Source organism: Bradyrhizobium sp. PSBB068 (assembly GCA_016839165.1).
Taxonomy (GTDB): Bacteria; Pseudomonadota; Alphaproteobacteria; order Rhizobiales; family Xanthobacteraceae; genus Bradyrhizobium.
Genome location: CP069300.1, coordinates 1,936,097 through 2,395,490 on the forward strand (window position 1 = coordinate 1,936,097; position 459,394 = coordinate 2,395,490).

406 protein-coding genes, 7 pseudogenes and 1 riboswitch (2 of these 414 cut by a window edge) are annotated in these 459,394 nt (G+C 65.0%); of the genes and pseudogenes, 243 read left to right on the forward strand and 170 right to left on the reverse strand.

The genetic code is table 11. The features are described from left to right. The 5 genes in view from JQ507_09025 to JQ507_09045 are tightly spaced (at most 14 nt apart) and all read left to right on the forward strand, a layout consistent with a single transcriptional unit that may run on beyond the window. Nucleotides 1-563, forward strand: partial view of an ABC transporter ATP-binding protein gene (locus JQ507_09025; GenBank protein QRI71593.1) — the 3' portion only. The gene continues 283 nt to the left of window position 1, outside the view; only the last 563 of its 846 coding nucleotides appear in the window; its start codon lies beyond the left edge, outside the window; its stop codon occupies nt 561-563. Nucleotides 564-577: 14 nt separating this feature from the next. Further along, nucleotides 578-1,984 (forward strand): hypothetical protein, encoded by a 1,407-nt coding sequence (locus tag JQ507_09030; protein QRI71594.1) that lies wholly within the window; start codon nt 578-580, stop codon nt 1,982-1,984. Then, nucleotides 1,981-3,132, forward strand: coding sequence for a Gfo/Idh/MocA family oxidoreductase (locus tag JQ507_09035; GenBank protein ID QRI71595.1), 1,152 nt, complete (start codon nt 1,981-1,983; stop codon nt 3,130-3,132). The genes JQ507_09030 and JQ507_09035 overlap by 4 nt, the downstream gene beginning before the upstream one ends. 13 nt (nt 3,133-3,145) lie before the next feature. Beyond that, a complete protein-coding gene (locus tag JQ507_09040) occupies nt 3,146-4,339 on the forward strand; it encodes a dihydrodipicolinate synthase family protein (GenBank protein ID QRI71596.1) in 1,194 nt (397 codons plus the stop codon). Beyond that, nucleotides 4,339-5,202 (forward strand): sugar phosphate isomerase/epimerase, encoded by an 864-nt coding sequence (locus JQ507_09045; protein ID QRI71597.1) that lies wholly within the window; start codon nt 4,339-4,341, stop codon nt 5,200-5,202. Before JQ507_09040 ends, JQ507_09045 begins: the two co-directional genes overlap by 1 nt. Before the next feature lie 22 nt (nt 5,203-5,224). On the opposite strand, the gene JQ507_09050 is transcribed toward JQ507_09045, so the two are convergent. From JQ507_09050 to JQ507_09060, 3 genes are all read right to left on the reverse strand, one after another. Continuing rightward, entirely contained in the window at nt 5,225-6,439 is a 1,215-nt protein-coding gene (locus JQ507_09050; protein QRI71598.1) for an ornithine--oxo-acid transaminase, read from the reverse strand. A gap of 137 nt (nt 6,440-6,576) precedes the next feature. Continuing rightward, a complete protein-coding gene (locus JQ507_09055) occupies nt 6,577-7,254 on the reverse strand; it encodes a two pore domain potassium channel family protein (protein ID QRI71599.1) in 678 nt (225 codons plus the stop codon). Nucleotides 7,255-7,258: 4 nt separating this feature from the next. Next, complete coding sequence (locus tag JQ507_09060) at nt 7,259-8,482, reverse strand: cytochrome P450 (GenBank protein ID QRI71600.1); 1,224 nt, start codon at nt 8,480-8,482, stop codon at nt 7,259-7,261. Between the two features lie 205 nt (nt 8,483-8,687). Between JQ507_09060 and JQ507_09065 the strand changes: the two genes are divergently transcribed. The 6 genes from JQ507_09065 (at nt 8,688) to JQ507_09090 (ending at nt 15,840) form a co-directional block, all read left to right on the forward strand. After that, nucleotides 8,688-9,221 carry a phosphonopyruvate decarboxylase gene (locus JQ507_09065; protein QRI71601.1) on the forward strand — a complete coding sequence of 178 codons (534 nt, stop codon included), beginning with the start codon at nt 8,688-8,690 and terminating at the stop codon, nt 9,219-9,221. Continuing rightward, nucleotides 9,218-9,808: an aldehyde dehydrogenase gene (locus JQ507_09070; GenBank protein ID QRI71602.1), complete on the forward strand. Its 591-nt coding sequence runs from the start codon at nt 9,218-9,220 to the stop codon at nt 9,806-9,808. The genes JQ507_09065 and JQ507_09070 overlap by 4 nt, the downstream gene beginning before the upstream one ends. A gap of 64 nt (nt 9,809-9,872) precedes the next feature. After that, the gene (locus JQ507_09075; GenBank protein ID QRI71603.1) at nt 9,873-10,574 is read left to right on the forward strand and encodes a TetR/AcrR family transcriptional regulator; all 702 of its coding nucleotides are present in this window, start codon (nt 9,873-9,875) and stop codon (nt 10,572-10,574) included. A gap of 1 nt (nt 10,575) precedes the next feature. After that, the gene (locus tag JQ507_09080) at nt 10,576-11,769 is read left to right on the forward strand and encodes an efflux RND transporter periplasmic adaptor subunit (GenBank protein QRI71604.1); all 1,194 of its coding nucleotides are present in this window, start codon (nt 10,576-10,578) and stop codon (nt 11,767-11,769) included. A gap of 84 nt (nt 11,770-11,853) precedes the next feature. Then, nucleotides 11,854-14,955: a multidrug efflux RND transporter permease subunit gene (locus JQ507_09085; GenBank protein QRI71605.1), complete on the forward strand. Its 3,102-nt coding sequence runs from the start codon at nt 11,854-11,856 to the stop codon at nt 14,953-14,955. A gap of 141 nt (nt 14,956-15,096) precedes the next feature. Further along, nucleotides 15,097-15,840: a hypothetical protein gene (locus JQ507_09090; GenBank protein ID QRI71606.1), complete on the forward strand. Its 744-nt coding sequence runs from the start codon at nt 15,097-15,099 to the stop codon at nt 15,838-15,840. Between the two features lie 104 nt (nt 15,841-15,944). On the opposite strand, the gene JQ507_09095 is transcribed toward JQ507_09090, so the two are convergent. The 12 genes from JQ507_09095 to JQ507_09150 all read right to left on the reverse strand — a co-directional run bounded on the left by JQ507_09095 (nt 15,945) and on the right by JQ507_09150 (nt 29,680). Next, nucleotides 15,945-16,835 (reverse strand): ABC transporter permease, encoded by an 891-nt coding sequence (locus tag JQ507_09095; protein ID QRI71607.1) that lies wholly within the window; start codon nt 16,833-16,835, stop codon nt 15,945-15,947. 4 nt (nt 16,836-16,839) lie between these two features. Continuing rightward, nucleotides 16,840-17,781 carry an ABC transporter permease gene (locus tag JQ507_09100; GenBank protein ID QRI71608.1) on the reverse strand — a complete coding sequence of 314 codons (942 nt, stop codon included), beginning with the start codon at nt 17,779-17,781 and terminating at the stop codon, nt 16,840-16,842. Nucleotides 17,782-17,812: 31 nt separating this feature from the next. Beyond that, entirely contained in the window at nt 17,813-19,324 is a 1,512-nt protein-coding gene (locus JQ507_09105) for an ABC transporter substrate-binding protein (protein QRI71609.1), read from the reverse strand. A 33-nt stretch (nt 19,325-19,357) separates the two neighbouring features. Further along, on the reverse strand, nt 19,358-20,440 hold the full coding sequence (locus tag JQ507_09110; GenBank protein QRI71610.1) for a dipeptide ABC transporter ATP-binding protein: 1,083 nt from the start codon (nt 20,438-20,440) through the stop codon (nt 19,358-19,360). Next, nucleotides 20,437-21,426 carry an ABC transporter ATP-binding protein gene (locus JQ507_09115; GenBank protein ID QRI71611.1) on the reverse strand — a complete coding sequence of 330 codons (990 nt, stop codon included), beginning with the start codon at nt 21,424-21,426 and terminating at the stop codon, nt 20,437-20,439. The genes JQ507_09110 and JQ507_09115 overlap by 4 nt, the downstream gene beginning before the upstream one ends. Beyond that, entirely contained in the window at nt 21,423-22,133 is a 711-nt protein-coding gene (locus JQ507_09120; protein QRI71612.1) for a DUF1028 domain-containing protein, read from the reverse strand. Before JQ507_09120 ends, JQ507_09115 begins: the two co-directional genes overlap by 4 nt. Before the next feature lie 9 nt (nt 22,134-22,142). After that, nucleotides 22,143-23,948: a gamma-glutamyltransferase family protein gene (locus JQ507_09125; GenBank protein ID QRI71613.1), complete on the reverse strand. Its 1,806-nt coding sequence runs from the start codon at nt 23,946-23,948 to the stop codon at nt 22,143-22,145. A 106-nt stretch (nt 23,949-24,054) separates the two neighbouring features. Then, nucleotides 24,055-25,050, reverse strand: coding sequence for an ABC transporter ATP-binding protein (locus JQ507_09130; protein ID QRI71614.1), 996 nt, complete (start codon nt 25,048-25,050; stop codon nt 24,055-24,057). Next, a complete protein-coding gene (locus JQ507_09135) occupies nt 25,047-26,030 on the reverse strand; it encodes an ABC transporter ATP-binding protein (protein QRI71615.1) in 984 nt (327 codons plus the stop codon). Before JQ507_09135 ends, JQ507_09130 begins: the two co-directional genes overlap by 4 nt. Next, entirely contained in the window at nt 26,027-26,986 is a 960-nt protein-coding gene (locus JQ507_09140) for an ABC transporter permease (protein QRI71616.1), read from the reverse strand. Before JQ507_09140 ends, JQ507_09135 begins: the two co-directional genes overlap by 4 nt. An 11-nt stretch (nt 26,987-26,997) precedes the next feature. Further along, nucleotides 26,998-27,978: an ABC transporter permease gene (locus tag JQ507_09145; protein QRI71617.1), complete on the reverse strand. Its 981-nt coding sequence runs from the start codon at nt 27,976-27,978 to the stop codon at nt 26,998-27,000. A gap of 103 nt (nt 27,979-28,081) precedes the next feature. Further along, the gene (locus JQ507_09150) at nt 28,082-29,680 is read right to left on the reverse strand and encodes an ABC transporter substrate-binding protein (protein ID QRI71618.1); all 1,599 of its coding nucleotides are present in this window, start codon (nt 29,678-29,680) and stop codon (nt 28,082-28,084) included. A 351-nt stretch (nt 29,681-30,031) separates the two neighbouring features. On the opposite strand from JQ507_09150, the gene JQ507_09155 reads away from it, so the two are divergent. From JQ507_09155 to JQ507_09225, 15 genes are all read left to right on the forward strand, one after another. Further along, nucleotides 30,032-30,280, forward strand: coding sequence for a hypothetical protein (locus JQ507_09155; GenBank protein ID QRI71619.1), 249 nt, complete (start codon nt 30,032-30,034; stop codon nt 30,278-30,280). Between the two features lie 8 nt (nt 30,281-30,288). Beyond that, entirely contained in the window at nt 30,289-31,080 is a 792-nt protein-coding gene (locus JQ507_09160; GenBank protein ID QRI71620.1) for an alpha/beta hydrolase, read from the forward strand. A gap of 53 nt (nt 31,081-31,133) precedes the next feature. Continuing rightward, nucleotides 31,134-32,684 carry a wax ester/triacylglycerol synthase family O-acyltransferase gene (locus tag JQ507_09165; GenBank protein QRI71621.1) on the forward strand — a complete coding sequence of 517 codons (1,551 nt, stop codon included), beginning with the start codon at nt 31,134-31,136 and terminating at the stop codon, nt 32,682-32,684. A gap of 11 nt (nt 32,685-32,695) precedes the next feature. Further along, nucleotides 32,696-33,691, forward strand: coding sequence for an alpha/beta hydrolase (locus JQ507_09170; protein QRI71622.1), 996 nt, complete (start codon nt 32,696-32,698; stop codon nt 33,689-33,691). 122 nt (nt 33,692-33,813) lie between these two features. Continuing rightward, nucleotides 33,814-37,047: a cytochrome P450 gene (locus JQ507_09175; protein QRI71623.1), complete on the forward strand. Its 3,234-nt coding sequence runs from the start codon at nt 33,814-33,816 to the stop codon at nt 37,045-37,047. Between the two features lie 38 nt (nt 37,048-37,085). Further along, nucleotides 37,086-37,760 (forward strand): spermidine synthase, encoded by a 675-nt coding sequence (locus JQ507_09180; protein ID QRI71624.1) that lies wholly within the window; start codon nt 37,086-37,088, stop codon nt 37,758-37,760. A 125-nt stretch (nt 37,761-37,885) separates the two neighbouring features. Continuing rightward, nucleotides 37,886-38,773: a helix-turn-helix transcriptional regulator gene (locus JQ507_09185; GenBank protein ID QRI71625.1), complete on the forward strand. Its 888-nt coding sequence runs from the start codon at nt 37,886-37,888 to the stop codon at nt 38,771-38,773. A gap of 134 nt (nt 38,774-38,907) precedes the next feature. Next, nucleotides 38,908-40,032, forward strand: a complete 1,125-nt coding sequence (locus JQ507_09190) for a maleylacetate reductase (protein QRI71626.1) — start codon at nt 38,908-38,910, stop codon at nt 40,030-40,032. 25 nt (nt 40,033-40,057) lie between these two features. After that, entirely contained in the window at nt 40,058-40,960 is a 903-nt protein-coding gene (locus JQ507_09195; GenBank protein ID QRI71627.1) for an intradiol ring-cleavage dioxygenase, read from the forward strand. 35 nt (nt 40,961-40,995) lie between these two features. Beyond that, entirely contained in the window at nt 40,996-42,780 is a 1,785-nt protein-coding gene (locus tag JQ507_09200; protein QRI71628.1) for an FAD-dependent monooxygenase, read from the forward strand. A 106-nt stretch (nt 42,781-42,886) separates the two neighbouring features. Continuing rightward, on the forward strand, nt 42,887-44,188 hold the full coding sequence (locus tag JQ507_09205; GenBank protein ID QRI73265.1) for an ABC transporter substrate-binding protein: 1,302 nt from the start codon (nt 42,887-42,889) through the stop codon (nt 44,186-44,188). An 85-nt stretch (nt 44,189-44,273) separates the two neighbouring features. After that, nucleotides 44,274-44,987, forward strand: coding sequence for an ABC transporter ATP-binding protein (locus JQ507_09210; GenBank protein ID QRI71629.1), 714 nt, complete (start codon nt 44,274-44,276; stop codon nt 44,985-44,987). Continuing rightward, complete coding sequence (locus tag JQ507_09215) at nt 44,984-45,688, forward strand: ABC transporter ATP-binding protein (protein QRI71630.1); 705 nt, start codon at nt 44,984-44,986, stop codon at nt 45,686-45,688. The genes JQ507_09210 and JQ507_09215 overlap by 4 nt, the downstream gene beginning before the upstream one ends. A 7-nt stretch (nt 45,689-45,695) precedes the next feature. Continuing rightward, on the forward strand, nt 45,696-46,562 hold the full coding sequence (locus JQ507_09220) for a branched-chain amino acid ABC transporter permease (protein ID QRI71631.1): 867 nt from the start codon (nt 45,696-45,698) through the stop codon (nt 46,560-46,562). Between the two features lie 17 nt (nt 46,563-46,579). Further along, nucleotides 46,580-47,653: a branched-chain amino acid ABC transporter permease gene (locus JQ507_09225; GenBank protein QRI73266.1), complete on the forward strand. Its 1,074-nt coding sequence runs from the start codon at nt 46,580-46,582 to the stop codon at nt 47,651-47,653. 116 nt (nt 47,654-47,769) lie between these two features. On the opposite strand, the gene JQ507_09230 is transcribed toward JQ507_09225, so the two are convergent. Both JQ507_09230 and JQ507_09235 read right to left on the reverse strand, forming a co-directional pair. Then, on the reverse strand, nt 47,770-48,234 hold the full coding sequence (locus JQ507_09230; protein ID QRI71632.1) for a nuclear transport factor 2 family protein: 465 nt from the start codon (nt 48,232-48,234) through the stop codon (nt 47,770-47,772). A 105-nt stretch (nt 48,235-48,339) separates the two neighbouring features. Continuing rightward, nucleotides 48,340-49,266: an alpha/beta hydrolase gene (locus tag JQ507_09235; GenBank protein ID QRI71633.1), complete on the reverse strand. Its 927-nt coding sequence runs from the start codon at nt 49,264-49,266 to the stop codon at nt 48,340-48,342. A 172-nt stretch (nt 49,267-49,438) separates the two neighbouring features. Between JQ507_09235 and JQ507_09240 the strand changes: the two genes are divergently transcribed. The 17 genes from JQ507_09240 (at nt 49,439) to JQ507_09320 (ending at nt 65,442) form a co-directional block, all read left to right on the forward strand. Then, nucleotides 49,439-49,822: a hypothetical protein gene (locus JQ507_09240; protein ID QRI71634.1), complete on the forward strand. Its 384-nt coding sequence runs from the start codon at nt 49,439-49,441 to the stop codon at nt 49,820-49,822. Beyond that, complete coding sequence (locus JQ507_09245) at nt 49,819-50,901, forward strand: alpha/beta fold hydrolase (protein ID QRI71635.1); 1,083 nt, start codon at nt 49,819-49,821, stop codon at nt 50,899-50,901. Before JQ507_09240 ends, JQ507_09245 begins: the two co-directional genes overlap by 4 nt. Next, complete coding sequence (locus tag JQ507_09250; protein ID QRI71636.1) at nt 50,898-51,494, forward strand: GNAT family N-acetyltransferase; 597 nt, start codon at nt 50,898-50,900, stop codon at nt 51,492-51,494. Before JQ507_09245 ends, JQ507_09250 begins: the two co-directional genes overlap by 4 nt. Before the next feature lie 181 nt (nt 51,495-51,675). Beyond that, entirely contained in the window at nt 51,676-52,152 is a 477-nt protein-coding gene (locus JQ507_09255; GenBank protein QRI71637.1) for a phasin, read from the forward strand. Between the two features lie 274 nt (nt 52,153-52,426). Then, complete coding sequence (locus tag JQ507_09260; GenBank protein QRI71638.1) at nt 52,427-53,710, forward strand: DUF445 family protein; 1,284 nt, start codon at nt 52,427-52,429, stop codon at nt 53,708-53,710. 210 nt (nt 53,711-53,920) lie between these two features. Then, nucleotides 53,921-54,691, forward strand: a complete 771-nt coding sequence (locus JQ507_09265; protein ID QRI71639.1) for an alpha/beta hydrolase — start codon at nt 53,921-53,923, stop codon at nt 54,689-54,691. A 221-nt stretch (nt 54,692-54,912) separates the two neighbouring features. After that, entirely contained in the window at nt 54,913-55,782 is an 870-nt protein-coding gene (gene paaX / locus JQ507_09270; protein ID QRI71640.1) for a phenylacetic acid degradation operon negative regulatory protein PaaX, read from the forward strand. Nucleotides 55,783-55,858: 76 nt separating this feature from the next. Continuing rightward, nucleotides 55,859-56,851: a 1,2-phenylacetyl-CoA epoxidase subunit A gene (gene paaA / locus JQ507_09275; GenBank protein QRI71641.1), complete on the forward strand. Its 993-nt coding sequence runs from the start codon at nt 55,859-55,861 to the stop codon at nt 56,849-56,851. Between the two features lie 11 nt (nt 56,852-56,862). Further along, nucleotides 56,863-57,150: a 1,2-phenylacetyl-CoA epoxidase subunit B gene (gene paaB, locus JQ507_09280; protein QRI71642.1), complete on the forward strand. Its 288-nt coding sequence runs from the start codon at nt 56,863-56,865 to the stop codon at nt 57,148-57,150. Between the two features lie 144 nt (nt 57,151-57,294). Continuing rightward, nucleotides 57,295-58,071 (forward strand): phenylacetate-CoA oxygenase subunit PaaC, encoded by a 777-nt coding sequence (gene paaC, locus JQ507_09285; GenBank protein QRI71643.1) that lies wholly within the window; start codon nt 57,295-57,297, stop codon nt 58,069-58,071. Next, complete coding sequence (gene paaJ / locus JQ507_09290) at nt 58,065-58,568, forward strand: phenylacetate-CoA oxygenase subunit PaaJ (protein ID QRI71644.1); 504 nt, start codon at nt 58,065-58,067, stop codon at nt 58,566-58,568. Before paaC ends, paaJ begins: the two co-directional genes overlap by 7 nt. Before the next feature lie 2 nt (nt 58,569-58,570). Continuing rightward, the gene (paaK, locus tag JQ507_09295; protein QRI71645.1) at nt 58,571-59,647 is read left to right on the forward strand and encodes a phenylacetate-CoA oxygenase/reductase subunit PaaK; all 1,077 of its coding nucleotides are present in this window, start codon (nt 58,571-58,573) and stop codon (nt 59,645-59,647) included. Nucleotides 59,648-59,736: 89 nt separating this feature from the next. Then, entirely contained in the window at nt 59,737-60,192 is a 456-nt protein-coding gene (paaI, locus tag JQ507_09300) for a hydroxyphenylacetyl-CoA thioesterase PaaI (GenBank protein ID QRI71646.1), read from the forward strand. Nucleotides 60,193-60,211: 19 nt separating this feature from the next. Continuing rightward, complete coding sequence (paaF, locus tag JQ507_09305; protein QRI71647.1) at nt 60,212-61,540, forward strand: phenylacetate--CoA ligase; 1,329 nt, start codon at nt 60,212-60,214, stop codon at nt 61,538-61,540. A gap of 36 nt (nt 61,541-61,576) precedes the next feature. Next, a complete protein-coding gene (gene iaaH / locus JQ507_09310; GenBank protein ID QRI71648.1) occupies nt 61,577-63,007 on the forward strand; it encodes an indoleacetamide hydrolase in 1,431 nt (476 codons plus the stop codon). 123 nt (nt 63,008-63,130) lie between these two features. Next, nucleotides 63,131-64,144, forward strand: a complete 1,014-nt coding sequence (locus JQ507_09315; GenBank protein QRI73267.1) for a zinc-binding alcohol dehydrogenase family protein — start codon at nt 63,131-63,133, stop codon at nt 64,142-64,144. Between the two features lie 242 nt (nt 64,145-64,386). Continuing rightward, on the forward strand, nt 64,387-65,442 hold the full coding sequence (locus tag JQ507_09320; GenBank protein ID QRI71649.1) for a YeeE/YedE family protein: 1,056 nt from the start codon (nt 64,387-64,389) through the stop codon (nt 65,440-65,442). A 229-nt stretch (nt 65,443-65,671) separates the two neighbouring features. On the opposite strand, the gene JQ507_09325 is transcribed toward JQ507_09320, so the two are convergent. From JQ507_09325 to JQ507_09335, 3 genes are all read right to left on the reverse strand, one after another. Then, nucleotides 65,672-66,694, reverse strand: coding sequence for a DUF1254 domain-containing protein (locus JQ507_09325; GenBank protein QRI71650.1), 1,023 nt, complete (start codon nt 66,692-66,694; stop codon nt 65,672-65,674). A 12-nt stretch (nt 66,695-66,706) separates the two neighbouring features. After that, on the reverse strand, nt 66,707-67,663 hold the full coding sequence (gene bla, locus JQ507_09330; GenBank protein ID QRI71651.1) for a subclass B3 metallo-beta-lactamase: 957 nt from the start codon (nt 67,661-67,663) through the stop codon (nt 66,707-66,709). Between the two features lie 244 nt (nt 67,664-67,907). After that, nucleotides 67,908-68,153: a hypothetical protein gene (locus JQ507_09335; protein ID QRI71652.1), complete on the reverse strand. Its 246-nt coding sequence runs from the start codon at nt 68,151-68,153 to the stop codon at nt 67,908-67,910. 377 nt (nt 68,154-68,530) lie between these two features. Here JQ507_09335 and JQ507_09340 point away from each other — a divergent pair, with 377 nt between their 5' ends. The 3 genes from JQ507_09340 to JQ507_09350 all read left to right on the forward strand — a co-directional run bounded on the left by JQ507_09340 (nt 68,531) and on the right by JQ507_09350 (nt 70,791). Next, nucleotides 68,531-68,773: a hypothetical protein gene (locus JQ507_09340; protein ID QRI71653.1), complete on the forward strand. Its 243-nt coding sequence runs from the start codon at nt 68,531-68,533 to the stop codon at nt 68,771-68,773. A gap of 1,067 nt (nt 68,774-69,840) precedes the next feature. Further along, nucleotides 69,841-70,053, forward strand: a complete 213-nt coding sequence (locus JQ507_09345) for a cold-shock protein (protein QRI71654.1) — start codon at nt 69,841-69,843, stop codon at nt 70,051-70,053. Nucleotides 70,054-70,551: 498 nt separating this feature from the next. Beyond that, the gene (locus JQ507_09350; protein QRI71655.1) at nt 70,552-70,791 is read left to right on the forward strand and encodes a hypothetical protein; all 240 of its coding nucleotides are present in this window, start codon (nt 70,552-70,554) and stop codon (nt 70,789-70,791) included. 296 nt (nt 70,792-71,087) lie between these two features. On the opposite strand, the gene JQ507_09355 is transcribed toward JQ507_09350, so the two are convergent. Next, on the reverse strand, nt 71,088-71,987 hold the full coding sequence (locus JQ507_09355; protein ID QRI71656.1) for a DMT family transporter: 900 nt from the start codon (nt 71,985-71,987) through the stop codon (nt 71,088-71,090). Between the two features lie 92 nt (nt 71,988-72,079). On the opposite strand from JQ507_09355, the gene JQ507_09360 reads away from it, so the two are divergent. Further along, nucleotides 72,080-73,534, forward strand: coding sequence for a PLP-dependent aminotransferase family protein (locus tag JQ507_09360; protein QRI73268.1), 1,455 nt, complete (start codon nt 72,080-72,082; stop codon nt 73,532-73,534). A 147-nt stretch (nt 73,535-73,681) separates the two neighbouring features. Here the strand turns inward: JQ507_09360 and JQ507_09365 are convergent, their stop codons facing one another. The 5 genes from JQ507_09365 to JQ507_09385 form a co-directional block, all read right to left on the reverse strand. Continuing rightward, nucleotides 73,682-74,902, reverse strand: coding sequence for an OsmC family protein (locus tag JQ507_09365; protein QRI71657.1), 1,221 nt, complete (start codon nt 74,900-74,902; stop codon nt 73,682-73,684). 28 nt (nt 74,903-74,930) lie between these two features. Next, complete coding sequence (locus JQ507_09370) at nt 74,931-75,593, reverse strand: sulfite oxidase-like oxidoreductase (protein ID QRI71658.1); 663 nt, start codon at nt 75,591-75,593, stop codon at nt 74,931-74,933. 12 nt (nt 75,594-75,605) lie between these two features. Further along, nucleotides 75,606-76,928 (reverse strand): MFS transporter, encoded by a 1,323-nt coding sequence (locus JQ507_09375; GenBank protein ID QRI71659.1) that lies wholly within the window; start codon nt 76,926-76,928, stop codon nt 75,606-75,608. Between the two features lie 85 nt (nt 76,929-77,013). Then, the gene (locus JQ507_09380; GenBank protein ID QRI71660.1) at nt 77,014-78,240 is read right to left on the reverse strand and encodes a cytochrome P450; all 1,227 of its coding nucleotides are present in this window, start codon (nt 78,238-78,240) and stop codon (nt 77,014-77,016) included. Between the two features lie 73 nt (nt 78,241-78,313). Further along, the gene (locus JQ507_09385; GenBank protein ID QRI71661.1) at nt 78,314-78,520 is read right to left on the reverse strand and encodes a ferredoxin; all 207 of its coding nucleotides are present in this window, start codon (nt 78,518-78,520) and stop codon (nt 78,314-78,316) included. A gap of 203 nt (nt 78,521-78,723) precedes the next feature. On the opposite strand from JQ507_09385, the gene JQ507_09390 reads away from it, so the two are divergent. Both JQ507_09390 and JQ507_09395 read left to right on the forward strand, forming a co-directional pair. Next, nucleotides 78,724-79,167, forward strand: coding sequence for an SDR family oxidoreductase (locus JQ507_09390; GenBank protein ID QRI71662.1), 444 nt, complete (start codon nt 78,724-78,726; stop codon nt 79,165-79,167). A 30-nt stretch (nt 79,168-79,197) separates the two neighbouring features. Continuing rightward, nucleotides 79,198-79,647: a cytochrome c gene (locus tag JQ507_09395; GenBank protein QRI71663.1), complete on the forward strand. Its 450-nt coding sequence runs from the start codon at nt 79,198-79,200 to the stop codon at nt 79,645-79,647. A 212-nt stretch (nt 79,648-79,859) separates the two neighbouring features. Here the strand turns inward: JQ507_09395 and JQ507_09400 are convergent, their stop codons facing one another. After that, entirely contained in the window at nt 79,860-80,597 is a 738-nt protein-coding gene (locus JQ507_09400) for a CBS domain-containing protein (protein ID QRI73269.1), read from the reverse strand. Between the two features lie 183 nt (nt 80,598-80,780). Here JQ507_09400 and opgC point away from each other — a divergent pair. Both opgC and JQ507_09410 read left to right on the forward strand, forming a co-directional pair. Beyond that, nucleotides 80,781-81,625, forward strand: a pseudogene (gene opgC / locus JQ507_09405) (OpgC domain-containing protein). Nucleotides 81,626-81,694: 69 nt separating this feature from the next. Beyond that, nucleotides 81,695-82,327, forward strand: coding sequence for a TetR/AcrR family transcriptional regulator (locus tag JQ507_09410; GenBank protein QRI71664.1), 633 nt, complete (start codon nt 81,695-81,697; stop codon nt 82,325-82,327). 6 nt (nt 82,328-82,333) lie between these two features. Here JQ507_09410 and JQ507_09415 read toward each other — a convergent pair whose 3' ends face one another. After that, complete coding sequence (locus tag JQ507_09415; protein QRI71665.1) at nt 82,334-83,755, reverse strand: amidase; 1,422 nt, start codon at nt 83,753-83,755, stop codon at nt 82,334-82,336. Between the two features lie 244 nt (nt 83,756-83,999). Then, nucleotides 84,000-84,776, reverse strand: coding sequence for an SDR family oxidoreductase (locus tag JQ507_09420; GenBank protein ID QRI71666.1), 777 nt, complete (start codon nt 84,774-84,776; stop codon nt 84,000-84,002). Nucleotides 84,777-84,944: 168 nt separating this feature from the next. On the opposite strand from JQ507_09420, the gene JQ507_09425 reads away from it, so the two are divergent. Then, nucleotides 84,945-86,021 (forward strand): tartrate dehydrogenase, encoded by a 1,077-nt coding sequence (locus JQ507_09425; GenBank protein ID QRI71667.1) that lies wholly within the window; start codon nt 84,945-84,947, stop codon nt 86,019-86,021. Between the two features lie 150 nt (nt 86,022-86,171). Here JQ507_09425 and JQ507_09430 read toward each other — a convergent pair whose 3' ends face one another. The 3 genes from JQ507_09430 to JQ507_09440 all read right to left on the reverse strand — a co-directional run bounded on the left by JQ507_09430 (nt 86,172) and on the right by JQ507_09440 (nt 89,404). Further along, nucleotides 86,172-87,083, reverse strand: a complete 912-nt coding sequence (locus tag JQ507_09430) for a 3-phosphoglycerate dehydrogenase (GenBank protein ID QRI71668.1) — start codon at nt 87,081-87,083, stop codon at nt 86,172-86,174. A gap of 29 nt (nt 87,084-87,112) precedes the next feature. Beyond that, nucleotides 87,113-88,363, reverse strand: a complete 1,251-nt coding sequence (locus tag JQ507_09435; GenBank protein ID QRI71669.1) for a Zn-dependent hydrolase — start codon at nt 88,361-88,363, stop codon at nt 87,113-87,115. 123 nt (nt 88,364-88,486) lie between these two features. After that, nucleotides 88,487-89,404, reverse strand: a complete 918-nt coding sequence (locus JQ507_09440) for a LysR family transcriptional regulator (protein ID QRI71670.1) — start codon at nt 89,402-89,404, stop codon at nt 88,487-88,489. A 119-nt stretch (nt 89,405-89,523) separates the two neighbouring features. Between JQ507_09440 and JQ507_09445 the strand changes: the two genes are divergently transcribed. The 6 genes from JQ507_09445 to JQ507_09470 all read left to right on the forward strand — a co-directional run bounded on the left by JQ507_09445 (nt 89,524) and on the right by JQ507_09470 (nt 95,186). Further along, on the forward strand, nt 89,524-90,336 hold the full coding sequence (locus tag JQ507_09445; GenBank protein ID QRI71671.1) for a putative hydro-lyase: 813 nt from the start codon (nt 89,524-89,526) through the stop codon (nt 90,334-90,336). Between the two features lie 85 nt (nt 90,337-90,421). Continuing rightward, nucleotides 90,422-91,669: an ABC transporter substrate-binding protein gene (locus JQ507_09450; protein QRI71672.1), complete on the forward strand. Its 1,248-nt coding sequence runs from the start codon at nt 90,422-90,424 to the stop codon at nt 91,667-91,669. A 236-nt stretch (nt 91,670-91,905) separates the two neighbouring features. Beyond that, a complete protein-coding gene (locus JQ507_09455; GenBank protein ID QRI71673.1) occupies nt 91,906-92,784 on the forward strand; it encodes a branched-chain amino acid ABC transporter permease in 879 nt (292 codons plus the stop codon). After that, complete coding sequence (locus tag JQ507_09460) at nt 92,784-93,770, forward strand: branched-chain amino acid ABC transporter permease (GenBank protein QRI71674.1); 987 nt, start codon at nt 92,784-92,786, stop codon at nt 93,768-93,770. The genes JQ507_09455 and JQ507_09460 overlap by 1 nt, the downstream gene beginning before the upstream one ends. Beyond that, a complete protein-coding gene (locus tag JQ507_09465) occupies nt 93,767-94,498 on the forward strand; it encodes an ABC transporter ATP-binding protein (GenBank protein ID QRI71675.1) in 732 nt (243 codons plus the stop codon). Before JQ507_09460 ends, JQ507_09465 begins: the two co-directional genes overlap by 4 nt. Continuing rightward, a complete protein-coding gene (locus JQ507_09470) occupies nt 94,482-95,186 on the forward strand; it encodes an ABC transporter ATP-binding protein (GenBank protein ID QRI71676.1) in 705 nt (234 codons plus the stop codon). Before JQ507_09465 ends, JQ507_09470 begins: the two co-directional genes overlap by 17 nt. Before the next feature lie 151 nt (nt 95,187-95,337). Here JQ507_09470 and JQ507_09475 read toward each other — a convergent pair whose 3' ends face one another. After that, nucleotides 95,338-95,994, reverse strand: a complete 657-nt coding sequence (locus tag JQ507_09475; protein ID QRI71677.1) for an aldolase — start codon at nt 95,992-95,994, stop codon at nt 95,338-95,340. 171 nt (nt 95,995-96,165) lie between these two features. Here JQ507_09475 and JQ507_09480 point away from each other — a divergent pair, with 171 nt between their 5' ends. From JQ507_09480 to JQ507_09505, 6 genes are all read left to right on the forward strand, one after another. Continuing rightward, on the forward strand, nt 96,166-97,077 hold the full coding sequence (locus JQ507_09480; protein QRI71678.1) for an NAD-binding protein: 912 nt from the start codon (nt 96,166-96,168) through the stop codon (nt 97,075-97,077). A 12-nt stretch (nt 97,078-97,089) separates the two neighbouring features. Further along, nucleotides 97,090-97,872, forward strand: a complete 783-nt coding sequence (locus JQ507_09485; protein ID QRI71679.1) for a hydroxypyruvate isomerase family protein — start codon at nt 97,090-97,092, stop codon at nt 97,870-97,872. Continuing rightward, nucleotides 97,869-99,146, forward strand: coding sequence for a four-carbon acid sugar kinase family protein (locus JQ507_09490; protein ID QRI71680.1), 1,278 nt, complete (start codon nt 97,869-97,871; stop codon nt 99,144-99,146). Before JQ507_09485 ends, JQ507_09490 begins: the two co-directional genes overlap by 4 nt. Nucleotides 99,147-99,345: 199 nt before the next feature. Then, nucleotides 99,346-101,037, forward strand: coding sequence for an MCP four helix bundle domain-containing protein (locus tag JQ507_09495; protein ID QRI71681.1), 1,692 nt, complete (start codon nt 99,346-99,348; stop codon nt 101,035-101,037). A 361-nt stretch (nt 101,038-101,398) separates the two neighbouring features. Then, nucleotides 101,399-104,578: an efflux RND transporter permease subunit gene (locus JQ507_09500; protein ID QRI71682.1), complete on the forward strand. Its 3,180-nt coding sequence runs from the start codon at nt 101,399-101,401 to the stop codon at nt 104,576-104,578. Continuing rightward, nucleotides 104,565-105,767 carry an efflux RND transporter periplasmic adaptor subunit gene (locus JQ507_09505; protein ID QRI71683.1) on the forward strand — a complete coding sequence of 401 codons (1,203 nt, stop codon included), beginning with the start codon at nt 104,565-104,567 and terminating at the stop codon, nt 105,765-105,767. Before JQ507_09500 ends, JQ507_09505 begins: the two co-directional genes overlap by 14 nt. Nucleotides 105,768-105,930: 163 nt before the next feature. Here JQ507_09505 and JQ507_09510 read toward each other — a convergent pair whose 3' ends face one another. Both JQ507_09510 and JQ507_09515 read right to left on the reverse strand, forming a co-directional pair. Further along, nucleotides 105,931-107,442 carry an acetyl-CoA acetyltransferase gene (locus JQ507_09510; GenBank protein QRI71684.1) on the reverse strand — a complete coding sequence of 504 codons (1,512 nt, stop codon included), beginning with the start codon at nt 107,440-107,442 and terminating at the stop codon, nt 105,931-105,933. 143 nt (nt 107,443-107,585) lie between these two features. Beyond that, nucleotides 107,586-108,719, reverse strand: a complete 1,134-nt coding sequence (locus tag JQ507_09515) for a nitronate monooxygenase (protein ID QRI71685.1) — start codon at nt 108,717-108,719, stop codon at nt 107,586-107,588. A gap of 274 nt (nt 108,720-108,993) precedes the next feature. Between JQ507_09515 and yghU the strand changes: the two genes are divergently transcribed. Then, nucleotides 108,994-109,872 carry a glutathione-dependent disulfide-bond oxidoreductase gene (yghU, locus tag JQ507_09520; protein QRI71686.1) on the forward strand — a complete coding sequence of 293 codons (879 nt, stop codon included), beginning with the start codon at nt 108,994-108,996 and terminating at the stop codon, nt 109,870-109,872. A 218-nt stretch (nt 109,873-110,090) separates the two neighbouring features. Here yghU and JQ507_09525 read toward each other — a convergent pair whose 3' ends face one another. The 5 genes and pseudogenes from JQ507_09525 to JQ507_09545 all read right to left on the reverse strand — a co-directional run bounded on the left by JQ507_09525 (nt 110,091) and on the right by JQ507_09545 (nt 114,061). Then, nucleotides 110,091-110,366, reverse strand: coding sequence for an N-acetyltransferase (locus JQ507_09525; protein QRI71687.1), 276 nt, complete (start codon nt 110,364-110,366; stop codon nt 110,091-110,093). Nucleotides 110,367-110,377: 11 nt separating this feature from the next. Then, nucleotides 110,378-110,995: a flavin reductase family protein gene (locus JQ507_09530; protein QRI71688.1), complete on the reverse strand. Its 618-nt coding sequence runs from the start codon at nt 110,993-110,995 to the stop codon at nt 110,378-110,380. Nucleotides 110,996-111,167: 172 nt separating this feature from the next. After that, the gene (locus tag JQ507_09535; GenBank protein ID QRI71689.1) at nt 111,168-112,442 is read right to left on the reverse strand and encodes an acyl-CoA dehydrogenase family protein; all 1,275 of its coding nucleotides are present in this window, start codon (nt 112,440-112,442) and stop codon (nt 111,168-111,170) included. Nucleotides 112,443-112,605: 163 nt separating this feature from the next. Beyond that, nucleotides 112,606-112,983 (reverse strand): VOC family protein, encoded by a 378-nt coding sequence (locus tag JQ507_09540; protein QRI71690.1) that lies wholly within the window; start codon nt 112,981-112,983, stop codon nt 112,606-112,608. Between the two features lie 294 nt (nt 112,984-113,277). After that, a pseudogene (locus tag JQ507_09545) lies at nt 113,278-114,061 on the reverse strand (SDR family oxidoreductase). A gap of 151 nt (nt 114,062-114,212) precedes the next feature. Between JQ507_09545 and JQ507_09550 the strand changes: the two are divergent. Genes JQ507_09550 through JQ507_09560 form a run of 3 tightly spaced genes read left to right on the forward strand, consistent with a single transcriptional unit; the run spans nt 114,213 to nt 116,363 of the window. Beyond that, complete coding sequence (locus tag JQ507_09550; GenBank protein QRI71691.1) at nt 114,213-115,007, forward strand: enoyl-CoA hydratase/isomerase; 795 nt, start codon at nt 114,213-114,215, stop codon at nt 115,005-115,007. Then, nucleotides 115,004-115,990, forward strand: a complete 987-nt coding sequence (locus JQ507_09555; protein ID QRI71692.1) for a phosphotransferase family protein — start codon at nt 115,004-115,006, stop codon at nt 115,988-115,990. The genes JQ507_09550 and JQ507_09555 overlap by 4 nt, the downstream gene beginning before the upstream one ends. A 1-nt stretch (nt 115,991) precedes the next feature. Then, nucleotides 115,992-116,363 (forward strand): hypothetical protein, encoded by a 372-nt coding sequence (locus JQ507_09560; protein QRI71693.1) that lies wholly within the window; start codon nt 115,992-115,994, stop codon nt 116,361-116,363. 177 nt (nt 116,364-116,540) lie between these two features. On the opposite strand, the gene JQ507_09565 is transcribed toward JQ507_09560, so the two are convergent. After that, nucleotides 116,541-117,320, reverse strand: a complete 780-nt coding sequence (locus JQ507_09565; GenBank protein QRI71694.1) for an enoyl-CoA hydratase/isomerase family protein — start codon at nt 117,318-117,320, stop codon at nt 116,541-116,543. A gap of 220 nt (nt 117,321-117,540) precedes the next feature. Here JQ507_09565 and JQ507_09570 point away from each other — a divergent pair, with 220 nt between their 5' ends. Next, nucleotides 117,541-118,815, forward strand: coding sequence for an acyl-CoA dehydrogenase family protein (locus tag JQ507_09570; protein QRI71695.1), 1,275 nt, complete (start codon nt 117,541-117,543; stop codon nt 118,813-118,815). A 218-nt stretch (nt 118,816-119,033) separates the two neighbouring features. On the opposite strand, the gene JQ507_09575 is transcribed toward JQ507_09570, so the two are convergent. Further along, entirely contained in the window at nt 119,034-120,614 is a 1,581-nt protein-coding gene (locus JQ507_09575) for a fatty acid--CoA ligase (protein ID QRI71696.1), read from the reverse strand. A 239-nt stretch (nt 120,615-120,853) separates the two neighbouring features. After that, complete coding sequence (locus JQ507_09580) at nt 120,854-121,729, reverse strand: SDR family oxidoreductase (GenBank protein ID QRI71697.1); 876 nt, start codon at nt 121,727-121,729, stop codon at nt 120,854-120,856. Nucleotides 121,730-121,829: 100 nt separating this feature from the next. On the opposite strand from JQ507_09580, the gene JQ507_09585 reads away from it, so the two are divergent. From JQ507_09585 to ppc, 4 genes are all read left to right on the forward strand, one after another. After that, nucleotides 121,830-122,639 (forward strand): crotonase/enoyl-CoA hydratase family protein, encoded by an 810-nt coding sequence (locus tag JQ507_09585; protein ID QRI71698.1) that lies wholly within the window; start codon nt 121,830-121,832, stop codon nt 122,637-122,639. Between the two features lie 85 nt (nt 122,640-122,724). Continuing rightward, nucleotides 122,725-124,272: an AMP-binding protein gene (locus tag JQ507_09590; GenBank protein QRI71699.1), complete on the forward strand. Its 1,548-nt coding sequence runs from the start codon at nt 122,725-122,727 to the stop codon at nt 124,270-124,272. Nucleotides 124,273-124,481: 209 nt separating this feature from the next. Next, nucleotides 124,482-125,774 (forward strand): IS4 family transposase, encoded by a 1,293-nt coding sequence (locus tag JQ507_09595; GenBank protein QRI71700.1) that lies wholly within the window; start codon nt 124,482-124,484, stop codon nt 125,772-125,774. Between the two features lie 215 nt (nt 125,775-125,989). Beyond that, on the forward strand, nt 125,990-128,797 hold the full coding sequence (gene ppc / locus JQ507_09600) for a phosphoenolpyruvate carboxylase (protein ID QRI73270.1): 2,808 nt from the start codon (nt 125,990-125,992) through the stop codon (nt 128,795-128,797). Nucleotides 128,798-128,953: 156 nt separating this feature from the next. On the opposite strand, the gene JQ507_09605 is transcribed toward ppc, so the two are convergent. From JQ507_09605 to JQ507_09620, 4 genes are all read right to left on the reverse strand, one after another. Next, entirely contained in the window at nt 128,954-130,066 is a 1,113-nt protein-coding gene (locus JQ507_09605) for an SMP-30/gluconolactonase/LRE family protein (protein QRI71701.1), read from the reverse strand. Between the two features lie 162 nt (nt 130,067-130,228). Continuing rightward, nucleotides 130,229-131,143: an SDR family oxidoreductase gene (locus JQ507_09610; GenBank protein QRI71702.1), complete on the reverse strand. Its 915-nt coding sequence runs from the start codon at nt 131,141-131,143 to the stop codon at nt 130,229-130,231. A 153-nt stretch (nt 131,144-131,296) separates the two neighbouring features. Then, nucleotides 131,297-132,436, reverse strand: coding sequence for a thiolase (locus tag JQ507_09615; protein ID QRI71703.1), 1,140 nt, complete (start codon nt 132,434-132,436; stop codon nt 131,297-131,299). 4 nt (nt 132,437-132,440) lie between these two features. Further along, nucleotides 132,441-132,854 carry a Zn-ribbon domain-containing OB-fold protein gene (locus JQ507_09620; protein QRI71704.1) on the reverse strand — a complete coding sequence of 138 codons (414 nt, stop codon included), beginning with the start codon at nt 132,852-132,854 and terminating at the stop codon, nt 132,441-132,443. Nucleotides 132,855-133,097: 243 nt separating this feature from the next. Between JQ507_09620 and JQ507_09625 the strand changes: the two genes are divergently transcribed. The 10 genes from JQ507_09625 to JQ507_09670 all read left to right on the forward strand — a co-directional run bounded on the left by JQ507_09625 (nt 133,098) and on the right by JQ507_09670 (nt 142,831). Next, nucleotides 133,098-134,345 carry an amino acid ABC transporter substrate-binding protein gene (locus JQ507_09625; protein QRI71705.1) on the forward strand — a complete coding sequence of 416 codons (1,248 nt, stop codon included), beginning with the start codon at nt 133,098-133,100 and terminating at the stop codon, nt 134,343-134,345. A 45-nt stretch (nt 134,346-134,390) separates the two neighbouring features. Further along, on the forward strand, nt 134,391-135,314 hold the full coding sequence (locus JQ507_09630) for a branched-chain amino acid ABC transporter permease (protein ID QRI71706.1): 924 nt from the start codon (nt 134,391-134,393) through the stop codon (nt 135,312-135,314). Next, the gene (locus tag JQ507_09635; protein ID QRI71707.1) at nt 135,307-136,227 is read left to right on the forward strand and encodes a branched-chain amino acid ABC transporter permease; all 921 of its coding nucleotides are present in this window, start codon (nt 135,307-135,309) and stop codon (nt 136,225-136,227) included. Before JQ507_09630 ends, JQ507_09635 begins: the two co-directional genes overlap by 8 nt. After that, nucleotides 136,217-136,945, forward strand: a complete 729-nt coding sequence (locus tag JQ507_09640) for an ABC transporter ATP-binding protein (protein ID QRI71708.1) — start codon at nt 136,217-136,219, stop codon at nt 136,943-136,945. Before JQ507_09635 ends, JQ507_09640 begins: the two co-directional genes overlap by 11 nt. Next, nucleotides 136,935-137,654 (forward strand): ABC transporter ATP-binding protein, encoded by a 720-nt coding sequence (locus tag JQ507_09645; GenBank protein QRI71709.1) that lies wholly within the window; start codon nt 136,935-136,937, stop codon nt 137,652-137,654. The genes JQ507_09640 and JQ507_09645 overlap by 11 nt, the downstream gene beginning before the upstream one ends. A gap of 57 nt (nt 137,655-137,711) precedes the next feature. Then, nucleotides 137,712-139,061, forward strand: a complete 1,350-nt coding sequence (locus JQ507_09650) for an amidase (GenBank protein QRI71710.1) — start codon at nt 137,712-137,714, stop codon at nt 139,059-139,061. Next, nucleotides 139,054-139,740, forward strand: coding sequence for a DUF2848 domain-containing protein (locus tag JQ507_09655; protein QRI71711.1), 687 nt, complete (start codon nt 139,054-139,056; stop codon nt 139,738-139,740). Before JQ507_09650 ends, JQ507_09655 begins: the two co-directional genes overlap by 8 nt. A 252-nt stretch (nt 139,741-139,992) precedes the next feature. Continuing rightward, a complete protein-coding gene (locus JQ507_09660; protein QRI71712.1) occupies nt 139,993-140,736 on the forward strand; it encodes a 2OG-Fe(II) oxygenase in 744 nt (247 codons plus the stop codon). 10 nt (nt 140,737-140,746) lie between these two features. Further along, entirely contained in the window at nt 140,747-141,400 is a 654-nt protein-coding gene (gene alkB / locus JQ507_09665) for a DNA oxidative demethylase AlkB (GenBank protein QRI71713.1), read from the forward strand. 216 nt (nt 141,401-141,616) lie between these two features. Next, the gene (locus tag JQ507_09670) at nt 141,617-142,831 is read left to right on the forward strand and encodes an MFS transporter (GenBank protein QRI71714.1); all 1,215 of its coding nucleotides are present in this window, start codon (nt 141,617-141,619) and stop codon (nt 142,829-142,831) included. Here the strand turns inward: JQ507_09670 and JQ507_09675 are convergent. The 6 genes from JQ507_09675 to hpaH all read right to left on the reverse strand — a co-directional run bounded on the left by JQ507_09675 (nt 142,828) and on the right by hpaH (nt 149,328). After that, on the reverse strand, nt 142,828-144,456 hold the full coding sequence (locus JQ507_09675) for a hypothetical protein (GenBank protein ID QRI71715.1): 1,629 nt from the start codon (nt 144,454-144,456) through the stop codon (nt 142,828-142,830). The genes JQ507_09670 and JQ507_09675 overlap by 4 nt on opposite strands. 24 nt (nt 144,457-144,480) lie before the next feature. Further along, complete coding sequence (locus tag JQ507_09680; protein ID QRI71716.1) at nt 144,481-145,353, reverse strand: fumarylacetoacetate hydrolase family protein; 873 nt, start codon at nt 145,351-145,353, stop codon at nt 144,481-144,483. 154 nt (nt 145,354-145,507) lie between these two features. Next, nucleotides 145,508-146,491 carry a 3,4-dihydroxyphenylacetate 2,3-dioxygenase gene (gene hpaD / locus JQ507_09685; protein ID QRI71717.1) on the reverse strand — a complete coding sequence of 328 codons (984 nt, stop codon included), beginning with the start codon at nt 146,489-146,491 and terminating at the stop codon, nt 145,508-145,510. A gap of 73 nt (nt 146,492-146,564) precedes the next feature. Next, nucleotides 146,565-148,109, reverse strand: a complete 1,545-nt coding sequence (hpaE, locus tag JQ507_09690) for a 5-carboxymethyl-2-hydroxymuconate semialdehyde dehydrogenase (protein ID QRI71718.1) — start codon at nt 148,107-148,109, stop codon at nt 146,565-146,567. Beyond that, nucleotides 148,102-148,500 carry a 5-carboxymethyl-2-hydroxymuconate Delta-isomerase gene (locus JQ507_09695; protein QRI71719.1) on the reverse strand — a complete coding sequence of 133 codons (399 nt, stop codon included), beginning with the start codon at nt 148,498-148,500 and terminating at the stop codon, nt 148,102-148,104. The genes hpaE and JQ507_09695 overlap by 8 nt, the downstream gene beginning before the upstream one ends. Before the next feature lie 21 nt (nt 148,501-148,521). Next, nucleotides 148,522-149,328, reverse strand: coding sequence for a 2-oxo-hepta-3-ene-1,7-dioic acid hydratase (gene hpaH, locus JQ507_09700; protein ID QRI71720.1), 807 nt, complete (start codon nt 149,326-149,328; stop codon nt 148,522-148,524). A gap of 110 nt (nt 149,329-149,438) precedes the next feature. Here hpaH and hpaR point away from each other — a divergent pair, with 110 nt between their 5' ends. Next, nucleotides 149,439-149,975 carry a homoprotocatechuate degradation operon regulator HpaR gene (gene hpaR, locus JQ507_09705; GenBank protein QRI71721.1) on the forward strand — a complete coding sequence of 179 codons (537 nt, stop codon included), beginning with the start codon at nt 149,439-149,441 and terminating at the stop codon, nt 149,973-149,975. Nucleotides 149,976-150,003: 28 nt separating this feature from the next. Here the strand turns inward: hpaR and JQ507_09710 are convergent, their stop codons facing one another. Further along, the gene (locus tag JQ507_09710) at nt 150,004-150,999 is read right to left on the reverse strand and encodes a GntR family transcriptional regulator (GenBank protein ID QRI71722.1); all 996 of its coding nucleotides are present in this window, start codon (nt 150,997-150,999) and stop codon (nt 150,004-150,006) included. 287 nt (nt 151,000-151,286) lie between these two features. Here JQ507_09710 and JQ507_09715 point away from each other — a divergent pair, with 287 nt between their 5' ends. The 7 genes from JQ507_09715 to JQ507_09745 all read left to right on the forward strand — a co-directional run bounded on the left by JQ507_09715 (nt 151,287) and on the right by JQ507_09745 (nt 159,620). Continuing rightward, entirely contained in the window at nt 151,287-152,432 is a 1,146-nt protein-coding gene (locus JQ507_09715) for an ABC transporter substrate-binding protein (GenBank protein QRI71723.1), read from the forward strand. Nucleotides 152,433-152,724: 292 nt separating this feature from the next. Then, nucleotides 152,725-153,597, forward strand: coding sequence for a branched-chain amino acid ABC transporter permease (locus JQ507_09720; protein ID QRI71724.1), 873 nt, complete (start codon nt 152,725-152,727; stop codon nt 153,595-153,597). Beyond that, nucleotides 153,594-155,366, forward strand: coding sequence for a branched-chain amino acid ABC transporter ATP-binding protein/permease (locus JQ507_09725; protein QRI71725.1), 1,773 nt, complete (start codon nt 153,594-153,596; stop codon nt 155,364-155,366). The genes JQ507_09720 and JQ507_09725 overlap by 4 nt, the downstream gene beginning before the upstream one ends. Then, nucleotides 155,366-156,094: an ABC transporter ATP-binding protein gene (locus JQ507_09730; GenBank protein QRI71726.1), complete on the forward strand. Its 729-nt coding sequence runs from the start codon at nt 155,366-155,368 to the stop codon at nt 156,092-156,094. The genes JQ507_09725 and JQ507_09730 overlap by 1 nt, the downstream gene beginning before the upstream one ends. Nucleotides 156,095-156,113: 19 nt before the next feature. Further along, entirely contained in the window at nt 156,114-157,199 is a 1,086-nt protein-coding gene (locus tag JQ507_09735) for a malate/lactate/ureidoglycolate dehydrogenase (protein QRI71727.1), read from the forward strand. A gap of 37 nt (nt 157,200-157,236) precedes the next feature. Next, on the forward strand, nt 157,237-158,013 hold the full coding sequence (locus JQ507_09740; protein ID QRI71728.1) for a 2,4-dihydroxyhept-2-ene-1,7-dioic acid aldolase: 777 nt from the start codon (nt 157,237-157,239) through the stop codon (nt 158,011-158,013). A gap of 83 nt (nt 158,014-158,096) precedes the next feature. Further along, complete coding sequence (locus JQ507_09745) at nt 158,097-159,620, forward strand: altronate dehydratase (protein QRI71729.1); 1,524 nt, start codon at nt 158,097-158,099, stop codon at nt 159,618-159,620. A gap of 119 nt (nt 159,621-159,739) precedes the next feature. On the opposite strand, the gene JQ507_09750 is transcribed toward JQ507_09745, so the two are convergent. Continuing rightward, on the reverse strand, nt 159,740-160,204 hold the full coding sequence (locus JQ507_09750; GenBank protein QRI71730.1) for a DUF2147 domain-containing protein: 465 nt from the start codon (nt 160,202-160,204) through the stop codon (nt 159,740-159,742). 186 nt (nt 160,205-160,390) lie between these two features. Between JQ507_09750 and JQ507_09755 the strand changes: the two genes are divergently transcribed. From JQ507_09755 to JQ507_09765, 3 genes are read left to right on the forward strand one after another with little or no spacing between them, the layout of a single operon-like run. Further along, complete coding sequence (locus tag JQ507_09755) at nt 160,391-163,657, forward strand: transglutaminase family protein (GenBank protein QRI71731.1); 3,267 nt, start codon at nt 160,391-160,393, stop codon at nt 163,655-163,657. A 20-nt stretch (nt 163,658-163,677) separates the two neighbouring features. Then, nucleotides 163,678-166,212, forward strand: coding sequence for a circularly permuted type 2 ATP-grasp protein (locus JQ507_09760; protein QRI71732.1), 2,535 nt, complete (start codon nt 163,678-163,680; stop codon nt 166,210-166,212). Next, nucleotides 166,209-167,087, forward strand: a complete 879-nt coding sequence (locus JQ507_09765) for a transglutaminase family protein (protein QRI71733.1) — start codon at nt 166,209-166,211, stop codon at nt 167,085-167,087. Before JQ507_09760 ends, JQ507_09765 begins: the two co-directional genes overlap by 4 nt. A 28-nt stretch (nt 167,088-167,115) precedes the next feature. Here JQ507_09765 and JQ507_09770 read toward each other — a convergent pair whose 3' ends face one another. Next, nucleotides 167,116-168,657: a putative DNA binding domain-containing protein gene (locus JQ507_09770; GenBank protein QRI71734.1), complete on the reverse strand. Its 1,542-nt coding sequence runs from the start codon at nt 168,655-168,657 to the stop codon at nt 167,116-167,118. A 402-nt stretch (nt 168,658-169,059) separates the two neighbouring features. Here JQ507_09770 and JQ507_09775 point away from each other — a divergent pair. After that, nucleotides 169,060-169,161 (forward strand): annotated as a pseudogene (locus JQ507_09775) (transglutaminase family protein). 23 nt (nt 169,162-169,184) lie between these two features. Here JQ507_09775 and JQ507_09780 read toward each other — a convergent pair. Both JQ507_09780 and JQ507_09785 read right to left on the reverse strand, forming a co-directional pair. Next, complete coding sequence (locus JQ507_09780; GenBank protein ID QRI71735.1) at nt 169,185-170,687, reverse strand: GGDEF domain-containing protein; 1,503 nt, start codon at nt 170,685-170,687, stop codon at nt 169,185-169,187. A 172-nt stretch (nt 170,688-170,859) separates the two neighbouring features. Further along, nucleotides 170,860-172,566 (reverse strand): HAMP domain-containing protein, encoded by a 1,707-nt coding sequence (locus JQ507_09785; protein QRI71736.1) that lies wholly within the window; start codon nt 172,564-172,566, stop codon nt 170,860-170,862. 344 nt (nt 172,567-172,910) lie between these two features. Between JQ507_09785 and JQ507_09790 the strand changes: the two genes are divergently transcribed. The 4 genes from JQ507_09790 (at nt 172,911) to JQ507_09805 (ending at nt 179,389) form a co-directional block, all read left to right on the forward strand. Continuing rightward, nucleotides 172,911-174,293, forward strand: a complete 1,383-nt coding sequence (locus JQ507_09790) for an ethanolamine ammonia-lyase subunit EutB (protein ID QRI71737.1) — start codon at nt 172,911-172,913, stop codon at nt 174,291-174,293. 128 nt (nt 174,294-174,421) lie between these two features. After that, on the forward strand, nt 174,422-176,008 hold the full coding sequence (locus JQ507_09795) for a B12-binding domain-containing radical SAM protein (protein QRI71738.1): 1,587 nt from the start codon (nt 174,422-174,424) through the stop codon (nt 176,006-176,008). 4 nt (nt 176,009-176,012) lie between these two features. Further along, entirely contained in the window at nt 176,013-176,807 is a 795-nt protein-coding gene (eutC, locus tag JQ507_09800; GenBank protein ID QRI71739.1) for an ethanolamine ammonia-lyase subunit EutC, read from the forward strand. Between the two features lie 197 nt (nt 176,808-177,004). After that, nucleotides 177,005-179,389, forward strand: coding sequence for an MMPL family transporter (locus JQ507_09805; GenBank protein QRI71740.1), 2,385 nt, complete (start codon nt 177,005-177,007; stop codon nt 179,387-179,389). Between the two features lie 81 nt (nt 179,390-179,470). On the opposite strand, the gene JQ507_09810 is transcribed toward JQ507_09805, so the two are convergent. Next, on the reverse strand, nt 179,471-179,974 hold the full coding sequence (locus JQ507_09810) for a hypothetical protein (GenBank protein QRI71741.1): 504 nt from the start codon (nt 179,972-179,974) through the stop codon (nt 179,471-179,473). Nucleotides 179,975-180,377: 403 nt separating this feature from the next. Here JQ507_09810 and JQ507_09815 point away from each other — a divergent pair, with 403 nt between their 5' ends. The 10 genes from JQ507_09815 to JQ507_09860 all read left to right on the forward strand — a co-directional run bounded on the left by JQ507_09815 (nt 180,378) and on the right by JQ507_09860 (nt 191,085). Continuing rightward, nucleotides 180,378-180,617 (forward strand): hypothetical protein, encoded by a 240-nt coding sequence (locus JQ507_09815; GenBank protein ID QRI71742.1) that lies wholly within the window; start codon nt 180,378-180,380, stop codon nt 180,615-180,617. A gap of 195 nt (nt 180,618-180,812) precedes the next feature. Further along, on the forward strand, nt 180,813-181,691 hold the full coding sequence (hpnC, locus tag JQ507_09820; protein QRI71743.1) for a squalene synthase HpnC: 879 nt from the start codon (nt 180,813-180,815) through the stop codon (nt 181,689-181,691). Next, on the forward strand, nt 181,688-182,524 hold the full coding sequence (gene hpnD, locus JQ507_09825) for a presqualene diphosphate synthase HpnD (GenBank protein QRI71744.1): 837 nt from the start codon (nt 181,688-181,690) through the stop codon (nt 182,522-182,524). Before hpnC ends, hpnD begins: the two co-directional genes overlap by 4 nt. After that, nucleotides 182,524-183,774: an FAD-dependent oxidoreductase gene (locus JQ507_09830; GenBank protein ID QRI71745.1), complete on the forward strand. Its 1,251-nt coding sequence runs from the start codon at nt 182,524-182,526 to the stop codon at nt 183,772-183,774. Before hpnD ends, JQ507_09830 begins: the two co-directional genes overlap by 1 nt. 163 nt (nt 183,775-183,937) lie before the next feature. Further along, nucleotides 183,938-185,899, forward strand: coding sequence for a squalene--hopene cyclase (shc, locus tag JQ507_09835; GenBank protein QRI71746.1), 1,962 nt, complete (start codon nt 183,938-183,940; stop codon nt 185,897-185,899). A 26-nt stretch (nt 185,900-185,925) separates the two neighbouring features. Beyond that, nucleotides 185,926-186,654, forward strand: coding sequence for a phosphorylase (locus tag JQ507_09840; GenBank protein ID QRI73271.1), 729 nt, complete (start codon nt 185,926-185,928; stop codon nt 186,652-186,654). 346 nt (nt 186,655-187,000) lie between these two features. After that, on the forward strand, nt 187,001-187,645 hold the full coding sequence (locus JQ507_09845) for a TetR/AcrR family transcriptional regulator (protein ID QRI71747.1): 645 nt from the start codon (nt 187,001-187,003) through the stop codon (nt 187,643-187,645). After that, nucleotides 187,642-189,342, forward strand: a complete 1,701-nt coding sequence (locus tag JQ507_09850) for an acyl-CoA dehydrogenase family protein (GenBank protein ID QRI71748.1) — start codon at nt 187,642-187,644, stop codon at nt 189,340-189,342. Before JQ507_09845 ends, JQ507_09850 begins: the two co-directional genes overlap by 4 nt. 1 nt (nt 189,343) lies before the next feature. Continuing rightward, entirely contained in the window at nt 189,344-190,186 is an 843-nt protein-coding gene (locus tag JQ507_09855) for a class II aldolase/adducin family protein (GenBank protein ID QRI71749.1), read from the forward strand. Beyond that, nucleotides 190,183-191,085, forward strand: a complete 903-nt coding sequence (locus JQ507_09860) for a DUF2520 domain-containing protein (GenBank protein QRI71750.1) — start codon at nt 190,183-190,185, stop codon at nt 191,083-191,085. The genes JQ507_09855 and JQ507_09860 overlap by 4 nt, the downstream gene beginning before the upstream one ends. Nucleotides 191,086-191,152: 67 nt before the next feature. Here JQ507_09860 and hpnH read toward each other — a convergent pair whose 3' ends face one another. Both hpnH and ispH read right to left on the reverse strand, forming a co-directional pair. After that, nucleotides 191,153-192,313, reverse strand: a complete 1,161-nt coding sequence (gene hpnH / locus JQ507_09865; protein ID QRI71751.1) for an adenosyl-hopene transferase HpnH — start codon at nt 192,311-192,313, stop codon at nt 191,153-191,155. Between the two features lie 46 nt (nt 192,314-192,359). Then, nucleotides 192,360-193,286, reverse strand: coding sequence for a 4-hydroxy-3-methylbut-2-enyl diphosphate reductase (ispH, locus tag JQ507_09870; protein ID QRI71752.1), 927 nt, complete (start codon nt 193,284-193,286; stop codon nt 192,360-192,362). Between the two features lie 453 nt (nt 193,287-193,739). Here ispH and JQ507_09875 point away from each other — a divergent pair, with 453 nt between their 5' ends. Beyond that, nucleotides 193,740-196,355, forward strand: a complete 2,616-nt coding sequence (locus tag JQ507_09875; GenBank protein QRI71753.1) for an MMPL family transporter — start codon at nt 193,740-193,742, stop codon at nt 196,353-196,355. Nucleotides 196,356-196,446: 91 nt separating this feature from the next. On the opposite strand, the gene JQ507_09880 is transcribed toward JQ507_09875, so the two are convergent. Continuing rightward, nucleotides 196,447-197,103 (reverse strand): DUF2147 domain-containing protein, encoded by a 657-nt coding sequence (locus JQ507_09880; GenBank protein ID QRI71754.1) that lies wholly within the window; start codon nt 197,101-197,103, stop codon nt 196,447-196,449. A 102-nt stretch (nt 197,104-197,205) separates the two neighbouring features. On the opposite strand from JQ507_09880, the gene hpnO reads away from it, so the two are divergent. After that, nucleotides 197,206-198,597: an aminobacteriohopanetriol synthase HpnO gene (hpnO, locus tag JQ507_09885; GenBank protein QRI71755.1), complete on the forward strand. Its 1,392-nt coding sequence runs from the start codon at nt 197,206-197,208 to the stop codon at nt 198,595-198,597. A gap of 210 nt (nt 198,598-198,807) precedes the next feature. Here the strand turns inward: hpnO and JQ507_09890 are convergent, their stop codons facing one another. The 4 genes from JQ507_09890 to JQ507_09905 all read right to left on the reverse strand — a co-directional run bounded on the left by JQ507_09890 (nt 198,808) and on the right by JQ507_09905 (nt 201,519). Then, nucleotides 198,808-199,572, reverse strand: coding sequence for an anti-sigma factor (locus JQ507_09890; protein ID QRI71756.1), 765 nt, complete (start codon nt 199,570-199,572; stop codon nt 198,808-198,810). Beyond that, a complete protein-coding gene (locus JQ507_09895; GenBank protein QRI71757.1) occupies nt 199,569-200,126 on the reverse strand; it encodes a sigma-70 family RNA polymerase sigma factor in 558 nt (185 codons plus the stop codon). The genes JQ507_09890 and JQ507_09895 overlap by 4 nt, the downstream gene beginning before the upstream one ends. A 94-nt stretch (nt 200,127-200,220) precedes the next feature. Further along, the gene (locus JQ507_09900; protein QRI71758.1) at nt 200,221-200,544 is read right to left on the reverse strand and encodes a cupredoxin family copper-binding protein; all 324 of its coding nucleotides are present in this window, start codon (nt 200,542-200,544) and stop codon (nt 200,221-200,223) included. A 24-nt stretch (nt 200,545-200,568) separates the two neighbouring features. Then, a complete protein-coding gene (locus JQ507_09905) occupies nt 200,569-201,519 on the reverse strand; it encodes a metallophosphoesterase (GenBank protein ID QRI71759.1) in 951 nt (316 codons plus the stop codon). 248 nt (nt 201,520-201,767) lie between these two features. Between JQ507_09905 and JQ507_09910 the strand changes: the two genes are divergently transcribed. Then, nucleotides 201,768-201,980, forward strand: coding sequence for a GFA family protein (locus JQ507_09910; GenBank protein QRI73272.1), 213 nt, complete (start codon nt 201,768-201,770; stop codon nt 201,978-201,980). Between the two features lie 40 nt (nt 201,981-202,020). Here JQ507_09910 and JQ507_09915 read toward each other — a convergent pair whose 3' ends face one another. The 3 genes from JQ507_09915 to JQ507_09925 all read right to left on the reverse strand — a co-directional run bounded on the left by JQ507_09915 (nt 202,021) and on the right by JQ507_09925 (nt 205,002). Continuing rightward, nucleotides 202,021-202,377, reverse strand: coding sequence for a hypothetical protein (locus JQ507_09915; GenBank protein ID QRI71760.1), 357 nt, complete (start codon nt 202,375-202,377; stop codon nt 202,021-202,023). Between the two features lie 96 nt (nt 202,378-202,473). After that, nucleotides 202,474-203,376, reverse strand: coding sequence for an alpha/beta hydrolase (locus JQ507_09920; GenBank protein ID QRI71761.1), 903 nt, complete (start codon nt 203,374-203,376; stop codon nt 202,474-202,476). Nucleotides 203,377-203,382: 6 nt separating this feature from the next. Then, the gene (locus JQ507_09925) at nt 203,383-205,002 is read right to left on the reverse strand and encodes a GMC family oxidoreductase N-terminal domain-containing protein (GenBank protein ID QRI71762.1); all 1,620 of its coding nucleotides are present in this window, start codon (nt 205,000-205,002) and stop codon (nt 203,383-203,385) included. Nucleotides 205,003-205,318: 316 nt separating this feature from the next. Here JQ507_09925 and JQ507_09930 point away from each other — a divergent pair, with 316 nt between their 5' ends. Continuing rightward, nucleotides 205,319-205,939, forward strand: a complete 621-nt coding sequence (locus tag JQ507_09930; GenBank protein QRI71763.1) for a pyridoxamine 5'-phosphate oxidase family protein — start codon at nt 205,319-205,321, stop codon at nt 205,937-205,939. A gap of 3 nt (nt 205,940-205,942) precedes the next feature. Here JQ507_09930 and JQ507_09935 read toward each other — a convergent pair whose 3' ends face one another. After that, complete coding sequence (locus tag JQ507_09935; protein QRI71764.1) at nt 205,943-206,368, reverse strand: hypothetical protein; 426 nt, start codon at nt 206,366-206,368, stop codon at nt 205,943-205,945. Nucleotides 206,369-206,649: 281 nt separating this feature from the next. Here JQ507_09935 and JQ507_09940 point away from each other — a divergent pair, with 281 nt between their 5' ends. Further along, nucleotides 206,650-207,822, forward strand: coding sequence for an amidohydrolase (locus JQ507_09940; protein ID QRI71765.1), 1,173 nt, complete (start codon nt 206,650-206,652; stop codon nt 207,820-207,822). Nucleotides 207,823-207,825: 3 nt separating this feature from the next. Here the strand turns inward: JQ507_09940 and JQ507_09945 are convergent, their stop codons facing one another. Then, nucleotides 207,826-209,007 carry a cytochrome P450 gene (locus JQ507_09945; GenBank protein QRI71766.1) on the reverse strand — a complete coding sequence of 394 codons (1,182 nt, stop codon included), beginning with the start codon at nt 209,005-209,007 and terminating at the stop codon, nt 207,826-207,828. 136 nt (nt 209,008-209,143) lie between these two features. Between JQ507_09945 and JQ507_09950 the strand changes: the two genes are divergently transcribed. Then, nucleotides 209,144-210,052, forward strand: coding sequence for a LysR family transcriptional regulator (locus tag JQ507_09950; GenBank protein QRI71767.1), 909 nt, complete (start codon nt 209,144-209,146; stop codon nt 210,050-210,052). Between the two features lie 84 nt (nt 210,053-210,136). Here the strand turns inward: JQ507_09950 and JQ507_09955 are convergent, their stop codons facing one another. From JQ507_09955 to JQ507_09965, 3 genes are all read right to left on the reverse strand, one after another. Continuing rightward, nucleotides 210,137-211,759 carry an inorganic phosphate transporter gene (locus JQ507_09955; protein ID QRI71768.1) on the reverse strand — a complete coding sequence of 541 codons (1,623 nt, stop codon included), beginning with the start codon at nt 211,757-211,759 and terminating at the stop codon, nt 210,137-210,139. Between the two features lie 584 nt (nt 211,760-212,343). Further along, on the reverse strand, nt 212,344-213,786 hold the full coding sequence (locus tag JQ507_09960) for a UdgX family uracil-DNA binding protein (protein ID QRI71769.1): 1,443 nt from the start codon (nt 213,784-213,786) through the stop codon (nt 212,344-212,346). Then, nucleotides 213,786-215,021, reverse strand: coding sequence for a putative DNA modification/repair radical SAM protein (locus JQ507_09965; protein QRI73273.1), 1,236 nt, complete (start codon nt 215,019-215,021; stop codon nt 213,786-213,788). The genes JQ507_09960 and JQ507_09965 overlap by 1 nt, the downstream gene beginning before the upstream one ends. 168 nt (nt 215,022-215,189) lie before the next feature. Here JQ507_09965 and JQ507_09970 point away from each other — a divergent pair, with 168 nt between their 5' ends. From JQ507_09970 to JQ507_09990, 5 genes are all read left to right on the forward strand, one after another. Further along, nucleotides 215,190-215,984: a DNA repair protein gene (locus JQ507_09970; GenBank protein ID QRI71770.1), complete on the forward strand. Its 795-nt coding sequence runs from the start codon at nt 215,190-215,192 to the stop codon at nt 215,982-215,984. Nucleotides 215,985-216,171: 187 nt separating this feature from the next. Next, entirely contained in the window at nt 216,172-217,665 is a 1,494-nt protein-coding gene (locus JQ507_09975; protein ID QRI71771.1) for a DNA polymerase Y family protein, read from the forward strand. Continuing rightward, nucleotides 217,662-221,246, forward strand: coding sequence for an error-prone DNA polymerase (locus JQ507_09980; protein QRI71772.1), 3,585 nt, complete (start codon nt 217,662-217,664; stop codon nt 221,244-221,246). The genes JQ507_09975 and JQ507_09980 overlap by 4 nt, the downstream gene beginning before the upstream one ends. Nucleotides 221,247-221,309: 63 nt before the next feature. Next, complete coding sequence (locus JQ507_09985) at nt 221,310-221,525, forward strand: hypothetical protein (GenBank protein QRI71773.1); 216 nt, start codon at nt 221,310-221,312, stop codon at nt 221,523-221,525. A gap of 153 nt (nt 221,526-221,678) precedes the next feature. After that, nucleotides 221,679-222,215 carry a heme-binding protein gene (locus JQ507_09990; protein QRI71774.1) on the forward strand — a complete coding sequence of 179 codons (537 nt, stop codon included), beginning with the start codon at nt 221,679-221,681 and terminating at the stop codon, nt 222,213-222,215. A gap of 691 nt (nt 222,216-222,906) precedes the next feature. Here the strand turns inward: JQ507_09990 and JQ507_09995 are convergent. Continuing rightward, entirely contained in the window at nt 222,907-223,194 is a 288-nt protein-coding gene (locus tag JQ507_09995; GenBank protein QRI71775.1) for a hypothetical protein, read from the reverse strand. Between the two features lie 236 nt (nt 223,195-223,430). On the opposite strand from JQ507_09995, the gene JQ507_10000 reads away from it, so the two are divergent. The 3 genes from JQ507_10000 to JQ507_10010 all read left to right on the forward strand — a co-directional run bounded on the left by JQ507_10000 (nt 223,431) and on the right by JQ507_10010 (nt 229,522). Further along, the gene (locus JQ507_10000) at nt 223,431-224,852 is read left to right on the forward strand and encodes a CoA transferase (GenBank protein ID QRI71776.1); all 1,422 of its coding nucleotides are present in this window, start codon (nt 223,431-223,433) and stop codon (nt 224,850-224,852) included. 151 nt (nt 224,853-225,003) lie between these two features. After that, nucleotides 225,004-226,251 (forward strand): efflux RND transporter periplasmic adaptor subunit, encoded by a 1,248-nt coding sequence (locus tag JQ507_10005; protein QRI71777.1) that lies wholly within the window; start codon nt 225,004-225,006, stop codon nt 226,249-226,251. A gap of 136 nt (nt 226,252-226,387) precedes the next feature. After that, nucleotides 226,388-229,522, forward strand: coding sequence for an efflux RND transporter permease subunit (locus JQ507_10010; protein QRI71778.1), 3,135 nt, complete (start codon nt 226,388-226,390; stop codon nt 229,520-229,522). Here the strand turns inward: JQ507_10010 and JQ507_10015 are convergent. Together JQ507_10015 and JQ507_10020 are read right to left on the reverse strand one after the other, a co-directional pair. Beyond that, nucleotides 229,515-230,432: an amidohydrolase family protein gene (locus JQ507_10015; protein QRI71779.1), complete on the reverse strand. Its 918-nt coding sequence runs from the start codon at nt 230,430-230,432 to the stop codon at nt 229,515-229,517. The genes JQ507_10010 and JQ507_10015 overlap by 8 nt on opposite strands. Before the next feature lie 189 nt (nt 230,433-230,621). After that, nucleotides 230,622-231,992: a TolC family outer membrane protein gene (locus tag JQ507_10020; GenBank protein ID QRI71780.1), complete on the reverse strand. Its 1,371-nt coding sequence runs from the start codon at nt 231,990-231,992 to the stop codon at nt 230,622-230,624. Nucleotides 231,993-232,279: 287 nt separating this feature from the next. Between JQ507_10020 and JQ507_10025 the strand changes: the two genes are divergently transcribed. Continuing rightward, nucleotides 232,280-234,142, forward strand: a complete 1,863-nt coding sequence (locus JQ507_10025) for an acetyl-CoA hydrolase (GenBank protein ID QRI71781.1) — start codon at nt 232,280-232,282, stop codon at nt 234,140-234,142. Here the strand turns inward: JQ507_10025 and JQ507_10030 are convergent. Beyond that, on the reverse strand, nt 234,139-234,918 hold the full coding sequence (locus JQ507_10030; GenBank protein ID QRI71782.1) for an enoyl-CoA hydratase: 780 nt from the start codon (nt 234,916-234,918) through the stop codon (nt 234,139-234,141). The two genes, JQ507_10025 and JQ507_10030, sit on opposite strands and share 4 nt — an antisense overlap. A gap of 113 nt (nt 234,919-235,031) precedes the next feature. Further along, a complete protein-coding gene (locus JQ507_10035) occupies nt 235,032-235,703 on the reverse strand; it encodes a hypothetical protein (protein ID QRI71783.1) in 672 nt (223 codons plus the stop codon). A 326-nt stretch (nt 235,704-236,029) separates the two neighbouring features. Here JQ507_10035 and JQ507_10040 point away from each other — a divergent pair, with 326 nt between their 5' ends. Beyond that, nucleotides 236,030-236,575, forward strand: coding sequence for a sigma-70 family RNA polymerase sigma factor (locus JQ507_10040; GenBank protein ID QRI73274.1), 546 nt, complete (start codon nt 236,030-236,032; stop codon nt 236,573-236,575). Between the two features lie 2 nt (nt 236,576-236,577). Further along, nucleotides 236,578-237,216, forward strand: coding sequence for a DUF1109 domain-containing protein (locus JQ507_10045; protein QRI71784.1), 639 nt, complete (start codon nt 236,578-236,580; stop codon nt 237,214-237,216). A 16-nt stretch (nt 237,217-237,232) separates the two neighbouring features. On the opposite strand, the gene JQ507_10050 is transcribed toward JQ507_10045, so the two are convergent. Beyond that, nucleotides 237,233-238,339, reverse strand: coding sequence for a DUF2336 domain-containing protein (locus JQ507_10050; protein QRI71785.1), 1,107 nt, complete (start codon nt 238,337-238,339; stop codon nt 237,233-237,235). 61 nt (nt 238,340-238,400) lie between these two features. Then, nucleotides 238,401-239,549: a GGDEF domain-containing protein gene (locus JQ507_10055; GenBank protein ID QRI73275.1), complete on the reverse strand. Its 1,149-nt coding sequence runs from the start codon at nt 239,547-239,549 to the stop codon at nt 238,401-238,403. 418 nt (nt 239,550-239,967) lie between these two features. Here JQ507_10055 and JQ507_10060 point away from each other — a divergent pair, with 418 nt between their 5' ends. The 4 genes from JQ507_10060 (at nt 239,968) to JQ507_10075 (ending at nt 244,011) form a co-directional block, all read left to right on the forward strand. Further along, nucleotides 239,968-240,537 (forward strand): sigma-70 family RNA polymerase sigma factor, encoded by a 570-nt coding sequence (locus JQ507_10060; GenBank protein ID QRI71786.1) that lies wholly within the window; start codon nt 239,968-239,970, stop codon nt 240,535-240,537. After that, nucleotides 240,537-241,289, forward strand: a complete 753-nt coding sequence (locus JQ507_10065; protein QRI73276.1) for a hypothetical protein — start codon at nt 240,537-240,539, stop codon at nt 241,287-241,289. The genes JQ507_10060 and JQ507_10065 overlap by 1 nt, the downstream gene beginning before the upstream one ends. Before the next feature lie 38 nt (nt 241,290-241,327). Further along, a complete protein-coding gene (locus tag JQ507_10070; protein QRI71787.1) occupies nt 241,328-242,986 on the forward strand; it encodes a S8 family serine peptidase in 1,659 nt (552 codons plus the stop codon). Nucleotides 242,987-243,516: 530 nt separating this feature from the next. Beyond that, on the forward strand, nt 243,517-244,011 hold the full coding sequence (locus JQ507_10075; GenBank protein ID QRI71788.1) for a TIGR03809 family protein: 495 nt from the start codon (nt 243,517-243,519) through the stop codon (nt 244,009-244,011). Between the two features lie 80 nt (nt 244,012-244,091). Here the strand turns inward: JQ507_10075 and JQ507_10080 are convergent, their stop codons facing one another. Then, on the reverse strand, nt 244,092-245,462 hold the full coding sequence (locus tag JQ507_10080; GenBank protein QRI71789.1) for a TIGR03808 family TAT-translocated repetitive protein: 1,371 nt from the start codon (nt 245,460-245,462) through the stop codon (nt 244,092-244,094). Nucleotides 245,463-245,803: 341 nt separating this feature from the next. On the opposite strand from JQ507_10080, the gene JQ507_10085 reads away from it, so the two are divergent. Further along, nucleotides 245,804-247,468, forward strand: coding sequence for a thiamine pyrophosphate-binding protein (locus JQ507_10085; GenBank protein QRI71790.1), 1,665 nt, complete (start codon nt 245,804-245,806; stop codon nt 247,466-247,468). An 11-nt stretch (nt 247,469-247,479) separates the two neighbouring features. After that, nucleotides 247,480-248,250: a glucose 1-dehydrogenase gene (locus tag JQ507_10090; GenBank protein ID QRI71791.1), complete on the forward strand. Its 771-nt coding sequence runs from the start codon at nt 247,480-247,482 to the stop codon at nt 248,248-248,250. On the opposite strand, the gene JQ507_10095 is transcribed toward JQ507_10090, so the two are convergent. Further along, nucleotides 248,235-248,924 (reverse strand): pyroglutamyl-peptidase I, encoded by a 690-nt coding sequence (locus JQ507_10095; protein ID QRI71792.1) that lies wholly within the window; start codon nt 248,922-248,924, stop codon nt 248,235-248,237. The two genes, JQ507_10090 and JQ507_10095, sit on opposite strands and share 16 nt — an antisense overlap. After that, nucleotides 248,921-249,913 carry a methylmalonyl Co-A mutase-associated GTPase MeaB gene (gene meaB / locus JQ507_10100; protein ID QRI71793.1) on the reverse strand — a complete coding sequence of 331 codons (993 nt, stop codon included), beginning with the start codon at nt 249,911-249,913 and terminating at the stop codon, nt 248,921-248,923. The genes JQ507_10095 and meaB overlap by 4 nt, the downstream gene beginning before the upstream one ends. 165 nt (nt 249,914-250,078) lie before the next feature. Between meaB and JQ507_10105 the strand changes: the two genes are divergently transcribed. Continuing rightward, complete coding sequence (locus tag JQ507_10105) at nt 250,079-250,558, forward strand: SRPBCC family protein (GenBank protein QRI71794.1); 480 nt, start codon at nt 250,079-250,081, stop codon at nt 250,556-250,558. 6 nt (nt 250,559-250,564) lie between these two features. On the opposite strand, the gene JQ507_10110 is transcribed toward JQ507_10105, so the two are convergent. From JQ507_10110 to JQ507_10155, 10 genes are all read right to left on the reverse strand, one after another. Further along, nucleotides 250,565-251,365, reverse strand: coding sequence for a DUF3298 domain-containing protein (locus JQ507_10110; GenBank protein QRI71795.1), 801 nt, complete (start codon nt 251,363-251,365; stop codon nt 250,565-250,567). A 37-nt stretch (nt 251,366-251,402) separates the two neighbouring features. Continuing rightward, entirely contained in the window at nt 251,403-253,559 is a 2,157-nt protein-coding gene (scpA, locus tag JQ507_10115; protein ID QRI71796.1) for a methylmalonyl-CoA mutase, read from the reverse strand. Continuing rightward, entirely contained in the window at nt 253,556-253,705 is a 150-nt protein-coding gene (locus JQ507_10120; GenBank protein ID QRI71797.1) for a hypothetical protein, read from the reverse strand. The genes scpA and JQ507_10120 overlap by 4 nt, the downstream gene beginning before the upstream one ends. 49 nt (nt 253,706-253,754) lie before the next feature. Beyond that, entirely contained in the window at nt 253,755-254,225 is a 471-nt protein-coding gene (locus tag JQ507_10125) for a GFA family protein (GenBank protein QRI71798.1), read from the reverse strand. Continuing rightward, a complete protein-coding gene (locus JQ507_10130) occupies nt 254,222-256,096 on the reverse strand; it encodes a methylmalonyl-CoA mutase small subunit (GenBank protein ID QRI71799.1) in 1,875 nt (624 codons plus the stop codon). The genes JQ507_10125 and JQ507_10130 overlap by 4 nt, the downstream gene beginning before the upstream one ends. A gap of 107 nt (nt 256,097-256,203) precedes the next feature. Next, entirely contained in the window at nt 256,204-256,695 is a 492-nt protein-coding gene (gene folK, locus JQ507_10135) for a 2-amino-4-hydroxy-6-hydroxymethyldihydropteridine diphosphokinase (protein ID QRI71800.1), read from the reverse strand. A 4-nt stretch (nt 256,696-256,699) separates the two neighbouring features. Then, a complete protein-coding gene (gene folB / locus JQ507_10140) occupies nt 256,700-257,080 on the reverse strand; it encodes a dihydroneopterin aldolase (protein ID QRI71801.1) in 381 nt (126 codons plus the stop codon). Further along, a complete protein-coding gene (gene folP / locus JQ507_10145) occupies nt 257,077-257,934 on the reverse strand; it encodes a dihydropteroate synthase (GenBank protein QRI71802.1) in 858 nt (285 codons plus the stop codon). The genes folB (JQ507_10140) and folP overlap by 4 nt, the downstream gene beginning before the upstream one ends. Nucleotides 257,935-258,033: 99 nt before the next feature. After that, the gene (locus JQ507_10150; GenBank protein ID QRI71803.1) at nt 258,034-258,441 is read right to left on the reverse strand and encodes a DUF4332 domain-containing protein; all 408 of its coding nucleotides are present in this window, start codon (nt 258,439-258,441) and stop codon (nt 258,034-258,036) included. Between the two features lie 55 nt (nt 258,442-258,496). Beyond that, complete coding sequence (locus JQ507_10155) at nt 258,497-258,862, reverse strand: DUF2267 domain-containing protein (GenBank protein ID QRI71804.1); 366 nt, start codon at nt 258,860-258,862, stop codon at nt 258,497-258,499. A 373-nt stretch (nt 258,863-259,235) separates the two neighbouring features. Here JQ507_10155 and JQ507_10160 point away from each other — a divergent pair, with 373 nt between their 5' ends. Together JQ507_10160 and JQ507_10165 are read left to right on the forward strand one after the other, a co-directional pair. Next, nucleotides 259,236-260,840, forward strand: coding sequence for a DUF853 family protein (locus JQ507_10160; protein ID QRI71805.1), 1,605 nt, complete (start codon nt 259,236-259,238; stop codon nt 260,838-260,840). 98 nt (nt 260,841-260,938) lie between these two features. Beyond that, complete coding sequence (locus tag JQ507_10165) at nt 260,939-262,339, forward strand: M20/M25/M40 family metallo-hydrolase (GenBank protein QRI71806.1); 1,401 nt, start codon at nt 260,939-260,941, stop codon at nt 262,337-262,339. 104 nt (nt 262,340-262,443) lie between these two features. On the opposite strand, the gene JQ507_10170 is transcribed toward JQ507_10165, so the two are convergent. Together JQ507_10170 and JQ507_10175 are read right to left on the reverse strand one after the other, a co-directional pair. Beyond that, nucleotides 262,444-263,223 carry a class II aldolase/adducin family protein gene (locus JQ507_10170; GenBank protein ID QRI71807.1) on the reverse strand — a complete coding sequence of 260 codons (780 nt, stop codon included), beginning with the start codon at nt 263,221-263,223 and terminating at the stop codon, nt 262,444-262,446. Nucleotides 263,224-263,389: 166 nt separating this feature from the next. Continuing rightward, the gene (locus JQ507_10175) at nt 263,390-265,039 is read right to left on the reverse strand and encodes a glycosyltransferase family 39 protein (GenBank protein ID QRI71808.1); all 1,650 of its coding nucleotides are present in this window, start codon (nt 265,037-265,039) and stop codon (nt 263,390-263,392) included. A gap of 337 nt (nt 265,040-265,376) precedes the next feature. On the opposite strand from JQ507_10175, the gene JQ507_10180 reads away from it, so the two are divergent. Both JQ507_10180 and JQ507_10185 read left to right on the forward strand, forming a co-directional pair. Next, on the forward strand, nt 265,377-266,264 hold the full coding sequence (locus JQ507_10180) for a DUF308 domain-containing protein (GenBank protein ID QRI71809.1): 888 nt from the start codon (nt 265,377-265,379) through the stop codon (nt 266,262-266,264). 187 nt (nt 266,265-266,451) lie between these two features. Beyond that, the gene (locus JQ507_10185; GenBank protein QRI71810.1) at nt 266,452-266,865 is read left to right on the forward strand and encodes a MucR family transcriptional regulator; all 414 of its coding nucleotides are present in this window, start codon (nt 266,452-266,454) and stop codon (nt 266,863-266,865) included. A 51-nt stretch (nt 266,866-266,916) separates the two neighbouring features. On the opposite strand, the gene JQ507_10190 is transcribed toward JQ507_10185, so the two are convergent. Both JQ507_10190 and JQ507_10195 read right to left on the reverse strand, forming a co-directional pair. Then, the gene (locus JQ507_10190; protein QRI71811.1) at nt 266,917-267,348 is read right to left on the reverse strand and encodes a SufE family protein; all 432 of its coding nucleotides are present in this window, start codon (nt 267,346-267,348) and stop codon (nt 266,917-266,919) included. A 143-nt stretch (nt 267,349-267,491) separates the two neighbouring features. After that, entirely contained in the window at nt 267,492-267,872 is a 381-nt protein-coding gene (locus tag JQ507_10195; protein QRI71812.1) for a DUF5330 domain-containing protein, read from the reverse strand. Nucleotides 267,873-268,303: 431 nt separating this feature from the next. Here JQ507_10195 and JQ507_10200 point away from each other — a divergent pair, with 431 nt between their 5' ends. Next, entirely contained in the window at nt 268,304-270,112 is a 1,809-nt protein-coding gene (locus JQ507_10200; GenBank protein QRI71813.1) for a PAS domain S-box protein, read from the forward strand. A 7-nt stretch (nt 270,113-270,119) separates the two neighbouring features. Then, complete coding sequence (locus JQ507_10205; protein ID QRI73277.1) at nt 270,120-270,878, forward strand: peptidoglycan-binding protein; 759 nt, start codon at nt 270,120-270,122, stop codon at nt 270,876-270,878. 58 nt (nt 270,879-270,936) lie between these two features. Here the strand turns inward: JQ507_10205 and JQ507_10210 are convergent, their stop codons facing one another. Then, the gene (locus tag JQ507_10210) at nt 270,937-272,580 is read right to left on the reverse strand and encodes an ankyrin repeat domain-containing protein (protein QRI71814.1); all 1,644 of its coding nucleotides are present in this window, start codon (nt 272,578-272,580) and stop codon (nt 270,937-270,939) included. A gap of 225 nt (nt 272,581-272,805) precedes the next feature. Here JQ507_10210 and JQ507_10215 point away from each other — a divergent pair, with 225 nt between their 5' ends. Then, nucleotides 272,806-273,150: a DUF1491 family protein gene (locus JQ507_10215; protein ID QRI71815.1), complete on the forward strand. Its 345-nt coding sequence runs from the start codon at nt 272,806-272,808 to the stop codon at nt 273,148-273,150. Between the two features lie 80 nt (nt 273,151-273,230). Here JQ507_10215 and JQ507_10220 read toward each other — a convergent pair whose 3' ends face one another. Then, nucleotides 273,231-274,202 (reverse strand): DUF2336 domain-containing protein, encoded by a 972-nt coding sequence (locus JQ507_10220; GenBank protein QRI71816.1) that lies wholly within the window; start codon nt 274,200-274,202, stop codon nt 273,231-273,233. Nucleotides 274,203-274,458: 256 nt separating this feature from the next. Between JQ507_10220 and JQ507_10225 the strand changes: the two genes are divergently transcribed. Both JQ507_10225 and JQ507_10230 read left to right on the forward strand, forming a co-directional pair. Continuing rightward, nucleotides 274,459-274,668, forward strand: coding sequence for a hypothetical protein (locus JQ507_10225; GenBank protein ID QRI71817.1), 210 nt, complete (start codon nt 274,459-274,461; stop codon nt 274,666-274,668). A gap of 16 nt (nt 274,669-274,684) precedes the next feature. After that, nucleotides 274,685-275,452 carry a hypothetical protein gene (locus JQ507_10230; GenBank protein QRI71818.1) on the forward strand — a complete coding sequence of 256 codons (768 nt, stop codon included), beginning with the start codon at nt 274,685-274,687 and terminating at the stop codon, nt 275,450-275,452. Here the strand turns inward: JQ507_10230 and JQ507_10235 are convergent. Further along, the gene (locus tag JQ507_10235) at nt 275,449-276,309 is read right to left on the reverse strand and encodes a LysR family transcriptional regulator (protein QRI71819.1); all 861 of its coding nucleotides are present in this window, start codon (nt 276,307-276,309) and stop codon (nt 275,449-275,451) included. The genes JQ507_10230 and JQ507_10235 overlap by 4 nt on opposite strands. Before the next feature lie 89 nt (nt 276,310-276,398). On the opposite strand from JQ507_10235, the gene JQ507_10240 reads away from it, so the two are divergent. After that, nucleotides 276,399-277,241, forward strand: a complete 843-nt coding sequence (locus JQ507_10240; GenBank protein QRI71820.1) for an MBL fold metallo-hydrolase — start codon at nt 276,399-276,401, stop codon at nt 277,239-277,241. Here JQ507_10240 and JQ507_10245 read toward each other — a convergent pair. From JQ507_10245 to JQ507_10255, 3 genes are read right to left on the reverse strand one after another with little or no spacing between them, the layout of a single operon-like run. Beyond that, on the reverse strand, nt 277,238-277,858 hold the full coding sequence (locus JQ507_10245; GenBank protein ID QRI71821.1) for a DUF1254 domain-containing protein: 621 nt from the start codon (nt 277,856-277,858) through the stop codon (nt 277,238-277,240). The two genes, JQ507_10240 and JQ507_10245, sit on opposite strands and share 4 nt — an antisense overlap. Continuing rightward, nucleotides 277,855-278,433 (reverse strand): DUF1214 domain-containing protein, encoded by a 579-nt coding sequence (locus JQ507_10250; protein QRI71822.1) that lies wholly within the window; start codon nt 278,431-278,433, stop codon nt 277,855-277,857. Before JQ507_10250 ends, JQ507_10245 begins: the two co-directional genes overlap by 4 nt. A 1-nt stretch (nt 278,434) precedes the next feature. Beyond that, nucleotides 278,435-280,720 carry a PBP1A family penicillin-binding protein gene (locus JQ507_10255; GenBank protein QRI71823.1) on the reverse strand — a complete coding sequence of 762 codons (2,286 nt, stop codon included), beginning with the start codon at nt 280,718-280,720 and terminating at the stop codon, nt 278,435-278,437. 277 nt (nt 280,721-280,997) lie between these two features. Here JQ507_10255 and JQ507_10260 point away from each other — a divergent pair, with 277 nt between their 5' ends. The 7 genes from JQ507_10260 to JQ507_10290 all read left to right on the forward strand — a co-directional run bounded on the left by JQ507_10260 (nt 280,998) and on the right by JQ507_10290 (nt 289,657). Next, on the forward strand, nt 280,998-281,519 hold the full coding sequence (locus tag JQ507_10260; protein QRI71824.1) for a YcgN family cysteine cluster protein: 522 nt from the start codon (nt 280,998-281,000) through the stop codon (nt 281,517-281,519). A 192-nt stretch (nt 281,520-281,711) separates the two neighbouring features. Continuing rightward, complete coding sequence (locus tag JQ507_10265; protein QRI71825.1) at nt 281,712-283,304, forward strand: MFS transporter; 1,593 nt, start codon at nt 281,712-281,714, stop codon at nt 283,302-283,304. A gap of 469 nt (nt 283,305-283,773) precedes the next feature. Further along, the gene (locus tag JQ507_10270; protein ID QRI73278.1) at nt 283,774-284,997 is read left to right on the forward strand and encodes an ABC transporter substrate-binding protein; all 1,224 of its coding nucleotides are present in this window, start codon (nt 283,774-283,776) and stop codon (nt 284,995-284,997) included. 94 nt (nt 284,998-285,091) lie between these two features. Beyond that, entirely contained in the window at nt 285,092-285,967 is an 876-nt protein-coding gene (locus JQ507_10275) for a branched-chain amino acid ABC transporter permease (GenBank protein QRI71826.1), read from the forward strand. A 1-nt stretch (nt 285,968) separates the two neighbouring features. Further along, entirely contained in the window at nt 285,969-286,895 is a 927-nt protein-coding gene (locus JQ507_10280) for a branched-chain amino acid ABC transporter permease (GenBank protein ID QRI71827.1), read from the forward strand. Further along, nucleotides 286,896-288,374 (forward strand): ATP-binding cassette domain-containing protein, encoded by a 1,479-nt coding sequence (locus JQ507_10285; GenBank protein ID QRI71828.1) that lies wholly within the window; start codon nt 286,896-286,898, stop codon nt 288,372-288,374. It begins immediately after the preceding gene. Nucleotides 288,375-288,415: 41 nt separating this feature from the next. After that, nucleotides 288,416-289,657, forward strand: a complete 1,242-nt coding sequence (locus tag JQ507_10290; GenBank protein ID QRI71829.1) for an ABC transporter substrate-binding protein — start codon at nt 288,416-288,418, stop codon at nt 289,655-289,657. 60 nt (nt 289,658-289,717) lie between these two features. Here JQ507_10290 and JQ507_10295 read toward each other — a convergent pair whose 3' ends face one another. Both JQ507_10295 and JQ507_10300 read right to left on the reverse strand, forming a co-directional pair. After that, complete coding sequence (locus JQ507_10295) at nt 289,718-290,932, reverse strand: FAD-dependent oxidoreductase (protein ID QRI71830.1); 1,215 nt, start codon at nt 290,930-290,932, stop codon at nt 289,718-289,720. Nucleotides 290,933-291,020: 88 nt separating this feature from the next. Beyond that, complete coding sequence (locus tag JQ507_10300) at nt 291,021-292,655, reverse strand: thiamine pyrophosphate-requiring protein (GenBank protein QRI71831.1); 1,635 nt, start codon at nt 292,653-292,655, stop codon at nt 291,021-291,023. Between the two features lie 323 nt (nt 292,656-292,978). On the opposite strand from JQ507_10300, the gene JQ507_10305 reads away from it, so the two are divergent. Continuing rightward, nucleotides 292,979-293,143, forward strand: a complete 165-nt coding sequence (locus JQ507_10305) for a Flp family type IVb pilin (GenBank protein QRI71832.1) — start codon at nt 292,979-292,981, stop codon at nt 293,141-293,143. A 323-nt stretch (nt 293,144-293,466) separates the two neighbouring features. Here the strand turns inward: JQ507_10305 and JQ507_10310 are convergent, their stop codons facing one another. Further along, nucleotides 293,467-294,444 (reverse strand): Ku protein, encoded by a 978-nt coding sequence (locus JQ507_10310; GenBank protein QRI71833.1) that lies wholly within the window; start codon nt 294,442-294,444, stop codon nt 293,467-293,469. Nucleotides 294,445-294,687: 243 nt separating this feature from the next. Between JQ507_10310 and JQ507_10315 the strand changes: the two genes are divergently transcribed. The 7 genes from JQ507_10315 (at nt 294,688) to JQ507_10345 (ending at nt 298,136) form a co-directional block, all read left to right on the forward strand. Beyond that, complete coding sequence (locus tag JQ507_10315) at nt 294,688-294,840, forward strand: hypothetical protein (protein QRI71834.1); 153 nt, start codon at nt 294,688-294,690, stop codon at nt 294,838-294,840. Between the two features lie 393 nt (nt 294,841-295,233). Continuing rightward, on the forward strand, nt 295,234-295,392 hold the full coding sequence (locus JQ507_10320; GenBank protein QRI71835.1) for a hypothetical protein: 159 nt from the start codon (nt 295,234-295,236) through the stop codon (nt 295,390-295,392). 162 nt (nt 295,393-295,554) lie between these two features. Continuing rightward, nucleotides 295,555-295,752, forward strand: a complete 198-nt coding sequence (locus JQ507_10325) for a hypothetical protein (GenBank protein ID QRI71836.1) — start codon at nt 295,555-295,557, stop codon at nt 295,750-295,752. Between the two features lie 179 nt (nt 295,753-295,931). Beyond that, on the forward strand, nt 295,932-296,222 hold the full coding sequence (locus JQ507_10330) for a hypothetical protein (protein QRI71837.1): 291 nt from the start codon (nt 295,932-295,934) through the stop codon (nt 296,220-296,222). 54 nt (nt 296,223-296,276) lie between these two features. After that, nucleotides 296,277-296,693, forward strand: coding sequence for a hypothetical protein (locus JQ507_10335; protein ID QRI71838.1), 417 nt, complete (start codon nt 296,277-296,279; stop codon nt 296,691-296,693). 103 nt (nt 296,694-296,796) lie between these two features. Next, nucleotides 296,797-297,819, forward strand: a complete 1,023-nt coding sequence (locus tag JQ507_10340; GenBank protein QRI73279.1) for an NAD-dependent epimerase — start codon at nt 296,797-296,799, stop codon at nt 297,817-297,819. Nucleotides 297,820-297,881: 62 nt separating this feature from the next. Beyond that, entirely contained in the window at nt 297,882-298,136 is a 255-nt protein-coding gene (locus JQ507_10345) for a hypothetical protein (GenBank protein QRI71839.1), read from the forward strand. Between the two features lie 407 nt (nt 298,137-298,543). Here the strand turns inward: JQ507_10345 and JQ507_10350 are convergent, their stop codons facing one another. Next, entirely contained in the window at nt 298,544-298,945 is a 402-nt protein-coding gene (locus tag JQ507_10350) for a hypothetical protein (GenBank protein QRI71840.1), read from the reverse strand. A gap of 28 nt (nt 298,946-298,973) precedes the next feature. Between JQ507_10350 and JQ507_10355 the strand changes: the two are divergent. Continuing rightward, nucleotides 298,974-299,180 (forward strand): annotated as a pseudogene (locus JQ507_10355) (hypothetical protein). A 175-nt stretch (nt 299,181-299,355) separates the two neighbouring features. Here the strand turns inward: JQ507_10355 and JQ507_10360 are convergent. Beyond that, complete coding sequence (locus JQ507_10360; GenBank protein QRI71841.1) at nt 299,356-299,544, reverse strand: hypothetical protein; 189 nt, start codon at nt 299,542-299,544, stop codon at nt 299,356-299,358. A gap of 662 nt (nt 299,545-300,206) precedes the next feature. On the opposite strand from JQ507_10360, the gene JQ507_10365 reads away from it, so the two are divergent. Next, the gene (locus JQ507_10365) at nt 300,207-300,581 is read left to right on the forward strand and encodes a helix-turn-helix domain-containing protein (protein QRI71842.1); all 375 of its coding nucleotides are present in this window, start codon (nt 300,207-300,209) and stop codon (nt 300,579-300,581) included. 14 nt (nt 300,582-300,595) lie between these two features. Here the strand turns inward: JQ507_10365 and JQ507_10370 are convergent, their stop codons facing one another. Next, a complete protein-coding gene (locus JQ507_10370) occupies nt 300,596-300,901 on the reverse strand; it encodes a hypothetical protein (GenBank protein ID QRI71843.1) in 306 nt (101 codons plus the stop codon). Nucleotides 300,902-301,098: 197 nt separating this feature from the next. Between JQ507_10370 and JQ507_10375 the strand changes: the two genes are divergently transcribed. After that, the gene (locus tag JQ507_10375) at nt 301,099-302,439 is read left to right on the forward strand and encodes an undecaprenyl-phosphate glucose phosphotransferase (protein QRI73280.1); all 1,341 of its coding nucleotides are present in this window, start codon (nt 301,099-301,101) and stop codon (nt 302,437-302,439) included. A gap of 53 nt (nt 302,440-302,492) precedes the next feature. Here JQ507_10375 and JQ507_10380 read toward each other — a convergent pair whose 3' ends face one another. The 4 genes from JQ507_10380 to JQ507_10395 all read right to left on the reverse strand — a co-directional run bounded on the left by JQ507_10380 (nt 302,493) and on the right by JQ507_10395 (nt 305,551). After that, nucleotides 302,493-303,077 carry a hypothetical protein gene (locus JQ507_10380; GenBank protein ID QRI71844.1) on the reverse strand — a complete coding sequence of 195 codons (585 nt, stop codon included), beginning with the start codon at nt 303,075-303,077 and terminating at the stop codon, nt 302,493-302,495. 4 nt (nt 303,078-303,081) lie between these two features. Then, nucleotides 303,082-303,861, reverse strand: coding sequence for a serine/threonine protein phosphatase (locus tag JQ507_10385; GenBank protein ID QRI71845.1), 780 nt, complete (start codon nt 303,859-303,861; stop codon nt 303,082-303,084). A 7-nt stretch (nt 303,862-303,868) separates the two neighbouring features. Continuing rightward, a complete protein-coding gene (locus tag JQ507_10390; GenBank protein QRI71846.1) occupies nt 303,869-305,161 on the reverse strand; it encodes a hypothetical protein in 1,293 nt (430 codons plus the stop codon). Nucleotides 305,162-305,287: 126 nt separating this feature from the next. Further along, nucleotides 305,288-305,551 carry a hypothetical protein gene (locus JQ507_10395; protein QRI71847.1) on the reverse strand — a complete coding sequence of 88 codons (264 nt, stop codon included), beginning with the start codon at nt 305,549-305,551 and terminating at the stop codon, nt 305,288-305,290. 784 nt (nt 305,552-306,335) lie between these two features. On the opposite strand from JQ507_10395, the gene JQ507_10400 reads away from it, so the two are divergent. Together JQ507_10400 and rfbD are read left to right on the forward strand one after the other, a co-directional pair. Further along, entirely contained in the window at nt 306,336-306,530 is a 195-nt protein-coding gene (locus JQ507_10400; protein ID QRI73281.1) for a dTDP-4-dehydrorhamnose 3,5-epimerase family protein, read from the forward strand. Beyond that, nucleotides 306,530-307,442, forward strand: a pseudogene (gene rfbD, locus JQ507_10405) (dTDP-4-dehydrorhamnose reductase). Before JQ507_10400 ends, rfbD begins: the two are co-directional and overlap by 1 nt. 91 nt (nt 307,443-307,533) lie before the next feature. On the opposite strand, the gene JQ507_10410 reads toward rfbD, so the two are convergent. Further along, complete coding sequence (locus JQ507_10410; protein QRI71848.1) at nt 307,534-308,841, reverse strand: UDP-glucose/GDP-mannose dehydrogenase family protein; 1,308 nt, start codon at nt 308,839-308,841, stop codon at nt 307,534-307,536. 227 nt (nt 308,842-309,068) lie between these two features. Here JQ507_10410 and JQ507_10415 point away from each other — a divergent pair. Further along, nucleotides 309,069-310,784, forward strand: a pseudogene (locus JQ507_10415) (glycosyltransferase). Between the two features lie 630 nt (nt 310,785-311,414). After that, nucleotides 311,415-312,410 carry a UDP-glucose 4-epimerase GalE gene (gene galE, locus JQ507_10420; protein QRI71849.1) on the forward strand — a complete coding sequence of 332 codons (996 nt, stop codon included), beginning with the start codon at nt 311,415-311,417 and terminating at the stop codon, nt 312,408-312,410. Nucleotides 312,411-312,445: 35 nt separating this feature from the next. On the opposite strand, the gene JQ507_10425 is transcribed toward galE, so the two are convergent. Beyond that, on the reverse strand, nt 312,446-312,805 hold the full coding sequence (locus JQ507_10425; GenBank protein ID QRI71850.1) for a VanZ family protein: 360 nt from the start codon (nt 312,803-312,805) through the stop codon (nt 312,446-312,448). Nucleotides 312,806-313,205: 400 nt separating this feature from the next. Here JQ507_10425 and JQ507_10430 point away from each other — a divergent pair, with 400 nt between their 5' ends. Together JQ507_10430 and JQ507_10435 are read left to right on the forward strand one after the other, a co-directional pair. After that, nucleotides 313,206-313,868: a response regulator transcription factor gene (locus JQ507_10430; GenBank protein QRI71851.1), complete on the forward strand. Its 663-nt coding sequence runs from the start codon at nt 313,206-313,208 to the stop codon at nt 313,866-313,868. Nucleotides 313,869-314,164: 296 nt separating this feature from the next. Continuing rightward, nucleotides 314,165-315,541: a sensor histidine kinase gene (locus tag JQ507_10435; GenBank protein ID QRI73282.1), complete on the forward strand. Its 1,377-nt coding sequence runs from the start codon at nt 314,165-314,167 to the stop codon at nt 315,539-315,541. A gap of 118 nt (nt 315,542-315,659) precedes the next feature. On the opposite strand, the gene JQ507_10440 is transcribed toward JQ507_10435, so the two are convergent. The 6 genes from JQ507_10440 to JQ507_10465 form a co-directional block, all read right to left on the reverse strand. Continuing rightward, complete coding sequence (locus JQ507_10440) at nt 315,660-316,892, reverse strand: MFS transporter (protein QRI71852.1); 1,233 nt, start codon at nt 316,890-316,892, stop codon at nt 315,660-315,662. Continuing rightward, entirely contained in the window at nt 316,892-317,638 is a 747-nt protein-coding gene (locus tag JQ507_10445; GenBank protein QRI71853.1) for a glucose 1-dehydrogenase, read from the reverse strand. Before JQ507_10445 ends, JQ507_10440 begins: the two co-directional genes overlap by 1 nt. Before the next feature lie 25 nt (nt 317,639-317,663). Further along, nucleotides 317,664-318,044, reverse strand: a complete 381-nt coding sequence (locus JQ507_10450; GenBank protein QRI71854.1) for a DUF427 domain-containing protein — start codon at nt 318,042-318,044, stop codon at nt 317,664-317,666. A gap of 28 nt (nt 318,045-318,072) precedes the next feature. Then, on the reverse strand, nt 318,073-318,819 hold the full coding sequence (locus JQ507_10455) for an SDR family oxidoreductase (protein ID QRI71855.1): 747 nt from the start codon (nt 318,817-318,819) through the stop codon (nt 318,073-318,075). A gap of 83 nt (nt 318,820-318,902) precedes the next feature. Next, nucleotides 318,903-319,739: an alpha/beta hydrolase gene (locus JQ507_10460; protein QRI71856.1), complete on the reverse strand. Its 837-nt coding sequence runs from the start codon at nt 319,737-319,739 to the stop codon at nt 318,903-318,905. Nucleotides 319,740-319,780: 41 nt separating this feature from the next. Further along, on the reverse strand, nt 319,781-320,527 hold the full coding sequence (locus JQ507_10465; GenBank protein QRI71857.1) for an SDR family oxidoreductase: 747 nt from the start codon (nt 320,525-320,527) through the stop codon (nt 319,781-319,783). 157 nt (nt 320,528-320,684) lie between these two features. On the opposite strand from JQ507_10465, the gene JQ507_10470 reads away from it, so the two are divergent. The 10 genes from JQ507_10470 to JQ507_10515 all read left to right on the forward strand — a co-directional run bounded on the left by JQ507_10470 (nt 320,685) and on the right by JQ507_10515 (nt 334,895). After that, nucleotides 320,685-321,566 carry a LysR family transcriptional regulator gene (locus tag JQ507_10470; GenBank protein QRI71858.1) on the forward strand — a complete coding sequence of 294 codons (882 nt, stop codon included), beginning with the start codon at nt 320,685-320,687 and terminating at the stop codon, nt 321,564-321,566. Nucleotides 321,567-321,845: 279 nt separating this feature from the next. Next, on the forward strand, nt 321,846-323,240 hold the full coding sequence (locus JQ507_10475) for a hypothetical protein (protein QRI71859.1): 1,395 nt from the start codon (nt 321,846-321,848) through the stop codon (nt 323,238-323,240). Between the two features lie 318 nt (nt 323,241-323,558). Then, nucleotides 323,559-324,689 (forward strand): c-type cytochrome biogenesis protein CcmI, encoded by a 1,131-nt coding sequence (gene ccmI / locus JQ507_10480; GenBank protein QRI71860.1) that lies wholly within the window; start codon nt 323,559-323,561, stop codon nt 324,687-324,689. A gap of 59 nt (nt 324,690-324,748) precedes the next feature. Beyond that, nucleotides 324,749-325,258, forward strand: coding sequence for a cytochrome c maturation protein CcmE (ccmE, locus tag JQ507_10485; protein QRI71861.1), 510 nt, complete (start codon nt 324,749-324,751; stop codon nt 325,256-325,258). Further along, nucleotides 325,255-327,240 carry a heme lyase CcmF/NrfE family subunit gene (locus tag JQ507_10490; GenBank protein ID QRI71862.1) on the forward strand — a complete coding sequence of 662 codons (1,986 nt, stop codon included), beginning with the start codon at nt 325,255-325,257 and terminating at the stop codon, nt 327,238-327,240. Before ccmE ends, JQ507_10490 begins: the two co-directional genes overlap by 4 nt. Further along, the gene (locus JQ507_10495) at nt 327,240-327,746 is read left to right on the forward strand and encodes a cytochrome c-type biogenesis protein CcmH (protein QRI71863.1); all 507 of its coding nucleotides are present in this window, start codon (nt 327,240-327,242) and stop codon (nt 327,744-327,746) included. Before JQ507_10490 ends, JQ507_10495 begins: the two co-directional genes overlap by 1 nt. Nucleotides 327,747-327,916: 170 nt before the next feature. Next, nucleotides 327,917-329,503: a Do family serine endopeptidase gene (locus tag JQ507_10500; GenBank protein QRI71864.1), complete on the forward strand. Its 1,587-nt coding sequence runs from the start codon at nt 327,917-327,919 to the stop codon at nt 329,501-329,503. Between the two features lie 319 nt (nt 329,504-329,822). Then, a complete protein-coding gene (locus JQ507_10505) occupies nt 329,823-330,503 on the forward strand; it encodes a response regulator transcription factor (GenBank protein ID QRI73283.1) in 681 nt (226 codons plus the stop codon). Then, a complete protein-coding gene (locus JQ507_10510) occupies nt 330,487-331,941 on the forward strand; it encodes a HAMP domain-containing protein (GenBank protein ID QRI71865.1) in 1,455 nt (484 codons plus the stop codon). The genes JQ507_10505 and JQ507_10510 overlap by 17 nt, the downstream gene beginning before the upstream one ends. Further along, nucleotides 331,938-334,895, forward strand: coding sequence for a bifunctional [glutamine synthetase] adenylyltransferase/[glutamine synthetase]-adenylyl-L-tyrosine phosphorylase (locus tag JQ507_10515; protein ID QRI71866.1), 2,958 nt, complete (start codon nt 331,938-331,940; stop codon nt 334,893-334,895). Before JQ507_10510 ends, JQ507_10515 begins: the two co-directional genes overlap by 4 nt. Nucleotides 334,896-335,101: 206 nt before the next feature. Here JQ507_10515 and JQ507_10520 read toward each other — a convergent pair whose 3' ends face one another. Genes JQ507_10520 through JQ507_10540 form a run of 5 tightly spaced genes read right to left on the reverse strand, consistent with a single transcriptional unit; the run spans nt 335,102 to nt 341,065 of the window. Then, a complete protein-coding gene (locus JQ507_10520; GenBank protein ID QRI71867.1) occupies nt 335,102-335,323 on the reverse strand; it encodes a formate dehydrogenase subunit delta in 222 nt (73 codons plus the stop codon). Continuing rightward, nucleotides 335,307-336,143, reverse strand: a complete 837-nt coding sequence (fdhD, locus tag JQ507_10525) for a formate dehydrogenase accessory sulfurtransferase FdhD (GenBank protein ID QRI71868.1) — start codon at nt 336,141-336,143, stop codon at nt 335,307-335,309. Before fdhD ends, JQ507_10520 begins: the two co-directional genes overlap by 17 nt. Nucleotides 336,144-336,145: 2 nt before the next feature. Beyond that, a complete protein-coding gene (gene fdhF, locus JQ507_10530) occupies nt 336,146-339,022 on the reverse strand; it encodes a formate dehydrogenase subunit alpha (protein QRI71869.1) in 2,877 nt (958 codons plus the stop codon). A 13-nt stretch (nt 339,023-339,035) separates the two neighbouring features. Further along, on the reverse strand, nt 339,036-340,592 hold the full coding sequence (locus tag JQ507_10535) for an NADH-quinone oxidoreductase subunit NuoF (GenBank protein QRI71870.1): 1,557 nt from the start codon (nt 340,590-340,592) through the stop codon (nt 339,036-339,038). Further along, nucleotides 340,589-341,065: a formate dehydrogenase subunit gamma gene (locus JQ507_10540; protein ID QRI71871.1), complete on the reverse strand. Its 477-nt coding sequence runs from the start codon at nt 341,063-341,065 to the stop codon at nt 340,589-340,591. Before JQ507_10540 ends, JQ507_10535 begins: the two co-directional genes overlap by 4 nt. A gap of 257 nt (nt 341,066-341,322) precedes the next feature. On the opposite strand from JQ507_10540, the gene JQ507_10545 reads away from it, so the two are divergent. After that, a complete protein-coding gene (locus JQ507_10545; GenBank protein QRI71872.1) occupies nt 341,323-342,219 on the forward strand; it encodes a LysR family transcriptional regulator in 897 nt (298 codons plus the stop codon). Between the two features lie 27 nt (nt 342,220-342,246). Here JQ507_10545 and JQ507_10550 read toward each other — a convergent pair whose 3' ends face one another. The 4 genes from JQ507_10550 to JQ507_10565 form a co-directional block, all read right to left on the reverse strand. After that, complete coding sequence (locus JQ507_10550) at nt 342,247-342,753, reverse strand: GNAT family N-acetyltransferase (GenBank protein QRI71873.1); 507 nt, start codon at nt 342,751-342,753, stop codon at nt 342,247-342,249. Between the two features lie 12 nt (nt 342,754-342,765). Continuing rightward, nucleotides 342,766-343,320 (reverse strand): dihydroneopterin aldolase, encoded by a 555-nt coding sequence (folB, locus tag JQ507_10555; protein ID QRI71874.1) that lies wholly within the window; start codon nt 343,318-343,320, stop codon nt 342,766-342,768. 44 nt (nt 343,321-343,364) lie between these two features. Continuing rightward, complete coding sequence (locus JQ507_10560; protein ID QRI71875.1) at nt 343,365-345,686, reverse strand: PAS-domain containing protein; 2,322 nt, start codon at nt 345,684-345,686, stop codon at nt 343,365-343,367. A gap of 192 nt (nt 345,687-345,878) precedes the next feature. Next, nucleotides 345,879-347,267 carry a cation-efflux pump gene (locus tag JQ507_10565; protein ID QRI71876.1) on the reverse strand — a complete coding sequence of 463 codons (1,389 nt, stop codon included), beginning with the start codon at nt 347,265-347,267 and terminating at the stop codon, nt 345,879-345,881. A gap of 794 nt (nt 347,268-348,061) precedes the next feature. Here JQ507_10565 and JQ507_10570 point away from each other — a divergent pair. After that, nucleotides 348,062-348,640 (forward strand): hypothetical protein, encoded by a 579-nt coding sequence (locus tag JQ507_10570; GenBank protein QRI71877.1) that lies wholly within the window; start codon nt 348,062-348,064, stop codon nt 348,638-348,640. An 89-nt stretch (nt 348,641-348,729) separates the two neighbouring features. Here the strand turns inward: JQ507_10570 and JQ507_10575 are convergent, their stop codons facing one another. After that, complete coding sequence (locus JQ507_10575) at nt 348,730-349,548, reverse strand: L,D-transpeptidase (GenBank protein QRI71878.1); 819 nt, start codon at nt 349,546-349,548, stop codon at nt 348,730-348,732. A gap of 397 nt (nt 349,549-349,945) precedes the next feature. On the opposite strand from JQ507_10575, the gene JQ507_10580 reads away from it, so the two are divergent. Beyond that, nucleotides 349,946-350,440, forward strand: coding sequence for a hypothetical protein (locus JQ507_10580; protein QRI71879.1), 495 nt, complete (start codon nt 349,946-349,948; stop codon nt 350,438-350,440). Between the two features lie 87 nt (nt 350,441-350,527). Here the strand turns inward: JQ507_10580 and JQ507_10585 are convergent, their stop codons facing one another. From JQ507_10585 to JQ507_10625, 9 genes are all read right to left on the reverse strand, one after another. Then, nucleotides 350,528-351,496, reverse strand: coding sequence for a zinc-binding dehydrogenase (locus JQ507_10585; GenBank protein QRI71880.1), 969 nt, complete (start codon nt 351,494-351,496; stop codon nt 350,528-350,530). Nucleotides 351,497-351,560: 64 nt separating this feature from the next. Continuing rightward, a complete protein-coding gene (locus tag JQ507_10590) occupies nt 351,561-352,553 on the reverse strand; it encodes a dienelactone hydrolase family protein (protein ID QRI71881.1) in 993 nt (330 codons plus the stop codon). A gap of 96 nt (nt 352,554-352,649) precedes the next feature. After that, nucleotides 352,650-353,645: a nitronate monooxygenase gene (locus JQ507_10595; protein ID QRI71882.1), complete on the reverse strand. Its 996-nt coding sequence runs from the start codon at nt 353,643-353,645 to the stop codon at nt 352,650-352,652. Between the two features lie 235 nt (nt 353,646-353,880). Further along, nucleotides 353,881-354,315: a CBS domain-containing protein gene (locus JQ507_10600; protein ID QRI71883.1), complete on the reverse strand. Its 435-nt coding sequence runs from the start codon at nt 354,313-354,315 to the stop codon at nt 353,881-353,883. Nucleotides 354,316-354,614: 299 nt separating this feature from the next. Then, nucleotides 354,615-355,931 (reverse strand): oxalate/formate MFS antiporter, encoded by a 1,317-nt coding sequence (gene oxlT, locus JQ507_10605; protein QRI71884.1) that lies wholly within the window; start codon nt 355,929-355,931, stop codon nt 354,615-354,617. Between the two features lie 247 nt (nt 355,932-356,178). Continuing rightward, nucleotides 356,179-357,474: an oxalate/formate MFS antiporter gene (gene oxlT / locus JQ507_10610; GenBank protein QRI71885.1), complete on the reverse strand. Its 1,296-nt coding sequence runs from the start codon at nt 357,472-357,474 to the stop codon at nt 356,179-356,181. A 23-nt stretch (nt 357,475-357,497) separates the two neighbouring features. Then, the gene (locus JQ507_10615) at nt 357,498-357,653 is read right to left on the reverse strand and encodes a hypothetical protein (GenBank protein QRI71886.1); all 156 of its coding nucleotides are present in this window, start codon (nt 357,651-357,653) and stop codon (nt 357,498-357,500) included. A gap of 77 nt (nt 357,654-357,730) precedes the next feature. Then, nucleotides 357,731-357,883, reverse strand: coding sequence for a hypothetical protein (locus JQ507_10620; GenBank protein ID QRI71887.1), 153 nt, complete (start codon nt 357,881-357,883; stop codon nt 357,731-357,733). A gap of 271 nt (nt 357,884-358,154) precedes the next feature. Further along, nucleotides 358,155-358,661 (reverse strand): DUF2147 domain-containing protein, encoded by a 507-nt coding sequence (locus JQ507_10625; GenBank protein ID QRI71888.1) that lies wholly within the window; start codon nt 358,659-358,661, stop codon nt 358,155-358,157. Between the two features lie 134 nt (nt 358,662-358,795). Between JQ507_10625 and JQ507_10630 the strand changes: the two genes are divergently transcribed. After that, complete coding sequence (locus tag JQ507_10630) at nt 358,796-359,353, forward strand: DUF2975 domain-containing protein (protein ID QRI71889.1); 558 nt, start codon at nt 358,796-358,798, stop codon at nt 359,351-359,353. A 4-nt stretch (nt 359,354-359,357) separates the two neighbouring features. After that, nucleotides 359,358-359,606 carry a helix-turn-helix transcriptional regulator gene (locus JQ507_10635; GenBank protein QRI71890.1) on the forward strand — a complete coding sequence of 83 codons (249 nt, stop codon included), beginning with the start codon at nt 359,358-359,360 and terminating at the stop codon, nt 359,604-359,606. A gap of 33 nt (nt 359,607-359,639) precedes the next feature. Here JQ507_10635 and JQ507_10640 read toward each other — a convergent pair whose 3' ends face one another. The 4 genes from JQ507_10640 to JQ507_10655 all read right to left on the reverse strand — a co-directional run bounded on the left by JQ507_10640 (nt 359,640) and on the right by JQ507_10655 (nt 364,715). After that, nucleotides 359,640-360,623: a cysteine synthase A gene (locus JQ507_10640; GenBank protein ID QRI71891.1), complete on the reverse strand. Its 984-nt coding sequence runs from the start codon at nt 360,621-360,623 to the stop codon at nt 359,640-359,642. A 234-nt stretch (nt 360,624-360,857) separates the two neighbouring features. Next, complete coding sequence (gene frc, locus JQ507_10645) at nt 360,858-362,135, reverse strand: formyl-CoA transferase (protein QRI71892.1); 1,278 nt, start codon at nt 362,133-362,135, stop codon at nt 360,858-360,860. Nucleotides 362,136-362,198: 63 nt separating this feature from the next. After that, nucleotides 362,199-363,929 (reverse strand): oxalyl-CoA decarboxylase, encoded by a 1,731-nt coding sequence (oxc, locus tag JQ507_10650; GenBank protein QRI71893.1) that lies wholly within the window; start codon nt 363,927-363,929, stop codon nt 362,199-362,201. Between the two features lie 90 nt (nt 363,930-364,019). Further along, nucleotides 364,020-364,715 carry a GntR family transcriptional regulator gene (locus tag JQ507_10655; protein ID QRI71894.1) on the reverse strand — a complete coding sequence of 232 codons (696 nt, stop codon included), beginning with the start codon at nt 364,713-364,715 and terminating at the stop codon, nt 364,020-364,022. A gap of 217 nt (nt 364,716-364,932) precedes the next feature. Here JQ507_10655 and JQ507_10660 point away from each other — a divergent pair, with 217 nt between their 5' ends. The 6 genes from JQ507_10660 (at nt 364,933) to JQ507_10685 (ending at nt 370,048) form a co-directional block, all read left to right on the forward strand. After that, on the forward strand, nt 364,933-367,062 hold the full coding sequence (locus JQ507_10660) for an acetate--CoA ligase family protein (protein ID QRI71895.1): 2,130 nt from the start codon (nt 364,933-364,935) through the stop codon (nt 367,060-367,062). 139 nt (nt 367,063-367,201) lie between these two features. Then, nucleotides 367,202-367,999, forward strand: coding sequence for a sterol desaturase family protein (locus JQ507_10665; protein QRI71896.1), 798 nt, complete (start codon nt 367,202-367,204; stop codon nt 367,997-367,999). Then, the gene (locus JQ507_10670) at nt 367,986-368,360 is read left to right on the forward strand and encodes a hypothetical protein (protein QRI71897.1); all 375 of its coding nucleotides are present in this window, start codon (nt 367,986-367,988) and stop codon (nt 368,358-368,360) included. Before JQ507_10665 ends, JQ507_10670 begins: the two co-directional genes overlap by 14 nt. 12 nt (nt 368,361-368,372) lie before the next feature. Further along, the gene (locus JQ507_10675) at nt 368,373-368,570 is read left to right on the forward strand and encodes a hypothetical protein (GenBank protein ID QRI71898.1); all 198 of its coding nucleotides are present in this window, start codon (nt 368,373-368,375) and stop codon (nt 368,568-368,570) included. Nucleotides 368,571-368,598: 28 nt separating this feature from the next. Then, nucleotides 368,599-368,907, forward strand: a complete 309-nt coding sequence (locus JQ507_10680; protein ID QRI71899.1) for a hypothetical protein — start codon at nt 368,599-368,601, stop codon at nt 368,905-368,907. Nucleotides 368,908-368,938: 31 nt separating this feature from the next. Next, complete coding sequence (locus JQ507_10685; protein QRI71900.1) at nt 368,939-370,048, forward strand: Zn-dependent alcohol dehydrogenase; 1,110 nt, start codon at nt 368,939-368,941, stop codon at nt 370,046-370,048. Nucleotides 370,049-370,113: 65 nt separating this feature from the next. On the opposite strand, the gene JQ507_10690 is transcribed toward JQ507_10685, so the two are convergent. Further along, nucleotides 370,114-370,869, reverse strand: coding sequence for a GntR family transcriptional regulator (locus JQ507_10690; GenBank protein ID QRI71901.1), 756 nt, complete (start codon nt 370,867-370,869; stop codon nt 370,114-370,116). A 116-nt stretch (nt 370,870-370,985) separates the two neighbouring features. After that, nucleotides 370,986-372,398: an MFS transporter gene (locus JQ507_10695; GenBank protein ID QRI71902.1), complete on the reverse strand. Its 1,413-nt coding sequence runs from the start codon at nt 372,396-372,398 to the stop codon at nt 370,986-370,988. A 332-nt stretch (nt 372,399-372,730) separates the two neighbouring features. Between JQ507_10695 and JQ507_10700 the strand changes: the two genes are divergently transcribed. From JQ507_10700 to JQ507_10715, 4 genes are all read left to right on the forward strand, one after another. Beyond that, the gene (locus JQ507_10700) at nt 372,731-373,138 is read left to right on the forward strand and encodes a hypothetical protein (GenBank protein ID QRI71903.1); all 408 of its coding nucleotides are present in this window, start codon (nt 372,731-372,733) and stop codon (nt 373,136-373,138) included. Nucleotides 373,139-373,257: 119 nt separating this feature from the next. Beyond that, complete coding sequence (locus JQ507_10705) at nt 373,258-374,055, forward strand: NYN domain-containing protein (protein ID QRI71904.1); 798 nt, start codon at nt 373,258-373,260, stop codon at nt 374,053-374,055. A gap of 216 nt (nt 374,056-374,271) precedes the next feature. After that, nucleotides 374,272-374,661 (forward strand): DUF1236 domain-containing protein, encoded by a 390-nt coding sequence (locus tag JQ507_10710; protein QRI73284.1) that lies wholly within the window; start codon nt 374,272-374,274, stop codon nt 374,659-374,661. 207 nt (nt 374,662-374,868) lie between these two features. After that, on the forward strand, nt 374,869-375,930 hold the full coding sequence (locus JQ507_10715) for a 2-dehydropantoate 2-reductase (protein QRI71905.1): 1,062 nt from the start codon (nt 374,869-374,871) through the stop codon (nt 375,928-375,930). 62 nt (nt 375,931-375,992) lie between these two features. Here JQ507_10715 and JQ507_10720 read toward each other — a convergent pair whose 3' ends face one another. Together JQ507_10720 and JQ507_10725 are read right to left on the reverse strand one after the other, a co-directional pair. After that, on the reverse strand, nt 375,993-376,592 hold the full coding sequence (locus JQ507_10720; GenBank protein QRI71906.1) for a hypothetical protein: 600 nt from the start codon (nt 376,590-376,592) through the stop codon (nt 375,993-375,995). Nucleotides 376,593-376,600: 8 nt separating this feature from the next. After that, nucleotides 376,601-377,152 carry a decarboxylase gene (locus JQ507_10725; protein QRI71907.1) on the reverse strand — a complete coding sequence of 184 codons (552 nt, stop codon included), beginning with the start codon at nt 377,150-377,152 and terminating at the stop codon, nt 376,601-376,603. Nucleotides 377,153-377,339: 187 nt separating this feature from the next. Here JQ507_10725 and JQ507_10730 point away from each other — a divergent pair, with 187 nt between their 5' ends. The 5 genes from JQ507_10730 (at nt 377,340) to JQ507_10750 (ending at nt 384,023) form a co-directional block, all read left to right on the forward strand. Continuing rightward, a complete protein-coding gene (locus JQ507_10730; protein QRI71908.1) occupies nt 377,340-378,305 on the forward strand; it encodes a tripartite tricarboxylate transporter substrate binding protein in 966 nt (321 codons plus the stop codon). A gap of 2 nt (nt 378,306-378,307) precedes the next feature. Further along, nucleotides 378,308-379,204 (forward strand): amidohydrolase family protein, encoded by an 897-nt coding sequence (locus JQ507_10735; GenBank protein ID QRI71909.1) that lies wholly within the window; start codon nt 378,308-378,310, stop codon nt 379,202-379,204. A 15-nt stretch (nt 379,205-379,219) separates the two neighbouring features. Continuing rightward, nucleotides 379,220-380,269 carry a hydroxyacid dehydrogenase gene (locus JQ507_10740; protein ID QRI71910.1) on the forward strand — a complete coding sequence of 350 codons (1,050 nt, stop codon included), beginning with the start codon at nt 379,220-379,222 and terminating at the stop codon, nt 380,267-380,269. Nucleotides 380,270-380,797: 528 nt separating this feature from the next. Beyond that, a complete protein-coding gene (locus JQ507_10745) occupies nt 380,798-383,398 on the forward strand; it encodes an autotransporter domain-containing protein (protein QRI73285.1) in 2,601 nt (866 codons plus the stop codon). 409 nt (nt 383,399-383,807) lie between these two features. Then, nucleotides 383,808-384,023: a hypothetical protein gene (locus JQ507_10750; protein ID QRI71911.1), complete on the forward strand. Its 216-nt coding sequence runs from the start codon at nt 383,808-383,810 to the stop codon at nt 384,021-384,023. Nucleotides 384,024-384,042: 19 nt separating this feature from the next. On the opposite strand, the gene ilvD is transcribed toward JQ507_10750, so the two are convergent. Beyond that, on the reverse strand, nt 384,043-385,887 hold the full coding sequence (ilvD, locus tag JQ507_10755; protein ID QRI71912.1) for a dihydroxy-acid dehydratase: 1,845 nt from the start codon (nt 385,885-385,887) through the stop codon (nt 384,043-384,045). Between the two features lie 217 nt (nt 385,888-386,104). Between ilvD and JQ507_10760 the strand changes: the two genes are divergently transcribed. Continuing rightward, nucleotides 386,105-386,662: a carboxymuconolactone decarboxylase family protein gene (locus tag JQ507_10760; protein ID QRI71913.1), complete on the forward strand. Its 558-nt coding sequence runs from the start codon at nt 386,105-386,107 to the stop codon at nt 386,660-386,662. A 4-nt stretch (nt 386,663-386,666) separates the two neighbouring features. Further along, nucleotides 386,667-387,518, forward strand: a complete 852-nt coding sequence (locus tag JQ507_10765; protein QRI71914.1) for an SDR family oxidoreductase — start codon at nt 386,667-386,669, stop codon at nt 387,516-387,518. Between the two features lie 224 nt (nt 387,519-387,742). Here JQ507_10765 and JQ507_10770 read toward each other — a convergent pair whose 3' ends face one another. Then, on the reverse strand, nt 387,743-388,738 hold the full coding sequence (locus tag JQ507_10770) for a LysR family transcriptional regulator (GenBank protein ID QRI73286.1): 996 nt from the start codon (nt 388,736-388,738) through the stop codon (nt 387,743-387,745). Nucleotides 388,739-388,892: 154 nt separating this feature from the next. On the opposite strand from JQ507_10770, the gene JQ507_10775 reads away from it, so the two are divergent. The 10 genes from JQ507_10775 (at nt 388,893) to JQ507_10820 (ending at nt 402,046) form a co-directional block, all read left to right on the forward strand. Then, nucleotides 388,893-389,855 carry an ABC transporter permease gene (locus tag JQ507_10775; GenBank protein QRI71915.1) on the forward strand — a complete coding sequence of 321 codons (963 nt, stop codon included), beginning with the start codon at nt 388,893-388,895 and terminating at the stop codon, nt 389,853-389,855. 89 nt (nt 389,856-389,944) lie between these two features. After that, nucleotides 389,945-390,970 (forward strand): sugar ABC transporter substrate-binding protein, encoded by a 1,026-nt coding sequence (locus JQ507_10780; GenBank protein QRI71916.1) that lies wholly within the window; start codon nt 389,945-389,947, stop codon nt 390,968-390,970. 99 nt (nt 390,971-391,069) lie between these two features. Next, nucleotides 391,070-393,208, forward strand: coding sequence for an SMP-30/gluconolactonase/LRE family protein (locus tag JQ507_10785; GenBank protein ID QRI71917.1), 2,139 nt, complete (start codon nt 391,070-391,072; stop codon nt 393,206-393,208). Beyond that, the gene (locus JQ507_10790; GenBank protein QRI71918.1) at nt 393,208-394,329 is read left to right on the forward strand and encodes a hypothetical protein; all 1,122 of its coding nucleotides are present in this window, start codon (nt 393,208-393,210) and stop codon (nt 394,327-394,329) included. Before JQ507_10785 ends, JQ507_10790 begins: the two co-directional genes overlap by 1 nt. 11 nt (nt 394,330-394,340) lie before the next feature. Further along, a complete protein-coding gene (locus JQ507_10795) occupies nt 394,341-395,864 on the forward strand; it encodes a sugar ABC transporter ATP-binding protein (protein ID QRI73287.1) in 1,524 nt (507 codons plus the stop codon). Between the two features lie 271 nt (nt 395,865-396,135). Beyond that, nucleotides 396,136-398,451 (forward strand): bifunctional salicylyl-CoA 5-hydroxylase/oxidoreductase, encoded by a 2,316-nt coding sequence (locus JQ507_10800; protein ID QRI71919.1) that lies wholly within the window; start codon nt 396,136-396,138, stop codon nt 398,449-398,451. Continuing rightward, entirely contained in the window at nt 398,448-399,227 is a 780-nt protein-coding gene (locus tag JQ507_10805; GenBank protein ID QRI71920.1) for an SDR family oxidoreductase, read from the forward strand. The genes JQ507_10800 and JQ507_10805 overlap by 4 nt, the downstream gene beginning before the upstream one ends. Nucleotides 399,228-399,238: 11 nt before the next feature. Further along, nucleotides 399,239-400,078, forward strand: a complete 840-nt coding sequence (locus JQ507_10810; GenBank protein QRI71921.1) for an enoyl-CoA hydratase family protein — start codon at nt 399,239-399,241, stop codon at nt 400,076-400,078. A 1-nt stretch (nt 400,079) separates the two neighbouring features. Next, nucleotides 400,080-400,475 (forward strand): RidA family protein, encoded by a 396-nt coding sequence (locus tag JQ507_10815; protein QRI71922.1) that lies wholly within the window; start codon nt 400,080-400,082, stop codon nt 400,473-400,475. Between the two features lie 329 nt (nt 400,476-400,804). After that, on the forward strand, nt 400,805-402,046 hold the full coding sequence (locus JQ507_10820) for a flavin-dependent oxidoreductase (protein ID QRI71923.1): 1,242 nt from the start codon (nt 400,805-400,807) through the stop codon (nt 402,044-402,046). Between the two features lie 196 nt (nt 402,047-402,242). Here the strand turns inward: JQ507_10820 and JQ507_10825 are convergent, their stop codons facing one another. Together JQ507_10825 and JQ507_10830 are read right to left on the reverse strand one after the other, a co-directional pair. Continuing rightward, nucleotides 402,243-402,698 (reverse strand): cupin domain-containing protein, encoded by a 456-nt coding sequence (locus tag JQ507_10825; protein ID QRI71924.1) that lies wholly within the window; start codon nt 402,696-402,698, stop codon nt 402,243-402,245. A 74-nt stretch (nt 402,699-402,772) separates the two neighbouring features. Next, entirely contained in the window at nt 402,773-403,939 is a 1,167-nt protein-coding gene (locus JQ507_10830) for an ABC transporter substrate-binding protein (protein QRI71925.1), read from the reverse strand. Between the two features lie 286 nt (nt 403,940-404,225). Between JQ507_10830 and JQ507_10835 the strand changes: the two genes are divergently transcribed. The 3 genes from JQ507_10835 to JQ507_10845 all read left to right on the forward strand — a co-directional run bounded on the left by JQ507_10835 (nt 404,226) and on the right by JQ507_10845 (nt 407,358). Then, nucleotides 404,226-404,720 carry a MarR family transcriptional regulator gene (locus JQ507_10835; GenBank protein ID QRI71926.1) on the forward strand — a complete coding sequence of 165 codons (495 nt, stop codon included), beginning with the start codon at nt 404,226-404,228 and terminating at the stop codon, nt 404,718-404,720. Nucleotides 404,721-404,724: 4 nt separating this feature from the next. Further along, nucleotides 404,725-405,540 (forward strand): alpha/beta hydrolase, encoded by an 816-nt coding sequence (locus JQ507_10840; protein ID QRI71927.1) that lies wholly within the window; start codon nt 404,725-404,727, stop codon nt 405,538-405,540. A gap of 174 nt (nt 405,541-405,714) precedes the next feature. Further along, nucleotides 405,715-407,358, forward strand: coding sequence for a benzoate-CoA ligase family protein (locus JQ507_10845; GenBank protein ID QRI71928.1), 1,644 nt, complete (start codon nt 405,715-405,717; stop codon nt 407,356-407,358). Nucleotides 407,359-407,409: 51 nt separating this feature from the next. Here JQ507_10845 and JQ507_10850 read toward each other — a convergent pair whose 3' ends face one another. Both JQ507_10850 and JQ507_10855 read right to left on the reverse strand, forming a co-directional pair. Continuing rightward, nucleotides 407,410-408,945 (reverse strand): multidrug efflux MFS transporter, encoded by a 1,536-nt coding sequence (locus tag JQ507_10850; protein QRI73288.1) that lies wholly within the window; start codon nt 408,943-408,945, stop codon nt 407,410-407,412. A 77-nt stretch (nt 408,946-409,022) separates the two neighbouring features. Continuing rightward, nucleotides 409,023-410,210, reverse strand: a complete 1,188-nt coding sequence (locus tag JQ507_10855; protein ID QRI71929.1) for an HlyD family secretion protein — start codon at nt 410,208-410,210, stop codon at nt 409,023-409,025. 158 nt (nt 410,211-410,368) lie between these two features. Between JQ507_10855 and JQ507_10860 the strand changes: the two genes are divergently transcribed. After that, nucleotides 410,369-411,076 carry a TetR/AcrR family transcriptional regulator gene (locus tag JQ507_10860; GenBank protein QRI71930.1) on the forward strand — a complete coding sequence of 236 codons (708 nt, stop codon included), beginning with the start codon at nt 410,369-410,371 and terminating at the stop codon, nt 411,074-411,076. A gap of 39 nt (nt 411,077-411,115) precedes the next feature. On the opposite strand, the gene JQ507_10865 is transcribed toward JQ507_10860, so the two are convergent. Both JQ507_10865 and JQ507_10870 read right to left on the reverse strand, forming a co-directional pair. Beyond that, entirely contained in the window at nt 411,116-412,813 is a 1,698-nt protein-coding gene (locus JQ507_10865; protein ID QRI71931.1) for a response regulator, read from the reverse strand. A gap of 147 nt (nt 412,814-412,960) precedes the next feature. Further along, a complete protein-coding gene (locus JQ507_10870; protein QRI71932.1) occupies nt 412,961-413,887 on the reverse strand; it encodes a LysR family transcriptional regulator in 927 nt (308 codons plus the stop codon). A 167-nt stretch (nt 413,888-414,054) separates the two neighbouring features. On the opposite strand from JQ507_10870, the gene JQ507_10875 reads away from it, so the two are divergent. From JQ507_10875 to JQ507_10930, 12 genes and pseudogenes are all read left to right on the forward strand, one after another. Further along, the gene (locus JQ507_10875; protein QRI73289.1) at nt 414,055-415,074 is read left to right on the forward strand and encodes a class 1 fructose-bisphosphatase; all 1,020 of its coding nucleotides are present in this window, start codon (nt 414,055-414,057) and stop codon (nt 415,072-415,074) included. 11 nt (nt 415,075-415,085) lie between these two features. Then, nucleotides 415,086-415,961, forward strand: coding sequence for a phosphoribulokinase (locus tag JQ507_10880; protein ID QRI71933.1), 876 nt, complete (start codon nt 415,086-415,088; stop codon nt 415,959-415,961). Next, nucleotides 415,958-417,973, forward strand: a complete 2,016-nt coding sequence (gene tkt, locus JQ507_10885) for a transketolase (GenBank protein ID QRI71934.1) — start codon at nt 415,958-415,960, stop codon at nt 417,971-417,973. The genes JQ507_10880 and tkt overlap by 4 nt, the downstream gene beginning before the upstream one ends. A 15-nt stretch (nt 417,974-417,988) precedes the next feature. Continuing rightward, nucleotides 417,989-419,071: a fructose-bisphosphate aldolase class II gene (locus JQ507_10890; protein ID QRI71935.1), complete on the forward strand. Its 1,083-nt coding sequence runs from the start codon at nt 417,989-417,991 to the stop codon at nt 419,069-419,071. A gap of 31 nt (nt 419,072-419,102) precedes the next feature. Beyond that, complete coding sequence (locus tag JQ507_10895) at nt 419,103-420,566, forward strand: form I ribulose bisphosphate carboxylase large subunit (GenBank protein QRI71936.1); 1,464 nt, start codon at nt 419,103-419,105, stop codon at nt 420,564-420,566. A 12-nt stretch (nt 420,567-420,578) separates the two neighbouring features. Continuing rightward, nucleotides 420,579-421,004, forward strand: a complete 426-nt coding sequence (locus tag JQ507_10900) for a ribulose bisphosphate carboxylase small subunit (GenBank protein ID QRI71937.1) — start codon at nt 420,579-420,581, stop codon at nt 421,002-421,004. 111 nt (nt 421,005-421,115) lie between these two features. Continuing rightward, nucleotides 421,116-422,045 (forward strand): CbbX protein, encoded by a 930-nt coding sequence (cbbX, locus tag JQ507_10905; protein ID QRI71938.1) that lies wholly within the window; start codon nt 421,116-421,118, stop codon nt 422,043-422,045. Beyond that, nucleotides 422,042-422,270 (forward strand): annotated as a pseudogene (locus JQ507_10910) (HAD family hydrolase). The gene cbbX and the pseudogene JQ507_10910 overlap by 4 nt, the downstream one beginning before the upstream one ends. Before the next feature lie 611 nt (nt 422,271-422,881). Further along, nucleotides 422,882-423,949, forward strand: coding sequence for a sugar-binding protein (locus JQ507_10915; GenBank protein QRI71939.1), 1,068 nt, complete (start codon nt 422,882-422,884; stop codon nt 423,947-423,949). A 57-nt stretch (nt 423,950-424,006) separates the two neighbouring features. After that, a complete protein-coding gene (locus JQ507_10920; GenBank protein QRI71940.1) occupies nt 424,007-425,587 on the forward strand; it encodes a sugar ABC transporter ATP-binding protein in 1,581 nt (526 codons plus the stop codon). Then, the gene (locus JQ507_10925; GenBank protein ID QRI71941.1) at nt 425,584-426,774 is read left to right on the forward strand and encodes a sugar ABC transporter permease; all 1,191 of its coding nucleotides are present in this window, start codon (nt 425,584-425,586) and stop codon (nt 426,772-426,774) included. Before JQ507_10920 ends, JQ507_10925 begins: the two co-directional genes overlap by 4 nt. A gap of 126 nt (nt 426,775-426,900) precedes the next feature. Next, nucleotides 426,901-427,668, forward strand: coding sequence for an inositol monophosphatase (locus JQ507_10930; GenBank protein ID QRI73290.1), 768 nt, complete (start codon nt 426,901-426,903; stop codon nt 427,666-427,668). A gap of 230 nt (nt 427,669-427,898) precedes the next feature. Here the strand turns inward: JQ507_10930 and JQ507_10935 are convergent, their stop codons facing one another. Next, nucleotides 427,899-429,125, reverse strand: a complete 1,227-nt coding sequence (locus tag JQ507_10935) for an ABC transporter substrate-binding protein (GenBank protein ID QRI71942.1) — start codon at nt 429,123-429,125, stop codon at nt 427,899-427,901. A gap of 193 nt (nt 429,126-429,318) precedes the next feature. Between JQ507_10935 and JQ507_10940 the strand changes: the two genes are divergently transcribed. Together JQ507_10940 and JQ507_10945 are read left to right on the forward strand one after the other, a co-directional pair. Further along, entirely contained in the window at nt 429,319-430,932 is a 1,614-nt protein-coding gene (locus JQ507_10940; GenBank protein ID QRI73291.1) for an NAD(P)/FAD-dependent oxidoreductase, read from the forward strand. A gap of 186 nt (nt 430,933-431,118) precedes the next feature. After that, a complete protein-coding gene (locus JQ507_10945) occupies nt 431,119-431,529 on the forward strand; it encodes a cupin domain-containing protein (GenBank protein ID QRI71943.1) in 411 nt (136 codons plus the stop codon). Between the two features lie 10 nt (nt 431,530-431,539). On the opposite strand, the gene JQ507_10950 is transcribed toward JQ507_10945, so the two are convergent. The 6 genes from JQ507_10950 to cobU form a co-directional block, all read right to left on the reverse strand. After that, a complete protein-coding gene (locus JQ507_10950; GenBank protein QRI71944.1) occupies nt 431,540-432,529 on the reverse strand; it encodes a LacI family DNA-binding transcriptional regulator in 990 nt (329 codons plus the stop codon). 177 nt (nt 432,530-432,706) lie between these two features. Then, entirely contained in the window at nt 432,707-433,444 is a 738-nt protein-coding gene (locus JQ507_10955) for a CbtA family protein (protein ID QRI71945.1), read from the reverse strand. Nucleotides 433,445-433,454: 10 nt separating this feature from the next. Next, nucleotides 433,455-433,646: a CbtB-domain containing protein gene (locus JQ507_10960; GenBank protein QRI71946.1), complete on the reverse strand. Its 192-nt coding sequence runs from the start codon at nt 433,644-433,646 to the stop codon at nt 433,455-433,457. Next, nucleotides 433,646-433,972, reverse strand: a complete 327-nt coding sequence (locus JQ507_10965; protein ID QRI71947.1) for a DUF1488 family protein — start codon at nt 433,970-433,972, stop codon at nt 433,646-433,648. Before JQ507_10965 ends, JQ507_10960 begins: the two co-directional genes overlap by 1 nt. Then, nucleotides 433,950-434,582, reverse strand: a complete 633-nt coding sequence (gene bluB, locus JQ507_10970; GenBank protein ID QRI73292.1) for a 5,6-dimethylbenzimidazole synthase — start codon at nt 434,580-434,582, stop codon at nt 433,950-433,952. The genes JQ507_10965 and bluB overlap by 23 nt, the downstream gene beginning before the upstream one ends. A 32-nt stretch (nt 434,583-434,614) precedes the next feature. Continuing rightward, nucleotides 434,615-435,118 carry a bifunctional adenosylcobinamide kinase/adenosylcobinamide-phosphate guanylyltransferase gene (gene cobU / locus JQ507_10975; GenBank protein ID QRI71948.1) on the reverse strand — a complete coding sequence of 168 codons (504 nt, stop codon included), beginning with the start codon at nt 435,116-435,118 and terminating at the stop codon, nt 434,615-434,617. A gap of 166 nt (nt 435,119-435,284) precedes the next feature. Between cobU and cobD the strand changes: the two genes are divergently transcribed. Then, nucleotides 435,285-436,208 carry a cobalamin biosynthesis protein CobD gene (cobD, locus tag JQ507_10980; GenBank protein ID QRI73293.1) on the forward strand — a complete coding sequence of 308 codons (924 nt, stop codon included), beginning with the start codon at nt 435,285-435,287 and terminating at the stop codon, nt 436,206-436,208. Nucleotides 436,209-436,219: 11 nt separating this feature from the next. Beyond that, entirely contained in the window at nt 436,220-437,185 is a 966-nt protein-coding gene (locus JQ507_10985; protein QRI71949.1) for a threonine-phosphate decarboxylase, read from the forward strand. A 55-nt stretch (nt 437,186-437,240) separates the two neighbouring features. On the opposite strand, the gene JQ507_10990 is transcribed toward JQ507_10985, so the two are convergent. Both JQ507_10990 and cobO read right to left on the reverse strand, forming a co-directional pair. Continuing rightward, nucleotides 437,241-438,689 carry a cobyric acid synthase gene (locus JQ507_10990; protein ID QRI71950.1) on the reverse strand — a complete coding sequence of 483 codons (1,449 nt, stop codon included), beginning with the start codon at nt 438,687-438,689 and terminating at the stop codon, nt 437,241-437,243. A gap of 12 nt (nt 438,690-438,701) precedes the next feature. Next, entirely contained in the window at nt 438,702-439,355 is a 654-nt protein-coding gene (cobO, locus tag JQ507_10995; protein QRI71951.1) for a cob(I)yrinic acid a,c-diamide adenosyltransferase, read from the reverse strand. A gap of 36 nt (nt 439,356-439,391) precedes the next feature. Then, a riboswitch (cobalamin riboswitch) is annotated at nt 439,392-439,603 on the forward strand. Nucleotides 439,604-439,696: 93 nt separating this feature from the next. Between cobO and JQ507_11000 the strand changes: the two genes are divergently transcribed. Genes JQ507_11000 through cobJ form a run of 7 tightly spaced genes read left to right on the forward strand, consistent with a single transcriptional unit; the run spans nt 439,697 to nt 447,595 of the window. After that, nucleotides 439,697-440,071: a DUF1636 domain-containing protein gene (locus JQ507_11000; GenBank protein QRI71952.1), complete on the forward strand. Its 375-nt coding sequence runs from the start codon at nt 439,697-439,699 to the stop codon at nt 440,069-440,071. Beyond that, entirely contained in the window at nt 440,068-441,102 is a 1,035-nt protein-coding gene (cobW, locus tag JQ507_11005; protein ID QRI71953.1) for a cobalamin biosynthesis protein CobW, read from the forward strand. Before JQ507_11000 ends, cobW begins: the two co-directional genes overlap by 4 nt. Then, entirely contained in the window at nt 441,102-444,350 is a 3,249-nt protein-coding gene (gene cobN / locus JQ507_11010; protein QRI71954.1) for a cobaltochelatase subunit CobN, read from the forward strand. Before cobW ends, cobN begins: the two co-directional genes overlap by 1 nt. Continuing rightward, nucleotides 444,347-445,510, forward strand: a complete 1,164-nt coding sequence (cobG, locus tag JQ507_11015; protein QRI71955.1) for a precorrin-3B synthase — start codon at nt 444,347-444,349, stop codon at nt 445,508-445,510. Before cobN ends, cobG begins: the two co-directional genes overlap by 4 nt. Next, entirely contained in the window at nt 445,510-446,139 is a 630-nt protein-coding gene (locus tag JQ507_11020; GenBank protein ID QRI71956.1) for a precorrin-8X methylmutase, read from the forward strand. Before cobG ends, JQ507_11020 begins: the two co-directional genes overlap by 1 nt. Before the next feature lie 2 nt (nt 446,140-446,141). Further along, a complete protein-coding gene (locus JQ507_11025) occupies nt 446,142-446,864 on the forward strand; it encodes a precorrin-2 C(20)-methyltransferase (protein ID QRI71957.1) in 723 nt (240 codons plus the stop codon). Further along, complete coding sequence (gene cobJ, locus JQ507_11030; protein ID QRI71958.1) at nt 446,861-447,595, forward strand: precorrin-3B C(17)-methyltransferase; 735 nt, start codon at nt 446,861-446,863, stop codon at nt 447,593-447,595. Before JQ507_11025 ends, cobJ begins: the two co-directional genes overlap by 4 nt. Here cobJ and JQ507_11035 read toward each other — a convergent pair. Further along, nucleotides 447,571-448,320 carry a cobalt-precorrin-6A reductase gene (locus tag JQ507_11035; protein QRI71959.1) on the reverse strand — a complete coding sequence of 250 codons (750 nt, stop codon included), beginning with the start codon at nt 448,318-448,320 and terminating at the stop codon, nt 447,571-447,573. The genes cobJ and JQ507_11035 overlap by 25 nt on opposite strands. On the opposite strand from JQ507_11035, the gene JQ507_11040 reads away from it, so the two are divergent. The 6 genes from JQ507_11040 to cobF are packed head-to-tail and all read left to right on the forward strand — an operon-like array spanning nt 448,319 to nt 453,433. Next, entirely contained in the window at nt 448,319-449,500 is a 1,182-nt protein-coding gene (locus JQ507_11040) for a bifunctional cobalt-precorrin-7 (C(5))-methyltransferase/cobalt-precorrin-6B (C(15))-methyltransferase (protein QRI71960.1), read from the forward strand. The two genes, JQ507_11035 and JQ507_11040, sit on opposite strands and share 2 nt — an antisense overlap. Beyond that, on the forward strand, nt 449,497-449,865 hold the full coding sequence (locus JQ507_11045; protein ID QRI71961.1) for a cobalamin biosynthesis protein: 369 nt from the start codon (nt 449,497-449,499) through the stop codon (nt 449,863-449,865). The genes JQ507_11040 and JQ507_11045 overlap by 4 nt, the downstream gene beginning before the upstream one ends. Further along, complete coding sequence (gene cobM / locus JQ507_11050; protein QRI71962.1) at nt 449,862-450,647, forward strand: precorrin-4 C(11)-methyltransferase; 786 nt, start codon at nt 449,862-449,864, stop codon at nt 450,645-450,647. Before JQ507_11045 ends, cobM begins: the two co-directional genes overlap by 4 nt. After that, the gene (locus tag JQ507_11055) at nt 450,644-451,954 is read left to right on the forward strand and encodes a cobyrinate a,c-diamide synthase (GenBank protein ID QRI71963.1); all 1,311 of its coding nucleotides are present in this window, start codon (nt 450,644-450,646) and stop codon (nt 451,952-451,954) included. The genes cobM and JQ507_11055 overlap by 4 nt, the downstream gene beginning before the upstream one ends. Continuing rightward, complete coding sequence (gene cobA, locus JQ507_11060) at nt 451,951-452,679, forward strand: uroporphyrinogen-III C-methyltransferase (protein ID QRI71964.1); 729 nt, start codon at nt 451,951-451,953, stop codon at nt 452,677-452,679. Before JQ507_11055 ends, cobA begins: the two co-directional genes overlap by 4 nt. A 7-nt stretch (nt 452,680-452,686) precedes the next feature. Then, the gene (cobF, locus tag JQ507_11065) at nt 452,687-453,433 is read left to right on the forward strand and encodes a precorrin-6A synthase (deacetylating) (protein ID QRI71965.1); all 747 of its coding nucleotides are present in this window, start codon (nt 452,687-452,689) and stop codon (nt 453,431-453,433) included. 55 nt (nt 453,434-453,488) lie between these two features. Here the strand turns inward: cobF and JQ507_11070 are convergent, their stop codons facing one another. From JQ507_11070 to JQ507_11080, 3 genes are all read right to left on the reverse strand, one after another. Continuing rightward, entirely contained in the window at nt 453,489-453,680 is a 192-nt protein-coding gene (locus JQ507_11070; GenBank protein ID QRI71966.1) for a hypothetical protein, read from the reverse strand. 298 nt (nt 453,681-453,978) lie between these two features. Further along, entirely contained in the window at nt 453,979-454,905 is a 927-nt protein-coding gene (locus JQ507_11075) for a response regulator (protein ID QRI71967.1), read from the reverse strand. Continuing rightward, entirely contained in the window at nt 454,895-458,263 is a 3,369-nt protein-coding gene (locus JQ507_11080; protein ID QRI71968.1) for a response regulator, read from the reverse strand. Before JQ507_11080 ends, JQ507_11075 begins: the two co-directional genes overlap by 11 nt. A 169-nt stretch (nt 458,264-458,432) precedes the next feature. On the opposite strand from JQ507_11080, the gene urtA reads away from it, so the two are divergent. After that, nucleotides 458,433-459,394, forward strand: the 5' portion of a protein-coding gene (gene urtA, locus JQ507_11085) for an urea ABC transporter substrate-binding protein (protein QRI71969.1). 301 nt of this gene lie beyond the right edge of the window; the window shows 962 of its 1,263 coding nt (coding positions 1-962); the start codon lies at nt 458,433-458,435; its stop codon lies beyond the right edge, outside the window.

A 459,394-nucleotide genomic window follows, 5' to 3' on the forward strand; every position in this document is an offset into this window, starting at 1 on the left:
AGCCGGTGACGAAACCCCACGGCAATGTCGGCATCGTGTTCCAGAACGCCCTGCTGCTGCCGTGGCGCAATATCCTCTCCAACGTGATGCTGCCGATCGACATGAAGCGGCTCGCCCGGGACAAATATCTCGACCGCGCCAAGGGGTTGTTGAAGCTCGTCGGCCTCGAAGGCTTCGAGAAGAAGCTGCCCTGGCAGCTGTCCGGCGGCATGCAGCAGCGCGCCTCGATCTGCCGCGCGCTGGTGCACGATCCCAAGATCATGCTGATGGACGAGCCGTTCGGCGCGCTCGACGCCATGACGCGGGAACGGATGAATGTCGAACTGATGCGGATCCAGCGCGAGACCGGCAAGACGGTGCTGTTGATCACGCACTCGATTCCCGAAGCCGTGTTCCTCGCCGACCGCGTGCTCGTCATGACCGAGCGGCCCGGCGCGATCGCGGCGATCTACGACGTGCCGATGCCGCGGCCGCGTTCGCTCGAGACGATGTCCGATCCCGTCTTCACCGAACTGGTGCAGCGGATCCGCAAGCATTTCTTCACACAGGGATCGCTGGACTAACGCCCGAGCTTTCAATGCCGCTTCGCCTCGCTGTCAAAGATATCGCCTTCTTCGAACGGCCGCTGCCCTTCGTCCGGCCGTTCCGCTTCGGCGCGGTGACGATCAATGCGGCGACGCAGGTTTTCGTGCGGGTCGAGATCGAGGTCGAAGGCAAGGGCCGCGCCACCGGCGCCAGCGCCGAGATGCTTGCGCCGAAATGGTTCGACAAGCGGCCGCATCTGACCGAAGCCCAGTCGCTCGACGGACTTCGCCGCTCGCTGGCGATTGCACGCGAGTTCTATCTGGCGAACGGAGCCTTTGATACCGCGTTCGGCCTGCACGCCGCGTACATCGGTCCGCAGGTCGCGGCCTGCGCTGCGGAAGACATTCCGCAGCTTGCCGCGAGCTTTGGCCCGGCGGAGATCGACAAGGCGATCCTGGATGCGCTGCTGCGTGCGGCCGGCGCAAATGTCTTCGACGGCATGGCCGGCAATATCGCCGGAATCGACGGGCGGCTGACGCCCGATCTCGGCGATCCAGACATCGCGCGGTTCCTGTCCGCCCGCAAGCGCCTCGACCGTGTCGCCGTCAGGCATACGGTCGGGATGGATGACACGATCGAAGGCGAGGGCGGTGTTGCCGACGCAAACGAAAATGCCGGTGCACGCTATTTCAAGCTCAAGCTGAACGGCGATCCGGCGCATGACGCAGCGCGGCTGGCGCGGATCGGCGACGAGCTCGCCAAGCTGCCTTACGCCACCAAGATCACGCTCGATGCCAACGAGCAATACGCGGACCTTGCCGCGCTGAACGCGCTGGTCGACCGGCTCGACCATGACGAGGCACTCAAGCCGATCGCTGCAAACCTGCTCTATATCGAGCAACCGATGCCGCGTGACGTCACGAAAGCATCGCCGCTCGGGAAATTGGCCGGGCGCAACTTCATCATCGATGAGGCCGACGATTCCTATGACGCGTTCCCGCGGGCGCGGGCGCTCGGCTATCGCGGCATCTCGTCGAAATCGTGCAAGGGCATCTACAAATCGGTCGTCAATGCCGCCCGCGCGGCGGCGTGGAGCGCGGATGGCGACCGGTATTTCATCAGCGGTGAGGACCTGACCTGCCAGGCCGGCCTCGGTGTGCAGCAGGATCTTGCGCTCGGCGCGCTGATCGGCGTCACCCATGCCGAACGCAACGGACATCACTACGTCGACGGCTTTGCCGACACCCCGGCTGACGAAGCCGACGCCTTCCTCACCGCGCATCCCGATCTCTATACACGCGCGGGCGGCAAGGTCCGCCTCGCGATCCATGACGGCGATCTCCTGACCGGATCGATCGCCGCAGTACCGGGCTTTGCCAGTTCGATCCATCCGGACTGGTCCACCATGCAGCCGCTCAAGCGGCCAACACCACGCGTTTCGCAGGAGCAGACAGTATGACGACCAAACGCCTCGGCCTGATCATGAACGGCGTCACCGGCCGGATGGGGCTCAACCAGCATCTGATCCGCTCGATCGTCGCGATCCGCGAGCAGGGTGGCGTGTTGTTGTCGAATGGCGACCGCATCATGCCCGATCCGATCCTGGTCGGGCGCGACGCCGAGAAGGTCGGCGCATTGGCAAAGCGCTACGGCATCGAGCGCCACACCACCGATCTCGATCGCGCGCTGGCCGACAAGGACGATACCGTGTTCTTCGATGCCGCGACGACGCAGGCACGGCCCTCGCTGCTGACCAAGGCGATCAACGCCGGCAAACATGTCTATTGCGAGAAGCCGATCGCGACCAATCTCGAGGAAGCCGTCGCGGTCGTGAAGTTGGCCAATGCCAAGGGTCTCAAGCACGGCACCGTGCAGGACAAGTTGTTCCTGCCCGGCCTGAAGAAGCTCGCCTTCCTGCGTGACTCCGGCTTCTTCGGCCGCATGCTCTCGGTGCGCGGCGAGTTCGGCTATTGGGTGTTCGAGGGCGGCTGGCAGGAAGCGCAGCGGCCGTCGTGGAACTACCGCGCAGAGGATGGCGGCGGCATCATTCTGGATATGGTCTGCCACTGGCGCTACGTGCTCGACAATCTGTTCGGCGAGGTCGAGAGCGTGGTCTGCATCGGCACGACCGATATCCCAGAACGCTTTGACGAGAAGGGCAAGAAGTACCAGGCGACGGCCGATGATTCCGCCTACGCCACCTTCCGCCTGAAGGGCGGCGTGATCGCGCATATCAACATGAGTTGGGTGACGCGGGTCTACCGCGACGACCTCGTCACCTTCCAGGTCGACGGCACCCATGGCTCGGCCGTTGCCGGACTGACCGACTGCGTGATCCAGGCGCGCCAGGCGACGCCGCGGCCGGTGTGGAATCCGGACGAGAAGCGGATGCACGATTTCTATGCCGACTGGCAGAAGCTGCCCGAGAACGTCGTCTACGACAACGGCTTCAAGGAGCAGTGGGAGATGTTCATTCGCCACGTCTGCGAGGATGCGCCCTACAAATACACCTTGCTCGAAGGCGCCAAGGGCGTGCAGCTTGCCGAGTGCGCGCTGAAGAGCTGGAAGGAGCGGCGCTGGATCGACGTCGCACCGATCGCCGTCTGAGAGGGACCTTGCCATGAACAAGCCAGTCCTGCCGATGTCATCCCTTTCGCTGAAGCTGCCGACCGCCGATGGGGGCCTCGAGACCTATCGCCTGGCGGCGTCGCGGACCTTTCCGGCAAAGCTTGAGGGCACGCTCAACCGGGTGGCGTTCTCTGCGGCCCATGTGGTTGCCGATCCCCGCGCCGACGTCGATCCCTGGCTGACGGCTGCGATCGACTGGGACAAGACGATCGCATTCCGCGAGCACGTCTGGGACCTCGGCCTCGGCGTCGCCGAGGCGATGGATACCGCGCAGCGTGGCATGGGGCTGGACTGGGCGACCTCGCTCGAATTGATCCAGCGCTCGGTCAGGGCGGCGAAGGCCAGGGGCAATGCGCTGGTGTTCTCCGGCGCCGGGACTGATCATCTGGCGGTAGAAGACGCAAGGTCGATCGACGACGTCATCCGTGCCTATGAGGAGCAGATCGCGGCGGTGGAGAAGGCCGGTGGCCGCATCATCCTGATGGCCTCGCGCGCGCTGGCAAAGCTCGGCAGGACCGCGGACGATTACGCTGGGGTTTATGACCGCGTGCTGTCGCAGGTCCGCGAGCCCGTGATCATCCACTGGCTCGGCGACATGTTCGATCCGGCGCTGTCAGGCTATTGGGGCACGGCCGATCTCGACAGGGCGATGGATACGGCGGTCGCGATCATCAACGCCAATGCGGCCAAGGTCGATGGCGTCAAGGTCTCGCTGCTCGACAAGCAGCGCGAGATCGACATGCGGCGGCGGCTCGACCCACGGGTGAAGATGTACACCGGCGACGACTTCAACTACGCCGAACTGATCGCCGGCGACGACAAGGGATTTTCCCACGCGCTGCTCGGCATCTTCGATGCGATCGCGCCCGCGGCGTCCTACGCCCTGTCGCGGCTCGCGGCGGGCGACGAGGCCGGCTTCCACGACGTGCTCGGCCCGACGGTGCCGCTGTCGCGCCACATCTTCAAGGCGCCGACCCGCTTCTACAAGACCGGCATCGTGTTCATGGCCTACCTCAACGGCCACCAGGATCATTTCACGATGGTCGGCGGGCAGGAAAGCGCGCGCTCGACCCTGCATCTCGCCGAACTGTTCCGGCTCGCCGACCAGGCGGGGCTGCTAGCCGATCCGGAAGCAGCGACACGCCGGATGGCGACGATCCTTGCGAGCCGTGGCATAGACGCCTGATGCGCGATTTTTCCAGAGATCACCGCTGGCTGTCGCTGAACACGGCAACCGTCCGCAAGCAGGGCGATCTTCTCGCCATCATCGAGGCCTGCGCGCGGCTCGGCATCCGCGCCATCGATCCCTGGCGCGACCAGGTCGCTGCCGTCGGTCTCGACCGTGCCGTGCGCGCGGTGAAGGACGCGGGGCTCGATCTGTCGGGCTATTGCCGCGGCGGCATGTTCACGGCCGATAACGCGCATCGCAGCGCGGCACGCGACGACAACCGCCGCGCCGTTGACGAGGCCGTCGCGCTCGGTGCCTCCTGCATCGTGCTCGTCGTCGGCGGCCTGCCGCAATATTCTCGGCCCGGCAGCGCGATGTCCAAGGACATCGCCGCAGCGCGCAATCAGGTGCATGACGGCATCGCCGAGATGCTGGACTATGCGAAGCAGGCAAGACTGCCGCTCGCGATCGAGCCGCTGCATCCGGCCTATGCCGCCGACCGCGCCTGCGTGAACACCACGAAGCACGCGCTCGACCTCTGCGACGCGCTCGATCCCGGCCGCACTGGTGCGATCGGCGTCGCGCTCGACGTCTATCACATCTGGTGGGACCCGGAGCTGATGGCCCAGATCGCGCGCGCCGGCAGGGACCGGCTGCTCGCATTCCATGTCTGCGACTGGCTGGTGCCGACCAAGGACATTCTCAACGACCGTGGCATGATGGGTGACGGTGTCATCGATATCAAATCTGTGCGCGCGGCGGTCGAAGCGCAGGGCTTCGCCGGCTATTCGGAGATCGAGATATTCTCGAATGACTGGTGGGGCCGGCCGCTGGACGAGGTGCTGCAGACCTGCATCGAGCGGCACCGGACGGTGGTTTAGGTCGGACGGCGCAAAGCCGCCGTCAGGTCAAATCCTGTGTCAACACAGCGCCGATCTGTTCCAGCGCCCAATCGACCTGATCTCCCGTAATGACCAGCGGCGGGGCGACCCGGATGGTGTGGTCATGGGTGTCCTTGGCGAGGATGCCGTGCTCCCGCAGCAGCTCGCAATAGCGGCGCGCGGGACCGGCCTCGGGGTGAAGCTCGACCGCGAGCATCAGCCCGCGTCCACGCACCTCGCGAACCGTGTTGGCACGGATGCTGCGCAAGCCGTCGATGAAGCGCACGCCTTGCGCGGCCGCGTTCTCGATCATGCCTTCGTCGACCAGCACGCGCAGCGCCGCGCGCGCGACCGCGCAGGCGAGCGGATTGCCGCCGAAGGTCGAGCCGTGCTGGCCGGGCTTCAGCGTGCCGAGCACCTCGTTGTTGGAGAGCACCGCCGAGACCGGATAGAAACCGCCGGACAGCGCCTTGCCGAGCAGCGTCACGTCGGCCTCGATGCCCTCGTGCTGCTCCGCCAGCAGCTTGCCGGTGCGGCCAAGTCCGGTCTGGATCTCGTCGAGGATCAGCATCACGTCATTGCGGGTACAGAGCTCGCGGACCCCGGCGAAATAGCCTGCAGGGGGAATGATGACGCCGGCCTCGCCCTGGATCGGCTCGACCAGGAAGGCAACGGTGTTCGGCGTAATCGCGGCTTCCAGTGCCCTGGCGTTGCCGAACGGAATGACCTTGAAGCCCGGCGCAAACGGCCCGAAATGCACGCGGCTCGCCGGGTCGGTGCTGAAGCCGACAATCGCCAGGGTGCGTCCGTGGAAATTGTCGGCGCAGACGATGATCTCGGCCTGGTCATCGGGCACGCCCTTGACCTCGTAGCCCCATTTGCGCACCGACTTGATTGCGCTCTCCACTGCCTCCGCGCCGCTGTTCATCGGCAGCACCTTGTGGGAGCCGGTCAGATCGGCGAGCTGCTCGTAGAACAAGGCGAGCTGGTCATTGTGGAAGGCCCGCGAGGTCAGCGTCAGGCGGCCGGCCTGCTCGATCATCGCGGCGAGGATTTTCGGATGACAGTGGCCCTGATTGACCGCTGAATAGGCGGAGAGGCAATCGAGGTAGCGATTGCCGTCGGTATCCCAAACCCAGACGCCTTCGCCGCGCGTCAGCACGACGCCGAGCGGCGCGTAGTTGTGGGCGCCGAATTGCGCTTCCCTGGCGATGAAATCGGTGACTGGCGGACGCATGTTTCGTCACTCCAGCTGTGCGGTGCCGGCACCGGTGAGGTGTCGCGCGATCAAATTATAGCTGATTGGGGATCGGCCCGCGCGGCTTAAAGGATGACCGTGCACCAAATTTGATCGATCCTGTCAGCGTCGCTGCGCTACGAATCCCGATCGCGGTGCGCGATCTCGAGCGTGACCAGCCGGGCGAGCAGCGTCGCCGGGTAGAGCTGGCCGAAGATCGCCTCGACATTGCACAGGCTGCGCGCCATCGGATGCAATGGTGCGACGTCGCCGTAGCCGGTTGTCGTCAGCGTGGCGAAGGAGAAATAGATCAGCTGGCTTGCGAGCGACGGCCGGTCTTCGATCTTCATGCCGGCAAATGCGTCCGGGACCAGCGTGCCGATGAAGGTGTAGAGCGCCACGAAGATCACCGCGACCGTGAGATAGAACAGGATCGCGCCGATCACCCGGTGGTAGGTGACGCGCCCCGGCGCGAAGATCGCCCGCGCGACCGTCACTGCCATCGTGATGCCGACCAGAAGCCAGGAGCCGGCGAACAGATTGAGGTCGAGGATCGACGGCGAGTGCAGGCGCAGGATCGCGCCGGTCACGATCATCGCCAGAGCGACCAGCATGGTGACGACGGCGATCGCGCTGCCCGACATCACGAACACGCCGCCGACCAGGAAGATCGCGAGCAACAGCTCGAAAACCTGGAATTCGAACAGGCCGAGCGCCTGTAGCGGCGCGACCACGAACATCATGACCAGGAGCAGTCCGGTCAGCACCGTCAGCAGCGAATCGCCCCAGCGCTCGCGCAATTGCTCTGTCGTCATCGGATCACGCGCCGCGCCGGCATGGCACGCTGAGGAAGCCGCGGAACCGCACCCGGCCGCCGCGCACCGGCTCGCCGTCGAGCAGATAGTTCGGGAAGCGCTTGAGGAACCGCGAGATCGCGATGGCGCCTTCAAGGCGCGCCAGCGCCATGCCCGCGCATTGATGCGCGCCGGTGCCGAAGGCGAGATGGCGGTTCGGCGTGCGTGCGACGTCGAAGTTTTCCGGGTTGGGGAATTGCGCGGGATCGCGGTTGGCGGCGCCGATGCACAGCGTGACCAGCGTGCCGGCCGGCAGCTTGATGCCGCCGAGCTCGGTCTCCTCCACGATCATGCGGTTGCCGAGCTGGTTGGAGCTTTCGAAACGCAGCATCTCCTCGACCGCGGTCTTGATCAGCTCCGGCTGCGCGATCAGCCGCTGCTTCTCCCCAGGGTATTGGGTCAGCGTCACCAGACCGTTGCCGATCAGGTTGGTCGTGGTCTCGTGGCCGGCATTGAGCAGGAAGATGCAGTTGTGCAGCAGTTCCTTCGCGGTCAGCCGCTCGCCATTGTCCTCACCCTGGATCAATCGGGTCAGCACGTCGCGCTCGGGATTGCCCGGCCTGGCGCGGCGGCGTTCGACCAGGGTTTCGAGATAGGCGAGGAAATCCTTCACCGCGGCGTTGCCGCGGTCGAACGCGTCCTTGCCGATCACCGGCTCCAGCGCACCCAGGATCGCCAGCGACCAGTCGCGCAGCGGTTCGCGCTCCTCGTGCGGCACGTCGAGCAGGTTGCCGATCACCTCGACCGGAATCGCCGAGGCGAAATCCTCGATCAACTCAAAGCGCTCCTTGGCTGCGATCCGGTCGAGCAGGCTGTCGACCAGCGCGATCAGGTCCGGCTCCATGCCGGCGATTGCCCGCGGCGACAAGGCGCCCATGATCAAGCGCCGCACGCGGGTGTGCGCCGGCGGATCGTTGAAGACGAGGCTGGTCGTGTGGTGTTCGTAGAGCAGCGAGTCGCGGTATTTCGGCAGAAACTCCGTCTTCTTGTCGGAGGAGAACGTCCTGGTGTTCTTGTAGGCGGCGATCAGGTCGTCGTAGCGGGTGAGGAAATAGCAGCCGTTCGGCAGGCGCTTGACCGGCGCGTGCTCGCGTAGCGCGCGATAGGTCGGGTAGGGGTCGGCGTAGAACTTCGGGGTCAGCCTTTCCAGGTCGAAACCGTCAGCCAGCTCGCGCGCGTGCCCGTCCATGGCGAATCCAACCTAATTAGTTTCATTTGCAACTATCGTAGGCCGCGGCCGGGCGCGGCGCAACACAATATGAAAGTATCGGGAACGGCGCGACGCCCTCGGCGTGGTGCGAATATATCGCAGAGCCATATGCGGTTTTGCGCTTTGATGAAGCGCGCGTGCCCCTCTACAGTCGCGGCCAAACAAGAGAGAGCCGGAAACGCCGATGCATGCCCGTGCCGACACCGCGGTCTCCTGGCCCGAGGAGATCTTTTCGATATTGCAGCGCTTCGAGGTGCGCCAGGTGCCCTACGTGCCGGACGCCGGGCATTCGGAGCTGATCGAGCGGGTGCTGGGGTCGTCATCGATGCGCGGCATTGCACTGACCACAGAGGAGGAGGGCGTGGCGCTGCTCGCGGGCGCCTGGGCCGGCGGCCAGCGCGGCGTGCTGCTGATGCAGTCGAGCGGGGTCGGCAATTGCATCAACATGCTGTCGCTGGTGCAGATCTTCCGCTTGCCGTTCCTCACGCTGGTGACGATGCGCGGCGAATGGGGCGAGTTCAATCCCTGGCAGGTGCCGATGGGCTCGAACACGCAGGGCATTCTCGAATTGTCGGGGATCAAGGTGTTGCGTGCAGCGCATCCCGGTGAGGTTCGCGAGGTCGTCGAGGCCGGCGCGGCGCAGGCCTACAACGCCTGCACGCCAACCGCCGTCCTGCTGTCGCAGCGGCTGATCGGGGCAAAGGTCTTCACCAAATGAGCAAAGCCAATCGCCTCGACCGCCGCGCGGTGGTTGCCGAACTGCTCAGGGATCGCAAGGGCGCCTTCGCCGTCGGCGGCCTCGGTGCCTCGACCTATGACATCGCCGCGGCCGGCGACCATGACCGCAACTTCTATCTCTGGGGTGGCATGGGCGGCGCCGTGATGATCGGGCTCGGCCTGGCGCTGGCGCAGCCGACGCTGCCGGTCGTCGTGATCACCGGCGACGGCGAGATGCTGATGGGGATGGGGAGCCTTGCGACCGTCGCGCTGCAGCAGCCGAAAAACCTCTCGATCATCGTGCTCGACAACGAGGCCTACGGCGAGACCGGTGGCCAGGCGAGCCACACCGGGGGAACCGCCGACCTTGTGGGTGTTGCCAAAGCCTGCGGAATCGGAGATAGCCGCTCGATCAGCACGATGGCCGAGGTTGAGACTTTTGCCTCGTCTTTGCAAGATGTTACAGCGGGGCCGCGGTTCGCGAGCGCGAAGATCGACGGGGCCAATCTGGAACGCGTGCTGTCCAGCCGCGACGGCACCTACATCGTCAACCGCATCCGCGGGTCGATCGGACACAGTCCAATTTAAAGTAGCTTTCGCGGTGCAATAGAACCTTGACTTTTGGTAAAGTGAGTGATTACTCACGACCCAAATGTCTACCTTACGCATGACGAGTGACTTGCGGCGTCAGTTGATCCTGAGCGCTGCAAAGCGGTGCTTCGCCCGGAACGGCTTTGCCGGCACCACGACGAAAAGCGTGGCGGCTGCGGCTGCCATTTCGGAAGGGCTATTGTTCAAGCACTTCCCGTCGAAGGCTGCGCTCTACGCCGAAATCCTTGCCGAGGAGTGCGAGGCGGACCCTGATCTCGCGCATCTGCTCGGCCAGGAGCCTTCGACCGCGACGCTGGTCGAACTGGTGCAAGGCATGGTCGGTCACTTCATGCAACTGCGCGATGCGCCGGACCAGGAAGAGGCGCAGCGGATGCGGCTGATGGTGACGAGCCATCTCGACGACGGCGAGTTTGCGCGCCTGCTGTACGACAAGGTCGGCAAGCTGATCGGTCCAACCTTCGCCGCCTCGCTCGACCGGGCGATCGCCGCCGGCGAGGCCACGCGGATCGGCGACGAGCCGCTCAACCTGTTCTGGTTTGCGCACCATACCGTGCTCATGGGGGCGCTGACGCAGCTGCCTGCGACACCTTGTCTCCCCTATGGTGATGCTGCAGCGGCCGAGCAGCAGCTTTGCCAGTTCATTCTTCGCGGCATCGGACTTACCGAAGCCGCAATCTCAACTCATTTGAGCCGCCAGCCGTCGCCGAGCGCAGGACCGTCGGTAACTGCAGAAAGTGCATGACATGAATATCCAGACCGAAAGCCATATCTCGGGTCAACCGATCAAGGAGAAGCAAGCCAAGCGTCCCGTCCGTTTGGTGCGCTGGTTCATCATCGTAGGCCTGTTGCTGGCCCTGCTGGTCGGCGCGCTGGTCGGCTTCAACGCCTTCCGCAGCCACATGATCGCGCAGTTCTTCGCCAACAATAAGCCGCCGCCGTCGAACGTCACGGCTGCCGAGGCTAAGACCGAAGTGATTCCGAACCTCTTGACTGCCGTCGGCGATCTCGTCGCCGTGCACCAGGTCAACGTCACGACCGACGTGCCGGGCCGCATCACCGAGATCCTGTTCACCGCCGGCAGCCATGTGAAGGCGGGCACGCCGCTGGTGCAGCTGTTCGACGCGCCGGAACAGGGCGACCTCGCCAGCTTCAAGGCGCAGGCAACCGTCGGCGAGCAGCAACTCGATCGCGCCAAGCAGCTTGCGTCGCGCCAGTTCGGGCCGCAGTCGACCGTCGATACCGCGCAGGCGACCTACGACCAGGCCAAGGCGGGTATCGCCAAGACCGAGGCGCTGATCTCGCAGAAGCTGGTGCGCGCGCCGTTCGAAGGCGATCTCGGCGTTCGCCAGGTCGAAGTCGGCCAGTATCTGACGGCCGGCACGCAGATCGTATCGCTGACCGATTTGTCGGTGCTGTATGCCAACATGACCGTGACCGAGAAGCAGAGCTCGCAGATCAAGGTCGGTCAGATCGTGCGGATCGCGGTCGACGCCTATCCGGGTCGCACCTTCGACGGCAAGATCACCACCATCGAGCCGCAGATCGCGACCGATACCCGCAACATCCGAGTGCAGGCGACGATCCAGAATCCGGACAGCATCCTCAAGCCCGGCATGTTCGCGACCGCCACCATCGTGCTGCCCGAGAAGCCGCCGGTCGTGACGATTCCGGAAACCGCGGTCGACTACACGCTGTACGGCGACTCCGTGTTCCTGATCACCGAGAAGAAGGGCGAGGACGGCAAGACCACCCTGACCGCCGAGCGTACCTTCGTGAAGACCGGCAACCGTGTCGAGGGCCGGGTCGAGATCCTCAAGGGCCTGAAGGCCGGTGACAAGGTCGTGGCCGTCGGCCAGATCAAGCTGCAGTCCGGCATGGCGGTCGCGATCTCGACCGACCCGGCGCCGCCGGTGCCGGCCGAGCCGCCGCGCTACTAATACCGATCATCTGAACTCGGAGGGCCCGATGGCCCTCCGCCACTTGCGCCGGGAAACCGGCAGACAACACGAATCGAGTTGGCGATGGCCTTCACTGATATTTTCATCAAGCGCCCGGTGCTGTCGGTCGTCGTCAGCCTGCTGATCCTCTTGATCGGCTTGCGCGCGGCGATGGTGCTGCCGATCCGGCAATATCCGAACCTGTCGAACACCGTGGTGACGATCACGACGTCGTATCCCGGCGCGTCGCCCGAACTGATCAACGGTTTCATCACCACGCCGATCGAGCAGGCGGTCGCTTCGGCCGAGGGCGTCGACTACATGACGTCGAACTCGGTGCTCGGCACCTCGACGATCCAGGTCTACGTCAAGCTCAATCACGATCCGAACCAGGCGCTCACCGAGGTGCTCGCCAAGGTCAATTCGGTCAAATACCTGATCCCGAAGGAAGCCTTCGACCCGGTCGTGACCAAGGCGACCGGTGACACCATCGCCGTGATGTATCTCGGCTTCTCCAGCGAGGAGCTGACCGGATCGGCGATCTCGGACTATCTGACCCGCGTCGTGCAGCCGGTGCTCTCGACGGTCGACGGCGTCGCGTCGGCCGACATCCTCGGCGGCCAGACCTTCGCGATGCGCGTCTGGCTCGATCCGACCCGGATGGCCGGACGCGGCGTCTCGCCCAACGACGTTGCGGCCGCGATCGCCGCCAACAACTTCCAGGCGGCCGCCGGCCAGACCAAGGGCTTCTTCATCGTCTCCAACGTCTCGGCCAACACCGACCTTCAGAACATCGATCAGTTCAAGCGCATGATCGTGAAGGCGAAGGACGGCGGCTTCGTGCGCATCGAGGACATCGCGACGGTGGAGCTCGCGGCGCAGTCGACCGACGCCAGCGTCGCCTTCAACGGCGAGCATGCGATCTTCATCGGCATCAAGGCGACGCCGCAGGGCAACCCGCTGACCCTGGTCAAGGGCGTGCGCGCATTGTTCCCCGACATGGAGCGCAACCTGCCGCCGTCGATGAAGATGAAGGTGGCCTACGACTCCACCAAGTTCATCCAATCGTCGATCGACGAGGTCGAGAAGACGCTGACTGAAGCGGTCCTGATCGTCGTCGTCGTGATCTTCCTGTTCCTGGCTTCGCTGCGGTCGGTGATCATTCCCGTCGTCACCATTCCGCTGTCGCTGATCGGCGTCTGCATCCTGATGCTGGCGGCAGGTTTCAGCTTCAACCTGCTGACGCTGCTGGCGATGGTGCTCGCGATCGGTCTCGTGGTCGACGACGCCATCGTGGTGGTGGAGAACATCCATCGACATCTCGAGGAGGGCCTGCCACCCGTGCAGGCATCACTGAAAGGTGCGCGCGAGATCGTGGGCCCGGTCGTCTCCATGACGATCACGCTGGCGGCGGTGTACGCGCCGATCGGCTTCCTCGGCGGCGTGACCGGCACGCTGTTCCGCGAATTCGCCTTCACGCTGGCCGGCTCGGTGATCGTGTCGGGCGTGATCGCGCTGACGCTGTCGCCGATGATGTGCTCGGTGTTCCTCAAGAGCGCGGAGGAGGGGCGTTTCGCCAAGCTGGTCAACCGCGTGTTCGGCGCGCTGACGCGTGCCTATGGCCGCCAGCTCGACCGTTCGCTCGACTACCGTCCGATCACGGCGCTGTTCGCCGTCACCATCCTCGGCCTGGTCGGCTTCCTCTACATGCACATCCAGAAGGAGCTGGCGCCGCAGGAAGACCAGGGCATCGTGTTCGCGGTGACCAAGGCGCCGAAATACGCCAACATCGACTACATCGACTTCTACGGCGACAAAATGGACAAGGAGTTCCAGAAGTTTCCCGAGACCGACCTGCGGTTCATCCTGAACGGCATCACCGGTCCGCAGGGCGGCTTCGCCGGCATGCTTCTCAAGCCCTGGGATGAGCGCAAGCGCTCGGCCCAGACGCTGCAGCCGCTGGTGCAGAACGAGCTGTCGAAGATCGAAGGCGTCAGCGCATTCGCGTTCAGCCTGCCGCCGCTGCCCGGCGGACCCGGCGGTCTGCCGGTGCAGATGGTGATTTCGTCGACCGCCGGCTTCCAGCAGGTGTTCGACCAGATGAACAAGCTGAAGGAAGCCGCGCGCAAGAGCGGCCTGTTCATCGTCACCGACAGCGACCTCGACTTCAACCAGCCGGTGGTTCGGGTGAAGGTCGATCGCTCCAAGGCGAGTGACCTCGGCATCACCATGCAGTCGATCGGCGGCGCGCTGGCGACGCTGCTCGGCGGCAACTACGTCAACCGCTTCAACCTCGAAGGTCGCTCGTATCAGGTGATCCCGCAGGTGCCGCGCGCCAACCGGCTCGCGCCTGAATCGTTCGACAACTACTACGTCCCGACCGCGACCGGGCAGCTGGTGCGGCTGTCGACGGTGGTGACCGTCGAGACCGGCGTCGATCCGAACGCGCTGACCCACTACAACCAGCTCAACTCGTCGACCTTCCAGGCCGTGCCGATGCCCGGCGTCTCGATGGGCCAGGCGGTGGACTTCCTGCAGGGTGAAGCCAAGAAGCTGCCGTCCGGCTTCACATTCGACTTCCTGGCCGACTCCCGGCAATACGTCCACGAAGGCAACCAGCTGCTGGTCACCTTCGCGTTCGCCATCATCATCATCTTCCTGGTGCTGGCGGCGCAGTTCGAGAGCCTGCGCGATCCGTTCGTGATCATGATCTCGGTGCCGATGGCGATCGTCGGCGCCTTGATCCCGCTGTTCTTCGGTGTCGCCACCATGAACATCTACACCCAGGTGGGCCTGTTGACGCTGGTCGGACTGATCACCAAGCACGGCATCCTGATGGTGGAGTTCGCCAACGAGCTGCAGCTCAACGAGGGGCTCGACCGTCGCTCGGCGATCGAGATGTCGGCCCGGATTCGTCTGCGTCCGATCCTGATGACGACGGCGGCGATGGTCACCGGCTTGCTGCCGTTGCTCACCGCCTCGGGCGCCGGCGCGGCCAGCCGGTTCTCGATCGGGCTCGTCGTCGTCACCGGCATGACGATCGGCACGCTGTTCACCCTGTTTGTGCTGCCGATGGTCTACACCGTGATCGCAACCGACCACCAGGCCGCGGCCCGTTCGGAGCGCGCCAAGCAGATCGCCGACTACGAACTGGAAGGCCGCGGCGGCGCATTGAAACCAACCTGAGCCCTCCAGGCTCATGCTCGCAGGAAGGGCGGCACTGGCGAAAGCCACTGCCGCCTTTTCTTTGTCCCGTGGTGGCTGAACCGCGAGACCGGTTCGCTCGAAAACGCTATGCTCGCCTCACAAGATCTGGAGGAAACAGGCATGGCGAGCGAATTCGCGGCAGGCAATTACCGGTTCATACCGGCCGTGTTCCAATATTCCAGCGGCGCGCAGGCGAACGCCGGCTATGAGATCGAGCGGGTGCGCTTCGATCGGCTGGTGCCGCTTGCGGAAGGCTTTGCGCGGATCGCGGCCTACATCAAGGACGCCGGCCGGCCGCTGACGTCGTTCTGCGCCTGCGAATTGCGCTCGCCAGCCGCCTTCACCGAGGACGGCTTCCGCGCCTTCAACCAGCACTACGTCAAGACGCTCGCGGAATGGGGCCTGTTCGACGACACCATCAATCCGGTCGCGCGCAGCAACGTCTGTCCAGAGATTGATCCGCCGGCCGAGCCGTCGTTCCATGCATTCTCGTTCACGCGGGCGAGCACGACCACATCGCCGTCCTTCGTGATCGCGGGCGGCGCCGAGGCCCGCGGAGGTCCCGGCAGCTATCCCGAGCGCATCGTTTGTTACCGCGATCTCAGCCCCGGCGCGTGGCGGGAGAAGGTCCGCTTCACGGTAGGTGAGATGGAGCGGCGTCTGGCGGAGTTCAGCTTCGGCTGGCAGGACACGACGGCGGTGCAGGCCTATACGGTGCACGATTTCCATCCGGTCATCGTCGATGAGCTGGTCCGCCGCGGCGCGACGCGATCCGGCTTGGCCTGGCACTTTTGCCGCCCGCCGGTGGTCGATCTCGAATACGAGATGGATTGCCGCCGGGTGCTGCGGGAGGTGGTTATTTAACTGAAGAGCTTAGGGTGCGCACGCTATCAGTCCCGTCATCTTTCGAGGCTCGCTCCGCTCACGCCTCTGGATGACGGGGACGGATGGAGCGCGCTCAGCTTGAGTCACCGCGATTTCGGGTCCAGCGCGTCGCGCAGGCCGTCGCCGACCAGATTGAATGACAGCACGACGAGGAAGATTGCAAGTCCGGGCCAGATCGCCATCCACGGCGCGCTGGTCAGGAAGCGTTGCGCGGCGTTGAGCATGCTGCCCCAGGATGGCGCCGGCGGCTGCTGGCCGAGGCCGAGGAAGGACAGTGCGGCCTCGGCGATGATCGCGGCCGCGATCGACAACGTGGCCTGCACCAGCAGCGCTGGCAGGATGTTGGGGAGGATGTGGACCAGCGCGATGCGCCAGCGCGGATTGCCCATCGCGCGCGCGGCCTCGACATAGTCCTCGACCTTGACGCTCATCACCTGGCCGCGGGTCAGGCGGATGAAGATCGGGGTCGCCGAGACGCCGATCGCGATCATCGCATTGCCGAGGCTCGGCCCGAGGAAGGCGGCGAGCGCGATCGCCAGGATCAGGAATGGGCAGGCCAGCATCGCATCGGTGATGCGGCTGATCAACGCGTCGATGAAGCCGCCGCGATAGCCGGCGACGAGGCCGAGCGGCACGCCGATCGCAAGCGCGATGCTGACCGAGATCAGGCCGGCGAGCAGCGAAGCGCGGGCGCCGAACACGACGCGGGCGAGCACGTCGCGGCCGAGTTCGTCGGTGCCGAACCAGTGCTGCGCCGACGGCGCCTTGCGCACCAGCGACCAGCTCGCCGCGATCGGATCATAGGGCACGATCATCGGCGCGAACACGGCGAGCAGGATGAAGATCGCGATCACGGCGAGGCCGAGCATCGCGCCCTTGTGCCTGACGAGCCGCCGCCAGGCACGCCGCGCCGGGCTTTCCAGCGTTTCGGTGGCGGCAAGCGCAGCTGAAGTCCCGAGCGCTGTGTCCGTCATGCGATCAGCCCCGCAGCCGCGGATTGACGAGGATATAGGCGATGTCGGCGATCAGATTGAGCGTGATGTAGATCGTCGCCGTGGTCAGCACCACGCCTTGGACTACGGCGTAATCGCGGTTGAACACGGCGTCGACGATCAGCTTGCCGAAGCCGGGGATCGAGAAGATCTGCTCGGTGAGCACCGCGCCCGACAGCAGCGTGCCGAGCTCGAGCGCGCCGAGCGTGATGATCGGCGTCAGCGCGTTGCGCATCGCATGCTTGAGGATCACGGTACGCTCCGACAGGCCCTTGGCGCGCGCGGTGCGGACATAGTCGCTCTCCAGCACCTGCAGCATGGCGCTTCGTGTGTGCCGCATCAGGATCGCGGCGATCGCATTGCCGAGCACGAAGGCCGGCATGATCGACGCAGCGAGGCTGGCGCGCCAGTTCTCGGCGGGCGGCACGTAGCCGGAGGCCGGCAGCCAGCCGAGCTCGACGGAGAACAGGAAGATCAGCATGATGCCGAGCCAGAAATTCGGCGTCGAGATGCCCCACAGTGCGAACAGGTTGGCGCCGTAATCCCAGGCGGTGCCCTTCTTCACCGCGGAGATGATGCCGGCGGGGATCCCGATCAGGAATGCGATGACGATGGCCATACCGGCGATCTGCATCGTCACCGGCAATTTCTGTGCGATCAGGGCGAGCACCGGCATCTTGCTGCGCAGCGACTCGCCGAAGTCGCCCATGAGCACGCCCTTGACCCAATAGGCGTATTGCAACGGAATCGGTTGATCGAGATGGTACTGGGCGCGGATTTGCGCGATCACGGCCGGATCGCGCTCCTCGCCGGCCATCACGAGCGCCGGATCGCCGGGCAGCAAATGTTGCAGCGAGAAGATCAGGAGCGAGACGAAGAACAGCGTCGGGATCAGCTGAGCCAGCCGCTTGGCGAGGAAGTTCAGCATCGTCGGCCCCGCGTATCCTGCGCCGCGGCGATCATTTCAATTTCAGCCCGACCACGCGCACCAATCCATCCGGCATCTGCCGGTAACCCTCGACCTTGCCGGAGTGCGCGATCAGCAGCGTGCGATGATAGAGATAGATGATCGGCTCGTCGTTGAGCACGATCCTGGTCATCTTCTCGTAGATCGCCTTGCGCTGGGCGGGATCGTTGATCAGCCGCGCATCTTCCATCAACTTGTCCGCTTCCGCATTGGAATAGCCGCCGTCGTTCTGCGGCGCCTTGGTGTGCAGGAAGACATAGGAATTGCCATCAGGATCGATCCGGCCGCTCCAGTTGATCTGAAACACCTGAAATTCGCCGGCCTGGGCTTGCTTGAAGGTCGTCGCAAATTCGACCACGCGGATCTTGATGTCAAAGCCTGCTTCGGCCGCCATCGACTGCACGACCTGGGCCACGGCTTCGTTCTCGGCCCCTTTGGGGACCATGTAGTCGATGGAGACGGGCAGTGTGACACCGGCCTCCTTCAGCAGTGCCTTGGCCTTGGCAACATCGCGTCCGCGAACCGGGAACGCCTTCTGATAGTAAGGATGCGTCGGGCTGACCCATTGATTGCCCGCCGTGAACTCGCCGTTGAACACGACCTGGTTGAGCGCCTCGCGGTCAATCGACAGATCGAGCGCCTGGCGCACCTTTTCCGATTGGCTGAGTGGCCCCTTGTTCTTGTCGTTGCCGATGTTGATCGTGAGGCCGAGATAGCCGAGTTCAGGTGCGGTCGACAGCACGAGCCGCTTGTCGGCGCGGACGTCCTTGATGTCGGTGGCGAGCACGCGCTCGATCAGATCGAGCCCGCCGGATTTCAGGTTCGCGAGCCGCACCGTGGCATCGACGATCGGAAGGAACACGATGCGATCGATGAAAACGTTGTCCTTGTTCCAGTAATCCTGGAATTTCTCGAACACCATGCGATCCTGCTGCACGCGTTCGACGAACTTGTAGGGTCCGGCGCAAACCGGATGCAGGCCGAACTTGTCGCCTGCTTCCTTCACGGCCTTCGGCGAGACCATCATGCCGGCGCGGTCGGTCAATTGGGCGATCAGCGGCGAGTAGGGCGTCTTGAGCACCAGCTTGATGGTCAGGGGATCGACGACGTCGACATGGTCGAGCGCGGCCAATTCCGGTTTGCGAAACGAGGTCGGCAGCGTGAGGTGGCGCTCCAGCGAGAACTTGGCGGCTTCGGCGTCGAACGGTTCACCGTCGTGGAACTTGACGCCCGGCCGGAGCTTGATCGTCATCTCCTTGCCGTCGGACGAATTCTCGTATGATAGCGCGAGCTGAGGAACGATGTTCAGCTTCTCGTCGATGTCGAACAGCTTGTCGCAGAAGGCCGAAAAGACGATGCGGCCGACATAGGTGCGTCCGACTGAGGGATCGAGGATGTCGGGGTCCTCGGCGAGCCCGATGCGAAGCGTCGTTTCGGCACGCGCGCTCGTTCCGCACCAGGTCACGAGGGCCGCCATCAGGACCGCCAAGCGCCAAAATCTCATCGCCAACCCCTTATTCCCTACGCCTGTGTTCCCTTACGAAATAACCCCGGTCCGCCCCGAGGCTTCCGCCGTATTGAACGCCGCCACCAGCTTTTCCAGTGTCGGCGAGAACCCGCCGTCGGACGGCACGATTGCCTCCGCGCCGGGCAGCTCGCCCGTCCGGTGACAGGCCGTTGCATATCCGGTGCCATCTTCGCGCAACGGCGGCACTTCGCTGCGGCAGCGCGCGATCACATAGGGACAGCGGGTATGGAAGCGGCAGCCGGAGGGTGGATTGAGCGCGCTCGGCAGCTCGCCCTCCAGCACGATTCGGCTACGCTTGGCGCGCGGCTTCGGCACCGGGATCGCCGACAACAGCGCGCGGCTGTAGGGATGCCGCGGGGCGGCAAACAGCGCCTGGGCATCCGCGGTCTCGACGATGGTGCCGAGGTTCATCACGGCGACGCGGTCGGCGATGTGCTTGACCACGGCCAGATCGTGCGACACGAAGATGTAGGCGAGCTTCAGACGATCCTGCAGGTCGCGCAGCAGATTGAGGATCTGCGAGCGGATCGAGACATCGAGCGCAGACACCGGCTCGTCGCAGATGATCAGCTTCGGCTCGACCGCGAGTGCGCGGGCGATCGCGATGCGCTGGCGCTGGCCGCCGGAGAATTCGTGCGGATAGCGGCGCGCGAAGCGCGGCTCGAGCCCGACCAGCCGCAGCAGCTCATCGACACGTTCGCGGCGACGCGCCGCCGGGACGAGATTGTGCAGCGCCAGCGGCTCGGTCAGGATCTGGCTCACCGTCATGCGCGGGTTGAGCGAGGCGTAGGGGTCCTGGAAGATCAGCTGTGCATCGCGGCGGAATGCGCGCAACTGCTCGGCATTGAGCGTGCCGAGGTCGCGGCCTTCGAAGCGGATACGCCCGGCGTCCGGCTCGATCAGCCGCAGCACCAGCCGGCTGACGGTGGATTTGCCGCAGCCGGATTCGCCGACCAGGGCCAGCGTCTTGCCGGCCTCGACCGTGAAGCTGACGCCGTCGACCGCCTTCACATGCGCGGTCGGCCGTCCGAACACCGAGCGTTCGGCGACGAAATGCTTCACCAGCCCGTCGACCTCGAGCAGCGCGGTCATGACACCAGCCGTTCCAGCGGCGCACGGATGCAGCGCGAGGCGTGGGTTGCGCTCAGCATCGCGAGTGGCGGCGGCGAGCTTGTGCAGGCGTTCTCGACGAACGGACAGCGCGCGGCGAAACGGCAGCCGGCGGGCGGGCTCGCCATGTTCGGCACCATCCCCTCGATGGTGGCGAGATGGCTGGTACGGCGATCGAGCCGCGGGATCGAGCCGAGCAGGCCGACCGTGTACGGGTGCTGCGGATTGGCAAACAACTCATCGACCGGGGCGCGCTCGACGATCTCGCCGGCATACATCACCGCGACCTCGTCGCAGACCTCGGCGACGACGCCGAGGTCGTGGGTGATCAGGATGATCGCAGCCCCGCTCGCGGCCTTCAGCTCGCGCATCAGATCGAGAATCTGCGCCTGCAAGGTGACGTCGAGCGCGGTGGTCGGCTCATCGGCGATCAACAGCTGTGGATCGCAGGCCAGCGCCATCGCGATCATCACGCGCTGGCGCATGCCGCCGGACAGCTTGTGCGGATACTCGTCGATGCGCTTCTCGGGCGAGGGGATGTGGACCCGGCGCAGCAGTTCGATGGTGCGCTCGCGCGCCGCGCGCCGGGAGCCGCCGCGGTGGCGCAAAATCGTCTCTGTGATCTGGTCGCCGATGGTGAAGCTCGGGTTGAGCGAGGTCATCGGCTCCTGGAAGATCATCGCGAGCCGGTTGCCGCGCAGGTCGCGCAGCGTCGCATCCGGCACGTCGAGCAGGTCGAAGCCGTCGAAGCGGATCGCGCCGGTGACCGCAGCAGACTGCTTCGGCAGCAGCCCCATGATCGCGAGCGAGGTCACGCTCTTGCCGCAACCGGATTCGCCGACCAGGCCGAGCGTCGCGCCGTTGGCGACGGAAAGATCGACGCTGTCGACGGCATGCGTGACGCGGCCGTCGTCGCCCTGGAAAGTGACGCGCAGGCCCTCGATTTCGATCAGCGGGCCGGTGGTCATTCGCGGCTCGCGGATGCCGCGGCGATTGCGGCGTTGATCGCCGCGCGGTCGCTGGTTCCGGAAGGGTTACCGCGGGTCGGCATGAAGGTTCGGAACGGCACCCAGTGCTCGCGGCTGACCGCTTCCAGCCGTTGCAGCTCGCGCAATGGATCGGTGTGGTCGTCGACCCGGAGGTCGAGCAAGGGCCATTCCTCAGTGCCGTGGATCAGAAGGGCCGCCGACTGCTTGCCGCGCTTGTCGCCGCCGGCCGCCTCGCCGGCGAACATCGCCTTGATCAGCCGTTCCGAGAACGGGAGGCCTTCATTTGCGGCATAGACGCGCGCGGTCTCATCGAGCACCGCGGGTCCGGCCAGCATGTTGCCCGCGATCGAGAAGCCGTCGCCCGCGATATGGCCGAACCAATCGACGCAATCCTTGCCGGAATGCGCGGCGATGCGGCCCTTGCTGTCCATGACATGCACCTGCCGGCTCTCGCGGCCGCCGTCGGGTGCGAGCAGCGCCGCGATCATGTCATGCGGGCTCTTTCCCTCGCGCAGCAGCGCGAGGCCGTCGATGCCGTAATAAGGATTGACCAGCGCCTGTGTCGCGATGGCGCCGATCCTGGGTGCAATGTGCGGCACCAGCGCGCCGACCGCGAAGAACCGCGTCGCGACGGCGATGCCGAGCTGGCCGGTGGCGCTGTCGCGGGCGATGATCGACCAGGTCATCTGAAACCTCTAGCGGCCCGCAGCGTAACCCTGCATGCCGCGCGGGTTGGCGGCGGCACGGCGGCGGGGGCCGACCTTCGAGGCCGCGGTGAGGCGGCCTTCCGACCAATCGGGGCCGATCTCCACCACGTGGCCGCGGCGTTTCAATTCATCGATGGTCGATTTCGGAACGCGATTTTCCAGCACCAGCACGCCGGGGCGCGATGTGCGCGGCCAGAACGAGATTGGGAAATGCTCGGAGTGCCAGGCCGGCGCGTCGATCGCCTCCTGCAGATTCAGCTTCGCATGGACGTGGCGCAGGAAGAATTGCGTGATCCACTGATCCTGCTGGTCGCCGCCCGGCGAGCCCCAGGAGAGATACGGCTCGCCGTCGCGCAGCGCCATGGTCGGCGACAGCGTGGTGCGCGGCCGCTTGCCCGGCGCCAGCGAGGCCGGGTGGTTCTCCTCCAGCCAGAACATCTGGGCGCGGCTGCCGAGGCAGAAGCCGATCTCGGGAATGACAGGCGAGGATTGCAGCCAGCCGCCGGACGGCGTCGCCGAGATCATGTTGCCGGCCTTGTCGATGATGTCGAAATGCACGGTGTCGCCGCGCACCTCGCCGAACCGGCCGACCGTCGGCTCGCCGGCGCCCATGGCGCCGACCGCCTCGCGATGCCCTTCGGCGCGGCGCAGCTTCACGACGCCGCCGAAACCTGCGACCGAGCCGGGGCGGAAGTCGAGCGAGGCCTTGTCCTTCGAGATCAGCTTGCGCCGCTCGTTGTTATAGGCATCGGACAGCAGCGTCTCGATCGGGATATCGGTGAACTTGGGATCGCCATAGAACGTCTCGCGATCGGCATAAGCGAGCTTGGCGGCTTCGATCTGCAAATGGATGAAGTCGGGGCCTGCGGGGTCGAGCCCGTCGAGCTCAAAGCCCTTCAACAGCGCGAGCTGCTGCAGCATCACCGGACCCTGGCTCCAGACCCCGGCCTTCTGCACGGTGTAGCGGCCGTAATCATAGGTCAGCGGCGCCTCGATGGTGGGCTGCCATCGCGCCATGTCGTCGGCCGACAGCACGCCGCGATGTGGCGCGCCGGAGACGTCCATCACCTCCTGGGTGCGGCAGAACTTGTCGATCGCCTCGGCGACGAAGCCCTTGGACCAGGCCTGCCGGGCGCGCTCGATCTGCGCCACGCGATCGCCGCCGGCGCTCTCCGCCTCGGTCAGGATGCGCGCATAAGTCTCCGCAAGCTTCTTGTTGGTGAAGAGCGTGCCGGGCTTCGGCACCTCGCCATTGGGCAGATAGACGTCGGCCGATGTGGTCCAGTATTTCCGGAACAGCTGCTCGACGGTCTTGATGGTCGCTGACGCACGCTCGACCAGCGGATGGCCGTCGCGGGCATAAAAGATCGCGGGCTCCAGCACGTCGCGCAGCTTCAGCGTGCCGTAGTCGCGCAGCAGCAGCATCCAGGTTTCGAACGTACCGGGCACGCAGGCGGCGAGCAGACCGGTGCCGGGCACCATCTCGAGGCCCTCGCTACGGTAGTGGGCAATCGTTGCCTTCGCCGGCGCCGGGCCCTGGCCGCAGATCACCTCGCTCTTGCCGCGCTTGACGTCGTGCACGATGATCGGAACGTCGCCGCCGGGGCCGTTCAGATGCGGCTCGACCACCTGCAGCGTGAAGGCGGCTGCAACGCCGGCGTCAAAGGCGTTGCCGCCTTTTTCCAGCGTCGCCATGCCGACCGCTGTGGCGATCCAGTGCGTCGAGGTGACGACGCCGAAGGTGCCTTCGATCTCAGGCCTTGTGGTGAATGGATCGGGGTTGACGTTGCTCATGCTATTCACCGTTAGGCGGCTTGCCGGACTTGTTGCGCGCGCACTTGATCACAGCCGGGCTGGTATGCCAACCGCTTGGTGCACATGGCCGCTCCCATCCGCGTGATCAAGCCGGAACGGCGGCGGCGGGGCTGTTGACGGCGTGGCAGGCGACGCCGTCGATCAGGTCCGGCGGCTTCTCCCGGCAGAGATCGAAGGCGAGGGGACAACGCGGGTTGAACGAGCAGCCCGGCGGCGGGTTGATCGGGTTCGGGATCTCGCCCTTGACCGGAATGCGCTGGCGGCCGGACATCGCAAGATCCGGAACCGCACCGAGCAGCATCCTGGTGTAGGGCATCCGCGGGTTCTCGAACAATTGCCGGCCCTCGGCGATCTCGACGATACGGCCGAGATACATCACGCCGATCCGGCTCGCCATGTGGCGGACCACCGCGAGATTGTGGCTGATGAACAGATAGGTCAGGCCGAACTTGTCCTGCAGGTCGCGCATCAGGTTGAGGATCTGCGCCTGCACCGAGACGTCGAGCGCCGAGGTCGGCTCGTCACAGACGATGAACTCGGCCTCGGAGGCGAGCGCGCGGGCGATCGCGATGCGCTGCCGCTGGCCGCCGGAAAACTCGTGCGGGAATTTCTGGCCGTCGTCGGGATGCAGGCCGACCAGCGAGAGCAGTTCGCCGACCCGGGCCTTGATGTCGCGTTCGCTCTGGATCAGCTCGAAGGCGCGGATCGGCTCGGCGACGATGGCGGCGACCCGGTAGCGCGGGTTGAGGCTCGCATAGGGGTCCTGGAAGACCATCTGGATGCGCCGGCGCAGCCGGCGGCGCGCCTGGCCCTGCCGCGGATCGGTCATCGAGACGCCATCGATGACGACCTCGCCCGAACTCGGCGGCAAAAGGCCGACGACCATGCGCGCGACCGTGGTCTTGCCCGAGCCGGATTCGCCGACCAGCGCAAAGGTCTCGCCGCGCTTGATGTCGAAGCTGACGCCGTCGACGGCCTTCAAGAGTTCGAGATGGCCGCCCTCGATCACGCGGTTGAGCCACGGCTTCGAGACGTCGAAGACACGGCGCAAATTCCTGACCTCGATCAATGTCCCGCTCATGCCGCCGTCTCCTTCGCCGGCTCGAACAGATGGCAGGCCACCGATTGGGTGCCCTGCCGGATCGGTTCGGGCCGTTCGACGCAGCAGCGATCGAAGGCAAACGCACAGCGCGGGTTGAACGGGCAGCCCGGCGGGATCGCCGACAGCCGCGGCATCGAACCGGGGATCTGCACCAGGCGCTTGTCTTCGCCCGCAAGCGTCGGGATCGCGCCCATCAAACCCTTGGCATAGGGATGCAGCGGATTGCGCACCACCTCCTGCACCGGGCCGATCTCGGCGATGCGGCCCGAATACATCACTGCGACACGGTCGCAGGTCTCGGCGATCACGCCCATGTCGTGGGTCACCAGCATCACCGCGGTGCCGTGGTCGCGGCCGAGCCGCTTGATCAGCGCGATGATCTGCGCCTGCACCGAGACGTCGAGCGCGGTGGTCGGCTCGTCGGCGATGATCAGCTCCGGCTCGGCGCAGATCGCGAGCGCAATGACGACGCGCTGACGCATGCCGCCCGAGAATTCGTGCGGGTAGCCGTCGATGCGCTTCTCGGGGGCGGGAATGCCGACCTCGGCGAGCAAGTCGATGGCACGCCTGCGCGCGGCGCTCTCGCTGAGGTTGGTGTGGGTGCGGATGGTTTCGATGATCTGGTCGCCGATCCGGTAGAGCGGATTGAGGCTGGTCAGCGGATCCTGGAAGATCATCCCGATCCGCTTGCCCCTGACTCTGCGGATCTCCTCTGACGGGAGATGGTCGATCCGGGTGCCCGACAGCTCGATCTCGCCGGCGGAGATGCGGCCGGGCGGATCGATCAGCCCGATCACCGCAAGGCCGGTGACCGACTTGCCGGCGCCGGACTCGCCGACCATGCCGAGCACCTCGCCCTTGGCGATGTCGAACGACACGCCGTTGATGGCGCGCAAGGTCGCGCGGCGGGTGACGAATTCCACCTCGAGGTTCCGGACGGAGAGAACAGGCTTGGTCATCGGAGCTTTGGGTTGAGCGCGTCGCGCAGCCAGTCGCCGAGCAGGTTGATGGACAGGATCAGCCCGGCCAAGGCAATGCCCGGGAACGCGACGATCCACCATTCGCCGGCGAACAGATAGTTGTTGCCGATCCGGATCAGGGTGCCGAGCGAGGGCATGGTGTCGGGCATGCCGGAGCCGAGGAACGACAACGTCGCCTCGGTGATGATCGCGAGCGCGAGGTTGATGGTGGCGATGACGAGGATCGGGCCCATCGTATTCGGCAGCACGTGCCGCAGCATGATTTTCTGCGCCGGCAGGCCGATCAGCTGCGCCGCCGCCACATAATCCTTGTTCTTCTCGACCATCACCGATCCGCGCACGGTGCGGGCATATTGCACCCAGAAGCTGAGGCCGATCGCGATGATCAGCACGCCGAGCGTGCTCATCTCGTCGAGCCGGTTGCCGAGCAGCGACTTGGCGACGCCATTAACCAGCAGTGCGATCAGGATCGCCGGAAAGGTGAGCTGCACGTCGGCGATCCGCATGATCACGCTGTCGACCACGCCGCCGAAATAGCCGGCGACCAGCCCGAGGGCGATGCCGAGCGCGCCGGCGAAGACCACGCCGGCCAAGCCGACCGCAAGCGAGATGCGCAGGCCGTAGAGGATCGCCGAGAGCACGTCGCGGCCCTGCTCGTCGGTGCCGAGCAGGAACGGGCTCTGGCCGTCGGCGGTCCACAGCGGCGCGATCCGCGAGTTCATCAATTGCAGCTGCGCCGGATCGAACGGGTTCTGCACCGCAAGCCAGGACGCGAAGATCGCCAGCAGGAAGAACGCGAGCGTGATCGCGGCAGCGACCATCGTCAGTTTGGAGCGGCGGAACGAATAGAAAATGTCGCTGTCGAGCGCGCGCTTGAACCAGCCGGCAGCCGGCTCGTGGTCCTGCGTGCGATCGGGGACGACGGCGTCTGACATCGGTCAGCCCCTCACGCTGCGCGGCTGACGGTTGACCGCAGGCGCGGATCGACCACGGTGTAGAGGATGTCGACCACGAGATTGATGGTGACGAAGATCAGCGAGACCATCAGGAGATACGCGGCCATGATCGGGATATCGACGTTTTGCACGGCCTGCACGAACAGAAGCCCCATGCCCGGCCATTGGAACACGGTTTCGGTGATGATCGAGAAAGCAATAACCGAGCCAAACTGCAGGCCGGCCACGGTGATCACCGGAACCAGGGTGTTCTTCAGCGCATGGCCGAAATGGATCGCACGCGTGGTCAGCCCGCGGGCGCGGGCGAAGCGGATATAGTCGGTCCGCAGCACTTCCAGCATTTCGGCGCGCACCAGCCGCATGATCAGGGTCATCTGGAATAGTCCGAGCGTGATCGCCGGCATGATCAGCGCCTTCAGGCCGGAGACCGTGAGCAGCCCGGTGGTCCACCAGCCGAGCTTCACCACCTCGCCGCGGCCGAAGGACGGCAGCCAGCCCAGCGTCACGGCGAACAGATAGATCAGGAGGATGCCGATCAGAAAGGTCGGCAGCGAAATGCCGATCAGCGATACCGCCTGGAATAATTTGGCCAGCACGGTGTCGCGGCGCAGCGCCGAATAGACCCCCATCAGGATGCCGGCTGCCATCGCGAACAGCGTCGCGCAGATCGCAAGCTCCAGCGTCGCCGGCAGCCGTTCCGCCAACAGCGAGGAGACCGGCAGGCGGAACTGGTAGGACACCCCGAACTTGAACTGCACGGCATTGATGAAGTAATGGCCGAACTGCACCAGCACGGGATCGTCAAGGCCGAGCGATTGCCGGATCGAGGCGCGCTCCGCGGCCGAGGTGTCGATCGACACCATCTGGTTCACCGGGTCGCCGGCGAAACGGAACATCGCGAACGCGATGACGCCGACGGCGAGCATCACGCCGATCGCCTGCAGTACGCGGCGCAGAGTGAAAGCCAGCATCTCTACCTTTCACTGCTCTTGAAACGCGGCACGCGGCATTGCGCGCCCGGAAAACGAGAAGTCCCGGAAGCAGGCGCTTCCGGGACCCAATTCGCCAAAACCACTATTCACCCTGTTTGGTCGCCCAGTAGAGCAGGACCTGGTTGTCCGCACGCTGGGTCAGCTTGACCTTTTTCGATACGCCCCATGCCAGCGACTGCTGGTGCAGCGGGATGTAGCCATAGTCCTTGATGACGATCTCGTAGGCCTGCTTGATCAGCTGGTTGCGCTTGGCGTCGTCGGCCTCGACCAGCACCTTGTCGGTCAGCTCGTCGACTTCCTTGTTGCAATAGCCGCCGAGATTGGCCTCGCCCCGCGTGGAATCCTTCGGATCGGGCCGGCAGCCGAAAATGTCGTGCAGCACGTTGTGGGAATCCGAGGTCGCCGGCGTCCAGCCCAGCATGAAGAGCGAGGTCTGGTAGCCGCCGGGCTTCAGCACCTTGGCGAAATACTGCGCCTTCGGCTGCGCCAGCAGGTTCACCTTGATGCCGATGCGGGCCAGCATGCCGACCACAGCCTGGCAGATCGCGGCGTCGTTGACATAGCGGTCGTTCGGGCAATCCATCGTGACTTCGAAGCCGTTCGGATAGCCGGCGTCGGCGAGCAGCTTCTTGGCGCCGTCGGGATCGAGCTTCGGCCGGGTGAACTCCTTCGACAGCGGATAGAGCTCGGGCGCGATCATCAGCGTCGAGGGCGTCGACATGCCGCGCATGACGCGGGTCTTGATCAGCTCGACGTCGATCGTCTTGTAGAAGGCTTCGCGGACGCGGATGTCCTTGAACGGGTTCTTGCCCTTGACGCTGGAGTACAGCAGCTCGTCGCGCGCCATGTCCATGCCGATGAAGATGGTGCGGATCTCCGGCCCGGTCAGGACGGTCGCGGTGCCGCTCGAATTGACGCGCTGGATATCCTGGATTGGAACCGGCTCGATGACGTCGACCTCGCCCGAGAGCAGCGCGGCGACGCGGGTGGCGTCCGAGCCGATCGAGGTGAAGATGATCTCCTTGAGATTATGCTCCGGCTTGCGCCAGTAATCCGGGTAGACCTTGAAGACGGTCTTCACGCCGGGCTGGTGGCTCTCGATCGTGAAGGGCCCGGTGCCGTTCTCGTGCAGCGCCGCGTAGCTCGGGGTGGTGGCGGAGGCCGGCGTCGGTGCGACCGAGTTGTTCTCCTCGCACCATTTCTTGTCCATGATGTACCAGCTATCCCATTGCGAGGTCAGGATGGGATTGGGCGAGTCCAGCGTCACGTCGACCGTGTAATCGTCGACCTTGGTGAACTTGGCGTCGGGCGGGACGTTGCTGAGGAAGTTGGAGCCCTTGGCGCGGACGCGATCCGCCGAGAACAGCACGTCGTCGGCGGTGAAGGGGTCGCCATTGTGGAATTTCACGCCCTTGCGCAGATGAAAGCGCCATTTGGTCGGGCTCACCGTTTCCCAGCTTTCCGCCAGCGCCGGGATGATCTTCAGGTTCTTGTCGCGAGCGACCAGTCCTTCATAGACGTGGCCGTGATGCGCGATCGTCGTGGTTTCCTTCAGCGTGTATGGATCCAGCGACTTCAGCTCGCCCTGGTTGGCGTATTTCAGCGTCTGGGCCGATGCCGGCAAGGCAAGGGCGAGCAGTGCGACGGCAGTCGCCGCAAACAAACTCCAACGTACCGACATGTGATCCCGCGTCCCCCATTTTTATCCGCCGGCTGCTTTGTCCGGCTGGTATTATTGATGCATGTTGCCAGAGTTTGCCGGCCGTGCAAGCGCGATTTCCTGGAGGGTTAATCGGCTCGCGCGGGTGCAGCGCAACCAATGGAATTTGAGAGTAGGCGGGTGGTGCGCGCGCGTGACATTCGACTTTCGGAGTGCTGTTGCTGGCCACAAACCCTTTGGTTGACCATAAGGCGTGATTGAGGCCGACTGTCCGTTGGGGCAGCTATGGCTCGCTTGCGCAACCGACCCCGTCCCGGCGATACTGCGCCGGGCCAAGCGGAGCTGGGCTGAGGCGCATTTGAGGAGGCGGATATGAAGGTCAACGTCGAGGTAGATTGTACGCCCCTTGAAGCGCGGCAGTTCTTCGGTCTGCCCGATGTGCAGCCGATGCAGACCGCGGTCATGGACAAGCTGCAGCAGCAGATGCTGTCCAACATCGAGAAGATTTCGCCGGAATCGCTGATGCAGAGCTGGTTCACCTTCGATCCCAAGCTCGCCGAACGCTTCCAGGACATGTTCGTGGCGATGGCCGGCTTCGGCGGCTCCAGCAAGAAGAAATAGTGATCGACATGGACAGGAGCGTTGATGGGACCGAACGCCGGTTGCGCCCGCCCAGCCTGTTCCTGATGCTGGCCGAAGCGCGCGGCGTGCTCGAGCTGAATTCGAGCCTGCTGCTGTCGCCGTTGCTGCTGCAAGCGCCGAAGGGCGACGGTCATCCGGTGCTGGCGCTGCCGGGCTTCCTCGCCAGCGACCTGTCGATGGCGCCGATGCGGCGCTATCTGAAGGAACTCGGCTACGACGCCTATGCCTGGAACATGGGTCGCAATTTCGGCGGGATTTCCAGCAGGCGCACTGCGCTGCGCGATCTGTTGAAGCGGGTCCATGAGGCGTCGGGACGCAAGGTCTCGATCATCGGTTGGAGCCTCGGCGGCGTTTATGCGCGCGACCTGGCGTCGCAGATGCCGGAGCTGGTGCGTTCCATCGTCACGCTGGGCAGCCCGTTCGCCGAGGATATCCGCGCCACCAATGCGACGCGGCTCTATGAGCTGTTGTCCGGCGAGCGCGTGGACGACATTCCCGAGGTCCGCGCCGCGATTGCCGGTGACATGCCGGTGCCGACCACCTCGATCTATTCCCGAACCGACGGCATCGTGAACTGGCGGACCTCGCGGGTGCGCCCGTCGGAGCGCGCTGAGAACATCGAGGTGCACCTCGCCAGCCATCTCGGCCTCGGCGTCAACCCTGCGGCGCTGTGGGCGATTGCGGACCGGCTGGCACAGCCGGAAGGGCAGTTCCGGCATTTTGACCGGTCAGGCCCCTTTGCCATTGCCTACGGGCCGGCAGAACAGGCACTATCCTGACGACGAGAAGCGCCGCCAAGGCGCCCGCGTGAGTTGGCTCTCGGGAGGAGATCATGAGCGACGCCAAGAAGCTGTCCTCGCTGGACGCATCGTTTCTGTATCTGGAAACGCCGGAAATGCCGATGCATGTCGGCAGCATGGCGATCTTCCGCCTGCCTGACGGCTACAAGGGCGACTTCTTCGAGGAATTCAAGGCGATGATCGCCTCGCGGCTGCATATCGCGCCGATCCTCAAGGCGCGCCTGCAGAAGGCGCCGCTCGACATCGATCATCCGTCCTGGGTCGAGGACGATCAGTTCGACATCGACCGCCACATCTTCCGCGCCAGCCTGCCCGCGCCGCGCGACCGCGCCACGCTGGAGCGGATCGTCGGCTGGATGCATGCCAAGCTCTTGAACCGCGCCCGCCCGCTCTGGGAGTTCTACGTCTTCGAAGGCATGAAGGACAACGAGATCGGGCTCTATTCCAAGATGCACCACGCCTGCATCGACGGCGGTGCAGGTGCTGCACTGACCAGCATGATCTATGACCTGACGCCGGTGCCGCGCGAGATCGAGCCGCCGAGCGCGAAGAAGGTGGCGCAGGAGCCGCGCGACATCGCGGCCAATCTGATCGACGCCTATCAGCAGTTGTGGACCCAGCCGTTCGAGGCGGCAGCCGCGGCGCAGAAGAGCCTGGAGCTGCCGCGTTCCGGCAAGAGCGATCTCGGCTCGATCCTGTTCGACAACGCCATGTTCCAGATCGAGAGCGCGGTGAAATTCGCCGGCTCGATGCCGACGGTCCTGAAGAGCCTGTCCGACGTCGTCGCCAAGGTCGCCGATCCCCGGTCGCGCGAGAGCCTGCAGGCGATGTCCTCGCCGCCGACCATCCTCAACAAGGCGATCTCGTCGGAGCGCAGCTTTGCCGGCACCTCGATCTCGCTGTCGCGCGCCAAGGCGCTGGCGAAAGCGTCCGGCGGCAAGCTCAACGATGTCGTGCTGGCGCTCGCCTCCGGCGTGGTGCGGCGCTACCTGATCAGCCAGGGCGCGCTGCCCAACAAATCGCTGACCGCCGGGGTGCCGATCTCGCTGCGCGAGGAGGGCAATGCCGAATCCAACAACCAAGTGTTCGGCATGATCTGTTCGATCGCGACCGACGTCGAGGATCCCAGGAAGCGGCTGGAGACCATCATCGCGCAGTCGACCAAGTCCAAGGAGATGTCGCATCCGCTGCGCGCCCTGATGCCGCAGGTTTCCAACATCTCGCTGTTGGGCGCGCCGATCCTGGTGCAGATCATGGCGCTGCTGTACAGCCGCTCCGACCTCTCCAACGTGCTGCCGCCGGCGACCAACATCACGGTGTCGAACGTGCCGGGGCCGCGGCAGACGCTGTACGCGGCAGGCGCGGAGCTGCTGCATATCTTCCCGGTCTCGATCTCGACCCACGGGATTGCGCTCAACATCACGGTGCAGAGCTATCGCGATCAGCTCGATTTCGGGTTCATCGTCGGTGCCAACATCATTCCCCACGTGCAGGTGATGTGTGACATGCTGCCGCTCGAGTTCGATGCACTCGAGGCGGCGTTCGCGCCCCCGCCTGCCGACATCAAGGGCGCGGCCGAATAGGAATTCCTGCAATGATCGAAATGCCACCGCTGCAGTTCGCCGAGACGAACGGCATCCGCATGGGGTTTTACGAAGCCGGCCCCAAGACCGACGCGCCGCCCGTGGTGCTGTGCCACGGCTGGCCAGAACTCGCGTTCTCCTGGCGTCACCAGATCAAGGCGCTGGCCGAGGCCGGCATCCGGGTGATCGCGCCGGATCAGCGCGGCTACGGCGCGACCGACCGGCCGGAGCCGGTCGAAGCCTACGACATGGAGCACCTGACCGGCGACCTGGTCGGGCTGCTCGACCATCTCAAGATCGACAAGGCGATCTTCGTCGGTCACGACTGGGGCGGTTTTGTCGTCTGGCAGATGCCGCTCAGGCACCCTTCGCGGGTGGCCGGCGTCGTCGGCGTCAACACGCCGCATTGGGACCGCGCGCCCATGGACCCGATCGCGCTGTTCCGCCAGCGCTTCGGCGACCAGATGTACATCGTCCAGTTCCAGGATCCGGCGCGCGAGCCGGACCGCATCTTCGGCAGCCGGGTCGAGCAGACTTTTGACGCTTTCATGCGCAAGCCGGCACCACGTCCCGCCGATGCGCCCCCCGAACAGCCGATCGCAGGTGTCGGCGCCTCGGCGCGGCTCAATCTGGCGTTTCCGCAGATGATAGCGAACTACGACGCCAAGCATGATCCGCGGACACCGATCCTGTCGGCCGAGGAGAAGAAGGTGTTCGTCGACACCTTCACCAGGACCGGCTTCACCGGCGGCATCAACTGGTATCGCAATTTCACCCGCAACTGGGAACGCTCGGCCGGGCTGGATCACAATGTGCGGGTGCCGTCTCTGATGATCATGGCCGAGAATGACGCGGTGCTGCCGCCGTCCGCGGCCGACGGCATGGAGCGGCTGGTGCCGGACCTCGAGAAACACCTGGTCAAGGACAGCGGCCATTGGACGCAGCAGGAAAAGCCTGACGAGGTCAGCGCCAAGCTGATCGAGTGGCGCAGAAAGCGGTTCGGATAATTTTGCCGTCATTGCGAGGAGCGGAGCGACGAAGCAATCCATTCTATCCGCTTGCGGCACGATGGATTGCTTCGCTTCGCTCGCAATGACGGTTGAGCGACAGGGTAGGGGGCACTTCCAAGATGGCGTCCGGCAATAGACTGAGTCCGATCCCGCATCCGCCGACGAAGCCGGTGGTCGGCAACATGCTGTCGCTGGATTCGAGCGCGCCGGTGCAGCATCTGGTCAAGCTCTCCAAGGAGCTCGGACCGATTTTCTGGCTCGACATGATGGGCGCTCCGCTGGTGATCGTGTCAGGCCACGATCTCGTCGACGAGCTGTCCGACGAAAAGCGCTTCGACAAGGCGGTGCGCGGCTCGCTGCGTCGGGTGCGCGCGGTCGGCGGCGACGGGCTGTTCACCGCAGATACCAAGGAGCCGAACTGGAGCAAGGCGCACAACATCCTGCTGCAGCCGTTCGGCAATCGCGCCATGCAGTCGTACCACCCGAGCATGGTCGATATCGCCGAGCAACTGGTCAAGAAATGGGAGCGCCTCAACGCCGACGAGGAGATCGAGGTCGTCCACGACATGACGGCGCTGACCCTCGACACCATCGGGCTGTGCGGCTTCGACTATCGCTTCAATTCCTTCTACCGCCGCGACTACCACCCCTTCGTGGAATCGCTGGTGCGCTCGCTCGAAACCATCATGATGACCCGCGGCCTGCCGCTCGAAGGCCTGTGGATGCAGAAGCGGCGCAAGACGCTCGCCGACGACGTCGCCTTCATGAACAAGATGGTCGACGAGATCATCGCCGAGCGCCGCGGCAACACCGCCGCGACCGACGACAAGAAGGACATGCTGGCAGCGATGATGACCGGCGTCGACCGCGCGACCGGCGAGCAGCTCGACGACGTCAACATCCGCTACCAGATCAATACGTTCCTGATCGCGGGCCACGAGACCACCTCCGGCCTGCTGTCGTGCACGATCTATGCGCTGCTGAAGCATCCCGAGGTGCTGAAGAAGGCCTATGAGGAAGTCGACCGCGTCCTCGGTCCCGACGTTAACGCGCGGCCGACCTATCAGCAGGTGACGCAGCTTACCTACATCACCCAATGCCTGAAGGAGGCGCTGCGGCTGTGGCCGCCGGCGCCGGCTTACGGCATCGCGCCGCTCAACGACGAGATGATCGGCGGCAAGTACAAGCTCAAGAAGAATACCTTCATCACCATCCTGGTGATGGCGCTGCACCGCGATCCCTCGGTCTGGGGCCCGAACCCCGACGTGTTCGATCCCGAGAATTTCAGCCGCGAAGCCGAGGCCAAGCGCCCGATCAACGCCTGGAAGCCGTTCGGCAACGGCCAGCGCGCCTGCATCGGCCGCGGCTTCGCCATGCACGAGGCGGCGCTCGCGATCGGGATGATCCTGCAGCGCTTCAAGCTGCTCGACGTGCATCGCTACCAGATGCATCTGAAGGAGACGCTGACCGTCAAGCCCGACGGCTTCAGGATCAAGGTGCGGCCGCGCGACGACAGGGATCGCGGCGCGTTCGCTGGCAGCGCCGGCGCGGTTGCGGCCGCGCCGAAGGCACCACGCGCGCCGACCACGCGTCCCGGCCATAACACGCCGATGCTGGTGCTCTACGGCTCCAACCTCGGCTCGGCCGAGGAACTGGCGACCCGCATGGCCGATCTCTCCGAGATCAATGGTTTCGCCACCCGGCTCGGCCCGCTGGACGACTATGTCGGCAAACTGCCGGAGGAGGGCGGCGTGCTGATCATCTGCGCCTCCTACAACGGCGCGGCGCCCGACAACGCCACGCAATTCGTCAAATGGCTCGAGAGCGACCTGCCGAAGGACGCTTTCGCCAAGGTGCGTTATGCGGTGTTCGGCTGCGGCAACAGCGATTGGGCGGCGACCTATCAGTCGGTGCCGCGCTTGATCGACGAGCAACTGACCAGGCATGGCGCCCGCGCGGTCTATCCGCGCGGCGAGGGCGATGCGCGCAGCGATCTCGACGGCCAGTTCCAGAAGTGGTTCCCGGAGGCAGCCAAGGTCGCGACCAAGGAATTCGGCATCGACTGGAATTTCACCCGCACCGCCGAGGACGAGCCGCTCTACGCGATCGAGCCGGTGGCGCAGGGCGCGGTCAACACCATCGTGACGCAGGGCGGCGCGGTGCCGATGAAGGTGCTCGCCAACAACGAGCTGCAGACCAAGGACGGCGCGCATCCGTCGGAGCGCTCGACCCGGCATATCGAGGTCGAGTTGCCGGCCAGCCTGAAGTATCGCGTCGGCGATCATCTCAGCGTGGTGCCGCGCAACGATCCGACCTTGGTGGATTCCGTTGCGCGCCGGTTCGGCTTCCTGCCGGCCGACCAGATCCGCTTGCAGGTCTCGGAAGGCCGCCGCGCGCAACTGCCGGTCGGCAATGCGGTGTCGGTCGGGCGGCTGCTCACCGAATTCGTCGAGCTGCAGCAGGTCGCGACCCGGAAGCAGATCCAGATCATGGCCGAGCACACCCGCTGCCCGGTGACCAAGCCGAAGCTGACGGCCTATGTCGGCGACGACGACGCTTCGGCCGAACGCTATCGCACCGAAGTATTGGCCAAGCGCAAATCGGTGTTCGATCTGCTCGAGGAATATCCGGCCTGCGAGCTGCCGTTCCACCTCTACCTCGAAATGCTGTCGCTGCTGGCGCCGCGCTATTACTCGATCTCGTCGTCTCCGGCCGGCGAGGCGCAGCGCTGCAGTGTCACGGTCGGCGTGGTCGAGGCGCCTGCGAGCTCGGGCCACGGCATCTACAAGGGCGTCTGCTCGAACTATCTGGCGCGCCGTCGCGCCGGCGACACCGTCCACGCCACGATCAAGGAGACCAAGGCCGGCTTCCGCCTGCCGGACGACAATGCCGTGCCGATCATCATGATCGGCCCGGGCACCGGCCTCGCACCGTTCCGCGGCTTCCTGCAGGAGCGCGCCGCGCGCAAGGTGAAAGGCGCGACGCTCGGCCCTGCGATGCTGTTCTTTGGCTGCCGCCATCCGGAGCAGGACTTCATCTATGCGGATGAGCTGAAGGCGTTCGCGGCCGATGGCGTCACAGAGCTCCACACCGCTTTTTCGCGCGCCGAGGGGCCGAAAACCTATGTGCAGCACCTCGTCGCGGCGCAGAAGGATCGGGTCTGGGAGCTGATCGAGAAGGGCGCGATCGTCTACGTCTGCGGCGACGGCGGCAAGATGGAGCCCGACGTCAAGGCAACCTTAATGTCGATCTATCGCGAGCGCGCCGGTGCCGACGCCGATGCCGCCGCGCGCTGGATCGAGGAGATGGGCACAGGGAACCGCTACGTGCTCGACGTTTGGGCTGGCGGGTAGCCTTCGTCCAAGGTGCCCGCCATGTTACAAGCCGCCGCATGATTCCATGGGAAAAGATCGATACCGCGCGGATTCCCGGCACCGAAGATGAATTGCGTCTGATGCGGCGTGGCCGCGAGTTCTCGATCATGCTCGGCACCAACGAGCTGATGAACAGCCGTCTGTCGGGCTCGGAAGAGGCGCTGGCGACGCTTGCTGCGAAGAAAATCGAGCAGGTCGCAGCGCCGCATTTCCTGATCGGTGGCCTCGGCATGGGCTTCACGCTGCGGGCCGCGCTCAAGGTGCTTGGGGCCGAGGCGCAGATTATGGTGGCCGAGCTGGTGCCGGCGGTCGTTGCCTGGGCAAGAGGCCCGATGGCGGAGATTTTCGGCGACAGCCTGAGCGATCCCCGCGTGAGCATCGAGGAGGTGGATGTCGCCGACGTGATCGCGCGTCATCCGCGCACTTTCGATGCCATCCTGCTCGATGTCGACAACGGCCCCGAAGGCTTGACCCGCAAGGCCAATGACGGGCTGTACGACGTCTCCGGGCTCAAGGTCGCGCATGCCGCCTTGCGGCGCGGCGGCGTGCTCGCCGTCTGGTCGTCCGGTCCGAATGCCAAGTTCCCGAAAGCGCTGTCGCGGGCCGGGTTCGCGGTCAACGAGATTGCCGTCCGTGCCACCGGGCGAGGCCGCGGTGTACGCCACGTGATCTGGATCGCGGCCAAGGCGTAGCGGGCGTCGCTATTGCGATGCAACAAGATCGCCGGCCATGCGGCCGGGTTCTGACTGTATTGAAAACCGAGGGCGGTTGGGTTTCACTTGGCGGCAGGTGAGGCCTCGAGCCCTTGGACTCCCGGATGCAGGCGACGTCGAATTTTGGGGTGCAGGAGACGCACGGGATCCTGAACCGCTTCCAGGCCGAATTCCGTGGTTCGAGCGAAGGGCTCGGCTGGTCGTCGGCCTATGCCTCGGTGCAGCGTGAACGGCCGTTCGACGGGCACTTCCACGCGCTGTCCGACAATCTGATGGTGTTGCATCGGGGCGGTCCGGTCGACATCACCTATGTAATGGACGGCAAGTCGGTTGCCCGGCAGATTCCGCGCGGCGGCGTGTTCTTCCTGCCGGCCGGGCACACCTGCAACGTGGTGCTGCGTGAAGCGCTGGAATCCACCCACATCTATCTGCGCTCCGACCTGTTCGCCGGCCGGGACGGGGCTGCGAACCTGATCGGTGGGCTGGCCCCGATGCTCGGCAATCAGGACGCCGTGCTGGAGCATCTTGCCGCGGCGATCGGCGAGACCATCACCGGCGGCCTGCCGGCCTCGTCGCTGTTCGTCGATCCGATCGCGCAGGCGATCGCCAATCGCTTCGTCGCGATCAATTTCCACAAGCCGAGCGTGGAGGCCGGCAAGCATCCGAACCTGCTGAGCAACAGGCAGATGGCGCGCATCCGCGAGTTCGTCGACGCCAATCTCGACACCGATATCCGGCTCGACCAGCTGGCCGAGTTGTGCGGCCGCAGCACCGAATATTTCGTGCGCCTGTTCAAGGCGACCAGCGGCGTCTCGCCCTATCAATACGTGCTCAATCTGCGCATCGAGCGCGCCAGGGCGCTGCTTGCCGACGAGACGCAGAGCCTCGCCGACATCGCGCTGGCCTGCGGCTTCTCCCATCAGGAGCATTTTACACGCATGTTCCGCCGCTTCACCGGCGTGACGCCGGGCAGGTACCGGCGCAGCCACTAGCCGTAGCCCGGCTGACGATTTTTCCGGTTTTGTGCAGATTCTGTCCGGTTTCGTGCAGGCCCGCGACCGCCGCCTGCCGCTAGCTTTCTCCCAACAAAGCGAAATGTGCCGGTCCGCCGGCTGGGAGAAATGCCATGAGCATCGCAGCGCCCGATGCCGCACGCCCGCCGATCGCGGCGGCCGGAAATGCCGGCAGCGGCACCTTTGCCTATTGCTCGCAGCAATATCGCGTGCTGTTCGGCGCCGGCACCGCGGCGCGGCTCGGCGAGGAAGCTGAGCGCCTCGGCATCAAGCGGGCGCTGGTGTTGACCACCCCCGAGCAGCAGGACCTCGGACACCGGCTCGGCGCGGGCCTCGGCGACCGGCTCGCAGGACTGTTTGCCGGCGCGCGGATGCATACGCCGGTCGAGGTCACCAACGAAGCGCTTCGCATCGTGGAATCCCGCGACATCGACGGGCTGGTCGCGATCGGCGGCGGCTCGACGGTCGGGCTCGGCAAGGCGCTGTCGCTGCGCACCGGGCTGCCGCATCTGGCGGTCCCGACCACCTATGCCGGCTCGGAGATGACCCCGATCCTCGGTGAGACCACGAACGGCATCAAGACCACGCAGCACTCCCAGGATCTGGTGCCGGACGCCGTGATCTACGACGTCGATCTCACCGTCAGCCTGCCGCCGCATGTCTCCGCCGCCAGCGGCTTGAATGCGATCGCTCACGCGGTCGAGGCACTCTATGCGCCCGACGCCAACCCATTGACCTCGCTGATGGCGGAGGACGGCACCGCCGCGCTCGCCCGCGCGCTGCCGCGCATCGTGGCTGCGCCCGCCGATGCGGGCGCGCGGCGCGACGCGCTCTACGGCGCCTGGCTGTGCGGCGTCTGCCTCGGCGCGGTCGGGATGTCGCTGCATCACAAGCTCTGTCACGTGCTGGGCGGCATGTTCAACCTGCCCCATGCCGAAACCCATGCGATCGTGCTGCCGCATGCGGCCGCCTACAACGCCGCTGCGGCGCCGGAAGCGATGACCCGGATTGCGCGCGCGTTGCGCACGGATGATGCGCCGCAAGGGCTGTTCGATCTCGCGCAGCGGCTCGCGCTGCCGCGCCGGCTGGCCGACATCGGAATGCCTGAGGACGGCATCGCGCGTGCCGCCGAGATGGCGGTGCGCAGCCCCTATGCCAATCCAAGACCTGTGGAGCGCGTCGCGATCCAGGACCTGATCGCTGCGGCCTGGCGCGGCGACGCGCCCGCGCGGCACTGACCTCTCGAGATCAAAGGACAACACGATGGCTAACTTCAACGAGCATGACCTCACCGACGAGGTGATCCGCAGCTTCGCCGACACGCCGAACAAGCGACTGAAATTCCTCATCGAGGAGACGGTGAAGTCGCTGCACGATTTGGTGCGTCGCACCGAGCTCACCTTCGAGGAATGGAATCAGGCGATTGAGTTCCTGACCCGCACCGGTCAGACCTGCACGCCGCTGCGCCAGGAGTTCATCCTGCTGTCCGACGTGCTCGGCGTCTCGATGCTGGTCGACGCGGTCAACCATCGCGAGCGCGAGGGCGCGACCGAGACCACGGTGCTCGGTCCGTTCTATGTCGGCGAGCACCGCGTCACGCCGCACGGCGCCGACATCTCCGACGGGATCGACGGCGAAGTGATGTTCGTGCAGAGCCGCGTCACGGATCTGGCCGGCAAGCCGCTCGCCGGCGCCGAGATCGACGTCTGGCATGCCGACGATGACGGCTTCTACGATTCGCAGAAGGCTGATTACGCCGCGCATGGTCCGTCGCTGCGCGCGCGCTTCGTCACCGATGCCGACGGCCGCTTTTCGTTCCGCACCATCCTGCCGTGCAGCTATCCGATCCCGACCGATGGCCCGGTCGGCGATCTGATCACCGCGACGAAACGGCATCCGATGCGGCCGGCGCATGTGCATTTCCTGGTCAAGGCCGATGGCTATGAGCCGCTGATCACCCACGTGTTCCTCGATGGCGACGAATACCTGCGCAGCGACGTGGTGTTCGGCGTCAAGGACGAACTCGTCGCGCGGGTCGAGCCGAAAAGCGAGCCGGTGTTGCCGAACGGCGAGCGGGTCGCAGGCCCCTGGCACCTGATGACCTACGACTTCCAGATGAAGCCGGGCGCCGGCCTGGTGCCGCAGCCGATGATGGCCGCGGAATAACGATCACAACCGACAACACGACCAAGGAGAGGACCATGACCAGCAAACCTGTTGAGACCGACGTGCTCATCGTCGGCAGCGGCCCGGCCGGCGCGACGGCGGCGGCGCTGCTCGGCATGTACGGCGTCAAGCACATCCTGGTGACGAAATATGGCTGGCTGGCCGACACGCCGCGCGCCCACATCACCAACCAGCGTGCGATGGAGGTGCTGCGCGATCTCGGCCTGGAGGAGAAGGCGGTGGCGCAGGCGGTGCCGCAGCACCTGATGGCCAACAACGTGTTCTGCGAGAGCCTCGCCGGCGAGGAGTTCGGCCGGCTCTATTCCTGGGGCAACCATCCCTCGCGCAAGGCGGATTACGATCTCGCCAGTCCCGCCCGCATCTGCGACCTGCCGCAGAATTTCCTCGAGCCGATCCTGATCGAGGCGGCCGGCCAGCGCGGCACCTCGCTGTGCTTCAACACCGAGTTCGTCGACCTGGTGCAGGATGCCGACGGCGTCACCGCGACGGTGAAGGATCGTCTGTCCGGCGAGACCTATCAGATCCGCGCCAAATATCTGATCGGCGCCGACGGCGGCCGCAGCCGGGTTGCCGAGGTGATCGGACTGCCGATGGAGGGCCAGATGGGCCGCGCCGGCAGTATGAACATCATCGTGCAGGCGGATTTGAGCAAGTACGTCGCGCACCGCCCGAGCGTGCTGTACTGGGTGCTGCAGCCGGGTGCCGAGATCGGCGGCATCGGCGCTGGCCTGATCCGCATGGTGCGGCCGTGGAACGAATGGCTGATCATCTGGGGCTACGACATCGAGCAGGGCGAGCGCAAGCTCTCTAATGACGAGGCGATCTCGATCGTGCGCAATCTGGTCGGCGACGAGACGCTCGCGGTCAAGGTCCGCTCGACCTCGACCTGGACCGTGAACGAGATGTATGCCGGCCACTATTCGTCTGGCCGGGTGTTCTGCGTCGGCGACGCCGTGCACCGCCATCCGCCGACCAACGGCCTCGGCTCCAACACCTCGATCCAGGATGCCTACAATCTCTGCTGGAAGCTGAAGCTGGTGCTGGAGGGCCACGCCGCGCCGTCGCTGCTCGAGACCTATTCGGCCGAACGGCAGCCGGTCGGCAAGCAGATCGTGACCCGCGCCAACAAGAGCATCGGCGACTTCCCGCCGATCTTCGAGGCGGTGGGGCTCGTCGCCTCGACCGATCCGGCCGAAGCACGCAAGGCAATCGCCGCGCGCAAGGCACCGACCGCCGAGGGCAAGGCGCGGCGCAAGAAGCTCTACGAGGCGATCGCCAACAAGAGCTACGAGTTCAACTGCCACGGCGTCGAGCTGAATCAGCGCTACGGGTCGACCGCGGTCGTATCCGACGGCACGCCGATGCCGGCCTTCACCCGGGATCACGAGCTCTACTATCAGGCGACCACCTGGCCCGGCGCGCATCTGCCGCATGTCTGGGTCGAGCATCACGGCGAGCGCAAGTCGACGCTCGATCTCACCGGCAAGGGCCGCTTCACGCTGCTCACCGGGATCGGCGGCGATGGCTGGAAGACGGCCGCGGCCGCGGTCGAGAAGGCCTATGGCCTGCCGGTCGATGTGGTGACGATCGGCCCGCAGGGCTGCGATGCGCTCGACATCTATGCCGACTGGTATCGCCAGAGCGAGGTGGACGAGGACGGCTGCGTGCTGGTGCGTCCCGACATGTATGTCGCCTGGCGCGCCAAGGAGTCCGCAACTGACGCCAGCGATGTGCTGCTCGACGTGTTCGGCCGGATCCTCGGTCGCAGCGCGCAAGCGAAGTCCGTCGCCGCCGCGTGATGCGGCGCGACGCCGGCGACTCTTTTCAGAACGAATGGAACGGCAGCCGGCTTTCGACCGGCTTGCCTCAAGGGAGGGGAAAATGAGCAAGGATCAGTTGAGCACAATGTCCTTCGATCGCCGCCGCGTGCTGCAGGGCATCGCCGGAGGCTTCGCCGCCGCAGGCAGCACGACGTTGTTCGCGCCGGCCGTGCGGGCGGCCAACAAGCCGATCAAGATCGGCTATGTCTCGCCGAAGAGCGGGCCGCTGGCGGCCTTCGCCGAGGCCGACGATTTCGTGCTGGGTGAATTCCGCAAGTTCATCAAGGATGGCGTCAAGGTTGGATCGCAGATCTATCCGGTCGAGGTGGTGACCAAGGACAGCCAGTCGAATCCGAACCGCGCCGCCGAAGTCGCCAAGGAGCTGATCACCCGCGACAATGTCGGCCTGATCGTGGTCGGCGCGACACCCGAAACCAACAATCCGGTGGCGACGCAATGCGAGCTCGAGCAGGTGCCGTGCATCTCCTCCGTGGCGCCGTGGCAGACCAATTTCATCGGCCGCCAGGCCAATCCCGGCGATCCCAAGAGCTGGAAGCCGTTCGACTACACTTTCCACTATTTCTGGGGTCTGGAGGACGTGATCGGCGTCTTCACCAGCATGTGGAGCCAGGTCGCGACCAACAAATCGGTCGGCGCGCTGTTCCCGAACGATGCCGACGGCAACGCCTGGGGCGACACCGCGATCGGCTTCCCGCCAGTGCTCGCCAAGCAGGGCTTCAAGCTGACCGATCCCGGCCGCTTCCAGAACCTCACCGACGATTTCTCCTCGCAGATCGCCGCGTTCCGTGGCGCCGATGCCGAGATCATCACCGGCGTGATCATCCCGCCCGACTTCACCACCTTCTGGAACCAGTCGCGGCAGAAGGGACTGAAGCCGAAGGTCGTCTCGGTCGCCAAGGCGCTGCTGTTTCCTGCTTCTGTGCAGGCGCTCGGCAAGGGCGGCAACAACATCTCGACCGAGGTGTGGTGGACGCCGACGCATCCCTACAAGTCGAGCCTCAGCGGCGTCAGCGCGGCCGATCTCGCCAAGGGCTATGAGCAGGCCTCCGGCAAGCAATGGACCCAGCCGATCGGCTTCGTGCATTCGCTGTTCGAGGTCGCGATCGACGCGATCAAGCGCTCCGGCGATCCGAGCGACGGCGCCGCGCTGGCAAAGGCGATCGGAGCCACAAAGTTGGACACCATCGTGGGCCAGGTCGCGTTCGGTTCCAGCGCGGTGCCGCCATTCGCGGCCAAGAACATCGCCAAGACGCCGCTGGTCGGCGGCCAATGGCGGCTCAATGGCGACAAATACGACATGGTGATCACCGACAACAGACTGGCGCCGCAAATCCCGCTCGGCGGCGACATGCAGGCGCTGAGCTAGCGAGCGCGTCGCAGGCAGATTGTCGATCGAGGATGCGAGGCACGGCCGCGCATCTTCTCCCAGCGAATCCATGCGGTGAGCAAACATGCTCGAACTCCATTCCGTCTCGAAGAGGTTCGGCGCCATCGTGGTTGCCGATGCCATCGACCTGACCCTTGCGTCCGGCGAGGCGCTCGGCGTGATCGGGCCGAACGGCGCCGGCAAGTCGACGCTGTTCAACCTGATCACCGGCCTGCTGCGGCCGGAGGCCGGCCGCATCGTCCTCGATGGCGCCGACATCACGCATCTCTCTCCGGAGGCGCGCTGTCGCACAGGCATCGGGCGCTCGTTCCAGATCCCGCAGCCGTTCGACCACCTCTCGGTGTTCGAGAATCTGGCCGTTGCCGCCCAGTTCGGCGGCGGTCTGTCGGAGGCCGATGCGGTCCAGCATTGCGGCCGCATGCTTGATCTGACCGGCCTCGAAGCCAAGGCCAACCGGCTCGCCGGCAGCCTGCCGCTGCTCGATCGCAAGCGGCTCGAGCTCGCGCGGGCGCTCGCCACCAGGCCGCGCACGCTGCTGCTCGACGAGATCGCAGGCGGGCTCACCGATGCCGAATGCCATGAGCTGGTCGAGACCATCAGAACCATTCATGCCGAGGGTGTCGCCATCATCTGGATCGAGCATGTGGTGCACGCGCTGCTCGCGGTGGTGCAGCGGCTGGTCGTGCTCAATTTCGGCAAGGTCGTTGCGCAAGGCGTGCCCGCCGAGGTGATGCGCTCGCGCGAGGTCGAGACCATCTACATGGGCGTGCCGGCATGACCGCGCTGCTCAATGTCTCCGCGCTCGATGCGTTCTACGGTGACTTCCAGGCGCTGTTCGGCATCGATTTCGAACTGAAGGAGGGCGAGGCGGTCGCGGTGATCGGCGCCAACGGCGCCGGCAAGTCGACCATGCTGAAGTCGCTGGCGGGACTCGTGAAGAACCGCCCCGATGCCATTCATCTCAAGGGACGCGCGATCGGCGATGCGTCTGCGGCCAGCATCGTGCGGCTCGGGCTTGCGCTGGTCCCGGAGGGCCGGCAGCTGTTTCCTTCGCTCAGCGTCGAGGAGAACCTCCTGATCGGCGCCTATGGCGGCGAGCGCACCGCACCGTGGGATCTTGCGGCGGTCTATCGGATATTCCCGGTGCTCAGGGAGCGCCGGCGCGGCGCCGTCACGGCGCTGTCCGGCGGCCAGCAGCAGATGGTGGCGATCGGCCGCGCGCTGATGTCGAACCCACAGGTCCTGCTGTGCGACGAGATCAGCCTCGGCCTCGCGCCGATCGTGGTGGAGGACATCTACCGGATGCTGCCGCAGATCCGCTCCGGCGGCACCGCGGTCGTGCTGGTCGAGCAGGACATCGCCCGCGCGTTGCGGGCGGCAGATCGCTTCTATTGCTTGCAGGAGGGGCGGGTGACCTTGAGCGGAAAGCCTGACGATGTGGATCAGGACACGATCCGCGCGGCCTATTTCGGAGCATGAGGGAGCGATGAGCGGACTAGACACCATCATCGAAGGCGTGCTGCTCGGCGGCGTCTATGCGCTGTTCGCGCTCGGCCTGTCGCTGATCTTCGGCATCATGCGCCTGGTTAATCTGGCGCACGGCGATCTGATCCTGCTTGCAGCCTATCTGGTGCTCAGCGCCACCACCGCGCTCGGCCTGCCGCTTGTAACCGCATCCCTGCTGGTCGTTGCCGCGATGTTCGTGCTCGGCTTCGTGCTGCAGCGGCTGGTCTTGGAGCGCGTGCTCGGCGACGACATCTTGCCGCCGCTGCTCGTCACCTTCGGCCTGTCGATCGTGATCCAGAACGGGCTGTTGCTCGGCTATGGCGCAGACAGCCGCCGCCTGCAGGCCGGCGCCTTCGAATCCTCGTCGGTGACGCTGGCCCCGGGTCTCAGCGTCGGCCTCGCGCCGCTGACGGCGCTGGTGACGGCGATCGCCGCCGTCGCGCTGCTTCAGCTGATCTTCTATCGCACCTGGCTCGGCCGTGCCTTCCGCGCCACCGCCGACAATCCCGCGATCGCGCAATTGATGGGCGTCAACGAGCGCAACGTCTATGCGATTGCGGTCGGGCTCTCGCTCGCGGTCTCGGTGATCGCCGCTGTCGTGTTCGGCATCCGTGCCAGTTTCGATCCGTCGATCGGGCCGGCGCGGCTGCTCTATGCGTTCGAGGCCGTGATCATCGGCGGCCTCGGCAGCCTGTGGGGCACGCTGGCGGGCGGTATCGTGCTCGGGCTGGCTCAGGCGATCGGGGGCCGGATCAATCCGGAATGGCAGATCCTGGCCGGCCATCTCACCTTCTTGGCCGTGCTGATGGTGCGGCCGCGCGGTCTCTTCCCGGCGAGGCGGACATGAGCGTCGGAAGCATCGACATGCCGGCAAGCCGGGAGCAGCACGCGGCCGATGTGCCGGTGTGGCAAATCCAGGTCGGCACGCGGCTGTCGCGCATCGCGGCCGTGGCCGGCATCGTGCTGGTCGCGGTGCTTGCCGTGTTGCCGGCGATCGCCTCGCGCAATTTGATCCAGGATCTGATCTTCGTCCTCACCATGCTGACATTGGCGCAGCTCTGGAACGTGCTGGCCGGGTGGGGCGGCCTAGTGTCGGTCGGCCAGCAGGCCTTTGTCGGGCTCGGTGCCTATGCGCTGTTCGCCGGCATCGTGATGGCCGGGCTCGATCCCGTGGCGGCGATCCCGCTGGCCGGGTTGTTCGCGGCGCTGATCGCCGCGATGCTCGGGCCCTTGCTGTTCCGGCTCGAGGGCCCATACTTTGCGATCGGCAGCTGGGTGGCCGCCGAGGCGCTGCGGCTGATCTGCGCCCAGTTCAAGTCGCTCGGCGGCGGCACCGGAATGTCGATCTCGCCGGGCGAACTGTCGCAGATGGTCGGGCTGAAGGCGGTGCAGGCGCTGCTCGGCCTGCGTCCGGCCGCCGCGCGCGACGTGCTGGTCTACTGGCTTGCGCTCTTGCTCTGCGTGCTGGTCACGCTCGGCATCTACGCTTTCATCCGCTCGCGCCATGGCCTCGCGCTGGCGGCCAGCCGCGACAATGCAGCGGCGGCGCGCAGCGTCGGCGTCCGCACCGCGCGGATCCGCCATATGCTATGGATCGCGGTCGCGTTCGCCAGCGGCATGGTCGGCGCCGTGGTCTATCTGCAGAAGGCGCGGATTTCGCCGGATGCCGCCTTCAGCGTCACCGACTGGACCGCATACGTGATCTTCATCGTCGTGATCGGTGGCGTGCGCACCATCGAGGGCCCGATGGTCGGCGTGCTGCTGCTGTGGGGGCTGGTCACCTGGCTAGCGCAGTACGGCAGCCTATATCTGGTCGTGCTCGGCACGCTCGCCATCCTGATCATGCTGTTCATGCCGCGGGGCGTGTGGGGCGCGGCGGCGCGGCGCTGGCAATTGCAGCTGTTTCCGACACAACGCTGGCTCGGCCGCAGCCGCTAGCGTATGGTGGGCTTAGATCGGATCTCGTTGGCTACGTGCTTGCTTCACCTCTCCCAAGGGAGAGGTGAACCTCCGCTGCCGATCCGATTCAAACTGATCTTATCGCGCCGTTGCGCTCAGAACATCGTGTTGTTGTTCGCCGGATTTTCTGGGATCGGCTGCACCACATCCCAATGCTCGACGATCTTGCCGTCCTCGAGCTTGAAGATGTCGATGATCGCGTTGCCGCGGGTGCCGGGCTCGCGCACGGCGTGGACGTGCAGGATCACGTAGTCGCCGTCGACGAACGAACGCTTGATCTCGCTGTGCGAGTTCGGAAACTTCTCGCGCAGGAAGCCGATGAACTTGCGGAAGCCGTCGGGGCCGTCGGCCGCGCCGGGATTGTGCTGCACATAGCGGTTGCCGACATAGGCGAGCGCAGCATCGGCGTCCTTCTGGTTCAGCCCTTTGTCGTAGAACGCCAGCACGGCTTTCCGGTTGGCTTCCTGCTGCGCCTCGCTGGTGGCCGCCATCGCGGAGGAAGACGCAAGCGCGAGGAAGAGAGCGGCGACGGCTGTCCGTGGCCGGAGAAGGGTCTTCATCTGGTAGCTCCCGAGGCTGAGCGATGGATAGCGCTCTCTACAGCGTCCGTGCCGTGCCCGGAAGAACGCACTCCCGGCTCACATGGTTACCCGCAGATACCGGCCCTATGCCGCCTTCGCCGCGGCGCCATGCGCGTGCTTGTCGATGGCGTCGATGATCTCTGGCCACATCGGGATCGGCAGCGCATGGCCCATGCCTTCGATCATCAGCAGCTTTGCGCCCGGGATCGAGACCGCGGTATCCTTGCCGCCTTCCGGATGCACCAGCGGATCGATGGTGCCGTGGATCACGAGCGTCGGCGCCTTGACGCTGCGCAGTCGCTCCTTGCGGCTGCCGGAGGCGAGGATGGCGCGGAGCTGGCGGCCGACGCCTTCCGGGTTGAGGCCGCGCTCGAAGGTGCGCCGCGCGCGTTCGGGATCGAGCGCCTCGTCTTCGGGGAAGGAGCCGTTGCGCAGCACCTTCCAGGTCTGGCCGTAGCGGACGAAATACTCTTCCTTGCTTTTCGGCGGCGGCGCCATCAGCACGGCGGTCGCCTCGCGGGTCGGGCCGGGGATCTTTGGATTGCCCGTGGTCGACATGATCGAGGTCAGCGACAGCACGCGCTCGGGAAAGGTGATCGCAACCTCCTGCGCGATCATGCCGCCCATTGAGGCGCCGACCAGATGCGCCTTGCGGATGCCGAGCGCGTCCATCAGCCCGATCGTGTCCCGTGCCATGTCGGCCAGTTTGTAGGGCGCCGCGACCGGGATCTTCAGGAAGCGCAGCTTGATGAGCTCGAGCGCGGTCAGCCGCTTGCCGCCGCTCAGTCGGGAGGATTTCCCGATATCCCTGTTGTCAAATCGGATCACGCGAAAACCGCGCGCGGCGAGCTGGCGGCAGAACTCGTCGTCCCAATGGATCATCTGGGCGCCGAGGCCCATGATCAGCAGCAGCGGCTCGGCATTCGCATCGCCGAAAACCTCGTAGCAGATGTCGATGTTGTTGGCGCGGGCGAGCTGCGGCGGCTGATGGGCGAGCGTGGTCACTGGCATCCCCTGCTGATGGCGCGGTCAGGAACCTCTATGCCATGGATTGACGCAGCGCAGAAGAGCCTCGACGTCGCTGGGCGCGCCGCGCAGTTGACCGATCAACGGCAACAGTGTCGTATGGCACGAACAAACCGAAGCGCGACAAGCGCTCGAACTTGCTGTGGAGGAGGGCCACATGGCCGACAAGGGCAACGACCCTGCCGTGATATGGCAGACGATGATTGGCGAGATGGAGAAGGGGTTCAACTCCTTCGGCAACCAGTTGATGAGCTCGCCTGAATTCTCGAAGGTGATGAACCAGGCCGGCGGCGTTGCGGCGGGCGCGCAGAAGCAACTCGGCGAGCTGATGGAGAAATATCTGCTGGCGATGAACCTGCCGAGCCGCGCCCAGCTGGTCGGCATGGCTGAGCGCCTGCAGTCGATGGAGAACCAGCTCAACGAGATCAAGACACTGCTGCAGCAGGTGCATCACAATTCGCTGGCGCCGGACGATGGATATGGCGCGACGCCGCGGCCGCCGCGCACGAAGCGCCCGCCATCGGAGGGAGACGGCAAATGAATGCGCCCACCCCGTTTGATTTCGCCTCGATCTCCGAGCGGGTCCAGTCCGAGGTGCAGCGCGCGATCCAGCGCAGCATCAAGGGCGTCGAGTATTTCTCGAGCTCGGGCCCCACGCTCGGCGAGACACCGAAGGACGTGCTGTATTCGCGCGGCACCATGAACCTCTATCACTACCGCCCGATGTCCGACGAAGTCTATCGCGTGCCGGTGCTGATCGTGATGGCGACCACCAACCGCGGCTACATCCTCGACCTGGTACCCGGGCAGAGCTTCATCGAATTCCTGCTCAAGCGCGGCTTCGACGTCTACATGCTGGACTGGACCGCGCCGAAGCCCGAGGAGAAGTCGCTGCGTATGGAGGACTACGTCCTCGACTTCATTCCGGAATCGATCCGTCGCGTGCAGCAGGATTCCGGCGAAAAGGACGTGTCGGTGATCGGCTATTGCTTCGGCGGCGTGCTGTCGCTGCTCTATGGCTCGATCTTCAACGACGGCCCGATGAAGAACCTGATCTGCTTCACGACGCCGATCGATTTCCGCGAGATGAAGCTGTTCTCGAACTTTGCCGACCGCCGCTATTTCGACGTCGACCGCCTGATCGACAGCACCGGCAACATGCCGCCCGAATTGATCCTGCAATCGTTCGACATGCTGCGGCCGGCCGCGCGCGTCGTTGGCCAGATCCAGCTCTGGGACAACATCTGGAACGACGAGTTCGTCAAATCGTACCGGATGTTCGACCGCTGGGCGACCGACACGCTGCCGCTGGCGGGCGAGTATTTCCGCGCCATCACCAAGGACTTGATGTGGGACAACAAGCTCTACAACGACACCATGACGGTCGGCGGCCGCCCGGCGAAGCTCGCTGACATCAAGGTGCCGATCCTGCACGCGGTCGCCGAGCACGACCACATCGTGCCGTACGATGCGGCAAAGCACCTCATCACCAAGATCGGCTCGGCGGACAAGGAGGAGGTGATGCTGAAAGGCGGTCACGTCTCGCTGGTCGCCGGCGCCAATGCAATCAAGCGGCTGTGGCCGAAACTGGACTCCTGGTTGGGCAAGAGATCGACATGACCGAACAACGTTCCTATCCGCGCCACGTCAAGACCGAGGCCGGCGACATCGAGTTCCGGCTGATGACGCGGGCCGACGAGGCCGCGGTGCTGGCCTTCGCGCAGAAGCTGCCGACGCATGACTTGCTGTTCCTGCCGCGCAACATCAGCCAGCCGAAGGTGCTGTCGGCCTGGATCAACGAGATCGAGCGCGGCGACATCACGAGCCTGCTCGCGATCAAGGATGGCAAGGTGGTCGGCTGCGGCACGCTGGTGCGCGATCCGCACTCCTGGTCGCCGCATGTCGGCGAGATCCGGATGGTGGTGTCACAAGATGTGCGCGGGCAGGGCGTCGGCCGGGCGTTGTCGCAGGAGACATTCGCGATTGCCCTCGGCGCCGGGCTGGAGAAGTTCTCGGTGCAGATGACGGTCGATCAGCGGGCGGCGATCACGCTGTTCGAAAGCCTCGGCTTCAAGGCGGAGGCCCTGCTGCGCGACCACGTCAGGGATGTCGAGGGCAAGACCCACGACATCGTCGTGCTCGGGCACAATGTGGCGCAGGTTCGGGCGCAAATGGAAGCATATGGGCTGCCGGACGCCGTTACAGGTAATTAGAGACCGTTTGACGCCGACCCTTTAGGCAGTCTGCCGGAAATTCGTGCCATTCACAGGTTTGTGATATCGCGCTGCAACATCGATGTTGCGATGCACCATGGGGTGTGTCATAACACCGTTGCCCCGGGCCAAAACGGACGGGGTGAGCCCATAGCTCAAACCTGAGGATGGAGAGACCCCAATGACCACCGAAACCAATTCCGTGCTGAACAGCGTCAAGGAAGCCTTCGCGCCCGTCACCGAGGCGTTCACCAAGCTCCAGAACCTGGAAGTTCCGGAGGCCGCCCGTGAGTTCGTGAAGAAGCAGGCCGAGGCCGCCAAGACCCGCGCCGCCGACGCGTATGCCGGCTCCGAGAAGGTGACCAACGTAATCGAGACCGCCGTTGCCGGTTCGGTGACCGAAGCCGCCAAGATCAGCCGCAACATTCAGCAGGCGCTCTACCAGGACGCCGAGGCGTTCTTCGCCGGCATCGACCAGCTCGCGTCCGCCAAGTCGCTGAGCGAAGCTGCCCAGATCCAGTCGGACCTGGTCCGCGCGCGTGGCGAACTGTTCGTCTCGCGGGCGAAGGCCACGTCGGAGTATCTCGGCAAGCTCGTCACCGACGGTGCGAAGTCCGCGCAGGACAACTTCGCCAAGGTCTACGGCAAGACCGCCTGATCGCGCTCGCGCTGACCAACTGCCCTTTTTGAAGGCCCGCCATTTTGCGGGCCTTCTTTTTTGCCGCACAGTCGTCATCCTGATGTGAAGCTAGTCCTCATCCACAGGTGTCGTCGCTCGGCTCGACCGGGCGACCCAGTACGCCGAGGCCTATCCGCTCAAGCACCACCGTCTCTGGAATACTGGATCACCCGCCTGCGCCTGCGCGGGTGATGACACTGAGCAAGCTGAGGGGTGCGAGTGGACGCAAACTAGCATACATTCGAAAGTCCTCATGATCCTTCCCGCCACCCTCGTCGCAATGCCCGTCGATGCCGAACGCGCGGCCGAGCTGCGGCGCGTGAAGTGGCTCGCGACCGGCGTGCTGGCGACAACCCTCGTCATCTTCATTGCATCGAAGGCGCTGCTGCCGCTGCATCCCGCTTTCGGCTTCGTCGCAGCTTTTGCCGAGGCCGCGACCATCGGCGGGCTTGCCGACTGGTATGCCGTCGTCGCGCTGTTCAAGCGACCGCTGGGCCTGCCGATCCCGCACACCGCGATCATCCAGAGCAATCAGGAACGCATCGCCGAGAAGCTCGGCGAGTTCATCGAGAACAATTTCCTGGAAGCCGGCCCGGTCGAGGCCAAGCTGCGCGAGATCGATTTCGGCACGTTCATCGCCGACTGGCTGCGCGACCGCAAACGTTCGGAGGATCTCGCCCGCTTCGTGCTGCGGATGCTGCCCGAAGCATTCGCGGCGACCGAGAACTCGGGCTTGATGCAGTTCATCAGCCGCCGCGTCACGACGCAGATCCTCTCAGTCGATCTCGCGCCGCTTGCCGCCGGCGCGCTGCGCGGCTTCGTGCAGGAGGGCAAGCATGAGGGGCTGCTCGACGACCTCTTGCGCGCGCTGCACCAGACGCTGACGCAGCAGGAGACGATGACGGTGATCCGCGACAAGGTCCGCGCGGAGATGCCGACGCTGCTCAAGCTCTATCGCGCCGACAAGTTCGTGGTGAACCGGATCATCGCCTCGGCCACGAAATTCTTCGAGGAGGTGCGCAACGATCCGCAGCATCCGTTCCGCGGCGAATTCGATCGCATGCTGCTGTCGTTCGTCGATCGGCTCGGCAGCGACAAGGCGTTCGCCGACCGCATCGACGGCCTCAAGCGCGACCTGCTGGCGCGGCCGGAGCTCGCCAATCTCGGGCGCACCATCTGGGCCAACGTCAGGGACTTCATCGCGCGCAGCGCCTCGGGCGAGTCGCAGGTGCTGCAGCATCAGTTGGCAAGGATGTTCGTCGAAGCCGGCGATGCGCTCGACGGCGATGCCGAGCTGCGCGGCGAGATCAACCAGGGCCTCGTCGCAATCCTGCGCACGGTGGTCGCCGAGCAGAAGAGCGGCGTCTCGACGTTCATCGCCGATCAGATGAAGAGCTGGGACATGGAGCAATTGATCTCACTGATCGAGGTCAATGTCGGCAAGGACCTGCAATACATCCGCTTCAACGGCTCGCTGATCGGCGGGCTTGCCGGGCTCGCGCTTTACAGCCTGGAATACGTGTTGCGGCTGCTGTGACCGATTGGGCACGGACGTCACAATAGTTGTGGCAAGTGTGATCTGGCCCGCTTGCACGAAAGTGATCGGTTCCCTAGCTTTTCAAGGTTGATTGTTGCGTTGCGGAACGATTCCGCCGGGTTTGCGTCGATCCTGTTGACCCATCCCTGCAGGCCTTTGCCTGATGATCCCATTGCCGACCGCCACGACGGCGTCGGAAGAGGAGTTGAAATGTCCGTTGCTGCGCAGACGCTACGCCCGCCGTCCAGGACGCTGATGTTTCTGGAAGGCCGCGCCATCCACGAGCTTGGTGCCTTTCTTGGTGCCTTGCCGCTGTTGAGCCTCGCGCCGCGCGGCGACGGGCATCCGGTGCTGGTGCTGCCAGGACTGATCGCTTCCGACATGTCGACCCGGCCGCTGCGCGATTTCCTCAAGAGCAAAGGCTACGCCGTCAGCGGCTGGCGCCAGGGCCGCAATCTCGGGCTGCGCTCCGGCGTGCAGGACGGCATGGTCGATCTGCTGCAGGAGATGAATGAGACCAGCGGCCGCAAGGTCTCGCTGATCGGCTGGAGCCTCGGCGGCCTCTATGCGCGCCAGCTTGCCAAGATGATGCCGGATCGCGTGCGCCAGGTGATCACGCTCGGCAGCCCGTTTGCCGCCGGTCCGAAGTCGACCAATGCCTGGCGCGTCTACGAGATGGCCAGCGGCCGCCGCGCCGACGAGGAGGATTCCCGTTTCGGCGGCTCGCTCGCCAGTGCGCCGCCGGTGCCGACCACTGCGATTTTCAGCCGCACTGACGGCGTCTGCGCCTGGCAAGGCTGCCGCGAGCAGAACTCGTCGATGACCGACAGCATCGAGGTCGAGAGCAGCCATTGCGGCATGGGCCATCACCCGGCCGTGGTCTACGCCGTTGCCGATCGCCTCGCGCAGAAGGACGGCGAGTGGGCCCCGTTCGATCGCAGCGGCTGGCGCAGCCTCGTCTATCCGGATCCCAATCGCTAGATCTTGCGAGGGCCCTCTCTTCACCTCGCCCCGCGTGCGGGGAGAGGTCGGATCGCATCGCAGATGCGATCCGGGTGAGGGGGAGTCTCCGCGCGAGTCGTCTCTCACCGTTATTTCGGAGGCAGCCCCTCACCCCAACCCTCTCCCCGCAAGAGCGGGGCGAGGGAGCAGACCGTGACCCCGCATTGTCGTTCCTCGACAAAACGCGTTATGCGTTGGGCATGCCGCAGCCGCTTGCCCGCATCGTCGACCAGCTGAAGCGCGAACCGTCGCGCACCGGCTCGATCATCATCACCGTGTTCGGCGATTCCATCGTGCCGCGCGGCGGCGCGGTGTGGCTCGGCACGCTGCTCGAATTCTTCAAGTCGCTCGACGTCGACGGCAATGTGGTGCGCACAGCGATGTCGCGGCTCGCCGCCGACGGCTGGCTCGAGCGCAGCAAGGTCGGCCGCAACAGTTTCTATCGCCTCAACGCCAGGGGCCGGCAGACTTTCGATACCGCAACCCGGCACATCTACGATCCGCCGCCGTCGGACTGGACCGGCCGCTTCGAGCTGTTGTTGATCGGCAATGCCGAGGACCGCGACGCGGCGCGCGAGGCGCTGAAGAATGCCGGCTTCGGCAGCCCGCTGCCCGGCGTGTGGGTGGCGCCGTCGGGCGTGCCGATCCCGGATGAAGCGGCGCGCGCGATCCGTCTCGAAGTCTCCGCGGAGGATGACAGCGGGCGCCGGCTGCTCAGCGAAAGCTGGCCGCTCGATCGCACCGCGGACGCTTATCTGAAGTTCATGAAGACGTTCGAGCCGCTGCATGGCTGGATCGCGCGCGGCGAGACGCTCAGCGACGCCGACGCCTTCACCGCGCGCATCCTGCTGATCCATCACTACCGCCGCGTCGTGCTGCGTGATCCGCTGTTGCCGGCACCATTGCTGCCGAAGGATTGGCCGGGCAGGGCAGCGCGCAAACTCTGCGGCGAGATCTATCGCGGGCTGCTTCCTGCGTCGGAACAATGGCTTGACGAGCATGCAACCAACGAGGACGGGCCGCTGCCGAAGCCCAACGGGGCCGTGGCGCGGCGTTTCGAGGGCATCTGAACATATTACAGAAATATCTTGCATTCTGAAATTTGTGTTATATATTTCCGCCTAACAACACACCGGGAGGTCGGCCATGTACACGCAGGCGCTCAACTCATCCGACGGCGACGATCGCGGCGTCGAGGATGTTGCCCGTGCCGCTCAGTTCCAGGCCCGCATCGATGCCGACGAGCGCATCGAGCCGAACGACTGGATGCCCGCGGCCTACCGCAAGACGCTGACCCGGCAGATTTCCCAACACGCCCACTCCGAAATCGTCGGCATGCTCCCTGAGGGCAACTGGATCACCCGCGCACCGTCGCTGCGCCGCAAGGCTGCGCTGCTCGCCAAGGTGCAGGACGAATGCGGCCACGGGCTCTATCTCTACGCCGCCGCTGAGACGCTCGGCACCTCGCGCGAAGAGCTGGTCGACGCGATGCTCGCGGGCAATGCGAAGTATTCCTCGATCTTCAATTATCCGACCCTGACCTGGGCCGACATCGGCACCATCGGCTGGCTGGTCGACGGTGCTGCGATCATGAACCAGATCCCGCTGTGCCGCTGCTCCTACGGCCCCTATGCGCGCGCGATGATCCGCGTCTGCAAGGAAGAGTCGTTCCACCAGCGCCAGGGTTTCGAGATCATGGTGACGTTGTGCCGCGGCACCGCCGAGCAGAAGGCGATGGCGCAGAACGCGCTCGATCGCTGGTGGTGGCCGGTGCTGATGATGTTCGGCCCGCCGGACCAGGTCAGCCAGCACAGCGACACCTCGACCAAGTGGAAGATCAAGCGCTTCTCCAACGACGAGCTGCGCCAGAAATTCATCGACGCCACCGTACCGCAGGCCGAATTCCTCGGGCTCACGATTCCAGATCCCGGCATGAAGCAGAACGAGAACGGCAATTGGGTGCACAGCCCGATCGACTGGGACGAGTTCAAGCAGGTGCTGGCCGGCAACGGCCCCTGCAACCGCGAGCGTCTCGCCGCGCGCCGCAAGGCGCATGAGGAGGGCGCCTGGGTGCGCGAGGCCGCGGCGGCCTATGCCGAGAAGCGCAAGCGCCGCCAGCTCGCGCAAGCCGCTGAATAAGGGAGCCCGAGATGGCCACGCCGAACGTTCCGCTCTGGGAAGTCTTCATCCGCAGCCGCAACGGCCTCGCGCACAAGCATGTTGGCTCGCTGCACGCGGCGGACTCGACGCTCGCCCTGCAGGCCGCGCGCGACATCTACACCCGCCGCGGCGAGGGGTTGTCGATCTGGGTGGTGCCCTCGAACGCGATCACCGCGTCCGATCCCACAGAGAAGGGCATGATGTTCGAGCCGGCGGAATCCAAGATCTACCGCCACCCGACGTTCTACGACGTTCCCGACGAAGTCGGGCATATGTGAATTTCACCCGTCATGGTGAGGAGGCGCGGTACGCGCCGTCTCGAACCGTGACACTCCGATCGTAACCGCGGCCATCCTTCGAGACGCCTGCTGCGCAGGCTCCTCAGGATGACGTCGAGCAAGTGGATGCAGGTGGATTAGAGCATGGCAACCGCCAATATCGAAGTCTCCGAAACACCCCTGGTGCTCTATGCGCTGCGCCGCGCCGATGATGCGCTGATCCTCGGCCATCGGCTGTCCGAATGGTGCGGCCATGCGCCGGCGATGGAAGAGGATATGGCGCTCGCCAATATGGGTCTCGACCTGCTCGGCCAGGCTCGCGAGCTCTACACCTATGCCGCCAAGGTCGAAGGCCGCGGCAACGACGAGGACAAGTTCGCCTATCTGCGCGACGTCAGGCAGTACCGCAACCTGCTGCTGGTCGAGCAGCCGAACGGCGACTTTGCCCGCACCATGGTGCGGCAGTTCTTCTACGCGGCATTCGCCGATCTCTACTGGCGCGCGATGATGGCCTCCACCGATCCGACACTCGCCGCGATCGCGGCGAAGTCGGAGAAGGAGAGCGCCTATCATGTCAGGCATTCGTCGGAATGGATCGTCCGGCTCGGCGACGGCACCGAAGAGAGCCATCGCCGCGCGCAGAATGCGATCGACGACCTCTGGGCCTATACCGGCGAGATGTTCGCGGTCGACGACGGCGAGCGCGGCCTGATCGACGCCGGCATCGCGATCGACCCGGCGGCGCTGAAGCCGCGCTGGCTGAAGACCGTGACCGGCATCGTCAACGAGGCGACGCTGGCACTGCCGAACAGCGACTGGATGCAGCAGGGCGGCCGCGTCGGCAGCCACAGCGAGCATCTCGGCCATCTGCTCAGCGAATTGCAGTCGATGCAGCGCACCTTCCCGGGGGCGACATGGTGACGGTTGCGCTCAGCGATGCCGATTTGCGCCGGCGCGCCTGGAGCGCGGCCGCGCAGGTGGTTGACCCCGAAATCCCGGTGTTGACGATCGCCGATCTCGGCGTGCTGCGCGATGTCGCGGTCCATGACGGCCATGTCGAGGTCGCGATCACGCCGACCTATTCCGGCTGTCCCGCGATGAACATGATCGCGCTCGAGATCGAGCTCGCGCTGGAGCGCGAAGGCATCCATCGGCCGAAGGTCCGCACCGTGCTGTCACCGGCCTGGACCACCGACTGGATGAGCGAGGACGGCCGCCGCAAGTTGAAAGAATACGGCATCGCGCCGCCGCAGCCCGGCTCCTCGCGCCGTGCGCTGTTCGGCGAGCAGCAGGTCGCGTGCCCGCAATGCGGCTCTGGCGATACCGAACTGCTGTCCGAATTCGGCTCGACCTCCTGCAAGGCGCTGTGGCGTTGCAAGAGCTGCCGTGAACCCTTCGATTACTTCAAGTGTCATTGACCATGTCGACACCACGCTTCCACCGTCTGTCCGTCAGCGATCTGCGCCGCGAGGCCTCGGACGCCATCTCGATGACCTTTGCGATCCCCGACGATCTGCAAGGCGACTACCGTTTCACGCCCGGCCAGTATCTGACCTTGCGCACCACGATGGACGGCGAGGAAGTCCGCCGTTCCTACTCGATCTGCTCCGGCCCCGACGACGGCGAGCTGCGCATCGCGGTGAAGAAGGTCGACGGCGGCGCGTTCTCGAACTGGGCGGCCGACGAGTTGAAGGCCGGCGATGAGCTCGACGTGATGACGCCGACCGGGCGTTTTGGTGTTGCCCATGCACCTGGCGAGGCGCGGACCTATGTCGGCTTCGCCGCCGGCAGCGGCATCACGCCGATCCTCTCCATCATCAAGGGCGTGCTGGCGCGAGAGCCGGACAGCCGCTTCTTCCTGTTCTACGGCAATCGTTCGACCGAAGGCGTCATGTTCCGCGAGGCGCTGGAGGAGCTGAAGGACCGCTTCATGCAGCGGCTCTCGGTGTTCCACGTCATCTCCGGCGAGGAGCAGGACATCCCGATCCTGCATGGCCGGCTCGACGGCGACAAGGTGCGGGTGCTGCTGCGCTCGCTGGTGCCGGCCGCAACCGTCGATCATGTCTTCGTCTGCGGTCCGGCCGCGATGAGCGAAACCATCGAGACGACCTGTCGCGAGATCGGCATCGCCGACGAGCGCATCCATGTCGAACGCTTCGTCTCGGAATTCGGCGGCAAGCCGCGTCCGAAGGTCGTCGTTCCCGCCGGCGCGCCGCCGAAGGCGATCGCCGGGCTGATCATCGACGGCAAGCGCCGCGAGGTGCCGGTGGCCGACGGCGAGTCGATCCTCGACGCCGCGCTGCGCGCCGGCATGGACCTGCCGTTCGCCTGCAAGGGCGGCATGTGCTCGACCTGCCGCGCCAAGCTGGTCGAGGGCGAGGCGCCGATGGATTTGAACTATTCGCTGGAGCCGTGGGAGCTGAAGGCGGGGTTCATCCTCACCTGCCAGGCCAAGCCGTGTTCGGACAAGGTCGTGGTCGACTACGACCACGTCTAATTCTACGGGCGCGTTGACACCCAAGGTGTTGCGCCCAACACTGACACCAAGAGGCCCGTCGCAACGGGCCCGCGCACAGGGAGTTCGATGTGAACGTGAAGGCCACGCTATCACCCGAGGATGTCGCCCGCGCCTGCGCGGATGCGATGTGGAAGGAAGACGACGCCAGCAAGGGCCTCGGCATGGAGCTGGTCGAGATCAAGCCGGGGCAAGCTACGATGGCGATGACGGTGCAGCCGCACATGGTCAACGGCCAGCGTATCTGCCATGGCGGCTACATCTTCACGCTCGCCGATTCAGCCTTCGCCTTTGCCTGCAACAGCCGCAACGATCGCGCGGTGGCGGCGCAGGGCAACGTCACCTTCATCCGGCCGGGCAAGCTCGGCGATCGCCTGGTGGCGACCGCGCGTGAGGTCTCGCGCAGCGGCCGCTCGGGAATCTACGACGTGCGCGTCACTGCCGGCGGCAGCGTGATCGCCGAGTTCCGCGGACATTCGCGCGTGATCCAGGGCACCTGGCTGCCGGACACGGACATCAAGGCATAAGGTTTCGGGGGAAACGTCGATGGCGGCAAAGCTCAGGGTTGCGGATAGCGGTTATCACGCCGAGCTCGATGCGGCCGAACGCGCCTCGCGCGACGAGATCACGGCGTTGCAGACCAGGCGGCTCGCCTGGTCGCTCAAGCACGCCTATGACAATGTCGCGCACTACAAGAAAAGCTTCGAGGCCGCGGGCGTGCACCCCACGGACTTCAAGCAGCTGTCCGATCTCGCCAAATTTCCATTCACGGTGAAGACCGACCTGCGCGATAATTACCCCTTCAACATGTTCGCGGTACCGCGCGAGCAGCTGGTGCGGGTCCATGCCTCCTCGGGCACGACGGGCAAGCCGATCGTGGTCGGCTACACCAAGGCTGATATCGACACATGGGCCGATGTGATGGCGCGCTCGATCCGCGCCGCCGGCGGCCGCAGCGGCATGCTGATGCACAATGCCTATGGCTACGGCCTGTTCACCGGCGGTCTCGGCGCGCATTACGGCGCCGAGCGGCTCGGCTGCACCGTGATCCCGATCTCCGGCGGCATGACCGAGCGGCAGGTGCAGCTGATCAACGATTTCAAGCCCGACATCATCACGGTGACGCCGAGCTACATGCTGGCGATCCTCGACGAGTTCAAGCGCCAGGGCCTCGACCCGCGCAAATCGTCGCTGAGGTTCGGCATCTTCGGCGCCGAGCCCTGGACCAACGCGATGCGTGTCGAGATCGAGCAGGCCTTCGACATGGACGCGTCAGACATCTATGGCCTGTCGGAAGTGATCGGCCCGGGCGTCGCGCAGGAATGCGTGGAGACCAAGGACGGCCTGCACATCTGGGAGGATCACTTCTATCCGGAGGTGATCGATCCCCTGACAGGCAAGGTGCTGCCCGACGGCGAAAAGGGCGAACTGGTGTTCACCTCGCTGACCAAGGAAGGGTTTCCGATCATCCGCTACCGCACCCGCGATTTGACGCGGCTGTTGCCCGGCACGGCGCGGCCCGGCATGCGGCGGATGGAGAAGGTCACCGGCCGCTCCGACGACATGATCATCCTGCGCGGCGTCAACGTGTTCCCGACCCAGATTGAAGAAGTTCTGCTGGCGACCGATTGGTGCGGCGGCCATTTCGTCATCGAGCTGACCCGCGAGGGCCGCATGGACGAGATGACGGTGCTCGCCGAAGCCCGGCCCGAGAGCTGGGACGGCGAGGGGCTCACCGCGCATGCCGAGAAGGTATCTGCCTTCATCAAGAACACGATCGGCATTTCCACCCGCGTCCGCGTCGTCGCGCCCGAGACGTTGGAGCGTTCGCTCGGCAAGGCGAAACGGGTTTACGACAAGCGGCCTAAAGAATAGCCTCTCGCCCGCAATCCAGGAGGGCGCGGGATTTCCATGGCCGATACCAGTGAGACAACCGCTGCGGAGATCGTGGCCCATATAAGCAGCGGCAAGGTGACCGCAGTCAGCGTCGTCGAGGCGGCGCTCGATCGCGCGGAGCGGCTCAAGCATCTCAACGCCTTCATCGTGCTGAACCGCGACGGCGCACTGGCCGCGGCGCGCGAGGTCGATGCGGGGAAGCGCACCGGCGTGCTGGCCGGGCTTCCGATCGTCGTGAAGGACAACATCAACACGTCGAACCTGCCGACGTCGGGCGGCACACCGGCGCTGCAACATGCGCGGCCGGCGCGCAACGCACCGTCGCTGCAAAAGCTGCTCGACGCCGGCGCCGTCGTCATCGGCAAGACCAATCTGCACGAGCTCGCCTTCGGCATCACCAGCACCAATCTCGCACCCTTCGCCGGACCGGTGCGCAATCCCTACGACACCAACCGGATCCCGGGCGGCTCGTCGGGCGGAACGTCGGCGGCGATCGCTGCGCGGATCACGACCTGCGGCCTCGGATCGGACACCGGCGGTTCGACCCGCGTGCCCGCGGCGCTGACCGGGACCGTGGGTCTCCGGCCGTCGGTCGGCAATGGCGGCGCCGAGCGGCGCTACCACGACGACAACCAGGTGGTTCCGATCAGCCATACCCGCGACACCGTCGGCCCGATGGGCCGCACCGTCGCCGATGTCGCGCTGCTCGATGCCGTGATCACGGGCGCGCCGCAGGCCGCAGCCATTCCATTGCGTGGCGTGCGTCTCGGCGTTCCCGCCTGTTTCTGGAGCGGGCTCGATCGCGATGTCGAAGCCGTCGCCCGTGCAGCCTGCACGCGGCTCACCGCCAATGGCGCGGTGCTGGTCGACGTCGATATGCCCGGCCTGTTCGAGCAGAACGACAAGGTGTCCTTCGTCGTCGCGCTGCACGAGCCGATCGCCGATATCCCGGCTTGGCTCGCCGCCTCCGGGATCGAGGGGATCGCGCTGTCCGACATCGCGGCCGCCGTCGCCAGTCCCGATGTCGTCGGTGCCTTCGGTGCGATCACGGCGGACGCCTTCGGCGCTGCCTATGACGATGCGATCAAGGCGCAGCGGCCGGCGCTGCAGGCGATCTTTGCCGCGTATCTCGGGAACAACAAACTAGATGCCATCCTGTTTCCGACCACGATCGCGCCCGCGCCGCTCATCGACGAAAAGGCCGGATCCGGCGAGATGTCGGTCAATGGCGGCGAGCCGGTGCCGACCTTCGGCACCATGATCCGCAACACCGATCCCGGCAGCAATGCCGGGCTTCCCGGGTTGTCACTCTACGCCGGCATGACGCCCGGCGGCCTGCCGGTCGGGCTCGAGCTCGATGGTCCGGTCGGCAGCGATACAAGACTGCTCGGGCTTGGCCTGTCGATCGAGGCGATCCTCGGCACGGCGCCGCCGCCGAGGCTCTGAACCGTCGGTCTCAACAAGCCCCTTGAATTGATCGGTCAGTCGATTAGTCATGACGAGAGGCCACCCGGCCGCCGCCATCCGCGCGCGTTTGCAGCGTGCTTCATGACCAAGACTGGACTGCTCATGCCGCCGGCCCCGCAAGCAAACCGTCATCCCATCGATGCCCGCTGCGTCCGCCTGCTGACGAAGGCGGAGAACGCGGCGGCGGTGGCGCCGGTGGTGGAGACCCATGCACTTTCGCGCGGCGACAACGACGTCCTGATCGAGGTGAAGGCGGCGGCGGTCAATCCGTCGGACGTCAAGGCCGCGACCGGGCTGATGCCCTATGCCGTCTTCCCGCGCACCTCCGGCCGCGATTACGCCGGCGTCGTGATCGACGGACCGCCGGGCTTGATCGGGCGCGAGGTGTTCGGCTCGTCCGGCGACCTCGGCATCCGCCGCGACGGTACCCACGCCACGCATCTGGTGGTCGAGGCCGATGCCGCGGTGGACAAGCCCGCCGGCATTTCCTGGGACGAAGCCGCCGGGATCGGCGTGCCCTTTGTCACCGCGATGGAAGGCCTGCGCCGCGCCGGTCTGCCGAAGCCGGGCGAGACCGTGCTGGTGATGGGCGTCAACGGCAAGGTTGGCCAGGCCGCGGTGCAGATCGCGAGCTGGCGCGGCGCGCGCGTGATCGGCGTGGTGCGCAGGAGCGAGCCCTATGAGGGCCATAGCAATGCGCCGGTCGAGGTGATCGATGCCTCTGCCATTGATGTCGCGGCGCAAGTGCGCGAGTTGACCGGCGGCAAGGGCGCCGACATCGTCTACAACACGGTCGGCGATCCCTATTTCCAGGCCGCGCACCAATCGCTGGCGCTGCGCGGCCGCCAGATCCTGATCGCGGCGGTCGACCGCATCGTGCAGTTCAACATCCTCGAATTCTACCGCGGCCAGCATACCTATGTCGGCATCGACACGCTCGCATTCTCGTCGGTCGCGACCGGCGAGGTGCTGCGCGAGCTCGCGCCCGGATTTGCCAGCGGACATCTCAAGCCGTTTCCGATCAAGCCAAGTGCGATCTATCCGCTGGAACAGGCCAAGGCGGCGTTCGTTGCCGTGGCCGGCTCGTCGCGCGACCGCGTGATCCTGCGGCCATGATGACGGGATAAACTGAAGCATGATGAGATTAGGTTTGATCTGGAGCGGCGGCGGAAGTTCACCTCTCCCTTGGGAGAGGTCGGCGCGTAGCGCCGGGTGAGGGGTTACGCTCTCTCGTTGGAGCAGCGGCCCCTCACCCGATTTGCTGCGCAAATCGACCTCTCCCCAATGGGGAGAGGTAAACCCAGCCTGCGGACCCGTTTCAACCCAAACTCATCCCGGTCTAGGATCAAGAGAACAGTATGGACCCCGCAACGATCGTCATCCTCGCCGCCCTGATCATCGGCCTGATCTATGGCTCGGTCGGGCTCGTCAGCGGCTTCTGCATGATGAGCGGGCTGCGCGGCTGGTGGGCCGAGGGCGACGGCCGGCTGGTGCGCACTTACGCGCTGGCGATGGGGATTGCGATCGCGGCCTCGCAACTGCTCGCGGCGGCGGGCCTCGTCGATCTCGGCAAGTCGATCTATCTGCAGCCCTCGTTCTCGGCGCCGGTCATCTTCCTCGGCGGGCTCTTGTTCGGCTACGGCATGGTGCTGTCGAACGGCTGCGGCTCGCGGGCCTTGGTTCTGCTCGGACGCGGCAATCTCCGTTCCTTCGTGGTCGTGATCGTGCTCGGCATCGTCGCCGAGATGACGCTGAAGGGCCTGATCGCGCCTGCGCGCATCGCGATGGTGCAGGCGTCGCAGGCCACGGTCTCAGCCAACTCGGTGCCGGCGCTGCTGGCAGGCAGCGGCCTCGGCGCGGTGCCGGCGCGAATGGTCGCGGCCGCGGTGCTGTCGGCCATCCTGATCATCTTCGCCTTTGCCCATGTCCCGTTCCGCAAGTCGCCGGGCCAGATCGCGGCCGGCCTGATCGTGGGCCTGCTGGTGGCGGGGGGCTGGTACGCGACCGGCTATCTCGGCGCCGATGATTTCAATCCGGTGCCGGTGACGTCGCTGACCTTCATCGCGCCGATCGCCGACGCGCTGCAATACGTCATGCTGTCGACCGGCTCGACGCTCAATTTCGGCATCGTCACCGTGTTCGGCGTGTTCGCCGGCAGCCTGGTCACGGCGCTCGCCACCGGGCGTTTCAAGCTCGAAGGCTACCGCTCGCCGCAGCACATGCTGCGCTCGGCAGGTGGTGCCGTGCTAATGGGCGCGGGGGGCGTGATGGCGTTCGGCTGCTCGGTCGGGCAGGGGCTGACCGGCCTGTCGACGCTGTCGCTGTCGTCGTTCATCGCCATCGCCGGCATCATGCTCGGCACCGCCGCCGGCCTGCGCGGCGCGCTGCGGGTCAGGCCGCTTGCAACGGCCTGAGGCTGAAAGAGCGATGATCTCCGCGCAAACGCGTTCTGCGTTTGTCGCGAGGGAAAACTGCTTCGACTTTTCCGGATCATGCTTTGGAGCATGATGAGATTAGGGCGTATACGTATAAATCTCAATCGGGTACCCGCGTGCGGGATTGTGAGATTCCGGATTGCCGTCAAAAAGCTGACATTGAAGATGCCCGAGTGAATGTCCGCTAAGGGCCCAATACGCGACGTTACTAAGATGCCGGTTGCGCCGCCGGCAGTTTCCAACTTCCCTCAAGTATCTCTTTGCGTGGCCTGTATAGCCGCATCGTGAAATTCCAACCCTCGACGATCTGCAGACAGTTCGGCGTATCCTTGCCGCAGCCGCCGAACTGGATGGTGTAGACCCCGGCTCCATCCGCCTTGGTGGTCAGGTTGTTGAGAGAATATGCGCCGAATTCGTTCTTCTCGAAGAAGCCTTGGCCGTTGTAGACGCTAATGGACCAGAAGCCGTCCACCGGAACATCCTTGAGCGTCAGGCGATAGACCGTCTTGCCGTCGTTCTTCGGCGGGAAGACGCTTTGGTAGTCGGCGGCATAGCGCGGGTTGCCGCCCCAGCCGATGGCTGTGCCGATCAGATGGTCAATCGGATCGACCTCATCCTTCCGTCCGAAACGGTCGACCGTCCCGCCGAGCGACCCCAAGCTCTCGAGCGCGGCCCTGGCCTTGGTCTGCGACGTCAGGTCCCAATTCGGCACCTCGAACTTGCCGGCGCTTGCCTGCCGCACCTCGATTGCGTCCTGCATAGCATTCGCGGCCTTCACGTCCTGCGGGTCCTCGGGATTGGCCAACGTGCGGACGATGACGTAGACGTAGCGAGTACCGACCTTGTTCTTGTCGTAGGTGAAGGTGCCGGGGCCGTACACCACCTCGGTCGTGTAGTGATCCTGCGAGATCACCTGCATCGACATGAAACGCTTGCCGGCGTCCGGCAGCTTGATCGTGAGCGGGGCCGCATCGAGATCGAACACGCCATGCGAGTACAGGGTGTCGCGGTTCATCCGGACCACGTCCTGCTTGTCGATCGAGGCCATTTCGCGCCGGTGCGTGAGCTTGCCGAACGAAGCGTCGTCGACCGCGGCCTTCCGGAAGTAGAGGTCGCTCTCCGCGCGGACGAAGTTGTGGGCGTTGACCGCGGTGGGTTTGGCATCCTGAGCGATTGCCGCAGATGCGGACATCAGCATAAGGGCAAATACCAGACGGGCCGCCGATTTCATCGCCATAACTCCCTACTTCGCGGCTGCCTTGGGGGCGCCCAGCTCCTCGTCGACCTCGTCCTCGAACGCGCGCTTCTTCCCTGCGACAAAGCGCCTGTAGCCCTCCGGGTCGATCCAGGCCTTCACGCCCTCGGTCTCCGCCCGCTTCCGCTTGCCTTCGAGGTCGTAATACTCGTTGTGCTGAGCGAGCCATATGTCCGGCTTGATCATCTCGAGCGCGTGGTGGGTGTTGCGGTAGTCGTCCTCGATGCCGGGGTACGAAGGGTCCTTCGCCACGCGGTAGCCGGGGTTGAACCCGGCGCCGTCGGGGAAGGCCACGATATAGGCCTTGCCGTCGACGACCAGGTTGGCGATCCAGGTGGTCGCTCCCCGCGTGTGGCCCGGCGTGTGATAGGCAGTAAGCAGGACGTCGCCCATCCTGATCTGGTCGCCATCGCGCAGCACCCGATCGACCTTCACGCCTTCGTAGGCGAAGTCGTTCGCGTACTTGAAATCGTCCTTGTCGCCGCTCTCCATCGCCGCGACATCGTCCTTCATGACGGCCAACTGCGCCCCCGTCAGCTTCTTCATGAAGGCGAAGGCGCCCGCATGATCGATGTGTGCGTGGCCGTTGATCATCAACTTGATATCTTCGGGCTTGAATCCGAGCTTCCGGATCGAGTCCACGATCATCGGACCGGAGGACGGCATTCCAGTGTTCATCAGGACGTGGCCCTCGGATGTGGTGAACAGGAAAACCCCCAACCCCTTTGTGCCCACGAAGTAGATCGGCCCGACGATCCTGACGGGTTCGGCCGGCTCTTCCCACTTCAGCACCTTTTTTGCCAAAGAGATGAAGAGATTATTGTCGTTCGCAAGTTGCTCCTTCGTTGGCAGATTACTAGGAGGAAGCGTTTGTGCCATTGCATGCGCTGGTGCGAGAACGGCAGTAGCGATCAGAATTGCACCAATTCGAATTGGCGAAGCCATTTTCAACTCCACGGAATTGGTCATCTAGTTGGTTAAGCATAAGCTGAAAAATAGCCAATGGAAGGTGCTGTGGAAACTGTAGCGGTAGAAACCCGCTGATCGTTTGTCGGCTCAGGGGCCACAAGCGGCGGTCGAGGGAAGCAGGACCCCGCGTCCGATCCACCCGCATAGCCGACATCGCAATAGCCTCAGCCTTGTTCGGCCTGGAGTAGGTAGCAGACGCCGCGCGCCCACCGAGGATGCCTTACTCTGGAGCGATCCTGTAAACATCGCCGGGTTCAAGGTTGAGTTCCTCGAACATCCTTTGCTGCTTTTCCGTGAGAACAGCTGGTACAACTTCCGCCGTCCAGCCTTCGGGAACAGCCGCAAGGACCAGCGTCAGGGCCTGATTTGGCTTGGCCAAGGCTAACCACATCTGCCTCGTCGGCCGCGGCGCGTCGTCTGAGGTCACCTCAACGAGAGTGAACGAATTGCCGAAAGACTCTGCCATCACCGGCCAATGCTGCAGCGCGTCGCTAGTTGCTAGTTCGGGGCGGTGGGACGGGCCCGCCAATCAACCTGTAGGTTGGAACCCAAGCGGCGTTCCACGATTCTATCGTCGCGCCGCAAACCGAGCATTCGAAGCTGCCGACCCAGGGCCATCGCCTCGGTTCGGCTATAGACCGCGCCACATCGACAGGATCGGTTATAAGAATCGAGCATGCCAATTTATGCGCCCAAAAGGCGAAGCAGCCACTGCGAAAATCGAACTAGGCCGCTGAGGCTGGAATAGCCTGTAACCGACGTGTGGGGTGTCCGCCTTGCTCCCAATTCGGCATGTGGTTACGCTCCACAGTGAGCTCAATTCGGTGCTGGCAAAGACTTCATATGCTAACGAAGACCCGCGAGTACATTGATTTTTGGATCGAGAATAGCGTTCACGCTGCGGAAGAATACGGGACACCAGGCGCTTCCCAAAGCGTGGACGTACTGGTTGAGCGGCTCGTTGATGGCGCCAAGAATCAAAACATCACGCGAGAGGCCATCGAGAAGAAGGTTGGTGATCTAGAACAGTACATTGAGGGAAAGCTCGCGGCTGCCAACCGGATCGAGCGGGATCGCCGCAAATAACATCGACTTGCACCTGAGCTCCAGCCACGAAGTCTCTTCTGTCTTAGCTCCGATCACGAAGGCACTGCGGGAATAGCCATGGCAATGCGAGAGGAAATAAAGCGAGTGCCGCAACACCAGGTATGTCGCAACAGCTCTACTCAACACTGCTAGTGTTGGGCGAGTCTCTCGAGAAGAAAGCCGACAGACAAATGGCAGATGAACGCTGATCGCTTAAGGGGAAAGAACATCCCGGAATAAGACTTTAAAACGCCTCACCGGCCGGCCTTGCCCCCGACCTCTCGCGCTATCCGCTCCGCTCTGAGACGTCTGTGGTTTTCTTGGAACTCTGGATCGGCCTGACTGTCTGCAATCCTTTGCCGCGCACCGTTTGGGTTTTGCGCCTTGCGGTCCGCCTCGTCGGCTACCTGCTGCTGGGCGGAGCGTTTCCGTTCGGTCATTGCTCGATTCCTTGCACTCATCGATCAGGGCCGTATCGCCCTGCGAAGATATTTGGAGGAAGGAGTCATCAAGTCACTTCGCGTAACCTTGGGATCGGAGCCACGCGATCCGACGCTCTCCATTCATCCAATCGTCAATTTCCGTCTTGCTTGTGAAACCCTTGATTTCTCGGGGTTCTGCGCCTGCGTACTCGGCGATGATAGCCCAGTCGCCTTCAGAGTTACGGACTGGTTTGAAACTCACTTTTACCTTTGCCATGCCGAACTATGCAGCAAAGTGCGCAAAAAGTGAAGCTCGCGGAAGCATTTGGAGCCGCCGGCCCGACCGACGCTTTGTCCTTTTGCTGTGCAGAGGAGGAGCCGCCATATTTCCGGGCACCAAGGTCCATCAATTACCATGTTCGGAGCAAACCACCACTCTTGTGAAAAGCGCTATTGGATTTCTTATTGTACTCTCTCAACCGTTGGTGTAGTCTCTCAAGCATCGATACTGGCCGAACAACTGTTCCGCTTTCGCCTCAGTTCCTGACGGCGCGCACGTTTCAGACATTCTCCAACATCGACGAACTCGGACACTGGCCGCAACTCTGCGCGTCAGATCCTGCGCGTATACGAAAGGACGACCTGATGAACACAGGTACAGTGAAGTGGTTTAACAGCCAAAAAGGCTTCGGCTTTATTCAGCCGTCAAACGGCAGCAGCGACGTTTTTGTTCACATCAGCGCGGTCGAACGCGCCGGCATGGGCACTCTCAGCGAAGGTCAGACGGTGTCTTATGACGTCGTCGCAGACCGTCGTACGGGCAAGTCCGCCGCTGACAATCTTCGTGCTGCTGCTTAAGTAAGAGTACGACAGACCTGTCGCTCTCGCCACGGATGTACTGGCAGAGCTTGTGGTCATGCCCCGTTCCCAAATCTTTGGGGGCGGGGTTTTTGATGGAATCCAGTCAAAGCAATACCCAAGTAAGCTCGTCGGTGGCTTCCCGTCAAAATCATTGCGCGTAGTTGCCGAGAGAAGAGCCGACAATTTGGCCTGAACTGCAATCGTCAAGCCAACCTAAGCATGACGTTAATACTAGCGGCAGCCTCAGATCGCTGGACCGCTGACACGTAGTTTCGATCCCTGGCGAAAGACAGCAAAGACTGTTCGAAGAGCTGAACCACGAGCGATGCATGCAGACTGCGGAGTTACCTCCGCTGCCAGGGATGCCTTTCCTGTTTATTTCGCTGCCTCGCCCAATGCGACCTTTCCAAACTCTTCAAGAACCCTTTCGAGAGTGGATTGGGCGGCCGTGCAATTCGACAGACGTGGTAAGTTAAGAGCAAAGCAGGAGATCAAATGAGCATTGTAAAGCGGCATCTGGCCGAGCAGGAAGAGCGGCTGGTCTTAGTCGAGGAAATCTGCATCGATATAGGAGCACTCGTCTTGGATACCGCTACCGACGAAGTCTACTTTTCTGCAGATGAAGAGGCTTACAGGAACGCCTACGTCGCTGTGTTTCAAGCGTGGGCGAAGGGTACCATCAAGGGCACCGCTGAACAGATATTCGACGCTACAAAATCTATACTCGAGGATTAGCGAACCCGCCAAGGCAAAAATGGTCCGCACGTGAGCGCGTCAGGCTCCGGAAGCAAGGGGGTGCATTCCAGCCCCGTTGGAGCAGCAGAAACCGTGAGGTAAACACATGTCCTATGCGTATAAGCTCAATGAAGACGTTCGCCACCAACCGCAGGGCGACAAGGACGTACGGGAACTGAACCGCCTGCGAATTACACCATCGTACAGCAAATGCCCGTCGAATCCGACGGACGGGTAAGGTACCGCATTAAGTGTAAGTCCGAGGTCAAACCGTCTCAACTTAACTTCGTCCTGCTCTAGGCCCGCGCCGGCGCATCCGCGAGCGAGCTCAGCGCGATGCCGCCGACGATCAGGGCCGCGGCGATCGCCAGCGAGAGATCGATCGGTTCGCCGAGCAGCAGCGCCGCGGTCAGGATACCGACGATCGGGGTCCCCGTCGTGCCGAGCGAGGTGGTCAGCGCCGGCAGGCTCTTGTTGACGACAGACATCGCCCAATAGGCCAGCGCCGTGCCGATGAAGCCGGAATAGAGGAACAGCAGCACGAGGTGCGGCGACCATGTCACCGTGGGCACGCCCTCGGTGACCAGCGCCGTGATGGTCAGCACCAGCGTTGCGACCAGCACCTGCCACAGCAGGAGCTGCAACGGCGTCGCGATCCAGCGGTGCGACCGGATATAGATGATGTTGGCGGCCCAGCAGATCGCGGCGAGGATGATCATGCCGGCGCCGGCGATCACGTGCAGATTGCTCCAGTCCAAGGATGCCGGGTTGAGGATGACGCAGAGCCCGGCGAGCCCCGACGCGACGCCGACGAGTTTCAGTGCGCCGAGCCGCTCGGTTCGCGCGGCGCCGGCGGCGAGCGCGACCCAGAGCGGCGTGGTGTAGCCCAGCACGATGCCCTTGCTGGCCGGCAGATAGCGCAGGCCGGCGGCGACGAGCGTCGAGAAGAACGTCATGTGCAGCAGCGCCACGCTGAGCACGACCGGCACATCGGCGATCCGCGGAATGATCAGATTGCCGCTGGCGCGCAGGATCACCAGCAGCGCGACCAGGGCGACCCAGCTGCGGATCGATGCAGTCCACAGCGGCGGCACCGCCTCGACCAGCGATTTCGTCACCGACCAGTTGATGCCCCACGCCAGCACCACGACGATGAACAGGGCGGCGGCCTTGGCAGGGGAGAGTGACTGGTCCACGACAGAATCCTTGCGGGCGATACCCCCTGTGAATAGGATCAGGCTGGCTCTCTCGAAAGAGCCAGATTGGATAGAACCAAGGAGCCAGATTGATCCTCGCCGAACTGCTCGACCTGAAGCGGACTGACGATGCCGGGTTGACTGCGCAGCTGACCCAGCAGATGCGTGCGCTGATGGCAAGCGGCCGGATCAGGAGCGGCGCTGTGCTGCCGTCGAGCCGCACGCTGTCGGCCGAGCTCGACGTGTCGCGCAACACGGTGACGCACGCCTATGAGCAGCTCGCGGCCGAGGGCTATCTGCGTGTCGCCGCGCGGCGGCGGCCGGTGGTATCAGACGATATCGAGGCGCGCTTCGCCAAGCCTGTAGCTGCGCCGCGGCGCGAGACGGTCCGCAAACCGCTATTGTCGCCCTGGGCCTTGCAGCTCTCCGACACGGATTGGCCGCTGTCGTACCAGGCGAAGTTCCGGCCGCTGCGTTCCGGGCTGGCGGATGCGCGCGAATTTCCGCACGAGATCTGGGCGCGCTGCCTGCGCCGCAGCGCGCTGCGCCGCCGCTTCAACGACCAGACCGTCGTCAACCGGCCGAGCCTGCGCGAGGCCTTGCGCGATTACCTCGAGGTGAGCCGCGGCGTGCACGCCGAGGCAGATCATATCCTGATCCTGCCGGCCGCGCAGGCGGCGCTGACGTTGATCGCCGCGACCGTCATCGCGCCCGGCGATGCGGTGTGGACCGAGGATCCCGGTTATCCCGGCGCCGCGGCGGCGTTTCGCGCGGCAGGTGCCGACGTCGTCGGCGTCAGGCTCGATCCATGGGGCATGATGCGGATGCGCGAGGCGCGTGCGCCGAAGCTCATCTTCACGACGCCGTCGCATCAACACCCGACCGGGCGGGTGATGCCGGTTGCACGCCGCACCGAACTGCTCGCGGCGGCCGAGCCCGGCAAGACCTGGATCGTCGAGGACGATTACGACGGCGAGTTTCATTATGACAGCCGTCCGATGCCGGCGCTGCAGGGGCTCGATCGTGAGGGCCGCGTGCTCTATCTCGGCACGTTTGCAAAAGCGATGACCGCCGACATCCGGATCGGCTATCTGGTGGTGCCGCCATCATTGGCGCAGACGATGGAGATCGCGCAGCGCCACCTCGGATTGATCGCGTCCGTCCACGTTCAGGAGGCATTGACCGACTTCATGGCCGACGGGCATTTCCTGGCGCATGTCAGGCGGATGCGGCGGATCTACCGCGCGCGCCGCGACCATCTCGCCGCAGCGTTGGCGCGGCAGCTTGCGCCGGTGCTCACCGCCGAGGTCCCGCCGGGCGGAATGCAACTGATCGCCCGTTTCAAGGATGGCGCCGCGGACCAGAATGCGGTCTCGCGGCTGGTGGCCGCCGGCGTCGAGGTGCGCGCGCTGTCGAGCCTCGCGCTGCAGCGGCCGCGCGACCACGGCCTGTTGCTCGGCTTTGCCGCCTGGCGCGAAAACGAGATCGGCGCCGCGGTGCGGACCATGGCGAACTGCCTGACCGGCAAGCGGGCGGCGCGTGGGTAGACGGCGAGGGATGTTCGCGCAAATTCGGAATATTAGAAATATACTGCTGAGTTGCCCGACGTGTCAAGCGACCTTGTCGAACGCCGGCGGCCGCCGGCCGCCGGCTCCTTTGCATGGGGTTGTTTTCGATATTTTGTCCGCGCAGGCTCACTCCGCCGCCTTGGTGACGATCCGCACCTCCGACGTCAGCGTCTTGTGCACCGGGCATTTGTCGGCGATCTCCATCAACCGCTTGCGCTGGTCGGCATCGAGGTTGCCCTCGATCCTGATGACGCGCTCGATCTGGTCGAGCATGCCCTCGCGCGTCTCGCATTCCTCGCAATCCTTGGCGTAGATCTTGTTGTGCTGGAGCGTCACGGTGATGCGATCGACCGGCAGCGACTTGCGGTCGGCATACATCCGCATCGTCATCGAGGTGCAGGCGCCGAGCCCGGTGAGCAGGAAGTCGTACGGTCCGGGACCGCTGTCATCGCCGCCGACGCTGACCGGCTCGTCGGCGGTCAACCGGTGCGGACCGGTGGTGACGATCTGCTGGAACTTGCCGTTGCGGGTCTCCTGCACCACGACGTTGCGCGGCGCGCTGCCGGTGTCGGCCGCGGGCTGAGCCGCGAGATCGACATAGCGTTCCGCCCAGGCCCCGATCACGTCGGCGACATAGGCGGCGTCCTGCTTGCCGCTCAGGAGATGATCGGCGCCCGCAAGCGAGACGAAGCTCTTCGGGTGCTTGGCCGCGATGAAGATGTTGGTGGCGTTGTCGATGCTGACGGTATCGTCGGTCGGCGAGTGCATGATCAGCAGCGCCTTGTGCAGCGTCTTGACCTGCGCCATCAGTTTCTGCTCGGCGACGTCGTCGAGGAATTCGCGTTTGATGCGGAACGGGCGGCCGGCGAGCGACACTTCGCCTTCGCCCTGCGCGCGGATGTCCTCGATCCGGTCCTTGAAGAGATGCGTGACATGGACCGGATCGGACGGCGCGGCGATGGTGGCGACCGCCTTCGCCTCGGGGATCCGGCCTGCGGCCGCGAGGATCGCGGCGCCGCCGAGGCTGTGGCCGATCAGGATCGCCGGCGCCTTGCGCGTTTCGCGCAGATGATCGGCGGCGCGGACCAGGTCGGCAACGTTCGACGAGAAGGTCGAGTTGGCGAAATCGCCTTCGCTCGAGCCGAGGCCGGTGAAGTCGAAGCGCAGCGTGGCAATGCCCTTGGCGGCAAGCGCTGTCGCGATGCGCTTCGCCGCCAGTACATCCTTGCCGCAGGTGAAGCAATGCGCGAACAGCGCATAGGCCTTGATCGGGCCATCCGGCGTATCAAGTGCTGCGGCCAGTTGATGGCCGCCCACACCGGTGAATTGAAAGCGTTCATGCGGCACGGGCAGGCTCCATCATTATTGGTGGCTGTCAGTCGCCAGAATAGCGCTGTTCGGCCCAGGGATCACCGCGATTGTGATAGCCGCGCTCCTCCCAGAAGCCCGGCGCGTCATCGGTCAGGAATTCGATGCGCTGCAGCCATTTGGCGCTCTTCCAGAAATAGAGATGCGGCACCACCAGCCGCACCGGACCGCCATGCTCCTGCTCCAGCGGCTGGCCCGACCAGCTATGGGCCAGCAGCGCGTCCTCGGCGGCAAAGTCCTCGAGCGGCAGGTTCGTCGTATAGCCGTCATAGGAATGCAGCACCACGAAGCGCGCGTCCTCGCGCGGCTGGCACACCGCGAGCAGGTCGCGGGTCGCGAGCCCCTCCCACTGGTTGTCGTAGCGCGACCAGGTGGTGACGCAGTGGATGTCGGAGACGAATTGGGTCTGCGGCTGCGCCGTGAATTGCGGCCAGTCCCAGTAGATCGTCTGCTCGACCGCGCCGTAGACGTCGAGCCGCCAGCGCTCCCGCGTGACGTTCGGCAGCAGCCCGAGATCGAGCACCGGCCAGTCCTTGGTCAGATGCTGTCCCGGCGGCAGGCGCTGGTCCTCCGGCCGGGTGATCCTGCCGGTCAGGAATTTGCCTTCGCGCGCCCAGCGCTGCTTGCTGCGGGTCAGCTTGCTCTCGGGCGGGTCGGTGTCGTTGCTCATGGCGTCGGGCCGTCATTCGTGGCGATGCATCGCGGATTCGTGCTTGGTGTCGCGCATTGTCGAGTAGATCAACAGCGACAGGAAGATCATGCCGCTGAGATAATAATAGAACCAGTCCTCGTGCCCGATGCTCTTGAAATAGAGCGCGACCGCGGGCGCGGTACCGCCGAAGATCGACACCGTGATGGCGTAGGGCAGGCCGACGCCGAGCGCGCGGACGTTAGTCGGGAACAGTTCGGCCTTCACGATCGCATTGATCGAGGTGTAGCCGGCGACGAAGATCCAGGCGCCGCAGATCAGCAGGAAGGCGATGAACGGCGACTTGGTGTCCTTCAGCGCGGTCAGGATGGGGACAGTGGCGATGGTGCCGACAACGCCGAAGAAGATCAACAGCGGCTTGCGGCCGATGCGGTCGGACAGCGCGCCATAGATCGGCTGCAGGAAGGTTGCGAAGATCAGCGAGCCGAAGATCACGAAGGTGGTCTGGTCCTCGGTGAGGCCGACCGAGAGCTTCACGAAGGTCTGCATGTAGGTGGTGAAAGTATAGAACGCCGCGGTGCCGCCGGCGGTGAGGCCGACCACCAGCAGCAATTCGCGGGGATAGTTCAGCAGGCCGACGATCGAGCCGGTCGGCTTGGAGACTTTCTTGGCCTCTTCGAACGCTTCGGTCTCGTGCAGGCCGCGCCGCATCACCGCGGCGAAGATCGCGAGCAGGGCACCGATTACGAATGGAATCCGCCAGCCCCAGGCCTTCAGCTCGTCCGGGGTCAGGAACACTTTTTGCAGCAACAGGAGCACGATGATCGCAGTGAGCTGGCCGCCGATCAGCGTGACGTACTGGAAGCTCGAGTAGAAGCCGCGATGCTTGGGATCGGCGACCTCGCTGAGATAGGTGGCGCTGGCACCGTATTCGCCGCCGAGGCTCAGGCCTTCGATGACGCGGGCGAGCGCCAGGATCGCCGGCGCCGCAAGGCCGATCGTGGCATAGGTCGGCGTCACCGCGATGATCAGCGAGCCGAAGCACATGCAGACCACCGACAAGGTCAACGACAGCCGCCGGCCGTAGCGGTCGGCGATGAAGCCGAACAGCCAGCCGCCGAGCGGGCGCATCAGGAAGGTCGCGGCGAACAGCACCGCTGCATTGAGCTGCTGCACCACCGGGTCGCTGTGCGGGAAGAACGCCGGCGCGAAATACAGCGCGAACGCGGTGTAGGCGTAGAAGTCGTACCACTCGACGAGATTGCCGACCGAACCGATGAAGATCGCCTTCACCCGCCGCTCGACGTCATGGATGTCGAGATGATCGCTCGCGGGTTGAGCGGTTTGTTCGGACATTGGCAGGCCTCCCCGGATTCTCTGGCTCGATTCCGGGGCAACCTATCCCATTTGCGTGCTGCGATGTAACTGCTGTCCTGTCCCTTTAGGCGTTCTTGCCGAACAGGATGGGCAATTGACGCGGGCCGCGCACTGTGCCTTCCGACCAGGTGACCTTGCCGGCCGGGTCGAGGCGGAAGTCCGGAATCCGCTTCAGCCATTCCTCGACCGCCACCTGCATCTCCATCCGCGCCAGGTTGGAACCGACGCAGCGGTGGATGCCGAGGCCGAAGGCGGCGTGGCGGTTCTCCTTGCGGTCGATCACCACCTTGTCCGCATCAGGGAACATGGCCGGGTCGCGGTTGGCCGCCGGGAAGGACAGCAGCACCATGTTGCCGGCCTTCACCGGGCAGCCGGAGATCGTGGTCTCCTTTATCACCTCGCGCGCCATCGTGACCGGCGAATAGGCGCGCAGGAATTCCTCGATCGCGGTCGGGATCAGCGCCGGCTCCGCAATCAGGCGCTCCCTATCGGCCGGCGTCCTGGCGAGATGCCAGAGCGAGGAGCCGATTGCGCTCCAGGTGGTGTCGATGCCGGCGATCAGCAGCAGCCGCAGCGAGCCGAGCACGTGCTCGTCGGTGAGCGGCTGCCCGCCGGGGCCCTTGGCCCGCAGCAGCTGCGAGATCAGGTCGTCGCCCGGCTCGCGCTTGCGTTGCTCGAGATGGGCCATGAAATAGCCGGTCATCTCGCGGACGCCGTTCATCATCTCCTCTTCGCTCTTGATGCCGAGCTCGAGGATCTGGTGGATCCATTTGATGAAGAGGTCGCCGTCCTTCTCGGGGATTCCCAGCATGTGCGCGATGGCGCGCACCGGGATGTGCTTGGTGTAGCGCGCTGCGGCATCGCAACTTCCATCGGCGATGAACTCGTCGATCAGCTCGTTGCAGATCGCGCGCACCCGCGGCTCCAGCCGCTTCATCGCGTCCGGCGTGAACGGCGGCAGCAGCACCTGCTTGGCGGGCTTGTGCTCAGGTGGGTCGGAGGTGATCGGCGGCGCGCGGGCGGTGATTTCGGGGCGGACGTCGCGCACGATGACGCGGCGCGAGGAGAAGTGCTCGGTGTCGTAGGCGATCTCCTTCACCGCCTGATAGGTGGTCGGCATGTAGCAGCCGAGGAAGCGCTCGGTGTGCACCACGGGCGAGGCCGCGCGCAGCGTTTCCCAGATCGGGAACGGGTCGTCGGTCCAGACCGGATCGGTATGGTCGAAATCATGGACCCAGTCGGTGACCGGGGGATGCTCGGGCAGATAGCTTGCGGACGGGGAATCGGACATCGGCTCGTTTCCTTCTCGTTCGATCAGACGCGGGTCGGCGCAACGGGAGGCGCGCGGCCGTCCCTGCCGGCTGCTATTCCTCGGTGACTTCGATCGCGATTTCCGGGCAGTTGGTCTGCGCGAGCCAGGCCTTGTCCTCGAGCCCGGCCGGGACGGTCCCGTCGCCGACCTCATGGGCGTTGCCGTATTCGTCGAGCTCGAACAGTTCGGGGGCGAGCGATTTGCAGCGGGCGTGACCCTGGCATTTGTCCTGGTCGACGCGGATTCTGAGCTTGGACATGCAAGCACTCTCCCCTCGGCTCTGGCGCGCTGAAACGCGCCGGGTTCCTCGTTCTACATGATGCAAGTTCTAGCTTGCTTGGGCGGCCGGAATGCCGGCTCACCAAGTTATAGCATATTACATTATCGTCCCGCTTTGCCGTCAAGCGAAAATTCGCGGTAGACCACGGCGTATCCGGCGACGGCCGCGCCATAGGATGGCAGATGCCGCAGGGAGAAGCGATTCCTCTAATGCGCCGTCGGCGTCGGTGCAGTAAGCGGCCCCCAGGCGGCGAGGGCGGCGGCCGCGGCATCACTGTCAATATCGTCCATCCCGGCTCCACCACCACCGACATGAACCCGGCTAATGGCGAGCAAGCCGAGGCGCAACGCGCGCGCACGGCTATCAAGCGCTACGGCAAGGCCGACGACCTCGCTGCTCTGGTCGCGTTTGTTGCCGGTCCCGAAGCCGGCTCGATCAATGGCGCCGGTCTCACCGTTGACGGTGGCGTCAACGCCCGACGAGTTGCTCGCCGCGGCGACGAGCGCGCTCGTTGCCGCGGCGTTGCGCACGCAGTTGCCAAGGAGCCGGCTGGCTGGTTGCGCCGCAAGGTACGCACGCAAGGTCTGTTGATCTGCGTCAAGCTGAAGGAAACCCAACAAAGCTAGACAGATTCATCCGAAAACCGGGGGCGCACCATGGTGACCCGTTGCCTTAAGTCGCTGATGTTTGCCGGTCTGACCGCTGCTTTCGCTGCGCCCGTTCACGCTGAAGACGCCGATGTCGGCAAGGCAGAATTTCACGCGTCGTGCGCAAACTGCCATGGCGTGGATGGAAAGGGTAAGGGACCGGTCAGCGAATTGCTGAAGGTGCCGCCGGCCGATCTGACGACCTTGACCAAGAGCAACAACGGTGTCTTTCCGACCAGTGCGGTCTATCAAAGCATAGACGGACGGAAGAAAATTTCCGCTCACGGTCCGCATGAGATGCCGATCTGGGGGGAACGATTCAACCCCATCGTGAACGTGCCTCACACCGTCGATCCGGCCTACGATGCGCTCGATCCATCGCGGGAATTGCGGGAGGTCGTTGTGCGAACGCGCATCCTCGCCGTGATCGATTATTTGAACCGCATCCAGCAGAAGTAGCGGCCAAGGGCGATCCGGATAGCCGTCTTGCCGCGGCCGCAGGTGGCAGCCCGATCGCTCGCGGCCACATACGCATGAAGGCGGACGCGTCCCTGATTGATCCTCATCAAGGCCACTGCAAGCCACGGCGCTACTGGTCTTGCAGACGCCGCAATCTATCCTGCTGGCAACCGAACGCCGAGTCCGGCGGCGCGAGGCAGGCGCTATTGGCTCTACAAGGGCCGATCATCCTCTGTCGAAGGCTCTTCCTGCAATGAGACGAAGTCGCCGCCGCCATAATCGTCTTCCGGCGGTGGGTAAGCGATCTTCGTCAGAAGGTCTTCGACCCGCTTCACACCCGCAACGTTCTCGGCCGCGACGGTCGCAGCCTTGCGCGCATTGTCGCTGCGGATGTCGCCGCGCAAGCTGACGATCCCGTCTTGAACGCTGACGTTCAGCGCCGCGGGCCGCCAGGGCGCATGTGCGAGTGCTGCAATCACCGCCGCGCGAATCTGATCGTCGTTGACGGAAGCGGAGAGCCGTTCGAGACGAAGGTCCGCGATCGCGGTCATGAAGTCCGTGCGCGTCACCATCCCGACCAGGCTTTTGTCGCGCATGACCGGAAACCGCGTGACGCCGTGCGATTCCATGAGTTGAACGACTTGCTCAAGCGGCATGTTCTCGTCGACGGTGATCGGATCGGGCGACATGATCTCATTAACCTTGCGGCCATGCTGGCGGGCGAAGTCGAGTGCGACTTGGCTCGTGCCTGCGAGCACGGCCAGCCAGCGGCCGCGACGCTTCTCCGTTCCAAGTTCGACGCGCCGAATGAAATCTCCGTCCGACAGCATGCCGATGAGCGTGCCATTCCGATCGGTGACGGGAAGGCCACCGATGTGGTGGGACAGCATCGTCCTGATGGCGTCGCTCACCGGTGCATCGGCATCGATCGTGATGACGTTCCGTGACATGATCTCCCTTACGCGCACGGCGTAGATCCTCCGGCTCGAGCTAGTCACGTTGAGCTAAATCCCGGAAAGGATGAGCGTTGTTGATATTTATCAACCGGACGGTCGTGCATTCCGCTGACATGCCAGTGATGAGAGACGTAATTGCCCCCGAGGGGCAGCTCGAGGAGGGCTGGTAACAGTCCAATGCTTTCTGACCGTATGACCGGTCGCTCGACCGGCGGGAATTCCCGCCAGCATTCCGCATCGCTGACCCTTTATCAGGGGAGGCGCGACAGTGCGGCGCTGGACCGCGATCTCCGGCTGGATCTGTGCCGAGGTCTTGCACTCTGGTGCGTCTTCCTCGATCACATTCCCAGCAACGCCTTCAGCTGGTTGACCCTGCGCCACTATGGCTTCAGCGATGCGACCGAAGTCTTCATGTTCGTATCCGGCGTGACCTGTGCACTGAGCTACAGCGATGTCAGCCGTCGCGACGGGTGGGCTTCAGTCGTCGCGCATACGCTGCTGCGAAGCTGGGAGATCGCTCCACTGGCGGCCGCGATTCCCGGCAGCATCGAGCGGTTGATCTATCCGATCGACAAGCCGAATCTGGACCCGTTGCGGCTGCTGCATTTCCTGGCGATCGCCATCGTGTGGCGAGGTTCGTGCCGACGAATTGGCGCGGATTTGGCTTGACCGGCCCGAAAGGCGCAATTCGTTGCGGCGAGCGTTCGCTCGAAACCTATTGTGCGGCCGTCGTGCTCTCCCTCCTGGCGAATCTGTATCTCATCAAGGTGTCCGACGGCATCGCGGCGCAGTTCGTGGTGAGCGCTGCGGGGATCGCGGCGCTCACCCTGTTTGCGACATCCATCACCTGGATCAGCAAGCGAAGCCGGCAACATCCGAAACTGCTACAGAGAAAGGCGGGGCGGATCGCACAGTCGCCGATGTTTTGGGCGCAAGATCCATTCAGAGCCACGGCAAATCTTGCTGGAGGCAGCCCGGGCAGCTTCGCGAATCGGCTTCGTATTCTCAAAATAAGTGAGTGACGTAAGTCTTTGATTTCGCTACCCTGTCCTTGCCAACACTCACTTCGCAGCCCACGATCATTTGCCGCAATGGGACAAATCGTTCGCAAGCCATTCAAGACCTACCACCATGGCGACCTCCGCGAAGCGCTGATTCAGGCGGCGCTGCGCGAGGTCGAGCTCGGTGGTCCCGAAGCAATCAGCATCAAGGCGCTGGCCAAGCAGCTCGGCGTCTCGCAGCCGGCGCCGTACCGGCACTTCGCCGACCGTGAGGCGCTGCTGCAGGCGGTCACCGCGGAAGCGTTCCGGCAGTTCAACGTGATCATGCGTGCGGCGATCGAGCAGCCCGGCAAAGGCTCGAAACTGTCACGCTTTGCGCAGGCTGCGCTGGCCTTCGGGCTCGAGCGCCATGGCATCTACCGGTTGATGTTCGCGTCCAGAACCATGGCCTGCGCGCCGGTCGGCAGCGAGCTGCACGTTGCCGCGATGGAAACCTTGGCGCTGCTGATCGAGTCGTTCGAGGCTCCGGCGGTGGGGCTGTTGCGCGAGCGGCAGGCGCTGAAGATCTGGGCCGGGTTGCACGGCATCGTGATGCTTGCCGAGCAGGGCCTGCTCACCGGCGAAGTCGGCCAGATCAGCCGCGAGGAGCTGATGGACGAGATCGTCGAGCAGACCAAGCTCGCGCTGTCGGTCGCGTTGCAGGCGACGGAAGACCAGGCGTAGGCCGCCTTATCGCGGCGGCCGCGGATCGATCGGGGTGGTGCCGCGCACGCCCAAAATATCCTCCAGCACTTTCGCGCCGGCCAGAAGCTGCGCCTCGGCGCGCGGCTTGGCCACCATCTGCAGGCCGACCGGCAGGCCCGATGCGGTGAAGCCGCAGGGCAGCGACAGCGCCGGGCAGCAGGCCAGCGTGATCGCATAGACGATGCCGAGCCATTCGACGTAATTGTCGAATGTCTTGCCGTCGCACTCGGCCACATAGCGGTGCTCGACCGGGAATGGCGGCACGATGGTCGCGGGTGCCAGCAGCAGATCGTAGGTCTCGAAGAATTCGAGCGCACGCTGCGTCATCGCGACGCGCTGGGCCTCGGCGCGCTCGAGCTTCTCGACGGTGAGCTTCAGCCCCGCTTCGATGTTCCAGATCACCTCAGGCTTCAGCAAATCGCGCTTGGTTCGCAGCAATTCGGCCTTGCTGATCGCGAAATCGAACGCGCGCAGCACGTGGAAGCATTCATGGGCCTCGCGCAGATCGGGATGGGCCTCCTCGACGATCGCGCCGGCTTCTGCGAACCGCTCCGCTGCCTTGCGCGTCACGGCCTTGACCTCCGGATCGACGGGCGTGATGCCGAGATCGGGCGAATAGGCGATGCGCGTCGGCTTGTTGCCCGAACGCGTGGCCGACAGGAAGGACGTCGACAGCGCCGGCAGCGACAGCGGATCGGCGGCATGCTCGCCGCTCATCGCGTCGAGCAGCAACGCCAGATCCTCGACATTGCGCGCCATCGGCCCCTGCACGCCGAGGGTGCGGTCGATGCCGAATTTCGGGGTGTGCGCGACGCGGCCGATCGAGGGCCGCAAGCCGACGACGCCGCAGAAGCTCGCCGGGTTGCGCAGGCTGCCGCCCATGTCGGAGCCGTGCGCGAGCCACGCGGTGCCGCTGGCGAGCGCCGCAGCGGCGCCGCCGGAGGAGCCGGCCGCCGAGCGCGACGTGTCCCAGGGATTGCGGGTCGGGCCGAACACTTCATTGAAGGTGTTGGCACCGGCGCCGAATTCCGGCGTGTTCGACTTGGCGTAGATCACGCCGCCGTTCTGTTCGAGACGCTCGACCAGGATGTCGGATTTCGCCGGGACGTTGTCCTTGAAGATCGGCGAGCCCAGCGTGGTCAGCACGCCGGAGACGGCGGTGAGGTCCTTGATCGGAACGGGAAGGCCCGCGAGCAGGCCGCGTTCGCCGGCCGGCTTCTGCATCAGGGCCTTGGCATGGGCGCGGGCGCGGTCGAAGCACAGTGTTGGCAGCGCGTTGACCTTGCCGTCGACCTCGGCGATGCGCCTTTCCAGCACGTCCAGCAGATCGAGCGGCGTGACGTCACCGGCTTTCAGTTTGTCGACGACGGCACACGCCGTTTCCTTCACCAAGCCCTGATCAGCCATGTGCCTGTCTCCGTTTGCTGGAAGTCTTCTGTTCGTGATGCTGTAGTCCATTTTGTCGGAAAGTGGAAACCGCCGAGGTTGCAAACGGCCTCCTTAACCCACGTCATCCCCGCGCAAAGGCCTTGCCTTTGTCGCTGCAGGAGTGAGCTCTTGCGAGCCTCGAAGGACGACGTGGCCCGTGGCGCATCCTTCGAGACGCCTGCTTCGCAGGCTCCCCAGGATGACGACCGAGCAGGCTGCGCTGCTAACCCCACCCCGACGTCAGCCCGCCATCGACCGTGTAGATCACGCCTGACGTGTAGCCCGCGCGATCAGAGGCGAGGAACGCCATCAGGTCGCCGATCTCGCGTGCATGCGCGGGACGGCCGAGCGGTAGCCCCTTCTGGAATTCCTTGTAGCGGTTCTCGTCGCCGAACTGGTTCTTGGCGCGGGTCTTGAGCAGGGTGACGTGGCGGTCGGTGCCGACGGGGCCGGGGTTGATGCCGACCACGCGGATATTGTCGGCGAGGCTCTTGCCGCCGAGCGCGCGGGTGAACGACATCAGCGCCGCATTGCCGGCGCTGCCGCAGATGTAATTGGCGTCGAACTTCTCGCCGGCCGCGCCGATGTCGTTGACGATCACGCCGCCGCCGCGCGCCTTCATCCGGGCGTAGACCGCGCGCGTCAGATTGATGTAGCCGAACACCTTGAGCTCCCAGGCATGCCGCCAGGTCGCCTCGTCGATCTTGTCGATCGAGCCGCCCGGGATGTCGCCGGCATTGTTGACCAGGATATCGATATCGGCGGCCTCCTTGGCCAGCCGCGCGAGGTCCTCAGGCTTGCGCAGGTCCACCACGCTGATCGCGGCGTCGATCTGGTGCGCGGAACGCAGCCGCTCGGCGAGCGCCTTGAGCTGGTCGCCGTTGCGGGCGGCGAGCAGCAGATTGGCGCCTTCCTCGGCAAAGGCTTCGGCGGCGGCCGCGCCAATGCCCTTGGAGGCGCCGGTGATCAGGACACGCTTGCCGCGCAGATGCAGATCCATGGGATGTCTCGCTTTGGGTTGAGGAGTGGGTGTCGGCGAAATTGGTGGGCAGGGTCGCGCCGCGGTCAACACTGCACTGCAGCGTTGCGCTCGCGCGAAGTTTGGTCCATTGCAGGGCGATCAGGATAGGCGGCATTGCCGGCCGGGCAAATCACAAGGGTGTTCTCGATGAGCAGCAAGAAGCAGTACCGGATTGCGGTCATCCCCGGCGACGGCATCGGCAAGGAAGTGATGCCGGAGGGCCTGCGCGTGATCGAGGCGGCGGCGAAAAAGCACGGCGTCGACGTCAAGTTCGATCATTTCGATTTCGCCTCCTACGACTATTACGAGAAGCACGGCGAGATGATGCCGGCCGACTGGAAGGACAAGATCGGCAAGCACGACGCGATCTATTTCGGCGCGGTCGGTTGGCCGGCCAAAATCCCGGACCACATCTCGCTGTGGGGCTCGCTGATCAAGTTCCGCCGCGAGTTCGACCAGTACGTCAATTTGCGCCCGGTGCGGCTGATGCCTGGCGTGCCGTCGCCGCTGGCGAACCGCAAGCCCGGCGACATCGATTTCTGGGTGGTGCGCGAGAACACCGAGGGTGAATACTCCTCGGTCGGCGGTCGCATGTTCCCGGATACCGACCGCGAATTCGTCACCCAGCAGACCGTGATGACACGCATCGGCGTCGACCGCATCCTGAAGTTCGCCTTTGATCTCGCGCAGTCGCGGCCGAAGAAGCACCTGACCTCGGCGACCAAGTCGAACGGCATCTCCATCACCATGCCCTATTGGGACGAGCGCGTGGAGGCGATGGCCAAGAAGTATCCCGGCGTGAAGTGGGACAAGTACCACATCGACATCCTGACCGCGAACTTCGTGCTGCATCCGGATTGGTTCGACGTCGTGGTCGGCTCCAACCTGTTCGGGGACATCCTCTCCGACCTCGGCCCGGCCTGCACCGGCACCATCGGCATCGCGCCGTCGGGCAACATCAATCCGGAAGGCGATTTCCCCTCGGTGTTCGAGCCGGTGCACGGCTCGGCGCCTGATATCGCGGGGCAGGGCATCGCCAACCCGATCGGCATGATCTGGTCGGGCGCAATGATGCTGGAGCACCTCGGCGAGAAGCAGGCCGCGGATGCCATCGTCGGCGCGATCGAACGCACGCTCGGCGAACGCACGCTGCGCACGCGCGATCTCGGCGGCAATGCCGACACCACGGCGTGCGGCAAGGCCGTCGCGGAGATGGTGGATTAGGGGCTTTCGCCCTCTCCCCTTGTGGGAGAGGGTGGCTTCGATGCGGAAGCATCGAAGCCGGGTGAGGGGTTCTCTCCGCGGATGCAGACCCCTCATCCGTCGCGGACTTCGTCCGCGCCACCTTCTCCCACAAGGGGAGAAGGAAAGAGGTCACCCCTTCACGATCCGCCGGCAATGCTGCCATGCCGCGTGGATCAGGTTCTCGCTCGCCTCCGGCGTGCGGAAGGCGGAGTGCGCCGACAGCGTCACGTTCGGGATTTTGGTCAGCGGATGATCCTTCGGCAGCGGTTCGATGTTGTAGACGTCGAGGCCGGCGTGGCGGATGTGGCCTGAGTTGAGCGCATCGATCATCGCCTGCTCGTCGACGATGGCGCCGCGGGCGGTGTTGATCAGCACCACGCCCTGCTTCATCTTCGCGATCTTGTCGCGCGTGATCATCCCGCGGGTCTCGTCGTTCAAGAGCAGATGGAGCGAGACTACGTCGCTGGTCGCCAGCACCGTGTCGAGATCGGTGAATTCGACGCCGGGATGGCTCTTGGGCGATCGGTTCCAGGCGATCACCTTCATGCCGCTGCCGTGCGCGATGCGGGCGACCTCGGCCGCGATGCCGCCGAAGCCGACCAGGCCAAGCGTCTTGCCGGTGAGCTGCATGCCGTCTTCGCGCAGCCAGTTGCCGGCGCGCATCTCGCGGTCCATCTGCGCGATCACCCGCGCCGACGACCACATCAGCGCGATCGCGGACTCCGCGACCGCGGTGTCGCCATAGCCCTTGATCAGGTGCACGGCGATGCCGAGGTCGGCGAGCTCTTCCGGGTTCATGTAGCTGCGCGCGCCGGTGCCGAGGAACACGACATGCTTCAGGCCGGCGCATTTCTTCGCAACGTCGGTCGGCAACGCGGTGTGATCGACCACCGCGATCTCGGCGCCGTCGAGCACCGCCGGATAGTCCTCGGGCTTGATGTCGGGATTGCGGTTGATCCGCATCTTGGGATCGCCGGGTTTTTCCAGGCGCTCGGTGATGACAGCGAGCGATTCATTGGCGTCGACAAACACTGCGCGCACGAAAGCCTCCATCGAAGGGGGTATGAAGATCAGGATGCGACGCCGGCGAGCGCCAGCACCGTATGCATCAGGACGTTGGCGCCGGCGGCGCAATCGGCCTGCGTGGCGTCTTCCAGTTCGTTGTGGCTGATGCCGTCCTTGCAGGGCACGAACACCATCGCGGCCGGCATCACCGTGTTGAGGTTGCAGGCATCATGGCCGGCACCCGAGGTGATGCGGCGATGCGAATAGCCGAGCTGCGTTGCCGCATTCTCGACCGCGTCGACCAGTTTCGAATCGAAATGCGTCGGCGCCTTGCGCCAGACCAGGTCGAGCTGGACCTCGACCTTGCGCTTTGCTGCGATCTCGGCGACCGCGGCGCGCAGGTCGCGGTCCAGCGCATCCATGATCCCTGCATCGGCGCTGCGGCAATCCACCGTGAAGGCGATCTCGCCGGGGATGACGTTGCGCGAGGGCGATGCGATCACGGCCTCGCCGATGGTGCCGACCGCCTTCGGGCCGTGTTTCCTGGCGATGCTCTCCATCGCCAGCACGATCTCCGACAGCGTCGCCAGCGCGTCGCGGCGCAGCGGCATCGGGGTCGAGCCGGCATGGCTCTCGAAGCCCACGATCTTGCCATCGTACCACAGCACGCCCTGGCCCGAATCGACCACGCCGATGGTCTTGCCCTCGGCCTCCAGGATCGGGCCCTGCTCGATATGCAGCTCGACGAAGCCCGAGAATTTCTGTCGGCCGACCGGGGCGTCGCCGCGATAGCCGATCGAGTCCAGCGCCTGCGCCACCGTGACGCCCTCGGCGTCCTTGCGCGACAGGATGTCGTCGGTGGTGAAATCGCCGACATAGGCGGCCGAGGCCATCATCGCCGGCGCAAAGCGCGAGCCTTCCTCGTTGGTCCAGTTGCAGATGCAGATCGGCAGCTCGGTCTCGATCCCGGCATCGTTCAAGGTGCGCACCAGTTCGAGCCCGGCGAGGGTGCCGAGGATGCCGTCATATTTGCCACCGGTCGGCTGGGTGTCGAGATGCGAGCCGACGCCGATCGGCGGTTTCGACATGTCCCGGCCCTTGCGCAGGCCGAACATCGAGCCGAGCGCATCGACATGCACGTCCAGGCCGGCGTCCTCGCAAGCCTTGCGGAACCAGTCGCGCACCTGCTTGTCCTCGGCGCTCAAGGTCAGCCGCCGCACGCCGCCCTTCTTTGTTGCACCGAACTGCGCGGTTTCGTGGATGGTGCCCCAGAGGCGGGCGGAATCGATCTGCAGGTTGGTGGCGGCTCGGCTCATGTCGTCAGTCCATTTCAGCTATCATTCCGGGGTGGCTTGAAGAGCCGAACCCGGAATCTCGAGATTCCGGGTTCGATGCTGACGCATCGCCCCGGAATGACGTTTTGATTATCCGGCACTCGTTCAATGACGCGCTACTCTCGCGTCGTCAACCGCCACGCTCGCCTGTGCGATCTGTCGGGCGAGATGGGCGACGCGCTCGATGGCGACCGCATCGGGCGAGGCGAGCCAGCTCGCGGTGAAGGTGAGCGGCGGCAGCTTGAGGTCGGTGTCGAGCAGTTGCAAGCGCCCGTCGGACAATTCGTTCTCGACGATTGCCGACGGAATCACCGCAATGCCAAGGCCTTCATTGGCCATGTGGATCACGGTCGCGAGCGAGGTCGAGGCGTGCAGCCGGATCGGCGGCAGATCGGGTGCGTTGAACAAGGCGCGCACGGTCTCGTAGGGCTGGGTCTTGCGCGGAAAGGTGATGATCGGAAACCGCGCCAGGTCCTGCCGCGCCACCGGGCCGTCGCCGAGGCCGAGCGACGGGCTCGCCAGGAAGCCGATCGGATAATCGCACAGCACATGGTTGTGCGCGCCGGAGGCGGAGACCGGTCCGAGCACGAAGGCGAGCTCGATCTCCTGCGCCAGCAGCCGCGGCGTCAGGTTCGGTGTGATGTCGACCTCGATCTCCAGCGACAGGTTCGGGTAGATCTCGTTGACGCTCTTGACCAGCCGCGGCAGCCAAGTGTGCACGATGGTCTCCGCGACACCGAGCCGCAGCGCGCCGCGCATCGCCGAACGGTCGCCGACCTCGGCCATCATCTCCGAGCGCAGGCCGATCAGTTTCTCTGCGTAGATCAGCATCAGCCGCCCGCTCGGCGTCGGCGAGGCCACCCGGTGGTCGCGGTTGAGCAGTTTGACGCCCATCTCGCGCTCGAGCTGGGCAATGCGCTGGGAGATCGCCGGCTGGGTGGTGTTGAGCCGCTGGGCGGCGCCGCGGAAGCTGCCGAGCTTGACGACCCAGAGGAAGGTTTCGATCGAGCGGAAGTCCGTCATGGAAGCATTTTCCCGATCGATAAATTCTAATTATCGATTTTGATTAGAAAGGACGATTAGACATTATATCACGCTTGGTGTTGGTTTGTCCTTGTCGAGATTATGGGCAGGAGAATCCCATGACTGTTTTTGCGGCAGTGCAGCGATCTCAAGGGGAACCGGGGCTGGCGAGCGTCGAAGCGCGGCGCGCCTGCCGTGGCGGCATGGCCTCGGCGACCACGGCCGGTCTCGCCAACGGCTTCGTCCAGGGCAATCTCGCGATCCTGCCGGAGAAGCTCGCCGGCGCCTTCCACCGCTTCTGCCAGCTCAATCCGAAGCCGTGCCCGATCATCGGCATGTCCGACGTCGGCGATTTCAGGATCCCGGCGCTCGGCCTCGACCTCGACATCCGCACCGACGTGCCGCGCTACCGGGTCTGGCGCGACGGCGAGGTGGTGGACGAGCCGACCGACATCACCAAATACTGGCGCGACGACCTCGTCACCTTCGTGCTCGGCTGCTCCTATTCGTTCGAGGAGGCGCTGCTGGATGACGGGCTGCCGATCCGTCACATTGAGCGCAACCTGCGTGTGCCAATGTACCGGACCAATATCGCCTGCAAGCCGTCGGGGCCGTTCGAAGGACCCATGGTGGTGTCGATGCGCCCGTCGGCGGATGCGATCCGCGCGGTGCAGATCACGTCGCGCTTTCCGTCGGTGCACGGCGCGCCGGTGCATCTCGGCCATCCGCATGCGATCGGCATCAAGGATATCACCAAGCCCGATTATGGCGATGCGGTGCCGGTGGCCGATGACGAGATCCCGGTGTTCTGGGCTTGTGGCGTGACGCCGCAATCGGTGATCGCAGCTGCGAAGCTGCCGTTCGCGATCACGCATGCGCCGGGGCTGATGCTGGTGACCGATCTCAGGAACAGGCAGCTCGCTGTGCTCTGAATAGGCAATTCGTGCAATTCATTGAGGCTTTACTGCGCGCTACAAGCGTCACATCGATAAGAACAAAGCTGAAGGGGAAATTTCGATGACGATCTCTCGCCGTAACGTATTGCTGGGTGCCACCGCCGCCGCCGCGCTCGGTCCGATCGCCGCGCGCGCGCAGACAAGCGAAGTGGCCATCGGCGTGATCTATCCGCTGTCCGGCTCCAGTGCCGCGATCGGCGTCGATGCGCAGCATGCCTTCAACACCGCGGCCGACATCATCAACAAGAACTACGATTTCGCGCTGCCGCTCGCCAAGGGCGAGGGCCTGTCCGGCCTCGGCGGCGCCAAGGTCAAGCTGGTGTTCGCCGACCACCAGGCCGATCCGCAGAAGGGCCGCGCCGAGACCGAGCGCCTGATCACCCAGGAGAAGGTCTGCGCCGTCGTCGGCACCTATCAGAGCGCGGTCGCCGTCACCGTCAGCCAGACCTGCGAGCGCTACGGCGTTCCGTTCATCTCGGCCGACAATTCCTCGCCGAGCCTGCACCGCCGCGGCCTGAAGTACTATTTCCGCGCCTCGCCGCATGACGAGATGTTCTCGGCTGCGATGTTCGACTTCTTCGATGCGATGAAGAAGAAGGGCCAGAAGATCGAGACCCTGGCGCTGTTCCACGAGGACACCATCTTCGGCACCGATTCGGCGAACGCCCAGACCAAGCTCGCGGCCGATCGCGGCTACAAGATCGTGGCCGACATCAAGTATCGCGCCAACTCGCCGTCGCTGACCGCCGAGGTGCAGCAGCTCAAGGCGGCCAATGCCGACGTGCTGATGCCGTCGAGCTACACCACCGACTCGATCCTCTTGGTCAAGACCATGGCGGAGCTCGGCTACAAGCCGAAGAACATCATGGCGCAGGACGCCGGCTTCTCGGAGAAGGCGACCTATGATGCCGTCGGCGACAAGCTCGAGGGCGTGATCTCGCGCGGCAGCTTCTCGCTCGACCTGGCGCAGAAGCGGCCGATGGTCGGTTTGATCAACGAAATGTACCGCGCCAAGTCCGGCAAGGACTTCAACGACTACACGTCGCGCCAGTTCATGGGCCTCATCATCATGGCCGATGCCGTCAACCGCGCCAAGTCGACCGACGGCGAAAAGATCCGCGAGGCGCTGGTCGCGACCGACATGCCCGGCGATGTCACCATCATGCCGTGGCGGCGGGTCAAGTTCGACGAGATGGGGCAGAACAACTTCGCCGATCCGGTGCTGCTGCAATATTCCGCGAAGAATTTCGTCACGATCTTCCCGGAACAGGCCGCCGTCTCCGAGGCGATCTGGCCAATGAACAGCTGACCGGTCGACCACTCTCCACGCGTCGTCCCGGGCAAGCGACTTGTCCGCCGAAGCTAAGCCAGCGAAGGCGGAAGCGCGACCCGGGACCCCCGCGCGAGTGCTTGCACTCGTCGCGCAACCACAGGCAGGCGTTTTGCGATGATAGGCTGTTGTCTTTTCTCCCTATGCATTTGTGGTAATGGGTCCTGGCCTTCGCCAGGACGACACCGGGGCCATACATTGACCGGGACGCAGCGGTGACAGCCGAGACCATTATCCAGAGTTTGGCGAGCGGCCTCCTGATGGGGCTGCTGTACGGACTGATCGCCGCCGGCCTCGCATTGATCTTCGGATTGATGGACGTCGTGAATTTCGCTCACGGCGAGTTCCTGATGATCGCGATGTACGCGACATTCTTCCTGTTCGCGTTCTTCGCGATCGATCCCTTGCTGGCGGCGCCGCTGGTTGCCGCGGCCTTGTTCGTGTTCGGCGCGGTGGTCTATCTGTTGGTGGTCCGCTTCGCGATGCGCGCCAAGGCCAATGCCGGCATGGTGCAGATCTTCTCTACCTTCGGCCTCGCGATCGTGATGCGGGGTCTGGCCCAGTTCTTCTTTACGCCGGACTACCGCAGCGTCACCAACTCCTGGGTCGGCGGCAAGACGATATCGATTGCCGGCATCTATTTGCCGGAGCCGCAGCTGATCGGCGCGATGCTGTCGATCGCAGCCTTCGTCGCGCTCTACTTCTTCATCAATCGCACCGATTTCGGCCGCGCGCTCGAGGCGACGCGCGAGGACGCCGGTGCGGTCGCCCTGGTCGGCATCGACAAGAACCGGGTGTTCGCGCTCGGCTGGGGCCTCGGCGCGGCCTTGGTCGGACTTGCCGGCGCCATCATGGCGATCTTCTTCTACATCTACCCCGACGTCGGCGCCTCCTTTGCGCTGATCGCCTACGTCACCGTGGCGCTCGGCGGCTTCGGCAGCGTGTTCGGCGCCTTTGCCGGCGGCATCATCGTCGGCCTGGTGGAAGCGACCACGGCGATGATCCTGCCGCCGTCGCTGAAATCGGTCGGCATCTATGCCGTCTATCTGCTGGTCGTCTTTGTCCGCCCGCGCGGCCTGTTCGGATCGATGTGATGGACACCCACTTCGCCCAACGCCGCAGGCGTGACCTGATCGTGGCGGCCTGCCTTGCGGCGGTCGCCGCGCTGGTGCCGCTGTTCGTCAAGGACGTCTACGTCCAGAACATCATGGTCCTGACCCTGATGTATGCCGCGCTGTCGCAGAGCTGGAACATCCTGTCCGGCTATTGCGGGCAGATTTCGCTCGGCCATGCGCTGTATTTCGGGCTCGGGGCCTATACCACCGCGCTGCTGTTCACCAAGTTCGGCGTGCTGCCGTGGTTCGGCATGCTGGCGGGCGGGGCGATCTCGGCCGTGATCGCGATGGCGCTGGGCTATCCCTGCTTCCGCCTGCGCGGGCATTACTTCGTGATCGCGACCATCGTGATCGCCGAGATCGCGCTGGTTTTGATCCAGAACTGGGATTGGGCGGGCGCCGCCCTCGGCATCGACATCCCGGTGCGCGGCGACAGCTGGCTGAAATTCCAGTTCGCCCGCTCGAAGCTGCCGTATTTCTATTTCGCGCTGGCGCTGGCCTGCATCGCCTGGTTCGTCACCTGGTGGCTGGAAGATTCCAAATGGGGTTTTTGGTGGCGCGCGGTGAAGGACAATCCCGACGCAGCCGAAAGCCTCGGCGTGGTCGTGTTCAATTCCAAGATGGGCGCGGCGGCTGTCTCGGCGTTCCTGGTCGCGGTCGGGGGCAGCTTCTATGCCCAGTTCGTCTCCTATATCGATCCCGAGAGCGTGATGGGCTTCCAGTTCTCGCTGTTGATGGCGCTGCCCGCCGTGCTCGGGGGCATCGGCACCTTGTGGGGCCCGGTCCTGGGTGCGGTGATCCTGATCCCGCTCACCGAGCTGACGCGCTCGTTCATCGGCGGGTCCGGCCGCGGCGTCGACCTGATCGTCTACGGCGCGCTGATCGTCGCGATCTCGCTGGCGCTGCCGAAGGGGCTGGTCAGCGTGTTCAGCATGCTCACCGGGCGCAAGGAGGCGGCGCGATGACCGCTCTCCTCGAAACCCGCGGCGTCTGGCAGCGCTTCGGCGGCCTCGTCGCCAACAGCGATGTCTCGATCTCGGTCGGGCGCGGCGAGATCGTCGGCCTGATCGGCCCCAACGGCGCCGGCAAGTCGACGCTGTTCAACCTGATCGCGGGCGTGCTGCCGCCGACCCAGGGCTCGATCATCTTCGACGGCGAGGACGTCACCCGCCTGCCGGCGGCGGAACGCTGCCAGCGCGGCGTCGGGCGCACCTTCCAGGTGGTCAAGAGCTTCGAGACCATGACGGTGATCGACAACGTCATCGTCGGCGCGCTGATCCGCAATACCAAGATGCGGATCGCGCGGCAGAAAGCCTATGAGGTGCTGGAGTTCTGCGGTCTTGCGGCGCGCGCCGACAAGCTGGCGGCCGATCTCGTGCCGTCGGAGAAGCGCCGGCTCGAAGTCGCGCGTGCGCTGGCGACCGAGCCGAAGCTGCTGCTGCTCGACGAAGTCCTCACTGGGCTCACGCCGGTCGAGGCGCAGACCGGCGTCGAGCTTGTGCGCAAGGTGCGCGCCACCGGCGTCACCGTGCTGATGGTCGAGCATGTCATGGAAATCGTGATGCCGCTGGTCGACCGCGCCATCGTGCTCAATCTCGGCAAGGTGCTGGTCGAGGGCAAGCCCGCGGAAGTCGTCCGCAATCCGGAAGTCATTTCCGCCTATCTCGGGGATCGTCATGCTGTCGGTGCGTGAAGTCACCACCGCCTATCAGGGCCTGGTTGCGATCTCCTCGGTGTCGATCGACGTCACCAAGGGCGAGATCGTCTGCGTCGCCGGCGCCAACGGCGCGGGCAAGTCGACGCTGTTGAAATCGATTGCCGGGGCCGAGCGTCCGCGCGCCGGCACCGTCACCTTCGACGGCACGCGCATCGACGGCCAGCCGCAGCATGTCATCACGGCCGGCGGCATCGCCTTCGTGCCGGAGAACCGCCGGCTGTTTCCGCGGCTTTCGGTAAGCGACAATCTGCGGCTCGGCAGCTATCTCTATCGCAGCCAGTCCGACCGCGATGCGCCGCTCGATCTGGTGTTCAATCTGTTCCCGCGGCTCGGCGAGCGGCTCGAGCAACGCGCCGAGACCTTGTCCGGCGGCGAGCAGCAGATGCTCGCGATCGGCCGCGCGCTGATGACGCGGCCGCGGCTGCTGATGCTCGACGAGCCGTCGCAGGGCATCATGCCGAAACTGGTGGACGAGATCTTCCAAGCCGTGAAACGCATCCGCGACGCCGGCATGACGGTCCTGATCGTCGAGCAGCGGATGGCCGAATGTTTGGAGATCGCCGACCGCGCCTACATTCTGCAGACCGGCCGCGTGCTGATGCAGGGCACCGCGGCCGAGATCAGCGGTAACCCGGACGTGCGCAAGGCGTATCTGGGGCTGTAGTTTCTCCGTCGTCCTGGACAAGCGAGCCAAGCGAGCGCGATCCAGGACCCATTACCACCGTCGTCCGTGTGGTGCGTGGTATGTCCGGGCATGTCGCGCCGCAACTGCATCCTGGGGTAATGGGTCCTGGCCTTCGCCAGGACGACGAAAGCTAATGCCCATGCTCCGGCAACGTCAGCCCGAACACCTTGGTCAAATCCGCCACCTGTTCGGGCGAGAGATAGCGCGGGTTGAGCCCGCGCAGCAGCAGATAGAGTTTGGCGGTTTCTTCGAGTTCCTCGGTCGCGAACACGGCCGCTTCCAGTGTGTCGCCGGAGACGACGGGGCCGTGATTGGCGAGCAGCACCGATGAATATTGCCCGGCAAGCCCCCTGATCGCGTCGGCGACCGCGGGATCGCCGGGGCGATAATAGGGCACCAGCGCGGTCTGGCCGCACTTCATGACGTAATAGGCCGTCATCGCCGGCAGCACCGCGCGCGGATCGATCTCGGGCAGCATCGACAGTGCGACCGAATGGGTCGAGTGCAGGTGCACCACGGCGCCGGCGCTCGTGCGCGTCTGGTAGAGCGCGGTGTGCAGCGGCACTTCCTTGGTAGGGGCATCGCCGGAGACGAGGCGGCCGCCACTGTCAAGCCGCGACATCTTCGCCGGATCGAGGAAGCCGAGCGAGGCATTGGTCGGCGTCACCAGCCAGCCGCCGTCGTCGAGCCGGACGCTGATATTGCCCGACGAGCCCGGCGTCAGCCCGCGCTCGAACAGCGAGCGGCCGAAGCGGCAGATGTCTTCACGAAGCTTTGTTTCGCTCATCCGGGTTTCGCTTTCGGCGTCATCTTTGCCGCCATCCGTTTTCAGCTTTGTCTCATGCTTTGGCAGCGCGGCCAAGCCGTGATAGGCAAGCAGCAACGCGCTTGATCGGGAAAGGCGAAAGCCGGTTTTCCGAAAATGCTCAAACAACCAAAAATCCTCAGGGATCGCCTTATGTCCAGTTCCGCAACACTGCACGTCGCCGTCATCGGACTGGGTTCGATGGGATACGGCATGGCGACCTCGCTCAAGCGCGCCGGCTTCGTCGTGACCGGCTGCGACGTGTCGGCCGATGCCGTCGCGCGCTTCGTGGCCGATGGCGGGAAGGGTGCGAAGACGCCGGCCGAGGCGGCCAGGGATGCCGACATCGTCGTCAGCGTCGTCGTGAATGCGGCGCAGACCGAGGCCATCCTGTTCGGTAAGGACGGCGCCGCCGAGACGCTGGCCAAGGACGCTGTCTTCATCTCCTCGGCGACCATGGATCCCGAGATCGCGCGGCGTCTCGCCAAGCAGCTCGAAGCCACCGGCCGGCATTATCTCGATGCGCCGATCTCGGGCGGCGCGCAGCGCGCGGCGCAGGGCGAGTTGACCATTCTCGCCTCCGGCAGTGCGGCGGCGTTCGCGAAGGCGCGGCCGGCGCTTGATGCGATGGCGGCAAAGCTCTACGAACTCGGCGATGCCGCCGGGCAGGGCGCCGCATTCAAGATGATCAACCAGCTGCTGGCCGGCGTGCACATCGCGGCCGCTTCCGAGGCGATTGCCTTTGCCGCCAAGCAGGGCCTCGATATCCGGAAAGTCTACGAGGTGATCACGGCCTCCGCCGGCAATTCCTGGATGTTCGAGAACCGCATGCCGCATGTGCTCGACGGCGACTATGCGCCGCGCAGCGCGGTCGAGATTTTCGTCAAGGACCTCGGCATCATCCAGGACATGGCGCGCAATGCGCGGTTCCCGGTGCCGGTCTCGGCCGCGGCGCTGCAGATGTTTCTGATGACGGCGGCCGCCGGCATGGGCCGCGACGACGATGCGTCGGTGGCGCGGATGTATGCCCAGGTCACCGGCACCAAGCTTCCCGGCGCGAAATAAGAGGATCCTGCAATGCCGCGCTTTGCCGCCAACCTCACCATGATGTTCAACGAAGTCCCGTTCCTCGACCGCTTCGACGCCGCGGCGAAATCGGGCTTTACCGCGGTCGAATTCCTGTTTCCCTACGACCATCCGGCCGAGGAGGTCGGCAAGCGGCTGAAAGGCGCCGGGCTGACGCAGGCGCTGTTCAACCTGCCGCCGGGCGACTGGAACGCCGGCGAGAAGGGATTTGCCGCGCTGCCGGATCGCTTCGCCGATCTGCAAGCGAGCCTGAAGACCGCGCTGCCCTATGCAGAGGCGACCGGCGTCAAGCGGGTGCATCTGATGGCGGGGATTGCCGATCGCAATGATCGGCATGCCGTCGAAGCCTTCTACAAATCGGTCGCTTACGCTGCGGAATTCTTCGCGCCGCACGGCCTCGACGTCGTGATCGAGCCGATCAATCCGCGCAACGTGCCGGGCTATTTCCTCAACGACTTCAACTTCGCGTACGAGTTGATCCGTGAACTCAAAATCCCGAACCTCAAGCTGCAGTTCGACATCTATCACTGCCAGATCATCCATGGCGACGTCACGATGCGGCTGCGCGAGATGATGCCGATCATCGGCCACATCCAGATCGCCTCGATCCCCTCGCGCAACGAGCCCGATGACGAGGAGCTGAACTATCCGTTCCTGTTCGGCGAGCTCGACCGGCTCGGCTACGGCGGCTTCGTCGGCTGCGAATACAATCCGCGCGGCAAGACCACGGACGGTCTGGCCTGGTTCAAGCCCTATGCCGGAGCAAGATCGTGACGCTGGCCCTTGGCTGCATCGCCGACGACTATACCGGCGCCTCCGACCTCGCCAATACGCTGACCCGCGCCGGCCTGCGCACGGTGCAGACCATCGGCGTGCCGGCGGACGATCTCGCGCTGCCCGAGGTCGACGCCGTCGTGGTGTCGCTGAAGAGCCGTTCGATTGAAGCCGGGCTTGCCGTGACACGGTCGCGTGCCGCGGAGGCCTGGCTACGCGACCGCGGCGCCGGGCACGTCCTGTTCAAGATCTGCTCGACCTTCGATTCCACCGACGCCGGCAATATCGGCCCGGTGATGGACGCGCTGCGCGCGGATTCCAAGGACAGCATCGTGCTGGTGACGCCGGCGTTCCCGGAAACCGGCCGCACCGTCTATCAGGGCAATCTGTTCGTCGGCTCCGTGCCGCTGAACGAGAGCCCGCTGAAGGACCATCCGCTCAATCCGATGCATGATTCCAACCTGGTCCGCGTGCTGGCGCGCCAGAGCCAGACCAAAATCGGCCTGGTGGATCTGGCGACGCTCGCCCGCGGCGCCGAGGCCGTGCGGGCGAAGCTCGCCGACCTTGCGCGGGGCGGCATCGGCGCTGCCATTGTCGATGCGGTGTTCGACCGCGACCTCGAGACCATCGGGCAGGTGGCGCTGGATCACCGTCTGTCGGTCGGCGCCTCCGGGATCGGGCTTGGATTGGCACGGGCGCTGGTCGCCACGGGCAAGGCCAAATCGGCTGTCGGAGAGGCAATCTCCACGGCCGCGATCGGCGGGCCGGCGGCCTGCCTCGCCGGCAGTTGCTCGCAGGCGACCCTGCGTCAGATCGCCGGCGCCGAGAAGGTGATGCCGGTGTTGCACCTCGACCCGGAGCGGGTGATCGCCGGCAAGGACGAGGCACAGCGCGCGCTCGCCTGGGCCAAGGAGCGGCTTGGCAAGGGGCCGGTCCTGATCGCCAGCAGCTCGACCCCGGATCAGGTCGCAGCTCTGCAATCGCGTCATGGCCGCGATGCAGCCGGACATGCTATCGAACAGGCCATGGCCGACATCGCGGAAGGGCTGGTGCAGTCCGGCGTGCACAGGATGGTGGTCGCCGGTGGTGAAACTTCAGGCGCCGTGGTCGATCGCCTGCGCATCCCGGGATTTCTGGTCGGGGCGGAAATCGCGGCAGGCGTGCCGGTTCTGCGCGCGGTCGGTGCTGGCAGTGGCGAGATGGTGCTTGCCTTGAAATCGGGCAATTTCGGCGGGCCGGAGTTCTTCTCCGATGCATTGGCATTGATGCCCTGATGCGCCGCTCGCGCATCTTGATGCGCCTTTCGCGCGTCATGTCACGGCAATGACGGGTATCTCCGTAGTTCAACGGGTAAGCAAATTAACCCTACTTAAGGAGGGGGGCTGGCTTTGATATCTGCGGCGTCCCGCAGCGCCATCAGTCATCTTCCCGCACGAACGGGCCTCGCGAGCCCGGCACCCCAGAGACATCATAATGTTCGCCAAATTCTCGATCCGCGCCAAGATCATTGCCGCGGTTGCGTTCCTGCTCGTCGCGCTGACGGGCATGGGCCTGCTTGCAGTTTGGAATATGCGGGCGATCAACGCCAGCACGGTCGACATCACGACCAATTGGTTGCCGAGCGTGCGCGTGCTCGGTGAGCTGCGCGCCGGGGTGATCACCTATCGCAACGTGATCCGCGAGCACATGCTCTCGGAAACGCTCGAAGAGAAGCTGGCGGCGGAAAAGACGCTCGCCGGTGTCGTCGAGATGAGCGCGAAGGCCCGCGCCAAGTACGAGCCGATGATTGCCACTCCGGAGGAGCGCGCGCTCTACCAACAGTGGTCCGAGACCTGGGACAAGTACAGGAAGGGCACCGAGGAGGTGATGGCCATCTCGCGCAAGGAAGCCGGCAAGCTTCCCCATGAGGCGCACGAGCTCAATACCAAGGTCGTGAACAAGATCGGCCTCGAGGCGGACGAAATCCTCAACAAGGACATCGAGCTCAACAATGTCGGTGCCGAAAAGGCCGCCCAGGACTCCGCGAGCAACTACAGCTCGGCCCTGATGATGGTCGCGGTGATCCTCGGCTTGGCGATCCTGATCAGCGTCGGCGTCAGCCTCTACACGGTTCGCGACATCTCGGCAGGCATTGCCTCGATCGTCAGCCCGATGCAGGCGCTCGGCCGCGGCGACCTCACCGCCGTCGTGCCGCACCAGGGTGAGAAGACCGAGATCGGCGCCATGGCCGATACGTTGCAGGTGTTCAAGGAAGCCCTGGTCGCCAAGAAGGCGGCCGACGAAGCCGCGGCTGCCGATGCCGAAGCCAAGATCGAGCGCGGCCGCCGGGTCGACACCATCACCCGCAATTTCGAACAGATGATCGGCGAGATCGTGCAGACCGTGTCGTCGGCCTCGACCCAGCTCGAAGCCTCGGCGAGCACCCTGTCGTCGACCGCAAGGCGTTCGCAGGAGCTGACCACCTCGGTCGCGGCCGCGTCCGAGGAGGCCTCGACCAACGTGCAGTCGGTGGCGTCGGCGACCGAAGAGCTGTCGTCGTCGGTGACCGAGATCAGCCGTCAGGTGCAGGAATCGGCGCGGATGGCCGGTGACGCCGTCGGCCAGGCGCGTACCACCAACGATCGCGTCAGCGAGCTGTCGAAGGCTGCTGCGCGGATCGGCGACGTCGTCGAGCTGATCAACACGATTGCCGGCCAGACCAATCTGCTGGCGCTGAACGCCACCATCGAGGCGGCGCGCGCCGGCGAGGCCGGCCGCGGTTTCGCGGTCGTGGCGTCCGAGGTGAAGGCGCTGGCCGAGCAGACCGCCAAGGCGACCGGGGAGATCGGCCAGCAGATCGCCGGCATCCAGACCGCGACCCAGGAGTCGGTCGGTGCCATCAAGGAAATCTCCTCGACCATCGAGCGGCTGTCGGAGATCTCGTCCACCATCGCGGCGGCGGTCGAGGAGCAGGGCGCAGCAACGCAGGAAATATCCCGAAACGTGCAGCAGGCGGCGCAGGGCACCCAGCAGGTCTCGGCCAACATCACCGACGTGCAGCACGGCGCCAATGAGACCGGCTCGGCCTCGAGCCAGGTGCTGTCGGCGGCACAGTCGCTCTCGGGTGACAGCAACCGCCTCAAGCTCGAGGTCGGCAAGTTCCTCGACGCCGTCCGCGCGGCCTGATCCCGCGGCCCGAACGATCTGCATCGGGCAACGAACACAAGCGTGGTGGGCCGACCGGCTCACCACGTTTTGCATTTTTGCAGGGCAGCGATGCGCTAGCCCGCGGCGGCCGAAACCGCATCCTCGGCCAGCCCGCTTTTGCAGCAGGGCTGTCTCTTTTTGATGACGACGCGATCGTGACCGGCTGCGCCTTGTCCGGCGCGTCCGCGGCCTCACGAAGGATGCCAAGGAAGTGAAGGCCGCCGCGGCTCCGCGGGTTGGCGTTTCGCACGGCATCGGGTAAATCGGCCGCTATCGGAACGGCTTTTGCAATGTCGATTCCTCTGCCCGGGGCGGGCTTCATTTCGGGAATGCTGCTTTTATGATCGCACTGGTTCGTATCGCGCTGAGCCGGCCATATACTTTCGTCGTGCTCGCGATCCTGCTGCTGATTATCGGACCGCTGGCGGCGCTCCGCACGCCGACCGACATCTTTCCCGAAATCCGCATCCCCGTGATCGGCGTGGCCTGGCAGTACACCGGCCTGCCGCCGGACCAGATGTCCGGCCGTATCACGACCCCGTTCGAGCGTACGCTGACCACGACGGTCAACGACATCGAGCACATCGTTGCTAACTCCTATAACGGCATCGGCATCGTCAAGATCTTCTTCCAGCCCAATGTCGATATCCGCACCGCCAACGCGCAGGTCACGGCGATCGCCCAGACCTTGCTGAAGCAATTGCCGCCGGGCGCGACGCCGCCCTTGATCCTGAACTACAGCGCCTCGACGGTTCCGATCATCCAGGTCGCGCTCTCGGGGGACGGCCTCACCGAGCAGAACCTCGCCGACATCGGCATCAACCAGCTGCGCACGCCGCTGGTCACGGTGCCCGGGGCCGCGATCCCGTATCCGTATGGCGGCAAGCAGCGCCAGATCCAGATCGACCTCAATTCGACCGCGCTGCAGGCGCGCGGCCTGTCGGGGCAGGACGTCGCCAACGCGCTTGCCGCGCAGAACCTGATCACGCCGGTTGGTACCCAGAAGATCGGCAGTTTCGAATACACCATCAATCTGAACAACTCGCCGCTCAAGATCGAGGAGCTCGGCGACCTGCCGATCAAGACCGTCAACGGCGCGATGGTCTATGTGCGCGACGTCGCCACCGTCCGCGACGGCAATCCGCCGCAGACCAACATCGTCCATGTCGACGGCAACCGCTCGGTGCTGATGATGGTGCTGAAGGCCGGCGCGGTATCGACGCTCGATATCATCGCCGGCATCAAGCAGAAGGTGATCGACGTCAAGGACCAGCTGCCGGACGCGCTCAAGATCGGCTTCGTCGGCGACCAGTCGGTGTTCGTCCGCGGTGCGATCACCGGCGTCGCCTTCGAGGGCGTGATCGCGGCGCTGCTGACCAGCGTGATGATCCTCTTGTTCCTCGGCAGCTGGCGCTCGACCGTGATCATCGCGGTGTCGATCCCGCTGTCGGTGCTCGGCGCCATCATCATGCTGTCCCTGATCGGCGAGACGCTCAACATCATGACGCTCGGCGGCCTTGCGCTCGCGGTCGGCATCCTGGTCGACGACGCCACGGTGACGATCGAGAACATCAACTACCATCTCGAGCAGGGCAAGCCGGTCGAGCAGTCGATCCTCGACGGCGCCAACCAGATCGTGACGCCGGCCTTCGTCTCGCTGCTCTGTATCTGCATCGTGTTCGTGCCGATGTTCTTCCTCACCGGCGTCGCGCGCTTCCTGTTCGTGCCGATGGCCGAAGCGGTCATGTTCGCGATGATCTGGTCGTTCATCCTGTCGCGCACCCTGGTGCCGACGATGGCGAACTATCTGTTGCAGCCGCATGTGCATCATGAGGGCGCGCCGCCGAAGTCGCGCAATCCCTTCGTCTGGTTCCAGCGCGGCTTCGAAGCCCGGTTCGAACGTATCCGCGGCGGCTATCATGGCCTGCTTGCGATGGCGCTCGGCCACCGCAAGGTGTTCGTCGGCGGCTTCCTTGCCGTGGTGGCCGTGTCGTTCCTGCTGGTGCCGTTCCTCGGCCGCAACTTCTTCCCGGCAGTCGACGCCGGCAACATCCTGATGCATGTCCGCACCCAGGTCGGCACCCGCGTCGAGGAGACCGCCAACCAGATGGCGGATGTCCAGAAGGCGATCCGCAAGCTGATCCCGGGCGAGATCGACACCATGACCGACAACATCGGCATGCCGATCTCCAGCATCAACCTGACCTACAACAACACCGGCGTGATCGGGCCGCAGGATGCCGACATCCAGATCAAGCTCAGGGAAGGTCACAAGCCGACCGAACAGCATGTCCGCACGCTGCGTGAGCAGTTGCCGCGGCTGTTCCCGGGCACCAGCTTCTCCTTCCTGCCGGCCGACATCGTCAGCCAGATCCTGAACTTCGGCGCGCCGGCGCCGATCGATCTGCAGATCCGCGGCGCCAATCTCGAGGGCAACTACGCCTATGCCAACAAGCTGCTGGCGAAGATCAAGCGCATTCCCGGCATCGCCGACGCGCGGATCCAGCAGTCGCCGAACAATCCGACCTTCAACATCGATGTCGACCGCACCCGCGCGCAATATGTCGGCCTGACCGAGCGCGACGTCACCAATTCGCTGGTGGTGAATCTCGCCGGCTCCTCGCAGGTCGCGCCGACCTACTACCTCAACCCCGACAACGGCGTGTCCTATTCGATCGTGATGCAGACGCCGCAGTACCAGATCGATTCGCTGAGCGCGCTGCAGACCTTGCCGATCACCGCGGCCGGCAATACCCAGGCGCCGATCCTCGGCGGCATCGCCGACATCAAGCGCGCGACCTCCAGCGCGGTGGTGTCGCAATACGACATCCAGTCGCTGGTGCAGATCTACGCCACGACGCAGGGCCGCGATCTCGGCGGCGTCGCGACCGACGTGCGCCAACTCATCGCCGACACCGCCAAGGAGGTGCCGAAAGGCTCGTCCGTGGTGCTGCTCGGCCAGGTGCAGACGATGAACTCCGCCTTCACCGGCCTCTTGTTCGGCCTGCTCGGCGCGGTCGTCTTGATCTACTTCCTGATCGTCGTGAACTTCCAGTCCTGGTCGGACCCGTTCGTGATCATCACGGCGCTGCCCGCAGCGCTCGCCGGCATCGTCTGGATGCTGTTCACGACGGAGACCACGCTGTCGGTTCCGGCGCTCACGGGCGCCATCATGTGCATGGGCGTTGCGACCGCCAACAGCGTGCTGGTGATCAGCTTCGCCCGCGAGCGCTATGAGGAGCTCGGCGATCCCGTCGCGGCGGCGCTGGAGGCCGGTTTCGTCCGGTTCCGCCCGGTGCTGATGACCGCGCTCGCGATGATCATCGGCATGGCGCCGATGGCGCTTGGGCTGGGCGAGGGCGGCGAGCAGAACGCGCCGCTCGGCCGTGCCGTGATCGGCGGCCTGATCTTCGCCACCTTTGCGACGCTGATGTTTGTTCCCGTGGTATTCAGTATGGTACACAAGAAGCAAGGCGCCAAAGTCGCCGCCTCATCGGAGATTCCGCATGCAGCCCACTGAACAGCGCCCGCCGGTGTCCCGCCGGAGATTGGGCATATTCGGCGTGGTTGCACTGGTCGGCGCCGGACTGATCGTCGGCACCGGGATCCGCGCGCGCGAGGAGCAGGACACCAGGCTGAAGGAATGGACTGACGACCAGGCCATTCCGACCGTCGCGGTGGCGCTGCCCAACGCCAAGGCGCTGAGCCCCACGATCGACCTGCCGGGCCGCCTCGAGGCCTATTCCCGCGCGCCGATCTATGCCCGGGTGTCGGGTTATCTGAAGACCTGGGACGCCGACATCGGCGCCCGCGTCAAGGCCGGCCAGGTGATCGCCGAGATCGAGGCGCCCGACCTCGATCAGCAATTGCTGCAGGCGCGCGCCGATCTCGCCAGCGCCCAGGCCTCGGCCAAGCTGTCCGAGGCGACGCTCGCCCGGCGCAAGACGCTGGTGGCCTCGAACTTCGTCTCGGCCCAGGAGATCGACGAGCGCACCGCCGACCTCTCCAACAAGAACGGCGCGGTCAGGGCGGGCCAGGCCAATGTCGAGCGGCTGGAAGCGCTTGCCGGCTACAAGAAGATCACGGCGCCGTTCGACGGCGTGGTGACCTCGCGCGACACCGATGTCGGTGCGCTGATCAATGCCGGCGGCAACTCCGGTCCGGCGATGTTCACGGTCTCCGACATCACCAAGCTGCGCGTCTATGTCAACGTGCCGCAGAACTACGTTCCGGCGATCAAGATCGGCGCCAAGGCCACGCTGAACCTGCCGGATTACCCGAACCGCAGCTTCCAGGCGACGGTGGAAGCCTCCTCGCAGGCGGTCGATGTCGCCTCTGGCACGACGCGGATGCAGCTCGGGCTCGACAATTCCTCCGGCGAGCTGATGCCGGGAAGCTATGCCAGCGTGAAGCTGAACCTGCAGCGTGATTCCACGCCGCTCAGCATTCCCGCCAGTGCGCTGATCTTCAACAGCAGCGGCCTGCGGGTCGCGACCGTCAGCCCTGACGACAAGGTGCTGTTCAAGACCGTGAAGATCGGCCGCGACCTCGGCAAGGAGATCGAGATCGCCTCGGGCCTCGCGCCCGACGACCGCATCATCACCGCCCCGCCGGACGGTCTTGCCGACGGCGATCATGTCCGCGTCACCGGCGCCGGCGCCAAGGGCAAGCCGACCACGGCCTCGGAAAAGCAGGACGTGAAGGGGTAGGGCGTCCTTTCTTACCTCGCCCCGCTTGCGGGGAGAGGTCGGATCGCATCGGTAGATGCGATCCGGGTGAGGGGGTACAGGTCTCTCGGCGTGCAGAACTCGCGGAAGCGGCCCCTCACCCCAACCCTCTCCCCGCAAGAGCGGGGCGAGGGAGCTTGGAGACCTATCCCACCCGCCATTCAAGCATGCCGTCACCGGCGGTGACGATGCTGCCGATACTGCCGACCGGCGTGCGGTTCATATTCTGCAGATGCGCCAGCGTCGCGGTGTCGCTCGCTGGGATGCGGCCGAGGGTGCGGCGGCCGTCTTCGGTGCGCAGCATGGTGACGCCATGCTCGACCTCGCCATTGGCGCGGTAGATCACGGTGAAGGCCTCGACCTTGCCCTTGCCGCCTGCCTCATCGGTGAACTCAGGTACGTTGCGGCGATGGCTGTCGGCCTCCGCCTGCACGGAGGTGTCCTGTTTCAGCGCGGCCGTCGGCGCCGCGCGCGACAGCACGAGGCCATGGTGCTTGGTGACGAAGCCGCCCTGGCCGTAGAGCAGGCCGAGCGTGCCGCCGTTGCGCAGCTTGCGCACCATCGCGCAGGCCGAATGCGTCATGTAGGTGTTGAGCGGCGCGCCGAAGAACGTAAGCCCGCCGGTCACGGTGGGCTGCACATCGGCACCTAAGCCCAGCGTCCGGCGCGCCATCTTCGGCACGCACGGGAAGCAGCTATAGAGCTCGATCGCATCGAACTTTTTGCCATCGCCGCCGACGAGGTCCATCACCGCCTTCAGCACCGCGGTCTGCGCGTGGCTCTCGACGAACTGGTCGCGGGTCAGGTAGTCGCGCGGCTCCTCCGCCGAGGCGCCGCCGAGCGGATAGATCAGCTTGTGCTCGGGCACGCCGGCGGCGCGCGCCTTGGCAAGGCTGGTCAGGATCAGCGCGCCGCCCATGTTCACGGTCGGGTTCGCCACCATCAGCTTGGTATACGGCCAGGCGATCATCCGGTTGTCGGGCGTCGCGGTCGTGATCTCGTCGCCGGTGAAGCGCTTTTTCAGCCAGGAGTTCGGATTGTCGGCGGCGACCCGCGCATAGGTCGACCACAGCTCGCCGGATTCCTTCAGCGCCTCGCGCGGCGTCTGGCCCCAATGCGCAGAGGTCGCGCTCTCATAGAGCGGATAGACCGTGATCGGCCTGAACACACCGAGCGTCACCGCCATCGGTTTCTGGAATGCGGCGCCGCGCTTCGGCTCCTCGACGTCATGCGCGAACGGCGTCCACGGCAATTCGACGCCCGCGCGCTGCGCCTTGGTCGCGGTCGATTGCGCCTCGGCGCCGCAAACTGCCGCCACGCTGCATTCGCCGCGGGCGATGCGCTGCGCGGCCTCGTGCAGATAGCGGATCGGGCTCTCGCCGCCGACCGGGCCATAATAGAGATGCGCCGGCGCAATGCCGAGCCGCTGTGCCAGCTGCTTCTCCGGATCGCGGTAGCGCCAGCTCAGGAAGTTGACGACGTCGAGCGACTGCAGGTCGGCGAGCAGTTTTGCGCCGCTGTCGGCCTCGGCGCGCTTCAGCGCTTCCTCGAGCAAGGTGAGGGGCTCGAGGCCGGCCGCGATATCCTTCGGACGGTCGACGATCTCGCCGACGCCGACGATGACGGGAATGCGGTCTTCGGGGATGCTGTTCGACATTCTTGTTGCTTCACTCTGCGATATTGGAATCGATGTTTGTTTGAGGCGTCATTGCGAGGAGCGAAGCGACGAAGCAATCCATCTATCCGCATACGCGGTGCAATGGATTGCTTCGCTTCGCTCGCAATGACGGGGAGGGGGTATCACTCCGCCACCAGCGCGTTCATGTGCTCGACGGCTTCGACGAAATCTTCCTTGAACTCCTGCACCACGGCACCGGCGGACTTCACGCTGTCGACCAGGCCGACGCCCTGGCCGACGAAGTAGCTGACGAGATCGCGGGCCTTCTCGTTGCCGGCCGCGGCGGCGCGGTCGATCGCGTTGAAAGCGTCGCGGCTGATGATGCTTTGCAGCGGCATCGGCAGCGCGCCGGGGCTGTCCGGCGAGCGGTCCCAGGCGTCGGTCCAGACCGAACGGAGTTGCCGCGCGGGCTTGCCGGTCCGGCCCTTGGAGCGGATCGCGTCGCGCGAGGAGGCCGCGATCATCTTCTCGCGGAAGATTTCAGAGGTCTCCGACTCAACCGTGGCAAGCCACACCGAGCCCGTCCAGGCGCCGGCTGCGCCCATTGCCATGCAGGCCGCCATCTGGCTGCCGGTCATGATGCCGCCGGCGGCGAGCACCGGCACGTCGCGGATCTTTCTGACCGCCTTGATCACCTCGGGCACCAGCACCATGGTCGAGACCTCGCCGCAATGGCCGCCGGCCTCGGTGCCCTGGGCGACCAGGATGTCGACGCCGGCCGCGACCTGGCGCAGCGCGTGTTCCTTGGAGCCGACCAGGGCTGCGACCGGCACGTTGTGCTGGCGGCCCATCTCGATCATCGCCCGCGGTGGCACGCCAAGCGCGTTGGCGATCAGCCTGATCGGATGGCGGAACGAGACCTCGAGCAATTGCAGCGCAGTCTTGGCATCGAACGGCTGCGGCTGGTTGTCGGCGACGCTCTGCGCCGTGAGCTCGATGTTGTATTTCTTCAGCAGATTGCGGGTGAAGTCGCGATGCTCCTGGGAAACGCGCTTCTCGAGGCTCTTCCAGGTGACGTTCTTCTCGCCGGCCGTCGAGATATTCTCGGGGATCAGCACGTCGATGCCATAGGGCTTGCCGTCGACATGATCGTCGATCCATTTCAATTCCTGCTCCAGCGTTTCCGGCAGATACCGGGTCGCGCCGAACACGCCGAAGCCGCCGGCGCGGCTGACCGCCGCCACCACGTCACGGCAATGGCTGAAAGCGAGCAGGGGAAATTCGATCCCCAGCATGTCGCAGATCGGTGATTTCATGGGTTGGTTTTCTCCCGATGGCCGCTTTTTGTGCTTGTTGGCATCAGCCCCTGCAACGCTAGCGCATCACGGTCAACGAAGCCAAGCGGGTTTCGGCTGCGGCGACTTGCGTGCAGGCGTCGCTTGGCTGCATCGCTCGCAGCGCATTCCGCTGGATAGAAAATGCGATCTGCCGGGGTGGGCAAAGCGAAGTTTGCCCACCATCTAGTGCGGATATGTGGATGGGCACGGCGGTTGCCGCGCCATGGAAAATTGGAAACCGGGAGCCACCGACGTGACCGACACCTCTGCCTACGAGCCGCCGAAAGTCTGGACCTGGAACAAGGAGAGCGGCGGGCGCTTCGCCAGCATCAACCGGCCGATCGCGGGTCCTACCCACGACAAGGAGCTGCCGGTCGGCCGGCATCCGCTGCAACTCTATTCGCTGGCGACGCCGAACGGCGTCAAGGTCACCGTGATGCTGGAAGAGCTGCTCGCGGCGGGTCACACAGGCGCGGAGTACGACGCCTGGCTGATCAAGATCGACGGCAACCAGTTCGGCAGCGGCTTCGTCGCGGTCAATCCGAACTCCAAGATTCCGGCGCTGATGGATCGCAGTGGGCCCGAGCCGATCCGGGTGTTCGAGTCGGGCTCGATCCTGGTCTACCTTGCGGAGAAGTTCGGCGCCTTCCTGCCGACCGACGTCAAGACCCGCGCCGAAACCTTCTCCTGGCTGTTCTGGCAGATGGGCTCGGCGCCCTATCTCGGCGGCGGCTTCGGGCATTTCTATGCCTATGCGCCGACCAAGATCGAATACGCCATCGACCGCTTTGCGATGGAGGTGAAGCGCCAGCTCGACGTGCTGGACCGCAGGCTTGCCGACAACGAATATCTCGCAGGCGACGTCTACACCATCGCCGACATGGCGGTGTGGCCCTGGTATGGCGGGCTCGCCAAGGGCCTGCTTTACGGCGGCGGCGAATTCCTCTCGGTGCAGGACTACAAGAACGTGCAGCGCTGGACCGACGCGATCGCGGCACGGCCCGCGGTGAAGCGCGGCCGCATGGTCAACCGCACCTGGGGCGAGCCGTCGAGCCAGCTCCACGAGCGCCATGACGCCAGCGATTTCGAGACCAGGACGCAGGACAAGATCAGCGAGCAGGCGGCGTCGTAGTCTGCGCGATCGATTTGACCCGTCATCCTGAGAGATTCTGAAGCTTTCACCGTCGTCATTGCGAGGAGCGAAGCGACGAAGCAATCCATTCTTCCGCGTATGCGGCGCGGTGGATTGCTTCGCGAAGCCTGTCATCCGGCGGCGCTTCGCGCCGACCGGGTGGCTCGCAATGACGATGATCCGTTATGAGGAACGCGTTCCGCGCTCCTCACCATGCATCACCCCAGCAAATCATCATACTCCGGGTTCTTCTTCATGAAGCCCTGGATGAACTCGCATTTCACGACGAGCTTGATCTTCTGCGCGCGTACGGCATCGAGCGTGGCGCGGGCGAGCTTGGAGCCGATGCCGCGGCCGCCGAGCTCCGGCGGCACTTCGGTGTGGACGAGCGTGATCGTATCCGGCGTCTTGCGGTAGACCACGAAGGCGGTGTGGCCGTCGACTGCGAGCTCGAACCGGCTCTGCGCAGCGTTGTCGCGGAATGCTTCAGTCATCGCGGTCTCTCCTATTTCGTCTTTGCGCCCTCGGCCGCGGGAAACACCATGCGGTCGTCGGTGCGGCAGTAGCGGTCGGCGAACATGCGGCCGATCGGGTGATAGCGCTCCATGTGCACGCGCATGGCATCACGATCCCACAATTCGTCGCGGATGTGGAAGTGGATGCCTTCGCCCATGATCAGCTCGCGGTCGCCGTTGACGTCGATCAGCTTCCAGGTCCTGCACTCCATCGCAAACGGCGCGTCCGCGAGCCTGGGCACCGCGATCTTGCTGGACGGCGCGAGCTTGAGGCCGAGGTAGTCTGGCTCGCCGATCTCGGGCGGGAAGTCGCCCGAGCTCTCGTGCATCGCGCGCGCCAGCGGTTCATCGGTCAGGTTGACCACGAATTCACCCAGGCGCTGGATGTTGACCATCGTGTCCTTCTCACGGCCATCCGGCCGGCGATTGACCGCGAACATGCAGAGCGGCGGGTCTTCGCAGAACACGTTGAAGAACGAGAACGGCGCCGCATTGACCACGCCGTCCGGCCCGAGGCTCGTGACCCAGGCTATCGGCCGCGGCAGCACGAAGGAGGTCAGCACCTTGTAGCGTTCGCGTTGGGTGAGGTCGCTTGCGGAATATTCCATGGGAGCTCTCGCTTGCTTGCCTCGCCCCGCTTGCGGGGAGAGGTCGGAATTCAAGCGTAGCTTGAATTCCGGGTGAGGGGGACTCTCCGCGAGTCCCGTCTCTCACTGTCCGCGCGGAGACTCCCCCTCATCCCGACCTTCTCCCCGCGCGCGGGGAGAAGGGGGAGAGGAACTACGTCATGCTCAGCTCGTGGCGGCCGACCACCATCCAGTGTACTTCGTCCGGACCGTCGGCGAAGCGGAGGTGGCGGACGTCCTGGTACATCTCGCCGAGCGGCGACCACTGCGAGATGCCGGTGGCGCCGTGCATCTGAATCGCCTGGTCGATCACCTTGCAGGCGCGCTCGGGCACCATGGCCTTGACCATCGAGACCCAGACGCGGGCTTCCTTGTTGCCGAGCACGTCCATCGCCTTGGCCGCCTTCAGCACCATCAGCCGCATCGCCTCGATCTCGCAGCGCGCCTGGGCGATGATCTGCATGTTGCCGCCGAGATGGGCGATCTTCTTGCCGAACGCTTCGCGGGTCAGGCCGCGCTGCACCATCATGTCGAGCGCCTTCTCGGCCTTGCCGATGGTGCGCATGCAGTGATGGATACGACCCGGTCCGAGGCGGACCTGCGAGATCTCGAAGCCGCGGCCTTCGCCGAGCAGCATGTTCTCCTTCGGCACCTTGCAATTGTTGAAGCGCAGATGCATGTGGCCGCGCGGCGCATGGTCATGGCCGAACACGTGCATGGGCCCGAGGATCTCGACGCCGGGGGTGTCGATCGGCACCAGGATCTGCGACTGCTGCTTGCTGGGCGCCGCATCGGGATTCGTCTTCACCATCACGATCATGATCTTGCAGCGCGGGTCGCCGGCGCCGGAGATGTAGTACTTCTCGCCGTTGATCACCCACTCGTCGCCGACCAGCTTGGCGGTGGTCGAGATGTTCTTGGCGTCGGAGGAGGCGACGTTCGGCTCGGTCATCGCATAGGCCGAGCGGATCTCGCCGTTGAGCAGCGGCTTCAGCCACTTCTCCTTCTGCGCCTTGGTGCCGACGCGCTCCAGCACTTCCATGTTGCCGGTGTCGGGCGCCGAGCAGTTCATGGTCTCGGAGGCCAGCGGGCTCTTGCCGAGCTCGGCGGCGATATAGGCGTAGTCGAGGTTGTTGAGGCCTTCGCCGGTCTCGGCGTCGGGCAGGAAGAAGTTCCAGAGGCCGACTTCCTTGGCCTTGTCCTTGGCCTTCTGCAGGATCGCGAGCTGCTCGTCGGTGAAGCTCCAGCGGTTGGTCTTCTTCTCGCCGGCGCGATAGAACTCGACCGACATCGGGTCGACGGTGTCGCGGATGAACTGCTTCACATGGTCGTAGAGCGGTCGGACCTTGTCCGACATCCTGAGATCGTTGAGCTCGTCGCCCGGATTGAGCGTGTAGTTCGTGGTGCGCGGCACATAGGCATGTTTCATTGTCGTTTCTCCCTCGCGAAGGCGCGTTTCGCGGCGGACAATAGACGCGTGCGGCGCGAAGCGCGAGCACCGATTTTCGCAGGATCGCTACCGCATCGCGGAATTTAGCGACGGCGTTTCAAACGTTGTTTGAACGCCGCCGCTCGCGACGCTGGATTGATCGTCAGGGCAACCGGTGCATCGCGCAGATCTTGTTGCCGTCGAGATCGCGCAGATAGGCGAGATAGAGCTTGATGCCGTTACCCTCGCGCACGCCCGGCGGATCCTCGATCGGCTTGCCGCCGTTGGCGACGCCGGCGGCGTGCCAGGCCTCGACCTGCTCCGGCGAAGAGCAGGCAAAGCCGATCGTGCCGCCATTGGCATGCGTCGCCGGTTCGCCGTCGATCGGCTTGGACACCATGAAAATGCCGGCCTTGGTGAGGTACATGATGCGGTGGCCGTCGAGCCGGGCCGGCCGGACATCGAGCGTGCCAAGCAGCGCATCATAGAACGCCTTGGCCTTGTCCAGATCGTTGGTGCCAACCATCACGTGTGAAAACATCCGAAATATCCTCCCTCTTGGTTATGAAAGCCGCCCTGTGCGTCCTTACGGCTCGAACGCTTAGCAGCAGTTTTGCCGCGACGGAAGCGACGCTGAGTCGCGCATCGATGATGTGGATGTATGTTTCACAGACGGTGCAACAATTCAGCGTCGTCCCGGCGAAGGCCGGGACCCATTACCACGAATGCGAATTGTTACGCGACGCTGGGGCCACAACTCACTCCCACAAGAAAACCTGTGGTTATGGGTCCCGGCCTTCGCCGGGACGACAGTTGGAGATGCCGCCGCGAAAACTCAGAACGCGGTGTACCCGCCGTCGATCACGAAGCAATCCGCCGTATGATAGGACGACGCCTTGCTCATCAGATACACGGCGATGCCGCCGAAATCGCTCGGCTCGCCGAAGCGGCGCACCGGGATGCGCGGCATCACGTTGGCGACGAACTTGTCGTTGGCCATGATGCCGGCGGTCATGTCGCTCTTGATCCAGCCGGGCAGGATCGCGTTCGCGGTGACGCCGTGGCGGGCGAGCTCGACGCCGAGCGCGCGGCACAGCGCGTTCAACGCGGCCTTGGTGCCCGCATAGTGCTCGTTGCGCGCAGTGCCGAACAGCGAGGCGAGGCTCGAGGTCGCGACCAGCCGGCCGAACTTGTCGCCGGCCTCGGACCGCTCGGTCATGTGGCGTGCCGCAGCCTGGAATACGTGGAACACGCCGTCGAGATTGGTCGCGAACATCCGTCGCCATTCCTCCTCGGTGCGGTCGATGAAGGAGCGGCGTCCGCCGCCACCGATGCCGGCATTGGCGAAGCAGCCGTCGACGCGGCCGAAGGTGTCGAGGGTTGCCTTCATCGCGGTCTTGACCGAGCCGGGATCGCTGACGTCGCAGAATTGGGTTGCGACCTTGCCTGGGCCGGCCTTCATCGACGTTGCGGCGTTGGCGTTTTTTTTCCGCGTTGCGGCCCCAGATCGCGACGTTGCAGCCCGCGGCGTTGAGTGCCTGCGCGATGCCGAGGCCGATGCCGCCATTGCCGCCGGTGATGACAGCGACGCGGCCGGTGAGATCGAAGATGCCACTCATTGGGGTTTCCATTTGGTTTGGTGCGCGCTAATCACGCGTTCACGGATGGGCTTGCCGTCGACCATGGACAAGCCCGGCACAAAAATCAAATATGGGTCGAAACATCGACCTGCCGCGGTACCAACGGCCGCAACAACGTAAAGAGGAAACCATGCAGTTCAAGCACGTCACGCTCGACTTCGACGGATCGGTCGCGATCCTCAAACTCGACCATCAGGAAGTCATGAACGCGGTCTCGATCGACATGCTGGGCGGCCTTGCCGAGGCGCTCGATGCGATCGACGACAAGCGCGACGAGGTGCGCTGCCTGGTCATCACCGGCGCCGGCCGCGCCTTCTGCACCGGCGCCAATCTGCAGGGCCGCAACACGCAGGCTAAGCCCGGCCGGAGCAACGCCGGCGCGGCGCTGGAGACCGCGTTCCATCCGTTCCTGCGCCGATTGCGTAAGCTGCACTGTCCGATCGTGACGGCGGTGAACGGACCGGCCGCCGGCGCCGGGATGAGTTTTGCATTGATGGGCGATCTGATCCTGTGCGCGCGCTCGTCCTATTTCCTGCAGGCGTTCCGCCGCATCGGCCTGGTGCCGGATTGCGGTTCGACCTGGCTGCTGCCGCGGCTGATCGGCAAGGCGCGTTCGGTCGAGCTGTCGCTGCTCGGCGAGCGGCTGCCGGCCGAGAAGGCGTTGGAATGGGGCCTCGTCAACCGCGTCTATGACGACGCCGCGCTGATGGAGGAGACCATGAAGCTCGCGCACGATCTCGCCAACGGCCCGACGATCGCGCTGTCGCTGATCCGCAAGCTCTATTGGGACAGCCCGGAAAACACCCTCGAGGATCAGCTCAATCTGGAATGCGAGTCGCAGCGGATCGCGGGCCGCGCCGAGGATTTCAAGGAAGGTGTCACCGCGTTCCTCGAGAAGCGGCCGGCGAAGTTCAAGGGCAAATGATCGAGACCGAACTCAGCCGCTGCGTCGCCACGTTTCATCCCGGCGCGACCGGCGTCACCGGCGCGGCAAAGCTCTCCGGCGGCGCCAGCCAGGAGACCTGGACGTTCGACATCGTGCATCCGGACGGCACGATCGGCGCGATCCTGCGCCGCGCGCCGCCGGGCTACGGCGCCGCGCCCGGCCGCGCCGCCGGCCTCGATGCCGAGGCCATGCTGATGCAGCTCGCGCATGACGCGGGCCTGCCGTCGCCGAAGGTGATGCACGTCTTGAGGCCGGAGGACGGCCTTGGCCGCGGCTTCATCATGGCGCGGGTCGAAGGCGAAACCATCGCGCGGAAAATTTTGCGCGACGAGGAATATGCGGCCGCGCGGCCGATCCTGGCGCGCCAGCTCGGCCGCGTCATCGCCGGCATCCATGGCCTGCCGCAGGCGAGACTGCCGAAGCTGCGCAGCCTGACGGCGACCAAGGAGATCGAGGATCTCTCCCGCGAGTATCGCAGCTTCAACTGGCCGCGGCCGGTGTTCGAGCTGGCGCTGCGCTGGCTGCGCGATCACGATCCCGGCCCGTCGTCCGAGGTGACGCTGGTGCATGGCGATTTTCGCCACGGCAACCTGATCATCGCCCCCGACGGGGTACGTGCGGTCCTCGACTGGGAGCTCGCGCATTTCGGCGACCCGATGGAAGATCTCGGCTGGATCTGCGTCAATTCCTGGCGCTTCGGCGAGATCGACAAGCCAGTCGGCGGTTTTGGCACGCGCGAGGATCTGTTCGCGGGCTACGAGGAGGCCGGTCGCAAGGCCGATCCGGACCGCGTGATGTTCTGGGAAGTGATGGGCACGCTGCGCTGGGGCGTGATGTGCTGCGGCATGATGCAGCGCTTCCGCTCCGGCCCCGATCACTCGATGGAGCGCGCGATGATCGGGCGCCGCGCATCGGAGACCGAGATCGATCTGCTGAGGCTACTCGCACCGAGAGGTCGTTGAGATGCAGGACGAACCGACACCCACCGAACTGATCAAGGCCGTTGCCGATTTCCTGCGCAACGAGATCGCGCCTGTCATCAAGGGCCACAACAGCTTCAAGCTGCGCGTCGGGATCAATGCGCTGGACCTGGTGACGCGGCAGCTCGCGCTCGCCGAGGCAGGCGATGCGACCGAGGCTGCGCGGTTGAAGCAACTGCTCGGCGCCGACGGCACGCTGATGGAGCTGAACCGCGCGCTATCGGAGAAGATCGCCAGCGGCGAGGTCGATCTGACAACGCCAGGGCTGACAGAACATCTCTGGCAGACCACGATGGACAAGCTCGCCGTCGATCAGCCGAACTACGCGTCCTACAAGAGGGAACTCGAAACGTAGGATGGGTATCGCTGCGCTCAATTGGCCGCAATGTATCCGACGTCGTCCCGGCGAAGGCCGGGACCCATAACCACAAATTCCGGTTGTCTCGCACTGCCGGAACGACGATCCCGTTCACAACACTGGCTGCGGCGTATGGGTCCCGGCCTTCGCCGGGACGACGAGTGGAGGGAGCAGCTACCGCCCCAGCCACTTCGGCGGACGCTTCTCCGAGAATGCCTTCGGGCCCTCGATGTAATCCTGCGAGGCGGCCATCGCCTTCACCGCGGGATATTCGCGCTGCTCGGCGATCGCCTGTTCGAGCGAGACTTCGAGGCCCTTCTGGATCGCCTGCTTGGAGGCGCGGATCGACATCGGCGAGTTCTTGGTGATGGTCTCGGCCCAGCGCTCGGCGGCGGCGAGCGCCTCGCCCTGCGGCACCACCTCGTTGACGAAGCCGAGCTCGAGGCCCTCCTTGGCGCTGACATGGCGCGCGGTCAGGATCATGCCCATGGCGCGCTTCAGGCCGATCTGGCGCGGCAGCCGGTGCACGCCGCCGGCGAGCGCAGCGAGGCCGACGCGCGGCTCGGGCAAGGCGAAGGTCGCATTCTCTGCGGCGATGATCAGGTCGCAGGCCAGCGCGATCTCGAACCCGCCGCCCATCGCGACGCCGTTGACCGCGGCGATGATCGGCTTGTCGCAGTCGAAACGGCTGGTGAGGCCGGCGAAGCCGCCCTTGTCCCAGCCGCGCTTGCCGCCGGCGGCCTGCCATTTCAGGTCGTTGCCGGCGCAGAACGCCTTTTCGCCGGCGCCGGTGACGATCGCGACCCACTGCTCGGGATCGGCGGAGAACTCGTCGAACACCTTGTTGAGCTCGAAATGCGCGTCGATATGCAGCGCATTGTAAACCTCGGGCCGCGACAGCGTCACGATGGTGATGGGACCCTTGCGCGTCACCTTGGAGAATTTCAGATCCATGTTTGCTCCCGTCGATTTTCTGCGGCGAAGAATATGGGCGATATCCTAGCGCCTGCGTGCCGTTCCATGCCATCCAATTGCGCAAGGCGACCGCGCGTGCAAGCCTCACTCGACTGCTTGACTTGGCCGCGCGCTTCTCACCTTAATCGATCCGAACGCGGATGCGCAGTAGCGCCTAAACGCAAAACCAGAATCAACAATATCTTCGGGAGAGACCGCCTTGGATTTCAACCTGCCGGCTGACCTGACAGCCTATCTCGCCGAGCTCGACCAATTCATCGAACGCGAGATCAAGCCGCTGGAAGCGGCTGACGACAACATCCGCTTCTTCGATCATCGCCGCGAATGGGCGCGCACCGATTTCGACAAGGGCGGCCTGCCGCGCCATGAATGGGAGCTGTTGCTGCGCAAGGTCAAGAACCTGGCCGACGCCGCCGGCCATCTGCGCTTTGCGATCCCGAAGCGTTACGGCGGCAAGGACGGCTCCAATCTCTGGATGGCCGTGATCCGCGAGCATTTCGCCTCGAAGGGGCTTGGCCTGCACAACGATCTGCAGAACGAGCATTCGATCGTCGGCAACCTGCCGATCGTCACCATGCTCGACCGCTACGGCACCGACGAGCAGAAGGCGATGATCGACGGCTCGATCACCGGCAAGTACCGCATCACGTTCGGTCTGACGGAGCCGGACCACGGCTCGGATGCGACGCATATGGAGACCAAGGCGGTCCAGGCCACGCGCGACAACGTCAAGGGCTGGATCATCAACGGCGAGAAGATGTGGACGACGGGCATGCATGTCGCCACGCACTGCGCGCTGTTCGCCCGCACCTCGGGCAATGACGGCGACGCCCGCGGCATCAGCTGCTTCCTGGTGCCGGCGAAGTCGCCGGGCGTGAAGGTCGAGGAGTATATGTGGACCTTCAACATGCCGACCGATCACCCGCGGGTCAGCTTCACCGACGTGTTCGTGCCTGAGGATGCGCAGTTCGGCGAGGTCGGCCGCGGCCTGTCGCTGGCGCAATGCTTTGTCCATGAGAACCGCATCCGCCAGGCGGCAAGCTCGCTGGGCGCTGCGGTCTATTGCATCAACGAGAGCGTGAAGTACGCGCGTGAGCGAAAACCGTTCGGCAAGGCGCTGGCCGAGAACCAGGCGATTCAGTGGCCGCTGGTCGAGCTTGCGACTCAGGCCGAGATGCTCAGGCTTTTGATCCGCAAGACCGCATGGGAGATGGATCAGCTGACCCAGGCCCAGGTCGAGCACACGCTGTCGGACCGGGTCTCGATGTGCAATTTCTGGGCAAACCGGCTGTGCTGTGAGGCCGCCGACCGCGCGATGCAGGTGCATGGCGGCATGGGCTATTCGCGCCACAAGCCGTTCGAGCACATCTACCGCCACCATCGCCGCTATCGCATCACCGAAGGCAGCGAGGAGATCCAGAAGCGCAAGGTGGCGGGCTTCCTGTTCGGCTACATGGGAGCCAGCAAGCACTGAGCCTGGGCGGAGGAGGCGCAGGAGCGCGGGCGGGTGTTGCGGGGGGAGGAAGAAGAAGGCGTGATGACTCTCTCCGCCGTCGTCCTTGCGAAAGCAGGGACCCACAACCAAGAGAGGTCGTTGATGCGGTAAGCTGTGGCCCCAGCATTATGCCGCAACGGACAGCGGTGGTTATGGGTCCCGGCTCGCGCTTCGCTTGGCCGGGACGACAGTGTGGGCTAATTCACCTGCCGGTCCTTGCCCGCCCAATACGGTTCACGCAGGCTGCGCCGCAGGATCTTGCCCGACGGGTTGCGCGGCAGCGCCGGGATGAAGTCGACCGATTTCGGCGTCTTGTAGCCGGCGATGCGCTCGCGGGTGAAGTTGATGATGTCGGTCGCGGTCGCGCTCTTGCCCGGCTTCATCACCACGACGGCCTTCACCGCCTCGCCCCATTTGTCGTCGGGAATGCCGATCACGGCGGCTTCGGCGACATCAGGATGATCGCACAGCGCGCTCTCGACCTCGGCCGGATAGATGTTCTCGCCGCCGGAGATGATCATGTCCTTGATGCGGTCGTGGATGTAGAGATAACCATCCTCGTCCATGTAGCCGGCATCGCCGGTGCGCAGCCAGCCGTCGCCGTCGATCGTCTTCGCGGTGGCCTCGGGCAGATTCCAGTAGCCGGTCATGTTGGAGCCGGAGCGGGTGGCTATCTCGCCGACTTCGCGCGGCGGCAGCGGCTTGCCGTTCTCGTCGAGAATCGCGAGCTCGACGCCGGCCACCGCCTTGCCGGCCGAGCGCATCCGCTCGAGCCCTTCGACATGGTCTTCGGGCGGTAGTGCGACGATGGTGCCGGTGGTCTCGGTCATGCCGTACATCTGCACGAAGCCGCATTTGAAGACCTCGATGCACTCCTTCAGCAGCGCCGCCGGGATCGGCGAAGCGCCGTAGAGCATGTATTTCAGGCGTGAGAAATCGACCTGTCGCGCGCGCGGCTGCCGCACCACGAACTGCATCGCCGCCGGCACCATGAACAGTTTCGTGATCCCGGACTGCTCGAAGAAGTCGAGCACCTTGGTCGGGTCGAACTCGCGCGCGATCACGCCGCGGGCGCCGTGGTACAGCCCCATCACACCCCAGCCGGAGCCGCCGATGTGGAAGATCGGCATCGCGACCAGCGAGACGTCGTCGGTGGTCCATTTGTTCCAGTCGGGCTTGTCGGCTTCGTTGCCGCTCTGCACGAGGTTGAGGAAGTTGGCGTGCGACAGCATCGCGCCTTTCGGCTTGCCGGTCGTGCCGGAGGTGTAGAGCTGGATTGCGATGTCCCTCGGCTCGATCACGACGCGCGGATCGTCGCCGCTCTGCGCGTCGCGCCAGGCGACGAAGTCAGGCCATTCCGGCGCGCCGCCCTCGGTCGTGATGATGCTGCGAACGCTCGGCAGCTTGTCCTTGATGTTGCGCGCCTGGGTGATGAATTCGGGGCCGACGAACAGCACCGGCGCCTTGCAGTCGTCGACGATGAAAGCGACCTCGGGGCCCGCGAGGCGCCAGTTCACCGGCGCCATCACCACGCCGGCCTTCATCGCACCCATCAGCAATTCAAAATAGAAGTCGCTGTTCTTGCCGAGATAGGCGATGCGCTCGCCCTTCTTGATGCCCATCGCAATCAGCGCGTTGGCGACGCGGTTGGTCTTGACGTCGAATTCGGCGAAAGAGGTCTGCCGGCCCTCGAACTCATAGGCCAGCGCATCGCCGCGGCTCTTCGCGCGGTCGCGCACCATGTCGGCAAGGTTGCTCAGTTTCGGCGCGTTGGACATGTTTCCCCCGTGATGTTTTTTGTTGGCGCGGAGTGTGGCTGCATCGCGCGGGAAAAACAATACGGGGGATGGTGCAGGACGCGTCCACACCGTCGTCCCGGCGAAAGCCGGGACCCATAACCACGAATGTTAATGTGGCGCGACGCTAGGGCCGCAGCGAGCTTCACGACGCGCAACGGTGGTTATGGGTCCCGGCTTTCGCCGGGACGACGGCGGTGATTGCAGCAAGAACGCGGGCCTTACCCTCGCGCCGCGCGATCCTTCTCGTTCTGGGCCTTGATCGACTCCCGCGCCTTGGTCCAGTCGTCGTCGCTCCAGTCGCGGAGCTGGTAGAAATTGCCGCCCATCGCGAGCGCCTGCGCGCCGTCCATGGCGATGGTCTCGCCGTTGATCCAGTCGCAGCCGCCGGAGATCAGGAACACCGCGAGGTTCTGCAATTCCTCCATGGTGCCGACGCGGCCCATCGGGTTCATTGCCTTGGTGCGGGCGCCGGCCTCGTCACCGGGCTTGATGCGCTTGCTCATGCCCTCGGTCGGAATCTCGCCGGGCGCGATGGTGTTGAGACGAATGCCGTGACGGCCCCATTCGACCGCGAGCGACATGGTCATGGCATGGATCGCCGATTTGCTCATCGCCGACGGCACCACATAGGGCGAGCCGTTGCGCACCCAGGTCACCGTGATCGACACCACGTTGCCGCGATGGCCGCCGGCGATCCAGCGCCGGCCTACCGCGTGCGTCACGTAGAAGGTGCCATGCATCACGATGTTGGCCACGGCATCAAAGCCTCGCGCGGAAAGCTCTTCCGAGCGCGAGATGAAATTGCCGGCGGCGTTGTTGATCAGATCGGTGAGGGGACCGCTGGTGGTCCAGATCGCGTCGATCATCTCGTCGACCGCCATGGCATTGCGGATATCGACGCCGTGGCTGACCACGCGTCCGCCATGCTCGGCCATCAGCTCGGTGGCGGTCTCGTCGCAAACGCTCTTGCGGCGGCCGCAGATATGGACCTCGGCCCCGAGTTGCAGGAACCGGGTGGCCATGGCCTTTCCGAGGCCGGTGCCGCCGCCGGTTACCAGGATGCGCCGCCCGGCAAGAAGCTGATTGCTAAACATCGTTTCCTCCACGGGGGTTGTCAGTTAATTGGTCGATTGACTAAAAGCGGACAACGGCCTTTCTGTAAAGCGCCAACGAGGATCAGCGGAGGAGATTTCAATGGAAGATCGCGTTTCGATATCGATTTCAGACGGTATCGCCGATGTCCGCCTGGTGCGGGCGGACAAGATGAACGCGCTCGATGCCGCGATGTTCGAGGCATTGGTCGCCGCAACCGACCGGCTTTCCAAGGAAAAAGGGGTTCGGGTCGTGGTGCTGTCCGGCGAGGGCCGGGCGTTTTGTGCCGGCCTCGACATGGGCCGGTTCGCCGCCATGAAGGATGGCGGTAACGGAGTGCCGGGCGGCGAGAAGCGCGATCTCACGATCCGCACCCACGGCAAGGCCAATTTTCCGCAGCAGGCGGTGTGGGGCTGGCGCCAGCTCCCGGTGCCGGTGATTGCCGCGGTCCATGGCGTTGCGTTCGGCGGCGGCTTCCAGCTCGCGCTCGGCGCCGACATGCGTTTCCTCTCAACCGACGCACGGATGTCGATCATGGAGATCAAGTGGGGCCTCGTCCCCGACATGGCGGGCACGCCGATCCTGGCGAGCCTGGTGCGCGACGATATCCTGCGCGAGCTTACCTATACCGGCCGCATCTTCTCGGCGCAGGAGGCCCAGAGCTATGGCCTCGCCACCCGCGTCTGCGACGACCCGCGCACCGCTGCGCTCGAGGTCGCGCGCGAGATCGCCGGCAAGAGCCCGGATGCGATCCGTGCCGCGAAGCGCCTGCTGAACAATCTGTCGGTCGATCCGGCGGCCGCGCTGCTCGCGGAATCCGTCGAGCAGCAGAAGCTGCTCGGCAGTCCGAACCAGACCGAATCCGTGCGCGCCAATCTGGAGAAGCGCGCGCCGAAATTCGCGGATGCGTGATGACGAGCTGGCGTCATGGCCGGGTTCTCTCGGCTATGGCGGACACAACCAACCCTGCTAACCGACAACAAAGAACAAGAACAAAATGAGCGAAACGTCCCAGCCCTTCCTCGGCATCATCTCCGGCGAGCGCAGGCGTGATCACGCTGCGGTCGCCGAACGGGTCGACCGTATCGCCAGCGGCCTTGCCAAGCTCGGCGTCAAGCCGGGCGACAGCGTCTGCATGCTGATGCGCAACGACATCGCCTTCATCGAGGCCGCCTACGCTGCGATGCGGCTCGGCGCCTATGGCGTGCCGGTCAACTGGCACTTCAAGCCGGAGGAGATCAACTACGTGCTGACGGATTCCGGCACGCGGGTCCTGATCGCTCATGCCGACATGCTGCATCCGCTGCGCGGCGCGATCCCGCCTGACGTCACCGTGCTCAGCGTGCCGACGCCGCCGGAAATTCTCTCCAGCTACAAGATCAATCCCGATCATCTCGGAACCCCGGATTTCGCGATCGATTTCGAATCCTGGCTGGCGCAATTCCCGCGTTACGACGGCCCCGTCGTGCCGCAGCCGCAGAACATGATCTACACCTCGGGCACCACGGGCCATCCGAAGGGCGTCCGCCGTTTCGCGCCGACGCCGGAACAGACCGCTAATGCGGAAGCGATGCGGGCGATGATCTACGGGCTGAAGCCCGGGGCACGCGCGATCCTGCCGGGACCGCTTTATCATTCGGCGCCGAATTCCTTCGGACTGCGCTCCGGCCGGCTCGGCGGCGCGCTGGTGCTGATGCCGCGCTTCGACGCGGAGGAATTTCTGGCGCTGATCGAGCGCGAGCGGATCGACACCATCTTCATGGTGCCGACCATGTTCATCCGCCTGATGAAGCTGCCCGAAGAGGTGCGGAAGAAATACGACATGTCGTCGCTGCGCCATATCATCCATGCCGCGGCGCCGTGCCCGGCCGATGTCAAGCGCGCCATGATCGAATGGTGGGGACCGGTGATCTACGAATTCTACGGCTCGACCGAGTCGGGCGCGGTGACGTTCGCGACCTCGGAAGATGCGCTGAAGAAGCCCGGCACGGTCGGCAAGATCTCGCCCGGCGCCGAGCTTCGCTTCATCGGCGACGACGGCAAGGAGGTGCCTCAGGGGCAGATCGGCGAGATCTATTCGCGGATCGCCGGCAATCCGGATTTCACCTATCACAACAAGTCCGAGAAGCGTGCCGAGATCGACCGCGAAGGCTTCATCACCTCCGGCGACGTCGGTTATATCGACGCTGACGGCTACGTCTTCATCTGCGACCGCAAGCGCGACATGGTGATCTCGGGCGGCGTCAATATCTACCCGGCCGAGATCGAGGCCGTGCTGCATGCGGTGCCCGGTGTGCACGACTGCGCGGTGTTCGGCATTCCCGACGCCGAATTTGGCGAGGCGCTGATGGCGGTGGTCGAGCCGCAACCGGGTGTCACGCTCGACATCGCAGCGGTCCGTGCCCAGCTGAAGACCGCGCTCGCCGACTACAAGGTGCCCAAGCACATCGAGATCCAGACCAACCTGCCGCGCGAGGACTCCGGAAAGATCTTCAAGCGCCGGCTGCGTGACCCGTATTGGGAGCGGGCGGGGCGGAGGATCTAGCGCCGCAAACCTCGCCGTCGTCCCGGCGAAGGCCCTAGGGCATGCACACATCTAGTTGGGTGGGGATTCCCGAATCGGTATTTCGTGTGATTCATATTGCGGCACTTCGGCTTTGGCGGAGGTGTCGACATGCTGGCGCAAATTGACTGGTCATTAGGTCGGTTCGGGGATCTCCGCCTCGATAAAGGGGGGCGGCGCTCGTCGAATGCATGGTCGCGGGCAAGGATGTCTGCCTGCGACGGCTGGCAGGAGGCATGCGTGCCCGGGAGGTGCGCTTCAACCGCTTTCTCGGCAATGCCAAGGTGACGACGACGCGGATAATCGAAAGCTGGAGCGATGGTACGGTAATGGCGGCCGAAGGCCGCCATGTGCTGGCGATCCAGGATACCAGCGAGATCAATTTTGCCACCAAGGCACAAAACCGGCGTGGCTTGGGCGAGATCGGTCATGGCAACACCCGCGGGGTGTTGCTGCACCCGATGCTGGCCGCAGACGCGGAAAGCGGCTGCTGCCTTGGCCTGTTGCACGGCGAGATCTGGACCCGCCAGGGCCGCCGCACCGTCTCGCACGACAATCGCGATCTGAAGGACAAAGAATCGCAACGCTGGATCGCGACCGCTCTGGCAGCCAAGCCGCTGTTGGCGAAGGCTGCGATGGTGACCATGCTGGGCGACCGCGAGAGCGACATCTTCGCGCTCTACGCCTGCGCCGCAGAACACCAGTTCCACGTCATTGCCCGGAGCATGCATGATCGCAAGCTGGCGGATGGCTGTGGCCTGTATGCGGCCAGCGAGGCCATGACCAGCATCGAACAACGGACCATCGTATTGCCTGCGCGGGCACAACGGCCTGAGCGGGCTGCGCTTCTCGATCTGCGCTTCGGCGCCGTCGAACTGGCCCGACCGCAAACCAAGTTCCTGCGCCATCTGCCGAAAAGCCTACCCTTGATCCTGGTCGATGTGCGCGAGATCGAGCCGCAGGCCGGGATCGAGCCGCTGCACTGGCGGCTGCTCACCACGCATCCGGTGACGAATGCAGAAGAGGCCTGGCGCATTATCGAATGGTACAAGCGGCGGTGGCTGATCGAGCAGTTCTTCCGCATCTTGAAGACACAAGGCCTCAAGCTCGAAGACAGTCAGATCGGGACCGCCGAGCGGCTTCTCAAGCTGGTCGCGATCGCGGCCAAGGCGGCAGTCATCTCCCTTCAGCTTGTGCAGGCGCGCGATGGTCGCGACAACCAGTCTGTCCGAATTGCCTTCAATGCTGGGGAAGTCGCTACACTTGCCGCCCTCAATCGCAACCTCGAAGCCCAAAGCAAGCGGCTGAGAAACCCGCACCCGCCTGACAGCCTCGCTTGGGCCGCCTGGATTATCGGCCGGCTCGGCGGCTGGGACGGCTATCCATCGTCCAAACCGCCGGGCCCCATCACTATGAAACACGGCCTGCAATACTTCCACGCCGCAGCCGCTGGATGGTCCTTCAGAGATCTGTGCATGCCCTAGGGCGAAGGCCGGGACCCATACCGCGTGATCTATCGACGAAAGGCGTTGGCAGACACCTTCCGTATAACTATAGCCGGTGGTTATGGGTCCCGGCCTTCGCCGAGACGACGGCGGTGGTGCACCGCGCAAGTTCATCTTGCGCTGCGGCAAAAAAAGCGCACACTCGGGAGGAGCCGGGCAGCCTCTGGAGTAGCCACGCCATGTCTCCCCAGACTTTGCCTCCCCAAACCATGCCCTCCGAGACCGAAAACCGTGCCAGGCGCGCCGAGGAGGCCAGCCTCCTCGATAAGACGGCGCAGGAGGAGGACGCGCGGCTCCGGAACGACATCCGGCTGCTGGGGCGCGTCCTTGGCGACACCGTGCGGGACCAGGAGGGGGCCGACGTGTTCGACCTGGTCGAGCGGATCCGCCAGACCTCGGTCCGGTTCCACCGCGACGAGGACAAGCTGGCGCGGCGGGAGCTGGAAGGCATCCTCGACAGCATGTCGATCGCCGAGACACTGCGGATCGTCCGCGCCTTCAGCTATTTCTCCCACCTCGCCAACATCGCCGAGGACCAGAACAACATCCGCCAGATGCGCAGCCGCGGCCCGGGCGGGGCGCCGCGGCCGAGCACGCTGGAGCAGACGCTGGTCCATGCCCGACAGGCCGGCATCAGCCCGGCCGAACTGCGCAGCTTCTTCAAGAGCGCGCTGGTCAGTCCGGTACTGACCGCGCATCCGACTGAGGTCCGACGCAAGAGCACGATGGACCGCGAGATGGAGATCGCCGATCTGCTCGATCGCCGCGAGCGGTTGCAGATGACGCCGGACGAGAGCGAGGCCAGCGACGAGCAGCTTCGCCGCGCGGTCGTGACGCTGTGGCAGACCAATCTCTTGCGCCGGACCAAGCTGACCGTGCTCGACGAGGTCGCCAACGGCCTGTCGTTCTACGACTACACCTTCCTGCAGGAGGTGCCGCGGCTGCATTGCGCGCTGGAGGACCGGCTGAACAAGGAGGGTGGCGAGGCCGGTGAACTCGCCTCATTCCTCAAGATGGGAAGCTGGATCGGCGGCGACCGCGACGGCAATCCGTTCGTCACCGCAGAGGTGATGCGCGGCACGCTGCGGCTGCAGTCGAGCCGGGTGCTCAGCTTCTACCTCGAGGAGCTGCACGCGCTCGGTGCCGAGCTGTCGCTTGCGGCGCATCTTGCCGATATCTCGGAGGAGCTGCGGATCCTTGCCGAGCGTTCGCCCGACACCTCGCCGCATCGCAGCGGCGAGCCGTATCGCCTGGCAGTTTCCGGCATCTACGCGCGGTTGGCTGCCACTGCGATGCGGCTCGAGGTCGAGACCACAAGGCCACCGGTCGGCAAGGCCGAGCCCTATGCGACCGTCAGCGAGTTCCAGGCCGATCTCGATGTGCTCGACCGCTCGCTGATCGCGAACAATTCAGGCGTGATCGCGCGGGGCCGGCTGCGGCAGCTGCGGCGGGCGGTGGATTGCTTCGGCTTCCATCTGGCGCGGCTCGACATCCGCCAGAACTCGGCGGTGCACGAGCGCACCATCGCCGAGCTGTTCGATACCGCCAATCCCGGCATGTCGTATCTGGCGCTCGGCGAGGACGCCCGCGTCAATTTGCTGCTCGCGGAGCTGCGCAACGCGCGGCCGCTGGCCTCGCCGTTCGTCAAATATTCCGAGGAGACCCAAAGCGAGCTCGCGGTGTTCCGGGCCGCGGCCGAGGCGCATGCCAAATTCGGCCCCGAGGTGATCTCCCAGTGCATCATCTCGATGTGCAAGGGCATGTCCGACATGCTTGAGGTCGCGGTGCTCTTGAAGGAGGTCGGGCTGGTCAATCCGTCCGGCCGCAGCGCCGTCAACATCGTGCCGCTGTTCGAGACCATCGAGGACCTGCAGGCCTCGAGCGGCATCATGGACCGCATGCTGGTGCTGCACGACTACCGCAAGCTGGTCGACAGCCTTGGCAGCGTGCAGGAGGTGATGCTCGGCTATTCCGACAGCAACAAGGATGGCGGCTTCGTCACCTCGGGCTGGGAGCTCTACAAGGCCGAGATCGGCCTCGTCGAGGTGTTCGAGCGCCACGGCGTGCGGCTGAGGCTGTTTCATGGCCGCGGCGGCTCGGTCGGCCGCGGCGGTGGTCCGAGCTATGATGCGATCATCGCGCAGCCCGGCGGTGCGGTGAACGGCCAGATCCGCATCACCGAGCAGGGCGAGATCATCTCGTCGAAATATTCCAATGCCGAGGTCGGCCGCAGCAATCTGGAAATCCTCGCCGCGGCGACGCTGGAAACCAGCCTGCTGCAGCCGCGGCAGAGCGCGCCGCGCCCCGAATATCTGAGGGCGATGGAGGAGATTTCCGCGCTCGCCTTCAAGGCCTATCGCGGGCTCGTCTATGAGACCCCGGGGTTTGCCGATTACTTCTGGGGCTCGACCGTGATCAACGAGATCGCGACCTTGAACATCGGCAGCCGTCCGGCCTCACGCAAGAAGACCCGCGAGATCGAGGACCTGCGCGCCATTCCCTGGGTGTTCTCCTGGGCGCAATGCCGGCTGATGCTGCCCGGCTGGTACGGTTTCGGCGCGGCGGTCGAGACCTGGATATCGCAGCATCCGGAGCAGGGCATGCCGTTCCTGCAGGAGCTCTACAAGGAATGGCCGTTCTTCCGCACGCTGCTATCAAACATGGACATGGTGCTGGCCAAGAGCTCGATCGCGATCGCCTCGCGCTATGCCGAACTGGTGCCCGACGTCGCCCTGCGCGAGAAGATTTTTGGCCAGATCCGCCGCGAGTGGCATCTCGCGATCGAGACGTTGCTCGACATCATGGGCCACGACCGGCTGCTGCAGGGCAACCCGTTGCTGGAACGCGGCATCCGCAACCGCTTCCCCTACATGGATCCGCTCAACCACGTGCAGGTCGAGTTGTTGAAAGAGCATCGCGCGCAGAACCCGGACGAGCAGGTGCTGCGCGGGATTCAGATCACGATCAACGGCATTTCCGCGGGGTTGAGGAATAGCGGTTAGCCACTGAGGAAGAGCGACTAGCCTCAATGTCGTCCCGGCGAAAGCCGGGACCCGTAACCACAACTGGCCGTGTCGTGAACGGTTTGGGCCCCAGCCTTTTCGAGCAATCAACAGCGGTGCTAATGGGTCCCGGCCTACGCCGGGACGACGACAGCATCAGCAGTTGTGCGCGCCCCGTGTCTCCACATACACCGCGTAGAGCGACTGGCTCGCGGTCATGAACAGGCGGTTGCGCTTCTTGCCGCCGAAGGTGAGGTTGGCGCAGGTTTCCGGCAGCAGGATCTGGCCGATGCGTTGACCGTCGGGCGCGAACACCTGCACGCCGTCATAGCCCGGTCCGACCCAGCCGGCGCCGACCCAGATGTTGCCGTCGATGTCGACCCGCATGCCGTCCGGGAAGCCCGACTTGCCGTCCAGCGTCATGTCGATCAGCGTGCGCGGGTTGGACAGCTTGTCGCCGTTGAGGTCGTACTGCCAGACGATGTTCTTGGCGTTCGGATAATGCGTGATGCCGGTGTCGCAGACATAGACCTTCTTGTAGTCGTGGCTGAAGGCGATGCCGTTCGGTTTGAACGGCTCGTCCGCGACCTTGGTGATCTGGCCGGTGGACGCATCGATGCGGTAGACGGCTTCCTTCTGGTAGGGCTGGTTCGAGCCGGTGTTGGCGCGCTGGCCCTCATAGATCGAGATCGCGCCGTAGCCGGGATCGGTGAACCAGATCGACTTGTCGTTGGGATGGACGACCATGTCGTTCGGCCCGTTGAGCTGCTTGCCGCCCGCCTGCTCCGCCAATGAGGTGACGGTTCCGTCGTGCTCGTAGCGCACCAGCCGCGTGCGCTCGGCGGTGATCTGCCTTCCCTCGAAATCGAAGGTCGAGCCGTTGGCCTCGTTCGACGGCTTGTGGAACTGCTCGGAGATGTGGCCGTCATCGTCGAGATAGCGCAACTGCCGGTTGGCCGGAATGTCGCTCCACACCAGATACTGGCCCTGCGCGTTCCAGGCCGGGCCTTCCGCCCACAGGCAGCCGGTGTAGAGCCGCTTGATCGCGGTGTTGCCGACTTTGGCCTTGAAGCGCTTGTCGTCGATCACGACGATGTCGGGATCGGGATAACGCTGCGGCTCCGCATTGCGGCCGTAGTCGCGCGCGGATGCACCGGACGCCGCCATCGCCGTCGCAGCAAGCGCGGTTGCACCGCGCAAAATGGTTCGACGGTCGAACGCCTTCGTTCCGTCGGCCTCGTGTTGCTCTGTGTTGTTTGGATTTGTCACGAAGTCCTCCCAGGCTTTTTGTTATGGGGAGGACGATCATGCGCCCGCAATTCTGGCACAATGCGGGCACGCCATGAAAAAACAACCAAGGAGTGTGTCGCCCCCGCGGCTTCGCGGAGGCGACTTTTTCATAAAACTGTCAGATCGGATCAGATCGCAGGATCAGATCGGATCCCAGGTGAAGACATCCGCCGAGCGGTCGAGCGGGGAGAACGATGCCTTCAGCGCCGGCATGCCGTGTTCGGCAATGGTCTCCGGCGTCCAGCCTTCGCCGCGATGCACCGAGCGCACCGGACGATGCTGGCCGAACAGGAAGATCTCGTTCATGCGCACGCCGAAGATCTGTCCGGTGACGTCCTTGGCGGCGTCCGAAAGCAGGTAGGCGCAGACCGGCGCGATCTTCTCCGGGCCCATCTGCTTGATCTTCTCGACGCGCGCCTTCTGGGCGTCGGTCTCGGTCGGGATGGTGCCGATCATGCGGGTCCAGGCGAACGGCGAAACGCAGTTCGAGCGCACGTTGAAGCGGCCCATGTCGAGCGCGATCGACTTCGACAGCCCGACGATGCCGAGCTTGGCGGCGGCGTAGTTGGCCTGGCCGTAATTACCGATCAGGCCGGAGGTCGAGGTGAAGTGCACGAACGAGCCCTGTTCCTGCTCGCGATAGATCCGCGCCGCGGCGTGGCTGACATAGAACGAGCCCATCAGGTGCACCTTGATGACGGCCTCGAAGGCTTCCACGCTCATCTTGTGGAAGATCATGTCGCGCAGGATGCCGGCGTTGTTGACCACGCCGTCGAGCCGGCCGAAATGATCGGTCGCGGTCTTCACGATCCTGCTGGCCGGAATGGCTTCCGCCACCGACTCGAAATTGGCAACGGCGGTGCCGCCGCGCTTCTTGATCTCCTCGACCACCTCCTCGGCGGGGGCCGCGCTCGAGCCGCCGCCGTCGGCCGCGCCGCCGGGATCGTTGACCACGACCTTGGCGCCTTCCGCCGCACAGAGCAGCGCGATCTCGCGGCCGATGCCGCGGCCCGCGCCGGTGACGATGATGACTTTATCCTGCAGTGATTTTGCCATGTGGGTTCTCCGCTTTCGATTGCTCTCTTCGTCGTCATTCCGGGGCGCGCGAAGCGCGAGCCCGGAATCCATTTTGCCGCACGATGGATTCCCCGATGCGCAATTGCGCATCTGTGGCCTGCGCCTGACGGCGCATCCCGGAATGACGAATGACTATTTCTCGTTCGTAAAGATGATCGTGCCTGACGCAGCGAACATGCCGCCGACGCCGTGGCAGACCGAGATCTTGGCGTTCGGCACCTGCGCAGGTGCAATGCCGCGCATCTGCCGCACGCTCTCCTGCAATGCGTACATGCCGTACATGCCGGAGTGCATGTAGCTGAGGCCGCCGCCATTGGTGTTGAGCGGCAGCTTGCCGCCGGGGCGGGTGTTGCCGTCGGCGATGAACTTGCCGGTCTCCTCATGGGGCATGAAGCCGAGGTCGCCGAGGCCGTACAGCGGCAGGTGCGCGAAGGCGTCGTAGATCATCAGATGATCGACGTCCTTGTGGGTGATGCCGGCCTCCTTGAACGCCAGGGGACCTGCCACCTTGAAGGCGCGCGACGAGTCGAACGTCTTCATCTGGCTGACCATCGGCGTTTCGACGCTCTCGCCGGTGCCGAGGATGTAGACCGGCTTTTGCGGGAAATCCTTGGCGCGGTCGGCCGAGGTGAGGATCAGCGCGCCGCCGCCGTCGGTGACGAGGCAGCATTGCAGCAGCCGGAACGGATAGGCGATCATCCGCGAGTTCAGCACGTCGGCGACCGTGATCGGGTCCTTCATGGTCGCGCGCGGGTTCTTCGCCGCCCATTCGCGCTGCACAACGGCGACCATCGCGAGCTGTTCATGGGTGATGCCGTGCGTCTTCATGAAGCGCAGCACCGGGATCGGGAACATGCTCGGCGGCCCGTAGACGCCGAACGGCGATTCGAACTGCCCATTGAGGCTGTCGGGCGCGGTGAAGCGCGGCTGCTTGCCGATCATCGACTTGCCGCTCTCGGCATGGGTGATCAGCACGGTCTTGCACAGGCCGGCCTCGATCGCGGCGGCGGCGTGGCGGACATGCAGCATGAAGGAGCAGCCGCCGACCGAGGTGCCGTCGACCCAGGTCGGCGTGATGCCGAGATAGTGCGCCATCTGCTGCGGGGTCTCGACCGCGGTGGCGAAGCCGTCGATGTCCGACAGTTTCAGTCCGGCGTCCGCGATCGCATTCAGCGCCGCGTCCGCGTGCAGCTGGATCTGCGACATGTTGGGGATGACGCCGAGCTCGGTGGTTTCGGCCGCACCGACGACGGCAACCTGGTTCCTGCGCATCGCGTTACCCTTTCGCCGGACGGAACAGGGGAAGGGTGATCTTGTCGTCGAGCGCCTCGAAGGCGACCTCGAGCGGCATGTCGAGCTCGAGCGCTTCCGGCGTCTGCGGGCAATCGATGATGTTGCTCATCATGCGCGGACCTTCGTCGAGCTCGACGATGGCGATCGCGTAAGGCGGCGTGAAGCCGGGTGCGGCGGGACGATGATTGATGACGTAGCTGTACAGCTTGCCCTTGCCGCTGGCCTTGAATACCGAGACCTTGCGCGAGGCGCAGGACGGGCAGAACGGCCGCGGCGGAAAGTAGACATTGGCGCAGGCGTCGCAGCGCTGCAGGCGCAACTCGCCGGCCTTGGTGCCGTCCCAGAAATGCTGGGTCTCAGGTGTCGGTTTTGGTTTCGCGCGCGCTGGCTCGGCCATGGCTGATGTTTCCTCCCGAAGTCGTTCCGGTCTTGATGCGCCATCGGACCGAGGCCCGTCAACGGTCCATCCATGCCCTGCGCAGCGGCCTGTGTCCGGCGCATGCCGCATATTCCGCCCCTCGCACAATTGCTAAGGCTGCGATGCTTGTGTCGCCTCGATCCGGCGCGTAGAAGGGCCGCGTCCAACACGGCTCCAAGATACGTTCGAGACACGTCCAAGATACCCGGGAGGAATAATATCATGCTGAGGATCATCGGCGCGGCACTCGCTGCCAGCCTCGCATTTGCCGCGCAGGCAATCGCCGCCGACGCACCGTCGGAGATCAAGATCGGCACGCTGTACGCGTCCTCCGGGCGCTACGCCTCGATCTCGATGCCGGTCTACAGCTCGCTGAAATTGTGGGTCGAGCAGAAGAACGCCGAGGGCGGCGTCTTCGTGAAGGCGTTCGACAAGAAGATCCCGATAAAGCTGGTCTCCTATGACGACCAGAGCAACACCGCGACCGCCTCGACGCTCTATAACCAGCTGATCACCCAGGATAAGGTCGATCTCCTGGTCGCCGATTCCGGATCGGTGCTGACGGCGCCCGCGGTCGCGATCGCGCGCGATCACAAGATGTTCCTGTTCGACCAGACCGGCACCGGCGCGAGCTTCTTCTCCAAGGACAATCCTTATATCGCGCTGATGGCCGACCCGGTGTCGACGATCTGGCCGAAGCCGGTCGCCGACTTCATCAGCCATGACGGCCCTGGCCTCGGCATCAAGAAGGTCGCGATCCTCTACGCGACCAACGAATTCACCGGCACCCAGGCCAATGCGTTCCGCAAGTTCGTCAAGGATTCCGGCGCGCCGATCGAGATCGTCTACGACCAGGGCGTTCCGACCGAGACCACCAACTACAACGTCATCATCAACAACATCAGCAAGACCAATCCCGATGCGGTGATCCATTTCGGCTATGCGCCGAACGACATCGCCTTCCTGCGCAACGTCCAGGATGTCGGCACCAAGTTCAAGATGCTGTTCGCGATCTATGCCGGCCTCGAGACCGAGCTGCTGGAGAAGAATGTCGGCGCCAAGGGGCTGGAGCACATCTGGACCTATGTGCCGCCGTCCGAGCTGGATTATCCGGTCAATTTCGGGATGACCATGAAGGATTTCCGCGAAGCCTGGCTGAAGAAATACAACGACGGCAAGATGGAGTTCGGCTTCAACGCGGTGGCCGGCTACACCACGGCGCTGGTGATCGAGAAGACGCTCTCGGTTGCGACCAGCCTCGACCAGATGGAGCTGCGCCGCGCGGTGTTCTCGCTCAGCGGCCAGCTCAAGACCCTGGACGGCACCTTCGCGCTGGACGAGACCGGCGGCCAGATCGGCGAACTGACGCCGCTCGGTCAGCTCACGGTCGACGAGCACGACCACATCAAGTTCGTCTCGATCTACCCGCACGAGACCGCCACCGGCAAGCCGATCTATCCGGCGCCGTGATGCAGTCTGAAGCGGCAGGCGTAACCTTCGGCGGCGAGCGCTAGCATGACCTATGCGCTCGTTGCCGGCGTGCTGTTCGGGCTGTATTTCAGCCTGGTCGGCATCGGTCTCAACCTCGTGTTCGGCGTCATGCGCATCGTCAACCTTGCGCATGGCGACATCCTGATGCTCGGCGCCTTCATCGCCTTCGGCGTGGTCGGCATCGCCGGGATCGATCCGCTGTTCGCGGTGCCGCTGGCCTTCGTGGTCTTCGTGCTCGCCGGCGTGCTGCTTTACTGGGTGCTGGTGCCGCGGCTGCAAGGCTCGGCCAATCCGGAAATGCTGTCGATCATCCTGTTCTTCGGCCTGTCGCAGGTGATCGAGGCGGTGACCACGATCTTCGCCGGCACCAGCGAACGCTCGATCCAGAGCCGGCTGCTCGGCACCGTATTCTCGACCATCAAGGTCAAGCTGTTCGGCGGCAAGCCGGGCGGGACAGGGCCGATCCAGATCTTCGGCCAGGGCTTTCCCGCGCCGTGGGTGATCGCGGCGATCACGAGCCTCGTCGCGATCGGGCTCGTCTACCTCTATCTCTACCACACGCGGCTCGGCACCCTGACCCGCGCGGTGATGTCGCGCCGTGACGAGGCCCTGGCGACCGGCATCGATGTCGATCGCGTCTCGGCTGCGGCGTTCGGGATCGGGCTCGGCATCGCGGCGGTTGCCGGCGTGTTCGCGCCCTTCATGTTCGGCTCGGTGACGCCGGCGTTCGGCGCCGATGCGACGGTGACGTCGTTTGCCATCGTCGTGCTCGGTTCGCTCGGCAATCCCTTAGGGACGGCGCTCGGCGGTGTCGTCTATGGCCTCTGCTACATGCTGGTGCAGACCTATCTCAGTTCCTGGGCCGACTTGCTGCCCTATGTGTTGTTGATCGTGATCCTGTTGTTGCGCCCGAGCGGTCTGCTCGGAAGGCGGGTGCGCGTTGCATAACGCCTCGAAACACCTGCTGTTCATCCTGGCGCCGCTGGTGGTGGTGTTCGCACTGCTGCCCGGCGTCTATCAAAACCATCTGCTGCTGTTCAACTTCGTGATCTTCCTGATCCTCGCGCAGGGCGTGAACATCATCTATGGCTTCACCGGCTATCTGCCGTTCGGCTATGTCGGCTTCTTCGGGGCCGGCGCCTACGGCTTCGCCATCATGGTGATGCATCTGCAGACGCCGGCGCCGCTCGCGGTGCTGGTCGGCGGCCTTGTTGCGGTCGCGCTCGGCCTGTTGCTGACGCCGCTGCTGCGGCTGTCGGGGGCGTATTTCGCGATCGCCAATCTCGCGGCCTCGCTCGCGGTGCTGCACTTCGTCGCCAACCCCGCGCTGGAGGGGATCACCAAGGGCCCGTACGGCGTGTCGCTCACCGGCACCTTCAACCCGACCCACGCCTACTACGCCGCCGTGGTGGTGATGGCGCTGACAGTCGGCGCGGTGGTGTATCTGAAGAACTCGCCGTTCGGGCTTGCATTGCAGGCCGTGCGCGAGGATGCGGTGTCGGCCTCGATGGCCGGCGTCAACATCATCAAGATGCGGGTGATCGCCTGGCTCGCCTCGGCGCTGGTCGCCGGTCTCGCCGGCGGCATCTACGCCTGGTACGTCTCGGTGTTCTATCCCGACAACGTGTTCTCCGGCGAGTTCTCGATCTTCGCGATCGTGTTCGCGCTGTTCGGCGGCGTTGCCACCATCACCGGACCGATCGTCGGCGTGCTGATCCTCTATGGCATCTACAACCTGATCGGCTTCACCACGCCGCAATATTTCCAGCTGATCTATGGCCTGTTGATCATGGGACTGGTGCTGTTCCTGCCCGCAGGGCTGGTGTCGCTGGCAACCCGCAGGGGGTGGCATGTCCCCTGAGAAAACCCCGATCCTCAAGGTCTCGAAGCTGGTCAAGCGCTTCGGCGGCTTCCACGCGCTCGACGGCCTGAGCTTCCACGTCGTGCCCGGCGAGATACTCGGCCTGGTCGGCCCGAACGGTTCCGGCAAGACCACGGCGATCAACGTCATCTCCGGTCTCTATGCGCCCGACGGCGGCGAGGTCGTGTTCGACAATGTCTCATCCGGCGGCGTCGCCTCGCACAAGCTGGTCCACCGCGGCATCAACCGCACCTTTCAGGTGCCGAAGCCGTTCCTGTCGCTCACGGTACGCGAGAACATCCAGGTGGCGCTGGCCTATGGCGGTGCCACCGGGGCGCCCGCGATCGCCGAACTGCTTGAGGATTTCAGGCTGAAGGAGGTCGCCGACCGTCCCGCCGCCGATCTCAACAGCGCGCAGCAGAAGATGCTCGATCTCACCCGCGCGCTGGCGACGCGGCCGCGGCTGCTGCTGCTCGACGAACTCGCGGCCGGCCTCAACCCGGCGGAGCTCGACTGGATTGCGGGCCGCATCAAGGCGCTGGCCGCGACCGGCATGGCGATCATCGTGGTCGAGCATCTGATGGGCTTCATCGAACAGATCACCGACCGCGTCATCGTGCTCAACGCGGGCAAGGAGATCTTTGAAGGCACGCTTGCCAGCGCGGTGCGCGAGCCGCAGGTGATTGAAGTGTTCCTGGGAGGCGAGCATGCCCACTGATGCAGCTTCGCTTCTCGACGCCAGGGGCGTCGATGCCGGCTACGGCACCATGCAGGTGTTGTGGGGCGTCGATCTCGACGTCCGCCCCGGCGAGACCGTGCTGCTGCTCGGCGCCAACGGCGCGGGCAAGACCACCTTCCTGAAATCGCTGGTCGGCCTGATCGAAGCCCGCAGCGGCCACATCAGGCTCGGCGGCGAGGACATCACGAAGATGCGATCGTCGGATCGCATGAAGCGCGGCATGACCTACATGTCGGAGCTTGCGGTATTTCCCGATCTGTCGATCGAGGAGAACATCCGCGTCGGCGCGCAGGCGCTCGGCCATGCCAATCCGGGTGCGCGGGTCGACGAACTCTACGGCCTGTTTCCGGTGCTGCGCGACAAGCGCCGCGATCCGGCCTCCAGCCTGTCCGGCGGCCAGCGCAAGATGCTCGGCATCGCCAAGGCGCTGTCGGCCGAGCCGAAGCTCTTGGTCATGGACGAGCCCTCGGCCGGGCTGTCGCCGCTGTTCGTCAAGGAGGTGCTGCGGGCCCTGTCGAGCCTGCAGGGCCGCGGATTGGCACTCTTGATTGCCGAGCAAAATATCGGTTTTCTAGAGATTGCCACCCGCGTATTCGTGCTGGAAGGCGGACGCATCCGCTTCTCCGGCACGGTTGCCGAGATGAGCGGCAATGAAGAGCTGCACCGCGCCTATTTCGGACTGAAGTGACCCGGATCGGCGCAGGCTATTCGGGCGACAACGAGCCCCAACTGTGAAGTGAAAGCCATGCCGAACAACCCGACGCTCGCCTCCCTTGCCGCCGATCTCGCCAGCGGCGCGACCTCCGCCCGCAAGCTCGTCGAGCAATGCATCGCCAGGATCGCCGATCCCACAGGCGAGGGCCAGCGCACCTTCATCCATGTCGATCGCGAGGCGGCGCTGGAAGCCGCCGATGCGATGGACCGGCTGCGCAAGGCCAACGCCGCGCCGTCGCCGTTTGCCGGCATTCCCATCTCGATCAAGGACCTGTTCGACATCAAGGGGCAGGTGACGCGCGCAGGCTCCCGGGCGCTGGAGGATTCCGCGCCGGCGGAGGCCGATGCGCCCGCCGTGGCGCGGCTCAAGCGCGCCGGCTTCATCGTGATCGGACGCACCAACATGACCGAGTTCGCCTATTCGGGCATCGGCATCAATCCGCATTTCGGCACGCCGAAGAGCGCCTGGAACCGGAGCGTCGGCCATGTGCCCGGCGGCTCGTCCTCGGGGGCTGCGGTCTCGATCGCCGACGGCATGGCGTTCGGTGCGCTCGGCACCGATACCGGCGGCTCCTGCCGGATCCCGGCCGCCTTCAACGGCATCGTCGGCTACAAGCCGACGCAGCGCCGGATTCCGCTTGCCGGCGGCGTGCCGCTGTCGTTCACCCTGGACAGCTATGGCCCGCTGGCCAATTCGGTGGCCTGCTGCGCCGCGCTCGATGCCGTGCTGGCCGACGAGCCGGTGACGCCGATCGCGCCGCGCCCGGTCAAGGGCATGCGGCTCGCGGTGCCGACTACGGTCGCGCTCGACGATCTCGACGATGCCGTCGCAAAGACCTTCGAGCGTGCACTGGCTTCGTTGTCGCGCGCCGGCGCCTTGATCGAACGCATCGAGGTGCCTGAATTGCTCGATGTCGGCGTGATGAATACCAAAGGCGGGTTCTCCGCGGCCGAGAGTTATGCCTGGCACCGCTTCCTGCTGGCGAGCAAGGGCGACATCTACGATCCGCGCGTCGCCGTCCGCATCCAGCGCGGCGAAGGCTTTCCGGCGGCCGACTATATCGACCTCATCAACGCGCGGCGCTCGTTCATCGCCCGCACCGAGGCGCGGATTGCGCCCTTTGATGCGATGGTGCTGCCGACCACCGCGAACCTGCCGCCGACCATTGCCAGCCTCGCCGACGACAAGGCGTTCGCCACCGAGAATTTGCGCGCGCTGCGCAATCCTTCGCTGATCAACGTGCTCGATGGCTGCGCCATCTCGCTGCCCGCGCATCGCCAGGGCGAAGCGCCGGTCGGCCTGATGCTCGCCGCCGCGGGCGGTTCGGATCGCCGCATCTTCGAGCTTGCGGCCGGAATGGAGACCGTCATCCGTGTTTGATCTCACCTTCAATGTCGACGATAAGGGCGTGGCAACACCGCTCACGCTGGAAATCCGGCAAGCCGTGATCGCCGGCTGGACCGGCCGTGATCCGGTGGCGCGCGACAAGCACATCGCCGAGCTCGAGGCGCTCGGCATCGCCCGGCCCGCGACGACGCCGATCTATTACCGCTGCTCGGCGCGCCGGCTTACCTTCGCGGATGCGATCGAGGTCTGCGGCGAGGAGTCGAGCGGCGAGGTCGAGTTCGTGCTGATCGGCTGGCAGGGCCGCATCTTCGTCGGCTGCGGCTCCGACCATACCGACCGCAAGGTCGAGAGCTACAGCGTCACCGTCTCGAAGCAGATGTGCGACAAGCCTGTCGCGTCCGAGCTCTGGGAGCTCGAGGATGTCATCGGCCACTGGGACCAGCTGATCCTGCGCTCCTGGGCCACGATCGGCGGCCAGCGCGTGCTCTACCAGGAAGGCACCCTCGATCACATGCTGCCGGTGAACGACCTGATCGCGCGCGGCTTCGATGGCGGCAAGCTGCCCGACGGTTGCGCCATGTTCGGCGGCACCTTCGCCGCCAAGGGCGGCATCCGACCGGCCAGCCGCTTCGAGTTCGAGCTGGAAGACCCGGTGCTGAAGCGCAAGATCAGCCACGGCTACGACGTGGTGACGCTGCCGGTGCGGGGCTAAATAGCTTCTGCGCGTGCGTTCATAGATCGGACCGATACTCTCTCCACGCGTCGTCCCGGCGAAGGCCGGGACGCATAACCACAAATGGTGATTGTGGAGCGATGCTGTGGCCCCAGCCTTCGCCAAACGCGAAGCGGTGGTTATGGGTCCCGGCCTTCGCCGGGACGACGGGGGAGCTTGGGGCGCTGTCCCGGATATTACCCGCCGGAAATCGGGTGGCGCGGGCCGCGATCATCGGCCAGATTCCGCCCCATGACAGCAACAGCCAAAACCCTCACCCGCGCATCCACCAACAGCCTCGCCCGCATCGACGGACTCCCCTGGGACCAGATCACGGCCGACCTCGACGGGCAGGGCTGCGCCGTCCTCAATGGTCTGCTGACACCAGCGGAATGTGATGCCATCGCCGCGCTGTATCCCGACGACAGCCGGTTCCGTAGCCGGGTCGTGATGGGCCGCCACGGCTTTGGCCGCGGCGAGTACAAATATTTTTCCTATCCGCTGCCGGACCTGATCGCGGAGCTGCGGCCGGCGCTGTATGCGCGGCTGACCGCGACCGCCAATCGCTGGAACCAGACGATGGGGATCGAGATCAGCTATCCCCCGTCGCACACCGCGTTCCTCAAACGCTGTCATGACGCCGGGCAGACGCGGCCGACGCCGCTGCTGCTGCAATATGGCGACGGCGACTACAACTGCCTGCACCAGGACCTCTATGGCGAGCACGTGTTTCCGATCCAGGTCGCGATCCTGCTGTCGCAGCCGGGGCGCGATTTCACCGGCGGCGAGTTCGTGCTGACCGAGCAGCGGCCGCGGATGCAGTCGCGGCCCGAGGTGGTGCCGCTGACCAAGGGCGATGCGGTGGCGTTTGCCGTGCATCATCGTCCGGTGCAGGGGACGCGCGGGCCGTATCGTGTCAATCTGCGCCACGGCGTCAGCCGGATCAGGTCCGGCCATCGTCACACCGTCGGTGTGATCTTCCACGACGCGAAGTGAGTGCGAGAGAGTGGCCGCTGATCTGTTCGAGAGCATCGGCGATGCGAGGCCGCCGCGCGAGACGATCGCGGACGGTGCAGTGCTGTTGCGTGGCTTCGTCCGGCCGTTCGAGGCTGAACTCATTCCCGCTTTGCGCGCGATCGTGAAGCAGGCGCCGTTCCGCCATCTGATCACGCCGGGCGGCCACCGGATGTCGGTCGCGATGACCAATTGCGGCAGCGTCGGCTGGGTCTCCGATCCCAGCGGCTATCGCTACGATCCGATCGATCCTGATACGGGGCTGAATTGGCCTGTCATGCCGGAGGTGCTGCGCAGGCTGGCCGCCGCTGCCGCTGATGAGGCCGGCTTCACCGGCTTCACCCCGGAGGCGTGTCTGATCAATCGCTACGTGCCCGGTGCAAAACTGTCGCTGCATCAGGACAAGGACGAGCTCGATTACGGCGCGCCGATCGTCTCGATCTCGCTCGGGCTGCCGGCGACCTTCCTGTTCGGAGGTCTCAAACGCAGCGACACCCCGCGTCGCTATCGGCTCGAACATGGCGACGTCGCGGTGTGGGGCGGGCCGTCACGGTTATTTTATCACGGTGTGGCGCCGCTTGCCGACGGCGAGCACGGCGTGCTCGGCCGCCAGCGGATCAATCTGACCTTCCGCAAGGTGCGCTAGCCATTGCGCGGCGGCGGGCGGCTGCGCAATTTCGGAATAATGGAAATGTGCCACTGAGTTGCCCGACGTGTCAAGTGCCTTTCCGAGTGCCGGCGGAACGCCTGCTGCTTTGCATGGGGTTGTTTTCGATATTTTTGGCAGCGCGTAGCTTTGCTTGGTCGCTTCAGCCAGGCTGAAGGCCTCCCGCAAAGAGGAGAGCTGGTCTAAACTCTGCATATGACCACCAGGGCCGACCGCGCGATCAACCGCACCGGCGTCTATCTCGCCGTGCTGCAACTCGTGTTCACGCTGGGCTGGACCACCTACCTGATCTACCTGCCCAAGCTGTGCGCCGAAGTTGGCATCGCGCCTTCAACTGTTATCCTGATCCTGATGATGGACCAGGCCATCTTCACCATCACGGATACGGCGATGGGCATGGCAGCCGACAGGATCTCGATCCTGGTCGGCCGTCTCGGCCTGTTCGTCGGCATCCTCGCCGCGATCTCCTGCGCCGCCTTCATCGCGCTGCCATACGTCGCCGGCACCGGGCCGGGCGCAAAGGTCTGGCTGATCGCCTTGATCGTGATCTGGGCTGCCGCATCGTCGGCCTTGCGCGCGCCGCCATTGACGCTGCTGGGGAAGTATCGCGCGCAACCTTCCGTCCCGTTCCTCGCCGCGCTGGCGATGCTCGGCTACGGCATTGCCGGCGCGGTGTCGCCCTATCTCGGCGTCGTGCTGCGCGATCATGATGCGCGGCTGCCGTTCGTGCTGTCGGGTGCCGTGCTACTGTTGACCGCGCTGGCGTTCTCAGGGATCGAGCGCCGCGTCGCCGCGGAGGTGCAGCCGGAGCGGCTTGCGTCGCCGGCAAGGCGGCTTGGAACGGTGCCGATGTTGATGATCGCCTCGATGGTGCTGCTCTCGCTCGGCTATCAATTGCACTTCAACATCAACAGTGCGCCGTTCTATCTGCGTTTCGCCAAATCGGACGATCTGCAATGGTTGATGCCGGTGTTCTGGATCGGCTTCAACATCGCGATGTTTCCGGCGAGCATCGTCGTCAAGCACCGTGGCGGGCTGATCGTGATGGGCGCAGCGGGGCTGCTCGGTGCCTTCGCCATCGTCGCCGCGGAGATCGCCGGCAGCCTCAACGTCCTGATCGTGGCGCAGTTCATGGCGGGAGCTGCCTGGGGCTGCATGCTGATGAGCGCGGTGTCGGCCGCGCTTGCGATCGGCGAGACCGGCGCCGAAGGCAAGGTGACGGGCCTCGTGTTCTCGGCGCTCGCGCTTGCGACCTTCGCGCGGATGACCGCGGTCGCCGGCGGCCTGCAGAAGCTGCCTGATTATGCGCCGCTGGTGCACTGGGCGCCGGTCGCCTGCTGGTCGGTCGCCGGCGCCGGCCTGCTCGTGATCGCCGCGTCGCGGCTGCAACGCGGCGTGAAGAGCGTTTAGTTGTTTCTTGCCGGATGAATGAACGCCCAGGGAGAGACCTCGGAATCGGTCGGCACTTCCACCGAGATCACATATGGGCCGCCATCGGCCAGTGCCTTCTCCAGCACCGGGCGGAAGTGATCGGGCGAGGTGACGCGTGCGGCCCCGACGCCGAAGGATTCGGCGAGCTTGACGAAGTCGGGATTGACCAGGTCGGAGGCGACGACGCGGCCGTCGAAGCGCTCGCGCTGGTCGCGGCGGACATTGCCATAGGCGTTGTTGTTGAACACCAGCGTCACCACGCCGATCTTGAACTGCACCGCGGTGGCGAGCTCCTGGACGCCGAACATGAAGCCGCCGTCGCCCGTGATCGCGACCACCGGCTTGTCGGGGTTGGCGACCTTGGTGCCGAGCGCGGTCGGGAAGCCCGAACCGAGCGTGCCCTGATAGCCCGAGGTGACGAAGGTGCGCGGCTCATAGATCGGGAAACCGTACCAGGAGGCGAAGCCGACTTGCGACAACTCGTCGGTGACGATGGCGTTCGCCGGCAGCACCTCGCGCAGGATCTTCAGATAGGCCATCTGCGGCTGGATGCGCTGGATCTCCTGCTCGGTCGCTGCGGTCGCTTCGCGGATCGCAGCACGGCGGCCTGAGGTCTTGCTGTAGCCGACCTTGCGCACGGCGGCGACGAGATCGGCGGTGCCGGCCCTGGCGTCGGCGATCACGCCGGCGTCGGCCGGCCAGCGCCGCAGCTCGACCGGATCGATGTCGATGCGCACGCATTTCAGCCCGGCCGGCTGATAAGGCCAGCGCGACATCGTCGGCAGCTCCATGCGGGTGCCGATGCCGATCATCAGGTCGGTCTTGGGCCACAGCTTGTAGGCCGACGCCATGGTGAGCCCGAGCTCATGCGCGTTGGAGACGATGCCGCGGCCGCTGCGGAAGGCGACGACAGGCGCGTCGATCATCTCGGCCAGCTCGAGGATCTCCTCGCGCGCCTCGATGGCGCCGCTGCCGACGAAGATCATCGGCGCCTTGCTGCCGGCGATCAGATCGGCGGCCTGCTTGATGCGGTCGGGATCGGGCTGCGGCGCCGGCAATGGGTCGAACGGCTTGACGGCTGCGACCTGGGTGCGCTGGGTGAAGACATCCCACGGCATCTCCAGCGACGCGGGACCGCGCCGGCCCGACAGCATCTCCTGGAACGCGCGCGACACCAGCGCGGGCGCATTGTCGGGATATTCGATCCGGTCGGCCCATTTCACGAAGGTGCGCAGCGTCGCGAGCTGGTCCGGCATCTCGTGCAGATGGCCGCGGCCCTTGCCCAGGAATTGCGTCGGCACCTGGCCGGTGAGGCACAGCACCGGCTCGTTGCAGCCGAACGCGGTGAGCAGCGCCGCCGAGGCGTTGAGCACGCCGGGGCCCGGCACCACGCTGAACACGCCGGGTTTGCCGGAAGAGCGGGCATAGCCGAACGCCATGTAGCCGCAGGCCTGCTCGTGGCGGGCGCCGATCACCTTGAGCTGCGCCTGATGGAAAGCATCGAACAGGCCATAGATCTGCGCGCCGGGCAGGCCGAACACGGTGTCGACGCCGTGAGCGACGAGGCCGTTGACGATCGCTTCGCCACCGGATGTTGAGGTCATGGCACTGTCCACTTGCTTGCGGGGTTAGTTGGCTTCGTCGACGACGCTGTTGCGCAGGATGCCGACGCCTTCGGCCTCGACCTCGACGACATCGCCGGGCTTCAGATAGCGCGGCGGATCGAACCGCGCCCCCGCGCCGGTCGGCGTTCCCGTGACGATGATGTCGCCGGGAACCAGCGTCGTGAAGGTCGAGATGTAGTTGATGAGGTAGCGGAAGCCGAAGATCAAGCGCGAGGTGCGGTCGTCCTGCCTGACTTCACCGTTGACGCGCGTGGTCAGACGGACATCGGCGATCTGCGCTTCGTTTGTATAAGGCACGATCCACGGGCCGAGACTGCCGGTGGAATCGAAGTTCTTGCCTTGGGTGACGTTGAATTTGGCGTGGCGTACCCAGTCGCGGATGGTGCCTTCGTTGCAGAGCGTGATCGCGGCGATGTGATCGAGCGCGGCGCCTTCCGCAATGTGCCGGCCGGCCTTGCCGATCACCAGCACCAGCTCGCCCTCATAGTCGAGCTGCGGCGAGGCCCGCGGCCGCACCACCGGCGTGTTGTGGCCGACGAACGAGCGCGGCACCCGCAGGAACATGCTCGGGTATTTCGGTGCGTCCGAGCCGTCCTTGTACTCGGCATTGCGGTCCGGATAGTTGACGCCGATGCAGATGATCTTGTCCGGCGCCGGGATCGGCGGCTGCCAGGCAACCGCGTCGAGCGCGTGGTCGGGCGATCGCTTGGCGGCGTCCTCCACGAGCTTGGTTAGCGCGCCGGCGGCAATCGCCTCGCGCAACGTCGGATAGTCCTTGGCGAAGCGTGACGAGAGATCGACGATGCCATTGTCAGTCACGACACCGTAGCGGGTGGCACCGTCGATGGAATAGGTGGCGAGGCGAGGGGCGGGCATCAGCAATCCATTCGTTGGTGTCGTCCCGGCGAAAGCCGGGACCCATACTCCGCGGCCATTAAAAGGGGCACGCGGCCAGACATTCGTTCAGCGACTCAATTCAGTGGTTATGGGTCCCTGCTTTCGCAGGGACGACGAGTAGATGAAGGCGTGACTAGTCCGCAACCAGCACGTCGGCGACGAAGCGCGGCTCGCGCACCGCTTGGCCGGCGAAGGTCGAACCTTCCTCGAACCAGGAGCGCGGCGCCGGCGCGCCCCACAGCGTCTGGCGGCGCGGATCGCGCAGCGACCAGCGCAGCGGCTCATGGTCGTGATCGCCGGTGAAATAGTCGCTGGTGTAGAGCTCGATGCGATGGCCGTCGGGATCGCGGATATAGAGGAAGAAGGCGTTGGAGATGCCGTGCCGGCCCGGGCCGCGCTCGATGTTCTTGAGGAAGCCGGAAGACGCCATCACGTCGCAGAGATGCACGATGTTCATCGCGGTCGGCACCCAATAGGCGATATGGTGCAGGCGGGGACCACGGCCGTTGGTGATGGCGAAGTCGTGGACGTTGCCCTTGCGGTGCATCCAGGCGGCCGCGATGCGGCCGTTGTCGCCGTCCTCCTCGGCATATTCGGTGAGGCGGAAGCCGAGCCGGGCGTAGAAATCGACGGTGTCCTGCACTTCGGCGGCGAACACGTTGAAATGGTCGAGCCGCTGCGGATGGCAGCCCTTGTAGAGATCGTAGCGCCGCAACAGATGCGGACGCTTCTCCATCGTGGCGTAGAGCTCGATCTGGAAGCCGAACGGATCGGTGAACTGCAGCGTGCGGCCCTGGAACGGCTGCTCGACGAAGGCGTAGCTGATGCCGTTTTCGGAGCAGAAGGCGGCGGCCTTGTCGAGGTCGCCGTCATTGCCGACCTTGAAGCCGAGCCGGTTGCAGGCGGCCTTCGCCGCCTTGCGCAGCACCACCGAGTGATGCTGGTGCTCCTCGCTGGCGCGCAGATACACCGACTTGTCGTCGCGGTCCTCGATGTGGAGGCCGACGGTCTTCTCGTAGAAGGCGGCGCTCTTGTCGAGATCCGTAACGTCGAGCACCGCGTGGCTGCAGCGGATGATGTTGAACGGCGGATCGAAAACGTGGGTCGGAGCGGGCATCGGTGTTTCCTCAATTTTGTGGTCCGTCATTCCGGGCTCGCCGCCAAGCGTCGCCCCGCAATGACAGTGCTGGTTAAATTCCCAGTTTCTGGATCTTGTGCGTCCCGCGCGCGAGCGAGACGTGCTTGGTTTCCATATAGAAGTCGAACGAGTAGTCGCCGCCGTCGCGGCCGATGCCGGACGACTTCATGCCGCCGAACGGGGTCGGCAGGTGGCGGACGTTTTCCGAGTTGAGCCAGATCATGCCGGCTTCCAGCGCATCCGCGACGCGCAGCGCGCGGCCCATCTCGCCGGTCCAGACATAGCCGGTCAGGCCGTATTGCACGCCGTTGGCGATCTCGATGGCCTCTCGCTCGTCCTTGAACGGGATCACGGTCAGGAACGGGCCGAACACCTCTTCCTGCGCGACGCGCATGTTCGCGTTGGCACCGGTGACCAGCGTCGGCTGCACATAATGGCCGCCGCCGGGGCCGTCATGCGGCTTGCCGCCGACCGCGATCGTGGCGCCATCCTTTTTGGCGACATCGAAATAGCTGCACACCTTGGCGAGGTGCCGCTCATGGATCAGCGGCCCGATCTCGGTCGCGGGATCGAGGGGATGGCCGACCTTCAGCGCCTTGACGCGCGCGGTCAGCTTCTCGACGAACTTGCCGGCAATGCTCTCCTGAACCAGCAGCCGGCTCGACGAGGTGCAGCGTTCGCCATTGAGCGAGTAGATCATGAACACGACGGCATCGAGCGCGCGGTCGAGATCGGCGTCGTCGAACACGATCACCGGGTTCTTGCCGCCGAGTTCGAAATGCACCCGCTTCAAGGTAGGCGCGCCCTGCGCCATGATCGCCGAGCCCGTCGCGCTTTCGCCGACGAAGCCGATCGCCTTGATGGCGGGGTGCTCTGTCAGCGCCTTGCCGGCCTCTTCGCCGAAGCCGTGCACGGTGTTGAGCACGCCGTCGGGGAGGCCGGCCTGCTTGGCGAGCTTGACCAGCATGTCAGCCGTCACCGGCGACCATTCCGCCGGCTTGTGCACCACGGTGCAGCCGGCGGCCAGCGCGGGCGCAATCTTCCAGGTCGAGAGCATGAACGGCGTATTCCACGGCGTGATCACGCCGACCGGTCCGATCGGCACCCGGGTCGAGATATTCCAGTGCTCATCAGAGGGCGTGTTGAGGCCGTCGCGGGCCTCGCCGCATTTGTCGGCGAAGAAGCGGAAATTCTCCGCCGCTCGGATCGCGGCCTTGGCCATGAAGCGGTGCGCCTGGCCGGTATCGATGCATTCGAGCACGGCGATGTCGTCGGCGCGCTCCTCGATCGCATCAGCGACGCGGTGCAAAAGCTTGCGGCGCTGTGCCGCCGGCATGTCGCGCCAGGCCTTGAAAGCTTTGGCTGCCGCGGTTGCGGCACGGTCGATATCCTCGGCATTGCCGCGTGCGACCGTCGCCAGCACCGCACCATCGACCGGCGATTTGGTCTCGAAGGTCTGGCCGGAAGCCGCCGGAACGACCTTGCCGTCGATCACGTTGCCGATGCCATCGGCCTTCAACTTCGCGAGCAGGGGACCGGCGCGATCGCGGTTGGCCTGGAACACGTCGGCTGACGATTTCGCTGTCGCTTTATCCATTGACCGTCTCCACCTTCAGTGCGTCGTGGATGTTGTTGCGTTTCCAGCTGGTTTCTTTGTCGTTGATCTGCATGTCGAACGACAGAGCGAACTTGCTGTTGGCGAATACCGGATCGAGATGGGCCGATAGCGCCTTGAAGATGTGTTCGCCGGCCCGCTTGCGGGTGGCGAGGTCGCGGCCTTCACCGAGCCGCAGCACCATGTCGAGGAAGCCGTAAGTCTTACGGCCGTCGGCGATCGCGTAATGCTCGCACCTGACGGCGCGAACACGGATGCCGCCGAGCGGGAAGATGCCGGTCTCGACCGCGGCCTTGCGGACCATCTCGACCGTGGCGCCCATGTCGACGAGGCCGTCGAGATTGGCGGAGTATTCAATTGTGAAATGCGGCATGCAGCGCTCCTGCTGAGTGCGTCAGGCGAAGTAGCAGCTCACGGAACCATAAGGTCCGTAATCGGCCTGGATGGTGTCGCCCTTGCGGGTCTCGATCGGGCGGATGAACGAGCCCGCCAGCACGATTTGACCGGCCTCCAGCGCCAGCCCGTTCGGCGCGATCTTGTTGGCGAGCCACGCCACCGCGGTCGCCGGATGATTCAACACGCCAGCGGCGAGACCGGTTTCCTCGAGCTGGCCGTTGCGGAAGCAGAGCGCACCGATCCAGCGCAGATCGGCCTCCAGCGGGCGGATCGGCCGGCCGCCGAGCACGATGCCGGCATTGGCGGCGTTGTCGGCGATGGTGTCGAAGATCTTGCGCGTCGCCTTGGTCTCGGGATCGACGCGCTCGACCCGCGTATCCAGGATCTCCAGCGCCGGCACCACGAAGTCGGTGGCGTTGAGCACGTCGAACAATGTGCAGTTCGGCCCGGCCAGGCGGTGCTTCATCACGAAGGCAAGCTCGGCCTCGACGCGGGTTGCGATGAAGCGATCGGTCGGCACCAGGCCGCCATCGGCAAAGAACATGTCGTCGAGCAGGATGCCGGAATCGGGCTCGTCGATATTGAGCGCGCTCTGCATCGCCTTCGAGGTCAGGCCGATCTTGTGGCCCTTGACGATGCGCCCCTGCGTCACCTTCATCTCGACCCAGGCCTTCTGAATCGCGTAGGCGTCTTCGAGGGTGATGCGGGGGTATTCCAGCGATAGCTGGCGGATTTGCTTGCGGGTCTTTTCCGCGTTGTCGAGCCGCTCGGCGGCAGCGCGGATATCGTCCTTGGAGAGTGCCATGCGTGCTACACAAAAATGGATGCCGGGAAATGATTAACATGTTAAGTGATTTCCCGCAAACTGAATCAGCGTATGTTGCGGTGCAAAAGGTTGCGGCGGCGGATTAGGTGATGGCGCGCAAGAAATTGTCGAACGAGACAGGGCAGGAGCAGGGTGACGACACATCGTCGCGACGTGGCCCGATGCGCGAATTCTCACGTTCGCTGCCGATGTCGCTGCTCCGTGCGCGCGAGGCGGTGATGCGGCAGTTTCGTCCCTCGTTGCGCAATCACGGGCTGACCGAACAGCAATGGCGAATATTGCGTGCGTTGACCGCGGTCGACGAGATCGAGGTTACCGAGCTCGCCCGCGTGGCGTTCCTGCTCGGCCCGAGCCTGTCGCGGATCCTGCGTGACCTCGAGGGCCGTGCGTTGATCGAGCGCAAGGCGGCGGAGAACGACGCGCGGCGCGCGGTGGTCTCGATCTCTGCCAAGGGGTTGAAGCTGATCGAGGCGGTGGCGCCGACGTCGGAGGCGATCTACGCCGAGATCACGCGACGATATGGCGCGCGCAAGCTTGCCGAGTTGCACGAAATGCTGGGTGTGCTGGAGGCAAGTCTGGCTGGAATGGGCTCGGCCGATGACGCCGACGTCGAGGTCGACGAGTAGCTGCGATCATGCGCGCGGCGATGCGAGCTCAGGTCATATAGGGCACGCGCGAGATCACGTTGATGGCGCGGAATTGGGCGATCCAGCTGGCGACCTTCGAGTGGGACCACTCGATATGCCGGCGCAAGATCGCGGCTGCCGCATCGCCGTCTCGCGCGCGCAACGCTTCGATGATCACCAGATGCTCGTCCATGAAGGAATCGATCTGCGGCGCAGTCAGCGCGACTTGAATGTGCTTTCCGATCGCGAACGCGCAGTGGGTGCGCTTGAGCGCCTCGATCATCTCGCGATTGATACCATAGCCCAGGCAGCGGATGTGCAGGTCGCCCTCGATCTCGTCGAGCTCGCCGACACCGACGCGACTGCGGAATTGAATTCCCTCGCGCAGCCGCTCCGCCATCCGGTCAAGCAGCGCGGCAGGAATTTTCGCGGTCGCGGATTTGAGCAGCAGCGGTTCGAGGGTTGCGCGCACCTCGAAGATGTCGCGAAGGCGATCCTCATCCAGTGGCACCACGTACCAATGCGCCTTGGCGCCTTTCTCGAGGATTCCGATCGCCTGCGCGCGTAGCAGCAGATTGCGCGCCACCGTGCGCCCGACCCGGAAGTGCCGCGCCAGCGCGAGCTCGCTGACGCGGAAGCGTCCGAACAGCGACCGGTAGATGACCTCGCGTTCGAGCTTGTAATAGAGCGTGTCCCAGGCGTCGCTGCGCACCGCCTCGACCGGGCCATCGGTCAGCCCGAACATTTCCGGTGTGATCGGGACGCGCCGTGGTTCGACCTGGCGCTTGCCGGCGATGACGCCGCGGCCGTCGAATCGGCGCACCAGGCCGATATCCGCCAGTTGTTCGAAAGCCTGCCGCACCGGGGAGCGGCTGGAGCCGAACAAGGTCGCGATCGCCGATTCGGAGAGCACCGTGCCGGGCGGCACGTCACCGGCCCGAATGTGCTTTGCCAATGCGCTCTTGATCAGCGCGTAGGCCGGCTGTTTCCGTCTGGTCTGCGATTTCGCTTTAGGAATCGACATCGATGGCTGCCCGTCGGCCACATTATCACGTGATCGCGTCATCTCGCTGGTAGCAGGCATTCACGCACCGTTGCCAGAACTTTTGACTATTGCGTGCAATGTGCAATCGTGGTTAGCTGCGCCAAACGCCAGATTGATGGCCGCTGCTGCGCGTCTTGTGCGCTGCAGCGGGCCTCCACGTTTGTTCGGCGCGCCAATCGACGGTCGCGGGTAGGGCAACAGATCGACGCGTCAGCTCGTCTCAACGCAGCCGACATGCAAGTTCGGCGCACCAAAGGGAGGATTGAATGAAACTGACGAGGCGTGAATTTTCCGCCGGCTTGGCGGCAGGTCTTGCTGCTCCCGCCTTGATGCGTAGCGCTTGGGCGCAGGGCGCGACCATCAAGATCGGCATGTGCGTGCCGGTCACCGGACCGGCCGCGGAGCAGGGCCTGTGGGCCCAGAACGGTGCCAAGCTGGCGCTGGCCGCAGTCAACAAGGCCGGCGGCGTGCTCGGCAAGCAGGTCGAGCTCGTGATCGAGGACGACCAGACCACCAACCCGGGCATCGTGCTGGCGTTCTCCAAGCTCGCCGCACAATCCGACATCGTCGCCTTCCTCGGCTCGATCCGCTCGACCCAGGTGCAGGCGATGGCCCCCGACGTCATCAAGGTCGGCAAGCCCGTGATGATCGGCGGCACCAATCCTGATCTCACCCATTCCGGCAATCCCTGGCTGTTCCGCTTCCGCCCGAACGACAGTTATTCCGGCCGCGTGATCGCCGATTTCGGCGTCAACACGCTCGGCAAGAAAAAATGGGCGATCGTCCATTCCACCGACGCCTTCGGCACCGCGGGCGGCAAGGCGCTCACCGAGGCGCTGACCAAGCTCGGCGCGCCGCCGGTGCTCGACCAGGGCTATGCCAACCAGAGCCAGGACTTCACTCCGGTCGTGCTCGCCGTGAAGCAGTCCGGCGCCGATGTGCTCGGCACCTACTTCACCTTCGAGAACGACCTCGGCATCTTTGCCCGGCAGCTGCGCCAGCTCGGCGTCAACATCCCCTGGGTCGGCTCGCCCTCGGTGGTGGCAGTGTCCTCGACCAAGCTCGCCGGTCCCGCGCTGTTCGGCACCTACGGTGTCGCCGACTTCGCCGAAGACTCCAGCGCCACCGCGAAGGCGTTCGGCAAGGCCTATCGCGATGCCTACAAGACCGCGCCCGACAACCAGAGCGCCTGGCCCTATGACGCGATCACCATCCTGTCGGCGGCGATCAACAAGGCCGGCTCGACCGATCCGACCAAGATCCGCGAGGCCATCCTGGCGACGCAGAAATTCGCCGGCGCCGAGGGCGAGTACAATTTCGACAAGAACGGCGACGGCCTGCACGGCTACAATGTCGTGAAGAACGAGAAGGGTACGATCGTCTACGACAAGCACATCGACTTCAACGACTGATCTGAAACGGTCAGGGAGGCACGAATGGATGGGTTCCCTCCCCCCTTGCGGGGGAGGGGTAGGGAGAGGGGTAAGCCGCACGGGCGGAATTCGTGGTTTACCCCTCTCTCTCCAACTCTCCCCCGGGGCAAGTCGGGCCTGCCCGACTTGCCCAAATTTACGATGCGCAACCGGGATAGACCCCGGTTGCGAGGGGGAGAGAGCCCTGCCACCTCCCGTGTAGCGCTAACACGACAACACTCCGATCCGGCCGGTGCCGGGATATTTGCTTCTGCTTCAACCGAGCGCTGTCATGGATCTAGTTCTGCAATTGCTGTTCACCGGCATCGGCATCGGCGCGGTCTACGCGCTGGTCGCGCTCGGTTTCGTGCTGATCTTCCGCGCCACCAACGTGGTGAACTTCGCGCAAGGCGAATTCTCGATGGTCGCCGCCTATCTGATGGTGGTCTGCGTCGAGCTCGGGCTGCCCTACTGGTTGTCCTTCGTGATCGCGCTTGCCGGTATGGCGCTGCTCGGCGTCGTCTTCAATCTAGGCGTCTACTATCCGCTGCGTCACCGCACCTATCTGCCTGTCATCATCGCCACCATCGGCGCCTCGATCCTGCTGTCGAACTCGGTGCTCGCGATCTACGGCCCGCAGCCGCAGGTGCTGCAAGGCTGGTTCGATACGCCCGGCATCCAGCTCGGCCCGGTCTATCTCGACAGCCAGTATCTTCTGATCATCGGCGTTACGATCCTGCTGGTGCTGTTCAATTTCTGGTTCTTCGAGAAGACGCTGCTCGGCAAGAAGCTGCAGGCGACCTCGCAGGACAAGGAAATGGCCTCGCTGCTCGGCATTTCCGTCTCCACCATGATCATGATCACCTTCATCTATTCGGCGGTGCTCGGCGGCCTCGCCGGCATCCTTGTGGCGCCGGTGCTGTTCGTCTCGATCCAGATGGGCTCGACCATCGCGCTGAAGGCATTCGCCGCGACCATCATCGGCGGCTTCGGTGACGTCGCCGGCGCGATCGTCGGCGGCCTCGCGCTCGGTGTCATTGAAACCTTCGGCGCCGCCTACATCTCGGTGCCGTACAAGGACGGCTTTGCCTTCCTGGTGCTGATCGCCTTCCTGGTGTTCCGGCCGCAGGGCATCTTCGGCGAACGCGTCGCGGAGAAAGCATGAGCGCCAGCGACAACATGATTCCGGCGCCTGCCGTGCGCTCGAAACCGCTGATCATTCGGCACCTGCCGTATTTCCTGGGCGCCGCGGCGCTGGTGGCGCTCGCCGCCAGCATGCAGTTCGACGGCTACGTGCTGAACATCCTGCTCCAGGCCACGACCTTCTCGATCGCGGTGTTCGGACTGTCGGTCGTGCTCGGCCTGTGCGGACAAATCAATCTGGCGCAGGCCGCGTTCTTCGGCTTCGGCGCCTATGTCGTCGGCCTCGGGACTGCCGACCTGCATCTGAACTTCTGGCTCTGCCTGGTTGGCGGCTGCGCGATCAGTTTAGTCGCCGGCGCTTTCCTCGGCATGTCCACGCTGAGGCTCGGTGGCCATTACCTTGCCATGGTGACGATCTCGTTCCAGCAGATCGTGACGCTGGTGATGATCAACGCCATCGGCGTGACCCACGGGCCTGACGGCGTCGCCAATATCCGCCGGCCCGAGCTGTTCCAGTCCTCGCAAAGCTACCTGGCCTTCTGCGTCGCGATGCTCGCCATCGTCGGCTATCTGGTCTGGCATCTGCCCGACACCAAGCTTGGCCGCGCCATGCGCGCGGTGCGAGACAATGAACTTGCGGCCGGCGTCAACGGCATCGATGTGTTCCGTACCAAGGTCTCCGCCTTTGCCGTCTGCGCGGTGCTTGGCGGGCTGGCGGGCGGCTTGTTCGCCGGCGGCTTCGCCTATGTCAGTCCGGACCAGTTCTCGTTCGCGGAATCGATCCAGTTCCTGACCATGTCGCTGCTCGGCGGCGTGGCCTCGCCGATCGGTTCGGTGATCGGCACCGGCCTTCTGATCCTGATCCCGGAATGGCTCCGTTTCCTCAAGAGCGTGCCCGGCCTCTACCTCGCGATCTACGGCCTGTCGGTGATCCTGATCATCCGCTTCATGCCTGACGGCATCTGGGGCTTCGTGTCCGACGCGTTCACGCGGATGCGCGCGCACAGCAAGGCGCCGCCTGTTGCCGGAGCGCTGCAGCTCAAACCGGCGACGACGGGCGGCGACATCGTGCTCGAAGTCTCCGGGCTGTCGAAGCATTTCGGCGGCCTCAAGGCGGTCGACGGCGTCGACATCGCGGTGAAGCGCGGCAGCGTGCATGCGCTGATCGGACCTAACGGCTCCGGCAAGACGACGACGCTGAACGTGCTGTCCGGTCTCTACAAGGCAACGTCGGGCAAGGTCGTGCTCGACGGCACCGACATCACCAGCATGGCGCCGCATCAGCGCACGGCCGCGGGTCTCGGGCGCACCTTCCAGAACATCCGCCTGTTCCGCTCGATGACGGCGCTGGAGAATGTCGAGATCGGCGCCGAGCGTCCCGGCAACACCATGATCGGGAAGGGCGACGAAGCGCTGACCGAGCGCGCGATGGAGGCTTTGACCTTCGTCGGCCTCGGCAGCCGCGCCAACGAACTGATCTCGAGCTTCTCCTACGGCCACCAGCGCCTGATCGAGATCGCGCGGGCGCTGGCCTCGAACCCGACCTTGCTGCTGCTCGACGAGCCGGCCGCCGGTCTCAACTCGACCGAGAAGCTCGAGCTGCATGAGCTGCTCAAGCGCATCGCGGCGCAGGGCCTCACCATCCTGATTATCGATCACGACATGACGCTGGTCTCGGAAGCCGCCCAGCACATCACCGTGCTGAACTTCGGACGCCGCATCGCGGACGGCGAGTCCATGGCCGTGCTGCGTCATCCTGACGTCGTCTCCGCCTATCTCGGGAGCGAATGATGCCGCTGCTCGAAATCCGCAATCTGGTGGTCCGCTACGGCGAGATCGAAGCGCTGCGCGGCGTCACCATCGCCGTAGAGCAGGGGCAAGTGGTCACGCTGCTCGGCGCCAACGGCGCCGGCAAGTCGACGACGCTGCGCGCGATAAGCGGCCTCGCCAAGCCCGCCTCCGGCGACATCCTGTTCGACGGTCACTCGATCGCCGGCCTCGGCCCGGAGGCGATCGTCCGGCTCGGCATCTCGCATGTGCCGGAAGGCCGCCGCGTGTTCCCGGGCCTCACCGTGAAAGAGAACATCATGCTCGGCGCGTCGAACCGGAAGGTTTCGGCGTCGCAGATCTCGCGCGAGGCCGATGCGATGTTCGACCTGTTCCCGGACATCCGCGCCTTTTCGAACGCGCTGGGCTGGACGCTGTCCGGCGGCCAGTTGCAGATGGTCGCGGTGGCGCGCGGGCTGATGGCGAAGCCACGCCTGCTGCTGCTCGATGAGCCGTCGCTCGGTCTCGCACCTGTGATTGTGCAGGCGGTGTTCCGCATCATTTCGCAGATCAGGAAGGACACCACGGTCTTGCTCGTCGAGCAAAATGCGCGCATGGGACTTTCGGTCGCCGATCACGGCTTTGTTCTCGAAACCGGGCGGATCGTGCTCGGCGGCAAGCCCGACGAATTGTGGGGCAATGAAGCCATCGCCGCGGCCTATCTCGGCGGACACGCCAAAACCCACGCCTAATCGAGCGAGCTAATTTTTCATGGTCACCATCAAGGTCGATAATCTCATCAACTTCGTGTCCGAGGTATTTTCGCATTCAGAGTCCTCTCCGGAAGAGGCGAAGCGCATCGCGACCTACCTGACGACGGCCAACCTCACCGGCCACGACAGCCACGGCGTGATCCGCGTGCCTGTTTACGTCAGGTGGAAGAAGATGGGTTCGATCGTGCCGAACCAGACCCCCGAAGTCGTGGTCGACACGCCGTCGCTCGCGGTGGTCGATGGCAAGTTCGGCTATGGCCAGACCGTCACCCCGGTCGCGGTCAAGCTCGGGATCGAGAAGTGCAAGAAAGCGGGGCTTGCTGCCGTCGCGCTGCGCAACTCCGGCCATCTCGGCCGCGTCGGCGACTGGGCCGAGATGGCCGCTGCTGAGGGGCTTGTTTCAATTCATTTCGTCACCGCAGCAGGCTCGCTGCTGGTCGCGCCTTATGGCGGCGTCGAGAAGCGCCTGTCCACCGCGCCATACTGCGTCGGCATTCCGCGCCAGGGCCAGGATCCCATCGTGCTCGATTTCGCAACGTCCGTCGTCGCCGAAGGCAAGTGCCTGGTAGCGAGTCGCGGCGGCAAGAAGCTGCCGATCGGCGCGCTGGTCGATGCCGACGGCACGCTGAGCGAAGACCCGCATGTGCTGTATGGTCCGTATACGCCGGATGGGCCGCGCGATCACACCAAGGGAACCGGCGCGATCCGTGCCTTCGGCGATCACAAGGGCTCGGGCCTTGCCTTCATCTGTGAGCTGCTTGGTGGTGCGCTGACCGGTACCGGCGCGACATCGTCGGACCGTCGCTTCGCCAACGGCATGATGGCGTTCTACATCGATCCCAAGGTGATCGACACCAGCAACTTCTTCGACGGCGAGATCACCCGCTACACCGATTTCATCCGCGCCACCAAGCCGATCGCGGGTACGGATTCAGTGCTGGTTCCGGGCGATCCGGAGCGGAAAACCCGCGCCGATCGCACCAAGAACGGCATCCCCTTGCCTGACGACACCTGGGCGGCGATAGTGAATACCGCGCGCGAAGTCGGCGTCAGCGAAGTCTCGATCCAGCGGGCGACCAGCTGAGGTCCGCCCTCCAAAAACACAAAAGGAAACGCGATCAATGGCAAACAAGGTCAAGCAGGTCTGGGCATCGGGCAAGGCGGTGGTGAACGCGTGGCTCGCGATCCCCTCCGGGTTTTCGGCCGAAGTGATCGCGCAATGCGGCTTCGACAGCGTCACCGTCGACATGCAGCATGGCGTGCAGGACTATCAGTCGATGGTGCAATGCTTCCAGGCGATGCATGCCCATCCGGTGACGCCGATGGTCCGCGTGCCCTGGAATGAGCCCGGCATCATCGGCAAGGTGCTGGACGGCGGCGCCTATGGCGTGATCTGCCCGATGGTCAACACGCCGCAGGAAGCCAAGAACCTGGTCTCTTACGCAAAATATCCGCCGAAGGGCGTGCGCTCCAACGGTCCGATCCGCGCCGGCATGTACGGCTCGGCCGGCACCTATCAGCAGACCGCCAACGACGAGATCGTGCTGCTGCCGATGATGGAGACCAAGACCGCGGTCGAGAACATGGAAGCGATCCTCGACGTCGAAGGCATCGATGGCGTCTATATCGGTCCGTCCGATCTGGGCTTCTCCTACGGTCTGGTGCCGAAGCTCGATCGCGACGAGCCGGAGATCCTCAAGATCTACGAGAAGATCATCAAGGAATGCGGCAAGCGCGGCCTCAACCCGGGCATCCACTGCTCGGGCGCCGAGGGCGCGGTGCGCGCGATCAACATGGGCTTCAAGCTCGTGACGCTGTCGAACGAGGTCGGCCTGATGCAGGTCTACGCCAAGATGCAGGTCAATGCGACCCGCGAGAAGTCCGGCGGCAAGGCGTAGTCATCTTCGCGAATGGCGAACAGGGAGTAGCGAATGGCGCTGCTCCCAATTCCATTCGCTATTCGCTCCAAAGGAGAACTCCCATGGCCTCGGCCCAAGTGATCCGCCTGCACGCCGACGACAGCGTTTTGATCGCGCGCGCGAGCCTGCCGCCGGGGCTGGAGGTGACCGAGGGCATCACCACGGTCGATCGCATTCCGGCCGGCCACAAGGTCGCGATCAAGCCGATCGCGCAAGGCGAACCGATCCGGCGCTATGGCCAGATCATCGGCTTTGCGACGCAGCCGATCGCACCGGGCCAGCATGTGCACACCCAGAACTGCGGCATGGGCGACTTCGCCAAGGACTATGCCTATGGCGTCGACGTCAAGCCGGTCCCGAACTTCGATCTGCCGGCGACCTTCGAGGGCATCCGCCGCGCCGACGGCCGCGTCGCGACGCGCAACTATATCGGCATCCTCACCTCGGTGAATTGCAGCGCCCATGTTGCCGGCATCGTCGCCGACATGTTCAAGAAGAACCCGTTCACCGGCGACAATCCGCTCGCCGACTACCCGAATGTCGACGGCGTCGTCGCGCTGACCCACAAGACCGGCTGCGGCATGACCCAGGACGAGCCGCTAGCACTGCTTCGCCGCACGCTCGGCGGCTATGCGCGCCATGTCAATTTCTCCAACGTGATCGTGCTCGGCCTCGGCTGCGAGGTGAACCAGATCGGCGGCTTGATGGCCGAGCAGAAGCTTGCCGGCCGGCTGCGCGCGATGGACATCCAGGAGGTCGGCGGCACCCGCAAGACCGTCGAAGCCGGTGTTGCCTTCGTCAAGGAAGCGCTCACTGACGCCAACAAGGTCAAGCGCGAAGCGGTGCCGGCGAGCGAACTCACCGTGGCGCTGCAATGCGGCGGCTCGGACGGTTACTCCGGCGTGTCGGCCAATCCGGCGCTCGGCGCCGCGAGCGATCTGCTCGTGCGCCACGGCGGCACTGTGATCCTGTCGGAGACGCCCGAAACCTATGGCGCCGAGCATCTGCTGACCCGTCGCGCCGTCAGCCGCGAGGTCGGCGAGAAGCTGGTTGGCCTGATGCGCTGGTGGGAAGAATACACCCAGCGCGAGGGTGCCGAGATGAACGCCAATCCGAGCCCCGGCAACAAGGCGGGCGGTCTCACGACGATCCTTGAGAAGTCGCTCGGTGCGATGGCCAAGGCGGGCAGCACCAATCTGGTCGACGTGCTGCATTATGCCGAGCCCGTCACCAAGAAAGGCTTCGTGTTCATGGACACGCCCGGCTACGACCCGGTCGCTGCGACCGGGCAGGTCGCGGGCGGCGCCAATCTGGTCTGCTTCACCACCGGCCGCGGCAGCGTGTTCGGCTGCAAGCCCGCGCCGTCGATCAAGCTCGCCACCAACACGCCGATGTACAAGCGGATGCAGGATGACATGGACGTCAATTGCGGCACCATCCTCGACGGCGAGGAGAGCGTGCAGGAATGCGGCCAGCGCATCTTCGACCTCATCCTCAAGACCGCCTCGGGCCAGCCGACCAAGAGCGAGAGCTTTGATTTCGGCGGCGCCGAGTTCGCCCCCTGGGTCTTGGGCGCGACGATGTAGCGCTCGGGGACGGCCACCTTGGCGCTGTCATTGCGAAGCGATGCGCAGCCCAGCTTGCGGAGCGATGGATTACGTCGTCGCTGTCGCTCGTCGCAATGACGACTGCTAAGTCGGCTTGTTCACTGATTGACCGACGCCACCGTGATCTCGCCGACCTTGGTCCAGGTCTCGCCGCCGCACAACACCGCCAGCACGCAGCCGCGCACCTCGAGCTTCTTCGTGCCGGCGAGCTGCAGATCGCTGGAATAAGTCTTGCCGTCGTCGGCGTTGTAGATAGTACCCGACCATTTCTTGTCGGCGACCGAACGCATGGCGTTGAAGATGTTGATGCCGACGATCGGCCGCTGCGCCAATGCCTTGTTGGTGTTCTTGTCGTCGATCTGCGGCTTGCCGGTCGCGGGATCGATCGGCGCCTTCAGCCAGACGATGATGCCACACAACGCCTTGCCGCAAGAGCTGATGCGGATCTTGGCGTCACCGGCCGCAGTCAGCCAGATTCCCTCGACCTCGTCTGCGCGTGCGGCCTGATTCAGCCCGAGCAGCAGCATTGCGGCGGTGGTTAGCAGGATGGTCAATTTCTGCATGGCGCTACTCCATACTCAACATGCGTCCGTACCGTTATGGTGAATGGACTTGGTTAAGTTTGGGTTCAGCCCGGCCGCCAATCGGCGAAATCCGCTCTCCCGATAGGCACTTGCTGCCCGTTGTTAGTGCTTGATGTCGGCCGGAACCAGTGTTCTGCTTAAAAAAGCTGCTGGAGTTCCTGGTCCGTGTCGATCTTCGTCGCACTGCATCACGTCACGCACTACAAATACGACCGGCCGATCGATCTCGGGCCCCAGACCATTCGGCTCCGGCCCGCGCCGCATACCCGCACGCCGATCCTGAGCTATTCGCTCAAGGTCACACCATCAAACCATTTCGTGAATTGGCAACAGGACCCGCAAGGCAACTGGCTCGCTCGCTACGTGTTTCCGGACAAGGCGACCGAGCTCAAGGTCGAGGTCGACTTCACCGCGCAGATGACGGTGGTCAATCCGTTCGACTTCTTCGTCGAGCCCTACGCCAACAGCTTTCCGTTCGAATACCCCCCCGATCTCAAGACCGAGCTCGCCCCCTATCTCGAGACCGAGGCGCCCGGGCCGCTGCTCGCGGCGTATCTGAAGGACATTCCGCGCAAGGCGGACTCGACCGTCAATTTTCTGGTCGAGCTGAACGCGCAGCTGCAAAAGAAGATCAGCTACGTCATCCGCATGGAGGCCGGCATCCAGACGCCGGAGGAGACGCTGGCCGCGGGCTCCGGCTCCTGCCGCGATTCGGCGTGGCTCCTGATCCAGGCGCTGCGCCATCTCGGGCTCGCGACGCGTTTCGTCTCCGGCTATCTCATCCAGCTGCGGCCCGACATCGATCCGCTCGAGGGGCCGCGCGAGGTCGAGAGCGATTTCACTGACCTGCACGCCTGGGCCGAGGTCTATCTGCCCGGCGCGGGCTGGATCGGTTTCGACGTCACCTCCGGCATGCTGACCGGCGAGGGACACATCCCGGTCTGCGCCACGCCGCACTACCGCTCGGCCGCGCCGGTGACCGGCACTGCGGGCTTCGCCAATGTCGAGTTCGGCTTCGAGATGAGCGTCAAGCGTATCCGCGAGGCACCGCGGATCACGCGACCGTTTTCGGATGCATCCTGGGCGCGGCTCGACCGGCTCGGCGAGCAGATCGACGCCGATCTGACGAAGGATGACGTACGGCTGACCATGGGCGGCGAGCCGACCTTCGTGTCGGTCGACGATCTGGAATCGCCGGAATGGAATGTCGCAGCCGTCGGTCCGACCAAGCGCGCGCTGGCCGATGAGCTGATCCGCAAGCTGCGCACGCGGTTCGCGCCGGGTGGCCTGCTGCATTACGGCCAGGGCAAATGGTATCCCGGCGAGAGCCTGCCGCGCTGGGCGTTCGGCCTCTATTGGCGCAAGGACGGCAAGCCGATCTGGAAGAATGCCGATCTGATCGCCTCAGTCGAAAATCCGGGCAAGGCTGAAATCGCCGATGCGGAGCGCATCGCAATCGGCATCGCCGCGCGACTCGGCCTGAAGGCTGACTACGTCATGCCGGCCTTTGAGGACACAGCGTTCTGGCTGGAGCGCGAGGCCGGCCTGCCGGCCAATGTCAGCCCTGCGAATTCCAAATTGACCGATCCGGAAGAGCGCGCGCGTCTCGCGCGGGTGTTCGACGAGGGCCTCACCACGCCGAAGGGTTACGTGTTGCCGATCCAGCGCTGGAGCCCGCTGGACGATCGCGTGCCGGCGCGCTGGCGCAGCGAGCGCTGGAAGATCCGGCGCAGCCACCTGTTCCTGTTTTCGGGCGATTCCCCGCTGGGCTTGCGCCTCCCGATCTCTTCGCTCGAACACGTTCCGCCCGAGGATTTTCCCTACGTCATCGAGCGGGATCCGATGGCGCCGCGCGATGCACTGGGGGAGATCGATCCGGAGCTGACGCGGGCGCTGAAGGAGATTCCGGAGCCGTTGCCGGTGCGCACGGCGATGTCGATCGAGCTGCGCGACGGCGTGCTGTGCGCCTTCATGCCGCCGGTCGAGAAGGTCGAGGATTATCTCGAGCTGATCGCGGCGATCGAGGCCGCTGCCGAAGAATTGCAGCTCGCAGTCCATGTCGAGGGCTACGCGCCGCCATTCGATCCACGCGTCGAAGTGATCAAGGTGACGCCGGACCCGGGCGTGATCGAGATCAACGTGCAGCCGGCGCAGAGCTGGCGGGAGGCCGTCGACATCACCCTCGGCCTCTACGAGGATTCCGCGAAGACCCGGTTAGGGGCCAACCGCTTCCTGATCGACGGCCGGCATACCGGCACCGGCGGCGGCAACCACATCGTGGTTGGCGGCAGCAAGCCGGAGGATTCGCCGTTCCTCCGCCGGCCGGATTTGTTGAAGAGCCTCGTGCTGTATTGGCAGCGGCATCCGTCGCTGTCCTATTTGTTCTCCGGCATGTTCATCGGCCCGACCAGCCAGGCGCCGCGGATCGACGAGGCGCGGCATGACGGGCTCTATGAATTGGAGATCGCGCTGGCGCACGTTCCGCCGCCGGGCATGGACGCGCCGCTGTGGCTGGTCGACCGGCTGTTCCGGCACATCCTGGTCGACATCACCGGCAACACCCATCGCGCCGAGATCTGCATCGACAAGCTTTATTCGCCCGATAGCCCGACCGGCCGGCTCGGCCTGGTCGAATTCCGCGCGCTCGAAATGCCGCCCGATCCGCGCATGTCGCTGGCGCAGCAGCTGCTGATCCGTGCGCTGATCGCGAAGCTGTGGCGCGAGCCGCAGGACGGAAAATTCGTGCGCTGGGGCACCGCGCTGCATGACCGCTTCATGTTGCCGCATTTCCTCTGGGAGGACTTTCTCGGCGTGCTCGCCGAGCTCAAGCAGTTCGGCTACGACGTTGAACCGGAATGGTATCAGGCGCAGCTCGAGTTCCGCTTCCCCGCCTTCGGCCGGGTCCATCACGGTGGCGTCGGCCTCGAACTGCGGCAGGCGCTCGAGCCCTGGCATGTGCTGGGCGAGGAGGGCACCTCGGGCGGCACCGTGCGCTACGTCGATTCGTCGGTCGAGCGATTGCAGGTCAAGGCCACCGGTTTCGTGGAGGGCCGCCATGTCGTCACCTGCAATGGCAGGCGGATGCCGATGACCGAGACCGGCCGCTCGGGCGAAGCGGTTGCAGGCGTCCGCTTCAAGGCCTGGCAGCCGGCCTCCGGCCTGCATCCGACCATTCCCGTGCACGCGCCGCTGACATTTGATTTGATCGACACCTGGAACGGCCGCTCGCTTGGCGGCTGCGTCTATCATGTCGCCCATCCCGGCGGCCGCAACTACGAGACCAAGCCGGTCAACTCCTATGAGGCCGAGGCGCGGCGGCTGGCGCGCTTCCAGGAGCACGGCCACACCCCCGGCAAGATCGAAACGCCGCCGGAGGAACGCACAATTGAGTTTCCCTTGACCCTCGACTTGCGGACGCCGCTCCTGCAGTAATTAAGGGCAGGGGAAGTGGAATGACCGGACCGGGTGGCCAAGGCGGGAGTAGTCAGGAGAGCAGGGCCCGGCCCGGCCAGCGCCGGATGGCGCAATGGACCCGCGACTATGTCCGGCTTCCCGGCATTCCCGATGAATACATCGCCGAGAACGGCGCGCCACGGCCGGTCTGGGCCCGTTTCTTCGATGCCTTCGCTGCGCTGTCGCCGGCCGACATCGAGCGCCGCTTCGCTTCCGCCGACCGCCATCTGCGCGAGGCCGGCGTCACCTACCGCGCGCCCGGCGACACGTCCGACCGGATCTGGCCGCTCAGCCATCTGCCGCTGATCATCGATGCTGCCGACTGGCGTCAGCTCGCCGCCGGCGTCGCGCAACGCGCGCAGCTTCTGGAAATGGTGCTGGCCGATCTTTACGGCGACGGCCGTCTCGTCGCCGAGGGCGCGATCCCGGCGGCCGCGATCGCCGGCAGCAGCGAATATCTGCGCGCGATCAGCGGCATCAAGCCGCCGGGCGGCCGCTATCTGCATCTCTATGCCGCCGATATCGGCCGCGGGCCCGACGGCCGCTGGTGGGTGCTCGGCGATCGCACCCAGGCGCCGTCGGGTGCGGGCTATGCGCTGGAAAATCGCCTGGTGCTGTCGCGCGCGTTTTCCAACCTCTACAAGTCGATGAATGTCGAGCGCGTCGCGCCGTTCTTCGAAGCGTTCCGCGATTCGCTGCGCGCCAGCGCCGACCGCGACGAGCCGCGGATCGGCCTGCTGACGCCCGGCGCATTCAGCGAGACCTATTTCGAGCACGCGACGCTCGCGCGCTATCTCGGCTTCCTCTTGGTCGAGGGCGACGATCTCGCGGTCTCCGGCGACCGCATCCACATCCGCACCGTCGCTGGGCTGAAGCGGCTCGACGTGCTGCTGCGCCGGGTCGATTCCAACATGCTCGATCCGCTCGAGCTCGATGCGTCCTCCTATCTCGGCGTGCCCGGCCTCGTCGAAGTGCTGCGCAAGAGCGGCGTCGTGGTCGCCAACATGCCGGGCTCGGGCGTGATGGAGGCGAGGGCGCTGCTCGGCTTCCTGCCCAATCTGTGCCGGCGCCTGCTCTCTGAAGACCTGATGATGCCGCACATCGCAACCTGGTGGTGCGGTCAGAAGTCGGCCCGCGAGCAGGTGCTGTCGCGGCTCGACGAGTTCGCGATCGAAGGCGCCTATGGCCGCGGCGTTGCGGATTTCCCGGGCAATGGTCCGGTGCTGCCGGGCGAATTGTCGGCTGCGGACCGCGACCGCCTGAAGGATGCGATCAGTCACCGCGGCATCGATTATGTCGGACAGGAGCTGGTGCGCCTTTCCACCACGCCGGTGTGGGAGAACGGCCGCATCGCGCCGCGTCCGTTCGTGCTGCGGGTGTTTGCGGCGGCGACGCCGAACGGCTGGACCGTGCTGCCCGGCGGCTTCTGCCGGATCGCCGACCGGGCCGATGCGCGCGCGGTGTCGATGGGCGATGGCGCGGTGTCCGCCGACGTCTGGGTGGTCTCCGACAAGGCGGTTGCGACCTCGACCTTGCTGCCGGCGGTCGACACGGTTCGCATCCGCCGCATCGCCGGCGTGTTGCCGAGCCGCGCCGCCGACAATCTGTTCTGGCTCGGCCGCTATCTCGAGCGCGCCGAGGCCACCATTCGCCTGATCCGGGCGCTGTGCACGCCGCTACGCGATCCGGCGCGGGGTAATTCGAACGGCAACGCGCCGGCGATGCATTCGGCCGAGCGTATCCAGCGCCTGTTGGTGACCTGGGGCGCGGCCTCGCAGACCGCGCGCGCCAATCCCGCCAAGGTCGCGCTCGAGGCGCTGCAGAGCGAGGACAAGTTCGGCTCGGCGCTGTCGCTGGTGCGCTCGGCGCAGCGTACCGCGACGTCACTCCGCGAGCGGCTGTCGCCGGACGCCTGGCAGGTCATCACCGAGATGGCCGACCGCCTGGCGATCGAGGTTCATGACGATGACGGCGTGGTCAGCGCCGCCGAACTGACCTTGCAGGAGCTGGCAAGCTTCGCCGGCCTCGCGCAGGAGAACATGAACCGCGCCGCCGGCTGGCGCTTCCTCGAGATGGGCCGCCGTGCCGAGCGCGCCATCAACACCATCCGCTTTGCCCGTCAGTTCGCCTATGACGAAGCCGGTGACGAGGACCTCGACGTCCTGCTCACGCTGGTGGACTGCCAGATCACCTATCGCTCGCGCTATCTGGTGCAGCCGCTGCTGACGCCGGTGCGCGATCTTGCGGTGCTCGATCCCTATAATCCGCGCTCGGTCGCATTCCAGGTCGCGGCGCTGAACGAGCATATCGCCGCGCTGCCGAGCCTGAAGGAGCATGGCCTGATCGAGCGGCCGCAGCGGCTCGCGGTCTCGGTCGAGGCGATGCTGACGACGGCCGAAGCCTCGAGCCTCGACGTCAAGACCCTGTTCGCGCTGGAGCAGGATCTGCTCAACCTCGCCGATGCGGTCGGGCTGCATTACTTCCCGCATGGACCGAATGCCAGCCGGCCGGAGAAGCTCACGGGGCTGGCGTGATCTACGACATCCGCCACGTCACGACCTACAGCTACGAGACCCAGGTCAGCTTCGCGCGCTGCTCGCTGCGGCTGGAGCCGCTCAGCGGCGACGGGCAGGAGCTGGTTTCCCATTCGGTCGAGATCCGCCCCAGGCCGGCGGAACGCACCGCACGGCGCGATTTCTTCGGCACGCTGACCGAAAGCGTCCTGATCGAGACCGCGCATCGCAGCCTTCGCATCGATTCCCGCTCGCGGGTCGCGGTGGCTCGAGAGCCGCGAGCGCGTGACGCCGCCAGTCCGCCCTGGGAGAGCGTGCGCGATCACGCGTTCGAGGCGCTGAGCCTCGATGCAGCCTCGCCGGTCGGCTATGTCTTCGCCAGTGCGCTGGTGCCCGTGCTGCGGCCGGTGACCGCCTATGCCTCCGCGAGCTTCGCGCCAGGTGGCGGCATCCTCGCCGGCGCTGCCGACCTGATGCGCCGAATCCGCGGTGACTTCAAATACGATCCCAAGGCGACCGTCATCTCGACGCCGCTTCGGGACGTGTTCGAGAAGCGCCACGGCGTCTGTCAGGACTTTGCCCATGTGATGATCGCCGGGCTGCGTGGTCTCGGCCTGCCCGCGGCCTATGTCAGCGGCTATCTGCGCACTATTCCGCCGCCCGGGCAGCCGCGGCTGCAGGGCGCGGACGCAACCCATGCCTGGGTGTCGGTCTGGTGCGGCAGCGAGCTCGGCTGGATCGGGTTCGACCCGACCAACGATCTCATGATCGCCAACGATCACATCATTCTCGCCATCGGCCGCGACTTCGCCGACGTCTCGCCGGTCGACGGCGTCATCGTCGGTGCGCGCAAGCAGAGGCTCAGCGTCGCGGTCGACGTGTTGCCGGTGGAGTGAGGACTAGGATTGCGTTTATACGCATTCGCTATTTCTTGACGATGGTATAGTGAGCCTTGGGATCGCGCGCATACTCACCGGGCCAGAATATCAGGTGCCCCGCACGCATCAAACGATCGAGGTCCTTCTTGCTCGTTTGCCAAGTGCGCCCGGTAAGCCGAGAAGCTTCTGAGACTTGGATCGTTGAGTTCTGGAACGCGTACGCCAAAATCTTGATTTCGTGATCTTGAAGGCGCTTCCAGACATCGACGCCGAAATGGTTGGCGACGTCGGTGTTCGTTGCTCGTTTTCTGGTTGCATGGTCGTTGCTAAGGGTTACACGTACAACTACGCCGTGGACCGCCTCTTGTTTCCATTGTGGCTCGGGTAGATGATACTCCTTCATGCTTTCGCGTATGCGGCGCGTACCCTCGCGAGCCATCCGCACATAACCCAGAAAGCGTAGAGCATCCATGAAGTGATGATTCCGAGCGGCGCGAACTTCATAGATTGTCTTCTCGTTGACGGGCGGAACAAATCCTCCCGGACTTTCGATCTCCATTCGATCGGGAAAGAGCTTCACAAAGACCTCTGAGCCGCTGAAGTTGTACGAGCGATGGACCAATGCGTTCACAACGCCTTCGAACCAGGCATAGGTAGGGTATTCTGGCGTTGTGACAAATTTTCCTTGGTCGTTCAGCCAAGTAACGTCGTAAATGAGGCCAGCGATGATCTCAGCGCCCTCGCGGAGCATTTTTACGACGTTGCCCTCTACGGTGCGGTCCCTCTGAGGGGTGTAGGATTGGCCTTGCCCCTCTGTCTCGCTAGCAAAACGCTGAATACGGAGGCGACAGCCCGGTATCGAAAGTCCCGGATCTTTGGCAGCCAATAAAACAAGACCGTTTAGTGGCTTTAGCTTGCCGTCCTCACGCCGAAGCAAACGACGATCAATCAGCAACTCATCGTTGGAGAATTCGACCCCTTCTCGTTGTCGATAATTATCACAAAAGTCTTGAATGATGCGGAGATCAAAATCGCTCGGATAGTTGTATGGAGCCGTTTCGAGCTCAAACGACAACTCTTGGCGCGTGGCACGGAAATCGTGTTTCTCTTGCTCGCTCATCTTGGAACGGCTCTCGCCGTATCTGATCCACGCCTCTCCCTTGTTGGTCTCCACAAGCTTCCCAAGGTATGGGACGAATATTGCGTAGCAATAGTCCTGCTTCCCATCGACGACGACCGGAAATTTCTTGAACTCCGGTTTTGCCTGCGGGCATCGCGTCAAGTGAGAGCACTCGATATCATTGATTTGCTTTTGGCTGAGCGAGTTGCATCCGACGATTGTGCCGTCGTTCTCCACGCCGTAGACGAGAAGGCCGCCGTCAGGCGTATTAGAGAACGTGCTGTAGTAGGTGGCGAGATCGTCTATCGAAATCTTTCGACAGCCTTTGCGTTCGAATCTGCGATCCTCTCCCAAGAATTCGATGACCTGCTGATTGAGCCGGACCCAAATGTCGCGGGGAGTCCAAACGGCAGGATTATCGTTGACACCAACCGCCGCGTTGAAATCAAACTCGAACTGGTCTGACATACTCGATGTAGTATATCGAGCCATGCTCGATACCTTTATGCGGTAGGATGGGTGTGAAGGCGGACCCAAATCACTATAGCGAGAAGAGAGCCGCTCGTCGCGGCCACCCCGTAACGGCACCCGCGTTGTCCACACTGCTGAGGTTACATGAATACAGCAAACGGGCTCACCTCAAAAAGCTGCCCTAAAACCCCAAAAGGGCCCGGCGTGAACCGAACCCCTTTGGCGGAGCGGGTGGGATTCGAACCCACGATACAGTTGCCTGTATGGCCGATTCGTAATCGGCTGGCTTCAACCACTCACCCAACGCTAAGTTTATTAAGGCACTTTTTTGCAGGACTGCCAAGCGAAAGATGCATCGAGAAGATTGAGGCGGGTCTCGACATCCGCACACACGCGGTTGTCGGCCGCGACTTCGCCGACGTCTCGCCGGTTGACGGCGTCATCGTCGGTGCGCGCAAGCAGAGGCTCAGCGTCGCGGTCGACGTGTTGCCGGTGGAGTGAGCGGAGCGCGGCGAGAATGCCGATCAGGCGACATGCCGCTTGCCCGATTTGTCCCATCCGATCGGGCTGACGATCACGCGGTCGCGGCCTTCTGCCTTGGCTTGATAGAGCGCAAGGTCCGCTGCCTTGAGCAGTTCGCGCGACGTGCGCTCGTGGTCGGGCACGAGGCAGGACACCCCGATGCTGACGGTCGGTAACTCCTGCTCGGATTCGCGTGCGGCCGCGAGCTTCGCGCGAATCTGTTCGGCGACCTCCAACGCACCGGCCTTGCCGATGCCGGGCAGCAACACCGAAAACTCCTCGCCGCCGTAGCGCGCGCCGAGATCGGTGACGCGCTTGGCGCTGGCTGCGATGCATCGCCCCACGGTGGCGAGTACGGCGTCGCCAGCCTGATGCCCGTAGGTGTCGTTGAAGGCTTTGAAATGATCGACATCGATCATCAGAAGCGAAACCGGCGACTTCGCGCGCATGCCGCGCCGCCATTCGGCTTCAAGGGTGTCATCGAGGCGGCGGCGGTTGGCGAGGCCGGTCAGCGCGTCGGTGCTCGCAAGATGCGCGAGCCGGCGTTCGGCAGCGGCCCGCCGCTTGAGAGCAGCCAGCAGATAGAACATCAGGACGATCGAGAAGCTGCACAGCGCGGCCACCACGCTGCCGATCAGCCAGACCTGCTGCCACCAATCGGCATAGATGCCGTCGAGCGAGAGACCCTCGGCGATGATCAGGCGATGGTTGCCGACCGCCTGGAAGACATAGAGCCGCCTGACATGATCGACGAGCGATTTCGTCATGTAGGAGCCGGATTGCCGCGCCGGATACTGCTTGAAGACCTGGGAGTCCTTGATGCTCTGCCCGATCTTGCCGATCTCGAACGGTGTCCGCATCAGCATGACGCCGTCAGTGTTGAACAGCGCCATGCTGTCGCCGAGGCCGAAGTTCAGCTTGCGAAACAGGTTGTGGAAATAGCTGAGCCGCATGCTGCCCGCGACCACGCCTGCAAAGGATCCATCCTCCGTGCTGATACGGCGGCTCAGGCTGATCAGATATTCGCCGTCCGGCGTGACCCAGGGAGCGCTGATGAACAGTCCGCGGTCGGCTCGCGTCTGATGCACCTGGAAGAAGTCCCGATCGGCGAAATTTGCCGTCCGAGGCTTCAATGTCCGGGAATCCAGCGTGACGTCTCCCGCGACATTCAGCACGAGGATCGAGCCGAGATCCTTGGCCGTGGCGGCGCGGTCGAACAGCACGACCTGGCGGAGTTCCGGGCTGACCTTGCCGAGCTCCGGCAGCTTGACGCCGTCGGCGACCGCCTGCAGAGAGAGGTCATAGAGCTCGATGTTGCGGTCGATCTCGCTGGCAATGGAGGCGACGAGGTTGGTCGCCCCTTCCTTCGCATGCTGATAGTCCTTGTCCGCCATCTCCCAGAGGATCGATGCGCAGATCGCCGAAAAGCCCAAAACGAGGCCGATCCCGAGCGCAAGCAGCCGTTTGGTCGGCACCGCCTTCGGCTTTGGCACAGGCCCGTTCATTGTTCGCTTCCCGCTTCCCCCGCGCCCCCGCGCTTTGACGTTTTCTATAGGGGCATCAAATTGAGAAAGGCGACCTGAAGCGCAGGCAATTTATGCGCGTGCGTTGGGGGAGCTTTAACCATCCGGCTTGACCGGGACCCGTCGCGGGTCCTCGACAGATCGCGCGTTCCGTTCAGGTTCCGGTCCGCCGTAGGTCCTCTGCGGCGTCGCTGCGCAAATTGCGGAAGAACTGCTCGACCTCGCGCGACAGCGTCTCGGCGGTCGCGGTCAAATCGTTCGATGCCGCGAGCACCGATTCTGCCGCCTTGCTGGTCTGGTCCATGTCGTCGCGGAGCGAGCCGACATTCGTCACCAGGGTCTCGTTGCCCTGGGCGGCCATCTGCGCATTGGCGGAGATTTCGCGCGTCGCCGCGTCCTGTTGGCCGATCGCGCTTGCGATATTGGCGGTGACGTTGTTGATCTCGCGCACCGCCTGGCCGATTTCGCGCACGGCGGCGACGGAGTTGCGGGTCGAGGCCTGGATCAGGCCGACATTCTCGCTGATCTCGGCGGTTGCCTTCGCGGTCTGTCCGGCGAGCGCCTTGACCTCGTGCGCAACGACCGCGAAGCCGCGGCCGGCATCGCCGGCGCGGGCGGCTTCGATGGTGGCGTTGAGCGCGAGCAAATTGGTCTGCTCGGCGATCGCCTGGATCAGGCTCAGCACGCCGTCGATGCGCTGGGTGGTGGCGGCAAGGCTCTCGATCTCGGTGATCGACCGGTCGGTGCGCGCACCGGCGTGATCGACCGCGCCGGACGACTGCTTGACCTGGCGACCGATCTCCGCGACCGAGGCGGAGAGCTCTTCGGCCGCGCCCGCCACCGCGGAGACGTTGCTCAAGGCCTGTTCGGTCGCGCCTGCCGCCGCAACCGCCCGGCCATTGGCGTCCGCCGCGACGGTCGCGATGGTCTGCGCGGTCTGCCGCATCGTCGCGGCGTTGTCGTGCACCGCGCGCAGCACCTCACCGATGGTGCCGCGGAATGCGTCGACGAAGCTCTCGATGTGCCGGCCGCGTGCGTCGCGGGCCTCGGAATCCTGCAGGACTTGCGCGTTCAGGCTGCGATTGCGGTCCATCGCCTCCTGGAACACCTTGATGGCGCGCGCCAGGGCGCCGATCTCGTCGCCGCGTTCGGCGTGGGGCACCTCGACATGGTCGTCGCCCTCGGCGACGCGCTTGATGGTCGTTGTGATCTGCGACAGCGGCCGCGCCACCGAGCGGGCGATGATCAGCACGCCGAGCACCACCACGACCATGGCCGCCGCGCCGAGCCCGGTCAGCAGCAGTGCCAGCTCGCGGTTGGTGTCGGTCTGCCGTGCCAGCCTCTTGCTGCGCTCGGCATAGACTTTTGAGAGCGCCTCGAGGTCCTTGTTCAGCGCGCTGCGTACGTCGCGGTTGGCGTCGTTGTCGCCCCATTCGCGTCCGGCTGCGCCGCCGATCTCGATGCCGCGACGAACCAGCTCCTTGCGGAAATCGATGAACTGCTCGATGCGCTTCTTGAAGACCGCGAACTCGGTGGCGTCGTCAGCCTGCACCAGGGTTTCCCAGTTCTTGACCACGCCGATGATGCGTTCGTTGAACGCCAGCAGTCCGTCGCTGTATTTCTTCACCGCCGCCGGATCGGTCGACATGTAGATGCCGCGGGATTCCATCACCACGGCATAGACCAGCGAATTGACCCGCTCGACATTGAGCGCGGCACGGCTCGCGAGGTCGACGGCGGCGGTCAACTCGGCATTGCGCCGCGCGTTGTAGTCGGACAGGAAAGTGATGGCCGCAGTCAGCGCCGCAATCAGCGCAAACGTCGAGTACAGCCTGGCAGCAAGCGAGAATCGGGATGCCATTGGAGGCCGGGACATGGAGATGGAGGATGTGATGGGGGCGGGCACTGAGGGCACTCCAGGGGCCGGGGCGTACCTTCGGCCGATTAAAGCTTATGCAAAATCTTCATGGACAATCTCTTAACGCGCGGGCTTTGCGCGATTGCAGTCGTTAAAATCCCTAAATGATCCCAATGTCTTATGCAGCCTCTTGAACCTGCCGGGTTCCCGCGACTGGCGGTTGTGTTGAATGACGCGCCGCCATCATCGTCATTCATCAACATCCAAGGTGCATCGGGCGAAGCCGATGGCACGACTTTCGCAAAGAGGTGCTAGGTTACGCCGCCCCAGCCCTACGCGAATTTCCCATGCACTATCGTCACACCATCGACGCCACCAGCTACGCATTCGACGATCTGCGCATCCTGCTTGCCAGGGCCTCGCCGCCGCGCTCGGGCGACCGGCTGGCCGGCATCGCAGCCGACAGTGCCGCGGAGATGATCGCAGCGCGGCTTGCGCTCGCCGACGTCCCGCTCAAGCAATTCCTCGATGAGCCTGTCATCCCCTACGAGGACGACGAGGTCACCCGCCTGATCCTCGACAGCCACGACGTCGCCGCCTTTTTGCCGGTGTCGTCGCTTACCGTCGGCGGCTTCCGCGACTGGCTGCTGTCGGATGCCGCGACCGGTGAAGCGATCAGCAGGATTTCACGCGGCGTCACCCCGGAAATGGTTGCGGCGGTATCGAAGCTGATGCGCAACCAGGACCTGATCCTGGTCGCCAAGAAATGCGAGGTCACGACCCGCTTCCGCAACACGGTCGGCTTGCGCGGGCGAATGAGCACACGGCTGCAGCCCAACCATCCCTTCGACGATGCCAAGGGCATCACCGCCTCGATCCTCGACGGACTGCTGCTCGGATCCGGCGATGCCTGCATCGGCATCAATCCGGCGAGCGACGATCCGAATGTCATCGGCACCCTGCTGCGGTTGCTGGACGACGTTATCACCCGGCTCGGGATTCCGACGCAGGGATGCGTGCTGACCCATGTCACGACCACGCTCGGACTGATCGGGCAGGGGCTGCCGGTCGATCTCGTGTTCCAGTCGATCGCAGGGACCGAGGCGGCCAATCGCAGCTTCGGCGTCGACCTCTCGCTGCTGCGCGAGGCACGGGAAGCCGGGCTGTCGCTCCGGCGCGGCACGGTCGGCGACAATGTGATGTATTTCGAGACCGGGCAGGGCTCGGCCCTGTCGGCCAACGCCCATCACCAGGTCGATCAGCAGACCTGCGAGGCGCGGGCCTATGCGGTGGCGCGCGCGTTCGATCCGCTGCTCGTCAACAGCGTGGTCGGTTTCATCGGCCCCGAATACCTCTACGACGGCAAGGAAATCATCCGCGCCGGCCTCGAGGATCATTTCTGCGGCAAGCTGCTCGGCCTGCCGCTCGGAATCGACGTTTGCTATACCAACCATGCCGAGGCCGATCAGGATGACATGGACAATCTCCTGACGCTGCTCGCCGCCGCAGGTGTGAACTTCATCATGGGCGTGCCGGGCGCGGATGACGTCATGCTGAACTATCAGTCGACATCGTTTCACGATGCGCTTTATGTCCGTGACCTGTTCGGCCTGAAGCGGGCGCCCGAATTCGACGATTGGCTCGCGCGCGCCGGCCTTGCCGGGCAGGACTTCCGCCTCGTTGCCGATGCGGGGCGGCTGCCTGACCTCGCCGCCAGGCTCCTGACCTGACGGGATAGCAAAATTCTGCAGAGCAACTATCTCGCCGTTGTGACGTTGGTAAGTGCCACAATGTTGAAGAATTTCTGGCCCAGCGTTCCACGCCATGGTTAGATTTGCGGACGCTTCGGGGTCGATTGATGAGAGCTGAGGGCATAGAGACAGCACGGCGTATCCTCTGCGTCTTTCCGCGCTATACGTCGTCGTTCGGGACCTTCGAGCACGCCTACCCCCTGACCGACGGCGTCAAGGCGTTCATGCCGCCGCAGGGCCTGCTGCTGATTGCTGCATACCTCCCAGAGAACTGGCAGGTCCGTTTCGTCGACGAGAACCTGCGCCCGGCCACGGCGGAGGATTTCGAGTGGGCGGACGCGGTGTTCGTCAGCGGTATGCACATCCAGCGCCAGCAGATGAACGACATCTGCCGCCGCGCGCATGACCATGATCTCGTGGTCGCGATCGGCGGGCCGTCCGTCAGCGCGTGCCCGGACTATTATCCCTCATTCGACTACCTTCATGTCGGCGAACTCGGCGATGCGACCAATGAGCTGATCAGGCGCCTGGCGGATGACACCAGCCGTCCCGACCAGCAGGTGGTGCTGAAGACCATCGACCGCCTGCCGATGACGGATTTCCCGCTGCCGGCCTATGAGCTCGCCGAAACCAAGAAGTACTTTCTCGGCAGCATCCAGTTCTCATCGGGCTGCCCCTATCAGTGCGAGTTCTGTGACATCCCCGGGCTCTATGGCCGCAATCCGCGGCTGAAGTCGCCGCAGCAGATCATCGCGGAGCTCGACAAGCTGCGCGCATGCGGTGCGACCGACACCGTGTATTTCGTCGACGACAATTTCATCGGCAACCGCAAGGCCGCGAGCGAGCTGCTGCCGCATCTGATCGAATGGCAGAAGCGGACCGGCTATGTCACGCGCCTCGCCTGCGAGGCGACGCTCAACATCGCCAAGCGGCCCGAGATACTGGAGAAGATGCGCGAGGCCTTCTTCGTGACGATCTTCGTCGGCATCGAGACGCCGGATCCCGATGCGCTGAAGGCCATGCACAAGGATCAGAACATGATGGTTCCGATCCTGGAAGGCGTACGAACCATCAATTCCTTCGGCATGGAGGTCGTCTCCGGCATCATCATGGGGCTCGATACCGACAAGCCCCAGACCGGTGATGCGCTGATCTCCTTCGTCGAGGAGTCCCGGATTCCGCTGCTCACGATCAATCTGCTGCAGGCGTTGCCGAAGACGCCGTTGTGGGACCGGCTGGAAAAGGCGGGGCGGCTGGTCCATGACGACGGCCGCGACTCCAATGTCGAGTTCCTGCTGCCCTACGAGGACGTGGTCAGTTCCTGGCGCAAATGCATGGAAATCGCCTACGAGCCGAAGAAGCTGTTCGAGCGCTATCTGCATCAATGCAACTACACCTATGCCAACCGCATCAAGGTGCCGGTCAGTCCGGAGATGAAGAGCTGGGCCAACATCCGGCGCGGCCTGATCATGCTGCGCAACATCTTCTGGAAGGTCGGCGTGCTCGGCGACTACAGGCGCGTGTTCTGGAAGTTTGCGCTCGGCCGGCTCAAACGCGGCGACATCGAGGGGTTGATCTCGGCGACGCTGGTTGCGCACCACCTGATCACATTTGCGCGCGCAGCCTCCAGCGGCCGGCAGAACGCCTCGAACTACTCGATCCGGCTGCGCGAGGCTTCAGTTCCGGCCGAATGACAGCATGACGACACCGCCGGCGCCATCGACCGCTTCGCTACCCGATTTGCGTGACCTCACGCCGGCACGCGTCGGTCTCGGTCGGTCCGGGGCCAGCCTGCCGACCAATGCGCTGCTCTCCTTCACGCTCGACCACGCCCGCGCGCGCGACGCCGTTCACGCGACGTTCGAGGTCAGCGGCATCGCTGCCGGTCTTGCCGGCCTCGGCATCACACCGCACGAGGTGTCGAGCCAGGCGCACGAGCGGCGCGACTATCTGCGCCGGCCGGATCGCGGGCGCATGCTGGATTCCGCATCGCGGCGGTCGCTGGAAAGCTGCGGCATCACCGCGTGCTCCTGCGCCATCGTGATCGGAGACGGTCTGTCGCCGACGGCGGTCAATGTGCACGCCGTCGAATTGATCCGGCATCTGCTGCCGCGGCTTGCGGCCGACAAGATCGATGCCGGCGCAGTGATCGTGGCATCCGGCGCGCGCGTTGCGCTCGGTGACGAGATCGGCGCCATCCTCGGCGCGCGCATGCTGGTGATGCTGATCGGCGAACGGCCCGGCCTTTCCGCGCCCGACAGTCTTGGCGCCTATCTCACCTTTGCACCGCGGATCGGCCTCACCGATGCCGATCGCAACTGCATCTCCAACATCCACCGTGCTGGCCTGAGCTATGCGGAAGCCGCTCTCAGGATCGCGTGGCTTGTGCGTGAAGGGCTGGCGCGCCAGATCACAGGGGTCGCGTTGAAGGACGAAAGCGGCGGTGGATCATCACAGAATGCGCTCCCAGGGTGTGGCAAATCAGATACTTAATGGTGGGGATCAGCGGTTCCCCGCTGATTTGGCTCGACCCTCGCGCTTGCGAGCAAGAGGGCAGACAGGTAAAACCGGCGCCGGTCAATATTCACGTGTTTTCAAGGACTAGCGCCGAAAAGCCGCGCTCACCCGCCTCATTCGCGCCCCTAGACCCAAGCTAGACAGATTGAGCCGTTTTCAGAACTGGACAGGGCATGCTCGAAAAGAACTCCGAAAGTCAGGTCCACGTCGAGAAGGTCGAAGAGCCGCGGTCGGGCCCCAGCATCGCGTTCGGGATCGAGCGTCTCGGCCTGATCCCGATGCGGGCGCCGATCCTGTCTTGCATCGTGCTCGTTCTGTTGCTGGTCGGCGCCGTATTCGGCGTGCATCGGATCAAGATCGACGATTCGCTGTCGCAATTGTTCCGCTCCGAATCCAAGGACTACAAGCAGTATGAGGCCGTGACCAAGCGCTTCCCGGCGACCGAGTTCGACGTCCTCGTCGTGGTCGAAGGCAAGACGCTGCTCGAGCGCGACAATCTCGGCAAGCTCCGTGACATGGTCACTGACCTGCAGCTCGTCGAGGGCGTGCGCGGCCTGGTGTCGCTGTTCTCCGCGCGCCAGGCGCCGGAGCCCGGCAAGCTGCCGGCGGCGCTGTTCCCGAACGAGCTCCCCGAGGGCGCGGCCTACGACAAGTTCGTCGAGACCGTCAAAAGCAACGAGATTATCCGCGGCAAGCTATTGTCGGAGGACGGCACGCTCGCGCTGGTCGTGCTGTCGCTCGAGCCGGAGGTGGTCGGCAGCAACAAGCTCGGCAAGGTGGTCGGCGACATCAGGAAGATCATGGCCGACGATCTCGGCGGCAGCGGGCTCAATGCCCAGCTGTCCGGCGTGCCGGTCATGCAGCTCGAGATCCGCAACGCGGTCGAGCGCGACGGCCTGACCTACAACATTCTCGGCATCCTCGCCGGCTGCGTCATCGCCATCATCTTCTTCCGCAAGATCTCCTTCATGGTGGCGGCGGCGTTCCCGCCGATGATCGCGATCCTGCTCGCGTTGGGCGGCCTCGGATGGGCCAATTTCAATCTCAACATGTTCCTCAATGTGATGACGCCGCTCATCATGGTGATCAGCTTCTCCGACTCGATGCAGCTGACATTCGCCGCGCGCGACCGGCTGATCGCCGGGCAGGACAAGTTCACCGCGTTCAAGAACGCGGTGCTGGTGGTCGGCCCGGCCTGCGTGCTGACGCACGGCACGGCCGGCATTTCCTTCATCGCGCTGCAGTTCTCGGACTCCGACCTGATCCGCAAATTCGGCGAGGCCGGGCTTGCGGCGACCATCATCGCGCTGGTCGCGGTGCTCTCGCTGGTGCCGGTGTTCGGCATCCTGCTGGTGCGCAACGAGAAGGTCTTTGCGGTCAAGTTCCAGAGCGCGGACGCCGGCGTGCAGGCGCTGCGCAATTTCTGCTACTGGATTGCCGTGCGCATGGTCGGTCGTCCCGGGCTGTTCAGCCTGCTCGCGCTGATCGTCGTCGGCGGCCTCGGCATCATCTATGCCAACCTCGAGCCGCGCTACCGGCTCGCCGACCAGGTGCCGGACAAGCGGCAGGCAGTGGAGGCGTCGAGCCGGCTCGACGCCAAGCTGACCGGCGCCAATCCGGTCGATGTGCTGATCGAATTCCCCAAGGGTCAGTCGCTCTATTCGCCGGAGACGCTGAAGACGATCGCCGATGTCCACGCGATGGTCGAGGACTCTGCCGGCGTCGGCAATGTCTGGTCGCTGGAAACCCTGCGGCGCTGGCTCGCCGAAAAGGCCGGCAGCAACGATGTCGCGACGCTGAAGGAATATGTCGGCGTGATCCCCGAGCATCTCGTGCGCCGCTTCATCTCGAAGGATCAGGATGCGGTGGTGGTGTCGGGCCGGGTTCCGGATCTCGACTCGAGCCAATTGCTTCCGGTGGTGAACAAGCTCGATCATTCGCTGGACAAGGTGCGCGCCGAGCACCCCGGCTACGAGATCGCCGTCACCGGCCTGTCGGTGATTGCCGCGCGCAACAGCGCCAACATGATCGAGAAGCTCAACCGCGGCCTGACCGTCGAGTTCGCGCTGGTCGCGATCTTCATCGGACTGGCGTTCCGCTCGGTCGTGGTGATGTTCTCCTGCATCCTGCCGGGCATCTTCCCCGTGGTGCTGTCAGGCACCGTGTTGTGGCTGCTCGGGGAGGGGCTGCAATTCGCAAGCGTGGTGGCACTGACCGTGTCGTTCGGCCTTGGGCTCAGCGCAACCATCCACTTCCTCAATCGTCTGCGGCTCGAGACCAAGCCCGGTGTCACGCCGGAGCTTGCGGTTGAGCGCGCCACCGTTCTGGTCGGTCCCGCGCTGATCCTGACGACGGTGGTGCTGGCCTGCGGCCTGGTCGTCACCGTGTTCTCCGATCTGCCGTCGCTGCGCCTGTTCGGCTGGCTCAGCGCATTCTCGATGGTCGCGGCCCTGGTCGCGGACCTCTTCATCCTGCGGCCGACCTCGATGTTCCTGATCAACCTGTCGCAAAAGCTCCGCGGCAGGGGCGGGCAGCCGGCGCCGATCGAAAAGGCCTGATCGGTCGACAATTAGAAGGCCCGGTTCCGAGGTGTTCGGAACCGGGCCTTTTTTGTTCGCCGGCGAAATCGATCGGAAGCGTCAGGTCTTCGTCATCGTGATCGTGACGCCGCGGATCTCGCCCTTGGAGTCGATCTGCACCACCTGCTTGGAGCCGTTGGTCTGCAGGTTCAGGTTTGCGGCAAAGCCGGACGCCTCGACGAACACGTCGATCCGTCCGCCGCCCGCGGTGCCCTGCAAATTGCCGAAGATGTTGCGGCTTGCCTCGCTCCAGTTGCCGGAGATCCGGTCGCCCTGGCTGGTGACGTCGCTGGAGAGGTCGAACTTGTAGCTGTCGCTGGCGCAATGCAGCGATTGCTTCAGGTTCATGCCCGACGGCGCGACCTTGTAGTCAGCCTTGCAACGAATGCGTTCGGTCGTGCCGTTGGACAGCGCCACCGTGCCCGTTCCGGTCCACGAGCCGGCAAAACCGGCGAACGGACCGCTGGCCTGCGCATGGACTGCGGAGGCAGACAGCATCAGTGCGGCGCCGACGCCCACAGCTCCGAGGGCCTGAGCATAATGGCTGGAACCAAACAGTTTCATTGTGAATTTCCCATCAAAATCAACGCCTCCCTTGCAAGAAAGCGTCTCGCCGCATCGAAGGTTTAGTGTCACCCAAGAATGTTAGGTTCAAACGACAAAGGCGACGCGCACGATGCCTGTCGTCTTCGAACAGAATCAGAAACGATTGGCCTCATGACGGCATCTAGCTTTGCGTGCGTGCCATCTGCAATAGCCAAACGCGACAAAGTGATGGCGCGAATCGCTTTTGTGAATCAATAACTTAAGTGGGGGTTTACAGCGCCGTAAATTTAGCCGCATTTAGCAGTGCTTGTCGTCAATCCGTTGCCGCGTTACGTGGCGTCTGCAATCCCCAAAATCCGTCCCGGCCATGCCGAAACGCTTTCGGGAACAGATTTTCTGCTGTCGGAAATGAAGGAATACGATGCGTAAATTTCTCTTGGCACTTGCCCTGTTGTCGATCCCGCTCGCGTCCAGCGCCGTCGCCCAGCAGCAGCAGGGACGCGGTACACCCGATGAGCAGAAGGCCTGCACGCGTGACGTGCAGCGTCACTGCCGCTCCGTCATCGATCAGGGCGATTTCACCATTCTCGCCTGCCTGCAGCAGAATCGCAGCAAGATCAGCGCCGCCTGTGAGCAGGTGCTGAAGAGCCACGGCCAATAAGACCGAATTCAGGTCTCAAGGGACCGCCATCAATACCGAGGCTGGCAGCCATGCCGGCCGCGGTCACATATGCTGGCGGTCACAGATAGCATTGGTTTTGGTGGCGTATTCCCCTATATGGGGCTCGCAAATCCCCCGCATGCGCTGACGGTTCGCGCCTGCGTCGTGCCATGACCAGTGTAGCCCAAATTTCCCATGACCACCGCGAGCGACCTGCGATCCGGAAAGACCCACCGCGACGAGAATTTTCCGGTCGCGTCGTGGATCATTCATCCGCGGCACCGTGCCCTGATCCTGGCCTTCTATAATTTCGTCCGCACCGCCGACGATATCGCCGATCACGCCACGCTGCAGCCTGCGGAAAAGCTGCGCTATCTCGACCTCATGGAGGCCGAGCTGCTCGGCAATGGCGAGACCCAGAACGAGGCGGTCAATCTGCGCCGGGCCTTCGCCGAGCGCGGCATGCCGCCGCGGCATGCGCTTGACGTGCTGGTGGCGTTCCGCCTCGACGTCACCAAGCAGCGTTATGAAAACTGGGACGATGTGATCGACTATTGCCGTTATTCGGCGATGCCGGTCGGGCGCTTCATGCTCGACGTCCATGGCGAGGATACCTCGACTTGGGCCGCATCGGATGCGCTCTGCGCCGCCTTGCAGATCAACAATCATCTGCAGGATTGCGGCAAGGACTACCGCAACCTGAACCGCGTCTACCTGCCGCGCGATGCGCTCGCCGCCGCAGGCGCGACGGTGGAGATGCTCGGCGAGGCGAAGTCACAGCCGGCCCTGCTCAACTGTCTGCAGGCGCTCGCGGTGCGCACCGAGACGCTGCTTGTGCAAAGCAAATCACTTGCCGCCGAGGTGAAGGACTTCAGGCTCGGGCTCGAGATCTCCGTGATCCAGGCGTTCGCCGACAAGATCGTCAACATGCTGAAGGTGCGCGATCCGCTCAGCGAGCGGGTGCATTTGAGCAAGGTTGAGCTACTGCTGCAGAGCCTCGGCGGCGTCGCAGTCGAGACCGCGCAGCGCGCGACCGGACGGCGTGTGGTCTCCAGGACGGCGGCCGGCGCATGAGCGTCGAGGCGGCGGCCAACGCAAATTACGGAAGCACTGCGTCGGGCAGCTCGTTCTATGCCGCGATGCGCATCCTGCCGCACGCCCAGCGCGAGGCGATGTTCCAGATCTACAGCTTCTGTCGGCAGGTCGACGACATCGCGGATTCCGACGGCCCGCGGCCGGAGCGGCTGGCGGCGCTGCAACAATGGCGCGACGATATCGACGCGCTCTATGCCGGGCACCCGCCGGAGCGGCTGAAGGACTATGTCGCCTCGGTCAAGACGTTCGGCCTGAAGCGCGAAGATTTCCTCGCGATCGTCGACGGCATGGAGATGGACGTGCCGCAGGACATCCGCGCGCCGGATCTTGCGACGCTCGATCTCTATTGCGATCGCGTCGCGAGCGCGGTCGGCCGGCTGTCGGTGCGTGTGTTCGGCCTGCCCGAGGACGACGGCATCCAGCTCGCGCATCACCTCGGCCGTGCGCTGCAGCTCACCAACATCCTGCGCGACATCGACGAGGATGCCGGTCTCGGCCGGCTCTATCTGCCGCGCGAATGGCTCTGGCACGCCGGCATCACCAACAACGACCCGGCGCGCGTCACCGCCGATCGCGCGCTGCCGAAAGTGTGCGCGCCGCTGGCCGAGCGCGCCAAGATGCATTTCCAGAAGTCCGACGAGATCATGAAGCGCAATTCGCGCCGCGCCGTGCGCGCGCCCCGGATCATGTCGAAATACTACCGCGCGATCCTCGATCTGTTGATCGCGCGCGGCTTCGCCGCGCCGCGTGCGCCGGTGCGTGTGTCCAAGGCCGCCAAGATCGGCATTCTTCTTCGTTACGCGATCATCTGATGCAAAAGACCGTTCATATCATCGGCGCCGGCATTTCCGGCCTCTCCGCCGCCGTGCGGCTCGCCAATGCCGGCTACAAGGTCGCCGTTCACGAGGCGACGCAGCAGGCTGGCGGCCGCTGCCGGTCCTATTTCGACGCCGCCACCAATCTCACCATCGACAATGGCAATCACCTGCTGCTGTCGGGCAACCGTCACGCGCTGAGCTACGCGCGTTCGATCGGCACCGAGGCCGGTCTCGTCGGGCCCGCGCGCGCGCAGTTTCCGTTCGTCGATCTGGCCTCTGGCCGGCGCTGGCAGCTCGACCTCGGCGATTCCCGCCTGCCGCTATGGGTGTTCGACGAGGCGCGCCGCGTCCCGGACACGACCCTGCGCGACTATCTCGCATTGGCGCCGCTGGCCTGGGCCGGCACCGCGGCGCTGGTTGGCAACACCATCCCCTGCAAGGGCACGCTGTATGACCGCCTGGTGCAGCCGCTGCTGCTCGCCGCGCTGAACGTCGATCCACCGGAGGGCTCGGCCGGGCTTGCCGGCGCCATCGTGCGCGAGACGCTGCTCGCCGGCGGGCAGGCCTGCCGCCCGCTGATCGCGCGCGACGGCCTCAGCTCCGTGCTGATCGAGCCGGCCGTGAAGCTGTTGCAGGAGAGGGGCCACAGCGTCCAGTTCAGTCACGAATTGCGTACGCTTGGCATGTCCGGCGATCGCGTCAGCGAGCTGGACTTCGGCGGCGGCGACAAGATCGAGCTGGCGGCCGACGATGCCGTCGTGCTCGCGGTGCCGCCGCGTGCTGCGGCGACCTTGCTGCCGGGCCTGAAAACCCCGACCAAATTCCGCGCCATCGTCAACGCGCATTTCCGCGTCGATCCGCCGCGTGACGCCGCGCCCATTCTCGGCGTGGTCGGCAGCCTCGTGGAATGGCTGTTCGCGTTCCCGCAGCGGCTGTCGGTGACGATCTCCAACGGCGACCGCCTGGTCGACATGCCGCGCGAGGAACTCGCGCAGGCGATCTGGCGGGACATCTGCAAGGCATCGGGCGTGTCGGGCGACCTGCCGCCCTGGCAGATCGTGCGCGAGCGCCGTGCCACATTTGAGGCGACGCCGGAGCAGAACGCCCTCCGTCCGGGGGCCACGACGGCGCAAAAAAACCTGTTCCTTGCCGGCGACTGGACTGCTACCGGATTGCCGGCAACCATCGAGGGATCGGTGCGGTCGGGTGATCGCGCCGCCGATCTGGTTCTGGCCACGCGCTAGATTCGACCTGCTGGAGCATTTTCGAGCGAAGTGGTCACCGGTTCGCGTCAAGAAAGTGCGACCGGCAAATGAATGAGAACATGATCCGATTTGATCGGATCATGTTCGGAAGCGGCCGCGGCTTTCGAACAGCCGGCCCGCGATGAAGAGGATATCGAGCGAGATGCTTTCGAGAGATCACGGCGTTGCAGTCGATCCGGTCGCGCTGGAGAAGAGCATCTCCAAGGCAACCGAAGCACTGCTTGGCTATCGCCAGTCCGACGGACATTGGGTGTTCGAGCTCGAGGCCGACAGCACCATTCCGGCCGAGTACATCCTGCTGCGTCACTATCTGGCCGAGCCCGTCGATGCGGCCCTCGAGGCCAAGATCGGCAACTATCTGCGCCGCGTCCAGGGCGCGCATGGCGGCTGGCCGCTGGTGCATGACGGCCCGTTCGACATGAGCGCCAGCGTGAAGTCGTACTTCGCGCTGAAGATGATCGGCGATTCCGTCGACGCGCCGCACATGGTGCGGGCGCGCGAGGCGATCCGCTCGCGCGGCGGCGCTTCGGGCAGCAACGTGTTCACGCGCTTCCTGCTCGCGCTCTATGGCGTCGTGACCTGGCGCGCAACGCCGGTGCTGCCGATCGAGATCATGCTGCTGCCGATGTGGTCGCCGTTCCACATCAACAAGATCTCGTACTGGGCGCGCACCACGATGGTGCCGCTGATGGTGCTCGCCGCGCTGAAGCCGCGCGCGAAGAATCCGAAGGGCGTCGGCATCGACGAGCTGTTCCTGGAGGATCCGAAATCGGTCCGCATGGCGCCGAAGGCGCCGCACCAGAGCGCGAGCTGGTTCTACCTGTTCCGCTCGCTCGACGCCGTGCTGCGCGTGATCGAGCCGATGTTTCCGAACAGCCTGCGCCAGCGCGCGATCGATGCAGCGCTCGCCTTCACCGAAGAGCGGCTGAACGGCGAAGACGGCATGGGCGCGATCTATCCGCCGATGGCCAACATCGTCATGATGTATGAGGCGCTCGGCAAGGACGAGAGTTTTCCGCCGCGCGCCGTCACCCGACGCGGCATCGACAAGCTGCTCGTGATCGGCGACGACGAGGCCTATTGCCAGCCCTGCGTTTCGCCGGTGTGGGACACGGCACTGACCTGTCATGCGCTGCAGGAAGCCGGCGGCGACGACACCCTCGCCAAGGCCAAGCAGGGTCTCGACTGGCTGAAGCCGCGCCAGGTGCTTGAGCTGAAGGGCGATTGGGCGGTCAAGGCGCCGGACGTGCGTCCCGGCGGCTGGGCGTTCCAGTACAACAACGACCACTATCCCGACCTCGACGACACCGCCGTGGTTGTCATGGCGATGGATCGCGTGCGGCGTCATACCGGGACCCGCGAATACGACGAGGCGATCGCGCGCGGCCGCGAGTGGATCGAGGGCCTGCAGAGCCGGGACGGCGGCTGGGCCGCGTTCGACGCCAACAACCTCGAATATTACCTCAACAACATCCCGTTCTCGGATCACGGCGCACTGCTCGATCCGCCGACCGAGGACGTCACCGCGCGCTGCATCTCGATGCTGGGCCAGCTCGGCGAGACCGCCGAGAGCAGCAAGGCGATGGCCGACGGCATTGCCTATCTGCGCCGTACCCAGCTGCCCGAGGGCTCCTGGTACGGCCGCTGGGGCCTGAACTACATCTACGGCACCTGGTCGGTGCTGTGTGCGCTAAATGTCGCAGGGGTCGATCGCAACGACCCGATGATCCGAAAGGCGGTAGAATGGCTGGCGTCCGTCCAGAATCAGGACGGCGGCTGGGGCGAGGACGCCGTCAGCTACCGGCTGGATTACAAGGGTTATGAAGTTGCGCCGTCGACCTCCTCACAAACGGCATGGGCTTTGCTTGGATTGATGGCCGCCGGAGAGGTCGAAAACCCGGCCGTCGTGCGGGGGGTGGAGTACCTAAAGGCAACACAGACGGAAAAAGGGCTGTGGGACGAGCAGCGATACACAGCTACGGGGTTTCCGCGGGTATTTTACTTGCGATATCATGGCTACTCGAAGTTCTTTCCGCTCTGGGCGCTGGCGCGGTATCGGAATCTGAGAAGCACCAATAGCAGGGTGGTAGGGGTCGGGATGTGATTGTTGAGGCGGGGGCCGCCGAGACCGTGGACAGTAGAATTGATCCTCGGCCGGTATTGATTGTGACTGGATTGGTGCAGGAGGCCCGTATCGCAGCGGGTCCCGGCATGATCGTGATTTGCAGTTCGAGCGATCCGCAGCAGCTGCGTGCATTGCTGGCGACGCTGGATCCGACGACCTTCCGTGGCGTGATTTCGTTCGGCGTGGCCGGAGGGCTCGACCCGTCGCTCAAGTCCGGCGACGTCGTGGTCGCGACCGAGGTGATGTCCGGCGACACGCGTTTCCTGGCGGCGTCCGCCCTGAACGAAGAGATGATCGCCAGCGCCGCGCTGAAGCGCCGCAGGATCGTTCGCGGCGGGCTTGCCGGCGTGGAAGAGGTGATCGCGGCGAAGGCCTGCAAGGCCGCTCTGCGCTCGATGACGGGTGCAGCCGCGGTCGACATGGAGAGCCATATTGCGGCAGCCTATGCCGCCAAGGCGCGCATTCCGTTCGCCGCGCTGCGCGTGATCAGCGATCCCGCGCACCGGGCGCTGCCGGAGCTTGCGAAATCCGCGGTGAAGCCGAATGGCGACATCGACCTGCGCAAGGTGCTGCGGGGCATCGCGCGCAATCCGCGCACGTTGCGGGCACTGGTGTCGACCGGGATCGACTTCAACCGCGCGCTGCGCTCGCTGCGCAGCTGCCGCGGCTTCCTGCTCGGCAACGAAGTGCTGATGCCGGTGGACGGCGTCATGGTCACGGCGAAGGCGGCCTGATCCAACCGTCCCGGGCTGGGACGGGTTTCTCGACGCATCAAGTTCAAAACAAAGGCCTGGTCGCATCGCGACCGGGCCTTTTGCTTTTGGGACCTGGTGGTTTGGCTTGATGCCCACACCGGGCTGGCGCATTGCGCTGGACGGGGGGACAGCTCGGTCCTTGCCGAGGGGCGCGCGAGCGCGTTGCTGCGTGCTGCCTGCGCGCTCCCGTCTTTCGTGCGGGGCGGCGCGGCTTCGGGGCTGGCAGGCGCGTCCTGGGGCCGCAGGGGCCCGCTGGATGCTTGACAGATCCAGGCATTCAACGGAGGATGAATTATGATCCTGTATTCATGAATTAAGGTTCACGATGGCCATCGCGGCGGTTCGCCTCAATCAGCTCGTCGAGACCAAGGCACGCATCCTGGATGCCGCCAGGGAGACGGTGGCGCTGAGCGGCTGGAAGGATGCCCAGATCGCCCTGATCGCGGCACGGGCTGGCGTGGCCACGGGCAGCGTGTATCGCTACTTCGACTCTAAGGCGGACCTGTACGCGCAGGTGCTCGGACTGGTGTCCGAGCGCGAGGTGGCGGTGGTTGCCGCGATCGTCGAGGCCGAGGGATCGGCGTCGCAATGTCTGGTGGATGCGATCTACACCTTCGCGGTGCGTGCGATGCGCGGCCGTCGGCTGGCCTACGCGCTGATCGCCGAACCCTGTGAACCCGAGATCGACGCCGCGCGCCTGAAATACCGCGCCGCACTCGCCGACCAGATCGCAAGGCTGGTCCGGCGCGGCATCGCCAATGGCGAGTTCGTCGAGATCGACGCCAACGTCGCTGCATCCTGCGTCACCGGCGCCTTCATGGAAGCGCTGGTCGGTCCGCTGGCGCCCGAGGCGGCTCCCGATTCCGATGCGGCGAAGGCGATCGCGCAATCGATCGCAGGGCTCGCCGCGCGCATGCTGTTTCGCCACACGACGCCTGAATTGACCCCCGTATCGCGAGTCTCCGCATGAATGCGCGTGTCCAGCCTGTAGCCGTCGCAGAAGTGAAAGCCAGTCCGTTTGCGACCCACGAAGTCCGCAACCAGGCGCGGCCCGCGACAGGCTTCAACGCGTTCGAGGACGACCGCGCGCTGAGCGGCCTGATCGCGAAGCTGGCGCCGTGGGCACGCGATAAGCTTTCTGCGCTGGGCGCCCATGCCGGCAGCGAGGCCGCGCAGGAGGCGGCACGACTTGCCAATGAGCACGAACCGAAGCTCGTGACCCATGACCGCTACGGCAACCGCGATGATTGGGTCGAATTCCATCCGGCCTGGCATCAATTGATGGCGCTGGCGTTCCAGAGCGAGGTGCATAGCCTGGCCTGGTCGACGCGCGAGCCGCACGGCCATCTGGCGCGCGCGGCGCTGAGCTATCTCTGGAATCAGATCGAGAACGGCGTCGGTTGCCCGACCGGCATGGCTTACGCCGCGATCGCCGGATTTGCCGGCAAGCCGCAATTTGCGCTGTGGCGGGAGCGAACGCTGACCGCGGATTACGACCCGCGCCGGCTTCCGATCGAGGCCAAGCGTGCTGCTGTCATCGGCTATGCGATGACCGAGAAGCAGGGCGGCTCCGATCTGCGCGAGACCCAGACCACGGCGCGCTTCGTCGAGCGCGGCGCGCATGGCGAGATCTATGCGATCACCGGCCACAAATGGTTCTTCTCGGTGCCGGTCGCCGATGGATTCTACACCCTGGCGCGTACCCGGTCCGGCGTCAGCTGCCTGTTCGTCCCGCGCCTGCTGCCCGACGGCAGCGCCAACCGCATCCACATCCAGCGGCTGAAAGACAAATGCGGCAACCGCTCCAATGCGTCAAGCGAGATCGAGTATCACGACACCTGGTCGATCCTGGTCGGTGAGGAAGGCCGCGGCATCGCGGAAATCCTCTCGCATGCGCATCTGACGCGGCTGGATTTCGCGGTCGGCTCCGCCGGGCTGATGAGGCAGGCATTGAGCCTCGCCATCAATCACGCGCAGACCCGAACCGCGTTCGCCAGACCGATGTCCGAGCTTCCGATGCAGCGCAACGTGCTGGCCGATCTCGCGCTCGAGAGCGAGGCGGCGATGCTGGGCGCGTTTCGCGTCGCGCGCGCGACCGACGGCTTGCAGGCCAGCGAGCACGAGCGGCTGCTGGCGCGGGTCGCGACCCCCGTGATGAAGTTCTGGAATTGCCAGCGCGCGCCGGCCTTCACCTATGAGTGCCTGCAAGTGCACGGCGGCAACGGCTTCATCATGGAGAATGCGATGGCGCGGCTCTATCGCGAGGCGCCGCTGAATTCGATCTGGGAAGGCACCTCGAACATGATGTGCATGGACGTGCTGCGCGCCATGCAGCGCGATGCCAAGTGCCGCGATGCGTTCATCGACGAATTGCGCGGGAGCAGGGGCCTCAACCCGATCTATGACCGGAGCACTGACGACCTCGCCGATCGCTTGCAGGCCCGCTATCCGGACGATGGGCACGCGAGGGCGCTGGTCACCCGCATGGCGCATGCGTTGCAGGCTGCCGAAATGCTGAGACACAGCGACGCGACTGCCGCTGATCTGTTCGTGCAATCGAGGTTCGGCGCCGATGCGACGCATGTGTTCGGCGCGCTGCCGTCGTCGGAGGGGCTCAGCCATATCGTCGAACGCGCCTCCGTCATCCGTCACCAAGGGCCCAAGTAACATGCGCCAGAGCGAAGTTTGTGCCGTCAACGACGTCAGAGCCGTCGTGGGTGAACGGGAGTGGGCGACCCGGGTCGACCTCGCGGCGTGCTACCGCCTGGTCGCGCTCTATGGCATGACCGACCTGATCTACAACCATATCAGCGCGCAGGTGCCGGGGCATGACGATCAGTATCTGATCAATCCCTACGGCATGCTGTACGAGGAGATCACGGCGTCGAGCCTGGTCAAGATCGACATCGAGGGCCGGACGCTGTTGCAGCCCGATCACGGCTACAACGTCAACGTCGCCGGCTTCTATCTGCATGCGCCGATCCATCGCGCACGGCCCGACGTGAAGTGCGTTCTGCATACCCACACCAGGGCAGGCACGGCGGTCAGCGCGCTCGCCGAAGGGCTGTTGCCGCTGTCGCAGACCGCGATGCGGTTCCACGGGCGGATCGGCTATCACGATTTCGAGGGGCCGGCGATCGATCGTGAGGAATGCGACCGCGTCGTGGCCGATCTCGGCCGCAACAACGTGCTGATCCTGCGCAATCACGGCCTGCTGGTGTGCGGCAACACGATTCAGCAGGCGTTCAACGCGATCTATTGGCTTGAGCAGGCCTGCCGGATCCAGGTCGATGCGCTCGGCTGCGGCCGGCCGCTGCATGCGCCGACCGAGCTTGCAATCGGCAACACGGTGACCTGCTTTGCCGGCACCGAGATCACGCTGGACAATGAGCGCGACACCAATCCGACCATGAACGAAGCGGCGCAGAATCTGCAAGCCGGCTACGGCCTGCTGGAATGGCCGGCACTGCGGCGCCGGCTCGACCGCCTTGATGGGAGCTACGCGCAATGAGCTCGTCGCTGGCGGCGCTGCCGATCGGCTTCATCGGCGCCGGCCGCGTCGCGCAAACGCTCGCGCCGGCATTCGCCCGCGCGGAGCTGAACGTCGCGGCATTTCATAATCGCGGTGCCGATGCCGCGCAGCGGCTCGGCTCCCGCATCCTGTCGGCACGGCCGATGCCGGATCCGCAGCAGGTCGTTGACAGCTGCGACATGGTTTTCCTGACCGTGAGCGACGATGCGATCCTGCCGGTCTGCCGCGATCTGCGCTGGCAGCCGCGTCACCGCGTGGTTCATTGCAGCGGCGCGACCGAGCTCGCGGCGCTCGATCATGCCAAAGCCGCAGGCGCGGCCACCGGCGGCTTTCATCCGATGCAGATGTTCGCAAATCCCGACGTCGCGCTCGAGGGATTGCGCGGATGCACCGTCGGCATCGAGGCCGAGGGCGATTTCAGGCGCGACCTGGAATGGCTTGCGACCCGTATCGGCTGCGAGCCGCTGGCGCTGCCGGCCGGCGTGCGCGCGCTGTATCACGCCTCGGCCTACTATGTCGGCCCGTTCCTGATCGCGCTGCTCAAGGAGGGCGTCGAGCTCTGGAAGAGCTTTGGCGCCAGCGAGGCTGACGCGCTGCGGGCGATGATGCCGCTGCTGCGCGGCACGGTCGCGGCCGTCCTCGATGGCGGATTGGCCAACGGCATGGGCGGCTGCGTGGCGCGCGGCGATGTCGGCACCATCCTCAAGCATCTCCGCGCCCTCGACGAGCGCTTTCCGTCCTCGGGCGCGCTGTATCGCGAGCTGGCCCTGCGCAACGTCCCGCTCGGGATCGAACGCGGCACACTCAGCGCGCCGCGCGCGGCCGAGATCGAGCAATTGCTGCTGCGGACGCGATCGGAACTGCTGGCGGCATCCTGATCCAACAAAAAGGCCCCGGTTCGCTGAACCGGGGCCTTGATGTTTCTGTGTTCGCTCGGATCGCGCCTCAGGCGGCTGTCGAAGCCTTCGCCTGCTGCTTGGCGGCGGAGGCTTCAGCCTCGTCGCGGCGGATCTCGGAGAGCTTCTTCTGGACCTGCTCGGCGAAGATGTACTGCGCCGGACGCTGCTTCGACATGTCGATCTCCGGCGCCATCGGGCCCGTGGTCTTGATGCCGCGCAGCGCCACCCACATCGCCTTCAGCGGATTGTTGATCGCGGCAGTGGCTGCGGTCGGCTCGTAGCCGCAATGCGCCATGCAGTCGGCGCACTTCTCGTACTTGCCGGTGCCGTAGGTGTCCCAATCGGTGGTGTCCATCAGCTCCTTGAAGGTCTTGGCGTAGCCTTCACCGAGCAGATAGCAGGGCTTCTGCCAGCCGAAGATGTTGCGCGCCGGCATGCCCCAGGGCGTGCACTCGTATTCCTGGTTGCCGGCGAGGAAGTCCAGAAAGAGCCCGGAATGCATGAAGTTCCACTTCTTGCCCTTGCCGAGCGCAAAGACGTCGCGGAACAGCTTCTTGGTCTTGGTGCGGTTGAGGAAGTGCTCCTGGTCGGGCGCACGCTCATAGGCGTAACCCGGCGACATCGAGACGCCGACGCCGAGCTCGGTGGTGAAGTCGAGGAATTTGGCGATCTCCTCGGCCGGATGGCCGTCGAAGATGGTGGCGTTGACGTTGACCGTGAAGCCACGCGCCTTCGCCGCCTTGATCGCGGAAACGGCGCGATCAAACACGCCCTTCTGCGACACCGCCTTGTCGTGATGGTCCTTCAGGCCGTCGAGATGCACCGAGAAGAACAGATAGGGCGACGGCTCGAACAGATCGAGCTTCTTCTCCAGCAGCAGCGCATTGGTGCACAGCGAGACGAATTTCTTGCGCGCCACGAGGCCGCGCACGATCTCGCCGATCTCCTTGTGGATCAGCGGCTCGCCGCCGGGAATCGCCACCATCGGCGCGCCGCATTCATCGGCCGCGTCCCAGCATTCCTGCGCCGTCATGCGGCGATTGAGGATCGCATCGGGATAGTCGATCTTGCCGCAGCCGACGCAGGCGAGGTTGCAACGGAACAAGGGTTCGAGCATCAGCACGAGCGGATAGCGTTTGCGGCCAAGCAGCTTCTGCTTGATCAGATAACCGCCGATACGCATTTCCTTGAAGAATGGTATAGCCATTAGACGATTTTCTTTCTGCACTTATTCAAAGGGAAGTGGGTTCAGATCAGCCCGCAGTCAGTTCGGCCGGCAGCCGGAATTCGATATTCTCTTCGCGGCCCGGAACGACCGAGACCGATACCGGTCCGATGCGCCGCAGGGCCTCGATGACATCGTCGACCAGAACTTCGGGTGCCGATGCACCCGCCGTGATGCCGACGGCCTTCGCATCCTTCAGCCAATCCGGGTTGAGCTCGCTCCCATCGGCAATGAGATAACTCGCGACGCCGACCTCGGTGCCGATTTCACGAAGCCTGTTCGAGTTGGAACTATTGGCGGCCCCCACCACCAAAATGACGTCCACCAGCTTACTCAGGTCCCTTACCGCAGATTGGCGGTTCTGTGTCGCATAGCAGATATCCCTGATGTCCGGGCCTTGAATATCTGTAAATTTGGCCTGTAGGGCCGCGATGATGTCCCTGGTGTCGTCCACGGACAGGGTGGTCTGGGTGATATAGGCGACCGGAGCGTCGGTCGGCAGCCGCAATTCCGCCACATCCTGGACGCTCTGGACCAGCAGGACCGGTCCCGGAACCTGCCCCATGGTGCCCTCGACCTCGGGATGGCCGGCATGCCCGATCAGGATCAGGGCGCGGCCCCTGGAGATATAGCGTTTGCCCTGGTTGTGGACCTTGGTAACGAGCGGGCAGGTGGCGTTGAGCACGGGCAGGTCGCGGGCTTCCGCCTCCTCCTCGACGCTCCTGGCGACGCCATGGGCGCTGAATACGGTGACCGCCTTGGCCGGCACTTCCGACAGGTCCTCGACGAAGATCGCGCCCTTCTTCTTCAGGCTCTCGACCACATGCTTGTTGTGCACGATCTCGTGCCGGACATAGACCGGCGGGCCATACTTCGCGAGCGCGCGTTCGACGATCTCGATCGCGCGCACCACGCCCGCGCAAAAGCCGCGCGGCTGGGCAAGAAACACTTCCATGGGACGTCCGTTACGCAAATTGCACCAATCTCATTTCATGCCCTGCGGTCTTTCCGACAACGCACTCCGCCCGGTCGGACCCTGCAACGTCGGTTGCAATGTCCGCATCATCTCAGGTCCTGCACGTGATCCGCGCCCTCAAGAGCATGGAAATACAGGGTTTTGTGGCAAAAAGGTAGCGCCGCGAAGGACTGCGATGACGATGCGGGAGGGTATTTGAGGTAATATAGTATTGGATGAGGCCCCTGCGACCGTCGGTCCCCCTCACTTGTTCGTCACTTTATCGCCCACTCATGCGGTCTATACCGGCCACTCGTGGCCGTTCCTGTGGTTTGGAACCTTCTCGCCGTCCCGTCGAGGAAGATAACCAAAACAACATTAGATCGGTCCCCGGAACTCCGCTACAGAGCGGGCGTTTTCGGCCATGCTTCCCCGAGCTTAGAAAGAAACGAAGTGCTGACAAATATTGTCGTCTCCGTTGTTAGGACCTGTACGCGTTTTGCCCTTCCGGTTGTCATTCTCTCTCTGCTGTTGTCGATCGGCGCAGGCTTCTATACGGCCCGCAACTTCTCGATCAACACCGACATCAACAAGCTGATCTCGCCGGATCTGGATTGGCGCAAGCGCGACAATCAGTTCGAGGAAGCCTTTGATCGCGAGCGGCTGATCCTGGCGGTCGTCGAGGCAGCGACGCCCGAGCTGACCAGCTCGGCCGCGAAGGCGCTCACCGCGAGGCTGCAAGCCGACAAGAAGAACTTCGAGGCGATCACCGCGCTCGGCTCCGGCGAATTCTTCGAAAAGAACGGACTGCTGTACCTGCCGACCGAAGAGGTCGGCAAGGTCACGGGCCAGCTCGAATCGGCCGCGCCGCTGATCGAAATCATGGCGGGCGATCCTTCGATTCGCGGTCTGACCGGTGCGCTCGAGACCGGCCTCGCCGGCGTCAAGCGCGGGCAGGTCAAGCTCGACAATGCCGCTCCGCCGTTCAACCTGATCTCGGAGACCGTCGAGACCGTTCTCGCCAAGGGCAGTGCGACCTTCTCCTGGCGCGAGCTCACCAGCGACAAGCCGCTGACCGATTCGGACAAGCGCGCCTTCATCGAGATCAAGCCGATCATCGACTATTCGGCGCTGGAGCCGGGCAAGGCCGCGACCGACGCGATTCGGCAGGCGGCGGCCGATCTGAAATTCCCGACCGAATATCACGCGCGCGTCCGCCTGACCGGACCCGTGCCGATCGCCAACGAGGAATACGCCACCGTGCAGGACGGTGCGATCACCAACGGCATCGGCACCGTGGTGATCGTGCTGGTGATCCTCTGGCTGGCGCTGCATTCCGGCAAGATCATCTTCGCCGTGTTCGTGAACCTGTTCATCGGCCTTGCCCTCACCACGGCGGTCGGCCTGATGATGGTCGGCTCGCTGAACCTGCTTTCGATCGCCTTCGCCGTGCTGTTCATCGGCCTCGGCGTCGACTTCGGCATCCAGTTCAGCGTGCGTTACCGCTCCGAGCGCTTCAAGAACGACAATCTGACGCTCGCGCTCGAGAACGCCGCGCGCCGCTCCGCGGTGCCGCTGTCGCTCGCGGCGATGGCGACCGCCGCAGGCTTCCTGTGCTTCCTGCCGACCGACTACAAGGGCATCTCCGAGCTCGGCAAGATCGCCGGCGCCGGCATGCTGGTGGCGTTCGTCACCAGCATCACGGTGTTGCCGGCGCTGCTCGACCTGCTCAATCCGCCCGGCGAGAAGGAGGCGGTCGGCTACGCCTTCCTGGCGCCGCTCGACCACTTCCTGGAGAAGCATCGCGTTCCGATCATCGCCGGCACGCTCCTGGTCACGGTCGCGGGCCTGCCGCTGCTGCACTACATGAAGTTCGACTTCAATCCGATCAATCTGCGCAATGCCAAGGTGGAATCGATCGCGACATTCCTCGATCTGAGGAAAGATCCGAACACCGGCGCCAACGCCATCAACGTGATGACGCGCTCGGAAGCCGACGCCAAGAAGATCGAGGCCAAGCTCGAGAAGCTGCCTGAGGTGTCGCGCGTGATGTCGCTCGACAGTTTCGTGCCTGATGACCAGCCGGCAAAGCTGAAGCTGATCGCGCAGGCCGCCAAGACGCTCGGCCCCGCGCTCAACCCGGACTCGGTCGATCCGGCGCCGTCGGATCAGGAGAATGTCGAGTCGCTGAAGAGCTCGGTCGACAGCCTGCGCAGGACCGCGGGCGACAGCAAGGGACCGGGTGCGGTTGCCGCGCGCCGACTCGCCGACGCCCTGCAAAAGCTCGCCGATTCGAACCAGGCGACCCGCGACAAGGCGCAGGACGTCTTCGTCGCGCCGATGAAGATCGTGTTCGATCAGCTGCGCAATACGTTGCAGGCACAGACCGTCACGCTGCAGAACCTGCCGCAGGAACTGGTCGAGAGCTGGAAGACCAAGGACGGCCTGATGCGTGTCGAGGTCGAGCCGAAGGGCGATCCGAACGACAACGACAATCTGCGCCGCTTTGCCGACGCCGTGCTCGCCGCCGAGCCGACCGCAATCGGTGGACCGGTCTCGATCCTGAAATCGGGCGACGTCATCGTGAAGGCGTTCATCCACGCCGGAATTCTGGCGCTGGTCACGATCAGCCTGCTGCTCTGGCTGACGCTGCGCCGGGTGGTCGACGTGCTGATGACGCTGGTGCCGCTCTTGGTCGCCGGCATCGTCACGCTGGAGATCTGCGTGCTGATCGGGCTGCCGCTCAACTTCGCCAACATCGTCGCATTGCCGCTGCTGCTCGGGGTCGGCGTGGCGTTCAAGATCTACTATGTCACGGCGTGGCGGCAGGGCAGGACGAATCTGCTGCAGTCGAGCCTGACACGTGCGATCTTTTTCAGCGCGCTGACCACGGCGACGGCGTTCGGCAGCCTGTGGCTATCCAGTCATCCCGGCACTGCGAGCATGGGCAAGCTGCTTGCGCTCTCGCTCGTCACCACGCTGGCGGCCGTTCTGCTGTTCCAGCCGGCGCTGATGGGGAAGCCGCGCGAGGCCCTCAAGGAGGAGGATATCGCCAACGACGTCACCTGACGCGTTCGCGATCCACTGCCGATCCGGCTTGGCGGCAGGCGCTGCCAAGCCACCATTTGCCGCCAGGCAGTGATGCGCCGTCTGGCCGTGATCAGTGCGTCGGTCGCGCGATGTCCGGCAGCAGGCAGATATCGCCTACGGTGTCCGCCGACGCATTGGCGGTGCCCGGGGGGGTGGCTGCCTGCTTTTGAGCCGGCTTGGCGGCAGGCGCCACGGCGCCGGTGGTCTTCTGCGGCGCTGCCGGTTTGGGAAGGGCGCCCTTCGCAGCAGGGGCCCCTGCGGGGGCCGGGTTGCCGGCGGCGCTCACCGGGATCGGCGGACCGACGCGGGTCCAGGTCTCGCCGCCGCACAGGAATCCGAGCACGCAGCCCTGGATCTCGAGCTGGTCGGTGCCGACCGGCTTGATGGTCGAGCTGTAGAGCTGACCGTCCTTGGCGTTGTAGACTTGGCCTTCCCACGCATCGGCGCCGGCCTTCTTCTTCATGTCGATCAGGATCGGCATGCCGAGGGTGGGCCTGCTCTGCTTGGCCGGATCAGGATTGTTCTTATCCTTACCGCCGGGGGTTTTTTCCCAGGACACCACACCCCACATGTTGCCATTGCACTGGGCGACGCGGATGGTGGCGACACCGTCTGCGACCTTCCAGTCGCCGGTCGGGTCCGCTGCAAGCGCCGGTGATAATACGGTGGCCAAAAATAAACCTGAAACGGCTATTGTACGTGCGAATGTTCTTGGGCAGTGCAACATGGTCCAAACCTGTGCTTAACTAGACGATCCGAGCGGGGGTCAAAACGCCGCTAGCGAGCGTTTTAAGTTGACGAGATGGCCATCAACCGACGTATGTAACGAATGGTAAGTTCCAATTTAGACGTTTCCGAGATTTTTGTGGAGCGCGAGGGGCAGCGCGGTGCCATGCACACGCGTCATCTCAACGAGCAGCTCGTTCGCGTCCTCAAGACCATCGGCTATGACGTCGGCTTCCAGAAGGGGCAAGGCCAGTACCTGTTCGATCGTCAGGGGGCTCGTTACCTCGATCTATTGAGCGGATTTGGCGTTTTTGCGATTGGCCGCAATCATCCGGCCCTGCGCAAGGCGCTCAAGAGCGTGCTCGACGCCGATCTGCCCAATCTCGTGCAGCTCGACGTCTCGACGCTCGCGGGTGTGCTCGCGGAACGGCTTCTGGAGCATGTTCCATATCTGGACAAGGTGTTTTTCGCCAATTCCGGCGCCGAAACGGTCGAAGCTGCGATCAAGTTCGCGCGGGGCGCGACCGGCCGTCCGGGCATCGTCTATTGCGGGCATTCGTTCCACGGCCTGTCCTACGGCGCCCTGTCGCTGACCGATGATTCGAATTTCCGCAGCGGCTTCGAACCGCTGCTGCCGGGCTGCACGCCGATCCCGTTCAACGATCTCGAGGCGCTGGAGAAGGCGCTGTCGTCGCGCCAGGTCGGCGCCTTCATCGTCGAGCCGATCCAGGGCAAGGGCGTCAACATGCCCACCGACGAGTTCCTGCCCGGCGCGCTGGCGCTGTGCCGCAAATACGGCACGCTGTTCATCGCCGACGAGATCCAGACCGGGATCGGCCGCACCGGCAAGTTCCTCGCGATCGAGCACTGGGGCATCGAGCCCGACATGGTGCTGCTGGCGAAGGCGCTGTCCGGCGGCCACGTGCCGATCGGTGCGCTGCTGACGCGCAAGAACATCTTCGACAAGATCTTCAACCAGATGGACCGCGCGGTCGTGCACGGCTCGACCTTCGCCAAGAACGATCTGGCGATGGCCGCCGGCATCGCGACGCTCGATGTCATCAAGGCCGAGAAGCTCGTCGAGAACGCTGCCAAGCGCGGCGCCGAGCTCCGCCTCGCGCTGACGCGCATGGTGCCGGGCTATGAACTGATGAAGGAAGTCCGCGGCAAGGGCCTGATGATCGGCGTCGAGTTCGGCCCGCCGAAATCGCTGCGCCTGAAGGCGTCGTGGAACCTGCTGGAGACCGCCAACAAGGGCCTGTTCTGCCAGCTCATCACGGTGCCGCTGTTCAAGGATCACAAGATTCTCACGCAAGTCGCCGGCCACGGCCTCCACACCATCAAGCTGCTGCCGCCGCTGATGATCACCGAGGAAGACTGCAGCTGGATCGAGAAGTCGTTCGACGACGTGATCGCCGGCAGCCACAAGGTGCCCGGCGCGATCTGGTCGCTCGGCAAGACGCTGGTCGACAACGCGGTGCGCAAGTCGGCGTAAGCCGGGGTTCTCGAAACTTGCGGGACTGTTCCCGGATTGCGCCACGCTCCATCCGGGCTACACGGTCATCTCATCCGTCATTGCGAGCCACCGGGTCGGCGCGCAGCGCCGCCCGATGCCAGGTTCCGCGAAGCAATCCATCGCACGGCGGGCTGAGATGTGGATTGCTTCGTCGCTGTCGCTCCTCGCAACGACGATTGGTGGGTCGAATCACCCTTCCTTGTTCGCGCGCATCGCGCTCTCGAACTTGTCGCCGAACTCGGTCAGCTCGTCGGCGCCGAGATCGCTGACCGCCCAGTAATTCAGGCCGCGGTCGCTCCAGCGCCGGATGTTGAAGCCCTGCAAGGTCGAGACCTTCGCGGTCTTGCGTTCGGTACTGGCGGTCTGCGCCACGAACAGGTTGATCACGTGCTGGCGCCGCTTGTAGACCACGGCGCCGATCTCGCGGGCGTTGACGTAGTCGAGCCGGCCGCCGATCAGCGTGAAGCCCTGCGCGGTGAGGTCGATCACCGGCGGCGAGACGTCGAGCTTGCCGTTGAACCAGGGCTTGACCGTATGCTGATCGGTCGAGACCACGTCGATCAGATGACCGGCCTGCAGCGAGCGCAGATGCGCCGACACCACCTCGTTCTCGATGCGCTGCTCGTCGTCGTTGCGCAGCACGATCGCGACCAGCCCCGTCGCGGCCATCGCCGATACCGCCGAGCCCATCGCAAAGCCGCGCAGCACCGAGCGCCGGCTCGGCGCCGCCTGCGGCTGCGGCAGCGCCTTCTCGATCTTGCGGCGCAGCTCGAGCGGCGCCTTGTAGCGCAGGTCGCTCTCGGCCATCGCCTGGCGGATCTCCTGATAGTCCTTCATGAGAGCGGCGCAATGCGCGCACCCCTCGACATGGGCTTCCACTTCGCGTGCATGGCCGGCGTCGAGTTCGCCGTCGATCAGCGCGTGGATCAGCACTTCGGCTTCCTCGCAGGTCATTTCGCTTGCTCCTGTTCCGCGAGCCAGGCTGATCGCAGCATGGCGCGGGCGCGCGCGAGACGGGACATCACGGTGCCGACCGGCACGGCGGCGACATCGGCGATCTCGCGGTATGAAAGATTCTGGATTTCCCTGAGCACAAAGGTCTCGCGGAACGGCTCGGCGAGCGCCGCGACCAGCTTGCGCACGGTGTCGCCGTCGAAGCGGCGCAGCATCTGCTTCTCGGGTGTCTCCGGGGCTTCGTTCCACATCGGGGTCTGATCGCCGCCCTCGGGCAGCTCCTCGACCGCGGTGGGGGCGGTCTTGCGGCGGGCATATTCGGCGCGGCAGACATTGCGCAGGATCGCGAACAGCCACGGTTTCATCGCAGGTCCGCGGTAGCTGTCGAAATGCTTGTAGGCGCGCAGGTAGCATTCCTGCACCGCGTCCTCCGCATCGGCGGCATCGCGCAGCAGATAGCGCGCCAGGGTGTAGGCGTCGTCAAGGTAGGGCAGCGCGGCCTCGCGGAAGCGCCGTGCCTTTTCGGGATCGTCTTGCGACGCGTTGACAACCATCGTGTCCTGCCCGGCTGGTCGAGAGACGGCTTGTGCCCGGCCGGGGGCTGAGGGCCACCGGCCGGGCATGGCTGTGATTGTATGGCTGGTCACGTTACCCAACCTTGATACTGCCTGTCATGTGCGGATGCAGCGAGCAGAAATACTTGTACTCGCCGGGCTCCGTGAAGGTGAACGAGAAGGTGCCGTCGGTATCCATGGTCTTGGAGCGGAATTTCCCCGCGCACACCACGGTGTGCGGGATGTCGTCGCGGTTGGTCCAGGTCACTGTCGTGCCGACCTTCACGTCGAGCGGGTTCGGCGTGAACGAGAAATTGTCGATGTGGACCGCGGTGTCTTCGGCGCGGGCCGCAGTGACCGGCAGCAACATGGCCGCGACCACGGCGATCCCGAAGTCGCGTCGATTGATCGTACTCATCGTCTCTTTCCTCAGCCGGATCCGTCAGCCTTGCAGCGGCGTGTCGATGATCGCCAGCGGCTGGCTGTTCTGCTTGAAGTTGATGCTGGCGACGCCGAGCATGCTGCGCAGCTTGGCATCCTCGACCTTCATCGGGCCGGGCGAGGGCGCGGCACCCGGCGCCGGCTGCGGGAAGGCGGTCGAACGCGCGGTGTGGAAGGTGACGTTGCCCTCGACCTTCTGCATCACCTGGTGGATGTGGCCGTTGAGCACGGTGACCGAGCCGAAGCCCTTGACGTATTCCAGCGCGCGGGCGCCGTCCTCGGTGCCCCAGCCCCATTGCGGATAGACCGTCCACAGCGGGATGTGGGCGAACAGCACGATCGGGGTCGACTTCGAACGGCCCTTGAGGTCGTTCTCCAGCCATTCCAGCTGCTCGTTGCCGAGATTGCCGAGGCCGCCGCCCTTGAGGTCGACGACGTTGACGAGGCCGACGAAGTGGACGCCGCCGGCGTCGAACGAATAGTAGCCCGGACCCTTGGTGCCCTTGCCGTAGCGCTCCTTGTAGAGCTTGACCTCTTCGTCGATGAAGTCGTGCTCGCCCGGCACGTAATGCACGTCGAGCTTGGCCTGCGAGATGATGCGATCGGCGTCGTCGAATTCGGACGCCTTCGACAGATGCGTGATGTCGCCGGTGTGGATCATGAAGGACGGCTTGACCTGCATCCCCTTGACCTTGTTGATCGCCTCCTCCAGCGTGCCGATGGCGTTCGGATTGGCCGGCTTGTCGAAGCCGACATGGCTGTCGCTGATCTGCATGAAGGTCATGCCGGTCGCTTCCGCGGCCTTGGCCGAGCCGACGATGCCGAGCGAATGCGGCACGCCGCCGGTGACGGTCCACAGCACGCCGGTGCCGGCCCAGGTCATGCATTCCAGCACCTTGCGTCGGCTGACGCCTTTTTCCTCATCGTGGTGATTGTGATCGTGTCCGCTCATGACAAGTCTCCCGTGGTCCCAGGGATTGGGTTTCCGGGGAGGTGATCGGCGGCCCCAGGGCTTTATTCCCGCGGCTTTGGAGAGGGTTGAGGGAGGGGATGACGATTTCGTGAGAGCCCGGCGGCCCACCATACGGGCCAGCCCGCGACAGGTGGCCGCAAGGGCGAGATGCGCCATTGAAGGCGTCGGGGCTGCAACGTTATCGACCCCGGCAAACCCCTGATAAGTTGGAGGAAACCACGGGCAATGTGACCGGCGGCTGTCACTGCGGCGAGATTCGTTACGAGGTCACCGGGGAACCGGTCGTCCATGCGCTGTGTCACTGCACCGATTGCCGGCGCCACGCCGGCGCGCCGCTGGTCGGCTGGGTGATGGTCGCCGAGGACGCCCTCAAGGTGACCAGGGGCGAGCCCAGGGTCTACCGATCCTCGGAACACGGTCGGCGGCAGCAACGTAGATGAACGGCCGCAACAAAGCTGTCTTGCAGCCGTCAGCATAATGTCAGCGCTCCTGCTTAAAGATGGCGGACTTCACTCGCCAGACCGGGAGATCATCATGAGCGACCACGCAGGCGTTGAGCATTACCACAAGGCAGCCGAGCATCACGAGCACGCGGCGCGTCATCACCGCGAAGCCGCCAAGCACCACGAAGAGGGCAATCACGAGAAGGCGGCGCATCACGCGCACAGCGCCCATGGCCATGCGAGCCATGCCCAGCATCACCACACCGAAGCAAGCCGGCATCACGCCGAGCACCACGGCAAACACCAATAACAAGTTCCAGTACTGCGTGAGTGGCTTCCGCCGTCCCCGCAAGGGGGCGGCGTTTTCTTTGGGCTGGGTGACGGCAGCCCTCAAGCATGATCCGGAAAAGTGCGAAGCGATTTTCCGAAAAGATCATGCTTAAACAAGAATCTAAAGCGCGATGACGATTCAACATGATCTCATCGTGCCTTAGTCCGCGCGCGCGGCGAACGTCCGAACCGCCGCAATCATCAGCTCCGGCGCCTCCTGCGCGACGCAATGGCCGACGCCATCGAAGGTCCAGCGGCTGGTGTACGGGATCAGGGCTGCGGCGCGGTCGGCCATCTCCTTGTAGATCGGCCATGACTGTTCGGCGGTCGCGATGCGGACCGGGCAGGCGATCTCGGAGAACCACGGGAACGGATTGCCGCGGGAATCGCCGGTATAGATCTGCTCCATGGCCTGGAAGATCGGCCTGAGCATCGCCTGTTCGATTTCGGGCGTGCAGCGCAGTTGCATGCGGCCGTCATCGAGCCGCGCGAAGCCGTGATGCACATAGGCCCACAGCGACCGCTCGGTCCACGTCGCGAAGGTTGGCGCGGCGCGCAGCCGTCGGAACAGATCTTCGGCATTGTCGAATTCGGCGCGACGGCGCAGCACGCCTTGCAGTGACGCGTTCGAGATGCCACTCAGGTCGCCGGCGCGCGGCGCGTGCGGGTCCATCGCGGTCGGCTCCGTCACGAACAGCCGAGCGAAGCGGTCCGGCATCAACTTCGTTGCCAGCAGCAGGTCGGTCGCGCCGGCGCTGTGGCCGATGCCGTAGATGTCCTTCAGGTCCATGCGTTCGACCACGGTACAAACGTCACCGGCGAAATCCTCGAAGTGATAGCGCTCGGTGGGGGGCTTGTGGCTCAAGCCGTGGCCGCGCCGGTCGTACGCATAGACGGTGTAGTCGGCGGCGAGCGCTTCCGCGACCTCGGTCCAGACCTCGGCGACAAAGCCGGTGCCGTGCAGCAGCAGCGCCACAGGCTTGCCCGAGGCGGGATCGCCCCATCGCTTCACCGCGACCTGCGCGCCGACATCGCCAACCAGAATTCGCTGCGGCTGCGTCATGAATTGCTATCTTGCATCCCTGAGGATCATCGCCGCGCCCTTCTCGGCGATCATCGCGGTCGGCGTGTTGGTATTGCCGGAGGTGATGGTCGGCATCACGGAGGCATCCGCGATGCGCAGGCCGTGCAGGCCGTAGAAGCGCAGGCGTTCGTCGACCACGGCCATCGGATCGTTGGCCGTTCCCATCTTCGCGGTGCCGACCGGGTGGAAGATCGTGGTGCCGATGTCTCCGGCGGCCTTGGCGAGCGAGGCGTCGTCGTCGCCGACCGAGGGGCCGGGCAGGAATTCCTCGGGATGATATTGCTCCAGCGCCTTCTGCTTCATCAGTCTGCGCGTGGTGCGGATCGCGTCGGCCGCGACCTGGCGGTCGTCGTCGGTCGAGAGGTAATTCGGCGCGATCGACGGCTTGTCGTCGGGCGCGGTCGATTTGATCCGCACCGTGCCGCGCGAGCTCGGTTGCAGGTTGCAGGCGCTGACCGTGATCGCGGGGAAGCGATGCAGGGGATCGCCGAACTTGTCGAGCGACAGCGGCTGCACGTGGAACTGGATGTTGGCGCGCGAGCGCGTCGCATCCGAGCGCGTGAAGATGCCGAGCTGCGACGGCGCCATGGTCAGCGGACCGCGGCGGCGGAACGCGTAGTCGAGGCCCATCAGGCCGCGCCGGACGAGGTTGTAATAGGTCTCGTTCAGCGTGCGCACGCCCGACACCTTGTAGATCGCGCGCTGCTGCAGATGATCCTGCAGATTGTGGCCGATGCCCTGCATGTCAGCGACGATGTCGATGCCGAGCGGCGACAGCCATTCGGACGGGCCGATGCCCGAGCGGTGCAGCACCTGCGTGGTGCCGATCGAGCCGGCGCAGAGAATCACTTCGCCCCGGGCGCGCGCTTCCACAGTCTCATTGCCCTGGCGGAACAGCACGCCGGCGGCGCGGCCGCTCTCGATGATCAAGCGATCGACCAGCACGTTGGTTTCCAGCCTGAGATTGCTGCGGTTGAGCACCGGCTTCAAGAAACCGCGCGCCGACGACCAGCGCCGGCCGCGCTTCTGGTTGACGTGGAAGTAGCTGGTGCCTTCATTGTCGCCGGTGTTGAAATCCGCAATCCGCTTGATACCCATCTCCTCGGCGGCATCGCCGACCGCATCGAGGATCTGCCACGACAGCCGCGGCGCTTCGATGCGCCAGCCGCCGCCGACGCCGTGATGCTCGCTTGCACCGAGGAAGTGATCCTCCAGCTTCTTGAACGCCGGCAGCACGTCGCTGTAGCTCCAGCCGGTGAGGCCGAGCTGCCGCCAGTGATCGTAGTCTGCGGCCTGGCCGCGCATCGAGATCATGGCGTTGATCGCCGACGAGCCGCCGATCACCTTGCCGCGCGGATAGGCGAGCGCACGGCCGTTGAGGCCCGGCTCGGCCTCGGTCTTGAACATCCAGTCCGAGCGCGGATTGCCGATCGCGAAGAGATAGCCGACCGGGATATGAAACCAGATCCAGTTGTCCTTGCCGCCGGCTTCCAACAGCAGCACGCGCTTGCTCGGATCGGCCGACAGGCGGTTGGCCACGATGCAGCCCGCCGTGCCCGCGCCGACGATAATGTAGTCGAAATCACCCTCGAGCCTTCGCGGCATGTCCTCGTTCCCGGCAAGCGTCTTTTGTTGACGTCTATTAGTCAGACGCCGCCGGTCGAGACAAGCCCGGCAGTGGATACCGGGCGTGCGCTGGATGATCAGGGACGGCTCGGTGCGGGCTATGTGACCTGATGTCTCGCTCGGGGAACGCAGACGATCAGCATCAGCGTGCCGACGCCGGGCACCGCGAGCACGGCCGTCATCGACGTCTTTCGCCAATTCGACCTTCGATGGCTTTTCACGCCTGTGCCGAACGAATAGGCTTTCGTTGCATTGGCCGCCTCAATTGCCAAGCTCAACTTGCCGGAGGATTCCCGTGGCAGACCCGATCCGCGCCCCATTCTACCACGATGGAATGCGTGAGCTGCAGGACCGTTTCGACGGCCGCCGCGTCGCCGACGGTCTTGAGAAGCATCGTCTCCACTTCGAATTCTGGGAGCAGGACCGCAAGCTCATCGAAGAGACGCGGTTCTTTTTCGTTGCGACGAGCTATCAGGACAACGTCGATTGCTCGATGCGGTCCGGCGATCCAGGCTTCGTGAAGATCACCGGGCCCGACACGCTCGAGTACCCCGAGTATGACGGCAACAACATGTACCGCACGCTCGGCAACATCCACCGCAACCCGAATGTCGGGTTGCTGTTCGTCCGCCTTGACGGCAAGACGTTTCGCACGCGCATCCGCGGCAAGGCAACAATCGACGACAGCGTGGAAGCGCTTGCCCGGCACCATGGCGCGAAGGTCGTCGTGCGCGTCAAGTGCGAAATCTTTCCCAATTGCCCGCGCTATATTCCGGACCTGATGGGCGCTTCAGCTGATGTGCCGGCGAATCCGTTCGTTCCTCGGCCCGGATACGAGCCGCCCGCCCCCGAATGGAAAAGCCGGGATTATCTCAAGGACGTGCTTTCGAAATACGATCCGCATCGGAAAACGTGAGGTTTAGGGCAGCGGCGCCATGTAGGGAATGCTGGCGACCAGCGCGAACACCTGGACCGCATTGCACAGCATGCCGCCCCAATGCAGCCGGCGCAGCCGCCGCACCGCGGTGGGATCACCTGAATCTCTCGCGTCTGCTTCGGCATCGAGCCGGCGTAGAAACCATCGCCGCGCCAGCACGGCGAAAGCGGCGATCAATGCGATGCAAAGTGCCGTGGTCGGCCGGCCCGCCACGGCAAAGGCGAGCGTCCCGATCACGCCGGAGATGGTCAGCACCAGGAAGTAGGCATTGAACATGCCGCGCAGCAGGTGGGTGACCGGCGGGAGGTCGAGCTTCACAAGCAGGAACGCCGGTGCCGCCAGCAGGAAGTAACCCATCGGCACCAGCAGAATGATGGTGGAGAAAAGGACCGCCTGATCCGGCGTCATGCAGCCGCCCCTTCTTTGAAGGTGGAGGATTTCGGTGCGAAAACTTCAAGTAGTATCCACGCGGGATATTTCGCGCACCATTGGGCTTTGGTCGAATGGGATCGTATCAGTCCTGGCCCTCACAGGCTTGCGCAAAAAGGCGCGCGATGCCGTGTCCGAAGACCATGTCGTATCCCGTTTGCGAATGCAGGCCCCAGCCGGCGGCATGTCACATCTGTTTGGGTGGACCGGCTCTTGCATGCTAAGAGGACTTACGTCTAACCTCTGAGGCCAGAATTCCCATGCCCATCGTCAATCGCGTCGCCGATCTGCAACCCGATATCCAGGCCTGGCGCCGCAACATCCATGAACATCCCGAGCTGCTCTACGATGTGCACCGCACTGCATCATTCGTGGCCGACCGGCTCAGGGAATTCGGTTGCGACGAGGTCGTGACCGGTCTCGGCAAGACCGGCGTCGTCGGGGTCATCAAGGGCAAGAAGGGCGCGGCCAAGGGCGACGTCAAGGTGATCGGCCTGCGCGCCGACATGGATGCGCTGCCGATCCACGAGGAAACCAACCTGCCTTACGCCTCGAAGACGCCGGGCAAGATGCACGCCTGCGGCCATGACGGCCACACCGCGATGCTGCTCGGCGCGGCGCGCTATCTCGCCGAGACGCGCAATTTCGCCGGCGATGCGGTCGTGATCTTCCAGCCGGCCGAGGAGGGCGGGGCCGGTGCAGCCGCGATGATCAAGGACGGCTTGATGGACCGCTTCGGCGTCCAGCAGGTCTACGGCATGCACAACGGTCCGGGGATTCCGATCGGCTCGTTCGCGATCCGCTCCGGCCCGATCATGGCCTCCACCGACGAGGTCAATATCAACATCGAAGGGCTCGGCGGCCACGCGGCGCGGCCGCACAAATGCATCGATTCCGTGATGGTCGGCGCGCAGCTCATCACCGCGCTGCAGTCGATTGTGTCGCGCAGCGTCGATCCGCTCGATTCCGCCGTGATCTCGATTTGCGAATTCCATGCCGGCCATGCCCGCAACGTGATCCCGCAGACCGCGGTGCTGCGCGGCACCGTGCGCACCCTGACCCCGGAGGTCCGGCAGTTGATAGAGAAGCGCATCGGCGAAGTGGTCAAGGGCGTCGCCCAGCTGACCGGCGCCCGGATCGATCTCGACTACAAGCGCGGCTATCCGGTCACCGTCAACCACGCCTCGCAGACCGAATTCGCGACCCGCATCGCCAAGGAAGTGGCCGGCGACGGCAACGTGCATACGATGCCGCCGCTGATGGGCGGCGAGGACTTTTCGTACATGCTGGAAGCGCGGCCCGGCGCCTTCATCTTCTGCGGCAACGGCGACAGCGCGGGCTTGCATCACCCCGCCTACAATTTCAACGACGAGGCGATCGTGTACGGCACCTCGTATTTCGTGAAGATCGTGGAGGACGCGCTGGCGGCGTGAGCCTCACGCGTCCCAGCGCACCGGCAGCGTGACCGGGCCGCGGAACACCCAGCCGCGAACGACGGGCGGCGTCTCCTCGCGGAGGCGCAGATTGCGCAGCCGGTCGAACAGCATCGGCACCACGATCTTGCCGACGGTGAGCCGCGACACCCAGGTGCCGGCGCAGAAATGCGGCCCGGCGCCGAACGCCAGATGCGATTGCTTCGGCCGCGTCACGTCGAAGCGATCGGGCTCGGCGAAGCGGCTGTCGTCGCGGTTCGCCGCGCCGACGCAGAGGCCGATCTGAAGGTCGCGCGGCAGCGTGGTGCCGGAGAGTTCGACATCGCGGGTGACACGGCGCGGATACATGCCGATCGGCGAGATCCAGCGCACCGCTTCCTCCAGCGCTGCGGGCCACAGCTCGGGCCTGGCCAGCACGTTGTCCTGCTGCGCCGGGTTTTGCAGGAGGCCGAGCACGAGGGTCAGGATCGCATCGCGCGGTTCGTTCAGCCCGCCGCCGATGATCACCTTGATGTTGGCGCGGATGCCCTCGAGCGGCATCGGCGGCTCGGCATTGACCATCGAGGACAGGATCGAAGGATTCGGCTGGCTGCGATGATCGTCGAGCACCGCGTCGATCGCGGCATCGACATCGGCGCTCGCCCGCATCGCCTTGCGTTCGACCTCGGCATCGGCGGCGTAATTGCCGGCGCCGTCGATCAGCGCCTGCGACCACGCGGCCAGCGTCTGCCACGGCATCGCGCGAAACCCGATCATCGCCATCAGGCTGAGCGAGGCCATCGGAGCGGCCAGCGCGGAGAACAGATCGGCCTCATCGGCCGCGGACAGATCATCGATCAGCGTGTTGGCGATCGCGGTGAATTTCGGCGCCCAGTATTCCTTGATCGTGGCCGGGCGGAACGAGGGTTCGATCGCCTTGCGGCCGATCGCATGCTCGGCGCCGTCCTTGCGCATGAAGGTCGGCCCCATCACCTTGTTGACCAGCGAGGCCGGATTGTCGGCGGAGTAGGTGGCGGGATCGCGCTCGATCCTCACGATGTCGTCGAAGCGCGTCACCAGTGTCAGCTTGGCGGGCTCGACGAAGACCGCCGGCGCCATCTCGCGCAGGCGGCGGAAGATCGGATAGGGGTCGTCGAGCAGATCCCGATACGAGACGTCGGTGACGACGGGCACGGCGTAGGTCATTGGTCCTCCCGGAGCGCTTTTTCGGAAAGGCTAGCGCCGGACGTGCAATCGCTCAATTCGATTGAGTTGATCTAGGCCATCGAAATATTGAATGACCTTGTGCTAGGCTGGGCACCGGCAAGGCGGGAGGTGCAGCGTGACGGCCAATTCCTCGATCGATCCGATCGACATCGGGATCTTGCGGACGCTCGTGCTGGTCTATGACCTGCAGTCGTTCTCCGCGGCGGCCAAGCGCCTCGACGTCAACCAGTCCACCATCAGCTATGCGATCGAGCGGCTGCGCGGCGCGTTCGGTGATCCGCTGTTCGTCCGCAACGGCAACGGCGTGACGGCCACCGAGCGCTGCGCGGCGCTGGTCGGCTGGGCGCGCGACATGATCGGCGAGATCGACGGGTTGGTCTCAGCGGTCGAATTCGATCCCGCGACGGCGCAGGGCAGCGTGACGATCTCCTGCAATCATCACGAACGCCAGACCCTGATCCCGCAGTTCAGTGCGCGGCTGCGTGCCGGCGCACCAAGAATTCGTCTGGTCCTGCTCGACGCCGCGGGCCATGGCGACGTCCATCTCAAGCAGAACCAGTGCGACATCGTGCTTGGTCCGGTCGGGATCGTCGGTGAAAGCATCTTCAGGCGTCATATCATGACCGATCACTATGTCTGCGTGATGGATCCGGCCAATCCGCTGGCGCGGAGCCGGATCGCGCTGTCGGCCTATGCGAGGGCCGAGCATGTCTTCATCACCCATAGCGGCGAGTGGCAGCCGCTCTACCTCGAGGCGCTGAAGACGAGGAAGATCGAGATCGAGCCGGTGGTCAGTCTTCCCAACCACGACAGTCTGGAGCGCATCATCGCCGGCACAAGGCTGGTTGCGACCATTCCGCATCACCTGGCACGGGCGATGCGCGGCGGGCTGCACGTCGCATCACTGCCGTTCCGCGTGCCGATCTCGATCGACATGTATTGGGGCGCCAGGACGGCGAAATCGGGCCTGCACAAATGGGCGCGCGGCCTGCTCGCCGAGGAAGCGAGGGCGTACGCGGCCTGAGCCGGACGTTCAAATGCAAAAGGCCCGCACCTGACGTGCGGGCCTTTGTCGTCCGGCGCGTCGCCGCGCCGAAGGCAGGGGGCATCAGAACACGTGGTAGAACACGTAGTACAGGCAGCCCGAGAGGATCATCGCGGCCGGCAGGGTCAGCACCCAGGCCATTGCGATGTTGCGGATGGTCGCCCATTGCAGGCCGGAGCCGTTGGCGGCCATGGTGCCCGCGATGCCTGACGACAGCACGTGCGTGGTCGAGACCGGCAGGCCGTAGCCGTCGGCCGCCGCGATCGTCGCGGCCGCCGTGATCTCGGCGCAGGCGCCCTGCGCATAGGTCAAGTGGGTCTTGCCGATCTTCTCGCCGACGGTGACGACGATGCGCTTCCAGCCGACCATGGTGCCGAGGCCGAGCGCGATGGCGACGGCGAACTTCACCCAGCTCGGGATGAACTTGGTCGCGGCATCGAGCGAGCCCTTGTACTCGTTCAGCGTGGCGACGTCGGCGGCGGTCAGTTCGGCCTCCTTGTCCTTCATCAGGAAGCGGATCGCCTCGGAGGCCAGGTACATGTCGTTACGGGTGTTGCCCACCGCGTCAGCCGGGAACTTGGCCAGCGAGCCATATTGGGCAACCTGCTGGCCGATGTCGCGCACCAGCACGGCGAGCGAAGGAAAGGTGCCTTCGTTGATCTGGTGCTGCGCGACATAATTGGTCACGGCCGGGCGCGGATTGCCGATCACGTTGTAGCCGGCGGCCTTGCCTTCGATGACCTTGCTGGCCGCGGTCGAGTGCGCGGCGAACTGCTCGATCTGGCTTGCGGGCAGCGCGCGGTTCAGCGCATAGGCGGTCGGCACGGTGCCGATCAGGATCAGCATGATCAGGCCCATGCCCTTCTGGCCGTCGTTCGAGCCGTGGAAGAAGCTGACCAGCGTGCAGGTCAGGATCAGGATGCCACGGATCCACCACGGCGGCGGCTGGTTGCCGACCGGCTCGCCGAACAACGCCGGCGTCGCGCGCTGCAGCGCGATCTTGAGGATATAGAGCAGGCCGGCCGCGAGCGCGAAGCCGAACAGCGGCGACAGCAGCAGCGCCTTGGCTATGTTGGTCGCCTGTGACCAGTCGACGCCCGAGGTGCCGTCACGGCCGCGCAGCAGCGCGTTGGTGATGCCGACGCCCATGATCGAGCCGATCAGGGTATGCGAGCTCGAGGCCGGCAGACCGAGCCACCAGGTGCCCAGATTCCAGATGATGGCGGCGATCAAGAGCGCGAACACCATCGCAAAGCCGGCGCTCGATCCGACCTGCAGTATCAGCTCGACCGGGAGCAGCGACACGATGCCGAACGCCACGGCGCCGCTCGAGAGCAGCACGCCGAACAGGTTGAACATGCCCGACCACACCACGGCGACATGCGCCGGCAGCGAGCGGGTGTAGATCACGGTTGCGACGGCGTTCGCGGTGTCGTGGAAGCCGTTGACGAATTCGAAGCCGAGCGCGATCAGCAGCGCGACGAACAGCATGATGTACGGCAGGAACGACGTGACGCGCGTGCCGGTGGCATCGACGTCGGCATAGATGCTGTAGGCAACGAACAGCAGCGCGGCCGCGACCACGCCCAAATAGATAATCCCCGTCATGGGGTGGAAGCCTTTGTCGAGGTCCGGACCCTTTTTCAAGGCGGGCTCGATCGAGCCGGGTAACGCCATATCGCTCATGGTAAACTCCTGTCCCAATGCCTCCGATTTTGATCCATGCATATGACAAGCAATTGAAATCAGGTCCGTGAATTGCGCCGGCGATCCGCGGTGGCGGAGATCGAGCCGAATATTTGTGCAACGCATTGAAGGCCCACGCGCCTTCGCGGCCTCGTGGCAACCTTCAGCAACAGAAGGTCAGTGATGACAGCGACGAGGCCCGCATTTGTTCCGCAAGGCAAGACTGTGTGCGGGTGAGGTCACACTGAGCAGGCAACCCGCCGGCGGGCATTTGGCGGCAGGATTCTGTCGACCGGAAATCCGGCGAGACGTCGGCGGTGATGGTCGCGGATGGTGGAAGTGCAGAAAGGAGCGGGGAGCAGGATGGAAGGATGAGGTGGCGCGCCGCACGATCGGGGCTAGCAAACCGCGCAGCGCGCCCGCCTCAGGGTACGTCATGGCGTGAACATGACGCCCGATACCTGCGGAACACGTCACAGTACCACGGATCAATTAAAGGTTGTAGGTATTTGTCCGTGTTGAGGACAATTTCACGTCGAAGTGTGGTTACTCCGGTTCCGCCGGTCCGCCGGTCTTGCGGAACTTCAGGCCGAATTGCGCAACCGATCTGCGGCGATTTTCAGGTCGTCGATAAAGCGCTGATATTCCAGCGCCTTAGCCTTTTCGTCGGGTAGCCGCAACAGGTAGGACGGGTGCACGGTGACGAGCACCTTGGTTCCGTCTTGGTCCATCAGGCGGCCGCGGTTCTTGTTGACGGGTGTGATCTTGCCCAGCACGCATTGCGCTGCGGTGGCGCCGAGCGCCACCACGAGTTCCGGCTTGATGGCGGCGAGCTCGCGCTCGTACCACTGCCGGCAGGCGCGGATCTCCGGTGTGGCCGGCTTCTGGTGCAGCCGGATCTTGCCGCGCGGCACGAATTTGAAGTGCTTCACCGCGTTGGTGATGTAGACCCCGGCGCGATCGATGCCGGCTTCCCGCAGCGCGCGATCGAGCATCTGCCCGGCCGGCCCGACGAAGGGATGGCCTGCGAGATCTTCCTTGTCGCCGGGCTGCTCGCCGACCAGCATCAGCGTGGCGCTTTGCGGTCCCTCGCCGAACACGGTCTGGGTTGCGTCCTTCCACAGCGGGCAGGCGCGGCAACCGACGGCCTCGTCGCGCAGCGCAGCGATCGTGTCGTGGACTGGCGCATCCTGGACTTGCTTGCGGGCCATCGGCTCATCCGGCCGCTTCTGCGGCTTATGCGGTTCGGTCGGCTGGTTCGCGATCATCGCGCCGGTGGTGCGTTCCGCGCTCGCGATCAATGGCTTAATCAGCGAGGCCTCCGGCAGGTTCCTCCAGTATTTCTGCGGCATCTCGGTTTGCATCGCTTTCACCTTCAGCCGCGCCGGATTGAAGATCGCCGCGTAATAGCTTCGCCAGGTTTCCTCCAGCCGGTCCTGGCTGGGCGCCTCGGATTTGGCGACGCCCGGCGTGATCGAGATCGCGTGACCGTCCCAATGCGCGCAGACATCGGGCGTCAGGATTGACCAAGGCATGTCGGCAAAGCGTTTGGCGAAGAATGGCGCAGCAAGCTCGACGATATGATGCTCCGGTTCGAACCAGGCGACGAAATGCGTATTCACGCGCCCGACCTCGCGGAAGCGGACGAAGGCATGCATCTTATGTTCATCGCGATGCACCGCGCGTGCCATCGCGCTGATCTCCGAGACATCGCGATCGGTGGCGACGTCGAGCAGGTCGTGATCGCCGCGAATCCGCCAGAGCAGGCGATAGAGCAGGGCGAAGCGTTCGGAGTTGCGATGCAGGATCGCAGCCTTCGCCAGCTCGACGAATTTGACCGGCACGTTGAAGGTGCCTTCGGTCGTATCGGGCAAGTGGTCAGCTTCCGTCGCCGCAAACAATTCCGGCTCGGCATTGCGCGCGATCCACGTCACGTCCTGCGGCTTCACCCCGTTCAATGCCAGCTGCCGTGCGGCTTGCCGCCAGCCGTCGAAGTTGGTTTCGCTGTCGAGGGTGACGGTGTGCATCAAAACCCAAACCCGAGTTGCGTCGCCTTCGGCTTGAATCGCTCGACCAGTCCGGCCGTATCCAGCAAGCGTGCCGACGGGCGATGGTCACTGAGAACGATGAACGGCAGTGCCTTGTTCCTGGGGATGTGCAGCCGTGCCAGATCGGCCACGCGGATCGAGGTGATGCGCCGCGTCGCGATGATGCGGTCGACTGCCTTGCGGCCGAAGCCGGGCACGCGCAGCAATTCCTCGCGGCTGGCGCTGGCGACGTCGAGTGGAAAGCGCTGGCGGTTGCGCAGCGCCCAGGCGAGCTTCGGATCGATGTCGAGCGGCAGCATGCCGTTTTCGTGTCCATCGGCGATCTCGCCGACATCGAACCCGTAGAACCGCATCAGCCAGTCGGCCTGGTAGAGCCTGTGCTCGCGCACCAGCGGCGGCGCGATCAGCGGCAGGGCGCGGCTGGCATCGGGAATCGGGCTGAACGCCGAGTAGTAGACGCGCTTGAGCCTGTAGGCACCATAGAGATTAGCGCTTGTTGTGAGGATGGTCTGGTCGCTTGCGCCATCCGCACCGACGATCATCTGCGTGCTCTGGCCGGCCGGCGCGAAGCGCGGCGGCCTTGTTTTCGTCGCGGGCTTTTCCGCGGCTTCGTCGAGCTTCAGCCGTAGTCGTCCCATGGTGCGGCGGATCGCGCGGACGTTCTTCTCCGGCGCAAGCTTGGCGAGGCTGGTCTCCTCCGGCACCTCGATGTTGATGGAGAGGCGATCGGCATATTTGCCGGCCTCAGCGATCAGCGTGTCGTCGGCTTCGGGAATGGTCTTCAGATGAATGTAGCCGCGGAAGTGGTGCTCCTCGCGCAGTTTTCGCGCGACGCTCACCACCTGTTCCATCGTGTAGTCGGCGCTGCGGATGATGCCGGACGAGAGGAAGAGTCCCTCGATATAGTTGCGCCGGTAGAAGTCGAGCGTCAGCTTCACCACCTCGTCGATGGTGAAGCGGGCGCGCGGCACGTTGGAGGAGGCGCGGTTGACGCAATACAGGCAGTCGTAGTTGCAGGCGTTGGTGAGCAGCACCTTCAATAGCGAAATGCAGCGTCCGTCCGGAGCGTAGGAATGGCAGATGCCCATGCCGGGCGCGGTCGAGCCGAGGCCCCTGCCGTCGCTGGAATCCCGCTGCTCGGTGCCCGAGGAGGCGCAGGAGGCGTCGTATTTCGCGGCATCCGCCAGGATCTCCAGCTTGCGTTGCACGTCCATCATGAATCCCTTTGATTCCACTGATGAATCAGAAAAATCCGTAATCCGATTGACTCATCAGGCCCTGTTAGCTTTATATTAGAACATATCATGAACAAATGAGCCAGTCCCTGGTTCTCTGTTCAGACCAGTGACGGCCTCAAATTTTGGTTGAGAAGGAGCGGCGCAATGAACAGCGCACGCACGGGTACGCTTGCGTCTCTGCGCGGCAGCATCGCGCGCATCGAGGCGCCATCGGATGCGGCGATGCCGAACCGCATCGCGCTCGGCCACGCCGGCGCGGACGCGATGCTGCGCGGCGGGCTCGCGCCGGCCGCATTGCACGAGGTGTTCGCGGCCGGCCATCAAGCGGGCGCTGCGACCGGCTTCATCGCGGGGCTCGCCGGACGCGTGTCGACGCGCAAGCCGCTGGTCTGGGTGCGGCAGGATTTTTCCGATCGCGAAAACGGCGCGCTGTCGGTGCGCGGGCTCGCCGAGCTCGGCCTCGATCCGCGTCTCCTGGTCACGGTGCGCGCCGCCGATGTCGACGGTGCTCTGCGCACCGCGGCCGACGCGCTGGCCTGCGACGCGCTCGGCGCTGTTGTGCTCGAGGTCTGGGGCGAAGCGCGCCAGCTCGACCTCGTCGCCAGCCGCAAATTGACCCTCGCCGCGCAAGCCTCCGGCGTTACCGCGCTGATGCTGCGGATCGCGGCAACTCCGATTCCCTCGACCGCAGAGACGCGCTGGATCGTGCGTGCGGCGCATTCGCCGCCCGGCAATGCCTCAAGCGCCTGGGGCGCGCCGCGCTTCGACGCCGAGCTCGTGCGCAACCGTCATGGCCCGGTCGGGCGATGGATCATGGAATGGAAATGTGATGAGTGCCAATTCAGTGAACCGTCGGCGTATCCTCAGCCTGTGGCTGCCACGCCTGCCCATCGACCGCATCAAGCGCAAGCTCGCGCAGGACATCGCCTCGCAAGCTGAGACGCGAGAGGTGGATGAACCACCTGCCAGTGAGGTAAGCACATCGGCTGGGCTCTCTCCCCCCTTGCGGGGGAGAGTTGGAGAGAGGGGTAGCCACGAGCACCGCCCGAGCGGCTCACCCCTCTCCCTAGCCCTCCCCCGCAAGGGGGGAGGGAACCCGTCCGCTGATGCGTCCCTTACGAATGCCATGAGCAACGATCTCCCCAGCGTTGTGGTCGCAAAAGATCACAACGCGATCCTGCTGCATGCCGTCGACGAGGCCGCAATGCGGGCCGGGCTGTCGATCGGACTGCCGCTGGCCAATGCGCGCGCGATCTGCCCGGAGCTCACGGTCTACGACGCCGATCCCGCAGCCGATCTGAAGATGCTGAACGACATCGCCGACTGGTGCGACCGCTTCACGCCGTTGGTCGCGCTCGATCCGCCCTATGGCCTGTTCCTCGACATCACCGGCTGCGCGCACTTGTTCGGCGGCGAGCGCGCGCTGCTGCAGATCGTGACCCATGCGCTGAGCCGGCGCGGCTTTGCCGTCAGCGCAGCGATTGCCGGCACCTCGATCGCGGCGCGCACGTTGACGCGCCACATCTCGGGCAAGATCGTCGCCAGCGGCGAGGAAGCGCAAGCGGTCGGCCCGCTGCCGGTGTCGGCGCTCGGCGCCGATCCCGCTGTCACCACCGGCCTGCGCCGCGCCGGGTTGAAGACCATCGGCGATGTCGCCGCGCGTGCGCCGCACGAGATTTCGGCGCGGTTCGGTTCGGCCTTCACCACCTTGCTCGGCCACGCGCTCGGGCAGGGCGATGCCCCGATCAGCCCGCGCAAGCCGCTGCCGGATTACATCGTCGAGAAGCGTTTCCCCGAGCCCGTCGCCACCGACACCGTGATCGCGCTGACGCTCTCAAGCCTTGCCGATATGCTGGTTGCGGCGATGGACAAACAGGGCAAGGGCGCGCGGCAACTGGAGGCGAGCTTCTTCCGCACCGACGGCAAGGTCGCGGCGATCATGGTCGAGACCGGGCGTCCGGTGACGCGGCCCGAGATGATCGATCGCCTGTTCCGCGAACGGCTCGATGCGCTGAGCGATCCGCTCGATCCCGGCTTCGGCTTCGATCTCATTCGCCTCGCCGCAGGGCGTACCGAAATCGTGGTGCAGCAGCAGCGCGACCTCGACGCCACCGTGCATGACAATGACGAGATCTCGGCGCTGATCGACCGCATCGCCGCCCGCATCGGCGGCAAGCGCGTCGTCGTGCATCTGCCGCTCGAAAGCCATATCCCCGAGCGCGCGGCGCTCGCGCTGCCTGCGCAGCATCATCTGGCGGCCGCCAGCGCCGCCGCCTGGCCGGAGCGCGTCGCGGGCGAGCCGCCGCTGCGGCCCTTGCGGCTGTTCGAGCGACCCGAGCCGATCAAGGTCCCGTTCGCGAGCGTGCCTGACGGTCCGCCGCATCAATTCACCTGGCGGCGCGCCTTGCACGCGGTGGTGCGGGTCGAGGGCCCCGAGCGCATCGCGATGGAATGGTGGAAGCAGGACGGTGCGGCGCTTACCCGCGACTATTTCCGCGTCGAGGACGCCGAGGGCCAGCGCTTCTGGATCTTTCGTGACGGTCTCTATGAGAGTGAGCTGCGCGACGAGGAGGGCAGGCCCGTTCCGGCCAACTGGTATGTGCACGGGCTTTTCGCATGACAACACCTGTATCCGCCTATGCCGAGATCGGCATCACCAGCAATTTCTCCTTCCTGCGCGGCGGTTCCGATCCGCGCGCCTATGTGCATCAGGCGAGCGAACTCGGAATCCCCGTGATCGGGATCGCCGATCACAACACGCTGGCCGGCGTGGTGCGCGCCTGGAAGGAACTCGACAGCGAGAAGGTCGCCCATCCGCCAAAATTTCTGGTCGGTGCCCGCATCATCTTCATCGACGGCACGCCCGACATCCTGGTCTATCCGCGCGACCGCGCCGCCTATGGCCGGCTGTGCCAGCTCTTGACCCGCGGCAAGCGCGGCGGCGGCATCGAGCGGATCGAGAAAGGGGACTGCCGGCTCACGTTGCCCGATCTCATCGATTTCGCCGAGGGCCAACTCTTGGTGCTGGCGCTGCCGCATCGTTTCGAGGCGGATGACGCGCTCGACGTGCTCCGGCAATTGAAAGCGAGCGCGGCCGATGGCGTCTGGCTCGCCGCAAGCCTGCTCTATCGCGGTGACGACAGGCGCCGCCTCGCGCGGCTGCATGCTCTCGCCACCGATGCCGGCGTGCCGCTGCTCGCCACCAACGAAGTGCTCTATCACCATCCCGCACGCCGCCCGTTGCAGGACGTGCTGACCTGCATCCGCGAGAAGACCACGATCGAGGCCATCGGCCGCCGGCTCGAGGCCAATGCCGAGCGGCATCTCAAGCCGGCGCATGAAATGATCCGGCTGTTCCGCGACTGGCCTGCCGCGATCGCGGAGACCATGCGTTTCGCCGATCGCATCTCGTTCTCGCTCGACCAGCTCAAATACCAGTATCCCGACGAGCCGGTGCCGCCGGGCAAGACCGCGCAGCAGCATCTGGAAGATCTGACCTGGGCCGGCGTCGACAAATATTTCGGCGGCAAGATCGACGACAAGCTCCGCGCCACCCTGAACAAGGAGCTCGCGCTGATCGCCGAGCTGAAATACGCGCACTACTTCCTCACCGTGCACGACATCGTGCGCTATGCGCGCAGCCAGAACATCCTGTGCCAGGGCCGCGGCTCGGCGGCGAACTCTGCCGTCTGCTACGTGCTCGGCGTCACCTCGGTCGATCCGACCAAGGTCGATCTGCTGTTCGAGCGCTTCATCTCCAAGGAGCGGTTGGAGCCGCCCGACATCGACGTCGATTTCGAGCATTCGCGGCGCGAGGAGGTGATGCAATATGTCTATCGCCGCTACGGCCGCCACCGCGCCGCCATCATCGCCACCATCATCCATTATCGCCCGCGCAGCGCGATCCGCGACGTCGGCAAGGCGCTCGGGCTGACCGAGGACGTCACCGCGGCGCTGGCGGACACCGTGTGGGGCAGCTGGGGCAAGGGCCTCAACGACATGCAGGTGCGGCAGGCAGGGCTCGACCCAAAGAATGCGATGATCAACCTCGCGGTCGAGCTCGCCACCGAGCTGATCGAGTTTCCGCGCCATCTCTCGCAGCATGTCGGCGGCTATGTGCTGACCCAGGACCGGCTCGACACCTATGTGCCGATCGGCAACGCCGCGATGGACGACCGCACCTTCATCGAATGGGACAAGGACGACGTCGACGCGCTGCACATGATGAAGGTGGATGTGCTGGCGCTGGGCATGCTGACCTGCATCCGCAAATGTTTTGACCTGATCGATGACCACAAGGGCAAGCGCTGGGAGCTCGCTTCGGTCCCGCAGGACGACGAGAACGTCTACGACATGCTGTGCCGTGGCGAATCGCTCGGCGTGTTCCAGGTCGAGAGCCGGGCGCAGATGAACATGTTGCCGCGCCTGAAGCCGCGCACCTTCTACGATCTCGTCATCGAGGTCGCGATCGTGCGCCCCGGACCGATCCAGGGCGACATGGTGCATCCTTATCTCAGGCGGCGGAACGGCCAGGAGAAGGTGAGCTATCCAGCACCCGCGCCTGACCAGGGCGACAAGAACGAGCTCTACAACGTGCTGCACAAGACGCTCGGCGTGCCGCTGTTCCAGGAACAGGCGATGCGGATCGCGATCGAGGCGGCGCATTTCACCTCGGAGGAAGCCAACGGCCTGCGCCGTTCGATGGCGACCTTCCGCAACGTCGGCACCATCGGCAGCTATGAGGAGAAGCTGGTCGGCAACATGGTGGCGCGCGGCTACGATCCGGATTTCGCCCGCAGCTGCTTCGACCAGATCAAGGGGTTTGGCTCCTACGGCTTCCCGGAAAGCCACGCCGCGAGCTTTGCGCAGCTCGTCTACATCTCCTCGTGGCTGAAGCATTATCATCCCGACGCGTTCTGCTGCGGGTTGCTGAACTCGCAGCCGATGGGCTTCTATGCCCCGGCGCAGATCGTCGGCGATGCCCGCAAGAACGGCGTGACGGTGCGCGAGGTCGATGTGTCCTTCAGCTTCGCGCAGAACACGCTGGAGGAGAAGGTCGGCGAGCACTGCGCGGTGCGGCTCGGCTTTCGCCAGATCGACGGCTTCCACTGGCTGGATGAGGATGAGGAGAGGCTGAAAGCTCTCCAATCGTCATTCTCCGATGCGCAATTGCGCATCGTGGGTACGCGAAGCATGGGTGTGCCTGAGTCAGGGACGCACGAACGGATGGGCTCTCTCCCCCCTTGCGGGGGAGAGTTGGAGAGAGGGGTAAGCCACGACCACCGCCCGTGCGACTTACCCCTCTCCCTAACCCTCCCCCGCAAGGGGGGAGGGAACCCGCCCACCTCCCGCGCGGCCTTGGACCAGATGCGCGTATCGACGGAGCAAGACTGGGCCGACCGCATCGTCGCCGCGCGCAACCGCCGGCCCTTCACCTCGCTGGAGGATTTCGCCCGCGACACCGCACTCCCCAAGCGCGCGCTGATCCTGCTCGCCGACGCCGATGCGTTCCGCTCGCTCGGGCTCGACCGCCGCGAGGCGCTGTGGGCGGTGCGGCGGCTGCCCGACGACGTGCCGCTGCCGCTGTTCGAGGCCGCCACCGCGCGCGAGCAGCCGGATGAGGGCGCAAAACCGCTGCCGGAGATGCCGCGTCCCGAGCAGGTGGTTGCCGATTATCAGACCATCCGCCTGTCGCTGAAAGGCCATCCGATGGAATTCCTGCGCGAGATGTTCACCAAGGAGCGCGTCGTCGCCTGCCACACCATCAACCGCAGCAACGACCGCCGCCGCGTTCGTTGCGCCGGCGTGGTGCTGGTGCGGCAGCGGCCGGGCAGCGCCAAGGGCGTCGTGTTCATGACGCTGGAGGACGAGACCGGCATCGCCAACATCGTGGTGTGGCCGAAGGTGATGGAGCAGTACCGCAAGGAGGTGATGGGCGCGCGCCTGATCCTGGTCGAGGGCTATATCCAGAGCAGCCCGGAGGGCGTGACGCATCTGGTGGCGCAGCGCATGACCGATCGCTCCCACGATCTGATCGGCCTTGCCAACGATTCCGCGGTCAGCAAGCATCCAGTGCCGGCAGGCCCTGCGCTGATCGAACCGCTCAATGACGACCGCCGCGATCACGGCGACAACTCGTCGCAAAGGATCCGCCACCCGCGCAACGTCCGCATCCTGCCGCCGTCGCGGGACTTTCATTGAAGTTGACACAGATCAAGGCCATCGCGGAGCTCGCGTAAGACAAGGCACGAGAAGGAGACCGGGATGTCCGCAACCGAGATCGCGAAGCTTCATTTTTCAGCGGCGCTTGCCGAAGCCCAGACCGCAGGGCTCGATCACGACAGCGTCTGCCGTTCGCTGCTCGGCCTCGTTGTCTCGAAATACCTTGAAAACAGGAGCGTCGCCGACGTCCAGTCGGAGCTTCGCTTCGTCGCCGACAATTGCGATCCTGATACGGACTTCGCGTTCATGCGCCCGTAGCGCAAGCGGCGAGGGGCGTGAGCCATTATCGCAGCAATAGTGTGCGCCGCAACCAGCAGATGCCGCCTTGTGCGCCATGAACCAGTTGCTATCGTCCCGGCCGCCCGGGCGATCGATCCGGGGCCTGCAACGACAACCATTCGGGAGCATTCCATGCATTATCTCACTGCGCTCATCGGCGCGGCATGCATCGCGTTCGTCACGGCCACCGGCGGATTTGCCCAGGTGCCCTCCAATCCCGACAATCCCAACGACGTCGTCCCCGATACCCTGGCGCCGCCGCCCTATGGCGAGCCGATCAATCTCGAAACCGCCAAGAAGGTTGCGGCTGCGGCGATCGCCGAGACCCAGAAGCGCAACTGGAACGCGTTCTGCATCGCGATCGTCAATCCGTCCGGCGAGCTCGTCTATTTCGAGAAGCAGGACAACTGCCAATACGCCTCGATCGGCGTTTCGCAACACAAGGCGCGCACCACGACGCGCTATCGCCGGCCGACGCTGACGTTCGAAAACCTGATCGGCAAGGGCGCCTACTTCACCTATCTCACGACGCTCGACGACGTGATCGCCTCGCGCGGCGGCAACCTCCTGATCGTCGACGGCAAGATCGTCGGCGCCATCGGCGTCAGCGGCGGTACCGGCTCGCAGGACAATGTGATCTCGCTCGCCGGCCAGGCCGCGTTGAAGTGAGATGACGGCGTGAAACGTCTGCCGGATGCTCGGTTCGGCAGACGCTTTCATTTGTTCGGCTTTTCAGAATTTAACTTGACGCCGGACCCAACTCAGATGTTTAATGCTACCGTCTCACCCGGCACGAGGGCGCTTCGCGGTCGTCACGAACGCGGGTCGAGATGCGGTGGACGCCGATTGCGCAACTGACGAGTGTGCATGAGGCGGACGGCGAAGTCGTGTGGTCCTGACGCCCTAACGGCAGGTGTCTCGTCGCAGGACGCGAAGGCGTTTTGCGAAGGCGGTGACAAGCAAGCCCAGTCTCGCCGGGGAGAGCACGAAGTAAGCCGTAACCCATCGCGCAGGGAAAGCCGGGTTGTTTCCGGTTACACCTGTGGTCCTACCCCCGAGCTTTCTACCCATTGCTCGGGGCCCATGGGTGCGATCGGCACCCGGCTTTCCCTGCGCCCTCTGCTCAAGAGAGGGCGGAACGAACAGCAAGGCTCGGGCAAAACATGTCGCGAGAACGTAGATGTCTGCCTCACCAGCTGCGCCACATGTTTGGTGTCGTCCCTGCGAACGCAGCGACCCATAACCACAATGCTGATTGTCGTGCGACGCTGGGGCCGCAACCCTCTTCAACAACACAACCCTGTGGTTATGGGTCCCGGCCTGCGCCGGGACGACGGTTGAGTGCGAGGCTGCAGGGCGGCTACTCCACCGCAGCACCCACCGGCGGTCCGCCGGGCGGGCGGTGCAGGAAGGTGATCGATGCATAGGCGCCGACCCACGAGCCCGCTGCGGCGAAGGCGACATACACCCAGTTTTCGGTGTAACTGATCACCGCATAGGAGGAGAGCAGATACCAGATGCTGCTCCAGGTCGCCGCCGGCACGCGCTTGCGCGCCACCACCGCCGACGTAAACATGACATAGACCGCGTCGGTGGCCGCGGTCGCGATGAAAACTGCGCCGGCAGTGATGGGGTCAATGGCAGCCATTGCAACTCCTGTTCGGGGCGGTCGGAAGGCATGATCCGGAAACCTGTGAAACGGCTTTCCGAAAAGATCATGCTTAAACCAGGCGTGATCCGGAAAAATGTAAGCTGTTCTCCCCCGCGCAAACGCGGAACGCGTTTGCGCGGGGGGCATACTCAAATCAGGTATGACGATTGAGACCGGGCACCGTCTGTTTGTCATCATGCACGGGCATGGGTTAATCGCAAAGAGGAATGCGCATGCAGGACATCCGTGAAATCCTTGCCGATATCTGGACCGGCGCCGGTGGCGCAGCGTCCGCGCTCGATACGGTCAGCCTGACCGGCAGCGAGCCGCAATTGCCGTCGTCGTTTCGTGTCGCTGCCGCAGCGCAGGCGTCGATCGCAGCAAGCGGTCTTGCCGCGGCCGAGATCTGGAAAGCCCGCAGCGGCGAGAGCCAGGACGTCGCGGTCGATATCCGCCATGCCGTCGTCGAATGCCGCAGCGAGCGCTACCTGCGGGTCGACGACAAGCCGCCGCCTCCGGCCTGGGACAAGATCGCCGGCGTCTACCGCGTTCGCGACGGCCGCTTCGTCCGCCTTCACACCAATTTTCCGCATCACCGCGACGCCGTCTGCAGGGTGCTGGGCTGCGACGCCGAGCGTGACGTGGTCCAGGCCGCGCTGCTGCAATGGGATGGCGAGGCGTTCGAGACCGCGGCCTACGCCGCCGGCGGCGTCGTTGCCTTGATGCGCTCGCATGACGAATGGTCCGCGACGCCGCATGCCCAGGCGCTTGCAAAGCTGCCGCTGATCTCGATCGAGAAGATCGGCGAGGCCGCGCCAAAGCCGTGGCCTGCGGGAAAGCGGCCGCTGGCCGGCATCCGCGTGCTCGATCTGTCGCGCGTGATCGCGGGTCCGGTCGCCGGCCGTACGCTCGCGGCGCATGGCGCCGACGTGCTGCTGATCTCGGGTCCCGATCTGCCGGCGATTCCGTGGCTGACCATCGACACCGGCCGCGGCAAGCTGACGAGCTTCCTCGAGTTGCGCAGCGAGCAGGGGCGGGACGTGATGCGCGGTCTCGTGGCGCAGGCCGATATTCTCTCGCAGGGCTATCGTCCCCAGGCGATCGCGCGGCTCGGCTTCTCGGCGGAGGAAGCGGCGCGCATCAATCCCGGGATCGTCTACGTGACGCTCTCGGCCTATGGCCATGCCGGTCCGTGGGCGGAGCGGCGCGGTTTCGATTCGCTGGTGCAGACCACGACCGGGTTCAATCATGCCGAGGGGCAGGCCGCTGGTGTCGACGGCCCGAAGGAATTGCCGGCCCAGATGCTCGACCATGCCACCGGATATTTCATGGCGTTCGGCGCCATGATGGCCAAGGCCCGCCAGGCGCGCGAAGGCGGCAGCTGGCACGTCCGGGTTTCGCTGGCACAAACCGGGCGTTGGCTGTGGAACCTCGGTCGCCTTGAAGGGGGCCTTGCGACCGAGGACCTCAAGGCCGATGCAGTGCTGCCCTTCATCGAGCAGCTGCCGTCCGGCTTTGGCATGCTGAGTTCGGTCCGCCACGCGGCGGTGCTGTCGCGGACGACGGCCCATTGGTACCGTCCGGCCATGCCGCTCGGCAGTCATCCGCCGGAGTTTCCGGCTCAAGAGTCTTCTGCTCCGGAGTTTCCCGGGTGAGACATTCAGTCGCTGTTCACGCTACCCGAACTTTAACCACAGGCGTCATCGAAGTGCGATTTATAGGTTGTTTAGAGCGCCAATTCGGCACTATTAGCGCACCGCTGGGGCTGCCCCGCCGGACCTTGCAACGATCGACCTCGCGGACCGCATGCTGAGAGACATTCCCAAAAAAGTGCAGAGCCTCAGCCGCCCACGCCTGCTCGTGGCCGCTGCGGTGCTGATGGCGGCCTGCGCGGGCGCCTATGGCTACACGCGTTTCGGAACGGAAAAGCAGAGGCCTTCTGAGGTCTCCAGCCAGTCCCGCAAGGGCGGCACGCGCTATACGCCGTCGGCGGCCGAGTGGGCCAGCCTGACCTTCCAGACCGTCACCGAGCACACGTTCCGTTCCGAACTGGTGACCGAGGGCAAGATCGGGATCGATGAGGATCGCTCCACCCCGGTCTACTCGCCCTATACCGGACGCGTCACCCGCCTTTTGGTGCGGCCGGGCGATGCCGTGGTGAAGGGGCAGCCGCTGTACGTGATCGAAGCGGCCGACACCGTGCAGGCGCAGAACGACTATGTCGCTGCGATGACGGGCCTCAACAAGGCGCAGTCGGCGCTCGACCTGGCCCAGATCCAGGAGAAGCGCGCCAAGGATTTGTCCGAGGGCAAGGCGATCCCGCTGAAGGATTATCAGCAGGCGCAGGCGGCGCTGGTGCAGGCGCAGAACGATGCGCGCTCGGCGCAGACGTTGCTGGAAGCCGCGCAGAACAAGCTGCACATCCTCGGCTTCGGCGATGACGACATCACGACGCTGCAACAGAAGGGGCGCCTCAATCCGGAAACGACGGTGTTCGCGCCGATCGGCGGCACCGTGGTTCAGCGCAAGGCCGGCCCCGGCCAGTATGTCTCGACCGGTGCCAGCGACCCGGTCTACGTGATCGGCGACCTCTCGACGGTCTGGCTGATCGCCTTCGTCCGCGAATCCGACGCCGACAACGTCGCGGTCGGGCAGGACCTCAGCTTCAGCGTGATGGCGCTGCCGGGCAAGGTGCTGAACGCCCGCGTCAACTATGTCGCCGCCGCGATCGACGCGACCTCGCGCCGGCTCCTGGCCCGCGCCACCATCGACAATACCGACAAGCGGCTGAAGCCTGAGATGTTCGCCAATGTGACGCTGTATTCGAAGGGCGACCATCCGGCGGTCGGCGTGCCGAAACAGGCGCTGATCTACGAAGGCGATCAGGTTCGGGTCTGGGTCGCGCGCGCCGAGGACAAGACCATCGAACTGCGCCAGATCAAGCCCGGTCTCATCAATGGCGACCTCGTCGAGGTGGCCGGCAATCTCAAGCCGGGCGAGCAGATCGTGACGAAGGGAAGCCTCTTCATCGACCGCGCCGCGTCCGGCACCTAGGCATGATCCGGAAAAGTGCTTAGCGGTTTTCCGAAAAGACCATGCTCAAACGGTGAGAGCAGGACGACGTTTCGAAGCAAAAGTCGTCCTGTTCTTGCAATCAAGAAATCCCTTCCAGTTGAAAGTGACGATCTGAATGGATCGCCTCGTCGCCCTTGCCGTCAATCGCCGCTACTTGATGGTGGCCATGTTCATCGCCGTCTTCATCGGCGGCCTGTTCGCGTTCCAGCATCTCAATATCGAGGCCTATCCCGATCCGACCCCGCCGATGGTCGACATCGTGACCCAGAGCCCGGGCCTCTCCGCCGAGGAGATCGAGCGCTACATCACGATCCCGATCGAGACCCAGGTCGCCGGCATCAAGAACCTCAAGACCATCCGCACCATCTCGCTGTACGGCCTGTCCGACGTCAAGCTGCAGTTCTCCTTCGACTACACCTATGACGAGGCGCAGCAGCAGGTGCTCAATCGCCTGTCGCAGCTCGCGCCGCTGCCCGGCAACGTGCAGCCCGGCATCTCGCCGCTCAGCCCGATCGGTGAAATCTTCCGCTACCGGCTGAAGGGGCCGCCGAACTACAGCGTGCTCGACCTCAAGACATTGCAGGACTGGGTCCTGCAGCGCCGCTTCCGCGCGGTGCCCGGTGTGATCGACGTCACCGGCTGGGGCGGCAAGACCAAGACCTATGAGATCCAGGTCGACTTCAACAAACTGGTCGCCAACGGCCTGACGCTGCCGCAGGTGCTGCAGGCGGTCTCCAACGCCAACATCAATGTCGGCGGCAACACCGTGAACATCGGCACGCAGTCTGCCGTGGTGCGCGGCGTCGGCCTGATCCGCTCGATCGACGACCTTGCCAACACCATGATCTCGCAGTCCGGCGGCAACCCGGTGCTGGTTCGCGACATCGCTCATGTCACGATCGGCGAGAAGCCGCGGCTCGGTATCGCCGGCATCGACAGTGACGACGACATCGTACAGGGCATCGTGCTGATGCGCCGCGGCGAGCAGAGCTCGCCGACCATTGCGCGCGTCGAGCAGCTGGTCAACCAGATCAACAATTCCTCGATCCTGCCGCCTGGCGTGAAGATCGAGCGCATCTACGACCGCAAGGACCTGATCGAGCTCACCACCCACACCGTGCTGCACAACATGGTGGTCGGCATTCTCCTGATCGTGCTGTTGCAGTGGATATTCCTCGGCGACCTCCGCAGCGCGCTGATCGTCGGCGCGACCATACCGTTTGCGCTGTTCTTCGCCGTGATCATCCTGGTGCTGCGCGGCGAATCCGCCAATCTGCTGTCGGTCGGCGCGATCGATTTCGGCTTGATCGTCGATGCCACCGTGATCATGGTGGAAGCGATCTTCCGCCGGCTGTCGCAGACCACGGCGCTGTCCGACGCCGAGCAGGCGCACATCTCCGACGATACGGTCATGGGGATGAAGAGCCACGCGATCCTGTCGGCTTCCGCCGACGTGTCACGGTCGATCTTCTTTGCCGCCGCGATCATCATCGCCGCGTTTCTGCCGCTGTTCACGCTGAGCGGCGTCGAAGGCAACATCTTCGGCCCGATGGCGCGTACCTATGCCTACGCGCTGGCCGGCGGTCTGCTGGCAACGTTCACCGTAACCCCGGCGCTGAGCGCCATCATCCTGCCGGCGCATATCCACGAGACCGAGACCTGGATCGTCAAGAAGCTCGATGCGATCTACCTGCCGGTGCTGAACTGGGCGATTGCCAACCGCAAGATCGTGATGACCGGTGCGGCCGCCCTCGTGGTCACGACCATCGTCTTCGCCCGCTTCCTGGGTCTCGAATTCCTGCCCAAGCTGGAAGAGGGCAATCTGTGGATCCGCGCCACGCTGCCGCCGACGATCTCGCTGCAGGAAGGCAACGCCTACGTCAACGAGATGCGGAAACTGATCCGCAGCCGTCCCGAGGTGGTGTCGGTGGTGTCGCAGCATGGCCGTCCCGACGACGGCACCGACGCGGCCGGCCTGTTCAACGCTGAATTCTTCGCGCCGCTGAAGCCTGCCGGCGACTGGCCCGACACCCATGACAAGGATGTGCTGACCGCGCAATTGCTGGCGCAGCTGCAGGAGAAATTTCCGGGCGTCGAGTTCAATTTCTCGCAATATCTGCAGGACAACGTCTCGGAGGCGGTGTCCGGCGTGAAGGGCGAGAACTCGATCAAGCTCTACGGCAACGATCTGCAGGCGCTGACCGACACCGCCAACAAGATCAAGTCCGTGCTGGCGACCGTGCAGGGCGTCACCGACCTTGCGGTATTCACCTCGCTCGGCCAGCCGACGATCCAGATCGACGTCGATCGCGTGCGTGCCGCGCGCTATGGCCTCGCGCCGGGTGACATCAACGCCACCATCAAGGTCGCGGTCGGCGGCGATGCCGCCGGTGACCTCTATGAGTCCGGCAGCGACCGGCACTTCCCGATCATCGTCCGGCTCGCGCCGGAATATCGCAAGAGCGCGGAGGCGATCCAGAATTTGCGGATCGGGGTGGCGAACGCCAATGGCGGCATCACGCAGATCCCGCTCAGCGAAGTGGCCTCGATCAACCTGATCTCCGGCGCGGCCTATATCTACCGCGAGCAGCAGGAGCGTTATCTGCCGATCAAGTTCTCGGTACGCGAGCGCGATCTCGGCAGTGCGATCCGCGAGGCGCAGCAGAAGGTCGAGCAGCAGGTCCAGTTGCCGCCGGGGTCCCGCGTCGAGTGGGTCGGTGAGTTCGGCAATCTGCAGGATGCGATCAAGCGGCTGTCGATCGTGGTGCCGATCAGCCTCGCGCTGATCGCCGTGCTGCTGTTCTTCAATTTCGGCTCGATGGTCGACACCATGCTCGCGATGAGCGTGATTCCGATGGCGATCTTCGGCGGCGTGCTCGGGCTGCTGATCTCGGGCATCCCGTTCAGCGTCTCGGCGGCGATCGGCTTCATCGCGCTGTTCGGCATCGCCGTGATGGACGGCATCATCATCCTGTCGCAGTTCAACCAGCTGATCGACGAGGGCTATGATCGGATGCGCGCGGTGATCCGAACCGGCGAGTTGCAGCTTCGCCCCGTCCTGATGACCTGCGTGGTCGCGGGCGTCGGCCTGCTGCCGGCGGCGGTGTCGGAGGGCATCGGCTCGCAGGTGCAGAAGCCGCTCGCCATCGTCGTCGTCACCGGCATGATGGTGGCGCCGCTGGTGATCCTGATCACGCTGCCGGTGCTGATCTCCTACTTCTCGCGCCGGCCGAAGGACAACGTCAGGTGAAGCCGTAGAGTCGCGCCGGATTGTCAACCAAAATGGTCTTGCGCACCTTGGCATCAGGCGCCCAGACCGGAAGCTGGTTGAGGAGGCGGCCGTCATCGATCTGATACAGCGGCGTCACGTCGGTGACCTTCCTGCCCGCCGGCGTCACCGAATCCGGGTGCGGCCAGTCGGTGCCCCAGATGATGCGTTCCGCGTTGGCCGCGATCAGCGCCTGGGCCAGCGGCGCGGCGTCGGCATAGTCGGGCGCGAGCCTGGAGGCGCGGTAGGCACCGGAAATCTTGACGTAGGCCTTGCCCGATTTTACCAGCGCCAGGAGGTCGTCAAATCCCGGCTGACCGGTGCCGAGCGCGGCCTCGGCGCCGCCGAAATGGTCGAACACCACGGGCACCGGCGCAGCCGCGACCAGGTCCTTGATCGCGGTGATCATCGCGAGGCTGGTGAACAGCTGGACATGCCAGCCGCGCGCCTTCATCCGTTCGATCGCGGCCGAGAAGCGCTGCCGCCCGAGATTGGGATCGTTGACGCCGCCGGTGGCGAGGTTGAGGCGGATGCCGCGGAAGCCGGCCTTCTGCATGGTATCGAGATCGCTCTCGCTGGTCTTGTCGTCGATCACGGCGACGCCGCGCGCCGTCGGGCCGCGCGCCGTCATGCCGAACAGGGTCGAGGAGTTGTCCGGGCCGTAGACGCTCGGGGTTACGATCACCACGCGCTCGACATGCAGCGCCTTGTGCAGCGCGCTCATCTCCTCCGGCGAGGCCGGTTCCGGGGTATAGACGCGGCCGGCGAAGAACGGGAATTTCTCGGGATCGCCGTGGATGTGGGTGTGGCAGTCGCACGCACCGGCAGGCACGTCGAAGTTCACCGGGGTCGATGGTTGCGCTGCCTTGGAAGATGCTTGGCTGCCGGTCATGGTCACTCACGCTGCGATGGAAGCCAGCATCATATCGCGTCGCGTCAGCATTGGACGTCTCCCTGCGTGCTCGGCTGTTATGCGCGCACGACGTGCGCCGGCATTATCGGTTGCCTGCGGGAGCGGAGGTTATCGGCGGAGAGAGCGGGTGGAAAGGGCCGGTCCGCGCTGCGACCGCTGCCGCAAGGCCTATTGTCCCGACGGCGTCCGCAGGCCGTGCCAGGCATCGCGCACCTGATGGTAGTGCACCTCGGGCAGGTAGTCGGGTGTCTTGAGATTGAGCGTCTTGACGTCGAGGCGGCCGATCGCGCTGAGCAGCGTGTAGGAGGCGATCACGCGGTCGCGCTGCGCGCCGATCAGCCGGGCTCGCGCCGTGATCAAATCCTGCTGAGCATTGAGCACGTCGACCGTGGTACGCTGGCCGCCGGCGGCTTCCTTCTGCACGCCGGCCAGCGCGACTTCGGCGGCCTTCACCTCGGACTCGGAGGCCGACACCGCGACCTTGGCGCCTTCGTTGGCGACCCACGCACTGACCACGGCGGTCTTGGCCTGATTGCGGACCTGATCGAGCACGAGGCGGCTCTGCGTTGCCACTTCCTTGGCCTGCCGGGTCTGCGAGGCTGCGGTGCCGCCGTCATAGATCGGTTGCGTGATCTGGCCGATCACCGAGGCCTGATCGGTCCCGAACGTGCTGAGCGAGGTGTCGGAGTCGCGGTTCTTGCTGACGCTGCCCTGCACGGTGACGTTCGGCATCAGGCTGCTCTCGGCGACGCGGATCGAGGTCGAGGCGACGTCGACGTCGAAACCTGCGGCGGTCACGGCGGGATGCTCGCGCAGCGCCAGCCCGATCGCATCCTCGCGGCTGCGCGGCAGCAGCCGGTCGGTGGTATCGGCGGGCCGCAATTGCGACGGCGGGTTGCCGACCACCTGCGCATAGGTGGCCTGGCTGACCGCGAAGTTGACCTCGGCGGCGTTGAGATCGGCAAGGCCGCGGTTGAGGCGCGCCTCGGCCTGGGCGGTATCGGTCGGCGTGACGTCGCCGGCATTGAGGCGACGCAGCGTGATCGCGTGGGTCTCCTTCAGGAAGGCGACGTTGGCGCGCTGCGCCTCGACCAGCGTCTGGTTGGCGAGCACGTTGGTATAAGCGGTGACGGCATCGAGCAGCACGCCCTGGCCGACATTGCGCAGCGCCTCGCGGCCGGACTGCACCTGCAACTCGGCGACGCGGACGCTGTTGGCGGTCTTGAAGCCGTTGAACAGGGTCTGGGTGACGGTCAGGCCGATCTGCCAGGGCTTCAGCGTCGCGGTCTGCAGGACATTGCCGGGCAATTGGTCGCGGACAGCCTGGAGGCCTGCCGAAAGGCTTGCGGCAACCTGCGGGCGATAGCCTGCCAGTGCCTGCGGCACGTTCTCATCGGTCGCACGCTGGCGCGCCCGCTCGGCATTGAGCTGCGGATTGGTCTGATACGCCTTGACCAGCGCTTCCGGCAGGCTCTCGGCGCGGGCAGCGGTATCAGCCAGCAGCGCGCATGCCAATGCGCCAAGGCCGATGCCCGACAAGAATACGCGCCTCGCTACGTCGCCAATATCAGCGGTACGCTCAACCATGTGATCCCGCAAACCAAAACCCCGGCAGCCGGCCTTCGCCGGCGCCCACACATCTACCTGTTTAGGGGGCAGTGCCGCCACACGCAAACCGCCGCACGACATCTGCACATCATTTCGATTCTTGTCTGTTGCCGGCTCGTCACAGGCGAACGCAACTGTCATATGAAGTATAAGTTTGAACCGCACGCCGCCGATTGAGCGGCGCCGGTTATCCACCGTCTCCACCGGGTCCATTGCTGATGCCCATCTTGTTCTCCGACCCCGAGGCGATCGCGGAGCACATCATTCGTGATGTCGGAACCGAACTGGTGGTCGGGCTGCCGCTCGGCCTCGGCAAGGCCAACCACATCGTCAATGCGCTGTATGCGCGGGCGGTCGCCGACCGTTCCGTCAACCTGACGCTGTTCTCGGCGCTGACGCTGGAAAAGCCGAAGCCGAACAGCCTGCTCGAACGGCGCTTCATCGGTCCGGTGATCGATCGCCTGTTCGGCGGTTATCCGGAGCTCGCTTATGCCGATGCTTTACATCGCGGTGTGCTGCCGCCCAACGTCAAGGTGATCGAGTTCTTCTTCCTCGCCGGGCAATGGCTGTATCAGCCCTTCGCGCAGCAGAACTACATTTCCGCGAACTATACCCACGCGGCATCGTACCTGCTGTCGCGCGGGCTGAATGTCGTTCCACAGCTGGTCGCCAAGCGCGTCGTCGACGGCGTGCCGCGCTACAGTTTGAGCTGCAACACCGATACGACGCTCGATGTGCTGCGCGCCCGCGCGCAGGGCCGGGCGTCATTCAAGCTGTTCGGCCAGGTCAATTCGGAACTGCCGTTCATGCCGGGACCCGGCGATCTGCCGGCGGATGAATTCGCCGCCGTGCTCGACAGTCCCGACACCGATTTCCCGCTGTTCGCGCCGCCGTCCGAGCCGATCAGCGACACCAAATATGCGATCGGATTGTATGCCGCCGGTCTGGTCCGCGACGGCGGCACGCTGCAGATCGGGATCGGGCAGGTCGGTGATGCGCTGGCGCAGGGGCTCGTGATCCGCCACCGCGACAACGTTCAATTCCACAGCGTCATGCAGCGTCTTGCGCCCGGTACCGCACAGCTCGCAGCTGCCGAGACCGGGCCATTCGAGAAGGGCCTCTATGGCGTCAGCGAGATGCTGTTCGAGGCGTTCCTCGGATTGATCGACTCCGGCATCCTGAAGCGCGACGTCGATGGTGTGATCCTGCACGGCGCATTCTTCCTGGGCCCGCAATCCTTCTATCGCGCGCTGCGCGAGATGACACCCGAGCAACTGGCGCGCATTCAGATGATGCCGGTGTCCTTCACCAACGAGATCTTCGGCGACGAGGCGGGCAAGCGCCGCGCCCGCGTCGATGCCCGATTCGTCAACAACGCGATGATGGCGACGCTGCTGGGCGCTGCGATCTCCGACGGGCTCGACAACGGCCAGGTCGTAAGCGGCGTCGGCGGCCAGTACAATTTCGTGGCGCAGGCATTCGCGCTCGAGGGCGCGCGCTCGGTGCTGGCGCTGGAGGCAACCCGTCAGTCCGGCAGGCAAACGCAGTCCAACATTCGCTGGTCTTATGGCCACGAGACCATTCCGCGCCACCTGCGCGATATCTTCGTCACCGAATATGGCGTCGCCGACGTCAGAGGGAAATCCGATGCCGACGTGATCGCCGCGATGCTGCGGGTGTCGGATTCCCGGTTCCAAGGCGAGTTGATGCGGCAGGCCAAGGATGCCGGCAAGTTGCCGCGCAGCCACGAGATCGCGGCCGCTCACCGCGAGAATTATCCCGAACGCATCAGCGCTGCGCTGAAGCCCGCGCGCGACGCCGGGCTGCTGCCGTCATTCCCGTTCGGCAGCGATTTCACCGACGTCGAGCAGCGGCTGATCCCGGCGCTGCAGATCCTGCAGCGGGCGCAGCGAACGCCGCTGCAACTCGCCGGCCTGCTGTGGCAGGGGATGCGGCATCCGCCCGATGCCGCCGACCGCGAATGCCTGGCGCGGCTCGGCCTCGACAAGCCGACGCACGTCGCCGAGCGCGCCTATCGCGCGCTCGTCACCGCGGCATTGCAGAGGAGCCGAAGGAGTTAGCGATTCTTGTTGACCGGCTTGCGCTTCTCGATGAAGGCCGCCATGCCCTCGGAGCGATCCTCGAGCGCGAAGGTCGAGTGGAACAGGTTGCGCTCGACATTCATGCCTTCCGACAGCGGCGTCTCGAAGGCGCGGTTGACGGCTTCCTTGGCCATCGCTGCGGCCGGACGCGACATCGAGGCGATCTTCTCGGCCGCGGCGAGCGCCTCTTCCATCAGCTTGTCGGCCGGTATGATCCGCGACACCAGGCCCGAGCGCTCGGCTTCCGCTGCGTCCATCATCCGTCCGGTGAGGCAGAGGTCCATCGCCTTCGACTTGCCGATCGCACGGGTCAGGCGCTGCGTGCCGCCGATGCCGGGAATGGTGCCGAGGGTGATTTCCGGCTGGCCGAACTTGGCATTGTCGGCGGCGAGGATGATGTCGCACATCATCGCGAGCTCACAGCCGCCGCCGAGCGCGTAACCCGCGACCGCTGCAATGGTCGGCTTGCGGCAACGCGCGACGCGGTCGCCGCCGATCGCGGTGAAGTCGCTGTTGAACATGTCGATGAAGCCCTTCGGCTGCATCTCCTTGATGTCGGCGCCGGCCGCGAAGGCCTTCTCGCTGCCGGTGATCAGGATGCAGCCGATCTTGTCGTCGGCCTCGAGATCGTCGACCGCCGCGGCGATCTCGCGGAACACGCCGAACGAGAGCGCATTCAGCATTTTCGGCCGGTTCAGCGTGATGACGCCGACCGGTCCCTTGCTTTCGACGATGATGAATTCGAACGTAGCCATGACGCAAACCCCGTGCCTGATTTGGCGGGCAATGTGCCCGCTGGCGGGATGCGCTTCAAGTGGCTGAAACGAGGCTTCGGGCCGCGGTGCGGCGCTACCCTGCGCCGCAGCCGCTAGGCCATGAACATGCGCGCGGCGGAAGCCACCGTGAGCAGGGCGCCGAACCCGATGAAGATCTTCCCGATCAGCGAGGTCTGGTCCAGGCTCGCGCTGTCGCTGCTCGCGAGGACCGGGGCCGGCTTGGGCGCTGCGACGGCGGCGGGCGGCGACGACGCGGGCGCCTCCTGCTGGGCGGTCTGCGGCTGAGCCGGTTGCGGCTGCTCCTGCTGCAGGGCCCGGTCGAGGTCGTTGAGCTGGTCCGATGCGACCACGCTGCCGTCGGGCTGCGCGTCGGCGGGCTTGTCGGAGGCGGCCATCACCGGATTGACGCTGGCGGGCGGGGGGCTCGCATTGCCGTCGCCGGAGGTCAGCTCCGCATTGGCATTGGCGACCGTGGCCGGCATGCCGACCGACGTCACGCTGCCGGCATCCTTGCCGGCGGCCTTCTTGCTCTCGGATTTGTCGGCCGGCCTGTCAGCGGATTTGGAGGAGCTGTGACGCGCGTGGCGCCGGACATGCCGCGAACTCTGCTGTGCGGACTTGTCGGTCGTTGCGTTGTCGGATTTCGCTGCGGATGCGTCCGAACCGGCCGCATGCGCCGGCAATGGAATGGCAAGACAGATAGCGAACCCGGTCAGCCCCGTCGCAACCATCAAGGCCAAGTGCCGGCTGGCTTTGATCTTCATTCTGATGATCTCCCCATTTCGCCCGTTCCAAAGCCGAAATGAGACCCTGCTGCGTGTCCACACCGGGGCAAAAAAAGGGAATCTTCGGGCCTCAAGGGGCAAAAGCTGGGCAATTTCCGTCCCGGCGGGTGATCGGTGGCAGCTCCCCGATGCTTGTCGGACCGATCGGTGTTATGAGCCGTGGCGTCTGGGAAACCCGCCGGAATGATTCTGGGGCCGATCTCCCGGCGCGGCCTAGCCGGAGATCGCGATCACGTGTTCGTGATGTCCTCGGTTGGTCGCGTAACGAACTGAAAGATCGGCCGAATTGCTATTCAGGAGCCTGCGTGCGCGAACGTGAGGATGAATGGACCGACCTGATGCGGTTGGCCATTTCTGGCGATGACGCAGCATATCATCGGCTGCTCAAGGCCATCACGCCGGTCCTCCGCGCCGCAGCGCGACGTGGCCTGGCGCGCGCGGGACAACCGGTCGATCAGTCCGAGGACATCGTGCAGGACATCTTGTTGGCGGTGCATTTGAAGCGACAGACTTGGGACACCAGCGCGCCGTTCGCGCCGTGGCTGTTCGCGATCGCGCGCAACAAGCTGATCGACGCGCTGCGCCGTCGCGGCAAGCGCATCTTCGTCAATATCGATGACTTCGCCGAGACGCTGCCGGGGGAAACGCCGGAGCCGACGGCATCGCCCGGTGAGGTCACCGCCCAGTTGCAGGCCTTGCCCGCGCGTCAGCGCGACGTGCTGCAATCGATCGCGGTCGACAGCGCCTCGATCAAGGACACCGCGGCGAAATTCTCGATGACCGAAGGTGCGGTGCGGGTCGCGCTGCATCGTGGACTTGCGAGCCTCACCGAGAAATTACGGGATCGTTGAGCATGGATACCGATCAACTCATTCGAACCCTTGCCGCCGACAATGCCTATCGCGCGCGCCCGATCGGTCTTGCGCTGATGCTGGCGCTGCTGGCGGCGGCGCCGGTCTCGCTCTTGATCTTCTTCGCCGAACTCGGCGTGCGGCCCGACGTGATGACCGCAATGCATAATCCGTTCTTCGACCTGAAGTTCGCGGTGACGCTGGCGCTCGCCGCCTCGGCGATCGCGGTCAGCCTGCATCTGTCGCGGCCGGAAGCCTCGCTGCGCAGCTTCGGCTGGTGGCTGCTGATTCCCGCCGGCATCCTCGTTGCCGCGATCAGCGGCGAGATGATGATGCCGCAGCGCACGCCGATGATGACGCGCCTGATCGGCAAGAATTCGATGGCGTGCATGACCGCGATCCCCGCGATGTCGTTGCCGTTGCTGATCGGCGCGCTGTACGGGCTCAGACAAGGTGCGCCGGCGCGGCCGGCGGTCGCCGGCGCGGTGGCCGGCTTGCTCTCGGCAGGGCTCGCGGCAACCGTCTATGCGTCGCATTGCACGGATGACTCGCCGCTGTTCGTCGCCACCTGGTACACGTTGGCGACCGCGATCGTCGCGAGCGTCGGCGCGCTGATGGGAAAGCGGGCGCTCAGGTATTGACCGATTGGAGCCCGGATCAGGCCGCGGGCGCGGATTGCTGCATGCGATGGAAGCGCAGCACCTGCTGCGCGGTCGATGGCCGCAGCCGCTCATAGGTATCCTTGCAGGCCTGCAAGTCGGTCGGCTCGCCGCCCGAGATGTCGTCGCGCAGATTGATGATCGATCGCACCGTCGACCATGACAGGCCCGACACCTTGGCCAGGATCATCACGCCCTCGGCGCGGGTTTCGATCATCATGTTCTCGGCGACGCTGACCGAGACATTGGCGAGCGCGGCAAGCGAGGCATTGGTCTCGTCGAACTTGCCGGCCTCGGCGAAGGCCGCAAGCTGGAACTCGTCGAGCCGGCCGTCCTGGTAGAGCGACTTGACCAGCGCATGTGCGATCGTGGTGTCCGGCGTGACGCCGGCGGGCGCCGAGCGCGCGCGCCGCGTCGCTTCCTTCACCGCGATCGGAATCTCCTTGGCCTGCTGCGGATTGGCGGCCTCGAGCCGCTGCCTGACGGCGTCCGAGGCCTTGGCGACCAGCTTGAGATAGAGATGTCGCGGGATGTTCGGGCGCAGGCCGACGCAGGTCGACAGATTGTCGTCGCCCTCGGCGCGGCTGACCAGACGGGTGAAACCGCGCTCGGTGAACTCCGCGCCGGGATTGTTGACCGCGCTCTGGATCACCTCGTCGTTGCCGCGCAACACAAGCACGTCGGTGACGGCGCCGCTCAGCGTCTTCCGGTTCGAAATCGCGAGCAGGTGCGCCTGACTCTTGCTGCGCGCCGTCTCGATCAGGGTGTCGTCGTCGAGCCGCGGCGACAGCGTCAGCACGGGGCCTGCGACCTCGATCAGGTCGTCGAATGCCAGGGTGCGGATGGTCTGCGGGGGCGCGGTGTCGATCGGGGCGAGGCGGTTGGCGAGCAGCGCCTTGGCCGAGTTTTCGATGTGTTCGAGCAGGCATTGGAACACGTCGTCGAACAGCACGATCTGCTCGTTCGAATAGTTCACCGAGCCGTTGATGAAGAGGTCGGTCACCCGGCGCAGCGTCTCGACACGGCGTGCGACGGTGCCGTGCGCGAGCGTCGTCTGCAACTCGTCGAGCAGGCTTTCGGGTGCGGTCTCGGGCTTCAAACTCATGACTCTGTCCTGGAGCGGTGGCGACGGATTCTCCGGCGCCGAATATGAAAATGAAAGGGTGTCAGGCGCTGGCGATGCGGTTGCGTCCTCTCGCCTTGGCCGCGTAAAGCGCGCCATCGGCGCGGGCGAGCAATGTGTCGGAGTTTTCGTGCGGCTTGAGCGTCGTGACGCCTGCGGAGATCGTCACCCGCATGCCCGGCGAAAATGCGCTCCAGTCGAGATCGGCGATGATCGCGCGCAGCCGCTCGAGCGCGCGCATCGCCTGATCCTGCGACAGGTCGGGCAGCACCAGCAGGAATTCCTCGCCGCCATAGCGGCCGAAGCGGTCGATGCTGCGGAGATTGGCGAACATGCCGATGGCGAAGGTGCGCAGCGCCTCGTCGCCGATCGGATGACCGTAGATGTCGTTGATGCGCTTGAAATGGTCGAGGTCGATCAACGCCACGGCGCAGGAACTGCCGTTGCGGGCGCAGCGCGCGATCTCGTCCTCGAGGGTGCGCATGATGCTGCGGCGATTGGAGGTGCCGGTCAGCTCGTCGAGCTCGGCGAGCTCCTCGATGCGCCGATAGGCCTCCTTCAGCTTCTTTCCGCCCTGGTACAGTGACTGCTGCATCGAGCTCGACAAGATGCCGAGATACATGCAGCGCCCGATCGTCAGCGCGAATACCAGCATGGTGGCGAGACGGTCGATCCGGGAGCCGGTCGGCATCCCGATCTCCTTGTCGGTTCCGAGGAACAGCGCGGCGAGGCCCAGCACCATGATGGTCCAGACGACAGCGGTTTGCCGCGCCGAGGTACGCAGCGCACCGAAGCTGAACACCACGAACAGGTTGCAGAGGAACAGCACGCCGACTTCCGGCGCGATGTAGGTGAACACCAGCAGGTTCACCATGTTGACGGCCGATTGCGGCGCGACCAGATAGTGGTCGCGGAAGCGCTCGTGAAAGCCGCGCTCCGAGAGCAGGACATAGACCGCGACGAGGGAGAGGCCGGTCAGGGCATAGCTCGCCGCCACCAGGATCGACGTGGTGCCGGCATGCGCGTAGATCATCAGGACGACGGCATCGAGCACGAAGCAGGCGCCGATCATTGATTGGATCTGGCGGCGCTGCCTCGCTCGGCGCGCCAGGCGCTCGACCGTCAACCTGGGACGGCCGCTTTCCGATGCGCCCGCGGTCTGGCTGGGAAGTGAAGACGCAGCGCTGCCCATGGTCTCGCCATTGGTGAAATCCGGCGAAAATCTACGTGGGAAAGCCTTTAGGTTTGGTATCTTTTGAAACCGAATCTGCTCCGATGGAACCCGGTCATCACCCTTGTTTCGTAAGGGAAATCCGCTCGCCGATCGGGGGCGGGAGCGAGCGCGTCGGGGGCTTGCGCCGACGCCGGCTGCGCAACGGCGCTGGCGTGCCGGCAAAGCCTTGGTATGGTCGCGCAGCATGGCGCGAGTCCGCGAGAGTTTTCGCTATTATGATACCGTTTGTCGAGCCTCCGGCGATTTTTCCTCCTTGGGATCGCCGACTGTGTCATAGGTCACACATGCGGTCCGCACATTGCCGTAATGTGAAGAATCTTGGCTCTCGCGTCGAACCACGCACCACCCCCCTCAGACCAACTTTGCGAGACGGCCATTGAGCGCGACACAGGCGGCTTCAGACGAGGTTCTGATCGCTCGGATCGCTCAAGGCGACCGGCTCGCCATGCAGGTGCTGTACGGACGGCATCATGTCAGGGTGTACCGCTTCGGGCTTCGGCTCGTGCGGGACGAACAGGTGGCGGAGGACCTCATCAGCGAGGTCTTTCTGGACGTGTGGCGTCAGGCGGGCAAGTTTGAGGGACGATCCGCCGTTTCAACCTGGCTTCTGGCGATTACCCGGTTCAAGGCGTTGTCTTCGCTACGGCGAAGGAAAGACGCCGAACTGGACGATGAGGCCGCGAACGCGATCGAGGATACGTCCGACGATCCGGAAACGGTAGTGCAGAAGAAGGACACCGGCGCGACGCTGCGTAAGTGCCTGACGGGACTATCAGCGGAACACCGGGAGATCGTCGACCTTGTCTACTATCACGAGAAATCCGTGGAAGACGTCGCTGAGATCGTCGGGATTCCGGAGAACACCGTGAAGACGCGCCTGTTCTATGCACGCAAGAAACTTGCCGAGTTGCTGAAGGCAGCCGGTGTCGAGCGAGGTTGGCCATGATGGCTGCGAGCAACAAGAAAGTGCAGGGTCAAGAACCTGACGATGTCGAGATGCTGCTGCCCTGGTATGCGGCCGGCACGCTCAACGCGCGCGACGCGCGCCGCGTCGAGGATGCACTCGCTTCCGATCCGGAACTGGCCCGGCAATATGCCGTCATCCGCGACGAATATGCCGAGACCATCGGCCTCAATGAGAGCCTCGGTGCGCCCTCGGCGCGCGCCATGCAGAAGCTGTTTGCCGCGATCGATGCCGAGCCGGAGCGCAAGCCGTCCGCAGGTGCACGCATGTCGGCCTCGATCTCGGAGTTCTTTTCCAAATTGTCGCCGCGGACGCTCGCCTGGTCGTCCAGCCTCGGCGCGCTCGTGGTGCTGTTGCAGGCGGGCGTGATCGGCGCGGTGCTGATGCGCAGCCCGCCCGCCTCGTTCCAGACCGCGTCGCTCGATGTCGCCGAACAACGCAGCGCGCCGAGTGCGGCCATTGCACCATCCAGCCCGGCACCCAGTGCGCCGATCACTCGCGACCTTGGTGCCAGCATATCGGCCGCGCCGACGCGGCTGTTGGTGCGCTTCACGCCGGATGCCCGAATCTCCGACATCACGTCGCTGCTCGACAATTACCAGGCCTCGATCGTCGACGGTAAGGCCGGCATGTTCCGATTGCAGTTCCGCGCGATGGACAAGGACGGCGTCGCGGCGCTGATCGCCCGTTTGCAGAGAGAGAAGATCGTCAGCCTCGCGGTGGAGACGCCGTAAAACAGGCGGCTGACGATCTGCGCCGATTTGAGGTCATCATGACCGCCAACGGCCGGACCCGATCAACGAACCGAGCGACCGTCGCGGCCGCGGCGTTGCTGCTGGTCTGTGTTGCCGGTTCGGCCTACGCCCAAAGTTTCATGCGATCACCGATCGGCGGCGGGGTCTCGGCTGGGCCGCGGATCAATCCGGGCATCGGCAGGCCCGGTGGCAGCGCCGCCGGCGGGCCGCCGCTCTCGGCGGACCGTGGCCCGCCTGCGTCCTGGACCGACGAGGGCCCACGATCGGGAATGCGACCGCCCGATGCACGCTACGCACCCCGCCTCTCCTCCGGCTGCGACAATGCTGACCGCGGCCAATGCGCCGACCGGCCGGTTGCCAGCAACGGCAGCGGCAAGGGCGCCGCGAGGAAGGGCAGGGCCGGCGGTGGCGGCATCCGCGCACAGGACGTGGCGGGCACGCGAACCGTGCCGAACGAACTCGTGGCGGAAATCGACGGCATCCTGACCGAGGCCCAAGCCGACGCGCTGGCGCGCCGCCACGGCCTGAGACGGATCGCCTCGCAGAACATCCCGCTGCTGGGGGCGACCATCGGCCTGTTCCGCATCGCCGGCAATCGCTCGGCCGATGCCGTGAGCCGCGAATTCGCAAACGATGGCAGCGTCCGCTCGGTGCAGCCGAACTACCGGTACGCGCTGCAGGACCAGCGCGCGGCATCAGGCGGCAATGATCCGGCGCAATATGCGCAGGCGAAGCTGCATCTGCCCGAGGCGCACAGGCTGGCGCGCGGGATGAATGTGACTATTGCCGTCATCGACTCCGGCATCGACGCAGCCCATCCGGAATTGGCCAACACCGTCGCGGATACATTTGATGCGCTCGGCAGCAAGGATGGCCCACATGCCCACGGCACCGCCATCGCCGGCGCAATTGCCGCGCGGGTCAGGCTGACGGGAAGCGCGCCGGAAGTGCGGATCCTGGCGATCCGCGCCTTTGGCGTGGTTGGCGGCGGCGCCGAGAGCACCTCCTATGTGATCCTCAGGAGCCTCGACTACGCGGTGGCGCATGGCGCGCAGATCGTGAACATGAGCTTTGCCGGGCCGAAAGACGCACTTGTCGGGCGCGCGGTGGCCGCCGCTGCGGCGAAGGACGTCATGCTGGTCGCCGCGGCCGGCAATGCCGGCCCGACATCGCCGCCGCTGTATCCGGCCGCTTATCCCGACGTGATCGCGGTGAGCGGTATCGATGCCGGCGACCGACTGATGGCGGCGTCGAACCGCGGCAGCCATATCGCGCTGGCGGCGCCGGGCGCGGACATCCTCGTGCCGGTGCCGGACGGCAAATATCAGCTGATGTCGGGCACTTCCTTTTCGGCCGCGTTCGTCAGCGGCATCGCGGCGCTGGTGCTGGAGCGTGGTCCGGCATTGAAGCCCGCCGAGGTGCGACGGATCCTGACCGGCACGGCCCGCGATCTCGGGGCGCCTGGACGCGACGATCTGTTCGGGGCCGGGGAGGCCGACGCGCTCGCCGCGGTGATGGCCGCGGCCAATGCTCCGGTTGCAGCGGCCACGGACAAACTGCCGCAGCCCGCGCCGACGCCGGACGGCAATAACACTTCCGTGAGCCGCGCGTTGAATGAAGCCGCGCCCTCGATCGCATCGGAGTTTTCCGCTGCAAATCGCGGCGCCGCACGGTGATTTTCGTCGCCGGACGCCTGCAGCGGTGCGATGGAACCGGGCGGCGAAAAGGTTAAAAAAATCGCCGGCGATTTGAACGTCCGCCTTGCTCTCACGACTTATGTGTGTGGGAGCGGTTTATCCCTCCCCGGCTATATCAGGCGCGAGCGCCCATCCACCCCAAGCGCCCATATGGCTTTGACCCGTCCGGTTGTCCCCCCGGACGGGTCTTTCATTTGTGGGGTACCTTGCACGACCGACCGGCCGAGCGTGGTCCCGGCACTGCGCGATCGCGACAGCTGCGATCGTTTGCTGTGGATGATTTGGCTGCGCCGCGTCCGCCAGCGATGCGCATCGCCGTCATGCAAGTCGATGACTTGACGACGGTTCGAGCAAGAAACTCCGTAGTAGAGCGGACTTCTCCCATCGCCCGTCGCCGATTAAGAATTTAGTTAGACTTTATTTACCTTTTCCACAGAATATCAGCGTCACGTCCAGTTGATTCGGTTCGGTTGCGTCTGCGTCCGTTTCTTTCCCTGCGGGCAAGTTCAATGACACATCGGACCGACGTGGCCAGAGGCCAGGAGATCGTTGCACGCTGGTGCAACCTCGCCGAGCAAAGGCTGGAACACCTTACCGAACTTTTCGAGACCGGACGTTGGCGCCGCTATCACAGCGAGCAGGCCTTCCTCGAGAACATCAGGGAAGCCCGGGCCGCGGTCGATATCTGGCGGGAATTGCTGACCCGCGAAGCCTCGCTCGACAATTCGCCAATCGACCTGTCCTGGCTCGGCCGTGGCAAGTCGAAGCTGCCGCCGCCCGATCTCTCGCCGATGCCTCAGCGCCGCGCGGAAGCCGCGACCTTGGCGCAGGCCGCGATGACCGCAGTCGCGGCCGCGCTGGAAACCGCCGCCGAGGTGCTCGAGCAGCCGCCCGTTGTCGCCGACGCGCCGTCGCTGGAGATGCCCCCTCCGGTGATGCCGCCGCCGGTGCTTGATCTCGACACCATCCAGCGACGCTACCCGCTGCTGCGCAACGCGCTGTAGGTATTTGGCATGATCTCCGCGCAAACGCGTTCCGCGTTTGTCGCGCGGGAAAACCGCTTCGCGTTTTTCCGGATCATGCTCTAGCGCCGCACCGCGTTGGCGCCGACCACGAGCTGCGCATATTGCTGGGCGCCGCCAGCCGACAGGTCTGAGGTAACGGGGCGGGCATGGTCGAGCCCGACCACTGCGCCGCCCGGGGTTTCCGAGATCATGTTGTTGTTGATCAGCGCGGAGCCTGCGCCCGGCACCACCGAGACGCCGATCCCGACGAAAGCCTTGCGCACGACATTGCCCGATATCGCGACGTCGCGCAGGTACTTGCCCCAGCCGGCGACGATGCCGAAAGTCGGCGCGTTCTCGATCACATTGCCGGTGACGGTGCTGTCCGCCTCGACATAGATGCCGATGCCGGCGCCGTCGTTCGGGTCGGTGCCGACAGGGCGCTTCGGCAACAAATTGCGGATGATGTTGCCCTGGACCACCGCGATGCGCCCGCCCTCGTTGAAATTGCATACGGAGACGCCGATCGCGGCGCCGTCGACCGTGTTGTTGGCGATGACAGCGGCCTCGAACGAGAACTCCGAATAGAGCGCGACCTCGCGCACATTGCTGACGCTGTTGTCCGTGATGTGGATGTTGGAGGCCGAATTGCCGCGCACCGCCGAGAAGTCGCAATTGCTGATGCGGTTGCCGCGCACGATCACATTGCCGGCGCGGAAGGCGTTGATGGCATTGCCGTACTGTCCGGAGCCGCCGGGGCCGGCCTTGATGTCCTCGATGCGGTTGTCGGCGACGATCGAGCCGTCGTCGCCGATCGCGCTGCGCAGGATCTCGATGCCGTTGTCGTTGGTGCCCTTGATGGTGTTGCGCGCGACCATCAGGCCGAGCGCGTCGAACGACACCAGTGCAGTCGACGCGATGCCGGTGAAGACATTGTTGCTGACGTCGCCCGACATCTGCTCGAACCAGATGCCGCTGCCGCCGCTGGCCATGAACTGGCAATCAGTGATGCGGATGTCGCGGCCGGCCAGGCAATGCACGAGGCCGCGCCGCGTCGGCAGCGGGACGTTGCCGCCGTCGAAGGACAGGCCCATCAGGACGATGCCGCCGGCGCCTTCGGCCTCCAGCAGCGAGGCACCGCCGTTGAACACCAGCCGGCTGGCGCCGCGCACGCCGATCAACTGGCTGCCGGGCGCCAGTCGCAACAGCCCGGTGCGGTAGACCCCGGGCGGGAACGCGAGCGGCACCTGCGCGCGCGCGGCGTCATCGATCGCGCGCTGCAGGTTGCGGGTCTGGTCCTCGGGGCTGCCGGGGCGAACGCCGTAGTGCGTGACGTCGCGGCCGAGCGAGCCTGTGGATTGCGCGGCAGGCGCAGCGTCCGGCGACAACGCAAGCGCGCCGGCGACGCCGGCGGCGGATGCTCCGATCAGATGACGGCGGTTGACGTCCATGGGCATGGCCCTCGCAACATTCGCGAGCGGTGACGTTCGCGCCCGATACGTACCGCGAAACGCGGCGCGGCATGGTGAACACGCCGACGCAGCAAGGCGATTGTTGGCGGTAGGGTTAACTCCCGGTGCAGCCGGCTCAAATTGTCAAACGGCGATCGCGATTGGGGATGGGGAACAGTTCCGTATCCTCGCGACATGTCCGAAGCGTCGCGTCGCCTCGTCCAAAGCCATGCAGAAGACGCAGCGTGCCGCGCGGACACGAACTGTCTCGCGCGGTTGCCACGGGCCGCTCCCCGGCCGATGATCCGCAAAACAAGTCAGAGCCGATCGAGAGGAAACGAATGCGCGGGCGTCGTGTACTGATGGAATCGTTCGTGTCGCATGGCGTGCGTCATATCTTCGGCAATCCCGGCACCACGGAAACACCGCTGCTCGACAGCCTGCCGGCATTTCCGCAACTCGAATACATCATGGCGCTGCATGAAGGCGTCGCCGTCAGCGCCGCCAGTTTCTACGCGCAGGCGGCGAGGCGCGTCACCGTTGCCAATTTGCACGTCGCTCCCGGCCTTGGCAACGGCATCGGCTCGCTCTACGGCGCGTTGAAGGCAGGTTCGCCCGTGGTGGTGACAGCGGGCCAGCAGGACACGCGGATGCGGCTCAAGAACCCGCTGCTCGGCCACGATCTCGTGGCAATGGCGGCACCGGTGACCAAGTGGAGCGTGCAGATCGAGCGCGCCGACGAGATCGCACCGATCATGCGGCGCGCGTTCAAGGTCGCGACCGACGCGCCGCAGGGGCCGGTATTCGTGTCGCTGCCGATCGACGTCCTGGAACAGGAAACCGTGGTCGACGCCTCGACGCCGGACAATCTATGGCGATCGACGCGTCCTGATCCGGCAGGCATCGATGCGCTGGTCGCGCTGCTGCTGAAGTCGAAAAATCCGGCCATCGTCGCCGGGGACGACGTGGCGCGATCCGGCGGCGAAGAGGCGTTGGTGGCGCTGGCGGAGGCGATCGGCGCCACTGTCTGGTTCGAAGGGCTGCGCCATCACGCGCCGTTCCCGACCAGCCATCCGAGCTACCGTCAGTCGGTCCCGGGCGATGCCCGCCAGGTGCGGAAGGCGCTCGGCGATACCGATCTCGTGCTGCTGATCGGCGGTCCGTTCTTCGAGGACATCTGGTTTGCGCCGGGCGGCCACATTCCCGACGGCGCGGCCTTGCTGCAGATCGAGGCGTCGGCCGAGCGGCTCGCGCTCAACAACCGGCTCGATGCCGGCATCGTCGGTGACATCGCCGTCAGCCTCGGCGCGTTGACGGACGCGTTGCGCGCAAAGGCTGGCGCGGCGTTCAGGGATGCCGCGCAAGGCCGCAATGCCATGCTGGCCGAATTGCAGCGGAAAGAGAAAGACGCCTATCGCGCCCGCGTCGAGAAAGGCTGGGACCGCGAGCCGAGCTCGATGCCGCGCGTCACCGCGGAACTCCGTCGCGGACTTCCGGATGATGTCGTGATCGTCGATGAAAGCATCACGGCCAGTCTCGATCTCGCGCGGGCCTTCGACTATCGCGGCTTCGGCGATTATTTCGGCGGCCGCGGCGTCGGCATCGGGCAGGGCCTCGCCGGCGCGATCGGCGTCAAGGTCGCGATGCCGGACCGTCCGGTTGTCGCCATCTCCGGCGACGGCTCGGCGATGTACGCGATCCAGGCACTGTGGACGGCCGCGCACCACAAGCTTGCGATCGTGTTCGTGGTGCTCGCGAACCGCGAGTACCGCATTCTCAAGCACAATGTGGACGTCTGGCGTCAGAATTTCGAAGCCAGCACCCAGCATCCCTATCAGAACATGGATATCACCGGTCCGGCGCTCGACTTCGTGCATCTTGCCGCCGGGATGGGCGTCGAGGCCGTCAGGGTCGAGAAGGCCGACGAGATCGCCGCCGCAGTTGCCAAGGCTGTCGCGACCCGGCGGCCGTACCTCGTCGAGATCGCAATCGAGGGAAAGCGCTAGAGGAGCTTTTGATGACAGGCATGCTGGACGGCAAGGCCGCGTTGGTCACGGGTGGTGGGTCTGGCATCGGCCGGGCAACGGCGATTGCGATGGCGCGCGAAGGCGCGCGCGTGGCGGTGTCCGATCTCTCTAAGGAGGGCATCGACGAGACGGTCGCGCTGATCAACGCCGCCGGCGGCCAGTCGATCGCGATCCAGGGCGACGTGACCGACGAGGCCGATGTCGCGAACATGGTGGCGCGCACGGTGTCGGCGTTCGGGCGCATCGACTGCGCGTTCAACAATGCCGGCGTTGCCGGGCGCTCGGTCGGCCCGCCCGGCCAGCGCATCCATGAGCTCACGCAGCCCTCGGTGGCGAAGATGTTTTCGGTGAATCTGATGGGCGTGTTCCTGTGCCTGAAATACGAGATCGCGCAGATGCTGAAGCAGGGTGACGGCGGCGCGATCGTCAACACGGCCTCGATCGCCGGGCTGGTCGGCCTCGCCACCTCGGCCCACTATGTCGCGACCAAGCACGGCGTCGTCGGGCTGACCAAGTCTGCGGCGATCGAGTACGCCCAGGACGGTATTCGCGTGAACTGCGTCAATCCCGGATACATCAAAACGCCCATGACCAGGGAGACGATGGACGAACGCTACGACGAGATCATCGCCAAGGTCCCCGTGCGTCGCCTGGGCGTGCCCGAGGAAATCGCCGAAGCGGTCGTCTGGATGTGCTCGGACAAGGCCTCTTTCATGACCGGCGCATCGCATGTGATCGACGGCGGCTACAGCGCTGCCTGATACGCGCGAGCAGTCCGATCCGCATCGCTCACGCGCGTGGCCTGCCGGGTCAGTTTCACCAGCTCCAGCAGCATGGCCTCGCCGGCATCGACCAGCTGCTCCAGCGTGATGGATGACCTTCCGGTCGCCGCCGTGCCATCATGGGCCAGCGGCGGAACGTGGATGAATTGCGCGAGGCGGAGGTCGTTGCTGCCGTTCACGGCCTCGATCGCGCGCCAGCTCAGATAGTTGCAGAGATAGCTGCCGGCATCGCGCGACAGCCGCGCATCGATGCCTGTGGCCAGCGCCGCGCGCAGCAGTCTTTCGCTGTGCGGCCCGAACATCATCGCGTCGGCGCCGCCAGCGATCGATCCCGTGCGTGCATGCTGGCGGCCGGCATCGGGAAAGCGTGTGGTCACCGCGTTGCGGGCGCGGCTTTCGATCCGTAGATGCGCGGTGCGGCCGGCGAGGCCGAACATCAACAGCGCCTGCGGGCGACGCGTTGCGATCAGCTCCGGCAATTCTCGATCGACGGCCGCGTAGGTGACATCGAAGATATGGCTGGTCAGCGCAATGTCGTCGAAGGCGGGGCGGCGCAGGGCGGTCAGCCGCTTCACCAGCGGCATGGTCGGATTGAATGGCGCGCCCGGGAACGGGCCGAAGCCCGTGAGCAGGATGCGCGGCTTGCCGCTCAATGCAGCATCTCCGCGATCTGTTCGGCGGCGACCGCGGGCGAGATGCGGCCGGCGGCGACCTCGGCCTCCATCTTCTTCACCTTGGCGCGGATCGCGGCGTCCGAGCGTAGCCGCGCCATCATCCGGCTCTCCAGCATCGACCACATCCATTTCACCTGCTGCTCCCTGCGGCGGGCCGCGAACTCGCCCGAGGCGTTCATCGCGGTGCGGTGATCGAGGATCTTCTGCCAGAGCCTGTCGAGCCCGGCGCCGGTCAGCGCGGAATAGGTCTCGACCGGCGGATGCCAGTGCTCGGAGCGCGGCGCGAGGATATGCAGCGCGCTGCGATAGTCGGCGGCGGCGAGGTTGGCGCGCTTGAGGTTGTCGCCATCGGCCTTGTTGATCGCGATCATGTCGGCGAGCTCGACGAGGCCCTTCTTGATGCCCTGCAACTCGTCGCCGGCTCCCGGCAGCATCAGCGCCAAAAAGAAGTCGGTCATGTCGCAGACAGCGGTCTCGGACTGGCCGATGCCGACGGTCTCGACCAGCACGACGTCGAAGCCGGCGGCCTCGCAGAGCAGCATCGCCTCGCGGGTCTTCGCCGCGACGCCGCCGAGCGTACCCGAGGACGGCGAGGGCCGGATAAAAGCCTGATCGGAGACGGCAAGCCGCGCCATCCGGGTCTTGTCGCCGAGGATCGAGCCGCCGGTGCGCGCCGAGGAGGGATCGACCGCCAGCACCGCAACCTTGTGGCCGCGCTCGATCAGGAACATGCCGAGCGCATCGATGGTGGTGGACTTGCCAACCCCGGGCGAGCCGGTGATGCCGACCCGCACCGCCTTGCCGGTGTCGGGCAGCAGCGCCTGCACCAGCTCGCGCGCGGAGGCCTGGTGATCGCCGCGCCGGCTCTCCACCAGCGTGATCGCCCGCGCCAGCGCGGCGCGGTGGCCGGCGCGGAGGTCCTTGGCGAGGGCGGCGATGTCGGGAGAGGCGGGCTTCGAGGCGATCATGGGCCTTGGTTTACAACGGCCGGCGGTTGCAGGCGAGGGCCGTGTCCCGGTCATCCCGTACCGATTGCGCGATCGGAAATCGGGTGGGCGGTCCCGGCGCGTTGCGCGATATCCGGGGCATGTTCCGCCACCATCGCGGACCAGATTTTCCTTCCGGAGCCTGCCATGAGCCAAGCCTACTACAGCGCCGTCCTTGATCATCCGCTCGATACCGTGTGGTCGTTGATCCGCGACTTCAACAATTATCCCGCCTATATCGAGGGCGTCAGCGAAAGCGTGATCGAGGACGACAAACGCGGCGACGAGGTCGGCGCGGTCAGGCGCTTCTGTTATCTCGGGCTCTGGGTCAGGCAACGCCTTGCCGGTCACTCGGACACGCAGCATTCGCTAACCTATGCCAGCATCGAGCCGCTGCCATTTTTGGCGGAGGTTAGTTCGGACGCGCCGCAGCCGACCCACTACGAGGGCACGATGCATCTGCTGCCGGTCGTTGAGGGCAACCGCACCTTCATCGAATGGTCGGTCAAGCTCGACACCGCGCCTGGTGACGCGGATCGCTGGCAGGTTCAGTTCCAGGACTGGATTCCGGATTGGACCAATTCATTGGTGAGGGCGCTGGCGCGCCATCAGGCCGAAGCGCGTTGAAACCCGTTACTGCGGTTCGTCCGCATCGCCCTTCGGCCGGGCGCCTGTAAAAATCCTTGTGCCTTCCGGTGTAAGATAAGGCTTCAGCGCCTCCCACGGCACGAAGATCACGTACTGGCCCTCGGCATAGGGACCGACGGCATAGGGTGGGTAGTGAAAGGTGAGGCCGGAGCTCTTGCCGGCTTCAGTCGACGGCGCCAGCGTGACGGCGCCGATCTTGAGCAGGGTCGGCTTCAGCTCCTTGTACCATTCGGCGGTTGCGGTCTCGCCGGTGCCGCGCCGCTTTTTCTCGGCGTTCAGCGCAGCGACGATGGCCTTGCGCATCGCCGTCAGGGTCGGGCCGTTGTCCGCGGTCTCGGTGAAGAAGGGACGGATGCTGATGCGCTTCTTCTCCGTTGTATCCCACAGGATGGTGTTGACGTCGGAGTTCGGATGCGCGCCCAGCGTGTTCACGTAGTCGTCGCGCAGCACGCTGACATAGCGGCCGTCGACGACCGAGCGCACCGAATATTTGCGCTCGAATGAATAGCCGCCGCGCTCCTTGAACAGCTCGGGCTCCTGCTTGCGATCGGTCGCCGCCTCCGCGGCGTTCTTGTCGATCCACTTCCTGCCCTCGGCGAGGCAATCGGCCGCCAGCGCGCCATCGGCCTTGATCTTGTCGTCGAGATAGACGCTGGCCTCGATGCTCGGATTCTTGATCGTGGCGTCGGGCTTCGGATCGGCGGCACGCGCCGTAAGGCAGAGGCAAGCCAGCAGGCCGGCAAGACCAATGATGCGGACAGGCGTCATCAAGCGAGCGGCGCGCATGGAAAACTCCAGGTGGGAGAGGGCAGGCGCGGCAGCGTTACTCCGCCGCCTCGCTATGGCCGAGCCGGGTGTTGAGCTTGTGGATCAGCTCCTCGGCGGCCTCGGAGATCACGGTGCCGGGGGGGAAGATCGCCTCGGCGCCCGCGGCATACAGCGCGTCGTAATCCTGCGGCGGCACCACGCCGCCGATGATGATCATGATGTCCTCGCGGCCGTGCTTCTTCAGTGCGGCCTTCAGTTCCGGCACCGCGGTGAGATGGGCCGCGGCGAGCGAGGAGACGCCGAGGATGTGGACATCGTTCTCGACCGCCTGCCGCGCGGCTTCGTCCGCGGTTGCGAACAGCGGTCCGATATCGACGTCGAAGCCGACGTCGGCGAAGGCCGACGCGATCACCTTCTGGCCGCGGTCATGGCCGTCCTGGCCGATTTTTGCCACCAGGATGCGCGGGCGGCGGCCCTCGGCCTCCTCGAACGCATCGATCAGGGCCTGCACTTTTTCGACCTTGTTGGACATGGTCGCTGCCTCTCGCTTGTAGACACCGGTGATGGACTTGATTTCGGCGCGGTGGCGGCCGAACACCTTTTCCATCGCGTCCGAAATCTCGCCGACGGTGGCCTTGGCGCGCGCGGCGTCGATCGCCAGCGCCAGCAGATTGCCATTGCCTTCATCGGCCGAGCGGGTCAGCGCGGCCAGCGCCGCGTCGACGTCCTTCTGGTTTCGTTCCTTCTTCAAGCGGCCGAGCTTGTCGATCTGCAAGCGCCGCACGGTGGAGTTCTCCACCTTGAGCACGTCGATCGGCTTCTCGTTCTTCGGCTTGTACTTGTTGACGCCGATCACCGCCTGGCGACCGGCATCGATCCGCGCCTGGGTCTTGGCGGACGCCTCCTCGATGCGCAGCTTGGGCACGCCTGCCTCGATCGCCTTGGCCATGCCGCCGAGTTCCTCGACCTCCTGTATGTGGCCCCAGGCCTTGGCGGCGAGGTCACGGGTCAGCCGCTCGACATAATAGGAGCCGCCCCAGGGATCGATGATGCGGTTGGTGCCGCTCTCCTGCTGCAGAAACAGCTGCGTATTGCGGGCGATGCGCGCGGAGAAGTCGGTCGGCAGCGCCAGCGCCTCGTCGAGCGCGTTGGTATGCAGCGACTGGGTGTGGCCTTGGGTTGCCGCCATCGCCTCGATCGTGGTGCGCATCACGTTGTTGAACACGTCCTGCGCGGTCAGCGACCAGCCCGAGGTCTGGCAATGCGTGCGCAGGCTGAGCGAGCGTGGGTCCTTCGGGTTGAATTGCTTGAGCAGCTTGGCCCACAGCAGCCGCGCCGCGCGCATCTTGGCGACTTCCATGAAGAAGTTCATGCCGATCGCCCAGAAGAAGGAAAGGCGGGGCGCAAAACGATCGACGTCGAGGCCGGCGGCCAGGCCCGCGCGCAGATATTCGACGCCGTCGGCTAGCGTATAGGCGAGCTCGAGGTCCTGCGTCGCGCCGGCCTCCTGCATGTGGTAGCCGGAGATCGAAATCGAATTGTATTTCGGCATCCGCTGCGAGGTATAGGCGAAGATGTCGGAGATGATCCGCATCGATGGTGCCGGCGGATAGATGTAGGTGTTGCGCACCATGAACTCTTTCAGAATGTCGTTCTGAATGGTGCCCGACAGTTTCTCCGGCGGTACGCCCTGTTCCTCGGCGGCGGCGACGAACAGCGCGAGGATCGGCAGCACCGCGCCGTTCATGGTCATCGACACGCTCATCTGGTCCAGCGGGATGCCGGCGAACAGCGTGCGCATGTCGTAGATGGAATCGATCGCGACGCCGGCCATGCCGACGTCGCCGGAGACGCGCGGATGATCCGAGTCATAGCCGCGATGGGTGGCGAGGTCGAAGGCGACCGACAGGCCCTTCTGTCCGGCCGCAAGGTTGCGGCGATAGAACGCGTTGGAATCCTCAGCCGTGGAGAATCCGGCATATTGCCTGATGGTCCAGGGCTGGTTGACATACATCGTCGGGTAGGGCCCGCGCAGATAGGGCGCGATCCCCGGCCAGGTCTCGAGGAAGTCGATGCCTGCAAGATCGGCCTCGCCGTAGACGGACTTCACCGGAATGCCCTCGGGCGTGAGCCACGGCTCGGCGCTCGCAGCCGGCATCGCCGCGGCGACGGGCTGGAAGGCGACATCGGCGAAATTGGGAATGCGGGTCATTCCTTGGCTTCCTCAAGCTTGCGATTGCGTTCGATCAGTCGCTGTAGATTCTTCTCGGCGGCATTGCGGTGGCAGACGCCGACAAGAAGGTGCATCAATGCCTCGCCGAATATCTGAAGAAGAAATTCGAGGAGAATTTGCAACATGGGCCAATCCTAGCATGATTGGAGCCGGTGATAAGGCAGCGCTACATTGTCAATCATGATCCGGATGCTGGTGGCTGACGATGGTCGCCATCTGCTCCGGTCCGTAATTTTGCATCGTGGTCTGGCTCGGCAGATTGGCGATGCCGACCACCCAGCCGTGGCGGGACTCGGTTCCGAATTGCTGCGTCGGGATCACCCGGTCGGGCCGGTCGAACGCGCCGGTCATGATCTCGATGCGCGGGCCGTCGATCCGGCGGAAGCTGAGCGGCGTGCCGCAGGCGGCGCAGAAGTCGCGCTCGGCGATCGAGGAGGACTTGAACGCCGCCGGCTTGCCGCGGGTCCAGGCGAAATCCTCCTTGTTGATGTCGGCAAAGGAGGCGAACGGCGCGCCGGACGCCTTCTGGCACATCCGGCAGTGACAGATGCTGACGCGGTTCGGCGCCGCGGACACCGCGAAGCGCACGGCGCCGCACTGGCAGCCGCCGGTCAGAACGGGTTTTGCTGGTGCCTCTGCCGTCATGACTGCTCCATCCGCCGATAGGCGTCGCGCAATGTCGCTAGCGCATCACCGCCGGCGAAGACGAACTCACCGATGCCGGCCGCCCGCAGCGCCGCTTCCTGGTCGCCGGGCCGTCCAGCCAGATAGATATGCCTTGCGCCGGCGCCGTGAAGGGCCTTGGCGGCCTCAGCGGCGCTGGCGGCATAGACCTTGTCGGAGGAACAAATGCACGCCATCGCGGCGCCCGAGGCCTTGAACGCCGCGGCCAGCGCCGCCGCGTCGGCAAAGCCCTCGCTGTCGATGGCCTCGATCCCGCCGGTCTCGAAGAAGCTCTTCGCAAAGGTCGCGCGGGCGGTGAAATCCGCCGGCGTGCCGAGATTGGCGAGGAAAATCTTCGGCCGCGCGCCGCGTGCCTTCAGCGCGGCATCCGACTTGTCGCGCAGCGCCTCGAACGGCTCGGCGAGCCGCATCGGTGCGAGGGCGTCGAACCTGATCTTGGCATCGGCCGTCGATCTCGGTGCCGACGGCTTGACGTCAAGCACCGCGAGGATTTCCTCGTGCAAGTTCGGGAATTCACTGGCGCCGGTCAGCACGTCGCGGCGCTTCGCCACGTTGGTCTCGCGCTGCGCCCGCGTCGCCGCGACTTTCGTCTGCAGCAGGCCCTGCTCGAGCGCCGGGAAGATGCCACCAGCCTTCTCGATCTCCTGGAACAGCGTCCACGCCGCCTCGCAGAGCTGCGAAGTCAACGTTTCGATGCCGCCGGCGCCGGCCGCGGGATCTGAGACCTTGGCGAGGTTGGACTCATCGAGCAGCACGAGCTGCGTGTTGCGCGCCACGCGCCGGGCGAAATCGTCGGGCAAGCCCAGCGCCAGCGTGTGCGGCAGCACGGTGATCGCGTTAGCGCCGCCAAGTCCGGCCGCAAACGTTGCGATCGTCGCGCGCAGCATGTTCACGTTGGGGTCGCGCTGGGTCAGCATTCGCCAGGCGGTCTGCGCGTTGACGAAGATCGGCTTCGGCGCGAGGCCGCAGGCCTGTTCGACCCTTGCCGACAAGAGCCGTAGCGCGCGGAATTTTGCCATGGTCAGGAACTGGTCGGCATCGGCGCTGAGCCGGAACGAGATCGCTGCACGTGCCGCGTCGAGATCGAGCCCTGAGGCCTCCAGCATGCGCAGATAGGCCAGCGCCAGCGCCAGCGTGAAGGCGAGTTCCTGCACCTCGGAGCCGCCGGCATCATGCACCGGCCGGCCGTCGGCCAGCACGAACGGCCCCTTGAAGCCGCGCTTGATCAGGCCGTTGACCACCTGCCCGAACGACTTCTCGTAATTGGGCCAGGCGATGGCCGCGGCGCCGCGCACGGCCATGGTGCTGAGCGCCTGATAGTTGAAATGCAGATCGAGCTTGGCCGGGTCGAGCTTGCGGGCCTCGATCATGTCGGCAAACGTCTCGCCGGCGTTCTCGCGCCCGATCACCGGATTGAGCGCGATCATGATGCCGGCGTCGAGATGGACGCCGCCGCAGGCGCGCGCCAGCGTCTTCTTGCTGGCATCAGCCAGACCGAAGCCGCGCGTGCCGGGACCGCCGGCGAATTCGAATTCAAGGCCGGTCGCGCCGTTCTCGAGATCTTCCAGCGCCTGCGCATTGGCTTGCGCGGCATCGGGATGATCGACCCGTTGCAGGATCTGCCAGGGGGTCGCGGCGGCGCGACCCGGAAGCGGACTGGCGTTGGTGGCGCGGCGATAGATCGGATCGATCCTCAGGCCGTCATAGGTCTTGCCGACCAGCTTCTCGAACGGCGCGCCCTTCAGCACGCCGTCGACCAGCTTGCGCCAGTCGTCATAGGTCGCAGCTGGAAAATCCGAAGCCAGAGCCAAATCGTCAGTCGTGGTCGTCATCCGCCCAAATCGTCCTTCGCCGGCCCCGCCAGGGAGCCACTTGATTTGGCCGGAAATTGCCACGGGCGGGCGGCCAAGCCAAACTTTTGTTTGCGGTGGATCGGCGATTAATCGAGGTCCGCAAGGCGGAAAATACCGTCGGTCGAGACGTTTGCCAGCGCATCCGCGACGCGGCGGCCGGCAATGACGCGGTCGGGAACGATCTCGGCCAGCGGCACCAGCACGAAGGCGCGCTCGAACAGCCGCGGGTGCGGCAGCGTCAGTTCCGGCTTGTCGAGTGTGACGTCGTCATAGGCGATCAGGTCGAGGTCGAGGGTGCGCGGCCCCCAGCGCTGCTCGGTCTTGCGGTCGCGGCCGAATTTGGTTTCGATCTTGTGCAGCGTGAACAGCAGCGCATGCGGATCGAGGCTGGTCTCGATCTCGATGCAGGCATTGATGAAGCTGTCCTGCTGCTGATCGCCCCAGGGCGGCGTCGAATAATCCGACGAGCGCGCCACGAGTGCGGCCTGCGTCATGCCGCAGATATTGGCGATCGCCTTGCGAAAGGTCGTGCGGACATCGCCGACATTGCCGCCGAGTGCGATCAGGACGTCGGCCATCAGGTCAACCGTGAGGCAGCGGGTGGCGCGAGCGGGTCAGCACCACGCCGACATCGTCGAAGATCGCGGCGATCGGCGCGTGCGGCTTGTGCACCGTGACCTTGACCGCCCGGACGCGCGGGAAGGTCGCCAGGATGTCCTCGGCCACCGCACCGGCGGCGCGCTCGAGCAGCTTGTAATTGGTGTTCTTGAATGCCGACGTCGCGGTCGCCACCACATTGGAATAGGAGACCGTGTCGGAGAGGCGGTCGGTGCGCGAGGATTCCGAGAGATCGGTGTAGAGCTCGAGGTCGATGACGAAGCGCTGCCCGACCTCGGTCTCGTGTTCCATCACACCGTGGCGAGCATGGATGACGATCCCGGTGATGAAGATCGTGTCGGTCATTGCTTTCCCTCGATTGCCGCGGCGACCCGCAGCGCCTGAACGGTTTCGGCGACGTCATGCGCGCGGATGATGCGGGCGCCGTTCCTTGCCGCGATCAGGTGCGCGGCGAGCGAGCCGCCGATCCGCTGTTGCGGCTCCGAGGGCACGACCGTGCTGATGAAACGCTTGCGCGAGGCGCCGACCAGCACCGGCAGGCGGAACGCGTCGAGCTCGGAGAGCCGCGCCAGTGCGATCATGCTCTGCTCCGGCGTCTTGCCGAAGCCGATGCCGGGATCGAGCACGATCCGGTCGGACGCAATGCCGGCGCGCGCCGCGATCTCAAGCGAGCGTTCGAAGAACGCCGTGATGTCCCGCATGATGTCGATCGAAGGATCGGCACTCTCGCGATTGTGCATGACGATCACCGGCGCGCCGCGTGCAGCGACGACCGGCGCCATGTCGGGGTCGCGTTGCAGGCCCCAGACGTCGTTGGCGATCACGGCGCCCTGGTCGAGCGCCCAGGCCACCACCTCGGATTTCATGCTGTCGATCGAGACCGGCACGCCGAGTGCGATCACCTCGGCCAGCACCGGCTTCAGCCGCGCCAGTTCATCGTCGGCGGTGACCGGCTGCGAGCCATAGGGGCGGGTCGATTCCGCGCCGATATCGATGATGTCGGCGCCCTCGGCAACCAGCCTGCGGGCCTGCGTCAGCGCCTGTTCGGGCGCGACGAACCGGCCGCCGTCGGAGAACGAGTCCGGCGTCACGTTCAGGATGCCCATCACGGCCGGATAGGGCCGCGACAGCAGCGTCGGCAGCACCGCCGATGCGGCCGGGCCGGTCACAACAGATGCTATGGGCTTGGTCGCCGTCATGCGCTGGCTTTGCGCTGGCCGTAACGCCAAGTCAAGGTGTCGCGATGATGGCCGGCCCCGGCAGTGCTGAATGCCGTTAAGGCAGGCTAATGGGGGATGCTAATAGGTGATTTTGGGAGGCAGCTTGCGTGCCTCTTCGATCAGCAACTCGACCGACTTCTCCGATGGCATCACGCGGACGAGCTTTCGGCGCACATTGGCGTCCTTCATGCTCTGTGCCAGCCGCGACGGGTTGCGGTGGGCGAGCTCGCGCACCGTGGTAACGCCGGCGGCGCGGACCAGGCCGACCTTCGCCTTACCCATTCCGGGAATCCGCATATAGTCGGAGATGTTGGCCCATTCGAGCAGTTGTTGTTCGCTGATCCCGGTCTTGGCGGCGAGCGCCTTGCGTCCCTTGACGGTGCGGGCGGCTTCTAGCAGCGCGTCGGTCGTGCGGATTCCCTGTGATTTCAGTTTGGTGGCGCAATAGGCGGACAGGCCTTCGATCTCGGAGAGGGGGTATGTCATGATACTCGTATGCAGGTAGAAGGGAGCGCGCGTGCAAGGGCGTGGGGAGAGTGCTTCAGGCAAACTGGCTGAGGCCCGGCGTCCCCGAGATGATCTCGCCCATTTGATCCGCTCCGATTTTGTCGCGACCGAACCTGAAAAGTTCACGCGCGACGTTCTGAATTTCACTCATGCTCAGGCCAAGCGCCATCAGCCGGGTGCCGACAGCCATCAACCCGCCGCCCATCAACCGCGATAGACCACCGCTGTTGTTGGATGCGGCGATTGCCGCTTCGGCGCCGGGGATTTGGTCGATCAGAACCTGGACTTTGTCGGAAGGTCCCTCGTTACGGAGGAAACCCAGAACGATGCCGATGGTTTTTTCAGCGACAGCGCCGTCGATGCCGGCCTTCGCGGCCAGCTGTCCAACCAGTTCGTCCATCTTGCCCCGCCTCAACCGGACTTTGCCGGATCGTTCTTGAGGATTTATCTTGAGCGCCTGTGTCACGAAATACAAGCGATCCGCGCATTTCAGTTCGTATTCTTTTTCGATCGCGCCGTGACTGTGGCCTCGCTGCAAGAGTGAGCGGCGGATTCACACCATCTTGTCGCAATGCGCAATGCCTTTCGTCACTTTGACGGGAATAAAATATGAGGAACTGGTGCAGCGACGATATACGTCGGCATCGGCTGACGGTTTCAATCGGTCCTCAACATGCAATATGATGGCAGCCATTCGGTACCGAACCGGGGTGTGACGTCGAACCCGGTGCGATGATCGAAACGATCTAAAATCTGCGCGAAGAGGCGAGACGATGGCGACCTCCGACAACAAGTTGGCCGATACGGACGAGAAAATTTTTATCGGCAAGGGCGAGGAGACAGCCTGGCTGACGCTGGCGCTGGCCAACCGGCATGGCCTCGTTACCGGCGCGACCGGAACCGGCAAGACGGTCTCGTTGCAAGTGATGGCCGAGGGATTTGCGCGCGCCGGCGTTCCGGTTTTCGCAGCCGACATCAAGGGCGATCTCTCCGGTATCTCGGAAGTCGGCGAGGCCAAGGACTTTATCCTGAAGCGCGCCAAGGAGATGGGGCTGACCTTCCAGCCAGATCAGTTCTCGACCGTGTTCTGGGACGTGTTCGGCGAGCAGGGCCATCCGGTGCGCGCCACCATCACCGAGATGGGGCCGCTGTTGCTGTCGCGGATGCTCGATCTGAACGACGTGCAGGAGGGCGTGCTCAATGTTGCCTTCCGTGTCGCCGACGAGAATGGCCTCGCGCTGATCGACATGAAGGATCTGCGCGCGCTGCTGGATGCGATCGCGCCCGACGGCAGCAAGAAGGGAGCCGATGAGGGCGAAGATCCGCTGGCGTCGATCCGCAAGGCCGCGCAGAGCTATGGCAACGTGTCCAAGGCCACCGTTGGAACGATCCAGCGCCAGCTGCTGGTGCTCGAGAACCAGGGCGGCGCGAAATTCTTCGGCGAGCCGGCGCTGACGCTGAAGGATTTCATGCGGACCGACCGCGACGGCCGCGGCATGGTTAACATCCTCGTCGCCGACAAGCTGATGCAGAGCCCGCGGCTTTACGCCACGTTCCTGCTCTGGATGCTCTCGGAATTGTTCGAGGAATTGCCGGAGGCCGGCGACCTGCCGAAGCCGAAGCTGGTGTTCTTCTTCGACGAGGCGCACCTTTTGTTCAACGACGCGCCGAAGGCGTTGATGGACAAGATCGAGCAGGTGGTGCGGCTGATCCGCTCCAAGGGCGTCGGCGTCTACTTCGTCACGCAGAATCCGATCGACGTGCCGGACAAGGTGCTGGCGCAGCTCGGCAACCGCGTGCAGCATGCGCTGCGCGCCTTCACGCCGCGCGACCAGAAGGCGGTCGCCGCCGCCGCGCAGACCTTCCGGCCCAATCCGAAGCTCGACACCGCGCGGGTGATCATGGAGCTCGCCAAGGGCGAGGCCCTGGTGTCGTTCCTCGAGGGTGGCGGCACGCCGTCGATGGTCGAGCGGGTCATGGTGCGGCCCCCGTCAGCGCGGATCGGGCCGATCACGCCGGAAGAGCGCAAGGCCATCATGGATGCGAGCCCGGTGAAGGGCAAATACGACACCGCGATCGACGCTGAATCCGCCTACGAGATCATCCAGAAGCGTTTGTCAGGCGCTGCGGCGCCGGCCGCTGGTGGCGGTGGCGGCATCCTCGGCCAGATCGGCGCGATCGCCGCCACGATCTTCGGCACCAAGCGTGGCCGGCTCTCGACCGGACAGGTGATCGCGCGCAACGTCACGCGCTCGGTGACCGACAAGGTGGTCGGCGGCGTGGTCGCAGATCTCGGCAAGTCGGTCGGCGGTTCGGTCGGCGGCTCGATCGGTCGCGCATTGGTGCGCGGCGCGCTCGGCGGAATCCTGCGCAGGTAGCATCGCGACGCTCCAGGCTGGAACGGGCAACCGGCCTTGCCTCGCGCGGCCGGCGCGCTACAACTTGGCATAACGTCCAAACAAAAAGGATATCCGCGATGTCCAACGCCAAGCTGCAGCCCGTCCTCGACCGCATCGATGCCGATTTCGACAACAGTCTCGAGCGGCTGTTCACGCTGCTGCGGATCAAATCGATCTCGGCCGACCCGGCCTTCGCCAAAGACTGCAGGGCGGCTGCCGATCATCTCGCCAAGGATATCGCAACCCTCGGCTTCAAGACCGAGGTGCGGCCGACCGCCGGCCATCCGGCCGTGGTCGGCAAGCTGAACGGCTCGACCGACGGGCGTCCGCACGTGCTGTTCTACGGCCACTATGACGTGCAGCCGGTCGATCCCTTGAATCTCTGGCACCGTCCGCCGTTCGAGCCCGTGGTGACCGACCATGCCGACGGGCGCAAGATCATCGTCGCGCGCGGAGCCGAGGACGACAAGGGTCAGCTGATGACCTTCGTCGAGGCCTGCCGCGCCTGGAAGAATGTCACGGGATCGCTGCCGGTCGACATCACCATCGTCATCGAGGGCGAGGAGGAAATCGGTTCGAAGAATTTCGTGCCGTTCCTCGAGGCGAACAAGGCCGAGCTCAAGGCCGACTTCGCGCTGGTCTGCGACACCGGCATGTGGGACCCCAACACGCCGGCGATCACCACCTCGCTGCGCGGCCTGGTCTATGACGAGGTCAAGATCAAGGCCGCCAATCGCGACCTGCATTCCGGCGTGTTCGGCGGCGGCGCGCAGAACCCGATCCGCGTGCTGACGCGGATCCTCGGCGGCCTGCATGACGACAACGGCCACATCACCATCCCCGGCTTCTATGACGGCGTGAAGGATCTGCCGCCGGATATCCTGGCGCAGTGGAAGCAGCTCAATCTGACGCCGGAAAGTTTCCTCAAGCCGATCGGCCTCTCGGTGCCCGCAGGCGAAAAGGATCGGCTCCTGATCGAGCAGGTCTCCTCGCGGCCGACCTGCGACATCAACGGCATCGTCGGCGGCTATACCGGCGAGGGCTCGAAGACGGTGATCGCGGCCGAGGCGTCGGCGAAGGTCTCGTTCCGCCTCGTCGAGGGACAGGATCCCGAGAAGATCCGCAAGGCGTTCCGGGATTACGTGACGGCGCGCCTGCCCGCCGACTGCAAGGCCGAGTTCATCGATCATTCCGGTGCGCCGGCGATCGCGCTCGACTGGAACATGAAGCCGCTGGCGGCCGCCCGCCGCGCGCTGACCGATGAGTGGGGCAAGGAGGCGCTGCTGATCGGCTCCGGCGCGTCGATCCCGATCGTCGCCGACTTCAAGCGCACGCTCGGCCTCGACAGCGTGCTGATCGGCTTCGGCCTCGACGACGACAACATCCATTCGCCGAACGAGAAGTACGATCTCAAGAGCTACCACAAGGGGATCCGCTCGTGGGCGCGGATCCTGGCGGCCTTCGCCGACGCCAAATAGGCGGGATGCCCCGAACGTAAAAACGCCGCCCGGAATTGGGCGGCGTTTTGATTCAGGTAGTGCAGAGGGTGTTGACGGGCAGCTTACCCCAGGATTGTGAAATTTCAATCACGGTAGCCGGGATTGACCCGGTCGAGCTTGCGCAGCAGCGGCGGCCAGACCAGCTGGGTCGAGCGCAGCTCGGCACGGTCCGGATTGGAGAGCAGCTCGGTGTTCTTGTCGATCGCGAGCTGGTCGACCGGATAGGCGATCGGTCCGAGCGTGCGGGTCGCGACCTGCATCGAGCAGGCGCGCTCCAGATGGTACATCCGCTCGAAGGCGGAGGCGACGGAGCGGCCGACCGTCAGCGTGCCGTGATTGCGCAGCAGCATGTGGTTCTTGGTGCCGAGATCGCGCTGCAGGCGCGGGCGCTCGTCATGGTCGAGCGCGATGCCTTCATAGTCGTGATAGGCGAGATCGTGGGTGACGAGCTGCGCGGTCTGGTTCAGCGGCAGCAGCCCCTCGGGGCCGCTCGACACCGCGGTGCCGTCGATCGTGTGCAGATGAAGCACGCAGCCGGCGTCCTCGCGCACCTCATGGATCGCCGAATGGATGGTGAAGCCGGCCGGGTTGATGCTGTAGTCGCTCTGCGAGAGCTGGTTGCCGTCGAGGTCGACCTTGACGAGGCTCGAGGCGGTGATCTCGTCGAACATCAGCCCGTAAGGGTTGATCAGGAAGTGATGCTCGGGGCCGGGCACGCGGGCCGAGATATGGGTATCGACCAGATCGTCCCAGCCATAGAGCGCCACCAGCCGGTAGCAGGCGGCGAGATTGATCCGCTGCTCCCATTCCGCCGCACTCATGTTCGATGGCACTTCCTTGAGACGCGCTTCCGCTGGCGACATGGCGATTGCTCCATTGATCGTTGTTGCTTGGTTCAAGCCTAGCGCCGTCGCCCTAGCGCAGCAAGGCAGCATACCAGCGTGACAGTCATGTCGGCATGCGGCCCACGATCCGAACGGCGATCGTCGGTGGGCAACCGCGCGATGGATCTTCTGAGATCGTGTCGCGCTACGGCGCCGGGATCGCCAGCAGGCTCGAAATGCTGCGGCCGCGGATGTCGTAGACGCGGGCGAACACGACGTCGTCGCGCTTGATCTCCACCATCACGGGTGCGGCAAGGCCCTTGCAGTAGAACTCGCCGAGCGTCATCGCGAAGTCGGCCGCATTGCTGTCCCAGCCGATCGTGAAGTCGGGGCCGAGCGCGACCTGCGCGGGACGCTGCGGTCCGCAGACCGCGACCTTCCACTTGCGATGCTGCGGCGGCACTTCCTGCCGCTCCGCCAGCTGCTCGCGCAAGCCGTCGGAGGCCTGCTTCAGCGCCAGGCCCCAATAGTCCAGCATGAAGAGATTGTCGGCGGTCCGCACCGTGCCGGCGATGTGGTTGAAGTGGGTGTACTGGTACGGATGCAAACGGATCATCTCGCTGAGCGGCAGCAGCAGGCCGAACGCGAACACCGCGAGCGCCGCCGGCTGCCAGGCGCGGCGGTTCTCGCCGAGCCAGTCCATGCCGCGGGCGAATGCGACGCCGGCGAGCACCGCCATCGGCGGGATCACGAAGATGAAGTGGCGGATTCCGTTGTAGAGCGCCGGCCGCTTCACCATCGCGATCACCAGCGGCAGGGTCGCCGCCAGCGTCAGCATCAGCATGATCGTCTTGCGCTTCGCGGTCACATCGTTGCGCGACAGCGACATGAAGGTGGCGACCACGGCCGCGGTGAGCAGCGCCAGCAGCACTTCGGGAAGCTGCAGCGCGAACAGCGTGGGCAGATAGGACCACGGCATGTCCGGCACCGACACCAGCGCGCCGTCGAACATCTCCTTCCACGGCTTTTCGAAGAAGTGCGAGAAATAGGTCACCGCTTCCAGCGGATGCCCGGGCTCCATGATCGACCACGGCCAGATCAGGCCCATCACGAGATAGCCGAGAGCGAGCCCTGGCAGCAGCACATAGACGACGTGGGCAAAGCGGTGGGTCGCCTCGCGCGCACCCTGCTTGCGGACTTCCTCGATCCAGAGCGGGATGAAGCCGATCACGGCGTAGATCAAAGCGAGGCCGCCAAGCACGCGGCAGCCGATCGCCAAGCCGGCACCCAGGCCCACGATCAGGATCGTGCGCGGCGAGGGGGCCGGATATTCCTCGATCAGGCGCACGAGGCCGAGGATCAGCACCACCATCGCCACGGCGAACGGTGCATCCTTCGGGTTCATGAACATGTGGCCGTAGAAGGTCGGGCACAGCGCCAGCAGCAGCAGCGCCGCCAGCCCCGCCAGCGGGCCGCCGACACGGCGTGCCAGGCGCCAGGTTACGGCGAGCCCGATAACGCCGACAACCGCGCCGAGCAGGCGGCGGGTCTCGAACAATTCGAGCGGAACGACCTTGTGCAGCAGGGCGGCAGCCATATCGAAGCCGCCGCCGTACATATAGAGATTGGCGAACGACAGCGCGCCGGTGTCCTTGAACCCGGACCCGTACATCCGCAGCAGGAGGTCGGCATATTCAGCGTGGGTGTAATCGTCCCAGCCCAGCCCATAATCGCGGAAAGTGAGCCCTGCGACCACGGCGACCACGCCGAGGACGAGGAATGCGAGATCGTCGCAGGTCTTCTCCACGGAGCGCCGCGCAGGCGCCTCGATGGCGGACGTCGTAATCGATGACATAGCTAGTGATACCGGCGTGCCTGTGGCCCAGTTTGGCGCTTTAGGGCCTCATTCCCCGGCATCCATAGCGCAGTTCAGTTTCCGAGTAATTGGGAATTGTGGCGTAATTTCCCAGATGCGTTGCAATAAATTGGCAGCAATTCGTAGCCAGTAAATCTACGGAAGCGGGCGCCGGCGCAGTTGGTGAGGCCCGCGAGGCGGACACCTGTCCGTCGGTTAAGCGGGATTTTAGGGAACTCCGTCTACAATTGGCGGTTGGCGGTGTGGGCAATATGACGGTATCGTGGCGTTGGTGGCCCACACCGATTTTCGGTCGGGTCTCCCGGGGGTTAGTTCGATGAAGGTTGGTCTGTTGGTCGTCGGCGCGGGCCTGGTTGTGGCGGGCTTGGCGGCGGTCGGCTTGGGAATCCCCTACAAGGAATTCAGCGTCGGCGGCACATTGATCACGACAGGCGTGACCGGCGTGTGCACGGGTGCGATCGTGCTGGCGCTTGCCGCGGTGGTTGGGGAACTCCAGGTCATCGCCGCGCGGCTCGAATCCGGTGCCGCGGCTGCCGGGGTCGACGTCCCGTCGCCTGCAACTTCCCCGCGTAATGCCCCCGACGATACGGTGTTCCCTCCGCCGCGGCAAGCGAAGGTCGCTGCACCCCCGCCGGTCCCGTCAGCTACGCCGACGGCCGCGGCGCCGCCGCCCTGGCACGATGAAATCCCTGCACGCGGCGCGCCAGCTGAGGTCGCACCGCCCGTGCCGGGTGCAGCGGCCGCGGACGGCGGCGCGCCGCCGAAGCGGCGCAATCTGTTGTTCTCTTCCTCGCGGAAGGAGCGTGAACGGACCGAGGCACGGGCTGCCGAGCCGCTGACGCCGGATCTGCTGTCGCCGGAGCTGCGTCCAGGTCCTGCCACGGCGGCCGATCCCGCACCGGCAACGTTCGACGATGCGTGGCCGAAGGCGGATCGGCCGAGGCCGGTCGATGTCGCCCCGCGGCGTGGCCCACGGGCGCCATCGACCTTCGGCGAGGCGCAGTCGGCGGCCGTGGCGCCGTCGTCCGGTCATCCGCCGCCGCCGCAGGAACAGCCCCCGGTGACGGTACTCAAATCGGGCGTCGTCGACGGCATGGCCTATTCGCTCTATTCGGACGGATCCATCGAAGCGCAGATGCCGGAGGGCATGATGCGGTTTGCCTCGATCGACGAGCTTCGCTCGCATCTGGAGCAAAGGCCGTAAATCTACGGCAATACTTGCGAACGGCCGGCGCGAAGTCTAGAACACGGCAGTTCTTGTCAGATTTCTTGTAATCCGTTCATATTCGCGAAGTAGTACGCGATTCTGTTGATGTATTGTCGCGCACGGATACTGCGCAACGGCGTGCCGTGCCGCGCCGCGCCGTCGAGAGCACGGGGAAGGTAGAGCCATGTCCGATACGTCAGGCAAAACGCCGGTCGAACTGACCGCCAACATCGTTTCGGCCTATCTCAGCAACAATCCGACGCCGGCCTCGGACATTCCGAACCTGATCGGCCAGGTCCACGCCGCCCTGCTGCGCGTGTCGAGCGGGCGCAGCGATACGCCGAGCGAGCCGGCCAAGCCCGCGGTGTCGATGAAGAAGTCGATCACGCCGGAATATCTGGTGTGTCTCGAGGACGGCAAGCGCTTCAAGTCGCTCAAGCGCCATCTGCGCACCCAGTACAACATGACCCCGGAGCAGTATCGCGACAAATGGGGGCTGCCGGCCGACTATCCGATGGTGGCGCCGAACTACGCGGTGGCGCGCTCTCAGCTCGCCAAGAAGATGGGCCTCGGCCAGCAGGCGCGGAAGCGGAAGTAGCGTCTAAGGCGTTTCCGGTTCACGTGAGGACGGCGCGCCAAGCAAGAAGCTCTACGCGGCTGACGCCAGCGCCTCGCGTGCATCGTTGCGGATGCGATCGACCATCGAGCGCAGCCCGTTGGAGCGCTGCGGCGTCAGATGGTCGCGGAAGCCGAATTCGTCGAACAGCGCGAGCGCGTCGGTGGCGAGGATATGCTGCGGCGTTTGCCCGGAAAACAGCGTCAGCACGATCGCGACCAGGCCGCGCACGATGTGGGCGTCGCTGTCGCCGAGATAGATCAGCCGCGGTTCGCCATTGGCATCGCGCTCGATCCGCTTCGACAGCCAGACCTGGCTGACGCAGCCCTGCACCTTGTTCTCGGCCGAATGCTCCGCCTCCGACAACGGTTCCAGCGTGCGGCCGAGCTCGATGACGTAGCGGTAACGGTCGTCCCACTCGTCCAGCAGCGCAAAATTATCCCTGATTTCGTCGATCGTCGTCATCGTGGCCCGCATCCTGTCCTTAACGGCTTATATAGGAAGGCGGGCCGCGAAAGCGACGAAAATGGAACCGGTTCCGGGTTGTTGGCCGCGTTTTGTTGACGCGAACCGGATGCCACGTCACCCGGAAACGCGCTGGCTTGCATTCACGGCGTCGGCGGCAGGCGGAACTCGATGGTCTGATCGTCCGCGGTCAGCGTGTCGCGCGACATGGTGGCCGAATCGATGTCGTCCCTGTCGATCGAGCCGGTGTGATCGGGCGGCTTCTTGTCGGTGATGATCTGGTAGAGCTTGCGCGCGCCGTCGGTCGCGCGCTGGCCGATCGCGGTCGCGGCCTGGCCGCCGACTTCGCAGGCGGACGGCTGACGCTTGCAGAACTGACCCATGTCGTTGATCGTCGCGGTCGCGGCCGACACCGCGTCCGATGCGCTGATCTGCGGCGTCTTGTCCGCTTCAGGTGTTTTGTCTCTCGGCAGCAGCACGAGCACAAGCCCGAGCCAGAATGCCAAACGCAGCAGGAAGAACATGGCGCGATCCCGGTCGTCTATCTTGTCTTTTGCTTCTTCGCGGTCGATGCCGCTCTTGTCCTCAGGGTTAGCATCGGTCGATAAATCGGAAGTATCTGCATTGAAGCAAATCCGCCGAAAAATCGCGGAAAATTCGCCCGAATTGATTCGCCGTAAATATTCGATTGATGGCGGCTAGTGAGCGCGAGGACACCGGCTGCGCCGCGTCCACCATTTCGAAACCATAGACGGGCGCACCCGGAAACCAGCCGTTCACCATCCCTGACAAATGACCGGTGAATGGCAACCTCGAAGCCTCCCAATGCACGGTGTTTGGCAGCAGGCCACCCCGCCTTAGCGTTCGCTTAAGTTCGCTCTGACACGTTGACCTGCAATCACGAAGGAGGCGTTCCGGCGCGTCTAACTGACGATTGAGCCGAAGCGCGAGTGCTGTGAGTAGTTTGAGTCTGATCCGCGATTGCCTGGATGCGCTGCTGCATCCGTCGGCGCAGTATGATGCGCTGACGCGTGCGCGCCATCGTGCCTTCATGGCGCCGCGGCTGCTCGGCAGCCTAGCGGCGCTGGCGTCGTTCCCTGCCTTTCTGGCGATGCGCGGTGCGCCGTCGGCGATCGAGGTCGCGGCGTTCGCCTGGCTGATCGCGCCTATCCTGCTGTCCTGGTTCCTGTCGCGCACCGGCCGCTACGAGGGCGCGCACGTGCTGTCGTCGCTGGCGCTGGGCGGTCTCGTGATGATGATCGCCGCGACCACCGGCGGCATCGCATCGTTCGCCGCGGTGTGGCTCATCGTGATTCCGATCGAGGCCGCGCTGTCGGCCTCGCGGCGCGTGGTGGCGTTTGCGTTCGCGCTGGCGATGATCTGCGCGGCGTTGCTGAGCGTGCTCGCACATTATCATGTGCTGCCGGCCGTCGATCCGGCGGTCGCCTCGAACAGCACGCTGGTCGGTTTCGGCGTCGTATCGGCGATCTTCTATGCTGCCGGGCTCGCCTTCGGCGCGGAGTCGCTGGCGCGCACCAGCGTGGCGCTGCTGTATGTCGAGGAAGAGCGCTACCGCCTGCTCGCGCATAACATGAGCGACGTGCTGTCGCGGCACAGCCGCAACGGCGCGGTGCGCTTCATTTCGCCTGCCGCCGAGATCATGCTCGGCGTGCCAGCCTCGCGGCTGTCGGGCCACGGCCTGTTCGACCGCGTCCACGTCGCCGATCGGCCGGCCTATCTCACCGCGCTGTCGGACGCCGCGCGGGGCGAGGCGCGCAGCGTCGAGTTCCGGGTGCGCCGCGACGGCGCGCGGGGCGAGGCCGCCGCCGAATTCATCTGGGTCGAGATGCGCTGCCGCGCGCTCGATCAGCCCTCGGCCGATGCCGAAGTCGTCGCCGTGATGCGCGACGTGACCGATCGCAAGGTGCAGGAGCAGGCGCTCGAACAGGCGCGCAATGTGGCCGAGCAGGCCGATGCGTCGAAGACGCGCTTCCTCGCCACCATGAGCCACGAGCTGCGCACCCCGCTCAACGCCATCATCGGCTTCTCGGAGATGATCGCGCAGGAGGACGTGCTCGGGCTCGACGCGGCGCGCCGCAAGGAATACGCCCAGCTGATCAACGACTCCGGCCAGCATCTGCTGTCGGTGGTCAACGGCATCCTCGACATGTCGAAGATGGAATCCGGCAATTTCGAGATTTCGCCGGAACCGTTCGCGCCGCGGCCGGCTTTGCTCAACTGCTGCAATTTGGTGGCGCTGAAGGCGCGCGAGAGCGGCGTCGACCTCGTCACCCGCGTGCCCGACGACCTGCCGATCGTGAACGGCGATCCGCGCGCGTTCAAGCAGATCGTGCTCAATCTGGTTTCCAACGCCATCAAGTTCACCGAGCGCGGCGGCAAGGTGACCGTGTCGGCCGGCATCGAGGGATCGCGGCTATTGCTGCGGGTCTCGGACACCGGCGTCGGCATCGCCGCCGACGATCTCAAGCGGCTCGGCGATCCGTTCTTCCAGGCCGGCAAGACCTATCAGCGCCGCCACGAAGGCACCGGCCTCGGTCTGTCCATCGTCAAGGGGCTGGTCGGCCTGCATCACGGCGACATGAACGTGGAGAGCAAGGTGGGCGAGGGCACCATCGTGTCGGTCGCGCTGCCGCTGGCGTTCACACCGCCGGCTGTCGAGCCGTCCAGCAATGTGTCGACCCTGAAGCCCGCGCTGCGATCCGGACTGCAAGAGCAAACCCATCAGGTGAAGAAGAGTGCCTAGACAGACTTTGGACGATGACGAAACGCCGCGGCGTCGCCGCGGCGCCAAGGCAGTGGCCATCGCGGCTGAGGAGGAGCGCGGCCTAGTGCTGCGACTGCTGCTGCACAGTCCGAAGGACCTCGTCGCGGGCGTGCTGGCAACGTCTGCCATTGTTGCGATTCTGATCAATGCGCTGTTCCTGCAGGCCGGCCGTCATCCGTCGCCGATGTTCGGCGGTTCGGTGGTGACGTTGCCGCCGCCGCCGGCTCCGGTTGCCGCGGTCACGAGCCCGATGCCGCGCCCGCGTCCAGCCGAGGCTGCCGCCCGATCGGTCGAGCCGGCCGGCGTGGAGCCGTCCAGGCCGGTCGACGTGAAGCCGGTGGAGACCAAGCCGGCCGAGACCAGGTCCGTTGAAGCCAAGCCGGAGCCGAAGCCGGTTCCGGTTGAGGCCAAGCAGGCCGATCCGATGGCCAACCTGGTGCTGAAGTCGACCGCCGCGCCGCCGGCGGCCGCACCGGCCCCGGCCGCCGCTCCGTCCAGCGTCATGCGCCCGCCGGCGCCGATCCCGACGCAGCATCTGAGCCCGGCCGGCAAACGCATCGCCTCGGTCCAGCGCACGCTGACCGAATATGGCTACGGCCAGCTCAAGCCGACCGGCACGATCGGCGCCGACACCCAGCACGCGATCGCCAAGTTCGAGCGGGCCCGCAAGCTGCCCGTGACTGGCCAGATGTCCGATCGTCTGGTGCGCGAACTGGGCGCGATGATCGGGCACTCGATCGACTAGTGCTTGTTCTGGCCGGGCTTGAGCCCGGCCATTTCGCATCTGACACATTGACGCGCCGTCAGGCGGCTTCGCCGAGCAGAACGTCCCTGACATCGTCGGAGAACAGCTTCCTGCGGCCGGCCAGCAGCACCCATTCCGGATCGTCGCGATCCGGAGTGGCGCGCGGCATGCCGTGATCGAGCAGGGCCCGTGCGCAGCCCTCCCAATCGCCGCCACTGATCGGCTCATTGCAGGAAGCCCACGCTAGGCTGCCGGAGACGTTGTCGCCGAAGCCGTGCTGCTCGGTCCACTCTGCGCCGTGCTCGAGCAGGAAGCGTGTCAGCCCGGCATTGCCGCGGAACACCGCATGATTGAGCGCCGACGCATCCCAGTCGCCGCCGCGCACCGCGATGGGCCAGCCGAGCTCGACCATCAGCCGCACCGCATCGTCGCCGCCTGCCGCGGCGAGTTCGGGCAGCAACCGCAGCTGCTGGGGTGAAAGCGAAGCCGGGAGATCGGGCCGGCCGGCCTGGATCTGTCGCGCCTCGGTCGCATTGCCGCTGCTGCACGCCGCGACGAACCGCTCGTCGTCGGCGAGCGTCTCCTCGCCGATGCGCTCGCGCAGCAGTTCGGCAACTTCGGTCAGGCCGAACTGCAGCGCGTATCGATAGGCGCTCAATCCGTCCGGTGTCGTGATGCGCGGGTCAGCGCCGGCGTCGAGCAGGGTCGTAATGCATTTTCGCGACCGCCGTCGCCGGATCGCCCACATCAAGGGTGAACCGCAATCGGTCAGTGGCGCGTTGCGGGCGGGCTCGTTCGGGTTGCCGCCGTGCCGCAGCAGCAATTCGAGAGCCGCCACGTTCTCGTCGTCGAGCACCTTGTACATCGCGTTGGTGCCGGCGATCCGCGCGCCATGTTCGAGCAGCACGCCCGTCGTCACGGAACCTTCGAGCGAGTGGTACAGCGATTCATTGTCGTTCGGATTGGCGCCGGCCTCGAGCAACAGCCTGGTCAACCCGAGGTCGTGATTCTGCCCGGCGGCGCCGTACAGGGCCGACAGCGGATTGCTGTCATCGGGTGCGTCGAGCGATCCGGGCGGCCAGCGGCTGCTGATGTGCTGGTCTGGGTCTGCGCCGGCCGCCAGCAGCAGGCGCGCGCAGCGATGCAGCCGCGCCTGAAATTCCGGAATCTGCAGCAGGCTGGAATGCGTGACCGCGACCAGCGGCGGCAGTTTCAGGGGACCGCCGGGTCGGTTGACCCATGCGGGATCGCTGGTCGCGATGCGCTGGATCGTGCTCTCGTCGCCGATGGCGCAGGCGAGATAGGGATCATCGCCGAAAAGGCCGGGATCCTCGCGGAGCATGCGCATTGCGACGCGCGGATTGGCGCGGTCGCTGGTGCCGGCGACATCTGCGGCGTAGACCAGTTGCAGCCATCGCCGCACACGATCGGCCTTGCTCTTGCCTGGCGGCAATTGTGCTTCGACATAGCGCCGCAGGTCCGGCCATGAGGCGAAGCCGAGATCTCGCGCGACGCAGGACTGCGCGTCGTGGAGCCGCAGATCGAGTGCGGCGATCTGCACGTCGCTGCGCCCGGCCGCAGCCGGCAGCGCCTGCCGGAAACGGGCGTAAGCCTCCGGTGCCTGCCGCCGGTACAGGCGGATCAGCTCCTTGGCTTGCTTCTTCAGATGTTCGAGATTCAATCGCGCGGGCGATCGGTTCATGGCAACCTCCGTGCATCATCGCCGATGGTCCACAAAACCGGCTGCACAAAGGCTTGGTTGGCCGCGTATTCGGTGCAAGTGGGTTCGACCCTTCCCGTGGACCCGGGCGCGGCTTGCACCGCAGATGGAAGGATATGAGCGAGGCCTGTATCGGTCAACCCGCCGCTGCGCGACGACATGCGTGACAATTGGACGTGGCCGCGCCGCTGGCCTATAGGTCGGCGCATGCGATTGAAAACCAGTATTTGGGTTGCGGCCTATCTGCGCCGCTGCCAGACCGAAGGCGTGTTCGGTGCGGTCCGCAAGAAGGGTGCGGAAGAGGCCGGCGCCGTGTTCGTCAAGGTGGCGCTGATGGACGGCAACGCGATGCTGTATGCACCGGCGCCGCAGACGGTCTATGACGACAGCCGTCCGGCGGAACGGCTATTCGTGCCGACGGCGCCGCAGCCGGTATCCGAGCCGTCAGTCGAGGAGCGATTGACCAAGGAGCTGCGCTTCGATCCCGATGCCTGGATCGTCGAGACCGAGGACCGCGCGGGGCGGCACTTCCTCGATCTGGCGAAGGGCTAGGACATGATCCGGAAAAGTGTGAAGCGGTTTTCCGGATAGATCATGCCCAAGATGAAAAGCTAAGGCGCGATGATCGCGCCTTAGCTTCCGGATTTCTGGTTGCGGATCGCGGCTGCGCTGCCGGGCTGCACCGACGATCGCGTCTGCGTCGATGCGGCGCGCACGCGATGGCGCTCGTCGTCATAGAGCGCCGAGCGATACTTGGCGCGGGCCACCGCCATGGTCGAGCCGCGCCATGCCGCCAGCATCACCAGCGCCGAGCGCTCGCTGAGGCGATCGTAGAGCCGTGACAGCCGATAGACATAGTTGACCGACGAACCGGCTTCCGGATTGAGGAACATCAGGATGCGCTGGAACGCGGCGCTCGACACGTCGAGCGCCCGCATCGCGCAGGCGAGCGGCTCACCGCCGGGATCGTTGACCACGTCGGCGGCGATCCGTGACGGCAGGATCAGCGCTTCGCCGAGTTCGAGCGTGAAGTTGTCGAGGTCCTCGGCGAACGCCGCCATCTCCAGGATGTGGATCGCGCGCGCGGCGCGGGCTGGCGGAATCCGTGCCGCGGCCTTCAGCGGCGTCTCCTGCAGATTGTGCAGGATCTGCGCGCGCTCGCTGGCGCTGGCGGCAAAGAACATGTCGGAGATTTCGGCGGCATCGTTCGGCCGCATCGCAAGGCTCGCGGCCATCCGCTGTTCGGCCTCGGTCGGGGTCTTCGCCGGCGGCGTGGAGGATGCCGGCGCGGCAATCGGCGCGGCCGCCGGCATCGGCTGATCCGGACCGGCGCGCCGGAGCCCGAGTTTGTCCATGATCGGGGCGGGCGTTGCCGGATAGATCGCTAGCCGCGCGCGGACGGCGGCGCGGGTCGCGTCGTCGACCTCGTCGATCAGGCGCGACGTCAGCTCGACGAACTGGCGCTCTTCATCGGCGGAGTGCGCGCTCGCCTGCACATAGAGGTCGGTCAGGACGCGCAGCAAAGTGGGGCGGATGTCGACGCCCTCACGACGGGAGAGCCTCATCAGCCCATCAAAACCAGGAAATAGCGGAGCTGCGCTCATCTCGGGCGTACGCGACTAGCCAGTAAGATTCGGTTTGAAAAACCCTGTGGCCGCGAGCCTACGCAGGCAGTTTTAAGACGCAGTTAAGGAAAACAAGCCGTGAAGGCGAACGCTCGAATTTGCGCGTGTCCATTAAGGCACAGCGCCATATCCGTAACCGTCCGTATCGGCAGCTTAAGATGTCATTAACCATGCCCGTTCTTAACTCGGCGTGCGCGGGGCAAATCATGTCCGTGCGGGCCAGAGAGAACGGAACATGGGTACCATCGTTGAGTTTCCGGCGGATGCGGCTGCACGGCGGCCGAGCACGGCCGGTGCTGCCGGCGAAGGCATGAGGACCGAAGGCTTGGGGACCGTGCTGATCCTTCCCGTCGTGCGGATCGAACGAACGACGGAGGAGACCGGCGGTGGTCGCGGACCGGAGCAGGGCACTGCGCAGGGGCGCCGTCGCCGCCGTCGCTCCTGATCGCGGATAGCGTGCAATGCCCGCGCCTGTGCAGCGGACCGCCGCTTGGCGGTCATTCCCGGCGCTGATCCTGCTGATCGCGGGCTCGGCGCTCGCGGGCTGCAGCGGCGGCGATTTCGGCCGCACCCGCGCCGATTTCCGCAACGACGACATGCATCGCTGGATGGGCGCAGAGGCGACCGGCAGCATCGGCAAGAACGCCTCGCAATTCCAGCTCACCGAACACGAACGCCAGTTGCGCGATCTCGCCTATCAGTTCGTCGAGCCGCCGCTGTCGCGCCCGGCGTGGAAGAGCGTGTTCGGCGACTACCAGCCGCTGCCCTCGCCCTGGCGGCAGAAGGCGGTGTTCGATCGCACCGCCTATGGTCGCAATTTGATCGACGAGCCGCACCGCTCGTTCGCCTCGCGCTATTCGCTGCTGATCGACCAGGTGCGCGACGACATCACGCGGTTCGAGCCGTTCTTCGCCACCGCGATCCAGGTGATCGAGCTCGACCGCAAGCGCAGTGCCAGCCTCAACATGATCGCCGACGTGTCGCCGCGCGAGCGGGCCGATGCGGTGGCGCGGATGGAAGAGAACACGCTGATTGTGCAGTGGGTCCAGCAGGCCCTGGAACGGCGGATCTCGTCCTATCGCTGGGCGCTGGAGCGTTTGGTGATCCAGGCGCCCGACGGCATGGCCGCCGATGCCGAACGCCAGATCAACGAACTCGCCCGGCTCACCGCCAACGCGCCGCTGGTCTCCGGGCCGGTCACGGGCCAGGCCGTGGTGACCAAGGGCTAGGCGCGCTTCACCTTCTTGATTGCGGACCTGACGCGGCGGCTGTTCGCCTGCCGCGGCAGGCTCGCAATGAATTCCTTCAGCGCATCGGATGGCGGATGGGCCGAGGGGTAGGCGAGGCCGACCTGGCGCGTGACGTCGACATCGATCGCGCGCACCGCGACATCAGGATTGCCGCGCGCCACGCCTTCGGGGACGATCGCGACGCCGACCCCGGCCGCGACCAGTGCCATCGCCCACTCCTCAAATTCTGCGATCGCCACCGGCTTGCGCGGCGGCGCGGTGCGCTTGAAAAGCTCCTGCTGTTCGCAATGGCAACGATCGATCATCGGAACGCCGGCGAAGTCGCTGGTCCGCAGCGTCTCCTTGAGGGTGAGGGGATGCGACGGCGGCAGTGCCGCGACATAGCGCTCGCTCCAGAGCGGGATGAAGTGCTCGCCGGGCACGATCATGGTTCTCGCGACGATCCGCGCGTCGGACTTCTGGCTGGCGCCGACCAGCCGAAGCGCGAGATCGGCGTTGCCGGTCAGCGGCTTCAACAGGGCGATGGTCCGCGCCTGATCGAGCGTCCGCAACAGACCGAGCGTCAGCGTCTGTTTCGTCCGCGGTTTGCGAAACAGGTGTCGCGCCGCGTCCGCCTCGTCGATGATCTTGCGGGCGATGCCGTGGAACTGCGCGGCGGATTCCGTCGGGGCCATGCCCTTCTTGTGCCGGATGAACAGCGTGGTGCCGAGTTCGGCCTCGAGATTGGTGATCGCCGCGGAGATCGACGGCTGCGAGATGAAACAGCGCTTCGCCGCAGCGGTGAGATTGCGCTCGCGGTAGACCGCGGCGAAATAGCGAAGTTCGCGGATATCCATAGTCTGATCCTATCGTATCGATAGAGAGACAATATTTTACCTATGGAAACGCGAGTGGCAAGTCTGCGCAGGTCAGCGGAGGATTTGTCATGCGGATTCATCATCTCAACACCGGCACGATGTGCCCGATCGGACAACGGCTCGTGAACGGCAGCGGCAGCCTCTTCCGGCGGGCGCGAATGGTCTGCCACTGCCTGCTGGTCGAGAGCAATGACGGCCTCGTGCTGGTCGACACCGGTATCGGGCTTGGCGACATCGCAGACCCGCCGCGGCTCGGCCGCAAATGGGTGCGGCAGACCACGCCGCGGCTCGATCCAACCGAGACCGCCGTGCGGCAGGTCAAGGCGCTCGGCTTCTCGCCCGACGAGGTGCGTCACGTGCTGCTGACCCATCTCGATCGCGACCATGCCGGTGGCGTGCCGGACTTTCCGAAGGCCAAGGTGCACGTCCATCGCAAGGAGTACGACATGGCGGTGACCCATCAGGTCACACCGCCCGCGGGACGCTACATCACCACGCAGTGGAAGCACGGGCCGGACTGGGCGATCTACGGCGAAGGCGGCGAGGACTGGTTCGGCTTCGAGGGGGTGCGGGCGCTCGGCGATCACGAGCCTGATATCCTGATGATCCCGCTGCCGGGCCACACGCTTGGCCATTGCGGCATCGCAGTGCGCGACAAGGACAGATGGCTGCTGCACGCTGGCGATGCCTATTTCCACCATGCGCAGCTCGACGCCAGGCCCCGGATCCCGCTCGTGCTCGGCCTGTTCCAGCGCCGGGCCGACATGGATCGCGCGACGCGTATCCGGAACCAGGAGCGGCTGCGCCAGCTGAAGGCGGCGCATGGCTCTGATGTCACGATCGTCAACAGCCACGATCCCGTCGACTACGAGAGCTGCCGCTGCGGCCGGCACACGCCGGCTGCGCGTTAGCGCTTACGGGCTGCAGGCGGTGGTGCCGGTGTAGGCAGCGGCGGCGGGGCCTCCTGCTTGGCCGCAGCCGGCTCGGCCTGCACCTTGCACGATGAGGCCGCGAGCGAGGCCTGCGCCTGGGGCATCAGGCCGGGCTCCGGCGCCAGCGCCTTCAAGAGGATCAGGCCGGTCGAGGTCGGCGAGTCGATGATCAGCCGGTCGGCGGCGGTGACTTCCTCGTCCTCCGGCAGCTCGTTGTGCTGCGCTTCCGTCATCAGGTCGAGCTCGATCACCTTCTTGCCGGCGGAGCGGTCGTTGATCGCGTAATAGGCGACCTCGTTGCGGGTGTAGAACGACACCGACGTATAGGCCTGGCTGACCGGCACGGTGAGCTTGAGCGGCCCGGTCGAGAGATCGTAGCGGCAGATCGCGACTGCGAAGGCCGGATCCATCAGCGGCATCGGCGAGTGGCTGGGGTCGGCCAGCGGCAGCTGGGTCACCTCGTTGAGCTTGGTCATCGGCGTCAGCCGCGAATAAGCGTCCTGCGAGGCGATCCGCGGCAGCGCCAGCACGCTGACGAGATGCACCACGCCGCCGAGCAGCACGCCTGCGAGGATCGTGAGCAGCACGCGGATCATGGGCAGCCCGTCGTCGTGATCGCGGGCATCGGCGCGTCGCGCTGGGTGCGGGTCGCGACCCCGACCGGCGTGTCGTAGAGCCGCAGCATCAGCGCGTAGCGTTCGATGCCGCCGGTCGGCAGCCAGTTGCCGGCGCGCGAGCGCGAGGCGATATGGATCTCGAACGTGCCGTCGGAGGCGCGCATGATCTCCTGGCTGGTGAAGCCGTAGCGTTGCAGCGAGTTCGCGACGAGGTGGCCCTTGCGGTCGAACAGCGTCAGCGTCCAGAACCGCGCCGCCGGCGTCACGCCGCTGACGACGACGTCGCAGCGGCCGTCGAGCGGCTTGTTCTTGTCGTCCGAGGTCGCCGAGAATGCGATGCCGTCGCCGGTGCCGATCGGCAGCTCGCCGCTGCGCGCGATGGTGGCGCGCGAATAGGGGTCGACGTCGGAGGTGCCGCTTTTCGGCCGCGCGGTCCAGGCGCCGATCTTCAGCGTGCCGAGATCGGTGCCGCGCGTCGCAGTCGCGTAGGTCAGCCCGAGGCCGACGGCGGTGGCGATGACGAGCGCCAGCAGGGTGGTGAGGAGGAGCCGCACGTCAGTTCTTGCGTGGCACGGGGGGCGTCGCGCCGTCCGGGCCGGCCGCGGCAACGTAGTTTTCGGGGAACGCCAGCGCGCTCGAGGACTCCGGCTTGCCGATCTTCGCGGGCTCGTTCAGCGTGGTCTTGCCGGTGGTCTTCTCAGCAGTTCTGGCAGCGTCATCGAGCAGCTTCTCGACCCGTACCAGGATATCCGCGCCGCGCTTGGTCAGCACCGGCGGCGGACCCGGCTTGGTTTCCAGCACGCGCGGCGCCGCGTTGGCCTGGGCATTGGCCTGCGCCGGCTGCGGCGGCAGCTTCTGGCCCATGCCGACGCCGTTGAGCTCGCGTACCTCCACGCCCTGATGCGCGGCGACCATGATGTCGTGCCAGGTCTGCGCCGGCAGCGAGCCGCCGGTCATGCGGTTGGTCGGCGAATAGTCGTCATTGCCGTACCACACCGCGCAGGTGAAGTTGCCGGTGTAGCCGACGAACCAGGCGTCGCGATAGGCATTGGTGGTGCCGGTCTTGCCCGCGGTCGGAATGCCGTCGAGCGCGGCGCGGCGCGCGGTGCCTTCACTGACCACGTGGCTCATCATGCCGGCCATGTCGGCGGCGATATTCGGCGGGATCGCCTGCCGCGGCTTCGGCCCGTCGCGGTCCCAGCGCCAGACGAGATCGCCGGCGCCGGTGCGCACCTCGAGCACCGAATGCGGCGTCACCGCCTTGCCGCGGTTCGGGAAGGTCGCATAGGCCACCGCGTGCTCCAGCACGGTGACTTCGTCGGAGCCGATCGGCAGCGACGGCGTATCCGGCAGCGGTGCCTTGAGGCCGAAGCGGCGCGCCACCTCGACGATCTTGGCGCGGCCGGCCTTCGGGCCTTCCTTGCCGCCGAGCATGATCGAGAGCTTGACCGGCACCACGTTGATCGAACGCGTGATGGCCTGGGTCAGCGTGACCTGGCCCGAATAGGAGTGGCCATAGTTCTGCGGGCACCAATTGCCGATGCAGACCGGGCCGTCCACGACCTTCGAGTTCGGCGTGAAGCCGTTCAGCAGCGCGGTGGTGTAGACATACGGCTTGAACGACGAGCCCGGCTGCCGGTAGGCGTCGGTGGCGCGGTTGAACTGGCTCGCGCCGTAATCGCGGCCGCCGACCATGGCACGGATGCCGCCGTCGAGATCGGACACCACGGTCGCGGCCTGCGTCGCGTGATAGTCGCGGCCGAACTGGCGGAGCTGGTTCTCGATCGCTTCCTCGGCCGCCTTCTGCACGTTGATGTCGATCGCGGTGCGGACCACGAAGACGCGCTCGGTGTAGGATTTCGGGAAGGTGTCGACCAGCTTGCGCATCTCGTCGAAGGCGTAGTCGAGATAGTAGTTCGGCGAGTTCTCGTCGCGCCGGTCGACCGCGACCGCCGGATTGCGGCGGGCACCGAACACCTGGCCCTCGGTCATGAAGCCGGCATCGACGAGGTTGTCGAGCACGACGTTGGCGCGGGCGCGCGCGGCGGGCAGGTTGATGTGCGGGGCGTATTTGGTCGGCGCCTTGAACAGGCCGGCGAGCATCGCGGCCTCCGCGAGGTTCACGTCGCGCACCGACTTGTTGAAGTAGAAATGCGCCGCGCCGTCGACGCCGAAGGTGCCGCCGCCCATATAGGCGCGGTCGAGATAGAGCTTCAGGATCTCGTTCTTGGTGAGGCGCGTCTCCAGCCAGATCGCGAGGAAGGCTTCCTTCACCTTGCGCTCGATGGTGCGCTCGTTGTTCAGGAACAGGTTCTTGGCGAGCTGCTGGGTGATCGACGAACCGCCCTGGCGGACGCCGCCGGCCTGCGCGTTGGTGACGAGCGCGCGGGCGAGGCCGGGCACGTCGATGCCGAAATGGTCGTAGAAGCGGCGGTCTTCGGTCGCGAGCGTCGCCTTGATCAGATTGTCCGGAAAATCTTCCAGCGGGATCGAGTCATTATGCTTGATGCCGCGGCTGCCGATCGGGTTGCCGTAACGGTCGAGGAAGGTCACCGCGAGGTCGGACTTCTTCAGCCAGTCCTCGTCAGCGGTCTCGCGGAAGGCCGGAATCGCGAGCGTCAGCATCAGGATCATGCCGCCGAGCCCGAGCGTTGCGGCTTCCGACAGCGGCTCGATGAACACCCAGCGCTTCCAGCGGCCGACATAGAAGCGGTCCATGAAGGTGGAATAGCGCTCGTAGAGCTCGCGCAGGCCCTTGCCCGACGAGAACAGCGTCGAGTCGATACGCGCATCGAGGTCCAGGAAGAAATTCCGGACCTTCTGTTTCCAATGCGACGGCACCGGGTCCCTTGATCAGTTCGACAGCGCTGCGGGCGCCCGAAATGGGCACAGGCCAGCGTCTTGCTTCGATGTTGCGGCAATCCCAAGGCGCTTTTGCGTCGTTGGGGACTCGTTCCACGTTCTATCCGAGCGGCTGCCATAAACCAATGGCGCGGCTGGTGAATTTAATGAAAGGCCTAACGCTGCCCACCGGCTTTTGCGACCCCGCAATCGCACCCCCTTGCGGAGCCGGCGCCGGCGTCCCAAGAAGGGTTGCACCGCCATTTCCAGGGACATCATGACCGCACCGCCCAAGCGCCCGTCGGACCAGGAGGGATTCTTCTGGAAAACCAAGACGTTGGAGGAGATGTCCAACGCCGAATGGGAAAGCCTGTGTGACGGCTGCGCGCGGTGCTGCCTGGAGAAGCTCGAGGACGAGGACACCGGCAAGATCTACTTCACCCATATCTCCTGCAAGCTGCTAGATGCCGGTCTGTGCGCCTGCAAGGACTATCCGAACCGCTCCGAGCAGGTTCCGGATTGCGTCCGTCTCACCCCCGAAAATGTCCGCACCCTGAACTGGCTGCCGCCGAGCTGCGGCTACCGCCTCGTGGCCGAGGGGCGGGACCTCTATTGGTGGCATCCCCTCATCTCGGGCGATCCCAACACCGTTCACGAAGCCGGGGTCTCGGTGCGCGGCCGGGTCGAGGGTACCGAGATCGATGTCAACGACGCCGATCTCGAGGATCACATCGTACGTTGGCCGGCCTTGCTGCCGAAACGAGCCCAATTGAAGAAGCGCCCGAAGGCCTCCAAGTAGATTTTCAGGACGTGGCGATGCCGTCGCCGGAACTGGTGCCGGCGCTGCCGCGATCACGTCATCGCGAGAACATCGCTGCGGGATGCACCCATGCGCTGGGGTGGCTGCCTCAGCAGGCAATTGCTGCATAAATTGCGAAACAGAGAATGATTCCATCGCGGGACGCGCCCGCGCAGCAGCATTACGCCCCAAATGAACAAGTATGAACGGCAGAGCCCGTGTCCTGCCGACCAATCCACATTGCCTGACGATATTGCCGAAGAGCTGTCTCACCTCCCGAGCGAGGTGATCGAACTCAGCGACGCGCCGCCGCTGGCGCCGCCGGCACCGCTCAATCCGGATGAAGTCCGCACCATCGTGATCAGCCTGATGCTGACGATGTTCCTGGCCGCGCTCGACCAGACCATCGTCGCGACCGCGCTGCCGACGATCGGACGCCAGTTTCACGATGTCACCAATCTTTCCTGGGTGATCACGGCCTATCTGCTGGCCTCGACCGCGGTGGCGCCGGTGTTCGGCACGCTGAGCGACATCTATGGCCGCCGCGTCATGATCATCACCTCGCTCAGCCTGTTCGTAGTCGGCTCGGTGCTGTGCGCGATCGCGCCCAGCATGACGATGCTGATCATTGCCCGCGGCCTGCAGGGGCTCGGCGGCGGCGGCATCATGCCGGTGGTCCAGACCGTGATCTCCGACGTCGTCACCCCGCGCGAGCGTGGACGCTATCAGGCCTATTTCTCCAGCGTCTGGATGGCCGGCGGCATTCTCGGCCCGGTGGTCGGCGGCGTGTTCGCCGAGCATCTGCACTGGTCGATGATCTTCTGGATCAACCTGCCGCTTGCAGCCGCCGCGCTCGCGCTGCTGCTGCCGAAGATGGGCAAGATCCCGGTGTTCCACCGCAAGCGCAAGGTCGACTGGCTCGGCGGCGTGCTGCTGATGGCCTCGGCCGTGGTGCTGATGCTGGTGCTGACCTGGGGCGGCACGCGTCTCTCGTGGCTGTCGCCGACCATCACCGCGATGATCGGCACCTCGATCGCGCTCGCCGGCGGCTTCGTCTGGCATGCGCGCCGCGCCGACGAGCCGTTCCTGCCGCTGTCGCTGCTCGGCGGCTCGGTGGTGCCGTTCGCGATGGGCGCGGGCGGCTGCGCGCTCGGCGCCATGGTCGGGCTCACCGTGCATCTGCCGCTCTATTACGAGGTGGTCTACCACCTCACCGCCAGCGAGGCCGGCCTGGCGCTGATTCCGCTCGCGGCGATCTCGACCTTCGGCGCGGCAATCGCCGGCCGGACCATGGCGAAGGCCAAGCACTACAAGCGGGTCGCAATCGTCGGCACCTCGGTTGCGGCAATCTGCGCCGTCGGCATGGCGATGACGACGCTGCCGCTCTGGGGATTGCTGCTTGTGATGAGCGTGTTCGCGCTCGGGCTCGGCACCACATTCCCGATCAGCGTGGTGTCGCTGCAGAACGCGGTGGCGCGGCCGCAGGTCGGCACCGTGACCGGCGCGATGAATTTCTTCCGGGCGATGATGGCGTCCTTCACGGTTGCCGCCTTCACCACGATCCTGCTGATGACGCTCGGCACCGACATCTCGCTCGCCGGCGAGCATCAGGCCGCGGCGGCGAGCACGGTCAGCGCAATCCCGATGGCCGACATGATCCATGCGTTCCGCTACGTGTTCGGCGCCGCCGCCGTGCTGCTGACCACCGCCTCGATCTGCATGATCACGATGGAAGAGCGCCCGCTCGCCGGCCCCGCCGCGCAGCCGGTGGAGATGGCGGAGTAGGGGCGGGCTTACGTCGCAGCGCAAGTTGCAGGCGGGACTCGTCGTTCGTCGTCCTGGCGAAAGCCAGGACCCATAACCACCGCCCTTCGGTGATGAGCGGGATCGCGGCCCCAGCGTCGCGCAGCAATTGAGATTTTGGGTAATGGGTCCTGGCTTTCGCCAGGACGACGGCGCGTATGTTGCCCGGTCATGCAGCTTGTTCGGTGTCATCGCCCGGTCGAGCCGGGCAGCGACGCGAGGAGAGATCGTCGCCCACGACTCTCATTTATTCCCGCTCTGCCTCATATTTATTCAGCCCGCCGGCGCCGACCCACTACTTTAGTTGCCGTCCGCGCATGGCGATCTGCGCGCAGTTTCACTTGCTGCGCATTTTGTCGCAGCTATAGTCCCGCCCCAAGAGCTCGAAGCAGCCGAACAAAAAGAGGAGAGAAACAGGGTGAAGAGAACATCGCGACTGCCTGTTCATGCGATGCAGCAACTTGCCGGAGCGGCCGTGTTGGGTCTTTTGGCAGCCAGTCCCAGCGGAGCGCTGGCGGCTGACACCCTCAAGATCGGCGTGATTGCCGAAGCGCAGGCAATCGCCGGCGCATCGATCCCGCAGGCGGCGCAGCTCGCCGCCGACGAGATCAATGCCAAGGGCGGCATCGACGGCCGCAAGATCGAAATCGTTTCTTACGACAATCACTCGTCCTCGGCGGATTCGGTGCGCGCATTCCAGCGCGCGGTCAACGAGGACAAGGTCAATGTCGTCATCTCGAGCTACATCAGCGAGGTGGTGCTGGCGCTCGAGCCCTGGGCCTCGCGGCTGAAGACGCCGTTCGTCACGCCCGGCGCCGCCTCGAACGAGATCAGCAAGAGCGTCCACGCCGACTACGAGAAGAACAAGTACACCTTCCACGGCTACCTGACCTCGGCGGCGCTGGCGCTGTCGGTCTGCGACGCCGCCAAGGAGCTTTTGGTCGATCAGAAGCACATGAAGACCGCGGTCATCATGAGCGAGGACGCGGCCTGGACCAAGCCGCTCGACGTCGGCTACGAGGAGTGCCTGCCGAAGATCGGGCTCAAGGTCGTCGACCATATCCGCTTCTCGCCCGACACCACCGACTTCACGCCGATCTTCAACAAGGTCGAAGCCGCCAAGCCCGACGTGATCATCACTGGCATCTCGCATGTCGGCGTGCAGCCGACCGTGCAATGGAAGAACCAGCAGGTGCCGATCCCGATGTTCGGCATTTCCTCGCAGGCGACCAACGAGACCTTCGGCAAGGACACCAATGATGCGGCGGAAGGCGTGCTGTATCAGGGCGTGTCGGGCCCGAACGTCGCGGTGACGCCGAAGTCGGTCCCGTTCGCGGAAGACTTCAAGAAGCGCTACGGCAACTATCCGTCGTATGCAGGCTACACCGCCTATGACGAGGTCTACTACATCGCCGATGCGGTGAAGCGCGCCGGTTCGGTCGAGGCCGACAAGGTGGTCGATGCGCTCGAGAAGACCGATTGGGAAGGCACCATCGGACGCGTCCAGTTCTACGGCAAGGACGATCCGTTCACCCATTCCATCAAGTACGGCAAGGGCCTGATCACCGGACTGATGCTGCAGTGGCAGGGCGGCAAGCAGGTCGCGGTCTGGCCGAAGGAGGTCGCCAAGAGCGATCTCAAGTTCCCGAGCTTCATCAAGCTCACCACGAACTGACTGATGATCATGCTCCCGGGCCGGTCCCGGGAGCATCGCTATTCAGTTCCGCATCCTCCACAACAGGCAGCCCTGCTGCCGCGGCCGATATGAGATGCTTGCCTTACAAATCCTGATCGATGGTTTTGCCATCAGTGCGCTCTATGCACTCGGCGCGACCGGCTTCACCCTGATCTTCGGTGTTTCCGGCGTCCTCAACCTCTCCCACGGTGCCATCATGGTGGCCGCAGCGGTCGCGGCCTGGGCCGCGGCCAGCGTGTTGCACCTCGACATCTACTCAGGTGCGCTGTTCGGGGTCGGCGTCGCGCTGATAGTCTCTTTCGCGACCTATTTCGCGGTCGTGAAGCCGATCCAGAATTCGACCCGGATCCCCAACGAGGAGAAGGAGATCTTCGTCCTCACCGGCACCCTGCTGTGGGGCATCATGATCCAGGAGCTGATCGCCTATTTCTTCACCAACAACGCCAAGACGGTGCTGCCGATCGTCGAGGGCGTCGTCGACATCTTCGGCAACCGCACGCCGCGCAACAACATCTTCACCGCGCTGGTGTGCTGCCTCGCGATCGGCCTGCTCTGGCTGCTGGTGAACCGCACCCGGACCGGCAAGGCGGTGTTGGCGGCCTCGATGAACCCGCGCGGCGTCACGCTGCTCGGGCTCGAGCTCACCCAGATCTACATTGTGGTGTGGGGCATCTACGGCATCCTCGCCGGCATCGCCGGTGTGCTGCTCGGCATGTTCTTGGGCGTCAGCTCCTACAGCGTCGGGCCGCTGACCGCGAGCGCGTTCTCGATCGTGGTGCTCGGCGGCCTCGGCAGCGTCTCCGGCTCGCTGATCGCGGCCTTCGTGGTCGGTTATCTCGAGACCATCACGGCCTACATGATCTCGCCGGCCTACCGCACCATTCCGGCGCTGCTGCTCTTGGTGTTCGTGATGTACATCCGGCCCCAGGGCCTCTTGGGGAGGCGCTGAGATGGCCAACTTCTTCACCTCGCGCCTGTTCTTCATCTCGCTGGTCTGCGTGGCGGTTGCGGCGACGCTGCCGCTCTACGTCTCGGGCTACATCCTCGGGCTCCTCACCGTCGCGTTCTATTTCGGCGTGTTCGCGATGGCCTGGGACCTGCTGTTCGGCTTCGCCGGCGAGGTCAATTTCGGCCCGACCTTCCTGATCGGCACCGGCGCCTACACCGCCGGAATCCTCAACAACCAGTACGGCTGGTCGGTCTATGTCTGCATCCTGCTCGGCGCGCTCGCCTCTGTTGTCGCGGGCTTCGTGCTGGCGCTGCCGGCGCTGCGGGTGAGGGGGCCGTATTTCGGCCTCACCACGCTGGTCGCGGTGCTGATGTTGCAGAATTTTGTGGTCGTTTTCGCCGATCTCACCGGCGGCGAGATCGGGCTGACGATCCCTGACGTCATCACCATCAATGCCGGCGCCAATTACTGGATCGCGCTCGGCTTCATGACCATCAGCGCCGCGATCCTGTACGGGCTGTCGCAATCGCCGGTTGGACTCGTGCTGCAGGCGAGCGGGCAGGACCCTGTGCAGGCGGGCGCGCTCGGCTTCAACATCGTCAAGCACAAGCTCGCAGCCTTCATCGTCAGCGCGTTCTTCTCCGGCCTGTCGGGCGCGCTGCTGGTGTTCTACTTCGGCACCGCCTCGGTCGGCACCGTGGTCGACGTCGCGGTCGGCGTCAACGTGATCGTCTCCGCCGTGCTCGGCGGCCGGCGCACCGTGCTGGGCGCGGCGTTAGGCGCGATCTTCCTGATCGTGGCCGGCGAGTTCCTGCGCCCGACCGGCGAGCTTGCCACCTTCATCGTTTCGGCGGTGGCGCTGCTCGTTGTCCTGTTCTTCCCCGGCGGTTTCCTCGGAGCGGCCCTGTCACGCGAGGCGCGCTCTTAAATGGATCAGACCGTGACCACAGCAACGCTCACCGTCCGCGGACTGACCAAGAGATTCGGCGGCTTGACCGCCGTGAAGAACCTCTCGTTCGACCTGCACCCGGGCGAGATCCTCGGTCTGATCGGGCCGAACGGCTCGGGCAAGTCGACCGCGATGAAGAGCGTGATGGGCATCGAGCGCCCGACCGCGGGAGAGGTGATCTTCGACGGCGAGAACGTCGCTGGCCTTCCCGCGCACAAGATCGCGCGCAAGGGCTTCGGCATGGTGTTCCAGCACTCGCGGCCGCTGAACCGGCAGACCGTGCTGGAAAACATCATGGTCGCGCTGCTGCCCGACAGCCTGTTCATGCTGTTTCCCGACAAGGCACTGACCGAGCGCGCCAAATGGATCGCCGAGCGCGTCGGGCTCGGCGCGGTGATGGATCGCCGTCCGCCGACGCTGCCGTTCGCCGATCTGCGCCGGCTGGAATTGGCGAAGGCGATCGCGCGCGATCCGAAGGTGGTACTGGTCGACGAACCCTTTGCGGGCCTCACCAGCGCCGAAGTCGGCACCTTCTCCGCCCTGATCCGCAGCTTCCGCGACGAGGGACGCGCGGTGATGCTGGTCGACCACAACGTCAAGAGCGTCGCGGCCCTGGTCGACCGCGTACTCGCGATGTATCTCGGCGAGGAGATCACGACCGGCCGCGCCGAGGACGTGATGAAGAACGAGACCGTGCGCCGGGTCTATCTCGGCGGCGCGATCGAGACCCACGCGCGACCCGAGACCTCGTTCAAGGACAAGGTGCCGCTGCTGCAGGTCGAGAATGTCAGCGTGCATTACGGCAAGGCGCAGGCGCTGGAGAACGTCTCGATCCACGTCCATGAGGGCGAGTTCGTCTCGATCGTCGGCCTCAACGGCGCCGGCAAGACCACGCTGTTCAACACGATCTCCGGCTTCCTGCCCTATACCGGCGAGATCCTGCGCGGCGGGCAGCCACTGCGCGGCACCGGGCCTGCCAAGATCGCCCGCTCCGGCCTCGTGCAGTGCCCGGAATCGCGCGAACTGTTCGGCGAGATGACGGTGCGGGAAAACCTCGATCTCGGCGGTCAGCATCTCGACGACGCGGCGCGGGCCAGGCAGCTCGCCTGGCTGTTCGAGCTGTTCCCGATCCTGAAGGAACGCCAGGGCCAGATGGCCCAGACGCTGTCCGGCGGCGAGCAGCAGATGCTGGCGATCGGCCGCGCGCTGATGATGCAGCCGCAGATCCTGATCCTCGACGAGCCGACGCTGGGACTTGCACCGGTCATCCTCGAACTGTTGTCGAAGGCGCTGGAGAAGCTGCGCCAGACCACCAAGATCACGGTGTTGCTCGGCGAGCAGAACGTGACCTTCGCGCTTCCGCATGCCGACCGCGTCTATGTGCTGGAGCACGCGCGGATCGTCTGGGAGGGCGATCCGGGCCGGTTCGCCGCGGAGGCCGGCAAGGACTTTCTCTGACGTTCAACGATTGAAAAATAACAAAGCAAAGGGAGACGACCATGTCAGGATATTCAACCGCCGCCCGCACGAGCCTGTTGGCTACCGCGCTGGCGCTCTGCCTCGCGGCACCGGCCTATGCGCAGTCCAAGGATCCGATCAAGATCGGCGTGATTGCCGAGGTGCAGTCGATCGCCGGTGCGGCAACCCCGGGCGGCGCGCAGATCGCGGCCGACGAGATCAACGCCAAGGGCGGCGTGATGGGCCGCAAGATCGAGATCGTCACCTACGACAACAAGAGCTCGTCGGCGGACTCGGTGCGTGCGTTCCAGCGCGCAGTCAGCGAGGACAAGGTCTCCGCGGTGATCGCGAGCTACATCAGCGAGGTCGTGCTGGCGCTCGAGCCGTGGGCATCGCGGTTGAAGATGCCGCTGATCACGCCGGGCGCCGCCTCGAACGAGATCACCAAGGCGGTTCACAACGACTATGAGAAGAACAAGTACACCTTCCACGGCTACCTGACCTCGGCAGCGCAGGCGCAGCTCGTCTGCGACGCCGCCAAGGATCTCCTCGTCGATAACCTCAAGTTCAAATCGGTGGCGATCATGAGCGAGGACGCCGCGTGGACCAAACCGCTCGACGCCGGGTACGAGGCCTGCCTGCCGAAGGCCGGCCTGAAGGTGGTCGAGCACATCCGCTTCTCGCCCGACACCACCGACTTCACGCCGATCTTCAACAAGATGGAAGCCGCCAAGCCCGACGTGATCGTCACCGGCATCTCCCATGTCGGCGTGCAGCCGACGGTGCAGTGGAAGAACCAGCAGGTGCCGATCCCGATGTTCGGCATCAGCGCGCAGGCGTTGAGCCCGACCTTCTGGGGCGACACCAACGGCGCCGCCGAAGGCGTGCCCTCGCTCGCGGTGGCGACACCGGACGTTGCGGTGACACCGAAGACAAAGCCGTTCGCTGCGGCCTTCAAGGCCAAGTTCGGCACGCCGCCGGCCTATACCGGCTACACCGCCTATGACGAGGTCTACATCATCGCCGAAGCGATCCAGCGCGCCGGCTCGACCGATCCGGACAAGATGGTCGCCGAGCTCGAGAAGACCGACTTCGAGGGCACGATCGGCAAGATCCAGTTCTACGGCAAGAACGACGAGTTCACCCACGGCATCAAGTCCGGCCCGGGCGCCGTCACCGGTCTCGTGTTCCAGTGGCAGAACGGCAAGCAGATCACGGTCTGGCCGAAGGCGATCGCGGAAGGGAAGCTGAAGTTTCCTGATTTCGTGAAGCTGTCGCAGTAATCGCGGCGCGAGCCAGCGCGAGATGGGGAGGGGCGGTCACGCGGGGGGCCGCCCCCTCTGCTATTTGCGCGTTGGTGGCGCGGTCTGGATCGTCGGCGCGGCGGCCGCGAGCAGCGCCGCGCGGTCACCGTTGCGCGGCGGATAGATGCGCTGCTGGTTGATGGTCTGTTTGGTGAGTTTGGCGGCGGCTCCTGTGGTGTGCACCTCGCGGTCCCAGCCGGTGGTGTAGAGCGCGCCCCAGGCCCCGAGATCGAGCACCGTCACATACCAGTCGATATTGAGCGGCAGCAGCTTTTCTCCGAACAGATCGGCGACCACGTTGTGTCCGGCAAAGCGGCCCATCGGACGCGCGAACTGGCACGACATCACGGTCGGGTGCTCGCCGTCGATCAGGCAGGACGCGACGTCGCCTGCGGCGAACACGCCGGGAAGGCCTTCGACGCGCATGCAATGATCCACCGCGAGGCGGCCGAGCGCGTCGCGCCTGGCCGGCAGCATCGCGGCGAGGGGGCTCGCGTGCATCCCGCCGCACCACACCACGGTCGCCGCCGGAATGATCTCGCCCGAGCTTAACGTGATGCTGTCGGCGCCGACGGCGCCAACCCTGACGTTCAGCCGTGTCTCGACGCCGAGCGCTGACAGCGCCTCGTTGATGACCGGGCGGCCATGCGCGCCGAATGTCGCGCCGACGACGGGATTGGGATCGATCAAGATGACGCGATGATGGCCCGCAATGCCGGCGGCCGCCAGCTTGGCCGACATTTCGGCGGCGACCTCGATTCCGGTGAAGCCGGCGCCGACGACTGCCACCGTCGAACGTGCCGGCGACGCCGGCTCCTTGCCGAGCGCCGCCAGATGCGCGTCGAGCCGCATCGCCGCTTCATGGGTGTCGACATCGAAGCCATGCGCGGCAAGGCCAGGAATGGCGGGGCGGACCAGCTCGCTGCCGGTCGTCAGCACCAGCCGGTCATAGGTCAAGGTCTCCGCGCCGGAGCTCGTCTTGACCACGACCTCGCGCTTTGCCGGATCGATCGCCGCGACTTCGGCCACCTCGTGCTCGACGCCGACCGGATCGAGCAGCCCGTCGAGCGGCAGCGCGACATCGGCGAGGTCGACCTCGTAATTGCGCACCCGGATGTTGTGATAGGCGTTGCGATCGATGACGAGGATCTCGGTATCTGCCGCCCGCGCGCCGATCTCGTCGCGCTTGCGGGCTGCGCCGAGCGCGGCCCACAGCCCCGCAAAGCCGGCCCCCAGCACCAGGATGCGCGCCATCGCTCCCTCCGATCTTCTCGCGGAGGGAGCTTGCCCGCGCAGGCGAGCTCAAATCAAGTGGGAAGGGCGCGAGCCGCTGCGTGATGCCTCACGTGCCCGGCCGCGATACCTCGGTCTCCTTGCTGGTGATGAACTCCAGCAGCACCGGCACGCCCTCCTTGGTCTTCTGGATGCCGCGCTTGATCGCGGGGATGATGTCCTCGGGCTTGGTCACCCGCTCGCCATAGCCGCCGAAGGCGCGGGCCATCGCGGCGTAATCGCCGGAGATGTCGGTCGAGCGGTATTTCTCGGTCGAGATCGGCATCACCTTCAATTCGATCGCCATCGAGAAATTGTTCAGCAGGATCGACATGATCGGAATCCGCTCGCGCACCGCGGTCTCGAAATCCATGCCCGTAAAGCCGATCGCGGCGTCGCCCCAGACGTTGATGCAGAGCTTGTCCGGTTTTGCCAGCTTCGCGCCCATCGCAAGACCGAGGCCGTAGCCGAGCTGCGTCGTCTTGCCCCAGCCGATATAGGACAACGGCTCGACCGACTTCCAGAACGGCGAGAGCTGGTCGCGCGGGCTGCCGGCGTCGTGGGTGATGATGGTGTTGTGGATGTCGACGGTGTGCTGCAGGTCCCACAGCACGCGATAGGGATTGAGCGGCGCGTCGTTGTGCGTCAGCTTCGGCATCCACTTGGCAAGCCACTCGTTGTGGGAGGCGGCGATCTCCTCGGCGACCACGCTCGCGTTGCGGTCCGCGGTCACGGTCTTGCCGATCTCCTCCAGCAGTGCGTCGAGCACGAGGCCGGCGTCGCCGACGAGGCCGATCTTGGCCTCGACATCCTTGTTGATGTGGTTCGGGTCGAGCGTCGAATGAATGATGGTCTTGCCCTTCGGCATCGCGATGCCGAACGATGTTTCGGTGAAGGAGCAGCCGATGCCGAAGATCAAATCGGTCTCGGCGAGGAATTTCGGCACCGCGCGCGGCACCGCAAGGCCGCCGGAGCCGAGCGACAGCGGATGCGTCTCCGGGAATGACGACTTGCCGCCGAGGCTCGTGGTGACGGGGATCGCAAGCCGCTCGGCAAGGCGCTTCAGCTGCGGCCAGGCCTTGGCGTAATGCACGCCCTGGCCGGCATAGATCACCGGACGCTTGGCGTTGACGAGCAGGGCGGCCGCTTCCTTGATGTGAACGGGATCGGCGCCGTAGCGGGTGCGCAGCACCGGCGTGTAGTTCAAGGGCTCCGGCACCTCCTCGTTCCACATGTCGGCGGGGATCTCGACGATCACAGGGCCACCGCGGCCGTTCTTCAATCGGGTGAAGGCGCGGCGAAAGATGTTGCCGACTTCGGCCGCGATGTTGATCGGCTCCGAGGATTTCAAGAACGCCTTCATCGCCTGGCTGGAATTGAAGTTCGGATCGATGTTGGCGAGCCTGCGCGCATAGCCCATCGGCAGCACCAGCACGGGCACGGATTCGCCGTAGCACTGCGCGACGCCGCCCATCGCGTTCTCGGCGCCCGGGCCGTGCTGCATGCAGAACGCGCCGATCTTCTCGCCCGAGGTGAGGCGCGAGATCGCGTCCGCCATGTGCACGCCGATGCGCTCCTGCCGCACCATCACGGGGCGGATATCGGCGGCGGCGGCGTATTCGATCAAATGGTTGACCGGGTAGCCCGTGAGGATCTCGATCCCCTCGCGCTTCATGATTTCCGCGATCGCGGTGCCGAGCTTCATGACGGTCACTCCCTTTGGATGCGGCCGGTTCGCTCCGGCCTCGTTGTCGTCCTGTCCGATAAAGGAACAGGATTCCGCCGACCGGTAAAGCCGAGCGGCGGGCCGGATCGGGTAGTCCTGATATGCGTTTACGCCCAATCGCGGCTGGTCGCCGCGCGGGGCGAGGTCAGGATGCAGGCAAAACTAGCAGGGAGTTTCTCTGCAACCCTTAAGCGATCGTTCATCCTGTCCCTCAATGGGCCGTCAACCAATGTGGCCTAGTTTTGCTGGCATATTACAACGGCGCGGGACAAAACGCCGCGAGCGTCGGACAGGAGCTTTTCATGCGCGCGTTGCTAGCAAGGTTTCTGCGTGACGAGGTCGGGGCGACCGCGATCGAGTACGCCGTCATTGCCGGTGGCATCAGCATCGTGATCGTCGCCGGCGTCAAAGGCATCGGCACCAGTGTGAGCGGCCAGTTCAGCGCCGTCGGCGCGGCATTCAAGTAAGCGTTGCCGGTTACGCTTCCGCTTCAGCCGCCTTCGCAGCTCCGTTCCACGCGCGCAGAACCGCGATGCGCGCGAATATCAGCCTGCTGGCCCCCTCGTTTCGCGGCGTTGATCAGATGCTCGATCGCGATCTTCCGGCGTGCTTCCTGCTGGCGTCGTCCGATAATGTCATGATGTAGTCGGCGGCCTACTGCAGCGTCAGCAGCGTTCCGCCGCGATGTAGTGCGACCGGTTCGTCAGGCGGCGTCGACCAAGGCATCTTGACGAGGACGTCTCAGGCGCGGCGGCTCGAGGTCATCCGGCGACTGCCGGGGGAGGCCTCGTCAGCCGGCCTTCTTCCGCGCCGCAGTGCCCTGCGCCCGCGTCGCCTTCTCGGCCTTCTTCGGCTCGGGCTTGGTGGCTTCCTTGGGCTCGCGCTTGCCGCTGCCCGAGATCGGCAGCAGCATCTCGCGCTGGCCCTCGATGCGCTTCTTCGGCTTCTTGCCCTTCGCTGCCTTTGCATCGGCTTTCGCCGGCGCGGCCTGCTTCTCGTTGGCGAGGCTCTTCTTCAGCGCGTCCATCAGGTTGATGACGTTGCCGCTGGCCTTCGCCGCGGGCTTTGCGATCTTGATGCCGTTGCGCTTCTGGTTGATCAGGTCGATCAGCGCCTGCTCGTAGCGGTCCTCGAACTCCTCCGGATCGAACTCGGCGGACTTCTGCTCGACGATGTGCTTGGCGAGATCCAGCATGTCCTTGGTGATCTTCACGTCCTGGATGTCGTCGAAATATTCCTTTTCGCTGCGCACCTCATAGGGGTAGCGCAACAGCGTGCCCATCAGCCCGTTGTCGAGCGGCTCGAGCGCGATGATGTGCTCGCGGTTGGTCAGCACCACGCGGCCGATCGCGACCTTGTCCATGCTGCGGATGGTCTCGCGGATCACCGCGAAGGCGTCGTGGCCGACCTTGCCGTCGGGAACGAGATAATAGGGGCGGATCAGATAGCGGCTGTCGATCTCGGACCGCGGCACGAATTCGTCGATCTCGATGGTGCGGGTCGAATCCAGCGCGATGTCGTCGAGCTCTTCCTTCGTGACCTCGATATAGGTGTCGGTGTCGACCTTGTAGCCCTTCATGATGTCTTCGGATGAGACTTCCTCGCCGGTCTCCGCATCGACCTTGGCGTATTTGATCCGGTGGCCGGTCTTGCGGTTGATCTGGTTGAAGGAGACCTTCTCGGTATCCGACGTCGCCGGGTACAGGGCAACCGGGCAGGTCACGAGCGAAAGGCGCAAAAAGCCCTTCCAATTGGCGCGAGGGGCCATAGGGAAAACTCCGATTACGCAACCGACGGAACGGTCAAGGATAACACCGGGAACCCCAGTTTGAAACAACATGGCCCGTTGAATCTGGCAACGGCGTTAACCGTGGCTTCAGCCTGCGCCGGTTTGACGCGGTGACCGCAACGGCCGCCAGGCGCACCGGAACATCGCTCCGGGTCCCGCGTTGGCCTTTCGAACGGGAGCGGCAATCGCCGGAATCACAGACACTTAAGCAAAGAGGTCGCCATGGCCAGGGAACGACACGGTCAGATCATCGAAACCCCGACCGAGGCGCGCCAGGCCGAGCCCGGACCCTCGGTTCTCGCACTGCTCTCGGCCTCGACGGGGCTCGCGGTCCTGATCCTCGGTCTCATCTGGTTCGCCTTCTTCCGGGGGTGACGCTGCCAGCGCCGGTTTCCCGCGTGCGAGGCGTTCATTGTTAGATCGAGACGCAACCAGCGCCACCCTGCGCTTGCAACGCTGTGGGCGGACGATCACGTCTGTGCCTCTGGCCCGCGCCGCGCACGCGGCCGTGTGGATCCTCGGTCTTGAGGATCGTCTGGATGCGTCACGCGCGTCTGCGGCGCGCGGTGCATGCTGCCGTGACCGCTGAAGTCAAAGCCCGGACCATGTCGCGCAGAATTTTTTGAACCAGGAATCTTCTCGATCGACGGCGCGCGACGTCACGAGATTTTGCACCCGGAATCTCTGATGCACGCTGCCCGTGGCGCGTCACGAGATCATCGAAATTGACTGCTAGCTGATTTGAATCAGATACGCCTCGAGCTTGAGATGTTCTTTCCGCGCGAAGAGAAAAACCCGTTGCTGGCGCGCCTCAAAGAGAAGAGCGTTTCAGGTGTCTTCGTCGGGCTGACGGTGCTGGCCATGGCGGGATGGATCTATCTGCTCAGCTCGATGTTCCTGAAATTCATGCTGTGGTGGTTCTCCTGAGGCGCTTCGCGCGCGAGGCCAACCGGCGTCGGCGCCTGATCATTGTTGCGCCGTTTGCTTGCACAAGAATTCCAGCGGTTGAGCATTCTTTCGGCGCGCCCCATCATGATGTTGTCACAAGTCTGAATGTTAATAACATCACGGCTAACGTGGACGATTGTGATGGTCTCTTCTGTTTTCATTCTCGCGACGGTATTCGTCGCAGGCTTCTTCTCCGGCTTTGCCGCGCGCTCATGGCGGTCGCACAAGCGCCGCGCGCAGTATCAGATCCATGCGCCCTATGTGGCGCCGTCAGCCGCCAGATCGCCGCGGCGGGACCAGCCGCTCAGCGCGTTCGGCCACATGCGGCGCGCGTTCTAAGCGTGGAACGTTTGGCGGGCACCCGGAGGTCGGGTGGAGCGGCGGATGAGTTGGGGTTTGGCGGGCAACATGCAATCGATCGTCTTGTCTCCGTCCATTGCGGCAGCCGGACTGGTCGTGTGCCAGCCCTGGATTGACCTCGCGGAAGGATGCGCCGATCGCGAGGGAACTTGCGCAGCATGAGTGATCTCAGGGGGCACTCGCCGAGGCGGTATGTCGTTGACGTCAGTGGCCGGCGTGTGCTGGTCGGCCTCACGCTTGAAGAGACCTCGGAATTTGAGGGATTGGACACCTCTCTGCCGGTACTGGATGGGCCAGCCCCCGCCGGGGAGACCTTGGGCGCCGAGACGATGCCGTCGGCAGTCGAGGGACAGTGGCTCGAACTCTATGACAAGCACGGCAAGGCCTGGATCAAGTGGAAGGCCGACCTGAGGGCCGGGCAAGGGCGCGATTCACCCTTTTTTAACTAAGACCGGGCGATTTTGAGCGATACTGCCTGAATGGCCCGAACCGGATACTGACAGATGTTTCAGCTGTTTTTGCGGGCTCGCGCGCATGACCTGATCCGGTCGCGGCGTAGCGAGGAAGGTTTCAAGGCACGCTCGGCCGAGCGCGACGCCGAGACCGATCGCGCCCGGATCGGATCGATCATGGCCGCAATCGAGGCCGCGCTACAGGCAGCCGAAAGCGAGCAATCCGGCCTCGGCCGTCGTGTCGACGACGTTCTGGCCCGCGCCGCGGTGACTCTCGGCAACGGCACCGACGAATATCTGGAACGCGAGGCGCTTGACAATTATCATCAGGACCTGTTTGACGCCGAGATCTCCAACGGCCAGCGTCGGCTGAAGGAACTGGCGACCGAGATTGCGCACTTCAAGTTCATGAAGGCCGCGGTGCTGAGCCGCTTCCCGGACTATAAACCTGCGGCCGCCGGCAACTGACGCACCCTGCGGCCGGAACGCGAAGGCAGAAGCTGCGGCCCGCGCTCGATCGCGTGTGCGGCTTGGCCCAGCGCAAGGCGAAAGGCACAGGCGAAACGTGGTGATCGCAGGCAATCTACTCGTCACGGGCTGCGCCGGCTTCATCGGCTTCCATCTGGCGGAGTATTTGCTGCGGGCAGGGCAGCCGGTCGTCGGCATCGACAATCTGAACCAATATTACGACCCGGCGCTCAAGCATGCACGGCTCGATCTGCTCAAGCAGCACCATGGTTTCACCTTCCTGCAACTCGATCTCGCCGATCGTGCCGGGATGAAGGCGCTGTTCGAGCGCTATCGCTTCGAGGTCGTGGTGCATCTCGCCGCCCAGGCCGGCGTGCGCTACTCCCTGCAGAACCCGCATGCCTATGTGGATTCCAATCTGGAGGGCTTCCTCAACATTCTCGAGGGCTGCCGACATACCGCATGCCGGCATTTGCTGTTTGCGTCCTCATCGTCGGTCTATGGCGCCAACACCAAGCTGCCGTTCTCGGTCCACGACAACGTCGATCATCCGATCAGCCTGTACGCCGCGACGAAGAAGGCCAACGAGCTGCTCGCGCATTCCTATAGCCACCTCTATCGGATCCCGACGACGGGGCTGCGGTTCTTTACCGTGTATGGGGCCTGGTATCGGCCGGACATGGCGCTCTTCGCGTTCGCGGATGCGATCACCAAAGGGAAGCCGATCCAACTGTTCAACAACGGCAACATGCGGCGCGACTTCACCTATGTCGATGACGTGGTCGAAGCGATGGTGCGGCTGATCGGCCGGGTCCCCGAGGGCGACGTCAACTGGTCGGGAGCGCATCCCGATCCGGGATCGAGCAAGGCGCCGTGGCGGATCTACAATATCGGCAACAGCAGGCCCGAAGACCTGATGCATGTGGTCGCGCTGCTCGAGCGCGGCTTCGGCCGACAGGCCGAAAAGCAGTTGTTGCCGATGCAACCTGGAGATGTCCTTGAGACATCGGCAGATGTCTCCGATCTGGAGCGTGACATCGGCTTTCGGCCGCAGACGCGGATCGAGGACGGCATTGCCAAGTTTGTTGCCTGGTATCAGGCATATCACAACGTCGATCGGACGTAGTGCGCTCCTCGCGAATCCAGGCGCGAGAAAAAACCTGGCCAAGCTTGGAATGGAGTCTGGCAATGCGAGTTATCAATCGTTTTGCGGTTGTCGCGGCAGCGGTCATCTTCAGCGCAGTGACTCCGGCGCACGCGATTGACGCCCAGGTCGCACGGGCCTGCGACGCGCTGGTGGCGCGGGCATTTCCACCGCGGCAACCTGGCAATCCCGCTTCGGGCAGCGCGAGGGGCGGCGCGAAGGATGAGCGGGACTATTTCAACACGTGCGTCGCCAATGGCGGAAAAATGGGCGACGAGACGCATCCCAAGTCGAAGTAGCGCAGCGACCGCGGCGCGTCGTGAATTAGCGTTCCTTATGGCAGTGATGGCGCGAACGGCTGTTCATCGCGCTCGATCATGCGAGCGCCCGGCAGATGAAGCCCGAGCCGCTCGCGCCTTCTGCTGCAGCTGAATCGCGCCAGCGGCACTGTCTTGAATTAGAATAGTATTGTCGCGTCTGGCGCGGCCGAGGCGAATTTCTTGCACGACCGAACGTGCAGCGTCGTATTCTTTCGTCGCATCGTGGGAGCCGATCGGAGCGTTTGTTATCCGGCGGCGCGGCGACACCGGTAACGGTTCGAAACATTTTGCGAACGGTGTGGATCGCGGCATTGGTCGCTGCATCCATGCTGCTCGGTTCGACCTGTTATGCGCAGAGCAAATCTGGTCGATCCAGCGCAGCAGATTTAGTGTGTGTACGCCGGCGTTGGTGGAATATCTGGTTCGAGGCTGGAACACCTCTTCAAGCAACCGGCCTCTGACGCGGCGACATTGCGATCGCTCGCAAGCATGCCGCCGGTTTCAATCGCAATCGCAGCCAGCAATGATCGTCGAATGATTTTATGCTCTTGGTCGCACTCCACGGCCGGCGCCGACTGCGCTATTTGGCTGCGCGTCGCATCACTGCCGCAAGCATCCCATCGCAACGACAGAATACGGCCATCGATTAAACCTTTCGCGATCAGGTTGTGGAAGCGAAAACTGGAAAAATTACTGTCGGTGTGATGTTGGTCGCAAACCTGCCCCATTAACCGCTTTCCATGTGCGTGATCTAACTCTGTCATCGAAACTTCAATCACATCGCTCATACCCTTAACCGCAGAGCGAGGGCGCGCCATGAAGCAGCACAAGATTCAACATTTGCATCAGCCGATCGAGGAGGCGTTGCTCGCGACTAACCAATCGCTGCGCAACGAGGTTGTTGCGCTGATGTTGGATATCGCTGAGCTGCGTGAAATTCACGAGCGCCCGGTTGCGTCCCGCTCGTTTGGTGTATCGCGTCAGCAGACTGCCCCGCGCGCCGCATTGCACCGGGGTTCATCGCTGACATTCGTCTGCGAATTCCTTACTGCGCGATTGCCACCACTTTCGCGCCGGCGCGGCGAGGGTGGTGGTTCGTCCGTGCTCGCGGACAACTCTATCTAAAATAGAAGCGCGGATTGGGCTGCCGGATGCCGGCGGCTTCGGCAACAGGTCTGTGGTGGACAGCGGGGCCGGGTCAGTGCTCTTGGCGCACCGGCTTGTGCGCTACGACATCGGACAGACGCTCGCGCAGGATCCAGGTCTGCAACACCAGCTCGACGGCGGTATGCCGGAGCTCGGAAGTCTCCGCGACCAGGCGTTCCAGGACATCGGTCGCCTCGCTGGGCGGGGATTGCTTTCCTTCGAAGACCTTGAGACGCGCCATAGTGTCGATCCCCGTAATAATTGTCGATCAGAAGCTGGCTCTGACAAGCGTCAGCACGGAATAGTTCGCGGATTGTCGGGCGGTGGTGCCGCCTGATGGCCTCGGGTGGGAAAGCGCCTAATCGATAATTCGTGGATCGCGTTATTAGTGTTAGGTTTCGTGAAAATAATCCTCAAATATGTTGAAGCTCTCGTGACGCCTAACGTCTCTGTAACTATCGCTGCACGTGCGCGCCTGCAAGCCGCCGAACGCTGGGGTTGCGGGATTAATTTGCTGGAGTGCTGTGAAACTCTCGCTTGACTGGCGACGTAGATATCGCAGAGGCATGACGCACTCACAATCTGTCGAAGGACCGATTGGATGTTCTCATTTGCTTCTCATTCAGGAATGCAAACGGTGCGCCAGTTACCCAGATCAAATTCTCATACGCAGAAAGTCGTATAACTTTTCCTGTGAGGTCGGTTCGGCGCGGGAATATCGCTCAAATATTCCGGTAAATACCTTGCAGGTTCGGCGTTTCTTCGCAAAATGCAGCGTTATCGACGGCAAATTCGAGGCTCCCGAAGGCCCCCCGGGGAATCCGTAATTTGAATTTCCTGTTGCATTTACATAGCTTATAGGCCATGCGATGATTGCTAATCTAGGGGGCAATGAGATGACCAATGAGGCGTCATTCAACTGACGAGATCAGTTCCAAGGTCAAGCAGGCCGAGGAACTCATGGCGCGGGGGCAGTCACAAGCCCAAGCGTGCAAGGTGCTGGGCGTTAGCGTGATGACATTTCACCGCTGGCGCAAGCAGGAGGCCGAACGCGGCCACCCGGGGAATGGTACTGTGACCGCACTTGCCGCTCGCACCGATGATCGAGATGGGATCCCCCACGCCCATAACCGTATTGACGAATTGCGGCTGGAAAATGAACGGTTGCGCCGGATCGTAACCGACCTATTGCTCGAGAAAATGAAGATCGAGGAGAAGCTGGCGGTCAGGTCCAGCGGCGGGAACGGTTTGCCCCGCCGTGGTGAAGTCCAGAGCTGACCAAGGCTCATCCGTTAATGGATTCGTGAGGGCCTGGGAGCCAGCAACAGCTGGTCGCTCAGATGCGCTTTTTCTGATCGTGCGCGTAGCTCTTCGAGGATTGGACGCAGCCTCGCCTGTGCGAGGTCCAAGCCGTTGACGATGTCCTGATTCGGCATGTCGGCCGGAAAGCGGGCCGATCGGAGCTTTGTTTCGACCGCCTTGACCAGCACCTCGACGTCGTCGCGGTGCTGGCCAGCGACCAGTTCGGCGCCCATCAGGCGGATCAAGTGGAGGAGGGCTACCAGCGCGGCCTCGGTTTCGCCAGCCGATGAACTCATGGACGCTCTCTGCCTGATATTGCGGGCAGGCCTTGCGGGTTCATGGCTTGCCCGATATTAAACATGTGAATCGTTAACACGAATGTTAATTACCGATGACCGACCTTTCGGACGCTCGATTAGCGAAGGTACCGGTTAACTTCGGCGCCTTCTCGTTCGCTTTTGCCTCGCTCGAAGCGTTTGCCGTCGCCTTCGAGATGATCATCGTCGTGCTGTCCAGCATCATTGGCGGCGCGGCCTATCATCTGTTCTACTACCACACGGTTTATAGCAACAGCTTCGAGGGTTTTCTAGGGATCGGGGTTCTCGCCGCGATCCTTCACATGTTCGTGGCGAAGTCGCAGGGCCTCTATCATGCGCAGGTGCTGGCCGGCCTCGACCGGCGCTGGAGCAGCCTCCTCGGCGGATGGTTGCTGGTCGTCCTGCTGATGACACTGATCATCTTCCTCCTGAAAGTCGGCTCCGGCGTCTCGCGCGGCTCGGTGATGTCATTCGGCCTGATCGGCGGCCTCGGGCTGGTGGCCGGACGGATGCTGCTGCAGGCGCCGCTGCAACGCGCGATCGACCGCGGCATGCTGGCGACCCGCCGCGCGGTGGTGGTCGGGATGGCGGACGAATTGTCACGGGTGCGGCAATCGAGCCTGCTGTGCGATTTCGGTCTCAGCGAGGTGCGGCGGATTCAGTTGACCGGCCAGGCCCACGACGCGGGCGATCGCACGGCGGTTGAGTCGGCGATTCGTGCCGCGCGTGAGTGCGGCGCCGACGAGATCATTCTTGCAATGCCCTGGCAGCAGGAGCCACGCATCCAGTTCGTCTGTGATCAATTGCGGGCGTCACCGTTGCCGGTGCGGCTGCTGCCGGATCGAACCGCGGAACGCTTCCTGGCGCTGCGGATGGTGGTGAGCGGCCCGATCCCGACGCTGGAAATGCAGCGCTCGCCGCTCACCTCGCTCGAGCGTGCGGGCAAGCGGCTGTTCGACATCGTGGCATCGAGCGGCCTCCTGGTGCTGTTCGCGCCACTTCTGATCGGGACCGCGATTGCGATCAAGCTCGACTCCAAAGGCCCGGTGCTGTTCCGGCAGCGCCGCAACGGGTTCGACGGCAGGCCGTTCACCATCCTCAAATTCCGCTCGATGCATGTGCTCGAGGACGGCGATGTCATCATGCAGGCGCGTCCGAACGATGCACGGCTGACCGGGATCGGCGCGACGCTGCGCCGCCGCAGCATCGACGAGCTGCCGCAGCTGATCAACGTGCTGCGCGGCGACATGTCGCTGGTCGGACCGCGGCCGCACGCGCTGGCGCATGACGACAAATATTCGAAGCTGATCGCGAGCTACGCGCAGCGTCAGCATGTCAAGCCGGGTATCACCGGTCTCGCCCAGGTGCAGGGCTTGCGCGGCGCGACGCCCGCGATCGAGGACATGCAGCTGCGCGTCGCGCACGACCTGATCTACATCAAGAGCTGGAGCTTCGTGCTCGACCTGCGCATCCTGTTGCGCACGGTCGGTGCGGTGCTGCGGCACAAGGGTGTCTGACGGCCGGATGTCGTGACGACCTGGCATCCGACGGCCGCCAATGCCGACACGCCTTACTCCGGAATGCTCTGTTTGGCGTCCTTGAATTCCGCCTCGATGATGCGCCGGTTGGCGTCGGTCGCCACGCGATAGGCCTGGCCGACCGCACCCTTCAGCTCCGGCGCGCGGGTGATGATCAGGCGGACCTGTCGCCGCAGCAGGTCGACCAGCTCCACATCGCGCGTGGTGTCGACCTGCGCCAGCAGGATCAGGCGCGGCGCGACCAGGTCGCTGCGGTTGAAGCCGGTGTAGTAGGACATCTTGAGCGCCTTCGATGCGGTCGGGTTCAGCCAGTCGAACCGCCCGGTCGCGGGGGCGAGGCCGAACCAGGCGCCGGCGTCCATCGGCGAGAGTCGAAGCGCGCGCGTGAACGCGGCTTCGGCCGCCTCGGGGGAGCTCTGTAATTCGCTCCAGCCGTCGCGCAGCCACAGCTCGCTCCTGACCACGCCGATGTCGGCAGCGAACGACGGCTTGCCGCGCAATGCATCGGCGGCGAGCCACCAGGCCGACAACGCCAGCGTCGCGGCGCCGATCGTGGCCGTGGCCGACGCGAAGCCCGCTGGGAGCTGCCGTGCGTATCGGCGGATCGTGTCAGCCATTGCATCAGCCATGGCGCGCGGCCCGATCGCCGGTCATCATCAGCGATCGCCGTGCGCCCTCGAGCTTGACGCAGGTCAGGCGGCCGGTCGCATAGGCGCCGGTGTCGACATTGATGCGGTTGTGCAGCAGCTCGGCCTCGTGCACCGGCGTGTGGCCGTGGACCACGACCTTACCGAAATCATCTTCCGACATCAGGAAGTCGTCGCGGATCCAGAGCAGGTCTTCCCGGCGCTGTTGGTTGAGCGCGATGCCGGGCCTGACGCCGGCATGTACGAAGAAATAGCGGCTGTGCACATAACAGATCGGCAGCGAGCGCAGGAAGGCAAGATGGGCCGGAGGCATCTGGTGAACCAGCGCCTGCGCGAGTGCCCTGCGTTCCTCAGCGTCGGGATTCGGCGAGGGCGTCAGCCCGTAGGACATCAACGTTTGCAGGCCGCCGAACTGCCGCCATTGCGCGAGCATGTCGGGATTGACGAGAAACTCCAGCAGACAGGCCTCGTGATTGCCGAGCAGGCAGACCATGCTCCGGTTTCGCCGCCGCTGATCGAGCATCGCGATCACATCGCGCGAATCCGGTCCGCGATCGATGTAGTCGCCGAGGAACACCTGGATCGGCCGCGCCGGCCGGAACTTGCGGATATCGGCATCGATGCGGGCGCAGATCTCGCTCAGCAAATCGGCGTGCCCGTGGATGTCGCCGACGGCGTAGATGCAGGTCTCATCGCCCTCGTCATGTTCGAGGTCGCCGGTCTGGCCGACAATACGCCGGAGGAGGTTGCGCATCTGCCGCTCAGCCCGCCTGCAACCGTGAACGGCTGATGCGCTGTGCCAGTCCTGTTCCGATCACGGCTCCCAACACGATCACTCCGGGCAGCGCCGGCAATTCCGGCAAGGTGAAGGCGGCGAGCAGCAGCGTCAGCAGCGCGGCCGCGGCCGCCGCGGGATAGGACCAGTCACGGCGGCGATTGCGTGCACCGGCCGTGAACGCCGCGATGCCCACGATCGTAACCGCGAGTAGAGTCCAGAACATGGCGGAACCGAACTGGGCGATCAAGGCGGCGGCGCTGCTCGCCACCACGGGCCGCGTGGTCGCGCCCTGCCAGTCCGTGTAGGTGGACGCCAACATGGCGGTGGTGCCGGCGCCGCTGCCGAGCGCGGGCAGGTCGGCGAGCAGATTGTGGGTCGATTGCACGAACTCGGCCGGCGCATCGGCGAATGCGATTGCAAGCGCCACGTCGGGGTGACGGTTGGCGACCGCGGTCGCCAGCGCGATCAGCGCGATCGCCGCGGCGGCGCCGGCGCTGCTCCAGCGGTGCAGATGAAGCTTTCGCGCGGCGAAAATCATCAGGACGAGACCGACGCCCGCAGCGAACGCGACCGCTGCGCCGCGACGGCCGTACCAGCAGGCGCAGGCGGTGCAGAACAGCGTGCTGGCGGCGAACAGCCAGCGCAATCGCAAAAGCTGCGCCGCCGTGCGGCCATCAGCATGGCCGCCGGCGTCGAGCGCGCGCGCCAGGCTGAGCGGTACGCCCATGAGAACGACGATCAGGAAGCCGTTCGCGGTCTGATCGCGTGCCGCGTCGCCGGCACCAAGCCAGAATTTGATCGGATCGCTGTACAGCAGCAGGATCAGTGCCGCGACGGTTGCCGTCGCCGCGCTGCTACGGGCCACCATGTCGGCGCGGCGGGCATCGATCGCGATCGCCGCGGCTGATATCATCACCGATAACAGCGACAGCCAGACCAGCAGCGCGCCAAGGCTGGCGCCGGTATCGATCGTGATGCTGCCGCTGAGCGGTGCTCCCAGCGTTTCGCCGGCGAACTTCCACACCGGATGCGCGAGGAACGGCAGCGGCAGCATCTGCAGGATGATCCAGAGCACCGGCACCAGCGCTGTCGTGACGGCGGGCCCGGCGACCGATTTCAGGAATGACAGTTCACCTGGACGGATCACCATCAGGCTCGCCAGCAACCCAAGCGACGTCGCGGCGCCAACGAGGCCGGTGACGAACGAGGCGTCGAACAGACCCAGCGGAATCGACGCACCGATCAAGATGCAGATGAAAGCCGTGACGTTCCACACGAGCGGGGCAAGTCCTGAGGAGGGCATTCCTGCGGAGGATGACGACGCAAGGCAGCGGGATGCCCCGGGCTCGCGGCGAGGTCAATGGAAAATGCAGCGCGCCGAATGCGGCGGCCTCGTGCCGCGTCAATGCGGGCGGCGCAGGGCGAGCAACGGCGTCGAGGTGCGGGACCAGAACAGCGGCGCGAAGGCGCTTGCGAGATATCCGCCTTGCAACGATACGACCGCGATGATCATGAGCAGGATGGTCTCGGGCCACGCGAGGCGCTCGCCTGCGATAACGGCAAGCAGCGCGAGTTCCGCAAGCGTGACGGGCACCAGCACCAGGCAGTGCTGGCGCCGCCCGACAACGGCGCCGCCGATCAAATTGCAAAGGAAAATAAGTAACATAACCAAACCCTGCCTCCGCATCCTAGCGGGCCGGGTCCTAAGCCGGGGTTAACCCGGTGGTCGCGAGGCGCGCCGGCATGGTGTCGGCCCGCGCGAATGGGGCGGCTTTGTTAGTGGATTAACATTCAGTACGGGTGCAGGTCGCCGTAGCTGTAGGCGGCCCAATAGTCGCGGCCGCCATAGGGTCCGTAGGCGCCGTAGAGTGGCGCGCAGGAATAGCGATCCGGACAGCCGTGCCAGCGGACCCGTTTCCATTGGCAGACATCGCCGTGACAATGTTGCAGCCGCTAGCAATTGCCGCTGACGCGCTGCGCGGCGCGCGGGGCAGCGGAAACGCTCAATTCCGCGGCAAAAACCCCGGAGCCGCCAAGCAGCAGGGCGACGGTTCCCAATGCGATCGCCAATGGCTTCATGCGAGCCATCGAACCCTCTACCGTTCACTCAAACCATCTCATTCACAGATAACGGGAACATCACACGAAATCAAAGCCGGAGTGATGCCGCTCGGGCCGTTTGGCCTACGGCGGCGCAGGGTGTCGCCGAATTGCCTCACTCCGCTAACATTTCTTATCAATCGTACCACAGTATATCGCGGAACCTTGTGATTGTGATGGTCGGCGTGTTACGGCACGGCCGGAGTATTTGAATGTCGCGCGCGAATTTCATTCGAACAATGATATTGCTTGCGGCCGCCGTTTCGGTCAGCGGTTGCTATTACATGCCGACCAACGGTCCGACGAGTTCCGATGTCGTCGCCGGGCGCGGCTTCGCCCACGGCTTCGTGGTGCTGTCGGAAACCGCCGACTTCTTCTACAAATGCGACGACTTCTACAGCCCCAAGGACGAGCTCTCGATCCGCTGGAACGATCCCGCGATCGGCATCAAATGGGGCGTCGATAAGCCACAGCTGTCGGCGAAGGATGCGGATGCGCCGCTGCTCGCCGACGCCAGCAATCTTCCCAGCTACGGACAAATCTGATGCGGATTCTTTTGACGGGAACACGCGGCCAGGTTGGCAGTGCGCTGAAGCCGCTGCTGGAAGGTCACGGCACCATCATCGCGCCGCCGTCCGCGAAGTTCGATCTGTCGAAGCCGGAGACGGTGACGGCCCAGCTCGAAAAGCCTGAAGCCCGATCTCATCATCAATCCGGCTGCGTACACGGCGGTCGATCGTGCCGAGGACGAGCGTGAGCTGGCCTTTCTGGTCAACGCCAGGGGGCCCGAGGCGCTCGCCAAATGGGCGGCCGCGAACCGCGTGCCGCTGGTGCATTTCTCCACCGACTACGTCTTCAACGGCTCAGGAGACCGGTCGTGGCGCGAGGACAGCCCGACCGAACCGCTGTCGGCCTACGGCGCCAGCAAGCTTGCCGGCGATGTCGCGATCCAGGCGGCGGGCGGCGCGCATCTGATCGCGCGCACCTCATGGGTCTATGCCGCGAAGGGCAGCAATTTCCTGCGTACCATCGCGCGGCTCGCCGGCGAGCGTAAGGAGCTGCGGATCGTGGCCGATCAGATCGGCGCGCCGACGACGGCTCAAGCGATCGCCAGTGCGGTCGCCGGCATTGTCCTGCCGAACATCACGACGCTGCACGATCAGCTCATGCGCAGGGGCGGCGTCGTCAATCTGGTTTGCGCCGGCGAAACCAGCTGGCATGGCTTTGCCACCGCCATCGTCGGTGGGCTGCGGTCGCGGGGCGTCACGCTCGCCGTCGACAATATCGTTCCGATTGCGACGGCCGATTTCCCGACCAAGGCGGTGCGCCCTGGCAATTCGCGGCTGGATCTGACGCGGCTGAAAGCGCAGTTCGGCGTCGCGATGCCGACCTGGCAGGAGGCGCTTGCGCGCGAGCTCGACGCCTATGTCCAGCTCAGCGCGCCGGCGCACGCTTAGAGCGTGAGGGGATTGGGTTGAATTGAAACGGCGGCGGAGCTTCACCTCTCCCCGATGGGGAAAGGTGAAGCGAGCGCCGCGGCACAGCCGCTCAGCGCGGCCGGCCGATGCTCTCGTAGGTGAAGCCGTGCGCGGCCATCTCGTCCGGACGGTAGATGTTGCGCAGGTCGACGACGACCGGATGCTTCATCTCCTGCTTGATGCGCTTGAGATCGAGCGCGCGGAACTGGCGCCACTCGGTCACGATGACCAGCGCATCGGCCTGCCGCGCGCATTCATAGGCGTCCGTGCAGTACTCGATCTCCGGCAATTCCTTGCGCGCTTGCTCCATGCCGACCGGATCGTAGGCGCGAACCTTGGCGCCGAAATCGATCAGGCCGTTGATCAGAGGGATCGACGGAGCCTCGCGCATGTCGTCGGTATCGGGCTTGAAGGTCAGGCCGAGCACGCCGATCGTCTTGCCGCGCAGCTCGCCGCCGAGCACGTTGGCGACCTTGCGCGCCATCGCGCGCTTGCGGTTGTCGTTGGCGGTCAGCGTCGCCTCGACGATCTTCAGCTGCACGTCGTGGTCGAGCGCGGTCTTGAACAGGGCGCGGGTGTCCTTCGGGAAGCAGGAGCCGCCGTAGCCCGCGCCGGCATGCAGGAACTTGGTTCCGATCCGGTTGTCGAGCCCGATGCCGCGCGCGACCTCCTGCACGTTCGCCCCGACCTTTTCGGAGAGATCGGCGATCTCGTTGATGAAGGTGATCTTGGTGGCGAGGAAGGCATTCGCGGCGTATTTGATCAGTTCCGCCGTGCGCCGCGCGGTATAGAGGATCGGCGCCTGGTTCAGGTACAGCGGACGATAGACTTCGCCCATCACCTTCTTGGCGCGGTCGTCCTCGGTGCCGACGACGATCCGGTCGGGATGGCGGAAATCTTGGATCGCGGCGCCTTCGCGCAGGAATTCGGGGTTCGAAGCCACCGCGAAATCGGCGTTCGGACTGGTCTCGCGGATCAGGCGTTCGACCTCGTCGCCGGTGCCCACGGGCACGGTCGACTTCGTCACCACCACGGTGAACTTCTTGAGCGCGGCGCCGATCTCCTTGGCGGCTGCATAGACATAACTCAGATCTGCATGGCCGTCGCCGCGCCGCGAGGGCGTTCCGACCGCGATGAACACGGCGTCGGCGTCGCCGACCGCGCCCGCGAGCTCCGTCGTGAAGGTCAGCCGTCCGGAAGCGGCGTTGGTCTCGACGAGCTTATCGAGGTCGGTTTCGTAGATCGGGATCTTGCCGCGCTTCAGGGCTTCGATCTTGCCGGCGTCCTTGTCGACACAAACGACCTGATGGCCGAAGTCGGCAAAACACGCTCCGGACACGAGACCTACATATCCCGTTCCAACCATTGCAATCTTCATGAATCCGCTCGTCGATCGGTGTGGAGAGGAGGAGTTAGCACTAGCACAATTGGCGCCGACAACGCCAAGTTTTATAGCGTATGGTTTGTGTTGGAGCTCGGCGGCTTTTTGTGCAAACGGTGATGGGCTCGGTGCAATCGAGTGCGCGCTAGTCGCCTCGGACGCGCCATGGACACATTCTCAACTTGAAATCGACCGACAATCGAGCCGCCGTTTGAGGGGTGGACATGAGCACGAAGACGATTGGCAAGCAGAAGCCCTCGAGAGCTGAATACGCGTCGTTGCAAACGCAATTCTCCAGATACGATCGCACGACGTTTTCTGGATTTGTGTATGACCGCGCCGATCTCGGCCGGCGCTATACCGTCGAGCTGCTCGTCGACGGCGAGCCATACATGTCATCATTGTGTGACGAGTTTGTAACAGAGCTCGCCGCTGCCGGAATCGGCGATGGACGATTTGGCTTTACCTTCAGCGTGCAGGATGAGGTCGGCGGCAGCGCCGCAATCATCGAGGCGCGGCTGGCCAATATCGGAGGTGCCGTCGGTGCTCCGATTCGCTGCGATGTCGCTGCACCGGACGCGCAGTGGCACCGGATCTGCGAGATCAAGTGGGCTGGTGGCCTGCGCTTCGAGGGCTGGCTTGCGCAGGACCTGGCCGAGGACATCGAGATCCTGATCGCGCAGCGGCCGGTGATGACCGTGAAGCCCACCGGGTGGACCAACGTCGCGCGGGGCGGCGAGTTCGGCGTCGGCCGCCGGATCGATTTTCATCTGCCCGAGCATTTTGCCGACGGCCGTGTGCGCGGGCTGTCGGCGCGGACGGTGTCCGGACGGAGCCTGATCTCCGAGCCGGTCGCATTCGTCGCGTTCGAGCGCGGACTGGAGCAGACCATCGCGGAGCTCGGACGCTGGGACAGCGAGCGGTTGCGCGGACAATTGTTCGATCAGCTGTTGCCGGCTTCGGTCCCGTTTCACACCTATCGCAGCTGGAAGGAACGCTTCGCGCCGACGGCGATGGAGTCTGACGCTCCATCGGAGGCCGCGGTCGTCCTGATCGGCGAGGCCAGGGTGGACGAAAGCATCGAGAGTCTCGAAGCCCAGCGGCATGCGGCCTGGTCGGCGGTGTGCCTGCCGACGCGCGGGTTCAGCCGGTTCGATCCGGGAGCGGCGCGCGAATTCATCGACGGCGATGCCGCCAACGGCACATTCTTCGTCTTCTGCCTGAGCGGGACGATCCTGGCTGAAGATGCCTTGCATCGCTTCGCCGAAGTGCTTGCTTCCGAACCCGGCTGCGATCTCGTCTATGGCGACGTCGAAATCGCCGCGGGTGCCGGCGCCGTCTGGCCGCTGGCGTTTCCAGCATTCGATCTCGAACGTGCGCTCGAGCAGGGCTATGGGGCGTATTGCTTTGCTGTGCGCCGCGAACGCGCCGTGGCGGCGCTGCGATCCGCAACGTCGCTCTACGACATCTTCCTGTCCTGCGCGGAGCGGGAGCGAACCTGTCATCTGCCGGGATCGGTTGCGGCGTTGCCGGGAATTGATGCGCCCGCCGCAACCGTCGAGCTTGTCGCCGCAAGCGAGGCCTATTTCGCGAGGGACGGCGTCGAGGCGCATGTCGAGCCGCGGCCGGCGGGTCTGCTTCCCGCCGTGCGGGTCAAGCGCGCCGTCGACTGGAATGAGCGCACCACCATCATCATCCCGACCAGGAATCGCGCCGAGCTTCTCAAGCGCTGCATCGAGACGGTCCTGCCGGCCGCGCACGAGACCAACGCCCGGATCCTTGTCGTCGACAACGGCTCGAGCGAGCCTGACGCGCTGGACTATCTGGAGGGCCTTTCCGACGACGACATCGACGTGATTTCGGTCGACGGGCCGTTCAACTTCGCGGCCATCAACAATGCCGCCGTCGATTGCGTCGACACGGAGAACATCTGCTTCCTCCGCACCTGGTCGCAGGCGCGTTATCGCTGGGTCAGGATGCAGACCCCGGCGAACCCCGATCATTGGGCCGCGATCGCGCAGGCCGGCGCCTGAATTTCCTCGAGCAGGGCCCCATCGATTGACAGTGGCGCGGCGAGACATTTCGCCGCGCCGCTTTCGTTCGATGCATGTGGCGGCGGGCATCCGGAACGATTGCCGGCTTGACCGGTTGATCCCGTTCACATCCCTCGAGCCATCGTCATGAAGCTGGCCGGCCTGTGCACGATCGCGACGCTGGCCGTCGCTGCCGCAGGCGCCGCGCTTGCACAGGGCAGCGGACAGACCACGCAGGGCGGAGCGCGCTATTCGATCGATGGACCGGGCGGCGGCGTTCCGACATCGCGGCCGCCGGCGACGAGGCCGGTCCCGCCGGCAACCCGGTTTATCCTTATGGGAGGCGACACGCGCCGCCGGTCGGGCAACAGACCGGTGTACCGCTGCGGTCGCGTTAACCGTCCCGCTTGCCGCACATCCGTTCGCTCTTAACGCTATTCCCATCGTCGTTTTGCCGCGTCCGGCGGAATGTCGTACCCATGCAACGATTGCATTTGTTGAGGCGCGGGACTGGCCGGCGCAGGGACGGCATTTTCAATGGCGAGCAGGGGTTCGATCCTCATCACGGGCGGCGCGGGATATATCGGATCCCATTGCGCCAAGGCCGTTGCCGAGGCCGGCTTTGTTCCGGTCGTCTATGACAATCTCTCCACCGGTCACCGCAACTTCGTGCAATGGGGGCCGCTCGTCATCGGCGACGTCGCCGATCATGACAGGATCACGGCCACGGTCCGCGAGCACGATGCGCTTGCCGTGATGCACTTCGCCGCGTTCAGCGCGGTCGGCGAATCCGTCGCGGACCCGCAGAAATACTACAGCAACAACGTTGCGGGCACGCTCGGCCTGCTGCGCGGGATGCGGGAAGCGGGTTGCGACCGCCTGGTGTTCTCCTCGACCGGCGCCGTCTACGGCAATGCCGGGCGCGATCCGATTCCCGAGAGCGCCGCGGGTCCGACCGTCAATCCGTACGGCCGCTCCAAATTCATGATCGAGCAGATGCTGGCCGACTATCGCGCGGCCTATCGGTTCAACTCGGTCTGCCTGCGCTACTTCAACGCCTGCGGCGCCGATGCTTCCGGCACCATCGGCGAGCTGCGCGATCCCGAGACGCACCTCATTCCACGCGCACTGATGGCGCTGCTCGGGCACGTGCCGGACTTCGCGATCTTCGGCGAGGATTACGAGACGCCTGACGGCACCGCGGTGCGCGACTATATCCATGTCGACGATCTCGCCAGCGCCCATATCGCGGCACTCGAACTGCTGTTGAAGGGCGACGCCGGCGGCGTGTTCAACCTCGGCACCGGCACCGGCTATTCGGTGCGCGAGGTGCTCGACGCGATCCGCGCCGAGACCGGCGAAGCGGTGCCGTGCGTGGTGCGCGAGCGCCGGGCCGGCGATCCGCCGATCCTGGTGGCCGATCCCTCCAAGTCGGAAAGCGGTCTCGGCTTCAAGGCGAGCCGGTCCGATCTCGGCCACATCATTCGCTCGGCCTGGGCGTGGCACCAGAAGGCGCATCCGCGCCGGCGTTAAAGCGCGATGAGATCAGGTTGAATCGTCATCGCGCTTTAGCTTGCGGAGTTCTCCGCGCGCGATTTCAGCCGGCCGAACTGGCTGCGCAGCACCAGCAGGATGAAGTGACCCGCGCCGATGCCGGCAAAACCGCCCGCGACCTTCACGACCGCGTCGAGCAGCCGGCCGTGGCGGTCCGGTGTCAGCAATTGCATCGCCTCCAGCGTGAAGGCGCTGAAGACGACAAACAGCACGATCAGCGCGGTGCGCCGCGGGTAGCCCAGCACAAAGGCCAGTCCCATCACGGCATACGCGGCGAAGCGCTCGGCCTGCGGGTGCAAGAACGTTGGACGGTCCTGGATTGGCGACAGTGTGACAAATGCGATGAAGGCCAGCGCGAGCCAGCCGGCGACCACAGCAAACGTCTTGATCTTTGAAACAAGCAAAAAACTATTCCCGGTCCCTGCGCCCCGCCGTGCTGGATTAGCGCATCGCCGATATCAACGATAATTAAATGCCCGCCGAGGGTTAACCCGCCGCCGTCGGTGAGCTGGCTCACGGCGCCGGCGCATTGGTAACACGATGTTGGGTTAGCCGGTGCGTATCAAATATTAGGTATTTTGATACCATCAATTGGAACCCGTCGCAGTTCCATCCACATCTGACCGATGGAACCAGCGGCGCTTGCGCGGGTTCCCGGGATGGTGCACCTGACGAAAAAATTAGATTTGCGTCGCGGATCCATTCATAGGCCGTTCACGGCGCGAAGCCTCATTTGATGCCGAACTATCGCAATGCTCACTCTCGGAGGCCAAAGTGCGTCTGCTCGTCGTTGAGGATGACCCGGATCTGAACCGCCAGCTCACCACCGCGCTGACGGACGCCGGCTATGTGGTCGATCGCGCGTTCGACGGCGAGGAAGGGCATTTCCTCGGCGACAGCGAGCCCTATGACGCCGTCGTGCTCGATATCGGCCTGCCGAAGATGGACGGTATCTCGGTGCTCGAGGCCTGGCGGCGCAACAAGCGGGTGATGCCGGTGCTGATCCTCACCGCGCGCGACCGCTGGAGCGACAAGGTTCAGGGCTTCGACGCCGGCGCCGACGACTATGTCGCCAAGCCCTTCCATCTCGAGGAGGTGCTGGCGCGGATCCGTGCGCTGTTGCGCCGCGCGACCGGGCATGCCCAGGTCGAGCTGGTGTGCGGGCCGGTAGCGCTCAACACCCGCACCAAGCGCGTGACCGTCAACGGCAACCCGATCAAGCTGACCTCGCACGAATACAATCTGCTCGACTATCTGATGCACCACACCGGGCGGGTGGTTTCGCGCACCGAGCTGGTCGAGCATCTCTACGACCAGGACTTCGACCGCGACTCCAACACCATCGAGGTGTTCGTCGGCCGCATCCGCAAGAAGCTGGAAGTCGATATCATCCAGACGGTTCGCGGCCTCGGCTACATGCTGTCGGCGCCGACTTGAGGCATGATCCGGAAAACTGCGAAGCGGTTCTCCCTCGCGACAAACGCGTAGCGTTTGCGCGGAGATCATGCTCTTAAAGCGTTTTCGAGCGACGCGGATACCCCGGTCGCTCGCGTGAAGAAAACGCGATCAAACAAAAGGATGAGGGCATATCCTTTACAATCGGATCATGCTCTTGGAGTGCTTGATCGGCGTGCACGGGCATTGTCATGATCCGCGCCGGGAGGACTGGATTCGCAGATGTCTGAATCCCTGATGTCTGTTGCCGCTGACACGCTGTTCGAGCGCGTGGCGTGATGGGCGGCAGCTCGCTTGCGACCCGCCTGTTCGTCTCGGCGACCGCCTGGGTGGTGGTGATCCTGGCGATCACGGGCGTCATCCTGTCGTCGGTCTACCGCGACGCGACCGAGCGCGCCTTCGACCGGCGCCTCAACCTCTATCTGCGTACCCTGATCGCCGAAGTGGCGACGCCGGACGAGCCGGCGGACCGCCAGTTCCAGTCGCTCGGCGAGCCGCTGTTCGACCTGCCGCTTTCGGGCTGGTACTGGCAGATCACCCGCACCGACACCGAAAAGGGCGAGACCCGCGCCTCGCGCTCGCTGTGGGACAAGAAGCTTCCGAAGCTCGAGGAGCACGGCGCCGAGCTGACCGCCGCCGGCGTCCGCCTCGGCTATGTCGATGGGCCCGAGGGCCAGAGCCTGCGGGTGGTGGAGCGGCCGGTCGATCTCGGCGCCGACGGCAAGTTCCTGGTCAGTGTCGCCGGTGACGCCACCGAGATCTTCGATGAGACCCGCAGCTTCGACTATTATCTGTTCGGCACCTTCGCGGCGCTGGGCATCGTGCTGCTGCTGACCACGATCTTCCAGGTGCGCTATGGCCTCGCGCCGCTCAAGCGCATTTCGGATGCGATCGCCGATATCCGCTCCGGCCGCGCCGAGCGGCTGGAGGGACGGTTTCCGGTCGAGATCGCGCCGCTGGCGCGCGAGACCAATGCGCTGATCGATGCCAACCGGGAGATCGTCGAGCGCTCGCGCACCCATGTCGGCAATCTCGCCCATGCGATCAAGACGCCGCTGTCGGTGATCGTGAACGAGGCGGCGTCGCATGGCGCCGATCCCTTCGCCAGCAAGGTGCTGGAGCAGGCCGATGTGATGCGTGACCAGGTCGCGCACCATCTCGAGCGCGCCCGGATCGCCGCCCGCGCCACCATTGTCTCGACCATCACCGATGTCGCACCTGTCATCGAGGCGCTGCGGCGGACCATGGAGAAGATCCATCGCGACCGCGACCTCTCGATCGAGGCGAAGGCCGATCCGGCGGCGCGGTTCCGCGGCGAGCGGCAGGATCTGGAGGAGATGGTCGGCAATCTGGTCGACAATGCCTGCAAATGGGCGGCCTCGCAGGTGTTCATCGAGGTCAGCGTGGTGCCGCCGGAGGCGCCGGGCGCCGGGCCGAAGCTGCGCATCGCGGTCGACGACGACGGCCGCGGCCTGTCGGAGGACGAGCGCGCCAAGGTGGCCCGACGCGGCCAGCGGCTCGACGAATCGAAGCCCGGCTCCGGGCTCGGCCTGTCGATCGTGACCGATCTCGCCGGCCTTTATGGCGGCAAGCTCACCCTGAGCGATGCGCCGATCGGCGGCTTGCGGGCCGAGCTGGTGTTGCCGGCGGTGTAGGGCGGGTACCCATCTGTGAACGCCAGCCGAACAACGACTTCATTCGCGTAGAAGCGGACAAAAGAGGCGCGCTTAGTCGTCTCGGCTAAGGGCCAATTGCAGACCACTCGTCGGGAGGTCATTCGACGATGGTTGGGAAGCGCATCGCGGCAAAAAGGAATGTCGCGCCTCCCAGCGAAGCGAGTACAACCGATGCCACAGCGACAGCTGTCGCCAGTCCCGACGCCCGGGCGACCAAACCGAGCGCGAGCGCGCAAAACCCCATGCAGAGATAGCCGACGAGATAGAAGGCCGAGAGCACGCCACCCCGGCCGTCGGCCGGCGAAACGGCGTTTAGCAGGGTCAGCGCGCCCAGGAAGAGAAGCGCATAGCTGATCCCCGCCAGCGAGGTCGAAACGAGCAAAGCCGGCAGCGAGTGGACGTTCGTCGCCAGCCACAAGAACAGAACGGCGAGAACGGCCGCGATGGAGCCGAGAAAGAATGCCAATCGCGGCGGCAGCTTCCTTGCAACGCCGGTGACTGCCGCCGAGACGACGGCGAAACTCGCCAGGACGGCGCCGTTCATCAACTCGTTGGCGGAGCCGACCAGGTCGTGCGCCACTTGGCCTCCGAGCGAAAGGAGAACGGCGCCGCTGGTGAAAGCCGTCGCGGCGCCGATCGCTGCCACGCAAAATTCTTTCCGAATGCTTGCCGGCACATGCGGCATCCGTAGAGACCATGGCTTTCGGCTCCCTACATGACGAGGAAGGAACCAGACTGCGGTGATCAGCGTGGCGATCACCAGCGCGAGAACGACAAAGTCGAGCCGCAGCGGATAGGGCGCGTACTGAATGAGGGCTCCACCGAGAAGAAGCGCAGTGGCGAAGCCGAGCGCTTGTGCCATGTTGGTCGCGGAAGCGGCACGTTCAGGATCGCCACTCGGACTGAACTCGAGGATGGCGGCTGTCGAAGCACCGCTCGCAAGGCCAACCCCGATCCCCATTACTGCGCGGGCCGTAAGAAGCCATTCGATATCGAGCGCCCACGCCAGTGCCAGGGCGCCTGTCAAGGAGAAGACGAGCGCGGCAAGCATGGTCCGACGTCTTCCGACGTGATCCGATAAATCGCCCAGGAAAACCAGCGTACCGACGACGAATATCGGATAGATCGCGAACACGCTCGTCGTCTGGAGGGGCGACAGCTGCCATTCCTCGGCATAGAGCCGGTAACTGAGAGCCGGTGCGGCGCTCGTCCAAAGCGTATGCATCGAAACGGCGAGCGATACCCAAAAACTGGCTCGGCGGCTCAGGACCATTTTTGGAAGGGAATGTCGGCCATCCGACGAGCGGTGGCCGACGTGACGGTCTCCCATCAGCGCAGACCGCCGCCGGCCGAAATTTTATCACCGGTGACCCAGCGCGCATCGTCCGAGGCCACGAAGGCGACGACGTCGGCGATGTCCTGCGGCTGTCCGAGGCGGCCGAGCGGCGTCTGGGTGACGATGCCGGCTTCGAACTCTGAAGCGAGCATTCCGGCGCTGTGCGTGCCTTCAGTCTCGGTTAGGCTGGGGCTCACGGTATTGACCCGGATTTTCCTGGGGCCGAGTTCGTTGGCCAATACGCCGGTGATGGCGTCCACCGCGCCTTTGCTGGCGGTATAGACTGCCGTCTGGGGCGGGGTGATCGCGGTGACGCCCGAGCCGATGTTGATGATGCTTCCGCCTTCGCGCAGGTGGGGAGCCGCGGCCTGCGTCACCAGCAGCAAACCAAGCACGTTGACGTCAAACATCTTGTGGAACTGCGGCTCGGTGACCGACTCCAGAGGGCCGAATTCGTAGACGCCAGAGTTGTTGACCAGAATGTCGAGGCGGCCGTAGGCGGCAATGGCAGCGTCGACCACAGCCTTTGCTTCCGCCACCTTGGACACGTCGCCCTGAACGGCGATTGCCTTGCCGTCCGCGGCGATGATCGATTTGACCACGGCTTCCGCGCCAGCCTTGCTAGACGCGTAATTGACGACGAGCGCTGCGCCACGCGCGGCCAGGGTCTTGGCAATGGCGGCACCGATGCCTTTCGATGCTCCGGTGACGATGGCGACCTTGCCGGTGAGATTAGACATGACGACTACTCCTTGAAGATGCCGCTCAGGCGGCTTGTTCCTCGATCGCATCGACGCGGTCGGGGTAGAAAGCGAGATGGCTGTTGATTTCGGCTACCGCCTCATAGGGCGCTTCGTAGGTCCAGACCGCATCGGTCGAACGTTCGCCGGCGGACGGAATGCTGAAGTAGGCCGCATCGCCCTTATAGGGGCAGTAAGTCTGCGTCGCCGACCTCGCGAGGGCTGCCATGTCCACGTCCTCGCGCGGAATGTAGTGAACCGGCGGATACTTGGCCTCGAGCAGCGTGAAGGCTCGCCGCGTGTCAGCGATCACGCGTCCGCCGACAGTGACGATGACGCGCTTATCGTTCCGCTCGAGGGTGATCGGGTGGTCGGGGCCGGGGATCTTGATCGTTTGTAGGGTCATGATGTTTACTTTCGATCTTTGTTTTCGCTCAAAGCTTCGATCCGCCGTCCACGCGCAGCGTGTCTCCGGAAACCCAGCGCGCGGCGTCGGAGGCGAGAAAGGCGATGGCGCCGGCGATGTCGTCGGGCTGTGCCACCCGCTTCAGCGCCTGCAGAGAAAGCGTGAAATCGCGGCCGGCCTCGGTCCTGGCGAAACTGGACATGTCGGTCTCGACCACGCCAGGCGCGACCGCGTTGACGCGCACGCCCTTCGCTCCGAGGACCAGGGCGAAATGCTTGACCAGGGTGTCGATGGCTCCCTTGGTGGCTGCGTAGGCAGCGAGCTCTCCCACGGCCGCATGGGCCGCAAGCGAAGAGGTGAAGATGACGCTGGATCCTTCTTTGAGGATCGGCAGCAACTGCTGGACCAGAAAGAACGGAGCCCGGACGTTGACGGCGAAGAGCTCGTCGAAATCTCCGATCGTGGTCTCTTCGATCGTCGCGGCTTTGGCCACTCCGGCGTTCGCAACAAGGATGTCGAGCCGTTCGCCGACGATCTCGCGGACCTTGGCGGCGAGCCTGTGCGCGCCTTGGGCGTCCGAGAGATCGAAGCCGATCGCCTCGGCCCTGCCTCCTGTGGTCTTGATCTCGTCGACTACCGAGCGTGCCTCTGCGGCGTTGCGTCCGTAGTGGATCAGGACCTGGGCTCCCGCCCTGGAGAGAGCGAGGGCGGCGGCTCGCCCGATGCCGCGCGAGGCGCCGGTGACGAGCGCGGTCTTTCCACAGCACGATTTCATGATGATTTTCCTTCTATGAAATCAAGGACACCGGTCGGACGCGCTGGAAGCGCGGCCGACCGGCCCGACGACCCTCGTCTTTGTTATGCATCCAGGAACATGGTGGTGTGGGCCACGAAGAGCTCCGGGTACTGGTTCTGAGGCCCGTGGCTCGAATCCGGATAGACGATGAGTTGCGCGTTCGGCAGGCGCTGCTGCAGCGTGAATCCGTTGATCGTGGGTATGATCAGGTCGTTGCTGCCGTCGACCACCAGAGTCGGATGATGGATATCGGCCAGGTAATCCCACACTCCGTCGGTCTTCTCGTTTGACTTGACGATCGCCGCGTACTGCGCCGTGGCCGATGCCTCGCTCACCTCCGGGCTGCGGTCCTTGCGGCGATACTTGCGTTCGAGGTACTTCAGTCCGGCCGCGCGGCCGGTTGCATTGGGCAGGAAATGCGCGGCGATCCACAGATGTTCGGGCGGATCGTAGGTGGCAGAGAAGATCTCTGCCGATTTGCTGGCAGCGGTGTCGGCGCCGCGCGGCCCGGTGCCCACCAGGACCAGTTTGCGCACCAGATCGGGAGCCTGCACGGCGATCTCCTGAGCGACCTTGCCGCCGACCGAATAGCCGAGGACGTCAGTCTTGCCGATCCCAAGCGCTTTGATGAAGGCGATGGCGTCTGTCGCCATGCCGGGGATGGTCGACGGCGTCTCGCCCGTGCTGGCTCCAATGCCCGCGTTGTCGAACAGGATGACTTCGCGCTGCGCGGCCAGGCCGTCGGTCACCGCCGGGTCCCAATGGTCCATGGTGCCGCGGAAATGAATGTTCATGACGATCGGTACGCCGCCGGTCTTGCCGAAGCGCCGATAGGCGAAGCGGATGCCGTTGGCTTCGACGAATTGGGTAGGCGCAGTTTGGTGTGTATGCGTGGTCATGGTAGAGCTCCTTTATCTATGAGATGAGCGGACGATCGGATTCAGCTTGCGGTCTTGCCGCCGTTGACCCGTACGATCTGCCCTGTGATGAACGAGGCCTTCTCGGACGCGACGAAAACGACGGCCTCTGCGATTTCCTCTGGCCTCGCGCCGCGCTTGAGCGGCACGGCGGCGTAAAAGGCCGCTCTCTTTTCGGGCGAGCCGGTCAGGCGATCGAGCATCGCGGTGTCTGTCGGCCCCGGCGCCACAGCGTTGACACGGATGCCGAACGCTGCCGCCTCGAGTGCCGCCGATTTGGTGAGGCCTTCGACGGCATGCTTGCTGGCGACATAGAGCGACAGGTTGGCTGCGCCGCGCTCGCCCATGGTGGAGGAGATGTTGACGATGCTTCCCGACCCCTGAGGCTGCATGACCCTGAGTTCGTGCTTCAGGCTGAGCAGGGTGCCGAACACGTTGGTGTCGAACATCGCGGCATAGCTTTCCAGCGTGGTCGAAGTCACCGGGCCCGGCGTGCCCTCGGTGCCGGCGTTATTCACCGCAACATCCAGCCGGCCGAAACGCGCGACCGTCTGGTCGACCAGAAAGCCGATGTCATCCTCACGTCGCACGTCGGCTCGGATGAAGGCTGCTTTGGCGCCGAGGCTCCGGAGTTCGGCCTGCAGAGCCTGGCCTTCCGCCTCTCGGCGGCCCGAAGCGACCACGGTCGCGCCCTGCTTGGCGAAGGCGATGGCGGTAGCGCGGCCGATGCCGGTCAGAGCTCCGGTGATGAGGACTACGGGGGTGGACATGGCGAAAGCTCCTCGAATTGGGCACTAGCCACTCGGTCCCTGCCCAGAGGGCATGGTCAGAAGCTGGTGTCTCGTCGGTGTTGGAAGCTATTTGGGCTCAGCTAGCGCTTTTGAAAAAGACTTTGTAAGTTCCGCATCCATACCTGGAGAGCATGGAATGGAGCTTCGTCATCTCCGCTACTTCGTCGCCGTCGCCGAGGAGGGAAGCCTCACGGTCGCTGCCGAAAGGCGGCTCAACACCGCTCAGCCATCCCTGAGCCGCCAGATCCGCGACCTCGAATATGAGGTCGGCGTGCCGTTGCTCACCCGCAGCGTCCGCGGCGTGGAGCTCACGGAAGCCGGCAAGGTGTTCCTCGATCACGCGCGACTGGCACTGATGCAGGCCGAAGCCGCCACCGAAGGCGCCCGCCGCGCGGCCCAGCCAAGCAAGCAAGTGTTCGCGATCGGCTTCACCACCGGACAGGAAGTCGAGTGGCTGCCGCGCGCCACCGGTTTGTTGCGCAACGAACTGGCCAACATCGAAATCCGCGTATCCAGCGATCACTCCGCGACGCTGCTGGAGGAACTCGCGCACCGCAGGCTGGACGTGGCATTCGTGCGCTCAGAACCCACTCCGGATATCGAGTTCAAGGTGGTGGCGCAGGAGCCCTTGGTGGCGGTTCTGCCCAGCGATCACAAGCTCGCACAGCGAGAGACTTTCGATCCGAAGAAGTTGGTCGGCGAGACCTATATCGGCATCTCGAAAGTGCCACGTGTGCTGCGGGCCATCATCGCCGGTTACCTCGATCGCTGCGGCATCGAGATTACTCCGGCATTCGAGATCGACAACTATGCGATGGCGATCTCCCTCGTTTCATCCAACCGCGGGGTTGCGATCTTACCGGCCTCGGCAAAGAATTTTCTGCCCTGGTCGGTGGTGAGCCTACCGCTCGAAGGAGCGCCGCCGACCATCGACGTAACGGTCGGCTATCATCGCGCCAACGCTTCGCCGATCTTGAAGACGTTTCTTTCAAGAATCGACGGTTTGAATGCGGCCTAGCCGGCCCACCGGCTTCGGTGGCCTCGTCCTCTGCTCAAATGGGGGCGCTGGAACCAGGCCACCCAAATTATCCGCTTCGGGTCAAGGCGATATTCCCGACGTCTGGTCCGCGTGTCTGCTTCGCCCCTGAAAGCGGGCGTCCCAGTTTATGAGTACGCGCCCTGTCCTCGCTTCGGCGCCGCTATTATTCCTAAACGGCTTCTTAACGCGCCCGCCTCTATCATCGCGGGCGGACGGGCTGCGGCGTTTGCCGGGCACCAAGCTTTCACGACCGGGCGCATGAGCCAGAAATCGACCGAGCGGCTGAGGGATTATCTCGCGCAGCTTCCGCCGCAATCGCAGGCGTTGCTGATGCGGGAGCTGGAGCGCGCGGTCGAACGCGGCGACGACGTCGCCGTGGCCAATCTGGTGCTCGAGCAGCTGCGCAAGATCGTGCGCGGGGCCGAGGAGGACGAGCGGATCGAGCCGCGCAGCGACGATCCGGCGCGGCTGCTGTTCCGGCCGCTCGAGCCGTTCCTTGCCGAGACCAATTTCCCGACCCGGCCCGGCCAGCTCCGGCGCGCCTCGCTGCTGCCGATCTGGCAATGGCTGGCCCGCGAGGGTGCGCCCCAGGCGGCGCGCGACTTCGAGGCGACGCTGGGGGTGGCGGCCGAGAGCGGTCCGATGGAGATCGCCGCGCGCAAGTTCCAGCTGGCGGCTGCTGAAGCCATCCTCAAGATCGCCGGGCCGAGCCAGGACGACCGTCAGCGCGCGCTGTCACGCGTGGGCCCGCCGAGCGTCGTCGAGGACCTGCTGCCGATCGGCCTGGTGCTGCAGGCCCGCGAAGCGCTCGAAACCCTGGGCAGCCGGCTGCCGAGCCAGATCCGCGTGTTTTCCGATTCCCAGATCGCATCCGCGATGGAGGCGCTCAAACTGCCGTCGCTGCAGACGCCGCAGCTATTGCCGTTCGCGCTGTCGTTGATTGCGCAGCGGCTCGCCGCGCCCTGGCAGATCATCCGTCTCGCCATCAAGATGGCGGCTTCCGACGACGAGTTGCGGGTTGCGGCAACGCCCTACGGCATCGCCGTCACCATCGCGCTGCATGACCTGTCATTCGTCGCGGCCTGTCTGCGCACCGACATCCGGCGCGGGCATTTCGAATATGTCAGCGAGCAGCTCAAGACCCTGCATGACGGGGTCCGCGGCCTGCGCACCGAGCTCGATCTGCGCAACGACTCCACCTGGGGCCGCCAGTTGACGTCGGTCCGCGCCGACACCTCCAACGCGCTGCAATCGGAGATCGACAGCGTGCCGGGCCGGGTCCGCCGCATCCTGCGCCAGCGCGCCGACAAGGACATCACCGCCGGCGCCAAGATCGACCCGTCCGAGGTCGAGGACGCCGCCGCCCTGATCGATTTCGTCGCGGTGTGCCGCACCTACGCCAGCGAGCTCGCGATCAACGAGGTGACGCTGCGGACCTTCTCCGACCTGCAGCATTATGTCGAGCAGTCGACCGAGGGGCTGGTGCAGTCGCTGCGCGGCGGCGATGCCCGGGTCCGGTCCTTCCGCCAGCAGCAGGTCAAGGCCGCGATCCGCTTCTGCGAGGTGCTGTTCGGCCACGACTACGCGTCGCTGATGAACCGCGCGGCGGAGAATGCGGTGACCGGCGAGCGGAAGTCGTCGCGGGCGGGGTAGCATTACCGCTGACGGCGAATGTTTGCGCGATTTCGGAATAATGGAAGTGTGCGGCTGAGTTGCCCGACGTGTCAAGTCGGCATTCGGGAGCCGGCAGCCGTCCGCCGGCACCTTTGCATGGGGTTGTTTTCGATATTTTGGTAGCGCGCGCCTTGGTCCGAATATGCGCTTGCAATACCGCCGGAACGGCACCGGAAGCCGCCTGATTCCGACCTTCGGTCGATCCAGCAATTGTCAATTGCCGGGCTCGCCGCCGGTAGTGTAAAGCGATTCTAAGGCGGCTTGCCGGAAGCCGCCGGTCCATCCGGGAACCGCTTGATGACGCTGTGGTTTGTGTTCGCGCTGATGACGGTCGCGGCGATCTTTGCCGTGTTGTGGCCGCTCAGCCGCCGCGGACGGGCGGACACCGGCGGCAGCGAGGTCGTGGTCTACCGCGACCAGCTCGCCGAGATCGACCGCGACATGGCCTCAGGGATCATCGGCGCCGCCGAGGCCGATGCCGCGCGGATCGAGATCAGCCGCCGGCTGCTGGCCGCCGCCGACCAGAGCGGACGCGAGGCGCCGGTGCAGGGCAGTCTCACGCTGCGGCGTGCCGCCGCAATCGTGGCGCTGGTCGGGCTGCCGGTGATCGCTTCGGGCGTCTATCTCGCACTCGGCTCGCCGCGGCTCGGCGACTTTCCGCTCGCCGAGCGCAGCAAGGTGGCCGATGCCAACCAGCCGCTCGCCAATCTGGTCGCGCAGGTCGAGGCCCATCTGGAGAAGAACCCGACCGACGGCCGCGGCTGGACCGTGCTGGCGCCGGTGCTGTCGCGGCTCGGCCGCTACGATGACGCGGTCCGCGCCTATCGCAACGCCATCACCTACGCCGGCGACAGCGCCGATCGCCGCGCCGATCTCGGCGAGGCGCTGATGGGGAGCGCCGGCGGGGTCGTCACCGCGGACGCCAAGGCGGAGTTCGAGCGCGCGGTCGCGTTGAATGGCGACGATGCCAAGGCGAATTACTTCCTGGGTCTCGCCGCCGAGCAGGACGGCCGCAAGGCCGATGCGGCTGCGCTCTGGCAGAAGATGCTGGCGAAGGGGCCGTCGGATGCGCCGTGGCGGCCGCTGGTGCAGGCGGCGCTGGTGCGGGTCGGCGGCACCGTGCCGGACGTCGCCCCGGGCGTTAGCGCACCCACGCTGCCCGACGGTGCGGTCGCGGCGGCGAAGGACATGAGCGAGGCCGATCGCGGCGCCATGATCAAGGGCATGGTCGACCGGCTGGCGACGCGGCTGAAGACCAATGGCGACGACGTCGAGGGCTGGCTGCGGCTGGTGCGCGCCTATCTCGTGATGGGCGATCGCGACAAGGCGATGAGCGCGCTCGCGGATGCCCGTCAGGCCGTGGCCAACAATGCGGATCGGTTGCGTCAGCTCAATGAAGGGTTGAAGAATCTCGGGCTTGATGGATAGGGCATGACGCCGAAAAGTGCACAGCGGTTTTCGGGGAACGTCATGCGCAAGGATGGACCATGACCAGGAAGCAACGGCGTTTGACACTGATCGGCTGTGCGCTCGTCGTGCTCGCGATCGCCGCGGGGCTGGTGTTGAACGCGCTGCGCGATTCCATCGTGTTCTTCTCGACGCCGTCGATGGTCGCCGAAAAGCATCTCGGCCCCGGCAAGCGTTTCCGCCTCGGCGGCCTGGTGGAGCAGGGCTCGCTCAAGCGCGGCGACAATCTCGCGGTGACCTTCACCGTCGGCGATGGCGGCGCGACGCTGCCGGTGGCCTACAAGGGCATCCTGCCGGATCTGTTCCGCGAGGGGCAGGGCGTCGTTGCCGAAGGCGCGCTCGATGCGTCGGGCGTGTTCCGTGCCGACACCGTGCTCGCCAAGCATGACGAGACCTACATGCCGAAGGACGTCGCCGACGCCTTGAAGAAGCAGGGCCATTGGAAGGACGACTACGGCGCCAAGCCGGACAACAAGCCGGGCAACACGCCGAGCGCCTCCGCGGCGCCGACCCAGGGAGCCATGCGGTGATCGCCGAAAGCGGACATTATGCCCTGGTGCTCGCGCTTGGGCTCGCGCTGATCCAGTCGATCGTGCCGATCGTCGGCGCGCGCTGGCGCGATGCGGCGCTGATGAACGTTGCGCGCTCCACCGCGCTTGCCCAATTGCTGTTCGTCGCGGCGTCGTTCGCGGCGCTGGTGACCTTGCACGTCACCTCGGATTTCTCGGTCGCCAACGTCTTCGAGAACTCGCATTCGCTGAAGCCGCTGCTCTACAAGATCACCGGCGTGTGGGGAAACCATGAAGGCTCGATGCTGCTGTGGGTGTCGATCCTGGCGCTGTTCGGCGGCCTCGTCGCGGCCTTCGGCAACAATCTGCCGCTGTCGCTGCGCGCCCATGTGCTGGCGGTGCAGGCCTGGGTCGCCAGCGCGTTCTATCTGTTCATCCTGATCACCTCGAACCCGTTCCTGCGCATCGCCAACCCGCCGATCGAGGGGCGCGACCTCAATCCGGTGCTGCAGGACATCGGCCTCGCGGTGCATCCGCCGATGCTCTATCTCGGTTATGTCGGCTTCTCGATCTCGTTCTCGTTCGCGGTGGCGGCGTTGCTGGAGGGGCGGATCGACGCCGCCTGGGCGCGCTGGGTGCGGCCGTGGACGCTGATGGCGTGGATCTTCCTGACGCTCGGCATCGCGATGGGCTCCTACTGGGCCTATTACGAGCTCGGCTGGGGCGGCTGGTGGTTCTGGGATCCGGTCGAGAACGCCTCGCTGATGCCGTGGCTTGCCGGCACCGCGCTGTTGCATTCGGCGCTGGTGATGGAGAAGCGCAATGCGCTGAAGGTGTGGACCGTGCTGCTGTCGATCCTGACCTTCTCGCTGTCGCTGCTCGGCACCTTCCTGGTGCGCTCCGGCGTGCTGACGTCGGTTCACGCCTTCGCGACCGATCCGACCCGCGGCGTGTTCATCCTGCTGATCCTGTTCGTCTTCATCGGCGGCAGCCTGTCGCTCTACGCCTGGCGCGCGCCGGCGCTGAAGCAGGGCGGGCTGTTCGCGCCGATCTCGCGCGAAGGCGCGCTGGTGCTCAACAACCTCCTGCTCACCACCGCCTGCGCGACCGTGTTCATCGGCACGCTGTATCCGCTGGCGCTCGAGGTTCTGACCGGCGAGAAGATCTCGGTCGGCGCGCCGTTCTTCAACTTCACCTTCGCGCCGCTGTTCGTGCCGCTGCTGGTCGCGGTGCCGTTCGGTCCGCTGTTGGCCTGGAAGCGCGGCGACCTGCTCGGCGCGGCGCAGCGGTTGATGGTTGCCGGCATCGTTGCGCTGGTGGCAATGGCCCTGGTGCTTGCGTGGACCTATGGCGGCGCGACCTTGGCGCCGCTCGCGATCGGGCTTGCGGCCTTCGTCATCATGGGTGCGCTGTGCGACCTCGCCGAACGCATCGCGCTGTTCCGGATTCCGCTGTCGCTCTCGCTGCGCCGGGCGCGTGGCCTGCCGCGCGCGACCTGGGGCACCGCCTTCGCACATGCCGGTCTCGGCGTGGCGCTGATCGGGATCGTCTGCGAGACCACCTGGAACAGCGAATATATCGGCTCCATGAAGCCGGACGACGTCGCCCGCGTCGCCGGCTATCAGCTGCGGCTCGACGGCCTGAACCCGCGGCAGGGCCCGAACTTCCGCGAGATGGTCGCGCAATTCACCGTGACGCGTGACGGCGAGAAGATCAGCGTGATGACCCCGTCGAAGCGCAACTTCACCACGCGCGGCGCCTCGACGACCGAGGCCGCGCTGCTGACCCGCGGCGCGAGCCAGCTCTACATTTCGCTCGGCGACATCGCGACCGACGGCGCAATCGCGGTGCGCATCTATCACAAGCCGCTGGTGCTCATGATCTGGTGGGGACCGGTGCTGATGGCGTTCGGCGGCCTGCTGTCGTTGTCCGACCGCCGCCTGCGGGTCGGCGCGCCGAAGCCGGCGAAGGCGGCCGCGCGCGCATTGCAGGCGGCCGAGTGATGCGGTCGCGCGCGCTTGCAGCCGCTGTGCTTGCGGCGACCCTGGTGCTCGGCGCGATGCCGGCCCGCGCGGTGCTGCCCGACGAGATCATGACGGACCCGGCAAAGGAGGCGAGGGCGCGCGAGCTCTCCAAAGAGCTGCGCTGCATGGTCTGCCAGAACCAGTCGATCGACGATTCCGAGGCGCCGCTGGCCCGCGACCTCCGCCTGCTGGTTCGGGAACGGATCTCGGCCGGCGACAGTGATCGCCAGGTGATCGATTTCCTGGTCGCCCGCTACGGCGAATTCGTGCTGCTCAAGCCGCGCCTCAACGAGCATACGCTGGTGCTGTGGCTGACCCCGCCGCTGGCGCTTTTGCTGGGTGGTTTTGCGCTCTGGCGCCTCGGCCGGCGCAAGGGCAATCCGGCAGCCGGCGGGGGCGATTCCGGCCCCGGACTGACGCCCGACGAAGAGGCTCGCCTCGAACGGCTGCTGGCGGCGGACTCCGCGCCGGACAAGTCGCTTTAGTTCCTTTTTAAGCGATTAATTTGCCTGCGCTATTCTGCCGCAGCGCCAACCTGCTCGATTACCAAAGTTTAATTCCGCAGCCAGCGCGCCGTAAGGCTGATGACCCCATGTTCAGGTCCATCAGGTGCCCGCCCCCGCACCGGTGAATCTGGCCTTGGAGATTTCAACACATGACCGACCGTCCCGACCTCTCGTCCCTTCCGTCCTACAAGGCGCCGAAGCGCTCGCTGCTCTCTGCCCGCAAACTTGCGCTGATGGCCTCGGTCGTGGCCGGCCTCGGTGCCGCCACCTATGGCTTCAGCCCCACCCATAACCCGGCCGACCTGTTCACGACCCCTGCGCATGCGCAGGTCAATAACGAGGTCAAGAAGGTCCAGCAGCCGGTCGGATTTGCCGACATCGTCGAGCGCGTGAAGCCGTCGGTGATCTCGGTCAAGGTCAACATTCGCGAGAAGGTCGCGAAGGACGACAGCAACAATGACGATTCGCCGTTCCAGCCGGGTTCGCCGATGGAGCGCTTCTTCCGCCGCTTCGGCGGTCCGGATGGCTTGCCCCCGGGCCTGCGCGGTGGACCGCGTGGCGGTGGCGTGGTGACGGGCCAGGGCTCCGGCTTCTTCATCTCGGCTGACGGCTATGCCGTGACCAACAATCACGTCGTCGACGGCGCCGACAAGGTCGAAGTCACGACCGACGACGGCAAGACTTTCTCCGCCAAGGTGATCGGCACCGATCCGCGCACGGATCTCGCGCTGATCAAGGTCGAGGGCGGCTCCAACTTCCAGTTTGCCAAGCTCTCCGACACCAAGCCGCGGATCGGCGACTGGGTGCTGGCGGTCGGCAATCCGTTCGGCCTCGGCGGCACTGTGACCGCGGGCATCGTCTCCGCCTCCGGCCGCGACATCGGCAACGGTCCGTATGACGACTTCATCCAGATCGATGCGCCCGTGAACAAGGGCAATTCGGGTGGCCCGGCGTTCGACGTCTCGGGTGAGGTGATGGGCGTCAACACCGCGATCTACTCGCCGTCAGGCGGCAGCGTCGGCATCGCGTTCTCGATCCCGGCCCAGACCGTCAAGAGCGTCGTCGCCCAGCTGAAGGACAAGGGCTCGGTCAGCCGCGGTTGGATCGGCGTCCAGATCCAGCCGGTGACTTCCGATATCGCCGACAGCCTCGGCATGAAGAAGGCCGAAGGCGCGCTGGTTGCCGAACCGCAGGCCAACGGCCCCGCGGCCAAGGCCGGCATCGAGTCCGGTGACGTCATCACCGCCGTCAATGGCGAGCCGGTGAAGGATGCGCGCGAACTCGCCCGCACCATCGGCGGCCTCGCGCCCGGCAATGCCGTGAAGTTGAACGTGCTGCACAAGGGGCAGGACAAGACCGTCAACCTGACGCTCGGCCAGTTGCCGAACAGCCTGGAAGCCAAGGCTGACACCGACAACAACAGCGACAAGGGCAACTCGTCCCGCGGCACCGACGTGCCGAAGCTGGGCCTCACCGTGGCGCCCGCCAACAGCGTGGCCGGCGCCGGCAAGGAGGGCGTGGTCGTGACCGAAGTCGATCCCAAGAGTGCTGCCGCCGAGCGGGGCTTCAAGGAAGGCGACGTGATCCTCGAGGTCGCCGGCAAGACCGTCGGCACCGCCGGTGAGGTGCGTGATGCGATCACCGCGGCGCGCAACGACAACAAGAACAGCGTTCTCATGCGCGTGAAGAGCGGCGGTTCGTCGCGCTTCGTGGCAGTGCCGCTGGCCAAGGGATAACTATCTATGAGTTGGAACGCGTCGCCGGCATTCGTCGCCCCCGCCGACGGCGCGTTCCGGGGGGCGGGCGCCTTGCTCGCTCCCTATGTTGCCTTTCGATGGAATATGCCCCCCTCCGTCGGAAGGTCTCAGGGCGGTGGAGTCCCCCAGCTTCACCGCCCACTTTTTCCCGCGCATGATCCGGAAAAGTGGATACCGGTTTTCCGGTCAGATCATGCGCCCACAACAGTTCCGGAATATGCGCGGTCGTCTTGCATGTGCAGGCCGGCCGCGCCATGCTGACAGAGGGCCCATTCCCGTGACCGCCACCGCTCCGCAAATGCGCATCCTGATCATCGAAGACGACCGCGAGTCCGCCGACTATCTGGTCAAGGCATTCCGCGAGGTCGGCTACATCGCAGATCTCGCCTCCGACGGCGAGGAAGGCCTGTCGATGGCCGAGACCGGCGATTATGACGTGCTGGTGGTGGATCGCATGCTGCCCAAGCGTGACGGCCTGTCGCTGATCGGCAGCCTGCGCGACAAGGGCAACCGGACGCCGGTCCTGATCCTCTCGGCGCTCGGCCAGGTCGATGACCGCATCAAGGGCCTGCGCGCCGGCGGCGACGACTACCTGCCGAAGCCCTATTCCTTCGCCGAGCTGCTCGCGCGCGTCGAGGTGCTGTCACGGCGCAATGTCGGGCCGGCCGAGGAGACCACTTACAAGGTCGGCGACCTCGAGCTCGACCGGCTGTCGCATCGCGTCGCCCGCGGCAAGGACGAGCTGACCTTGCAGCCGCGCGAATTCCGGCTGCTCGAATATCTGATGAAGCATGCAGGGCAGGTGGTGACGCGCACGATGCTGCTCGAGAATGTCTGGGACTATCATTTCGATCCGCAGACCAACGTCATCGACGTCCACATCTCGCGGCTGCGCTCCAAGATCGACAAGGGTTTCGAGCGGCCGCTGCTGCATACCATCCGCGGCGCGGGGTATATGATCCGTGACGGCATTCGGTAAACTGATCCGGACCACGGCGTTTCGGCTGACGCTGGTCTATCTGTTCCTGTTCGCGCTGTTCGCCGCCTCGCTGCTGGCTTACTTCGCCTGGAACACGCGACGGCTGATCACCGAGCAGATCACGACGACCGTCAACGTCGAGATCGGCGAGATCACGTCCATCTATAATCGCCGCGGCCTGCACGGCCTGCTGACCACCATGGGCAATCGCGCGCTGCGGCCGGGGGCCAATCTCTATCTCCTGACCGCGCCGAACGGGCAGGCGCTGGCCGGCAATGTCGGCTCGCTGGCGCCGGGTGTGATGAGCGTGCAGGGCTGGAGCGAGACCGCCTATCGCCGGATCGACGACCAGGACAAGACCGATCACCGCGCGCTGGTGCGGGTCGCTGAGATGGACAACGGCTTCCGCCTCCTGGTCGGGCGCGACCTCGAGGAGCGGCGGCGGCTGTTCGGCATCGTCGCCAAGGCCGCGCAATGGTCGATCCTAGTCGTGGTCGTGCTCGGCATCGGCGGCGGCATCTTCGTCGCCCGCCGCGTGCTGCACCGGATCGACGCCATGACCGGCACCACCAGGCGCATCATGGCGGGCGATCTCTCGGGCCGGCTGCCGGTCGGCCGCAGCGGCGACGAGCTCGACCGCCTCGCGGAAAATCTCAACGTCATGCTGGAGCGTATCGAGGCGCTGATGACGGGGCTGAAGGAGGTCTCCGACAACATCGCCCATGATCTCAAGACACCGCTGACGCGGCTGCGCAACCGCGCCGAGGAGGCGCTGGCGCGCTCCAGCAGCGAGGCCGACTATCGTGCGGCGCTGGAGCGGACGATCGAGGAATCCGACGGGCTGATCCGCACCTTCAACGCGCTGTTGATGATCGCGCGGGCCGAGTCCGGTCAGGCGCGCGGCAACATGGACGATTTCGACGGCGCCGACGTCGCCAACGGCATCCACGAATTGTACGAGCCGCTGGCCGAGGACGATGGTATGACGCTGCAGGTCAAGACTGCGCCGGCGCCTGTTCACGGCAACCGCGAATTGATCAGCCAGGCCGTCGCCAACCTGGTCGAGAACGCCATCAAATATGGCAAGCCCGACCCGGGCGTCGAGCCGATGAAGGCGGATGCGCGGGAGATCCTGATCGAGGCGCGGCGCGAGGGCGATCAGGTCCTGCTCAGCGTCACCGACCACGGTCCAGGCATCCCCGAGGGCGATCGCAAGCACGCGGTGGAGCGCTTCGTCCGGCTGGAGGCGAGCCGCACCTTACCCGGTTCGGGTCTCGGCCTCAGCCTGGCCTCGGCGGTCGCCACGCTCCATGGCGGCGAGCTCAGGCTCGGCGATGCCCATCCCGGGCTGGTGGCCACGCTGGTGCTGCCGGCGCGGGCGGGCGGCAGTGACAGGCTTGCGGCTCAAACGCAGGATGTGCCACAGAAGGCGGCATGAATGCCGCCGCGCCGGGAAACGCGGATCGACACTGTCTGGCCGCGCGGTTCGCGGATGGACCGCGTGTCGCCGCGCCCGAATCCGCTGATCAGCGCCTGACTGACTGGTTCGCCGAGCTCGAGCCGGCGCAATCGGCCGCGCTCGCAGTCTTGCTGGAGCATCCGTTTGCACGCGACATCCTGCGCGGCATTGCCGAGTTCTCGCCCTATCTGTTCGAGCTCGCGCGCGCGGATGCCGGCCGGCTGATCCGGATCCTGTCGTGCGACCCGGAGTCGCATCTGGCGGGGCTGATCGAGACCGCCTCCCGCGACGTGCTCGCCGCCGGCAGCGAGGCCGACGTGATGGTGCTGCTTCGCCGCATGAAGGCGGAGGCCGCGCTGATGATCGCGCTGTGCGACATCGGCGGCGTCTGGCCGGTGATGCGGGTGACGGCGGCGCTGACCGACATCGCGGTGAATTCGGTGCAATCGGCGCTGCGCTATCTGTTCCGGCAGGAAGTCGCCCGCGGCCGCATGACCGCCGCCGATCCCGAGCATCCCGAAGTCGGCTCGGGCCTGATCGTGCTTGCGATGGGCAAGATGGGCGCCGGCGAGCTGAACTATTCCAGCGACATCGACCTGATCGTGTTCTTCGATCGCACGGCGACCTCGCTCGCCGAGGACATCGAGCCGCAGCCGTTCTTCGTCCGCGTCACCCAGGCGATGGCGCGGATGCTGCAGCAGCGCTCGGGCGAGGGCTATGTGTTCCGGGTCGACCTCAGGCTGCGCCCGGACCCGGCCTCGACCCAGGTCGCGATCTCGACCGACGCGGCCTTGCACTATTACGAGCGCGAGGGACGGACCTGGGAGCGCGCCGCGATGATCAAGGCGCGGCCCTGCGCCGGCGATCCCAGAGCGGGCGAGGCGCTGATCGCCGAGCTCGCGCCGTTCGTCTGGCGCAAGCACCTCGATTTTGCCGCGCTCGCCGACGTCCACGACATGAAGCGGCAGATGCAGACCTATCGTGGCCAGAGCGAGATCTCGGTCGAGGGCCACAACGTCAAGGTCGGCCGCGGCGGCATCCGCGAGATCGAGTTCTTCGCCCAGACCCAGCAGCTGATCGCGGGCGGCCGCCATCCCGAGCTGAGGGTGCGGCCGACGCTGGAAGCGCTCAATGTGCTCGCCGACAGCAACTGGATCACCTTCGAGGCGCGCGACGAGCTGACGACGGCCTACGAATTCCTGCGCCGGGTCGAGCACCGGCTGCAGATGATCGCCGACGAGCAGACCCATTCGCTGCCCGAAGCGCCCGAGGACGTCGAGCGTTTTGCGCATTTCTTCGGCTACGAGAACCGCGAGGCCTTCGCCAAAGACCTGCTCGGCCAGCTCAAGATCGTGCAGAACCACTACGGCAAGCTGTTCGAGGGCGACGACCCGACCGGCACCGCGAAGCTGCCGGATGTCGACTATGGCGCCGGGCCCGAAGACGGCCGCCTGATCGAACATCTCGCCCAACTCGGCTTCAAGAAGCCGGTCGCGGTGGCCGGCACCGTGCAGCAGTGGATCGAGGGCGATTATCGCGCGCTGCGTGTCGAGGCGACGCGGGCGGCGTTTCTCGAATTCATTCCCGGCCTGATCGACGGTCTCGCGCATGCCGAGGAGCCGGACGACGCGGTGGCGGCGTTCGACCGTTTCCTCGGCGCGCTGCAGCGGGGCGGAAGGCTGATCTCGCTGCTCAGCCAGAACCGCGATTTCGTGGCGCTGGTCGCATTAATCCTCGGCGCGGCGCCGCGGCTCGGCGACATGCTGGCGCGGCAACCGCAGATCATGGACGGCCTGGTCGATCCGCGCTTCTTCGGCGCGATGCCGGACAAGAAGGAATTGTCGGAGCGGCTGGCCGCCACGTTGCAGGATGCCTCGTCCTACGAGGACTTCCTCGATCGCCTCAGGTTGTTCGGCCAGGAGAGCCTGTTCCTGATCGGCACGCGGATCCTGTCCGGCACGGTGTCGGCGCAGCACGCGAGCACGGCTTTCGCAGATGTTGCGGAAGGCATCGTGCACACCGTGCACGGCCTCGTCACCGACCAGTTCGCAGCGCAATACGGTCGCATCAAGGGGCAGGAGACCGCGATCCTCGCGATGGGTCGGCTCGGCAGCCGCGAGATGACGGCGTCCTCCGACCTCGATCTGATCACGCTCTACGATTTCGACAGCGAGGCGCCCGACTCCGACGGCGAGCGTTCGCTGCACGGCGCGCAGTATTTTGCCCGCTTCACCCAGCGCCTGATCAGCGCCTTCACGACCCGGACCAATTACGGCGTGCTCTACGAGGTCGACATGCGGCTGCGGCCGTCCGGCCGCGCCGGTCCGGTCGCCTCGCGGATCGATGCGTTCGCGGACTATCAGGAGCGCGAGGCCTGGACCTGGGAGCACATGGCGCTGACGCGCGCGCGCGTGATCTCGTCGTCAGCGGAATTCCGCGAGAGGATCGAGGCGATCATCCGCGGCGTGCTGACCCGGCCGCGCGATCCGGCGTCGACCGCCGCCGACGTTGCCGACATGCGGCGCGCGATCGCGCTGGAGAAGGGCGAGGACGACGTCTGGGACCTCAAGCTCGCCGCCGGCGGGCTCGTCGACATCGATTTCATCGCGCAGTATCTGCAGCTCGCGCATGCATCAGTGAAGCCGGAGATCCTCAGCGTCTCGACGCTCCAGGTGCTCGATACTGCCGCCAAGCTCGGCCTGCTCGGCCAGTCCGAAGCCGAGATCCTGCGCTCGGCGGCGCGGCTCTATCACGACCTCACACAGATCCTGCGGCTGTGCGTGACCGGCAAGTTCAATCCGGAGACCGCGGGCGAGGATCTGCGGCGCGTCATGGCGCGCGCCGGCGATGCGCCGGATTTCTCCGCGCTTGAAGCGCGCCTGCGCGAGACCCAGAGCGAGGTCCGCCGGGTTTTCAACGCGATCGTGGGTTAGCGGTAGCCGACTCCACGATCTCAATCGCGTCATCCCCGCGCAAAGGCTTTGCCTTTGTCGCTGGAGGTGCGAGCCTTGCGGCGCAATTGCGCCGCTGGGCGAGCCTCGAAGGATGCGCGGCCACCAGCCGGGCCGTCGACCCTTCGAGACGCCGCTGCGCGGCTCCTCTGGGTGACGGTGAGAAACAGTGCGGAGTTTGCGGCCGGCTAGGCCTGCTGCCTCAGCTTGAGCAGCGCGTCGAGCACATCGGGCTCGAGGCCGGCGCCGCCGGCGTCGAGATGGGCGAAGATCTGCTTGCGCATCCGCGGGTCCCAGAACTTCCAGATGTGCTCGGAAATGCCCTGCACGGCACGGTCGTGGCCCTGGCTGTGGAAGAACTTTCCGATCTGGTTCGCCATATAGACCAGTTTGTCAGGCGACGACGACATAAGCGGACTCCTTGCCGGGCACTGCGCCTGTGACGCGTTCCGGATGGGTAAAGATCTCAAATCCGTCGGCGCGGGCGATTGCGGCGAGCGTGATGCCGGCGGCGTCCGCCATCCGCACCGCAAGCGCTGTCGGCGCCGATACGGCCGCGATCAGCGGCGCGCCGATCGCGGCGGTCTTCTGCACCATTTCGACCGAGACGCGGCTGGTCAGCAGCACGATGCCGTCGCTCGCGCCCACCTTGTCGCGGGCCAGCGCGCCGGCGAGCTTGTCGAGCGCATTGTGACGGCCGACGTCCTCGCGCAGCGCCACGATGCCGCGCGTGGCGGTCCAGAACGCGGCGGCGTGCACGGCGCGGGTCTGGTGGTTGATCTCCTGCAGCGGCGCCACCGCCGCGACCGCCGTCATGATCTCGCGCGGCGAGAAGATGCGGCCCGTCGGCACCACCGCGGCCGGCCGCACCGCCTCGCTGATCGAATCGAGGCCGCACAGGCCGCAGCCGGTCGGACCGGCGATGTTGCGTCGCCGCTCGGCGATCCGCTCGGCCCTGTCGGGCCTGAGCCACATCCGCAGCTCGATGCCGTCGTCGAGCTCGACGATGTCGAGGGTCTCGATCTCCTCAGTCGATTGCACGATGCCTTCGCTCAGGCTGAATCCGACCGCGAAGTCGCCGAGATCCTCGGGCGAACCCATCATCACGGCATAGGTGCCGCCATTATAGGTCAGCGCGAGCGGCGTCTCCTCCGGGATCAGGCGCGCGCCGTCGCTGAAGACGCCGTCGCGCCAGACCTTCCGGATCGCCTTGTGGACGGGCTCGCGCATCGCTACTCCGCGGCTTCCACGACAGGCGCGATGCGGCGGGAGATGCGCGCCTGCTCGTCATAGGCCTTCTGCCAGTCGGACGGACCGTTCGACGGCGAGATCTGCACGGCGGTGACCTTGTACTCGGGACAGTTGGTCGCCCAGTCCGAGAAGTCGGTCGTGATGACGTTGGCCTGGGTGTCCGGATGGTGGAACGTGGTGTAGACCACGCCCGGCGCCACGCGGTCGGTGATCTCGGCGCGCAGCGTCGTCTCGCCGGCGCGGCTCGCCAGCCGCACCCAGTCGCCGTCGCGCACGCCGCGCTGCTCGGCGTCGTGCGGATGGATTTCGAGCCGGTCCTCGGCGTGCCACACCACGTTCTCGGTGCGGCGGGTCTGCGCACCGACATTGTACTGGCTGAGGATGCGCCCGGTCGTGAGCAACAGCGGGTAGCGCGGGCCGGTGCGTTCGTCGGTCGCGATATATTCGGTGAGGATGAACTTGCCCTTGCCGCGCACGAAGCCGCCGATATGCATCACCGGCGTGCCCTCCGGCGCCTTCTCGTTGCAGGGCCACTGCACCGAGCCGAGCTCGTCGAGCCTGGCGTAGGAGACGCCGGCGAAGGTCGGCGTCAGCGCGGCGATCTCGTCCATGATCTCGGACGGATGAGAGTAGTTCATCGTGAAACCCATCGCCTTGCCAAGCATGATCGTCACTTCCCAGTCGGCATAGCCGTTGAGCGGCGTCATCACCTTGCGGACACGCTGGATGCGGCGCTCGGCATTGGTGAAGGTACCGTCTTTCTCGAGGAAGGTCGAGCCGGGCAGGAAGACGTGGGCGTAGTTCGCGGTCTCGTTCAGGAAGAGGTCATGGACGATGACGCATTCCATCGCCGACAGCGCCGCCACCACGTGCTTGGTGTTCGGGTCGGACTGCAGGATGTCCTCGCCCTGCACGTAGAGCCCCATGAAGGAGCCCTCGATCGCGGCATCGAACATGTTGGGGATGCGCAGGCCCGGCTGGTTGTTGAGCTTGACGTTCCACATCGCCTCGAACTGCTCGCGCACCGCATCGCCCGAGATGTGGCGATAGCCCGGCAGCTCGTGCGGGAACGAGCCCATGTCGCAGGAGCCCTGCACGTTGTTCTGGCCGCGCAGCGGGTTCACGCCGACGCCGGGCCGGCCGATATTGCCGGTCGCCATCGCGAGGTTCGCGATCGCGATCACCGTGGTGGAGCCCTGGCTGTGCTCGGTGACGCCGAGCCCGTAATAGATCGCGCCGTTGCCGCCGGTGGCATAGATTCGCGCCGCCTCGCGCAGCGCCTTCGGGTCGACGCCGGTCATGATCGCGGTCGCTTCCGGGCTGTGCTTGTCCTGGGCGACGAAGGCGGCCCAGTCCTCGAACTCGCTCCAGTCGCAGCGCTCGCGCACGAAGGCCTCGTCGGCGAGCCCTTCGGTGACGATGACATGGGCCAGCGCGGTGAGCACGGCGACGTTCGTGCCGGGCAGCAGCGGCAGATGCAGCGCCTTTACGTGCGGCGATTCCACCATCTCGGTGCGGCGCGGATCGATCACGATCAGCTTGGCGCCCTGGCGCAGCCGCTTCTTCAGTCGCGAGGCGAACACCGGGTGGGCCGAGGCTGGGTTGGCGCCGATGATCAGCACGACGTCGGTATCCTCGACCGAGTCGAAATCCTGGGTGCCGGCCGAGGTGCCGTAGGTCTGCGACAGGCCGTAGCCGGTCGGCGAATGGCAGACCCGGGCACAGGTGTCGACATTGTTGTTGCCGAAGCCGGCGCGGATCAGCTTCTGCACCAGATAGGTCTCTTCATTGGTGCAGCGCGACGAGGTGATGCCGCCGACCGCGTCGCGGCCGTATTTCTGCTGGATGCCCTTGAACTTCGCGGCGGCGAAGTTCATCGCCTCGTCCCACGACACTTCCTGCCAGGGATCCTCGATCCGTTCGCGGATCATCGGCTTCAGGATGCGCTCCTTGTGGGTGGTGTAGCCCCACGCGAAGCGGCCCTTGACGCAGGAATGGCCGCGATTGGCCTTGCCGTCCTTCCACGGCACCATGCGCACCACTTCCTCGCCGCGCATCTCGGCCTTGAAGGCGCAGCCGACGCCGCAATATGCGCAGGTGGTGACGACCGAATGCTCGGGTTGGCCGATCTCGATCACGGATTTTTCGGTCAGCGTCGCGGTCGGGCAGGCCTGCACGCAGGCGCCGCAGGAGACGCATTCGGAGCCGAGGAAGCTCTCGTTCATGCCCGGCGAGACGCGGCTGTCGAAGCCGCGGCCGGAGATCGTCAGCGCGAAGGTGCCTTGCACCTCCTCGCAGGCGCGCACGCAACGCGAGCAGACGATGCACTTCGAGGGATCGTAGGTGAAGTACGGATTGGATTCGTCCTTCGGCATCCAATTGTCGTTTTCGCAGCCGTGCGATTTGGCGAACACGTGGTTCTCGCCCTCATAGCCGTAGCGCACGTCGCGCAGGCCGACCGCGCCCGCCATGTCCTGCAATTCGCAGTCGCCGTTCGCGGCGCAGGTCAGGCAGTCCAGCGGATGGTCGGAGATGTAGAGCTCCATCACGCCCTTGCGCAGCTTCTTCAGCCGCTCGCTCTGGGTGTGCACCACGAGGCCGGGCATCACCGGCGTGGTGCAGGAGGCCGGCGTGCCGGCGCGGCCCTCGATCTCGACCAGGCAGAGCCGGCAGGAGCCGAAGGCGTCGACCATATCGGTCGCGCAGAGCTTCGGAATCTGGGTGCCGGCTTCCATCGCGGCGCGCATGATCGAGGTGCCCTCGGGCACGGTGATCTGGTTGCCGTCGATGGTCAGCGTCACCATCGCCTCGGATTTGGATTTGGGCGTGCCGAAGTCGGTTTCCTGGATCAGCGACATCGTGATTTCCTTGCTATTCCGCGGCCTGCAGCCGGGCCGGTGCGGGACCAAAGTCTTCCCGGAAGTGTTTCAATGCGCTCATCACGGGGTAGGGCGTGAAGCCGCCGAGCGCGCAGAGCGAGCCGAACTTCATGGTGTTGCAGAGGTCTTCGATCACGGCGAGGTTTTCCGCGACGCGCTCGCCATTGATGATCTTGTTGATGGTCTCGACGCCGCGGGTCGAGCCGATCCGGCACGGCGCGCACTTGCCGCAGGATTCGATCGCGCAGAACTCCATCGCGAAGCGCGCCTGCTTGACCATGTCGACGGTGTCGTCGAACACCACGATGCCGCCATGCCCGATCAGGCCGTCGCGCGCCGCGAACGCCTCATAGTCGAACGGCGTGTCGAACAGCGCGCGGGGGAAGTAGGCCCCGAGCGGTCCGCCGACCTGCACCGCGCGCACCTCGCGTCCGGTGAAGGTGCCGCCGCCGATCTCGTCGACGAGTTCGCCGAGCGTCACGCCGAACGCGGTCTCGAACAGCCCGCCATATTTGATATTGCCGGCGAGCTGGATCGGCATCGTGCCGCGCGAGCGGCCCATGCCGAAATCGGCATAGGCCTTGGCGCCGTTGTCGAGGATGAAGGGGATCGCCGCGAATGACAGCACGTTGTTGATCACGCTCGGCCGGCCGAACAGGCCCTTGTGCGCCGGCAGCGGCGGCTTGGCGCGGACGATGCCGCGGCGGCCCTCTAGGCTCTCGAGCAGCGAGGTCTCTTCGCCGCAGACATAGGCGCCCGCGCCGACCCGCACCTCGAGATCGAACTCATGCGCGGAGCCGCCGATGCACTTGCCGAGCAGGCCGGCGCGGCGCGCGCCTGCGATCGCCGCGTTCATCGCCTCGACCGCGTGCGGATATTCCGAGCGGATGTAGATGTAGCCCTTGGTGGCGCCGACCGTGATCCCCGCGATCGTCATGCCTTCAATGACGACGAAAGGGTCGCCTTCCATGATCATGCGGTCGGCGAAGGTGCCGCTGTCGCCTTCGTCGGCGTTGCAGACGATGTATTTGCGGTCGGCACTGGCTTGCGCCACGGTCTTCCACTTGATGCCGGTCGGGAATCCGGCGCCACCGCGGCCGCGCAGGCCTGACGTGGTGACGTCGGCGAGGATCTGGTCGGAGGTCAGCGTCAGCGCCCGCTCCAGGCCCTTGTAGCCGCCATGGGCGCGGTAGTCGTCGACGGAGCGCGGATCGATCACGCCGCAACGGGCAAAGGTGAGGCGTGTCTGGCGCTTCAGCCAGGGGATCTCGTCTGTGAGACCAAGCCGCAGGGCATGCGGGCCATTGCCGGCCATCGCATCGAGCAGGGATGGCACGTCCGCAGGTGTTACCGGACCGAAGGCGATGCGGCCCTGCGCGGTTGCCAGTTCGACCATCGGCTCCAGCCAATACAGCCCGCGCGAACCGGTCCTGACGATCTCGATCGGCGTGCCGCGCGCGGCTGCGGCTTGCGCGACGGCGAGGGCGACCTCATCGGCGCCGACGCCGACCGCGCCGGCGTCGCGGGGGATGAAGATCCGCATCGTCATCGCTGTGCCTCCGCGACCAGCGCATCGATGCGCGCTTCATCGAGCCGGCCGACCACGCGACCGTCGAGCATCGCCGAGGGCGCGGTGGCGCATAGCCCGAGGCAGTAGATCGGCTCCAGCGTCACGCGCTCGTCCGCGGTGGTATTGCCTAGGGAAACGCCGAGTTTTGCCTCCGCGCGCGCGGCAAGCCGATCGCCGCCGGCAGCCTGGCAGGCCTCGGCGCGGCACAGCTTGAGGACGTGGCGTCCGGCCGGTTGCTTGCGGAAGTCGTGGTAGAAAGTGAACACGCCGTGCACCTCGGCGCGGGACAGATTGAGTGCCTCTGCGACCATCGGGATCGCGGGCTCAGGCACGTAGCCGAACGCTTCCTGCAGCGCGTGCAGGATCACCAGCGTGGCGCCTTCAAGCCCGGCATGTTCGGCGATGATCTCAGCGCCGCGCGCCCTGTCCCAAGGTTCGTATCCCACCGTCATCCGCGCTTCTCACGATCCGTTTTTTGCTCCGCACATCAGAGTTGGAATTGTTCGAAACATCAATAAAGCTGTCTCATGCGGCGATTGCGAAACGCGATTAATAGCGTTGTGCGATGGGACGATTTAGGATCGCAATAATGGTCTGGAATCACGCACTTCCGCGCCGCTTTGGATTTCGGAATCGCACCCGGATCGTGCTACCTATGGACGCGTCGGGCTGCCGTTTTAGGGCGCCGTTTTCCGAGGGGGTTTGAGCCTTGATCGACAAGCTGGAACTGCTGCTGGCGCTGGCCAAGGAACGGCATTTCGGCCGCGCTGCGGAGGCCTGCGGCGTCACCCAGCCGACCATGTCGACCAGCCTCAAGCAGCTCGAGGAGATCCTCGGCGTCATGCTGGTGCAGCGCGGCTCGCGCTTCCAGGGCTTCACGCCGGAGGGTGAGCGGACGCTGGACTGGGCGCGGCGCATCGTCGGCGACGCGCGGGCGATGAAGCAGGAGATCAACAGCCTCAAGGACAAGCTGTCCGGCGAGATCCGGATCGCGGCGATCCCGACCGCGCTCGGCATGGTGGCCTCGCTGACGACGCCGTTCCGCGCGCGCCATCCGGATGTGCGTTTCCGCATCCAGTCCTGCACCTCCGCCGATGTGCTCGGCCTGCTCGAAAATCTCGAGGTCGACGCCGGGCTGACCTATATCGAGAACGAGCCGATCGGCAAGGTCCGCACCATCCCGCTCTACAATGAGAGCTATCGGCTGCTGACGGCGCCGGACGCGATGTTCGGCGACCGCAAGCAGGTGACGTGGAAGGAGGTCGGCACCGTGCCGCTCTGCCTGCTCACGCCCGACATGCAGAATCGCCGCATCATCGACCGCGCGCTGACCTCGGTCGGCGCGGAAGCGACGCCGACGCTGACGTCGAACTCGCTGCTCGTGCTCTACACCCATGTGAAGACCGGACGTTGGGCCAGCGTGATGCCGGCCAAGCTCGCCGAGACGCTGGGCCTCGCGGACGCCGTGCGCAGCATCCCGATCGTCGATCCGGTGGTGGACTACAGCATCGGCCTCGTGATCCCGCAGCGCGATCCGATGACGCCGCTGATCGCAGCCCTGGTGCAGGTCGCGCGCGAGGTCGCGCCGAAGCTGGAGAGCGCGTAGCGTCTCGCGGCCGTCGGTACATCGACCTCATATCTCGAGGCGGTAGTAAAGTGAATGCGTTTCGCCGTCCGGCTCCCATGGCGAGGTGGCCCGGAACCCCAGCCGTTCATAGAGACGATGTGAGACCGCCAGCATCTTGTTGCTGGACAGGCGAATGCTTTGGTATCCGGCGGTCCGCGCGAAGCGGATCAATCCTTGCGCGATCGCCTGGCCGATGCCGCGCCCGCGGTGAGCCGGCGTGAGAAACATGCGGGTCAGCTCGCATTCCCGGTCGTCGACGCGCCTAATTGCACCGGTGCCGACAATCTCGTCCGCGACGGTCGCGCACAGAAACAGTGCGCGATCGCCGTATGCAGTTTCCGCGTGGTCGACATCCCCAAGCCGTGTATGGATGAATTCGCGCGCGAAGGGATCCGGATGATCGCCGAAATGTTCCTGCCAGACGGCTTCAATGAGCCGTCGGACCTCAGTCGCGTCGCCGGGCCGGAACGGCCGGATGATGCAGTCCGGTACGAGCGCTAAATCATCTTCCATTGACGCCGCCTCTTAAACGTTGACGCGCGATGTGTTGTTCAGCTCCGCTATCAGGTCGGCGCGCCGGAGGCCGACCTGGACTCCGACCCGATCGACGGAGTGGGCGATTGGCGGGCTGGACTTCGCGACCGCGACCGTGACGCTGTCGATCATTGCGAAGCGCTGAAGCAGGCTTTCGGCAATCGCTTCACCGAGGGTTTCGAGTGTCTGGAACCTGGCCGATGATGCAATCTCGACGGTGGCCTCGACAACGGCGTCGTACCTGACGGAGCAATTCAGATCGTCGCTGCGGTGGGTTCGGACATCACGCAGCATCGCCGAGACATCGAACGTGAATCGCTGGCCGAGCGACCGTTCTTCCTCGAACAGGCCGTGATAACCATATGTCCTGAGTCCGGTGATCGTGATCGACGTCAGCTTGGGCGGCTCCTGCAAGAAGCGTTTGATCGGGATATCCCGATTGCCCAGGCGAACGGCAGGTCGTTTCGCGCTTCCCGATGGTGCTCCATCCAAGGTCGCCAGTCGCGCGAGGAGGCAACGGTTAGCAGCATTCTCCAGCACCGGCAACGGGCAATGAGGGCACTGCCGCCATGCGTTGGCGATAGCCGTTGTTACGCCGCTTCCGGCAGCTTCATCTGCAGCGTCCGCGGATCGCGGGGGAGCGAGACGCGGACCACGGTGCCGACGCCGAGCTTGGAGCGCAGCTTCATCGAGCCGCCGTGCAAATTGGTGAGCGAGCGGGCGATCGCAAGTCCGAGGCCCGAGCCCTGGTAGCTCTTGGTGAGCTGGCTCTCGACCTGCTCGAACGGCTTGCCGAGCCGCCGCAGCGAGTCCGGCGCGATGCCGATGCCGCTGTCGGCGATCAGCAGCACGATCGAGTCTTCGAGCATCTGGCCGCGCACCAGCACGCGGCCGTTGTCGGGCGTGAACTTCACGGCATTGGAGAGCAGGTTGACGATGATCTGCTTGACCGAGCGGCGGTCGGCGACGACCGAGATCGTGTTTTCGATATCCGATTCCAGCGACAGCCCCTTGTGCTCGGCGCGGCCGGACACCACCCGCAAGGACTCGGCGAGGATGCCGGAGAGGTCGAGCGGCTCCATGTCGAACTTCATGCGGCCGGCTTCGATCTTCGACATGTCTAGGATGTCGTTGATGACCTCGAGCAGGTATTTTCCCGAGGTCAGGATGTCGTGGCAGTACTCCGCATACTTGTCCGAGCCGAGCGTGCCGAACAGGCCGGAGCCCATGATCTCGGAGAAGCCGATGATGGCGTTGAGCGGCGTGCGCAGTTCATGGCTCATATTGGCGAGGAACTTCGACTTCGCGGCGTTGGCGTCCTCGGCGCGGGTCTTTTCCTGCGAATACTTCTCGGCGAGGTCGGCGAGCTCGACGGCCTGCCGCTCCAGCTCGGATTGCGAGCGCTGCAGGTCGATCACGGTGGCGCGCAACCGCAGATCGTTGTCGACCAGCTTCTGCTCGTGCGCCTTGATGCGGGTGATGTCGGTGCCGACCGAGACGTAGCCGCCGTCTTTGGTGCGGCGCTCGCTGATGTGCAGCCAGCTGCCGTCGTCGAGCTGGGCCTCGAAGGTCCGGGCGCCCGGCGCCGGCACGCCGCTTTCGTGCAGGCGGGTGCGCACTTCGGGCATGCTGCCGACCTCGATCACGGTCTCGTAGGAGGTGCCGGGGCTGACGGCGCTGTCCGGCAGCTTGTGCAGCCGCTGGAAGTGCGAGTTGCAGAGCACGAGCCGATCATCGGCATCCCAGAGCACGAAGGCTTCCGGAATGGTCTCGATGGCGTCGCGCAGCCGGAGGTCGGCTTCCACCGACTTCTCGGCGAGACTCTTCTGCTCGGTGATGTCGACCGCGATGCCGATCAGGTGCAGGCCGCCGTCAGCGGCGGCCTGGCTGAGCTCGCAGCGCACCCGCAGCCAGATCCAGTGGCCGCCGACATGGCGCATGCGAAAACTCTGGTCGATGTGATCGATCTTGCCCGAGATCAGCTGGTCGGCGAAGTCGAACAAATTGATGTCGTCGGAATTCACCAGCGCATTGACCTCGCCGAAGGTGAGGAGGTCGTTGCGGCTGTCGAGGCCGAGCAGGGTGAACATCGACTGCGACCAGAAGATCCGGCCGCGCGACAGGTCCCAGTCCCACAAGCCGCAGCGGCCGCGGTTGAGCGCGGTGTCGATCCGGCCGCGCACGGCATCGTTGATCAGGTCGCCCTCGCGGGCGCGGGTCGATTGCCAGTGGAAGGCGAAGCCGAGGATCAGCACCACGAAGCTCGTGGTCGCCGACAGCGTCACCGAGAGCGCGGCGTCCGAGCCCCAGATCGGCTCGTTCATCTCCTGGATGACCACGACCTGGCCGGGCAGCGACTTGACGAGCTGCGAGATCGCCAGCGCGCCGGTGCCGTTGGGCAGGGTCATGTCGCTGACCGCACCCTGCTGACCCGGAGCGATCAGAAGCTGCGCGGTGGAGACGATGTCGAGGATGCGATCGTTCTCGCCGGCGCCGTCGATCGGCACGCGCGCCAGCACGCGGTGATCGGCGCCGGTGATGATGACGTGGCGGCCATAAGCGGTGCCCCAGGACGGGATCAGGTCCGGCAACAGCTCCTGCATCTTCTCGATATTTGTGAGCCGCTCGCGGCGCACCGAGGTCAGGCGGTCGAGACGCTCGGCGAGGATGTCGGAGAGCGCTGCAAGGTCGCGCTTCATCGCGCCGCGCTTCTGCCGGTTCTGGTCGATCACCTGGACGAAGGCGCCGAGGCAGATCGTGATGAGGAAGGCGATGATGAGCGTCGGGACAGCGCGGCGCAGTGCAGGCTCGGCCGTCAAGAGCCTGTGATAGGCCGGTTTCGCGATCGATTGCGCCAATCCCTTGATCGAATCGGATTGGACGCACGCGTTCGCTGCATGCGCGCGCGCCATGCCCTAGACCCCCGCTCTAAGCTGATTTTTACCCGGATCGGATGCTCCCCACGATGCATCCGAATCATGATCATTTGAATCCAGATTTCCGGGACTGTCGAGAGTCAACGATTCGTTAATGCGAAATAATTCTTGCTCAAAACAGAATCAGCAGGCGCAAAGTGAGTCCGAAAGGGGAACGGCTCCGTAGAATTACGCGCGCGCCGGTTCAGCGTGACTGATCACGCGCTTCACGGTCGGGAACGCGCGGCGCAGTTTGCGTTCGATCTCGTCGACGCTTTCGTGCACCTTGATCACACTCATCGTAGGCGCGGCTCGGCAATGGAAATTGACGACCTCGCCGGCGTCGGTGTTGCGGACCCGCACGTTGTGAATGTCGTGGATCGCGCCGCCATCGGCAAATCCGGCCAGCGCGGTCTTGATTGCTTCGACGCGATCGGCCGCGGCGTCGGTTCCCCACGGCAGTTCCGGCTGGAGCGGCTCGATATGGGTGTCGACCTCGACGTCCTCGCCGAAATCCTCGCGGATCGCGCGCTCGAGCTCATGGGCGATATCGTGCGCGGCGTCCAGTGCCATGTCGCTGTCGAGCTCAAGGTCGATGCCGACGATCAGCTTGCCGTCGATGTCATGGACGGTGACGTGGTGGATGGCGAGGCCGGAATTGCGTGCGATCACCATGATGCGCTCGCGCACGCTCTCGTTGTCGCGCGCCACCGGCACCGCGGTGAAGGTGAGGTCGGCGTCGCCGAGCGCCTTGTTCACCGCCTCCTGCGCCCGGCGCTTGATGTCCTCGACGCGGTCGATCGGGTAGGTGCGCGGCACTTTGGCGATGGCATCGATGAAGTGCGTCGCGCCGACCATGCGGACCCGCAGGCGGTCGACGTCGACCACGCCGGGCACGGCCTTGATGGCGGCGGTGGCCTTGTCCTGCGCGCCTTCCGGCGCGCGGTCGAGCAGGGTCTCGACCGTCTCCCGCGCCATGCGCAGGCCGAGCAGGGCGATCATCACGGCGACCGCGATCGCCGCCGCGGCGTCGCCCCACCAGAAGCCGAGGCCGGCCAGCACCAAGCCGACGATGACGGCGGTCGAGCCCATCACGTCGGAAGCAAAATGCAGCGCGTCGGCGGCAAGCGCCTGGCTCTTGGTGTCGCGCGCGGCACGATGCAACGCGCGGGCACGCCACAGATTGACGCCGATATCGAGGAGGAGAACGATGAACGGAATTGCGGAGATCGACGGCGGCGGCGCGCCTTCGCGCAAATGGCTGTAGGCCTGCACCAGGATGCCGCCGGCTAGCACGTAGAGCATGGCGATGACGCCGAGCGCCGAGACGCTCTCGAACTTGCCGTGGCCGTAATGATGCTCGGCATCGGCCGGCTGGTCCGATACCCGCACCACCGCCCAGGTGATGATGGTGGCGACCAGGTCGATCGAGGAGTGCAGCGCCTCCGAGATCAGCGCCAGCGATCCGATGGCGATGCCGACGACGAATTTCGCGACCGCCATGCTGCCGCTGGCAAGGATCGAGATCGCGGCGACGGATGTCTTGGTCGATGATGTGCTGGTGTTCGAAGAGGTCATGGGCGGCGGTGTAGCAGGCGGACGGTGAACATCAAGTGTCAGTCGTCGTTCGTCACGCGCAATCGCAACTCACTTGCAAGAGCGTCTCTTAGTCGTGGAGTTGTTGCGAACTATTCCGAATCTCAAGACGTGCACTGCGCAAGCTCATCGGCCGTACGTGTTTGCGCCAATCACGCCGTCGTCCTGGCTCTCGCCAGGACGACATTGCGCGATACTGCGCGCCATCATTACGCACCTGTCTCCGGTGTCATCGCCCGCGTTCGCGGGGGCGAGGGATTGACGGATTTTTCTGAGTTGCCCGTCGTGTCGAATTGGCAACAATCCTCATCACCGCAAGAGGGCGATCCCGCTTATCACAGGACGTCAAGCACGCTATCTTGCCATTGCTTGGACAAGAATAAGCGGGAGGCTGGGGCCCTGACGGGTACCGAGCGGCAGTCTCGGATGACATTGGACGGAAGAGGGACAGGCCAATGAACTCCACACCCACTCCGAATGCGGCTGAGCCGGGTGAGGGCCCGGCCGCGAGCGCCGACGAACGGCTCGCTGAAGCCCAAAGGGAGATCGCTCGCGCTGACGAAGAGCTCACGCGCTTGAGTGAGCGGCTCGCCAAGATGGAGCGCGACGCTGCGCCCCCGCCGCGGGCACCATCGCCGCCGTCGGCCGAACCTGTCCCGCCTTCGGTCGGCCCTGCTGCTTCGTCCGGACCTGCTCCGTCCGGAGTTGCTTCGTCCAGACCCAGCCCGCAATCATCGTCGGGAAGGCCGGCTTTCCGGGCCCTTGCCGCCTTGTCGATGGTGGCGTGTGTCGTTGTCGCAGTCCTCGCCTCGCAGTCGTCCTATGGTGCGAGAGCCAAGCTGGTTGTCGCCCGCTGGGTGCCGCAGCTCGCTTCAGCGCCATCATCGCGTCCGGATGATCCGCCGCTTCCCGCGCCGCGCGCTGCATCTGCCCTTCAAGTTGCCGCGGCGGAGGCCGCTCCACCGCAACCGGCGCCGGCGCCTACGACCGCGACGCCGGAGGCTGCACCGAAGGCGACGCAGGACGCCGCGCCGCAAACTCCTGCGGCGCCTCCGGAGCAAACCGAACTGCTGAAGACCATCGCGCGCGATCTCGCGAACGTGCAGCGAAACATCGACCAGCTCAAGGCGGAGCAGCAACAAACGGCCCGCGAGAGCTCAAAGGCCATCGAGGAGCTCAGGGCAAGCCAAGAGGAATTGAAGCGGGCGCTGGCGAAGGTTTCCGAGCAGAAGACGTCAGCGCCTCCGGCGCAGCCGGCTCCCGCCCCGCGCAAGCCCCAGCGGACATATGAGCCGCCCTACGCAAGGGCGCCGCCTCGCATGCCGCCAAGGGAGTGGCTCTACGACGACTGGTAGCGGTCGACGCGGCGATCATCGGATCGCACCGGAGCACCCGTGATGATCGTGAAGCGCCCCTCGATCGGGTGATGCGACCGGGAGGGACATCATGAACGTTGTGACGGCGATGCCTGGTCCGGTGTTTGGAAGGCGGCGTCGGGCGGCGCTCCCTGGGATGGTCGACGGGCGGCGGTTGCCGGCAGCACGATCACTTTCGCTCCGACCTTCACCCGCTCGTAAAGGTCCATGACGTCGTCATTGGTCAGCCGGATGCAGCCGGACGAGACCCGCTTCCCGATCGTATCGGGCTTGTTGGTGCCGTGAATTCTAAATTCGGTCTCGCCCAGATACATCGCCCGGGCGCCAAGCGGATTTCCGGGACCGCCTGCCATGAACCGCGGCAGATAAGGCTGGCGCGAAATCATCTCCGCAGGCGGACGCCAATCCGGCCATGCTGTCTTGCGGGCCACGGTCTGTTCGCCGGACCACGTGAAGCCTTCGCGGCCGACACCGATGCCGTAGCGCAATGCTTGCCCGTCGTTCAGAACGAGATAGAGGAATGTGTTCTCGGTATCGATGACGACGGTGCCTGGCGTCTGGTGACTGACATAGTCGACCACCTGCCGATCAAGTCTTGCGGGTGCGACAGCGGATTTTGGTGTTTCGACCCGAGGCGCCGGGGTCGAGATGGGAGCCGCGACAGGAACCGGCACTGGTATGTGAACGGGAGTTGGTGTGCGAGCTGGAGCTGGAGCCGACAGCGCCAGGGCTTGATGCGCGGTCGATCTTTTTGTCGGTTGAACGCTCGTCGGGCGAGACAGCAAGGCGTAGCCCAATGCGGCGGCGGCCATGACGCCAATTGCGACTCGTCCGGCCACCGGTAGTGCGAGCGTCTCCGTCTTCGCACGTTTTGCCCGCTTTGCCATATCTTTCCCCAAGTCCCTGTGCCTGGACGAGTTACCCAGCAAATTCTAACAAACTGCGAAGCGGGTTTGCCTCGGCTGGAAGTCGTTAAGCATCGTTAACGCCAGCAGGCTAACCCGCTCAACGGACTCGATCGAGCTGGTGCGGAAAGTGACGCCGATATGCTTTTCACGCGCTGTCGAAGGAGATCCGTTCAGTCATGTTGCTGACGCAATCTCTGTCTTAACCGGGCGAGAACCAAAAACACTGTGTGGGACCGCCGCGGTTCCCACAATGGTTCCGTCGCCGGAACTGGCACGAAGCCGCAAAGAGCTGGCCCCGAGTTAACGCCTCCACGCTTACCCGGCCACGTGTTGCGGAATCGGGAACCAACGATCCAGAAAAATCAGTCAAGGAGTTATGATGCTGTTCGGCTCGAGCGCCGCAATTTGCGGCGCCGTAGTTGCGCTCGCTATTTTTGGCCGCGCTGCTGGAAGTGAAATCGGTGCGGTTCATTCAAGCGTCGTCGTCGATGCCGCTTGTGGAGATGCGATCGTCGGCGCAGCATCCATGTACAATCCGTTCGAGCCCGGCAAGGAAGAGGGCGGTCCGAGCACAGCCTCCGGCGAGCGCTATGATCGCTCGGTCTGGGCGGCTGCCATCAAGACGAGCCTGCGTCGGAAGTTTGGTGGGGTCCAATTCGGCGCGAGGCCGAAATATGCCCTGGTCGAGGCTGTCGGCAAGAAGGTCATCGTCAAGATAAATGATGTGGGGCCGCTTAGGCCTGGCCGCATCATCGACCTCAATGAGCGGACGATGCGCTATTTCGATCCGAGTCTGGAACGCGGGGTCATTAGCGACGTAAGAGTTAGCCCGCTCGCGGGGGATTATTGGACTCCCGGACCGGTCGGTTGAACGTCGCACGCGAACGAGCCGAGCTGAGCGGCGGCTGCAGCCGCCGCCGGACTGCGCTTCGTCGACTGATCCGCCCTCCACGCCACGCTACAGCGTCACCACGATCTTGCCGAGGTGCTTGTTGGCTTCCATGTGCTCGAAGGCCTTGCCGATGTCGGCGAATTTGTAGACCTGGTCGATCGGCAGCTGCAGCTTGCGCGCCTCGACCGCGGGCCAGATGTCCTTGCGCACCTCCTCGAAGATCTCTCTGATCTCCTCGATCGAGCGGGTGCGGAAGGTGACGCCGATATACTGGATGCGGCGCGCCGCGTGCAGGTCGAAATTGAAGTCGCCATGGGTGCCGCCAAGCCGGCCGACATTGACGATGCGGCCCTTGACCTTGGTCGCCTTCAGGTTCTGGTTGGCGACTGATCCGGAGACCTGATCGACGATCAGATCGACGCCTTCGCCACCGGTCGCCTGCAATACCTGATCGACCCAGGCGGGATCTTTGGAATCCACCGCGAGATCGGCACCGAATTCCGTCAAGCGGCCGCGGCGCATCGCATCGGTCGAGGAGCCCACGACGAGCCTGGCGCCCTTCAGCTTTGCGATCTGCATCGCCATCAGGCCGACGCCGGAGCTCGCGCCCTGGATCAGCACAGTCTGGCCAGGCTGCAATGCGCCGTTGGTCACGACGGCGTTGTGCATGGTGGCGAGCGCGACGGGCAGGGTCGCGGCCTCTTCGAAGTTCATGTTCGACGGTGAACGAAACAGTCTGCCGTGATCGGCGAGCGTGTACTCGGCGAATGCCGCGCCGCCGGAGCCCATGATCTTGTCGCCGACCTTGACGCCCTTAACATTGGGCCCGAGTTCGGCAACCTCGCCGGCCCATTCCATGCCGAGCACGGTGCCGACGCCGCCGGCCGCGCCATGGGCGTGGCCCTTGGTCATGCCGAGATCGGCGCGGTTCAGCCCGCAGGCGTGGACCTTGACCAGCACCTGCGTGCCCTTAGGGACGGGTCTTGCGACGTCGGTGATCTCGGGGCCGTTGGCTCCGTAGACATAAGCTTTCATGAGGTTCTCTCCAGCTGTTGGCCGAGGCGTGTCGCAAGGCACGTCGCGCACTTGTTGATTGATGTCAGGGCTGGTGAACGTCCAGCTGCTTGCGGAAGAAAGCGAGCATGGCAGCGTTCAATTCGCTATGGAACGCAACGCGGTCGAAGCCCGGCCGGTCCGTGCAGATCTTAGGCAGCTTGGCCGCCAGAGTTGCCGAGCACGGCGCCAGGAACACGAAATGCCCGGCGTTGCGGACCACGTGATCATCCGTCTTGATCGGCAGTGCCTGGTTGATCGCCGCGACATAGCCGGGATTGATCTCGGTGATCTTGTCCTCGCCGCTGAGCTCGGAGGCCCAGAGCTGGATCGGGATCGTCACGTCCTTCAAGGCGTCCCGATCGAACAGCGGACCGAATGCCGGATCGGCGATCACCATCGCCTTGACGCGCGGGTCGTGCACGATCGCCTGCGTCGGCAGCGCGTTGCGTCGCAATTCCTCGCAGCTCGGCTTGGGGTAGGGCACGTCGCAGAAGGCCGTCGCCTTGCTGATGTCCGGATTGGCACCGGCGACGATGAGCCCGGTGTAACCGCCGCGGGAAAAGCCGAAGAAGCCGATCTTGCCGGGATCGAGCTTGGTGCGATCCGGCCATGCGTCGAGCATGTAGTCGACCGCCCGCTTGATGTCGGCGGAACGCTCGACGAGCGCGGCAAGCGTATTGGCCCGGCTCATGTCGCCTGCGCCGGTGTCGACGGGATGATTGACGGCGACCACGACGAAGCCCGCATCGGCGAGCGTCTCGGCGGTGTCATGCTGATCGGTGAAGCCGCCGCCGAAACCATGCGAGGTCAGGACCAGCGGCAGCTTTTCGCCCACGACGGGGCAGTTCGCTGTTCCAGGTAGCGTCGTGGTCGCCAGCTTGACCTCGCCCGCCGGAGCGGCGCAGGGCGACCACACCGCAATCTGTAGCGGTTCGGCTCCGTCCGTCTTCACCTTGATGAGCCGCAGACCGGCCGCGTGGGCGCACGCGGCCGAGAGGCAAAACGCGGCCGCAACGGCCGCCTGAAACAGACGCATGCAAACCCCCGCTGGAGCGGTTTTGGTTCCGATTGAATCAGAACCGAAGCTCTAGCTTTTATTTTGACGCGTTGTCTTTACACGAACCGGTGTCCGCTATTCGGCAGCCTGGCGCTTGGCCCCGGACATCATTGCCTCCAGCCGTTCGCGAATGATCGCTTCCGCCTCGTGCACGATGCGCGAGATGAGCTCGGCGCAGGACGGGATGTCGTGGATCAGGCCCTGCACTTGGCCGGCTGACCAGATGCCCTCGTCGGCATCGCCGGTCGCGTAGACCATCTTGCCGCGGGCGCCGGCGACCAGCTCGCGGACGTCCTCGAACTTGGCGCCCTCCTTCTCCATTTGCACCACCTTGGTCGAGATCGCGTTCTTGGCGACGCGCGAGGTGTTGCGCATGGTGCGGAAGATCAGCTCGGTCTCACGCTCGTCATTGGCGACGATGCGTTCCTTCACCAGCTGATGGATCGGGCTTTCCTTGGTGCACATGAAGCGCGTGCCCATGTTGATGCCTTCGGCGCCGAGCGCGAGCGCGGCGACCAGGCCGCGGGCATCGCCGAAGCCGCCGGAGGCGATCATCGGGATCTTCACCTTGTCGGCGGCGGCCGGAATCAGGATCAGGCCGGGGGTGTCGTCCTCGCCGGGATGGCCGGCGCATTCGAAGCCGTCGATCGAGATCGCGTCGGCGCCCATCCGCTCGGCGGACAGCGCGTGGCGCACGCTGGTGCATTTATGCAGCACCTTGACGCCGTGCTTCTTGAACTCGTCGACATGCTCCTGCGGCTTGTTGCCGGCGGTCTCGACGATCTTGATGCCGCTTTCGATGATGGCCTGGCGATACTCGGCGTAAGGCGGCGGCTTGATCGCGGGCAGGATGGTGAGGTTGACGCCGAACGGCTTGTCGGTCAGCTCGCGGCAACGCGCGATCTCCTTGCGCAGATCGTCCGGCGTCGGCTGCGTCAGCGCGGTGATCATGCCGAGCGCGCCGGCATTGGCAACGGCGGCAACCAGCTCGGCGCGGCCGACCCATTGCATGCCGCCCTGCACGATCGGGTGGTCGACGCCGAACATCTCGGTGAAGCGTGTCTTGATCATTCTGCCCTCGTTTCCATCGGAATATTCCGCGACGCGGACGGCCGCGCACGGTGTTGTTTTTGGATGTCGAGGGAAGGATGCAGTCCTGTCCGGCAAATGTCTACCGGTGACCTGCGACGCGCCCATGCGGAAATGACGGGGTGCTGGGGTCAGGCGAGGGCGGGCACAATTTTCGTTGGCTACTCAGGCGCCGGTGATCACACGCAGCGCCTGGCCAATGACGCTGGAGTAATTGTTACGCCGGCACGGCGTCCTTCTTCGACGCGGCGGTCTCCTCGTCGAACGCGGCCGCGATGTCGCGCATGCTGACGACGCCGATCAGGCTGTAATTGTCGATCACAGGCACGTGGCGAATGTGGTGCTTGGTCATCAGATGACGGATGTGCTCGAGCGTGTCGCTCGATGTGCATGAGACGAGCTGCTGTACCGAGACCAGTTGCGAGACCTTCATGCCGGCACCGGCCGCGCCGTGCTCGGCGATCGCGCGCACCACGTCGCGCTCGGTGAACATGCCGACCGCGGTGTTGCCTTCAGTGCGAACGACATCCTTGACCACAAGCGCGCTGATATTGCTGGCGCGCATCAGCTGCGCGGCGATCGCCACGGTTTCGTTCATGCGAACCGTCGCTACGCGAGGGGTCTTCTTGCGCAGGATATCTCCGACTTGCATGGCAACCTCCTTTGGGTCATCGAGGACAGAATTCTGGTATACAAAATACCAATTGTCAACCGAGGTGTTGGCGGAATCTATCACCAGGGAACAGCTTAAATAGGCAGGTTTGCTGACGTTTCGAACAATTGTGAGCGGTCGTGAGCTCCTCAGCCGATCGGCAGTTCTAGGCTCCATGGTATCTGGTATCTCTGTATGCGCCAAAAGAAAGAGGCGCACCGAAGTGCGCCTCGATCAGTTCGACGGGACATCACAAACCGGGCGGTCTCGGTCAGACCGTCACGATCACGCCGTCTCCGTCACGCCGTTTTGGCGCCCGGCGCAGTCTCGGTTGCTGCGGCGGCCTCATTGCCGTTGATGAACGTACGGCGCATCGGCTTGATCACGAGCAGCGCCATCAGCGCCGCGGTGGCGTTGAGCGCAACCGCGATCACGAACACCGCCTGCCAGCCATAGTTGGCCGCAACGATGCTGGCGGCCGGCACCAAGAGCGCCGCGGTGCCCTTCGCGGTGTAGAGCATGCCGTTGTTGGTGGTCGCGAATTTCGCGCCGAAGGTGTCGCCGCAGGTCGCCGGGAACAGCGAGTAGATCTCGCCGAACACGCCGAAATAGACCGCGGTCGCCAGCACGAACACCAGCGGGTTGTGGCCCCAGGTCGACAGCGTCAGCAGCATCAGCGCGCCGGTGCCGAACGCGATGAACATGGTGTGCTCACGGCCGATATTGTCGGAGACCCAGCCGAAGAACGGCCGTCCGAAACCGTCGAAGATGCGGTCGAGTGAAATCGCAAACGTCAGCGCCGCCATCTGGAAGCCGGCGAGCGAGACCGGCGTTGTGGCGATCTTGTAGTCGTGCGCGATCGGTGCGATCTGCGCCGCCGCCATCAAGCCGCCGGAGGCGACCATCACGAACACCAGATACATGACCCAGAAGATCGGGCTGCGCAGCACCTGCGGCGGCGTGAAATCGACCTTGGTCTGCGGCAGGTTGAGCTGCTTCTTCTTCGGCGGGATCGCGACGGTGGGCGGCTGGATGAAGAAGGCGAGGACGAAGACGATCAAGCCCTGTCCGATGCCGAAATCGAAGAAGGCGGCCTGATAGCCGCTCGCGGCGATCATGTTGGCGATCGGCACCACGGTCAGCGCGGCGCCGGCGCCGAAGCCGGCCGCGGTTGCGCCGGCGGCAAGGCCGCGCCGATCGGGAAACCACTTCAGCGCGTTGCCGACGCAGGTGCCGTACACCGCGCCCGCGCCGATGCCGCCGATCACGGCGGCGGTGTAGAGCAAAGTGAGCGAGTCCGCATAGGAGTTCAGCACCCAGGCGAGCGCGATCATGATGCCGCCGAACATGATGACGAGCCGCGGACCGTATTTGTCGACGAACCAGGCCTCGACCGGCACCAGCCAGGTCTCCGTCACCACGAAGATCGTGAAGGCGAACTGGATGGCGGCGCGGCCCCAGTGATGCGCGCCGTTGATCGGGTCGACGAACAGCGTCCAGCCGTATTGCAGGTTGGCGATCATCGCCATGCACACGATGCCCATCATGAGCTGCAGCCAGCGGAAACCACTCGATGAAGCTTGTGCTTGTGTTGCGGCGGCATTGCTGGAAACCATCAAATCCTCCCGAGCGCGCTGGTGTTCTTGTGACCCAGTGTCGCAATTGTTGTGGCGTATCGTCGCAAGCTCGGCGGATGTTGGTATACTATATTCCAGAAAGCAAGCCTGTCGTTCTGCTGCGTCGCAGCAAAACTGGCATACGACGCGCCGGTTCGCTCCCATTCGAACTCCTGCCGGACGCCGAAAATGACGACGCCCGGCGTTCAGCCGGGCGCTTTCGTCAGCAGCAGCGTCGCGCGTTGCACTAAGCCATCGCCGCCGATTTCTCGACCACGATTTTCCGCCACGGTTTGAGCACCGCGATTGCTAGCAGCGAGGCGAGGATGTTGGCGCCCGCGGCGATGACGAACACATTGTCCCAATGGCCCGACGTCTGCTGCATGTAGTTGGCGATCGGCACCAAGAGCGCCGCGGTGCCTTTCGCGGTGTAGAGCAGGCCCGCATTGGTGGTGGCGAACTTGGCGCCGAACGTGTCGGTGCAGGTCGAGGGGAACAGCGAGTAGATCTCGCCCCAGGCAAAGAACACGAAGCCCGAGAGCAGCACGAACCAGATGGGATCGTGACCCCAGAGATAGAGCATCCAGATGCCAAAGCCTTCCATGCCGAACGCGATGAACATCGTGTTTTCGCGGCCGATCATGTCGGAGATCCAGCCGAAGAACGGACGGGTCAGGCCGTTGAGCACGCGGTCGATGGTCGCGGCGAAGGTCACCGCCGTCATGGTCATGCCGATCAGCGTCACCGGAACGCTGTCGACCTTCCAGTCGACCGCGATCGGCTTCAGGTTCGCCGTCACCATCAAGCCGCCGGCGCCGACGATCACGAACATGAAGTACATCAGCCAGAAGATCGGCTGCCGCAGCACTTCGGTCGGCTGATAGTTGCGCCTAGTCTGGATCAGCTTGGCGTTCTGCACCACCTGCGGCACTTGCCCGGCCTTCGGCGCGAGCAGGAAGAAGGCGAGCAGCACGATGATGATGCCCTGGCCGAGACCGAAATAGAGGAAAGTGGTCTGGAAGCCGGAGTCCTTGATCATCGCCTGGATCGGCGCCACCGTGAGCGCGGAGCCCGCGCCGAAGCCGGCCGCGGTGATGCCTGCCGCCAGCCCGCGCTTGTCGGGAAACCATTTCAGCGCATTGCCGACGCAGGTGCCGTAGACGCCGCCGGCGCCGATGCCGGCGATGATCATGCCGAGATAGTAGCCGTTCAGCGAGGTCGCCTGCGCGTTGATCGCCCAACCGATCGCGCAGAGAATGCCGCCGATCAGCACGACGAGGCGCGGACCGTATTTATCGACGAACCAGCCCTCGACCGGCACCAGCCAGGTCTCGAACAGCACAAAGAGTGTGAAGGCCCACTGGATCGATGCACGATCCCATCCAAACGTCTTCTGGATGTCGGGGACGAAGAACGTCCACCCGTATTGATAGTTTGCGATCATCACCATCGCGGCGACGCCGATCGCGAGTTGCGTCCAGCGATAGGCGTCGCTGACGCGCGCGGCCGCGGGGGCCGCCGTTGCCTGAACCATGTCCGACATTCATCCTCCCAGTGCGCGCTTTGTCATTCTGCTTGTGGCGCGGCGCGATCATCTTGGTATTCGATATGCCAAGGTTCAAGCTGGCGCAGGGGCAGCGTGCGCATATGCCGCAGAAGACTCAGCAGCTGCGCGAACACTAGTTCGGCGCGCAAAAAAATGGCCCCGGAAATCGGGGCCATTGGTCGAAGGTTCAATGTCAGGTCGCATCTTGCAGCGAAACGCGCGCGCGCTTGAGTGCGACGGGAATCCCCGTGTGTCAGAGGCCGAAGCGCGGCAGGTCGCCGTTGCGGTTGGAGATCTCCGCGCTCTTCATCAGCAGGCGGTCGATCGTGGCAAGCAGACGGCCGAACAAGGAGGAAGAGGGCGCGAGCGCGATGGCAGTGGTCTTGATGGCAGTGGTCTTGGACATTGACGTCCCCTTTGGCTGGAGGCCGGCAACAAGCCGCCTTATCGTCTGCAGCCAAATTATGTATACCAGATGCCACATGCAACGAGCTTGTTTGCATAGCAGCATGCGGTACTGTGCATTGCAGCAAAATGGGCCGATTGGCATCCCAGATTGATCGGAGGCCCCCAACCCGGGGACTGCCGTCAGAAAGAAAGGCCGCCCAAATGGGCGGCCTTGAGTGACTGGGTTTGCGTTTCTTCTTGGCCGGTGGAAGGGTCGGGGCCAGATCCCTTCACCGCGTCCAGTCTTCGCCCGCGCACAGCGATCCCATGCAGCCGCGGACGTTCAGCGTGCCCGACGACACCAGCGTCACCGAGCTCTCATAGGTCTTGCCGTCGTCGGCGTTGTAGATCCGGCCCGCCCATTTGTTCGGGCCTGCCGGCTGCATGTTGATGAACAGCGAGATGCCCATCACCGGCCGGGTCCGCTGCGCGGGATCGGCATTCTTGTCGTCGAGCTGCGGCTTGCCGGTGGCCTTGTCGGTCGGCTCCTTCAGCCAGACGACGCGGCCGCACAGCGCGGCGCCGCAGCGATGGACCTTGATCCTGGCGTCGCCGGACTGGGTCAGCCAGACGCCTGCCGGATCGTTGGCCCTGTCGATGGCTTTGGCGGCGTCGGCGGTGCCGCCGAGCAGCGGGATGTGGAACGCGGCCACGATCAGGCGGCGGGCAAGGTGAGCATGGATCAGCTGCTTTAAGGCCCAAAGCGGGCCGTCGTGGTCTGGAATTACTATCATCATCCACCTTCTTCATGAAAAATTTCATGATAAACATGAAATAAATCACGTTTTAGGTTGAGTCAACAACATTACCAAGGCATGATGCATCCCAGCCGTAATGGCCTGTTTGGCAAAATTTTTTTCGGGTGGGTGCGATGGGGATATCGGTGCGTGAGCAGCGCCAGCTTTGGTTTCGAAGGCTCGATCGGGCGTTCTGGGTGATCTGGGCCGCGCTGCCGGTGGTGCTGTGGCTGGCCTATCAGCGCACCATCACCGCCTCGGCCACGATCGCCGAGAGCCTCACCGGCGAGCAGGCGAAATGCGCCGCCATCGTCGCCAACCCGCTCGCCATGTCGGCGAAGGGCCAGGTGCTGTTCTGGTCGCTGTTCGCGCTTGGGGTATCGTTTTACGCGGTGCTGATCGGCATCCTTCATCGCATGGTCAACCGATTCGCCAATGGGCGGATCTTCGTGTCCGAAACGCTGCAAGGTGTCTGGTGGATGGGGATCTTCCTGGTGGTCTGGCCGTTTGTGGATACGATCACGACCATTGCGGTGAGCTATGCCCTGTACCAGCTCGGCGACATCAAGTTCTTCCTGCCGAGCTACGGCGTCGACGTCAGCACCGTCGCCGGCGGCGTCTTCCTGATGGCGCTGAAATTCGTGATCGAGCACGCCATCCTGTTGCAGTCCGAAAACGACCTGACGATCTGAGGTGATGCCGGTGCCCATCGTGGTGAACCTCGACGTCATGCTCGCAAAGCGCAAGCGCCGCCTCGGAGACCTTGCCGACGCGATCGGCATCTCGATCCAGAACCTGTCGATCCTGAAAACCGGCAAGGCCAAGGCGATGCGTTTCTCGACACTGTCGGCAATCTGCCGCGAGCTGGACTGCCGGCCGGGGGATATTTTGGAATATGTGCCGGGTGATGAGGGCGGGGACAGCCAGAGCGGTGAGGGCGGTTGATTGGAGGCGCGATTCCCGCGCGCCGACGGCCTCTCAACTCATCCAGCGCGGCAGCGGCAGATTCTTCTTGCGCAGGAAATCCGGATTGAAGAGCTTGGACTGGTAGCGTTGGCCGCCGTCGGCGAGGATGGTGACAATGGTCTTGCCGGGGCCGAGGTCGCGCGCAAGCCGCATCGCTCCGACGATGTTGATCGCACTCGAGCCGCCCAGCACCAATCCCTCATGTTCGATCAGGTCGAACAGGACAGGGAGCGCCTCCTCATCCGTGATTTGGTAGGCGATGTCGATCGGCGCGCCTTCGAGGTTCTTCGTCACGCGGACCTGACCGATGCCCTCCGTGATCGAGTCGCCTTCCGTCGTCAGTTTGCCCTTGGTGAACCAGTTGTAGAGGGCGGCGCCCATCGGATCGCTGAGCGCAATTTTGACGTTCGGATTGCGTTCCTTGAGGGCGCGCGCCACGCCGCCCAGGGTGCCGCCGCTGCCGACGGCGCAGGTGAAGCCGTCGATCCTTCCGTCGGTCTGCTGCCAGATCTCGCGGCCGGTTGTGCGATAGTGGCCGTCGCTGTTGGCGACGTTGTCGAATTGGTTCGCCCAGAATGCGCCGAGTTCCGCGGCGAGGTGCGCGGAATAACGCGCATAGTGGCTCGGATCGGAATAGGGAACGGCGGGTATCAGGCGCAGATCGGTGCCGTAGAGCCGCAGCAGGTCCTGCTTCTCCTGACTTTGGGTGTCGGGCATCACGATCACGGAACGATAGCCGCGTGCATTGGCCACGAGCGCAATGCCGATGCCGACATTGCCGGCCGTGCCTTCGACGATGGTGCCGCCCGGCTCGAGCAGGCCGCGCTGCTCGGCGTCGTTGATGATCGCGAGGGCTGCCCGATCCTTGATCGAGCCGCCAGGATTGAGGAATTCCGCCTTGCCGTAGATGTCGCAACCGGTGGCTTCCGATGGCCCGCGGAGCTTGATCAAGGGCGTGTCGCCAATCGCATCCAACAGACCCGCGCGAATAGTCATGGTGCCCCACCCCTCGTTTGCTCGGCTATCTTAGGCGGCGCTCCTCAGCATGTTGGTGCTGTTCTTGCCGCGAATTGGGAGGCATTTGTATCGTTTGTGGTGCAACAGCGGTGGTTTCGTTCTCTTGAGCGGTCGAAAGGCAATCCGTGCAGAGCGTGCCGCTGCGTTTCCTCCCTGCAACAAAAATGGCCGCGGTTGCCCGCGGCCATTCGTGGTCTTGATTGCGCGCAGCCCTTACTCCGCCGCCTGCTTCCTCGGCGGATCGAGCGCGCCGGAATCGTGGATCTCCGCGACCTGATGATCGGAGAAGCCGAGCACCTCGCGCAGGATCTCGTCGGTGTGCTCACCGAGCAGCGGCGAGCGGGCGACTTCGCTCGGCGAATCCGACAGCTTGATCGGGTTGCCGACCGAGAGATACTTCCCGCGGGTCGGGTGATCGACTTCGACCACGGTGCCGGTCGCGCGCAGCGACTGGTCCTCGGCGAGTTCCTTCATCGACAGGATCGGGCCGCAGGGGATGTCGTCCTTGTTGAGGATCTCCATCGCCTCGAATTTTGTCTTCGTCATCGTCCACTGTTCGATGCGGGCGAAGATCTCGTTGAGGCGCGGCAGGCGGGCCGGCGGCTTGGCGTAGTTCGGATCGGTCTTCCAGGAGGGCTCGCCGATCACGTCGCAGATCTTCTCCCAGACCGGGGCCTGGGTGATGAAGTAGATGTAGGCGTTCGGGTCGGTCTCCCAGCCCTTGCACTTCAGGATGCGGCCGGGCTGGCCGCCGCCGGAATCGTTCCCGGCGCGCGGCACGGCATCGCCGAACGGGATGCCTTCGCCGAACTGGCTGTATTCCTTGAGCGGGCCGTGGGCGAGGCGCTGCTGGTCGCGCAGCTTGACGCGCGACAGGTTCAGCACGCCGTCCTGCATCGCCGCGGTGACGCGCTGGCCCTTGCCGGAATGGGTGCGATGATAGAGCGCGGTGACGATGCCGAGCGCGAGGTGGAGGCCGGTGCCCGAGTCGCCGATCTGCGCGCCGGTGACGAGCGGCAGGCCGTCGCGGAAGCCGGTGGTCGAGGCGGCGCCGCCGGTGCACTGCGCGACGTTCTCGTAGACCTTGCAGTCTTCATACGGGCCGGGGCCGAAACCCTTGATCGAGGCGACGATCATCTTCGGGTTGATGGCGTGGATCTTCTCCCAGGGAAAGCCCATGCGATCGAGCACGCCGGGCCCGAAATTCTCGACCAGCACGTCGCACTGCTTGATCAGCGCGGTCAAGACTTCCTTGCCCTTCGGGTTCTTGGTGTCGAGCGTGATCGAGCGCTTGTTGTGGTTCAGCATGGTGAAATACAGGCTGTCCACGTTCGGAATGTCCTGCAGCTGGCCGCGCGTGATGTCGCCGACGCCGGGGCGCTCGACCTTGATCACGTCGGCGCCGAACCAGGCCAGCAATTGCGTGCAGGTCGGGCCCGACTGGACGTGGGTGAAATCGAGAATGCGAACGCCCTTGAGCGCCTTGGTCATAATGTTTTGCTCCGTACTCTGGTCTGCCCCTGCACCCGCAGGGAGTGAAGTGGGTTTGAGGGGTTACTTCTTCTTCAAAACGCTCTGCGGATTGAGGTTGCCGATGCGGCCGCTCTCCGAGCCCGCCGCCGGATCGATCACCGCGTTGATCAGGGTCGGCTTGCCGCTATCCAGCGCCGCATTGACCGCACGCTTCAGCTCGTCGGGCGAGGTGGCGTTGACGCCGACGCCGCCGAAGGCCTCCATCATCTTGTCGTAGCGCGAGCCCTTGACGAACACGGTGGTCGCCGGATCGTCGCCGGCGCTGTTGACGTCGGTGCCGCGATAGATGCCGTCATTGTTGAAGATCACGACGCAGATCGGCAGCTTGTAGCGGCAGATGGTCTCGACCTCCATGCCCGAGAAGCCGAACGCGCTGTCGCCTTCGACCGCGAGCACCGGCAGGCCGGTCTCGACCGCGGCAGCGATCGAATAGCCCATGCCGATGCCCATCACGCCCCAGGTGCCGACGTCGAGCCGCTTGCGCGGCTTGTGCATGTCGACGACGCCGCGGGCGAGGTCGAGCGTGTTGGCGCCCTCGTTGACGAAGATGGTGTCGGGGCGTTCCGCGATGATGGCGCGGAGCGCGCCGAGCGCACCGTGATAATCCATCGGCGAGGCGTTGCTCATCAGCTTCGGCGCCATCTTGGCGACGTTGTCGTCGCGCTTCTTCGCGACGGTCGCGAGCCAGTCGTTGGGTGCCGCAGTCCAGTTCGCGCCCATCGCATCGAGGAACGCGGAGACGCAGGAGCCGATATCGCCGACCACGGGGGCGACGATCTCGACGTTGGAATCCATTTCCTTCGGCTCGATGTCGATCTGGATGAACTTCTTCGGAGCTTCGCCCCAGGTCTTGCCCTTGCCGTGCGAGAGCAGCCAGTTGAGGCGGGCGCCGATCAGCATCACGACGTCGGCTTCCTTCAGCACGGTGGAGCGTGCCGCACCCGCGCATTGCGGATGCAGATCGGGCAACAGGCCCTTCGCCATGCTCATCGGCAGGAACGGCACGCCGCTCTTCTCGACGAAATTCTTGATCGCCTCGTCGGCCTGCGCATAGGCGGCGCCCTTGCCGAGGATGATCAGCGGACGCTTCGCGCTCTTCAGGACGTCGAGCGCGCGCTTCACCGAAGACGGGGAGGGGATCTGCTCGGGCGCTGCGTCGATCACCTTGACCAGCGACTTCTGGCCGGCATCGGCGTTCATGACCTGGCCGAACAGTTTTGCCGGCAGGTCGAGATAGACGCCGCCCGGACGGCCCGACACCGCGGCGCGGATCGCGCGCGCGAGGCCGATGCCGATGTCCTGGGCGTGCAGCACGCGGAACGCCGCCTTGCACAGCGGCTTGGCGATCGCGAGCTGGTCCATCTCCTCATAGTCGCCCTGCTGCAAATCGACGATCTCGCGCTCGGACGAACCCGAGATCAGGATCATCGGGAAGCAGTTGGTGGTGGCGTGCGCCAGTGCGGTGAGGCCGTTGAGGAAGCCGGGCGCCGACACCGTCAGGCAGACGCCGGGACGCTTGGTCAGGAAGCCGGCGATCGAGGCCGCATAGCCGGCGTTCTGCTCGTGGCGGAACGACAGCACGCGAATGCCCGCCGCCTGGGCCATGCGGCCCAGGTCCGTGATCGGGATACCCGGCACACCATAGACGGTGTCGATGCCGTTGAGCTTGAGCGCATCGATGACGAGGTGAAAGCCATCGGTCAGCTCTTGCTCGGTGCCCGGTGCCTCGGACTTTGTAGCGGTATTCAGCATCGGCATCGTCTCCCTGATCGTTCTTTGGTTCGGACGATCTGATCGTCGTCTGAAGCGGGTGTGGACTCTCAAACTTACGTGAACAGCTCTCTACGTGAACAACTCTTGGCCATGGGCCTCGACATAGGCGGCAAGGCCGAGCGTGTGATCGCGCGCGCGCTTTTCGGCGAGCTCGGTGTCGCGCGCTTCCAGCGCCTCGATGATTCCGAGATGCTCGGGCAGCGAGGTCGCGGTGCGGTCCTTGCGGCCGATGGTGAGCTGGCGATAGCCGCGCACATGCAGCAAGAGGTCGTTGGTGAGGTCGACCAGCACGGGCGATTCCGACAGCGAGATCAGCGCCTGGTGGAAGGCGATGTTGGCCTTGGAATATTCCTCGACGTGATCCTGCGGCAGCCGGTCGTCGCTGAAGTCCTTGAAGAAGTCGCGCAGCGACGAGATGTCCTTCTTGCGCGCGGTGGTCGTGATCAGGCGCGCCGCCATGCTCTCCAGCGCCGCCCAGGCGCGGATCATGTCGACGATCTCCGCCTTGGTGCGGCGGACCACGACGATGCCGCGGCGCGGCACGGTCTTCACGAAACCGTCCTGCTCGAGCATCGCGATCGCTTCGCGGATCGGCGTGCGGCTGACGCCGAGACGCTCGGACAGTGCGCGCTCGTCGAGCATCACGGGCTCCGGCGTCGCGTAGATGTCCATCTTCAGGATCGCTTCCTTCAAGGCTTCATAGGCCTTGTTCTTGAAGCTCGTCTCGGGCGCGATCCGGACGATGGCGATATCTGTGTCAGCCATGGTGGGCGACGCCTTGGTCTGTTTCGGTTCTGGCACGACTCGTCTCCTCCTCTTGGAGACGTCTTCTTAGCAGAAGAAATCACCCTAGATTTTTGGCATGCCAAATACCAGAATGTCAAGCCGCCCTTATTTTTCGGACTTTTTGATCGTCGACCGATCTTGACAATTACGTTTTTGGCATACCAAATGCCACAAAATTTGTCCCAGGAGAAAGCCGATGTCAAATTCCAAGGATGCGGTCCGCAAGATTCTCGATGCGGTCAGGGCCGACAAGCGCACGAGCCTCACCGCCCCCGAAGGCAAGGTGGTTTGCGACGCCTACGGCATTCCGGTGCCGAAGGAGGGCGTTGCCAAGTCCGCGGCCGAGGCCGCCCGGATCGCCTCCGACATGGGTTTTCCGGTCGTGATGAAGATCGTCTCGCCCGATATCCTGCATAAGACCGAGGCCGGCGGCGTGGTGGTCGGCGTCAAAAGCGCGGCCGATGCCGAGAAGAGCTACGAGACCATTCTCGCCAACGCCAGGAAGTACAAGGCCGATGCCAAGATCGAGGGCATCCAGGTCCAGCAGATGCTGGGCGGCGGCACCGAGGTGATCGTCGGTTCGATCACCGACGGCTCGTTCGGCAAGCTGGTCGCCTTCGGCCTCGGCGGCGTGCTGGTCGAGATCCTCAAGGACATCACCTTCCGCCTCGCGCCCGCGACCAAGGACGACGCGCTGTCGATGCTCGACGGCATCCAGGCGCACGAGATGCTGAAGGGCGTGCGCGGCGGCGAACCGGTCAATCGCGAGGCGCTCGCCGACGTCATCGTCAAAGTGTCGCAGCTGGTCAGCGATTTCCCGGAAATCGTCGAACTCGATCTCAATCCGGTGTTCGCCACCAGCAAGAACGCGATCGCCGCCGACGTCCGCATCGTCGTCGACTTCGACTACAAGCCGCGCCCGGCGCCGCGTCCGACCGAGGAGATCGTCGCCGCGATGAGCCGCATCATGCAGCCGAAGGGCGTAGCTGTCATCGGCGCCTCCGCCGAGGACGGCAAGATCGGCAATTCGGTGATGAAGAACCTGATCAACGGCGGCTACAAGGGTGAGATCTATCCGATCCATCCGAAGGCGGAAGAGATTTTGGGCTACAAGGCCTACAAGAGCGTCAAGGACGTGCCCGGCGTGATCGATACGGCTGTTTTCGCGATCCCCGCGAAATTCGTCGCCGGCGCGCTCGCCGAATGCGGCGAGAAGAAAATCCCCGGTGCCGTGCTGATTCCCTCGGGCTTCGCCGAAGCCGGTGCGCCGGAATTGCAGGCCGAGATCGTCGAGGTCGGCAAGAAGTACAACATCCGCCTGATGGGGCCGAACATCTACGGCTTCTACTACACGCCGGCCAATCTCTGCGCGACCTTCTGCACCGCTTATGACGTCAAGGGCCATGCGGCGCTGTCGTCGCAGTCGGGCGGCATCGGCATGGCGATCATCGGCTTCTCGCGCTCGGCCAAGATGGGCGTCTCGGCAATCGTCGGCCTCGGCAACAAGTCCGACATCGACGAGGACGATCTGCTCGCCTTCTTCGAGCAGGATCCTAACACCAACTTGATCGCGCAGCACTGCGAGGACCTGAAGGACGGCCGCGCCTTCGCGGAGGCCGCCAGGCGCGTCTCCAAGAAGAAGCCGGTGATCGTGCTGAAGGCCGGCCGCACCTCGGCGGGTGCGAAGGCTGCGTCTTCGCACACCGGCGCGCTCGCCGGCAACGACAAGATCTATGAGGACGTGTTCAAGCAATCCGGCGTGATCCGCGCCCGCTCGCTCCGGCAACTGCTCGAGTTCGCCCGCGGCGTGCCGGTGCTGCCGACGCCGAAGGGCGAGAACGTCCTGATCATCACCGGCGCCGGCGGCTCCGGCGTGCTGCTGTCTGACTCCGTCGTCGACAACGGCCTGTCGCTGATGCAGATGCCGCCGGACCTCGATGCGGCGTTCCGCAAGTTCATCCCGCCGTTCGGCGCGGCCGGCAATCCTGTTGACATCACCGGCGGCGAGCCGCCGATCACCTACGTCAACACCGTGAAGCTCGGCCTGTCGGACGAGCGCATTCACGCGCTGATCCTCGGCTATTGGCACACCATCGTGACGCCGCCGATGGTCTTCGCCCGCAACATGGTCGAGGTGAAGAAGGAGATGGAGGCCAAGGGCTTCGTCAAGCCGATCGTCGCCTCGCTCGCCGGCGACGTCGAGGTCGAGGAGGCCGCCGAGTACCTGTACCAGAACGGCATCCCGGCCTACGCCTATTCGACCGAACTGCCGGTCGAGGTGCTGGGCGCCAAGTACAAATGGGCCCGCGGCGCGGGGCTGCTCTGATCGTCTGATCAGCCGGAGACCAAAAGCCGCCTCGGAGATCGTCCGGGGCGGCTTTTTCATTGCACCATCCGGCGCGCCGCGCCGGCTTGCCTTCCGCATCTGATGTGCTACTGATATGTCAGATGAGACGGAGGAAGCGATGGAGTTGGCTGCAACAGGAATGACCGACCGCCAGCGCAAGTATCGCGCGACCTACCGCGAGCGGGTGGTGGGCTGGTACAATGGTTGGCTGCATGTCGTGCTGATCTACACGATCGGGTTCACGGCGCTGTACGTCTACCTGGCCAATCTGCACGACGTGAAATGGTGGGAATACCTCACCATCCCGGTGGTCTTCCTGATTGCGAATTTCTTCGAATGGGCGGTGCATCGCTTCGTCATGCACCGGCCCTCGAATGTGCCGCTGCTGCGCGCGATCTACAGCCGCCACACGCTGATGCATCATCAGTTCTTCACCGAGGAGGAAATGCGCTTCGCCGATCATCACGATTGGCGCGTCACCTTCTTTCCGCCCTATGCGCTCGTGGTGTTCACCCTGATGTCGATCCCGCCGGCGATCGTGGCCGGGCTCGTGATCTCGGCCAATACCGGCTGGCTGCTGATCACGACGACCACGTCGATGTACCTGATCTATGAATTCATGCACTTCTGCTGCCACGTCGAGGAAAACGCCTTCGTGCGCAACATGCCCTTCGTCAACACCATCCGCAGGCATCATACCGCCCATCACAACCAGTCGATCATGATGGAGCGGAACATGAACCTGACCTTCCCGGTGATGGACTATGTGTTCGGCACCTCCGATCTCAATCGCGGCCTGCTTGGCCACGTCTTCAACGGCTACAGCACGCGCTACGTGAAGACCGACATGCGACGGACGGCGCGGACGCCGCGGGTCGTGGTGAAGGAGCGATCGGTGCCGCATGCCGCAGCTTGAACCCAATCTCGCCGGCCTCGCCTGGTTCGGGCTGCTGTGGAGCGTGTGCTGCATCGGCTTCCTGCAGCTGGCCGGGATGTATCCGCTGCGCCGGCGTACCGTCCTGCCGGTGACGATGACGACGATATTGTGGGCGATGCTGCTCGCCGGCACGCTGGCATTCGCCCTGGTGGAGCTGCGCTGGACCACCATCATTGTGGTGGGCGGTGTGCTGTTCCTGTTCCTGCCCGAGCTGTTTCAGGCGCTGCCGGAATGGTGGCGCGACGGACGGGCGGGATTGCGGCTGTCCTGTTGCGCCATGATCGCAGCGCTGGCGCTGCTGATCGGCGTGGCTGCGCCGTCGTTTCACATCTGGACCTGAGGGGACGTTTCGATGCCAAGCCACATCAAGCTCATGTTGTCGCTGGCCTGCCTCGCCACCGCGGCCTGCGGATACTTCTTCATGGTCCATCTGGGGCAGCAGGGACCGAGCTACGCGGTCGCCTTCCTCGGTGTGTTCGCCACGGTCGCGATGTGGATCTTCCCCGAGGTCGTCAAGAAGGACTTCAAGATGCGTCCGCCGGGGTCTTGATGTGATGCTGCAGCACGGAGAGGATCCGATGGCGAACTATACCGGAGACCGAACCATCGACGGCATTTCCGTCCTGGTCGACGGCGCGCCGCTGTCACCGCATTACGACCAGCTTCGTCTCACCGAACACGGTTTTGAGTGGAGCTATGAAGGACCCGAGCCGGCACAGCTGGCCTTCGCGCTGCTCTATGATCACCTGCACGACGCCACGGTCGCAAAGGCGCTGTATGAGAGCTTCATGCGGCGCATCGTCGCCAACTTCGACAATGAATGGGAGCTCTCCTCGGCCGATCTCGATGAGGCGGTGGCGGCACTGCGGTCCGGACAAACGGCCTGACCCCCTGATTTCTCCACGAGAGAATTTTGAGATGACGCTGACCTGTCGTGCCGCGGTGCTGCATCAAAGCGGAACGCCGCTCTCGATCGAGCGCGTTACGCTGGCGCCGCCTTCGCCAACCGATGTGGTGGTGAAGGTGCGTGCGGCGGGGCTCTGTCACACCGATCTGGAGGTGATCGACGGATCGCTGCGTTATCCCCTGCCGATGATCCTCGGGCACGAGGCGGCCGGGGTGGTCGAACAGGTCGGCAGCGCGGTGCGTGACGTCCGCATCGGCGACCACGTCATCCTGTCATGGAACCCGCATTGCGGACACTGCTTTCAGTGCGACCGCGCGCAGCCGATCCTGTGCGAGACCTATCTCGCCAGGGGTCTGGAAGGCGTGCATTTCGACGGTACGTCGAAGGCGCAACTCGCGGGCGGCGGCGGCCTGGCGCATCTGATGTTCCTCGGCGCGTTCTCGGAATATGTCGTGCTGCCGGCGCAACAGGCAATCGTCGTGCCAAAGGAGATCCCGTTCGACCGTGCATGCCTGATCGGTTGCGGTGTCATGACCGGCGTCGGCGCCGCGCTGAATGTCGCCGAGATCTGTCATGGCGATACCGTGATGATCACCGGCTGCGGCGCGGTCGGGCTTGCGGCGGTGCAGGGCGCCCGGCTCGCCGGCGCCGGTGCGATCATCGCGGTCGATCTCGACGACGCGAAGCTTGCGCTGGCGCGACAGCTCGGCGCGACGCACGACGTCAACGCGGCACGCGAGGACCCGGTCCAGATCGCGAAGGCGGCGACGCGCGGGCGCGGCGCCGACGTCATCCTCGAGGCGGCGGGCCATCCACTGGCGTTTCGGCAAACCGCGGAGGCGGTGCGGCCGGGCGGCGAGGTGATTTGGCTCGGCAAGATCGACGTCACGCAGGACGTGAGCTTCCGCTGGGGCGCGTTGATGGGCGAGAAGCGTTTCCGTCGCTCGAGCTATGGCGGCGCGCGGCCGCGGCGCGACTTCCCCTTGCTGGCGCAGGCCTATCTCGACGGCCGGCTCAAACTCGACGAACTGATCACCGGTCGCTGCTCCCTCGACGGCATCAATGATGGCTTCGAGGCGTTGCGGCGCGGCCGGTCGATCCGCACGGTCGTCGAATTCTGAATTATGAAGCATGATCCGGGAAAGTGAACCCGGTTGTCCGAAAGGATCATGCTAAAAAAAGGTTCCTACAGCGTCGAACGCGCGAAACTCTCGATGTAGTCGATCAGGCTGTCGGAGGCAGCGCCTGCGGCGTCGACGCGGCGCTCGGCGATGGCTTCGGCGACATCGGCATGCAGCCGCGCGGCGAGCGGCAGATCGGCCGCTTCCTTGTAATGCTGGTACCAGAATCGGCGCGACAGGCCGTGCATCAGGCCCATGGCGCGGGAGGCGAATTCGTTGCGCGACGCCGCGGAGATCAGTGTGTTGAACTGATGATCCAGCCGCATGAACAGCAGATCGTCGGACTTTTCCGCTGCGCGCCGCATGCCGGCGGCGATCTCCGAGAACTGCGCACGCTGCTCGCTGGTGGCGCGCTCGGCGGCGCCGCGGGCCATCAGCCGTTCCAGCTCGCGCCGCACCTCGAGCAGGCGGAGTTGGGCGCGAAGGTCGATCTCGGACACCAGCACGCCGCGACGGGCCAGGATGTTGACGAGGCCGTCGCGCGACAGCCGCTGCAGCGCCTCGCGGATCGGGGTACGGCCGATGTCGAGCCGCTTGGCGAGCACGAGCTCGGAGAGCGCGGTGCCCGGAGGCAATTGCAGCGTCACGATCAGCTCTTCCAGCTCGGCATAGGCGCGATCGGTGAGGGTGACGTCGCCCTGCGGGAGAAGGGCTTGCGCGGCAGCGCGCGGCTTGCCGGCGGCGGACGATTGCCGTGCCGGCCGGCGGCTTCCTGCTGCGCGGGCGCGCACCGTGCTGGATCGTTTGCTCGAATCTGCCATCGGGATCTTGCGTGCTGCTGTCCAGCAGATATCTCACACGCCCCGATCGCACTGACAAGGCCGCCCGATCGGCACTGCACCGAATCCGGCGGCGTGCAGCGAACGGCCGCGCATCATCAGTGCGAAATGCTCTCCAGCGTCCGGCCGCGGGTTTCCTCGCCGAGCAGCAGCACCGCCAGCGCTGCCACCACGAACGCGCCGGCGCCGAGCGCGAACACGCCGCTCTGTCCCGCCGCGGGCAGGATCACGCCGATCACATACGGGCCGATCAGCGATCCGATTCGGCCGACCGCGGAGGCGAATCCGGTCCCGGTTGCCCGGACATGGGTCGGATACAGTTCGGGCGTATAGGCGTAGAGCGCCGACCACATGCCGAACAGGAAGAACTGCATGCAGAGGCCCGCGATGACGAGCTGGGTCTGGTCCGCCGCCGAGCCGTAGAAGTGGCAGGCGATCGCGCCGCAGAGCAGGTTCATTGCCAGCGTCGCCTTCCGGCCCCAGGACTCGACGAGCCACGCCGAGACCAGGAAGCCGGGGATGCCCGCGAGCGAAATCAGGATGGTGTAGAACACGGATTTGGTGATCGGGAATCCCTTGGCCTGCAGCAGGGCGCCGAGCCACGTGGTCAGGCCGTAGAAGCCGAGCAGCGCGAAGAACCACACGGTCCACAACATCGTGGTCCGCCTGGCGTAGATGCCCGAAAACAGCGTCCTCAGGCCGGTTGTTGCGGATGCGGGGGCGGGCGCCTGGCGCACGACCGGCGGCAGCTCCTTGCCGCCGATGCGATCGCGGACCCTGCTTTCGATGTCGCGTACGGTCGCTTCGGCCCGCTCGGAATAGCCATGCGAAGCGAGCCAGCGCGGCGATTCCGGAACATAGCGCCGGACCACGAGCACGAACACGGCCGGGATCGCCTGCAGGATGAAGACCCAGCGCCAGTCGGCGGCCTGCAGCACGAAGTAGGTCAACAGGCCCGATGCGATGAAGCCGAGCGGCCAAAATCCCTCGAGGAATGCGATGTAGCGGCCGCGGTTGCTGGCGGGCATGATCTCCGAGACCATCGATTGCGCGACCGGAAATTCCATGCCCATGCCGAAGCCGAGCAGCAGACGGGATGCCCCGAGCGCGGTCGCCGTCGTCGAGAGACCGCAGCACAGGCTGCCCAAGCCCCAGAAGATCATGCTGACCTGGAAGACGCGGGCGCGGCCGAAACGGTCGGCCAGCAGGCCGGCGGAGGCGGCGCCTATGAACATGCCGAGGAAGCTCATGCTGGACAGTAGCCCGGCTTCCGCCGTCGACAGGCCGAAGGTCTGACGGATCGAGCCGAGCACGAAAGTGAGCGCGGCGAGGTCCATGCTGTCGAAGAACCATGCGGTTGCGATGATTCCGAAGATCCAACGCTGATAGGAGGTCAGCGGCAGGCGTTCGAGCCGTGCCGCGATGTCGGCGACCTGCTGTGCCTGCGCGGTTCGCGCGACGGCGGCCGGAGCCAGGCGTCCGGCCGATGCGGTGACGTCGGAAACGGTCATTGCTGTCCTCCCCAGGTGGACGTTGCCGGGCTCTTTTCGGCCCTCTTTCATAAGATGTCACACGGATAGCAGTGATATGTCAATTGGTGATCACCTGCGCGAGGCGCCGGACGGTGCCGAACCGATCGGCGCCTTGCGCGCGCGTTCGGTGATCAGATCGACGATCGGTGCCGTTCCGGAGCGGCATCAAGACCCGGTTAACGGCATCCGAGAAATCGGGGCCTAACGGATAATCCGGCTTTAATGGGGAGCCGACTAAACGTCTCTGGTTGCAGAGTGCCGGATGCCAGGAAGCATCCGATCTTGCGTCCGAAGGAGGCGTATTCCCCGTCATGTCAATTCAGGTCGATTCGGATTTTGCGAGCGACGATCGCGCCAGGGCGCAGATCGGCGCGGCGGTGAGCTACCTGCTCAGGGATACGACCGGCGTCGCGCGTGAGCATGCCGTCGAGACGATTGTCGAGATGGTGCGCGAGATTGCGAGCCGGCCGGCTGGTACCGAAATGGCAACGCTTCAGCCGCTGATGAGCGGCGTCGCCTACCGCGACTTTGTCATCGATGCGTACCGGCGCGACGTCGATCGCTGGCGCGCGACCATCCGCCGCTCTAACGGCAAGAAGATCCGGATCGCCTCGCCGCCGTCGGTGCGTGACGAGGCGACGACGACGGCGGATGCGATCACCGCCGAGAAGGCCATCGAGTTCGCCAGGCGCGCGATCGACCTCGGTGAGGTGATTTGACCCGCATTGCGGGCCGCCGCCGTGGCCCGTCCGGCGGCCACTTGGTCTATGCTTGTCGTCTATGCTTGGGACGCGCGATGTGCGAGTCTTGATCCATCGCATCCCAGCAGAGATATGCCATGCCGTCAGAACTTCGCTCGCCCCGCCTTGCCGTCCTGATCGACGCCGACAATGCATCCGCAAAGATCGCAGATGGATTGTTCGAGGAGATCGCCAAGATCGGCGAGGCCAGCGTGCGCCGCATCTATGGCGACTTCTCCAATCCGAGGTCGAAGGGCTGGGCCGACATCCTGTCCAAGCACGCCATCATCCCGCAGCAGCAATTTGCCTATACGACCGGCAAGAATGCATCCGACATCACCCTCGTGATCGACGCGATGGATCTGCTGCACAGCGGCCGGTTCGATGGCTTCTGCCTGGTGTCGTCGGACAGCGATTTCACACGGCTTGCCGCCCGCATCCGCGAGCACGGCATCGACGTGTTCGGGTTCGGCGAGCAGAAGACGCCCGAGAGTTTCCGGCAGGCCTGCCGCAGGTTCGTCTACACCGAGAATTTGCGCGGCGGCGCGACGAGCAATCAGGATGCCGCCGTGCGTGCCCAGCCATTGCAGCCGCCCGAGGCCGCGACGCCCATCCTCAAGAAGGTGATCGGTCAGATGGCCAGCGAGGACGGCTGGGTGACACTTGGTGAGGTCGGACGGCAACTGGCCAATCTGGCGTCCGATTTCGATCAAAGGACTTACGGCTTCCGCACCTTGAGCGAACTGGTGCGCAGGACCAACGCTTTCGAGATCGAGCAGCCCAAGGGCGGCACGACGCGAATCCGCATCAAGCCGGCGGAGGCGCCGTCGCCGAGCAGGCCAGCTCCAAGGCGGCGAGCGCCGAGACGGCGAGCCGATCAGAAGCCGCCGGAATGAACGGCGCGCGGCTCGGTCCTGTTCCGAGCCATCCCTGAATCTGAACCAACGATGAATGCCGCTTCGGATATCATCCGGAGCGGCTTTCTTATTTGTGCTGGAACCGAAGCGAGTTGCGGCGGAACTGAAATTTGCGCGCAAATTGCCGCGCCGGAACTGGAACGTCTCACTACCTGCGATGTTGAAGGGGCATCTTGCAACTCGGAGGAGGAGAATATGAACAAGCGTTTTGCCGTTTCCCTTGTCGCTGCTGCGTCGCTGTTCGCGTCCGGTTCGGCGTTCGCGCAGTCCACGACCGCTGCTGGCGCCGCCAACGGTGCGCGGACCGGCGGCGAGATCGCGGGCCCGGTCGGCGAGATCGTCGGCGGCACGGTTGGTGCTGCTGTCGGCGCTGGCCTCGAGATTCCGAATGCGGTGATCACCGCGATTCCGCGCGACGAGCCGTCGGTGGTGGTGCAAGAGCGCGTCGTGGTCGGCGAGCCGCTGCCCGACACCGTCGTGCTGCGCCCGGTGCCGCGCTATACCGAATATCGCTACGCGGTCGTCAATGATCGCCGTGTGATCGTCGAGCCGCGCACGCGCCGGATCGTCAAGATCATCGACTGATCGCGCGACGTTGCTAATGGTCGACATCCTCGCGGGCACATCGCCCGCGGGGATTCGTTTGGCCCCATCAATTTTGGTCCCATGAATACCGGCATGGCACGGGTCCGCTTTTTTCATGAAGTGGCCCGTTGGCCTGACGACCGGATCCCTTAGACTGGCCTGCAACGGACGCAGCGAGCGTTCGCGTCAAAAGCAGGGGATGGAAACATGGGCCGCAAGATCGCGATCGTCGGCGCGGGGGCGGTCGGCGGCTATGCCGGCGCGCATATGGTGCAGGCGGGTGAGGACGTCACCTTCATCGATCCGTGGCCCGAGCATGTCGAGCACATGGGCAAGCACGGACTGCGCGTCACCCACGCGATGGATGTCGCCGAATTCTCGGTGCCGGTGCGGGCGCTGCACGTCACCGACGCGCAGCTGCTCGCCAAGGAGAAGCCGGTCGACATCGCCTTCGTCTGCATGAAATCCTACGACACCGCCTGGGCCACCATGCTGATCCGGCAATACCTGGCCGCCGACGGCTACGTCGTGTCGTTGCAGAACTGCATGAATGAAGAGACCATCGCCGGCATCGTCGGCTGGGGCAAGACGCTCGGCTGCATCGCGAGCAGCATCACCGTCAATCTGCCGGAGCCGGGCCACATCCACCGCGGCGCCGGCAAGGGCGGCGCGGCGCATACCGTATTTCGCGCCGGCGAGGTGCATGGCCGCATCACCGCGCGGGCGGAGGAGGTCTGCCGGCTGGTCGCTCATTCCGACAGCGCCAAGGTCACCTCCAATCTCTGGGGCGAGCGCTGGTCCAAGCTCGTGGCCAACGTGATGGGCAACGGGCTGTCGGCCTGCACCGGTCTAGCGGGCAGCGAGGTGCTGCAAAGCGAGCCGTTGCGCCGCTTCTCGACCCGGCTCGGCAGCGAGGCGATCCGCGTCGGCCAGGCGCAAGGCTATCAGCTCGAGGAAATCCTGCATCTGTCGCCCGATACGATCGCCCGCGCCGGCGAGGGCGACGAGGCCGCAACACGCGCCTGCGACGAGCAGCGTCTTAAGGACAGTAAGCGCACCTCATCCGCGCAGCGCCCCTCGATGGGCCAGGACATGCAGAAGGGCCGCCGCACCGAGATCGAATTCCTCAACGGCTTCGTGGTGCGCGAGGGCGAAAAGCTCGGCCTTGCCTGCAACGCCAACGCCGCGCTGACCGACATCGTCAAGCGCGTCGAACGCGGCGAGCTGAAGCCGGATCCAAGGCACATCACCGAGCTGAGGATGAATTGAACCGCGTTCGATATGCGACGAAGCTTTGCTCGCAACGACGGTGAAAATGTTGAGGCGTTCGCCTACAGCAGCTGCCTGACCCCCATGCCATGCATGAACCGCTCGCGGATCTGCACGGGGTCGCGGCGGGTGGTGCCGGTGCCGGGCTTGTCGTCGATGCGGACACCGATCAGCGTCGGGCCTGCGGCTTGTTTCGACTGCTCGATCAGCCGCTCGAAATCGTCCTCGTCGGCGGCCCAGGTGCTGTTGGCGAGGCCGCTCGCGAGTGCCACCGCGACGATGTCGGTATGGCTGGCCGCCGGGGTCGGTTGGCTGCCGGTGATCTGGTAGATGCCGTTGTCCATCACCACCATGGTCAGGTTGTCAGGCGCCAATGTTGCGATGGTCGAGAGGCAGCCGAGCTGCATCAACAGCGAGCCGTCGCCTTCGAGCGCGACCACCCGGCGCTTCGGCTGCGCCAATGCGACGCCGAGCGCGATCGGGAAGGCGAGGCCCATGCTGCCCAGCATGTAGAAATTCTGCGGGCGATGGCCTGCGGCCCAGAGATCGAAATTGGTGTTGCCGATGCCGCCGATCACGGCTTCGTCCTTCAATTTGCTGACGAGGCGCTGGGTCAGATCGAATCGGTTCATCACCTTGGTGTTGCGCTGTGTGCTGGTCATGGCCGATCTCACTTGTCGAAGGTCTTGCCGCCGGTCAGCAGCGGCGAGAGGATCAGCGCCACCGGCGCCTGGGTGGTGATCGCCTGCTTGATCGAGCGGTCGGCGATGAATTCGAGCTCGTCGAGCCTTGTGATGGTGTGATGCTCCATCGCCAGCGAATCCAGCACCGGGCGCATGGTGCGGCAGACCAGCGCCTGGCCGTAGTTGAACTCGCCGAGCGTGCCGCGCTCGGACACGAACATGATCAGCGGGATCTGGTAGGGCACCGCGAGCGAGGCCAGCACGTTGGCGAGCGTGGCAAAGCCCGAGGTCTGCATCAGCACCGCGCCGCGCATTCCGGCCATCCAGGCGCCGGAGACGATGCCGACGGCCTCTTCCTCGCGCGCGGTCGGAAACGTCGTGAAATACGGATCGGCGTGCAGGTTCTTGATCAGCGTGGTCAGCACCCGGTCGGGCACATAGGGCACCAGCTTGATCTCGTTCCGTTTCAGCGTCTGCAGCACGATGCCGTGCCAGGTCGCCCCCGACGTCTGGGACGAGGCTTGTTCCGCGGCCGCCATCCTGTTCTCCCTCATCGTGCGATGCTGATGTTCGCTTACGGATCGAAACTTGACGCCGTGCCCGTGATTGTCAACATGCCGAGGCCGCAACGCGATCTGCGGAATTCGGCCATCGCCGTGCCGAACCGGCGTGCGATACAGGCGGTAACGACAACGGGCGGCAACGATAGCGGGACGGGAGGCGTCGATGACCGGATGGGTCTGGCGGACCGCCATTGCGGCAGCAGCCATGCTTGCGGCCGGCTTTGCGTCCGCGCAGCCATATCCGGCCAAGGCCGTTCACATCCTCGTTCCCTATCCACCCGGCGGCGGCGTCGACGTGCTGACGCGCACGCTGGCTGAAACCGTATCGAAGACCTGGACGCAATCGATCGTGGTCGAGAACCGGCCGGGCGCCGGCGGGGTGATCGCCTCGCAGGCGATCACGGGCTCGGCACCCGATGGCTACAATCTGATCATGGTGGCGAGCGGCCACGCCACCAATCCATTCCTCTATCCGAAGCTGCCCTACGATACGTTCAAGGATTTCTCGCCGATCTCGCTGTTGGCATCGTCGCCCAACGTGCTGCTGGTGCGCGCGGACTCGCCATTCAAGTCGGTCGGCGACGTCATCGCGGCGGCGAAGGCCAAGCCGGGCAGCCTGTCGTTCGCCCATGCCGGCAACGGCACCTCGACCCATCTGGCCGGTGAGCTGCTGAACAGCCTCGCCAAGATCGATCTCAGGGCGATCCCCTACAAGGGCGGCGCGCCGGCGATCAACGACCTGCTCGGCGGGCAGATTCCGATGTCGTTCAACAACGGGCCGGAATCGGTCGGGCAGTTGCAGGCCGGCACGGTTCGCGCGCTGGCGGTGACGACGGCGTCGCGCGCGCCGTTCCTGCCTGACGTGCCGAGTATGTCCGATACCGTGCCGGGCTATGACACCGAGGTGTGGTGGGGCCTGCTCGGTCCCGGCAACATGCCGGCCGATCTGGTGGCAAAGATCTCGCACGATTTCGTCGCGGCGGTGAACACCGAAGCGGTCAAGGAGCGGCTCGGCAAGCTCGGTGCGATCTCGATCGGGTCCACGCCGAACCAGTTCGCCGCCAAGATCAAGGCCGACTACGAAAAATGGGGCCCGATCATCAAGGCCGCCGGCATGAAGGCGGAATAGCGATGGCCGCATCAGAGATCCCCGCCTGCCTGCCGCCGCTTCCCGTGACGCCGCCGCGCGAGAAGCTGCCGCCGAAGGCCTGCGACACGCACGCGCATGTGTTCGGCCCGGCCGACCGCTTCCCCTATGCGGAGAATCGCAGCTACACGCCGCCGGACGCGCCGCTGCAAAACTATCTCGGCATGCTCGATGCGCTCGGCTTCGCCCGCGGCGTGCTCGTGCAGGGCAGCGCGCACGGCCGCGACAATTCAGCGATGCTGGATGCCTTGCAGCGCGAACCCGCGCGGCTGCGCGGCGTTGCGGTGGCCGATGCCGATGTGGCGGCGGGCACGCTGCGGCAATGGCATGTGCTTGGTGTCCGCGCGTTGCGCTTCAACCATTTCTTCCGTGGCGGCCAGTTGCATTATCGCGGCGGCATTCCGCTTGGCGTCGCCGAGACGCATGCGGCTGTGATGGCCGAACTCGGCTGGCACCTGCAGCTCTGGATCGACGTGAAGGATCTGTCCGACACGATCCCGGCGCTGAAGGCGCTGGGCCTGCCGGTCGTGGTCGATCACATGGGCCGCACCGATGCCGCCGCAGGGATCAACACTGCGGGCTTCCAGAGCCTGCTGCGTGCAATAGATGAAGGCTGGTGCTGGGCTAAACTGTCAGGCGCGCATCGCCTGAGCCGGCGCGCGCCGGATTATCCGGATGCGCGGCCGTTTCATGAGGCGCTGGTATCCGCCAATCCTGAGCGGCTGGTGTGGGGCGGCGACTGGCCGCATCCGCGGGTCGAGGGCGAAATGCCCGACGCCGGCCATCTGCTCGACCTGTTCTACGAATGGACTCCGGATGCCGCGACACGTCACCGCATCCTGGTCGACAATCCCGCAAGACTCTATGGCTTCCCAAACTGAGAGCTGCCCGAAGACATGACCGTCAACAACAAGCGCGTGTTCTACGTTAAATACCTCGCCCACGAGATCTATGTCGACATCCTGAAGCAGCGGCCGGATGTCCGGCTCGACCGTCTGGAGAACGACACGCCGGAGGCGCAATTCGCCCCCGTGCTGGCGGATGCGCATGCCTACCAGATCGGCGCCGCCCGCGACGAGCTGGCGCCGCATTTCCATGCCCATGCCGAGCTGCTGAAGCGGGCGCCGAACCTCCTGATCGTCTCCTCGAACGGCGCCGGCTTCGATCCCGTCGACGTCGATGCCTGCACGGCCGCAGGCGTGCTGGTCGTCAACCAGTCCGGCGGCAACGCCAATTCGGTTGCCGAGCATGCGCTCGGCATGATGCTGACGCTGTCGAAGCGGATCATCCAATCCGACCGCCGGCTGCGGCGCGAGGCCAATGTCAACCGCAACGAATTGATCGGCAACGAGCTGAAGGAGAAGACCGTCGGCATCGTCGGCCTCGGCAATGTCGGCCGCCGCATCGCCGAACTGTGCAAGGGGCTCCTGCACATGAAGGTGATCGCCTACGATCCGTATCTTGCAGCAGACGAGATGGCGAAGCGGGGCGGCGAGAAGGTCGAGCTCGACGATCTGCTGCGCCGCGCGGACTTCGTCTCGATCTCCTGTCCGCTCGACAGCAAGAGCCGGGGCATGATCGGCGCGCGCGAATTCGCGCTGATGCAACCGCACGCCTATTTCGTCACCACAGCGCGCGGCTTCATCCACGACGAGAAGGCGCTGGAAGAGGCGCTGCGCGACAAGCGCATCGCCGGCGCCGGCCTCGACGTCTGGGCCAAGGAGCCGCCGCCGCCGGACCATCCGCTGCTGCAGTTCGACAACGTGCTGGCAAGCCCGCACACCGCCGGCGTCACCCGCGAGGCGCGCATCAACATGGGCCGGATCGCCGCCGAACAGATCCTCGATGCACTCGACGGCAAGCGCCCGCCGCGCATCATCAATCCCGAGGTATGGCCGGTGTATGCGAAACGGTTCGAGCAGGCGTTCGGGTTCATGCCGGGGTAGATGCCTCCGCATAGGGTGAGGTGAGCACGCCGGTCAGGCCTGCTCCCGGCGGAGGCCGCGGCTGCGTGCGGCCAAATTATCGAAAACAACCCCATGCAAAGTAGCCGGGCGTTCGGCCAGGCAACTTGACCCGTCGGGCAACTCAGGGGTAAATTTCCAATATTCCGAAATCGCGGAAGTGCCCTGCCTTGCGGGGAGAGATACCGCAAGGGCGCAGGGAACCCCTCCGCCGGTGCGTCCCTCGCGCAAATGGCGTGAGTGAGCCATGAGTAGCTGGTTGCGGCGGAATCCGATCGAGCGCGGTCACAACTCTGTCGCAACTCCACTAAACCCTAAGCTGTGCCTTTCTCGCAACGTGTAACGGAAAAGCTCACAAGAAGTCCGTCTCTTCGTTGTTCCACGACCCGGAGTGCGGCAATCTGTCCCACAAGGGATGCTCTGGGGTGGCTGAAGGTGAAGACCGGGAATATCGCTGTGGTGCCGGATCGGTACCTCGGTGTTGGATTTTGTGCGCGACAAGCGCTTGTTTTGTTATGTGTCGCCCTGTTCGCGTTTGTGGCGCTGATCGTCACCGCCTTGCCCGCCGCGGCTCAAGACGCGAGTTGGAGTGCATTCCCGTTTGCGGGACCCCTTCCCGGGACGCACGATTTCAATACCGGCACCAACTGGACAGGAGGAAGCGTACCGACCGGCACCGCCATGTTCGGTGTCTCGAATGTCACCAGCCTCTCGTTCTCGTCCAACACCAGCGTCAGTGGCTGGACCTTCGACGCCGGGGCTTCCGCCTTTAGTTTCGGCGTGAGCCAGACACTCAATTTCAATGGCGCCGGCATTGTTATCAACGGCGGCAGCGCCACCATCAACATCGGTCAATTTGGCAACCAATTTGGCGCGGTACAGTTCGCAAACGCGAGCACGGCTGGTCGCGCTACCATCAACAACGGCTTCAGTCTCATATTCCGCGGCAGCAGCACGGCGGGCAATGCTGTCATCAACAACAATCTCTTCTTGGACTTCCTTGATTCGAGCACGGCCGCCAACGCCACCATCACCAATAGCGGTGGTATAACGAACATCGAGAATCGCGCCAGCGGCGGCAGCGCGCGCTTCATCCTGAACGGGATCGGCGTACTCGACATTTCGGGCGTCGCGATCGGCGGCACCACGGCCGGTTCGATCGAGGGCGACGGCAATGTCCATCTCGGCGCGAAGACCCTCGCGGTTGGTGGCAACAATCTCTCGACGACATTTTCCGGCGTCATCAGCGGCACCGGCGGGCTGACCAAGGTCGGCGGCGGCACTTTGGCGCTGTTAGGCACCAACTCTTACACGGGCGCAACCACTATCAACGGCGGTACGCTGGAGGTGGACGGCTCGATCGCCAGCTCGTCGAGCGTGACGGTCAATGCCGGCGGCACCTTGAGCGGTACCGGCATCGTCGGTCCCGCGACCGTCAATGCTTTGGATGGGAGCACAACCATCGTTGTGGGGGGGAACGATAGGTTTACGCTGATAGACGTCGGCGGCATCATCGTCATCGTGCCGACCGTCAAGTCCGCCGTCCCGTGGAGCGGCAGTGCCGATCCCGCGGCCGCCCTCACCATCGGCGGCACATTGGCGCCCGGCAGTGCAGCCAACACGACGGGCTCCCTGACCGTCGCCGGCAATCTTGCCTTCCAATCCGGCGCGATCTACGCCGTGCAGGTGACGCCGTCGGTTGCCGCATCGACCAATGTGCTCGGAACCGCGACGCTCGGCGGGGCCACAGTCAACGCGACGTTCGCCAATGGCAGCTACATCTCCAAGCAATATACGATCCTGACGGCGACGAACGGCGTATCCGGGACCTTTGGCGCACTCGCCAACAGCAATCTGCCGGCAAACGTCACCGATACGTTGAGCTACGACGCCACCCACGCCTATCTCAATCTAGTGCTGAACTTCGCGATTCCGGGCGGCGCCAATGCTAACCAGCAGGCGGTCGGCAATGCGCTGAGCAATTACTTCAATGCGACCGGTGGCATTCCGTTGGTGTATGCCGCGTTGTCGCCGCCTCAACTGTCCCAAGCTTCGGGTGAGCTCGGCACGGGCTCGCAACAAACCACGTTCGACGCCATGACCCAGTTCATGGGGGTCCTCACTGATCCCTTCATGAACCGGACCGGATCGGCCACTCCCAGCCCGGGACCTGCCGGCTATGCCGACGAAGCGCTAGGCTACGCGAGCGGCGCACACGACGCGTATGCGATGTTCACCAAGGCGCCGCCGACGCCGTTCGTGCCGCGCTGGAGCGTGTGGGCGGCCGGATTCGGCGGCTCGCAAACCACCGACGGCAATTCTGCGGTGGGATCGAACAACACCACGAGCAGCGTCTTTGGGACCGCCGTCGGGGCCGACTATCTGTTCTCGCCGAACACGATTGCCGGTTTCGCGCTCGCTGGTGGCGGTACCAACTTCAACGTCAACGGCATGGGCTTCGGCCGATCCGACCTGTTCCAGGCCGGTGGCTATGTCCGCCACAATGAGGGGCCGGCCTATATCTCGGCGGCCCTGGCCTATGGCTGGCAGGACGTCACCACCAATCGCACCGTCACCGTCGCGAGCATCGATCAGTTGCGCGCCGAGTTCAACGCAAACGCCTATTCGGGACGGGTCGAAGGTGGCTATCGCTTCGTTACCCCCTGGGCCGGCGGTCTCGGCATCACGCCCTATGCCGCGGGCCAGTTCACGACCTTCGATCTGCCCGGCTATGCCGAGCAGGCCGTCATCCGCTCATCCGCCTTTGCGCTCACTTTCGCTGCGAAGAGCGTGACCGACGTCCGAAGCGAACTCGGCCTCCGAACCGACAAGTCGTTTGCGACGGCCGATGGCGTCCTGACGCTGCGCACCCGGTTCGCCTGGGCGCATGATCATGATCCGGACCGGTCGATCGCCGCGACCTTCCAGGCGCTGCCCGGCGCAAGCTTCGTCGTCAACGGCGCAGCGCAGGCCTCCGATTCCGCGCTGACCACGGCAGCGGTCGAGATGAAATGGCGCAACGGCTGGTCTGCGGCGGCGACTTTTGAAGGCCAGTTCTCCGATGTCACCGCGTCCTACGCCGGCAAGGGGGGCGTGCGCTATACGTGGTGAAGGCGGCTCAAGAATGCTGGAGAAAATCTCCGTCGTTGTGGACGCAAATTAAGCAACAAACCCACTGCCAAAGCGCTGCCTCGCGAAGTGTCCGTTGTTATTTTCCCTGAGATATCGACGGCTTAGCCAGATATCGCCATTTTCCTCCTGTGCCCGACCATTCCGGTACGGAAGGACGATGTGTCATGCGAGGGGTCCAGTCATTGCTCCGCAACGCGCCCGCGAAAATCGGCCGCCGTCTTGCGCAGATCGTCGCGATCGCCGCTGCCAGCCTGCCGCAGGCCGGCGCGTAGTTTTCCACTGCTCGCGAGGCGCCGCAGCCGCGCGCGCCCCGAATTCACTCTCTCCGATCTTGCGTCAGTGCTAGCGTGTGGTCTTCCGGCTCTTCCGGTCCAGCGGGGAGGGTTCCATGTCACGCTTCGTCGTTCATTTCATGAAGGACGTGCTCGGCGGCAATGGCCGCCAGCGCGAGGTCTGCCAGGGCGCACTCGAGATCGACGCCTTGAGCGAAGGTCAGGCCACCGAGATGGCCAAGGTCAAATTCTGCCAGGAACAATCGTTGTGCGACTGGTCCCTGCACGCCGACCGCATCCGAATCGAGGCGGCCGACTTGCAGATGACGTAACGCGCGCGCCTATCGCCGCTTACTCCGGCAGGATGCGAACCGCACCCTTGGCCGCGCTGCTCGCGAACGCCGCATAGGCCTTCAGCGCAGTCGAGACGGCGCGCTTGCGCGGCGCGGCCGGCCTCCATGCCGCGCTGCCCTTGGCCTCCATCGCGGCACGACGCCGCTTGAGTTCGGCATCGTCGACCTTGAGGTTGACCTTGCGGTTCGGGATGTCGAACTCGATGATGTCGCCTTCCTCGACCAGCCCGATCAGGCCGCCTTCGGCGGCTTCCGGCGAGACGTGGCCGATCGACAGGCCGGACGATCCGCCGGAGAAGCGACCGTCGGTGATCAACGCGCAGGCCTTTCCGAGCCCCTTCGATTTCAGATAGCTGGTCGGATACAGCATCTCCTGCATGCCCGGGCCGCCGCGCGGGCCTTCATAGCGGATCAGCACGACATCGCCGGCCTTCACCTTGTTGGTGAGGATGGCTTCGACCGAGGCGTCCTGGCTCTCGAAGATGCGGGCGGGACCTGAGAATTTCAGGATGCTCTGGTCGACGCCGGCGGTCTTCACGATGCAGCCGTCTTCCGCAAGATTGCCGAACAGCACGGCGAGGCCGCCGTCCTTGGAATAGGCATGCGCGGCGTTGCGGATGACGCCCGTTTCACGATCCACATCGACCTCGTCGAAGCGGCGGTCCTGGCTGAAGGCTTCCTGGGTCGGCACGCCGCCAGGTGCTGCCCGATAGAAATTGCGCACCTTGTCGCTCGATGTCCGCACCACGTCCCAGCGGTTCAGCGCGTCGTCCAGCGTCGCGGCATGCACGGTCGGGCCGTCGGTCGTGAGCAGCTTGGCGCGGTCGAGCTCGCCGAGGATCGCCATGATGCCGCCGGCGTGATGCACGTCCTCCATGTGGACGTCCTGCACCGAGGGCGCGACCTTGCACAGCACCGGTACCTTGCGCGAGAGACGGTCGATGTCCGCCATCGTGAACGGCACCTCGCCCTCGCGCGCGGCGGCGAGCAGATGCAGCACGGTGTTGGTCGAGCCGCCCATCGCGATGTCGAGCGTCATCGCGTTCTCGAACGACTTGAAGTTCGCGATGTTGCGCGGCAGCACCTTGGCGTCGTCCTGCTCGTAATAGCGGCGGGCGAGATCGACGATCAGATGGCCGGCCTCGACGAACAGGCTCTTGCGGTCGGCATGCGTCGCCAGCACGGAGCCGTTGCCGGGCAGCGCGAGGCCAAGCGCCTCGGTCAGGCAGTTCATCGAATTCGCGGTGAACATGCCCGAGCAGGAGCCGCAGGTCGGGCAGGCCGAGCGCTCGATCACCTCGACCTCTTCGTCGGTGACGTTGGAATCGGCCGCCGCCACCATCGCGTCGATCAGGTCGACCGCGCGCTTCTTGCCCTTGAGCAGGATCTTGCCCGACTCCATCGGACCGCCCGAGACGAACACGGTCGGTATGTTGAGGCGCAGCGTTGCCATCAGCATGCCGGGCGTGATCTTGTCGCAGTTCGAGATGCAGACCATCGCGTCGGCGCAATGCGCGTTGACCATGTACTCGACGCTGTCGGCGATCAATTCACGCGAGGGCAGGCTGTAGAGCATGCCGTCATGGCCCATCGCGATGCCGTCATCGACTGCAATCGTGTTGAACTCCTTCGCCACGCCGCCGGCCTTCTCGATCTCGCGCGCGACGAGCTGGCCGAGATTCTGCAGATGGACATGCCCGGGCACGAACTGGGTGAAGGAATTCACCACCGCGATGATCGGCTTGCCGAAATCTTCGTTCTTCATGCCGGTGGCGCGCCAGAGGCCGCGAGCACCCGCCATGTTGCGGCCGTGGGTGGTGGTGCGGGAGCGATAGGCGGGCATCATAAATCCTTGGGCTATGGCCATTTTTTAAGGGAGATGGCAGCCCTTATGCCCGCCCATGGATGCGGATTCAAGCGCGGAACCGCATGGCTGAACCCCGCAATTCGGGCAATGCCGGGCGGTCGGCTTGATCTCGGGCGGCGCGGTGCATTAGGTGGACGCGCCGGGAAGCCGGACACGAGACAACGAACAAGAAACAACGAAAAGGGAGTGACACGTGGCAAGGCTGCCCCTGATTGATCCGGATACCACCGGCGGCGACATCCGCGCGGCGTTCGACCGCATGCCGGTCAAGCTCAATATCTTCCGCATGATGGCCCATGCCGAAGCCAATGCGATTCCGCTGATGCGGCTCGGCAATTCGATCCTGCACAAGCAGAAACTGTCCGCGGTCAACCGCGAGCTCTTGATCCTGCAGGCTGCGCAGCTCGAGGGCGGCGCCTATGAGTGGCGCCAGCACGTCCCGATCGCGCTCGGCGTCGGCGTCACCCAGGCGCAGATCGATGCGGTCGAGCGCGGCCTTTACGACGATGCCGCGCTCAACGCCGCCGAACGCGCGCTGCTTACCTTCGGCCGCGAGGTGGTCGAGAAGGTGCGGGTCGGCGATGCGGCCTTTGCCGGCGTTCGCAAGCACTTCAGCGAGCAGGAGATCGTCGAGGCGATCATAGCTCTCGGCTTCTACATGATGATGGCGCGGCTGACGGAGGCGACCGAGACCGATCTCGATCCGGCCGCCGGCATGGCGGTCTATGAGGGCGGCAAGAAGCGGGGTTGATGGGATGTCGGAGACTTCACAAGACACCAAGCCAGAGCGCTATATCCGTCCGCTGAGCGCGGAATCCTCCGGCACTGCGCCGGGCAGGGGACGCCTCGACGGTCGCCGCATTCTGGTGGTCGGCGGCGGCCAGCGCGTGTTCGATGCGGCGACCGATCCGATCGGCAACGGCCGCGCCATGAGCCTGCTGTTCGCGCGCGAGGGGGCGCAGGTCGCGGTCGCAGACCTCAACCGCGCCTCCGCCGACGACACAGTTGCGCGGATCGCCGCTGACGGCGGCCGCGGCTCCGCCATCGCGGCCGACGTCACCAAGGAAGCCGACGTCATCAGGATGATTGATGAAGCTCATCACGCGATGGGCGGGCTCGACGGCATGGTGCTCAACATCGGCACCTTCGGCAAGACCGGGCTCGACAATGTCAGCGCCGAAGAATGGAACAGGATCTACGACGTCAATGTCCGCGGTCCCATGCTGTGCTGCCGTGCCGCCCTGCCGAAATTCGAAGACGGCGGCTCGATCGTCTTCATCTCCTCGATCGCGGCGCTGAAGGCGGGATCGCAGATGGCGGTCTACGATTCCTCCAAGGCGGCGCTCGGCGGCCTGATGCGCAACATCGCGCATACCGGCGCGCGGCGCGGCATCCGCGCCAATCTGGTCTATCCGGGACTGGTGGACACGCCGAACGGCCGCGAGGCCGGCGCCGGCCGGCCGTCGCGCGGCAAGAGCCAGGTCCCGTTCGGCCGTCAGGCGACGGCCTGGGAGATCGCCTATGCGGTGTTGTTCTTCATGTCGGATGAAAGCGTCTATGTCACTGCCCAGACGCTCGCGGTGGATAGCGGGCTGAGTGGAATGTAGCCGATCGGATCAGGTCGAACAGCGCCACGACGGCGCTGCGCTCCTTCGCCCCGTTCTTACGGGATCGAGACAAGCCAAGCTTGCTCTTAGGGGGTGGGGTGAGGGGCTGTCTCCGCGCAGACGGTAGCAACTCAACCCGCGGCGACTCCCCCTCACCCGCATCGCATCTTCGATGCGATGCGACCTCTCCCCGCAGGCGAGGCGAGGTGAAGTGCAGCGCATCGCTATTCGGCGGCGATGCTGGTGGAAATCGCAAGCGCCACCTTCGGGCCGGTCTTCGCCGCGCGGCGGTTCTTCTTGGCGAAGCGACTGCCGGCCAAGAGCGCGGCGGCGGCGCGGAGTTGCTCGCGCAGCCATTGATTGGTGGTGTCGCCCTCGGCGGTGGCGTGCCAGTAGAGATAATTGACGTGCGGGCTGATCGGGAACGGGCAGGGGAAGCACTGCAACAGCCCGGGGTCCTCCAGCACGGAAGCTGCGCTTTCCGACGCCGTCAGCAGCATGTTGCTGCGGCTCACGACATGGCAGGCGGTCGCGAAATTCTGGCAGGTCAGGCGGACGGTGCGCGTCAGGCCGAGGCGCTGCAGCTGGAAATCCTCAAACGACACGCCGCTGCGCCGCGACGTCACGCAGACATGCTCCATGCGCAAATAGGCCTTCTTGTCGAGCCGCGCGCGGAGCTCGGGATGGCCGCGCCGGGCGAACACGGCGATATGCTCGGTCAGGATCTGCTCGCGCCGTACCTCGGTCGACAGCGGCAGCAGCGTGTCGATCGCGACATCGAGCGTGCCGGCAGCGAGTTCCCGCTCCAGATTGTTGCGCTCGCTGCGCACGGTGGCGATCTCGACCAATGGCGCGACCGCGCTGATCCGGTTGACCAGCGCGCTCAGCATCGGCGCCTCGAGATTGTTGCGCAGCCCGATCACGAAGCGCTTCGGCGTCTTCGCCGGATCGAAGCGGTTGGTGTGGGTCAGCGTCGTCTCGAGGCCGTTGAGCGCTTGGCGCACCGTGGTGATGATCTGGCGTGCCAGCGGCGTCGGCGTCATCACGTGGTGGCGGCGCACGAACAGCGGATCGTTGAACATGGCGCGCAGCCGGCTCAGCGCGTGGCTCACCGCGGGCTGCGTCAGGTTGAGGCGGAAGCAGGCGCGGCTGACGCCGCCCTCGGTGTAAACCGCGTCGAACACGACGAACAGGTTCAGATCGATATCGCGCACATGCATGGAAATAATCAATCCGTATCCGTCGAATGCATTTGACGAATATGAGTTGGCACTCTTAAAGTCTCAAGCAAAATAATATCTGGAGGAAACGATGAGCGTGCAATCGCCATCGCGCGGCGTTGCTGTCCCTGTGGCATCATCTCGCTCGGGCTCAATGTTCGCAAAGCCGAGCCAGGAGCAGATCGTGCTCCTGATCACGATCGCGCTTCTGGTCGTATTCGGCCTGACCCTGAACGGTTTCGCCACCGTCTCCAACCTGCTCAATCTGTTGCGCAGTATTTCCATCCTCGGCGTGCTCGGCCTCGGCATGGGGCTGATCGTGATCAGCCGCGGCATCGACCTCTCCGAGGTCGCGATCATGGCGGGTTCCTGGGCGATCGCGCTGATCTATATGCAGAACGGGATGCCGGTTTTCACCGCAGTGCTGCTGGCGCTGGCAATCGCGGTGCTGATCGGCGTCGTCAACGGCGTGATGGTCGCCTTCGTCGAGGCTCCGGCGCTGTTCGTGACGCTCGCCGCAGGTTTCGTGATCTACGGCCTCGCGTTCTGGATCGCGCCAGCCTGGGTGGTCTACGCGCCGAAGGACGCGCCGGGCCTGATGTATCTCGGCGCCGGACGGCTGTTCGGCATCCCGGTTCCAATCCTGGTGTTCGCGGCCTGTGCGATTGCGATGCATTTGTTCCTGTCGCGCACCTCGGTCGGCCGCTTCATCTATGCGCAGGGCGACAATCCGGAAGCCGCGCGGCTGACCGGCATTCCGCTGCGGCCGCTGATCGTGCTCGAGCACGTGCTGGTTGCAGTGCTCGCCTGGATTGCAGGCCTGGTCTGGGTCGGCACGACAGGCAGCATGCAGATGGCGATCACGCAGGGGACCATGATCTTCGACGTCGTGCTGGTCGTCGTGATCGGCGGCATCAGCCTGATCGGCGGCCGCGGCAGCGTGTTCAGCGTCGTGGTCGGCTGCGTCCTGATCGGCACGCTGCTCAACGCCTTCACCATCATGGACGTCAACAGCGAGGTGCAGAACATCATCAAGGGCGTGGTGCTGCTGGCCGCGATCGTGCTCGACAACTGGCTGCATCCCCGCGACGAGGAGACCGCGCGGCAAGGGGACTGAAACAAGGCGATTGAACCAAGGCGACTAGCGCTTCGCGCCAATCAAAACAAATCCAAATCAATCAAAAGCATTTTCTTGTGGAGGAGACGATGAAGACGACGAAGTTCTGGACGATCCTGCTCGCCGGCGTGGCGGTTGCCGCGATGCCGTTCGCGGCATCGGCGCAGGAGGAAGGCACCAAGGCCGGGCGCGAATTGCGCGCCGCCTACGACAAGTCGCTGCAGGGCAAGACCGTCGCCTATCTGCCGATCGCGCTCGGCGTGCCGTTGTCGGATGAATGGGGCCGCGTGGTGCAGGAAGAGGCCGAGTGGCGCGGCATGAAATATGTCGTGCGCGATCCCAACAACAATCCGTCCGCCATGCAGCAGGCGCTGACCGCGCTGGTCGACCAGAAGCCCGATGTCCTGATCGTGCAGAACCCGAGCGTGACGCTGCTGATGAAGGATCTCAAGCGCGCCGAGGCCCAGGGCACGCATGTGATCCAGGTCAACATGGCCTCGAACTACAAGTCCGGCGCCTTCGTCGGCGTCGACTGGCGTGAGATCGGCCGAATGCTCGCCAACGAAGCCGTCAAGGCCTGCGGCACCGGCTCCGGCAAGTCGGGCAAGGTGCAGATCGTGCAGGGCGAATTGACCGCGGCCGCCAGCGTCGACCAGGTCGGCGCCATCATGGACGTCCTGAACAAGGATCCCAACATCAAGGTGGTGTCGAACCAGGCGGCGAACTGGGACGCCAACACCGCGCTCAACATCACCGCGACCGTGATCCAGCAGCATCCCGATCTCTGTGCCTCGATCGGCTTCTGGGGCATCATGGAATCGGGCGCCGCGCAGGCGATCCGCAATGCCGGCAAGATCGACGACGTCAAGGTGTTCGCCTCGGGCGAGGGCTCGCAGCTCGATTGCGACCAGGTCACGTCAGGCAATTTCAGCAAGTTCCTGAGCTACAAGGCGACCGAGCAGGGCCACGATCTGATGTTCGCGGCCGAGACGCTGCTGATGTCCGGCGACAAGCCCGGCACCAAGAACCTGTCCTATTACACGCGGCCGATCTGGATCGATAAGTCGAACGCCTCGCTCGGCGGCACCTGTTTCGCGCTACCCAAGAAAAACTAACAAGGCGCGAGGCAGCCGGCGCGGGGGGCATTCCCGCGCCGGCTGTATCAAGGATCAGAATCCGGACACGTGAAACCGGATCGAGGGAGTGCTTTGACGATGTCGATGGCCGTTGATTCCTTTGCCGCATCGGTGCGGCGGTTCTCACCCCGGCTCCTGCTGTCGGAGCTGCTGCTGAAACAGTGGTTCGAGCCGGTCGTTCCGTTCACCGTGATGATCGGGCTGTGGGCCTATTTCGCGCTCACCATTCCCGACTACGCCTCGGTGCAGAATTCGGTGTCGCTGCTGCGGCTGTTCGCCGAATTCGGCTTCGTCGCGCTGGCGATGGGATTCTGCCTCGTCACCGGCGGCATCGATCTGTCGGTCGGCGCGATCTTCGCGCTGTGCAATTTCGCCGCGCTGTATTTCCTCCTGGTGCGCGAATGGCCGGTCGGCCTTGCGGTGCCGGCGACGCTTTTGGTCGGCGCGCTGCTCGGCAGCATCAACGGCTTCCTGATCGGATTCCTCAAGACCCGGCCGTTCCTGACCACGCTGGTGACGCTGATCATCCTGCGCGCCTCGGTCAATTTGCTCAACACCAGCTATGCCCAGGTGTTCGCGACCAACTCGGTCGAGAGCGACGCCTGGGACTTCATCGGCGGCGGCAGCGTGCTCGGCATTCCCGTCAATGCGGCGACGCTGTTCGTGGTGCTGCTGATCTGCCACATCTTCCTGTCGCGCTCGCGCTATGGCTGGCATCTCACCGCGATCGGCGCCAGTCGCAAGGCGGCACGTCATGCCGGCATCCGGGTTCGCTTGATGCTGTTCATGACCTATGTGCTGTCGGGCACGCTGTGCGCGGCAAGCGGCATCTTCTATGCGGCACGGCAGGCCTCGACGGATTCCACCACCGGTGTGGGGTGGGAATTCCAGGCGCTCACCGCCGTGGTGCTCGGCGGCGTGTCGCTGGCCGGCGGCAAGGGCACGGTATGGCGGGCGATGATCGGCGCGCTGATCATCTTCCTCCTGATCAACGGCCTCGTGCGCATGGGCATCCCGGGCTACGTCACCTCGGCGGTGACCGGCATGATCCTGCTCGCCGCCGTCGGCATCGACGTCAAATGGTCGAAGAACCGCGGCAAGGCGATCCAGAAGATCTATGTCAATCCGGCCTTCGTGCCGCTGGCCTCGGCGCCGGCTGTGCAGCCGGGCGCAGCATCGCCCTATGCGCAGAACGACCGGCTGATCAACGCGCAGGCGATCGGCGTCGATCAGGTCGAGGGCCCCGAGGACGTCATCCTCGACCGCCAGGGCCGGCTCTACGGCTCGACCCGCGACGGCAATGTGATCCGCTTCTCCGGGCCCGACTTCAAGACCCGCGAGGTGTTTGCCCATATCGGCGGCCGGCCGCTCGGCATGCAGTTCGATCGCGACGAGAACCTGATCGTCGCGGTGGCGGGCATGGGCGTGTACGGCGTCGCGCCCGACGGCCGCATCTTCAAGGTCACCGACGAGACCAACCGCACCTGGTACAAGCTGAACGACGACTCGCGCCTGCGCATGGCCGATGACCTCGACATCGCGCCCGACGGCAAGATCTATTTCAGCGACTGCACCACGCGCTACGAGATGACCACCAACACCCTCGACATCCTCGAGGGCCGGCCGAACGGCCGCGTGGTCTGCTACGATCCGGCGACCAAGACCACGCGCACCGTGATCAACCACTTCTATTTCCCGAACGGGATCTGCGTCTCGCATGACGGCAAGTCGATCCTGATCGCGTCGACCTCGCTGTGCAAGGTGTTCCGGCACTGGATCGACGGGCCGAACAAGGGCAAGACCGAAGTGCTGATGGACGAGTTGCCGGGCAATCCCGACAACATCAACCGCGCCTCCGACGGCACCTACTGGCTGGCGCTGGTCGGCATCCGCACCCCGACCTTCGACCTTGCCGCGCGAAAACCCGGCTTCCGCCTGCGCATGGTCAAGCAGGTGCCGACCGACGAATGGCTGGCGCCCGCGCTGAACCATGGCTGCGTGCTGAAGTTCAACGAGAAGGGCGAGGCGCTGGAATCGTGGTGGGATCCGACCGGCATCTCGCATTCGACCTTGACCTCGATGCGCGAGCACCAGGGCTATCTCTATCTCGGCGGCCTCGAGAACAACCGGATCGGCCGCATCAAGCTCGACGGCGTCGACGACAGCTGGACCGGCTACGACGCCTATTGGGGCGCCAAAAGCAGGGTGACGACATAATGGGATTCTTCGATCATCTGCTGCGCGATATCCGCAGCGTCATCGACCGCGACGGCGGCCAGAACGCGATCCCGCCGCTCGACGGCGCGCTCAGCCCGAACGACCGGCTCGATACCGCCGTGCCGATCGGCGAGCCGCTGCCGGGCGTCGACGACGTGATCGCCGCCGGCGATGGCGCGATCTATGTCTCCGCCGGCCGACAAGTGCTGAAGCTCAGCGGCAGCGATTTCGCGACGCGCGCGATTGTCGCCGAATTCGAGGATGATGCCGGCGGGCTTGCGCTGCATCCGGACGGCCGGCTTCTGGTCTGCGTCGCGGGCAGGGGCCTTGCCGCGATCGATCCCGCCAAGCCCGCGCCGCGCTGGCTGGAGTCGGCCGGCGGCAGCGCGCTCGTCGGGCTGTTGTCGGTCACGGCGGCGCCCGATGGTCGCATCTATGCCGTCGAAGGCAGTGCCGGCCGTCGCCCGAGCGAGTGGCGGCACGATCTGATGGAGAAGCGCGCCAATGGCCGCCTGATCAGCTGCGGCGCCGGGCTCGACAATCCGCAGGTGCTGTTGCGCGACCTGCCATATCCCTACGGGGTGATGGTGTCGGCCGACGGCAACAGCCTGTGGCTCACCGAGAGCTGGGCGCATGGCCTCAGCCGCTTCGCGCTTGGCGGCAGCGGGCTTGGTCCGCGCGAGACCGTCGCCGCCAACATGCCGGGCTATCCGGCGCGGCTGCATCCGGACGGCCATGGTGGGTTCCTGCTCGGCATGTTCGCGCGCCGCACCCATCTGATCGAGTTCGTGCTCAAGGAAGACGATTTCCGCGAGGAGATGATGGCGACGATGCCGCCCGAATACTGGGTGGCGCCGGCGCTGGTCGGCGGCAGCGATTGCCTGGAGCCGATGCAGATCGGCAGCGTCAAGGCGCTCGGCATCCAGAAGCCATGGGCGCCGCCGCGCTCCTACGGCCTCTTGGTGCATCTCGATGCCGAAGGCGAGGCCAGCGACAGCCTGCACAGTCGCGCCGGCGGCCGCTTCCACGGCATCACCGCCGCCTGTGCGGTGCCGTCCGGCATCGTCATCGCCGCGCGCGGCGCGGGACGGCTGCTGCGCTATACGGGAGAGCTGCGATGAATGACGGCGTGATGCAGGCGGCGACCGCGACCCCCTCCGCAGCCCGCGAGCCGGTGCTGCGGATCAGCAACGGCTCCAAGATCTATGGCGGCGTTCACGCCATCGAGGGTGTCAATTTCGATCTCTATCCCGGCGAGGTGCATGCGCTGGTCGGCGAGAACGGCGCCGGCAAGTCCACGCTGTGCAAGGCGATCGCGGGCGCGATCAATCTCACCTCCGGCGATTATCTGCTCGACGGCAAGCCGGCCAATTTCGAGCAGCCGCGCGACGCGCTCGATGCCGGCATCTGCATGGTCTACCAGGAGACCAGCCTGGTGCCGACCATGACCGCGGCGCAGAACATCGAGCTCGGCAACGAGAAGCTGTTGACGCGCTTCCGCACGCTGAACATCCAGGCCCAGCAGCTGTTGCAGTCGCTGAATTTCCACGTCGATCCGGCGACCCCGGTGGCGCTGCTCGGCACCGCCAAGAAGCAGATGGTGGAGATCGCGCGCGCGATCTACAACAAGGCGCGCATCATCATCTTCGACGAGCCGACCGCCTCGCTGACGCCGGAGGAGATCGTCCACTTCTTCCATTTGGTGCGCGACCTGCGCGCCCGCGGCGTCTCCATCATCTACATCTCGCATGCGCTGGAGGAATCGCTGCAGATCGCCGACCGCATCACCGTGCTGCGCGACGGCAAGCTGGTGATCACGGCGCCCGCCAAAGAACTCACCCGCGACGCGCTGGTGCAGCACATGGTCGGCCGCGAGGTGGCGCAGGCGGTCTATGGCGGCAAGGCCAAGACCCATCAGCGCCGTGAGAAGGTGCTGACGGTCGAGAACGTCACCATGGGCATGGCGGTCAAGAACATGTCGTTCTCGGTCTATGCCGGCGAGGTGGTCGGCATCGCCGGCCTGATCGGCTCCGGCCGCACCGAGATCGCCAAGATCGTCTACGGCGCGCTGAAGCGCAATCTGGTCAATGGCGGCACCATAAGGCTGCGCGGCAAGCCGATCCGCTACCGCGTGCCGCGGCAGGCGATCAATGACGGCATCGCCTACATCACCGAGGACCGCAAGGCCAACGGCTTCTTCGAGACCATGGTGGTCGACGACAACGTCTATCTCGGCAGCCTCGCCACAAGGAAGGGCTGGAGCTTGCTGCTGTCGCGTGCGAAGCGCAGCAAGCTCGCCAGTTACTGGGTCGACCGGCTCAAGATCAGCGCATTGCAGCGCAAGGCGCGGATCATCGAGCTGTCCGGCGGCAACCAGCAGAAGGTGGTGCTGGCCAAGACGCTGGTGCAGGAGCCGTCGATCATCTTCTTCGACGAGCCGACGCGCGGCGTCGACGTCGGCACGATCCCGCACATCCACGGCGAAATCCGCCGGCTCGCCGACGAGGGCAAGGCGGTGGTGGTGATCTCGTCTTACCTGCCGGAGATCCTCGCCGTCTCCGACCGCATCCTGGTCGCCCGCACCGGCCGCATCGTCGCCGAGTTCGACGCCGCGGACGCGACCCAGGACAAGATCCTGTACGCCGCGGTGCATTGAGGGCCGCGACGCGCGGCCTGTTCTCTCCCCATCGTCATTCCCCGGTGCGCAATTGCGCACCTGAGGGCTCGCGAAGCGAGGACCCGGAATCTATTTCGCCGCCATTGGTGCGGCCTGATGGATTCCGGGCTCGACGCTTTGCGTCGCCCCGGAATGACGGAGTTGACCGGGCCGAGCCGGCCCTTGACAAATATTTTAAGTATAAAATAATATGCCGTACCGGCTAGCGGGAAGAACCTGCCCCAGCCGCCGAAGCCAACGGGAGAACGCCATGCGCATCGTTTGCATTGGAGGCGGGCCGGCCGGGCTTTATTTCGGCATCCTGATGAAGATGCTGGATCCCTCGCACGTGATCTCGGTGGTCGAGCGCAACCGGCCCTACGACACGTTCGGCTTCGGCGTGGTGTTTTCCGATGCGACCATGGACAACATGCGCAAATGGGACCCGGTCACATCAGACACGATCGAGCAGGCCTTCAACCACTGGGACGACATCGAGGTCCTGATCAAGGGCCGGCGGATGCGCACCACCGGGCACGGCTTCGTCGGCATCGGCCGCAAGCGGCTGCTCAACATCCTGCAGGCGCGGGCCGAGGAGCTCGGCGTCGAACTGATCTTCGAGCGCGAGGTCAATTCCGATCTCGAATTCCCCGATGCCGACCTGATCGTGGCGTGCGACGGCGTGAACTCGAAGATCCGCGCCAAATACACCGAGGCGTTCCAGCCCGACATGCTGATGCGGCCGAACCGCTATATCTGGCTCGGCACCAACCGCCCGTTCGACGCCTTCACTTTCGATTTCCGCAAGACCGAGCACGGCTGGTTCCAGGCGCACATCTACAAGTTCGAGGAGGGCGCGGCGACCTTCATCGTCGAGACCACCGAGGAAGCGTATCTCGCCCACGGCCTCGACAAGATGGAGCAGGGGGAGTCGATCGCGTTCTGCGAGAACGTATTCGCCGAAATCCTCGAGGGTCATCATCTGGTTTCCAACGCGCGGCATCTGCGCGGTTCGGCCTGGCTGTCGTTCCCGCGGCTGATCTGCGGCAAGTGGACTGCGTTCAACGGCAACAGCCATGTCGTGCTGATGGGCGATGCCGCCCATACCGCGCATTTCGCGATCGGCTCGGGCACCAAGCTCGCGTTGGAGGACGCGATCGAGCTCACCAACCAGTTCAAGATCCACGGCGCGACCAAGGACAGCATCCCCGCGGTGCTGAAGGCATACGAGGAACTGCGCCGCGTCGATGTGGCGCGGATCCAGAATGCCGCGCGCAACGCGATGGAATGGTTCGAGGTGGTCGGCTCGCGCTATGCCGATACGCTGGAGCCGGAGCAGTTCATGTACTCGCTGCTGACCCGCTCGCAGCGGATCAGCCACGAGAATTTGCGGCTGCGCGACAAGACCTGGCTCGAGGGCTATGAGCGCTGGTTCGCCGAGCGTAGTGGCGTGCCTGCCACCAACGACCGCGTCACGCCGCCGATGCTGACGCCGTTCCACATCCGCGGCCTGTCGCTGCACAACCGCATCATCGTTTCGCCGATGGCGATGTATTCAGCGGAAGAGGGCGTGCCGAACGATTTCCACCTCGTGCATTTCGGCTCCCGCGCGCTCGGCGGCGCCGGTCTCCTGTTCACCGAGATGACCTGCGTCTCGCCGGAAGCGCGGATCACGCCCGGCTGCTGCGGGCTGTGGAACGATGAGCAGGCGGCGGCATACAAGCGGATCGTCGACTTCGTGCATCGCAATTCGGAAGCGAAGATCGGCATTCAGCTCGGCCATGCTGGCCGCAAGGGCTCGACCCGCGTCGCCTGGGAGGGCATGGACGAACCGCTGCCGGACCACAACTGGCTACTGGTGTCGGCCTCGCCGGTGCCTTATCTGCCCGACGGCCAGATCCCGGAGCCGATGAGCCGCGCCGAGATGGATGAGGTGCGCGACCAGTTCGTTGCCGCCGCCCGGCGCGCCGCAAGCGCGGGCTTCGATATTCTGGAGCTGCACTGCGCCCACGGCTATCTGCTGTCGAGCTTCCTCTCGCCGCTGACCAACCGCCGCACCGACGAGTATGGCGGATCGATCGAGAACTGCGCGCGTTATCCGCTGGAGGTGTTCCGTGCCATCCGTGCGGTGTGGCCGGAGGACAAGCCGATGTCGGTCCGCCTGTCCTGTCACGACTGGGCCGAGGGCGGCAACACGCCGGAGGATGCGCTGGCCTTTGCAAAGCTGTTCAAGGCGGCGGGCGCCGACCTGATCGATTGCTCGTCCGGCCAGGTCTGGGCCGACGACCATCCGATCTATGGCCGGCTCTACCAGACGCCGTTCGCCGACAAGATCCGCAACGAGGTCGGCATCGCCACCATCGCGGTCGGCGCGATCTCGGAGGCCGACCACGCCAACTCGATCATCGCCGCCGGCCGCGCCGATCTCTGCGCCATCGCGCGGCCGCACCTCGCCGATCCGGCCTGGACGCTGCACGAGGCCGCCAAGATCGGCATCAAGCAGATCGCCTGGCCGAAACAGTATCTGTCGGGCAAGTCGCAATACGAGGCCAATCTCGAACGCGCGGCCGCCGGAGGGAAGGCATGATGAGCTTCTGGCCCAACGCACATGCGCTGGTCACGGGCGCCGGGTCCGGCATCGGTGCTGCCACGGCGATTGCACTGGCGAACGCCGGGGTACGTGTCAGCATTGCGGGGCGTCGGATCGATGCGCTGAAGGCGACCGCGGCGGCGCTCGGCAAGCACGCCGGCGCCGTCGTGTCGATCGACGTGACCGGTGAGGCTGCGGTGACCAAAGGTATCGCGCAGATCGCGGCCGAGGCGGGTCCGATCGATATCCTCGTCAACAATGCCGGCAAGGCCGGCAGCGCGCCGTTCGACAAGACGGGTGCGGCGCTATGGGCGGATATGCTGGCGAGCAACCTTTCCAGCGTGTTCCTGGTGACGCAGGCCGTGCTGCCCGACATGGCGCAGCGCGGCCGCGGCCGCGTGATCAACGTGGCTTCGACCGCGGGCCTCACCGGCTACGCTTACGTCTCGGCCTATGTCGCGGCCAAGCACGGCGTCGTTGGCCTGACCCGTTCGCTGGCGCTGGAATATGCCCGGCGCGGCGTCACCGTGAACGCGGTCTGCCCCGGCTATACCGATACGCCACTGGTGGCGGATGCCACGGCCAACATCGTCGCCAAGACCGGCCGCAGCGAGCAGGAGGCGCGGGCCGCGCTCGCAAAAGTCAATCCGATGCAGCGGCTTGTGACGCCGGAGGAAGTCGCCGACGCCATCCTCTGGCTCGCCTCCGAGGGCGCATCGTCAATCAACGGACAAGCCGTGGCGGTTGCCGGCGGCGAGGTCTTTACCGGGTGAAGGAAGAAATCATGTCCGAGATGAAAGCAAAGCTCCGTCCGTTCAAGGATTATCCCGCGAAGCACTTCCGCTGGTCGACCGATGCCAGCGGCCGGGTCGCGACCATCACGTTGAACCGGCCGGACAAGAAGAATCCGCTGACATTCGAATCCTACGAGGAGCTGCGCGACCTCTTCACCAACCTCAAATACGCTTCCGACGTTCGCGCCATCGTGCTGACCGGCGCCGAGGGCAATTTCTGCTCCGGCGGCGACGTGTTCGAGATCATCGCGCCGTTGACGCGGATGGCGATGCCGGACCTGCTCGCCTTCACCCGGATGACCGGCGAGGTGGTGCGTGCGATGCGCAAATGCCCGCAGATCATCGTCGCCGCGATCGACGGCATCTGCGCCGGTGCCGGTGCGATGCTGGCGCTGGCGTCCGACCTCAGGCTGGCGACACCGCAGGCCAAGACCGCATTCCTGTTCACCCGCGTCGGCCTTGCCGGCGCCGACATGGGTGCCTGCGGGCTGCTGCCGCGGGTGATCGGGCAGGGTCATGCCGCCGATCTGCTCTACACCGGCCGCGCGATGAGCGCCGACGAAGGTTTTGCATGGGGCTTCCACAACCGCCTGGTGCCAGCGGCCGAGCTCGCCGCCGCGGCGCATGAGATGGCGCGCTCGCTCGCGGATGGACCGTGGTTCGCGCACGGCGTGACGAAAACGATGTTCAACCAGGAATGGGCGATGGGCGTCGACGAGATGATCGAGTCCGAAGCGCAGGCGCAGGCGATCTGCATGGTGACCGGCGATTTCCGCCGCGCCTTCGAGGCCTTCGCCGCCAAGCAGAAACCCGCCTTCGAGGGCAATTGAGATGATCGAGATCCTGCAGCCGGATGGATGGGCCAAGCCGATCGGCTACGCCAACGGCATGGCCGCGCGCGGCAAGCAGCTCTTCATCGCCGGCCAGATCGGCTGGAACGGGCAATGCGTGTTCGAGACCGACGATCTCGTGGCACAGATCGGCCAGACCCTGCGCAACATCACAGCCGTCGCCGCCGCCGGCGGGGCAAGGCCCGAGCACATCGTGTCGATGACCTGGTTCCTGCTCGACCGGAAGGAATATTCCGCGCGGCTGAAGGAGATCGGCGCGGTCTATCGCGACGTCATCGGCCGGCATTTTCCGGCGATGACCGCGATCCAGGTTGCCGGCCTGATCGAGGATCGCGCCAAGGTAGAAATCCAGGCCATCGCGGTGGTGCCGGATTAACGGAGGCGCAATCCTGTTGGTCCCGTCATCCTGAGCTGCGAGCCTTGCGGCGCAATTGCGCCGCTGGGCGAGCCTCGAAGGATGCACGGCCCGGCCGGTGGCCGTCGACCCTTCGAGACGCCGCTCCGCCGCTCCTCCAGCGGCAAAGGCGAAGCCTTTGCGCGGGGGTGACGGATTTAGAAGAGAGTATGCTGAGCCGCTGTTAATCCTAAGGCGAGACGGCAAGGATTCGACGAAAGTGGGGACGACAAACTGGCTTGCGGCCGCACAAGCGGGCGTGCGACCCTAGACCAAAGCGTAAAACGTCCTGTGTGAGTGGAGTAAGGACGATGAAGGCGATTATCGTCGGAGGCGGAATCGGTGGTCTCACCACAGCGCTGATGCTGCGCGCGCGCGGCATCGCTTGCGAGCTGTACGAGCAGTCGGAGACGATCCGGGAGCTCGGCGTCGGCATCAACACCTTGCCGCATGCGATCCGCGAGCTGGCAGGGCTCGGCCTGCTCGACAGGCTCGACGACGTCGCGATCCGTACCTCAGAGCTGTTCTATCTGACGCGGCATGGCCAGCAGGTCTGGCATGAGAAGCGCGGGCTCGATGCCGGCCACGACGTGCCGCAATTTTCGATCCATCGCGGCCGCCTGCAAAGCGTGATCCACCAGGCGGTGATCGACCGTCTCGGCGCCGATGCGATCCGCACCGGTTGCCGGCTCGGCTCCTTCACGCAGGATGAAGGCGGGGTCTCGGCCTATTTCTTCGATCGCAGCGGCGCCCATGTGCACACTGCGCGCGGTGACATCCTGATCGGCGCCGACGGCATCCACTCCAAGGTGCGCGAGACGCTGTTCCCGGGCGAGGGCGGGCCGTGCTGGAACGGGCTGATGCTGTGGCGCGGCGCTACCGACTGGCCGGCCTTCCTGACCGGACGCTCGATGATCATCGCCGGCGGGCTGAACGCCAAGGCCGTGATCTACCCGATCGCGCCGGGCTCGAGCCCGGCAAGCCGGCTCACCAACTGGGCGGTGCTGGTGCGGATCGGCGACGGCTCCTCGCCGCCGCCGCGCCGCGAGGGCTGGTCCAATCTCGGCCGGCGCGAGGAGATGATGCCCTATGTCGCGAGCTTCACGATTCCGCAGGTCGATTTCACCGGCCTGATCAACGCGACGCCGGAGTTCTGGGAGTATCCGTGCTGCGACCGCGATCCGCTGCCGTATTGGTCGAGCGGACGGGTCACGCTGCTCGGCGACGCCGCGCATCCGATGTACCCGGTCGGCTCGAACGGCGCGTCGCAGGCCATTCTCGATGCGCGATGCCTCGCCGACATGCTGGCGCGATCCGAGCATCCGCGCCAGGCGCTCGCGGCCTATGAGCGGCAGCGGCTGCCGATGACCGCCGACATCGTCGCCTCCAACCGCCGCGGCGGGCCGGAGGGTGTGATCGACGCCGTCGAGCAGCTCGCGCCGCAGGGCTTTACCGACGTCGACACCATCCTCAATTACGAGGCGCGCGAGGCGATCGTGCGCGGCTACGCGGCCAAGGCCGGCTTCGCCGCCCGCGTGGTGGCGCGGCAGTAGGAGTAACGATCGCCTCGCGCGCCACAAATTCGGTGTCGTCCCTGCGAAAGCAAGGACCCATAACCACCAATGTTCGTCATTTCGCAACGCTGGAATGACGAATCCCGTTCACAACATCCGCCGCGGCGTATGGGTCCCTGCTTTCGCAGGGACGACATCTTTATGCGGCTAGGCTGCCTGCAATTAGGGAAGTGTCCTACGCCGGAGGCGGCGGCAGGAAGTGGATGTTGTGCTCGGCGGCGAGCCGCACCACGTCATCCGGGTTCTGCTCCTTCATGTTGTGGATCGCCCAGAACAGATCGTAGAGCCGGCGGGTCGGCGACACCCAGAACAGCGTCTTGGCAGTTTGCTGCGACTTGTTGAAGATGCCGTGCGGCTTGCCCATCGGCAGGCGTACCAGGTCGCCGGGCGTGGCGGATTCGTCGGCACCGTCGAGCATGAAGTCGAGCTTTCCCTCCAGGATGTAGAGATACTCGTCCTGGTCGGGATGGATGTGCGGAGGCACGAAGGTGCCCGGCGGGAAGGTGGCGTGCCAGGAGAACGAATGCTCGGTGCGGCTCTTCGGCACGTAGGTCTGGCCGAGGATGCTCCAGGAAATGCCCTGCATGCCTTCATTGGCGCGGGTGATGCCGGCGATCTCGTCTTTCGTCATGTTTCCCTCTCTTTTGTTTGAGGCGCTTTCATCACGCGAACCGGTGTCCACTTCGCTTGAAAACGCTTTGTGTCTTACTTCGCGGCGCAGTCCTTGGCGTAGCGGTCGCCATAGTTCGAGAACACCTTTTCGACAATCTCGGTCTGGAATTTGCCGTCGGGCCGCTTCGCGACCTTGGTGAGATAGAAATCCTGGATCGGATAGCCGTTGTTGTTGAACTTGAAGTTACCGCGCAGCGAGGTGAAGTCGGCCTTCTTCAGTGCCGCCGCGACCGCCTCCTTGTTGGAGAGGTCGCCCTTCACCGCCTTGACCGCGCTGTCGATCAACAGCGCCGCGTCATAGGCCTGCATGGCATAGGTACCGGGCACGCCGTTGTATGCGGCCTCATAGGCGGCGACGAATTTCTTGCTCTGCGGATTGTCGAGGTCAGGTGCCCAGTTCGCGCCGCCGAACATGCCGACCGCGGCGTCCTGCTGCGCAGGCAGGGTGGATTCGTCGACGGTGAAGGCGGAGAGCACCGGCACGGTGGCGCCGGCCTGCTTGTATTGCTTCACGAGGTTCACGCCCATGCCGCCGGGCATGAAGGTGAACAGCGCGTCCGGCTTCTGCGCGGCGATCTTGGACAATTCGGGCTGGAAATCCAGTGTGTTCAGCGGCGTGTAGGATTCCTCTGTTATCTCACCCTTGTAGTCGAGCTTGAAGCCGGCGACGGAGTCGCGGCCGGCCTGATAGTTCGGCACCAGCAAATAGACGCGCTTGTAGCCGCGGTCCTGCGCCACCTTGCCGAGGATCTCGTGCACCTGGTCGTTCTGGTACGACGTCACATAGAAGAACGGGTTGCACTCCTTGCCGGCAAAGCTCGAGGGGCCGGCATTCGGGCTGATCAGGAAGGTCTTACTGTCGGTGACCGGGCGGTGGATCGCCAGCAGGATGTTGGAGAAGATCGGGCCGACCACGAAATCGACCTTGTCGCGCTCGAGCAGGCCGCGCACCTTGACCACCGCAGCGTCGGGCTTGAGCTCGTCGTCGGCGTTGACGATCTCGACATCCCGGCCGGCCATCTTGCCGCCAAGGTCCTTGACCGCGAGTGCAAAGCCGTCGCGGACCTGCTGGCCCAGCGCCGCGGCAGGTCCCGAGGTCGTAACCAGCACGCCGATCTTGATCTTTTCCTGCGCTGCCGCCGGGCTCGCCGCGATTCCCAGCAGCGCCGCCAATCCCGCGAGTCTTGTCAGTTGCTTCATGTCACTCCCCCAAAGCATTGTCTTGATGCCTTTCCAGCTTGGCCGCAGCTTAGTCTGGCGCGTGCGACCGCTGCAAGCGATGTGGCATCGCGTCAGGTTACCGGTTGCGCGGGCGCTGTCGCGCGCCATGCAAGCGCCGCGCCAATTGCTTGAAGTTTAAAGAAATTGCAGAATTGCCTCGGTGCATCGGGCCGGATTCGCTATTGTCCTTGCAGGACACCGCGAATTGCTTGAAGCTCAAAGCAATCGGTCCGACCGAAACCCGCCGCGGAGGCATGATCGCAGCATGATCCTCGATTCCGAAACCAAGGCCGTCGAGCTGCCCGACGATCACGGCACCGAGCTCAGGCTGTGGCTGAGGCTGTTGACCTGCACCACGCTGATCGAAGGCGAGGTGCGCAGCCGCCTGCGCGAGAAATTCGACGTCACGCTGCCGCGTTTCGACCTGATGGCCCAGCTCGACAAGGTGCCGGACGGCATGACGCTGTCGGACCTGTCGAAGCGGATGATGGTGTCGAACGGCAACGTCACCGGGCTGGTCGAGCGCCTGGTTGAATCGGGCCATCTCGATCGCCGCACCTCGGAGACCGACCGCCGCGTGCAGTTCATCCGGCTGACCAAGACCGGCCGGGCCGAGTTCCGCAAGATGGCGGCCGAACACGAGAAATGGATCGCCGATGTCTTCGGCGACCTCTCGCCGAAGGATATCCGCGAGCTGATGCGGCTGCTCGCCAAGGCCAAGGGCTCGGCGCAGCGCTCGGCCAAGGCGCGGACCGCGTAACGCCGTGGCCGGGATCGATTACGAAGTCGAATACAACAACCGGGCGCGGGTGCTGGAAAACCCGGCGATCATGGCCGGCTGGGCGCGGGACTCCGCGGCGTACCGCGAGCAGCATCCGCCGCGGCGTCTGAGCTATGGTCCGGGCGAGCGCAACTTCATCGACCTGTTCGAGGGCGATCGTGATGGGCCTCTCGTCGTGTTCATCCACGGCGGCTACTGGCAGGCGCTCGACGGCTCGTCGTCGAGCCATTGCGCGCGCGGCCTCAATGGCCACGGCATCAGCGTCGCGGTGCCGAGCTACGATCTGTGCCCCAATGTCTCGGTCGGCGACATCATCGGCGAGATGCGTGCGGCGTGCCGCGAACTGGCGAAGCTCGGCCGGCAGCTGGTCGTGTCGGGACATTCTGCCGGCGGACACCTTGCCGCATGCATGCTGGCGACCGATTGGCCCGCCTGTGATGCGTCGTTGCCGAAGAACCTGGTCAGGGCTGCTTACGCGATATCAGGCCTGTTCGAGCTCGAGCCGCTGGTCGGCACCTCCATCAACAAGGCGCTCGGCCTCGATCGCGACGCAGCAAGGGCGGCGAGCCCGCTGCTCTGGAAAGCACCTGCCGGCACGACGCTTGATGCGGTGGTTGGTGGCGCCGAGAGCGCCGAATATCACCGGCAGAGCCGGACCATCGCCGATGTCTGGGGCGGCGCGGGCGTTGCCACGCGGTTCGGCATCGTGCCCGACGCCAATCATTTCACCGCGATCGCGCCGCTCGCCGACCCGGCGTCGGACATGGTCGCGCGGTTGAAGCAGCTCACGCAGATCTGAGGCTCTGAGGGATCGCCGGCGACAGCCGAGTGATTTCCACGCGACATCTACCCTTGCGCCAAATTATTTTAAGTATAAAATGATTGGCGATTGGAACGCTGCCGGGCGTCCCCGATATCAGTCGTCTCGACGTTGGTCTTTGGCCTTTCTGGATGGAAAGCGAGGGGCAATCGAATGTCAGGTGAATTTCCCGGGCTCGGCCCATCCGGGCATGTCGACGATTTCGCGCGGCGCAACCTGCCGCCGTTTCAGCAATGGCCGCAGCTGCTGCTCGACCGGCCGGAATTCAAATATCCCGACTATCTCAACGCCGCGGTCGAACTGACCGACCGGATCGTCGAGCAGGGCATGGGCGATCGTATCGCGCTGATCGGCAACGGCCGGCAGCGCACCTACAAGGAATTGACCGATTGGTCGAACCGCCTGGCGCATGCGCTGGTGGAGAATTACGGCGTCAAGCCCGGCAATCGCGTGCTGATCCGCTCGGGCAACAATCCGGCGCTGGTCGCGGCCTGGCTCGCGGCGACCAAGGCCGGCGCCGTCGTCGTCAACACCATGCCGATGCTGCGCGCCGGCGAACTGTCCAAGATCGTCGACAAGGCCGAGATCGCGCTGGCGCTGACCGACAGCCGCATCGCCGACGAGCTGGTGGCTTGCGCCAAGACCAGCAAATTCCTCAAGCAAGTCGTCAATTTCGACGGCACCTCCAATCATGACGCTGAGCTCGACCGGATCGCGCTGAACAAGCCGGTCAAGTTCGATGCGGTGAAGACCGGCCGCGACGATGTCGCGCTGCTCGGCTTCACGTCGGGCACCACCGGCGAACCCAAGGCGACGATGCACTTCCACCGCGATCTCCTGATCGTCGCTGATGGTTATGCCAGGGAAGTGCTCGAGGTGACGCCCGACGACGTGTTCGTCGGCTCGCCGCCGCTTGCCTTCACCTTCGGCCTCGGCGGGCTCGCGATCTTCCCGCTGCGCTTCGGCGCCACCGCGACGCTGCTGGAGAACGCGGCGCCGAGCGAGATGATCCGGATCATCGAGACCTACAAGGCGACGATCTGCTTCACCGCGCCGACCGCCTATCGGGCGATGATGGCGGCGATGGACAAGGGCGCCGACCTGTCGTCGCTGCGGCTCGCGGTCTCCGCCGGCGAGACGCTGCCGGCGCCGGTGTTCGAGAGCTGGACCAGGAAGACCGGCAAGCCGATCCTCGACGGCATCGGCAGCACGGAATTGCTGCACATCTTCATCACCAACCGCGCCGGCAGCGCCGTCGCCGGCACCACGGGTACGCCCGTGACCGGCTACCAGGCGAAGATCGTCGATGAGGACATGAACGAGCTGCCGGCGGGGCAGGTCGGCAAGCTGGCGGTGCGCGGCCCGACCGGCTGCCGCTATCTCGCCGACGCCAGACAAACGAAGTATGTCCGCGACGGCTGGAACATCACCGGCGATGCCTTCGTCAGCGACGAAAACGGCCGGCTGTCGTTCGTGGCGCGCGCCGACGACATGATCATCTCGGCGGGCTACAACATCGCCGGTCCCGAGGTCGAGGCGGCGCTGCTCGGCCATCCCGATGTCGCCGAGTGTGCCGTGATCGGCGCGCCCGACGAGGAGCGGGGACAGATCGTCTCGGCCTTCATCGTACTGAAGCAGGGCGCGCGCAGTGACGATGTCGAGGTCAAGCTGCTGCAGGATCACGTCAAGGCGACGATCGCGCCGTACAAATATCCCCGCGCGATCGCTTTTGTCGAGGCGTTGCCGAAGACCCAGACCGGGAAGATCCAGCGCTTCAAGCTGCGCGAGGCGAGCTAAAAATCGGGCGACGGCTTGAAGCCGTCGCCCCGGACATCGTAATCAATGAGATCAATGCGCGCCGGCGCCGCCCGCCGCGCTCTTTGGCTTGCCGGTCAGAACGATCGCGATCGCAGCGAGCGCCAGCACGACGCCGATCACGGCGAAGGCGTCACTGAAGCCGAGCACCAGCGCCTGACGCTTCACGATGTTGCCGATCGCCACGATCGCCTGGCTGTGCGCGGTGGCGGGGTCGGCGACGCCGTGGCTGAGGAAGTAGTTGGTGACCTCGGCGATCCGGGTCCGCACCTCGTCGCGGCCGAGATGAACGGACTGGCCGATGATGTTGGAGTGGAACTGCTCGCGCTTGGTGACAATGGTCGAAAGCAGCGCGGTGCCGATCGCGCCGCCGAGGTTGCGCATCATGTTGGAGATGCCGGAGGCCGCCGGCGCATCCTGCGGCGCGACGCTGCCGAGGCTGATGGCGGACAGTGGCGCCAGCGTAATCGCCTGGCCGACCGCGCGAACGATGTTCGGATAGAAGAACTGGTCGCCAGAATAGTCGAGCGACATCTGGATGTTCATGAAGGAGGAGACCGCGAACAGCGCCATGCCGGTGAACGCGATCAGCCGGGCATCGAAGCGCTGCATCAGCTTCGGCACCAGCGGGATCAGGATCAGCTGCGGCAGGCCGGTCCAGGCCAGCACCTGGCCGATCTGCTCGGCATTGTAGCGCTGCACCTGGCCGAGATAGGCCGGCAGCAGATAGACCGAGCCGAACAGCGCAAAGCCGACGAACACCGCCGAGATCGTGCCGAAGCCGAAGCTGCGTTGGGTCAGCAGCCGCAGCCGGAGCAGCGGCTTCTCGACGACCAGCTCGATCCAGATGAACAGGGTCAGGCTGACCGCGGCGATCACTGCGAGCTTGACGATGAAGGGCGAGCCGAACCAGTCGTCCTTGTTGCCTTCCTCCAGCACCGCCTGCAGCGACGACAGGCCGACCGCCATCGTGATGATACCGAGCCAGTCACCTTCGCGCAGCAGATGCAGCTGCATCGGCTGGCGCTCCAGCGTGAAGGAGAGGGTGGCGACCATGACCGCGGTTGGGATCACGTTGACGAAGAAGATGGTCTGCCAGCCGTAATTTTCGGTCAGGTAGCCGCCGATGGTCGGGCCGATCGCCGGGGCAAAGGTCACAGCGAGCGCGAACATCGCCAGCCCGATCGGCTGCTGCACCTTCGGCAGCTTGGTGAACACCAGCGTGAAGGCCATCGGGATCAGCACGCCGCCGAAGAAGCCCTGCAGGCCGCGCATCGCGATCATCGATGGCAGATCGTGGGTGAAGGTACATGCGACCGAGAAGGCCGCGAACAGCGTGGCGAAGGTGATCATGATCTTGCGGAACGAGAACACCCGGCTGAGGTAGTCGGTGAGCGGGATCACCACGATCTCGCCGATCAGATAGGACGTCGAGATCCACGAACCGTTGTCGACGCCGGTTCCGATGCCGCCCTCGATGTTGAGCAGCGAGGCGTTGGTGATCTGGATGTTGAGGATCGCCATGAAGGCGCCGATCATGGCCGCCAGGATCGAGACCCAGACGGTCACACTTGCGCGATTGGGATCTACGGCGGCGCGGGGCGCGGCGGCAGAGGAGGAGAGCGCGAGGTCGGACATGACATCACCTATTTGAACGAGGCGACAGCGAGCTTCGGCGTGGCTTTGGCTTGCGGAGCCTGCTCGGCAGGATGTGAAAGCGTCGCAATGGAGGGGATCACCGACATGCCCGGCCGCAGATCGACATTGGTTGCGTCGAGCACGATCTTCACCGGGATGCGCTGCACCACCTTGGTGAAGTTGCCGGTGGCGTTATCCGGCGGCAGCAGTGCGAACTCCTGGCCACTGGCCGGTGCCAGGCTGTCGACATGGCCGCGCACGACCTGGCCGGGGAACATGTCGACCTCGATCTCGACCGGCTGGCCCTTGCGGACATTGGTGAGCTGCGTCTCCTTGTAGTTCGCGATCACATAGGCGCCGGTGGCCGGCACCAGCGACATCAATTGCGTGCCGGCCTGGACGAACTGGCCGGTGCGCAGCGTGCGGTTGCCGACCACGCCGTCGATCGGCGCAGTGATGGTGGTGTAGCCAAGATTGAGCTCAGCCTGGTTTTGCAGGGCGGTGGCCCGTCCCAACGCCGCAACCGCCTGGGCGATCTCGGCCTTGAGCAGCTCCACCTGGCGCTCGGCGGAAGCGAGGTTTGCGGTGTCGCGGGCGATAGCGGCCTGCGCGCTGGCGTAGCGCGACTGCGCCTGCTGCGCGTTCTGCACGCTGCCATAGCCGGTGCCGGCGAGGTCGGTGTAGCGCTTGTTCTCCTGCTCCGCGAAGGTCTGCGTCGCGGTATCCACCGCAAGGGTCGCGCGTGCCGCTTCGATCACCGAGTGCTGCACGTCGAGCTGGGCACGCTTGCTGGTGATCGCGGCTTCGGCGGCAGCGACGTCGGCCTTCGACTGATCAAGCGCGACCTTGAAATCGCGCTCGTCGATCCGCGCCAGGATCTGCCCGGCACGCACATGCTCGTTGTCGCCCACCAGCACCGCGCTGAGATAGCCGGAGACCTTCGGCGCGATCGTGGTGTTGTCGGCCTTCACATAGGCGTCGTCGGTCGAGACCTGAAAGCGGCCGACCGTCCAGTAATCCCAGCCGTACCAGCCGCCGCCCGCGAGAACGGCAGCGGCCGCGCCGGCGAGGAGGAGGCGGCGAAGCTTGCCCTTGGCGGCAGGGGGCTTGGCCGTTTCCGGGTTGGCGACCAATTGCTTGGCGGTTGCGGCCGGAACCGGGCTCTCGGCCTTGAAAGACGTTTCATGCTGGCTCATGGCAGTGGCTCCTGGAAGCTCTATATCCCTCTGGGAAACCTTGCGGATTTCGCTCCAGGTCGCCTGGGATAATTAGGAAACTTGATGTTTTCCAAAATATCCCCCATATTTGGAGTGTCAATAGAATGACAGGCATCATCTAAAAGCATGGCTTGCCGATGAACCGGAATGACAAAGCTCAGACTGAGCAGAACCTGGCTGTGCCGGAGCGGCGCGGCCGCGGCCGGCCGCAGCTCCGCTCCGACGACGAGACGCGCGCGCTGATCTACGAGGCCGCGCGGCGCGAGTTCTCCGAGCGCGGCTTCGCGGCGGCAAGCATCGCCGACGTCGCCTGCCGCGCCGGCGTCTCCACCAAGACCCTCTACCGGCTGATCCCGACCAAGCTGGCGCTGTTCGAAGGCATGGTGACTGACCGGGTCGACCGGTTCGTCTCCATCGTGAATCTCGGCGCCTGCGACGGCCGCAACGTCGCTGCAGCCCTGGAGACCGCCTTGCTGACCTGCGCCGAGCTCATTCTCGATGCCGAGGTCATCGCCCTGCAACGGATCATCCTGGCCGAGAGCGACAAATTCCCCGACATTGCCGAGACGTTCTACGAGAAGGCGATGCAGCGGACCATCGCCGCACTGGCGAGCTGGCTCGGCGTGCAGCAGCGGCGCGGGCGGATCGTGCTCGATGATGCTGAGGCTGCCGCAGGCATGCTGCTCGGCATGCTCGTGTTCAAGCCGCAACGCGACGTCATGTTCGGGCACAAGCCCGCGCCACTGCACAGCGAGATGGAAGCCCGCGCGAAGGCCTGTGCGGCACTGTTCCTGTCCGGATGCGCCGCGCCGGCCGACCAGATCAAGAAGAGCGGAGAGGCATGATGCCGGAGCCAGCCGCGCTTTGGTCCTGAGCGGGCCGCCTTACTTGGCTGCTACCGCTGCTGCGGGGGGCTGCGTCAGCACCTGGCGGATCATCCGGGCCAGATCGGCCTTGCGATACGGCTTCGGCAGCAGCGTCACGTCGGGGTCGAGACGGCCGTGGTGGATGATCGCGTCCTCGGTATAGCCGGAGGTGAACAGCACGCGAACCGAGGGCAGCTTGGCAGTCACGGCATCGGCGACCTGCCGGCCGTTCATGCCGCCGGACATGATGACGTCGGTGAACAGCACGTCGCAGACAAAGCCCTTCTCGACGGCGGCCAAGGCTTCGGGGCCGTTGGCGGTGACCATGGTGCGGTAGCCGAGCTGCTCGAGCTGGGCGCTGACGTAGTTGCGCACCAGCGGATCGTCCTCGACGACCAGGATGGATTCATGGCCGCCGCGGGTGTCGACCGCCGGCGGCGGTTCGACATCAACCATGTCGCCCATGCTGCGCGGCAGATAGAGCTTGATCGACGTGCCATGGCCTTCTTCGGAATAGATCTTGAGGTGGCCGTCTGACTGCTTGATGAAGCCGTACACCATGCTCAGCCCGAGGCCGGTGCCCTTGCCGGTGTCCTTGGTGGTGAAGAACGGCTCGAACACCTTGTCGCGGATGGCCGCGGGGATTCCGCCGCCGGTGTCGCTGACCGCGACCATCACGTATTCACCCGCGCGCACATCGGGGTTGGCCGCGGCATAGACCTCGTCGAGGATGACGTTGCTGGTCTCCAGCATCAGCTTGCCGCCGTCGGGCATCGCATCGCGGGCGTTGACGGCGAGATTGAGCAGTGCGGTCGCCATGTGGTTGGGATCGATGAAGGCCGGCCAGGCGTCCGGCTCGAGCGCGGTATCGATCTCGATCTGCTCGCCCAGCGACGGACGCAGGAGCCTTGCTGTGTCCTGCACCAGCGTATTGAGATCAGCTTCACGCGGCTGCAGCGGCTGCTGCCGCGAGAAGGCCAGCAGATGCTTGGTCACCTCAGCGCCGCGGAAGGCGGCGTCGCTGATCATTTTCGTCACCGACGACAGCGCGGCGTCGTGCTCGACGGCTTCGGCGAGGATGTCGATCAGGCCGGTGATGACGGTCAGGATGTTGTTGAAGTCATGGGCAATGCCGCCGGTGAGGTGGCCGACGGCCTCCATCTTCTGCACCTGGCGCAGCTTCTGCTCGGCTTCGAGCTGCTCGCGGGCGACCTCGACCTCGCGGGCGCGCATGAAGATCTCGGCTTCCATCTGCTCGGTGCGCTCGCGCAGCCGGTCGGTCAGCTCGGCCTGCTCGGCGCCGCGCTGCTTCAGCTGGATGAAGCTGGTGACGTCTTCGACCCGATGGATGATGTAGATGAACTGTCCGGTCGGCCCGAACACCGGCGTGTTGCGCGGGCTCCAGTACTTTTCCTCGAATCCGCCGCCCTCCGACTCGGGCTTGCGGATGTCATATTTCTGCACCGACATGGTGTCGGGACGGCGGAACTGGACCACGCGTTCGAGCGAGGTGCGCAGGTTCCGCACGCCGTCGGCGGCCGGATCGTCCGGATTGTCGGGAAACATCTCGAACAGGTTGCGCCCGAGGACCGCTGCGCGCTCGGTCCTGGTGGCACGCAGATAGGCGTCGCTTGCTGCCACGATACGGAAGTCGGGCTGGGTCAGCACCAGATAGAGGCCGGGCGCCGCCTCGAATAACGCCTTGAAGTCAGGCATCGGCGGGGACTGATTTTGCAGTTCATCCTCCCTCGCAGGGATACGGTCCGCCACTGACCGCACCCAAGATGTGGCACGCGTTTGCCGGAACTTCAATGGTTAACATACGGTACCGGCTCGATTTTCTCGATCGCGCATGCATCGGGGCTAGTGCGAATTCGGCAGGTAGCGCCAGCCCTCCTTGCCGAGGAAGTCCAGCATCGCCTGTGCGGGCGGCAGCAGGATCTTGTCGGTGCGCCGGATCGCATGCCACTGCCGGACGATCGGCAGGCCCTTCACCTTGAGCACCACCAGCCGACCGTCCTCCAGCTCGTGGAACACGGTGTGCTGTGAGATGAAGGCGATGCCGAGCCTGGCCATCACCGCCTGCTTGATGGTCTCGTTGCTGTCCATCGCCATGCCGAGCTTCGGCTCCAGCCCGACCCGCTCGAAATATTGCTGCATCAGCATCCGCGTGCCGGATCCCTGCTCGCGGGTGATGAAGGTTTCATTGGCGAGCTCCGGCGGTGAGACGTGGCGCCGCCGCGCCAGCCGGTGATCGGGCGCCGCGATGATGAAGTGCGGATGGCGGCCGAGCGGCTTCATCTCGACCTCGACATCGGCCGGCGGCCGGCCCATCACGGCGATGTCGAGGTCGTAGCCGCGCAGCGCGTCGCGGATTTCCTCGCGGTTGCCGATCCGCAGCGTTACCTCGATCTTGGGAAAGCGACGCGAGAACGCGGCGATCGCAAACGGCACGAAATACTTCGCGGTCGAGACCGCGCCCAGCGCGACGCGGCCGCCGCTGCGGCCGGCGATCATGTCGAGCGATTGCTCGCAATCCTTCAGCGCCGCCTCGACCCGCTCGACCAGCGTCAGCACATGCGCGCCGGCATCCGTCAGCGCCATGCCGTCGCCGGTACGCTGGATCAACGGCAGCCCCGCGAGCGTTTGCAGGTTGCGAAGCTGCAGCGTCACCGCGGGTTGCGTCAGGTTGAGGCGGTTGGCCGCCGACGTGATCGAGCCTGCCTCGTGCACGGTGGACAATGCGCGCAGCTGGCGAATGGTGAGATCTCGCGTGAAGTTGCCGGCCATGCCCAGCTCCATAAGAAATACTTTGCTCGGACCAAAGATAATAAAATTTCCCTAATTGGGCAATTCGCACGTTGATACGGCGAAGGCGACTCCCCTGAGATCGCCTCTCGAAGCCTCGGGACAGAGGGCGCGATCATAGGGAGAGGCCGGTGGAAATTCGTCCAGCATTGCATGCCCATCTGGAGTGGCCGACGCAGCATAATCCGTTGCGCGCCGCGACCGTTGCGGCGATCGAGGCGCTGGCCGGTGCCGCGCTCGAGCTGTCGCGCATCATTGCCGCCGGGCCGCTCGCCGGCATCGTCGGCGAGAGCGGCGGCGTCAATCCCGACGGCGATCGCCAGAAGACCATCGACATCGTCGCCGACCGCCTGATGCGCGACGCGCTGCGCACCGCGCCGGTCGCCGCGGTGCTGTCGGAGGAGGCGGAGCTGCCGGAGACACTCGATCCGGATGCGCCGCTCTGTGTCGCGATCGATCCGCTCGATGGCTCGGCCAATCTCGAAAACAATATCTCGATCGGCACGATCTTCTCGATCCGGCCGAAGGGCAACGACATCATCTCGACCTTCTTCGAGCCCGGCACGGCGCAGTGCGCCGCCGGCTGCTTCATCTATGGTCCGCAGACGGTGCTCGTGCTGGCGCTGGACCGGCGCGTCGACCGTTTCACGCTGGATCCGCGGACCGGCGAGTTCGTGCTGACGGCGCGCGATCTGCGGGTGCCGCAGGACACGCCGGAATTCGCCATCAATGTCTCGAACCGGCGGCACTGGAGCGGCCAGGTGCGCAATTACATCGACGAGTGCCTGGCCGGCGTGAACGGCGAGCACGGGCAGGACTTCAACATGCGCTGGATCGGCTCGCTGGTGGCGGAAGCCTACCGCATCCTGATGCGCGGCGGCGTGTTCCTGTATCCGGCGGATGCGCGCCAGGGTTACCGCGAAGGCCGGTTGCGCCTGCTGTATGAAGCGCATCCGATCGCGCTGATCATGGAGTGGGCTGGCGGCGCGGCGTCGAGCGGCCGCTCGCGCATTCTCGAACTCTCGGCACGCACGCCGCATCAGCGCGTGCCGCTGATCATGGGATCGGCGCGCGCCGTGCGCGCCGTCGATGCGATCCACCTGACCGTCGAGCCGTTGTTCGAGAGCAGCGATGCCCCGCTGTTCGCGCGGCGCGGCCTGTTCCGCTGAAGGGGGAGCCCATGTCTCGCAGGCACCCCATCATCTCGATCACCGGCTCGTCGGGCGCCGGCACCACCTCGGTGAAGAAGACGTTCGAGAACATCTTCCGCCGCGAGAACGTGGTCGCGGCCTATATCGAGGGTGATGCGTTCCACCGCTACGACCGCGTCGAGATGCGCAGCATGATGGTGGAGAAGGCGGAGCGCGGCAACAAGCACTTCAGCCATTTCAGCCCCGACACCAATCTGTTCGAGGAGCTGGAGAGGCTGTTCCGCGACTATGCCGAGACCGGCACCGGAACGACGCGGCACTATGTGCATGACGAGGAGGAATCGCGGCTCTACGGCGCCAAGCCCGGCACCTTCACCGCGTGGGACGCGCTGCCGGAGAATTCGGACCTCTTGTTCTACGAGGGCCTGCATGGCGCCGTGGTCACCGACAAGGTGAACGTCGCGCAGCACGCGGACCTCAAGATCGGCGTCGTGCCGGTCATCAATCTCGAATGGATCCAGAAGCTGCACCGCGACCGCAGCCACCGCGGCTATTCGACCGAGGCGGTGACCGACACCATCCTGCGCCGGATGCCGGACTACGTGAACTACATCTGCCCGCAATTCACCGAGACCGACATCAACTTCCAGCGCGTGCCGACGGTCGACACCTCGAACCCGTTCATCGCGCGCTGGATCCCGACCCCTGATGAATCGATGGTCGTGATCCGGCTGAAGAACCCGCGCGGCATCGATTTTCCCTATCTGCTCTCGATGATCCCCGGAAGCTTCATGTCGCGCGCCAACTCGATCGTGGTGCACGGCGCCAAGCTCGACCTCGCGATGCAGCTGATCCTGACCCCCCTGATCCTGCAACTGATCGAACGAAAGAGGCGCACGATATGACGACCGCACTTGCGTCCGTTGCGAGCCGCCCGGAAATCAGCCACGACGAGATGGCCAACGCCATCCGCTTCCTCGCCATCGACGCGGTGGAGCAGGCGAAGTCCGGCCATCCCGGCATGCCGATGGGCATGGCCGATGTCGCGACCGTGCTGTTCACCGACTTCCTGAAGTTCGATCCCGCCGATCCGGCCTGGCCCGATCGCGACCGCTTCGTGCTGTCGGCCGGTCACGGCTCGATGCTGCTCTACGCGCTGCTTTACCTCACCGGCTACGAGAGCATGACGCTCGATCAGCTCAAGGCGTTCCGGCAGTGGGGATCGCAGACCCCGGGGCATCCGGAGTATGGCCATACGCCTGGTGTCGAGACCACGACCGGGCCGCTCGGGCAGGGTATCGCGACCGCGGTCGGCATGGCGCTCGCCGAGCGCCTGATGAACGCCCGCTTCGGCGACGATCTGGTCGACCACTATACCTATGTGATTGCCGGCGATGGTTGCCTGATGGAGGGCCTCAGCCATGAGGCGATCTCGCTCGCCGGCCATTTGCGGCTCAATCGCCTGATCGTGCTGTTCGATGACAACCGGATCTCGATCGATGGTGCGACCTCGCTGTCGTGCTCGGACGACCAGGCGGCGCGGTTTGCGGCCAGCGGCTGGAACGTCTGCCGCCTCGACGGCCACGATCCGCAGGCGATCACGGCGGCGATCAGGCAGGCCCGGGCGAGCGATCGTCCCTCGCTGATCGCGTGCCGGACCGTGATCGGGTTCGGTGCGCCGAACCGGCAGGGCAGCGAGAAGGTGCATGGCGCGCCGCTCGGCACCGACGAGGCGGCGAAGACCCGCAGCGCGCTGCGCTGGCCGTATCTGGCCTTCGAGGTTCCCGATGCCGTGCTGGCCGAGTGGCGCGAGCTCGGCGGCCGTGGCCGCGACGCGCGGCGCGCCTGGATCGAACGTTCGCGTGCCGCCTGCAAGGGTGAACGGTCGCCGTTCCACGACGCGCTGAACCGGAAACTGCCCTGCGCCTATACCAAGGCGATGGCCGCGCTCGTCGAGCGCTTTGCGACCGAGCGGCCGAAACTCGCGACGCGGCAGGCCTCGCAGCAGGTCATCGATGTGATCGCGCAAGCCTTGCCGAACCTGCTCGGCGGCTCGGCTGACCTCACACACTCCAACCTGACGCAGGCGAAGTCGCAGGTTCCGGTGCGGCAGGATATGCTCGACGGCAGCTACATCCACTATGGCATCCGCGAGCACGGCATGGCGGCGGCGATGAACGGCATCGCGCTGCATGGTGGCTTCATTCCCTATGGCGGCACCTTCCTGTGCTTCGCCGATTACAGCCGGCCGGCGATCCGCCTCGCGGCGCTGATGGGGATCCGCGTCATCCATGTGATGACCCATGACTCGATCGGGCTCGGCGAGGACGGGCCGACGCATCAGCCGGTCGAGCATCTCGCCGCGCTGCGCGCGATCCCGAATGTGCTGGTGTTTCGTCCGGCCGACGCGGTTGAGACCGCGGAAGCCTGGGACTGCGCGCTGAAGGCGGAGACCTCGCCGTCGATCCTCTGCCTGTCGCGGCAGGCGCTGCCGACGATCCGCGACGGCAGTAGGGACAACCAGGTCGCGCTCGGCGCCTACGTTCTGGTCGAGCCGTCCTTCGCGCGTGACGTCACCCTGATTGCAACGGGTTCGGAGGTGGCGATCGCGCTCGAAGCCGCAAGGCTGCTGGCGGAAGGGGGAATGCAGGCCGCGGTCGTCTCGGCTCCGTGCTTCGACCTGTTCCGCCAGCAGCCGAGCGACTATCGCGCAAGAGTCCTGGGCAGCGCGCCGCGCGTCGGCGTCGAAGCCGCCGTCGAAGGCGACTGGGCGCGCTGGCTCGGCGACGACGGTGCGTTCGTGGGCATGACCGGCTTCGGCGCGTCCGCGCCGGCCGACGTGCTCTACCGCGAGTTCGGCATCACGCCTACGGCAGTCGCCGCAACCGCAAAACAGCTCATCCAACGGGCGAATTGAAAGGAGGACGCCACGATGGCGCGGATCACCCTGAGGCAATTGCTGGACCACGCCGCGGAGCGCGGCTACGGCGTGCCGGCCTTCAACATCAACAACATGGAGCAGGGCCTCGCGATCATGGAGGCGGCGGCCGCCTGCGATGCGCCGGTCATCATCCAGGCGTCGCGCGGCGCGCGGTCCTATGCCAACGACATCATGCTGGCGAAGATGATCGATGCGCTGGAGGAGATGTATCCGCAGATCCCGCTCTGCCTGCATCTCGATCACGGCAATGAAGAGGCGACCTGCGCCACCGCGATCCGCTACGGCTTCACCTCGGTGATGATGGACGGCTCGCTCAAGGCCGACGCCAAGACCGCAGCCGACTATGACTATAATGTCGACATCACCCGCCGCGTGGTCGATATGGCGCACTGGGTCGGCGCGTCGGTCGAAGGCGAGCTCGGCGTGCTCGGCTCGCTCGAGCATGGCGGCGGCGAGCAGGAGGACGGTCACGGCGTCGAAGGCAAGATCAGCCACGACCAGTTGCTCACCGACCCCGACCAGGTGGTCGATTTCGTCCGCGCCACCAAGGTCGATGCGCTCGCGATCGCGATGGGCACCTCGCACGGCGCCTACAAATTCACGCGCAAGCCGGACGGCGAGATTTTGGCGATGCGCGTGGTCGAGGAGATCCACACCCGGCTGCCCAATACGCATCTGGTGATGCACGGCTCGTCCTCGGTGCCGCAGGCGCTGCAGGACGTGTTCAACCGGTTCGGCGGCGAGATGCCGCAGACCTGGGGCGTGCCGGTCGAGGAGATCGTGCGCGGCATCAAGCACGGCGTGCGCAAGGTCAACATCGACACCGATTGCCGGCTGGCGATGGCCGCGGCCTTCCGCAAGGTCGCCGTGCAGTCGAAGAGCGAGTTCGATCCGCGCAAGTTCCTGAAGCCCGCGATGGATGCGCTGCGCGAACTCTGCCGCGACCGCTTCGAGCAATTCGGCACCGCGGGCAATGCCGCGGGGATCAAGGTGATTGGCCTGCCGGAGATGGCCCGACGCTACCGCGCCGGCGCGCTCGATCCGCAGATTGGAAACATGACCCAGGCCGCCTGAGCAATTGGCCGGCGAAAGACAGGAGAATGAGATGAACATGCAGCAGTCGATCACCGTGCGCGGCAAGGATCGCTACAAGTCCGGCGTGATGGAATACAAGCGGATGGGCTACTGGGAGCCGAACTACGAGCCCAAGGACACCGACGTCATCGCGCTGTTCCGCGTCACACCGCAGGATGGCGTCGATCCGACCGAAGCTTGTGCTGCGGTGGCCGGCGAATCTTCGACCGCGACCTGGACCGTGGTGTGGACCGACCGGCTGACCGCTGCGGAGAAGTACCGGGCGAAGTGCTATCGCGTCGATCCGGTACCGAATTCCCCGGGCAGCTACTTCGCCTATATCGCCTACGACCTCGATCTGTTCGAGCCGGGCTCGATCTCGAACCTGACCGCATCGATCATCGGCAATGTGTTCGGCTTCAAGCCGCTCAAGGCATTGCGGCTCGAGGACATGCGGCTGCCGACCGCCTATGTGAAGACCTTCCAGGGACCTGCGACTGGCATCGTGGTGGAGCGCGAGCGGCTCGACAAGTTCGGCCGTCCCTTGCTCGGCGCCACCGTGAAGCCGAAGCTCGGTCTGTCCGGCCGCAATTACGGCCGCGTCGTCTACGAGGCGTTGAAGGGCGGGCTCGACTTCACCAAGGACGACGAGAACATCAACTCGCAGCCCTTCATGCATTGGCGCGAGCGCTTCCTGTACTGCATGGAGGCGGTCAACCGCGCGCAGGCCGCGACCGGCGAGATCAAGGGTACCTACCTCAACGTCACCGCGGCGACCATGGAGGACATGTATGAGCGCGCCGAGTTCGCCCATGAGCTCGGCTCCAACATCGTCATGATCGACCTCGTGATCGGCTACACCGCGATCCAGTCGATGGCGAAGTGGGCGCGCAGGAACAACATGATCCTGCATCTGCATCGCGCCGGCCACTCGACCTACACGCGGCAGCGCAGCCACGGCGTCTCGTTCCGGGTGATCGCGAAATGGATGCGGCTCGCCGGGGTCGACCACATCCATGCCGGCACCGTGGTCGGCAAGCTCGAGGGCGACCCGAACACCACGCGCGGCTACTACGACATCTGCCGCGAGGACTTCAATCCGATGCAGCTCGAGCACGGCGTGTTCTTCGATCAGAACTGGGCGAGCCTCAACAAGCTGATGCCGGTCGCCTCCGGCGGCATTCATGCCGGCCAGATGCACCAGCTGCTCGACTTGCTCGGCGAGGACGTCGTGCTGCAATTCGGCGGCGGCACCATCGGCCATCCGCGCGGCATCCAGGCCGGCGCCACCGCCAACCGCGTCGCGCTGGAGGCGATGATCCTCGCCCGCAACGAGGGGCGCGACTACGTCCATGAAGGGCCGGAGATCCTGGCCAAGGCGGCGCAGACCTGCACGCCGCTGCGCGAGGCGCTCGACGTCTGGAAGGACGTCACCTTCAACTACGAGTCGACGGACGCCCCCGATTTCGTTCCCACGCCGAGCATGGCGGTCTGACAGGAGTTTTTCATGCGCGTGACCCAAGGCTGTTTCTCGTTCCTGCCGGATCTCACCGACGAGCAGATCGTAGCGCAGGTGCAATACTGCCTCGACAAGGGCTGGGCGGTGAACATCGAGTTCACCGACGACCCGCATCCCCGCAACACCTATTGGGACATGTGGGGCCTGCCGATGTTCGACCTGCGCGATGCGGCCGGCGTCATGAAGGAGCTCGCCGATTGCCGGCGGGTCTATGACAACCGCTACATCCGGATCTCCGGCTTCGATTCCAGCCATGGCTGGGAGTCGGTGCGGCTGTCCTTCATCGTCAACCGCCCGCGCGAGGAGCCCGGCTTCCGGCTCGACCGCCAGGAGGCCGCCGGCCGTAACCTGCAATACGCGACCCATTCCTATGCGGCGGTCCGCCCGGAGGGCGAACGCTACGCCGATCAGTGACCGCGTCCGGTTGGCAAGCCAGGCGGGTTGCTCCCTCGACCGTCTGGCCCGGATGCACTTCTCCGTCGTCGTCCGCTGCGACGACGGAGCTTTTCTTGAAGCGAGAGGATGATGACCCAGGTGCAGGAACAAATCCGCGAGACGCCGCCCGAGAGCATCGACCTGCGACATGAATTCGCCGACCTCGGCATAGGCGACGTGCTCGACCAGCTCGATTCCGAATTGATCGGCTTGAAGCCGGTGAAGACCCGCATCCGGGAGATCGCATCGCTGCTGCTGGTCGAACGCATCAGGCGGAAGATGGCGCTGGCGACGACCTTCCCGACCCTGCACATGTCGTTCACCGGCAATCCCGGCACCGGCAAGACCACGGTCGCACTGCGGATGGCCGGCATCCTGCACAAGCTCGGCTTCGTGCGCCGCGGCCACGTCATCAGCGTCACGCGCGATGACCTCGTCGGGCAATATATCGGCCATACCGCGCCGAAGACGAAGGAGATCTTGAAGAAGGCGATGGGCGGCGTGCTGTTCATCGACGAGGCGTATTACCTCTATCGTCCCGAGAACGAGCGCGACTACGGGCAAGAGGCGATCGAGATCCTGCTGCAGGTCATGGAAGCGCAGCGCGAGGATCTGGTGGTGATTCTGGCCGGCTATGGCGACCGCATGGAGAAGTTCTTCCAGAGCAATCCGGGGTTCCGGTCGCGCATCGCACATCACATCGACTTCCCGGATTATTCGGATGGCGAACTGCTGTGGATCGCCGAGCTGATGTTGCAGCAGCAGAACTATCGTTTCTCGCCGGAAGCCCGCGAGGCCTTTACCCGGTACATCGGCATCCGCAAGGAGCAGCCGCTGTTCTCCAATGCGCGCTCGATCCGCAACGCGCTCGACCGCATCAGGCTGCGTCAGGCCAACCGGATCGTGGCCAAGCTCGACCGCACGCTCACGGCCGACGACGTGATGTCGATCGAGGCCGGCGACGTGCTGGCGAGCCGCGTGTTCGCAAAGGGCGCCGTGGAGGCGGGCGAGGGGCGATGAACCCGGCCCTCGCAGCGATCCGGACTGCCGGAATGAGCGACATCATCGCGGGCGCGCGCCTTGATCTTCGATGTCGACGGCACGCTCGCCGAGACCGAGGAGGTGCATCGCCGCGCCTTCAACGATGCGTTCGCCGCGGCCGGCCTCGACGTGTTCTGGGACCAGGTCACCTATGGAAGGCTGCTTCGCGTCGCCGACGGCAAGGAGCGCATCCGCGCCTTCGACGACTGATGACCACTGCCGCCGTCGGGCCGCAGTTCCGAATAATTTATTCGTGCGATTAAATAAATTGACCTTGCATCTATAGAATAGTGGGGGCACCTTCAGCCAGAAGCCGTGCCGAACCATCAGAAATTGTGGTGGTCGGTATCGGACGACAGCAGTTCTGGGGGAACGCGCCTCATGATCCTCGGCGTCTGGGTAAATTTATTCAGCTGATGAATAAATTGTGCTTGCTTCCGCGAGACAGGTCGGGGCACCATCCACCAAAGGTTGCCAGGAGCAGTGCCAAGCCACCAGAGGAGGTTCTGGGGGCGTCGGTGCGTGCCAGCAATTTCGGGGGACCGCGCCTCATGATCCTTCACGTCATTCGGACCGCTCGTTCGTCTCACCGCATGACTTGCGGCTGATCCCGGCATTGTAGGATCGATATGGTTGATCGTGCGGAGTGAGCATGGCGCTGTTGACGGGCTTGAGCGACATTCCGCGATTTCGGTTCGTGACGGCACTGGCGCCGATCCGACATCGCCGTAGATCTGTGACCAACCAATGATAGCCGTCGATTGACACTGTCCAAAACAACGGTACCCAACTCAAAAAAGCCAAGGGAGTGACGCATGTTCAGATTGAAGGTCTCGTTGATCGCATTGGCGCTGGCAGGTCTCGCCGCGGCGGCACCGGACGCGCTCGCCCAGAGCAAGCCGACCATCGGCATCGCGATGCCGACCAAGTCCTCGGCGCGCTGGATCGACGACGGCAACAACATGGTCAAGGTGCTGAAGGAGCGCGGTTACGGCACCGATCTGCAATATGCCGACGACGACATCCCGAACCAGCTTTCCCAGGTCGAGAACATGGTGACCAAGGGCTCCAAGGTGCTGGTCATCGCGGCGATCGACGGCACCACGCTGTCTGACGCGCTGAAGCAGGCCAAGGCGCAGGGCATCACTGTCATCGCCTATGACCGCTTGATCCGGGATACACCGAACGTCGACTACTACGCGACCTTCGACAATTTCCAGGTCGGTGTGCTGCAGGCGAGCTCGATCGTGAATGCGCTCGGCCTGAAGGACGGCAAGGGGCCCTTCAACATCGAGCTGTTCGGCGGCTCGCCCGACGACAACAACGCCTATTTCTTCTACGACGGCGCGATGTCCGTGCTGAAGCCGTACATCGACAGCGGCAAGCTGGTGGTGGCCAGCGGCCAGATGGGCATGGACAAGGTCGCGACCCTGCGCTGGGACGGCGCCACCGCGCAGGCGCGGATGGACAATCTGCTCAGCGCCTTCTACGGCAAGAAGCGGGTCGATGCGGTGCTGTCGCCCTATGACGGCCTTTCGATCGGCATCATCTCCTCGCTGAAGGGGGTCGGCTACGGCAGCAAGGACCAGCCGATGCCGTATATCAGCGGCCAGGATGCCGAGGTGCCGTCGATCAAGGCGATGCTGCGCGGCGAGCAATACTCGACCATCTTCAAGGACACCCGCGATCTCGCAAAGGTCACCGCCGACATGGTCGATGCCGTCTTGAGCAAGAAGGAGGTCACCGTCAACGACACCAAGACCTACAACAACGGGGTCAAGGTGGTTCCGTCCTATCTGCTCAGGCCGGTCGTGGTGGACAAGACCAATTGGGAGAAAGTCCTGATTGACAGCGGCTACTATAAGCGTTCGCAATTCGACTGAGGCGGGTGAGCCGGACGCACCCCGCCGAGGCCGATCGACGCTGCGAGACATGATCCGATGACGGCGATGCTTGAGATGCGTGACGTCAGCAAGAGCTTTGCCGGCGTGCAGGCGTTGCGCGACGTCAGCTTTACGGTGGAAGCCGGCCAGATCCACGCTCTGGTCGGCGAGAACGGCGCCGGCAAGTCGACCCTGATGAAGGTGCTGAGCGGGGTCTATCCCGCCGGCAGCTATGAGGGATCGATCCTGTTCGACGGCAAGGAGCGCCGGTTCCGCGACATCAACGATTCCGAGGAACTGGGGATCATCATCATCCACCAGGAGCTGGCGCTGATCCCGCTGATGTCGATCGCCGAGAATGTCTTTCTGTCGCGCGCGCCGTCGCGGTACGGGGTGATTGACCGCGATGCGGTGTACCGGCGGACCGCAGAGCTGCTGGCGCAAGTTGGCCTGCGGGAATCGCCGGACACCCTGGTCACCGATCTCGGCGTCGGCAAGCAGCAACTGGTCGAGATCGCGAAGGCGCTGTCGAAGAAGGTGCGCCTCCTGATCCTCGACGAGCCGACCGCGAGCCTCAACGAGGCCGACAGCGCCGCGCTGCTCGACCGGTTGCTGGCGTTCCGCGCGCAGGGCATCGCCTCGATCCTGATCTCGCACAAGCTGAACGAAGTCGCACGCGTTGCCGACCGCATCACGGTGCTGCGCGACGGCCGTACCGTGGACAGCATCGATTGCCGGACCGAAGCGGTCGACGAGGACCGGATCATCCGCAGCATGGTCAACCGCGATCTCGCGCATCGTTTTCCGGAGCGGCAGGTTGCGATCGGCGATCCCGTGATGACGGTCGAGAACTGGTCGGTGTATCATCCGCTGCACACCGCCCGGCAGGTGATCAAGAACGTCGACTTCACGGTGCGCCGTGGCGAGGTGGTCGGCATCGCCGGCCTGATGGGCGCCGGCCGCACCGAGTTCGCGATGAGCCTGTTCGGCAAGGCCTGGGGCTACAACATCACCGGCAGGATCAGCCTTGACGGTCGCGAGGCGAGCCTTGCAAGCGTGCCCGCCGCGATCGATGCCGGCCTTGCCTATGTCACCGAGGACCGCAAGCAGCTCGGGTTGATCCTCGCCGACGACGTCCGCAAGAACGTGACGCTGGCGAGCCTACGCCAGGTCGCCGATCGCGGCGTGATCGACGATGTCGTCGAGCTGAAGGCCGCGAGCGATTACCGCAACCGGATGCGGATCCGCTGTTCCGACGTCTATCAGGAGGCCGGGCAGCTCTCGGGCGGCAACCAGCAGAAGGTGGTGCTATCGAAATGGCTGATGACCGATTCGCAGGTGCTGCTGCTCGACGAGCCGACCCGCGGCATCGACGTCGGGGCGAAGTACGAGATCTACTGTATCATCAACGAGCTCGCCGAGGCCGGCAAGGGCGTCGTGGTGATCTCGTCGGAGATGCCGGAACTGCTCGGCATCTGCGACCGGATCTGCGTGATGAATGACGGCGCCTTCGTCGGCGAGTTTGCCAAGGACGACGCGACGCAGGAGAAGATCATGCGCGCCATCATGCGCAATGTCAGGATGTCCGGGAGCGGCGTGCATGACGATGCCGTGCGGGTGGCGGGAGGAGCGCGATGACCGACAAGACGGTGTCACTTCCCGAGACCCCCAAGCACTCCGGCTTCATCAAGAACAATCTGCGCAATTACGGCATGCTGCTGTCGCTGCTCGCGATCATGCTGTTCTTCCAGATCGTGACCGACGGCACGCTGTTGCAGCCGGTCAATCTTACCAATCTCGTGCTGCAGAACAGCTACATCGTGATCATGGCGCTCGGCATGCTGCTGGTGATCGTGACCGGGCATATCGACCTGTCGGTCGGCTCGGTCGCGGGATTCGTCGGCGCGGTCGCGGCGGTGCTGATGGTGACCTACCATGTCGACTACCCGATCGCATTCATCGCCTGTCTCTTGATCGGTGCCGCGATCGGCGCCGCGCAGGGCTATTGGGTCGCCTATTTCAAGATTCCGTCCTTCATCGTGACCCTGGCGGGCATGCTGGTGTTCAAGGGCCTTGCGCTCGCGGTGCTGCAGGGGCGGTCAGTCGGACCGTTTCCGCCGACCTTCCAGAAGCTGTCGTCGGGCTTCATTCCCGAGCTGTTTCCGAGCGCCGGCACGCTCTATCCGACCTCGCTGCTGATCGGTGTTGTGCTGGCATTCGCGCTGGTGCTGGCGAGCGCAAGGGGGCGGGCGCGCGAGCAGTCGCACGGCATCGAGGTCGAGCCCTACGCGTTCTTCGTCGCCAAGAGCATCGCGCTGGCGGGAGCGGTGCTCTATTTCACCTATCTGATCGCCTCGCATCGCGGCCTGCCGAACGTGCTGGTCATCATGACAGTGCTGATCGCGGCCTACGGCTTCGTCACGCGGCGGACGGTGATCGGCCGGCAGATCTATGCGGTGGGCGGCAATGCCAAGGCCGCGAAGCTCTCGGGCGTCAAGACCGAGCGGCTGACCTTCTTCACCTTCGTCAATATGGGCGTGCTGGCGGCGCTCGCCGGGCTGGTGTTCGCGGCGCGGCTCAATACTGCGACGCCGAAGGCCGGCCTCGGCTTCGAGCTCGACGTGATCGCCGCCTGCTTCATCGGCGGCGCCTCGGCCTATGGCGGTGTCGGCCGGGTCGGCGGCGCCGTGGTCGGCGCCATGATCATGGGCGTGATGAACAACGGCATGTCGATCCTCGGCATCGGCATCGACTACCAGCAGGTGATCAAGGGGCTCGTCCTGCTCGGCGCCGTCTGCATCGATGTCTACAACCAGCGCCGGTGATTGCCGCACGGTCATGATTTCGCGATATGATGCCTGCGCAACGCAGGAGAATGCCGCGTGAAACTGTCCCATGCCGATGCGCTGACCATCGGAAACATCCTTGCTGAAGTCGGCCGTGCCGAGATCATGCCGCGGTTTCGTCGCGTCCGTGACATCGAGGTTCGCACCAAGACGTCGGCGTTCGACGTCGTCACTGAAGCCGACGAACTCGCCGAGCAGGCGATCTCGGCAGCGCTGCTGCGGGCGTTTCCGAATGCGGTCGTGATCGGGGAGGAGGGCACGGCGCGCGATCCGTCCGCGCTCGATCAGGTCGGAACCGCGGAGCTCGCTTTCATCATAGATCCGATCGACGGTACGCGGAATTTCACCTCGAGCCTGCCGCTGTTCGGCACCATGGTGGCTGCGACGATGCGCGGCGAGATCGTGTTCGGCGCGATCCATGATCCTGTCTGCAACGACACCGCGTACGCGCTGCGCGGTGAGGGCGCATGGCTCGAGATGCCTGATGGCAGCCGGCATGGCCTGAAGGTGGCGCCCGCGGTGCCGATCAAGCAGATGGAAGCGGTGATCGGCGTCAACTTCCTGCCTGAGGCGCTGCGTCCGATCGTCGCCGGCAACCTGTCCAAGCTTGGCGTCAGCGCCTGGCTCAGATGCGCCGCGCATGAATACCGCATGGCGGCGTCCGGGCATTGCCATCTGCTGTTCTACAACAAGCTGATGCCGTGGGATCACGCGGCGGGCTGGCTGTTGCATCGCGAGGCCGGCGGCTACAGCGCGCATTTCGACGGCTCACCCTACAAGCCGGTCAATCTGACCGGCGGCCTGCTTTGCGCGCCCGACGAAGAAAGCTGGCATGCGGCACAGCAGGCGGTCCTGACGATGACGGCGGAATGAATGCACAACTCTTCACGCGCGTCGTCCTGGCGAAAGCCAGGACCCATACTCCGCGGCGATTGTGGTGAACGGGACTCTTCGTTCCGGTATCGTGAAGCAATAGCGATCGGTGGTTATGGGTCCCCGCTTTCGCAGGGACGACATTGAATGTGTTGCGGGGCCGGTGGGTCACAGTGCCGGCATTCCTGCACCGCGCGTTCGCGTGGCCGACCGGATGACGCCAAAAGAAATTATTCGCTGCCGACCTCGCCGGTGATGACGTTGCCGAACAGCGTCCAGCTTTCGCCTTCGAACCGCATCAGCTGCGACTGCTCGATCGGACGGAAGTCGGTCGCGCTGGTGTTGATCCTGATCCCGGGCAGGATCATCTTCGGCGCAAAGTCCTTCAGGCTGGCGGCCTGCTTCATCACGTTCTCGCGCGTCAGATCGTCGCCGCATTGCTTGAGCACTTGCGCAAGCGTTTGCGCGGCGGCGTAGCCGTAGACGTGATTGCCGTTGGTCTTGTCGCCGTCGGGCATGTACTTGTCCATGAAGGACCGCCACTCCTTGGTCTCGGCGTCATTGGCCCAGATCGTGTCGGTCGGATCCTTCAGATAAGAGACTGAGATAATGCCTTGCGAATGCTCGATGCCGGCGGCGCGCATCACCGAGGCGACCGAGGTTGCGGTCGAGGTCAGGAAGAAGGTCGGCTTCCAGCCGAGCTCGGCGACCTTCTTGATGGTCTGCGCCGCACCCTTCGGCGCCGCCCAGGTGAACAGGATGTCGGCGCCGGAGGCGCGCAATGCCACGATCTGCGAATCAAGCGTCGGATCGGTGAGCTCATAGGATTTGTCGGCGACGATCATGCTGCCGGCCTTGTCGCCAAGGCCGTCACGCAGCCCCTTGAGCGCATCCTTGCCGGCATCGTCGTTCTGCCAGAGCACCGCGATCTTGCCGTTCGGGAATTTGTCCAGGATGTATTTGGCGTAGATCCGCCCCTCGCTTTGGTAGTTCGGCTGCCAGCCCATGGTCCAGGCAAAGTTCTTCGGATCGCCGAACCGCGTCGCGCCCGATGCGATGAAGAGATGAGGGACCTTCTTGCCGTTCAGGTATTTCTGGATCGCGACATTCGGCGCGGTGCCGAGCGGTTGGAACACCAGCAGCACCTCGTCGCCCTCGATCAGCTTGCGCGCCTGCTCGACCGATTTCGGCGGCGAGAAGCCGTCGTCATAGCTGATGAAGTCGACCTTGCGTCCGTTGATGCCGCCCTGGTCGTTGATCATCTTGAAATAGGCCGCCTCGGTGCGGCCGATCGCGCCGTAGGCGGACGCAGGTCCGCTATAGGGCATGATGTTGCCGATCTTGATCTCGGTGTCCGAGACCCCCGGGCCGTAATTCTTCTGCGCGAGCGCCGGCGACAGCGCGCCGATCGTTGCCGCGACCGCCACGCACGCGCGAAGACAAATTCTCTCCAGCATCCCTCATTCACTCCCTGATTGTTCGCTGATCGCCTTGTTGCGTCCGTGGGCCGGATGGCCGGCGCGTTGACGCCCGGCGACAATTATCGTATGCGCTTCCCGTCTGGAAACGTTCTCAGACATAGCGCGTGTTCCCACCGATGGCAATATTCCTGCGGCCGGAGAGATGTGACAAATGAGCAGACTGGAGCAGATGAGCCCGGACCATGGCGCGAGGCCGCCGTTGGTCGCCGAATGCGATGCGGTCGTGGTCGGGGCCGGTTTCGGCGGGCTGTATGCGATCTACCGGTTGCGCGAGCTCGGGCTGAAGGTGATCGGCATCGAGGCGGCGTCCGACGTCGGCGGCACCTGGTACTGGAATCGCTATCCCGGTGCGCGCTGCGACATTCCGAGCCTGTTCTATTCCTACACCTGGTCGGAAGAGCTGTGGCAGGAATGGCGCTGGAGCGAGAAATACGCCACCCAGCCCGAGATCCTGCGCTACGCGCAGCGCGTCGCCGACCGTTTCGAGCTGCGCTCCCTGATCCGCTTCGATACGCGTGTGACCAGCGCGGATTGGGACGAGGCCGGCGAGAGCTGGACCGTCCGCACCGATCGCGGCGATTGCATCGTCGCGTCGACCTGCGTGATGGCGACCGGCAATCTCTCGGTGCCCAACAAGCCGAGGCTGCCCGGGCTCGAGCGCTTCGGCGGGCCGGTCTATCACACCGGGCAGTGGCCGCATGAGGAGGTCGACTTTTCCGGCTTGCGTGTCGCCGTGATCGGCACCGGCTCATCCGGCGTGCAGACGATCCCGATGGTCGCCAAGGCGGCCAGCCGCCTGACCGTATTCCAACGCACGCCGAACTACTCGGTGCCGGCGCGGAACGCGCCGCTTTCCGACGCCGATATCGCCGCCGCCGAACCCTTGATCGCGAAATATCGCGAAAGCCTCGAGACGCCGGAGTTCGGGCGCGTGCCTGCAAATGCATTCGAGGCGCCGGTGCCGGAGCGCGACGTGCAATGGGCGCGCTACGAACAGCTTTGGGAGCAGGGCGGCGGCGGCATTCTGACCGCGTTCCCGAACATCCTGACAGATGAGGCCGTCAACGATGTCGCCTGCGACTTCGTGCGCGACAAGATCCGCGGCATCGTCAACGATGCGACGACGGCGGCAGCGCTGTCGCCGAAGGACTATCCGCTCGGCGTCAAGCGGATCTGCATCGATACCGGGTACTTCGCGACCTACAATCTGCCGCATGTCGAGCTGGTCGATCTGCGCGCGGAGCCGCTGACGACGGTCACCGAGACCGGCGTCGAGACCGCGACGCGATCCTTTGCGCTCGATGCGCTGGTGCTGGCGACCGGCTATGACGCGATGACCGGGGCACTCGCCGCGATGCAGATCCGCGGCCGCGACGGCGCGAGCTTGAAGGAGGCCTGGGCCGATGGTCCCAGCGCCTATCTCGGCCTGATGGTGTCGGGCTTTCCGAACCTCTTCATCGTGACCGGCCCGGGTAGCCCATCAGTTATTGGTAATGTGATCCACGCCTGCGAGAACCATGTCGAGTGGATCGCGGCATGCCTCGGCGGCATGCGGGCCAACGGACAGACGCGGATCGAGCCGGAACGCGAGGCCGAGCGGGCCTGGATGGCGCATGTCGCGGATGCCGCCAGCCGCACGCTCTATCCGAAGGCCAATTCCTGGTACCAGGGCGCCAACATAGCCGGCAAGCCGCGGGTGTTCATGCCGTATGTCGGCCAGGGCTATCGCCATCGCATCGCGCAGGTCGCGCAGCGCGGCTACGAGGGATTTGTGTTGCGCTGAGGCCGGCGCTTTGCTCTCCGTCATTGCGAGGAGCGAAGCGACGAAGCAATCCATCGCTCCGCGTGGGCGGAGGGATGGATTGGTTCGGGGAGCCTGTCATCGGACGCGCGTTCGCGCGACCGTTGGCTCGCAATGACAGGTAGAACTGGAACCGTTTCCAGATCGGGAAGAGTTGGAGGACTGAAGATGGACATCAAGCGCGCAGGAACGGTCGCGAGCCGACGCGGCAACGCCGAGTGGTTCAGCGGCACTGTGTGGGCTGACTCGATCGTCAACGCACCGGCGCCGGCGCGGGTGCAGGCGGCGCGCGTCACGTTCGAACCCGGCGCGCGCACGGCGTGGCACACCCATCCGCTCGGCCAGACGCTCTACGTCACGGCCGGCGTCGGATATGTACAGAGCTGGGACGGCCCGACCCGGGTGATCCGTCCGGGCGACGTGGTGTGGATTCCGCCGGGCGAGAAGCATTGGCACGGCGCGGCGCCGACCACCGGCATGAGCCACATCGCGATCCACGAAGCGCTCGACGGCGACTACGCGACCTGGATGGAGCACGTCTCCGACGCACAATACGCGGCGGCGCCGCAGGCGGACTGATCGCGCGACACTATTTTCGGCCCCGCGCTGGCGCTGCCGGCGCGGCGCAGGAATGGCGCAGGATGAGACGCGTCGGCAGGAATACCGGCTCGCTGCTGCCCGGCTCGTCGGCGTTGCGGATCCGCTCCAGCAACAGCCGCGCGGCGGTGCGGCCGACCTCGTTCATGTCCCAGCTCAATGCGGTGATCGCCGGCGTCGCATGGCGGGCGAGGTCGGTGTCGCCGCTGCACACCAGCGAGACGTCCTGCGGATAGCGCAGGCCGTTGCTGGTGATCGCCTCCAGCACCTCGGCCAGCATGCTGGTGCCGAGCGAGATGATTGCGGTCGGCGGTTTTGTCATTTGCAGCAACTGGCAGACCGAGCTGAAGGCGGTGTTGGCGCCCTGCATGTGCGGTCGGATCAGGGCCGGGTCGACCTCGATCTTGGCTTCCTGATGCGCTTGCCGGTAGCCCGCGAGCCGCTCGGTGCTCGGCAGCACCGCGGCGCTGCCGGTGAGCAATGCGATCCGGCGATGGCCGAGGCCGATCAGATAGCGCGTCGCCTCCAGCGCGCCGCCGCGGTGATCGACGCGAACCGGGATGCTATCAGGCACCTCGCGGTCGACGGTCACGCAGGGCAGATCGAGCGTCGCCAATCCCTTCATGAAATCCTTGTGGGAATTGTCGCCGGCGAACAGCAGCAGGCCATCCATCTGGCGCCGCCGCACCGCCGACAGGAATGCGGCCTCGCGCGCTTCCTCGTGCTTGGTCGCGGCCAGCATCAGCAGGAATCCGGCGCGCTGGAATTCCTCCTCCGCCGCACTGACCATGCCGGTATAGTGCGGGTTGGAGAAGTCGGCCACCATGCAGCCGATCGTGTTGGAGGCCCGCGAGCGCAGCACCTGCGCCGCTTGGTCGGGCTCGAAGCCGAGCCGCTTCACCGCGCGCATGATGCGGGCATGCAGTTCCGCGCTGGTGTAGATGCCGCCATTGAGCGTGCGGCTGACACTTGAGACGGACACGCCGGCCTCGGCCGCGACGTCACGAATCGTCGGTCGTGTCCGTCGCGCCTTGCTCATCGATGGTTGGGCCCTGTCGGTTCGGCATTGCGGCCGTCAGGCCTGTGGCGGACGGCATCGCCGAACCTAATCAGGCTCCGTGGCGAATCTCAATTGATTCTTGCCGCGATCGTTGTCGTGTCACGCCGACGCCGGCCGATCGAAATAGGCGAAGGCGGCACTGGTCAGGCTGCCGAGCAGGGTCCAGAACACCAGGCTGGTCAGCGTGACGGCGACCACGAACTGATGCGACAGGGACGACGGAACGTTGGTCTCGATATGCTCGAGCTCGGGCGCGCCGATCAGATGCGGCAGCATGATCAGGACCACGCCGGCGATTGCGGCCGGCATCGAGCGGCGGAACACGATCAGTCCAAGGCCGGCAGCGGTCGCCAGCACCGCGATCGTCCACCAGATCTGACGCGAGAGCAGCGGAGCGGCGGGGACTCCGGGCAATTCAGGCGGCAGCCCAAGGCCGGGAGCGATGGTGAAGACGGCAAAGCCCGCGAGGCCCCACATCAAGCCCTCATGCCACGAGATCGGCTCGCCGGTCGCGCCGCTGCGGACCGCGAGGAAGCCACCGAGCAGAAGCGCAAAGCCGACCGCGGTCAGGATGTTCGCGCCCGCCGTGTAGAGATTGCGCTCCAGCCCGTCCTTCGGCTCCCACCCCTCCGCGCCATGATCATGATCAGCATGATCATGCACGAGGATGGCTTGCGGTGTCGCCGAGGCTTCGTGCTTGTGCTCGGCCGCCTTCTCATAGACCTCGGCCCTGAGGATCAGGGGAACGGTGCCGAACTGCTGAGCCGCGGTAACGATCAGGCCGACGATGAATCCCGCGATGACCGACGAGAAGACGATCGAGCGAAACGTACTCATACCGACGGGGTCAGTGGCAGGGGAATGCGTTGGAGTGGCGCACGTCGTGCGCGGCATTGTGGATCACGTCGATGTGCGAGAAGCCGACCACGCCGACGATGAACAGGCCGAGCGTCATCGCCATCAGGGACTGGGCAAGCCGGCCGACCTGTCGGGTGGCAACCGGCAGATGCTGGGCTTGCGCGGTCTGGGACTGGCTCATCATCGTTCTCCACGTTCGATTTGGTCGGCTTCTAGCAGCTTTCGGGCGATGTCGCGACTGGTAAGATGCAGATTTGTTCCAGGAGGTATGCGCTTGCCCAGGATCTTGGCGCTGGCAGCTGACCTGAATGCGTCTCTGTGGCGCTCGAAATAGCCGAGGCAGACCTCCGGCACCGGCTCTGCGCCAAGCAGAGTCCGAAATGCACCTCGATGCACTGCGCAGATCGCGCCGTGCTCCGGGACAGGAAAGACCAGGGAGGCAATGTCCGCGCGCCAGTGGGCGCCGCTGCCGGTCGGAGATTCGTCAGCGCCGGATGGTGCATTCACCGGGACCTCGCCGCGATTCCCACTTGGCTTGTTCGAGCTCCGGGCGGTCGCATTCTGCCTGCGGGTAGCCGATGCAGAGGTAGCCGATGAACTTCCAGCCGTCCGGTATCTCCAGAATCTCACGTACGCGGCCCGGATTGAGGATCGATACCCAGCCGAGGCCAATCCCTTCCGCGCGCGCGGCGAGCCACATCGAACAGATCGCGGCCACTACGGAATATTCCGACGTCTCCGGCATGGTCGCGCGGCCGAGACCGGAGCCGATGTGGTCGGTCTTCTCGGCGAACACGGCGAGATGGCCGGGCGCCTCTTCGAGGCCCGATAGTTTCAATGCGGCATATTTTGCTGCACGCTCGCCGGAATAGGACCGCAACGCGTCAGCGTTGCAGGCCTTGAAGTCTTCGATGACCGCGCGGCGCCGTGTCGCATCGTCGACAATGACGAACCGCCAGGGCTGGCTCAACCCGACCGAAGGCGACAGGCAGGCGATCTCGATCAGCCGCTCGATCGACCCATCCGGCAGCGGATCGGTCCGGAAACGCCGCACGTCGCGCCGCCACACGAACAACTCGTGCAGTTGCCGGCGAAACGCGTCGTCGAATGAGACCATCGCGGGGCCTTTGGCAGGATCGCTCTCGGAGTTCATTTGAGTTTCATCGGCAGGCCGGCAACGACGAACTCGACCTCGTCTGCCGCAGCGGCAATGGTCTGGTTCATCAGACCTGCGGCGTCGCGGAAGGTCCGCGCCAGCGCGTTGTCGGGCACGATGCCGAGGCCGACCTCGTTGGTGACCAGGATGACCGGGCTGCGTTGGCGCGACAACGCCTCGGCAAGGCGCGTCACTTCTTGCGACCAGTCGCGCTCCGCATGCAGCAGGTTGGACAGCCAGAGCGTCAGGCAATCGACCAGCCTGACGCCGCCGCCGTCGGTCTCGGTCAATGTCGCGACGAGATCGAGCGGCACCTCGCGCTCGATCCAGTCGTTGCCGCGCCGCGCGCGATGCCTGGCGATCCGCTCGTCCATTTCCGCGTCGAGAGCCTCGGCGGTGGCAATATACACCAGCTGGCCCGGAAAGGAGCGCGCGCGAAGTTCGGCGCGCCGGCTCTTGCCGGACCGGGCTCCGCCCGTGATCAGAATGACCGCCATCTCATCTCCCGTGCGGCCGGTATCCACGCCGCTCGAAACGCTCTAACCACCAATCGCGATGAAAGACAAAGCCGAAATCCGCCCGCGGAGGGCTTGCGCTCGCTCAATGTCTTGCGCATCAGGGGGATCGCGGCGAGGAGAGGGTTAAGTGGGATTTGCGGGAGCGATGGCGGTGGCGATGGCTGTGGACGCCCTGATCGGCTGGCCGGCGTGGCTGTTTGCCCGCATCGGCCATCCCGTGACCTGGCTCGGCCGGTTGATCCATCTCCTCGATACCAGTTGGAACAGGGCCTCCGATCCGCCGGCGTTCCGCCGTGCTGCCGGTGTTGCGGCGGCCGTGCTGGTGATCGCGCTGGCGACGGCGCTGGGGTGGGCCGTTCAGTCCGCGCTTGGATCCGGATGGGAGCATGTCGTTGTCGTGGGCGTGCTGGCATGGCCGCTGGTGGCGCTGCGCTCACTGCATGACCATGTCGCCGCGGTGGCAAATCCGCTTGCATCAGGCGACATTGCGGCTGCGCGGTCGGCGGTCGCGCAGATCGTCGGGCGCGATCCGGCCACGCTCGATGACGCCGGCATCGCGCGCGCAACCATCGAGAGCCTTGCCGAGAACGCGTCCGACGGCATCGTGGCGCCGCTGTTCTGGGGGGCGCTGTTCGGACTGCCGGGAATCCTCGGCTACAAGGCGATCAACACGCTGGACTCCATGATCGGCCATCGCTCCGAGCGGCACGAAGCCTTCGGTTGGGCCGCGGCGCGGATCGACGATCTCGCCAATCTCATTCCGGCGCGGCTGACCGGTCTCTTGTTCGTGTTGCTTGCGCCAAACCGCGCGCAGGCATGGTCATGCATGCTGCGTGACGCGCACCGGCATCGCTCGCCCAATGCCGGCTGGCCGGAAGCGGCGATGGCCGGCGCGCTCGGTGTGCGGCTCAGCGGACCGCGCATCTATCACGGCAGCATCGCGAACGAGCCCTGGCTGAACGAGGGCGCGCGCGATCCGGCTGCCGCCGATGTCATCACCGGGCTGCGACTCTATCGTTACGCCATGATACTGCTGGCCGGAGCTTTCGTGGCCCTGGCGCTGGCGTGAAGGAGCGGCGGATGCGTGAGCACGGCGGAAATCTCGATGTCGCCCAGCGACGCTTCGGCGGGCCTGTGGAAGACTGGATCGATCTGTCGACCGGGATCAATCGGGTGCCTTATCCTGACGTCGGCGTGGAGCCACGGCAATGGAACGCGTTGCCGTCGCGATCCGACATCGAATCCCTGCACCACGCGGCGCGGCAGGCCTACGGCACCGGTGCGCCGATCGTGGCGATCGGCGGTGCGCAGGCCGCCATTCAGTTGCTGCCGAATCTCGTGTCGCGCGGGCGGGCGCGCATCCTTGCGCCCACGTATAATGAGTATGCCGGTGTGTTGTCGGCTGCGGGCTGGGACGTTGACGAAGTGTCCGAGCTCGCTGCGCTCGCAGGCGCAGACATTGCCGTCGTCGTCAATCCGAACAACCCCGACGGACAACGTCATGATCGGGGGGAACTGCTTGCGTTGCTGCCGCGCGTTGGCCGGCTCGTCATTGACGAGAGTTTTGCGGATGCCGTACCCGGCATCTCGCTTGCAGCGGAAGCAGGGCGCGCGGGGCTCCTGATCCTGCGCTCATTCGGCAAGTTCTACGGGCTTGCCGGCTTGCGGCTCGGCTTCGCTGTCGGCAGCGAGCCCGATATCGCCGCGCTTGCCGCGATGGCAGGCCCATGGCCAGTTTCGGGGGCCGCGATCGCGATCGGACGGCGGGCCTTGCTCGATCGCGACTGGGCGAGGGCGACGATCGCGCGCCTAGCGGACGACTGCGCCAGGCTCGACGCGGCGGCGCAATCGCGGGGTTGGACGCTGGTCGGCGGCACGCCGCTGTTCCGGCTCTACGAGACCGGCGATGCGCTTGCCGCACAGGAGGTGCTTGCCCGCGGACGGATCTGGTCGCGCGTCTTCCAGCAGAAGCCGGGATGGCTGCGCCTGGGCCTGCCGGGCTATGAGGCCGAATGGTCCCGTGTCTCGGCCGCTTTGTCGCGATGATTTTCACGACACGTTCTCTTCACGCGAACCGGTGTCCACTACGCTCGAAAACGCTTTAGCGCGCCAGCGCGAGCAGGCCGTCGACATCGAGATGGGCTTCGATGTGCGCGGCAAGCGCGTCGAGCGCGCTTTCGACCCTGGCGCCATAGAGCTGATCCGCCACAGCGATATCGAGCTGCGCAAGGAACGCCTTGCGGAATTCGTCCGACGTGAACAGGCCGTGCAGATAGCTGCCGTGAACGCGCCCGTCGCTGGAAACGGCACCTTCAGCCACGCCATCAAGCCGTGCAAACGGCCGGGCGCGGTCCGGACCGTCGGTGCGCCCGATGTGGATCTCGTAGGCGTTGATCGGCTGACCGGTCGCAGCATGCACCGCGCTGACGCGGGTCAGCGTCTTCTGCTCGGTCATGGTGGTGGTGACATCGAGCAGGCCGAGGCCGCGCGTCTCGCCGGCGGGGCCCTCGATCCCATCGGGATCGGCGACGCTCTCGCCGAGCATCTGGTAGCCGCCGCACAGGCCGAGGACATGGCCGCCGCGGCGATGGTGCGCCAGCAGATCGATGTCCCAGCCTTGCGCGCGCAGGAAGGCGAGGTCGCCGCGGGTCGATTTCGAGCCGGGCAGGATGACGAGCCTGGCATCGCCGGGGACGGCTTCGCCCGGGCGCACCATCACGAGGTCGACGCCGGGCTCGAGCTTCAGCGGATCGAGGTCGTCGAAATTGGCGATCCGCGACAGCGCCAGAAACGCGATCTTGCATTGTCCGGGCTTGCGCGCCTCGCCGAGCCCGAGCGCATCTTCGGCAGGCAGCTCGGCGGCGCGAGCGAACCAGGGCAGCACGCCGAAGCCGCGCCATCCGGTGCGGGTTTCGATCAGGCGGTAGCCGTCATCGAACAGCGAGGGATCACCGCGGAATTTGTTGATGACGAAGCCCTGGATCATCGCGGCATCGTCGGGATCGATCACCGTCTTGATGCCGACGAGCTGCGCGATCACGCCGCCGCGGTCGATGTCGCCGACCAACACCACGGGCACGTCGGCCTTGCGCGCAAAGCCCATATTGGCGATGTCGGCCTTGCGCAAATTGACCTCGGCGGGACTGCCGGCGCCTTCGACCAGCACCAGATCGGCGCACGCCTTCAGGCGCTCGAAGCTTTCCAGCACCGCGCCCATCAGCGACGGTTTCATCGCGGCATATTCGCGCGCGCGGGCGGTCGCGATCCGCTTGCCGTGCACGATGACCTGGGCGCCGACATCGGTCTCCGGCTTCAGCAGCACCGGGTTCATGTCGGTGTGCGGCTCGACGCCGGCGGCGAGCGCCTGCAACGCCTGCGCGCGTCCGATCTCGCCGCCGTCGACGGTCACGGCCGCATTGTTCGACATGTTCTGCGGCTTGAACGGCAGCACGCGCAGGCCGCGCCGCGTGGCGGCGCGCGCGAGGCCGGCGACGATGAGCGACTTGCCCACGTCCGAGCCGGCGCCCTGGATCATCAATGCGCGCGCCATGGCGTTGGGCTCTTAGAACTCGACGCCCGGCTGGGCCTTGATGCCGGACCGGAACGGATGCTTCACCAGCGTCATCTCGGTGACGAGGTCGGCGATCTCGATCAACTCCTCCTTGGCGTTGCGACCGGTGAGCACGACATGGGTCATCGGTGGCTTCGACGTCTTCAGGAAATCGACCACGTCGGCGATCGCCAGATAGTCGTAGCGCAGCGCAATGTTGATCTCGTCGAGCACGACCATGCGCAGGCTTTCGTCGGCGATCAGCTGCTTGGCCTTTTCCCAGCCGGCTTGCGCCGCCGCGATGTCGCGGGCGCGATCCTGCGTCTCCCAGGTGAAGCCTTCACCCATCGCGTGGAATTGACAGAGATCGCCGAAATGCCCGGCGAGCAGGCGGCGCTCGCCGGTATCCCAGGCACCCTTGATGAACTGCACCACGGCGCAGGGAAAGCCGTGCGCCACGCAGCGGACGATCATGCCGAAGGCGGAGGAGGATTTTCCCTTGCCGGCGCCGGTGTGAACGATGATCAGGCCCTTTTCGCCGCTCTTGGTCGCCATGATCTTGTCGCGGGCGACCTTCTTTTTCGCCATCTTGGTCGCGTGGCGCGTATCCAGCGAAGCCTCGCCGCTGACGACCTCGTCTTCGGTCCCGTTTCCTTCAGACGTCATGACGTTCCTTCGGCTTGACAAGTTCGAGCCGCGGACGAATGGTGGGTCCGCGTTGGTTCCTGTCCTATGACAGGCGAAGAGGGAATGCGATAGGGCTCAAGTCGGGCCTGAAAAGCAGCCGCCCCCGCGACCGTGACCGGAGAGATGCCCAAAGCCACTGATTCCCCAAGGGGATCGGGAAGGCGGGGATCGAAGGGAGAAATCCTGCTCCGCAAGCCGGGAGACCTGCCAACGCAGCATGTTGTGAGACCGGCGGACGGGGTGTTCCGCGACGGGGAACGAACCGGTGCAAGATCGGTTCGTGTGCCTCATCGCTTCCCGCTGTCAATCCAGGAAGGCCGATGAGCGTTACCCTTCATGTCTGTATTACCTGCCGCGCCGGCCAAACGCTGGCGGAAGGTGAAGTCGCGCCCGGTGCGCGCCTGCACGCCGCGCTTGTCGAGGCCGGTGTGCCCGATGGCGTCAATCTGGTTCCCGTCGAATGTCTCTCGGCTTGCAGCCAGGGCTGCTCGGTCGCGCTCAGCGCGCCCGGCCGGTGGTCCTATGTCTATGGGCGCCTGTCCGAAGCCAATGCCGGGGATGTGATCGCCGGCGCCAGCGCCTATGCCGCGGCGCCCGACGGCATCGTGCCGTGGCGCAGCCGCCCGGAAGTTTTCCGCAAGCAATCGCTTGCCCGCATTCCACCACTTCCCGTCGTGCCGGAGGCCGCAGAATGACGACACTCGCCAAGGTTCCGGTCACCGTCGTGACCGGCTTTCTCGGATCCGGCAAGACGACGCTGATCCAGCATCTGATCCGCAACGCCAACGGCAAGAAGCTCGCCGTGCTGGTGAACGAATTCGGCAGCGAGGGCGTCGACGGCGACATCCTGAAGTCGTGCGCCGACGCCGATTGCCCGACCGAGAACATCGTCGAGCTCGCCAATGGCTGCATCTGCTGCACCGTCGCCGACGATTTCATCCCGGCGATGGAGCAGTTGCTCGCGCGCCCGGTGAAGCCCGATCACATCGTGATCGAGACCTCCGGCCTCGCGCTGCCGAAGCCGCTGCTCAAGGCGTTCGACTGGCCGGAGATTCGTTCGCGGATCACGGTCGACGGCGTGATCGCGCTGGCCGATGCGGAAGCCGTTGCGGCCGGCCGGTTTGCGCCCGACGTTGCCGCAGTGGATGCGCAGCGCGCGGCCGACGCCAATCTCGACCACGAGACGCCGCTGTCCGAAGTGTTCGAGGATCAGATCGCCTGCGCCGACATCGTGCTGCTGACCAAGGCCGATCTCGCCGGGGCAGAGGGGATCAGGGTGGCCAAGGAGGTGATCGCGGCCGAGATGCCGCGCGAGGTGCCGATGTTGCCCGTTGTCGACGGCACCATCGACGCGCGCGTGATCCTTGGGCTCGGCGCCGCGGCGGAAAACGATCTCGCGGCGCGCCCGTCGCATCATGACGGCGAAGAGGAGCACGAGCACGACGATTTCAATTCGGTGGTGATCGATCTGCCCGAGATTGTCGATGTCGAGGCGCTGGTCGCTTCGATCAAGGGGCTGGCGCGCGAGCAGAACGTGCTGCGCGCCAAGGGCTATATCGCCGTCGAGGGCAAGCCGATGCGGTTACTGGTGCAATCGGTCGGCGAGCGGGTGCGGCATCAGTTCGACATGCCCTGGGGCATGCGGCCGCGGCAGTCGAAGCTCGTCGTGATCGGCGAACACGGCGATATTGATGAAGCCGCCATCAGGGCACGGCTTGGTGTCTGATGCACGTCGTCTTCCGCGAGAGTCGCGGCCTTGAGGAGACCGCGACACCAAGGGACCTCGGCCAGGATCCGGCCGATCTCGTGGTGTTGTCGTTTTCCGACAGCGATCTCGCGGCGTTCGCGGCCGGCTGGCGACGTGGCCGTGCGGCATTGCCGTCGCTGCGGCTCGCCAATCTCGCGGAGCTGCGCCATCCGCTGTCGGTCGATACTTATATCGAGCGGACGCTGTCGCACGCGCGCGGCATTCTGGTGCGGCTGATCGGCGGCGAACCCTATTGGTCCTACGGGCTCTCAGCGGTGCATCGGCTGGCCAGGGAGCGCGGCATCGCCCTGGTAGTGCTGCCGGCGGATGGCCGCGACGATCTGCGGCTCGATGAATTCTCGACCTTGCCGGTCTCGACCCTGCGCCGTCTGAAGGTGCTGTGCGACAAGGGCGGCCCGGTTGCCGCGCAGGCCGTGATCGCGCAACTGGCGCTGGCGTCCGGCCTCTATGCCGGGCCAGTGGTGGGCGAGATCGATCTGCCGGAGATCGGCGTCTACGATCCCCGGCGCGGTGCCGTCGCGGTGCTGCCGGCGCCGGATGGCCGGCCGCGGGCGCTCGTGACCTTCTATCGCTCCTATCTCGCGGCCGGCGACACCGCGCCGGTCGACGCGTTGATCGATGCGTTGCGTGAGAGGGGCTTTGATGCCCACGGTGTCTTCGTCACCTCGCTGAAGGCGGCAGGTGTTGCGGACTGGCTGCGCGTTCAGCTCGCGCAATGCCCGCCTGCGGCCATCGTCAACGCCACTGCGTTCTCCGCTGCCGGGAACGACGGCACGACGCCGTTCGACGCGGCTTCGTGCCCGATGTTCCAGGTCGCGCTGTCCACGGCGCGGCGCGAGGATTGGGCCTTGTCGCTGCGCGGCCTGTCGCCCGGCGATCTCGCAATGCATGTGGTGTTGCCGGAAGTCGACGGCCGCCTGTTCGCTGGTGTAGCGAGCTTCAAGTCGCCCGGTGAGCGCGATCCCGATCTGCAATTCGCGCATCTTGCGCATCGACCGGACGCCGAGCGTGTCGCGGCGATTGTCGCGCGCGTCGCAGCCTGGCACCGGCTTGCCGGCAAGCCGGCGCAAGACAAGCAGCTCGCGCTCGTGCTGTCGAACTATCCCGGCCGTCCGCATCAGATCGCCCACGCCGTCGGCCTTGATGCGCTTGCTTCAGTCCAGACGTTGCTGGCCGATCTCGCGGGTGCAGGGTTTGACGTCGAGGCGGTGGAGTTGCCGGGCGATGCGCTTTTGCGCCGGAAACTGACGTGGGACGTGAACGAATATCGCGCGGCGCTCTCCGGTATTCCCCTGCAGCTCCAGGATGATCTGGCGCGTGCATGGGGCGCCCCGGAGGACGATCCCGATTGCCGTGACGGCGCATTTCATTTCGCCGCGATCCGATGCGGCAAGTCGGTCATCGCCGTTCAGCCGGAGCGCGGTGATGTCAGTCATCGCGATGCCGACTATCACGATCTGTCGCGCATGCCCCGCCATGCCTATGTCGCGTTCCATCTCTGGCTCCGGGGGCAAGGTATCGACGCCGTCGTCCACATCGGCGCGCATGGCACGCTGGAATGGCTGCCCGGCAAATCGGTTGCGCTGTCGTCCGCGTGCTGGCCGGAGGCATTGATCGGCGATCTGCCGGTTGTCTATCCCTTCATCGTCAACGATCCCGGCGAGGCGGCGCAGGCCAAGCGCCGGATCGGCGCCGTGACGATCGGTCATCTGCCGCCGCCGCTGGGACAAGCCGCGGTGCCGGAAAGCCTGCGTGCTCTCGAGCGCCTGCTCGATGAATATTCGACCGCCGATGGTCTCGACCCGGCGCGGCGGCAGCGCCTGATCGCTGCGATCCGCGAAGAAGCGCGCATAGCCGGGCTGGAGGACGATCTCGGTCTTGCCGCGTCAGTCTCCGCGGCCGAGGCCATCCCGCAGATCGACCGCTTCGTCTGCGATCTCAAGGAAAGCCAGTTCGGCGACGGACTGCACGTGTTCGGGCAGGGCGCTTGCGGCGAGGCGGAGAAGGCGGCGTTACTTGATGCGCTGGCCGGCCGGCGCGTCGCGCCGGGGCCGTCGGGCTCGCCCTATCGCGGGCGCAGCGACGTGCTGCCGACCGGACGCAATCTGTTTGCCGTCGATCCACGCGCGGTGCCGACGCCGTCGGCGCATGCGCAGGGTGTGAAGCTCGCCGAGGAACTGCTGCGCCGTCATTTGCAGGATCACGGCGACTGGCCGAAGGGACTCGTCGTCGATCTCTGGGGCTCGTCGACGATGCGCACTGCCGGTGAGGATTTTGCGATGGCGTTGCACCTTGCCGGCATCGCGCCGCGCTGGGATCACGGGTCGGGCCGGGTGACCGGCTACGACATCATCGCGCTGGCGGAGCTCGGCCGTCCCCGCATCGACGTCACGCTGCGTGTGTCAGGCCTGTTCCGCGACGTGTTTGCGGGGCTTGCCCAATTGTTCGAAGCCGCGACGGAAGCTCTGTCAGAACGCAGCGAGGAGGCGGACGAGAATCCCTATCGGCAGCGTATCGCCCGCGTGTTCGGTCCGCGCCCCGGACATTATGGTGCCGGCATCGCGTCGATCCCCGATGTCTTCACAGCAGAGGCGCGCGAGGCGGCCGGCGAAGCCTGGCTCTCGGCGTCATCCTGGGCCATCGCGTCCGATGGCCAGATCCGGCCGGATCGCGCCGCCATCGAGGCGCGGCTCGCTGCCGCCGACAGCTTTGTTCATACCCAGGACTTGCCGGAGACCGATCTGCTGCTGGCGGCGGACTATGCTGCGCACGAGGCGGGCATTGCGGCGGCGGCGCGCCGGTTAGGCACAAGCATCCCCTCGCTCTATCACCTCGATGCGACGCGGCCGGATCAGCCGCATGCGCGATCGCTGACCGAGGAGATCGCGCGGGTGGTGCGGGCGCGCGCAGCCAATCCGGCATGGATCGCGGGGATGATGCGTCACGGCTTCCGCGGCGCTGCCGAAATATCCGCGACGCTGGAGCACATGGCGGCATTTGCGCATCTTGCCGGTGCGGTGCCGCCGCATCTGTTCGACCTGTATTACGACGCGACGATCGGCAATGACGAGGTTCGCGGCTTCATGGCGCGCGAGAATCCAGCCGCGCTGGCTGCGATCGAAACCTGCTTCACCCGGCTGCATGAAGCCTTGCTCTGGCAAACGCGGCGCAACTCGATTGCGGCTGCGCTGCAGGAGGCCTCATGAGCGCGGTCGCGATCAAGGGCTGGTGTCCCGGCGCGCTGCGGCCGATGCAGTCGGGCGATGGCCTCGTGGTGCGGATCCGCCCGCGCGTCGGTCGACTGGACGCCATCCAGGCGGTGGGGATCGCCGAGCTTGCTGCGCGATATGGCAACGGCCTGATCGACCTGACCAGCCGCGGCAATCTCCAGATCCGCGGCGTCAGCGATGCGGGGTATCCGGCCTTGATCGACGGGCTTGCCGAGCTCGGGTTGCTGGATGCAGATTCCGAGACTGAAGCGCAGCGCAACATTCTGGTGACGCCATTCTGGACCGCCGGTGACGACACGCGCCCGCTCGCGGCCGAGCTCGAGCGGGCACTCGCCGGTGCCTCTCTCGATCTTCCGACCAAGTTCGGTTTCGCCATCGACGACGGCAACGAGCGGCTTCTGGCTGGCGCATCGGCGGATGTCAGGATCGAGCGCGATCGCAATGGAAGCCTGCTGGTGCGCGCTGATGGCGCGCGGTCCGGGCGCTCGGTCAGGCGGGACGAGGCCGTGCGGGTCGCGCTTGCGCTGGCCGAGTGGTTCGTTGCTTCCGGCGGAGCCAGGGGTGGGAAGCGACGGATGGCGGCGCATCTGGCCGGCGGCGCGAGCCTTCCCGTATTGCTTCGTGGCGATGCCAAGCCTGTGGCCCGATCGGCGGACCCTGTTCCCGGCCTCTATCCTATCGGTGCAATGGTCGGCGTGGCCTTCGGGCAAATGCCGCACCACACACTCGGCCATCTCGCCGCGTGCGCACAGGTGCTTCGCATGACGCCGTGGCGGATGCTGCTGGCGGAAGGAATGCATGAGATGCCTCGCGGGGCGGACCTCGTCACCGATGCCGACGATCCGGCGCTCCGCGTGATCGCCTGCAGCGGCGCGCCGCGCTGCGGTGAGGCGTATGCCGATACGCGCGCATTGGCGTCGACGCTTGCGCGGCATATCCCGGCTGACGCGCGGCTGCATGTGTCAGGCTGTGCCAAAGGCTGCGCCCATTCCGGCTCCGCGGACATCACCCTTGTGGCCACACGCGACGGCTTTGACCTGATCCGTCACGGCACGGCGCGTGACGTGCCCGTCATGCGGGGACTAACTGGTTCGGACCTCGTTGCAAATCCTTCGCTGCTGTCGGGAGCCCATTGATGCCGCACGTCTACGAGACCGACGGTGCGGCGATCTATCGCCAGTCCTTTGCCACCATCCGGTCGGAGGCCGAACTCGGCCGCTTCACGCCCGACGAGGAGCCGGTGGTGGTACGCATGATCCATGCGGCGGGCATGGTGGGCCTGGAAGCGCATATTCGCTTCACGCCCGGCATGGCCGCGCGGGCACGGGCAGCATTGCAGGAGGGCGCGCCGATCCTCTGCGATGCGCGCATGGTCTCGGAGGGAATTACGCGCGCGCGGCTGCCGGCCCGCAACGAGGTGATCTGCACGCTCGGTGACGCCACCGTTCCCGCGCTCGCGCAATCGATGCGCAATACGCGGTCTGCTGCCGCGCTTGAGCTGTGGCGGCCGCATCTGGCCGGCGCCATCGTCGCGATCGGCAATGCGCCGACGGCGCTGTTCCATCTGCTCAACATGCTGGAGCATCCCGACTGCCCGCGGCCGGCGGCGATCATCGGCTGTCCGGTCGGCTTCGTCGGTGCGGCCGAGTCCAAGGCGGCATTGATGGCCGGGGCGCCCGTGCCGGCGCTGACGGTTGAGGGACGTCTCGGCGGCTCGGCGATCACCGTTGCCGCCGTCAATGCGTTGGCGAGCTGGAGCGAATAGCGATGGGACGCATCATCTGCTGCGGGCTCGGCCCCGGCGATCCCGACCTGATGAGCGTGCGCGCCGACCGCATCGTGCGCTCGGCAAGACATGTCGCCTATTTCCGCAAGAAGGGGCAATCCGGGCAGGCGCGCCGGATCGTGGACGGATTGCTTGCCGCTGACGTCAGCGAATATCCGATGGAGTACCCGGTCACCACGGAGATTGCGTTCGACAACCCCGAATACGCGCGGCTGCTGGCCGATTTCTACGATGCATGGGCCGAGCGGCTGGCGCGGCTGGCGCGCGAGATAGACGTGGTCGTGCTGTGCGAGGGCGATCCCTATTTCTACGGTTCGTTCATGCATCTCTACGCGCGCCTGCAGGGCCGGGTCGAGATCGAGGTGATCGCCGGCATTCCCGGCATGGTGGGCTGCTGGAATGCGGTCGGCCAGCCGATCGCGTTGGCCGACGATGTGACCACCGTCCTGATGGGCACGCTGCCGGAGGCGGAGCTCATGCAGCGGATGCGCAGTTCCGACGCGCTGGTCGTGATGAAGACCGGCCGCAATCTTCCGAAGATCCGCCGCGCGCTCGCGGCCGCCGGTCGTCTCGACGATGCGTGGCTGGTCGAACGCGGCACCATGCCGGACCAGCGGGTCGCGCGGCTTGCTGACATCGGCGAGGCCGATTGTCCGTATTTTGCGATCGTGCTGGTGCACGGGCAGGGGCGGCGCAGGCCATGAGCGGCACGCTGACCATCGCAGGATTGGGGCCGGGCGATGAAGCACAGATCACGCCGGAAGTCTCCGCCGCGCTCGCGGCGGCGACCGACATCATCGGCTATGCCCCCTATGTTTCGCGTGTGCCGCCGCGCGCCGGCCTGACGCTGCACCCGTCCGACAATCGTGTGGAATTGCAACGCGCCGGCGAGGCGCTGCGGCTCGCATCCGAGGGGCGGCAGGTCGTCGTGGTTTCATCAGGCGATCCCGGGGTGTTCGCGATGGCATCCGCCGTGTTCGAAGCGCTGGAGGACGCGCCGCAATGGCACGATCTGCCGATTCGCGTGCTGCCCGGCGTGACGGCGATGCTGGCGGCAGCCGCGCGTGTCGGCGCGCCACTCGGCCATGATTTCTGCGCGATCAACCTCTCCGACAATCTCAAGCCATGGTCGTTGATCGAAAAGCGCCTGCGGCTCGCGGCCGAAGCCGATTTTGCCATCGCGATGTACAATCCACGCTCGGCGAGCCGGCCGGAAGGCTTTGCGCGGACGCTCGAGATCTTGAACGACGCCGGTTGCGGCGAACGCATCGTGATTTTCGCGCGCGCCGTCTCTACACCAGACCAGCAGATCGAAACGGTCGAGTTGCGCGACGCGCGGCCCGAGATGGCCGACATGCGGACGCTCGTGATCGTCGGCAATTCGGCGACGCGGCGCGTCGGCCGCTGGGTCTATGCGCCGAGGCAGGTCCGATGACCGAGCCATTGCATCACGGCTTCGACGCTCTCTACCCGCGGTCGCTCAGGGAGCCGCGGCCGCGTGATCATGATGACGGGAAGGTCGAGCGCGCGTGCGGCGTCGATCTTGGCGCGGGCGCCGGTTCCGCCGGAATTGCGGGCGACGATCCATTCGATATTGCGCGCGCGCATCATCTCGAGCTCGGCCTCGAGCGTGAAGGGTCCGCGCGAGACGATGACGTCCGCATCGGGCAATGGCAGCGGTTGCTCGGGCGGATCGACAAATCGCAACGTATAGGCCTGCTGCGGCAGGGCACCGAACGGCGCGATATGCTGGCGGCCGATTGCGAGAAATACATTGGCACGACGCTCCGGCAAGGCCGCGACCGCGGCTGCGACGTCCGCGACCTCGATCCAGCGGTCGCCGGGGGTCCTCTCCCAGGGCGCGCGTTCGAGCGCGAGCAACGGTGTCGCGGCCTGCGCGCAGGCGGCGATCGCGTTGCGGCTCATCTCGGCCGCGAAGGGGTGCGTCGCGTCGATCACATGGGTGATGCGTTCACGACGCAGATAATCGGCAAGGCCGCTGATGCCGCCGAAGCCGCCGATGCGGGTCGGCAGCGGCTGCTCGGCCGGCGCGTGGGTGCGGCCGCCATAGGAATAGATCGCGTCGATCCCCGCGCGGCTGACCGCAGCGGCAAGCAAATTGGCGTCGGCCGTTCCGCCCAGGATCAGGGCGCGCATCATGGGTAATCCGTGGTTGACCATCATCGGTATCGGCGAAGATGGCCTTGCCGGGCTGTCCGACGCAAGCCGAAAGGCGCTTGATGAAGCCGAGGCGGTTTTCGGCGGCGAACGGCACCTTGCGCTGGCCGGCATCACCGATCGTGGCCGCACCTGGACGGTGCCGTTCGATGCGGACATCGTGCTCGGTTGCCGCGGTCGTCCGACTGTCGTGCTCGCCTCCGGCGATCCGTTCTGGCATGGCGCCGGTGGAAGCCTTGTCGAGAAGCTGCAGGCCGGCGAGTGGGTCGCACGTTCCGCGCCGTCGACGTTCGCGCTGGTGGCGGCTCGTTTGGGCTGGCGGCTCGAGAACACAGTCTGCCTCGGTCTTCACGCTGCGCCATTCGAACGGCTGGTGCCGCATCTTTCGCGCGGTGCACGGATCGTCTGTCTGGTGCGCGATGGCAAGGCGGCCGCCGATCTCGCGCGCTGGCTCACGGAGCGTGGCTGGGGGGCGTCAGCGGTGTGGACGCTGTGCGCGCTCGGCGGCCCGCGCGAATCCGTTACGCAGCATCGCGCTGACTCCTATGCTGGCAATTCAGGCGACAGCCTGGTCACGCTTGCCCTGGAGGCGAGGGGAGGGCAAGGACTCGCGCGCAGCTCGGGCCTTCTCGACGCATTGTTTGTGCATGACGGGCAGCTGACAAAGCGGCCGGTCCGCGCGCTTGCGCTGTCGGCGCTTGCGCCGCGGCCCGGTGAGCGGCTGTGGGATATCGGCGCCGGTTCGGGCTCGATCTCGGTCGAATGGGCGCTCTGCGGCGGAACAGCGATCGCGGTCGAGGCGCGCGGCGAACGCGCCGCCAACATCCGCAGCAATGCCGCGAGCTTCGGCCTGACGCACCGGATCACCGTCATCGAGGGCGAGGCACCCGGCATCCTGCTGGAGCTTGCGGCACCCGATGCCGTATTCATCGGCGGCGGCCTCGATGCCGATATGTTCGATGCGATCTGGTCGCGCATCGCGCAGGGCACGCGGCTGGTCGCGCATGCGGTGACCCTGGAAACCGAGGCGCTGCTCTCCGGCCTGCAGCAGCGCCATGGCGGCGAATTGATGCGTTTCGAGATCGCGCTGGCCGAGCCGCTCGGCCGCTATCGCGCCTGGAAGGCCGCGCGGCCGATTGTGCAGTGGAGCGTGATCAGATGAAGGTCGCGGGTCTGGGATTCAGGCGCGAAGCCGGTGTCGCGTCCCTGCGTGAAGCGCTCGACGCGGCCGGTGGTCCCGAGGGCCTTGCGGCGCTTGCAACGCTGAGTGACAAGGCGGATGCGGCGGCGTTGAGAGCCCTGGCGCAGGAACTCGGGCTGTCGATCCGAAGCATCCCCGCCGAGGCGTTGACCGAGATCGAAACCGTGACGCAATCCGAGTTGATCCGCGCCGAGTTTGGCACAGGCTCCGTCGCAGAAGCCGCGGCGATCGCCGCAGCAGGACGCGGTGCGCGGCTGATTTCGGTGAGGGCTGTTTCGCAGGATCGAATGGCGACCGCGGCAATCGCGGAAGGAGATGGCGAATGACGGTGCATTTCATCGGCGCAGGACCGGGCGCGGCCGATCTCCTGACCTTGCGCGGGCGCGATCTCATCGCCTCGTGCCCGGTCTGCCTCTATGCCGGATCGCTTGTGCCTCCAGGCGTGCTGGCGCATTGCCCGAAGGATGCCCGCATCGTCAACACCGCGCCGCTGTCGCTCGATGAGATCATTGCCGAGATAGCCACGGCGCATGCGGCGGGCAAGGACATCGCGCGGCTGCACTCGGGCGATCTCTCGATCTGGTCCGCGATGGGAGAACAGCTGCGCCGGTTGCGCGCGTTGCGGATTCCCTATTCCGTCACGCCTGGCGTACCGGCTTTCTCGGCTGCTGCGGCGGCGCTGGAGTCCGAGCTCACGCTGCCGGGCCTTGCGCAATCGGTGGTGCTGACGCGCACGCCGGGCCGGGCAAGCGCGATGCCGGATGGCGAGACGCTCGCAGCGTTCGCCACGACTGGCGCGGTGCTGGCCATCCATCTGTCGATCCATCTGCTTGACAAGGTCGTCGCCGAGCTCACGCCGCACTACGGCGCGGACTGTCCGGTGGCGATCGTCTGGCGTGCGAGCTGGCCGGACCAGCGCATCGTGCGCGCCACGCTCGCGACGCTCGATGCCGCGATCGGGCCGGAGCTCGAACGTACCGCGCTCATCCTGGTCGGCAAGACGCTCGGCGCAGACGAGTTCGCCGAAAGCCGGCTCTATGCCGCCGATTATGACCGCCGCTACCGCCCGGTCGGCGAGGTGCCGCGCTTTCCGGAACCATCACGATGACCGTGGGGCTCGTGATCTCCGCGCCGGCATCCGGTGTCGGCAAGACGACGCTGACGCTGGCGCTGGCCCGCGCCTGGCGCAATCGCGGGCTCAGGGTGCAATGCCTCAAGAGCGGGCCCGATTACATCGATCCGGCGTTCCATGCGGTCGCCACGGGACGGCCATCCGTCAATCTCGATAGCTGGGCGATGGCGTCGGATGCGATCGTCCATCTGGCGAGCCGCGGCGCGGATGCCGATCTCGTGCTGGCCGAAGGCTCGATGGGGTTGTTCGACGGCGTCGCCGCGCGCGGCGTCTCCGGCACCGGGGCCACCGCCGACATCGCCGAGATGACGGGATGGCCGGTGCTGTTGGTGATCGATCCCTCCGGCCAGGCCCAGACGGCGGCGGCGATCGCCGCCGGGCTGCGCGACTTCCGCACCGGCGTGCGGCTGGCCGGCGTCGTTCTCAACCGCGTCGCGAGCGCAAGGCACGAAGCGCTGGTGCGCGATGCCATGGCAGGTGCTGGCGTTGCGGTTTTCGGTGCGCTGCCGCGCCACGCCGAGATCGCCTTGCCGAAGCGTCATCTCGGTCTGGTGCAGGCCGAAGAGCAGGCCGAGATCGATGGTCTGATCGACGAAGCTGCCCGCTTCGTCGCCAATCATGTCGATCTGGACGCCGTACTGCAATCGGCCGGCGCCTGGGCGCCGCAACCTTCCGCGCGCGGGCTGGATATCATGCCGCCCGGCCAGCGCATTGCGCTGGCGCGTGACGCCGCATTCTCGTTCGTTTATCCGCACATGCTGGAAGCCTGGCGCGCGGCCGGCGCCGAGGTCGTGACGTTCTCGCCGCTTGCCGATGAGAGCCCCGATGCGGACGCCGATGTGTGCTGGCTGCCCGGTGGCTATCCCGAGCTGCATGCCGGCCGGCTCGCGGCAAACAGGCGATTCCTCGATGGGGTGCGCGCATTTGCCGGGACGAAGCCGGTGCATGGCGAGTGCGGCGGCTACATGGTGCTGGGCGCCGCGCTCACCGATGCGGACGGTGCGCGCCACGAGATGGTGGGGCTACTCGGCCTCGAGACGAGCTATGCCAAGCGCCGCATGCATCTGGGTTATCGGCTCGCCGAGCTTGCGGCACCGATGCCGGGATATGGCTCGGGCGCGCGCCTGCGCGGCCATGAGTTTCACTACTCAACGATCATCTCGCAGCCCGACACCCCGCTCGCGGTGGTGCGCGATGCGACCGGCACGGTCGTCGCAGAGACCGGATCGCGGCGGGGCCATGCGACAGGCACATTCTTCCATCTGATCGCGGAGGACCGGTGAGCGGTTTCGTCTCCTTCGTCTCGGCCGGTCCCGGCGATCCCGACCTCCTGACCATGAAGGGGGCCGCGCGGCTGCGCGAGGCCGACGTCGTGCTCTATGACGACCTCGCCTCGGGTGCGATCCTCGATCTCGCGCGCTCCGGCGCCAATCTCGTCGCGGTCGGCAAGCGCGCCGGCCGGCTGTCGGCGCGGCAACACCATGTCAGCCGGTTGCTGGTCGACTATGCCGCGGCCGGTGTGCGGGTGGTGCGGCTGAAATCCGGCGACGCCGGCATCTTCGGCCGGCTCGAGGAGGAGATCGAGGCGCTGCGCGCCGCCGGCATCGGCTACGAGATCATCCCGGGCGTGACCTCCGCGTCGGTCGCCGCGGCGCGGGCCGGCATCCCGCTGACGCGGCGGTTGACCTCGCGCCGGGTGCAGTTCGTAACCGGCGCCGATGTCACCGGCGGATTGCCCACGGATTTGAACTGGGCGGCGCTGGCCGACCCGGAAGCGACCACGGTCGTCTATATGGGGCGGCGCACGTTTCCGGCGCTGGCCGCAAAATTGATCGCGCAGGGTCTCGCGCCTGACACGCCCGCATTGTTGGCGGAGTCGCTCGGTCAGGCCGATGAGCGGCTTGTCCGCACCACGATCGCAGCGCTGGCCGAACGTCTCACCGATGTGGGCGCTGCCACCGCGGCTGCCGTCATTCTGTTCGGTGCGCTGGCGCCGGAGCAAGGGTGACGCGGCCATGTTGACGTTTTCGCTGATTGGTATCGGTTGTGGCGATCCCCGACAGCTCACGCTCGCTGCAACAGCCGCGATCAATGCCGCCGATCTGATCCTGATCCCGCGCAAGGGCACGGCGAAGTCCGATCTCGCCGGCTTGCGCAGGACGATTTGCGCGCAGGCACTGAGTAATACCCGCACCCGGATTGCCGAGTTCGACCTGCCGGTGCGGGACGCCGGCGAGGAAGATTATCGCAGGGGCGTCGACGATTGGCATGATGCGATCGCTGCGACCTGGTCGCTGGAGATCGCACGCCATCTCGGCGGCGAGGGGCGCGTCGCCCTGTTGATCTGGGGCGATCCTTCGCTTTACGACTCGAGCCTGCGGATTGCGCGACGGCTTGATCCGCTGCCTGACATCGCGGTGATCCCGGGCATCACGTCGATCCAGGCGCTGTGCGCGGCGCATGCGCTGCCGCTCAACGAGATCGGCGAGCCGTTCGTGGTCACGACGGGGCGCCGGCTTCGTGAGGGTGGTTGGCCGGCTGGCGTTGACACTGTGGTCGTGATGCTCGACGGTGGCACGGCTTTCGAGACGCTGGATCCTGCGGGCCTGAAGATCTGGTGGGGTGCCTATCTCGGCATGCCTGATCAGATCATCATGGCAGGGGAGCTCGCGGAGACCGGTCCTCGCATCGTCGCCGCGCGGCGGAAGGCGCGTGCGCAGCACGGCTGGATCATGGACTGTTATGTCTTGAAGCGATCGTGATCGCGGATCGCGCCGGCACGCGATGCCGCCGCGGGTCTCAGGTCTTCAATGGGTCTCAGGTCTTCAACCCGCGAATGGACGGCTGGATGGTGAGGCGATAGGCAACGAGCCTGTCGCCATCGAACTGCTCGAGCGTCGTTTCGCAAACCGGGCAGCGATACTCACCCCTGTCGCCCGATCTGGAGACCAGCTCAAGGCGCCGGAATCCGGCCCCGCAGCGTGGACACGTGACGTCGTCCTTCTTCATCAAGCCACCCCAGAACAACACCGGCGGTATTTTGTAACCCAGACCGCGCGGCGGAACTATGGTCATGGCCGGAGGGCTGCGGACCATTCGTGCATGGGAACAAACGATGCGCCCGCACCGAGCCGGAGACGCCGCAGCCGACCGCGCCGAACGGGTCGTCCAGTTCGACGCATTCCGGTGATCCGGCAATGGGTTATGGCTCGACCTTGAGAGGGGCCGTCTGCGATCGGAATTGCGCACCCATCATGGCTGCCGCGTTGCCGCATCGGGGAGCTGTGACGCCGCGGCGGCCGCAGGGTCAGGACTTGCGATGCCTGGCGTTGACTGCGATCGCCGCGGCGGCGGTGCGGTTCTCGACCCCGAGCTTGGCGTAGATTTGCTCCAGGTGCTTGTCGACGGTGCGTGGGCTAAGGCCCAGGATCTGCGCGATGTCGCGGTTGGTCTTGCCCTTGGAGAGCCAGGACAGCACCTCGCCCTCGCGGGTGGTGAGGCCGAGCTCGCTGGAGAATTCCGCGGGCATGTCGCCGCTGGTGTCTTTTGCCAACCGCAGCAGGAATTCGTTGGGCCCGAGCTTGCCCATGTATTGCAGCCGAAGCTGCTCGTTGCCGGGGAAGGACGCCACGGTCGCGGTCTTCTTTCCAGCCGTACCTTTTTGCGCCTGTTCGATCCATTGCGGCATCGGATCCGGCAAGACGAAATCATCGGCGGCATCGGCGAGCGTATCCGACAGCAGTTTCTGGGCCTGCGGCGTCGCCCATAGCAGCGCGCCGGCGTTGTTGACCGCGAGCAGATAGCGACCGGAGACATCGAGCGCGGCGCGGGCGCTTTGCGTCATCCGCGCGTTGGCGAGATGGACCCGAATGCGCGCCAGCATCTCCTCGATCACGATCGGCTTGGTGACGTAGTCGACGCCACCGGCCTCCAGTCCGTGCACGATGTGCTCGGTCTCGGCCAGGCCCGTCATGAAGATGATCGGGACGCCGTCGAGCCCGGCATCGCGCTTCAGCCGCCGGCAGGTCTCGAAGCCGTCCATGCCCGGCATCACGGCATCGAGCAGTACGATATCGGGCGTGATCTGGTCGACGATGCGCATTGCGGAGGCGCCGTCGAGCGCGACCATCACGGTCATGCCGGCGCTGTCGAGCGCGTCGGTGAGCAGGCGCAATGTCTCCGGCGAGTCGTCGACGACGAGCGCGACGTCGCGCTTTCTCTGTTCAGTGGTCATAGCTGTGCAATATCTTCAACGTCGCCATATATTGATCGAGATCGAACCGGTCGACCAGCGTACGCATCTGTTCGACGAAGTCAGCGTGCTCGGGACACTCGTTGCCGATCTCGTCGAGCTTGAGCTGGATCGCCCTGACATAGCCGAGCTGGCCGAGGCTGATCAGCTCTTCGACATATTTGACCGGCGGGCGCGAACCACTCTCGGGCTTCCATTGCGGCGGCGGTGCCTGCTCGGCCTCGTACTGCCACTCGATCTTGAGCAGTTGGCGGATGGTCTCGAGCAGCCGCGGGATGTCGATCGGCTTCATCAGATAGCCGTCGTGGAACGGTTGCGCCAGCGGCGCGCCATGGGCTTCCAATGCGCTCGCCGAGATCATCAGGATGCGGGCCTGGTGATGGCCTTCGGAGCGCAAGGTTTCGGCGACCGTCCAGCCGTCCATGCCCGCCATCGAGATGTCGAGCAGGAACATGTCCGGCCGGCAATGCTGGGCGAGGGCAAGGCAGCCGGGCCCGTCCGGCGCGCTGAGCAGGATGAAGCCGAGCGGCGCCAGGATCTCGCGCAGGAGGTCGCGCTGGGTCGGGTCATCGTCGGTGATCAGGATGGTCTTGCGCGGGCCGTGATAGCCGTAGACGGGTGCATCGACCGGCGCGTCGCGGCGCGGGTTGGTGACCTCGGACAGCAGCAGCTTGACCTTGAAGGTGCTGCCGGTGCCGACCGTGCTCAAGACCTTGATGTCGCCCCCCATCACGCCGGCGAGCAGGCGGCTGATGGTCAGGCCGAGCCCGGTGCCGGTCTGCGGCTGGGTGACGCCGAGCGCGCCGCGCTCGAACGGCGCGAAGATCCGCTCGAGGTCGTCGGGCTGGATGCCCGGCCCGGTGTCGATCACCTCGAACTCGGCGACCGGGCTACGGTAGTGCACCACGAACTGCACCCGACCGGATTGGGTGAACTTGATTGCATTGGATAGCAGGTTGATCAGGATCTGCCGCAGCCGCTTCTCGTCGGCATAGACCACGACGGGCAGCACGGCCGGCCGCTTGAACACGAAGTCGATGCCTTTTGCCGCAGCTTGCAGGCGGAACATGCCGACCAGCTGTTCGAGGAAATCGTTCAGCCGCACCTCGTCGCGCGACAGATAGAGCCGGCCGGCCTCGATCTTGGAGATGTCGAGGATGCCGTCGATCAATCCCGACAGATGATCAGCGCTGCGGCGGACCACGCGCACCTGCTCGCGCGGCCGCACCTGCAGACTGTCGTCCTGCTCCAGCAGCTGCGCGTAGCCGGAGATCGCATTCAGCGGCGAGCGAAGCTCGTGGCTGAGGCCCACGACATAGCGGCTCTTGGCGAGATTGGCCGATTCCGCCACTTCCTTGGCGCGCTGCAGCTCGGCGTCGGTACGCTTGTGGGCGTCGATTTCCTGGATCAGCAGCGTGGTCTGTCGCCGGGTTTCGGCTTCCGCGGCGCGCCGGCTCTGCTGCGCCAGCACAAACAGCCAGGCGACGACACCGATGATGATGGTCAGTGCAAAGAACACCTTCCACAGCACGTCGGCCAGCAATTCATTGGCATGCACGGCTGCTGTCGTTTGCAGGTAGATCAGGCCGAGCACCAGCGCGACGAGGCCGGCCGAGACCGCGAACACGCCGAGGTAATGTCCGAGTTGCGAGTTGAGGCGGGCGTAGATCGGCTGCGGCATCACCTTGCCCAGCGCGTCCGAGACTTGCGCACCGATCCGGCCGTGCGGCTTGCAGAGATCGTGGCAGCGCGCGTCGAGCGAGCAGCACAGGGAACAGATCGGGCCGGCATAGGCCGGGCAGGCGGCCATGTCCTCGGGCTCGAAGGCATGCTCGCAGATACAGCACTGGATCGATTCAAGGTTCTGCCAGCTCCGCTTCGGCTTGCGCGCGATGTAGTACTTGCCGTCGGTCGCCCAGGCAATCAGCGGGGCCGTGATGAAGGCGACCGCGAGCGCGACGAAGGCGGACAGCGCCTTCGCGGTTGGACCGAACAGGCCGTAGAACGCGCTGATCGAGATGACGGTTGCGATCGCCATCGCGCCGACACCGACCGGATTGATGTCGCAGAGATGGGCGCGCTTGAATTCGATGTGCTGTGGGCGAAGGCCGAGCGGCTTGTTGATGACGAGGTCGGCCACCAGCGCGCCGACCCAGGCGATCGCGACATTGGAGTAGAGCGCCAGCGTCTGCTCCAGCGCCTTGTAGACGCCGATCTCCATCAACAGCAGCGCGACCACGACGTTGAAGACCAGCCACACCACGCGACCGGGATGCGAGTGGGTGAGACGGGAGAAGAAGTTCGACCAGGCGATCGAGCCGGCATAGGCATTGGTGACGTTGATCTTGACCTGCGACAGGATCACGAACGTGCCTGTCAGCGCCATCGCGAGATCCGGCTGCGACAGCACGTAACGGAAAGCTTCGAGATACATGTTCGCCGGCTCGGCGGCATGCTCGGCCGACACGCCGTGGCTGAGCGCGAAGAAGGCCAGGAACGAGCCGGCCAGCAGCTTCAGCGCGCCGAGCACGATCCAGCCGGGGCCGGCGCCGAGCAGCGCGATCCACCAGGCCTTGCGCGAGGTGCGGCGGTCGCGCGGCAGGAAGCGCAGGAAGTCGACCTGCTCGCCGATCTGCGCCACCAGCGCGAACACGACGGAGGCCGCGGTGCCGAACAGCAGAAGGTCGAGATTGCCCGCGGGATCGCCGTGCTCGCCGGCGAATTTGCGCCACTCGGTGAAGGAATGCGGATTGGCCCAGGCGATCGCCGCGAACGGCATGATGTGGAGGATGATCCACAGCGGCTGGGTCCAGAGCTGGAACCGGCTGATCAGCGTGATGCCGTAGATGACAAGCGGAATGATCACGACCGCGCTGATCAGGTAGCCGATCGGCCGCGGAATGCCGAAGCACATATCGAGCGCGCTGGCCAGGATCACCGCCTCGATCGCGAAGAAGATGAAGGTGAAGGAGGCGTAGATCAGCGAGGTGATGGTCGAGCCGATATAGCCGAAGCCGGCCCCGCGGGTCAGGAGGTCGATGTCGATGCCGCTCTTCGCGGCATGGTAGGCGATCGGCAGCCCGCACAGGAAGATGATGACGCTGACGACCAGGATCGCGGCGGAGGCGTTCATCGCGCCATAGTTCAGCGTGATGGTGCCGCCGATCGCCTCCAGCGCCAGGAAGGAGATCGCGCCGAGCGCGGTGTTGGCGACGCGCGCGGCGGACCAGCGCCGCGCGCTCTTGGCCGTGAAGCGCAGCGCGTAGTCTTCCAGCGTCTGGTTGGCGACCCATTGATTGTATTGGCGCCTGACGCGGTCTATCCGCTGCCGCCCTGCCACTCGCTCAAACTCCTGGTCCACGATGCGCTGATCGCGGGCAAATCCCGTACCAAAAACCTACGTCGCTATTTTGCGGTGCAGTATACGCGATCTCACGTATCAGTGCGCCGCACAAAAGTAAGCAATCCTCGCCTCATCAATAAGCGTTCTCGAACCAGATGGGGTGCTCATGTCAGACGAAACAAAACCAGGACTGCAGTCTCCGCTCCGCCGCAAGCTCTTGATGGGAATGGCGGCATTGCCGGCCATGTCGATGCTGGGCCGTCCGGCCTTTGCCGACGTTCCTGCAACTTCCGCGGTCAACACCACCGGTCTTGCAGTCACTAATAGCGAAGTCACGGTCGGCATCCTGCACTCCGTCACCGGCACCATGGCGATCTCCGAGACCGGCTCGGTCGAGGCCGAGAAGCTCGCGATCGAGCAGATCAACGCCGCCGGCGGCGTGCTCGGGCGCAAGATCAAGTTCATCCAGGAGGACGGCGCGAGCGACTGGCCGACCTTCGCGGAAAAGGCGAAAAAGCTCCTGGTCAACGACAAATGCGCCGCCGTGATGGGCTGCTGGACCTCGGCCTCGCGCAAGGCGGTGCTGCCGGTGTTCGAGCAGTACAACGGCATGCTGTACTACCCGACCTTCTACGAAGGCCTCGAGCAGTCCAAGAACGTGATCTACACCGGCCAGGAGGCGACGCAGCAGATCATCGCCGGCCTCGACTGGGTCAACAAGACCAAGGGCGCCAAGAGCTTCTACCTGCTCGGCTCGGACTACATCTGGCCGCGCACCTCGAACAAGATCGCGCGCAAGCACATCGAAAACCACCTGCAGGGCTGCAAGGTGGTCGGCGAGGAATACTTCCCGCTCGGCTCGACCCAGTTCAACTCGGTCATCAACAAGATCAAGCTGACCAAGCCGGACGTGATCTACGCCATCATCGTCGGCGGCTCCAACGTCGCGTTCTACAAGCAGCTCAAGGCGGCCGGCATCGACCTGTCGAAGCAGACGCTGCTGACCATCTCGGTCACCGAGGACGAGATCGACGGCATCGGCGGCGAGAACATCGCGGGCGCCTATGCCTGCATGAAGTATTTCCAGTCGCTCGACAATCCGAACAACAAGGCCTTCGTGCCGGCGTT

What these genes read in the sequence shown, in the direction of transcription:
- JQ507_09030 (QRI71594.1), top strand. Translation starts at nt 578, where the DNA reads ATGCCGCTTCGCCTCGCTGTCAAAGATATCGCCTTCTTCGAACGGCCG.
- JQ507_09035 (QRI71595.1), top strand. Translation starts at nt 1,981, where the DNA reads ATGACGACCAAACGCCTCGGCCTGATCATGAACGGCGTCACCGGCCGG.
- JQ507_09040 (QRI71596.1), top strand. Translation starts at nt 3,146, where the DNA reads ATGAACAAGCCAGTCCTGCCGATGTCATCCCTTTCGCTGAAGCTGCCG.
- JQ507_09045 (QRI71597.1), top strand. Translation starts at nt 4,339, where the DNA reads ATGCGCGATTTTTCCAGAGATCACCGCTGGCTGTCGCTGAACACGGCA.
- JQ507_09050 (QRI71598.1), bottom strand. Translation starts at nt 6,439, where the DNA reads ATGCGTCCGCCAGTCACCGATTTCATCGCCAGGGAAGCGCAATTCGGC.
- JQ507_09055 (QRI71599.1), bottom strand. Translation starts at nt 7,254, where the DNA reads ATGACGACAGAGCAATTGCGCGAGCGCTGGGGCGATTCGCTGCTGACG.
- JQ507_09060 (QRI71600.1), bottom strand. Translation starts at nt 8,482, where the DNA reads ATGGACGGGCACGCGCGCGAGCTGGCTGACGGTTTCGACCTGGAAAGG.
- JQ507_09065 (QRI71601.1), top strand. Translation starts at nt 8,688, where the DNA reads ATGCATGCCCGTGCCGACACCGCGGTCTCCTGGCCCGAGGAGATCTTT.
- JQ507_09070 (QRI71602.1), top strand. Translation starts at nt 9,218, where the DNA reads ATGAGCAAAGCCAATCGCCTCGACCGCCGCGCGGTGGTTGCCGAACTG.
- JQ507_09075 (QRI71603.1), top strand. Translation starts at nt 9,873, where the DNA reads ATGTCTACCTTACGCATGACGAGTGACTTGCGGCGTCAGTTGATCCTG.
- JQ507_09080 (QRI71604.1), top strand. Translation starts at nt 10,576, where the DNA reads ATGAATATCCAGACCGAAAGCCATATCTCGGGTCAACCGATCAAGGAG.
- JQ507_09085 (QRI71605.1), top strand. Translation starts at nt 11,854, where the DNA reads ATGGCCTTCACTGATATTTTCATCAAGCGCCCGGTGCTGTCGGTCGTC.
- JQ507_09090 (QRI71606.1), top strand. Translation starts at nt 15,097, where the DNA reads ATGGCGAGCGAATTCGCGGCAGGCAATTACCGGTTCATACCGGCCGTG.
- JQ507_09095 (QRI71607.1), bottom strand. Translation starts at nt 16,835, where the DNA reads ATGACGGACACAGCGCTCGGGACTTCAGCTGCGCTTGCCGCCACCGAA.
- JQ507_09100 (QRI71608.1), bottom strand. Translation starts at nt 17,781, where the DNA reads ATGCTGAACTTCCTCGCCAAGCGGCTGGCTCAGCTGATCCCGACGCTG.
- JQ507_09105 (QRI71609.1), bottom strand. Translation starts at nt 19,324, where the DNA reads ATGAGATTTTGGCGCTTGGCGGTCCTGATGGCGGCCCTCGTGACCTGG.
- JQ507_09110 (QRI71610.1), bottom strand. Translation starts at nt 20,440, where the DNA reads ATGACCGCGCTGCTCGAGGTCGACGGGCTGGTGAAGCATTTCGTCGCC.
- JQ507_09115 (QRI71611.1), bottom strand. Translation starts at nt 21,426, where the DNA reads ATGACCACCGGCCCGCTGATCGAAATCGAGGGCCTGCGCGTCACTTTC.
- JQ507_09120 (QRI71612.1), bottom strand. Translation starts at nt 22,133, where the DNA reads ATGACCTGGTCGATCATCGCCCGCGACAGCGCCACCGGCCAGCTCGGC.
- JQ507_09125 (QRI71613.1), bottom strand. Translation starts at nt 23,948, where the DNA reads ATGAGCAACGTCAACCCCGATCCATTCACCACAAGGCCTGAGATCGAA.
- JQ507_09130 (QRI71614.1), bottom strand. Translation starts at nt 25,050, where the DNA reads ATGAGCGGGACATTGATCGAGGTCAGGAATTTGCGCCGTGTCTTCGAC.
- JQ507_09135 (QRI71615.1), bottom strand. Translation starts at nt 26,030, where the DNA reads ATGACCAAGCCTGTTCTCTCCGTCCGGAACCTCGAGGTGGAATTCGTC.
- JQ507_09140 (QRI71616.1), bottom strand. Translation starts at nt 26,986, where the DNA reads ATGTCAGACGCCGTCGTCCCCGATCGCACGCAGGACCACGAGCCGGCT.
- JQ507_09145 (QRI71617.1), bottom strand. Translation starts at nt 27,978, where the DNA reads ATGCTGGCTTTCACTCTGCGCCGCGTACTGCAGGCGATCGGCGTGATG.
- JQ507_09150 (QRI71618.1), bottom strand. Translation starts at nt 29,680, where the DNA reads ATGTCGGTACGTTGGAGTTTGTTTGCGGCGACTGCCGTCGCACTGCTC.
- JQ507_09155 (QRI71619.1), top strand. Translation starts at nt 30,032, where the DNA reads ATGAAGGTCAACGTCGAGGTAGATTGTACGCCCCTTGAAGCGCGGCAG.
- JQ507_09160 (QRI71620.1), top strand. Translation starts at nt 30,289, where the DNA reads ATGGACAGGAGCGTTGATGGGACCGAACGCCGGTTGCGCCCGCCCAGC.
- JQ507_09165 (QRI71621.1), top strand. Translation starts at nt 31,134, where the DNA reads ATGAGCGACGCCAAGAAGCTGTCCTCGCTGGACGCATCGTTTCTGTAT.
- JQ507_09170 (QRI71622.1), top strand. Translation starts at nt 32,696, where the DNA reads ATGATCGAAATGCCACCGCTGCAGTTCGCCGAGACGAACGGCATCCGC.
- JQ507_09175 (QRI71623.1), top strand. Translation starts at nt 33,814, where the DNA reads ATGGCGTCCGGCAATAGACTGAGTCCGATCCCGCATCCGCCGACGAAG.
- JQ507_09180 (QRI71624.1), top strand. Translation starts at nt 37,086, where the DNA reads ATGATTCCATGGGAAAAGATCGATACCGCGCGGATTCCCGGCACCGAA.
- JQ507_09185 (QRI71625.1), top strand. Translation starts at nt 37,886, where the DNA reads ATGCAGGCGACGTCGAATTTTGGGGTGCAGGAGACGCACGGGATCCTG.
- JQ507_09190 (QRI71626.1), top strand. Translation starts at nt 38,908, where the DNA reads ATGAGCATCGCAGCGCCCGATGCCGCACGCCCGCCGATCGCGGCGGCC.
- JQ507_09195 (QRI71627.1), top strand. Translation starts at nt 40,058, where the DNA reads ATGGCTAACTTCAACGAGCATGACCTCACCGACGAGGTGATCCGCAGC.
- JQ507_09200 (QRI71628.1), top strand. Translation starts at nt 40,996, where the DNA reads ATGACCAGCAAACCTGTTGAGACCGACGTGCTCATCGTCGGCAGCGGC.
- JQ507_09205 (QRI73265.1), top strand. Translation starts at nt 42,887, where the DNA reads ATGTCCTTCGATCGCCGCCGCGTGCTGCAGGGCATCGCCGGAGGCTTC.
- JQ507_09210 (QRI71629.1), top strand. Translation starts at nt 44,274, where the DNA reads ATGCTCGAACTCCATTCCGTCTCGAAGAGGTTCGGCGCCATCGTGGTT.
- JQ507_09215 (QRI71630.1), top strand. Translation starts at nt 44,984, where the DNA reads ATGACCGCGCTGCTCAATGTCTCCGCGCTCGATGCGTTCTACGGTGAC.
- JQ507_09220 (QRI71631.1), top strand. Translation starts at nt 45,696, where the DNA reads ATGAGCGGACTAGACACCATCATCGAAGGCGTGCTGCTCGGCGGCGTC.
- JQ507_09225 (QRI73266.1), top strand. Translation starts at nt 46,580, where the DNA reads ATGCCGGCAAGCCGGGAGCAGCACGCGGCCGATGTGCCGGTGTGGCAA.
- JQ507_09230 (QRI71632.1), bottom strand. Translation starts at nt 48,234, where the DNA reads ATGAAGACCCTTCTCCGGCCACGGACAGCCGTCGCCGCTCTCTTCCTC.
- JQ507_09235 (QRI71633.1), bottom strand. Translation starts at nt 49,266, where the DNA reads ATGCCAGTGACCACGCTCGCCCATCAGCCGCCGCAGCTCGCCCGCGCC.
- JQ507_09240 (QRI71634.1), top strand. Translation starts at nt 49,439, where the DNA reads ATGGCCGACAAGGGCAACGACCCTGCCGTGATATGGCAGACGATGATT.
- JQ507_09245 (QRI71635.1), top strand. Translation starts at nt 49,819, where the DNA reads ATGAATGCGCCCACCCCGTTTGATTTCGCCTCGATCTCCGAGCGGGTC.
- JQ507_09250 (QRI71636.1), top strand. Translation starts at nt 50,898, where the DNA reads ATGACCGAACAACGTTCCTATCCGCGCCACGTCAAGACCGAGGCCGGC.
- JQ507_09255 (QRI71637.1), top strand. Translation starts at nt 51,676, where the DNA reads ATGACCACCGAAACCAATTCCGTGCTGAACAGCGTCAAGGAAGCCTTC.
- JQ507_09260 (QRI71638.1), top strand. Translation starts at nt 52,427, where the DNA reads ATGATCCTTCCCGCCACCCTCGTCGCAATGCCCGTCGATGCCGAACGC.
- JQ507_09265 (QRI71639.1), top strand. Translation starts at nt 53,921, where the DNA reads ATGTCCGTTGCTGCGCAGACGCTACGCCCGCCGTCCAGGACGCTGATG.
- paaX (QRI71640.1), top strand. Translation starts at nt 54,913, where the DNA reads ATGCCGCAGCCGCTTGCCCGCATCGTCGACCAGCTGAAGCGCGAACCG.
- paaA (QRI71641.1), top strand. Translation starts at nt 55,859, where the DNA reads ATGTACACGCAGGCGCTCAACTCATCCGACGGCGACGATCGCGGCGTC.
- paaB (QRI71642.1), top strand. Translation starts at nt 56,863, where the DNA reads ATGGCCACGCCGAACGTTCCGCTCTGGGAAGTCTTCATCCGCAGCCGC.
- paaC (QRI71643.1), top strand. Translation starts at nt 57,295, where the DNA reads ATGGCAACCGCCAATATCGAAGTCTCCGAAACACCCCTGGTGCTCTAT.
- paaJ (QRI71644.1), top strand. Translation starts at nt 58,065, where the DNA reads ATGGTGACGGTTGCGCTCAGCGATGCCGATTTGCGCCGGCGCGCCTGG.
- paaK (QRI71645.1), top strand. Translation starts at nt 58,571, where the DNA reads ATGTCGACACCACGCTTCCACCGTCTGTCCGTCAGCGATCTGCGCCGC.
- paaF (QRI71647.1), top strand. Translation starts at nt 60,212, where the DNA reads ATGGCGGCAAAGCTCAGGGTTGCGGATAGCGGTTATCACGCCGAGCTC.
- iaaH (QRI71648.1), top strand. Translation starts at nt 61,577, where the DNA reads ATGGCCGATACCAGTGAGACAACCGCTGCGGAGATCGTGGCCCATATA.
- JQ507_09315 (QRI73267.1), top strand. Translation starts at nt 63,131, where the DNA reads ATGCCGCCGGCCCCGCAAGCAAACCGTCATCCCATCGATGCCCGCTGC.
- JQ507_09320 (QRI71649.1), top strand. Translation starts at nt 64,387, where the DNA reads ATGGACCCCGCAACGATCGTCATCCTCGCCGCCCTGATCATCGGCCTG.
- JQ507_09325 (QRI71650.1), bottom strand. Translation starts at nt 66,694, where the DNA reads ATGAAATCGGCGGCCCGTCTGGTATTTGCCCTTATGCTGATGTCCGCA.
- bla (QRI71651.1), bottom strand. Translation starts at nt 67,663, where the DNA reads ATGGCTTCGCCAATTCGAATTGGTGCAATTCTGATCGCTACTGCCGTT.
- JQ507_09335 (QRI71652.1), bottom strand. Translation starts at nt 68,153, where the DNA reads ATGGCAGAGTCTTTCGGCAATTCGTTCACTCTCGTTGAGGTGACCTCA.
- JQ507_09340 (QRI71653.1), top strand. Translation starts at nt 68,531, where the DNA reads ATGCTAACGAAGACCCGCGAGTACATTGATTTTTGGATCGAGAATAGC.
- JQ507_09345 (QRI71654.1), top strand. Translation starts at nt 69,841, where the DNA reads ATGAACACAGGTACAGTGAAGTGGTTTAACAGCCAAAAAGGCTTCGGC.
- JQ507_09350 (QRI71655.1), top strand. Translation starts at nt 70,552, where the DNA reads ATGAGCATTGTAAAGCGGCATCTGGCCGAGCAGGAAGAGCGGCTGGTC.
- JQ507_09370 (QRI71658.1), bottom strand. Translation starts at nt 75,593, where the DNA reads ATGAGCAACGACACCGACCCGCCCGAGAGCAAGCTGACCCGCAGCAAG.
- JQ507_09375 (QRI71659.1), bottom strand. Translation starts at nt 76,928, where the DNA reads ATGTCCGAACAAACCGCTCAACCCGCGAGCGATCATCTCGACATCCAT.
- JQ507_09380 (QRI71660.1), bottom strand. Translation starts at nt 78,240, where the DNA reads ATGTCCGATTCCCCGTCCGCAAGCTATCTGCCCGAGCATCCCCCGGTC.
- JQ507_09385 (QRI71661.1), bottom strand. Translation starts at nt 78,520, where the DNA reads ATGTCCAAGCTCAGAATCCGCGTCGACCAGGACAAATGCCAGGGTCAC.
- JQ507_09390 (QRI71662.1), top strand. Translation starts at nt 78,724, where the DNA reads ATGCCGCAGGGAGAAGCGATTCCTCTAATGCGCCGTCGGCGTCGGTGC.
- JQ507_09395 (QRI71663.1), top strand. Translation starts at nt 79,198, where the DNA reads ATGGTGACCCGTTGCCTTAAGTCGCTGATGTTTGCCGGTCTGACCGCT.
- JQ507_09400 (QRI73269.1), bottom strand. Translation starts at nt 80,597, where the DNA reads ATGTCACGGAACGTCATCACGATCGATGCCGATGCACCGGTGAGCGAC.
- JQ507_09410 (QRI71664.1), top strand. Translation starts at nt 81,695, where the DNA reads ATGGGACAAATCGTTCGCAAGCCATTCAAGACCTACCACCATGGCGAC.
- JQ507_09415 (QRI71665.1), bottom strand. Translation starts at nt 83,755, where the DNA reads ATGGCTGATCAGGGCTTGGTGAAGGAAACGGCGTGTGCCGTCGTCGAC.
- JQ507_09420 (QRI71666.1), bottom strand. Translation starts at nt 84,776, where the DNA reads ATGGATCTGCATCTGCGCGGCAAGCGTGTCCTGATCACCGGCGCCTCC.
- JQ507_09425 (QRI71667.1), top strand. Translation starts at nt 84,945, where the DNA reads ATGAGCAGCAAGAAGCAGTACCGGATTGCGGTCATCCCCGGCGACGGC.
- JQ507_09435 (QRI71669.1), bottom strand. Translation starts at nt 88,363, where the DNA reads ATGAGCCGAGCCGCCACCAACCTGCAGATCGATTCCGCCCGCCTCTGG.
- JQ507_09440 (QRI71670.1), bottom strand. Translation starts at nt 89,404, where the DNA reads ATGACGGACTTCCGCTCGATCGAAACCTTCCTCTGGGTCGTCAAGCTC.
- JQ507_09445 (QRI71671.1), top strand. Translation starts at nt 89,524, where the DNA reads ATGACTGTTTTTGCGGCAGTGCAGCGATCTCAAGGGGAACCGGGGCTG.
- JQ507_09450 (QRI71672.1), top strand. Translation starts at nt 90,422, where the DNA reads ATGACGATCTCTCGCCGTAACGTATTGCTGGGTGCCACCGCCGCCGCC.
- JQ507_09460 (QRI71674.1), top strand. Translation starts at nt 92,784, where the DNA reads ATGGACACCCACTTCGCCCAACGCCGCAGGCGTGACCTGATCGTGGCG.
- JQ507_09465 (QRI71675.1), top strand. Translation starts at nt 93,767, where the DNA reads ATGACCGCTCTCCTCGAAACCCGCGGCGTCTGGCAGCGCTTCGGCGGC.
- JQ507_09470 (QRI71676.1), top strand. Translation starts at nt 94,482, where the DNA reads ATGCTGTCGGTGCGTGAAGTCACCACCGCCTATCAGGGCCTGGTTGCG.
- JQ507_09475 (QRI71677.1), bottom strand. Translation starts at nt 95,994, where the DNA reads ATGAGCGAAACAAAGCTTCGTGAAGACATCTGCCGCTTCGGCCGCTCG.
- JQ507_09480 (QRI71678.1), top strand. Translation starts at nt 96,166, where the DNA reads ATGTCCAGTTCCGCAACACTGCACGTCGCCGTCATCGGACTGGGTTCG.
- JQ507_09485 (QRI71679.1), top strand. Translation starts at nt 97,090, where the DNA reads ATGCCGCGCTTTGCCGCCAACCTCACCATGATGTTCAACGAAGTCCCG.
- JQ507_09495 (QRI71681.1), top strand. Translation starts at nt 99,346, where the DNA reads ATGTTCGCCAAATTCTCGATCCGCGCCAAGATCATTGCCGCGGTTGCG.
- JQ507_09500 (QRI71682.1), top strand. Translation starts at nt 101,399, where the DNA reads ATGATCGCACTGGTTCGTATCGCGCTGAGCCGGCCATATACTTTCGTC.
- JQ507_09505 (QRI71683.1), top strand. Translation starts at nt 104,565, where the DNA reads ATGCAGCCCACTGAACAGCGCCCGCCGGTGTCCCGCCGGAGATTGGGC.
- JQ507_09510 (QRI71684.1), bottom strand. Translation starts at nt 107,442, where the DNA reads ATGTCGAACAGCATCCCCGAAGACCGCATTCCCGTCATCGTCGGCGTC.
- JQ507_09515 (QRI71685.1), bottom strand. Translation starts at nt 108,719, where the DNA reads ATGAAATCACCGATCTGCGACATGCTGGGGATCGAATTTCCCCTGCTC.
- JQ507_09525 (QRI71687.1), bottom strand. Translation starts at nt 110,366, where the DNA reads ATGACTGAAGCATTCCGCGACAACGCTGCGCAGAGCCGGTTCGAGCTC.
- JQ507_09530 (QRI71688.1), bottom strand. Translation starts at nt 110,995, where the DNA reads ATGGAATATTCCGCAAGCGACCTCACCCAACGCGAACGCTACAAGGTG.
- JQ507_09535 (QRI71689.1), bottom strand. Translation starts at nt 112,442, where the DNA reads ATGAAACATGCCTATGTGCCGCGCACCACGAACTACACGCTCAATCCG.
- JQ507_09540 (QRI71690.1), bottom strand. Translation starts at nt 112,983, where the DNA reads ATGTTTTCACACGTGATGGTTGGCACCAACGATCTGGACAAGGCCAAG.
- JQ507_09550 (QRI71691.1), top strand. Translation starts at nt 114,213, where the DNA reads ATGCAGTTCAAGCACGTCACGCTCGACTTCGACGGATCGGTCGCGATC.
- JQ507_09555 (QRI71692.1), top strand. Translation starts at nt 115,004, where the DNA reads ATGATCGAGACCGAACTCAGCCGCTGCGTCGCCACGTTTCATCCCGGC.
- JQ507_09560 (QRI71693.1), top strand. Translation starts at nt 115,992, where the DNA reads ATGCAGGACGAACCGACACCCACCGAACTGATCAAGGCCGTTGCCGAT.
- JQ507_09565 (QRI71694.1), bottom strand. Translation starts at nt 117,320, where the DNA reads ATGGATCTGAAATTCTCCAAGGTGACGCGCAAGGGTCCCATCACCATC.
- JQ507_09575 (QRI71696.1), bottom strand. Translation starts at nt 120,614, where the DNA reads ATGTCCAACGCGCCGAAACTGAGCAACCTTGCCGACATGGTGCGCGAC.
- JQ507_09580 (QRI71697.1), bottom strand. Translation starts at nt 121,729, where the DNA reads ATGTTTAGCAATCAGCTTCTTGCCGGGCGGCGCATCCTGGTAACCGGC.
- JQ507_09585 (QRI71698.1), top strand. Translation starts at nt 121,830, where the DNA reads ATGGAAGATCGCGTTTCGATATCGATTTCAGACGGTATCGCCGATGTC.
- JQ507_09590 (QRI71699.1), top strand. Translation starts at nt 122,725, where the DNA reads ATGAGCGAAACGTCCCAGCCCTTCCTCGGCATCATCTCCGGCGAGCGC.
- JQ507_09595 (QRI71700.1), top strand. Translation starts at nt 124,482, where the DNA reads ATGGTCGCGGGCAAGGATGTCTGCCTGCGACGGCTGGCAGGAGGCATG.
- JQ507_09610 (QRI71702.1), bottom strand. Translation starts at nt 131,143, where the DNA reads ATGGCAAAATCACTGCAGGATAAAGTCATCATCGTCACCGGCGCGGGC.
- JQ507_09615 (QRI71703.1), bottom strand. Translation starts at nt 132,436, where the DNA reads ATGCGCAGGAACCAGGTTGCCGTCGTCGGTGCGGCCGAAACCACCGAG.
- JQ507_09620 (QRI71704.1), bottom strand. Translation starts at nt 132,854, where the DNA reads ATGGCCGAGCCAGCGCGCGCGAAACCAAAACCGACACCTGAGACCCAG.
- JQ507_09625 (QRI71705.1), top strand. Translation starts at nt 133,098, where the DNA reads ATGCTGAGGATCATCGGCGCGGCACTCGCTGCCAGCCTCGCATTTGCC.
- JQ507_09630 (QRI71706.1), top strand. Translation starts at nt 134,391, where the DNA reads ATGACCTATGCGCTCGTTGCCGGCGTGCTGTTCGGGCTGTATTTCAGC.
- JQ507_09640 (QRI71708.1), top strand. Translation starts at nt 136,217, where the DNA reads ATGTCCCCTGAGAAAACCCCGATCCTCAAGGTCTCGAAGCTGGTCAAG.
- JQ507_09645 (QRI71709.1), top strand. Translation starts at nt 136,935, where the DNA reads ATGCCCACTGATGCAGCTTCGCTTCTCGACGCCAGGGGCGTCGATGCC.
- JQ507_09650 (QRI71710.1), top strand. Translation starts at nt 137,712, where the DNA reads ATGCCGAACAACCCGACGCTCGCCTCCCTTGCCGCCGATCTCGCCAGC.
- JQ507_09660 (QRI71712.1), top strand. Translation starts at nt 139,993, where the DNA reads ATGACAGCAACAGCCAAAACCCTCACCCGCGCATCCACCAACAGCCTC.
- JQ507_09670 (QRI71714.1), top strand. Translation starts at nt 141,617, where the DNA reads ATGACCACCAGGGCCGACCGCGCGATCAACCGCACCGGCGTCTATCTC.
- JQ507_09675 (QRI71715.1), bottom strand. Translation starts at nt 144,456, where the DNA reads ATGACCTCAACATCCGGTGGCGAAGCGATCGTCAACGGCCTCGTCGCT.
- JQ507_09680 (QRI71716.1), bottom strand. Translation starts at nt 145,353, where the DNA reads ATGCCCGCCCCTCGCCTCGCCACCTATTCCATCGACGGTGCCACCCGC.
- hpaD (QRI71717.1), bottom strand. Translation starts at nt 146,491, where the DNA reads ATGCCCGCTCCGACCCACGTTTTCGATCCGCCGTTCAACATCATCCGC.
- hpaE (QRI71718.1), bottom strand. Translation starts at nt 148,109, where the DNA reads ATGGATAAAGCGACAGCGAAATCGTCAGCCGACGTGTTCCAGGCCAAC.
- JQ507_09695 (QRI71719.1), bottom strand. Translation starts at nt 148,500, where the DNA reads ATGCCGCATTTCACAATTGAATACTCCGCCAATCTCGACGGCCTCGTC.
- hpaH (QRI71720.1), bottom strand. Translation starts at nt 149,328, where the DNA reads ATGGCACTCTCCAAGGACGATATCCGCGCTGCCGCCGAGCGGCTCGAC.
- hpaR (QRI71721.1), top strand. Translation starts at nt 149,439, where the DNA reads ATGGCGCGCAAGAAATTGTCGAACGAGACAGGGCAGGAGCAGGGTGAC.
- JQ507_09710 (QRI71722.1), bottom strand. Translation starts at nt 150,999, where the DNA reads ATGTCGATTCCTAAAGCGAAATCGCAGACCAGACGGAAACAGCCGGCC.
- JQ507_09715 (QRI71723.1), top strand. Translation starts at nt 151,287, where the DNA reads ATGAAACTGACGAGGCGTGAATTTTCCGCCGGCTTGGCGGCAGGTCTT.
- JQ507_09720 (QRI71724.1), top strand. Translation starts at nt 152,725, where the DNA reads ATGGATCTAGTTCTGCAATTGCTGTTCACCGGCATCGGCATCGGCGCG.
- JQ507_09725 (QRI71725.1), top strand. Translation starts at nt 153,594, where the DNA reads ATGAGCGCCAGCGACAACATGATTCCGGCGCCTGCCGTGCGCTCGAAA.
- JQ507_09730 (QRI71726.1), top strand. Translation starts at nt 155,366, where the DNA reads ATGCCGCTGCTCGAAATCCGCAATCTGGTGGTCCGCTACGGCGAGATC.
- JQ507_09735 (QRI71727.1), top strand. Translation starts at nt 156,114, where the DNA reads ATGGTCACCATCAAGGTCGATAATCTCATCAACTTCGTGTCCGAGGTA.
- JQ507_09740 (QRI71728.1), top strand. Translation starts at nt 157,237, where the DNA reads ATGGCAAACAAGGTCAAGCAGGTCTGGGCATCGGGCAAGGCGGTGGTG.
- JQ507_09745 (QRI71729.1), top strand. Translation starts at nt 158,097, where the DNA reads ATGGCCTCGGCCCAAGTGATCCGCCTGCACGCCGACGACAGCGTTTTG.
- JQ507_09750 (QRI71730.1), bottom strand. Translation starts at nt 160,204, where the DNA reads ATGCAGAAATTGACCATCCTGCTAACCACCGCCGCAATGCTGCTGCTC.
- JQ507_09760 (QRI71732.1), top strand. Translation starts at nt 163,678, where the DNA reads ATGACCGGACCGGGTGGCCAAGGCGGGAGTAGTCAGGAGAGCAGGGCC.
- JQ507_09770 (QRI71734.1), bottom strand. Translation starts at nt 168,657, where the DNA reads ATGTCAGACCAGTTCGAGTTTGATTTCAACGCGGCGGTTGGTGTCAAC.
- JQ507_09780 (QRI71735.1), bottom strand. Translation starts at nt 170,687, where the DNA reads ATGAACGGGCCTGTGCCAAAGCCGAAGGCGGTGCCGACCAAACGGCTG.
- JQ507_09785 (QRI71736.1), bottom strand. Translation starts at nt 172,566, where the DNA reads ATGGCATCCCGATTCTCGCTTGCTGCCAGGCTGTACTCGACGTTTGCG.
- JQ507_09790 (QRI71737.1), top strand. Translation starts at nt 172,911, where the DNA reads ATGCACTATCGTCACACCATCGACGCCACCAGCTACGCATTCGACGAT.
- JQ507_09795 (QRI71738.1), top strand. Translation starts at nt 174,422, where the DNA reads ATGAGAGCTGAGGGCATAGAGACAGCACGGCGTATCCTCTGCGTCTTT.
- eutC (QRI71739.1), top strand. Translation starts at nt 176,013, where the DNA reads ATGACGACACCGCCGGCGCCATCGACCGCTTCGCTACCCGATTTGCGT.
- JQ507_09805 (QRI71740.1), top strand. Translation starts at nt 177,005, where the DNA reads ATGCTCGAAAAGAACTCCGAAAGTCAGGTCCACGTCGAGAAGGTCGAA.
- JQ507_09810 (QRI71741.1), bottom strand. Translation starts at nt 179,974, where the DNA reads ATGAAACTGTTTGGTTCCAGCCATTATGCTCAGGCCCTCGGAGCTGTG.
- JQ507_09815 (QRI71742.1), top strand. Translation starts at nt 180,378, where the DNA reads ATGCGTAAATTTCTCTTGGCACTTGCCCTGTTGTCGATCCCGCTCGCG.
- hpnC (QRI71743.1), top strand. Translation starts at nt 180,813, where the DNA reads ATGACCACCGCGAGCGACCTGCGATCCGGAAAGACCCACCGCGACGAG.
- hpnD (QRI71744.1), top strand. Translation starts at nt 181,688, where the DNA reads ATGAGCGTCGAGGCGGCGGCCAACGCAAATTACGGAAGCACTGCGTCG.
- JQ507_09830 (QRI71745.1), top strand. Translation starts at nt 182,524, where the DNA reads ATGCAAAAGACCGTTCATATCATCGGCGCCGGCATTTCCGGCCTCTCC.
- shc (QRI71746.1), top strand. Translation starts at nt 183,938, where the DNA reads ATGCTTTCGAGAGATCACGGCGTTGCAGTCGATCCGGTCGCGCTGGAG.
- JQ507_09845 (QRI71747.1), top strand. Translation starts at nt 187,001, where the DNA reads ATGGCCATCGCGGCGGTTCGCCTCAATCAGCTCGTCGAGACCAAGGCA.
- JQ507_09850 (QRI71748.1), top strand. Translation starts at nt 187,642, where the DNA reads ATGAATGCGCGTGTCCAGCCTGTAGCCGTCGCAGAAGTGAAAGCCAGT.
- JQ507_09855 (QRI71749.1), top strand. Translation starts at nt 189,344, where the DNA reads ATGCGCCAGAGCGAAGTTTGTGCCGTCAACGACGTCAGAGCCGTCGTG.
- JQ507_09860 (QRI71750.1), top strand. Translation starts at nt 190,183, where the DNA reads ATGAGCTCGTCGCTGGCGGCGCTGCCGATCGGCTTCATCGGCGCCGGC.
- hpnH (QRI71751.1), bottom strand. Translation starts at nt 192,313, where the DNA reads ATGGCTATACCATTCTTCAAGGAAATGCGTATCGGCGGTTATCTGATC.
- ispH (QRI71752.1), bottom strand. Translation starts at nt 193,286, where the DNA reads ATGGAAGTGTTTCTTGCCCAGCCGCGCGGCTTTTGCGCGGGCGTGGTG.
- JQ507_09880 (QRI71754.1), bottom strand. Translation starts at nt 197,103, where the DNA reads ATGTTGCACTGCCCAAGAACATTCGCACGTACAATAGCCGTTTCAGGT.
- hpnO (QRI71755.1), top strand. Translation starts at nt 197,206, where the DNA reads ATGGTAAGTTCCAATTTAGACGTTTCCGAGATTTTTGTGGAGCGCGAG.
- JQ507_09890 (QRI71756.1), bottom strand. Translation starts at nt 199,572, where the DNA reads ATGACCTGCGAGGAAGCCGAAGTGCTGATCCACGCGCTGATCGACGGC.
- JQ507_09895 (QRI71757.1), bottom strand. Translation starts at nt 200,126, where the DNA reads ATGGTTGTCAACGCGTCGCAAGACGATCCCGAAAAGGCACGGCGCTTC.
- JQ507_09900 (QRI71758.1), bottom strand. Translation starts at nt 200,544, where the DNA reads ATGAGTACGATCAATCGACGCGACTTCGGGATCGCCGTGGTCGCGGCC.
- JQ507_09905 (QRI71759.1), bottom strand. Translation starts at nt 201,519, where the DNA reads ATGAGCGGACACGATCACAATCACCACGATGAGGAAAAAGGCGTCAGC.
- JQ507_09920 (QRI71761.1), bottom strand. Translation starts at nt 203,376, where the DNA reads ATGACGCAGCCGCAGCGAATTCTGGTTGGCGATGTCGGCGCGCAGGTC.
- JQ507_09925 (QRI71762.1), bottom strand. Translation starts at nt 205,002, where the DNA reads ATGCCGCGAAGGCTCGAGGGTGATTTCGACTACATTATCGTCGGCGCG.
- JQ507_09935 (QRI71764.1), bottom strand. Translation starts at nt 206,368, where the DNA reads ATGACGCCGGATCAGGCGGTCCTTTTCTCCACCATCATTCTGCTGGTG.
- JQ507_09940 (QRI71765.1), top strand. Translation starts at nt 206,650, where the DNA reads ATGCCCATCGTCAATCGCGTCGCCGATCTGCAACCCGATATCCAGGCC.
- JQ507_09945 (QRI71766.1), bottom strand. Translation starts at nt 209,007, where the DNA reads ATGACCTACGCCGTGCCCGTCGTCACCGACGTCTCGTATCGGGATCTG.
- JQ507_09955 (QRI71768.1), bottom strand. Translation starts at nt 211,759, where the DNA reads ATGAGCGATATGGCGTTACCCGGCTCGATCGAGCCCGCCTTGAAAAAG.
- JQ507_09960 (QRI71769.1), bottom strand. Translation starts at nt 213,786, where the DNA reads ATGCACACCGTCACCCTCGACAGCGAAACCAACTTCGACGGCTGGCGG.
- JQ507_09965 (QRI73273.1), bottom strand. Translation starts at nt 215,021, where the DNA reads ATGGACGTGCAACGCAAGCTGGAGATCCTGGCGGATGCCGCGAAATAC.
- JQ507_09970 (QRI71770.1), top strand. Translation starts at nt 215,190, where the DNA reads ATGAACAGCGCACGCACGGGTACGCTTGCGTCTCTGCGCGGCAGCATC.
- JQ507_09975 (QRI71771.1), top strand. Translation starts at nt 216,172, where the DNA reads ATGAGCAACGATCTCCCCAGCGTTGTGGTCGCAAAAGATCACAACGCG.
- JQ507_09980 (QRI71772.1), top strand. Translation starts at nt 217,662, where the DNA reads ATGACAACACCTGTATCCGCCTATGCCGAGATCGGCATCACCAGCAAT.
- JQ507_09985 (QRI71773.1), top strand. Translation starts at nt 221,310, where the DNA reads ATGTCCGCAACCGAGATCGCGAAGCTTCATTTTTCAGCGGCGCTTGCC.
- JQ507_09990 (QRI71774.1), top strand. Translation starts at nt 221,679, where the DNA reads ATGCATTATCTCACTGCGCTCATCGGCGCGGCATGCATCGCGTTCGTC.
- JQ507_09995 (QRI71775.1), bottom strand. Translation starts at nt 223,194, where the DNA reads ATGGCTGCCATTGACCCCATCACTGCCGGCGCAGTTTTCATCGCGACC.
- JQ507_10000 (QRI71776.1), top strand. Translation starts at nt 223,431, where the DNA reads ATGCAGGACATCCGTGAAATCCTTGCCGATATCTGGACCGGCGCCGGT.
- JQ507_10005 (QRI71777.1), top strand. Translation starts at nt 225,004, where the DNA reads ATGCTGAGAGACATTCCCAAAAAAGTGCAGAGCCTCAGCCGCCCACGC.
- JQ507_10010 (QRI71778.1), top strand. Translation starts at nt 226,388, where the DNA reads ATGGATCGCCTCGTCGCCCTTGCCGTCAATCGCCGCTACTTGATGGTG.
- JQ507_10015 (QRI71779.1), bottom strand. Translation starts at nt 230,432, where the DNA reads ATGACCGGCAGCCAAGCATCTTCCAAGGCAGCGCAACCATCGACCCCG.
- JQ507_10025 (QRI71781.1), top strand. Translation starts at nt 232,280, where the DNA reads ATGCCCATCTTGTTCTCCGACCCCGAGGCGATCGCGGAGCACATCATT.
- JQ507_10030 (QRI71782.1), bottom strand. Translation starts at nt 234,918, where the DNA reads ATGGCTACGTTCGAATTCATCATCGTCGAAAGCAAGGGACCGGTCGGC.
- JQ507_10035 (QRI71783.1), bottom strand. Translation starts at nt 235,703, where the DNA reads ATGAAGATCAAAGCCAGCCGGCACTTGGCCTTGATGGTTGCGACGGGG.
- JQ507_10045 (QRI71784.1), top strand. Translation starts at nt 236,578, where the DNA reads ATGGATACCGATCAACTCATTCGAACCCTTGCCGCCGACAATGCCTAT.
- JQ507_10050 (QRI71785.1), bottom strand. Translation starts at nt 238,339, where the DNA reads ATGAGTTTGAAGCCCGAGACCGCACCCGAAAGCCTGCTCGACGAGTTG.
- JQ507_10055 (QRI73275.1), bottom strand. Translation starts at nt 239,549, where the DNA reads ATGGGCAGCGCTGCGTCTTCACTTCCCAGCCAGACCGCGGGCGCATCG.
- JQ507_10065 (QRI73276.1), top strand. Translation starts at nt 240,537, where the DNA reads ATGGCTGCGAGCAACAAGAAAGTGCAGGGTCAAGAACCTGACGATGTC.
- JQ507_10070 (QRI71787.1), top strand. Translation starts at nt 241,328, where the DNA reads ATGACCGCCAACGGCCGGACCCGATCAACGAACCGAGCGACCGTCGCG.
- JQ507_10075 (QRI71788.1), top strand. Translation starts at nt 243,517, where the DNA reads ATGACACATCGGACCGACGTGGCCAGAGGCCAGGAGATCGTTGCACGC.
- JQ507_10080 (QRI71789.1), bottom strand. Translation starts at nt 245,462, where the DNA reads ATGGACGTCAACCGCCGTCATCTGATCGGAGCATCCGCCGCCGGCGTC.
- JQ507_10085 (QRI71790.1), top strand. Translation starts at nt 245,804, where the DNA reads ATGCGCGGGCGTCGTGTACTGATGGAATCGTTCGTGTCGCATGGCGTG.
- JQ507_10090 (QRI71791.1), top strand. Translation starts at nt 247,480, where the DNA reads ATGACAGGCATGCTGGACGGCAAGGCCGCGTTGGTCACGGGTGGTGGG.
- meaB (QRI71793.1), bottom strand. Translation starts at nt 249,913, where the DNA reads ATGATCGCCTCGAAGCCCGCCTCTCCCGACATCGCCGCCCTCGCCAAG.
- JQ507_10105 (QRI71794.1), top strand. Translation starts at nt 250,079, where the DNA reads ATGAGCCAAGCCTACTACAGCGCCGTCCTTGATCATCCGCTCGATACC.
- JQ507_10110 (QRI71795.1), bottom strand. Translation starts at nt 251,365, where the DNA reads ATGCGCGCCGCTCGCTTGATGACGCCTGTCCGCATCATTGGTCTTGCC.
- scpA (QRI71796.1), bottom strand. Translation starts at nt 253,559, where the DNA reads ATGACCCGCATTCCCAATTTCGCCGATGTCGCCTTCCAGCCCGTCGCC.
- JQ507_10120 (QRI71797.1), bottom strand. Translation starts at nt 253,705, where the DNA reads ATGTTGCAAATTCTCCTCGAATTTCTTCTTCAGATATTCGGCGAGGCA.
- JQ507_10125 (QRI71798.1), bottom strand. Translation starts at nt 254,225, where the DNA reads ATGACGGCAGAGGCACCAGCAAAACCCGTTCTGACCGGCGGCTGCCAG.
- JQ507_10130 (QRI71799.1), bottom strand. Translation starts at nt 256,096, where the DNA reads ATGACGACCACGACTGACGATTTGGCTCTGGCTTCGGATTTTCCAGCT.
- folK (QRI71800.1), bottom strand. Translation starts at nt 256,695, where the DNA reads ATGGCCGACGTCCTGATCGCACTCGGCGGCAATGTCGGCGATGTCCGC.
- folB (QRI71801.1), bottom strand. Translation starts at nt 257,080, where the DNA reads ATGACCGACACGATCTTCATCACCGGGATCGTCATCCATGCTCGCCAC.
- folP (QRI71802.1), bottom strand. Translation starts at nt 257,934, where the DNA reads ATGACGGCGACCAAGCCCATAGCATCTGTTGTGACCGGCCCGGCCGCA.
- JQ507_10150 (QRI71803.1), bottom strand. Translation starts at nt 258,441, where the DNA reads ATGACATACCCCCTCTCCGAGATCGAAGGCCTGTCCGCCTATTGCGCC.
- JQ507_10155 (QRI71804.1), bottom strand. Translation starts at nt 258,862, where the DNA reads ATGGACGAACTGGTTGGACAGCTGGCCGCGAAGGCCGGCATCGACGGC.
- JQ507_10160 (QRI71805.1), top strand. Translation starts at nt 259,236, where the DNA reads ATGGCGACCTCCGACAACAAGTTGGCCGATACGGACGAGAAAATTTTT.
- JQ507_10165 (QRI71806.1), top strand. Translation starts at nt 260,939, where the DNA reads ATGTCCAACGCCAAGCTGCAGCCCGTCCTCGACCGCATCGATGCCGAT.
- JQ507_10170 (QRI71807.1), bottom strand. Translation starts at nt 263,223, where the DNA reads ATGTCGCCAGCGGAAGCGCGTCTCAAGGAAGTGCCATCGAACATGAGT.
- JQ507_10175 (QRI71808.1), bottom strand. Translation starts at nt 265,039, where the DNA reads ATGTCATCGATTACGACGTCCGCCATCGAGGCGCCTGCGCGGCGCTCC.
- JQ507_10180 (QRI71809.1), top strand. Translation starts at nt 265,377, where the DNA reads ATGAAGGTTGGTCTGTTGGTCGTCGGCGCGGGCCTGGTTGTGGCGGGC.
- JQ507_10185 (QRI71810.1), top strand. Translation starts at nt 266,452, where the DNA reads ATGTCCGATACGTCAGGCAAAACGCCGGTCGAACTGACCGCCAACATC.
- JQ507_10190 (QRI71811.1), bottom strand. Translation starts at nt 267,348, where the DNA reads ATGACGACGATCGACGAAATCAGGGATAATTTTGCGCTGCTGGACGAG.
- JQ507_10195 (QRI71812.1), bottom strand. Translation starts at nt 267,872, where the DNA reads ATGTTCTTCCTGCTGCGTTTGGCATTCTGGCTCGGGCTTGTGCTCGTG.
- JQ507_10210 (QRI71814.1), bottom strand. Translation starts at nt 272,580, where the DNA reads ATGAACCGATCGCCCGCGCGATTGAATCTCGAACATCTGAAGAAGCAA.
- JQ507_10215 (QRI71815.1), top strand. Translation starts at nt 272,806, where the DNA reads ATGCGATTGAAAACCAGTATTTGGGTTGCGGCCTATCTGCGCCGCTGC.
- JQ507_10220 (QRI71816.1), bottom strand. Translation starts at nt 274,202, where the DNA reads ATGAGCGCAGCTCCGCTATTTCCTGGTTTTGATGGGCTGATGAGGCTC.
- JQ507_10225 (QRI71817.1), top strand. Translation starts at nt 274,459, where the DNA reads ATGGGTACCATCGTTGAGTTTCCGGCGGATGCGGCTGCACGGCGGCCG.
- JQ507_10230 (QRI71818.1), top strand. Translation starts at nt 274,685, where the DNA reads ATGCCCGCGCCTGTGCAGCGGACCGCCGCTTGGCGGTCATTCCCGGCG.
- JQ507_10235 (QRI71819.1), bottom strand. Translation starts at nt 276,309, where the DNA reads ATGGATATCCGCGAACTTCGCTATTTCGCCGCGGTCTACCGCGAGCGC.
- JQ507_10240 (QRI71820.1), top strand. Translation starts at nt 276,399, where the DNA reads ATGCGGATTCATCATCTCAACACCGGCACGATGTGCCCGATCGGACAA.
- JQ507_10245 (QRI71821.1), bottom strand. Translation starts at nt 277,858, where the DNA reads ATGATCCGCGTGCTGCTCACGATCCTCGCAGGCGTGCTGCTCGGCGGC.
- JQ507_10260 (QRI71824.1), top strand. Translation starts at nt 280,998, where the DNA reads ATGACCGCACCGCCCAAGCGCCCGTCGGACCAGGAGGGATTCTTCTGG.
- JQ507_10265 (QRI71825.1), top strand. Translation starts at nt 281,712, where the DNA reads ATGAACAAGTATGAACGGCAGAGCCCGTGTCCTGCCGACCAATCCACA.
- JQ507_10270 (QRI73278.1), top strand. Translation starts at nt 283,774, where the DNA reads ATGCAGCAACTTGCCGGAGCGGCCGTGTTGGGTCTTTTGGCAGCCAGT.
- JQ507_10275 (QRI71826.1), top strand. Translation starts at nt 285,092, where the DNA reads ATGCTTGCCTTACAAATCCTGATCGATGGTTTTGCCATCAGTGCGCTC.
- JQ507_10280 (QRI71827.1), top strand. Translation starts at nt 285,969, where the DNA reads ATGGCCAACTTCTTCACCTCGCGCCTGTTCTTCATCTCGCTGGTCTGC.
- JQ507_10285 (QRI71828.1), top strand. Translation starts at nt 286,896, where the DNA reads ATGGATCAGACCGTGACCACAGCAACGCTCACCGTCCGCGGACTGACC.
- JQ507_10290 (QRI71829.1), top strand. Translation starts at nt 288,416, where the DNA reads ATGTCAGGATATTCAACCGCCGCCCGCACGAGCCTGTTGGCTACCGCG.
- JQ507_10295 (QRI71830.1), bottom strand. Translation starts at nt 290,932, where the DNA reads ATGGCGCGCATCCTGGTGCTGGGGGCCGGCTTTGCGGGGCTGTGGGCC.
- JQ507_10300 (QRI71831.1), bottom strand. Translation starts at nt 292,655, where the DNA reads ATGAAGCTCGGCACCGCGATCGCGGAAATCATGAAGCGCGAGGGGATC.
- JQ507_10305 (QRI71832.1), top strand. Translation starts at nt 292,979, where the DNA reads ATGCGCGCGTTGCTAGCAAGGTTTCTGCGTGACGAGGTCGGGGCGACC.
- JQ507_10310 (QRI71833.1), bottom strand. Translation starts at nt 294,444, where the DNA reads ATGGCCCCTCGCGCCAATTGGAAGGGCTTTTTGCGCCTTTCGCTCGTG.
- JQ507_10315 (QRI71834.1), top strand. Translation starts at nt 294,688, where the DNA reads ATGGCCAGGGAACGACACGGTCAGATCATCGAAACCCCGACCGAGGCG.
- JQ507_10320 (QRI71835.1), top strand. Translation starts at nt 295,234, where the DNA reads ATGTTCTTTCCGCGCGAAGAGAAAAACCCGTTGCTGGCGCGCCTCAAA.
- JQ507_10325 (QRI71836.1), top strand. Translation starts at nt 295,555, where the DNA reads ATGGTCTCTTCTGTTTTCATTCTCGCGACGGTATTCGTCGCAGGCTTC.
- JQ507_10330 (QRI71837.1), top strand. Translation starts at nt 295,932, where the DNA reads ATGAGTGATCTCAGGGGGCACTCGCCGAGGCGGTATGTCGTTGACGTC.
- JQ507_10335 (QRI71838.1), top strand. Translation starts at nt 296,277, where the DNA reads ATGTTTCAGCTGTTTTTGCGGGCTCGCGCGCATGACCTGATCCGGTCG.
- JQ507_10345 (QRI71839.1), top strand. Translation starts at nt 297,882, where the DNA reads ATGCGAGTTATCAATCGTTTTGCGGTTGTCGCGGCAGCGGTCATCTTC.
- JQ507_10350 (QRI71840.1), bottom strand. Translation starts at nt 298,945, where the DNA reads ATGAGCGATGTGATTGAAGTTTCGATGACAGAGTTAGATCACGCACAT.
- JQ507_10360 (QRI71841.1), bottom strand. Translation starts at nt 299,544, where the DNA reads ATGGCGCGTCTCAAGGTCTTCGAAGGAAAGCAATCCCCGCCCAGCGAG.
- JQ507_10365 (QRI71842.1), top strand. Translation starts at nt 300,207, where the DNA reads ATGAGGCGTCATTCAACTGACGAGATCAGTTCCAAGGTCAAGCAGGCC.
- JQ507_10370 (QRI71843.1), bottom strand. Translation starts at nt 300,901, where the DNA reads ATGAGTTCATCGGCTGGCGAAACCGAGGCCGCGCTGGTAGCCCTCCTC.
- JQ507_10375 (QRI73280.1), top strand. Translation starts at nt 301,099, where the DNA reads ATGATCATCGTCGTGCTGTCCAGCATCATTGGCGGCGCGGCCTATCAT.
- JQ507_10380 (QRI71844.1), bottom strand. Translation starts at nt 303,077, where the DNA reads ATGGCTGACACGATCCGCCGATACGCACGGCAGCTCCCAGCGGGCTTC.
- JQ507_10385 (QRI71845.1), bottom strand. Translation starts at nt 303,861, where the DNA reads ATGCGCAACCTCCTCCGGCGTATTGTCGGCCAGACCGGCGACCTCGAA.
- JQ507_10395 (QRI71847.1), bottom strand. Translation starts at nt 305,551, where the DNA reads ATGTTACTTATTTTCCTTTGCAATTTGATCGGCGGCGCCGTTGTCGGG.
- JQ507_10410 (QRI71848.1), bottom strand. Translation starts at nt 308,841, where the DNA reads ATGAAGATTGCAATGGTTGGAACGGGATATGTAGGTCTCGTGTCCGGA.
- galE (QRI71849.1), top strand. Translation starts at nt 311,415, where the DNA reads ATGGCGAGCAGGGGTTCGATCCTCATCACGGGCGGCGCGGGATATATC.
- JQ507_10435 (QRI73282.1), top strand. Translation starts at nt 314,165, where the DNA reads ATGGGCGGCAGCTCGCTTGCGACCCGCCTGTTCGTCTCGGCGACCGCC.
- JQ507_10440 (QRI71852.1), bottom strand. Translation starts at nt 316,892, where the DNA reads ATGGGAGACCGTCACGTCGGCCACCGCTCGTCGGATGGCCGACATTCC.
- JQ507_10445 (QRI71853.1), bottom strand. Translation starts at nt 317,638, where the DNA reads ATGTCTAATCTCACCGGCAAGGTCGCCATCGTCACCGGAGCATCGAAA.
- JQ507_10450 (QRI71854.1), bottom strand. Translation starts at nt 318,044, where the DNA reads ATGACCCTACAAACGATCAAGATCCCCGGCCCCGACCACCCGATCACC.
- JQ507_10455 (QRI71855.1), bottom strand. Translation starts at nt 318,819, where the DNA reads ATGAAATCGTGCTGTGGAAAGACCGCGCTCGTCACCGGCGCCTCGCGC.
- JQ507_10460 (QRI71856.1), bottom strand. Translation starts at nt 319,739, where the DNA reads ATGACCACGCATACACACCAAACTGCGCCTACCCAATTCGTCGAAGCC.
- JQ507_10465 (QRI71857.1), bottom strand. Translation starts at nt 320,527, where the DNA reads ATGTCCACCCCCGTAGTCCTCATCACCGGAGCTCTGACCGGCATCGGC.
- JQ507_10470 (QRI71858.1), top strand. Translation starts at nt 320,685, where the DNA reads ATGGAGCTTCGTCATCTCCGCTACTTCGTCGCCGTCGCCGAGGAGGGA.
- JQ507_10475 (QRI71859.1), top strand. Translation starts at nt 321,846, where the DNA reads ATGAGCCAGAAATCGACCGAGCGGCTGAGGGATTATCTCGCGCAGCTT.
- ccmI (QRI71860.1), top strand. Translation starts at nt 323,559, where the DNA reads ATGACGCTGTGGTTTGTGTTCGCGCTGATGACGGTCGCGGCGATCTTT.
- ccmE (QRI71861.1), top strand. Translation starts at nt 324,749, where the DNA reads ATGACCAGGAAGCAACGGCGTTTGACACTGATCGGCTGTGCGCTCGTC.
- JQ507_10495 (QRI71863.1), top strand. Translation starts at nt 327,240, where the DNA reads ATGCGGTCGCGCGCGCTTGCAGCCGCTGTGCTTGCGGCGACCCTGGTG.
- JQ507_10500 (QRI71864.1), top strand. Translation starts at nt 327,917, where the DNA reads ATGACCGACCGTCCCGACCTCTCGTCCCTTCCGTCCTACAAGGCGCCG.
- JQ507_10505 (QRI73283.1), top strand. Translation starts at nt 329,823, where the DNA reads ATGCGCATCCTGATCATCGAAGACGACCGCGAGTCCGCCGACTATCTG.
- JQ507_10515 (QRI71866.1), top strand. Translation starts at nt 331,938, where the DNA reads ATGAATGCCGCCGCGCCGGGAAACGCGGATCGACACTGTCTGGCCGCG.
- JQ507_10520 (QRI71867.1), bottom strand. Translation starts at nt 335,323, where the DNA reads ATGTCGTCGTCGCCTGACAAACTGGTCTATATGGCGAACCAGATCGGA.
- fdhD (QRI71868.1), bottom strand. Translation starts at nt 336,143, where the DNA reads ATGCGCGAGCCCGTCCACAAGGCGATCCGGAAGGTCTGGCGCGACGGC.
- fdhF (QRI71869.1), bottom strand. Translation starts at nt 339,022, where the DNA reads ATGTCGCTGATCCAGGAAACCGACTTCGGCACGCCCAAATCCAAATCC.
- JQ507_10535 (QRI71870.1), bottom strand. Translation starts at nt 340,592, where the DNA reads ATGACGATGCGGATCTTCATCCCCCGCGACGCCGGCGCGGTCGGCGTC.
- JQ507_10540 (QRI71871.1), bottom strand. Translation starts at nt 341,065, where the DNA reads ATGACGGTGGGATACGAACCTTGGGACAGGGCGCGCGGCGCTGAGATC.
- JQ507_10550 (QRI71873.1), bottom strand. Translation starts at nt 342,753, where the DNA reads ATGGAAGATGATTTAGCGCTCGTACCGGACTGCATCATCCGGCCGTTC.
- JQ507_10560 (QRI71875.1), bottom strand. Translation starts at nt 345,686, where the DNA reads ATGGCGCGCGCGCATGCAGCGAACGCGTGCGTCCAATCCGATTCGATC.
- JQ507_10565 (QRI71876.1), bottom strand. Translation starts at nt 347,267, where the DNA reads ATGACCTCTTCGAACACCAGCACATCATCGACCAAGACATCCGTCGCC.
- JQ507_10570 (QRI71877.1), top strand. Translation starts at nt 348,062, where the DNA reads ATGGTGGCGTGTGTCGTTGTCGCAGTCCTCGCCTCGCAGTCGTCCTAT.
- JQ507_10575 (QRI71878.1), bottom strand. Translation starts at nt 349,548, where the DNA reads ATGGCAAAGCGGGCAAAACGTGCGAAGACGGAGACGCTCGCACTACCG.
- JQ507_10580 (QRI71879.1), top strand. Translation starts at nt 349,946, where the DNA reads ATGATGCTGTTCGGCTCGAGCGCCGCAATTTGCGGCGCCGTAGTTGCG.
- JQ507_10585 (QRI71880.1), bottom strand. Translation starts at nt 351,496, where the DNA reads ATGAAAGCTTATGTCTACGGAGCCAACGGCCCCGAGATCACCGACGTC.
- JQ507_10590 (QRI71881.1), bottom strand. Translation starts at nt 352,553, where the DNA reads ATGCGTCTGTTTCAGGCGGCCGTTGCGGCCGCGTTTTGCCTCTCGGCC.
- JQ507_10595 (QRI71882.1), bottom strand. Translation starts at nt 353,645, where the DNA reads ATGATCAAGACACGCTTCACCGAGATGTTCGGCGTCGACCACCCGATC.
- JQ507_10600 (QRI71883.1), bottom strand. Translation starts at nt 354,315, where the DNA reads ATGCAAGTCGGAGATATCCTGCGCAAGAAGACCCCTCGCGTAGCGACG.
- oxlT (QRI71884.1), bottom strand. Translation starts at nt 355,931, where the DNA reads ATGGTTTCCAGCAATGCCGCCGCAACACAAGCACAAGCTTCATCGAGT.
- oxlT (QRI71885.1), bottom strand. Translation starts at nt 357,474, where the DNA reads ATGTCGGACATGGTTCAGGCAACGGCGGCCCCCGCGGCCGCGCGCGTC.
- JQ507_10615 (QRI71886.1), bottom strand. Translation starts at nt 357,653, where the DNA reads ATGGCCCCGATTTCCGGGGCCATTTTTTTGCGCGCCGAACTAGTGTTC.
- JQ507_10620 (QRI71887.1), bottom strand. Translation starts at nt 357,883, where the DNA reads ATGTCCAAGACCACTGCCATCAAGACCACTGCCATCGCGCTCGCGCCC.
- JQ507_10625 (QRI71888.1), bottom strand. Translation starts at nt 358,661, where the DNA reads ATGATGATAGTAATTCCAGACCACGACGGCCCGCTTTGGGCCTTAAAG.
- JQ507_10630 (QRI71889.1), top strand. Translation starts at nt 358,796, where the DNA reads ATGGGGATATCGGTGCGTGAGCAGCGCCAGCTTTGGTTTCGAAGGCTC.
- JQ507_10635 (QRI71890.1), top strand. Translation starts at nt 359,358, where the DNA reads ATGCCGGTGCCCATCGTGGTGAACCTCGACGTCATGCTCGCAAAGCGC.
- JQ507_10640 (QRI71891.1), bottom strand. Translation starts at nt 360,623, where the DNA reads ATGACTATTCGCGCGGGTCTGTTGGATGCGATTGGCGACACGCCCTTG.
- frc (QRI71892.1), bottom strand. Translation starts at nt 362,135, where the DNA reads ATGACCAAGGCGCTCAAGGGCGTTCGCATTCTCGATTTCACCCACGTC.
- oxc (QRI71893.1), bottom strand. Translation starts at nt 363,929, where the DNA reads ATGCTGAATACCGCTACAAAGTCCGAGGCACCGGGCACCGAGCAAGAG.
- JQ507_10655 (QRI71894.1), bottom strand. Translation starts at nt 364,715, where the DNA reads ATGGCTGACACAGATATCGCCATCGTCCGGATCGCGCCCGAGACGAGC.
- JQ507_10660 (QRI71895.1), top strand. Translation starts at nt 364,933, where the DNA reads ATGTCAAATTCCAAGGATGCGGTCCGCAAGATTCTCGATGCGGTCAGG.
- JQ507_10665 (QRI71896.1), top strand. Translation starts at nt 367,202, where the DNA reads ATGGAGTTGGCTGCAACAGGAATGACCGACCGCCAGCGCAAGTATCGC.
- JQ507_10670 (QRI71897.1), top strand. Translation starts at nt 367,986, where the DNA reads ATGCCGCAGCTTGAACCCAATCTCGCCGGCCTCGCCTGGTTCGGGCTG.
- JQ507_10675 (QRI71898.1), top strand. Translation starts at nt 368,373, where the DNA reads ATGCCAAGCCACATCAAGCTCATGTTGTCGCTGGCCTGCCTCGCCACC.
- JQ507_10680 (QRI71899.1), top strand. Translation starts at nt 368,599, where the DNA reads ATGGCGAACTATACCGGAGACCGAACCATCGACGGCATTTCCGTCCTG.
- JQ507_10685 (QRI71900.1), top strand. Translation starts at nt 368,939, where the DNA reads ATGACGCTGACCTGTCGTGCCGCGGTGCTGCATCAAAGCGGAACGCCG.
- JQ507_10690 (QRI71901.1), bottom strand. Translation starts at nt 370,869, where the DNA reads ATGGCAGATTCGAGCAAACGATCCAGCACGGTGCGCGCCCGCGCAGCA.
- JQ507_10695 (QRI71902.1), bottom strand. Translation starts at nt 372,398, where the DNA reads ATGACCGTTTCCGACGTCACCGCATCGGCCGGACGCCTGGCTCCGGCC.
- JQ507_10700 (QRI71903.1), top strand. Translation starts at nt 372,731, where the DNA reads ATGTCAATTCAGGTCGATTCGGATTTTGCGAGCGACGATCGCGCCAGG.
- JQ507_10705 (QRI71904.1), top strand. Translation starts at nt 373,258, where the DNA reads ATGCCGTCAGAACTTCGCTCGCCCCGCCTTGCCGTCCTGATCGACGCC.
- JQ507_10710 (QRI73284.1), top strand. Translation starts at nt 374,272, where the DNA reads ATGAACAAGCGTTTTGCCGTTTCCCTTGTCGCTGCTGCGTCGCTGTTC.
- JQ507_10715 (QRI71905.1), top strand. Translation starts at nt 374,869, where the DNA reads ATGGGCCGCAAGATCGCGATCGTCGGCGCGGGGGCGGTCGGCGGCTAT.
- JQ507_10720 (QRI71906.1), bottom strand. Translation starts at nt 376,592, where the DNA reads ATGACCAGCACACAGCGCAACACCAAGGTGATGAACCGATTCGATCTG.
- JQ507_10725 (QRI71907.1), bottom strand. Translation starts at nt 377,152, where the DNA reads ATGGCGGCCGCGGAACAAGCCTCGTCCCAGACGTCGGGGGCGACCTGG.
- JQ507_10730 (QRI71908.1), top strand. Translation starts at nt 377,340, where the DNA reads ATGACCGGATGGGTCTGGCGGACCGCCATTGCGGCAGCAGCCATGCTT.
- JQ507_10735 (QRI71909.1), top strand. Translation starts at nt 378,308, where the DNA reads ATGGCCGCATCAGAGATCCCCGCCTGCCTGCCGCCGCTTCCCGTGACG.
- JQ507_10740 (QRI71910.1), top strand. Translation starts at nt 379,220, where the DNA reads ATGACCGTCAACAACAAGCGCGTGTTCTACGTTAAATACCTCGCCCAC.
- JQ507_10750 (QRI71911.1), top strand. Translation starts at nt 383,808, where the DNA reads ATGTCACGCTTCGTCGTTCATTTCATGAAGGACGTGCTCGGCGGCAAT.
- ilvD (QRI71912.1), bottom strand. Translation starts at nt 385,887, where the DNA reads ATGCCCGCCTATCGCTCCCGCACCACCACCCACGGCCGCAACATGGCG.
- JQ507_10765 (QRI71914.1), top strand. Translation starts at nt 386,667, where the DNA reads ATGTCGGAGACTTCACAAGACACCAAGCCAGAGCGCTATATCCGTCCG.
- JQ507_10770 (QRI73286.1), bottom strand. Translation starts at nt 388,738, where the DNA reads ATGCATGTGCGCGATATCGATCTGAACCTGTTCGTCGTGTTCGACGCG.
- JQ507_10775 (QRI71915.1), top strand. Translation starts at nt 388,893, where the DNA reads ATGTTCGCAAAGCCGAGCCAGGAGCAGATCGTGCTCCTGATCACGATC.
- JQ507_10780 (QRI71916.1), top strand. Translation starts at nt 389,945, where the DNA reads ATGAAGACGACGAAGTTCTGGACGATCCTGCTCGCCGGCGTGGCGGTT.
- JQ507_10785 (QRI71917.1), top strand. Translation starts at nt 391,070, where the DNA reads ATGTCGATGGCCGTTGATTCCTTTGCCGCATCGGTGCGGCGGTTCTCA.
- JQ507_10790 (QRI71918.1), top strand. Translation starts at nt 393,208, where the DNA reads ATGGGATTCTTCGATCATCTGCTGCGCGATATCCGCAGCGTCATCGAC.
- JQ507_10795 (QRI73287.1), top strand. Translation starts at nt 394,341, where the DNA reads ATGCAGGCGGCGACCGCGACCCCCTCCGCAGCCCGCGAGCCGGTGCTG.
- JQ507_10800 (QRI71919.1), top strand. Translation starts at nt 396,136, where the DNA reads ATGCGCATCGTTTGCATTGGAGGCGGGCCGGCCGGGCTTTATTTCGGC.
- JQ507_10805 (QRI71920.1), top strand. Translation starts at nt 398,448, where the DNA reads ATGATGAGCTTCTGGCCCAACGCACATGCGCTGGTCACGGGCGCCGGG.
- JQ507_10810 (QRI71921.1), top strand. Translation starts at nt 399,239, where the DNA reads ATGTCCGAGATGAAAGCAAAGCTCCGTCCGTTCAAGGATTATCCCGCG.
- JQ507_10815 (QRI71922.1), top strand. Translation starts at nt 400,080, where the DNA reads ATGATCGAGATCCTGCAGCCGGATGGATGGGCCAAGCCGATCGGCTAC.
- JQ507_10820 (QRI71923.1), top strand. Translation starts at nt 400,805, where the DNA reads ATGAAGGCGATTATCGTCGGAGGCGGAATCGGTGGTCTCACCACAGCG.
- JQ507_10825 (QRI71924.1), bottom strand. Translation starts at nt 402,698, where the DNA reads ATGACGAAAGACGAGATCGCCGGCATCACCCGCGCCAATGAAGGCATG.
- JQ507_10830 (QRI71925.1), bottom strand. Translation starts at nt 403,939, where the DNA reads ATGAAGCAACTGACAAGACTCGCGGGATTGGCGGCGCTGCTGGGAATC.
- JQ507_10835 (QRI71926.1), top strand. Translation starts at nt 404,226, where the DNA reads ATGATCCTCGATTCCGAAACCAAGGCCGTCGAGCTGCCCGACGATCAC.
- JQ507_10845 (QRI71928.1), top strand. Translation starts at nt 405,715, where the DNA reads ATGTCAGGTGAATTTCCCGGGCTCGGCCCATCCGGGCATGTCGACGAT.
- JQ507_10855 (QRI71929.1), bottom strand. Translation starts at nt 410,210, where the DNA reads ATGAGCCAGCATGAAACGTCTTTCAAGGCCGAGAGCCCGGTTCCGGCC.
- JQ507_10860 (QRI71930.1), top strand. Translation starts at nt 410,369, where the DNA reads ATGAACCGGAATGACAAAGCTCAGACTGAGCAGAACCTGGCTGTGCCG.
- JQ507_10865 (QRI71931.1), bottom strand. Translation starts at nt 412,813, where the DNA reads ATGCCTGACTTCAAGGCGTTATTCGAGGCGGCGCCCGGCCTCTATCTG.
- JQ507_10870 (QRI71932.1), bottom strand. Translation starts at nt 413,887, where the DNA reads ATGGCCGGCAACTTCACGCGAGATCTCACCATTCGCCAGCTGCGCGCA.
- JQ507_10880 (QRI71933.1), top strand. Translation starts at nt 415,086, where the DNA reads ATGTCTCGCAGGCACCCCATCATCTCGATCACCGGCTCGTCGGGCGCC.
- tkt (QRI71934.1), top strand. Translation starts at nt 415,958, where the DNA reads ATGACGACCGCACTTGCGTCCGTTGCGAGCCGCCCGGAAATCAGCCAC.
- JQ507_10890 (QRI71935.1), top strand. Translation starts at nt 417,989, where the DNA reads ATGGCGCGGATCACCCTGAGGCAATTGCTGGACCACGCCGCGGAGCGC.
- JQ507_10895 (QRI71936.1), top strand. Translation starts at nt 419,103, where the DNA reads ATGAACATGCAGCAGTCGATCACCGTGCGCGGCAAGGATCGCTACAAG.
- JQ507_10900 (QRI71937.1), top strand. Translation starts at nt 420,579, where the DNA reads ATGCGCGTGACCCAAGGCTGTTTCTCGTTCCTGCCGGATCTCACCGAC.
- cbbX (QRI71938.1), top strand. Translation starts at nt 421,116, where the DNA reads ATGACCCAGGTGCAGGAACAAATCCGCGAGACGCCGCCCGAGAGCATC.
- JQ507_10915 (QRI71939.1), top strand. Translation starts at nt 422,882, where the DNA reads ATGTTCAGATTGAAGGTCTCGTTGATCGCATTGGCGCTGGCAGGTCTC.
- JQ507_10920 (QRI71940.1), top strand. Translation starts at nt 424,007, where the DNA reads ATGACGGCGATGCTTGAGATGCGTGACGTCAGCAAGAGCTTTGCCGGC.
- JQ507_10925 (QRI71941.1), top strand. Translation starts at nt 425,584, where the DNA reads ATGACCGACAAGACGGTGTCACTTCCCGAGACCCCCAAGCACTCCGGC.
- JQ507_10930 (QRI73290.1), top strand. Translation starts at nt 426,901, where the DNA reads ATGCCGCGGTTTCGTCGCGTCCGTGACATCGAGGTTCGCACCAAGACG.
- JQ507_10935 (QRI71942.1), bottom strand. Translation starts at nt 429,125, where the DNA reads ATGCTGGAGAGAATTTGTCTTCGCGCGTGCGTGGCGGTCGCGGCAACG.
- JQ507_10940 (QRI73291.1), top strand. Translation starts at nt 429,319, where the DNA reads ATGAGCCCGGACCATGGCGCGAGGCCGCCGTTGGTCGCCGAATGCGAT.
- JQ507_10945 (QRI71943.1), top strand. Translation starts at nt 431,119, where the DNA reads ATGGACATCAAGCGCGCAGGAACGGTCGCGAGCCGACGCGGCAACGCC.
- JQ507_10955 (QRI71945.1), bottom strand. Translation starts at nt 433,444, where the DNA reads ATGAGTACGTTTCGCTCGATCGTCTTCTCGTCGGTCATCGCGGGATTC.
- JQ507_10960 (QRI71946.1), bottom strand. Translation starts at nt 433,646, where the DNA reads ATGAGCCAGTCCCAGACCGCGCAAGCCCAGCATCTGCCGGTTGCCACC.
- bluB (QRI73292.1), bottom strand. Translation starts at nt 434,582, where the DNA reads ATGGTCTCATTCGACGACGCGTTTCGCCGGCAACTGCACGAGTTGTTC.
- cobU (QRI71948.1), bottom strand. Translation starts at nt 435,118, where the DNA reads ATGGCGGTCATTCTGATCACGGGCGGAGCCCGGTCCGGCAAGAGCCGG.
- cobD (QRI73293.1), top strand. Translation starts at nt 435,285, where the DNA reads ATGGCGGTGGCGATGGCTGTGGACGCCCTGATCGGCTGGCCGGCGTGG.
- JQ507_10985 (QRI71949.1), top strand. Translation starts at nt 436,220, where the DNA reads ATGCGTGAGCACGGCGGAAATCTCGATGTCGCCCAGCGACGCTTCGGC.
- JQ507_10990 (QRI71950.1), bottom strand. Translation starts at nt 438,689, where the DNA reads ATGGCGCGCGCATTGATGATCCAGGGCGCCGGCTCGGACGTGGGCAAG.
- cobO (QRI71951.1), bottom strand. Translation starts at nt 439,355, where the DNA reads ATGACGTCTGAAGGAAACGGGACCGAAGACGAGGTCGTCAGCGGCGAG.
- JQ507_11000 (QRI71952.1), top strand. Translation starts at nt 439,697, where the DNA reads ATGAGCGTTACCCTTCATGTCTGTATTACCTGCCGCGCCGGCCAAACG.
- cobW (QRI71953.1), top strand. Translation starts at nt 440,068, where the DNA reads ATGACGACACTCGCCAAGGTTCCGGTCACCGTCGTGACCGGCTTTCTC.
- cobN (QRI71954.1), top strand. Translation starts at nt 441,102, where the DNA reads ATGCACGTCGTCTTCCGCGAGAGTCGCGGCCTTGAGGAGACCGCGACA.
- cobG (QRI71955.1), top strand. Translation starts at nt 444,347, where the DNA reads ATGAGCGCGGTCGCGATCAAGGGCTGGTGTCCCGGCGCGCTGCGGCCG.
- JQ507_11020 (QRI71956.1), top strand. Translation starts at nt 445,510, where the DNA reads ATGCCGCACGTCTACGAGACCGACGGTGCGGCGATCTATCGCCAGTCC.
- JQ507_11025 (QRI71957.1), top strand. Translation starts at nt 446,142, where the DNA reads ATGGGACGCATCATCTGCTGCGGGCTCGGCCCCGGCGATCCCGACCTG.
- cobJ (QRI71958.1), top strand. Translation starts at nt 446,861, where the DNA reads ATGAGCGGCACGCTGACCATCGCAGGATTGGGGCCGGGCGATGAAGCA.
- JQ507_11040 (QRI71960.1), top strand. Translation starts at nt 448,319, where the DNA reads ATGGGTAATCCGTGGTTGACCATCATCGGTATCGGCGAAGATGGCCTT.
- JQ507_11035 (QRI71959.1), bottom strand. Translation starts at nt 448,320, where the DNA reads ATGATGCGCGCCCTGATCCTGGGCGGAACGGCCGACGCCAATTTGCTT.
- JQ507_11045 (QRI71961.1), top strand. Translation starts at nt 449,497, where the DNA reads ATGAAGGTCGCGGGTCTGGGATTCAGGCGCGAAGCCGGTGTCGCGTCC.
- cobM (QRI71962.1), top strand. Translation starts at nt 449,862, where the DNA reads ATGACGGTGCATTTCATCGGCGCAGGACCGGGCGCGGCCGATCTCCTG.
- JQ507_11055 (QRI71963.1), top strand. Translation starts at nt 450,644, where the DNA reads ATGACCGTGGGGCTCGTGATCTCCGCGCCGGCATCCGGTGTCGGCAAG.
- cobF (QRI71965.1), top strand. Translation starts at nt 452,687, where the DNA reads ATGTTGACGTTTTCGCTGATTGGTATCGGTTGTGGCGATCCCCGACAG.
- JQ507_11070 (QRI71966.1), bottom strand. Translation starts at nt 453,680, where the DNA reads ATGAAGAAGGACGACGTCACGTGTCCACGCTGCGGGGCCGGATTCCGG.
- JQ507_11075 (QRI71967.1), bottom strand. Translation starts at nt 454,905, where the DNA reads ATGACCACTGAACAGAGAAAGCGCGACGTCGCGCTCGTCGTCGACGAC.